Origin of the sequence: Acinetobacter sp. WCHAc010034, from assembly GCF_001696615.3 — a bacterium.
Taxonomy (GTDB): Bacteria; Pseudomonadota; Gammaproteobacteria; order Pseudomonadales; family Moraxellaceae; genus Acinetobacter.
Window position 1 is genome coordinate 1 of the sequence record NZ_CP032279.1, and the last position, 461373, is coordinate 461373.

447 protein-coding genes, 2 tRNA genes, 3 rRNA genes, 1 other RNA gene, 12 pseudogenes and 1 riboswitch (1 of these 466 only partly in view) are annotated in these 461373 nt (G+C 47.8%); of the genes and pseudogenes, 240 read left to right on the forward strand and 225 right to left on the reverse strand.

Annotated elements, in window-relative coordinates:
- Window positions 1-179 precede the first annotated feature (179 nt).
- Together argF and BEN74_RS01280 are read right to left on the reverse strand one after the other, a co-directional pair.
- A complete protein-coding gene (gene argF / locus BEN74_RS01275; protein ID WP_068908339.1) occupies window positions 180-1100 on the reverse strand; it encodes an ornithine carbamoyltransferase in 921 nt (306 codons plus the stop codon).
- 115 nt (window positions 1101-1215) lie between these two features.
- Window positions 1216-1866 (reverse strand): TetR/AcrR family transcriptional regulator, encoded by a 651-nt coding sequence (locus BEN74_RS01280; protein ID WP_068908341.1) that lies wholly within the window; start codon window positions 1864-1866, stop codon window positions 1216-1218.
- A 236-nt stretch (window positions 1867-2102) separates the two neighbouring features.
- Between BEN74_RS01280 and prpB the strand changes: the two genes are divergently transcribed.
- On the forward strand, window positions 2103-2987 hold the full coding sequence (prpB, locus tag BEN74_RS01285; protein WP_068908343.1) for a methylisocitrate lyase: 885 nt from the start codon (window positions 2103-2105) through the stop codon (window positions 2985-2987).
- A 4-nt stretch (window positions 2988-2991) separates the two neighbouring features.
- Entirely contained in the window at window positions 2992-4128 is a 1137-nt protein-coding gene (prpC, locus tag BEN74_RS01290; protein ID WP_068908345.1) for a 2-methylcitrate synthase, read from the forward strand.
- 59 nt (window positions 4129-4187) lie between these two features.
- Here prpC and BEN74_RS01295 read toward each other — a convergent pair whose 3' ends face one another.
- Window positions 4188-4808: an aminotransferase gene (locus tag BEN74_RS01295; protein WP_068908347.1), complete on the reverse strand. Its 621-nt coding sequence runs from the start codon at window positions 4806-4808 to the stop codon at window positions 4188-4190.
- Window positions 4809-4955: 147 nt separating this feature from the next.
- The gene (locus BEN74_RS01300) at window positions 4956-5438 is read right to left on the reverse strand and encodes a CinA family protein (RefSeq protein WP_068908350.1); all 483 of its coding nucleotides are present in this window, start codon (window positions 5436-5438) and stop codon (window positions 4956-4958) included.
- Window positions 5439-5694: 256 nt separating this feature from the next.
- On the opposite strand from BEN74_RS01300, the gene BEN74_RS01305 reads away from it, so the two are divergent.
- From BEN74_RS01305 to BEN74_RS01340, 8 genes are all read left to right on the forward strand, one after another.
- Window positions 5695-5928: a hypothetical protein gene (locus BEN74_RS01305; RefSeq protein WP_068908353.1), complete on the forward strand. Its 234-nt coding sequence runs from the start codon at window positions 5695-5697 to the stop codon at window positions 5926-5928.
- 427 nt (window positions 5929-6355) lie between these two features.
- Window positions 6356-7219: an IS982 family transposase gene (locus BEN74_RS01310; protein ID WP_068907692.1), complete on the forward strand. Its 864-nt coding sequence runs from the start codon at window positions 6356-6358 to the stop codon at window positions 7217-7219.
- 52 nt (window positions 7220-7271) lie between these two features.
- Complete coding sequence (locus tag BEN74_RS19880) at window positions 7272-7385, forward strand: hypothetical protein (protein ID WP_086374371.1); 114 nt, start codon at window positions 7272-7274, stop codon at window positions 7383-7385.
- 233 nt (window positions 7386-7618) lie between these two features.
- Window positions 7619-7810 carry a hypothetical protein gene (locus BEN74_RS19575; RefSeq protein ID WP_068910468.1) on the forward strand — a complete coding sequence of 64 codons (192 nt, stop codon included), beginning with the start codon at window positions 7619-7621 and terminating at the stop codon, window positions 7808-7810.
- A gap of 530 nt (window positions 7811-8340) precedes the next feature.
- Window positions 8341-8562: a hypothetical protein gene (locus BEN74_RS01325; protein WP_068910466.1), complete on the forward strand. Its 222-nt coding sequence runs from the start codon at window positions 8341-8343 to the stop codon at window positions 8560-8562.
- Window positions 8563-8809: 247 nt separating this feature from the next.
- Window positions 8810-9244: an I78 family peptidase inhibitor gene (locus BEN74_RS01330; protein WP_068910465.1), complete on the forward strand. Its 435-nt coding sequence runs from the start codon at window positions 8810-8812 to the stop codon at window positions 9242-9244.
- 255 nt (window positions 9245-9499) lie between these two features.
- Entirely contained in the window at window positions 9500-11278 is a 1779-nt protein-coding gene (locus BEN74_RS01335; protein ID WP_068910464.1) for an amidohydrolase, read from the forward strand.
- 85 nt (window positions 11279-11363) lie between these two features.
- Complete coding sequence (locus BEN74_RS01340) at window positions 11364-11543, forward strand: hypothetical protein (RefSeq protein ID WP_068910476.1); 180 nt, start codon at window positions 11364-11366, stop codon at window positions 11541-11543.
- An 84-nt stretch (window positions 11544-11627) separates the two neighbouring features.
- On the opposite strand, the gene BEN74_RS01345 is transcribed toward BEN74_RS01340, so the two are convergent.
- The gene (locus BEN74_RS01345) at window positions 11628-13049 is read right to left on the reverse strand and encodes a cryptochrome/photolyase family protein (RefSeq protein ID WP_068910475.1); all 1422 of its coding nucleotides are present in this window, start codon (window positions 13047-13049) and stop codon (window positions 11628-11630) included.
- Between the two features lie 176 nt (window positions 13050-13225).
- On the opposite strand from BEN74_RS01345, the gene BEN74_RS01350 reads away from it, so the two are divergent.
- The 5 genes from BEN74_RS01350 to BEN74_RS01370 all read left to right on the forward strand — a co-directional run bounded on the left by BEN74_RS01350 (window position 13226) and on the right by BEN74_RS01370 (window position 20510).
- Entirely contained in the window at window positions 13226-13594 is a 369-nt protein-coding gene (locus BEN74_RS01350) for a NirD/YgiW/YdeI family stress tolerance protein (RefSeq protein WP_171404876.1), read from the forward strand.
- A gap of 724 nt (window positions 13595-14318) precedes the next feature.
- Entirely contained in the window at window positions 14319-14690 is a 372-nt protein-coding gene (locus BEN74_RS01355; RefSeq protein WP_416240781.1) for a cation efflux protein, CzcI-like, read from the forward strand.
- A gap of 49 nt (window positions 14691-14739) precedes the next feature.
- Window positions 14740-16095 (forward strand): TolC family protein, encoded by a 1356-nt coding sequence (locus tag BEN74_RS01360; protein WP_068910462.1) that lies wholly within the window; start codon window positions 14740-14742, stop codon window positions 16093-16095.
- A 1-nt stretch (window position 16096) separates the two neighbouring features.
- The gene (locus BEN74_RS01365; RefSeq protein ID WP_068910461.1) at window positions 16097-17350 is read left to right on the forward strand and encodes an efflux RND transporter periplasmic adaptor subunit; all 1254 of its coding nucleotides are present in this window, start codon (window positions 16097-16099) and stop codon (window positions 17348-17350) included.
- Window positions 17340-20510 carry an efflux RND transporter permease subunit gene (locus BEN74_RS01370; protein WP_416240765.1) on the forward strand — a complete coding sequence of 1057 codons (3171 nt, stop codon included), beginning with the start codon at window positions 17340-17342 and terminating at the stop codon, window positions 20508-20510. The genes BEN74_RS01365 and BEN74_RS01370 overlap by 11 nt, the downstream gene beginning before the upstream one ends.
- Before the next feature lie 61 nt (window positions 20511-20571).
- On the opposite strand, the gene BEN74_RS01375 is transcribed toward BEN74_RS01370, so the two are convergent.
- Window positions 20572-21204 (reverse strand): TetR/AcrR family transcriptional regulator, encoded by a 633-nt coding sequence (locus BEN74_RS01375; RefSeq protein ID WP_068910459.1) that lies wholly within the window; start codon window positions 21202-21204, stop codon window positions 20572-20574.
- 119 nt (window positions 21205-21323) lie between these two features.
- On the opposite strand from BEN74_RS01375, the gene BEN74_RS01380 reads away from it, so the two are divergent.
- From BEN74_RS01380 to BEN74_RS01395, 4 genes are read left to right on the forward strand one after another with little or no spacing between them, the layout of a single operon-like run.
- Entirely contained in the window at window positions 21324-22340 is a 1017-nt protein-coding gene (locus BEN74_RS01380) for an HlyD family efflux transporter periplasmic adaptor subunit (RefSeq protein ID WP_068910458.1), read from the forward strand.
- Between the two features lies 1 nt (window position 22341).
- Complete coding sequence (locus BEN74_RS01385) at window positions 22342-24138, forward strand: ATP-binding cassette domain-containing protein (RefSeq protein WP_068910457.1); 1797 nt, start codon at window positions 22342-22344, stop codon at window positions 24136-24138.
- Window positions 24135-25259, forward strand: a complete 1125-nt coding sequence (locus BEN74_RS01390) for an ABC transporter permease (RefSeq protein ID WP_068910456.1) — start codon at window positions 24135-24137, stop codon at window positions 25257-25259. The genes BEN74_RS01385 and BEN74_RS01390 overlap by 4 nt, the downstream gene beginning before the upstream one ends.
- 4 nt (window positions 25260-25263) lie before the next feature.
- Window positions 25264-26382 carry an ABC transporter permease gene (locus BEN74_RS01395; RefSeq protein WP_068910455.1) on the forward strand — a complete coding sequence of 373 codons (1119 nt, stop codon included), beginning with the start codon at window positions 25264-25266 and terminating at the stop codon, window positions 26380-26382.
- Here BEN74_RS01395 and yddG read toward each other — a convergent pair.
- Both yddG and BEN74_RS01405 read right to left on the reverse strand, forming a co-directional pair.
- Window positions 26377-27303, reverse strand: a complete 927-nt coding sequence (gene yddG, locus BEN74_RS01400) for an aromatic amino acid DMT transporter YddG (protein ID WP_068910454.1) — start codon at window positions 27301-27303, stop codon at window positions 26377-26379. The two genes, BEN74_RS01395 and yddG, sit on opposite strands and share 6 nt — an antisense overlap.
- A 480-nt stretch (window positions 27304-27783) precedes the next feature.
- Window positions 27784-27978: a hypothetical protein gene (locus BEN74_RS01405; RefSeq protein ID WP_068910453.1), complete on the reverse strand. Its 195-nt coding sequence runs from the start codon at window positions 27976-27978 to the stop codon at window positions 27784-27786.
- A gap of 280 nt (window positions 27979-28258) precedes the next feature.
- Here BEN74_RS01405 and BEN74_RS19185 point away from each other — a divergent pair, with 280 nt between their 5' ends.
- The 8 genes from BEN74_RS19185 to BEN74_RS01445 all read left to right on the forward strand — a co-directional run bounded on the left by BEN74_RS19185 (window position 28259) and on the right by BEN74_RS01445 (window position 33918).
- Window positions 28259-28522 (forward strand): hypothetical protein, encoded by a 264-nt coding sequence (locus BEN74_RS19185; RefSeq protein ID WP_162898113.1) that lies wholly within the window; start codon window positions 28259-28261, stop codon window positions 28520-28522.
- A 44-nt stretch (window positions 28523-28566) separates the two neighbouring features.
- Window positions 28567-28788 carry a transposase gene (locus tag BEN74_RS01410; protein WP_068910473.1) on the forward strand — a complete coding sequence of 74 codons (222 nt, stop codon included), beginning with the start codon at window positions 28567-28569 and terminating at the stop codon, window positions 28786-28788.
- Between the two features lie 578 nt (window positions 28789-29366).
- Entirely contained in the window at window positions 29367-29882 is a 516-nt protein-coding gene (locus BEN74_RS01415; RefSeq protein ID WP_068910452.1) for a ClbS/DfsB family four-helix bundle protein, read from the forward strand.
- Between the two features lie 497 nt (window positions 29883-30379).
- Window positions 30380-30697, forward strand: coding sequence for a hypothetical protein (locus BEN74_RS01420; RefSeq protein WP_068910451.1), 318 nt, complete (start codon window positions 30380-30382; stop codon window positions 30695-30697).
- Between the two features lie 505 nt (window positions 30698-31202).
- Window positions 31203-31958 (forward strand): hypothetical protein, encoded by a 756-nt coding sequence (locus BEN74_RS01430; RefSeq protein ID WP_068910449.1) that lies wholly within the window; start codon window positions 31203-31205, stop codon window positions 31956-31958.
- A 12-nt stretch (window positions 31959-31970) separates the two neighbouring features.
- Window positions 31971-33017 (forward strand): linear amide C-N hydrolase, encoded by a 1047-nt coding sequence (locus BEN74_RS01435; protein ID WP_068910448.1) that lies wholly within the window; start codon window positions 31971-31973, stop codon window positions 33015-33017.
- Between the two features lie 207 nt (window positions 33018-33224).
- Window positions 33225-33515 (forward strand): type II toxin-antitoxin system HigB family toxin, encoded by a 291-nt coding sequence (locus BEN74_RS01440; protein WP_068910447.1) that lies wholly within the window; start codon window positions 33225-33227, stop codon window positions 33513-33515.
- A 1-nt stretch (window position 33516) separates the two neighbouring features.
- Window positions 33517-33918, forward strand: a complete 402-nt coding sequence (locus BEN74_RS01445; RefSeq protein ID WP_068910446.1) for a helix-turn-helix domain-containing protein — start codon at window positions 33517-33519, stop codon at window positions 33916-33918.
- 107 nt (window positions 33919-34025) lie between these two features.
- On the opposite strand, the gene BEN74_RS01450 is transcribed toward BEN74_RS01445, so the two are convergent.
- Complete coding sequence (locus tag BEN74_RS01450) at window positions 34026-34745, reverse strand: SDR family NAD(P)-dependent oxidoreductase (RefSeq protein ID WP_068910445.1); 720 nt, start codon at window positions 34743-34745, stop codon at window positions 34026-34028.
- Between the two features lie 262 nt (window positions 34746-35007).
- Window positions 35008-35592, reverse strand: a complete 585-nt coding sequence (locus tag BEN74_RS01455; RefSeq protein WP_068910444.1) for a carbonic anhydrase — start codon at window positions 35590-35592, stop codon at window positions 35008-35010.
- 419 nt (window positions 35593-36011) lie between these two features.
- Between BEN74_RS01455 and BEN74_RS01460 the strand changes: the two genes are divergently transcribed.
- From BEN74_RS01460 to BEN74_RS01495, 7 genes and pseudogenes are all read left to right on the forward strand, one after another.
- Complete coding sequence (locus tag BEN74_RS01460; RefSeq protein ID WP_086374369.1) at window positions 36012-36404, forward strand: GFA family protein; 393 nt, start codon at window positions 36012-36014, stop codon at window positions 36402-36404.
- Window positions 36405-36744: 340 nt separating this feature from the next.
- Window positions 36745-38082, forward strand: coding sequence for a PQQ-dependent sugar dehydrogenase (locus BEN74_RS01465; RefSeq protein ID WP_068910443.1), 1338 nt, complete (start codon window positions 36745-36747; stop codon window positions 38080-38082).
- A gap of 643 nt (window positions 38083-38725) precedes the next feature.
- Window positions 38726-39136, forward strand: a pseudogene (locus BEN74_RS01475) (hypothetical protein); the annotation flags it as partial.
- 6 nt (window positions 39137-39142) lie between these two features.
- Window positions 39143-39451 (forward strand): hypothetical protein, encoded by a 309-nt coding sequence (locus tag BEN74_RS01480; RefSeq protein ID WP_086374372.1) that lies wholly within the window; start codon window positions 39143-39145, stop codon window positions 39449-39451.
- A gap of 7 nt (window positions 39452-39458) precedes the next feature.
- Entirely contained in the window at window positions 39459-39917 is a 459-nt protein-coding gene (locus BEN74_RS01485; RefSeq protein ID WP_068910441.1) for a hypothetical protein, read from the forward strand.
- Between the two features lie 100 nt (window positions 39918-40017).
- A complete protein-coding gene (locus BEN74_RS01490) occupies window positions 40018-40491 on the forward strand; it encodes a hypothetical protein (protein ID WP_068910440.1) in 474 nt (157 codons plus the stop codon).
- Window positions 40492-40516: 25 nt separating this feature from the next.
- Entirely contained in the window at window positions 40517-41101 is a 585-nt protein-coding gene (locus tag BEN74_RS01495; protein ID WP_068910439.1) for a hypothetical protein, read from the forward strand.
- Window positions 41102-41366: 265 nt separating this feature from the next.
- Here BEN74_RS01495 and BEN74_RS01505 read toward each other — a convergent pair whose 3' ends face one another.
- Complete coding sequence (locus BEN74_RS01505; protein ID WP_068910438.1) at window positions 41367-41591, reverse strand: hypothetical protein; 225 nt, start codon at window positions 41589-41591, stop codon at window positions 41367-41369.
- 271 nt (window positions 41592-41862) lie between these two features.
- Between BEN74_RS01505 and BEN74_RS01510 the strand changes: the two genes are divergently transcribed.
- The 9 genes from BEN74_RS01510 to BEN74_RS01550 all read left to right on the forward strand — a co-directional run bounded on the left by BEN74_RS01510 (window position 41863) and on the right by BEN74_RS01550 (window position 47623).
- Window positions 41863-42372, forward strand: coding sequence for a Rha family transcriptional regulator (locus tag BEN74_RS01510; RefSeq protein ID WP_068910437.1), 510 nt, complete (start codon window positions 41863-41865; stop codon window positions 42370-42372).
- Between the two features lie 76 nt (window positions 42373-42448).
- Window positions 42449-42964: a hypothetical protein gene (locus tag BEN74_RS01515; RefSeq protein ID WP_068910436.1), complete on the forward strand. Its 516-nt coding sequence runs from the start codon at window positions 42449-42451 to the stop codon at window positions 42962-42964.
- A gap of 106 nt (window positions 42965-43070) precedes the next feature.
- On the forward strand, window positions 43071-43292 hold the full coding sequence (locus BEN74_RS01520; RefSeq protein WP_068910435.1) for a hypothetical protein: 222 nt from the start codon (window positions 43071-43073) through the stop codon (window positions 43290-43292).
- A 341-nt stretch (window positions 43293-43633) separates the two neighbouring features.
- On the forward strand, window positions 43634-44092 hold the full coding sequence (locus BEN74_RS01525; RefSeq protein WP_068910434.1) for a hypothetical protein: 459 nt from the start codon (window positions 43634-43636) through the stop codon (window positions 44090-44092).
- 263 nt (window positions 44093-44355) lie between these two features.
- Window positions 44356-44709 (forward strand): hypothetical protein, encoded by a 354-nt coding sequence (locus tag BEN74_RS01530; protein WP_162898114.1) that lies wholly within the window; start codon window positions 44356-44358, stop codon window positions 44707-44709.
- Window positions 44706-45041, forward strand: coding sequence for a hypothetical protein (locus BEN74_RS01535; protein WP_068910432.1), 336 nt, complete (start codon window positions 44706-44708; stop codon window positions 45039-45041). Before BEN74_RS01530 ends, BEN74_RS01535 begins: the two co-directional genes overlap by 4 nt.
- The gene (locus BEN74_RS01540) at window positions 45025-46467 is read left to right on the forward strand and encodes a hypothetical protein (RefSeq protein WP_068910431.1); all 1443 of its coding nucleotides are present in this window, start codon (window positions 45025-45027) and stop codon (window positions 46465-46467) included. The genes BEN74_RS01535 and BEN74_RS01540 overlap by 17 nt, the downstream gene beginning before the upstream one ends.
- Window positions 46455-47087 carry a hypothetical protein gene (locus BEN74_RS01545; RefSeq protein WP_068910430.1) on the forward strand — a complete coding sequence of 211 codons (633 nt, stop codon included), beginning with the start codon at window positions 46455-46457 and terminating at the stop codon, window positions 47085-47087. The genes BEN74_RS01540 and BEN74_RS01545 overlap by 13 nt, the downstream gene beginning before the upstream one ends.
- An 86-nt stretch (window positions 47088-47173) precedes the next feature.
- A complete protein-coding gene (locus BEN74_RS01550) occupies window positions 47174-47623 on the forward strand; it encodes a hypothetical protein (protein ID WP_068910429.1) in 450 nt (149 codons plus the stop codon).
- Window positions 47624-47815: 192 nt separating this feature from the next.
- Here BEN74_RS01550 and BEN74_RS01555 read toward each other — a convergent pair whose 3' ends face one another.
- The gene (locus tag BEN74_RS01555; RefSeq protein WP_068910428.1) at window positions 47816-50308 is read right to left on the reverse strand and encodes a TonB-dependent siderophore receptor; all 2493 of its coding nucleotides are present in this window, start codon (window positions 50306-50308) and stop codon (window positions 47816-47818) included.
- Between the two features lie 197 nt (window positions 50309-50505).
- Here BEN74_RS01555 and BEN74_RS01560 point away from each other — a divergent pair, with 197 nt between their 5' ends.
- Window positions 50506-51372: a hypothetical protein gene (locus tag BEN74_RS01560; protein WP_068910427.1), complete on the forward strand. Its 867-nt coding sequence runs from the start codon at window positions 50506-50508 to the stop codon at window positions 51370-51372.
- Window positions 51373-51437: 65 nt separating this feature from the next.
- Here the strand turns inward: BEN74_RS01560 and BEN74_RS01565 are convergent, their stop codons facing one another.
- Both BEN74_RS01565 and BEN74_RS01570 read right to left on the reverse strand, forming a co-directional pair.
- On the reverse strand, window positions 51438-51776 hold the full coding sequence (locus BEN74_RS01565) for a DUF6616 family protein (RefSeq protein ID WP_068910426.1): 339 nt from the start codon (window positions 51774-51776) through the stop codon (window positions 51438-51440).
- A 45-nt stretch (window positions 51777-51821) separates the two neighbouring features.
- Window positions 51822-52331, reverse strand: a complete 510-nt coding sequence (locus BEN74_RS01570; RefSeq protein ID WP_068910425.1) for a MarR family winged helix-turn-helix transcriptional regulator — start codon at window positions 52329-52331, stop codon at window positions 51822-51824.
- Between the two features lie 299 nt (window positions 52332-52630).
- Between BEN74_RS01570 and BEN74_RS01575 the strand changes: the two genes are divergently transcribed.
- From BEN74_RS01575 to BEN74_RS01645, 14 genes and pseudogenes are all read left to right on the forward strand, one after another.
- Window positions 52631-52852: a TA system antitoxin ParD family protein gene (locus tag BEN74_RS01575; protein WP_068910472.1), complete on the forward strand. Its 222-nt coding sequence runs from the start codon at window positions 52631-52633 to the stop codon at window positions 52850-52852.
- Window positions 52853-52928: 76 nt separating this feature from the next.
- Window positions 52929-53126 (forward strand): type II toxin-antitoxin system RelE/ParE family toxin, encoded by a 198-nt coding sequence (locus tag BEN74_RS01580; protein WP_265936571.1) that lies wholly within the window; start codon window positions 52929-52931, stop codon window positions 53124-53126.
- A 150-nt stretch (window positions 53127-53276) separates the two neighbouring features.
- Window positions 53277-53678, forward strand: a pseudogene (locus BEN74_RS01585) (terminase); the annotation flags it as partial.
- A 120-nt stretch (window positions 53679-53798) separates the two neighbouring features.
- Window positions 53799-54512, forward strand: a complete 714-nt coding sequence (locus BEN74_RS01590; protein WP_068910422.1) for an AraC family transcriptional regulator — start codon at window positions 53799-53801, stop codon at window positions 54510-54512.
- Window positions 54513-54613: 101 nt separating this feature from the next.
- Entirely contained in the window at window positions 54614-55528 is a 915-nt protein-coding gene (locus tag BEN74_RS01595) for a DMT family transporter (protein ID WP_068910471.1), read from the forward strand.
- A 110-nt stretch (window positions 55529-55638) separates the two neighbouring features.
- Window positions 55639-57010 (forward strand): annotated as a pseudogene (locus tag BEN74_RS19885) (hypothetical protein); the annotation flags it as partial.
- A 45-nt stretch (window positions 57011-57055) separates the two neighbouring features.
- Window positions 57056-57289: a hypothetical protein gene (locus BEN74_RS01610; RefSeq protein ID WP_068910419.1), complete on the forward strand. Its 234-nt coding sequence runs from the start codon at window positions 57056-57058 to the stop codon at window positions 57287-57289.
- Window positions 57290-57347: 58 nt separating this feature from the next.
- On the forward strand, window positions 57348-60182 hold the full coding sequence (locus BEN74_RS01615; protein ID WP_068910470.1) for a hypothetical protein: 2835 nt from the start codon (window positions 57348-57350) through the stop codon (window positions 60180-60182).
- Between the two features lie 68 nt (window positions 60183-60250).
- Window positions 60251-61090 carry a hypothetical protein gene (locus BEN74_RS01620; protein ID WP_068910418.1) on the forward strand — a complete coding sequence of 280 codons (840 nt, stop codon included), beginning with the start codon at window positions 60251-60253 and terminating at the stop codon, window positions 61088-61090.
- 3 nt (window positions 61091-61093) lie between these two features.
- The gene (locus BEN74_RS01625; RefSeq protein WP_068910417.1) at window positions 61094-61795 is read left to right on the forward strand and encodes a hypothetical protein; all 702 of its coding nucleotides are present in this window, start codon (window positions 61094-61096) and stop codon (window positions 61793-61795) included.
- 37 nt (window positions 61796-61832) lie between these two features.
- Window positions 61833-62006: a hypothetical protein gene (locus tag BEN74_RS19580; protein WP_228200375.1), complete on the forward strand. Its 174-nt coding sequence runs from the start codon at window positions 61833-61835 to the stop codon at window positions 62004-62006.
- Window positions 62003-63124, forward strand: coding sequence for a leucine-rich repeat protein (locus BEN74_RS01635; RefSeq protein WP_086374370.1), 1122 nt, complete (start codon window positions 62003-62005; stop codon window positions 63122-63124). Before BEN74_RS19580 ends, BEN74_RS01635 begins: the two co-directional genes overlap by 4 nt.
- Before the next feature lie 177 nt (window positions 63125-63301).
- A complete protein-coding gene (locus BEN74_RS01640; protein ID WP_119285015.1) occupies window positions 63302-63679 on the forward strand; it encodes a hypothetical protein in 378 nt (125 codons plus the stop codon).
- A 3-nt stretch (window positions 63680-63682) separates the two neighbouring features.
- A complete protein-coding gene (locus tag BEN74_RS01645; protein ID WP_119285016.1) occupies window positions 63683-64270 on the forward strand; it encodes an N-acetylmuramidase family protein in 588 nt (195 codons plus the stop codon).
- Window positions 64271-64432: 162 nt separating this feature from the next.
- On the opposite strand, the gene BEN74_RS01650 is transcribed toward BEN74_RS01645, so the two are convergent.
- Window positions 64433-64831, reverse strand: coding sequence for an SMI1/KNR4 family protein (locus BEN74_RS01650; protein WP_086374420.1), 399 nt, complete (start codon window positions 64829-64831; stop codon window positions 64433-64435).
- Here BEN74_RS01650 and BEN74_RS01655 point away from each other — a divergent pair.
- Both BEN74_RS01655 and BEN74_RS01660 read left to right on the forward strand, forming a co-directional pair.
- A complete protein-coding gene (locus tag BEN74_RS01655) occupies window positions 64756-65136 on the forward strand; it encodes an AAA family ATPase (protein WP_068913031.1) in 381 nt (126 codons plus the stop codon). The two genes, BEN74_RS01650 and BEN74_RS01655, sit on opposite strands and share 76 nt — an antisense overlap.
- The gene (locus tag BEN74_RS01660; protein WP_068913033.1) at window positions 65129-66121 is read left to right on the forward strand and encodes a DUF4435 domain-containing protein; all 993 of its coding nucleotides are present in this window, start codon (window positions 65129-65131) and stop codon (window positions 66119-66121) included. The genes BEN74_RS01655 and BEN74_RS01660 overlap by 8 nt, the downstream gene beginning before the upstream one ends.
- A gap of 61 nt (window positions 66122-66182) precedes the next feature.
- Here the strand turns inward: BEN74_RS01660 and BEN74_RS01665 are convergent, their stop codons facing one another.
- Entirely contained in the window at window positions 66183-66842 is a 660-nt protein-coding gene (locus BEN74_RS01665; protein WP_068913035.1) for a hypothetical protein, read from the reverse strand.
- 187 nt (window positions 66843-67029) lie between these two features.
- Between BEN74_RS01665 and BEN74_RS19650 the strand changes: the two genes are divergently transcribed.
- A complete protein-coding gene (locus tag BEN74_RS19650; RefSeq protein WP_119285018.1) occupies window positions 67030-67272 on the forward strand; it encodes a hypothetical protein in 243 nt (80 codons plus the stop codon).
- Here BEN74_RS19650 and BEN74_RS01675 read toward each other — a convergent pair.
- From BEN74_RS01675 to BEN74_RS01685, 3 genes are all read right to left on the reverse strand, one after another.
- Window positions 67217-68470, reverse strand: coding sequence for an IS256 family transposase (locus BEN74_RS01675; protein ID WP_000182043.1), 1254 nt, complete (start codon window positions 68468-68470; stop codon window positions 67217-67219). The two genes, BEN74_RS19650 and BEN74_RS01675, sit on opposite strands and share 56 nt — an antisense overlap.
- Before the next feature lie 481 nt (window positions 68471-68951).
- On the reverse strand, window positions 68952-69671 hold the full coding sequence (locus tag BEN74_RS01680) for an ATP-binding protein (RefSeq protein WP_068911132.1): 720 nt from the start codon (window positions 69669-69671) through the stop codon (window positions 68952-68954).
- Between the two features lie 48 nt (window positions 69672-69719).
- Window positions 69720-70187, reverse strand: a complete 468-nt coding sequence (locus BEN74_RS01685; RefSeq protein WP_213072366.1) for a hypothetical protein — start codon at window positions 70185-70187, stop codon at window positions 69720-69722.
- Between the two features lie 144 nt (window positions 70188-70331).
- Between BEN74_RS01685 and BEN74_RS01690 the strand changes: the two genes are divergently transcribed.
- The 3 genes from BEN74_RS01690 to BEN74_RS01700 all read left to right on the forward strand — a co-directional run bounded on the left by BEN74_RS01690 (window position 70332) and on the right by BEN74_RS01700 (window position 73428).
- Window positions 70332-71129 carry a Bro-N domain-containing protein gene (locus BEN74_RS01690; protein WP_086374395.1) on the forward strand — a complete coding sequence of 266 codons (798 nt, stop codon included), beginning with the start codon at window positions 70332-70334 and terminating at the stop codon, window positions 71127-71129.
- 257 nt (window positions 71130-71386) lie between these two features.
- Window positions 71387-72559 (forward strand): MFS transporter, encoded by a 1173-nt coding sequence (locus BEN74_RS01695; protein WP_068911134.1) that lies wholly within the window; start codon window positions 71387-71389, stop codon window positions 72557-72559.
- A gap of 377 nt (window positions 72560-72936) precedes the next feature.
- The gene (locus BEN74_RS01700; RefSeq protein ID WP_068911135.1) at window positions 72937-73428 is read left to right on the forward strand and encodes a hypothetical protein; all 492 of its coding nucleotides are present in this window, start codon (window positions 72937-72939) and stop codon (window positions 73426-73428) included.
- A gap of 80 nt (window positions 73429-73508) precedes the next feature.
- Here the strand turns inward: BEN74_RS01700 and accC are convergent, their stop codons facing one another.
- From accC to BEN74_RS01725, 5 genes are all read right to left on the reverse strand, one after another.
- On the reverse strand, window positions 73509-74873 hold the full coding sequence (gene accC / locus BEN74_RS01705; protein WP_068911136.1) for an acetyl-CoA carboxylase biotin carboxylase subunit: 1365 nt from the start codon (window positions 74871-74873) through the stop codon (window positions 73509-73511).
- Between the two features lie 17 nt (window positions 74874-74890).
- The gene (gene accB / locus BEN74_RS01710; protein ID WP_068911137.1) at window positions 74891-75307 is read right to left on the reverse strand and encodes an acetyl-CoA carboxylase biotin carboxyl carrier protein; all 417 of its coding nucleotides are present in this window, start codon (window positions 75305-75307) and stop codon (window positions 74891-74893) included.
- A gap of 18 nt (window positions 75308-75325) precedes the next feature.
- Window positions 75326-75781 (reverse strand): type II 3-dehydroquinate dehydratase, encoded by a 456-nt coding sequence (gene aroQ, locus BEN74_RS01715; RefSeq protein WP_068911138.1) that lies wholly within the window; start codon window positions 75779-75781, stop codon window positions 75326-75328.
- A gap of 272 nt (window positions 75782-76053) precedes the next feature.
- Window positions 76054-76203, reverse strand: coding sequence for a DUF4113 domain-containing protein (locus BEN74_RS01720; protein WP_086374394.1), 150 nt, complete (start codon window positions 76201-76203; stop codon window positions 76054-76056).
- A gap of 233 nt (window positions 76204-76436) precedes the next feature.
- Window positions 76437-76883, reverse strand: coding sequence for a hypothetical protein (locus BEN74_RS01725; RefSeq protein WP_086374393.1), 447 nt, complete (start codon window positions 76881-76883; stop codon window positions 76437-76439).
- Window positions 76884-77254: 371 nt separating this feature from the next.
- Between BEN74_RS01725 and BEN74_RS01730 the strand changes: the two genes are divergently transcribed.
- From BEN74_RS01730 to BEN74_RS01770, 10 genes are all read left to right on the forward strand, one after another.
- Entirely contained in the window at window positions 77255-77728 is a 474-nt protein-coding gene (locus BEN74_RS01730) for a hypothetical protein (protein ID WP_068911139.1), read from the forward strand.
- Between the two features lie 311 nt (window positions 77729-78039).
- Complete coding sequence (locus tag BEN74_RS01735) at window positions 78040-78381, forward strand: hypothetical protein (protein ID WP_068911140.1); 342 nt, start codon at window positions 78040-78042, stop codon at window positions 78379-78381.
- Window positions 78353-78733, forward strand: a complete 381-nt coding sequence (locus tag BEN74_RS01740) for a hypothetical protein (RefSeq protein ID WP_228200376.1) — start codon at window positions 78353-78355, stop codon at window positions 78731-78733. Before BEN74_RS01735 ends, BEN74_RS01740 begins: the two co-directional genes overlap by 29 nt.
- 135 nt (window positions 78734-78868) lie before the next feature.
- A complete protein-coding gene (locus tag BEN74_RS01745) occupies window positions 78869-79129 on the forward strand; it encodes a hypothetical protein (RefSeq protein ID WP_068911142.1) in 261 nt (86 codons plus the stop codon).
- A gap of 27 nt (window positions 79130-79156) precedes the next feature.
- A complete protein-coding gene (locus BEN74_RS01750; RefSeq protein ID WP_416240782.1) occupies window positions 79157-79885 on the forward strand; it encodes a zeta toxin in 729 nt (242 codons plus the stop codon).
- Between the two features lie 63 nt (window positions 79886-79948).
- A complete protein-coding gene (locus BEN74_RS19190) occupies window positions 79949-80113 on the forward strand; it encodes a hypothetical protein (protein WP_162898116.1) in 165 nt (54 codons plus the stop codon).
- A gap of 269 nt (window positions 80114-80382) precedes the next feature.
- On the forward strand, window positions 80383-80802 hold the full coding sequence (locus BEN74_RS01755; protein ID WP_068911144.1) for a YeeE/YedE family protein: 420 nt from the start codon (window positions 80383-80385) through the stop codon (window positions 80800-80802).
- Window positions 80799-81218: a DUF6691 family protein gene (locus BEN74_RS01760; RefSeq protein ID WP_068911145.1), complete on the forward strand. Its 420-nt coding sequence runs from the start codon at window positions 80799-80801 to the stop codon at window positions 81216-81218. Before BEN74_RS01755 ends, BEN74_RS01760 begins: the two co-directional genes overlap by 4 nt.
- Complete coding sequence (locus BEN74_RS01765; protein ID WP_068911146.1) at window positions 81215-82090, forward strand: MBL fold metallo-hydrolase; 876 nt, start codon at window positions 81215-81217, stop codon at window positions 82088-82090. The genes BEN74_RS01760 and BEN74_RS01765 overlap by 4 nt, the downstream gene beginning before the upstream one ends.
- A gap of 156 nt (window positions 82091-82246) precedes the next feature.
- Complete coding sequence (locus BEN74_RS01770; RefSeq protein ID WP_068911147.1) at window positions 82247-83011, forward strand: alpha/beta fold hydrolase; 765 nt, start codon at window positions 82247-82249, stop codon at window positions 83009-83011.
- A gap of 57 nt (window positions 83012-83068) precedes the next feature.
- Here the strand turns inward: BEN74_RS01770 and BEN74_RS01775 are convergent.
- Window positions 83069-83238, reverse strand: a pseudogene (locus BEN74_RS01775) (M15 family peptidase); the annotation flags it as partial.
- Window positions 83239-83335: 97 nt separating this feature from the next.
- Here BEN74_RS01775 and BEN74_RS01780 point away from each other — a divergent pair.
- A pseudogene (locus tag BEN74_RS01780) lies at window positions 83336-83449 on the forward strand (OmpA family protein); the annotation flags it as partial.
- Window positions 83450-83556: 107 nt separating this feature from the next.
- Here the strand turns inward: BEN74_RS01780 and BEN74_RS01785 are convergent.
- On the reverse strand, window positions 83557-84984 hold the full coding sequence (locus tag BEN74_RS01785) for an amidase (protein WP_068911148.1): 1428 nt from the start codon (window positions 84982-84984) through the stop codon (window positions 83557-83559).
- Between the two features lie 1284 nt (window positions 84985-86268).
- Between BEN74_RS01785 and BEN74_RS01790 the strand changes: the two genes are divergently transcribed.
- The 5 genes and pseudogenes from BEN74_RS01790 to BEN74_RS01810 all read left to right on the forward strand — a co-directional run bounded on the left by BEN74_RS01790 (window position 86269) and on the right by BEN74_RS01810 (window position 91263).
- The gene (locus tag BEN74_RS01790) at window positions 86269-86448 is read left to right on the forward strand and encodes a DNA-binding protein (protein ID WP_004915830.1); all 180 of its coding nucleotides are present in this window, start codon (window positions 86269-86271) and stop codon (window positions 86446-86448) included.
- A gap of 223 nt (window positions 86449-86671) precedes the next feature.
- Window positions 86672-87382 (forward strand): TnsA endonuclease N-terminal domain-containing protein, encoded by a 711-nt coding sequence (locus tag BEN74_RS19850; RefSeq protein ID WP_042107264.1) that lies wholly within the window; start codon window positions 86672-86674, stop codon window positions 87380-87382.
- A pseudogene (locus tag BEN74_RS19655) lies at window positions 87379-87972 on the forward strand (transposase); the annotation flags it as partial. The gene BEN74_RS19850 and the pseudogene BEN74_RS19655, both read left to right, overlap by 4 nt.
- A 1309-nt stretch (window positions 87973-89281) precedes the next feature.
- The gene (locus tag BEN74_RS01805) at window positions 89282-90235 is read left to right on the forward strand and encodes a TniB family NTP-binding protein (protein ID WP_228200377.1); all 954 of its coding nucleotides are present in this window, start codon (window positions 89282-89284) and stop codon (window positions 90233-90235) included.
- A 47-nt stretch (window positions 90236-90282) separates the two neighbouring features.
- Window positions 90283-91263, forward strand: a complete 981-nt coding sequence (locus BEN74_RS01810; protein WP_228200378.1) for a hypothetical protein — start codon at window positions 90283-90285, stop codon at window positions 91261-91263.
- Between the two features lie 17 nt (window positions 91264-91280).
- Here BEN74_RS01810 and BEN74_RS01815 read toward each other — a convergent pair whose 3' ends face one another.
- The 5 genes from BEN74_RS01815 to BEN74_RS01830 form a co-directional block, all read right to left on the reverse strand.
- Window positions 91281-91943 carry an IS1595-like element ISAcra1 family transposase gene (locus BEN74_RS01815; RefSeq protein ID WP_068908137.1) on the reverse strand — a complete coding sequence of 221 codons (663 nt, stop codon included), beginning with the start codon at window positions 91941-91943 and terminating at the stop codon, window positions 91281-91283.
- Between the two features lie 456 nt (window positions 91944-92399).
- A complete protein-coding gene (locus tag BEN74_RS19195) occupies window positions 92400-92564 on the reverse strand; it encodes a hypothetical protein (RefSeq protein ID WP_004879540.1) in 165 nt (54 codons plus the stop codon).
- Window positions 92565-92573: 9 nt separating this feature from the next.
- A complete protein-coding gene (locus BEN74_RS19200) occupies window positions 92574-92735 on the reverse strand; it encodes a hypothetical protein (RefSeq protein WP_004879542.1) in 162 nt (53 codons plus the stop codon).
- A 166-nt stretch (window positions 92736-92901) separates the two neighbouring features.
- The gene (locus BEN74_RS01825) at window positions 92902-93495 is read right to left on the reverse strand and encodes a DUF6338 family protein (RefSeq protein ID WP_004910988.1); all 594 of its coding nucleotides are present in this window, start codon (window positions 93493-93495) and stop codon (window positions 92902-92904) included.
- A gap of 14 nt (window positions 93496-93509) precedes the next feature.
- Complete coding sequence (locus tag BEN74_RS01830) at window positions 93510-94094, reverse strand: Mov34/MPN/PAD-1 family protein (RefSeq protein WP_068913330.1); 585 nt, start codon at window positions 94092-94094, stop codon at window positions 93510-93512.
- Between the two features lie 85 nt (window positions 94095-94179).
- Between BEN74_RS01830 and BEN74_RS01835 the strand changes: the two genes are divergently transcribed.
- Window positions 94180-95112: an IS5 family transposase gene (locus BEN74_RS01835; protein ID WP_068907481.1), complete on the forward strand. Its 933-nt coding sequence runs from the start codon at window positions 94180-94182 to the stop codon at window positions 95110-95112.
- 115 nt (window positions 95113-95227) lie between these two features.
- On the opposite strand, the gene BEN74_RS01840 is transcribed toward BEN74_RS01835, so the two are convergent.
- The 6 genes from BEN74_RS01840 to BEN74_RS01865 all read right to left on the reverse strand — a co-directional run bounded on the left by BEN74_RS01840 (window position 95228) and on the right by BEN74_RS01865 (window position 104592).
- Entirely contained in the window at window positions 95228-95452 is a 225-nt protein-coding gene (locus BEN74_RS01840; protein WP_004911005.1) for a hypothetical protein, read from the reverse strand.
- Window positions 95452-96801, reverse strand: coding sequence for an ISL3 family transposase (locus BEN74_RS01845; protein ID WP_068910057.1), 1350 nt, complete (start codon window positions 96799-96801; stop codon window positions 95452-95454). Before BEN74_RS01845 ends, BEN74_RS01840 begins: the two co-directional genes overlap by 1 nt.
- Window positions 96802-96813: 12 nt before the next feature.
- The gene (locus BEN74_RS01850; RefSeq protein ID WP_068910054.1) at window positions 96814-100098 is read right to left on the reverse strand and encodes a type I restriction endonuclease subunit R; all 3285 of its coding nucleotides are present in this window, start codon (window positions 100096-100098) and stop codon (window positions 96814-96816) included.
- Between the two features lie 17 nt (window positions 100099-100115).
- Complete coding sequence (locus tag BEN74_RS01855; RefSeq protein WP_068910051.1) at window positions 100116-101153, reverse strand: Abi family protein; 1038 nt, start codon at window positions 101151-101153, stop codon at window positions 100116-100118.
- Between the two features lie 140 nt (window positions 101154-101293).
- Complete coding sequence (locus BEN74_RS01860; protein WP_068910049.1) at window positions 101294-102586, reverse strand: restriction endonuclease subunit S; 1293 nt, start codon at window positions 102584-102586, stop codon at window positions 101294-101296.
- A gap of 2 nt (window positions 102587-102588) precedes the next feature.
- Window positions 102589-104592 carry a type I restriction-modification system subunit M gene (locus BEN74_RS01865; RefSeq protein ID WP_068910070.1) on the reverse strand — a complete coding sequence of 668 codons (2004 nt, stop codon included), beginning with the start codon at window positions 104590-104592 and terminating at the stop codon, window positions 102589-102591.
- 168 nt (window positions 104593-104760) lie between these two features.
- Here BEN74_RS01865 and BEN74_RS01870 point away from each other — a divergent pair, with 168 nt between their 5' ends.
- On the forward strand, window positions 104761-105426 hold the full coding sequence (locus BEN74_RS01870; RefSeq protein WP_004911021.1) for a hypothetical protein: 666 nt from the start codon (window positions 104761-104763) through the stop codon (window positions 105424-105426).
- An 88-nt stretch (window positions 105427-105514) separates the two neighbouring features.
- On the opposite strand, the gene BEN74_RS01875 is transcribed toward BEN74_RS01870, so the two are convergent.
- Window positions 105515-105928, reverse strand: coding sequence for a hypothetical protein (locus BEN74_RS01875; RefSeq protein ID WP_004911025.1), 414 nt, complete (start codon window positions 105926-105928; stop codon window positions 105515-105517).
- A gap of 156 nt (window positions 105929-106084) precedes the next feature.
- Here BEN74_RS01875 and BEN74_RS01880 point away from each other — a divergent pair.
- Window positions 106085-106287: pseudogene (locus BEN74_RS01880) on the forward strand (IS5/IS1182 family transposase); the annotation flags it as partial.
- A 33-nt stretch (window positions 106288-106320) separates the two neighbouring features.
- On the opposite strand, the gene BEN74_RS01885 reads toward BEN74_RS01880, so the two are convergent.
- Complete coding sequence (locus tag BEN74_RS01885) at window positions 106321-106803, reverse strand: 3'-5' exoribonuclease (protein ID WP_004911027.1); 483 nt, start codon at window positions 106801-106803, stop codon at window positions 106321-106323.
- A 758-nt stretch (window positions 106804-107561) separates the two neighbouring features.
- Between BEN74_RS01885 and BEN74_RS01895 the strand changes: the two genes are divergently transcribed.
- The gene (locus BEN74_RS01895; protein ID WP_068910047.1) at window positions 107562-108002 is read left to right on the forward strand and encodes a hypothetical protein; all 441 of its coding nucleotides are present in this window, start codon (window positions 107562-107564) and stop codon (window positions 108000-108002) included.
- A 163-nt stretch (window positions 108003-108165) separates the two neighbouring features.
- Here the strand turns inward: BEN74_RS01895 and BEN74_RS01900 are convergent, their stop codons facing one another.
- Window positions 108166-109104 carry a LysR family transcriptional regulator gene (locus BEN74_RS01900; RefSeq protein ID WP_068910045.1) on the reverse strand — a complete coding sequence of 313 codons (939 nt, stop codon included), beginning with the start codon at window positions 109102-109104 and terminating at the stop codon, window positions 108166-108168.
- Between the two features lie 202 nt (window positions 109105-109306).
- Here BEN74_RS01900 and BEN74_RS01905 point away from each other — a divergent pair, with 202 nt between their 5' ends.
- A complete protein-coding gene (locus tag BEN74_RS01905) occupies window positions 109307-112786 on the forward strand; it encodes an indolepyruvate ferredoxin oxidoreductase family protein (RefSeq protein WP_068910042.1) in 3480 nt (1159 codons plus the stop codon).
- Window positions 112787-112990: 204 nt separating this feature from the next.
- Here the strand turns inward: BEN74_RS01905 and BEN74_RS01910 are convergent, their stop codons facing one another.
- The gene (locus BEN74_RS01910) at window positions 112991-113269 is read right to left on the reverse strand and encodes a hypothetical protein (RefSeq protein ID WP_228200379.1); all 279 of its coding nucleotides are present in this window, start codon (window positions 113267-113269) and stop codon (window positions 112991-112993) included.
- Between the two features lie 159 nt (window positions 113270-113428).
- Between BEN74_RS01910 and BEN74_RS01915 the strand changes: the two genes are divergently transcribed.
- Window positions 113429-114127 (forward strand): DUF1826 domain-containing protein, encoded by a 699-nt coding sequence (locus BEN74_RS01915; RefSeq protein ID WP_068910041.1) that lies wholly within the window; start codon window positions 113429-113431, stop codon window positions 114125-114127.
- A 156-nt stretch (window positions 114128-114283) separates the two neighbouring features.
- Here the strand turns inward: BEN74_RS01915 and BEN74_RS01920 are convergent, their stop codons facing one another.
- The 9 genes from BEN74_RS01920 to BEN74_RS01960 all read right to left on the reverse strand — a co-directional run bounded on the left by BEN74_RS01920 (window position 114284) and on the right by BEN74_RS01960 (window position 124642).
- The gene (locus tag BEN74_RS01920) at window positions 114284-115084 is read right to left on the reverse strand and encodes a sulfite exporter TauE/SafE family protein (RefSeq protein ID WP_068910039.1); all 801 of its coding nucleotides are present in this window, start codon (window positions 115082-115084) and stop codon (window positions 114284-114286) included.
- A 47-nt stretch (window positions 115085-115131) separates the two neighbouring features.
- Entirely contained in the window at window positions 115132-115623 is a 492-nt protein-coding gene (locus BEN74_RS01925; protein WP_068910065.1) for a flavin reductase, read from the reverse strand.
- 82 nt (window positions 115624-115705) lie between these two features.
- Window positions 115706-116752: a methionine synthase gene (locus tag BEN74_RS01930; RefSeq protein WP_068910036.1), complete on the reverse strand. Its 1047-nt coding sequence runs from the start codon at window positions 116750-116752 to the stop codon at window positions 115706-115708.
- Between the two features lie 36 nt (window positions 116753-116788).
- Window positions 116789-117781 carry a DUF1852 domain-containing protein gene (locus tag BEN74_RS01935; protein WP_068910033.1) on the reverse strand — a complete coding sequence of 331 codons (993 nt, stop codon included), beginning with the start codon at window positions 117779-117781 and terminating at the stop codon, window positions 116789-116791.
- Window positions 117782-118261: 480 nt separating this feature from the next.
- Window positions 118262-120865, reverse strand: coding sequence for a TonB-dependent hemoglobin/transferrin/lactoferrin family receptor (locus BEN74_RS01940; protein ID WP_068910031.1), 2604 nt, complete (start codon window positions 120863-120865; stop codon window positions 118262-118264).
- A gap of 138 nt (window positions 120866-121003) precedes the next feature.
- Window positions 121004-121993, reverse strand: coding sequence for a FecR family protein (locus BEN74_RS01945; protein ID WP_068910029.1), 990 nt, complete (start codon window positions 121991-121993; stop codon window positions 121004-121006).
- Complete coding sequence (locus BEN74_RS01950; RefSeq protein WP_068910026.1) at window positions 121983-122531, reverse strand: sigma-70 family RNA polymerase sigma factor; 549 nt, start codon at window positions 122529-122531, stop codon at window positions 121983-121985. Before BEN74_RS01950 ends, BEN74_RS01945 begins: the two co-directional genes overlap by 11 nt.
- A gap of 225 nt (window positions 122532-122756) precedes the next feature.
- Complete coding sequence (locus BEN74_RS01955) at window positions 122757-123674, reverse strand: alpha/beta hydrolase (RefSeq protein WP_068910023.1); 918 nt, start codon at window positions 123672-123674, stop codon at window positions 122757-122759.
- A gap of 41 nt (window positions 123675-123715) precedes the next feature.
- Window positions 123716-124642, reverse strand: coding sequence for an alpha/beta hydrolase (locus BEN74_RS01960; RefSeq protein ID WP_068910064.1), 927 nt, complete (start codon window positions 124640-124642; stop codon window positions 123716-123718).
- 17 nt (window positions 124643-124659) lie between these two features.
- Between BEN74_RS01960 and BEN74_RS19205 the strand changes: the two genes are divergently transcribed.
- Window positions 124660-124935, forward strand: a complete 276-nt coding sequence (locus BEN74_RS19205; RefSeq protein ID WP_162898117.1) for a hypothetical protein — start codon at window positions 124660-124662, stop codon at window positions 124933-124935.
- Window positions 124936-125032: 97 nt separating this feature from the next.
- Here the strand turns inward: BEN74_RS19205 and BEN74_RS01965 are convergent, their stop codons facing one another.
- The 3 genes from BEN74_RS01965 to BEN74_RS01975 form a co-directional block, all read right to left on the reverse strand.
- Complete coding sequence (locus BEN74_RS01965) at window positions 125033-125944, reverse strand: AraC family transcriptional regulator (protein ID WP_068910021.1); 912 nt, start codon at window positions 125942-125944, stop codon at window positions 125033-125035.
- Between the two features lie 284 nt (window positions 125945-126228).
- On the reverse strand, window positions 126229-127920 hold the full coding sequence (locus BEN74_RS01970) for an AMP-binding protein (protein ID WP_068910018.1): 1692 nt from the start codon (window positions 127918-127920) through the stop codon (window positions 126229-126231).
- A 92-nt stretch (window positions 127921-128012) separates the two neighbouring features.
- Window positions 128013-128648, reverse strand: a complete 636-nt coding sequence (locus tag BEN74_RS01975; protein ID WP_068910063.1) for a TetR/AcrR family transcriptional regulator — start codon at window positions 128646-128648, stop codon at window positions 128013-128015.
- 146 nt (window positions 128649-128794) lie between these two features.
- On the opposite strand from BEN74_RS01975, the gene BEN74_RS01980 reads away from it, so the two are divergent.
- From BEN74_RS01980 to BEN74_RS02010, 7 genes are all read left to right on the forward strand, one after another.
- Window positions 128795-129967 (forward strand): isovaleryl-CoA dehydrogenase, encoded by a 1173-nt coding sequence (locus BEN74_RS01980; protein ID WP_068910061.1) that lies wholly within the window; start codon window positions 128795-128797, stop codon window positions 129965-129967.
- 34 nt (window positions 129968-130001) lie between these two features.
- Window positions 130002-131603, forward strand: a complete 1602-nt coding sequence (locus BEN74_RS01985) for a carboxyl transferase domain-containing protein (protein ID WP_068910016.1) — start codon at window positions 130002-130004, stop codon at window positions 131601-131603.
- A gap of 12 nt (window positions 131604-131615) precedes the next feature.
- Window positions 131616-132410: an enoyl-CoA hydratase/isomerase family protein gene (locus BEN74_RS01990; protein ID WP_068910014.1), complete on the forward strand. Its 795-nt coding sequence runs from the start codon at window positions 131616-131618 to the stop codon at window positions 132408-132410.
- 19 nt (window positions 132411-132429) lie between these two features.
- A complete protein-coding gene (locus BEN74_RS01995) occupies window positions 132430-134421 on the forward strand; it encodes an acetyl/propionyl/methylcrotonyl-CoA carboxylase subunit alpha (protein ID WP_068910012.1) in 1992 nt (663 codons plus the stop codon).
- Window positions 134418-135320 carry a hydroxymethylglutaryl-CoA lyase gene (locus tag BEN74_RS02000; protein WP_068910010.1) on the forward strand — a complete coding sequence of 301 codons (903 nt, stop codon included), beginning with the start codon at window positions 134418-134420 and terminating at the stop codon, window positions 135318-135320. Before BEN74_RS01995 ends, BEN74_RS02000 begins: the two co-directional genes overlap by 4 nt.
- Before the next feature lie 96 nt (window positions 135321-135416).
- Entirely contained in the window at window positions 135417-136124 is a 708-nt protein-coding gene (locus tag BEN74_RS02005) for a CoA transferase subunit A (RefSeq protein WP_068910008.1), read from the forward strand.
- Window position 136125: 1 nt separating this feature from the next.
- Complete coding sequence (locus BEN74_RS02010) at window positions 136126-136755, forward strand: 3-oxoacid CoA-transferase subunit B (RefSeq protein ID WP_068910006.1); 630 nt, start codon at window positions 136126-136128, stop codon at window positions 136753-136755.
- Between the two features lie 67 nt (window positions 136756-136822).
- On the opposite strand, the gene BEN74_RS02015 is transcribed toward BEN74_RS02010, so the two are convergent.
- Together BEN74_RS02015 and BEN74_RS02020 are read right to left on the reverse strand one after the other, a co-directional pair.
- Window positions 136823-139033: an OsmC domain/YcaO domain-containing protein gene (locus BEN74_RS02015; RefSeq protein ID WP_068910003.1), complete on the reverse strand. Its 2211-nt coding sequence runs from the start codon at window positions 139031-139033 to the stop codon at window positions 136823-136825.
- Between the two features lie 658 nt (window positions 139034-139691).
- Window positions 139692-139871 (reverse strand): hypothetical protein, encoded by a 180-nt coding sequence (locus tag BEN74_RS02020; RefSeq protein WP_068910001.1) that lies wholly within the window; start codon window positions 139869-139871, stop codon window positions 139692-139694.
- Window positions 139872-140158: 287 nt separating this feature from the next.
- On the opposite strand from BEN74_RS02020, the gene BEN74_RS02025 reads away from it, so the two are divergent.
- Together BEN74_RS02025 and BEN74_RS19210 are read left to right on the forward strand one after the other, a co-directional pair.
- A complete protein-coding gene (locus tag BEN74_RS02025; protein ID WP_171404905.1) occupies window positions 140159-141730 on the forward strand; it encodes a sensor domain-containing diguanylate cyclase in 1572 nt (523 codons plus the stop codon).
- Window positions 141731-141817: 87 nt separating this feature from the next.
- Window positions 141818-141970, forward strand: a complete 153-nt coding sequence (locus tag BEN74_RS19210; RefSeq protein WP_162898118.1) for a hypothetical protein — start codon at window positions 141818-141820, stop codon at window positions 141968-141970.
- A 46-nt stretch (window positions 141971-142016) separates the two neighbouring features.
- Here the strand turns inward: BEN74_RS19210 and BEN74_RS02030 are convergent, their stop codons facing one another.
- From BEN74_RS02030 to kdpA, 5 genes are all read right to left on the reverse strand, one after another.
- The gene (locus BEN74_RS02030; protein WP_068909999.1) at window positions 142017-142742 is read right to left on the reverse strand and encodes a response regulator; all 726 of its coding nucleotides are present in this window, start codon (window positions 142740-142742) and stop codon (window positions 142017-142019) included.
- Between the two features lie 9 nt (window positions 142743-142751).
- Window positions 142752-145409 (reverse strand): sensor histidine kinase, encoded by a 2658-nt coding sequence (locus BEN74_RS02035; RefSeq protein WP_068910059.1) that lies wholly within the window; start codon window positions 145407-145409, stop codon window positions 142752-142754.
- A 109-nt stretch (window positions 145410-145518) separates the two neighbouring features.
- Window positions 145519-146118, reverse strand: coding sequence for a potassium-transporting ATPase subunit KdpC (gene kdpC, locus BEN74_RS02040; protein ID WP_068909996.1), 600 nt, complete (start codon window positions 146116-146118; stop codon window positions 145519-145521).
- A gap of 10 nt (window positions 146119-146128) precedes the next feature.
- Entirely contained in the window at window positions 146129-148195 is a 2067-nt protein-coding gene (gene kdpB / locus BEN74_RS02045) for a potassium-transporting ATPase subunit KdpB (RefSeq protein WP_068909994.1), read from the reverse strand.
- Between the two features lie 13 nt (window positions 148196-148208).
- On the reverse strand, window positions 148209-149933 hold the full coding sequence (gene kdpA / locus BEN74_RS02050; protein ID WP_068909992.1) for a potassium-transporting ATPase subunit KdpA: 1725 nt from the start codon (window positions 149931-149933) through the stop codon (window positions 148209-148211).
- Window positions 149934-150236: 303 nt separating this feature from the next.
- Here kdpA and BEN74_RS02055 point away from each other — a divergent pair, with 303 nt between their 5' ends.
- Both BEN74_RS02055 and BEN74_RS02060 read left to right on the forward strand, forming a co-directional pair.
- Entirely contained in the window at window positions 150237-151046 is an 810-nt protein-coding gene (locus BEN74_RS02055; protein WP_068909990.1) for an undecaprenyl-diphosphate phosphatase, read from the forward strand.
- A 580-nt stretch (window positions 151047-151626) separates the two neighbouring features.
- Window positions 151627-152295: an epoxyqueuosine reductase QueH gene (locus tag BEN74_RS02060; protein ID WP_068909988.1), complete on the forward strand. Its 669-nt coding sequence runs from the start codon at window positions 151627-151629 to the stop codon at window positions 152293-152295.
- 132 nt (window positions 152296-152427) lie between these two features.
- On the opposite strand, the gene plsB is transcribed toward BEN74_RS02060, so the two are convergent.
- The 4 genes from plsB to BEN74_RS19215 all read right to left on the reverse strand — a co-directional run bounded on the left by plsB (window position 152428) and on the right by BEN74_RS19215 (window position 157953).
- Window positions 152428-154599: a glycerol-3-phosphate 1-O-acyltransferase PlsB gene (gene plsB, locus BEN74_RS02065; protein ID WP_068909985.1), complete on the reverse strand. Its 2172-nt coding sequence runs from the start codon at window positions 154597-154599 to the stop codon at window positions 152428-152430.
- A 151-nt stretch (window positions 154600-154750) separates the two neighbouring features.
- Complete coding sequence (locus BEN74_RS02070; RefSeq protein WP_068909983.1) at window positions 154751-155638, reverse strand: DMT family transporter; 888 nt, start codon at window positions 155636-155638, stop codon at window positions 154751-154753.
- 238 nt (window positions 155639-155876) lie between these two features.
- On the reverse strand, window positions 155877-157499 hold the full coding sequence (locus tag BEN74_RS02075; RefSeq protein ID WP_068909980.1) for a long-chain-fatty-acid--CoA ligase: 1623 nt from the start codon (window positions 157497-157499) through the stop codon (window positions 155877-155879).
- A gap of 292 nt (window positions 157500-157791) precedes the next feature.
- Window positions 157792-157953 carry a hypothetical protein gene (locus BEN74_RS19215; RefSeq protein WP_162898119.1) on the reverse strand — a complete coding sequence of 54 codons (162 nt, stop codon included), beginning with the start codon at window positions 157951-157953 and terminating at the stop codon, window positions 157792-157794.
- Window positions 157954-158140: 187 nt separating this feature from the next.
- Between BEN74_RS19215 and BEN74_RS02080 the strand changes: the two genes are divergently transcribed.
- A complete protein-coding gene (locus tag BEN74_RS02080; protein WP_068909977.1) occupies window positions 158141-159559 on the forward strand; it encodes a PLP-dependent aminotransferase family protein in 1419 nt (472 codons plus the stop codon).
- A gap of 32 nt (window positions 159560-159591) precedes the next feature.
- Here BEN74_RS02080 and BEN74_RS02085 read toward each other — a convergent pair whose 3' ends face one another.
- From BEN74_RS02085 to BEN74_RS02105, 4 genes are all read right to left on the reverse strand, one after another.
- Window positions 159592-160872 (reverse strand): DcaP family trimeric outer membrane transporter, encoded by a 1281-nt coding sequence (locus BEN74_RS02085; protein ID WP_228200380.1) that lies wholly within the window; start codon window positions 160870-160872, stop codon window positions 159592-159594.
- Window positions 160873-161003: 131 nt separating this feature from the next.
- Window positions 161004-162377 carry an MFS transporter gene (locus tag BEN74_RS02090; protein WP_068909973.1) on the reverse strand — a complete coding sequence of 458 codons (1374 nt, stop codon included), beginning with the start codon at window positions 162375-162377 and terminating at the stop codon, window positions 161004-161006.
- Between the two features lie 464 nt (window positions 162378-162841).
- The gene (locus BEN74_RS02100) at window positions 162842-163831 is read right to left on the reverse strand and encodes an IS110 family transposase (protein ID WP_119285020.1); all 990 of its coding nucleotides are present in this window, start codon (window positions 163829-163831) and stop codon (window positions 162842-162844) included.
- Window positions 163832-164276: 445 nt separating this feature from the next.
- Entirely contained in the window at window positions 164277-165191 is a 915-nt protein-coding gene (locus BEN74_RS02105; protein WP_068911495.1) for a LysR family transcriptional regulator, read from the reverse strand.
- Window positions 165192-165306: 115 nt separating this feature from the next.
- Here BEN74_RS02105 and BEN74_RS02110 point away from each other — a divergent pair, with 115 nt between their 5' ends.
- The 13 genes from BEN74_RS02110 to pcaD all read left to right on the forward strand — a co-directional run bounded on the left by BEN74_RS02110 (window position 165307) and on the right by pcaD (window position 176637).
- On the forward strand, window positions 165307-166416 hold the full coding sequence (locus BEN74_RS02110) for a muconate/chloromuconate family cycloisomerase (protein WP_068911497.1): 1110 nt from the start codon (window positions 165307-165309) through the stop codon (window positions 166414-166416).
- A gap of 24 nt (window positions 166417-166440) precedes the next feature.
- Window positions 166441-166731 carry a muconolactone Delta-isomerase gene (gene catC / locus BEN74_RS02115; protein ID WP_068911499.1) on the forward strand — a complete coding sequence of 97 codons (291 nt, stop codon included), beginning with the start codon at window positions 166441-166443 and terminating at the stop codon, window positions 166729-166731.
- A 2-nt stretch (window positions 166732-166733) separates the two neighbouring features.
- Complete coding sequence (locus tag BEN74_RS19220; protein ID WP_162898120.1) at window positions 166734-166886, forward strand: hypothetical protein; 153 nt, start codon at window positions 166734-166736, stop codon at window positions 166884-166886.
- Between the two features lies 1 nt (window position 166887).
- Complete coding sequence (gene catA, locus BEN74_RS02120) at window positions 166888-167808, forward strand: catechol 1,2-dioxygenase (RefSeq protein WP_068911501.1); 921 nt, start codon at window positions 166888-166890, stop codon at window positions 167806-167808.
- A gap of 78 nt (window positions 167809-167886) precedes the next feature.
- Complete coding sequence (gene benA, locus BEN74_RS02125) at window positions 167887-169284, forward strand: benzoate 1,2-dioxygenase large subunit (protein WP_068911503.1); 1398 nt, start codon at window positions 167887-167889, stop codon at window positions 169282-169284.
- Window positions 169281-169790: a benzoate 1,2-dioxygenase small subunit gene (gene benB / locus BEN74_RS02130; protein ID WP_068911505.1), complete on the forward strand. Its 510-nt coding sequence runs from the start codon at window positions 169281-169283 to the stop codon at window positions 169788-169790. Before benA ends, benB begins: the two co-directional genes overlap by 4 nt.
- Before the next feature lie 95 nt (window positions 169791-169885).
- Window positions 169886-170902 (forward strand): benzoate 1,2-dioxygenase electron transfer component BenC, encoded by a 1017-nt coding sequence (gene benC / locus BEN74_RS02135; protein WP_068911532.1) that lies wholly within the window; start codon window positions 169886-169888, stop codon window positions 170900-170902.
- 20 nt (window positions 170903-170922) lie between these two features.
- A complete protein-coding gene (locus BEN74_RS02140) occupies window positions 170923-171708 on the forward strand; it encodes a 1,6-dihydroxycyclohexa-2,4-diene-1-carboxylate dehydrogenase (protein WP_068911506.1) in 786 nt (261 codons plus the stop codon).
- Between the two features lie 65 nt (window positions 171709-171773).
- Window positions 171774-172994, forward strand: coding sequence for a benzoate/H(+) symporter BenE (benE, locus tag BEN74_RS02145; RefSeq protein WP_068911508.1), 1221 nt, complete (start codon window positions 171774-171776; stop codon window positions 172992-172994).
- 27 nt (window positions 172995-173021) lie between these two features.
- On the forward strand, window positions 173022-173708 hold the full coding sequence (locus BEN74_RS02150; RefSeq protein ID WP_068911511.1) for a 3-oxoacid CoA-transferase subunit A: 687 nt from the start codon (window positions 173022-173024) through the stop codon (window positions 173706-173708).
- Window positions 173709-173726: 18 nt separating this feature from the next.
- Complete coding sequence (locus BEN74_RS02155; protein ID WP_068911514.1) at window positions 173727-174380, forward strand: 3-oxoacid CoA-transferase subunit B; 654 nt, start codon at window positions 173727-173729, stop codon at window positions 174378-174380.
- A 195-nt stretch (window positions 174381-174575) separates the two neighbouring features.
- Complete coding sequence (gene pcaF, locus BEN74_RS02160) at window positions 174576-175781, forward strand: 3-oxoadipyl-CoA thiolase (protein WP_068911516.1); 1206 nt, start codon at window positions 174576-174578, stop codon at window positions 175779-175781.
- 76 nt (window positions 175782-175857) lie between these two features.
- Window positions 175858-176637: a 3-oxoadipate enol-lactonase gene (gene pcaD / locus BEN74_RS02165; RefSeq protein WP_068911518.1), complete on the forward strand. Its 780-nt coding sequence runs from the start codon at window positions 175858-175860 to the stop codon at window positions 176635-176637.
- A 383-nt stretch (window positions 176638-177020) separates the two neighbouring features.
- Here pcaD and BEN74_RS02170 read toward each other — a convergent pair whose 3' ends face one another.
- The gene (locus tag BEN74_RS02170) at window positions 177021-178247 is read right to left on the reverse strand and encodes a CaiB/BaiF CoA transferase family protein (RefSeq protein ID WP_068911520.1); all 1227 of its coding nucleotides are present in this window, start codon (window positions 178245-178247) and stop codon (window positions 177021-177023) included.
- Between the two features lie 224 nt (window positions 178248-178471).
- A complete protein-coding gene (locus BEN74_RS02175; RefSeq protein ID WP_068911522.1) occupies window positions 178472-179692 on the reverse strand; it encodes an acyl-CoA dehydrogenase in 1221 nt (406 codons plus the stop codon).
- Between the two features lie 246 nt (window positions 179693-179938).
- Here BEN74_RS02175 and BEN74_RS02180 point away from each other — a divergent pair, with 246 nt between their 5' ends.
- From BEN74_RS02180 to BEN74_RS02200, 5 genes and pseudogenes are all read left to right on the forward strand, one after another.
- Window positions 179939-180910 carry a LysR substrate-binding domain-containing protein gene (locus BEN74_RS02180; protein ID WP_068911525.1) on the forward strand — a complete coding sequence of 324 codons (972 nt, stop codon included), beginning with the start codon at window positions 179939-179941 and terminating at the stop codon, window positions 180908-180910.
- Window positions 180911-180932: 22 nt separating this feature from the next.
- The gene (locus BEN74_RS02185) at window positions 180933-181640 is read left to right on the forward strand and encodes an SIR2 family NAD-dependent protein deacylase (RefSeq protein WP_068911527.1); all 708 of its coding nucleotides are present in this window, start codon (window positions 180933-180935) and stop codon (window positions 181638-181640) included.
- Between the two features lie 300 nt (window positions 181641-181940).
- Entirely contained in the window at window positions 181941-183644 is a 1704-nt protein-coding gene (locus tag BEN74_RS02190) for an esterase/lipase family protein (RefSeq protein ID WP_228200381.1), read from the forward strand.
- An 87-nt stretch (window positions 183645-183731) separates the two neighbouring features.
- Complete coding sequence (locus BEN74_RS02195; protein WP_000182043.1) at window positions 183732-184985, forward strand: IS256 family transposase; 1254 nt, start codon at window positions 183732-183734, stop codon at window positions 184983-184985.
- Between the two features lie 32 nt (window positions 184986-185017).
- Window positions 185018-185287, forward strand: a pseudogene (locus BEN74_RS02200) (alpha/beta hydrolase); the annotation flags it as partial.
- Between the two features lie 70 nt (window positions 185288-185357).
- Here the strand turns inward: BEN74_RS02200 and BEN74_RS02205 are convergent.
- On the reverse strand, window positions 185358-186251 hold the full coding sequence (locus tag BEN74_RS02205) for a LysR family transcriptional regulator (protein WP_068912236.1): 894 nt from the start codon (window positions 186249-186251) through the stop codon (window positions 185358-185360).
- 361 nt (window positions 186252-186612) lie between these two features.
- Here BEN74_RS02205 and BEN74_RS02210 point away from each other — a divergent pair, with 361 nt between their 5' ends.
- Complete coding sequence (locus BEN74_RS02210) at window positions 186613-187323, forward strand: HAD family hydrolase (RefSeq protein WP_068912238.1); 711 nt, start codon at window positions 186613-186615, stop codon at window positions 187321-187323.
- Window positions 187324-187695: 372 nt separating this feature from the next.
- On the opposite strand, the gene BEN74_RS02215 is transcribed toward BEN74_RS02210, so the two are convergent.
- From BEN74_RS02215 to BEN74_RS02225, 3 genes are all read right to left on the reverse strand, one after another.
- Window positions 187696-189192 (reverse strand): succinate CoA transferase, encoded by a 1497-nt coding sequence (locus BEN74_RS02215; protein ID WP_171404877.1) that lies wholly within the window; start codon window positions 189190-189192, stop codon window positions 187696-187698.
- Window positions 189193-189305: 113 nt separating this feature from the next.
- Window positions 189306-190475 (reverse strand): thiolase family protein, encoded by a 1170-nt coding sequence (locus BEN74_RS02220; RefSeq protein ID WP_068912242.1) that lies wholly within the window; start codon window positions 190473-190475, stop codon window positions 189306-189308.
- 94 nt (window positions 190476-190569) lie between these two features.
- A complete protein-coding gene (locus BEN74_RS02225) occupies window positions 190570-192351 on the reverse strand; it encodes an acyl-CoA dehydrogenase C-terminal domain-containing protein (RefSeq protein ID WP_068912244.1) in 1782 nt (593 codons plus the stop codon).
- Between the two features lie 594 nt (window positions 192352-192945).
- On the opposite strand from BEN74_RS02225, the gene BEN74_RS02230 reads away from it, so the two are divergent.
- From BEN74_RS02230 to BEN74_RS02250, 5 genes are all read left to right on the forward strand, one after another.
- A complete protein-coding gene (locus tag BEN74_RS02230) occupies window positions 192946-193551 on the forward strand; it encodes a TetR/AcrR family transcriptional regulator (RefSeq protein WP_068912246.1) in 606 nt (201 codons plus the stop codon).
- A 217-nt stretch (window positions 193552-193768) separates the two neighbouring features.
- Window positions 193769-193858, forward strand: a complete 90-nt coding sequence (locus BEN74_RS02235) for a hypothetical protein (protein ID WP_086374411.1) — start codon at window positions 193769-193771, stop codon at window positions 193856-193858.
- Window positions 193859-194085: 227 nt separating this feature from the next.
- Window positions 194086-194280: a hypothetical protein gene (locus tag BEN74_RS02240; RefSeq protein ID WP_068912248.1), complete on the forward strand. Its 195-nt coding sequence runs from the start codon at window positions 194086-194088 to the stop codon at window positions 194278-194280.
- 27 nt (window positions 194281-194307) lie between these two features.
- The gene (locus tag BEN74_RS02245) at window positions 194308-195240 is read left to right on the forward strand and encodes an IS5 family transposase (protein WP_068907481.1); all 933 of its coding nucleotides are present in this window, start codon (window positions 194308-194310) and stop codon (window positions 195238-195240) included.
- 2 nt (window positions 195241-195242) lie between these two features.
- Window positions 195243-195554, forward strand: coding sequence for a tetratricopeptide repeat protein (locus tag BEN74_RS02250; protein ID WP_068911488.1), 312 nt, complete (start codon window positions 195243-195245; stop codon window positions 195552-195554).
- A 169-nt stretch (window positions 195555-195723) separates the two neighbouring features.
- Here BEN74_RS02250 and BEN74_RS02255 read toward each other — a convergent pair whose 3' ends face one another.
- The 5 genes and pseudogenes from BEN74_RS02255 to cysK all read right to left on the reverse strand — a co-directional run bounded on the left by BEN74_RS02255 (window position 195724) and on the right by cysK (window position 200545).
- A complete protein-coding gene (locus tag BEN74_RS02255; protein WP_068911485.1) occupies window positions 195724-195918 on the reverse strand; it encodes a heavy-metal-associated domain-containing protein in 195 nt (64 codons plus the stop codon).
- 72 nt (window positions 195919-195990) lie between these two features.
- On the reverse strand, window positions 195991-196407 hold the full coding sequence (cueR, locus tag BEN74_RS02260; protein ID WP_068911483.1) for a Cu(I)-responsive transcriptional regulator: 417 nt from the start codon (window positions 196405-196407) through the stop codon (window positions 195991-195993).
- A 1-nt stretch (window position 196408) separates the two neighbouring features.
- Entirely contained in the window at window positions 196409-198349 is a 1941-nt protein-coding gene (locus BEN74_RS02265) for a copper-translocating P-type ATPase (protein WP_416240783.1), read from the reverse strand.
- 90 nt (window positions 198350-198439) lie between these two features.
- Window positions 198440-199081 (reverse strand): annotated as a pseudogene (locus BEN74_RS19890) (copper ion binding protein); the annotation flags it as partial.
- 465 nt (window positions 199082-199546) lie between these two features.
- A complete protein-coding gene (gene cysK / locus BEN74_RS02270; RefSeq protein WP_068911479.1) occupies window positions 199547-200545 on the reverse strand; it encodes a cysteine synthase A in 999 nt (332 codons plus the stop codon).
- A 286-nt stretch (window positions 200546-200831) separates the two neighbouring features.
- Between cysK and BEN74_RS02275 the strand changes: the two genes are divergently transcribed.
- The 6 genes from BEN74_RS02275 (at window position 200832) to BEN74_RS02300 (ending at window position 207340) form a co-directional block, all read left to right on the forward strand.
- Window positions 200832-201155: an ArsR/SmtB family transcription factor gene (locus BEN74_RS02275; protein ID WP_068911477.1), complete on the forward strand. Its 324-nt coding sequence runs from the start codon at window positions 200832-200834 to the stop codon at window positions 201153-201155.
- Window positions 201156-201395: 240 nt separating this feature from the next.
- Window positions 201396-203132, forward strand: coding sequence for a SulP family inorganic anion transporter (locus BEN74_RS02280; protein ID WP_068911475.1), 1737 nt, complete (start codon window positions 201396-201398; stop codon window positions 203130-203132).
- 206 nt (window positions 203133-203338) lie between these two features.
- Window positions 203339-204535 (forward strand): serine/threonine transporter SstT, encoded by a 1197-nt coding sequence (gene sstT / locus BEN74_RS02285; RefSeq protein ID WP_068911472.1) that lies wholly within the window; start codon window positions 203339-203341, stop codon window positions 204533-204535.
- 36 nt (window positions 204536-204571) lie between these two features.
- Window positions 204572-205246, forward strand: coding sequence for a YoaK family protein (locus BEN74_RS02290; protein WP_068911470.1), 675 nt, complete (start codon window positions 204572-204574; stop codon window positions 205244-205246).
- A gap of 14 nt (window positions 205247-205260) precedes the next feature.
- A complete protein-coding gene (locus tag BEN74_RS02295) occupies window positions 205261-205797 on the forward strand; it encodes a DUF2058 domain-containing protein (protein ID WP_068911468.1) in 537 nt (178 codons plus the stop codon).
- Between the two features lie 295 nt (window positions 205798-206092).
- Window positions 206093-207340, forward strand: coding sequence for a mechanosensitive ion channel family protein (locus BEN74_RS02300; protein ID WP_068911490.1), 1248 nt, complete (start codon window positions 206093-206095; stop codon window positions 207338-207340).
- 134 nt (window positions 207341-207474) lie between these two features.
- On the opposite strand, the gene BEN74_RS02305 is transcribed toward BEN74_RS02300, so the two are convergent.
- Complete coding sequence (locus BEN74_RS02305) at window positions 207475-207942, reverse strand: DUF2147 domain-containing protein (RefSeq protein WP_068911466.1); 468 nt, start codon at window positions 207940-207942, stop codon at window positions 207475-207477.
- A gap of 237 nt (window positions 207943-208179) precedes the next feature.
- Here BEN74_RS02305 and BEN74_RS02310 point away from each other — a divergent pair, with 237 nt between their 5' ends.
- Window positions 208180-208527, forward strand: a complete 348-nt coding sequence (locus BEN74_RS02310) for a hypothetical protein (RefSeq protein WP_068911464.1) — start codon at window positions 208180-208182, stop codon at window positions 208525-208527.
- A 179-nt stretch (window positions 208528-208706) separates the two neighbouring features.
- Window positions 208707-208946: a hypothetical protein gene (locus BEN74_RS19225; RefSeq protein ID WP_162898105.1), complete on the forward strand. Its 240-nt coding sequence runs from the start codon at window positions 208707-208709 to the stop codon at window positions 208944-208946.
- Here BEN74_RS19225 and BEN74_RS02315 read toward each other — a convergent pair.
- The 3 genes from BEN74_RS02315 to BEN74_RS02325 form a co-directional block, all read right to left on the reverse strand.
- The gene (locus BEN74_RS02315; RefSeq protein ID WP_068911462.1) at window positions 208943-209596 is read right to left on the reverse strand and encodes an IS1595 family transposase; all 654 of its coding nucleotides are present in this window, start codon (window positions 209594-209596) and stop codon (window positions 208943-208945) included. The genes BEN74_RS19225 and BEN74_RS02315 overlap by 4 nt on opposite strands.
- Window positions 209597-209769: 173 nt before the next feature.
- Complete coding sequence (locus tag BEN74_RS02320) at window positions 209770-210099, reverse strand: DUF2834 domain-containing protein (protein WP_068911460.1); 330 nt, start codon at window positions 210097-210099, stop codon at window positions 209770-209772.
- Window positions 210100-210291: 192 nt separating this feature from the next.
- Window positions 210292-211368, reverse strand: coding sequence for an SDR family oxidoreductase (locus tag BEN74_RS02325; RefSeq protein ID WP_086374401.1), 1077 nt, complete (start codon window positions 211366-211368; stop codon window positions 210292-210294).
- A 102-nt stretch (window positions 211369-211470) separates the two neighbouring features.
- On the opposite strand from BEN74_RS02325, the gene BEN74_RS02330 reads away from it, so the two are divergent.
- Window positions 211471-211890, forward strand: a complete 420-nt coding sequence (locus BEN74_RS02330; protein ID WP_068911456.1) for a MerR family transcriptional regulator — start codon at window positions 211471-211473, stop codon at window positions 211888-211890.
- Between the two features lie 294 nt (window positions 211891-212184).
- On the opposite strand, the gene blaMCA is transcribed toward BEN74_RS02330, so the two are convergent.
- From blaMCA to BEN74_RS02370, 8 genes and pseudogenes are all read right to left on the reverse strand, one after another.
- A complete protein-coding gene (blaMCA, locus tag BEN74_RS02335) occupies window positions 212185-213354 on the reverse strand; it encodes an MCA family class C beta-lactamase (protein ID WP_068911454.1) in 1170 nt (389 codons plus the stop codon).
- Between the two features lie 768 nt (window positions 213355-214122).
- Window positions 214123-215022: a LysR family transcriptional regulator gene (locus BEN74_RS02345; protein WP_068911452.1), complete on the reverse strand. Its 900-nt coding sequence runs from the start codon at window positions 215020-215022 to the stop codon at window positions 214123-214125.
- Between the two features lie 424 nt (window positions 215023-215446).
- Window positions 215447-216033 (reverse strand): annotated as a pseudogene (locus BEN74_RS02350) (N-acetylmuramidase family protein).
- Window positions 216034-216036: 3 nt separating this feature from the next.
- Window positions 216037-216381, reverse strand: a complete 345-nt coding sequence (locus BEN74_RS02355; protein ID WP_228200382.1) for a hypothetical protein — start codon at window positions 216379-216381, stop codon at window positions 216037-216039.
- Window positions 216378-217081 (reverse strand): IS5 family transposase gene (locus BEN74_RS02360; RefSeq protein ID WP_416240784.1). Its coding sequence is split into 2 segments (ribosomal slippage): window positions 216378-216898 and window positions 216898-217081, totalling 705 coding nucleotides; the frame shifts between segments, so codons are not numbered across the junction. Before BEN74_RS02360 ends, BEN74_RS02355 begins: the two co-directional genes overlap by 4 nt.
- Window positions 217082-217184: 103 nt before the next feature.
- A complete protein-coding gene (locus tag BEN74_RS19230) occupies window positions 217185-217322 on the reverse strand; it encodes a hypothetical protein (RefSeq protein ID WP_162898106.1) in 138 nt (45 codons plus the stop codon).
- 93 nt (window positions 217323-217415) lie between these two features.
- Complete coding sequence (locus BEN74_RS02365) at window positions 217416-217790, reverse strand: hypothetical protein (RefSeq protein WP_068910182.1); 375 nt, start codon at window positions 217788-217790, stop codon at window positions 217416-217418.
- A gap of 111 nt (window positions 217791-217901) precedes the next feature.
- Entirely contained in the window at window positions 217902-218327 is a 426-nt protein-coding gene (locus BEN74_RS02370) for a hypothetical protein (protein ID WP_068910179.1), read from the reverse strand.
- 182 nt (window positions 218328-218509) lie between these two features.
- On the opposite strand from BEN74_RS02370, the gene BEN74_RS02375 reads away from it, so the two are divergent.
- Both BEN74_RS02375 and BEN74_RS02380 read left to right on the forward strand, forming a co-directional pair.
- Window positions 218510-219223 (forward strand): hypothetical protein, encoded by a 714-nt coding sequence (locus BEN74_RS02375; protein WP_068910177.1) that lies wholly within the window; start codon window positions 218510-218512, stop codon window positions 219221-219223.
- Between the two features lie 65 nt (window positions 219224-219288).
- Window positions 219289-219453, forward strand: a complete 165-nt coding sequence (locus BEN74_RS02380; RefSeq protein WP_228200383.1) for a hypothetical protein — start codon at window positions 219289-219291, stop codon at window positions 219451-219453.
- Between the two features lie 25 nt (window positions 219454-219478).
- Here BEN74_RS02380 and BEN74_RS19585 read toward each other — a convergent pair whose 3' ends face one another.
- Window positions 219479-219775: a hypothetical protein gene (locus tag BEN74_RS19585; RefSeq protein WP_068910175.1), complete on the reverse strand. Its 297-nt coding sequence runs from the start codon at window positions 219773-219775 to the stop codon at window positions 219479-219481.
- 189 nt (window positions 219776-219964) lie between these two features.
- Between BEN74_RS19585 and BEN74_RS02390 the strand changes: the two genes are divergently transcribed.
- From BEN74_RS02390 to BEN74_RS02410, 5 genes are all read left to right on the forward strand, one after another.
- A complete protein-coding gene (locus tag BEN74_RS02390; RefSeq protein WP_068910173.1) occupies window positions 219965-221815 on the forward strand; it encodes an ABC transporter ATP-binding protein in 1851 nt (616 codons plus the stop codon).
- A 4-nt stretch (window positions 221816-221819) separates the two neighbouring features.
- Window positions 221820-222269 (forward strand): MaoC family dehydratase, encoded by a 450-nt coding sequence (locus tag BEN74_RS02395; RefSeq protein WP_068910208.1) that lies wholly within the window; start codon window positions 221820-221822, stop codon window positions 222267-222269.
- Window positions 222270-222418: 149 nt separating this feature from the next.
- The gene (locus tag BEN74_RS02400) at window positions 222419-223447 is read left to right on the forward strand and encodes an AraC family transcriptional regulator (RefSeq protein WP_068910171.1); all 1029 of its coding nucleotides are present in this window, start codon (window positions 222419-222421) and stop codon (window positions 223445-223447) included.
- A gap of 84 nt (window positions 223448-223531) precedes the next feature.
- Window positions 223532-223906: a glycine cleavage system protein GcvH gene (gcvH, locus tag BEN74_RS02405; RefSeq protein WP_068910206.1), complete on the forward strand. Its 375-nt coding sequence runs from the start codon at window positions 223532-223534 to the stop codon at window positions 223904-223906.
- Window positions 223907-224432: 526 nt separating this feature from the next.
- Complete coding sequence (locus BEN74_RS02410) at window positions 224433-225605, forward strand: MFS transporter (RefSeq protein ID WP_068910169.1); 1173 nt, start codon at window positions 224433-224435, stop codon at window positions 225603-225605.
- A gap of 182 nt (window positions 225606-225787) precedes the next feature.
- On the opposite strand, the gene BEN74_RS02415 is transcribed toward BEN74_RS02410, so the two are convergent.
- A complete protein-coding gene (locus BEN74_RS02415; RefSeq protein WP_068910167.1) occupies window positions 225788-226963 on the reverse strand; it encodes a PilT/PilU family type 4a pilus ATPase in 1176 nt (391 codons plus the stop codon).
- Window positions 226964-227248: 285 nt separating this feature from the next.
- Window positions 227249-228304, reverse strand: coding sequence for a 3-deoxy-7-phosphoheptulonate synthase (locus BEN74_RS02420; protein WP_068910165.1), 1056 nt, complete (start codon window positions 228302-228304; stop codon window positions 227249-227251).
- Window positions 228305-229006: 702 nt separating this feature from the next.
- Between BEN74_RS02420 and BEN74_RS02425 the strand changes: the two genes are divergently transcribed.
- Window positions 229007-230590 (forward strand): ATP-binding cassette domain-containing protein, encoded by a 1584-nt coding sequence (locus BEN74_RS02425; RefSeq protein WP_068910162.1) that lies wholly within the window; start codon window positions 229007-229009, stop codon window positions 230588-230590.
- A 101-nt stretch (window positions 230591-230691) separates the two neighbouring features.
- On the opposite strand, the gene BEN74_RS02430 is transcribed toward BEN74_RS02425, so the two are convergent.
- The 3 genes from BEN74_RS02430 to BEN74_RS02440 form a co-directional block, all read right to left on the reverse strand.
- On the reverse strand, window positions 230692-231846 hold the full coding sequence (locus BEN74_RS02430) for a fatty acid desaturase family protein (protein ID WP_068910160.1): 1155 nt from the start codon (window positions 231844-231846) through the stop codon (window positions 230692-230694).
- Window positions 231847-231866: 20 nt separating this feature from the next.
- Entirely contained in the window at window positions 231867-232889 is a 1023-nt protein-coding gene (locus BEN74_RS02435) for a ferredoxin reductase (RefSeq protein ID WP_068910158.1), read from the reverse strand.
- A 314-nt stretch (window positions 232890-233203) separates the two neighbouring features.
- Window positions 233204-234319 (reverse strand): S-(hydroxymethyl)glutathione dehydrogenase/class III alcohol dehydrogenase, encoded by a 1116-nt coding sequence (locus BEN74_RS02440; protein ID WP_068910156.1) that lies wholly within the window; start codon window positions 234317-234319, stop codon window positions 233204-233206.
- Window positions 234320-234451: 132 nt separating this feature from the next.
- On the opposite strand from BEN74_RS02440, the gene BEN74_RS02445 reads away from it, so the two are divergent.
- Window positions 234452-236005, forward strand: a complete 1554-nt coding sequence (locus tag BEN74_RS02445; protein WP_068910204.1) for a phospholipase D family protein — start codon at window positions 234452-234454, stop codon at window positions 236003-236005.
- A gap of 4 nt (window positions 236006-236009) precedes the next feature.
- Here BEN74_RS02445 and BEN74_RS02450 read toward each other — a convergent pair whose 3' ends face one another.
- Window positions 236010-236648: a class I SAM-dependent methyltransferase gene (locus tag BEN74_RS02450; protein WP_068910154.1), complete on the reverse strand. Its 639-nt coding sequence runs from the start codon at window positions 236646-236648 to the stop codon at window positions 236010-236012.
- 144 nt (window positions 236649-236792) lie between these two features.
- Between BEN74_RS02450 and BEN74_RS02455 the strand changes: the two genes are divergently transcribed.
- Window positions 236793-237230 carry a hypothetical protein gene (locus tag BEN74_RS02455; protein WP_068910151.1) on the forward strand — a complete coding sequence of 146 codons (438 nt, stop codon included), beginning with the start codon at window positions 236793-236795 and terminating at the stop codon, window positions 237228-237230.
- 20 nt (window positions 237231-237250) lie between these two features.
- Here BEN74_RS02455 and BEN74_RS02460 read toward each other — a convergent pair whose 3' ends face one another.
- Window positions 237251-238654 carry a PLP-dependent aminotransferase family protein gene (locus tag BEN74_RS02460; protein ID WP_068910149.1) on the reverse strand — a complete coding sequence of 468 codons (1404 nt, stop codon included), beginning with the start codon at window positions 238652-238654 and terminating at the stop codon, window positions 237251-237253.
- 191 nt (window positions 238655-238845) lie between these two features.
- Between BEN74_RS02460 and BEN74_RS02465 the strand changes: the two genes are divergently transcribed.
- Complete coding sequence (locus BEN74_RS02465; RefSeq protein ID WP_068910147.1) at window positions 238846-239709, forward strand: DMT family transporter; 864 nt, start codon at window positions 238846-238848, stop codon at window positions 239707-239709.
- A gap of 149 nt (window positions 239710-239858) precedes the next feature.
- Window positions 239859-240352, forward strand: a pseudogene (locus tag BEN74_RS02470) (pyridoxamine 5'-phosphate oxidase family protein).
- 7 nt (window positions 240353-240359) lie between these two features.
- On the opposite strand, the gene BEN74_RS02475 reads toward BEN74_RS02470, so the two are convergent.
- Entirely contained in the window at window positions 240360-240971 is a 612-nt protein-coding gene (locus BEN74_RS02475; protein WP_068910146.1) for a DNA glycosylase, read from the reverse strand.
- Window positions 240972-241051: 80 nt separating this feature from the next.
- Window positions 241052-241762, reverse strand: coding sequence for an SGNH/GDSL hydrolase family protein (locus BEN74_RS02480; protein WP_068910202.1), 711 nt, complete (start codon window positions 241760-241762; stop codon window positions 241052-241054).
- 181 nt (window positions 241763-241943) lie between these two features.
- On the opposite strand from BEN74_RS02480, the gene BEN74_RS02485 reads away from it, so the two are divergent.
- Both BEN74_RS02485 and BEN74_RS02490 read left to right on the forward strand, forming a co-directional pair.
- Window positions 241944-243314 carry an alpha/beta hydrolase-fold protein gene (locus tag BEN74_RS02485; RefSeq protein ID WP_086374362.1) on the forward strand — a complete coding sequence of 457 codons (1371 nt, stop codon included), beginning with the start codon at window positions 241944-241946 and terminating at the stop codon, window positions 243312-243314.
- Between the two features lie 214 nt (window positions 243315-243528).
- Entirely contained in the window at window positions 243529-244284 is a 756-nt protein-coding gene (locus BEN74_RS02490) for a hypothetical protein (RefSeq protein ID WP_068910143.1), read from the forward strand.
- Between the two features lie 22 nt (window positions 244285-244306).
- On the opposite strand, the gene BEN74_RS02495 is transcribed toward BEN74_RS02490, so the two are convergent.
- The 6 genes from BEN74_RS02495 to BEN74_RS02520 all read right to left on the reverse strand — a co-directional run bounded on the left by BEN74_RS02495 (window position 244307) and on the right by BEN74_RS02520 (window position 249920).
- The gene (locus BEN74_RS02495) at window positions 244307-244966 is read right to left on the reverse strand and encodes an alpha-ketoglutarate-dependent dioxygenase AlkB family protein (protein ID WP_068910142.1); all 660 of its coding nucleotides are present in this window, start codon (window positions 244964-244966) and stop codon (window positions 244307-244309) included.
- Entirely contained in the window at window positions 244953-245813 is an 861-nt protein-coding gene (locus BEN74_RS02500) for a methylated-DNA--[protein]-cysteine S-methyltransferase (RefSeq protein WP_416240766.1), read from the reverse strand. The genes BEN74_RS02495 and BEN74_RS02500 overlap by 14 nt, the downstream gene beginning before the upstream one ends.
- A 153-nt stretch (window positions 245814-245966) precedes the next feature.
- Window positions 245967-246710 carry an SDR family oxidoreductase gene (locus BEN74_RS02505; protein ID WP_068910139.1) on the reverse strand — a complete coding sequence of 248 codons (744 nt, stop codon included), beginning with the start codon at window positions 246708-246710 and terminating at the stop codon, window positions 245967-245969.
- Window positions 246711-246741: 31 nt separating this feature from the next.
- Window positions 246742-247440: a histidine phosphatase family protein gene (locus BEN74_RS02510; RefSeq protein WP_068910137.1), complete on the reverse strand. Its 699-nt coding sequence runs from the start codon at window positions 247438-247440 to the stop codon at window positions 246742-246744.
- Window positions 247437-248558 (reverse strand): phosphotransferase family protein, encoded by a 1122-nt coding sequence (locus BEN74_RS02515; RefSeq protein ID WP_068910135.1) that lies wholly within the window; start codon window positions 248556-248558, stop codon window positions 247437-247439. Before BEN74_RS02515 ends, BEN74_RS02510 begins: the two co-directional genes overlap by 4 nt.
- Window positions 248559-248678: 120 nt before the next feature.
- A complete protein-coding gene (locus BEN74_RS02520) occupies window positions 248679-249920 on the reverse strand; it encodes an acyl-CoA dehydrogenase family protein (protein ID WP_068910132.1) in 1242 nt (413 codons plus the stop codon).
- A gap of 94 nt (window positions 249921-250014) precedes the next feature.
- Here BEN74_RS02520 and BEN74_RS02525 point away from each other — a divergent pair, with 94 nt between their 5' ends.
- Entirely contained in the window at window positions 250015-250932 is a 918-nt protein-coding gene (locus tag BEN74_RS02525) for a LysR family transcriptional regulator (RefSeq protein WP_068910129.1), read from the forward strand.
- A 268-nt stretch (window positions 250933-251200) separates the two neighbouring features.
- The gene (locus BEN74_RS02530; RefSeq protein ID WP_068910126.1) at window positions 251201-251755 is read left to right on the forward strand and encodes a thermonuclease family protein; all 555 of its coding nucleotides are present in this window, start codon (window positions 251201-251203) and stop codon (window positions 251753-251755) included.
- A 249-nt stretch (window positions 251756-252004) separates the two neighbouring features.
- Here the strand turns inward: BEN74_RS02530 and fba are convergent, their stop codons facing one another.
- The 3 genes from fba to BEN74_RS02545 form a co-directional block, all read right to left on the reverse strand.
- Entirely contained in the window at window positions 252005-253042 is a 1038-nt protein-coding gene (gene fba, locus BEN74_RS02535; protein ID WP_068910124.1) for a class II fructose-bisphosphate aldolase, read from the reverse strand.
- Window positions 253043-253164: 122 nt separating this feature from the next.
- Window positions 253165-253440: a hypothetical protein gene (locus tag BEN74_RS02540; protein WP_068910121.1), complete on the reverse strand. Its 276-nt coding sequence runs from the start codon at window positions 253438-253440 to the stop codon at window positions 253165-253167.
- 189 nt (window positions 253441-253629) lie between these two features.
- A complete protein-coding gene (locus BEN74_RS02545) occupies window positions 253630-254817 on the reverse strand; it encodes a phosphoglycerate kinase (protein WP_068910119.1) in 1188 nt (395 codons plus the stop codon).
- A gap of 137 nt (window positions 254818-254954) precedes the next feature.
- Between BEN74_RS02545 and BEN74_RS02550 the strand changes: the two genes are divergently transcribed.
- The 4 genes from BEN74_RS02550 (at window position 254955) to BEN74_RS02565 (ending at window position 257714) form a co-directional block, all read left to right on the forward strand.
- Complete coding sequence (locus BEN74_RS02550) at window positions 254955-255338, forward strand: DUF2237 family protein (protein ID WP_068910117.1); 384 nt, start codon at window positions 254955-254957, stop codon at window positions 255336-255338.
- A complete protein-coding gene (locus BEN74_RS02555) occupies window positions 255338-255931 on the forward strand; it encodes a Maf family protein (RefSeq protein ID WP_068910114.1) in 594 nt (197 codons plus the stop codon). Before BEN74_RS02550 ends, BEN74_RS02555 begins: the two co-directional genes overlap by 1 nt.
- A gap of 240 nt (window positions 255932-256171) precedes the next feature.
- Entirely contained in the window at window positions 256172-256963 is a 792-nt protein-coding gene (locus BEN74_RS02560) for a PP2C family protein-serine/threonine phosphatase (protein WP_228200384.1), read from the forward strand.
- The gene (locus tag BEN74_RS02565; RefSeq protein WP_068910112.1) at window positions 256950-257714 is read left to right on the forward strand and encodes a hypothetical protein; all 765 of its coding nucleotides are present in this window, start codon (window positions 256950-256952) and stop codon (window positions 257712-257714) included. Before BEN74_RS02560 ends, BEN74_RS02565 begins: the two co-directional genes overlap by 14 nt.
- Before the next feature lie 117 nt (window positions 257715-257831).
- Here the strand turns inward: BEN74_RS02565 and BEN74_RS02570 are convergent, their stop codons facing one another.
- Entirely contained in the window at window positions 257832-259031 is a 1200-nt protein-coding gene (locus BEN74_RS02570; RefSeq protein WP_068910110.1) for an alkane 1-monooxygenase, read from the reverse strand.
- 193 nt (window positions 259032-259224) lie between these two features.
- On the opposite strand from BEN74_RS02570, the gene BEN74_RS02575 reads away from it, so the two are divergent.
- Window positions 259225-260163, forward strand: a complete 939-nt coding sequence (locus BEN74_RS02575; protein ID WP_068910108.1) for an AraC family transcriptional regulator — start codon at window positions 259225-259227, stop codon at window positions 260161-260163.
- Between the two features lie 46 nt (window positions 260164-260209).
- Here the strand turns inward: BEN74_RS02575 and lpxB are convergent, their stop codons facing one another.
- Complete coding sequence (lpxB, locus tag BEN74_RS02580) at window positions 260210-261388, reverse strand: lipid-A-disaccharide synthase (protein ID WP_068910192.1); 1179 nt, start codon at window positions 261386-261388, stop codon at window positions 260210-260212.
- 368 nt (window positions 261389-261756) lie between these two features.
- Here lpxB and BEN74_RS02585 point away from each other — a divergent pair, with 368 nt between their 5' ends.
- The 3 genes from BEN74_RS02585 (at window position 261757) to BEN74_RS02595 (ending at window position 264484) form a co-directional block, all read left to right on the forward strand.
- Entirely contained in the window at window positions 261757-262665 is a 909-nt protein-coding gene (locus tag BEN74_RS02585; RefSeq protein WP_068910106.1) for a sulfite exporter TauE/SafE family protein, read from the forward strand.
- Window positions 262666-262791: 126 nt separating this feature from the next.
- Window positions 262792-263883, forward strand: coding sequence for a 3-deoxy-7-phosphoheptulonate synthase (locus BEN74_RS02590; RefSeq protein WP_068910189.1), 1092 nt, complete (start codon window positions 262792-262794; stop codon window positions 263881-263883).
- A 76-nt stretch (window positions 263884-263959) separates the two neighbouring features.
- On the forward strand, window positions 263960-264484 hold the full coding sequence (locus BEN74_RS02595) for a protein tyrosine phosphatase family protein (protein ID WP_068910104.1): 525 nt from the start codon (window positions 263960-263962) through the stop codon (window positions 264482-264484).
- On the opposite strand, the gene ispF is transcribed toward BEN74_RS02595, so the two are convergent.
- Window positions 264472-264960, reverse strand: coding sequence for a 2-C-methyl-D-erythritol 2,4-cyclodiphosphate synthase (gene ispF / locus BEN74_RS02600; RefSeq protein WP_068910101.1), 489 nt, complete (start codon window positions 264958-264960; stop codon window positions 264472-264474). The two genes, BEN74_RS02595 and ispF, sit on opposite strands and share 13 nt — an antisense overlap.
- 100 nt (window positions 264961-265060) lie before the next feature.
- Here ispF and BEN74_RS02605 point away from each other — a divergent pair, with 100 nt between their 5' ends.
- Both BEN74_RS02605 and BEN74_RS02610 read left to right on the forward strand, forming a co-directional pair.
- Window positions 265061-265711 (forward strand): hypothetical protein, encoded by a 651-nt coding sequence (locus tag BEN74_RS02605; RefSeq protein WP_068910099.1) that lies wholly within the window; start codon window positions 265061-265063, stop codon window positions 265709-265711.
- A 39-nt stretch (window positions 265712-265750) separates the two neighbouring features.
- The gene (locus BEN74_RS02610) at window positions 265751-266113 is read left to right on the forward strand and encodes an MmcQ/YjbR family DNA-binding protein (RefSeq protein ID WP_068910097.1); all 363 of its coding nucleotides are present in this window, start codon (window positions 265751-265753) and stop codon (window positions 266111-266113) included.
- A 115-nt stretch (window positions 266114-266228) separates the two neighbouring features.
- Here the strand turns inward: BEN74_RS02610 and BEN74_RS02615 are convergent, their stop codons facing one another.
- Entirely contained in the window at window positions 266229-267473 is a 1245-nt protein-coding gene (locus BEN74_RS02615; protein ID WP_068910095.1) for a D-amino acid dehydrogenase, read from the reverse strand.
- Between the two features lie 149 nt (window positions 267474-267622).
- A riboswitch (glycine riboswitch) is annotated at window positions 267623-267711 on the reverse strand.
- Window positions 267712-267887: 176 nt separating this feature from the next.
- On the opposite strand from BEN74_RS02615, the gene BEN74_RS02620 reads away from it, so the two are divergent.
- Window positions 267888-268661, forward strand: coding sequence for a hypothetical protein (locus BEN74_RS02620; RefSeq protein WP_068910092.1), 774 nt, complete (start codon window positions 267888-267890; stop codon window positions 268659-268661).
- A gap of 135 nt (window positions 268662-268796) precedes the next feature.
- Here the strand turns inward: BEN74_RS02620 and BEN74_RS02625 are convergent, their stop codons facing one another.
- The 4 genes from BEN74_RS02625 to BEN74_RS02640 form a co-directional block, all read right to left on the reverse strand.
- Window positions 268797-269348, reverse strand: coding sequence for a GNAT family N-acetyltransferase (locus tag BEN74_RS02625; protein WP_068910090.1), 552 nt, complete (start codon window positions 269346-269348; stop codon window positions 268797-268799).
- Between the two features lie 116 nt (window positions 269349-269464).
- Window positions 269465-270559: a chorismate synthase gene (gene aroC / locus BEN74_RS02630; protein WP_068910088.1), complete on the reverse strand. Its 1095-nt coding sequence runs from the start codon at window positions 270557-270559 to the stop codon at window positions 269465-269467.
- 13 nt (window positions 270560-270572) lie between these two features.
- The gene (gene prmB, locus BEN74_RS02635) at window positions 270573-271583 is read right to left on the reverse strand and encodes a 50S ribosomal protein L3 N(5)-glutamine methyltransferase (RefSeq protein WP_068910086.1); all 1011 of its coding nucleotides are present in this window, start codon (window positions 271581-271583) and stop codon (window positions 270573-270575) included.
- 90 nt (window positions 271584-271673) lie between these two features.
- Window positions 271674-272054 carry a lysozyme inhibitor LprI family protein gene (locus BEN74_RS02640; protein WP_068910084.1) on the reverse strand — a complete coding sequence of 127 codons (381 nt, stop codon included), beginning with the start codon at window positions 272052-272054 and terminating at the stop codon, window positions 271674-271676.
- A gap of 201 nt (window positions 272055-272255) precedes the next feature.
- Here BEN74_RS02640 and BEN74_RS02645 point away from each other — a divergent pair, with 201 nt between their 5' ends.
- The 6 genes from BEN74_RS02645 to BEN74_RS02670 all read left to right on the forward strand — a co-directional run bounded on the left by BEN74_RS02645 (window position 272256) and on the right by BEN74_RS02670 (window position 278352).
- Complete coding sequence (locus tag BEN74_RS02645; protein WP_068910082.1) at window positions 272256-272558, forward strand: hypothetical protein; 303 nt, start codon at window positions 272256-272258, stop codon at window positions 272556-272558.
- Between the two features lie 158 nt (window positions 272559-272716).
- Window positions 272717-274090, forward strand: coding sequence for an ABC1 kinase family protein (locus BEN74_RS02650; RefSeq protein ID WP_068910080.1), 1374 nt, complete (start codon window positions 272717-272719; stop codon window positions 274088-274090).
- A gap of 223 nt (window positions 274091-274313) precedes the next feature.
- Window positions 274314-275609 (forward strand): acyl-CoA dehydrogenase family protein, encoded by a 1296-nt coding sequence (locus BEN74_RS02655; protein WP_068910188.1) that lies wholly within the window; start codon window positions 274314-274316, stop codon window positions 275607-275609.
- Window positions 275610-275643: 34 nt separating this feature from the next.
- Complete coding sequence (locus BEN74_RS02660; RefSeq protein ID WP_068910077.1) at window positions 275644-276843, forward strand: acyl-CoA dehydrogenase family protein; 1200 nt, start codon at window positions 275644-275646, stop codon at window positions 276841-276843.
- 103 nt (window positions 276844-276946) lie between these two features.
- A complete protein-coding gene (locus tag BEN74_RS02665; protein ID WP_068910074.1) occupies window positions 276947-277435 on the forward strand; it encodes a GNAT family N-acetyltransferase in 489 nt (162 codons plus the stop codon).
- A 344-nt stretch (window positions 277436-277779) separates the two neighbouring features.
- Entirely contained in the window at window positions 277780-278352 is a 573-nt protein-coding gene (locus tag BEN74_RS02670) for a transglycosylase SLT domain-containing protein (protein WP_068910185.1), read from the forward strand.
- 215 nt (window positions 278353-278567) lie between these two features.
- On the opposite strand, the gene rrf is transcribed toward BEN74_RS02670, so the two are convergent.
- The 9 genes from rrf to ftsY form a co-directional block, all read right to left on the reverse strand.
- Window positions 278568-278682, reverse strand: a 5S ribosomal RNA gene (gene rrf, locus BEN74_RS02675).
- Window positions 278683-278879: 197 nt separating this feature from the next.
- A 23S ribosomal RNA gene (locus BEN74_RS02680) occupies window positions 278880-281773 on the reverse strand.
- Between the two features lie 365 nt (window positions 281774-282138).
- Window positions 282139-282214: transfer RNA gene (locus BEN74_RS02685), tRNA-Ala, on the reverse strand.
- Between the two features lie 50 nt (window positions 282215-282264).
- Window positions 282265-282341 (reverse strand) — tRNA-Ile (locus tag BEN74_RS02690).
- Window positions 282342-282402: 61 nt separating this feature from the next.
- Window positions 282403-283940 (reverse strand): 16S ribosomal RNA (locus BEN74_RS02695).
- The 16S, 23S and 5S rRNA genes sit together here with 2 tRNA genes alongside, the layout of an rRNA operon.
- A 471-nt stretch (window positions 283941-284411) precedes the next feature.
- A complete protein-coding gene (locus BEN74_RS02700; protein ID WP_068912178.1) occupies window positions 284412-285047 on the reverse strand; it encodes a DUF2057 family protein in 636 nt (211 codons plus the stop codon).
- Between the two features lie 188 nt (window positions 285048-285235).
- Entirely contained in the window at window positions 285236-285829 is a 594-nt protein-coding gene (locus tag BEN74_RS02705; protein WP_068912197.1) for a nitroreductase family protein, read from the reverse strand.
- A 169-nt stretch (window positions 285830-285998) separates the two neighbouring features.
- Entirely contained in the window at window positions 285999-286685 is a 687-nt protein-coding gene (locus BEN74_RS02710; protein WP_068912180.1) for a nitroreductase family protein, read from the reverse strand.
- Window positions 286686-286860: 175 nt separating this feature from the next.
- A complete protein-coding gene (gene ftsY / locus BEN74_RS02715; RefSeq protein WP_068912199.1) occupies window positions 286861-287967 on the reverse strand; it encodes a signal recognition particle-docking protein FtsY in 1107 nt (368 codons plus the stop codon).
- Between ftsY and BEN74_RS19235 the strand changes: the two genes are divergently transcribed.
- The 3 genes and pseudogenes from BEN74_RS19235 to BEN74_RS02725 all read left to right on the forward strand — a co-directional run bounded on the left by BEN74_RS19235 (window position 287966) and on the right by BEN74_RS02725 (window position 291142).
- Complete coding sequence (locus BEN74_RS19235) at window positions 287966-288199, forward strand: hypothetical protein (RefSeq protein ID WP_162898121.1); 234 nt, start codon at window positions 287966-287968, stop codon at window positions 288197-288199. The two genes, ftsY and BEN74_RS19235, sit on opposite strands and share 2 nt — an antisense overlap.
- Window positions 288148-289532 (forward strand): annotated as a pseudogene (locus BEN74_RS02720) (M16 family metallopeptidase). The gene BEN74_RS19235 and the pseudogene BEN74_RS02720 overlap by 52 nt, the downstream one beginning before the upstream one ends.
- A gap of 11 nt (window positions 289533-289543) precedes the next feature.
- Complete coding sequence (locus BEN74_RS02725) at window positions 289544-291142, forward strand: M16 family metallopeptidase (protein ID WP_228200385.1); 1599 nt, start codon at window positions 289544-289546, stop codon at window positions 291140-291142.
- Here BEN74_RS02725 and BEN74_RS02730 read toward each other — a convergent pair.
- Complete coding sequence (locus tag BEN74_RS02730; protein ID WP_068912185.1) at window positions 291066-291389, reverse strand: hypothetical protein; 324 nt, start codon at window positions 291387-291389, stop codon at window positions 291066-291068. The genes BEN74_RS02725 and BEN74_RS02730 overlap by 77 nt on opposite strands.
- Window positions 291390-291505: 116 nt before the next feature.
- On the reverse strand, window positions 291506-291865 hold the full coding sequence (locus tag BEN74_RS02735) for a hypothetical protein (RefSeq protein WP_068912187.1): 360 nt from the start codon (window positions 291863-291865) through the stop codon (window positions 291506-291508).
- A 235-nt stretch (window positions 291866-292100) separates the two neighbouring features.
- On the opposite strand from BEN74_RS02735, the gene BEN74_RS02740 reads away from it, so the two are divergent.
- The 4 genes from BEN74_RS02740 (at window position 292101) to BEN74_RS02755 (ending at window position 294954) form a co-directional block, all read left to right on the forward strand.
- Window positions 292101-292334 (forward strand): hypothetical protein, encoded by a 234-nt coding sequence (locus tag BEN74_RS02740; RefSeq protein WP_068912190.1) that lies wholly within the window; start codon window positions 292101-292103, stop codon window positions 292332-292334.
- Between the two features lie 138 nt (window positions 292335-292472).
- Complete coding sequence (locus tag BEN74_RS02745; RefSeq protein ID WP_068912192.1) at window positions 292473-292847, forward strand: DUF2750 domain-containing protein; 375 nt, start codon at window positions 292473-292475, stop codon at window positions 292845-292847.
- A 108-nt stretch (window positions 292848-292955) separates the two neighbouring features.
- On the forward strand, window positions 292956-293387 hold the full coding sequence (locus BEN74_RS02750) for a CBS domain-containing protein (RefSeq protein ID WP_068912195.1): 432 nt from the start codon (window positions 292956-292958) through the stop codon (window positions 293385-293387).
- Window positions 293388-293964: 577 nt separating this feature from the next.
- Window positions 293965-294954: an IS110 family transposase gene (locus BEN74_RS02755; RefSeq protein WP_119285022.1), complete on the forward strand. Its 990-nt coding sequence runs from the start codon at window positions 293965-293967 to the stop codon at window positions 294952-294954.
- A 275-nt stretch (window positions 294955-295229) separates the two neighbouring features.
- Here BEN74_RS02755 and trpB read toward each other — a convergent pair whose 3' ends face one another.
- The 10 genes from trpB to BEN74_RS02805 all read right to left on the reverse strand — a co-directional run bounded on the left by trpB (window position 295230) and on the right by BEN74_RS02805 (window position 303590).
- On the reverse strand, window positions 295230-296438 hold the full coding sequence (gene trpB / locus BEN74_RS02760; protein WP_068908935.1) for a tryptophan synthase subunit beta: 1209 nt from the start codon (window positions 296436-296438) through the stop codon (window positions 295230-295232).
- Between the two features lie 50 nt (window positions 296439-296488).
- Complete coding sequence (locus tag BEN74_RS02765) at window positions 296489-297676, reverse strand: vWA domain-containing protein (protein ID WP_068908937.1); 1188 nt, start codon at window positions 297674-297676, stop codon at window positions 296489-296491.
- A 201-nt stretch (window positions 297677-297877) separates the two neighbouring features.
- Window positions 297878-298321: a hypothetical protein gene (locus BEN74_RS02770; RefSeq protein WP_162898122.1), complete on the reverse strand. Its 444-nt coding sequence runs from the start codon at window positions 298319-298321 to the stop codon at window positions 297878-297880.
- 69 nt (window positions 298322-298390) lie between these two features.
- Window positions 298391-299242: an AAA family ATPase gene (locus tag BEN74_RS02775; RefSeq protein WP_068908942.1), complete on the reverse strand. Its 852-nt coding sequence runs from the start codon at window positions 299240-299242 to the stop codon at window positions 298391-298393.
- A gap of 21 nt (window positions 299243-299263) precedes the next feature.
- The gene (locus BEN74_RS02780; RefSeq protein ID WP_068908944.1) at window positions 299264-299647 is read right to left on the reverse strand and encodes a hypothetical protein; all 384 of its coding nucleotides are present in this window, start codon (window positions 299645-299647) and stop codon (window positions 299264-299266) included.
- Between the two features lie 21 nt (window positions 299648-299668).
- On the reverse strand, window positions 299669-299977 hold the full coding sequence (locus BEN74_RS02785; RefSeq protein WP_068908946.1) for a YcgL domain-containing protein: 309 nt from the start codon (window positions 299975-299977) through the stop codon (window positions 299669-299671).
- Between the two features lie 129 nt (window positions 299978-300106).
- On the reverse strand, window positions 300107-301252 hold the full coding sequence (locus BEN74_RS02790; RefSeq protein ID WP_068908948.1) for a ribonuclease D: 1146 nt from the start codon (window positions 301250-301252) through the stop codon (window positions 300107-300109).
- Window positions 301253-301429: 177 nt separating this feature from the next.
- Window positions 301430-302026, reverse strand: a complete 597-nt coding sequence (gene recR / locus BEN74_RS02795) for a recombination mediator RecR (RefSeq protein ID WP_068908950.1) — start codon at window positions 302024-302026, stop codon at window positions 301430-301432.
- A 13-nt stretch (window positions 302027-302039) separates the two neighbouring features.
- The gene (locus BEN74_RS02800) at window positions 302040-302369 is read right to left on the reverse strand and encodes a YbaB/EbfC family nucleoid-associated protein (protein WP_068908952.1); all 330 of its coding nucleotides are present in this window, start codon (window positions 302367-302369) and stop codon (window positions 302040-302042) included.
- 33 nt (window positions 302370-302402) lie between these two features.
- The gene (locus tag BEN74_RS02805; protein WP_068909077.1) at window positions 302403-303590 is read right to left on the reverse strand and encodes an O-succinylhomoserine sulfhydrylase; all 1188 of its coding nucleotides are present in this window, start codon (window positions 303588-303590) and stop codon (window positions 302403-302405) included.
- 140 nt (window positions 303591-303730) lie between these two features.
- Here BEN74_RS02805 and BEN74_RS02810 point away from each other — a divergent pair, with 140 nt between their 5' ends.
- The 10 genes from BEN74_RS02810 (at window position 303731) to BEN74_RS02855 (ending at window position 311781) form a co-directional block, all read left to right on the forward strand.
- Window positions 303731-304825 carry an alpha/beta fold hydrolase gene (locus BEN74_RS02810; protein ID WP_068908954.1) on the forward strand — a complete coding sequence of 365 codons (1095 nt, stop codon included), beginning with the start codon at window positions 303731-303733 and terminating at the stop codon, window positions 304823-304825.
- Between the two features lie 32 nt (window positions 304826-304857).
- Window positions 304858-305730, forward strand: a complete 873-nt coding sequence (locus BEN74_RS02815) for an NAD(P)-dependent oxidoreductase (protein WP_068908956.1) — start codon at window positions 304858-304860, stop codon at window positions 305728-305730.
- Window positions 305731-305815: 85 nt separating this feature from the next.
- Window positions 305816-306085: a YARHG domain-containing protein gene (locus tag BEN74_RS02820; RefSeq protein WP_068908958.1), complete on the forward strand. Its 270-nt coding sequence runs from the start codon at window positions 305816-305818 to the stop codon at window positions 306083-306085.
- A gap of 32 nt (window positions 306086-306117) precedes the next feature.
- Complete coding sequence (locus BEN74_RS02825; protein ID WP_068908961.1) at window positions 306118-306540, forward strand: HIT family protein; 423 nt, start codon at window positions 306118-306120, stop codon at window positions 306538-306540.
- Window positions 306541-306895: 355 nt separating this feature from the next.
- The gene (locus BEN74_RS02830; protein WP_068908963.1) at window positions 306896-308002 is read left to right on the forward strand and encodes a porin; all 1107 of its coding nucleotides are present in this window, start codon (window positions 306896-306898) and stop codon (window positions 308000-308002) included.
- 434 nt (window positions 308003-308436) lie between these two features.
- A complete protein-coding gene (cydP, locus tag BEN74_RS02835) occupies window positions 308437-308628 on the forward strand; it encodes a cytochrome oxidase putative small subunit CydP (protein WP_068908965.1) in 192 nt (63 codons plus the stop codon).
- Window positions 308628-310214 (forward strand): cytochrome ubiquinol oxidase subunit I, encoded by a 1587-nt coding sequence (locus tag BEN74_RS02840; protein ID WP_068908968.1) that lies wholly within the window; start codon window positions 308628-308630, stop codon window positions 310212-310214. The genes cydP and BEN74_RS02840 overlap by 1 nt, the downstream gene beginning before the upstream one ends.
- A complete protein-coding gene (gene cydB, locus BEN74_RS02845; RefSeq protein WP_068908970.1) occupies window positions 310211-311356 on the forward strand; it encodes a cytochrome d ubiquinol oxidase subunit II in 1146 nt (381 codons plus the stop codon). Before BEN74_RS02840 ends, cydB begins: the two co-directional genes overlap by 4 nt.
- A 23-nt stretch (window positions 311357-311379) precedes the next feature.
- On the forward strand, window positions 311380-311481 hold the full coding sequence (gene cydX / locus BEN74_RS02850) for a cytochrome bd-I oxidase subunit CydX (RefSeq protein ID WP_002120988.1): 102 nt from the start codon (window positions 311380-311382) through the stop codon (window positions 311479-311481).
- 3 nt (window positions 311482-311484) lie between these two features.
- The gene (locus tag BEN74_RS02855; RefSeq protein WP_068908972.1) at window positions 311485-311781 is read left to right on the forward strand and encodes a cyd operon YbgE family protein; all 297 of its coding nucleotides are present in this window, start codon (window positions 311485-311487) and stop codon (window positions 311779-311781) included.
- A 155-nt stretch (window positions 311782-311936) separates the two neighbouring features.
- Here the strand turns inward: BEN74_RS02855 and BEN74_RS02860 are convergent, their stop codons facing one another.
- Window positions 311937-314630 carry a M66 family metalloprotease gene (locus BEN74_RS02860; RefSeq protein ID WP_068908974.1) on the reverse strand — a complete coding sequence of 898 codons (2694 nt, stop codon included), beginning with the start codon at window positions 314628-314630 and terminating at the stop codon, window positions 311937-311939.
- Between the two features lie 353 nt (window positions 314631-314983).
- Here BEN74_RS02860 and BEN74_RS02865 point away from each other — a divergent pair, with 353 nt between their 5' ends.
- Window positions 314984-315424 carry a hypothetical protein gene (locus BEN74_RS02865; protein WP_068908976.1) on the forward strand — a complete coding sequence of 147 codons (441 nt, stop codon included), beginning with the start codon at window positions 314984-314986 and terminating at the stop codon, window positions 315422-315424.
- Between the two features lie 45 nt (window positions 315425-315469).
- Here the strand turns inward: BEN74_RS02865 and BEN74_RS02870 are convergent, their stop codons facing one another.
- Both BEN74_RS02870 and BEN74_RS02875 read right to left on the reverse strand, forming a co-directional pair.
- Window positions 315470-316207, reverse strand: a complete 738-nt coding sequence (locus tag BEN74_RS02870; protein WP_068908979.1) for a histidine phosphatase family protein — start codon at window positions 316205-316207, stop codon at window positions 315470-315472.
- 54 nt (window positions 316208-316261) lie between these two features.
- Window positions 316262-317113: a 3'(2'),5'-bisphosphate nucleotidase CysQ family protein gene (locus BEN74_RS02875; protein WP_068908981.1), complete on the reverse strand. Its 852-nt coding sequence runs from the start codon at window positions 317111-317113 to the stop codon at window positions 316262-316264.
- A gap of 14 nt (window positions 317114-317127) precedes the next feature.
- Here BEN74_RS02875 and BEN74_RS02880 point away from each other — a divergent pair, with 14 nt between their 5' ends.
- The 4 genes from BEN74_RS02880 to BEN74_RS02895 all read left to right on the forward strand — a co-directional run bounded on the left by BEN74_RS02880 (window position 317128) and on the right by BEN74_RS02895 (window position 320117).
- Window positions 317128-317814: an HAD-IA family hydrolase gene (locus BEN74_RS02880; protein WP_068908983.1), complete on the forward strand. Its 687-nt coding sequence runs from the start codon at window positions 317128-317130 to the stop codon at window positions 317812-317814.
- Window positions 317807-318247: an RNA-binding S4 domain-containing protein gene (locus BEN74_RS02885; RefSeq protein ID WP_068908985.1), complete on the forward strand. Its 441-nt coding sequence runs from the start codon at window positions 317807-317809 to the stop codon at window positions 318245-318247. The genes BEN74_RS02880 and BEN74_RS02885 overlap by 8 nt, the downstream gene beginning before the upstream one ends.
- A 145-nt stretch (window positions 318248-318392) precedes the next feature.
- The gene (gene recA, locus BEN74_RS02890) at window positions 318393-319439 is read left to right on the forward strand and encodes a recombinase RecA (protein ID WP_068908986.1); all 1047 of its coding nucleotides are present in this window, start codon (window positions 318393-318395) and stop codon (window positions 319437-319439) included.
- Between the two features lie 69 nt (window positions 319440-319508).
- On the forward strand, window positions 319509-320117 hold the full coding sequence (locus BEN74_RS02895) for a regulatory protein RecX (protein ID WP_068908988.1): 609 nt from the start codon (window positions 319509-319511) through the stop codon (window positions 320115-320117).
- Between the two features lie 83 nt (window positions 320118-320200).
- Here BEN74_RS02895 and ffs read toward each other — a convergent pair.
- Window positions 320201-320297: signal recognition particle sRNA small type (gene ffs / locus BEN74_RS02900), an RNA gene on the reverse strand.
- A 294-nt stretch (window positions 320298-320591) separates the two neighbouring features.
- Between ffs and BEN74_RS02905 the strand changes: the two genes are divergently transcribed.
- Entirely contained in the window at window positions 320592-321452 is an 861-nt protein-coding gene (locus BEN74_RS02905; protein WP_068908990.1) for a YbgF trimerization domain-containing protein, read from the forward strand.
- A gap of 52 nt (window positions 321453-321504) precedes the next feature.
- Here BEN74_RS02905 and lpxA read toward each other — a convergent pair whose 3' ends face one another.
- The 12 genes from lpxA to rimO form a co-directional block, all read right to left on the reverse strand.
- Entirely contained in the window at window positions 321505-322293 is a 789-nt protein-coding gene (lpxA, locus tag BEN74_RS02910) for an acyl-ACP--UDP-N-acetylglucosamine O-acyltransferase (RefSeq protein WP_068908993.1), read from the reverse strand.
- Window positions 322290-322775 carry a 3-hydroxyacyl-ACP dehydratase FabZ gene (gene fabZ / locus BEN74_RS02915; protein ID WP_068909080.1) on the reverse strand — a complete coding sequence of 162 codons (486 nt, stop codon included), beginning with the start codon at window positions 322773-322775 and terminating at the stop codon, window positions 322290-322292. Before fabZ ends, lpxA begins: the two co-directional genes overlap by 4 nt.
- A 5-nt stretch (window positions 322776-322780) precedes the next feature.
- A complete protein-coding gene (gene lpxD / locus BEN74_RS02920; RefSeq protein ID WP_068908995.1) occupies window positions 322781-323848 on the reverse strand; it encodes a UDP-3-O-(3-hydroxymyristoyl)glucosamine N-acyltransferase in 1068 nt (355 codons plus the stop codon).
- Between the two features lie 3 nt (window positions 323849-323851).
- Window positions 323852-324349, reverse strand: a complete 498-nt coding sequence (locus BEN74_RS02925) for an OmpH family outer membrane protein (RefSeq protein ID WP_068908997.1) — start codon at window positions 324347-324349, stop codon at window positions 323852-323854.
- A 46-nt stretch (window positions 324350-324395) separates the two neighbouring features.
- Window positions 324396-326930 carry an outer membrane protein assembly factor BamA gene (gene bamA, locus BEN74_RS02930; protein WP_068908999.1) on the reverse strand — a complete coding sequence of 845 codons (2535 nt, stop codon included), beginning with the start codon at window positions 326928-326930 and terminating at the stop codon, window positions 324396-324398.
- Between the two features lie 44 nt (window positions 326931-326974).
- A complete protein-coding gene (rseP, locus tag BEN74_RS02935; protein WP_068909001.1) occupies window positions 326975-328330 on the reverse strand; it encodes an RIP metalloprotease RseP in 1356 nt (451 codons plus the stop codon).
- Between the two features lie 4 nt (window positions 328331-328334).
- Complete coding sequence (gene ispC / locus BEN74_RS02940) at window positions 328335-329531, reverse strand: 1-deoxy-D-xylulose-5-phosphate reductoisomerase (RefSeq protein WP_068909003.1); 1197 nt, start codon at window positions 329529-329531, stop codon at window positions 328335-328337.
- Window positions 329532-330356, reverse strand: a complete 825-nt coding sequence (locus BEN74_RS02945) for a phosphatidate cytidylyltransferase (protein WP_068909005.1) — start codon at window positions 330354-330356, stop codon at window positions 329532-329534.
- A gap of 4 nt (window positions 330357-330360) precedes the next feature.
- Entirely contained in the window at window positions 330361-331113 is a 753-nt protein-coding gene (uppS, locus tag BEN74_RS02950) for a polyprenyl diphosphate synthase (RefSeq protein WP_068909007.1), read from the reverse strand.
- Between the two features lie 6 nt (window positions 331114-331119).
- Window positions 331120-331674, reverse strand: a complete 555-nt coding sequence (frr, locus tag BEN74_RS02955) for a ribosome recycling factor (RefSeq protein ID WP_068909009.1) — start codon at window positions 331672-331674, stop codon at window positions 331120-331122.
- Window positions 331675-331751: 77 nt separating this feature from the next.
- A complete protein-coding gene (gene pyrH / locus BEN74_RS02960) occupies window positions 331752-332480 on the reverse strand; it encodes a UMP kinase (RefSeq protein WP_068909083.1) in 729 nt (242 codons plus the stop codon).
- A 48-nt stretch (window positions 332481-332528) separates the two neighbouring features.
- Window positions 332529-333872 carry a 30S ribosomal protein S12 methylthiotransferase RimO gene (rimO, locus tag BEN74_RS02965; RefSeq protein WP_068909011.1) on the reverse strand — a complete coding sequence of 448 codons (1344 nt, stop codon included), beginning with the start codon at window positions 333870-333872 and terminating at the stop codon, window positions 332529-332531.
- A 342-nt stretch (window positions 333873-334214) separates the two neighbouring features.
- Between rimO and glnL the strand changes: the two genes are divergently transcribed.
- Together glnL and glnG are read left to right on the forward strand one after the other, a co-directional pair.
- Window positions 334215-335324, forward strand: coding sequence for a nitrogen regulation protein NR(II) (gene glnL, locus BEN74_RS02970; protein WP_068909013.1), 1110 nt, complete (start codon window positions 334215-334217; stop codon window positions 335322-335324).
- Complete coding sequence (gene glnG / locus BEN74_RS02975; RefSeq protein ID WP_068909014.1) at window positions 335311-336789, forward strand: nitrogen regulation protein NR(I); 1479 nt, start codon at window positions 335311-335313, stop codon at window positions 336787-336789. The genes glnL and glnG overlap by 14 nt, the downstream gene beginning before the upstream one ends.
- Before the next feature lie 62 nt (window positions 336790-336851).
- Here glnG and BEN74_RS02980 read toward each other — a convergent pair whose 3' ends face one another.
- The 7 genes from BEN74_RS02980 to BEN74_RS03010 all read right to left on the reverse strand — a co-directional run bounded on the left by BEN74_RS02980 (window position 336852) and on the right by BEN74_RS03010 (window position 343531).
- Window positions 336852-337175 carry a hypothetical protein gene (locus tag BEN74_RS02980; RefSeq protein ID WP_068909016.1) on the reverse strand — a complete coding sequence of 108 codons (324 nt, stop codon included), beginning with the start codon at window positions 337173-337175 and terminating at the stop codon, window positions 336852-336854.
- Window positions 337176-337331: 156 nt separating this feature from the next.
- The gene (gene rodA, locus BEN74_RS02985; protein WP_068909018.1) at window positions 337332-338468 is read right to left on the reverse strand and encodes a rod shape-determining protein RodA; all 1137 of its coding nucleotides are present in this window, start codon (window positions 338466-338468) and stop codon (window positions 337332-337334) included.
- Between the two features lie 89 nt (window positions 338469-338557).
- Window positions 338558-339283 carry a 2-C-methyl-D-erythritol 4-phosphate cytidylyltransferase gene (gene ispD / locus BEN74_RS02990; RefSeq protein WP_068909020.1) on the reverse strand — a complete coding sequence of 242 codons (726 nt, stop codon included), beginning with the start codon at window positions 339281-339283 and terminating at the stop codon, window positions 338558-338560.
- Entirely contained in the window at window positions 339249-339632 is a 384-nt protein-coding gene (locus BEN74_RS02995) for a septum formation initiator family protein (protein ID WP_068909022.1), read from the reverse strand. The genes ispD and BEN74_RS02995 overlap by 35 nt, the downstream gene beginning before the upstream one ends.
- 15 nt (window positions 339633-339647) lie before the next feature.
- Entirely contained in the window at window positions 339648-340937 is a 1290-nt protein-coding gene (eno, locus tag BEN74_RS03000; RefSeq protein ID WP_068909025.1) for a phosphopyruvate hydratase, read from the reverse strand.
- Between the two features lie 64 nt (window positions 340938-341001).
- The gene (kdsA, locus tag BEN74_RS03005) at window positions 341002-341859 is read right to left on the reverse strand and encodes a 3-deoxy-8-phosphooctulonate synthase (protein ID WP_068909026.1); all 858 of its coding nucleotides are present in this window, start codon (window positions 341857-341859) and stop codon (window positions 341002-341004) included.
- Window positions 341860-341890: 31 nt separating this feature from the next.
- Window positions 341891-343531, reverse strand: a complete 1641-nt coding sequence (locus tag BEN74_RS03010; RefSeq protein WP_068909029.1) for a CTP synthase — start codon at window positions 343529-343531, stop codon at window positions 341891-341893.
- Window positions 343532-343757: 226 nt separating this feature from the next.
- Here BEN74_RS03010 and BEN74_RS03015 point away from each other — a divergent pair, with 226 nt between their 5' ends.
- Entirely contained in the window at window positions 343758-344186 is a 429-nt protein-coding gene (locus BEN74_RS03015; protein ID WP_068909031.1) for an internalin, read from the forward strand.
- A 66-nt stretch (window positions 344187-344252) separates the two neighbouring features.
- Here the strand turns inward: BEN74_RS03015 and BEN74_RS03020 are convergent, their stop codons facing one another.
- From BEN74_RS03020 to BEN74_RS03035, 4 genes are all read right to left on the reverse strand, one after another.
- A complete protein-coding gene (locus BEN74_RS03020; protein WP_068909085.1) occupies window positions 344253-345143 on the reverse strand; it encodes a LysR family transcriptional regulator in 891 nt (296 codons plus the stop codon).
- A 134-nt stretch (window positions 345144-345277) separates the two neighbouring features.
- Window positions 345278-346381, reverse strand: a complete 1104-nt coding sequence (locus BEN74_RS03025; protein ID WP_068909033.1) for a YheT family hydrolase — start codon at window positions 346379-346381, stop codon at window positions 345278-345280.
- A 70-nt stretch (window positions 346382-346451) separates the two neighbouring features.
- On the reverse strand, window positions 346452-346859 hold the full coding sequence (locus BEN74_RS03030) for a nuclear transport factor 2 family protein (RefSeq protein ID WP_068909035.1): 408 nt from the start codon (window positions 346857-346859) through the stop codon (window positions 346452-346454).
- Window positions 346860-347058: 199 nt separating this feature from the next.
- Window positions 347059-349083: an NADPH-dependent 2,4-dienoyl-CoA reductase gene (locus BEN74_RS03035; RefSeq protein ID WP_068909037.1), complete on the reverse strand. Its 2025-nt coding sequence runs from the start codon at window positions 349081-349083 to the stop codon at window positions 347059-347061.
- A gap of 170 nt (window positions 349084-349253) precedes the next feature.
- Between BEN74_RS03035 and BEN74_RS03040 the strand changes: the two genes are divergently transcribed.
- Both BEN74_RS03040 and BEN74_RS03045 read left to right on the forward strand, forming a co-directional pair.
- Window positions 349254-349826 carry a PadR family transcriptional regulator gene (locus BEN74_RS03040; RefSeq protein ID WP_068909039.1) on the forward strand — a complete coding sequence of 191 codons (573 nt, stop codon included), beginning with the start codon at window positions 349254-349256 and terminating at the stop codon, window positions 349824-349826.
- Window positions 349826-350773, forward strand: coding sequence for an alpha/beta fold hydrolase (locus BEN74_RS03045; RefSeq protein ID WP_068909041.1), 948 nt, complete (start codon window positions 349826-349828; stop codon window positions 350771-350773). Before BEN74_RS03040 ends, BEN74_RS03045 begins: the two co-directional genes overlap by 1 nt.
- Here the strand turns inward: BEN74_RS03045 and BEN74_RS03050 are convergent.
- Window positions 350741-351577 (reverse strand): YwqG family protein, encoded by an 837-nt coding sequence (locus BEN74_RS03050; RefSeq protein ID WP_068909043.1) that lies wholly within the window; start codon window positions 351575-351577, stop codon window positions 350741-350743. The two genes, BEN74_RS03045 and BEN74_RS03050, sit on opposite strands and share 33 nt — an antisense overlap.
- 90 nt (window positions 351578-351667) lie before the next feature.
- A complete protein-coding gene (locus tag BEN74_RS03055; protein ID WP_068909045.1) occupies window positions 351668-352582 on the reverse strand; it encodes a LysR substrate-binding domain-containing protein in 915 nt (304 codons plus the stop codon).
- 244 nt (window positions 352583-352826) lie between these two features.
- Between BEN74_RS03055 and BEN74_RS03060 the strand changes: the two genes are divergently transcribed.
- Entirely contained in the window at window positions 352827-353732 is a 906-nt protein-coding gene (locus BEN74_RS03060; RefSeq protein WP_068909047.1) for a LysR substrate-binding domain-containing protein, read from the forward strand.
- On the opposite strand, the gene BEN74_RS19240 is transcribed toward BEN74_RS03060, so the two are convergent.
- Together BEN74_RS19240 and map are read right to left on the reverse strand one after the other, a co-directional pair.
- Window positions 353689-353901: a hypothetical protein gene (locus BEN74_RS19240; protein ID WP_162898123.1), complete on the reverse strand. Its 213-nt coding sequence runs from the start codon at window positions 353899-353901 to the stop codon at window positions 353689-353691. The two genes, BEN74_RS03060 and BEN74_RS19240, sit on opposite strands and share 44 nt — an antisense overlap.
- 96 nt (window positions 353902-353997) lie before the next feature.
- On the reverse strand, window positions 353998-354792 hold the full coding sequence (gene map / locus BEN74_RS03065; RefSeq protein WP_068909049.1) for a type I methionyl aminopeptidase: 795 nt from the start codon (window positions 354790-354792) through the stop codon (window positions 353998-354000).
- A 346-nt stretch (window positions 354793-355138) separates the two neighbouring features.
- On the opposite strand from map, the gene brnQ reads away from it, so the two are divergent.
- Together brnQ and BEN74_RS03075 are read left to right on the forward strand one after the other, a co-directional pair.
- Complete coding sequence (gene brnQ, locus BEN74_RS03070; RefSeq protein ID WP_068909051.1) at window positions 355139-356431, forward strand: branched-chain amino acid transport system II carrier protein; 1293 nt, start codon at window positions 355139-355141, stop codon at window positions 356429-356431.
- Window positions 356432-356982: 551 nt separating this feature from the next.
- The gene (locus BEN74_RS03075) at window positions 356983-357222 is read left to right on the forward strand and encodes a hypothetical protein (RefSeq protein WP_068909053.1); all 240 of its coding nucleotides are present in this window, start codon (window positions 356983-356985) and stop codon (window positions 357220-357222) included.
- Between the two features lie 188 nt (window positions 357223-357410).
- On the opposite strand, the gene BEN74_RS03080 is transcribed toward BEN74_RS03075, so the two are convergent.
- On the reverse strand, window positions 357411-357875 hold the full coding sequence (locus tag BEN74_RS03080; protein ID WP_068909055.1) for a hypothetical protein: 465 nt from the start codon (window positions 357873-357875) through the stop codon (window positions 357411-357413).
- Between the two features lie 123 nt (window positions 357876-357998).
- On the opposite strand from BEN74_RS03080, the gene BEN74_RS03085 reads away from it, so the two are divergent.
- The 3 genes from BEN74_RS03085 (at window position 357999) to BEN74_RS03095 (ending at window position 361146) form a co-directional block, all read left to right on the forward strand.
- The gene (locus tag BEN74_RS03085; protein WP_068909057.1) at window positions 357999-358859 is read left to right on the forward strand and encodes an alpha/beta fold hydrolase; all 861 of its coding nucleotides are present in this window, start codon (window positions 357999-358001) and stop codon (window positions 358857-358859) included.
- Window positions 358860-359079: 220 nt separating this feature from the next.
- On the forward strand, window positions 359080-360444 hold the full coding sequence (locus BEN74_RS03090; RefSeq protein ID WP_068909059.1) for an amino acid permease: 1365 nt from the start codon (window positions 359080-359082) through the stop codon (window positions 360442-360444).
- 216 nt (window positions 360445-360660) lie between these two features.
- A complete protein-coding gene (locus BEN74_RS03095; protein WP_068909061.1) occupies window positions 360661-361146 on the forward strand; it encodes an Lrp/AsnC family transcriptional regulator in 486 nt (161 codons plus the stop codon).
- Between the two features lie 12 nt (window positions 361147-361158).
- Here BEN74_RS03095 and BEN74_RS03100 read toward each other — a convergent pair whose 3' ends face one another.
- Window positions 361159-361935, reverse strand: coding sequence for an NYN domain-containing protein (locus BEN74_RS03100; protein WP_068909063.1), 777 nt, complete (start codon window positions 361933-361935; stop codon window positions 361159-361161).
- Between the two features lie 16 nt (window positions 361936-361951).
- Between BEN74_RS03100 and BEN74_RS19245 the strand changes: the two genes are divergently transcribed.
- On the forward strand, window positions 361952-362122 hold the full coding sequence (locus BEN74_RS19245; protein ID WP_162898124.1) for a hypothetical protein: 171 nt from the start codon (window positions 361952-361954) through the stop codon (window positions 362120-362122).
- Window positions 362123-362612: 490 nt separating this feature from the next.
- Here the strand turns inward: BEN74_RS19245 and BEN74_RS03105 are convergent, their stop codons facing one another.
- The 5 genes from BEN74_RS03105 to BEN74_RS19250 all read right to left on the reverse strand — a co-directional run bounded on the left by BEN74_RS03105 (window position 362613) and on the right by BEN74_RS19250 (window position 366660).
- On the reverse strand, window positions 362613-363413 hold the full coding sequence (locus BEN74_RS03105; RefSeq protein ID WP_171404878.1) for an SDR family NAD(P)-dependent oxidoreductase: 801 nt from the start codon (window positions 363411-363413) through the stop codon (window positions 362613-362615).
- A 132-nt stretch (window positions 363414-363545) separates the two neighbouring features.
- Window positions 363546-364487: an ankyrin repeat domain-containing protein gene (locus BEN74_RS03110; protein WP_068909065.1), complete on the reverse strand. Its 942-nt coding sequence runs from the start codon at window positions 364485-364487 to the stop codon at window positions 363546-363548.
- A gap of 81 nt (window positions 364488-364568) precedes the next feature.
- Window positions 364569-364952, reverse strand: a complete 384-nt coding sequence (locus tag BEN74_RS03115; RefSeq protein ID WP_068909067.1) for a hypothetical protein — start codon at window positions 364950-364952, stop codon at window positions 364569-364571.
- Window positions 364953-365211: 259 nt separating this feature from the next.
- Complete coding sequence (locus BEN74_RS03120; RefSeq protein ID WP_068909069.1) at window positions 365212-366237, reverse strand: hypothetical protein; 1026 nt, start codon at window positions 366235-366237, stop codon at window positions 365212-365214.
- Window positions 366238-366306: 69 nt separating this feature from the next.
- Complete coding sequence (locus tag BEN74_RS19250; protein ID WP_322900143.1) at window positions 366307-366660, reverse strand: DUF2946 family protein; 354 nt, start codon at window positions 366658-366660, stop codon at window positions 366307-366309.
- 903 nt (window positions 366661-367563) lie between these two features.
- On the opposite strand from BEN74_RS19250, the gene BEN74_RS03125 reads away from it, so the two are divergent.
- The 3 genes from BEN74_RS03125 (at window position 367564) to BEN74_RS03135 (ending at window position 370232) form a co-directional block, all read left to right on the forward strand.
- Window positions 367564-368436 (forward strand): MetQ/NlpA family ABC transporter substrate-binding protein, encoded by an 873-nt coding sequence (locus BEN74_RS03125; RefSeq protein WP_068909071.1) that lies wholly within the window; start codon window positions 367564-367566, stop codon window positions 368434-368436.
- A 78-nt stretch (window positions 368437-368514) separates the two neighbouring features.
- Entirely contained in the window at window positions 368515-369540 is a 1026-nt protein-coding gene (locus BEN74_RS03130; protein WP_068909073.1) for a methionine ABC transporter ATP-binding protein, read from the forward strand.
- On the forward strand, window positions 369537-370232 hold the full coding sequence (locus BEN74_RS03135) for a methionine ABC transporter permease (protein ID WP_068909075.1): 696 nt from the start codon (window positions 369537-369539) through the stop codon (window positions 370230-370232). Before BEN74_RS03130 ends, BEN74_RS03135 begins: the two co-directional genes overlap by 4 nt.
- A 190-nt stretch (window positions 370233-370422) precedes the next feature.
- On the opposite strand, the gene BEN74_RS03140 is transcribed toward BEN74_RS03135, so the two are convergent.
- The 11 genes from BEN74_RS03140 to BEN74_RS03190 all read right to left on the reverse strand — a co-directional run bounded on the left by BEN74_RS03140 (window position 370423) and on the right by BEN74_RS03190 (window position 385958).
- Window positions 370423-371124 (reverse strand): IS1 family transposase, encoded by a 702-nt coding sequence (locus BEN74_RS03140; protein ID WP_005005861.1) that lies wholly within the window; start codon window positions 371122-371124, stop codon window positions 370423-370425.
- A 194-nt stretch (window positions 371125-371318) separates the two neighbouring features.
- A complete protein-coding gene (locus BEN74_RS03145; RefSeq protein ID WP_086374426.1) occupies window positions 371319-371540 on the reverse strand; it encodes a hypothetical protein in 222 nt (73 codons plus the stop codon).
- Window positions 371541-371724: 184 nt separating this feature from the next.
- A complete protein-coding gene (locus tag BEN74_RS03150; RefSeq protein WP_068907249.1) occupies window positions 371725-372060 on the reverse strand; it encodes a hypothetical protein in 336 nt (111 codons plus the stop codon).
- A gap of 120 nt (window positions 372061-372180) precedes the next feature.
- A protein-coding gene (locus BEN74_RS03155; protein WP_416240761.1) for an IS5 family transposase occupies window positions 372181-372932 on the reverse strand; the annotation gives its coding sequence in 2 pieces (ribosomal slippage) (window positions 372181-372698 and window positions 372698-372932; 753 coding nt in all).
- A 60-nt stretch (window positions 372933-372992) separates the two neighbouring features.
- The gene (locus BEN74_RS03160; protein ID WP_068912572.1) at window positions 372993-373580 is read right to left on the reverse strand and encodes a DUF4365 domain-containing protein; all 588 of its coding nucleotides are present in this window, start codon (window positions 373578-373580) and stop codon (window positions 372993-372995) included.
- 59 nt (window positions 373581-373639) lie between these two features.
- The gene (locus BEN74_RS03165; protein WP_068912569.1) at window positions 373640-376279 is read right to left on the reverse strand and encodes a bifunctional aconitate hydratase 2/2-methylisocitrate dehydratase; all 2640 of its coding nucleotides are present in this window, start codon (window positions 376277-376279) and stop codon (window positions 373640-373642) included.
- Between the two features lie 296 nt (window positions 376280-376575).
- Complete coding sequence (locus tag BEN74_RS03170; protein ID WP_068912566.1) at window positions 376576-376845, reverse strand: hypothetical protein; 270 nt, start codon at window positions 376843-376845, stop codon at window positions 376576-376578.
- A gap of 162 nt (window positions 376846-377007) precedes the next feature.
- Window positions 377008-377367 carry a hypothetical protein gene (locus BEN74_RS03175; protein ID WP_068912563.1) on the reverse strand — a complete coding sequence of 120 codons (360 nt, stop codon included), beginning with the start codon at window positions 377365-377367 and terminating at the stop codon, window positions 377008-377010.
- Between the two features lie 162 nt (window positions 377368-377529).
- Window positions 377530-377799, reverse strand: coding sequence for a hypothetical protein (locus BEN74_RS03180; protein WP_068912561.1), 270 nt, complete (start codon window positions 377797-377799; stop codon window positions 377530-377532).
- 864 nt (window positions 377800-378663) lie between these two features.
- On the reverse strand, window positions 378664-383187 hold the full coding sequence (locus tag BEN74_RS03185) for a translocation/assembly module TamB domain-containing protein (protein ID WP_068912558.1): 4524 nt from the start codon (window positions 383185-383187) through the stop codon (window positions 378664-378666).
- Between the two features lie 23 nt (window positions 383188-383210).
- Window positions 383211-385958 (reverse strand): autotransporter assembly complex protein TamA, encoded by a 2748-nt coding sequence (locus BEN74_RS03190; protein WP_068912556.1) that lies wholly within the window; start codon window positions 385956-385958, stop codon window positions 383211-383213.
- Window positions 385959-386135: 177 nt separating this feature from the next.
- On the opposite strand from BEN74_RS03190, the gene BEN74_RS03195 reads away from it, so the two are divergent.
- The 3 genes from BEN74_RS03195 to BEN74_RS03205 all read left to right on the forward strand — a co-directional run bounded on the left by BEN74_RS03195 (window position 386136) and on the right by BEN74_RS03205 (window position 389012).
- Window positions 386136-387455, forward strand: a complete 1320-nt coding sequence (locus BEN74_RS03195; RefSeq protein WP_068912553.1) for an MFS transporter — start codon at window positions 386136-386138, stop codon at window positions 387453-387455.
- Window positions 387456-387459: 4 nt separating this feature from the next.
- Entirely contained in the window at window positions 387460-388095 is a 636-nt protein-coding gene (coq7, locus tag BEN74_RS03200) for a 2-polyprenyl-3-methyl-6-methoxy-1,4-benzoquinone monooxygenase (RefSeq protein ID WP_068912551.1), read from the forward strand.
- Window positions 388096-388499: 404 nt separating this feature from the next.
- The gene (locus BEN74_RS03205; protein ID WP_068912548.1) at window positions 388500-389012 is read left to right on the forward strand and encodes a GNAT family N-acetyltransferase; all 513 of its coding nucleotides are present in this window, start codon (window positions 388500-388502) and stop codon (window positions 389010-389012) included.
- Between the two features lie 84 nt (window positions 389013-389096).
- Here BEN74_RS03205 and BEN74_RS03210 read toward each other — a convergent pair whose 3' ends face one another.
- From BEN74_RS03210 to BEN74_RS03245, 8 genes are all read right to left on the reverse strand, one after another.
- Complete coding sequence (locus BEN74_RS03210) at window positions 389097-389546, reverse strand: hypothetical protein (protein WP_228200386.1); 450 nt, start codon at window positions 389544-389546, stop codon at window positions 389097-389099.
- A gap of 107 nt (window positions 389547-389653) precedes the next feature.
- Window positions 389654-390106, reverse strand: coding sequence for a 2-amino-4-hydroxy-6-hydroxymethyldihydropteridine diphosphokinase (locus BEN74_RS03215; RefSeq protein ID WP_068912546.1), 453 nt, complete (start codon window positions 390104-390106; stop codon window positions 389654-389656).
- Window positions 390063-390443: a dihydroneopterin aldolase gene (folB, locus tag BEN74_RS03220; RefSeq protein WP_068912543.1), complete on the reverse strand. Its 381-nt coding sequence runs from the start codon at window positions 390441-390443 to the stop codon at window positions 390063-390065. The genes BEN74_RS03215 and folB overlap by 44 nt, the downstream gene beginning before the upstream one ends.
- Before the next feature lie 245 nt (window positions 390444-390688).
- The gene (locus tag BEN74_RS03225; protein WP_068912590.1) at window positions 390689-391987 is read right to left on the reverse strand and encodes an ABC1 kinase family protein; all 1299 of its coding nucleotides are present in this window, start codon (window positions 391985-391987) and stop codon (window positions 390689-390691) included.
- A gap of 58 nt (window positions 391988-392045) precedes the next feature.
- Window positions 392046-392774: a HesA/MoeB/ThiF family protein gene (locus BEN74_RS03230; protein ID WP_228200414.1), complete on the reverse strand. Its 729-nt coding sequence runs from the start codon at window positions 392772-392774 to the stop codon at window positions 392046-392048.
- 732 nt (window positions 392775-393506) lie between these two features.
- Window positions 393507-395147 (reverse strand): AMP-binding protein, encoded by a 1641-nt coding sequence (locus tag BEN74_RS03235; RefSeq protein ID WP_068912538.1) that lies wholly within the window; start codon window positions 395145-395147, stop codon window positions 393507-393509.
- Window positions 395148-395402: 255 nt separating this feature from the next.
- Complete coding sequence (locus BEN74_RS03240; protein WP_068912536.1) at window positions 395403-396539, reverse strand: acyl-CoA dehydrogenase family protein; 1137 nt, start codon at window positions 396537-396539, stop codon at window positions 395403-395405.
- Between the two features lie 139 nt (window positions 396540-396678).
- Window positions 396679-397449 carry an SDR family NAD(P)-dependent oxidoreductase gene (locus tag BEN74_RS03245; RefSeq protein ID WP_068912587.1) on the reverse strand — a complete coding sequence of 257 codons (771 nt, stop codon included), beginning with the start codon at window positions 397447-397449 and terminating at the stop codon, window positions 396679-396681.
- A gap of 140 nt (window positions 397450-397589) precedes the next feature.
- On the opposite strand from BEN74_RS03245, the gene BEN74_RS03250 reads away from it, so the two are divergent.
- Window positions 397590-398612: an AraC family transcriptional regulator gene (locus tag BEN74_RS03250; RefSeq protein ID WP_068912585.1), complete on the forward strand. Its 1023-nt coding sequence runs from the start codon at window positions 397590-397592 to the stop codon at window positions 398610-398612.
- 230 nt (window positions 398613-398842) lie between these two features.
- The gene (locus BEN74_RS03255; protein WP_068912534.1) at window positions 398843-399196 is read left to right on the forward strand and encodes a hypothetical protein; all 354 of its coding nucleotides are present in this window, start codon (window positions 398843-398845) and stop codon (window positions 399194-399196) included.
- An 89-nt stretch (window positions 399197-399285) separates the two neighbouring features.
- On the opposite strand, the gene prmC is transcribed toward BEN74_RS03255, so the two are convergent.
- Together prmC and prfA are read right to left on the reverse strand one after the other, a co-directional pair.
- Window positions 399286-400104, reverse strand: coding sequence for a peptide chain release factor N(5)-glutamine methyltransferase (gene prmC, locus BEN74_RS03260; protein ID WP_068912531.1), 819 nt, complete (start codon window positions 400102-400104; stop codon window positions 399286-399288).
- The gene (gene prfA / locus BEN74_RS03265) at window positions 400105-401193 is read right to left on the reverse strand and encodes a peptide chain release factor 1 (RefSeq protein WP_068912528.1); all 1089 of its coding nucleotides are present in this window, start codon (window positions 401191-401193) and stop codon (window positions 400105-400107) included.
- Between the two features lie 439 nt (window positions 401194-401632).
- Here prfA and BEN74_RS03270 point away from each other — a divergent pair, with 439 nt between their 5' ends.
- Window positions 401633-402061, forward strand: a complete 429-nt coding sequence (locus tag BEN74_RS03270; protein WP_068912582.1) for a glycine zipper domain-containing protein — start codon at window positions 401633-401635, stop codon at window positions 402059-402061.
- Between the two features lie 226 nt (window positions 402062-402287).
- Window positions 402288-402830: a hypothetical protein gene (locus BEN74_RS03275; RefSeq protein ID WP_068912526.1), complete on the forward strand. Its 543-nt coding sequence runs from the start codon at window positions 402288-402290 to the stop codon at window positions 402828-402830.
- A gap of 214 nt (window positions 402831-403044) precedes the next feature.
- On the opposite strand, the gene BEN74_RS03280 is transcribed toward BEN74_RS03275, so the two are convergent.
- Window positions 403045-403278, reverse strand: a complete 234-nt coding sequence (locus BEN74_RS03280) for a DUF2171 domain-containing protein (protein WP_068912524.1) — start codon at window positions 403276-403278, stop codon at window positions 403045-403047.
- A 364-nt stretch (window positions 403279-403642) separates the two neighbouring features.
- Here BEN74_RS03280 and BEN74_RS03285 point away from each other — a divergent pair, with 364 nt between their 5' ends.
- The 3 genes from BEN74_RS03285 (at window position 403643) to BEN74_RS03295 (ending at window position 406020) form a co-directional block, all read left to right on the forward strand.
- Window positions 403643-404650 (forward strand): LLM class flavin-dependent oxidoreductase, encoded by a 1008-nt coding sequence (locus BEN74_RS03285; protein ID WP_068912521.1) that lies wholly within the window; start codon window positions 403643-403645, stop codon window positions 404648-404650.
- Window positions 404651-404810: 160 nt separating this feature from the next.
- Window positions 404811-405278: an inner membrane protein YiaA gene (gene yiaA / locus BEN74_RS03290; RefSeq protein WP_068912519.1), complete on the forward strand. Its 468-nt coding sequence runs from the start codon at window positions 404811-404813 to the stop codon at window positions 405276-405278.
- 181 nt (window positions 405279-405459) lie between these two features.
- Entirely contained in the window at window positions 405460-406020 is a 561-nt protein-coding gene (locus BEN74_RS03295) for a flavoprotein (protein WP_068912516.1), read from the forward strand.
- Window positions 406021-406234: 214 nt separating this feature from the next.
- On the opposite strand, the gene BEN74_RS03300 is transcribed toward BEN74_RS03295, so the two are convergent.
- Window positions 406235-407071, reverse strand: a complete 837-nt coding sequence (locus BEN74_RS03300) for a pyruvate, water dikinase regulatory protein (RefSeq protein ID WP_068912514.1) — start codon at window positions 407069-407071, stop codon at window positions 406235-406237.
- A 153-nt stretch (window positions 407072-407224) separates the two neighbouring features.
- Here BEN74_RS03300 and ppsA point away from each other — a divergent pair, with 153 nt between their 5' ends.
- The 13 genes from ppsA to dnaB all read left to right on the forward strand — a co-directional run bounded on the left by ppsA (window position 407225) and on the right by dnaB (window position 421586).
- Complete coding sequence (gene ppsA / locus BEN74_RS03305; RefSeq protein ID WP_068912512.1) at window positions 407225-409603, forward strand: phosphoenolpyruvate synthase; 2379 nt, start codon at window positions 407225-407227, stop codon at window positions 409601-409603.
- 81 nt (window positions 409604-409684) lie between these two features.
- The gene (locus tag BEN74_RS03310; protein WP_068912509.1) at window positions 409685-410476 is read left to right on the forward strand and encodes an RDD family protein; all 792 of its coding nucleotides are present in this window, start codon (window positions 409685-409687) and stop codon (window positions 410474-410476) included.
- Window positions 410477-410779: 303 nt separating this feature from the next.
- Complete coding sequence (cyoA, locus tag BEN74_RS03315; protein ID WP_068912507.1) at window positions 410780-411862, forward strand: ubiquinol oxidase subunit II; 1083 nt, start codon at window positions 410780-410782, stop codon at window positions 411860-411862.
- 3 nt (window positions 411863-411865) lie between these two features.
- On the forward strand, window positions 411866-413854 hold the full coding sequence (gene cyoB / locus BEN74_RS03320) for a cytochrome o ubiquinol oxidase subunit I (protein ID WP_068912505.1): 1989 nt from the start codon (window positions 411866-411868) through the stop codon (window positions 413852-413854).
- 4 nt (window positions 413855-413858) lie between these two features.
- Entirely contained in the window at window positions 413859-414479 is a 621-nt protein-coding gene (gene cyoC, locus BEN74_RS03325) for a cytochrome o ubiquinol oxidase subunit III (protein WP_068912502.1), read from the forward strand.
- On the forward strand, window positions 414476-414805 hold the full coding sequence (locus BEN74_RS03330; RefSeq protein WP_171404907.1) for a cytochrome o ubiquinol oxidase subunit IV: 330 nt from the start codon (window positions 414476-414478) through the stop codon (window positions 414803-414805). The genes cyoC and BEN74_RS03330 overlap by 4 nt, the downstream gene beginning before the upstream one ends.
- A gap of 10 nt (window positions 414806-414815) precedes the next feature.
- Window positions 414816-415694 (forward strand): heme o synthase, encoded by an 879-nt coding sequence (gene cyoE / locus BEN74_RS03335; protein ID WP_068912497.1) that lies wholly within the window; start codon window positions 414816-414818, stop codon window positions 415692-415694.
- A 109-nt stretch (window positions 415695-415803) separates the two neighbouring features.
- Entirely contained in the window at window positions 415804-417912 is a 2109-nt protein-coding gene (locus BEN74_RS03340) for a hypothetical protein (RefSeq protein ID WP_068912494.1), read from the forward strand.
- A 7-nt stretch (window positions 417913-417919) separates the two neighbouring features.
- A complete protein-coding gene (locus BEN74_RS03345) occupies window positions 417920-418663 on the forward strand; it encodes a DUF3142 domain-containing protein (RefSeq protein WP_068912492.1) in 744 nt (247 codons plus the stop codon).
- Between the two features lie 177 nt (window positions 418664-418840).
- A complete protein-coding gene (rpsF, locus tag BEN74_RS03350; RefSeq protein ID WP_068912489.1) occupies window positions 418841-419227 on the forward strand; it encodes a 30S ribosomal protein S6 in 387 nt (128 codons plus the stop codon).
- A gap of 11 nt (window positions 419228-419238) precedes the next feature.
- Entirely contained in the window at window positions 419239-419466 is a 228-nt protein-coding gene (rpsR, locus tag BEN74_RS03355; RefSeq protein WP_004278792.1) for a 30S ribosomal protein S18, read from the forward strand.
- Window positions 419467-419475: 9 nt separating this feature from the next.
- Window positions 419476-419922, forward strand: coding sequence for a 50S ribosomal protein L9 (gene rplI, locus BEN74_RS03360; protein ID WP_068912487.1), 447 nt, complete (start codon window positions 419476-419478; stop codon window positions 419920-419922).
- Between the two features lie 233 nt (window positions 419923-420155).
- Window positions 420156-421586, forward strand: coding sequence for a replicative DNA helicase (dnaB, locus tag BEN74_RS03365; protein ID WP_068912484.1), 1431 nt, complete (start codon window positions 420156-420158; stop codon window positions 421584-421586).
- A 32-nt stretch (window positions 421587-421618) separates the two neighbouring features.
- Here dnaB and BEN74_RS03370 read toward each other — a convergent pair whose 3' ends face one another.
- Window positions 421619-422269, reverse strand: coding sequence for a hypothetical protein (locus BEN74_RS03370; RefSeq protein ID WP_228200387.1), 651 nt, complete (start codon window positions 422267-422269; stop codon window positions 421619-421621).
- A gap of 129 nt (window positions 422270-422398) precedes the next feature.
- Complete coding sequence (locus tag BEN74_RS03375; protein WP_068912479.1) at window positions 422399-422809, reverse strand: DUF4259 domain-containing protein; 411 nt, start codon at window positions 422807-422809, stop codon at window positions 422399-422401.
- A 309-nt stretch (window positions 422810-423118) separates the two neighbouring features.
- Between BEN74_RS03375 and alr the strand changes: the two genes are divergently transcribed.
- Window positions 423119-424192, forward strand: coding sequence for an alanine racemase (gene alr / locus BEN74_RS03380; RefSeq protein WP_068912477.1), 1074 nt, complete (start codon window positions 423119-423121; stop codon window positions 424190-424192).
- Window positions 424193-424270: 78 nt separating this feature from the next.
- Here the strand turns inward: alr and BEN74_RS03385 are convergent, their stop codons facing one another.
- The 4 genes from BEN74_RS03385 to BEN74_RS03400 are packed head-to-tail and all read right to left on the reverse strand — an operon-like array spanning window position 424271 to window position 427906.
- Entirely contained in the window at window positions 424271-425005 is a 735-nt protein-coding gene (locus BEN74_RS03385; protein WP_068912475.1) for a proteasome-type protease, read from the reverse strand.
- Between the two features lie 15 nt (window positions 425006-425020).
- A complete protein-coding gene (locus BEN74_RS03390; protein ID WP_068912473.1) occupies window positions 425021-425800 on the reverse strand; it encodes a transglutaminase family protein in 780 nt (259 codons plus the stop codon).
- Complete coding sequence (locus BEN74_RS03395) at window positions 425797-426399, reverse strand: alpha-E domain-containing protein (protein ID WP_068912470.1); 603 nt, start codon at window positions 426397-426399, stop codon at window positions 425797-425799. Before BEN74_RS03395 ends, BEN74_RS03390 begins: the two co-directional genes overlap by 4 nt.
- 22 nt (window positions 426400-426421) lie before the next feature.
- Window positions 426422-427906, reverse strand: a complete 1485-nt coding sequence (locus BEN74_RS03400; RefSeq protein WP_228200415.1) for a circularly permuted type 2 ATP-grasp protein — start codon at window positions 427904-427906, stop codon at window positions 426422-426424.
- Window positions 427907-428203: 297 nt separating this feature from the next.
- Here BEN74_RS03400 and BEN74_RS03405 point away from each other — a divergent pair, with 297 nt between their 5' ends.
- Both BEN74_RS03405 and BEN74_RS03410 read left to right on the forward strand, forming a co-directional pair.
- Window positions 428204-429205 (forward strand): helix-turn-helix transcriptional regulator, encoded by a 1002-nt coding sequence (locus tag BEN74_RS03405; RefSeq protein ID WP_068912465.1) that lies wholly within the window; start codon window positions 428204-428206, stop codon window positions 429203-429205.
- 484 nt (window positions 429206-429689) lie between these two features.
- Entirely contained in the window at window positions 429690-431360 is a 1671-nt protein-coding gene (locus BEN74_RS03410) for an FMN-binding glutamate synthase family protein (RefSeq protein ID WP_068912462.1), read from the forward strand.
- Between the two features lie 111 nt (window positions 431361-431471).
- Here the strand turns inward: BEN74_RS03410 and BEN74_RS03415 are convergent, their stop codons facing one another.
- The 4 genes from BEN74_RS03415 to BEN74_RS03430 are packed head-to-tail and all read right to left on the reverse strand — an operon-like array spanning window position 431472 to window position 435219.
- A complete protein-coding gene (locus tag BEN74_RS03415; RefSeq protein ID WP_068912460.1) occupies window positions 431472-432509 on the reverse strand; it encodes an alpha/beta hydrolase in 1038 nt (345 codons plus the stop codon).
- Entirely contained in the window at window positions 432509-433642 is a 1134-nt protein-coding gene (locus BEN74_RS03420; RefSeq protein ID WP_068912457.1) for a YdcF family protein, read from the reverse strand. The genes BEN74_RS03415 and BEN74_RS03420 overlap by 1 nt, the downstream gene beginning before the upstream one ends.
- Before the next feature lie 22 nt (window positions 433643-433664).
- On the reverse strand, window positions 433665-434699 hold the full coding sequence (gene murB, locus BEN74_RS03425; protein WP_068912455.1) for a UDP-N-acetylmuramate dehydrogenase: 1035 nt from the start codon (window positions 434697-434699) through the stop codon (window positions 433665-433667).
- A gap of 10 nt (window positions 434700-434709) precedes the next feature.
- Window positions 434710-435219 carry a low molecular weight protein-tyrosine-phosphatase gene (locus BEN74_RS03430; protein WP_068912452.1) on the reverse strand — a complete coding sequence of 170 codons (510 nt, stop codon included), beginning with the start codon at window positions 435217-435219 and terminating at the stop codon, window positions 434710-434712.
- A gap of 118 nt (window positions 435220-435337) precedes the next feature.
- On the opposite strand from BEN74_RS03430, the gene BEN74_RS03435 reads away from it, so the two are divergent.
- Window positions 435338-436498, forward strand: coding sequence for an iron-containing alcohol dehydrogenase (locus BEN74_RS03435; protein ID WP_068912449.1), 1161 nt, complete (start codon window positions 435338-435340; stop codon window positions 436496-436498).
- Window positions 436499-436549: 51 nt separating this feature from the next.
- Here BEN74_RS03435 and dnaX read toward each other — a convergent pair whose 3' ends face one another.
- The 6 genes from dnaX to BEN74_RS03465 form a co-directional block, all read right to left on the reverse strand.
- Window positions 436550-438691, reverse strand: a complete 2142-nt coding sequence (gene dnaX / locus BEN74_RS03440) for a DNA polymerase III subunit gamma/tau (protein ID WP_068912447.1) — start codon at window positions 438689-438691, stop codon at window positions 436550-436552.
- A 111-nt stretch (window positions 438692-438802) separates the two neighbouring features.
- Window positions 438803-439222, reverse strand: a complete 420-nt coding sequence (locus BEN74_RS03445; RefSeq protein WP_068912444.1) for a hypothetical protein — start codon at window positions 439220-439222, stop codon at window positions 438803-438805.
- A 56-nt stretch (window positions 439223-439278) separates the two neighbouring features.
- Entirely contained in the window at window positions 439279-439737 is a 459-nt protein-coding gene (locus BEN74_RS03450; protein ID WP_068912441.1) for a copper resistance protein NlpE N-terminal domain-containing protein, read from the reverse strand.
- A 74-nt stretch (window positions 439738-439811) separates the two neighbouring features.
- A complete protein-coding gene (locus BEN74_RS03455; RefSeq protein ID WP_068912439.1) occupies window positions 439812-441071 on the reverse strand; it encodes a serine hydrolase domain-containing protein in 1260 nt (419 codons plus the stop codon).
- 98 nt (window positions 441072-441169) lie between these two features.
- Window positions 441170-442027 carry a MaoC family dehydratase gene (locus BEN74_RS03460; RefSeq protein ID WP_068912437.1) on the reverse strand — a complete coding sequence of 286 codons (858 nt, stop codon included), beginning with the start codon at window positions 442025-442027 and terminating at the stop codon, window positions 441170-441172.
- A gap of 256 nt (window positions 442028-442283) precedes the next feature.
- The gene (locus BEN74_RS03465; protein ID WP_068912434.1) at window positions 442284-443675 is read right to left on the reverse strand and encodes a 3-oxoacyl-ACP reductase; all 1392 of its coding nucleotides are present in this window, start codon (window positions 443673-443675) and stop codon (window positions 442284-442286) included.
- A gap of 242 nt (window positions 443676-443917) precedes the next feature.
- Here BEN74_RS03465 and BEN74_RS03470 point away from each other — a divergent pair, with 242 nt between their 5' ends.
- A complete protein-coding gene (locus tag BEN74_RS03470; protein ID WP_068912432.1) occupies window positions 443918-445447 on the forward strand; it encodes an acetyl-CoA C-acetyltransferase in 1530 nt (509 codons plus the stop codon).
- 121 nt (window positions 445448-445568) lie between these two features.
- Here BEN74_RS03470 and aceI read toward each other — a convergent pair whose 3' ends face one another.
- The gene (aceI, locus tag BEN74_RS03475) at window positions 445569-446006 is read right to left on the reverse strand and encodes a chlorhexidine efflux PACE transporter AceI (RefSeq protein WP_068912430.1); all 438 of its coding nucleotides are present in this window, start codon (window positions 446004-446006) and stop codon (window positions 445569-445571) included.
- A gap of 116 nt (window positions 446007-446122) precedes the next feature.
- Between aceI and BEN74_RS03480 the strand changes: the two genes are divergently transcribed.
- The 4 genes from BEN74_RS03480 to BEN74_RS03495 all read left to right on the forward strand — a co-directional run bounded on the left by BEN74_RS03480 (window position 446123) and on the right by BEN74_RS03495 (window position 450136).
- On the forward strand, window positions 446123-447013 hold the full coding sequence (locus tag BEN74_RS03480; protein WP_068912428.1) for a LysR family transcriptional regulator: 891 nt from the start codon (window positions 446123-446125) through the stop codon (window positions 447011-447013).
- A gap of 90 nt (window positions 447014-447103) precedes the next feature.
- Entirely contained in the window at window positions 447104-448093 is a 990-nt protein-coding gene (tal, locus tag BEN74_RS03485) for a transaldolase (RefSeq protein WP_068912425.1), read from the forward strand.
- A 74-nt stretch (window positions 448094-448167) separates the two neighbouring features.
- A complete protein-coding gene (gene leuE, locus BEN74_RS03490) occupies window positions 448168-448818 on the forward strand; it encodes a leucine efflux protein LeuE (RefSeq protein WP_068912423.1) in 651 nt (216 codons plus the stop codon).
- A 151-nt stretch (window positions 448819-448969) separates the two neighbouring features.
- Entirely contained in the window at window positions 448970-450136 is a 1167-nt protein-coding gene (locus BEN74_RS03495; protein ID WP_068912421.1) for a benzoate/H(+) symporter BenE family transporter, read from the forward strand.
- Window positions 450137-450407: 271 nt separating this feature from the next.
- Here the strand turns inward: BEN74_RS03495 and BEN74_RS03500 are convergent, their stop codons facing one another.
- From BEN74_RS03500 to BEN74_RS03510, 3 genes are all read right to left on the reverse strand, one after another.
- On the reverse strand, window positions 450408-450962 hold the full coding sequence (locus tag BEN74_RS03500; protein ID WP_068912419.1) for a TetR/AcrR family transcriptional regulator: 555 nt from the start codon (window positions 450960-450962) through the stop codon (window positions 450408-450410).
- Window positions 450962-451306, reverse strand: coding sequence for a DMT family transporter (locus BEN74_RS03505; protein WP_068912417.1), 345 nt, complete (start codon window positions 451304-451306; stop codon window positions 450962-450964). Before BEN74_RS03505 ends, BEN74_RS03500 begins: the two co-directional genes overlap by 1 nt.
- 78 nt (window positions 451307-451384) lie before the next feature.
- A complete protein-coding gene (locus BEN74_RS03510; RefSeq protein ID WP_068912415.1) occupies window positions 451385-452380 on the reverse strand; it encodes an alpha/beta hydrolase in 996 nt (331 codons plus the stop codon).
- Between the two features lie 267 nt (window positions 452381-452647).
- Between BEN74_RS03510 and BEN74_RS03515 the strand changes: the two genes are divergently transcribed.
- The gene (locus BEN74_RS03515) at window positions 452648-453091 is read left to right on the forward strand and encodes a universal stress protein (protein ID WP_068912412.1); all 444 of its coding nucleotides are present in this window, start codon (window positions 452648-452650) and stop codon (window positions 453089-453091) included.
- Between the two features lie 108 nt (window positions 453092-453199).
- Window positions 453200-453646, forward strand: coding sequence for a universal stress protein (locus BEN74_RS03520; protein WP_068912410.1), 447 nt, complete (start codon window positions 453200-453202; stop codon window positions 453644-453646).
- Window positions 453647-453930: 284 nt separating this feature from the next.
- Here BEN74_RS03520 and BEN74_RS03525 read toward each other — a convergent pair whose 3' ends face one another.
- The 4 genes from BEN74_RS03525 to BEN74_RS19255 all read right to left on the reverse strand — a co-directional run bounded on the left by BEN74_RS03525 (window position 453931) and on the right by BEN74_RS19255 (window position 458328).
- Entirely contained in the window at window positions 453931-454380 is a 450-nt protein-coding gene (locus BEN74_RS03525; protein WP_068912408.1) for an RDD family protein, read from the reverse strand.
- A gap of 122 nt (window positions 454381-454502) precedes the next feature.
- Entirely contained in the window at window positions 454503-454718 is a 216-nt protein-coding gene (locus tag BEN74_RS03530) for a hypothetical protein (RefSeq protein WP_068912579.1), read from the reverse strand.
- Window positions 454719-455308: 590 nt separating this feature from the next.
- Window positions 455309-457918, reverse strand: coding sequence for an aminopeptidase N (pepN, locus tag BEN74_RS03540; RefSeq protein ID WP_068912404.1), 2610 nt, complete (start codon window positions 457916-457918; stop codon window positions 455309-455311).
- Between the two features lie 170 nt (window positions 457919-458088).
- Entirely contained in the window at window positions 458089-458328 is a 240-nt protein-coding gene (locus BEN74_RS19255) for a hypothetical protein (protein ID WP_162898128.1), read from the reverse strand.
- 201 nt (window positions 458329-458529) lie between these two features.
- Here BEN74_RS19255 and BEN74_RS03550 point away from each other — a divergent pair, with 201 nt between their 5' ends.
- From BEN74_RS03550 to thiM, 3 genes are all read left to right on the forward strand, one after another.
- A complete protein-coding gene (locus BEN74_RS03550) occupies window positions 458530-458793 on the forward strand; it encodes a hypothetical protein (protein ID WP_068912400.1) in 264 nt (87 codons plus the stop codon).
- A 186-nt stretch (window positions 458794-458979) separates the two neighbouring features.
- Window positions 458980-460146 (forward strand): hypothetical protein, encoded by a 1167-nt coding sequence (locus BEN74_RS03555; protein ID WP_068912398.1) that lies wholly within the window; start codon window positions 458980-458982, stop codon window positions 460144-460146.
- A gap of 12 nt (window positions 460147-460158) precedes the next feature.
- Window positions 460159-461028, forward strand: coding sequence for a hydroxyethylthiazole kinase (gene thiM / locus BEN74_RS03560; protein WP_068912396.1), 870 nt, complete (start codon window positions 460159-460161; stop codon window positions 461026-461028).
- Window positions 461029-461143: 115 nt separating this feature from the next.
- On the opposite strand, the gene BEN74_RS03565 is transcribed toward thiM, so the two are convergent.
- Window positions 461144-461373, reverse strand: partial view of a TerC family protein gene (locus BEN74_RS03565; RefSeq protein ID WP_068912394.1) — the 3' end only. Its footprint extends 1285 nt past the window's final position; only the last 230 of its 1515 coding nucleotides appear in the window; its start codon lies off the right edge, out of view — the gene reads right to left on this strand; its stop codon occupies window positions 461144-461146.

The window sequence follows — 461373 nt, forward strand, 5'->3', positions numbered from 1 at the left end:
GATGCTGATCAAGCTCAGTAGGTGCGGCCAGGAGATGAGCTGCAAAAGCCAAGCTGCTTAAACCGAGAAAAATCTTTTTTAAAGGCATATTGAAATCTCTTATAGAAATTATGCCTTTGATTATAGCCAGCTGCGCATAAAAAAAGCACCCGGAGGCGCTTTTTTATCTTAATAAATGCTTAGTCTTTTTTGAGGTTCTCGTTAATGAGGAACTCAACCAGCGCTTTTTGCGCATGCAGGCGGTTTTCCGCTTCATCCCAAACCACAGCATTTTTGTGATCCAGCATATTTTCAGAGATTTCTTCACCGCGGTGCGCAGGCAGGCAGTGCATGAATAAGCAGTCCGGGTGGGCTAAATCCATCAGGCGCTCATTGACTTGGTAGTCTGCAAAAGCTTTTTCGCGGATTTTCTGTTCTTCTTCCTGTCCCATGCTGGCCCAGACGTCAGTCACAATCAGGTCAGCATTGACGGCAGCATCTTCTGCTGAACCGACCAGTTCTGCGCAGTGGGCGAATTCAGCCAGGAATTGCTGCTGCGGCTCATAGCCTTTAGGCGCGGCGATTTTTAATTTAAAGCCCCACATGTGCGCAGCTTCAATATAGGAGTTGCACATATTGTTGCCGTCGCCAATCCAGGCAACGGTTTTGCCTTCAATGGAGCCGCGGTGTTCAGCAAAAGTCTGCATGTCAGCCAAAAGCTGGCAAGGGTGATGGTCGTCAGTTAAGGCATTAATGACCGGAACTGTAGAATAAGATGCAAAGCGTTCAACAATATCGTGGCCGAAGGTGCGGATCATGACAATGTCCAGCATGCTGGAAATCACGCGGGCTGAATCTTCAATCGGTTCGCCGCGGCCCAGCTGGGTATCGCGCGATGAAAGGAAGATCGCGCTGCCGCCGAACTGGCTCATGCCTGCTTCAAACGATACACGCGTTCGGGTGCTGGATTTTTCAAAAATCATGCCCATGACTTTGCCGGGAAATGGCTGAAAAACTTCATTGCGGTGCTGTTTGCGCTTAAGTTCGATGCCGCGCTGTAAAATCTGGTTAAGTTCTAAAGTCGATAAATCGCGTAAAGTCAGGAAGTGACGCAGAGCCATGATTACTCCACAATAATTGCTGAATCAAAAAACTAAACAACAATTAGTTGTTGGTTGGTGAAAAGAAAAAAGAGAGTCGATTAATATACTATATGCAAAGGAAATTGCAAAAAAACTAGACTTTTTGATGGCCTTCAAGGAAGCGGTCTACGGCATATTCAATGTATTTGATGGTTTCTTGATCATCTTCCTGAATTTGAATATTCATTAAAACCCGCCATTCAATATTGCGGATGATGCCGAAATACAGCTGCGCGGAATAAATCGGCTGCTTGCAATGAATCAGGCCAAATTCATCGGCTTTGGCCAGCGCGCAGGCAATTGCCTGCTGAATATGCTTTGGGCCCTGTTCATGAATATAGAGGGCCAGTTCCGGATTGCGCTGCGCCTGCTCAATAATCAAGCGCATAAACGCGGCGTTTTCGGGCCGCACAATGTGGGTTTTGAAATTGAAAAGCGTTTGAATCAGATAGATGCGCAGATTGTCTTTTTCAAAGTCAAAAGGCATGCAGATATCTTTGAAAAACTGTTCCCGGCGGTAATCGCAGATCGCGGTAAACAGCCCCTCTTTATTGCCGAAATACTTATAGATAGAGGCTTTGGAGCCGCCGGCATGATTGACGATATCATCCAAAGAAACGGCATCATAGCCATGTTCCAGAAACAGCTCAGCACCGCTTTCCAGAAGCGCAACACAGCGTTCATGGCCGCGCTTAGTTTGCGGCAAATCACGGGCGATGGGTTCTAACTGAGCTAAGTCGTGCATACTGGAAATAATATTGTCAATGTGTGGAAAATGCTTGCAATTATAGCAAATCTTTGCACAAAGTGCTGCACTGTTCGCGGCCGGAAGGTCATCATGCTGTAACGAAATAATATTATACATTTCAAAAATATTTGACTAAAGTTTTAGAGCAAAAATTCTAATAGGCCGTAGCCGGCCATATTTTTATGGTTATACTCAAGCCTCAATAAATAAAGTGATCACTGTGGAAAGGGAATATGACACAACAAACGTCTGCAGGTTTAAGATTTAGACAAGCTCTAGAAGTGGAAAAACCATTACAAATCATCGGTACAGTCAACGCTTATGCAGCAATGATGGCCAAACAGGTGGGTTACAAAGCCATTTATGTTTCGGGTGCCGGTGTCGCCAACTATTCTTATGGCTTGCCTGATTTAGGCATGACCAGTCTGGATAACGTTTTAGAAGATGTCCGCCGTATCACAGAGCGCGTAGATACCCCATTGCTGGTCGATATCGACACAGGCTGGGGCGGCGCGTTCAATATTGCGCGCAGTGTTAAGCAAATGATCGCCGCCGGCGCAGCTGCCGTGCATATTGAAGATCAGGTTGCGCAAAAGCGCTGCGGCCACCGCCCGAATAAGGAAATTGTGAGCCAGCAGGAAATGGTGGACCGCATTAAAGCCGCGGTGGACGCCAAGACTGACTCAAACTTCGTGGTGATGGCGCGCACGGACGCCCTGCAGAAAGAAGGCTTGCAGGCGGTGATTGACCGCGCATGCGCATGCGTAGAAGCCGGCGCCGATGCGATTTTCGCAGAAGCGATGACCGACATTACCATGTACCGCACTGTATGCGATGCAGTCGGCGTGCCGGTTTTGGCCAATATTACCGAATTCGGCGATACCCCTTATTACACCACAGATGAGCTGGCGGAGCAGGGCATCCGCATGGTGCTGTACCCGCTGTCGGCAACCCGCGCCATGCAGAAAGCCGCGCTGGAAGTCATGCACTCAATCCGCAAGGACGGCACGCAGGTGAATGTGCTGGATAAAATGCAGCAGCGCAAAGAACTGTATGAGTTTTTAGACTACCACACTTTTGAAAACACACTGGACAAGCTGTTTACTCAGGAGAAATAATAAAATGGCTGAAGGAAAAGTACTCACAGGCGCAGGACTGCGCGGACAGGTTGCGGGAAAAACCGCACTTTCAACTGTAGGCAAAAGCGGCGCGGGCCTGACATACCGCGGCTATGACGTGCAGGATTTGGCGGAAAACTGCCAGTTCGAAGAAGTCGCTTACCTGATTTTCTTTGGTGAACTGCCGTCGGCTGAGCAGCTGGCGGCCTATAAGGCAAAGCTGAAATCGCTGCGCCAATTGCCGCAGGCATTGAAGGAAGTTTTAGAGCGCATTCCTGCTGACTCGCACCCGATGGATGTGATGCGCACCGGCGTATCGATGCTGGGCAACCTAGAAACAGAAAAGTCTTTTGCAGAACAGCAGGACGCTGCAGACCGCATTTTAGCCACGCTGCCGGCAATCATCTGCTACTGGTACCGCTACAGCCATGACGGCGTGCGCATTGAAGAAAATACCGATGACGATTCAATCGGCGCGCAGTTCCTGCATCTGCTGCGCGGTGAAAAGCCGAACGAGCTGCATGAGCAGGTGATGAACGTTTCGCTGATTCTGTATGCAGAGCATGAATTCAACGCATCAACCTTCACGGCGCGCGTTTGCGCATCAACGCTTTCAGACATGCATTCCTGCATTACCGGCGCAATCGGCTCGCTGCGCGGCCCGCTGCATGGCGGCGCCAATGAAGCAGCGATGGAAATGATTGAAAACTGGACTTCTCCGGAAGAAGCTGAGCGCGAAATGCTGGGCAAGCTGGAGCGCAAGGAAAAGATCATGGGTTTTGGCCATGCCATCTATAAGGACAATGACCCGCGCAACGGCATCATTAAAATCTGGTCAGAGCGCTTAGCCAAAGACGTGGGCGATACTGTGCTGTATCCGGTGTCTGTGCGCTGCGAAGAAGTGATGTGGCGCGAGAAGAAACTGTTCTGCAATGCGGACTTCTTCCATGCATCGGCTTACCACTTCATGGATATCGCAACCAAGCTGTTTACGCCAATCTTCGTGATGTCGCGTGTTACCGGCTGGGCTGCGCATGTGATGGAGCAGCGCGCGGACAACCGCATTATCCGCCCAAGCGCGGACTATACCGGCCCAGAACTGCGCAAAGTAGTACCGATTGCAGCGCGTTCCGCTGCCTAAGCAGGCTTTAAAAGTTCAGAGAGATAAAAAGCCTCAGTTTTGAGGCTTTTTATTGGGCTTTATTTGGTAAGCAAAACCGGATCTTCAATGGTATAGCCTGTTTCAAATGGAATGCCCAAATATTTGACTGTGACCAAAATATTCTGATGCTGAGGCACTTTATAGGCTTGGGAAATTTTTAAGCCTTGTTTATAGCTTTCTGCAGTCTGCACCGGGCTTTTTAATGGCCTGCTTTTCACCTGATACTGATAAGTCCATTTATCAATGCTTTCCTGCGGGTCATACCATGCTTTGGCGGTGCCATTTTTAGTGGTTAAAATTTGAATGCTTGCATTGCTGTGGTGAATAGGCTTAAGCGGCGCCAAGCGCTTTTTAATTTTTGCAATTTCCTGATCAAACCGCGCGCTGTCTTGATCATAATCAATCTTTTTGGTTTTAGGATTGATATACAGTGATTTCACCTGAATCGGCGCTGCCGGCTTGCTGCTGTTCAGCTGGTAATAATACAGCTGCGGCAAGCGCCCGCGGCCATCTTCAAAATGGCGCATGACATAAATCTTTTGGTCTTTCTGGTCTAAGCCCAGCACTTCAATATGCTGCGGGCCGCCGACAGTGGCGTAAACCGGCAGGGAAATGCCGGAGAGAATAAATGCGCTGCAAAGAATTCTTGGTATTTTCATGTTGAACTCCAGATGTTATCTGCTTACTTTCTTTGAATATAGTGAAGTTTTAATGGATGGCTTGTTAAGAATTTTTAGAAATCTGCCGGGAAACGCAGGATCACGCCTGCATCAGGCCAGCGCTTTAGCTATATTGTATGACTGAATTCAGTATTCCGCCTGAATAAGATGCAGCACTTCTTTGGCCGTAAAATCAGTCAGCTGATTCAAGCGCTGCAAAGGCGTTCCTGAAATCAGGTAATAAAAGTTGAAGATTTGCTGCTTGCATAAAATGGAAAGATAAAATGTGCCTTCTGGCTTTTCTGCGGTTGCGCTGCCGCCGGGTTTCAGCAGCCCGGTACAGGCGACAATGAAATCTGCATGGGGGAACAGTCGCTTGCCGTGCTGCGCCATGGCTTGGGTGACTTCGGCAGATTCCGCTGTATGCTGCTCAATTAAAGCGGAAGGAATATGCAGAATCGAAATTTTAATGCTGGGATCATAACTGACCAAACCGCCGAGCAGAATGTCTGCGCCGCTGTTCTTGAAAATGGAAAACTGGCTGGATAAATAGCCCGAACTGGCGCTTTCAATAAACGCGATGGTTAATTTACGCTGCTCCAGCGCATCACAGCATTGTTTTAGAATCATTATATTTCTCAAAGCTTTGCATTTTCCAAAAATGAATGCGCCAAAATGCATTTTAAATTATTTTTTGTCAGAAAGTTGAAAAAAACAGCAGTTTAAATTGCAAGAAATGCATTTTGCATCTAAACGGATTCAGCATTGCGCAACCAATGCTTATAGTTGTTCATTTGATGTTCGAAAAAGGAAATTAAAGGTTTAAAGCAATGCCAAAGAGTGGTAAAACTGAAAATAAAGTGCATTATGGAAATAGGCTGAAACAATGAAAACAACTGTAAAATATGTGGTATTGAAAAGCTCGGATTACCAGTTAGGAACGCCGCTGTTTCAGGAGGAGATTGATGCTGACAATCAGTATTTTGATCAGATTCCGGCGGAAATTGCCTATCAGAATCATAAATTCAAAGTGAAAAGCAAGGAACTGAAGCGCCTGTATTTGGCGGAAGAGCAGGAAGACAGCCAGACCATTATTGTCAAAGTATTGGCTGCGCAATAAGCGTAAAGCAAATAAAGAACCTGGCGATGAAAGGTTCTTTATTTCAATAAGCGCGGTTCTTTTTATTAAAAAACAACTCAAAACCTGCAATTAAGAATGAGCCTGAACTGTTAATCAGAGCTTCACTAAAACCGGAAAAATCTCCAATTATTATCTTTAAGTCATTAAAAATTATATAAATATTCATATTTAATTATCAATAGGTCAGGATTGAAGCTGCCAGCCGAAATATGCGCCGGCGCGCGTGAATTTCTGAAATTTACGCATTATTAATTCATAAAGTGTACGGTTTGTGAAAACTTAAGAAAGAAAATGTTATATAATTTACTTAACCTGAGTTCGATATAAAAAAGAAACAAAGAAAAAGCCTTTGAAGTTGTAAGATTTTGGTTCTCAAGACAAAAAATCACAAAATAAAGGCTTTCCTATGGATTATATTACTGAAATCTTCTGTGCAATAGATGATTTCTGCAAAGATTTTGAATCCGCGCTAAATACAGCCCTCATTTCAGACCGCCAGCCAAGGCGGCGCAGAGCCAAGGCCCTCTGCCTGTCCGAGATCATGACAATCGCTGTGCTGTTTCATCAGTCCGGTTTCAGGTTCTTCAAGTATTATTACAGCCATATGATTCAGCCTTTCTGGAAATCAGCTTTTCCTGCACTGCCCAGCTATAACAGAATGATTGAGTTGCTGCCTCAATGCCTCACAGCGTTAACTTGCTTCTTTCATCAAATTAAAGGCCAATGTACCGGGATCAGCTTAATTGATTCAACTAAACTGCCCGTTTGCCATAACCGCCGCATTGCAAGGCATAAAGTTTTTAAAGGCCTGGCAGAGCGGGGAAAAAGCAGTATGGGCTGGTTCTACGGATTTAAATTGCATATGGTTATCAATCAATTAGGTGAAATTATCAATATTGCATTTACATCAGGAAATGTTCACGATGTCAAAATGCTGGATGTGTTAAGCAAAGGCTTAAGTGGAATTTTACTCGCAGATAAGGGATATATAAGTAAAGCCAAGGCTGAAAGCTTATCTCAGCAAGGCATTAAGATCTTAACCATGGGGCGTAAGAATATGAAGAATCCGCCTGAATATAACGAGGAAGAAAAACAGCTTCTCTCAAAGCGGGGATTGATTGAAACAGTGAATGATCAGCTGAAAAACCTGCATCAGATTGACCATACCCGGCATCGTTCGGTTAATAATTTTATGGTCAATCTGATGGCTGCAATAGTTTCTTACTGTTTATCACCGAATAAGCCGGCCTTTAGAAATATGCTTAATTAGTAAGCATATTAAGTCGAACTCAGGTTACTTAATTGTTAATGGTTTGCGGTTTATGGAAATTTTAAAATTTATCAAAAGTTTTAATACTGCCGGTATTTACTTAACTCTCTCGACTGTACTCTTAGCCTTTTTGATTATTTATTTCTATTTTATCAATCCTGTCTAGGCCAAGCTGTGAAGAGTTAAGAAAAACTCCGCAGGAAGAAGCTGGAAAAAAGAGCAGTGCGCAAGCCTTGCTCTTTTTTTATGTGCTTAAAAACAAAGAATAATTAACAAAATGATGCTGCTGTAATAAAACTGTTGCTTTGTTCTGTTTAGCAGAATAGTTGTAAAAAGTTGACATTCATCACATTTTGAATATAATTTGTGAAATTGCATTTATAGCTAGGGCGGACGGAAATGATTCTTTGGGGTCGAGAACAGGCACTTCCTGAACATGCGAAAAAATTTAAAAATTTTCTTAAGCACTATGTTGCAGAACAGCACTGTGAATATTTATTGGACCAAAAGTCCTTTGTTTATGACACGGCCAGCGATGAGTTTCTGGAGTCAGACATTCAGGAATTTTATAAGCTTTGGTCATTTTCATAAAAGTTCAGCTCAACTGAATGCTGAAAAAATAGATTGAAAATTCACATGCAAATACGCATTTTAGCGCACTGAAAAACTGCGGCGCTTAATTTTATAATGATACTCAAAGGCTAAAGCAATTAGATGAATAATAAAGGCTTTGGCATTTAGAAAGCAGCAGATTGATGCATGCGTATCTTTGCACCGCCTGTTTATGCGCAGCCGTCTTAGCCCCTCGTTGGCAGGCTGCAAGTCCAGCTGGAATCTAAAATTCATTAGCCATATTTAATAATAGATAAATTTATTTATAAATATTTAAATATGGCATTTTTTGCCAATGCACAAAATGCCTAAAATATTGAAAATGCTCATCAGAAATTTAGGCTGTAAGTTTCTGTTTTGCGGATATTCCCAGTTTTACCCATGCAACCTTTGCATGGGTATTTTTTTATTTAAATTTTAACAAACACATACAATGATATCTCCCCGCATTTAAAAAAATTGACTACAATTGTGTCAATTTTTCAAAACCTTAAATTAAAGGCAATCCGATGATAAATTTAAAAACTGGCCTGATTATTCTAGTTTCTGCTGCAGCATTGACGCTGGCGGCGTGCGGGAAAAAACAGGAAGCGCAAGAACAGGCGGAAGCGCCGGCAGCATCAGCAAGCGAAGCCTCTGCAGTGACATCAATTGAAGTCAGCCCGGATATGATTGACGCAGCGCCGTTAGAGCAGGAAGGTTCGGCTGCCAGCGCAGCTGCCGCAAAATAAGCATCTGCCCAATGCCTAGCGCTGAAATGGCTTGGCGCTGTATTTCAAGCAAACGCCTGATGAGCTTCATCGGGCGTTTTGTATTTTAGCTGACCTAGTCCTGAATTAAGCCGCAGAAGCCTTATCTTCATAAGGCAGCAGAAGCTTGACTGGCTAGGTAAAGCGCATGAGAACCGCCTGTTTCAAAAATTGACACAAAATTCCGTGATCATCTGATAAATTCTTTAATTTTTAGCGGGTTAAATTTATGAAAAAGATCATTTTAATGGCAATGGCGGTTTCTTCTTTGGCAGCCTGTTCTGCAATGGATAAATCTGCGGCGCATCCGCATAAAGTTGGCATGGCCAATCCTGCAAGTGAATACTGTATAGAGCAGGGTGGCAAACTGGAAATAAAGGATGAAGCGAATGGCCAAGCCGGCTACTGCCGCTTGCCGAATGGCGCAGTTGTTGAAGAGTGGGCATTCTTCCGCGCAAGCCAGGCGCATTGCCTGCCTGAAGAAGCGCAAAAGTTAGTCGGAAAAACCGGCTTAAGCGACACGCAAATCAAGCAGCTGACAAAGTCAGAGACTGTCCGCCGCGTGGAGCCGGGCCAGGCTGTCACAATGGATTACCGCGATGACCGCGTTACAGTAAGCATTGATCCGGTTTCCAATAAAATCACCCACGCATCTTGCGGCTAGGCAGCCTGGAATGCCCTGACTGTAAAGGCATTGCTTCTGCCTGAAGTGCTTTGGTTTTTGTGATCATCGGAATGTTCAGAAAAATGCTTTGATCAGCGGGCTTGCAGATTTCAGTTGCCTGCACGGCGGCAATGCATCAGTTCAGGGCATTTTATGCAGATCGGCCGGGGAGCTGGCTCCTGCAGGCTGCAGTTTTTGATATAAATTCTTGATAATGTAACTTAATAAAATCATTGAAGTTTGGAGAATAAAGTCATGCAAAGACCAATAAAAACGCCATTTTCCAGTACACTGAAACTCACTGCAATTGCGCAGGCCGCGCTGCTGGCGTCTTGCGCATCCATTTCCGCACCGGCTCCGAACGGCTCAGCGCATTCAGCTGCAAATGAGCGCAGCCTTTTGGTTTACGGCGGGCCGATTTTAACCATGGAAGGCGCTCAGCCTGCTTATGCGGAAGCTTTGCTGATTGAAGATGGCGTGATCCGCTTTGCTGGCGGTTTAGCTGAAGCCCGTAAACTGGCGCCTCAGGCGCGAAAGCTCGACTTGAAAAACAAAACCGCCATACCAGGCATTATTGATGCACACAGCCATGCGAATTCAGTCGGAATGCAGCAGACCGTTGCAAATTTATATGCGCCGCCGGACGGCAAAGTGGTCAATATCCCTTCATTGCTGAATGAGCTTAAAGACTGGGCGCAGAAGAATCCGGACTTTGTGCAGGCCACTTCAGGCTGGATTATGGGCAATGGCTATGATGATGCCGAACTGCAGGAGAAAAGGCATCCTACTGCAGACGAGCTTGATCTGGTTTCCAAAGATCAGCCGGTGTTAATTCTGCATCAGTCCGGGCATTTGGCTTCGGCGAATCATAAAGCGCTTGAGCTGCTGAATATTAATGCCGATACCAAGAATCCGGAGGGCGGGGTGATCCGCCGGGTGGCAGGCAGCACCGTGCCGAATGGCGTATTGGAAGAAAGCGCAGTCATTCAGGCGATGATGACAGCCTTTAAAACTGTGCCGCCGGAAGTCATGGAAAAAATGGCGCTGAAAGCAGTGCAGACCTATGTGGAAAATGGCTATACCACCGTGCAGGAAGGCCGCGCAGACCGCGGCACGGCAGAGCTCTGGCGCAGCTTGGCTGCGCGCAATAAGCTGCCGATTGATGTTGTGGCTTATCCGGATATCAGTTCAGAACAGGCCTACATGCTGGAAAAAGGCAGCAGCCGCGAGTATGCAAACCATTTCCGCATTGGCGGGGTGAAAATCAGCTTAGACGGTTCGCCGCAGGGGAAAACGGCATGGCTGACGCAGCCTTATGTTGTGCCGCCGGCAGGACTGCCTAAAACGTACCGCGGCTATCCGGCTTTTCCGCAGCAGCAGACCGTGCAGAATTTAATTAATCTGGCCTTTCAGAACAATTGGCAGATACTGGCGCATGCCAATGGCGATGCCGCGGTTGACCAGTATTTAACTGCGATTGAGAAAGCCGGCAAGGCGCATGCGGCGAAAGACCGGCGCAATGTGATTATCCATGCGCAAACCATGCGCGAAGACCAGTTGGACAAAGCCAAGCAGCTGAACTTAATTCCGTCATTTTTTTCTTTGCATACCTATTATTGGGGCGACTGGCATGTCAGCCAGACTTTAGGCGAAGCGCGCGCGGCGCGCATTTCACCGACCGGCTCGGCCTTAAAGCGCGGCATGATTTTTACCGAGCATCATGATGCGCCGGTTATTCCGCCAAAAAGCATGATGATGCTGGATGCAACGGTAAACCGGGTCACGCGCAGCGGCAAGCTTTTAGGCGCAGATCAGCGTGTCAGCCCCTATATTGCGCTCAAGAGCATGACCGATTGGGCCGCTTATCAGTATTTTGAAGAGGATAAGAAAGGCACGCTAAGTGCTGGAAAACTGGGCGATTTTGTAATTCTCAGCGATAACCCGGTTACTGTGCAGCCGAACAGGCTCAAAGACATTCAAATACTGGCAACCTATAAAGAAGGCCAATTAATTTATCAAAAGTCATTGAAATAATTGGTTTTTAAATTTATAAATCGCATAGATTATTAAAATATAAGGTATATACTGAATATACCTTTTATGATGGATGGTGGTTAAAATGCCAGCGAAATTCTTTGGAACATTCTTAGGATATATACTGATTGTACTGGCAGTCGGTGCAGTTTTTATTAGTTTTGCCTTTGAAAAGCCGGTCGTGGAATACTGGATTTTACTGCTGCTTCCATGCTTCGGCATTCCTATTCTGACCTCCGTCGCTTTAAGCAAGGTGGATCATTAAAGCGCTGCTTCAGGCTTTAACGCTATGCGCCTGCAGGCGCATTCAAAAGAACAAGCCCTTAAATCAGGGCTTGTTCTGCATTAATCAGATTGCTTTAAAGGCTTCAATGGCCCGCTTGCGCGACAGGCTTAAATCGGCAATTGGCTGGGGATAATCTAAAGCCGGATCATGCTTGCCCGCATAGGGTTCATGTATGCGCTTTGCATCCAAATGCGCCAATTCCGGCACCCATTTGCGGATGTAATCGCCATCCGGGTCAAATTTCTGCGACTGCGAAACCGGATTGAAAATCCGGAAATAAGGCACAGCATCGGTTCCGGTCGATGCGCACCATTGCCAGCCGCCGTTATTGGCCGCCAAGTCGCCATCAATCAAATGCTGCATGAACCATTTTTCGCCCAGCCGCCAGTCAATCAGTAAATTTTTGCTCAGGAACATTGCTGTGATCATGCGGACGCGGTTGTGCATCCAGCCGGTTTGCAGCAATTGGCGCATGCCGGCATCGACAATCGGGATGCCGGTTTGGCCCTGCTGCCAAGCGCTTAAGTCCTGTTCAGCATCGCGCCATTGCAGCTTTTGCGTGCTGATTTTAAAGGGCTGATGCTTGGAAATGGCCGGATAATGAAAAAGGATATGCTGATAGAATTCCCGCCACAGCAGCTCATCCAGCCAAGTCTGCTGGCTGGCGTTATTAATATGGAAATGGCCTTGCTGCTGTCTGAAAACCGCCTGCAGGCATTGCCGGATTGAAATCGCGCCGATGTTCAGATAAGGCGACAGCTGGCTGGTCGCCTCAAGAGCCGGAAAGTCCCGCTGCGCCTTGTAGCGGTCTAGATCATCCTGCACAAACTGATCCAGCAGTTCTAAGGCATAATGTTCAGTCACCGGCCAAAGCGCCTGCAGCAGATGCGCAGCATGATCCGGATAAAGCTGTGCCGCCTCTGCCTGTGCATTGAAATGGCTTTGGCTGAGTGGCATTTTTTCCTGTTTTTCTGCCGGCGGATAGCAGCCTGGAAGCCCTAAGCTCAGCCGTTCATAGCAGCGCTTTTTAAATGCGCTGAACACCTGATAAGGCTGATTTGACTGATTCAGGATTGTGCCTACTGGAAAAATTGTGCGGTCATGATGCAGCTCCAGCGCAATATTCCGCTGCGCTAAGGCCTGCTGCGCCTGAAAGTCCCTTTTCAGCTCATTGACGCCAATTTCAATATTGGCGTGCACGCAGCTAATTTTCAGCTCAAGGCACAGCTGGCGCAGCGCATTTGGAATATCTTTCCATAAGGGAATATGCTGGATGATTAATGGAATATTTAAGGCATTTAATTGCGCTTTTAGGCTTTCCAGCTGACGCAGGTAAAAAATACCTTTGGCTGGCGCTTCGTCATGCCGCGCCCACTGTTCAGGGGAAATAAACACCGTTGCAATGCACGCGCCAGCCTGCGCTGCATGCCAAAGCGCCGCATGATCGGCTGCGCGCAAGTCCTGCCGGAACCAGATTAACTGCATAAGTCCGCTGCCTTCATAGAGCCTGCCAAAAGAATACAGCATACTGAAAAAATGCCTTGAAACAATAGGCGGCCTGCGCAAAAAACAAATGCATTTTGCTTGAAATTTCTTCAAATAACAGCAATATATCCATTGGGGTATAAAGCATTTAACAACATCTGAAAACAGAGGAAGACATGATGAAATTAAAAACAGCATTAATGATGGGCAGTTTAATGGCTGCATTCTCAGTTTCAGCTTTTGCAGATGATGCGGAAGATCTGCGCATTATCGCAGCAGCAGGAAAGAACGCCGTGACAGTGGCTCAAGCCGCCAAATCTGCAGATGAAACTGCGGTGGCTGTGACAGGCACCATTGTCCGTGAGGTTAAGCATGAGCATTATACTTTAAAGGACAAAAGCGGAACGATTACGGTCGATATTGACCATAAGCTGGCTAGCCCGGCGCAGCTGAAGCCGGGGACTAAAGTGCGGGTTTACGGTGAAGTGGATACGCACCGTGCTAAGCCTACCGATATTGATGCGGTTAAGGTCGATATTTTATAAGGGATCAGGCTTTTTTGGACGCTATAGCTAAATCCTAAAGTCTGTATTACGAATAATTGCCTATGAAATATGATTTCATGAGGTTTTAGTCGTGTTAACTATTTCAGCAATTCACGATGGTGCTTGCACTGCCTCATTTTTGCTTTAAATGTTTAAACAGCTTTGTGCAGGCAATATCTCCACTTTGGAAAGACCCAAAGTGGACAAAAGCCTTTTGTTGCCCATACACGGCGTCCTTGCCGTGATGGGCAACGCGCGGCATCCATGCCGCACCCGCGTATCCGAAGTTTATTTTACTCAAAATTCTATGAAACTCGAAGCTGAAAGGATTTCGCAGAGTCTTTCAAGAAAACTTAGCCATCATATAGCTGAGTTTTGAAATCTGTATTACACATAATCTCCCATAAAATATGCTTTTATTAGTTTGTGTGTGGTAGCTATTTCAGGTAATTAGCTGCATATGGTTTAAGCGGGAAATTCAAGCCAGCCATCCGCCTGAAATTTCTGCTGGCCAGCTTCAGGCGGGGCGGCCAGTTTCTACTGCCTGCAGTCAGATGCTGAACGCATTTTAGCTTAACGGCTGCAACGCAGGCCAATTTATCCGGTGAAAGCCGGTTTTGTAATTTTATAACACCTGAAAAATTCGTATGATGGTTCGGCTTTTATTTGCAGCAGAACGCTTTTGACTCAACCGAAAGGCATTTTTATCACCGTCTTGTTCAGTTTGCTTATATTTCAAAGTTTATGGAATATAGCGGCGGCTTTCTGCGTGCATGAAAACGCTTCGGGCAGCGCCCAATACAGTCAAAAGCAGGCCAGCGTCAGCCATTTCGGCCATCATCAGCCGGCCAAAGCATGCATAGATGAAATAAAGGCGCATGCGGAAGATCTTCTGGCGTTTGCAGAAGATGACCATCATGATCATCTGCCGTCTTATGCGCAGCTGATTTTGAATGAAGCCGATGCAAGCTATCTTCAGCCGCTTTCAGCGGAAGTGATTCAGAAATTTGAAATAGACTGGTCTAATCTGTATCAGTCGCCTGACTTAGGGCTGAACAGCCCGCCTCCAATGCCGTCCCCGCTGCTGGCGGGGTAGCCAAATCCAAGCCCGCCGCATTTAATTTCATTATGTGTGGGGCATTTTCATGTCAAAAAATCAAAGCAATCGGCGCGCAGCGCTGACTCTGCCGCGGGCTGCATTCGGCTCAGGCCTGCTGCTGTCCGCCGTGTTCGGCAGCGCCTTGGCGCACAGCCAAAGCCTGACGCTGCAGCAGGCGGTTGATCAGGCCAGCCAACATCAGGCCGCCCAGCAGTTTTGGGAAACTCAAAACAGCATCAATCAAAGCAATATCCGCCAGAGCAGGCTGTTTAAAAATCCAGAGCTGTCTGTAGAGCAGACCGGTTTTGGCGCCAATCAGGATCAGGAGCTATCCATCGGAATTTCCCAGCCGCTGGATATTTTTGGCGAGCGCAAGGCCAATCAGAAACTGGCCGGCATTGCGCAAGATAAAACAGCGCTGGATCAGAAAATCTATCAGGCCAAACTGCAGCTGGCGGTGAAATACCTGTGGTCGCAGCTGGCCATTGCAGAACTGGAAAAAAGCATTGTCAAAGCGCAGCTGCAGGTCAGCGAAGAAAACCTGAATGCCATACAAAAGCGCTTTCAGGCCGGCAGCTTGGCCGAGGTTGATGTCAACCGCGCACGCTTGAGCCATGCGGAAAACATCCGCCTGTTCCGCCAGGCCGGCCTGCAGCTGCAGGTGGCGGCGCAGCAGATCTCCAATGTATGGGGCACGCCGGATAAAAATATTTCCGTCAATTTAAGCGCTCAGAAGCTGTGGCCCGCGGCTGCGCACCGGCAGGTGCAGGACAACCTTGCGGACAATTACATGGAAAAATACCGCATTCTGCAGCTGAAGGAATCTGAATTGACAGTGGATGCGCTGAAGGCCAAAGCCCGGCCGAATCCGACCCTGAATGCAGGCGTGAACCGCATCCGTACAGCCAGTGCCGAAACAGACAGCCAGTTTGTGGTTGGCCTGAGCGTTCCATTGCATATTTTTGACCGGCAGCAGCATGGCCTGCAGATTGCGCAAGCCAAGCAGGCGCTGCTGTCCCGCCAGCAGAACTTTTATTTAAAGCAGAATGCCTTGCAAATCGGCACGCTTTTGACTGAGCTGCAGGGGCTGGAAGTGCAGTTCAATGAAGTCGATCAGACGCAAATTCCGCTGGCGGTGCAGGTGCAGGGCAAAACCTTGCAGGGCTTTCAGGCCGGAAAGTTTGCCTTAACCGATGTGCAGCAGGCCACGCTGCAGCTGCAGGAAGTGCGCCTGCGCAAAATTCAGTTGCTGAAAGACGGCTGGCAAAAAGCGCTGGAAGCGGAAAGCCTAAGTTTAGGCATTGCGCCAAGCGCCGTGATGTCCAAAGACGCCGTGGCGGAAATCAATCAGAATTTATGGCAGGACATACAGGCCATGCCGGTCATCGGCGGGGGAAATTAACATGCTGAAGCTTCAAAATACGTTAAAAAAACACAGCGGAAAAATTTCACAGCCGCTGATGATTGTTTTGGCAATCGGCATCACCTTGCTTGCTGCCTTAGGCTTGCTGTTTGCAGGCAAAAACAAGCCTGAATCTGCAGATGAGCATGGACACGGGCCCGCTGAAGGTGTGGAAGAGCATGCTGAAGCAGGCCAAGAGGGTGAGGCTGGGCATGAAGAAGGCGTGGCTTTAACGGCAAAGCAGCTGGCTGAACAGGGCATACAGCTGGCCAAAGTTGAGCAGGGCGCTGTGCTGAGCGTCAATGCCTATCCCGCCAAGCTGAGCGTCAATACAGACCAGCAGGCGCATGTTTCGCCAAGCTTCAGCGGCCATGTGGAAGCGGTGTATGTAGAGCTGGGGCAAAACGTGAAAAAAGGCCAGCCTTTGGCTGCCTTGCTGGTGCCTGAGCTGGTCGATCAGCAGGCCAATTTGCGCATTGAACAGAGCAATCTTGAACTGGCCAAGCAGGATTATGAGCGCGAGCGCCAGCTGTGGTCGCAGGGCATTTCCGCCAAGCAGGATTATCAAAAAGCCTATAACAGCTATAAGCAGGCGCAGATTCAGGTGCAGGCGGCCCAGTCGCGCCTAGGCGCTTATGGCGCAGCCGCCTCAACGCAGGGGCGCTATGTTTTAAAGGCGCCGATTTCCGGGGTGATCAGCAAAAAAGATCTGGTGCTGGGCGAAAATGTCCAGCTGGCGGATCAGCTTTTTGTGATTGACCAGCTGGATCAGCTTTGGCTGGAATTTATTGTGCCGAACAGCGAATTCAGCGCCTTGGCGCCAAATCAGGAAATCGAGTTTAAATCGCTGCAGACTGAAAATGTGTTCAAGGCGGTGATTCAAAGCCTGAATACCGAAGCGGATACGCAAACCGGACGCCTGCAGATCCGTGCGAAAGTGCTGTCGAAAGCATCGGAGCTTCGGCCGAACTTGATGGTCAACGTGATGCTGCAGCGGAAATCTGAAGGCCAGGCCCTGCGGATTTTAAAAGCCGCCGTGCAAAAGGTTGAGGGGCAGGATGCGGTATTTATCGCTTCTGCGCATGGCGAAAAAATTGAATTTACCGCGCAGCCGGTGCAGCTCGGCCAAAGCGCTGGGGACAGCCCTTGGATTGAAGTCATTTCCGGCCTGAAGCAGGGCCAGCAGTATGCAGCCAACGGCAGCTTCCTGCTGAAATCTGAACTGGAAAAGGGGGAGGCTTCTCATGCGCACTAACATGCCGGATTCCCCCAGCCCGGAAGACGCGGCGCTTCCTGAGCCGGAAGGCCTGTTTGACAGGCTGATTCAGTTTGCCATTCAAAATGCCATTTGGGTCATGCTGTTCGCGGCGGCGTGGATTGCCATCGGAATTTACAGTTATCAGAAATTGCCGATTGATGCCGTTCCGGACATCACCAATACCCAAGTGCAGATTAATACCCAGGCCAATGGCTTTACCGCGCTGGAAATTGAACAGCGGATTACCTATCCCATAGAAAACGTCATGTCCGGCATGCCGAAACTGGAGCAGACGCGCTCCATTTCACGCTATGGCCTGTCGCAGATTACGGTGGTGTTTAAGGACGGCACGGATATCTATTGGGCCCGGCAGCTGATCAATCAGCGCCTGCAGGAAGCGCAGGGCGAAATGCCGGACGGCGTGCAGCCGGTCATGTCGCCGGTTTCCACCGGTTTGGGCGAAATTTACCAATGGGTGATCAAGGCCGGGCCGGATGCGCGCAAGCCGGACGGGACGCCGTACACCGCGATGGATTTGCGTGAAATTCAGGACTGGATTGTGCGCCCGCAGCTGCAGCGCGTGGAAGGCGTTGCCGAAGTGAACAGCATCGGCGGCTTTAACAAAACCTATGTGGTGGCGCCGGACTTGAACCGCCTGCAGCAGCTGCAGATTCCTCTGTCAGACCTGCAGGCGGCCTTGACCGAAAATAATGAAAACCGCGGCGCGGGCTATATTGAAAAAAATGGCCAGCAGCTGACGGTGCGTGTGCCGGGCACTTTGGACACGCTTGAAGACATTCAGAACATCAGCATCGCCAATAAAAGCGGCTATCCGATTAGGGTTGCAGATGTGGCGTCCGTCAGCATCGGCCATGACTTAAGAACCGGCGCGGCCACCTATAACGGCGAAGAAACGGTCTTAGGCATCGCCATGATGATGATGGGCGAAAACAGCCGCACCGTGGCGCAGGCGATTGACGCCAAAGTGCAGGCGATTCAGCAGTCCCTGCCCAAAGGCGTGGTGATTGAAACCGTGTATGACCGCACACATTTGGTTAACCGGGCAATTGCGACCGTGCAGAAGAACCTGATTGAAGGCGCTATTCTGGTTATAGTGATCCTGTTCGTTTTCTTGGGGAATTTCCGCGCAGCGCTGATTACCGCCTGCGTAATTCCGCTGTCAATGCTGTTTACCTTAACCGGCATGGCGGAGCAGAAAATCAGCGCCAACCTGATGAGCTTAGGCGCTTTGGACTTCGGGATTATTGTCGATGGCGCGGTGGTGATTGTCGAAAACTGCATCCGGCGCTTGGCGGAGGCGCAGAAGCATCACGGCCGGCTGCTGACGCGCTCAGAGCGCTTTAGGGAAGTATTTCTGGCGGCCAAGCAGGCCCGGCGCCCGCTGATTTTTGGCCAGCTGATTATTTTAGTGGTCTATCTGCCGATTTTCGCGCTGTCCGGGGTGGAAGCAAAGCTGTTTCATCCAATGGCAATGACGGTGGTGCTGGCTTTAGTCGGCGCGATGATTCTGTCCGTGACGTTTGTTCCGGCTGCCGTGGCGCTGTTTGTCAAAGGCGAAATTAAGGAAAAGGAAAGCCGCTGGATGCTGTGGCTGAAAGCCAAATATGAAGCGCTTTTAGACCGGGCCTATGCGTTCCGCCTGTTTGTGCTGACCGCCGCCGGCTGCATTTTAGTGCTGACCGGCATCTTAGCTTCGCAGATGGGCAGCGAGTTTGCGCCGCAGCTGAGCGAAGGCGATTTTGCCGTGCAGCAGATGCGTTCGCCCAGCACTGGCCTAGAGCAGTCGCTGCGCATGCAGGAAAATACCGAAAAGCTTCTGCTGAAGGAATTCCCTGAAATTAAGGCGATCTTTGCGCGTACCGGCACGGCCGAAGTCGCTACCGATGTGATGCCCCCAAACATTTCAGACGGCATTGTCTTGCTGAAGCCGCGCGATGAATGGCCGAATGCCAAGCAAAGCACCGATGAGCTGCGCCAGCGCATGATTGCTTTTTTAGCCACCTTGCCGGGCAATAACAGCGAGTTTTCGCAGCCGATTGAACTGCGCTTCAATGAGCTGATTTCCGGCGTGCGCAGCGATGTCGGCATTAAGCTGTTTGGCGATGATATGGAAGTGCTGAACAGTGAAGCCAATAAAATCGCCGCGCAGGTTCAGTCCATCGCCGGCGCGGCGGCAGTTAACGTCGAGCAAACCAGCGGACTGCCTTTGCTGAATGTCGAAATTGACAAGTCCAGGGCGGCGCAATACGGCCTGTCGGTTAAATCCATTCAGGATCTAGTTTCAGCCAGTGTCGGCGGGCAGAATGTCGGTTCAATTCTGCAGGGCGACCGGCGCTTTGATTTTGTCATCCGGCTGGATGAGTCGCAGCGCAGCCCCGAACAGCTGGCGGTGCTTCCCGTGCAGCTGCCGAACGGCGGCCTGATTCAGCTGCAGGACGTGGCCAAAGTGGAAAATATTCTAGGCATCAATCAGGTGAGCCGTGAGAACGGCAAGCGCCGTGTAGTGATCACTGCCAATGTCGAAGGCCGAGATTTAGGCTCTTTTGTCACCGAATTGCAAAGCAAATTGTCCGCGCAAGCCTTGCCGAGCGGCTACTGGCTGGAGTACGGCGGGCAGTTTGAAAACTTAATGTCGGCCAAGGCCAGAATGCAATTGGTGGTGCCATTGGCCCTGCTGACTATTTTCATCCTGCTGCTGGCGGTGTTCCGCAACATTAAAGAATGCCTGCTGGTGTTCAGCGGCGTGCCGTTTGCGCTCAGCGGCGGCTTAATGGCGATCTGGCTGCGGGATATTCCGCTGTCGATGTCTGCCGGTATCGGCTTTATCGCCTTGTCTGGCGTGGCGGTTTTAAACGGCTTGGTGATGCTGACTTTCATTAAAGAGCTGCGCCAGCAGTACGATATTCATTATGCAACATGGCATGGCGCGGTGCTGCGCCTGCGCCCGGTGCTGATGACCGCCTGCGTGGCTTCATTGGGCTTTGTGCCGATGGCTTTGGCTACCGGCACAGGCGCGGAAGTGCAGCGCCCATTGGCGACGGTGGTGATTGGCGGGATTGTTTCATCGACCCTGCTGACGCTGGTGCTGCTGCCGGTGATTTACCGCTGGATGAATGAAAAAATAAAATCCGCTTAGCGCTTCGTTTTCCATTTTAAGCATGCAGAAGCAGAATCCAAGGATTCTGCTTTTTTTATTTTTATTGTTGCGCTACAGCAGCCTTTAAGCCCGCCAGCGCAAAAGTCTTAAAATGCTCCGCCAGCTGCTTTGCAGGCAATTGGCCTAAAGCCTGCATTGGCCCGGGAACCGGCATGCCGGTTAACAGCAGCATCAGGCAGGGCGCAACAGCGCTGAATATGCAGGGAATAATCCGCGGGTCATTTTCATTCAGCCCGGTCACTTCGGCTATGATGCGGCGCACAATTTGAAACTTCCGGGCGCCTTCATTTTCAAAAAAATTCTGCAGATGAGGTGATGGGCTGAACATTTCGCTGATGAATACCTTGCCGTGCCATAGGTCTTTTTCATTCAGCTTTTCTATCAATGTTTCAAACAGCAGGCCAAGCTTATCTTCAGCGCTGGCGCTGCAGCCGGCAATTTCACGCAGGCGCGCTTCATTCAGATAATGCGCATGCGCTTCAGTTAAAACCGCGCGGTACAGGCCATCCCTGCCGGCAAAGTGGTAGTTGATGGCGGCTAAATCGGCTTCCGCATTTTTGGCAATGGCCTTGTTGGTGGTTTTGGCCCAGCCGTTCTGCGCAATCAGCTGTCCGGCGGCTTCTATAATCCGTGCTTTGGTGGCATCGCCATCACTGCGTCTTGCTCTTGGCATGCTGCAACCTGAACTAAAATTTATGCAGCAAGTATATCTTTTATTTCTATTCCTATGGTAGTTTAAATTTAAATTGAATTTAAACTAAGCGCGCTTGGTTAAATAAAGGCCCATTCACAATGAAAAAAACCGTCATCGCCGCTGCCGCTGTCATTGCCCTTATCGCCACGGCCATTGCCTACTGGGCGCTGAACAGAGGCCCGGAGGCTGCCGGCGGGCTGACTTTATACGGCAATGTGGATATCCGCCAAGTGTCTTTGGCCTTTGAAGAAGCGGGGCGGATCAAGCAGATGAATGTTCAGGAAGGCGACCGCGTGCAGCCGGGGCAAGTGCTGGCGCTGCTGGACACGCAGGCTTTGGAAATTCAAGCTAAGCAGGCCGAAGCGCAGCTGATTGCGCAGCAGCAGGCTGTAGTGGAGCAGGACACCGGCACACGGCCGGAAGAAATTGCGCAGGCGCAGGCGCAAGCGGGTTCTGCACAGGCCCAGCTGGACAAGGCCGCCAAAGATCTGCAGCGCTATCAGGCGCTGTTTAACAGCACCGGCGGCCGGGCTATCAGCCGGCAGGAGCTGGATGCAGCGCAAAGCAATGTCAACACTGCGTTGGCCGGAGTTAAAGAGCGTCAGGCGCATTTGGCGCTGCTGCAGAAAGGCGCGCGCAAGGAAGACCGCACAGCAGCTAAAGCGCAGGTCGAAGCCACGCAGGCCAATCTGGATTTAATGCGCTACAAAATTGCGCAAAGCCAGCTCCGCGCTCCGGCGCAGGCCACGGTCCGCGCGCGCTTGCTGGAAGTGGGCGATATGGCCAGCGCGCAGAAAACCGTCTATACCTTGGCTTTAAGCAATCCTAAATGGGTGAGGGTCTACGCCAATGAAGCCGATTTAAGCCAGATTAAAATGGGTTCAGCCGCGCAGGTTATCCGCGATGCGCAGCCTGATCAGCCTGTGCCGGGAAAAATCGGCTATATCTCATCTGTTGCGGAATTTACCCCAAAGACTGTGCAGACTGAAGATATCCGCACCACGCTGGTGTATGAGGTGCGGGTGTATGTGCAGGACCCGGATGATCAGCTGAAAATGGGGCAGCCGGTTACGGTAAAAATCGCTCAAGCCTCTGCTCCTGCAGGGAAAAAATAACATGAAAGCGCCAGGTATTGTTGTCAGCGCCAAAGCGCTGGTGCAGGTTTTCCCGCCGGAGTCCAAAGGCGCCGCGGAAGTCCGCGCGCTTGGCGGGCTGGATATCGACATTAAAGCGGGCGAGCTGACGGCTTTGGTTGGGCCGGACGGCGCCGGAAAAACCACATTTCTGCGCCTGATTGCGGGGCTGTATCAGCCTGCATCCGGCCAGCTGGAGGTCTTGGGCTTTGATGTATTGAAGCATCCGCAGCGGGTTCAGGAACGGATTGGCTATATGCCGCAGCGCTTTGGCCTGTATGAAGACTTGAGCGTGCAGGAAAATCTGGAGCTGTATGCAGACCTGCATGGTGTGCCTGAAGAAATCCGCAAGGCGCGCTTTGAGCGGCTGCTGAAAATCACTGATCTGCAGCACTTCACACAGCGCCCAGCCGGCAAGCTGTCCGGCGGGATGAAGCAGAAGCTGGGGCTGGCCTGCACCTTGGTGCGTTCGCCTGAACTGCTGCTGCTGGATGAACCCAGCGCCGGGGTCGATCCTCTCTCGCGCCGTGATTTGTGGATCATCATTGAACAGCTGGTGCGCGAGGAAAACCTCAGCGTGATCATCAGCACGGCCTATATGGATGAAGCGGAACGCTGCGCGCAGGTATATGTGATGTATGAAGGCAAAGTGCTGAAGCAGGGCGCGCCGGAGCAGCTGCGTGAACAGGTGCGCGGGCTGACGTGGCAGGCTGCGCCGCCCGAAGGCATGAAAGCCCGCGCGTTGCAGGCGCAGCTGCTGAAAAACACCCAATATATTGCAGACGCTGTGCCGAAGGGCGGCTGCGTGCGCTTTATGACGGTTCAGCAGCACCGGCAGCTTCCCGCTGCTGAACTGCCTGAAGGCACAGCTGTGCAGGCGCGCGAGCCGGATTTGGAAGACGCTTTCATGCTGTTCCTGCATCAGGCTGATCAGGATGGCCGGCCTAGCCAGCAAGAACACCGGCAGGTGGCGCCTGAGCAGGCGCTGATGGGGGGCAGTCTGCAAATAGCGCCGGATGCGCAGCCGGCAATTGCGGTGAAAGATCTGGTGCGGAAGTTCGGCGATTTTACCGCAGTGGCCAGCACGACCTTTGAAGTGCAGCGCGGCGAAATTTTCGGCTTGCTTGGCCCGAATGGCGCAGGCAAAACCACCACATTCCGCATGCTGTGCGGTCTGCTGCCGGCCAGCGCAGGCTCGCTGCAGGTTGCCGGCGTAAACTTGCGCCACGCGCGGGCGCAGGCGCGCGCCCGCATTGGCTATGTATCGCAGAAATTCGCCTTATACGGCAACTTAAGCGTGCTGGACAATCTGAAATTCTTCGGCGGCGCCTACGGCCTGTCCGGCAAAAAGCTCACAATTCAAATTGACAAGGCCCTGCAGCAGTTCGGCTTAAAGCCGGATGCCAAAAGCGCCGATCTGCCCGGCGGCTACAAGCAGCGCCTGTCGATGGCCGCGGCTCTGCTGCATGAGCCGGAAATTATTTTTCTAGATGAGCCGACCAGCGGCATCGACCCGCTGGCGCGCCGTTCGTTCTGGCATACCATCGGTGAACTGGCCAATCAGGGCATTACCGTGATTATTACCACGCACTTTATGGAAGAAGCGGAATACTGTGACCGCATTGCCATTCAGGATGCCGGAAAAATGCTGGCGCTGGGTTCGCCCAGCCAGGTGCGCCAGCAGGCCGGCGCAGATCATGCCTTGGACATGAACAGCGCCTTTATTGCAATTGTGGAGCAGGCGCGTGCCAATGCCGTACAGCAGGAGCAGGCCGAATGATGCCGGAATTTCTGATGCGCTTCCGGGCCTTGCTGAAAAAGGAAAGCCGGCAGCTGATCCGCGATAAAAGCAGTCTGGCGATAGGCCTGCTGCTGCCGGTTGTGCTGATTCTGCTGTTCGGCTATGGGCTGTCTTTCGATTTAAGCAATGGCCGTGTCGGCGTAGTGGCTGAGCAGCCCTCGCCGCAAAGCCGGCAGCTGATCTCCGGCCTGCAGGGCTCGAGCTATCTCAGCGCGCAGCAGTACAGCAATTACCCTGAAGCCGTGGCGGCGATTAAAAATGACGAAATTGATGCGATTCTGGTGATTCCTGCAACCTTCGCCGCCGACAGCGCGCAAGGCCAAGCGCATTTGCAGCTGCTGCTGAATGGGCGCTCAACCAGCATTGCTTCGGCCATGCAGGGCTATGTCAGCGGCGCCATCAGCACGGCGTCCGCCATTCAGGCCGAACGCCAGCATGCCGGCGCGCTAGCGGTTATGGTAACGGTGGAACAGCGCATGTGGTTTAACGAATCATCCAACAGCACATGGTATTTGGTGCCGGGCTTAATTGTGCTGATACTGACTTTAATCGGCGCGTTTTTAACGTGCCTGCTGATTGTGCGGGAACGCGAGCGCGGCACGCTGGAAGCGCTATTTGTCACGCCGGTCAGGCCTTTTGAACTGGTGCTGGCCAAGCTGGCGCCGTATTTTGTGATTGGCATGATTGATATTGCAGTCTGCCTGACAGCCTCTTATTTTCTGTTTGACGTGCCGATGCGCGCTTCGATGCTGGCGATTTTCAGCGCGTCACTGATGTATCTGCTGGTGTCGCTGCTGCTGGGGCTGGCGATTTCCGGCTATTCCAGCAGCCAGTTTCAGGCCAGCCAGATTGCGCTTTTAGCCAGCTTTATGCCCGCTTTGATGCTGTCGGGCTTTGTATTTGATACTCAGAACTTGCCCGTGGCGGTGCAGGCGGTCAGCCATGTTTTGCCTGCCACGCACTTTATGACGCTGATTAAAACGCTGCTTTTGGGCGGAGATGACTGGGCGCTGTGGCTGAAAGAATGCGGCATTTTAATGCTTTACGTGATTGTGCTGGCCGCCGTATCTACCCGTTCCCTGAAAAAGCAGCTGAGGTAAGCCAATGTTCAGTTCACTCCTTGCATGGTTCAGCTCGCTCAGCTGCCTGGTCAAAAAAGAATTTTTGACCATTTTCAGTGATCCGGCAAACCGGGCGATTTTAATTGCGCCGGCATTGGTGCAGGCGCTGCTGTTCGGCTATGCCGCCAGCTATGATGTCAACCACGTGGATTATGCCGTGCTGGATCAGAGCAGGGGGCAGGCTTCGGCTGCATTCATTGCGCGGCTTGACGGCTCAGGTATTTTTACGCGCACGCAGACGCTGCAGAACAGCAGCCAGATTCAGCAGGTGATTGATGAGCGCAGGGCTTTGGCTGTCATCAGCATTCCAGCAGACTTTGAAAGCAAGCTGAATCAGCAGCAGGCATCGCCTATTCAAGTGATTTTAGACGGGCGCAACTCTTCTACTGCAGGTGCAGCCGGCGCCTATATTGGCGCCGTGGTCAGCCAATTCAATCAGCAGCAGCTGGGGCATGCGCCGCCGGTCACAATTGAAACGCGGACATGGTATAACCCGAATCAGCAGTCGCGCTGGGGGCTGATGCCGTCTCTGATCGCCGCGCTGAGCATGATCCAGACCCTGCTGCTTTCCGCACTGTCTGTTGCGCGCGAGCGAGAGCAGGGCACTTTTGATCAGCTGCTGGTGACGCCGTATACGCCCATGCATATTATGATTGGCAAGGCCCTGCCGCCGATTTTTGTCGGGCTGATGCAGTCCACCATCATCCTGCTGATTATTTTGTTCTGGTTCCAGATTCCAATGAATGGCTCGATTGGCCTGCTGTATTTTGGCTTGGTCAGTTTCAACATTGCCGTGGTGGGCGTCGGGCTGTCTATTTCCGCTGTGTCTTTAAATATGCAGCAGGCCATGCTGTTCACCTTTCTGCTGATTATGCCCTTAATGCTGCTGTCCGGACTGCTGACGCCGGTGCAGAACATGCCGAAGGCGTTGGAAATTGCCACCTATGCCAATCCGCTGCGTTTCGGGATTGATTTGGTGCAGCGGGTTTATCTGGAAGGCGCGCAGTTCAGCCAGGTCAAATATGATTTTATTCCCATGATTATTCTGGCTGCGGTGACATTGCCCTTGGCGGCCTGGCTGTTCAGAAACCGCCTGTCATAGCTGTTCGGCCGGCGGCCTGAGCTTGGCCTTGAACTGCTGCCAGTTGGTGGAAATCCAGCAGATAAAAGAGCCGAGAGTGACCAGAATTGCCCCGTGCCAAAAGGCTGCAGATAAGCTGGTCTGCAGAATCAGCATGGAGAATACTGCAGAGATCAGCGGGCTGAAATAAGACAGGGTCACTAGCAGGGTGATGTTGCCCTTAATGATGCCGATATTCCATGCGGCGTAGCCCAGCGCCGTAACCACTGAAACGCACAGCATGCAGAGCATCGTCGTGAGGTCTAAAGGCGACAGGGCATGTGTATCCTGCAGCCAGAACATTTTCAGCCACAGCACGGCGGCGGTTAAGGCAAAAAACAGGGCAATCGGGTTGTGGCCGTTGCTGTATTTTTTGGTAATGACGCAGTACAGCGCCCACAGGGCCGCGCCCAGAAAAGCCAGAACATAGCTGACGGGGTTGGCCTGAATATTACCGAACACAGATGCCCAGTTGAAAGCGCCATTGCCGGTTTGAATCAGCACAATCCCGCTTAGGCTGACTGCTAGGCCAACTGCAACAAAAATATTGAATTTCAGTTCTTTAAACAGAATTAAGGCAGCAATGGTAAGGCTGGGCCATAAATAATTGACCAGGCTGATTTCTATGGCCTGCTGTGCAGTTTGCGCCAAAGCGATGGCATAGGAAAAGCACAGTTCATACACCACAAACAGCAGCGTGGCGAAGATTAAATACGGTTTAGGAATGAGCTTTAAATTTGGAATGCGGAACAGCACCAGCAAAATAACCGCGCTGATGCTGTACATAAAGGTGACCGCATAATCCGGCCCGATGCTGAAACTGATTTTCTTTAACAGCCCGACAATAGCCGACCATTGCAGAATTGCACTGAAGCCGATCAGTGTTGCAAGATTTTTAGACATTTTCAGCTCAAACCGCCTTTGGTGCAAAGGCTCAGTACATAGACGCAGACAGGAGAATAAACGGCGCGATTATACGCCTTTTTTCTGACCGGCAAGCGTCAAATAGGCGGGCAGTTTCATTATATTTTGTAATGCGGCCAAGCGCTTCGGGCGGCTGAGGCTTTGGCTTATTCATATCAGTTTATATGCGCGCGAATATCATGCAATTGCTGCAGTAAAAGCGCATCCGCTCCGGCGGAGCGTTGGCTGTATTCCTTGAGCAGATAAAAAAAGCTGAACCCTGCATAAACAGGATTCAGCTTTGGAAGGCTGTTTTGAATATGCAGGGATATTCAAAACAGTCCTAGCTTAAGTAATGATGATTACTTTTGTTTTTTCAGTTTCTTCTGCAGCTTTTTCAGCTTGCCTTCATGTTTGGAAATTTTTTCCAGACGCGCTTTGATTTTCTGTTTAAGAGATTTAACTTGCTTAGACATAATGTCACTCCTTAGTCTGAGTTTCCGCTGACTGATGTTTTTTGATAAAACTGCGGATAAATTTTCTTAATTCTCTGGCGGCGCTTGTATCCAAATGTTCACATAAGTGAACGAATTCATCACGCTCGGCAGTATTAATGCGAATTAAGAGTTGACCATCTTTTTTATTGGCTTTTGTCTTTTTGGGCAGTTCAGTCATAACGTTTTATTCCCAAAGGCAATAATCAAAATGTATATACAATATATATGCACTTTTAAATTAAGTCAAGCTGGGTGAGTTTAGAAATATTTAAAAATTAATAATTTACTGAATAATGCAGTATTCATAAATTATAGGCCTGCTTCATTTAAGCTTCAATTCAGCGCTGCTGAACGCCCTGATAAGCCCGCATTTAGGCTGTTCTGCGGCTTTCAGGCATGGCTGAATATTCAGCAGCCTGCGCCGTGGTTTAGGGCCATTTTTTAGCATCATTGCCAGAATGGAATTTCATAAAGCAGCTGATGGATGCATATATTTTTGCCGCTGCTCAGCATTTATTTGCTTAATGTTCAAAATAGGCGTAGTATGCGGGCCTTCCTATGCAGGAGAGCGGTTGCGCTCAGGAATTGAAGGTGTTGCTTCAAATCCGGATTCTGCATCTTATATATCTGCTAATGTAAATCCCGTAAGTTTAATTTTAGGCCGAGCTGCCTTTTCCTATCATCAGTATTATAAAATTCTGTCTGTTGATTTTAATAATTAATTACTGCTCCGTTTTACAAAAGCTCAATTAAATGAGTGTTTAAATTGAATCAATCAAATGGCTGGATTACAGCCACTGCCGTAAATGGCGACCAAATCCGTGTAAAAATCGTTCCTCTGAAGCGCCAGCAGCGAAACCCAAGCGGCATGAGCTGGGTTGAAGTCGGCAAGAAAATTGAATTGGAAACCGGTGAAGACCGCCAGTTTAATTTTGATGGCCGGTCTTTTTACCTTGGGCTGAATCAGCTGTATCGGGTTGCTGTGTAGCTGCCGTATTTTGCATTGTTGAATTGCCTGCTGCTCCGGCAGCGGGAAATTTGCTGCAAATTAGATAAAAGCTCACCGAAAGGTGTAATGCCTGTCAGTTAAGAAATTGACTGGCATTTTTTAAAATTCTAGAACTTTTTAAATATAGATAATATTCTTTAAAAACAATTATATATTGTACTTTGGTAAAATTGGATAATTTATGCGCTCTTAAGTTTCGGCACTTGCACTGCCTCATTTTTGCTTTAAAAATTTCAATGCCTTTGCGCAGGCAAGCCCCGACTTTGGAAAGACCCAAAGTCGGCAAAAGTCTTTTGTTGCCCATACACGGCATCCCTGCCGTGATGGGCAACGTGCGGCATCCATGCCGCAGCGCGTATCCAAAGTTTGCTTTTAACTATGGGACAGCAATAATGGTTCTAAATATCGAATTTAAAAACGGTAAGATTCCGCCGTAAATAGTCAAAATTTAAGGAATTTATATTGAAATTCCTTAACTGATCAGCATTAACCAAAAGGTGGGCTTTTTGCATTTTTAGGTTATTCTTCAATTATCTAAAGTTTTGAGTAGAGCAAGCATGGCCGTGCCTCAGAATAAACAGGAACTTATAAGCGCAATTAATCTGAACTTTGAAAAACTGCTTAAAGAACTGAACAGCATTCCCGCTGATCTGGCTGAAGAAAAGACCATGGATGGCCATGTGAAGGGAATGCAAATGAGCGTTTGCAATCTTGTGGCTTACCTGCTTGGGTGGAATCAATTGGTGCTGAAATGGCTGGAAAAGGACGCCGCCCGGCAGGCCATCGATTTTCCTGAATCTGGATTTAAGTGGAATGAACTGGGAAAATTGGCGCAGAAATTCTACTGTGACTATGAGGGTTTAGATCTTCACAGCCTGCTGGAAAAACTGATGGAGGCCAAGCAAAAGATAGTTCAGATCATTGAAAATAAAGATAATCATGAGCTATATGGGCGAGCGTGGCATGCGCAGTGGAGCATGGGTCGGATGATTCAATTCAATACATCTTCACCTTACAGCAATGCCCGGGCAAGATTGAGGAAATGGCTGAAACTGCAAAGCCTGGCGCAGTAATTAGGCAGAATCGGCATTTTAAAATTGCGCTGCACGGCTGTTAATTCAGATGCTGCCGGGAACTTAAGGCGGGCCAGCCGCGGTTTACGCAAATGGCATTTTTAGCCAATGTAGCAATATGTAAATACATACAAAATAGCCAGCTGAAACAGTTTGCTGCTTCTTTTTAGCCGCATTTTGCGGTTTTTTCATTCTCTTTTGAGAATTCCTCCCATATCCCTCAAGCAGGGATGCATATAAGGACAACTTCATGCTGCAATTTCTGCGCAAGTTATTTTGCATACATACTTTTGATTACGAATCAGACATTTTTATTCAAGCTGAATGCCGGAAGTGCGGAAAAGAGAAAGACAGCGCGTCAAAATCGGAAGAGTAATTTTCAAAATCATTGCATCGTTTTGCCGGCCGGCGCCAGAGGAGCGGTAATGCGCGTCCGCTCTGAAAAATGCAGTTTAATTTGCTATGCTATGGCCATGACAAAAATATAGACTTTATTGATGAAAAAAATTGTTCTATTAGGCATCTGCCTTGCTTCCAGCCTGACTTTCGCTGCCGGTCAAGACACCGACGCATGCAATGAGCTTGCAGATCTGGCTGCCGCCGTAATGCAGCAAAGGCAGGATGGCGTTCCCTTGGAAACGCAGGAAAGAATTGCCCTGGAGTTTGAAGACGAATCCAAAGCATTGTATGAAGAAATCGTGCAAGCCTCGTATGAGCAGCCGATCTACCGTACAGACTTGGTCAAGCAGCAGAGTGTTGAGAAAATCCGGAAACAGTATTTTGAGCTTTGCATGGCGGCTGAAAAAGTCCATTGATTGAAGATGCGCCCTTAAAGCTTGCTGTTTCGCCGTTAAAGCCTTTGGATGCGCGGGCGGCAGGACTTTCCCGTCAGGGCAAGGACGCCGTGTCTGTATCCTCAAGGGTAGTGCAGACCTGAATTTTTAGCAGCCTTATAAACGTTAAGCTTTTAAAATGTGCTTGCAATAAAAAATACAGGTAATTGATGGGCTCTTAGATTTTAGTGCTTGCATTGCCTCAGTTTTCCCTTAGAAGTTTAAATGCCTAAGCCTTTCGCTGCCCATGCACAGCATCCATGCCGCACCCGTGTATCCGAATTATAACCTGTCCTCAAAGGCGCTTTTTGCTGCCTGCAGAAAGCGCTTAAAGCCTTCTAATACATTGCCATTTTATGCGCCGGATGATCATTCCAAAATAAGAAAAGCCATTTTAAAATTCAGCCAAGAAGTAAAAATGTCCAAATAAATCATATCTTAAAATTTAAACATATGATAAAAAATAAGCATAATAAAGGATAGGATTATGAACATTAAAAAGTATTTATATCTTTCATTTGGCGTTTTGTTCAGCCAGGCCGCGGCCGCCGGCAGCTTTGCTGAAACTTTTGAAGGCGCTCCTAAACTGAATCTTAATTTATATGTATTTGCCGCCGATGTAGACGGCTCAATTGGCAAAGGAAATGCCAAATATGATGTCGATCAGCCATTCAAGGAAACCGTCAAAGAGCTTGATGAATCGTATATGGCGCATGTTGATCTAAGCAAAGGCAAGTGGGGCATATACGCAGACCGGCAGATGGTTAAAACCTCGCAGGATAGGCAGGCAATGCATCTGCCTGTTGCTGTGCATACCAAGCTGGAGCAAAACAGCTACGGCGCATATTACCAGGCATACGTTTCACCGGAGCTGACAGCAAAAAATCAGCCTAAACTGATTGTAGAGCCGACGATTGGCGTGCACCGCACAGAAGCCAAAGCAGCGCTGGCGGTTTTAAATCAATCTGCAGAAACAGAAGCCTCGTGGAATGAATTCTTTTGGGGCTCGCGCTTTAAATATAATTTTAATTCGCCCTGGAATTTGGCATCTGAAGTGACTTTTGGCGCAGAAAATACCCACTCTGCGCAGGCGTATTTGGGCTACAGGATTCCAGTATTTGACCGGGCGCTGAATGTACGGGCAGGCTACCGCTATTTTGAACAAGACTATAAATCCAGCAATTTCCATTGGGAAATCCGCCAGCATGGCCCGGTGATTGGCATCAATTTACCTATTTTTTAAGAGGATGACATAATGAATAATGCATTAAAAAAAGTATTGTTTGCTGCCGGCCTTATGGTTGCGGCGGAGATGGCTGCAGCATGTACGCGTGTAGTCTATCTTGGGGATAATGATGTCATTACAGCCCGCTCAATGGACTGGAAGCAGGAGACTGGAACAGATCTATGGATTTTGCCAAGCAAGGTTAAGCGCACTGGTTTAGCGGGTCCAAAGTCAATTCAGTGGACATCTAAATACGGCAGCGTTGTAGCAACCGGTTATGATGTCGCTACAACAGATGGCGTCAATGAAAAAGGCTTAGCTGCAAATTTATTATGGCTGGTAGAATCAGACTATCCAGATGCTAAAACCAATAAAAAGCCGCCATTGAGCATTTCATTATGGGCGCAGTATGTACTTGATAACTATGCAACTGTAGATGAGGCTGTTAAAGCGCTGGAAAAAGAGCCGTTCATTGTTGTAACAGATGTAGTGCCTGGCGACAAGCGGTTAACTACCCTGCATTTATCGATCTCTGATGCATCTGGCGACAGCGCCATTATTGAGTATATTGGCGGAAAACAGGTGATTCACCATAGCCGTGAATATCAGGTCATGACGAACTCGCCGACATTTGACCAGCAGCTTGCGCTGAATGCTTACTGGCAGAAAATTGGCGGAACAGTAATGCTGCCGGGAACCAACCGCGCTTCTGACCGCTTTGCCCGCGCTTCGTTTTATATTGACGCTATTCCTAAAAATGCCAGTCATGAACACTCTTTAGCGAGTGTTTTCGGTGTGATTCGAAATGTATCTGTTCCTTTTGGCCTTAACACAGCAGAAGAACCGAATATATCTTCTACACGCTGGCGCACTGTTGTAGACCACAAGCGCGGCCTGTATTTCTTTGAATCTGCAGTATCGCCAAATACGTTTTGGGTCGATTTGAAAGACATCAATTTCAATAATGGCCAGACCCGCAAGCTTGAATTGGGCCCGGATCAGGCAAAAGTATATGCAGGAAAGGCCAATGCATCCTTTAAAACGGCAAAACCTTTTGAATTTCTCGGTATCCAGTAATTCAGCCTGAACTTTCGCTTATTTTTGAATTAAACCTATCGCAAGATAGGTTTTTTAATGCTCATCAAGATGCTTCATGGGAATAGGGTGAAGCCATTTAAGTTTTCATACAGAAACTGATTAATACTGAAGTTTGCCCTTCAAAGCTTTATTGCAAAATGCGATATTTGCTATATACTGTTTCTATAGCAAAATGCGATAGATCTTATGCATGTGATCACCCACGCCAAAATTCTGGAAGCAATCGAAAAGTGGCCGCAGGCTGAAACGGCATTAGATGGCTGGTATCGAATAATTAAAGCAAATGATCCTAAAGATTTTGCAGATATGAAGCATTATTTTCCTGCTGTTGATAAGGTTGGAAAATTTCATGTATTTGATATAGGCGGAAATAAAATCAGATTGATTGCTGTGGTTATGTATCAGGCAAAACGGCTGTATATCCGTCATGTTCTATCTCATAAAGAGTACGATAAAGGTCATTGGAAGGAGGGTTAACATGAATGCAATGATTAAGCAGGCGGTTGATCACTGGCGCTATGTTGCCCCATTGCTCAGCAAGCCGGAAAATGACCAGGACTTTCATGCGCTGATTGAGGCGCTGGATGAGCTTTTGGATATTGCCGGGGATGATGAAACGCATCCTTTAATCGGGTTAATCCATCAGCTTGGCGACTTGGTTTCTGCCTACGAAAATGAACACCTGCCTATGCCTAAAGGCGACGGGCGCGCAGCGCTGGCTTTTTTGATGGCACAGCAGGGGCTGAGCCAATCTGACCTGCCCGAGGTGGCGGCGCAATCCGTCATTTCAGAGATACTAAGCGGCAAGCGCCAGCTCAATATCCGCCATATTAAAGCGCTGTCTGAACGCTTTAATGTTTCAGCGGATACTTTTTTCTAATGCTTTCTTTCATGTAAATGCTTAAAGCGCCCTAAGGCGCTTTATTTATAATTTTATAGCTTACTGAAATTAATTGATTTTTATGCGATTCTCGGGTGTGTTTCCAGCTACATATTCCTGTCAGCCATAGCAGGCATTAATATTTCTTTGATACAGGCTGCTTTTGTGGTCGAGATGATAAAAAGAATGGCCTGTATTGCGTCAGATAAGGGAATGAGGGAAGAATCAGTTTCTTCCAGTATTTGAGCCGCAGGAACATCAATATCATAGTCTGAGGCAAGGTAGCCTAAATTTAAAACACTTACCCCTATGGCGTCTTCACGCAATATTTCTCTCAGCGACTGCGCTATTCCCCGCAAAGCGAACTTTGTCGCGGAAAAAACGACTTCCGATCCATTGTGATTATCAACGCCCCATGTTGAGCCGATCAGAATTATTTTTGCATTATCCGATAATTTTAAGTTTTCAATCAGCAATTGAATGGACTGAATGCATGAAGTGATATTGGTATGAATGATATTATGAATTTCGAGTGGCGGGATTTCATTGAAATTATAATGATCTGTAAACGCCGTGCTTTCCCATATGCCGACATTATAAATGAGGACATCTATTTTCTCCCTGCCTATGTGCTGCTTTATGGCGGCTGCAGCTTGATTAGGGGAGGACAGGTCAGCATTAATCCAATTTAAATGGGGCAAGCTGTCCGGTTCAGTCCGGGAAACACCGTAGACTTTATCTGCAGGCTGCGGCACTTTTTGCACAATGGCTTTTCCCAGGCCTTTACTCACGCCATAAACCAGAAATGTTTTATGCGGCTTATTCATTTATACGCTCATTATTTGGAAAACAGGCTGATTCTAAAACCTGAAGTTAACTTGAGGTCAAGGCTTAATTAAAAATGCATATTGGAATGCGGCCCGGCGGTGATATATAAATTTTAGGCTAGATTTGAAAGCTGCTGCAGAGCATATTTCTATTGCTGAAATGAATACCATTGATGCAGGATTATCTTTTCATCCATTAAAATATTAAAGCGCTATTTAGGCCAAAACCTCACTGATTAGGTTTTCTGCCGCTGCTTGCATATTAATGATCTGGAATAGAGAGCGCTTCTTTATCAATATCCATCCATGATATATAGCCGCTCGAAATATTATAGATTGCCGGAATAACTTTAAGTTCCTGCTCAAACTTGTCTTGATGAAGGTTCAGGGCAGAGCTGAGGGTTTTAGCGGTTTCCAGAGTATGATTTTCTGTAGAATCAAGCACGCTTCCATCAACAATATGCTTGTCAATTAATGAGACAATGCTTTGCAGCGGGCCTTTCATACGCTTATGGTTATGCGCTGCTGTTACAGCGCCACAGCCGGTATGGCCAAGCACGATAATGAGCGGTGTTTTTAAAAACTGAATTGCATACTGTATGCTCCCGAAGACTGAAGTATCACAAACATTTCCCGCATTTTGAATAACAAATAAATCGCCAAGACCGCGGTCAAAAATAATATCTGGCGATACTCTAGAATCTGAGCAGCATAAAATCACGGCATAAGGATTTTGGGCTTCAGACAGAAGCTCAAGATCATGATGCAGAATATTGTTCACTTTATTTTGAATAAATCGGCTATTTCCGTTTTTTAATACTGCGAGTGATTTTTGCCAGGTTCTCAATTTAATCCTGCTCCATGGGTTTATTCTTAAAATAGTTTGATTAATAAAATAGTGCTGTGAATATAATTTTAAATCATTAGAATATTAATTTCCTGTAGGGAAGCCGTGAAACATCCATTGTATGCCGAATAAAATGACCAGCAGAAGGACGATAAGCAGTATAATTTCTATGCGTTTGATTATTGCTATTGTTCCATTAAGGTGTATTGGTATATTTTGATTGCCTAGCTTAGCTTATCAAAATATATCAGATTGTGAAAATCTAAAAAATAATCAAGCCTTAGCGCGCTGCTGAAATAAGATGCTTTTTATGCCTATTTCATGCTTTTAAAGCTTTCAGATATTCGCTATTCTGATGCACGCAGAATATGAATAAGCAAAATTAACCAATAAAACCTCACATCAAGAATAGGTAAACTATGATTAAAGGTAGCTGCTGCTGCGGTGCTGTTAAGTTTGAATTAACATCGGCCCCGAGCATGATGGGTACATGCCATTGTTCGCGCTGCCGTAAATTAGGCGCCAGCACACTTGTTTTCGCGGATCAAAAATCTTTCAACTTGCTGCAAGGGCAAGAGTTTATACAGAAGTATGAGCCTGCGCCGCCATTCAGCTATGTAAGAACTTTTTGCAAGAAATGCGGGACTGCTCTGGGTGAAATTGGCTCAGAAAGTGAATCATTTCCAATTCCTGTCAACTGTTTAGATGATGATCCGGAAATCAGAAATCAGTTCCATGTATTTGTTTCCTCAAAACCTGTTTGGTATGAAATATGTGATGCTGCCCAGCAGTTTCAGGAAAATCCAGCTTAGTTCGCATCCCCAAAAAATAGAATGCTTTGATTAAGCTGTTTTTGAGGACTGAGCCTTTAGAATACATAGCTCAGTCCTTTTCATTTATCTCTGTTCTTTTCAAATTTCCCCGGATCTGCTTCAACTCATTCATAGGTTTGAATTTAAGTGTTTTTCAGCAGCCCATTTCTATGCAGCTCAGCCCGCAGCAGGGTGCCAGGCAGGGCATTTCAGCCTAGGGTTCGCAGGGCAATCTCTAAAGCGTTCCATCTGCAAAATAGCAAAACAAAAGCCTATACCTGAATCAGACAAAGAATTATTCTCTATTTACTGCGGAAAAAAATAAATTGGAGAATAAAAGATGTCTGCTCACTTTTTACGGCTTATTGCCGGCTCTGCCATTGCCGCGGCGCTAACAGGATGCGCCGCACCATCCAGCTCTTCAATTATGGACGGCTATGGCCCTCAGCCTAATCTGCCTGAACCCAAAACAAGCCTGCTGCCCACAGTTAATATTGCTCCCGCCAAAGGCTGGCCTGTGGGCGTTATGCCAATACCCGCTGCAGGTTTGAAAGTGCAGGCATTTGCAAGAGGGCTTGAGCATCCGCGCTGGCTATATGTCTTGCCTAATGGCGATGTGCTGGTGGCCGAAACCGATGCGCCGCCTAAGCCAGATGACAGCAAGGGGCTGAAAGGAAAAATCGCTAAGCTGGTGATGAAGCGGGCAGGGTCATCGCATCCGAGCGCCAACCGCATCAGCCTGCTCCGCGATACCAATGGTGATGGCGTGGCTGACCAGAAAACCGCGTTTCTGCAAAATCTAAATTCTCCATTCGGCATGGCGCTGGCGGGAAATATGCTGTACGTGGCCAATACTGACGCTTTAATGCGCTTTCCTTATCAGGATGGCGCAGCTCAGATTAACGCAAGCGGAATCAAAGTATTGGACTTGCCGGCCGGTGCGCTAAACCATCATTGGACCAAAAACGTCATTGCCAACCCTGCGGGCACGAAGCTTTATATCACTGTAGGCTCAAACAGCAATGTGGCCGAAAATGGCTTTGACAAAGAAGCCGGCCGCGCGCTGATTATGGAATTTGATATCGCCAGCGGCAAGGCGCGGCCATTTGCGGCGGGGCTGCGCAATCCTAATGGCATGGGCTGGCAGCCTCAGAGCGGCGCGCTCTGGACAGTGGTGAATGAGCGCGATGAGCTTGGCAATGACTTGGTGCCTGATTACATGACTTCTGTCAAAGACGACGCTTTCTATGGCTGGCCGTACAGTTACTATGGGCAGCATGTGGACACGCGGGTGGAACCGCAAAACCCTGAACTGGTCGCGCGCGCGATTAAGCCCGATTATGCGCTGGGCAACCATACAGCATCGTTAGGCTTGGTATTTTATGCTGCCGAATTAATGCCTCAATACCGCGGCGGTGCGCTGATTGGCCAGCATGGCTCATGGAACCGCAAGCCGCATAGCGGCTATAAAGTCATTTTTGTGCCATTTAGAAATGGCCAGCCTTCCGGTACGCCGCAAGATGTCTTGACCGGCTTTCTGAGTGATCAAGGTGATGCGTTTGGGCGGCCTGTTGGTGTCGCGGTTGATTTTTCAGGGGCTATTTTGGTCGCCGATGATGTCGGGGATATTATTTGGCGCGTATCCCCGTTGGCGCAGAAACTTATGAAAGCCAAATGAATAAAGTAGCAAGGAAGTGATTTTTAAAGCTCAATGTTTATGTTGTGCCGTATTTCTTTGAATAAAGCGATAAAACTGTAACCGCTTATACAGCTTAAATTCTAGCAATAAAAAAACCCCGGCATCCTGCCGGGGTTTTCCGTATCGGTTCGCTCGGTATAGCTCCTGCCGTACCTTACTGTCCTTGTGCGTTTCTGTATTTTTATTCTTATCTGGAGCATCCTGCTCTCTATGTCCCCATAATAGGAAATTGCAGAGGGGCAGCATAGACGCAAAGGGCTTGAATCTGTGTGCGCCTAGGCGTACAAGGCCGCTTAAAATTAACCCAAGGTTTATCCGCAGAAATTGGGGATTATTTCTGCAGCGTGGCAATTGATGATATTTTAGGAAAAGATATTTTTGGTTGATAAGTAATCTAGCTTATTGGCGATAAGTATCAGAACTGATCATGAAAAATCCGACTTGTTTCTGAGTCGGATTTTTGCTGTTTTTTTAGGACGGTCGAAAATTTTTAATCACATGAAAAAAGCATTTTTCTGATGAATTTTGCATAGCGCCCATTAGGTTAAATGTAGGATTCAAAACTCTTTCAAAGACTGGGTATAGCTGTAATACTTATTAAGCAGATAAGAGAATTAATTTAATGAAATACTCAAAAGAAAAAATAGTAAAATCCTTATTACTTGCTCCGTTGCCATTGCTTTTCTTTGCGGCATTATTTTTTATTATAATGAATCGTGAATACAGCCTATATTCAATTTTGGTGGTTTTTGCAGGGCATGTTCTTGTTTACTTAGCTTATTGTATTTTGACTGTACCTTTCAGCTTAATGTTCTCAATTCTTTTAAATCGTTATAGCCTTCTTAATTTGCTGAGCATCTGTATTAGTTCTTTAATTATTGCTGTGCCATTTTTTATTCTTTTTGAATGGAGTCATACAGGAGAAGTTTCTCAAGAATGGTGGAAGATGTATACCAATACTTGGACTATTCTTATGGCTCTAATTCCTGGCTTGTGTTATTGGTTATTTTTAACTGATTCCAAAGTTAAAGAATTATTTATGAAAAAAATAATCTATTTTAATTGTTTAGCACTTATTTTGACTTATATATCTTTGTTTTATCAAAAATATATATTAATTGACCGCATAGCAGTAGATAAGCTTGAAAAAGTTGAAGTTATAGCAGGGGGATTTCCTTTGCAGTTTCTGGCAGATGGTGAAACATCTCCAGGCGGCAGCATAAGTATAGATCCTTTATCTATTATTGTAGGTTTGGATCAATTTATTTTTTTAGATTTTATTTTTGATTATTTATTTTGGCTTGGCTGCCTTTCAGCTTGGCTTGTTATTTATTTTTTCGGAAGGTAAAAGTGAAATGGTAAGGTCTAGAATATTTATAACAATAGGAATCTTGCTTATAAGCCTATGCTTGTTTCTAGCTTTTAGTTCATATAAACAAAAGTCTATCTATGATAAAGAAATGGCTGCACAAACAACGGTTTTTTTCTTAAACTCACTTTCCAAAGGCGATTCAAAATCAGCACTGAAACACGTTTGGCCGGATGAGCAATTACATGTACAAAGTCCTGAAAGAATCCGCGTTTTTAAAGGCTCAAAAATTCTAGAAGTGATAAAAATTGACTACGACTCAGCAAAATATAAACCTGAATATTATCAACAGTTCTATAAAATTATTTCAATCATGATAAGGCTAAAAATAGTGCATACGGATGATGCGGGCAATCCGCCTGGAAACTATATTTTCTTTATTAATGTTGTGCAAAAGAATCCTGGATCTAATTGGCTTATTACCGAATTAGGCAGTGGGCCTTAAAATAATAATTAACCTGAGTTCGATGAAATAAGTTTAATTTGTAATCATGTTTTTGAAAGTAGGCTTATTGGGATTTAAACAATAAGCTACGACTGCCGCCATGATATTCACCATTTTAGACAGAGCATCTAAGCAAGCTATTAGTATCCAAATTTGTGAAGAATATAGCCGGTTGTTACAAGAGAAAAACCAAAAATATAAGTGCATGATTGAATTGAAATTGCAATATGTTCTAAACAACTTAGCAGATAAAGAAGCTCTTGAAAGCTATCGGGCGGATGTTCCGAATATTGATAAAATTCATCAAAGTTTAGAAATTTATGCCTGTGCTGAGATTGTAAGAGTTTTCGAGAAAGAAACAAATGTGGGGTATGTCTTCAATGAAATGGAAGGTAGTAAGTATCAGGTATTTGGATTAAAGGAGTTTGAAAAAAACCTCTTAGCGTCACCTAATCAAGATCGTAGCTTTGAGTATGCTTCTATTATTATGCAGTCAGAGATTAGAAAGCTAAGTCGTAACTTACTTTCCTTTCTTCAGGTTGTCGCTAATGTGCTTTTATGGCAAAATAGCTAGGTGTTATTTTTGTAAACTATTAATTATGAAAAGAATTTATCCGCTAATTATTTCACTTTTAACATTAACGGCATGTTCGAATAAATCCATAAATGCCACTGTTACGGCACAAGCAGAGTTCGATAAAAAGCAAACTGAAATTGAAAAAAATATTGCTGAGCAAGCAGAACAAGACCGAACGAAATTTGAATTCCCTGCGGTGGACTACACCTCTCCAGTAGCAAAAGTTGACCTGAACAATGATGAAGAAATTGTCGCTTCAGTTGGCTTGCCTGTTGTTCAAAAAGAGTCTGGTGTTAACCGAAACGGTGAGCCAATGACAACGTATTACTTCAGTGAGGATCAACGTAATGGTTTGGAACTGAGTTTAAGCCGTGAATTTGTAGATGTAGCATGGAAGTATGATGCTGGTAATACGCAAAAAGCTTATGCCGTATTTGACGATGGCCAACGTATCACCAGAGCTTTATTGGGTGGAGAAATCGGAGCTGCTATATATTCAAGTATAATTAAGGGTTCGGATATAGATGCAATTTCTTTTGAGGATGGTACAAACGTTAATCATGCACGATGTGGCGAGTCTATGTGTCGTTATCAGGTGGTGAGATAAGTAATGACCGAGACTAAAAAGGAAAATAAAAATTAAAATCTGGGCATATCGAATTAATTTTTATTTTTGATGGAGAAGAGCCCCATTGCCTGAACCGTCAAGCCCTGAGCAATAGGCAGGTGATGAGCGCTTTGAAGGCGGTTACTGGCAATTGGTTGATATTGATACTTCTAAGGTTAATGGCGTTGCATTGCTTTCTGTATAAGCAGCACTTGGATCATTAAGTAAAAAAAGCCCTGCTATTTTCGCAGGGCTTTTTTATGTCTCACTGAATTTCAAAGTAATGTTTTTTGGTGACCATTCTTATTTCCACACCTTGATAGTATCTGACCAGAGGGTCATTCACATCTTTGGTGACTTGATCAGAAAACTTTTCATCTTTCATTAATTTAGAGTAGGTCATATAGCCAATAATCATTAAGTTCGGGCTGTTTCCAGCTTCTTTGAAGTCTTCAAGCTTTTTATTCATTTCTTTAACGCTGATACCCATTTGAAATTACTACCCGCAAGTTATTTTTTTCTGTATAACAGAAAAATATGACGATTTTATTTTGATTGAGATTTTCATATCTAATTGGAACATTAGACAAAGTATTCTACTTTAGTTGATTGCTTTGGAACTCACCACATTTCACTATTTTTCATCTTTCTAAAATTGATGTGCAGGCTAGACCGTACATCGAAAGAAATGCAAGCATTCACACTCGTGCAAATCATTTTGCCTGCACTCAAATTCTTTAAGAGTGTGGGAGTGTTTAAAAATGAACATGATGACAGCCTTAAGTTTACGCGCCATGATCTCAAATGAGGATGGGGAGCCAAAAACGACAAGTTATGCAGTCGCAGAGGCATTTGGTAAACGCCACTCGGATGTACTTAAAGCGATTAAAAATATGCGGTGTTCAGAACTTTTTGCAAAACGCAATTTTTCGCTTTGCTTTGAAATCAGTGAGTTACAGAATGGAAAGCCTTTGAAGTTTTACCAGATGACCAAAGACGGCTGGATGTTTCTAGTAATGGGCTTTACTGGTGAGAAAGCAGATTTAATCAAAGAGCAATTTATTGAAGCCTTCAATTGGATGGCGACCCAGCTTAGCCAGGCTTTTCAATCCAAATGGGCGCGATACAATCAGGTCAGTCTTGAATACAAGGTCAGAAAAGAAGAAGTCAGCAGCCAGGCCCGGGGAATGCGAATGTGGCGGGATGATAAGCTTATTTACGAAAATGAAATTATTCAGCTGGAAGTCAGCCTGCAGCCGCAGTTACTGTAATGTTCATTGGAACTTCTAGAAACCGGCACTTTAGATCAATGCAAAAATTGCCTTATCAATAGATAGGGCATTTTTTATGGGCAATCTCAACCTTACGGCGCTTACAGACAAATCGCCGTATATCCAGAAGATCAAGGCAGCTTTGGAAAAGGCAGCGGGTCAAAGCATCCCACTTGTTGAAACAGCTAAAGTGCAGCGCAAAGGCGGCGTCAGTGTTGTGCCGGCGGTATTCATGTTTGCTGGCGGGCAGGAATTGACGCTGTATATCCGGGCAAGCGCAGACGTATTCAAAGCAGCGCTGAACGGCAAGGAAATCGTCCTGTCCGGTGACTTCAGTGATGACTATAAGCAGACTTTCGATAACGCCGTATCCGGCGCTGCGCAGCTGATCCGCACTGCACAGCCGAAGATTGAGCAGCAGAATAAAAAAGATAAGGTGAATATTCCACGGCGCCCATCGAATAGCGTTCCTCAGCAGCTGGAAGAAAAGCGCGAAGAGGAAACCAAGCTGGATCAGGACATTTTAGATAGTACGGCCCGGCGGGATCAGCTGCTTCAGCAGTTAGAACAGACAAAAACACAGTCTGCCTAATTATTTGGCTATGTGGAATAAGTAGTGAAATCTGAGTTTTAAGAATAGTCTGTGTTTCGGAATAACGTGTGTAATTGTAAAAGGCAATCTTTAGAAGGAAATTAGCATGGCAGGTGTTGGAACATTTGAGAAGTGTCGAAAGCAAATTGAAAGCGGTATAAAAAGACGGCTAAAAGAAGGTCATAATTATATTGCGCTAGATTTGCCATACTTCACAAAAAGTGAGCAATCAGAAACGGATACTTATTTAAAGCAACTTGAAGAAAGAGGATTTAAGGTTGAAATATCCCATATGGATTCATCCAAGTATGGGAAAGTATATTGGTAAATCATTTCGTGTAGATTGATTACCCCCCATAGAAAATAAGCGTCCAACTTTCGGGGGGAGTTCAATGAAGGGCTTTTTGAGCCGGTTTTTCTTCCCGAATGGTTAAACTGCCTGTTTAGCAGTACTAATCAAATTTGTGGAACTTTGGTCAAAGAGTAGGCGTGGAACGTGAATAATCACAAAAAAGCCCAATCGGGTGTGATTGGGCTTTTTGCTACACATAAATCAATGATTTATATGAGATAAAATAAAGCATTTCGTATAAGGTGTATTATGTTAATTGTAGAAAAAATATAAAATGGTTAATCTATTATTACTAAGTCTATTGGTACTGGATAATAATGGGATATCACGTTTCAATTGTTAATACTAAAAAAAATACAGGAACTAAAAAGATATTAAATAACTTGAATGAATTAGAGATAGTTCTAGAAAAATTTAATTTTTATAGAACTAGCACCAATAAAGATGAAATCATTTTTACTAATAATGAAAATGATGATTTTACATTATTTTATAAAAATTGTGAGTTGTTAGCTATAACAACAAATGACCAACTTATTGATAAAATGGTAGAAATATCAACTTTTATGAATGATGGATCTCGAGCACGAGGAGAACAAGGGGAGACTTTTAAAACATCTAATGAAGTGTATTTTCATAAAGATGATACATCTATGATTGATGATAGTGATCCAACTGGATTATGGGGAAGAAGGTGGAATGAATTTGGTGGATTTGCCATTATGATTATTCTTTCTATTGTTCTTTATCTCACGAAAAAATATATGGAATTTTAAATAAATGCCCATTTAACATAATGGGTGTTATACGAAACGAGAGTGTAAGCCCCAAATAGAAATGTCCGGTTTCTCCAAAGTAAAAATGTCCGCTTTTAGGATATTTACCTAGAGATTATCTTAGCCAGACGTCATTCCATATAGCTAATTAGACTCCAATTAGAAACCAAAAGGCTGCTTAGGCGGTTTTTTTATTGGAACAGGTGCGCTTACTGCAGTCATAGAAATCTTACCCTAGGCATAAATAGCTTTAGGTGTGGGTAATGCTTAATTTGGGTCTGGATGCATTTTTAGTCATGTTCTTTTTAGCGCATGTATATTTTGCCTTTCAAAGTTTCCGCAGCAATAAAGATCAGCTGACCGGGCTGCTGCGCAAAGGCGTTGTTGATTCGCTTTTCAGGAAGGCAAGCAAGGCCTTTTACCTGCTTCTGATTCCCGCCGTATTCATTACCGGGCTTGCCGCCTGGTCATTTTACAAGGTGCTGGCCTGTTTCGGCGCTTCCGGTTTTATCCTGAACATCCTGACGGCGGTATTCGCGCTGTATTCGATTGCAGTCCTTGCATCATTCCTGTTCGGCAAGCTGATTCAGCTGGCCGCGCATAAGGCGGGGCTATGATCGATAGAGCGAAGATATACGCGATGCTGGACCATTGGTTCAATTCCGAAATCAACGGCTACTTTGGATCTGAATATGGGCCTGATCTGAACAGCCTGCTGCTTGGCCCGCTGGATTCGCCTGTGGCCAACGCCTTCATTGCGAAAATGAAAAATGATATTCCCATCCTCAAGCAGCTGAGCGCCGATGAATTGTCGCTGTACAGCGTAAATGAGGGATTCGAGACCAAAGTGATTTACCTCAAGGCGGGTGATGTGGCCATCAACCTGAACCAGATCCGCGACAGCCGGCAATCGCTGCAGGGAGAGACATTCGATGTTGACGCAAGCTGATTTTGAGGCGCGCATCGTCGCGTCACTGGATGACTATGAAATTCAGGAGCGGTACAGCGCGCAAGATCCACTGGTGATCCAGCAGATCCGGTCTATTGCTGCATTCTTGTCCCTGTTCAGCCAGGAGATTGATATTTCGGAGCTGGAGCCGTTCATTAAAACCCGGGACCGCTCAATTATTGCCGATGCCGCCAATAAAGGCATTCTGCCCTCCGGCATGCCGGCGCAGCATATTCTGGAGGTGATGAACCGTTCAGGGAACAGCATTACCCTAAGCCAAGGCCGCCAAATCGAAGACAGCAGCGGGGGCCGGCCATGGCGCCTGCTTCAGTCTGTGACTGCGCCTGCCGGCGGCACTGCTGAAGTGCTGGCGGAGCAGAGTGAATACAGGGAAGTCCAATACACCGTACAGAACAGCGAAAGCTTTCACCGTGTAGAGCTGAAGCTGCGCGATGATCTGGCGCTGGCGGGCATTACCGTGCGCGATGAGGCGAATCAGGCCTACTGGCTTAAAAAGCGCTGGATGAATGTCGCGCCTATGGAATACGCCTTCAACCTGACCACGGACAGCCTGCGCCGTGTCTTTGCGGAATTCGGCGATGATGCGCGGGCAGGGCGGACTGCAAAGGCCAATCAGGTATTCACGTTCGGTATTCTGGAAACATACGGCGATGTCGATGTATCGCGCCTGAAAGACGCTTCACTGATTGATGTGCTGAACGCGGATGAGCAGCGGGTATCGGTGCGCTTCAAGCAGGGCGGCGCCGTGCGTCAGGGCGCAGATCCGCTGAATGTGTCTGAGCTGCGCGTACTGTCCAGCTATCCTTCGCTTTATGATGAAAACGCCGTGTTCCTGGGCAACTTTGATTATTCGGTCCGCGCCAAATTCATGCCGCGCGCGCACTATCTGGCGGTCTGGAATGAAAACGAGCATGACCGCTGCTATGGCGCAACCTATGAAGACATCAATCATCTGCATATTGCTGCCGTGGCCAAAAACGGCGCTGAGCAGGCAGCGCTGGAACAGGAAATCATCCAGTACATCGGCCAGCTGGACAGCCTGTATAAAGACCGGGTGCGGGTGCATGCGGTTTCAGAAAAGCCTTTTGCTGTGGCGCTGAACGGCCGCTTGGCCGCCGTGCATGATCTGGACGGCGTAAAGGCGCAGATTAAAGGCCTGCTGGTGGACCGCTACGGCAGAACCAAGCTGAGCGCGAGCCGCTGGCTGGTGAATGGCTTCAATACGCAGGAAATATCCACTCAGCTGCGCAAGAGCATTGTCGCCTTCCAGGACAATATCAGCGACTTTTCGCTGCTTGTGCCTGCGGGCTTGAATAAGCCGCATGAATGGGTGTATGTCGCAGACTCCAGCATCACGCTTAATCTGGAGCGCACCGCTGAAATGGGGGCCGCATGGGGACTGTAAGCTTTACCCGGCCCATTGATCAGCAGGCCAATAATCATCAGGGGCTGGAAACGGCATTAGCCAAGGCATTCAAGCAGGTTTTTGCTGATGTCTTTGAACAGCAGGTTCAGGACATGCTGGATTACGGCTGCCCGCATTTGGGCAGCCGGACTGTGGTTGAGCGCTTCACCAAGCAGGATGGCCTTGTCGTGCTGCGCCGGCCGTTCACTTCAGACACGCTGATGCGGGTGATCTATGCGAACTGGTCCAGCATGGCCAGCGAACGCGGACTGGGCTTTTTAGAGTTTGTGCTGCGCATGCTGTGGACGAATCAGTGGCAGGTCAAGCGCCTGTGGCATCCTGTCAGCACCTACCGTAGCTACCCAAAGCATATTACCGATGAGGAAAAGCCCGGCCATTTCCTGACAAGCCGAATCCGCATCTCTATTGAGGCCTCAGTCGATACGTCAGAGATTATTGAGCTGTCGCCGATTATACGGCGCCTTGTGCCGGCGAATGTTGTCGTGAAAGTCCATTCAAAGGCATTGGACGTTGAGCTGGGCGACAGCACAATTGGCGCCGGGGTGTATGGCAGGGTTTATCAGGTGATGGATTTCAGTGACCATGGCGCCGTAAATTAGATGAAAATTATGTATTGGAACTGGCAAGGCTGAAAAGTGCCTGAAAATGATTTGATGTGTTCAGTTTAAACCTAAGAGATATTTTTATGACTGAAAACAGCTTGCTTGCCATCACTGCTGATGCCGGCAGTGACCAAAATCTGATTGTTGAAGAGTTCCTGGGCCATGCCAAAGCAGATTTAGATCCGGCTGCCGTTGAGCTGGTAATGAATGGCGAACAGGTCGAAGGCGTAACGGCTTATGCCCGCGGCAATTACTACAAAATTTCAGCCAATCCTGAGTCAGCTGACTATGTTGAGCCATTCGATATCCATCTGCACTTTCAGGACGGCCCGACTGTTTCAGAAGGTGTGAATGGTTTAACCAATGAATCGCTTTTAAATGTGCTGATTCACCGCACGAAGATTTTAGACAGTCAGTTCCCGTCTGAGCATAACAAGCAGGCCATTGCAGCGCTAGAAAGCGCTTTGGCTACACTTAATGCGCGGACTGCTGACCGGCAGGCGCGCGGTGTCGAAGGCCTGAATGCGGAGTGAATACTGATTAAATTTAAAAGAATGAGTGTAGCTTTGCTTAGTACGTTGGCTTTATAACTCCTGGAGGGGGTTACTCAGGGAATTATTAGGCTGATGCATCGAGATTTGTTTTGAAACTTTCTAACTGAGTTTTAATTTGATTAAGAAAAACCGCAGGGAAGAGCCTGCGGTTTTTCTGATGAACTAATAGAATTAATATTTGGCTCGGAGTGTAATCATGAAATTACGAGGATCTCCATAATAGTTTCCATTTGTAATAGATCCTAACTTCTTATAATAGGTTTTATCAAAAATATTATTTATATTGAAGCCAATATTAATTTGATCAGACACCTTATAATTTGCAAAGGCATTCCATAAACCATAACCACTTTGCTCAATTTCAATATTTTTACTGATATTTTTAGCTTTGCTTTGTAGGTTGACACCACCGCCTATCGTTAGGCGCTGATCATAAAAAGGTAAATTATAGCTGCTCCATAATTTAAATATATGCTTCGGTGTAAAGGTGCTGTAACTGTTTCCTTGATTGGTTGATGTGTCACTGAGATATTCTGTTTTGTTGTAAGTGTAGCCTGTGGTTAGGTGAAGGTTAGGTAACAGTTCGCCTGTAAATTCAGTTTCAAAACCTTGACTTCTGACTTTACCTGCATTGATGTAGCATGCACCTTGACTAGGTGAGCCACTGCAAGGTTTAGGATGATCTGGATCTTCCAGTGCCCGATTATCCTCATCGATACGGAACATGGCTGCAGAAATAATTGCTTGTCCATCCCATAGTTCACGTTTTAAACCGATTTCATAATTCGCACCTACTGCAGGATCTAGAGGCTTACCTTGAGAGGTATAATTATTGCTTTGAACACGGAATGTATCTGCATAACTTGCATATGCTGAAAGTTGATCATTAATATCAAAGACAATACCACCATATGGAGTTAAAACATTTTTATCTTCATATGTACCTGTATTTGCTCCTGTAATAATATTTTTATTTGTAAATTTCCAGTCACTTAATCGTGCACCAATAATTACATGCAAAGGTTCAATTGGATTTAAGCGCGTCATTGCAAAAAATGCTTTTTGCGTGGTTTCACGCTGCGTAGTTGTTGGTACATCTGGCATATCAGGATAGGGAACATTATATGGGTCAAATTCTTCTAGACTAACCGCGGGAATTTTTATAGGTAGTAGTGACTTCCATGGGCGGGGTTCTTCTATTCGTTGTGATGTGTATCCAAATACCAGATCATGGCTTTGATTAAAAGCTTGGAATTTACCATTTAGAGTTGCATCAAAGCCATAGTCCTTAATTCGCATATCACCGCTATAATATCCAGTCAGTTGGTTAAATACTTGTGTATTTATATTAAGATCGTTTGGATCATAGAAAGCACGTTGATAATTTAGAACCCGGTTTTCATATTGCCCATTAATTTTTAAAGACCAATCATCATTAAAGTTATGAGTAATTCCTGTAAATAGTGAATAGGAGTCAATATTCCATTTATTCCACGCGGCACCTAAATATTTGGTTTTATCAAACTTACTGTCACTGCCGTCAGCATTTCTTGGTACACCAGTAATTTCAGGAACAGCCTCCCGGCTATTATAAGTTCCCCCAAATGTTAAAGTGGTATCTGGAAGAACATCATATTCGAGAATACCGTACAACGCTAAATTCTTGTTTTCGGCAATATCAAAAAAATATTCTTTATCTTCGTAATCAGCTATAAAGCGGCTGCGTAGGCGGTTGTCATCAAAAAAGGTGTTAGATGTATCGAATGTCGCATTCCATGTATTCCAAGAACCGGCTTTAAGCGCAATATTGATTTGATCTTCATGAAGAGGCTTTTTTCTGACGAGATTCACAACTCCGCCTGGCTGTCCTGCACCTGTTAATAAGCCGGAAGCACCGCGCTGTATTTCGACTTGTTCGTACATAGCAAGACTTTCTAGCTCACGCTCACCTCCTGACGCATAGCCAGAATTAATTCCATCTTTTTGAACTGCAACTTCAAATCCCCTGCTGTAGTAGTTTGTCGTCACATTCCCAGAGGTTTGTACAGTCATTCCGGTAGTTTGGGCTAATGCTTGATCAATGGTCGCCCAGCCGCTGTCTTCAATTCTTTTATTTGTGATAACGCTTACCGACTGCGGATTTTCTTTAACTGACTGTGCGAGCTTTCCTAAAGAAATATGATTCGCTTTATAACCAACTTCATTTTCTGCGACTACTCTAATCGTTGGAAGCTGTGAAGTAGCGGAAGTATAAGGCAAGTTTTCTGGAGCTGTATTATTAGTTTTATTTGATATTATTTTGGGGGAATTTAGTTCTTTTTTTACAATTATATAGCCATCGTTTGTCTTGCTGGCTTTTAATCTGCTGTCTGATAGTATCAGTTCAAGTCCTTGCTCTATGCTATAGGCTCCTTTAAGGCCACTACTTTTACTTTGGTTCAGTTCTAAATTTTTAGTGTGAATTGTGATACCAGACTGCTTTGCGAATTGATTCAAAACATGATTTAAATTGGATGCATCTATATTATATTGCAAGTTTTGACTATTCTCTGTTGCATTTGCTGACGTATTTAATATTGATAGCCCTGAGAAAAGTGCCAAATGAATAGAAAGAACGATTGGCTTAATCGTGTTCTTTTTATTGTTTAATTGCAGTATATACATTTAAATTTTCCATAAATAGGTGATTAATAAACTTAGTTGAAAGTTTTAGGCTGCTTATGGATAAGTCGTTTATAGAGTAAAAAAGTGTCATTTATAAATTATTATTTATTATGAAAGTTAATAATTGGAACACTCCAAATCTAACATTGCGCCGTATTGCCCAAATAGCCTCAATATTTCATTTATTGGGGCTTTTTATGTCCGAAACAGGTCGAAAAACCAAAAGAATCAAATTCAATCTATTTGAGCGCGGCCGCAAGCATTCCGGCCGTGACCGCGCAAATGTGGATATGAAGGAGATGATTAAGACCGGGACGCTGTATGGCTATAACGGGCATGAGATCCGCCGCCGCTACGGCATGCTGCCGCCGGAATCCACTTTAATTGACTGCAAGGTTGTCTATCTGGAGCCGGCATTCAGAACGGTTGAAGCCTATGCTGAAGAAAACGGCGATGTCACCCATGTTGAGGAATTCTTTGACAATGAAGCGGGGGAATATGCACGCAAGCAATACTTGGCCCATGTAGGCGGCTTCAGTTCTGCGCAGAATTACCGCCGTGCCGGGGTGGGGCTTGTGCCGGTTGGATTCTTCGGATTTGACTATGTGATGCAGCCGAACTACACAACAAACGTGGGGGATGGCCAGCTGTTTGATGGATTGGTGGTGCCGGAGCAGCAGGACGGCCTGATTGCATGCTTTGACAGCGCTACAGATACTTCCCAGCTGGCGCCATCCGAAGCCATGATTGCGCATCTGCTTGAACAGCAGATTCTGCGCGACTTTGACAGCATCCATTCTCAGCTCCAGCTGCATCAGTTTAATGAGCAGGCATTGGATCAAGTCGGTTCGCTTAGCGATGAGCTTGCGAAGCGTGACCGCCGTGCGGCCCTGCAGGCGCAGCGTGCACAGGTCAGCGAAGTCCGCTCATTTGACTCTGCATGTGATGAAGCGGATGAATTGTTAACGGCGAGCGAGCTGGCCCGCCTGCAGATGAACGGCGAAAAGGCTAAAGCTGAAAAAATGCCACTGTATAGGTGGCATTTTTTATATGCTGCCGTTTAGTATTTGATTTACCAGAAAATAAAAGCCCGATTTATCGAGCTTTTATCAGGGAGCCTGAAATCAGATTAAGTATTTGCTAAAGCATCAATATGCTGAGGAAAGCTTCCCTCAGTACCAGCAGCATTGATATGGTTGAAATATTTATACCAGCCGCTGGAGTGAATTCCTTCAAGCAAAGCTTCACGGGCCTGTTGATTTGGAAAACGCCAAATGCCTAAAAACTGATGCTCGCTGGCTTGATCAATTTCATGAACTGTTTCAGTCAATGTTAAGACCTCAACCCCCATACTGGACAAGCTCCCCATTGCAACCCCAACATTGTTCAAATACTGCTTGCGCTCTTCAATAGGCAAGGACTGCCAAACAGCATTTGGTGTATATAATTCGACGAGATAATGATGCATGTTTTTCCTCTAAGGTTTGTTGTTTTTAACTTGTATATCGATATTTCATGACATTTCGTTCCTAATATTGCTGGCCACTTTTCCCAGCAGAACTGTCAATTGAGAGCGTTCTTGTGCTGAAAGATTGCCAAAAATACTGGCGATCCAGCGGCTATGGTGTTCAAACACTGTTTTAGCCATTTCTTTGCCCTGTTGGGTGAGCCGGATTGTTAAAGCGCGGCGGTCATCAGCATCTGCATGCCGCTCAATTAAGGCATCACGTTCCAATCTATCTAGCAGTCCAGTGACTGTTGCGCGGGTGATGCCAGCCCGTTCAGCTAATATTTTAGGTGCTAACCCTTCAGGAGCAGCATCAAGTAAAAATAGAAGCACAAATCTTCCTTCTGACAAGTCGTAAGGCGCTAGCTGAATTGCGCAATCACGATCAATCATTGACGCAAGTGAAAGCGTTTGAAAGCACAGCAGGATACCTTCGATGCCTGGTATTTTCCGCTGTTCGGCCTCGTTTAATAGGGCCTTGTATTTTTGTTCAAGCTGCATTTGGTTTTGTGCCATATAATATGTTGGCTAACTATAATGTCGGCTATTATAACTGTCAATATTCAGTGTCTAAAAAGATACTAATGAGCTGAAATAGAACAAAAATAAGACAAGCGCTGAAAATTAGAATGAGAGATAAAATTCTATTTCCTTTTTTTAATGGCTCTCCAAACCCGACATCCTCACTGTTCCTTTAGGTTCAAGGGGATGCCAAGCTTGAAAAAAAGTAAACCTGCCACCTTGTTTTTTATGGTTGCATAAGGTTGTTTTTGGTTGTGTAATTGATGCATAACCACTTGTTTGAGGATACCGTCATGGGTGCTACCGCTGTAAAGATTGACAGTGAAATGGTTGCGCAAGCCAAAACATACGGCGCTGCTCAAAGCCGAAGCGCTACCAAGCAAATTGAATACTGGGCGCGTATCGGTAAAATTGCGCAAGATAACCCCGATTTAACATTTGAAGATATTTCGGGCATTCTAATCGGTATGGCACAAGTAAAATCTGGAACAACTACACCTTATAAGTTTGGCTGATTTTGAATATGGATATTAGGCAAACTCCGCTGTTTGAGCACATTGTAAAAAACTGACTAAGCAAGACAAGGCCGATTTGGATAAAGCTGTTAAGCTCGTTGCAAATGATCCTGATATTGGGGAGAGGAAAGTAGGAGACCTGTTAGGTGTCAGCGTATATAAGTTCAAAATGAATAAACAGCCTGTTTTGCTGGCTTATTCAGTAGATAAAGAAGACAGCTCGATAATAACGCTGTATTTGCTCAAATTAGGCAGTCATGAAAATTTTTTATAGAGACTTAAAGCAACATAGAGATTAAAGCCGTACTAACCATAAAACAAAGCACCCGAACAAGGCGCTTTTTTCATTGAGAGTGGAACAGCTTAAAATCACATCAAATTGAAAAACTTAGAATAAAAAATATAATTCCACGTCCTTTTTTCAATGGCACTCCAACCCCTTAAAAAAATCCCTGAATGGTGGGAACTCTGCGCCCGTTACCGCTACGATATTTATGCGTTTGCGGTCGAAGCGCTGGGCATTACCCCGCGCGAAGTGATCAATACGGTGACAGGCTGGCAGGATCTCTACCGCTTTGAATATGAAAACAGCAAAAGCCACGTCTACAACAAGTCCCACATTCTCTGCTTAGTCGAGCTTGAAACGAAGAGCGGCTGGAAAGCCGGCGATACCATGGAAGTGCTGGTCTCTAAGTGGCTGGAATGGCCTGAGGAGACCAAACGCCAATTTGCTGCCTATGAGCTGAAGCATGTACGCATTGAGCGCGCCGTATCACTGGGCGAAGGCGAGTGTTTCGGCTTTGTGCTGGACGGTGATGCGACATTCAAGGTATTTGAGATTCAGCTTTATAAAAATGTTTCCCATGCTACGGTAATATACTGTAGTTACAGAGATTAGTTTATTCTTAGGAAATTATATTCAATTACTGCTTCTTAATGACTCAAGATGAAAACAAATTTAACCATACGCTCTTACAGTAAGCAGTTTAGAAGTCATGTACATCCTTGCCATAATCAATTGGTGCTGCCACTTCAAGGAAGCATAAATATTAAAATGGAAGGTTACTGCGGCAAGGTAACTGTAGGAGAGTGCGTTGTCATCTTATGCGGTATTGAGCATGCATTTAATGCTGAAGAGGCCGCGCGCTTCATTGTTGTTGATATGGACGAATTGCCAGAAAATATAATTAACTCTAAAAGGATAGTCTTTTCTCTTACACCTCCTATGATGAGTTTTCTGCAATTTATTGAAAAGCAAATTGAATTTCAAGTAAATATGGAAATTGAAAGCTGCATTCTGAACATTTTTTCTAAGCTGCTTTCTCAGCAAACTGATAGCCGGGAGCTGGACAGCCGTATCCGGGATGTGAAAATTTATATTTCACAGAATCTTGAAAGGCCTTTGCCAATTCAGGAATTGGCAGATATGGCTTGTTTAAGCGCAACCCAATTTAAAAAGGTTTTTACAAGTGATTTAGGGGTAAGCGTATACCAGTATATTATTCAAGAAAGAATGGAAAAAGCTAAAGCACTTATTGTTCATACCGACCTGCCGCTTCAGCATATTGCCGAAAAGGTTGGATATAAAGATCAGTCAGCTTTTAGCCGCAGGTTTGCAAATTATTATGGTATGCCTCCCAGAGACTTTTCACGGAAATAAAGAGTCTATTTAACCATCTATTCCGTCTTTTCTGCAAAATGAGGTATTGGATTTCTCTATATCCTGATCATCTTAATGTGATTGAGGGTAAGGAGGTTCTAATGCAGTTAGCCAGAGGAGAGTCGGCTCATTATCAAAGAGGCTGTTTCGCAATTCTTTTCGCATCAATATTATGGGGCACGACAGGAACCGCAGCAAGCTTTGCACCTGCTGTCAGCCCTCTTGCAATAGGCGCTTTTGCAATGGGTGTGGGAGGCTTGCTCCAAGCTTTTTTAGCCCGAAAAGCTATCCTCAATAATATTAGCAATTCATTATTATTTAAGAAATATTTCATTATTGGGGCAATTGCATTGGCCATTTACCCCTTGGCCTTCTATTCATCAATGAAATACTCAGGTGTGGCAATTGGAACGGTTATATCTATTGCCAGCGCTCCTTTCTTTTGTATGTCGATTGAGTGTCTGTTCAGCAAGAGATTAAAAATCACCCGGTACTGGGTCTTTAGTTTTATATTGGGGGTAATTGGTGTTTTTTTACTTTCATCTTCAGAGCCATCAGCTGCAGTAAAGTCGAATTACGACCTCAAGCTTTTTGGAATTCTGCTGGGATTAATTGCCGGTTTGTCTTATGCAGTCTACTCATGGATTGCCAAGGTTTTGATTGATAATGGGGTTCAATCACAAGCAGTACTGGGCAGCATTTTTACTTTAGGCGCAACAATTTTACTGCCGTCTTTAATATTTACAGGCGACAATCTATTTTCATCTGTAGAAACCGCTGCAGTGGTAATTTATATGGCAATCGTACCCATGTGCGTCGGGTACATAGCGTTTGGCTATGGGCTAAGATTTGTGAGTGCAACAGGTGCTAATTTACTCACCTTATTTGAACCTGTGATTGCTGCTGTTTTGGCTGTAACGATTGTAGGGGAATTTATTCCTATGTCAGGATGGCTTGGCATTGCCTTAATTATGCTTTGCATAGGCATGCAGACAATAAAGAATGAAACTGCATAGAGAATTATTTGTCTTGTAACTCATAAAAAACTGCTGATTTCTTCGATGTCAGAATTCCCTCAAGTACAAAAAACTGAGGCATTTTTTATGCGTAATCTGGATATTTTCAAGCAGTACTGGGCGCCGTAGATGATGTGCAGGCTTCATCGCTGGCGGTCCTGCAGTTCGGCCGCATGTTTGATTCAGCGGTAGACAGTGTAATTGAAACTAATCCGCAGGGGCTGATGCGCCATTTGGCGGCGCCGTATTATCACAAAACGCCAAATATCATCCCGGAATGGCAGCTGGCCCAGCTTCAGGACGTCACATGCGTTACAGTGCCCGGCTGGGACGGAATCAATCTGACGTCTCATGACGGCCAGACTGCCAGTTTAATGCTGGATCTGCAGCGCCATGATGACCATGGCGGCCTGCTGCAGGAATTTGACGGACTGGCGCCTTTGCTGGAATCCATCGGCGCTGTGTATGCGGATTTTGACTCCATTATTGTGGAATATCAGTATCTGGATAAATTGATGGGCATGCTGCACAAGGTCATGCAGAGCACATCCAAAGGCGGCGTGAAGGTCCTGAATGTTGAGCAGAGCGAAAAGCCGTTCAAGCATAAAAAAGTGCTGAATGTTGCAGTGACCTACAGTTTTGAAGATGGCCAAAGCATCACAATCCTGTTTCACCATCCTGACCGAGAAGCCAAGAAAATTACGCCGCAGGACACGCTTTTATCCTGGAAGATCCTGATGAATAACCGCGATGTGACCGGGGCAATTCAGCCGAACCAAGGTGAAGGCATTGCAATGCCGGTGCTGGCCGGCCGGATCATGAAGCTGGTGAATCAGAACAGCGCGCGCTTTAAGCGCACTCAGGCAAAAAAAGCGGAAAATGCAAAAGCGCTGGCGGATGCCTTGCAGCGCATTGCTGAAAAGCAGGACCGGAAAGCGGCGCTTGATGCTGAAATTCAGGGGCTGTTGAATCAGCTGGATGAGGTTCAGAAAAATAAGGCCGCACAGCGGCGGCACAGGCGGTCAGCCGGCAGCGGCGCCTAAGGCGCCAAAAGACAAGTCATTCCCGCCTATTGAAGATTTGGGCGATGGATACTATCAGGCGTTCAAGAATGACAAGAAGATTGATTCTTGGACTGCGTATCTGCATACCGGCGGTGAATGGGCAGTTTCGGCCAATAATGCTCAAACCCGCGCATGGAACCGCGGATATGGCGCGCCGCGGTTCTTTAAAACAGTTGAGGCCATGATTGCCAAATATCCTGCCTTTGGAGGGCTTGCGGAAATGCTGGATACATCGGGTGCCGGTGAAGGCGGTACAGGAAATTCGGATGATGCCGATTACTTGAATAAGGTGATTAAGGGTGAAGTGGACTTCACTCAGGCCAATGCCATTGAAGCGCAGCTGGAAGAAATCGGGAACCGCCTGCCGGCGGATTTGAGTGATCTGTTTGAGCAGGCTGTATCGTCGTATTCCGTTTAACAAGTCGGCCAGGCGTCAAAAATTCACTGATAGGATCTGCAGATTATGAATGCAATGGAAAAACTGAAGCTGACCAAAGAGCTGCGCGCTTTGATTGACGCTATTCGGGATCAGAAAGGAATGGAAAAGCTCAGCAGCGCCAGGCGCCTGCGCGAACTGATTGAGCTTTTAGGCGGGCCGGCTGCTGAGGCCGAAAAAAACCTGCATGATCCGCTGCTGATTGATGCGGTCAATGTGCTGATTGCTCAAGTCAATGAAATGGTTGGAACAGCGGAATAACCCGGCCTGCAGCATCTTTCAAAATAGCCCGGTAAAGGGCTATTTTTTTGAGTATGTGATGAGTGATTTTGCAAAAATTGACAGCATTCAGGATGAATCTGAAGTTTTAAAAACAATCGATAAATTAATTTCAAAAGTTGAAAATAATGAGATTGTTGAATGGGACAGTGAGCAGGCGGGTAAAATATATCAGGAATATTTATCTAGCCTCGATAAGTATGAAGGAAAACTTATCACGGCATCAAAGGCTTATTTTAATGATCACCTGAATGGCAAACTGGTGCACACCAAAATTGGATTGGTCCGTATTAATTCAAAATCAAGAGGCAAGGTTCATGACCGGATGCGGGATGTTAAGTATCTGGCGATCCCATATATTCCTGAAGTTTTAATGACGGGTGATGTCAGTGATCTAGTGTCGTTAAATAAGGAACGGGAAGATAGTGCAGTAGGTTATTACCACTTCACAAAAGCCAAGAAAGTGAACGATTACACTTTGAATATTACTCTAAAAGTAGCTTTAGATAATGACGGGAATTTATTGTATTACTTAGGCGCATCAAAAGAAAAAGCCAACTTACGGACTGTCTCACATGCTCAAGGCACCACAGGCTCTAAAGTTGGCTTTGATTCTATTCAATCACGACTTGATGATGAAATCAATATTGATGTTCAGGTTTTAGACAAAGAAGGAAATGTTTTGTCTGCGGAAGAGGCCCGAAAGCGCTTATTTGCTGACTTTAAAATCAGCACCATCGTTAAAGGCCGCAGCAATAATGTCAAAACAGCCAAAGGAACCAAGGTTTCCACTGTTTTTGCATTGCTTGAGTCTGATGAGGTCATCGCTTCGCATACAGCCGCCGGCGCTGAAAATCCCAAATACCCTCAGGAGCTGCAGCCGCGCGACCGCAGCCGTGAATCCTCACAGGCTTGGGTTCAAAAAACGTCAAATGGATTAGATCCTGAAAGCCTTGGGCGTTCAGGTCGGGCCGATACTGGAGCACCAATTGTTGGGGATGACTTGGCCGTTGAATCGGGCAATGGCCGTACTATGGCCATTCAGCTGGCATATGCGCGCGGACAGGCTGACGAATACCGGCAATGGCTGATTGAAGAAGCTGAATATTTTGGCTTTTCCGCTGCGCAGGCAGAAAGCTTCAAGCAGCCTATACTTGTCCGCATCCGCACTTCAGCAGTAGACCGGGTTCAGTTCGCGGTAGAAGCCAATCAGGACGATAAACTGTCATTCAGCGCAACTGAGCGCGCCAAATCGGACGCCAAGCGGCTGGACGAAAACCTGCTGGCCCTGTTTACTCCAGGCGATGACGGCGACCTGCTGACGGCCGGAAATCAGAAGTTCATTCATGGCTTCCTGAAATCCATAGGCGATACGGAAGCTGCCCAGTACATCACAACTGAAGGCAAGCCGACTCAGGCGCTGGTCGCCCGGATTAAGGCGGCCATTTTCAGCAAAGCCTATAACGATGACCGCCTGCTGGAAATGATGGCGGATCAAACAAAACCGGATCTGCAGAATATGCTGAATGCCTTGGGCGCCGCAGCGCCCAAGTTTATCGAGGCGCAGGCTGCCGGCCGCGGTGACATTCAGGATGTTTCCAGTTCGATTGTAGACGGGATCGAGCAGGCGCTGGATAAGCGTGTCACCAATGCGATTATTGATGCGGCCAATACAATCATGGCAGCAAAGCACAATGATCAGGACATTGCAGAGTTTGTTCAGCAGCAGGGCTTGTTCGGCGACTTGGCAGAGGATGTGCCGGAACTGGCCGTGTTCCTTTCAAAGAACAGCCGCAGCGCAAAAAAAATGAGCATGCTGTTCAAGGCAATGGCTGAGTTTGCCGAAAAGCAGGCGATTGATCAGCTGAATATGGGACTGTTTGGAGAGCCGGAGCCGGTCAGCATTAAAGACGCAATCAATTATGCTGCCGCGGTCATTAATGAAAATTACGGGGACAATGCCGCGATCAGCATGTTTGACTCGGCAAATGAGGAATTCACGCTGTTTGATCAGCATGCCCATCAGGCAGCAACTTCTCCCTACAATCGAACTTTACCGCCAGATCAGGCGAGCTTGATTGCCGGCAAATACCGTAAAGGCGCCGTGCAGATTGGCGGACTGAATATCGCAATTGAAAATCCTGCAGACTCTGTCCGCGCCGGCACAGATCCCGGCGGCAAAAAGTGGGAAGTCAAAATGCAGCACCATTATGGCTACATTGAAAATACAACGGGTGCGGATGGCGATGAAATCGATGTGTTTGTTAAAAACCACTTGGATTCAGTGCCGGAACAGGCCTATATCATCCTGCAGCTGAATGCGGCCGGCACTTTTGATGAGCATAAAATCATCATCGGCGCTGAATCTGAGGATGAGGCTAAACAGATCTATCATTCAAATTTTGAAGCGGGCTGGCAAGGCTTCGGGAGCATTCAGCGGATTGCCATGGCGGATCTGCCGCAGAAGCTTCAGCACACCTGGTCTGAGTTTGATTCATGGGCCGCAGACGGCAGCTATGAGCATATTCCCTTAAAGCAAATTGTCACAGACAAGGCGCTTAAGGTGGACGAGAGCAAGATCAATAAAGAAGATCCTGTGCTGGTGATTGAGAAAGGGCATAAATATTATCTTGTTGTGGGGCAGGAGCGGCTGAAGCTGGCTGCCCAGCGGAATGAAAGCTTGGTGCCGGCGGTCATTTTTGATGATAAGGATGTGAAGAGCAAAATCATTCAGAATGCCTTGAGAAAGGCCGGCAGCACAGTGGATACGGTTGCCCTTGCGGCCTTGATTGTGAATGAAATGGAAAAAAGCTTAATTTCCAGTTTTGATTCAGCATCCAATCCATTGTTTGAAATCCTTTACCGGTCTAGTTGATTGGAACTGCAGAGGCCGGCTTCAGCCCGGCCTTGAGAAAATAGCCCTGTTAAAACAGGGCTATTTTTATGGGAAATTCTCTTGCGCAAGTGCCGGCAGCCAATGCTCCAGCAGCATCGCAGCCGGAGCGCATGAACGCGGACCCTTTCTGGGGGAGTGTATCAAAGCATAAGTTTGCGGAATTCAATATCTGCACGGTTTCCCGCGACGAAAACGGCAATCAGACGGTTGAAGTGGACTCAAGCCAGCCGACGGTCCGCGCCTTCCTGACGGACGGCGACAAGACTATGGAAAGCCAGTGGCAGACGCCCTTTGAAAACTCCAACCCTGAACTGAAAATGCCGATGCTGATGGCCAGCCTGCAGAATGGCCAGGCGGTTGTTTCAATGGGGGCGGCGGCTGGAGCAGCAATGGGCGGGCTTCCCGATGAAGCGGTCAGCGCACTCGTATCCGCTGCGCAGCCTATTGCGGAATGGGCCAAATCAGTTGAGGGAAAAACCAACTTGAACAAAGTGAATACAACGCAAGTATTCCTGTCCACGGCTTCCGTACACCTGAACCTCAGCCTGTTTTTCATCGCATTACGGGATGCCAAATTAGAAGTCGAAAACAAAATCATGCGGCTGGAGTCTTGGGCCGTGCCGGCGCAGTTATCTCAAGGCACGCTTCTGACAGACGTTTTGTCTGAAGGCGCTGAGGGGCTGTTTTCCGGGATTATTCCGCCGTATGTCTCGCTGACGACGCACGGCAAAACATATTGGCCCTTTATTATTGCAAGTGTCTCTGCGCCGATTGTCACCCCGATTGATGAGCACGGGAACCGCCTGAGCCTTGCCGTGAACATCAGCATGATGAGCCGGGCGGCCTGGGATGCCCAAGATGTCCGTAATCTTTATGGAGAAAACTGAACAATGCTTACCTTTGATCCAGTGCCGGTCGGCAATAACACATATCAAATGCAGGAAATCATTTTCAATGACTCCCTGAAAGTTGCTGCAATTGATAAAAGCCGGAATGAAAAGCGGATCAGCGCCTTTTTGTCGCATGTGCTGGCCAATGCGGAACTGCCCCTGAAAATGACGGTGCAAGAGCGCTACTTTTTAATGCTGAAGTATGTGGAAAAGCAGTCGAATACGCTTTTTTCCAGTGATACGGACTTCTCAGCCTGCTTTTTGAATGCGGGCAGCCCCTGGCTGCCTGAACGCACAATCAATGGCATTACCGTCCGCCAGCTGACCGGCAGGGAAGCTGAATATCTGGAAGAGCACTGCACGAATGCCGCGGAATGGATTGCATGCATGCTGGCCTTTCAAATCAGCTATGACGGGCATGAAAAGCTGTCGGAACTGCCGGACCGCAGCGCCAATGACAGTGAATTTATCAAACAGTTCTCTGAGCGCCTGGAGTTTTTAAAAAAGCAGGCCCAAAGTGATTTTGACTTGATCTATCAGGACTTCATTACGCTCAACAATCAATTATTCACCATGCTTCACCTGAATGTCAGCAATCAGGGCTTAGTCATTTCAAGAGGTGCAGATGACGCGCCGCTTCGATTTTGCACCACTACCGCCTTTTTCGGAATCGTCAAAGAACTGGACCAGTCATTTGCTTAGCACTGCGCAGGATCTGGCCAGCCACTGCCGGATGTCAATGCATGAGGCGCTGCGGCTGCCTGTGAGTTTTGAGGCTTACTTTTATTCATCGGATGCCTGGGAAAAGAGGAAGGCGGAAATTGAGGCGGAAGCCCAGAAACATAATGCATTCATAAAAATGGGCAATGAAATTATTAAGGCTATGAGTAATTCTGGAAGGAGAAGAAAATGAACACCACAAAAATTTTAGGCGAAGCGGTCGGCATTCAGCGTCAGGACATTATTGACCGCACCGAAGAGCAAATCGCGGAAGGCCTAACGGGCGCCGTGATCTTAGGCCGCTTCAAGCGCGGCCGGGTGGATGCGCCGATGGCCATTCATCAGGGCAATATCCGCGGGCAGCTGGGTCATGATCCTAAGAACCCGGATTATATTGCCGTGCAGGACTGCTTGGATACTGGCGTGCCAAGCGTGCAGGTGCTGCGTTTAGGTCAGAACGAAGAAGATAGCGGCGAAGACCGCTTCGTAATCAGTTGCACGCCTCCAGACGGCCAGCAGCAGATCATTTTAAATAAAGTGCGCAATACACTGCCGTTCCTGACTTTTAGAAACATTACATTTGATATTTATATCAATGGTACGCTGGCTGCTTCCGACGTTTTAATGCTGGATGAAGATGCTATGGATAGCGTGGGGCTGCAGGTTGAAGACTTGACCGGAAACGGCCGGCAAATATCAATCAAGAATAAAACGGATGAGCGGCGAGCATTCGAGCTTTTCCCTGTTGAGGAGCCTAACTTTGCGAGAGACACTGATATCGAATTGGGTCATGTTGTTGTTGAAAAATACAGTTTCCATTTCTGTTTGGCGGCAGCAGCCAATGATCTGCCCACAACTATCGAATGGAAAATCGAGGGAGATGGAACTTTATACAGTGACAGGGTGGTAGATGTTACTGAAAGCTCTAAACGCAACCTGAATATTACAGAATTGCTGACTTACAATGGACTTGAAATTATTTCTGCACAAGCATTTCTGCAGAATAAAATTACATCACTGACTATCGCAGATACGGTTTGGCTTATTGGTCAAAACAGTTTTACCGGAAACAAAATTACAGATCTGGTACTGGGTTCGGGTTTAAAAAGGCTCGGAAATTATGCCTTTAAAGACAATGCCATAAGTGCGGTCACAGTGCATGCTATTATACCGCCGGAATTTGAGTCTGACAGTTGGCTGCCTTTCGATGGCAATCCTATTGCTTCAATTCGAGTGCCTGCTGAATCAGTGAACGCATATAAAGCTGCGGAAGGCTGGTCGAATTTCAGCTCTATGATTACGGCAATTTGACTCTGTGTTCCAGCTGGAGTTGTTAACGCTTATCACTTTTGCAATGCCGTAAAACTGCAGCATAATTTTCGCATGTACAGATACCCGCTGCGGCGGGTTTTTTTATTGGAACAGGCTTTATTTGCCTGATTGCTTCGGCGACACAATAGCCATATCAAAAATATAGGTGTATTGGGGATGCAGGAAAGTACAATTCCGTGGGTGATCAAAGTGATTCCGGCCGTCGTCGGCGCGATTCTGGCTTTGGTGCTGAGCGGGGACATTGATAAAACCGGGAAAATTCAGGTTTCCATGGGCGTCATCGGCAAGTTTCTGGCCAGCGTAACGGTCAGTCTGTATGGCGGTTCGGCATTTATTGAGCATTTTGAAATGCTCAAAACGTCCACGATGTATCAGGGCTTCATCATGCTTATGTTTGCGGTGTTCGGCCTTTTAGCCATCGGCATTCTGTATCAGTCGATTGCGCTGCTGAAAGGCAAGCCGCTGCCTGAGGTAATTTCTGAAATTAAAGCGGCATTCCTCGCAATCTGGGGAAATGGCAAAGGGGGAGAATGATTTATGAGTAAAAAACTGACTGATGCGCAAATAGGCGCTCAGGCTAAAGCGCTGGGCGTAGAGGCAGCTGCGTTAAAAGCGGTGCACGAAGTTGAGTGCCGGGGATCAGGATTTAATCCAGACAGCACTCTGGTAATTCTTTTTGAGCGCCATGTGATGCGCCAGCGCCTGATCGCCGGCAAGCTTTTCAGCATTGCCGAAAAAATGGAAATTGAACAGCCGAATCTCTGCAGCAAAACGTCCGGCGGCTACGGCCTGTATTCCGTTCAGCACCAGCGCTTGTCTGCAGCCGCTGAATATCACCGCGAATCGGCGCTGGAGTCTGTAAGCTGGGGCCTTGGGCAGGTGATGGGCTATCACTGGAAATCGCTTGGCTATGAGTCTCTGCAAGCTTTCGTCAATGCAATGTACAAAGACGAAGCTTCACAGCTTGATGCAATGTGCCGCTACATTAAAGTGAATGGCCTGATCAATGCCTTGAAAAATAAGGACTGGAAGGCATTTGCATTGGGCTATAACGGCAAGGGATATGCAAAAAACAGCTATGACACAAAGCTGGCCAATGCTTATAAGAAGTGGGCAGCCAAGTGAGGCTGGCTGCTTTATTGCTGTGCATTCTGTTTTCAGGCTACACAGCATATTCTATGTTAATATCCAGTCCGTAATGCTCAAAAGTATTACGGATTAGACATTCTTATTGGTGAGAGCACAAACATTGTAATATTAAATGGGGCTAAAATCCAATATATAATCTTAAGGCTCCCAAAATTTATCACCTTGGGAATTATAAAATTTACTTATGAATTCTTCAAAATTATTGGCAGCAAGGTACCAATCTTTTCGTTGATCTAAAGGTAAAACTACAAGAATAAAACCGTAATCATCACTATTAGGATCACATCTCACTAACAATAAGTCGGAATCCCCATAGAACTCCCCAATGATTAAATCACCTTCAAGCGTATCTTCTGCTCTATCCTGTTGGTAAGTTTTTGAGGCATAAGCTAACTCATTTAGAGAATATAATTTTAGCCCCCATTGTCCATATATTTTATCTTTGAATAAATCAGCACCATTTGATATCGAATAAAAATCCTCTAATATTTTGGGTAAAAGAATTTTGGGGATTAGTGGAGGATTTTTATTTCTTATGTTTTTATCTAGAAAACAATAAAACTATTAGTTATGACTCATTATCATCAGGCGAAAGACAAGTTATTTACATTTTCACAAAAGTAATAAATGCAAATGAAAACAATGCATTAATCTTGATGGATGAACCTGAAATATCTTTGCATCTATCTTGGCAAGAAATGTTACTTTCAGAAATTAGAAAAGTTAATAAAAATAGTCAAATTATTATTGTAACTCACAGTCCAGCAATTGTAATGAATGGTTGGATGGATAGTTTTACTGATATCAAAGATATTATTAATGAGGCGAAAAATAATGTCTGATTTTCAAAGCTTTCTGACGAATGGTAAATTTATTGGGGCTTATAACGCTAGTAAAGAAGGTAGTAAAGATTCAGCTCAAAAAGGATTGGTTTATATTGAGGATGATTCAGATCAAGTCTTCTGGGAAAAGTTCATAAACTTTCATTTTCCAAATCAATATAATGTTCAAGCATCTATCAAAGATCGCCCTAGTGAACGAGGTAAAAGAGCACTGGAAAGACTCTATGAAGGTGCAAATAAAAAAGTTCTAATCGCTGTTGATAGTGATTATGACATTATCTGCCCTAGAATAAATCCTGAATACTCACAATTCTTAATTAACAATAGATTTATTATACACACTTATGGATTTAGTAGAGAAAGTGCATTATTAGATAAAAAAAACCTAAATTTATTTTTTAATTCAATAAAACACACAATTCAGCATAATGTTGATATTGAATCTTTTTTAAACAAATTCTCACCTATTGCATTTAAAGGTTTAGTATTTTTTTCCAATGAGTTAAATTCAGGAAATACTCAAGGATTTATTGAAAGTGATTTCCATAATTGCTTTAATATTCTTGGGAAAAAAATTGTAAAAGATGATTTAACCTTAGATGAAAATCTATTAGAAATTATAGAAAATAATCTGTGTTCTTATTTTAATCAATTACAATACAATGATGAAAAGATTACTCAGGCAGAGTGTTACTTACAGACTCTAAATATTAACCCTGACAATGCCTATAGATATATTTCAGGGCATACAGTTTATGATCTTATTTTCAAAATTCATGAACAATTAATAGATATTCTCTACAGAAAAGAAGTGGATAAAATCAAGGAAAACTTCTCAGGTAAAGCTATTGGAGAACGAATCAGTCAATTAAACTCATTATTTACAAAGCAATTTCCATTAGAAGCTTTTTGTCATAGCTATCCAATCAATCAGGATGATGAAATTCATAAAGAAATTAAAAATAAAGTAGCATCAATATCTTAAGAAAGCGCCTGATGGCGCTTTTTTTAAACTCTAAAATTTTTATATTTTCTTAGCTAAGAACCTAAGCAACAATATCTACGTCCTTATTCTCTTTTTCCTCAATAACATGCACTTTAAAAGCATATTTATTAAAGTCATTAATAAATATGCTTGCATCTACACATCTCTCAACATACTTTAGGCATAAAAATGCAGCAACTAAACAAATAGTATGTAATGCAACAATAATAAAAATACTTAAGAGCATTCCTTTGTCGTAAAAGCTTAGTATCCAATCCATATACTTCTGGGCTTTATAAAAAGGGATTAATCCTACAAAAGCAAAAGCGATATACCCAAAAAGTGATAGCAGAATCGTGTACCACTTAGCCCTAGCTTTAAACTCAATCAGAATCCCATCTTCATCCCTTTCACGTTTCAATCTATTTCTTACTTTTACATATTCACTTACCCACAGATCTGCATTTTCATACTTGGAAAAGAATTTAGCCTCACTATATGTGAGAGCTTCATTGTTAAAAAGTGATTTGGCTAACCTATCTTTATACAAAGTTGAACGCTTTTCTAGCTCAGAAGATTCAAACTCATCTGCTAATTTCAAAGCCTCAGCTTTGCTATCTTTTGAATGTTTTAGATGCGCTAATCTATTGTTCAAATGGGCCAAAAATATCGGTACAACGAGAACTGCCAACAACCCACCAATTTTTATTAAAGTTTCCATTATCATGTTTTTTATAAAATAAAAGTCTGATTTAGGACGATTTTAAGAATTTGTCAACCAACTTTTAGGACTCAAACTAGGATTTGTCAACTAAACCATTATTCATACGACGTTCTAACTAGATTCATTGAGCAAACAAGCTGAGAGTTGATAGACTTCAGCTAATACGCTGACTTAAAAATAATTTATGAAATTTTTACTCATTTTAGTTTTGGGGTTCACTTCCATCCAAGTTTATGCAAAAAAATGCGCTGACTTTAGTACGCAGCAGCAAGCACAAAAATGGTATGAGCAAAGAAAGAAATCTGGACAGACGGGCTGGAAAAGTTTAGACCGCGACGGTGAGAGTTATGGTCAAATCTGGTGTACGAGCATCAGGCGGTTTTCCTGTCTGATTGCTCCATTACTTGTTCGCCGTCTTGGAATTTAACGTTATTGACCACGAGGGTTAGCAGTTGAAATCCTTTCAGGCGGTTCCAGCGCTTCTGCGCTGATTGCAGCAATTTATAAACCATTGCTAGGGTTGTGTTTCTTGAACCGCAATTGCGGGTTTTGCTGGTTCTTAAACGTACTGTAGCGAAGGCAGATTCAATTGGGTTGGTGGTGCGTATACTCACCCAATGTTCTGCTGGAAAATCGTAGAAAGCCAACATGCTCTCACGGTCTTTAGCTAAGCATTCCATTGCGCGTGGGTACTTAGCAGTAAACCTTTCCAGCGCTATATCAAAGGCTTTATGAGCCTTCTCACGCGTCTCTGCCATCCAGATATCATGCAGTGCTTCTTTTACTTTGGGCTGTACTGCTTTGGGCAGTTTGTTGAGCACATTGGCCGTTTTATGCACCCAACAGCGTTGTTGTTTGGTCTGCGGATAGACCTTACTCAGGGCTTTCCAGAAGCCCAAGGCGCCGTCAGCTATTGCCAGCTTTGGGCAGGTCGTAAGCCCACGCGCAACCAGGCCATTCAGCAGCTCAAGCCAGCTGGCTTCAGACTCGCGATAGCCTTCCTCAACGGCAATCAGCTCCTTGCGACCATGCTCTGTCACGCCCATCACCACCAGCAAGCACAAACGGTCATCGAGGCGGACGTTGCTGTAAATACCGTCAACCCAAAGGTACGCGTAGCGCTTGTCACTCAAATCGCGCTGTCGCCACTCTCGGTGCTCATCAATCCAGCGTTCCTTGAGCCTGGAAATGGTGTTAGCTGACAGACCTTTGGCATTCTCACCCAGCAAGGCTGCAAGGGCTTCTTGGTAGTCTCCAGTGGAAATACCTTTGAGATACAGCCACGGTAATAACTCTTCAACGCTGCGGGCACGCTTGAGGTATGGCGGTAGCAGTGCGCTGGTAAAACGAATACCAGAGCCGCTACGATCACGCACTTTTGGCACCTTGATATCAACATCGCCAATGCCCGTTTGGATGCTGCGCTCAGGCAAATAGCCGTTACGCACCACAGCTTTGCGGCCATCGGGTAAACGCAGTTCTTCATGAGCTTGCAGCAGTTGCTGCAGCTCTACTTCAACTGCTTGCGCAATGAGCTGACGAGCACCATTACGCAATAAAGCAGTTAGCACATCAGTGCCAGTTTCATCTGGTTGTGAAAGAACATTCAGGGTAATATTTGTCATGGCGTATCGCTCTACTGTTAATTATTTCTTGGAGGAAACAATCAACAGGATACGCCACCCTCTTTTCCCCTCATACACCACAAATGACTATAGCTCCGACGGTGATGGTCAGGCATGTGATTTCTTGCCGGGTCGAAATAGATAGCCCTCACTTGAGGGCTTCTCCAATTTCAATCCAGGCATTCACTTTACTGGCGCATTCCGCATGGATCTCAAGGTTTTCAATGTAGCGGGGGGTAAATCTCCCCCCCATTTTGGCGTGGAACGTAAAAATCATTAAAGAAAGCCCAACCTCTTCGGACTAGACTTTCTCTTAACTCTTAAGCTAATGATTTATATTAAAATAAAAATAGATTGCGCATAATCGGTATTATGTTAATTTTAGGAAAATTTCAAAATCTTTAGGAACTTAATAAATGAGCAGTTTCCTTGAAGTTATAGGAAAAATACAAAATGAATGGGCAGAGCCAAAGAAAGCTATTCATAGAGGTGTTGAATATTCTTCTATTTTGCAGTGTTCATTAAACCCAAAGTTACCATCTTGCAGAACTACTTTTTTTTGACTATCTGAAAACATGTTGTTTAAAACAGAAATAAGTTTTTCTATGTTTTCTTGGTGATTTGGGGATTTTAATAATTTTTGTATTTGCTCTCTAATTTCATAATTTAGAAAATTTACAGTATTTCCATCACTGGTATTAATATTATTAATTGAATTAGCACTCATTGATACAGTTGAAATATACTCAACAGGAAGTTCTATTGTATTTTGACTTATAGCTTGTGTATTAACATCGCTATTTACTTCATTGATTATTCTTTTGATAAGTTCGTTTCTTAGGTCTTTATTGTTTTTATTAATTTTTTGATTTGTTTTTTTAATATTATTAATTATTTGATCTAAAAAATCATCTTTCGTTAAACGATTTAACACTTCATCTTGCATTGTAGCAGGGTTAAATAAGTGATTTTTTGCTTCATTTGGTTGATTTTCATCAAAAACAATTTGAATTCCGTGACAAAGCTTTAAGGCGCGTGAATTTATGTCTTTAGTTACAGATGCTTTTATTAATTCTAAAATTGTAGATTTCCCTAGACCATTTTTTCCGACTAAAACATTTACATCCTTTATACTCCAACAAATATTGTGGTTATTAAATAAATCTCTAATATAAATGTTACTAATTTTATTGACGATCATACTATTACCTTTGATAAATATTTTTAAAAATTAACCTAATCAGTTTTTTTAAGAGCTGACATAATGATCTTCAATAATCAGCCAGTTTAGGCTACCAACTCCATCATCTACTATATCTAGATGATTATTACCTTGATAGACAAAAACATTTTTGTTGAAAAAAGCTAATCTTTTAAGCAGGGAAGATTCATAAAGCCTTTTTAACGAAAGCTCAATATCGACTTTTAATGAATCAAGATCTTGGGTGTAATCAAGATCAAAGGCTTTTAATAGTTTTCCATAAACTAAGCGTTTCATCCCATTTTTAAGATTAATAATTTTTATATCCAGATCTTCAGGATCAACTCTACTTTCTGCCGCCTTTAAACCATTATCCATAAGTTCAATCATAGCGGTATTAAGAGAAATTTCTTTATTGTCCGCATAAGCAACAATGTCATCGTATTGATCTTGCGGAATACGTATTTGTGTTCGTTTCCATTCATCTTGATTTTGTGTACGTGTTTTATCTGACATTCGAAAACTCAATAATTTAATTGTTGACACTAGATTAGTATCATATTAAAGTGAAGTCAATGTTACTAAATTAGTGACAAAGAAGCCTCGAAAACTTTGGACGGCTATCGAGGCTTTTATCTAATCCCTGAACGGAGAAAAGACATGATGAGTCTAACATTCAATGCAATACAATTTCATCCAATACAGCAAAATAATGACCAGATTTGGATCATATCATCGGAGTTAGCTTGTGCATTGGGTTACAAACAAGCAGATGCAGTAACCAAAGTATTTAATCGTAAGTCTGATGAATTCACTTCCGATATGACACAGATGATTGAGAATCCTCACACGCCCAATTTGGGCGTACGGGTTTTTTCTTTGCGCGGTTGTCATTTGATCGCTATGTTTGCAAAAACACCAGTTGCTAAAGAATTCCGCAAATGGGTACTTGATGTACTTGATAAAGAAATACAGCAGCAGCAAATCGACACTCGAGTAAAAATTAACGCAGAACAGCAAGCTGAACTTAAAGATATCGTCGACCGTCGTGCCCAAGGAGAACGAAAAATCTATGCGGAAATGTGGTCGCGTCACAATAAACACTTCCGTATCTCACGTTATAGTGATCTGTTAGCTATTCATTTTCAGGATGCTGTAGATTATTTGGAAACGATGCAGGTCAAGGCAAAAGGGAGCATCCATATAGATGAAAACCAATCTATAGAAACGCTCTGCGGCCATGCTCGACTATTTCAGGCTTGGTGGAATACCCATAGCCCGGCATTTGCCAAGCTGAATCCTCAGCTTGTCTATATGCTGCATGACAATATGTTTTCTATGAGCTATGCTATATCGGATGTTTGTAAAAAGTATGGCATCAAAGTGCCGAGTTATGACTACGACCACATGTTCGAACTTAAAACATTGCCACATGAAAGATATAGATTGCTCAAGTGACAAATAGACCGCCTTCGGGCGGTTTTTTTATTGATATACGATAATTTATATAATAAAAATAAATATATGTTTATTAATGGAAAAATAAAATAAGTACAAGTTTTTATCAAAAGTATACAAATTTTGAAATAATTTACTTAAAAAAGATTTGTATACTATTTTGTATACTGTTGATTTACTCGTTAGGCGTTTCAGGTACAATGTGATACAACTCTAAAAATAAATAACTCATTGTAAATACAAGGGAATACTGCTTAATGCTCAACCTTCCAATCCAGCATAAACTAGGCGGTTTTTACTTTTTCTACTATGCGATTGTCGGCACCTTCATGCCGTTCTGGAACCTGTATTTAGAAGATCAGGGCTTTAATTATCAGGAAATCGGCATTCTTGCATCCATTGCAATTATTACCCGTTTTTTTGCGCCCTTTATTTGGGGCTGGATTGCAGATAAATCCGGCAAACGCATGCTGCTGGTGCGCATCGCAACATGGATGGAATCCTGTATTTGGCTTCTGATTTTCATTATTCCCAATGACTTTCAGTCCATTGCTTTGCTGATGCTGATTTTCAGCTTCTTTCAAAACGCAATTTTGGCGCAATTTGAAGGCGTTACGTTATTCTGGCTGGGAGATCAGCGCGCTGAACTGTATGGAAAAGTGCGCAAATGGGGCTCTATCGGCTTTATTGCAGGAGTTTTCTGCATCGGCGCATTATTGGAGATCATTCCCATCTCCATGCTGCCGATGCTGCTGCTGTGCATTGCATTCCTAGCGTTTATTTGGTCATTCAGCATTAAAGAACCCAGCAGCGCGCCGCTTTCACAAAAACAGCTCGAACCGCTGCTGCCCATTTTAAAGCGTCCCGTGGTTGCATGCTTTTTCAGCATTGAATTTATCCTGCTGTTTTCACATGCGCCGTTTTACAGCTTCTACAGCAATTATCTGCATCAGGCGGGCTATTCAACCAGCCGGATTGGCCTGCTGTGGTCGGTTGGGGTAATTGCGGAAATCATTATGTTTGCTTATGCAAACCTGTTCCTGCAGCGGTTTTCCTGGCGCATTCTGGTCTGCGCCTGCCTGCTGCTGACCGGGCTGCGCTGGGTCATCGCTGGGGCATATCCTCAAGTGTTTGCCCTGCAGTTTGCAGCGCAGACCATTCATGCATTCAGTTTTGGGCTGTTTCATATGATTGCAATGCGCATTATTTTTCAGAACTTTTCTGCGGGACAGCAGGGCCGCGGTCAGGCGCTTTACAGCACCATGTGGGGGCTGGGCGTTGCCAGCGGCAGCATGCTTGCCGGGCATTATTGGGATCAGCTCTCCGGCGGCAGTATTTTCATCTTGGCTGGCATTTCAACTCTGGCCGGACTGTTTTTTATTGCAGGCTTGCCAAAAGATATGCAGGCAGAGTACGGCGCTGGCGCTTAATGCCTGCGCCGCTTCATTGGTGGATATACGGATAATATCAGCTTGCCGAAATGCCGATTTCATTTAGCGCAGGGGATGGCGCTGCTGTGTTTAAAAGCGGTCAGGCGGTGAATATTTTTTGAAATAGCCTAAGCCGTATTTACTGACCATATTTCATCAGATCAATTCCTTTCATGCTCTGAAAAGATAAGTTCCTGACAGATTTAAAGAAATCATCAAAAATATTCCGTGCAAAAAACGTGGCCGTCCAGTCTGGGCGCATGCGCATTTGAGCGCTGTGCACAAAGCGGAATGATTGTTATAAAATGTTGAGAAATTAAGGTTTTATTAAAAAATATGTTAATTTAGAGCACAGGGTTATATGACTGAATAAACGTATGAAAAAAACATATTTAACAGTTTTGCTGATGCTGTGCGCATCGGGCGCAATGGCGTCGTCAGACAATAACAATTCTACGCAAGATCAGGCATCAGATGTTCAAGAGCAGGCCAGCAGCACAAACAGCTTCCGGATCACCACGCGGCCTGAAATTGCCGGCCTGTGGGGCATGGAAATCCCGAATAACCGCAAATGCATCGAATACTATAATTTTAAGAACAATAATGATGTTGTGATTAAAAGCGGTTCGGAATGGTCATCCGGCATTTATGATTATCAGCCTGCGCGGGACTTGGATGAGCAAATTCCAGCGCTGATTCTGCAAGTTAAATATGATAACAACGAGCCTGACTGCTCTGGAAATCAGGAAGATCAGACTGGTGAAATTTCACAGTATTTTGTGAAATGGAAGAATCCGTACACCATTGATTTCTGCAGCAATGCAAAAGCCGAGCAGTGTTTTGCCACCTTGCGCCGTGTCCTTCCTTAAAAAATGCAGGAAATTAAAAAACCGCTCAGCTGAGCGGTTTTTTAATGCTTTAATGGCGGAAATGTTTCCGCCATTAAAAATTATTCTTTGTTTTGATTGGCTTCAAGTTGCTTCAGCAAATGCTTTTCCAGATAGTGGATGTCCATTGCCTGCTTAGTGAAGTTTTTATCTTCCAGGATCAGATCTTTATGAAGCGGAATGTTGGTTTTAATCCCGGTCAGGATCATTTCTTCCAGCGCCTGCTTCATGCGCGCAATACAAGTCTCGCGGTTTTTGCCGTGCGAAATCAGCTTGGCAATCATTGAATCGTAGTACGGCGGAATGCTGTAGCCTTGATAGATATGAGAGTCTAAGCGGATACCAGCGCCGCCTGGCGCATAGAAATGCTCGATTTTACCGGGAGACGGCATGAATGTTGTCGGATCTTCCGCGTTGATGCGGCATTCAATGGCGTGGCCTTGCACTTCAATATCGTCCTGCTGCAGCTCTAAGCCTAGGCCGGCAGCAATCAGGAGCTGCTGTTCAATGATGTCAACGCCGGTAACCATCTCAGTCACAGGGTGCTCAACCTGAACACGGGTGTTCATCTCAATAAAGAAGAACTCGCCATCTTCAAACAGGAACTCAAATGTGCCAGCGCCGCGATACTGCATAAGCTTGCACGCATGCACGCACGCTTCCAGAATGTCTGCGCGCGCCTGTTCCGGCAGGCCCGGCGCTGGTGCTTCTTCCAAAACTTTTTGATGGCGGCGCTGCAAAGAGCAGTCGCGATCATAAAGATGGATTGCATGGCCATTGCCGTCGCCGAGGATCTGAACTTCAACATGGCGCGGCTTTTGCAGGAAACGCTCCATATAGACGGTATCATCGCCAAACCACATTTCAGCATCACGCTGCGCTGCCTGAACGGATTCAAGCAGGCTGTCAACATTTTCCACAATGCGCATGCCGCGGCCACCGCCGCCGGAAGCCGCTTTGACAATCAGCGGGAAACCGATTTCTTTGGCTTCTGCAAGGGCATTGTGAATTGTTACAGCATGGTCGCAGCCCGGCACAGTTGGCACGCCGGCTTTTTTCATGGCGATAATTGCTGAAACTTTGTTGCCCATGAGGCGGATGTGTTCCGGACGCGGGCCAATAAAGATGAAGCCTGAGCTTTCTACAATTTCAGCAAACTCTGCATTTTCAGATAAAAAACCGTAGCCGGGGTGAATCGCATCTGCGCCTGTAATTTCCGCTGCGGTAATAATCGCAGGGATATTCAGATAGCTTTCGCTGCTTGCGCCCGGGCCAATGCATACCGCTTCATCGCAGAAGCGCAAATGCATCAGGTCTTTATCTGCATCGGAATAAATACCAACGGTTTTAATTCCTAAAGTTTTGCACGCCCGTGTGATCCGCAGCGCGATTTCACCACGGTTTGCAATTAAAACTTTTTGCAACATTATTTTTCCCCGAGGTCTTAGGCGCGGTAGCGGAACAATGGCTGGCCGAATTGAATAACTTCACCATTTTTCACAAGAATCTCTTCAATCACGCCGCTTTGCGTCGCTTCAATCGGGTTCATGATTTTCATTGCTTCAATAATGCCCAGCGTTTCGCCAGCAGAAATGGTCTGGCCTACTTTAACAAATGTCGGTTCGCCTGGGCTTGGAGCTGCATAGAACACGCCAACCATCGGCGAAGTTTCAACAGCGCCGCGCGGAGATTTAGCCGCAGGAGCTGGAGCAGATGGCGCAGGCATAGCAGGAACCGCTGCCGCCACGACTGGACTGCGTCGAGTTAAAGCAATGGATTGGTCGCCTTCCTTAACTTCAATCGCCTGTAAGTCAGATTCAATCATCAAGTCGATGAGTTTCTTGATTTTACGGATATCCATGAGACAGTATTCCTAGTTTTAAGATTGCAAAGTGGGCTGGATTTTATCGATGGCGAAGTCAAGCGCGGCAGCATAGCCTTTCGCGCCTAAACCGCAAATTACGCCAACGGCTTTGTCCGATAAATAAGAGTGATGGCGGAATGTTTCGCGCGCATGCACATTGGATAAATGAACTTCAATAAACGGGATGGCTACGCCAAGCAGCGCGTCCCGCACTGCAACAGAGGTGTGGGTCAATGCTGCAGGATTAATAATGATGAACTGCACGCCTTCCTGCTGAGCCTGATGAATGCGGTCAACAATTGCGCCTTCCCAGCTGCTTTGGAACGTATTGAGTGAAATTGATGCATTTTGCGCTTGTGCAATGAGCTGCTGATTTATATCCTCAAGGGTGAGGTATCCATAAACTTCCGGTTCACGCTTTCCCAGCAAATTCAGGTTCGGTCCATGAATGACCAAAATGGTCGAACTCATTCAGCTTGCTCCAATTATAAGTTGCAAAAGTACTTTGCAAGATGCCTGCAAAGTTTGCTTATTATGGCATAATATTCCACATTTTTTTTATAAATTCATTAAATTGACGTAGAAAGCATGTGCCAGAATTGAGCTATATAATGTGAACTTTGCAGAGAATTGGCAATGTTAAAAGATTACAATTTTCAGCGTGGCTGCGGTTTTTTGATGTTTTTCCAATTTTAAACGGAATTGGCGAAAACTGTTCATATTATTTATGTAACGGGGCGCATTCAGCCCACTTTCAGCAGCTGATTCCGGCAGGCTGTATAGCGCGGAGGGCGGTATTTCTGCTTCATTTTCCATGCCTGCTGCGCAGAGGAATATCCCGCCTGAATATAGCCAGCGCCATATTTGCCTTCCATTTCCAGCAGGGTATTCATCTGCTGACCGAACCGCTGGATTTTCTAAAGCGGATGCCGCAGCTCATTGCTCAGTCGCGCTTTGGCATGCAGCGCGCCGAGCATGACGGAAAGCTTTACATGTCCAATATTTTATTTAAATAAAACATTAGTTTGATGAAGGAAGTCAGGACTCAATGCTAGCAGGTCGTCTGCAGTGTATTCCAGCTCTACAGCATAGGAAAGGCTTTTTTATCAGGCGGATTCGAGATCTTTTAATGCAGCGGCACATGCACGGCGGCGCACAGCAAGCCCTGCGCAGTTAAGCGCTTATGCGCCCGGTTCAGATGAAAAATAACCGCCTGTTTAATGATGCTTTTATCACATAATGCTGTGGGAAATCTGCGCGAAGAAAGGTGCTGTGGCGGCGGGAGTTCAGGGGCATTCAGCGCAATGCAGGACTGACCGTTTAGCTCATGGATGGCGAGGGCAGTCAGCGCAGGAAACTGCCTTGCGGGATGGTGCGCATTGGCAAAAGTTAAATCATAGGCATTTTGAATGTGACAGCTGGCAAGTTTTTTGCCGGTTTTCCGCTCAATCCCCCAAATTTCAGCAAGATTGCAGACGGACTGAAAGCCATGTTGCTTCTTGGCAAAATAGTCTGCAAGTTTAGCTTGAGTCTTGCTGTGGCTAATGCCGATGTGCAGGGCAGGCCCAGTCATTTCTCCATAGTCTGGATTCAGTCGAAGCAATAGCGCTCAATATCCAGTACAGCGCTGTAGCTACTTAGGCGGATAAAGCATTCATCAATCAAATACGGCGCTAAATCATCGGGGCTGAAATGCTATTCCATGGCATATCTGCGGTACTGTATATAGCTTCTGGAAAACACCTGTATATTGGCCTGTGGCGCTGTTTAACTTCATACTACGTACAGCCATGCCGATATTCAGCGCTGCGGATCAGCCAGCCAATCGCGCGGCGCACCTGAAATAGCTCTTTAGCCGGACCGGGCGGATTATCTTTTTAGCGAAAGTCCGCTAGAATGAAGGCAGATTTAGGCCATATTCGGCATTCACAATAGAGGGGAAGAATGAAAAAATTAACCAGTCTGATGCTTGGCGCCGTGCTGATTTCCGGTTGCGCAGCGATGCCGGAAAGTGAAAACATCGGCACCCGCGGTTTGCTGCTGTGTGAAGCCAATGAATTATGTCCTGCTGTGACGGTAAGCTGGAATGAACAGAAAAAAGACCTGCTGGAAATGCAGATCAGCCTAAACAGCGTCAAGCATGATTTTGAGATTAAGCATGTCAGCTTCAGCAATGGCCAAAAGTCTTTCGGTTTTGCTCCGGCAGGCGCGACGGAACATGAAGTGCTGTTCGGCATGCACCGTTCCAGAAATTCGGTTATTGCTCCAGTCCGGCTGATGGCCGATCTTGACGGTAAAAAACCGGGGCAGAAAATCACCATGAGCCTTGAAACAGACAAAGGCACCATTACCCGCTATGTGCTGAATGACGGCAAAGAATCACTGCTTTACCAGCAGTTCAAGGCTGTTTATAAGTAAACGTAATCATTCCAAAGCGCTGTTCATTAGTTCAGCGCTTTTTTATTGTGTGCTAGGCGCATATACCAGGTTGCCACGCCCCAAATGATCAGCTGCTCTATTTAGCAGAGTGCATTTGCCTGATAAAGGCCTTTTATCGACTGATCTTTTAGCGTATAGCATCCTTCAATCTTCTGTGGCTGATTCACTATAGGCTATAGGAGAATAAATAGGGCAGAAATAGTCTGGCGGTTTTTGCGCAGAGGCTCACCTTATGCAGCATTGATCGGCTACAATAGGCTTCACAAATAGATGATGAATGCCCTAGAGCTATGGATCAAGAGCTGATTGAAGAACAGAAACTGGTATGCGAAGAATTCGGTTCAGCATACCGCCCTCTAAAAGAAACTGATGTTGTTGCAGTTGCGCTGCATACCCTGAACAAAGAACCAATCGTCGGCCTGCGCAAATTGCCGGATGAAAATAGTGTGTCCTGGTTTATCTACGGCGGCGAGCTGGATGATGGCGAAGAATTCTTTGAAATCATTACAGTGAAAGCGCTGGAAAAAGAATTCCCGGATGCGCTGCCGTATTTAGCTTTGGACACCGGCTACCGCTTTATGATTGATGCAGATGATTATGAAGATGTCTGGAAAGAAGGCGATGAGGCTTAAGCGGGCGCTCACGCTGGCATTCTGCGCTGTTGGCTTCCATGCGCATGCGGAACCGTTGCCGCAGCAGGATTATGACCGGCAGATTCAGCACTACACTCAGCTGATACAGAAAACAAAAGCCATTCTGGATGAGCCGGATTCTGCGGCGGATGCAGATACGCAGAGCCAGGCCTTTTGCGACCGGCTGAATGCCTATCAGCAAATCGCCAAGCTTTCTCAGGAAAACCTGAAATTAGACCTTGCGCCGATGATGCTGAAGATCTCTCAGGCGTATTTGGACAAGCAGCAGCAGAGCCTGAGCAGCTCGGGGATGACTGCCGGCGTGTTTTGCGCTGGAAAAATCAAGCCATAAGCCGTTTTAAAGCCGCTGCAGAGCGGCTTTTTTACGCCGCCAGCCAGTACGGATACACTGCTGAATAAATAGACAAATTAAGCCAGTATGCTAAGATAGGAAAAACACATGCGGGTCAATTGCAGGAGTTGTTGAATGACAGCTTATACTTCGGTCATCAAAGCGGGCAAATATGAGGACGATATGATCCCTAAGCTTGCCATTCATGCCTTCCGGCATGCGTTTGAGCACGCTTGCGCATCTTCTGAGGTGCTGTATGTGAAAAATCAGCAGCTTATGCGCCGTATGCAGAACGGTCAGGAAACCGCAGTGAAAGACTTGTCGCAAGCCTATGTGGCTGTGAGCTATCTGCCTAAAATGCTGAAACGCAAGAAAAAGCTAGAAGAAATCGTATAACGCATGCCTCGACAGCCCCGCATCAGGATGTTTGCAGGTCCGAATGGTTCAGGAAAAAGCACCGTTAAGGAATATTTATTGCCCCATCACATTGGGGCATATTTAAATGCGGACGAACTGGAACAGCAGCTGAATCAGACACAGCGCCTTGATTTGCAGGCTTATCATCCTGCATTGAAAGCGCAGGATTTAATTGAGTTTTTGCAGCAGAAAAAGCGCCCCAAAGCCGGCGGCTATGTTCCTTTGCTTACCCAAGCGCCCACCTTGCTGGATGAATGGAAAGTTCAGTTCGATGCCGGTGAAATTGACTCTTACCTCTGCGCCAGAATTATTGACTATATCCGCCTGGCATTTCTGGATTTAAAAGTCAGCTTTACCTTTGAAACGGTGATGTCGCATATCTCTAAAGTTGAGTTTCTGCAAGAAGCCCAGCGCAAAGGCTACCGCACCTATTTATATTTTGTTTCTACTGTTGACCCGATGATCAATGTCGCCCGCGTGCAGTACCGGGTACAGGCGGGCGGGCATGGCGTGCCTGAGCAGAAAATCAAAGAACGCTATTACCGGAGCATGGACCTGCTGATGCCGGCCGTAGAGGCGGCTGACCGCACCTATATTTTTGATAATTCTGCAGATGGCCAGCAGGCGTCTTTTATTGCGGAAATTGACTCTGCCGAAATTCTGAAAATCAACCAAAGCTTGAAAGCGTTGCCGAAATGGTTTGCCGATAAAGTCTTAAAGGACTTTGAAGCTTAGAATGAACATCCAGCCAGCGCCGTATATGAACTGAATAATCATCAAAAACGGGTCAAGAAAATTATGACAAAAAATGAAGAACCGGAAATTGGCGCAGCTGAAGCCGGAGAACAGGAAGAGGCGAAAGAACAGCAATCCAGCTCAGCTGATGTTTTGGAATTGGGCGCAAATGCACTGCAATGGATTGGTGAGGCTTTAAGCAATATTGATATTGATCTTAATTTTTAAGCATAACTTTACAAAAAACACCAAAGTCAAAAAATCCTCGGGGATATATTCCGCATAATTTTAGAATTGGTTAATTAAGATAAACAATAAAGTGCAGAAAACTGAAGAGCGGATGACTATCCACCGGTTTTTTGAACAGTCTATCGCGCCTATTTGACAGCATTTTCCGTTTAGAAAAATGCTGAATACAGTTTTGCAAAAAATAGCACTTGAATAATAGGCAGAATAACATATTATAAAAACATATAATGTTTAAGAGGTGAACTAAGGTGCATGATTTTATATCTGCCTTTCTCGGCGGCGCACTGTTGGGCTTATCCGCCGTGGGCTATCTTTATGTGCACGGAAAAATTGCCGGAATCAGCGGCTTAGTCGGACAGCTTTTCAGTGTCAATCAGCTGCTGCAGCGTCCCGCCTTTTGGTTTCTGTTGGGACTGTTCACTGTGCCGTTTATCTATGGCATTTTTGTACAGCCCGAAATTACCGTCAAGGCCAGCCCGTGGATGCTGATAATCGCCGGCCTGCTGGTAGGCTTTGGCACAAGGCTAGGTTCAGGCTGCACCAGCGGGCACGGCATCTGCGGCATCAGCCGGCTATCTAAGCGTTCAATTGCCGCAACGGCGCTGTTTATGGCTGCCGGCATGATCACGGTATTTGTAATGCGCCATCTATTGGGAGCAGCAGCATGAAGAATTTACTCGCATTTGCCTTTGGCGGATTATTTTCTGTAGGCCTCATGCTTTCCGGCATGTCTAACCCGGAAAAAGTGCTGAACTTTCTGGATATTGCAGGGCAGTGGGACCCGAGCCTGGCTTTTGTTATGGCTGGCGCAATCTGCGTGGCATTTATTCCGTTTCAGCGCGCCGTGCGCCGCCCGGTTAAAACCGTGTATGGAGAGCCTATTGAATTGCCTAAAAACAGCCGTTTAGATGCTAAACTGGCGGCAGGGAGCTGCCTGTTCGGCATAGGCTGGGGCATTGCAGGCATCTGTCCGGCGCCGGGCTTTACCTTAATTGGCTTGGGCCATTATCAGGCGGTTTATTTTCTGGCGGCGATGTTCGCTGGCGTATGGCTGCACCGCTTATGGGCTGGAGGGAATTCATGAGCAACCAACCTTGGGTACAGGATTTTTTTGATGAAAATACCAATACCTACAGCTATGTGGTGGCTGATCCGCAAACCCGGAAATGCGCCGTAATAGACAGCGTGCTGGATTATGACGCCGCCTCCGCCACCACGCAAACTGCGCATGCAGACCAGATTCTAGCCTTTATTCAGCAAAATAGCCTAAGCATAGAATGGATTTTAGAAACTCATGTGCATGCAGACCATCTGACAGCTTCCCAGTACATTAAAGAGCAGGCCGGCGGAAAAACCGCAATCAGCAGTAAAATTGCAGTTGTACAGAAAACTTTCAGCGACATTTACAACTTGGATGTAAAGCGCTTCAATTCACAGCCAGTCTTTGATCATTTGTTTGAAGATCATGAGGCTTTCCAAATAGGGGAGATGCAGGCTTACAATATCCCTACGCCTGGGCATACCCCCGCATGCCTCAGCTATGTGATTGGCGACGCCGTATTTGTTGGAGATACGCTGTTCATGCCGGATTACGGGACGGCGCGCTGCGACTTCCCGAAGGGCAGCGCCTCCGCGCTATTTGACTCTGTGCAGTTGCTGTACCGCTTGCCGGAGCAGACCCGGGTGTATTTATGCCATGACTATTTGCCCGAAGGCCGGCAGCAGTACCAGTGCCAAACCACGATTCAGGCGCAGAAGCAGGGCAATATTCATATTCATGCAGGCGCGGACAAAGGCGAATTTGTCGCCATGCGCAGCCGCCGTGACGCATCTTTAGCTATGCCGAAGCTGATTCTGCCGGCCATTCAGATCAATATGGATGCGGGCCGGATGCCGGAACCGGAACAAAACGGCATCCGCTATTTAAAGCTGCCGCTGAATTATTTCCTCAAATAAAGCCCAAAATCCGGAACATCAAAGCCTTCCGGGTTTCCCATATGTCAAAATAGCCTAAGCAAAAAATGATTTTTTATCAAAAGGCAATTGATTAAATACCTTCATCACCTCATCATTCCATTATCTTAAAAGCAATCAGAAAAATTTAGCTAAGCCATGATCCTCAATTACGAAATACAGCAAAACAGCAATTCAGCGCATGCGCCCATCGTTTTTATTCACGGCCTGTTTGGCAGCCTAAGTAATTTGGGCATGCTGGCGCGCGCATTCATGGATACGCATACGGTTGTGCAGCTGGATGTGCGCAATCACGGAAAATCAGCGCATGCGCCAGAAATGAATTATGACCTGATGGCGCAGGATGTCATTGAAACAATGGATCATCTTGGACTGCAGCAGGCCAGTTTGGTTGGGCATTCTATGGGCGGAAAAATTGCCATGCGCACAGCCAGCCTTGTGCCTGAACGCATTGCTCATTTAGCCGTGCTGGATATTGCACCTTATGCTTATCAGCAAAATCATCACGATCAGATTTTTAAGGCGCTGTTTGCTGCAGCACAGGCCAATGTGCAGTCACGCCAGCAGGCGGTTGATATCATGAAGCAGTATTTCTCTGAAGAAATGGTGATTCAGTTTCTGCTGAAGTCTTTTTCCAAAGGGCAATGGCTGTTCAATGTTCCGGCGCTTTATGAGCACTATTCAGAAATTCTGGGCTGGACTGCGCAGCCGGCGTGGGAGAAACCCGCTCTATTCCTGCGGGGCACGGCGTCGCCTTATGTCAGCAAGCCTGAACATTATGAAGCCATTCAGCAGCAATTTCCGCAGGCTGAAATTTGCGAAATTGAAGGCGCAGGGCACTGGCTGCATGCGGAACAGCCGGCGGCCGTACTGCAGCAGCTGCAGCTTTATTTAAAATCTTGAAGAAATCAGCACATAGCCAGCACGGCGCTTTTTTAAGATTGCGCCTTGTTAAGCGGTTTATTCTGCTGCGGAAAAATTTCCGGCCTGCAGCTGGCCTTCAGAGGTCAGCTGCGCCGCCATTTCAGGGGTTTTCTTCAAGCCGGGCATGCGGTATTCAGTATGGCCCACGGATCGCGCTCCGAAATCACCACTTCGCCATTGCGTTTAAAGACTATGTCGGCTGCCAACAGCTCCTGCTATGCGGAATACTGCCGAAGGTGTTGATCAGCCGCTTCCTCCATATGACATAAAATCGCCATAGAAAACCGGAAAAAGTAAAGCAAAATTCCTGCAGAGCGCCTGAGCGCAGAAGGCTTTGGCTCAAATCAGCCCGTTGCAGACAATGCAACAGCTGAAGGACGCAGGAAAAACCGGCGCATAGAATTTGAAGTGCTGTAGCCGGATTTATATTTTAGCGCTGAAGCAGGAGAATCCGCTTTTCAGGCCACTTCTCCTTTCTTTTGAATAATGGAAATTTCACATTCACCATAAAACAGCAATTAAGGCTATTTATCCGAACCTTGTATACGGCGCCACGGCTGCGCTTTTTCAATTGCATAAGCCAGTTCAATGAGTGTCTTTTCATCGCCGATATTGGCGGAAATCTGCATGCTGATGGGCAGTCCATCAATTTTTGTTTCACCCATTGGAATCGATATTGCCGGCGCGCCGGCGACATTTTGAATCGGCGTAAACGTGACATAGCGCTGAATGCGTTCAAAAAGCTCATCAAAAGGCAGCTGCGGCGACAAATAGCCGATTTTTGGTGTGGTATGCGCAAGTACTGGCGAAAGCAGCACATCAAAATGATCGAACATGCGCATATAGTCCTGCTGAATTTTTTTCAGTCGGAATAGGAAAGCAGGGGTTTTATAAAAGTTTTTCTTATAAAGGCCCGATAAGCCTAGAGTTAAATTATCCAGTTCCTGCGCGTTAAAGCTTGGCCCAAAGGCCTGTTTGCCCAGATTCTGCAGCATAAAGGCCAGAAATCCCCAATACTGGCTGAAATCATTCACAAAACTGGCTGCAATCGGCAGCCTGAACTCGCTGACATGATGGCCTAGATTTTCTAAAAGCTGCGCTGTCTGGTACAGCGTTGCGGTTGTTTCTTCATCCACCTGGCCGGTAATCGATTGCGGGACTAAGCCAATGCGCAGCTTGCGCCCGGACGGATGTTCAATAAGGCCGATTGCAGGCAATTTCGGATTCTGAAAGCTTCTTTCCATGCCGGCAAAGAAATGAGCTGTATCCCGGACGCTGCGTGTGACAACGCCTTCAGAAATAATATTGATGGGCAATGATTTTGACGCATCGCTGCTGAATGTGCGGCCGCGTGTCGGTTTGAGGCCAATCAAGCCGCAGCAGGCCGCCGGTATCCGTATTGAACCGCCGCCGTCATTTGCATGCGCAATCGGTATCACGCCAGCGGCGACCAGCGCTGCTGAACCTCCGGACGACGCGCCGCAGGAGTATTCTGTATGCCATGGATTCAGTGTAGCGGAGCCGTCCTTAAATTCTGTGCTGGCGTTTAAGCCGAATTCAGGCAGTGTGCTTTTGCCTAAAACCACAAAACCTTGATCCAGCAACTGCCGGCTTAATTTCGGATTATTTGCCGCATTGCCGGGGCGGACGGCTTTTGAGCCATGATGTGAAGGCATGCCGGCATAATCAGTATTGTCTTTAAAGAAAAATGGAACCCCGGAAAACTGGCGGTTGATGCTGAATTTAGGATCATTCAGCGCTTGCTCAAAATAGTCGGTTTCTATGGCATTGATATGCGGATTGATTTTTTTAGCGCGGTCTACGGCGGCCTGAGTGACTTCCTGAACAGAAATTTCTTTGTTTTGAATGAGCTGCGCAATTTTGACTGCATCATAATCTGCCAATGCATCATTTGTAAAAGCATGTATGCGCTTTAATTTATGTCCATTCATATAATTTCCTTTTGATTTCTAAGATTTTTTTATTTAAGTATGGATACTGCTGGAAAATTTTGCCTATGGTTTAAGGTAAGCTTAGCTTATTTTTGACAATAATAATTGTCAATTACTATTTCTGCATGAAGGAAATAAAACGCTTTGATAGAGCAGGGTTTTATTCTTATTTTTCAAGGTAAAACAAATAGATAAACTGCGATAATAGGCATTGGAATTATTAATTCAAGTACTGAAAGAAAAATAAGCTCACTTCAGATCTGCGCGGCCGGATTGTGGCAGCAGATCTAAGCTTGGGCATAATTTGACTTTACGGCATTTTCTCTCAGCGCTGAAGAATCAATCAATTTGCTTTGCAGCTCGAATCTCCACCAACTAATGCAAAGCGTTTAAATCATGCACTTATAATTTTTTGGAGAATGCAGTGGATGCATCTAAAGCAAAAGTCTTAATCGCTATGGTTGCTGATTTTAAACCTGCTGACAGTTTAATGGCCATGTCATTTTGTATTAGGGAGTTTCAATAGATTTATTCAACTAACGTAATTGGAAACTGGCTGAATCTTAAAACAAATACATAGGATTTCGTATAATATATATTATGTTAAATAGAATATCCGGGACTGTGGCCTATGCAAAGCATCCGTCACGCGACACATAAGTTGTCATTTGCGACAGATGTTATGTCATTCACATGAATTTCATGGTCTGACTCTTAGACTCAACTTTTCTCTTATTTTCCATAACGTCCTACCCAAGGCTCCTAGCAATTTTTTAGCTCTAATAAAATACTACTTGGCTTCTGTTTTATTAAAAAAGCTCCTGAATATTTCATATTTATAAAAAAGATTTTAGGAAAATGTAATAAAATATTTCAATGTCTTAAAATACTTTTATCCCTTTTCCTAGGCTTTTTAAAATATATTCATGAAGCGTTAAAAGTATTGTTGGGGTTTAATAAAAATGTATTTAAATCACTCTATCTTTATTAAGTATATAAAAATCTTAGAAAATTAATTCTGCTTAAAACCTTAGCTAAAAATTGATAATAAGTATCTAAAAAAATTAAACTTAGCTCTTAAACCCTTGAATACATTTTAAGACTAGATATCAAAGTCTTTGACTTTAAAAATGCATATTTAGATAATAAAAACAAAGCCTTGTGTGTAATTTAGACTCTATTTTTTATTTTTTATGGAAAATTTTGGTCTTAAACAAGAAATATGGAAAATTGTAGTTTTTATAAAATTACTATATTTTTATAAAAAATTTAGGAGCTTTCGAGATGATTAAAAGTATCCAGCAAGTAAAAGAAGAATTTAATAGTTCTGGTATATCAATTGCGGAATGGTCAAGGGAGAATAATTTCCCTGCTCAATTGGTCTACCAAATATTGAATCACACACGCATTCCACAAAGAGGAAAAAGCCATCTGATCGCAGTGAAGCTAGGTATAAAGCAATAGAAATTTATTCTTATAGGTTTATATAAAAGAAAACGACTTATGTTTGCAGACATAAGTCGTTTGATTCCAATACAGAAATATTGAAACCTCTTACTCAAAGTATCTTCTGTATTGGGCAATTCGTCAAGCCCCTACATTTTGTTTTTTACAAAGTGAATAAATAGGCTCGTTTCTGAATAGCAGCCCTGCTGTTTTTTCAAACGAGTTAAGGAAGGTACTCAACATGAAAAAATATAAAGATGATCCAAACTCAAATCTTCATGAGCAGATCGAACTCGCTTTTAAACGGGGCTCTGATATTGCAGGTGTCTTGCACGGCATCAGGAAAATTCATCAAGGTAGCGTTGGTAAGCGTACCTCGTTATTTCCTAGTAAGAAAAATGCTGGAATGATACCTATTGAAAGTAATTTGGAATTAGCATATGCAATTGAATTAGAGAGAGATCTTTCTGTTGTTTCCTATCGGACACAAGCATTAAAAATCCAATTAAGCCAATATGAATCAAATTATCCTGACTTTTTAGTTAAATACTCTGATGGCCGTGTTGAAGTCCATGAAGTAAAACCAGATAAACATAATTTGACAGAAAAAAAAGCTAAGAAACACCATCGAATTAAAAAAATAATAAATTACCATAACATACAATATAAGGTAGTCGATAAAAATGATGTTGTGTTGGGATTTAACCAAACTGCATTATTATATTTTTATCAACGCATAGGAATACAATCGTGGACAGATCAGCTGATAGATAAAGCAATAAAAGTCATTCCTACGCATGGTAAATTACTATTCACAGAAATACAAAAAATAATTGAAAACAATAGTTTGCCTGTTGATATAGCATATTACTTAATATTTTATAAATATATTCCTATGCCAGTTTACATCCCAGCTCTAGTAGAAGCAGTCAGATCTCGGGGGCTACTATGAACTCACATTTGTTAATTCCAAAGATAGGGTTAAGATTTTTACTAACTGGAACCTCCTTTGAAGTTAGTTGGACAAGTCAAGGGATGGTACGTTACTCAGCAATCACTGGGGGAAAAATCTACTCAATTAGTATCGAAAAATTTACTGAAAAATATCATTCAGGTGAGATCAAATTAAATGGAGATTTATCTGACTCGGTATTAAGTAAGGAAAAAACTAGAGATCTATTGAGAAAACAAGAATACATTAAAACCGTGTTAAATTCAGTTAGTCATCCCTATTCACATCCTAATGTTTATAAGACAATTATCGATGTTTCAAGACGAATAAAGGACCATTCTCCTCCCTCACCCCGTTCAGTCATGAGATGGATAAAACTGTATTTAGATAATGACAAGGATCTCTATGTTTTAAATAAAATCAAGCCGGGAAATAAATTCCTTCGCTTTAATATTGAGATTGAACAAATTATAACTCTTGCAATTAGAGAGTGCTATCTAGAACCGAAAGAACATCGAAGCAGCATTGATGTTATAGCATTTATCAAAGCAAAAATGCTTGAGCAAGATATAAACGTTAATCAATGTCCATCATTACGTACTATTCAACGAAGAATTAAGCAGCTGGATCCGTACGTCGTAATACGAGCAAAAAAAGGCGCGAGAATCGCAAATACAACATTTAAAGCTGCTGGAATAAAAAAAGAAAGCCCTTTTGTAATGGCAATAGTCGAAATTGATACTCATTATTTAGACATATTTATTATCGATGAAGAATCAAAAGATGTTATGGGGCGTCCTTTTCTAACTTGTGCTATTGATATCTTTACTCGTTGTATTGTTGGATGGTATCTAAGTATGTTACCTGTTAATGCTTCGAGTACTCTTGCAACTTTTAAAGATATGTTGAATAGACCACATAATGGTCTTCCAGGTGGAATTCCTGCTTTAATTATCCCTGATAATGGTGTGGAATTTAAAAACAATACAATGAGCAAAATATGCTGTGAACTAGGCATTACGATTCAGCCAGCTCAAAATAGAACACCAGACGATAAAGCTAAAATTGAACGTTTTTTTGGGACAATAACTCATAACCTGATTCAAAAGATAAGGGGGACCACATTTTCAAATCCTCGAGAAAAGGCCGATTATGATCCACAAAAAAATGCTAGCATTACTTTAGCTAAATTAAGATCCTATCTAACTGAATGGATTGACGAAATTTATCATAAGACTATACATTCAAGTATAAGTCGAGCTCCCATACTGGCATGGGGAGATGCTGTTAAAATAACCCCTCCTATTCTGCTCTCAAAATTTCAGATTGATGTCATTACACGAAAAACTGTTAAAAGAAATATAAATCATGGTCAGGTTAAATTTCTGTATCTTACTTATAAATCTCACGTACTCACAACATTGTCAGCTCAGGGGATACTTGAAGTTATCCTTATGGTGGATGAATCAAATCTAGAATATGTTTATTTTCAAGATCCATTTGATAGTAGTAATTATATTCGAGCTGATTCAACTGATCCAACCTATACAAGAGGATTAACATTGTATGAACATGAGATGGTTCTCGAAGAAAAAAAGAAAATATCAAAAGTAGATAAAGAAAAATTGGGTGAACATGTAACAGATTTTGCACGATGGGCTTTACATCAGCGTATTCAATCGGAGGTTAAGTTAAATAAAAAAGCGAAACAACTTAAGATTGAGCTGCCAAATCATTTAAAAGTTCTTTTGGAGGATCCAATAGAATTTAATCTAGATGAACAAAAAATAGATAGTTTCAGTACTTTACCGCTGATGTCATCACAAGCCAAAGACTTAGTTTTAGATAGTTTATCTGATAAGAAAGATAACTATTCAGATTTTTTGACTTGGGAGTTTGATGATGAATAGTGATCAAAATATTTTAGATAAAATTAATAAAATCATGCAACTAGTTATAGTTTCATCTGAATTTAATACAGCGTATAAAGGGATTTTACTTTGTGCAGAAAAAAATAAAACATACGCTCAGCCATTTGGTTGCTTGTTATTAGCAAAAGGTGGATTAGGAAAAACAACGCTCTGCCAAACTATTGTGAAAAAGCATCCCCCTACTTATCGGACTGAGGAGGGATTTAAGAAGTCTATAGTCCCTGTGTTTTATATAGAAGTACCCTCACCAGCTACTGTGAAATCTGTTGCAAGTTGTATGCTAAATGCTTTGCATGATCCAGCTCCTTTTTCAGGGAGCACAGCGCAGATGAATCACAAACTTGTAGCACTGTTAAAAGTATGTGAAACAAGGCTGATATTTATGGATGAATTTCATCATTTGTTTGATCTTCAAACTTCGACTAAACGAATGAATACAGTGGTATGCAACTGGATAAAAACCTTGGTAAATGAAACTGGTATTTGCTTTTGCCTAGTAGGTCTACCTGAGTTTGAGTCGTTATTGAAGATTGACAGTCAGCTTGCACGAAGATTCTCACAAACCTTTAAGCTGAATCAGCTTAGAGTTACAAAAATAGATGAACCAGGGACATTACATGCTTTCCTTCATCAGATTTCATTAAATATAGAAAAATATTTACATATTAAATTTGAACCTTCTTTAACAAGTCAGCTATTAGCTTTACAGATTTATATAGCTACAAATGGTCATCATGCCTACCTAATGCTTCTTTTAGAAAATTGTCTTTTCCAAGTGATGAAAAAAGATAAATATATAATAACGATTGAAGAGTTTATTAAAGCATGGGATGACGGTATTACTTCCTATGTAAGTAAAACTAAATCAAATCCATTTCGTCTAGATATGACTAGTATTTCTTCGAAAATAAGAAACTCTTAGCTCTGATTATATGTGTAATCATACTTTCATTAAGTAGAGTAAAAGCAATGGATAAGCCAAATTTTAATAGAAAATTTCTTGTCATCCCTATACCAGAAGAAGATGAATTTATTCTGAGTTTTTTAAACCGTATAAAAATAGCTAATGCTTACCCTTCACTAAATTCTGTTATAAAAACAATTTTTGATAAGAAGATAAATATTATTAATATAGTTAAAGGAAATTTTGACAAGTCGGTTTTTTACAAATTTACAGACTTAGCAGAAGATGACATAAATAAATTATGTATAACTAATAAAAACAATTTTTATATAGTTAGTTGTCTATTAATTTGTCCATATTGTATTAAGCAGAACTGTTATGTCTCTCTTACTGGATATAAAAGAAATGCGATATGCCCCACCCACTCGATTCCATATATAAGTAGGTGTCCCCACTGTAATAAGTTGTTAGATTGGAATGCTGAAAAAATTGAAATCTGTAAATTCTGCAAAATTTCTGTTTATTCAAATATTAGTGATTATATCGTTGAATATGATGAAAAAATAAGCCAAAATGATATTTTTATAATTTATAATGATTTTTTAGATTTGAAAGGTATATCGCCTAGCAGGAGTGAGCAGTATAGTTTAAATAATTTATATAAAGGATTAAGAAAGTCTATTGATTTTTTAATGCAACCCGATCTGTTTATGATCAAAGAGTTTAGAAAGTTATTCATAAGAACTGATATTCGATTTCCTAATTGTAAAGTAGTTAGATATGAATTTTTCTTATTAGTGCTTAGAATAATTAGATTGATAAATAGCATTTCTTTAATTGGTTTGAAAATTAGAGAGAGTCTTTCGAATATTGTGGGATTTGAGTTGGTTGAAAATATTTCTAATAATTACGACAAAGAGTTATATAACTTTTTGAATTATTACGATGAAAATTTTGGTCAAAGAAAAGTAGATTTAAATGTAAGAAAAATATTGAACACAACTGATGATGTTTCAGATTTAATAATTAATAAGGCTCTAGACTAGCAGATTTACACTTAATTTTACCTAATGAGGTTCCACAGCTCAGTTGCTAACTCATTAGGTTCCCTCATCCAACGCCATTCAGTTTCTTTAAGATGATAATCAAAGTACTCTTTTGATATGCCGTTAAACTTTGCTAGCCTTCTTTTACAAAAGCTCCAAAATGATTCTATTCCATTTATATGGCATTGTCCTCTAGCAAACTCATTTGCTCCGTGATTTACCCTAAAATGCTTTGAATAACCCACATCAACAAGACCATTATAGCCACGCCATCCATCACTATAAATCACACTCTCAAGTGAAACTTTACCAATGATAACCTCTTGTAAAGTCTTCATTTTACAGTCAGGTACGATTTCAGTATAGACGCGCCCATTACGTTCGAATATTCCAAATACTGGCTGTTTTAGAGTCCCACGACCACGCTTTAACTTTCCATGAAACCCACGTTGCCTTTTCGCTCCAAAATAGCTTTCATCTACTTCTATTAAACCAACAAACTTAGCTCTTAAATCTGTTTGATGATCATAGATAGTTTCTCTAAAAAGCATGTACCAATAATTAATCGTATTACGATTTAAATTGAGTAATAAGGCTGTTTTGGAAGCAGGAATATCAACACAAAAGCATTGAATAATTTTTTTAATCTTGTAGTGACTTAATTTACTGTTTTCTATCATTATTCTAGACTAACATAATTATTCTGCTAGTCTAGAGCCTTAATAAATATTTTGAAAAAAGCGATAAAAATAATACTATTAAATTAGAGGATTTTATTCATTTTTGTAAAAGTTTATCTAGAAATTTAAGCTTTAAATATATTAATGATGACTTTATTTTTCTTCATGAATTTTTACCAAGCAAACAATTAGAATTGCTTGATAAAATATTTTATGGACCAACTTTTTTGTATAACTTTAATTATGAAGACGTTTTATTAGGGGTTAAAATAAAAAGAAAAGATTTAAATTTGGTCGAAAATAGTCATTAAATTTAATTAAGAGTTATGTAAAAAATAGATACTATTTAAACTTTTTGATATCGCTTCGTGATTTATTCTGTTCAAGGTATTTTTTTCAAAACAAGTAAATATAAATAAATGGAACCCGCATAAAGAATGCGAGCTCTATATCGTCTTAGGGCTTTCTTGGTGGAGATGTAGTTTGTTGAGATGAATTTGATGTGTTCCCCCCAGAAGATCTGGTTGGTTGATAACCAAATTTATCTGAATCAGAAATAGATCCAGAAGGTTTCGGACTGTAACTATCATTTATGTTTTCAGGATTTTTAATATTAGACATTTCGATTCCTTAGGGTTTTTTAGGTGGAGATGTAGGTGCTTGAGGATTACTCGGGTTAGTTCCTTTCGATTTTTCTGGTTGATAACCTGCACCAGGCATTGGGTTGTGTGGTTTTATTACAGCTGGACTATAACCATCACCAACAGGCACTCTTTGAGTTTTATCATTCATAATTAATCTCGCTCTAAAATTAAGGTTTTTTAGGGGGTTGAGTATTCGACGAATTTTGTGAAGTCACCTTTTGTGGTTGGTAACCTCTCGTTTGTAAGTCGCTTGGTATACTCTGAATATTAGTTTTTAAATCTTTAGTTGACATTGATAACTCCATAGATAAATATTAGGGATGTTGAAAAAATTCAATACTTTGAATGTCTTTGGATAATATTAGAATTCCTTCAGATTGCTCACGTATTCTTTCAAAACCACCCTCAGCACTAACCTCCCATGCTTTTTCTAAGTAGATTTGCGGATCTTCAGGGAAACTCGATGTAAATGATTTCTCTGAATATTCTCCTGCTAGTTTTTTCCCATCAGATAATGTAACTAAAACAAAATATTCTTTTCTCTGAGAAAAAATATAGTCCCATGCCCTTGGTGTAGGATGAGGAGCATTCTTTTTAAAAAACTCCATATTTCTTAACTTTAACCATCCCCAAGCTAAAAATGCTGGAAAAACGAGCATGACAAATGAATAAAAGATAATTGTAAAAAAAGGACAAATAAAATCCCATTTTTTACTAAAAATCATCATATAAATAAAAGGTCCTAATAAAGCATAGTTCAAACAACTATATGTAATGGCATCAATAATTAGCTTTGTACTATCTTTTTCATGATTTGGGCACAGTAACGAATAGGTTTTTATTGAAATAAAGCCTGGAATTGCAAAAATAATAAATAGAACAAGCTTACTAGATTCAAAGATTTCCATAATAATCCCTTATATTAAAGATAAAAACTGACTTTATTAGAATTTATGATAGCCATTAAAACAGGATCATCTGGATCATCTATCTTATTTTGTAAATCGGTTAGTAATACTTCATCCAACGCACTGGGGCTTGTCGATACATGGTCAGGATGAGAATGCCAATCACCAATATAACGAACAATATGAGCTGTTTTTTCTCTACATAGGTCAATGTAATCTGAAAGGCCTTCACTTCCTCTTATGAAAGTGGTTGGTGTTGCAATGCTATCGTGAGGTGCCTCACAAACATCCACAATATAGATACTTTTTAATTTCTGGTCGATGTATCCTAAAATCACACCACCTGTTTCTTTCGGCAGTTCTTTTGCTCTAATTTCAAATAGTTTTTGATGAATAAAATTATCATAAACTATTGTCCAGCCATTATCTAAGAGGACTTTCTTTTGAGGTGATACTTCTACAATGTGAGAATTTACTTGTCCTGTCGAATCATCTAAAGACCAAACTTTGATCTGGGCTTGGTTATTGAGTCTTCCTAAACGAATTTGTCGTGCCAATATGGCGCTGTGTAATTTAATCAGCTCATCAGAAATAACCATTGAAATATCACGGCAACCTCCGCCTGTTTTAGGCTTTGTTGCACAAACCTATCTGTAAAGGCTTTTTCAGCGATATAATTTTCAAATGAAGAAGCCTATACACAAAATCTATCGCACAACCAATTGGCCCGCATATAACCGAGCACTCATGAGTCGCGGAAATATTGCCATTTGGTTTGATCCTGCTACGCAATGGTATGCTCCATCAAAAGGCAAACAAGGGCGAAATCAAACCTACTCCGACGCAGCTATCCAATGCTGCTTAATGATTAAATCCTTATTCCGTCTATCTTTACGTATGGTCACTGGCTTTGTGCAAAGTCTGATTAAACTTTGTGGATTAAATTGGACCGCACCAGATTACAGTACGCTTTGCAGAAGACAAAAACATATTGATATTGCGATTAATTATCAAAAAAGCAGTGGTGGGCTTAACTTGCTGGTAGACTCTACCGGTCTAAAGTTTTTAGGTGAAGGTGAATGGAAAAGGAAGAAACATGGACCTGAATATCGTCGCCAATGGCGTAAACTTCATATTGGTATAGATGCTGAAACCCTTCAAATACGCGCCATTCAACTCACTACAAATAATGTGAGTGATTCACAAGTGCTTGGTGATTTACTCGATCAGATTCCACAAGATGAGCAGATTGACTCTGTTTATACCGATGGAGCTTATGACACCAAGCAATGCCGTCAGGTCATTGCAGATCGGCAAGCGCATGCGGTGATTCCACCTAGAAAAAATGCGAAACCATGGAAAGATACAAAGATCAGCTCGCTAGCGCGAAATGAATTACTTCGAACAGTTAAACGTTTAGGCAGGACATTATGGAAAAAATGGTCCGGCTATCATTGCCGAAGTTTGGTCGAAACTAAGATGCATTGCATCAAATTATTGGGGGATAAACTCAGTGCAAGAAAATTTGATAGCCAAGTCAATGAAATTCATGCACGTGTAGCAGTCCTCAACAGATTTACGGAATTAGGTCGACCACTTACCCAAGTTACGCCTTAAATTTGGCTCAATTAGGGGGCTTTGTATTTCAAATCTTTGTGCAACAAAGCCAAAAATTCCTACAATAGTGAATCACACCGAATTAGAATTTTTTAAAATCATATAAGATTAAGATTTATTCTTTAGTAATATTTAATTCCTGCCGTTTATTTAAGAGATCTATCTCTTCTTCAATAGTTGTTTCTCCATTTAGTATTCTTCTTAATCTTGAATTTGAATTTTTTCTACAAGCATTGACTACCTTTTCTGGAAATACTTGTCGAGCATTCGAGTGCGAAATTAACCATGCACTTCTAATTTTCTTTTTTTCAAGAGTTAAGTTTTCAAAGGCTATTTGCATTATATGGTTGAAATTACTTCTTCATCTAAATATTCATCACCGCCATACAATTCAACCAAGGTTGGAATATAAGCGCCATATTCCAACTTAGTATTCTCTTGCTTGGTTGGAAATGCAGTTAAACCCTCATAACCTTCGGTTGATTTTAATGAAGATGATGGAGTCTTTAAAGTTGTAATAGATCGAGCAACTTTGTTATATAACATTTTTGCTCGAAGCACTTCAAAAGTATAGCCACGCCCCATTCGGTTCGCTACTCTTGTAATACCATTATGCCCCTCAGTATAAGCATTGGTAATTCTTATTGGCGCATCCCAATAGGTGAATATATCCTCAAAGTGATTATTCACAGTTTTAGCAACGTCACGGAAAGACTTTAAATATTTGGGAATACTACTTTCCCATTCATGAAACCTTTGTATGGCATTGTCTTTGGTTGTTGCTTCATAAATATTATAAAACTGCTCTTTGAGGTCATAAGCTTCCTTAAATTCAGGATGCCATTTTTCTAAATTTCCTAAAATTCTTTGTTGATCTTCGGTCAATGAATTTGGTCGTCTAAGCAGTATCCACCGTAAATGTTTTTTCATATTCAATCGGGCATCACGATCCAAACTACTTTGTAAAGCTTTATGTTCAGTGTCTAAGGCTTCACTTACCATTCTCACTACATGAAACTTATCAATAACCAACTTGGCATTTGGTAGGTGCAGACGGAATGACTTTTTGAAGGGTCGCCACATATCACTACAAATCCATTCTACTTTTTCTGCATCAGGCAGTTTGGCAAAGTATGGTATCAATGTATCTTGAGTTCTTTCAGGCAACATATCATATAAGCTGTTCATGGCAAGGTTGGTGATGACACAGCGATATGTTCCCATCAATTTAAGTTCATCAATACCCATAATCGTTGGAGTTTCAAACTTAATATCTCGTTCTAATTCCTCCACGAAATCGAGCGTAATGTTTTTAATGGTGTTCACGACTACACCCGTATCTTCGGCAAGCTGCGTAAAGGTTCGATCTAAGCAACGCTTGCGTACTTGCTGAATCAGCCGATGGGTCGCTCTACGTTTTTCATCCAAGAAGCTAAGTTGATGGGTAATCATGCTTTTGCATTCAGAACAGCGATAGCGTGTTCGTATCACCTCAATTTTTACTGGTTGCATCTGCAAAGGGGTATCAGCAAAATGATTGATACGCTGACCGTGCTTATATAAGCGTCCACCGCATTCAGGGCATGTTTGCAAATGCTCACCGCTTGGCTGTACGGTAATCATAATACAGCCATCTTCATTACGGTAATCTATCGGTTGTACACCTTCCAGTTGCAGAATATCAATCATTCCAATACTCCGTTATGTTAGACGATGCACATCAATGGTTTCACCATCTTTAAGCAATTTATACAGCACCTTGATCACGTTCTGCATCGCTTGTGCATCGGTCTTGAGCAACAATGCTGATAAGTCTTGATGTGAGGTCAGAGCTTGAATAATTGCGCCTTTCGTTGCCGATGGCAAATTACCTTGCAAGGCTGTGGATTCAGGATTATTTTCAATCTGAGCCATAACTACATCGTTATTTCGTAGAATAGTTACTAAATGATTGATATAAACCACTTGTTCTTCACGGGTGGAAATATCGCCAAAGGTCTGTGCAATTAGCTCGATCACTTCTTTGAGATAAGTCATTTTGGTTGGCTGCACATCGCCATTGGCTGTACCTTGGATCGGAACTAAAGGTTGGGGTTCATCCGCTTCAGGATGGTCTGTATCATCGGTTTTAAGTTTCTTTTTAAAGATGCCAAAGCCAGTCAATACCAAGCCTGAAATATCAATTTCTTTAGCAGACATACCATTTAATCGTTTGGATAAGAGCTTGGTAAATGCCGAGAAGTTTTCAAGTTCAGGATCGCCAAAGTCAATAAGCTGTGCCACATAGGAATAAATACGGCTAAACTTATCCAAATTGCCCTTAAAGCGCATCAAGGTTTGTAATTCTACGTCTAACTGCTTGCGCTCAAATTCCGCTTTTTCTGCGCCTTCATCATTACCGTCTGCTTTGGCTTGATCAAATGCGGTTTCCTGTAGCTCAATCGCCTGTTTGAGCATTTTCAGCTTTTGGTTAAATAGTCGGGCGACACGATCAGTTGCTTTAAACAGGTCGGGATGCGTGGTTTCTTTGAAATCATGATTGCTAATATCGCGAATAGTTTTAAAACGAGCTGCTTTAAACTCCTCCAAATCATCCTCGGTAATCAGATCAAGTTCTTCAATATTGTCTTTGATGGTATAAACCACATTCGGGTCTTGTACATCCACTATTTTTGCCCCGTTGTCGTACTTCTTGAAGCACTTTAAAATCCATTCAGGGTCATTTACAAAGTCAATCACAAAGGTTTGATCTTTGCCTGTGGTGGTGCGGTTTAAGCGTGACAAGGTTTGTACCACTTCAACTTCATTGGCAATGACTTTATCAAGGTACATAGCGCATAGTTTGGGTTGGTCAAAGCCTGTTTGGAATTTATTCGCCACCACCATTAAACGATATTCAGGGCGGTCAAATGCAATGCGTAAATCAGAATTAGGTGCATCGGCATTCATATTGGCTTCGGTAAATTCAGCATCTTCACCGACCTTAAATAGCGCACCATTTTCTGTATCGTCATCAGCTTCATGGCTGATCTGCTTGCCCGTAAGTTTGCCTGAGAATGCCACCAAGACACGGTAGGCACTGTATTCAGGGTTATCTTCAATATATTTTTCCAAGGCAATTTTATAACGTGCTGCCGCAGGGCGAGAACTGGTCACAATCATCGCTTTGGCTTGACCATTCAGTAAGTTGGCGACATTGTGGTGAAAGTGTTGAATAATAAACTGCACCTTTTGCGTGACATTGGTCGCGTGTAAAGCCATCCAACGGGCTAAAGCTTTCTTGGCTGCTTTAGAATTGACCCGTTTATCATCATCAACAGCTTCACCGCCAAGTTTAAAAGCTGTTTTATAAGGCACGTAGCCTTGCAATACATCTAAAATAAAGCCTTCTTCAATGGCTTGACGTTGCGGATAGAGATGGAAGGATTCAGGCAAGTTGTCATCACTGGCAGGCTCACCATTTTTGGTACGGCCAAACAGCATTTTAGTCGAGTGTTTTGGGGTTGCAGTAAAGGCAAAGTGACTGATGTTTTTGGACTGTACACGGGCTTTTTGAATCTGCTCAAGCAATTCCTCAACAGTCAGATTCGCCATTGCTTCACCCGACTGCAATGCCAATGTCGCTTGCAGTTTAGATGCTGTTGAGCCTGTTTGCGAGGTATGCGCTTCATCAATCACAATACCGTAGTTACGGTCGCTTAAACTGGTATTGGTCAGAATCGCTTCCATCACATGCGGGAAAGTCTGAATGGTCACAATAATGATCTGTTTATTGGATAACAGTGCATCTTCAAGCTGTTTGCTTTTCGATTTGCCTGCATGTTCTTTGTCATCACGGTTAATTGCAGCAATTAAGCCTTTCTGATGGTCTAATTGTTGAATGGCTTCCTGTAACTGGTCATCCAGTACCGTTCTGTCTGTCACCACAATGACGGAGTTATAAAACGGTGTACCGTCATTGTGACGCAAACGCACCAGTGAATGACACACCCAAGAGATTGTCGATGTTTTGCCTGAGCCTGCACTGTGTTCACACAGATAATTCAGTCCTACGCCTTTTTCTTGCACATCGGCAATGATTTTATTCACCGCATCAAACTGATGGTAACGCGGGAAAATCAGGCGTTCCTGTACCGTCCAATTACCATATAGATCGACTTTGTTTTTCTTTTCCACATAGACAAAGTTATGGAAAATTTTCAGCCAATTATCACGTTGGCAAACATAATCCCAAAAATACGCCACAGGATAATCCTCACCTTTGGCTGCATCCGCAGGAGGGTTGCCTGCATGTCCCTGATTACCTTTATTAAACGGCAAGAAATAGGTGCTTTCACCATCTAAAGCGGTGGTCATGGCAATTTCAGATTCAGACAAGGCAAAATGCACAATTGCACCACGCTTGGGTGTTAACAATGGCTCTTTACGTCTTGTTTTAGGGTCTATCGGCTTACGGTCATTTTTATACTGTTCAATGGCATCTTCTAAAGACTGGTTAAACTCGGTCTTAATTTCTACCGTTGCCATTGGCAAGCCATTAATAAAGAACACAAGGTCCAAAATGCCTGCATCTTTGGATGGATGATATTTGAGTTGTGGGACAACACGTAGAATATTGGCGTTATAGCGGTCAATGACGGCTTGATTGCGTCCATCTTCGGGTGCGCTTTCACTGAGGTCGATTGTGCCTGCGCCCGCCATGCTAAAGCCATTACGGAAGATATGGATTGTGCCTTTCTTATTCAGTTCATCATCCAAGCGGTCGATGATGCGTTTTTCGGTATTACTACCATTCAGTGCTTGCAGTTTTTCCCACTTTTCAGGCTGTGTAGCTTGAATCCATGTGATTAAATCTTCGGGATAGAGTGCATATTCGGTATGATAATTTTTACTTTGCCCAACCACCCAACCTTGCGCTTGCAGTTTTTGCACAATATAGGCTTCTAAGTGACTTTCGTAATGGGCTTTGTCTGCCAAAATATTCATGCTTTTTCCCCTAATTTTTAATTCTGTTGTAATGCCTGTTGCCAAAACGGGTCTTGATGCCATAACTCAGGCATTCCCATATTGGCTTTAGAGAGTGATGGATACTGCTCAATTAAATCTTTGAGTCGTTTTGCCCATGTTGAATTTGGGCTGATCTTATAAAGTAAGGTTTGTATTGCCACCAAAAGCATATAGGTACGCTTCTCATAGCGAATCGCGGTATTACTCAATATGATTGGTTGTTGAAGCCATTGAATTGCATTTGAAGTTGGAATCTTAATGCTGCGCCCATGTTCTTTATTCCATAGTCGGCTATGGTGGGCGCAAATATTGCGTACATCATTCAGCGTTTTCAGCCATGATTCTAAAACTTCGGCATGTAATCCTAAGTTTTGAGCAATCTGTTTTTTGGCTTGAGTCGATTTGAGTCCAACATAAAGATGGCTGAGTTCGCCCCAAGTCAGCATTTCGATCATCATCCATGAAGGCGGTAATTTCGGGCTGTCATATTTAGATAAGTAGTGGCGTAAAAAATTTTCTTTACGCACTTTATCTTTCAACACATCTTTGTCAGCTTGCGAGAGTGGACGTTTATCAATGGCTTTCTCGTCACGTATCAAGCGTTCTTTTTCATCTAATAATTGCCGTTCAATACTGGCAAGCAAGCGCATGTGGGCATAGTTGTGGCTAAAATTCTGTTCATCGGTATACCAAAAGGCATTACCCGATTGATCGCACAACACATTGCAAATTTGCGCCCGTATTGCAACCTCTATACGCTCAATTGCATCCATGACCAAGAGCCTTAGCTCCCGATCAAAGATATACAGATTCAGTACATCATCAAATGAAGTATTGGCTTTGAACTGATGCAATACGTTTGAATTGGCTGTAACCGTTTGCTGAAAAGGAATGGTATAGGCAGATAGGCGATAGTAGCCAATAAAGCTCAGATAACGGTCTGCTCTTGCAAGATCAGGAATGAGCAATCCACGTTGCTGCCATATTTGAATATGGTCTTGGTTGCTTTTTGCCTGTTTAATAAATTGAACCATAGCAATTTCTCAGGCAAAAAAAACCTGCCGATTTGTGCATGAACAAGCGAACTTGAACATAGGCATGGCAGGTATGTTGGTGAGAATAATGACAAAAGCACTTATTGAAGTAAAGCTAAATTTACAATTTTGTAAAAAATTCATGCGGTGAACTCCCTTACGTCAATTTTACCTGTAACCGCATGGGAGATAATTGAAGAACGATATTCTTTAAGTTTTTCGATTAAAGATTTTTGTTTATAAGTCAGATTATCAATTTTATTCTTTTCTTTATCCAAATATTCAACAATTTCTTGCTGTTCTGACTTTGGAGGTAATACTAATTTAACCTGAGAAAAGTTATTAAAACGTAATGCTTGACCATCACGTATTAAGTTAGAAGTTGATTGTAAAGATTGAATATACCTTGGGGTTTTGAATAAATATTTGAAATATTCAGTATTAATAAGCGATAAATCAGGTTTCAACATTACATAAGCTGAACTAATTGAACCCTCTAAAGAACTTAGTTCAAGTCCACCTTGAAAGCTACGCATACTAATTACAAAATCATTTGGTCGCACTTTTTTTAATATTTCAGGATTTTTCATAACAACCATAACACGACCATTTTCGGCTATGAATTCATCTTGATAGATAATGCCATGCTTTTGCGATGCTGTTAGCTGTTTATCAGCATTAACAGCTTTTTCTTTTCGTTCAGTAAAATAAAATTTACTTGGAATAACATCCCAATGCTTAGGCACGTCCCCCAACCATTCCACACCACTGTCTTTCATCGGTGCATTAGGATTTAAACCTTTAGTGACAGCATGAGAAATAATCGACTTACGCTGTTCTTCCAAAAGCTCAATTAACTTTTCTTGCTTGGTAATGAGGTTGTCAATTCGGGTGGTTTCAGTGTCGAGAAATGAAACGATTTTATGTTGATCAGATTTAGGTGGTAAAACCAATTTTACTTGAGAAAAGTTATTAAAACGTAGGGCTTGTCCATCACGTATTAAATTCGATGTTGATTGTAAGGATTGAATATATCTTGGGGTTTTGAATAAATACTTAAAATATTCTATATCTACTACATGTAAATTTGGCTTTAACATCACATAAGCTGAACTAATTGAACCTTCTAAATAGCTAAGCTCAAGCCCCCCTTGGAAGCTACGCATACTAATTACAAAATCATTTGGTCGCACTTTTTTTAATATTTCAGGATTTTTCATCACAACCATGACACGACCATTTTCAGCCATGAAGTCTTCTTGAAAAACAATTCCATACTTTTGAGAAGCAGTAAGTTGTTTATCTTTATTTTCTGCTTTCTCTTTACGTTCAATAAAATAAAACTTACTTGGAATAACAGACCAATGCTTAGGTACATCACCTAACCATTCCACACCACTTGGTTTATAACTTGGGTATTGCTTAAATTGCATTTTTAAACCTCCCCAAGTAATTGCGCAACTTCGGCAGACAACTCTTTGATCTCCGCCATAATTTCATTTGGGTGGCGTGGCTGCTCGAACACATAGAAATAACGGTTAAAGTTAATTTCATAACCCACTACACCTACTTGACCGTCTTTGGCATCGGTATAAGTGGTGTCAATTACCGCATCAGGCGCATGGGGAAGTACCTCTTTTGCCATATAGTCCTCAATATCTTGATTGAGTGGGATGTTCTCGTAATCGGTAAGTTCACTGTCCATTTGCACTTCACCGTTAATTTCTACGGCTTCGGCATCAGGATTTTGCACACCAAACGCAGCGAGCAAGGCATTTTTTAAACCTTTGCTGACTTTGCTGAGTGGTAGATTTTTCAGGAATGTATTGTCAAACCAAGCATAGTCTTTGCTGTCACCAAACTGCTGCTCAATATAAGCTGATACCGTGTTTTGGTCGCTGTCTGATAACTTGCCAAACTCTTTTGATGCTTTAAACGATTCCAGTTTTTCCGCATCAAATTGAAGATCAATGCGTAGAGGGCGCAAGACTTTGACTCGGCGATAGCCAAAATCAGTATAGTCAAAGATTTTACTGACCGAACTTTCTTCAAAATCGGCATAAATACGGCTAATTTCATCAATCGAATTTTGGTCAATAAACTTGCGCTTGTTGCCCTCATTCTTGCGCATAGATGAGGCCATGCCTGTAGCATCAATGAGCTGTACTTTGCCTTTGCGCTGTTCAGGTTTACGGTTTGAGATCAACCAAATATATGTACCAATACCTGTACGGAAGAAAATATCAGTCGGCAATGCCACAATTGCTTCGAGATAATCATTTTCTAAAATGAAGCGTCTAATCTCCGACTCGCCTGAACCTGCACCACCGTTAAACAATGGTGAACCTGATAGCACAATCGCACCACGACCACCACCATTTTCAGGCAGTTCTAGTTTGGAAATCAGATTTTGTAAAAACAGCATTGAACCGTCACTGACTTTAGGCAAGCCCGCACCAAAACGCCCATTTAAGCCTTTTTCTTTATGCTCTAATTGAACCGCACTGGCATCCTTCGCCCATGACATACCAAAAGGCGGGTTAGAACATTGATAGTGGAAACGCTGTCCTGCAAATAAGTCATTACTGAGTGTACTGCCCAATTTAATATTCTGCGATAAATCACGGCTTGGGTCAGATTCCAGTTTTTTGAGCAACATAGAACCCAATGCGACCGCATGAGTTTCAGGCTGCAATTCCTGTCCGTGGGGTACAAGTACAGGGGCAACTTTATAGCGGTCTTTAAAGCCATCTACATAGTTCATCATGTCGGTTAGGAAGCCCGATGTACCACACGTTTGATCATAGATAGTTCTGATTAAACCATTCTTTTGTTCAAACAGCTCATTATCAGGCTCAAGCAATAAAGTCGCTGCCAAATGTACAATATCACGCGGGGTCATAAAGTCCTCTGATCCCGTACCGACTTCTGCACCAAATCTAGCGATTAAATGTTCATAGACATTACTCATGGTGCGGTCAGGAACAACATTCGGATGTAAGTCGATGGCAGCGAAATTATTGCAAATGCGTAGCAGTAAATTCGCTTTAGAAAGCTTATTAATTGTTGTATTGAAATCAAACTGTTCAAAGATCACACGCACGTTTTCAGAAAAATTGGAAATGTAATCTTCAAGGTTGGCTTTAGTTTTTGTACCGCCTAAATTGGAAAGGTTATAGGTTGATTTGTTATAAAATGGATTGCCGCTTACGTTAGTAAGAATATCGTCAAGCGCCATCCCTTGATCTTTGAATTGCTCATAAGTATTGAGAACAGCATCTTTCGTTGGCTCAAGTACACATTCCAAACGTCTTAATACCGTAAAGGGCAAAATGATTTTACCGAACTCTGTATGCGGAAAATCCCCCCAAAGATCATTCGCATTGTTCCAAATAAAACTTGCCAGTGTAGATTCGGTATTGTTTGGTGCAGAAGCCATTTTGTTTTTCAACCTTATTTTGCAATAGTTAAATATTATGCAATTAAAGCAGATTTTTCAACCTTGAAATGCAATATTTAAAAATTTCAAATCTGACTAATTTTTTATTTCAGAATAAAGACTTAATGTTAAAATTTATCACAGGAGAATCATTAGGCTTGGTGTGAGATGCCAAATAAGCAAGAAAAAATGACAGCATTTGGACAGTTTCGTATCTTAAAAATTGGAACAAAGTATATTCAAGCTGAACTGATCGGTAGTGTAAAAAATTACCAAGCCCAACTTGTCAAAAATGCCGTGCTATCAGATATAGAAATAGGTGCAACCATTTTTCTGCGAGTAAATGATCAATCTACCCAAAACAGATACGGCACTAAAGTTCAGTTTGAACCAATTGAGCTTTTAACCGACCAAGCTGAAATTGAGAAATACATTTTGGCTGACAGGAAGCGAGTAGCAGAAATTTACATTCAAGCAGCACAAGAAAATTTGGATAAAGGTTGGTATAGCGGTGATGCCATAGATAAGGCACTATTTTTTAGCGCAAGCCATCCAACTTATAAACCAATCAATATTGAGCTACGCCACAGACGACTCAAAAATATCATTCATGCTTGTTGTCATTATCAACACAAAACAACAGAACACTTCATTCATTTGTGTCGAGCAACTATAGATATGTACAAAGATGAACAACGATTGAGTGATTTGGAATTGAGCCAGTTTGAACAAAGCATCATTAAGATTCAATCCGATTTAAATTTATCAGAAGAAAATTCTCAACAAAAAGCAAATGAGTATTTGAGTCAACTAAAAGGATTATTAAAAAGCTAAATTCACTTTCAACCTTATAATGCAAATTTTAAAAATGATTAGCTCAAGTAGTTTTTAACCTTAGATTGTAAAATTAGAGTTTGTTAAGTTAAAAAATAAGGTGAGATTTATAAAAATCCCACCCTAAAATGCAAATAGCCTTTTCAAATTTACATTTTGCTTGATATAACCATTCTTTTACATGATTGGATTGTTCTTGTGGTAAAAGCTTTATGGCTTTCTCAAGTAGCTCATAGACACGTAGTTTATCGGTATCTTCTGGTATATAGTCATTAAAATCATGTAATAAAATATATCTAAATAGTTTACTGCCATTTAGTTCTATAGCCAAAAATGCTTCTGCAATAATTTTATCAGCAATTGCTCTAGCATGTGGTGCAGCATAGACTGTTGGTGAAAAAATTGGAATTCCCATTGTCCGTAAGATTTCACTAGCTTCAAAGACTCCCTCTTCACCTAAATATACATTTGTATCAAATAAAGCAATTTTTCCTTTTCCCATGATATGAAAGGAACTTAAATTAGAATCAGGATGCCATGTCTCTTTTACATGCTAATCACCTGTTAAAAATTTATAGTCATTGATATTTAAAGCTCTGATACTACTTATGGGCTTTGTTGCACAAACCTATCTCTAAAGGCTTATTCCACAATGTAACGCAATGAGTTGCTTCGAACGGTTAAGCGTAGGAAGATCTAATTTGGAAGAAATGGTCATCAGGCTATCATCGGCGAAGTTTGATTGAAACCAAGATGCATTGCATCAAATTATTAGGAGATAAACTCACTGTGAGAAACTTTCAAAGCCAAGTTAATGAGATTCATGCACGTGTGGCAGTATTAAATAAATTTACGGAATGAGGAAATGGACTGCCACCACTCTCCTAGACAAATTTAGTCTATTCTTTTTGCATAGGAGAGAACCTTATGGGCATGCTTCAATGCATAATCTATGCTCAAAGCTCTAGCATCAGCTAACGCATTGTGAGGAATCATAGAATTCTTTGTCGTAAGTGACAAATCAAGTAAGAAGCCCAATACAGGTACATTGATACATTGCCCTTGTCCTAAGAGTAAAATACGGTTAAATAACTCTATATCTGAAGGATAGTCAGCTACGATAGTAATGTGATCCTCTTCTTGAGAGTTAACTTCCCATAAGAAATTGCACAGCTTCTTCACTAACTCCCACATAGGAATAGCGGATTGCCCTAACTTTGGAAGTACATGTTGTACGACAAAAGGACTAGGATTCTTACAGTTTACCACCTCATAAAACTCATATTTACCATCAATAGACACCAATCCTAATGAAATCAAATCACCTGTACCTTGATCATGCCAACCATTAAATTCACAATCTAAAAATAAATACATTTCTCATCTCTAATTTGGATAGTTGGTTCTTAAATATAAGAAGAAAGCTCGCTTAAATTCAAGTGAGGTTGGCCAGATGCTTACGATACACGCTCGCTTGATACGAAACAACCTAGTGTCTAACGCTATAATAAACTTCATCTATTTTAGCTTTTAAGACAACATAAACTGACATTATTGATAAAATACATATTGCTATCGTGAATGAAGATCGAGCAATTTTTTGAAACCCCTCCTCCTGTAATAAATAAATTAAAGACCGTAACTAGGGCTGAGCAAAATCAGCAACTTCACCTTCTTGATAAAAGATGTTTTGCATAGCAAATGAAGTCTTAATTTTTTTTGAAACATTTTATGCAAGCATTTGAATACATTGAATATAAAAATGACAGCTTATGTGTCGCAAATAATTGTTCCTGATTGTCATCAAGCACTCTAAGTCTTTGATTATTTGTATATGAAAATGTCAACTCATGTGTCGCATGACGGCATCTGCCGCCACAGCTCAGCAACGCGAATTACAATCGCAGATATTCGCGTTGCTGAGTATCCTAAGTAACATAATATACGTTATGCCGAAATCTACGCGCGCAGCCTATCGATGTGATAATCTAGTTTTATAAAAAACTGTTTAAACTGATTTATTTCTGCAGCTTTGTCTAGTTCTGAATTTTGCAGTTGTTCCAGCACGCTCGTAGATCGCGCATGTACAGATAATCAGCCTTGGTTAAAACACCCTTCTCTTAGGAAAATGAATTGTGGCTATTGGATTATTTTGCCTAATTTTAGGATTTATCGTTGGGTATCTCTGGAGAGATTCGCGTGCAGAAAAAACACAAGCACTAACCCAAAAATCAAGGAATGTATATTTAAGCTATAACGAAAGGCAGCGTGAAAAAATACGCTATCAAAATGATGCAGATAGAATACGGCAATTAAATCTGCTTTCACCAAATGAGAGTAGATTTATGCGGCTGCTGCAACATCAGTTTGAAAATCATAAATTAATCGTAAAAGACAGACGGTTTTATATTGCAGATCAGGACAGCTACCCTATTGCTATATTTGAATACCGGGATGGCACAAAAGAATTAAGGGTAAAGGATGCAGAAGATGGAATTCCTGTATTTCTGTACAAGGCCATTCTCTCCAGTGAAGCAATTGCAGAAGATAAACTATCGCTCTCAAATGCAGCATAATGTCATTATTATGTTAAATAAATATCATCAGGTATAAGCTCTTAAATATTGATACAGAGTAAATTTCGCTCTATTTACTGTTAAGTTTTACGTGAGAAAACTTATGCTAACTCAAAGACATAGACAGCATTTTCTCCACAATGACCTTAATAGCAAATTGAAATTATAAAAAATACTCTGTATCACTCTGAATTTTAGGTGAAATATGCTGCTCAACCCATGTTAGCCATGCTCTTGTTTTAGCATCAATAAAATGACGCGATGGTAGTAAAGTATAAACCCCAATATCTGGTGATCTCCAGTCTGCTAAGACACGGCGTAACCGTCCAGTACGTATAGCCTCAATCACAGCAAAGGTTGGAAGCAGTGCGATGCCCATATCTTGCTGCACCATGTCCAGTAATAGTTCTGGTGAATCTGCAATCAATGGCCCTGTAATATCGATTTGATACGAACAGCTATTTTCACTGACAAGATGCCATTGCGGTGTAATAGATGGGTTCACCAATCTTAAACATGCGTGTTTTTGCAGATCATCTAATGATTTTGGTTCGCCATATTTTTCTAAATAAGCTGGTGATGCGCAAAGCAATGAAAATATTGTCCCAATTCGGCGGGCAACAAATCTTGAGTCAGCTAAAGATTCCGTGAGATACAAACTGACGTCAATTCCTTTGCCTAAAAGGTCGGGTACATTCTGGGAAGTGCGGTATTCAACCGTAAGCTCTGGATAGGTTTGACAGAACTCGGCCATCATCGGGGACACATAATGATGCCCAAAACTCGCCATACTCAAAACACGCAACCTGCCCTGCGGTTTGGCTGCCATCCCCATTGCTTGAGCTTCGGCTTCTTCCACCATTGCCAGCACTTGACGGCACTGCTCTGCATAAGCTGCACCAATATCGGTCAACGCGTGCTGTCTCGTAGACCGCTGTAGTAATTTTGTTCCTAAGCGCCCCTCTAACTCGCTAATGAGCCGAGACACTTGCGCTGTTGTCAGTTCCATCTGCTCTGCGGCGGCCGTAAAGCTTCCGCTATCAATGACTTTTAGGAAAGCATGCATTGCATGGAGTAATCCGCCATCAAGATTTTTGCGCATAACGTAAATATCTTTTTCTTAATTACGCATTGTTGCACCGGTATGGATCAACCACAATGACATTAATGTACATAGATTGAGCAGCTCTGTTGTCTGCAATGAACTGATCAATCTCTTTCTCAGTATGCCGTTTACTCCAAATATTCAACCGGATGTTGAAAAAAGAAAGTAGCTCGAACTACAAAATTCTAAGGAGACATAAATGAATATCGCGACAAAATTTACTCCACATAAGATTCCAACCAAGGATGTATCACTTGAAGATAAGTATCTCAGTGATAGCGGTACTGCTTATATGACAGGTATTCAGGCCATGGTGCGCTTACCGCTCGCGCAAACACGGTGGGATACTTTAAACGGTTATCATACGGCTGGTTTTATTTCCGGTTATCGCGGCTCCCCTGTGGGAAATTACGATAATTTTCTCTGGCAAGTTGAAGGCATACTCAAAGACCATCATGTTGTTTTTCAACCCGGCGTAAATGAAGATCTCGCTGCTACTGCAATCTGGGGTACCCAACAAGCCAATCTCGCAGGTCAAGGCAAATATGATGGTGTAACCGCCTGGTGGTATGGCAAAGGCCCAGGGGTAGACCGTTCTGGAGATGTTCTGCGTCATGCCAACCTTGCAGGAACAGCAGAACGAGGCGGTGTAGTTGCCTTCTTTGGTGATGACCATTCTTGTAAATCTTCGAGTATTCCGCACCAGTCAGAGCACGTCATGATCGGCTGCGGTATTCCAATTTTTTACCCGACCTCAATACAGCAAATTCTTGATTTAGGCGTTCATGCGGTCGCTATGTCACGCTTTGCGGGTATATGGACGTCGATGAAGCTGGTCAGTGAAATTGTTGAAACTTCTGCTTCTGTTCATGTGGATTTGGATCGAGTCACTCCTACTTTACCCAAAAATGTTCAAATGCCTGTAGATGGTGTCAATATTCGCTGGCCTGATCACGGCATTCAACAGGAAGAACGCCTTTATAAATACCGCTTACCCGCTGTATTGGCTTATGCGCGTGAAAATCAATTGAATCAGGTGACATGGCATTGTCCAGATGCGCGTATTGGTATCACCGCAAGCGGTAAAGGCTATTTAGATACCATTGAAGCCTTACGCATTCTCGGAATTGAAGGTGAAACGGCCCAGCAGCTCGGACTGCGAGTGTATCAAGTTGCTTTAATTTGGCCCTTAGAACCGCAAGGTCTGCGTGAATTTGCCGAAGGCTTAGAAGAACTGATTGTTGTAGAAGAAAAACGTCCGATTCTTGAAGCACAAATTAAAGATGAACTCTATGCGCTTCCAGATGGCAAACGCCCTCGTATCATCGGTAAAGCGAGTGACGGAAAAGGCGAATGGAGTACATCGATTGATGAAGCGCCTTTGATTGGTCACTATGAGTTTCAACCTGAACCTATTGCAAAAATGTTGGCCGCTCGATTCTTAAAATTAGATCTTCCAGAAAGCTTAAAAACGCAAATTCAAAATAGACTTGAGCTGTTGCAAAAAGCAGAGCACGAGTCACGGCGTGTTCTGGATATTGCAGAACGTAAACCTTTCTTTTGCAGCGGCTGCCCTCACAATTCATCAACAGCATTACCCGAAGGCAGCCGCGCATTAGGTGGCATCGGTTGTCATTTTATTGCGGTCTCACTGGATCGCGGCACAGAAACTTTCTCGCATATGGGTGGCGAAGGCGTAAGTTGGGCTGGCGCTTCCCATTTCACCAATGAAAAGCATATTTTTGCCAATCTAGGCGATGGAACCTATTTCCATTCAGGCTATCTTGCAATCCGCCAAGCGATCGCAGCAAAACTCAATATGACCTACAAAATTCTCTATAACGATGCAGTTGCAATGACGGGTGGACAGCATGTCGATGGTCATCTCAGTGTGGCACAGTTAACACGACAATTGGATGCTGAAGGAATCACAAAGCAAGTCATTGTCACCGATGAACCTGAGTTGATTCATGCTGAAGAAGGTATTGCTGCTCACGTGGAGATTTACCACAGAAATGAGCTAGATGATGTGCAACGCAAATTACGTGAAATTTCTGGTGTTACGGCGTTAATTTATGTTCAAACCTGTGCCAGTGAAAAACGCCGTCGCCGTAAACGCAATGCTTATCCAGATGTCGCTGAACGAGTTTTTATCAATAGTGGGATTTGTGAAGGTTGCGGTGATTGTTCTAAACAATCGAACTGTTTATCGATTGAACCCGTTGAAACAGCGTTAGGCACTAAACGTCAAATTAATCAAAGCAGCTGCAACAAAGACTTCTCTTGTGTCGAAGGTTTCTGTCCAAGTTTTGTGACCGTACATACCCGCGATATGAAACGTCCAGAAATATTCAAAGGTATCGAAGCTGGCTGGCCAGAAAAACCAATCCTTCCTGAACTTGATCATCACCCCATCCGCATCATGGTTGGTGGTGTGGGCGGTACAGGTGTGGTGACAGCAGGTGCTTTACTGGGAATGGCTGCTCATTTGGAGGGTAAAGCCGCACGTATTATGGATATGGCTGGACTTGCTCAAAAAGGTGGTACGGTTTATTCCTACATACAACTTGCGACTGAAGATGACCAAATCTCTGCAACCAAAATCCCTGCGGGTCAATGTGATGTTTTAATCGGTGCAGATGCCATTGTCGCAGGCAGTAATGCAGCACTTTCTCGCTTAAAAGCTGATGCTGTGGTCATCGTCAATGAAGATGGTTCCCCTACTTCTGAATTCCTTGAGTCTCGTGATTGGTATGCGCCTATTACAGATTTGATTCAGCGGCTTCGTGGTCGAACTGCACAAGGAAAACTCACCTCTTTACCTGCAACACGTATTGCCACACAAGTACTGGGTGATGCGATCTTTGCAAATCAAATCTTGCTTGGCATGGCTTGGCAAGCAGGTCAGATTCCGTTGAAGCGTGAAAGTATTGAGCAGGCAATTCGTCTGAATGGTACGGCTGCTGAAAAAAACCTTGAAGCTTTCCGCATCGGTTGCCATCTGATGAATGACCCTGACTTAGCCAAACGCATTATTGCAACCATACCAACGACGCGTAAACCAACCACGTTGGCTGAACTCGTTGAAGATCGTTCTGCACGTCTGGTCGAGTATTGGAATCAAGATTATGCCACTCAGTATCGAACTTTGGTGGAACAAGCTGCCAAAGTATTGCCTGAAGAACTCGCTGAAACAATTGCGACACAGCTCTATAGAGTCATGGCGTATAAAGATGAATATGAAGTTGCGCGCTTACTCACAGGAAAAAACTTTCAACAATCAATTGAAACGCAGTTTGGTCAAGGTCTACGTTTGACCTATCACTTAGCCCCTCCTGCTTTGGGTGCTCATGGCGTCATACGCAAACGTGCTTTTGGATATTGGATGCGTATTCCGATGATGATTCTTGCTCGTCTACAGTGGCTTAGAGAAACTTTCCTTGATCCATTTGCTTTACAGCAAGAACGTCAAAAAGAACATGCTTGGCGTGATCGTTATATCGCATTTGTGAAAACCATCAGTTCTACACCTGAAAATTATAACTTATCTGTTGCTGAGCAAATCGCTCAATTACCAGCAGATGTACGAGGTTTTGGTCATGTCAAAATACAAGCGATGGACGCAGCGATACAACGTTGGGATGAGCTTGAATTGAATCTTCGTAAAGAACATGAATAAAAGAAATAGATTTATCTAAATAAGCAGCTGATACAGGATCAAACTGGGGATGTATTGATCATGTTCAGCTGCTTCATATTTATAATCTAAAGGCTCTGAGGCAGTAATATATCCGGGCCAATGCAAAAGCATCTTCCGCTACAGCTCATCAACGTGAATCCAGGAAAGCTTACGCAAATCTGTGTGGCTATGACTTCAAGAGGATTATTGATAAGTCTTAATTTCAGCCATAAGTTTTCGAATAGATGCTCTATCGTGAATTTGTAGATGATCTCTTATATATATGAGTTTATTTATATTTTTTTGGAATATATCCTGCTGTTCTGAGTTTTCTAATTTCGCCTGCCTGCTTAATTTAAATATCAAACTGCAAATGCCTTCCCTGACTATTTCATAGCTAACGATATCTTGATATTCAACATTTTGCTGATCTAATTGAAATTTTTCCAAACTATCTAAGTTAAACTGAATAAGCTGCATCATATGATCTCAAGCTGAGGATCGAAACGTTGCCAACGATAACAAATATTTCCCATCAATGGAAAGTCCGCCTCTATGATTAAATCCTCCCCATAATAATCATGAATTAGATTAAGTTAAGGTATATTATTAGGCACGCTTTATGATTGATTTAACTCTAATATGACAAATACGCTTACGGACAACAATCAAATTAAAGTGATTTCTAGTTTCTCTGAACTTATAAATACGAATTTCCAAGGAGAAATTAATGCTCTTTGCTGGTCTAGAAGTTTGGCTGGCGATTTTAAAGAAATTGTGAATAAACTTGAGTTAAAAGAAAATATTACAGAAGTTTCAGTTGACGATCTTTTAGCATTACAACTTTCAGAACATGGTAATTTTGCACGGGAAATTATCCTAAAAGATATTCAGCTATTAACTGATTTCGGCGCATCCCCTTCGCTTAATTTACTGAAAAGCTACGAACGGGATGATGAGCTAGATTTTATTTCAACAGATGTATATTCCTATCATATTGATCGCTCACCCATCGAAACAGATACGTTTTTATGCACCTATCACGGCGCGGCAAGCGATATCCTGCCCAATGATCAAGTAGAACAAAAGATTTTGATTCCAGAAATCCGAGAAAAACTTAAAAAATTACATGACGGCACAGAAGCAGAATTTGAAACTTTTCTAGAAGAGTATTTTTTTGATTTACATTATCAAGCTAAACCGAATGCAAAACCTGTGAATTTAGGCTTAGGGCATCTTTGGCGGCTGGCGGTAGATCATCCAACGCAACAGGTTTTACCCTGTGTGCATAGAGCGCCTGCCGAAAATGAAGGTGAGTACAGGTTGTTATTGATTTGTTAAATATTTATTTGATATTAAGAGTTTTTTAATCCTCCCCAACCCTCCTTTTTCAAAGGAGGGAGCATTTTGAAATTCAATACGGTATTGAATTCAAAGGGGAGATTTATTAATCAGTCATAATGAAATTACACTTAATAGGAATTAACAAAATCTATCTCAGCGCAATCCCTTAAAAAGGAAAAAGCATCCTACGACAAATAACAAGATGGCAAAGCATTTTTTCAGTACGATTGGCGATAAAGCATGCGCTGCTTTTGCACCGAACTTGGCTGTAAAAAAACTCATTGAGCTTATGCCAATAAAAGCATAAATATGCACAAAGCCAATAGTATTTGGAATATTGACCTGCTCTTTCATACCGAAAAACATAAAGCCCAAAGCGCCGGCAATGGCTATAGGCAAACCGCATGCAGCGGATGTTCCAACAGCTTTTTGCATGATGACGCCATAATGATTGAGATAAGGCACAGTTAAGCTTCCTCCCCCAATTCCAAAAATTGCGGATGCAACGCCAATCCCAGTGCCTGCAAATACTTGCTTAGGCGCTGATGGAAGCGCTTTACTCTGATCTACTGCCTTTTTTGCGCCAGCAAACATCTGATATGCAACCCAGATCACAAAAACGCCAATGATCAGCTGCAAATGTGTCCCCGAAAGCAATCCGGCAATGCCGGCGCCGAGAAAAGATCCGATGACCAGCCCAGGCGCCAGATTTTTGAATACAGGCCAAATGACCGCGCCATTTTTATGATGAGCCATCAATGAACTGATAGATGTCACGATAATGGTCGCTAATGAAGTTCCTAAAGCTAGATGCATGATAACTTCAGGATCAAAGCCCATTTGCGTAAAGACTGCATACAGCAGCGGCACGATGATCAGCCCACCGCCAACACCAAAGAGCCCAGCAGCAAATCCGGCTAATGCGCCTATTGCTAAAAAAATGATTAATTCCACGGCGTACTTACTTAAGAGTTTATGTTAAAGAAATGGATGCAGTGAGGTTAAGCGGTTTCCGTCTGCCCCACCTGATGATAAGCGCGGTTAAAATAAACTAAGCTTTGATCCTGCTGGCTTTGCTGAATCGCGACAATACGGCACATGAAAACCGTATGCGTGCCAACTTCTTGAATGTCATCAATCTCACAGTCAAAATTGACCAAAGCATCCTTTAAAACCGGTGCGCCAGTTTCCAGCTCTGTCCAAACGCCGTGTTTAAAGCGCTCTTCAGAAGTCATTTTGGATGCAAAGACATTGGAAATATGCTGATGCTGTGCGCCTAAAACATTCACGGTTAAAATTTTATTGTCGACAAAATGTGCATGTGACCGAGACGCTTTATTCATACAGACCAATAATGTCGGCGGTGTATCCGTAACGCTGCACACAGCCGATGCAGTGAATCCATGACGATCAGCCATGCCTGCCGTAGTCACGACACTCACTGCACTGGTTAACAAAGACATTGCATCTCTAAAGTCTGTTGCTTCGATCATCATTTTATTCCTCAGTAGAACGGACACATGCTTTTAAATGGAATACGAGCTACCCATTTATCAAACGGGCAGCCCATTCGTATTACGCGCTTGCTGCGTATGAAGCTGAAAGCTCTTTACGGATGATTTCCGCGCCTGCGCTTAAGGCATTCAGCTTGCCTCTTGCCACGTGGCGAGCTAAAGGCGCCATGCCGCAGTTGGTCGAAGGATAGAGTTTATCTGCATCGACAAACTGAAGCGCTTTGCGCAGCGTATTCGCAACTTCCTCAGGTGTTTCAATGCTATTGCTTGCCACATCAATCGCACCGACCATCACTTTTTTACCGCGGATCAGTTCAATCAGATCCATTGGCACACGAGAGTTTTGGCATTCGAGTGAAATAATATCAAGCTTAGATTTTTGCAGTTTAGGGAATGATTCTTCGTATTGACGCCATTCATTGCCTAAAGTTTGTTTCCAATCAGTATTGGCTTTAATACCATAACCGTAGCAAATGTGTACCGCAGTTTCACATTTCAAACCTTCAAGCGCACGTTCTAAAGTTGCAATACCCCAGTCATTCACTTCATCAAAGAATACATTAAATGCGGGTTCATCAAACTGGATAATGTCAACGCCTGCTGCTTCTAACTCTAAAGCTTCTTGGTTGAGGATTTTGGCAAATTCCCAAGCCAATTTTTCACGGCTCTTATAATGACCATCAAATAATGTATCAATCATGGTCATTGGACCAGGTAGTGCCCATTTAATTGGCTGTGTGGTCTGGCTACGTAAAAACTTGGCATCATTAACAAATACAGGTTGCTTACGAGATACTTCACCCACAACAGATGGCACACTGGCATCGTAACGATTACGAATTCGCATAGTTTCACGTTTTTCGAAATCGACACCTTCAAGATGTTCAATAAAAGTAGTGACAAAATGCTGGCGGGTTTGCTCGCCATCGCTGACGATATCAATCCCAGCGTGTTGTTGTTCTTGCAGTGACAAACGTAAAGCATCTTGTTTCGCTTCGAGTAATGCCTCACCTTCGAGTTTCCAAGGTGACCAAAGTTTTTCAGGCTCTGCAAGCCAAGACGGTTTCGGTAAGCTGCCAGCCGTTGATGTCGGTAATAAAATTGCCATTTTAAATCTCTATTTCTATATTCTGTTTCAGATAAATTAAGCAGCGTTGCTGTCTGCGGTGTAATTGGCAGCCCATTGCTCAAGAACGTCTTGATAAGGCTTGATAAAGTTTTCTTCCGTCCATTTGCCTTGCTTGACTGCGAGCTGGCCGCGTTCAACACGGTCATAGACGATTCGCGTTAATGAGTAATCCGGGTACTCCAGGCTGGCCTGATAGACTTGCGCCGCTGATGAATTTGCGTTGTAGATTTCAGGGCGATAAATCTTTTGGAAGGTTTCCATGGTGCTGATCGCGCTGATCAGCTCAAAGTCGGTGTAATCGCGCAGCAAATCGCCCGCAAAATAGAATGCTAAAGGCGCAGCGCTGCCTTTCGGCATAAAGAAGCGGACCTGTAGGCCCATTTTATGGAAATACTCATCGGTACGGGAGTATTGGTCTTGCTTATACTCAACACCCAAAATCGGATGTTCATTGGTCGTGCGGTGATAAGTCCGGGCCGTTGAAACACTCAGGCAAATCACAGGCTGCTGATTAAACGCTGCTTTAAAAGTTTCTGAGTTCACCAAGTATTGATACAGCTTGCCATGCAAATCGCCAAAACCTTCAGGCGCATACGAAGTCGAGTTCTCTTTATTATGCTCTTTAAGCACCACGCTGAAATCATAGTCACGCACATAAGATGAAAAGCTGTTGCCAATCATGCCCTCAATACGCTGATTGGTGTGATGATCTGTAATTGTGCTTTTCAGCATTTCAATGATCGGGAACGCGTTGCCATTGCCTTCAATATCTAAATCTGCAGAAATGATGTCAATTTCAAGTGAATAGCGGTCGCCATTCGGGTTGTCTGATTGCGCTAAGGCATTGAAGCGGTTATTAATCATGCGAAGCGTATTGCGCAGGTTCTGCTCACGGCTTTCACCGCGCGCCAAGTTGGCAAAGTTAGTTGTTAGGCGTGTGCTATCTGCTGGCTGATAGTTTTCATCAAAACGAATGCGTTTAATTGAACATGCAAACTCTGTACTCATGGTGATCCGCTACCCTAATTTCTAAAATAAAAGCAAAATTTCTGTATGCAGTAATTTATACTTGAAACAGAACATGAATAAAAATGATTTAATCTAACACCAAGATGAGCAGAATTCATGTTTGAGAATTCTGCTGTAATTTTTGAGAAGGAATTTCACAAACAGGCAAATCAGATGGTTCGAGATGAATGCTGTGGTTTAAATCAAAAATAAATTAATAAGCATTTGAATTATATGTATTATTTTTCTTCTTAAGTTATGAGCTGAATTTTAGCTAAGCATAAGTTAAATGAGGTTCAGGATAGGTGCGCTGCGCAAGGCATCTGCCGACTACAGCTCAGCATTATGAATCTGCATAAACAGCATCCACAATGCCAAGCTGAGCAAGCTGATAGACTTTATCTAATTCAAAGCCCTGAAATAAAAATCAATCAAAAGTTTTGGCCAGCGCTTTAAGCCTGATCAGGCTTAATCCTTAAATTAAAATTTCTGAGAAATGCTTAATTTATAATCCCGGCCGGTACCGGTCATATATTCTCCCAAATACATTTTGTAGTCCCGGTTAAATAGGTTGTCGATAGAGAAGTTCAGGACAGGCCCCTTTTCCCCAGCCGGCTGCCATTCTGCGTATACGCTATGCAGTGAATAGCCTTTTGTTTTTGGTAAAGAAAATGAGGTTGCGGATATCGATTTATCATGATCAGAAAGGCGCCGGTTTTGAGCATCAACAAAAGTTCCCCGCCATCCCATAGTTAAATGATGTTCTAGAACATTTACCCCCAAAGTAGCCGTTGCTTTCTTCGGTGGAATATCAATCATCCATGTTTTTTGGTCAAACCACGGGTTCACAGGTGAATTGTCATGCTGGCCGCGAATATAGGAATACGTTAAGCCAGTAAACCAAGTCGGCTGGTTGTAGAAAACCTCAGCTTCATAGGCTTTAACCGTATAATCTGTGGCATTGCGATAGCCGCTGCTGTCATGATTGCCATTGCACGCATCTGCATTTGATGAGCCGCCTTGCGCAATAATATCCGCCTGCGCTTTACACAAAACGGAACGGGTGCGGAAAATCTGGTCCGAACCGCGGTTGCGGTGATAAGTTAAGCGCACCTGCAAATGGTCGTCATCTGCCAATACATCATCAAAGTTCATCTCACTGCCTAAGCGGACTGCCAGCATTTTTTCAGGTTTCAAAGATAAGCTCGTTGCTGCGATTTTTCCGCCTGGCGCATCGACAGAATACTGTTCATCAATGCGCGGAGCGCGCCATGTTTTGCTTATATTGGCAAACCAGGTTAAATAATCCGCCTGCTGCCAGGCCAAAGCTAAGCGCGGAGACCATCCTGTATAAGTTTTATCTGCATAAATATGCCCTGAAGAAACGGTATTGAACCTTGGGGCTTTGTTGCCGTAGCCTTGATTTTTAATCGCATCGTACCGCAGAGAAGGCGTAATCGTCACGGCGCCAATTTGATATTGATCCTCCGCAAATGCGCTATACATTTGCTGATCACCGGCAGGCATGTAGTTTGGCTCATAATAGCCGTAATTATATTCTGCATCGTTATCTTTGGATTTCACATGCATCAAAGATTTTTGCTTCATCTTCTGATACTGTGCGCCCACTTTAACTTTATGCGTCCCATACGCCGTTTTAAAATCACTGATATTCAATAACTTTAAAGCCGTATTGGCATAATTGACCCAGCTTTCATTGCCTAAATTCCCTACGGCGCCTGCAGTAGAGCTAGGCAAGCGGGTATCATGCTGCTTGGTTTCAGAATATGAAGCCGTTGCTTTAAAGTTTAAATAAGGATTGTCGGCGGGGTCCAGCTCATAGCTTGCAGAATAGCTGGTATCTGTTTGATCGCGGTAAACTAATTTGCGTTTCCAGGCTTCATCATAGCCGTATTTTTTAATATCCGTTTCTGTTGGAACCGCATCCTGATCGCGCATGGCCGCAAAAGGTTCCCAGCCCCGATGCCCGCTGCGCATGGCATTTAAAGAGATTTTTTGGCCGTCTGCAGGGTGGAGATTGAGTTTCGCCAAATAAGTATCCTGCTCCTGTGCAGAATATAAAAATTTGCTGCCGTCAGGCCGCTTTACGTCCCCGCTGTCCCGCTTGGTGTAATAAAGCATGCCGTCAGCCAACTGATTCTCAGCCCGGCCATATACGGCGCCGGTATAGGTGTTTTGACTGTTATTTGAAAAACGCGAATATTTTAAGAATGTGCCAAAATTTTTATCCTCTTTCAGCAAATCAGCGGCGTCTTTAGTTTCTAAAGTAACTTTGCCGCCGAAACCGCCATTTCCGACTTTAACATTATGCGGGCCTTTATCTACGGTGATTTTCTTTAAAATTTCAGGCTCAATAAATACTGAACCCTGCCGGTATTTATCAAAACTTTTAACGGAATCATCCAGCGTAATGGGAACATCCGCCACTCCGCCCATGCCTAAGATGTTAATGGTTTGGCCGCCCGGACGCGGAGACCCTGCCGAACCGACACTGGGCATATTATCCAGAAACTGCGCGACATTGTTCGCCTGATAGCGGTCAATCGCTTTCTGGTTCAGCACGCTCTGCCCGAATTTTATGGTGTCTTTCTGCTCCGCCTCAACCACAATCGGCGTCATCTGATAAGTCTGATTCTGGCCGCTTATGCTGGACGGCGCCGCCGGCTTTGACGCTTCTGCTTTAGCGGCGGTATTGGCTGAGGCTAAAGCAGCCGGTTGCGCCGCAGGCTTTTCCGTCAGCACATACCCGGCTGCGGTTTTTTGAATCTCAAATGGCGTATTCTGCACCAGTACAGCAAAGAGCTGATCCGGCGTATATCTGCCCTTAAGTGCCTGAACTTGATAGCGGCCGGTTTTTGCGGAATTCAGCAATAGCGACACATTGGCCTGCTGCGCCAAGCTGTTTAAAGCCTGCGTGAGTGATCCGCTTTGGACTTGGTAGAAAGCTGCCGGCGCAGCGGCATCAGCATAAGTTTGCGTGCTGATGACGCCCATGGATAAGGCTATGGCCGCTGCCAGCGCGAGCGGCTTGACTGCAATTTTTTGATACAGGGATTGAGGCATTCGATATTCACCGCAAGTCAAATGATAATCATTAACTTTGTTCAGTTGTAAAAAATAATCTGTGTTCTAAGCTGTATGACGAAGCAGACAGCAAAAAACCGCAATGAATTGCGGTTTTTTTTAAAAAAAATTTAAGATTTATTCATTTGCTGTTATCCAAATCACACCGCTGCCAAGCTTTCTGATGTTTAACTGCGGGTGCTGAACCATCAGCAGGCTCAGGGTTTTATCCAAGTCCTGCCGGGTATTAATGACGCCGCTGACTTTGTAGCGGCTTAGCGCGGAATGATTGAATACTAGGTACTGATGATGATAGCGCCCTAAGCGCGTGAGCAGGTCGGGCAGCGGCAGATTATCCGCCAGTATCTGATGCTTTTGCCAAGCCAGCTCAGCCGATGGAATATTCAAGGCGGATATTTCACTCAGGCCCTGCGCATCCGCAGTTATGGCTTCACCCTGCTGAACCACTTTCAGCGCATGGCTTGCACCAGATGAACGGGTTTCCACTTTGGAATGCAGCATGCTTAAAGTGCTGCTGCTTGCATACTGATGAACAATAAACCGCGTGCCCAGCGCCTTAAAATCCGCCTGAGGCGTATGAATGACCAAAGGCCGGTTTCGGTCTTTGGCGACATCAATATATAGGTCGCCCTGCACTAAATTGATCTGCCTTTTTTCAGGCTTAAAATCCAGCTTAATCGCCGATTTTGCGCCTAAAGTAATTTTGGAGCCGTCTTCCAGAATAAATGACTGCATCTCTCCAGTATCGGTTTTAAAGTCTGCAGTATAGTAAGAAAAAACAGCTGAATTGTGCGCGATGTATCCCGCGGCCCCCACGCAGAGGCAAAGCATGAATGCCTTGGTGAAGAGCTGCTGAATCTGCCGTGCGCTTTGCCGGCTCACCTGCATGGAGCTCTGAATATTCTGGCTGGCAATGCCGTGAGTGACTGAAAGCTGCTGCATGGTTTCAGAAAAATTCAGCATCTGATCCAATTGGCCCTGATATTCCGGATGCCGGCTTTTCCAGGCTTCAAACTCAATTTGCGCTTGCTGGCGTTCATCCGGGTCATCCGCATTTAAGCGGATAATCCATAACGCCATGTCTTTGCGCAGCTGTTTAGCGTCCATTTTTCCCAAGCTCAGGCAGGTTATTTCCCGCCTCATAGCAGAGTTGCAGGCATTCGGCCAAATACAGCTGCGTTGTGCGTAAAGATTTCCCTATTTCCGCTGCAACCTCACTTTGGCTGCAGCCTTCAAAGTAATACAGCAGAAAAGCTTTCCGGGTGAGCGCCGCCGTATTCTGCAAAGCAACGGTCAGGAAGTCTAAGATGAGTACCGCCTCTTCAATCTGATTTGAGGAAATCAGCATCTCCTGATCATCCGCCTGCTGCTTCAGCGTTTCCAGATAATTCTGTTCCAGCATATAGCGGCGCTGCTTATCAATAAGCAGATGTTTTGCAACATTGACCAAATAAGCGCGCGGTTCCTGAATGGCAAGCAGCTGTTTGGTTTGCAGCAGTTTTACAAAAGTATCCTGAACTAGATCGGCAGCATTGAACGGATGGCGGATGCGCCGGCTCAGCCACTGCTGCAGCCAGTCATGATGGTCTAAATACATGTCTTGCAGCAGCTGCTGCCTTGATTGAGTTGAGGGCGCTTGAATCATGGGGAGAAATACAGGGAGATACAAATAATAATAATTATCGTTTACATATTTGGTTTTGTAAATGATCTTCTGCTAAAGAACTTTTTTGGCTAAAAAATGCGGTTCCTATTGCGCATTATTGAGCGCTCATTCGTCATAGCCTAGGTATCCCCTTGTTTAAATAAACTAAGGCCACTTTAAAGCGGCCTTTCGAAATAGCTTAAAAGGAAATGAAAGTATTGATCGTTAAAGCTTTTCAGTAAAAAATGGCGCCAACTGGCCAAGCGCTTCATCAACAAAGCTTAATCTGTCATACAGTGACATATGGTTGGCGCCGTCTACCGTATAGAGCTGTTTATCGGCGCTTGCTGCGCGCTGCATCAGATCTTCACTCATCCATTTGCTGCCCGCGGCGCTTCCCACAACAGCCAGTAGCGGTTGTGTAAAAAATGCTTCTGCTTTGTTATAGGCATCGTAAGTGATGATCTGGGTCAAGCTGCGCGCTGTGGCAAAGCCGGGCGCGTTGGGATGTTCGCAGCGCGGCGTATGGTAATATTCCCACGCTTCACGCAGCTCTTCATTCGGCGCATCTTCCTCTTTGAGCGGCGCAAGTGGAATGATCGCAATATCAGCGCTTTTGGCATCTGCAGTCCGGGCATCTGAACCTGCTTGAATATACGGAATTGCATCCGCATCTTTTACATTATTTTCCCAGCCGTTACGGAACATTGAACCAATGTTTACTGCACTGACCATCCCCACAGCTTTGATACGATGGTCATTAATCGCTGCATTTGCGGTATAGCCAGCGCCTGCACAGATGCCCATCGCCCCGATGCGGCTGCTGTCTACATAAGGCAAGGTTGTTAAATAATCAATAACGGCACTGACATCTTCAGTGCGGATATAGGGGTTTTCGAGCTGGCGCGGCAGCCCAGTGCTTGCGCCTTGATACGATGCATCATAAGCAATGGTGACAAAGCCATGCGCTGCCAGTTTCCGCGCATATAAACCTGCAGCCTGTTCTTTCACGCCGCCGCCGGGATGGCTCACCACAATTGCCGGATAAGTTTTGCTTTCATCGAAACCTTCTGGAAAGTTGATCACGGCAGCAAGGGTAATGCCTTGGCCATTATGATTTTGAATGCTGATTTCTTTTGACATTTCTCTATTCCCTTCTTAATTCACTAGGAATGGCTTAACAATTAAAGATATTCTTTAAAAAATGGAATGGCTTTGGCTAAGGCTTTAGCTACAGGCTCAGGCTGGTCATACAGTTCATAATGAGATGTATTTTCTAAGACCAGCAGCTCTTTTTGCTTCGATGCAGCGCGGCGTATGACTTCATGGCCATCACGATAAGCGCCAAATGCGCCCGGTTTGTCGCCAATCACCACTAAAATCGGCTGAGTCAATAAAACTTCTGCTAAATGGAATGCATCCCAGCCCAAAGCGGCGCTCATCCGCGAGAATAAAGCGCTGGTTGCGCCATTCGGCTGCTGGCCGCGCGCTGTTTTGTAGTACTCAGTTGCTTCTAAAGGGTCAATATCGCTAATTCCCGCTTTTTTAGCTTCTTCAACCGAAGGCGGCAAAAGGTCATTCACCAGATATTCTGCACCGCGCGCTTCCGCCGTATGCTGCTGCGCAACCGCTTCCAGGCCGTCAATTAAAGCCTGCCCTGTCCCGCCATAACCTTCACGCGTCATGCGGCCAAAATTGACGCCTGTAATTGAAGTCACTGCTTTAATACGGCGCTCGGTCATCGCTGCATTCAGCACATAAGCACCACCGCCGCAGATGCCTAACGCGCCAATCCGATTTTCATCGACATAAGGAAGCGTCACTAAATAATCTGCAGCATAGCGGATGTCTTCGACACGGTGGTAAGGGTTCTCAATAAAACGCGGCTCGCCGCCGCTTTCGCCCTGGAAAGAAGCATCAATGATTAAAACCACAAAACCTGCTTCAGTCAGCGCCTTGCCATAAATATTGCCTGAAGTCTGCTCTTTACAGCTGCCAATAGGATGAACGCTGATGATTGCAGGATATTTTTTACTTTCATCAAAGCCATTTGGGAATAAGATATTTGCTGCTGACTCCCAAGCTAAGTTTTTATACTTTACCGTCTTCACGTTGAACACCTCACTCAATGATTAGCCTGCAATCTGCTTTTGGATTGGAAGCCTTAATTTATATTCTCAGTATAAAATTGGAGTGTATCGATGCCTTGCCTATTTCAACGGGAAGTTTGCCTATTTTGTTAATTATTATTTATCATAAATTTATTTTATTTTTCATAAAGATAAACAAAAAACATCCTCGGTTTATAGACAGTCGGATCTTATTGAAATCATCAAATGCATTATCTATAAAAGCTGTAAGCCTGAATATTAAGCCTAAATATCCTGTTGTGGCGCAGCGCTGAATAAGCGTGAAGATTCACGGCTGATTGATGAATCGCCATCAGTTTAAATAAGGCGATTCACCCTATTTGCCAATCCGCTAATGATTAACAGCATCTTTCAAGATAAGCCTTGCCGCATGCGCTGAATATCCCGCTGCGGCGGCTCACCAAACAGGCGGCTGTATTCTCGGCTGAACTGCGAAGCGCTTTCATAGCCTACCAGCCCAGCGGCGCGCCCTGCATCGACGTTTTGATTAAACATCAAATGCCGCGCTTCCTGTAGGCGCAGCTGCTTTTGATACTGCAATGGGCTCATGCCTGTAGCCGTACGGAAATGCTGTCTAAATGCCGATGGACTCATAAATGCTTTATCCGCTAAGTCATCCATACGCATCGGCTGAACATAGTTATGCTTTAACCAATTCACCACTTGGTGAATCTTTTGATTTGCTGAGCCTGATTTCACTAACTGGCGCAAATAGATCCCGTGCGGGCCATTGAGCAGCCGTACAATAACTTCTTTTTGGATTAAAGGCGCAAGATGCGGAATCATCAAGGGCTCATCCAGTACCTTAGCCAGCCTTAAAAAAGCATCAATCAAAGGTGCATCGGCTGACTCGACTGAAAAAGAGTGATGAGCGGCATCAGAAATGGCGAAGTCCTCTGCAGGCATCTCCGCCGCCACCTGATTCACTGTCTGCAGATCCAGCAATAATAAGACAGCCAAAAATGGCTTCTGTGCGGATGCCTGCACAATATGCGAGGTAACAGGCAAGTCAATGGTCGTTAGCATGCTCTGCCCTTCATGGCAGTGATAGACCTGATCGCCTATAACGACTTCTTTTTCGCCCTGCAAAATAATGCCGATACCTAAGTTATAAATGCAATGCGTACTGTCAACAGGACGCATTCGGCTGTGGAAGGAAAGCTGGGGAATTACAGATACATAATCACCTTGCACCTCAGCCAGACGCGAAACAATGCGGGTGAGCTGCTCAGCATTCGTATTTCTTTCAACAGGGCTTGCCATAGCGGGGTATTTTGTCCTTCTAAAAATCTGCAGAAAAATGCACGGCGCCCAGCTTATCTATTGCATGGCGTCTTTGCGGCGTATGTGAAGATTATCTCTAATTTAACCGCATATGAGTATATCTATATTTTTTCATCATAAGCCTTGGCTATTGAGGCGTCGTGGATGCATGCCGGCAATAACTGCGGCATAGAAAGTGATTATGAATATACTGTAGACGATAAAACGGCTCGGCAGCCTTAATCAGCTGCCGAACCGTTACAAAAAAGCGCTATGCAGGCTAATCAGGCAATATCTTCAAGCAGATTCAGCTCCTGACGCATAAATTCCTGCAGCTTGAATTTCTGCGCCTTGCCGGAAGCCGTCATTGGAAATTCAGTAAAGAAACGCACATAGCGCGGCACTTTGTTGTGGGAAATATGTTCTGCGCAGTATCTGCGGATTTCTTCTTCGCTGGACTGGTGATGGTCATGCAGAATAATGCATGCGCAAAGCTCTTCGCCATAGCGCGCATCCGGCAGGCCAATAACCTGCACATCAGAAACATCCGGATGGGTATACAGGAAATCTTCAATTTCCTTCGGAAACAGGTTTTCGCCGCCGCGGATGACCACATCCTTAATGCGGCCTTTGATTTTCACAAAGCCGTCATTGTCCATTTCCGCAATATCGCCGGTATGCATCCACTTGGCGACATCAATGACTTCGCCGGTTTTATCATTGTCTTCCCAGTAGCCCAGCATCACTGAATAGCCGCGCACGCAGAGTTCGCCAAGCTTGCCGCGCGGCACCAGCTTGCCGTTTTCATCGACAATCTTGATTTCAAGATGCGGATGAACCCGCCCGACCGTTCCGACGCGGTGTTCCACAGAATCTGAAGTTGAGCTTTGCGCGCTGACAGGCGCAGTTTCAGTCATGCCGTAGCAGATGGTGATTTCGGACATATGCATCCGCTCAATCACGCGCTGCATGATTTCACGCGGGCATGGGCTGCCGGCCATAATGCCGGTGCGCAGGCTGGAGAGGTCAAACTCATCGAACTGTTCATGCTCAAGCACGGCGATGAACATGGTCGGAACGCCGTAAGCCGCAGTGCATTTTTCCTGCTGAATCGCTTTAAGCGTATCCAGCGGGTTAAATGCCGCCGATGGATAGATCATGGCGGAACCGTGCGTAATGCAGGCCAGATTGCCCATCACCATGCCGAAGCAGTGGAATAAAGGCACCGAAATGCACACCCGGTCTTGCGGCGTCAAATGAATCGCTTCGCCGACAAAATAGCCATTATTCAAAATGTTATTGTGGGTCAGCATGGTGCCTTTAGGGTTGCCGGTGGTGCCGGATGTAAACTGGATATTAATAGTTTCATCAAACTGCAGATCGGCGCCAATCGCCTGCAGCTGCTCCAGCTGTGACGGCGCGGGTTCAGGCAGCAAGTCCGCAAAGCGGTGAATGCCTGCATGCGCTTGATTGTCAATTTTAATAATGTGCTTTAAATGCGGCAGGCGTTTTGCGGACAGCAGCTTGCCGGATGACTGCGCAATTTCCGGGGCAATTTTGCTTAGAATCTCCTGATAATTGCTGCTCTTGAACTGCGATGCAATCACCAGCGCCTTGCAGGACACTTTATTCAGCACATATTCAAGCTCGCTGCTTTTGTATGCAGGATTCAAATTGACTAAAATAATGCCGGCTTTAAACGCCGCAAACTGGGTAATGGTCCATTCCACGCAGTTGGGTGACCAAATTGCAAGCCGGTCGCCTTTCTGCAGGCCCAATTTAAGCAGGCTGCAGGCAAAAGCATTCACCTGCGCCTGCAGCTGCCTATAGCTTAAGCGCACATCCTGATGCACGCTGATCACAGCATCCTGATCCGCATACTGCTGACAGGCCTGATCGAACTTTTCACCAATGGTCATCCCCAGTAAGGGCTGACTGCTGGTTCCATAGGCGTAACTTAACCGTTCTTGTGCCATTGAATCACTCTCCTTGATTCTTTGTAATTATGATTCTTTCACTTTAATTGTTTTGACCCAGGACGCCTTTCCCGCACAGCCTTATTTTGCGCTTAAACGCTTATTTTCTCCTCTGCATGCACAACTCCGCTGACGCAAAAATCGGCTGTCTGCTTGATAAAGTAGTCCTTATAGGCCTGATCAAACATGACATTTTTGGATGGATTCAAAGGCTCAATCACCACAAAAGTCATTGCGCCAACCACGCACAGCGCTGCGGTGTTCAAGTCTTCAAATCCGAACTCGCCGTTGATTTTCCCTTCGGCAAGTATTTCGTTAATGCTCTGCTTAATCAGCTGCTTGCTGCGGAAACGCTCATGCTCTATCAACGGATCGACAGGCTCAAACATCAGCGAATACGACAGCTGCGGACTGTTCAGGGCGCGCTTGACAAAGGTGGTCACCGCCTTGTGCAGCTTCTGCTTTGCCGGAAGGTCACTGGCAGCAATGGCATTCAGAATCTGAATTTCATGCTGTATGGCTTCCGCCAGAACTTCTATCAGCACTTGGCTTTTGTTATCGAAATAACGGTAAACCAGGCCGCTGGATACGCCTGCGCGCTCAGCAATCGCCTGAATCTGCGCATCCTTAAATCCGCCTTGAGCAATCAGTTCACGTGCAGACTGCAGAATCGTCTGACGGTTCTGCTCCATGCGTTCCTGCATCAATGATGATCTTTTATAACTCATAATCTTATTCTCAACCAGATAAAATGAATTGTAAATCATTTTGTGAATTTTAATTCACTTTTTCAAAAAATCGTTGTATGGTAAAAATCAGGCACAACAAAAATGCTTTTTGGAACAACAAATATAACCTCAGGATGAATGAAGAAATGAACCTGCAAAGCTTAAACTTCGGCTTGGATGAAACCCTGCTTGCCCTGCGTGATTCAATTGCAGCTTTCTGCGCCAAGGAAATTGCGCCGATTGCCCAGCAAATTGATCAGGACAATAAATTCCCCGCCCAGCTGTGGAAAAAATTCGGCGATATGGGCTTGTTGGGCCTGACGGTCAGCGAGGAATACGGCGGCACCAATCTGGGCTATCTAGCGCATATTATTGCCATGCAGGAAATTTCCCGCGCATCTGCAGCGGTTGGCCTGTCCTACGGCGCACATTCTAACTTATGCGTGAACCAAATTAAGCGCAACGGCTCAGAAGAGCAGAAAAAACGCTATCTGCCTAAGCTGGTTTCCGGCGATTTTGTCGGCGCGCTTGCCATGTCAGAGCCGAATGCCGGTTCAGACGTGGTCAGCATGAAGCTGAAAGCTGAAGACTGCGGCGACCACTACCTGCTGAACGGCTCAAAAATGTGGATCACTAACGGCGGAGATGCGGATGTTCTGGTGGTATATGCCAAAACTGACCTCCGGGCGGGCGCCAAAGGCATGACGGCTTTTCTGGTGGAAAAAGATATGCCCGGCTTCAGCCACGGCACGCATCTGGACAAATTGGGCATGCGCGGTTCAAACACCTATCCGCTATTTTTCGACAATGTCGCCGTGCCTAAGGAAAATGTGCTGGGCGGCGTCGGAAACGGCACCAAAGTCCTCATGAGCGGCCTGGACTATGAGCGCGCGGTTTTAAGCGCTGGGCCATTGGGCATTATGGATGCCTGCATGGATACGGTGATTCCCTACATTCATGAGCGCAAGCAGTTCGGTCAGGCTTTGGGCGAGTTCCAATTAATGCAGGGCAAAATTGCCGATATGTATTCAACATGGCTGGCCTGCAAAGCCCTTGTATATGCCGTGGGCGCTGAGTGCGACAAAGCGGAGCACAGCCGCAGCCTGCGCAAAGATGCTGCCAGCGCAATTCTATACGCTGCTGAAAAAGCCACATGGATGGCCGGCGAAACCATCCAGACCTTGGGCGGCAACGGCTACATCAATGAATTTTCCGCTGGCCGCCTATGGCGCGACGCGAAACTGTATGAAATTGGCGCCGGCACCTCTGAAATCCGCCGCATGTTAATTGGCCGTGAACTGTTTAACGAAACCAAATAAAAAAACATTTTCAGCATTAACAGGGATGTTCAGAATGAATACATTGCAAAGCAAAATCAATATCCGCAGTGATGACTTTAAAACCAATCAGGCCGCCATGCAGCTGCTGGTGGATGACTTGAAGCAGAAAGCGCAGCAGATTGCACTGGGCGGCGGCGAAAAAGCCCGCGAAAAGCATTTAGCCCGCGGCAAGCTGCTGCCCCGTGAACGGGTCGATCATCTGATTGACGCAGGCACGGCATTTCTGGAAATTGGCCAATTGGCTGCCTATCAAGTCTATGCGGATGATGTCCCGGCTGCCGGCGTGATTGCCGGCATTGGGCAGGTCAATGGCGTGGCCTGCATGATTGTGGCCAATGATGCGACTGTTAAAGGCGGAACCTACTATCCGCTGACGGTTAAAAAGCATTTGCGCGCGCAGGAAATTGCCGAGCAGAACCATTTGCCGTGCATTTATCTGGTCGATTCAGGCGGCGCTTACCTGCCGATGCAGGATGAAGTTTTCCCTGACCGCGATCATTTCGGGCGGATTTTCTACAATCAGGCGCGGATGTCGAGCCAAGGCATTGCGCAAATTGCCGTAGTGATGGGCAGCTGCACCGCCGGCGGCGCTTATGTGCCTGCCATGTCAGATGAAACCATTATTGTCCGCAATCAAGGCACCATTTTCTTGGGCGGACCGCCTTTGGTGAAGGCCGCAACCGGTGAAGTGGTCAGCAGTGAAGACTTGGGCGGCGGCGATGTGCATACGCGCCTATCCGGCGTCGCGGATCATCTGGCTGAAAGCGATGAGCACGCTATTGCGATTGCCCGCAACATTGTGGCGAACCTGAATAAAAAACCGCATCAGGCCGCAGCCGAAATTGACGCGCCGCTGTTTGATGCAAAAGAACTGTACGGCATTATCCCGAGCGACGCGCGCAAGCCTTTTGATGTGCGTGAAGTGATTGCCCGCATTGTTGACGGTTCCCGCTTTGATGAGTTTAAAGCGCGCTTCGGCAATACCTTAATCACCGGCTTTGCTGAACTGTTCGGCATGAAAGTCGGCATTATCGCCAATAACGGGATTCTGTTCTCAGAGTCTGCGCAAAAAGGCGCGCACTTTATTGAACTGTGCACTCAGCGTAATATTCCATTGCTCTTCATTCAGAACATTACCGGCTTTATGGTCGGCCGCCAGTATGAAAATGAAGGCATCGCCAAAAATGGCGCCAAACTGGTGATGGCGGTTGCCAATGCCAACGTGCCTAAGCTGACGCTGGTGATTGGCGGCTCTTTTGGCGCAGGCAACTACGGCATGTGCGGCCGCGCCTACTCCCCGCGCTTCCTCTGGACGTGGCCGAATTCACGCATTTCCGTGATGGGCGGTGAACAGGCATCAAGCGTATTATCGACCTTAAAGCGCGATCAAATTGAACAAAAAGGTGAAACCTGGTCAGCAGAACAGGAAGATCAGTTCAAACAGCCGATCCGCGAGCAGTACGAACGCCAAGGGCACCCTTACTATGCTTCATCGCGCCTTTGGGATGACGGCGTAATTGACCCGGCGCAGACCCGCCATGTATTGGGCCTGAGCTTAGCTGCGGCAATGAATGCGCCTATTGTGCCGACTAAATTCGGCGTATTCCGCATGTAAGAGGGATGAAAAATGACTTATCAATTTTTACAGCTCGAACAGGCCAATCAGGTGGCAACGGTTTGGATCAACCGCGCCGAACTGCACAATGCCTTCAATACCGCCGTCATTGAAGAGCTGCAACACTGCTTTACTTATTTAAATGCGCAGGATGATGTGCGCGTGGTGGTGCTGGCGGGACGCGGCAAAAGCTTTTCCGCCGGCGCTGACTTGAACTGGATGAAGCAGGCCGGACAGGCTTCGCAGCAGGACAATGAAGCCGATGCGCTGAAGCTGGCGAAGATGCTGCAAAGCCTTGCCGGCTTAAAGCAGCCGACCATTGCGCGGGTGCACGGCATTGCTTTCGGCGGCGGCATGGGGCTGGCTTCGGCCTGCGATATCTGCATTGCCAGCACCGATGCAAAATTTGCCACCTCTGAAGTCCGCCTGGGCTTGGCGCCCTCCACCATCAGCCCTTATGTGATCCGCGCGATTGGCGCGCGCCAGGCTTCGCGCTACTTCTTAACTGCAGAGCGCATTTCCGCGCAGCAGGCTAAGGAGATCGGCTTAGCGCATGAAGTCACCGTGCCGGAACAGCTCGACAGCAAGCTGGATGAAATCATCCAGGCGCTGCTGCTGGGCGGCCCGCAGGCGCAGGCGTCTTCCAAGCAGCTGATTCAAATGGTGGATCAGCAGATTTTAACCGAACAGCTGCTGCTGCAGACCGCGCAGCATATTGCCCATGTGCGTCAGGGAAATGAGGCTAAAAACGGCTTAAGCGCTTTTTTAGACAAGCAGAGCCCTTCTTGGATCAAGACCACAGCATAACAACAATAAGGAAATGACGATGTTTCAAAAAATTCTGATTGCGAACCGCGGTGAAATTGCCTGCCGCGTGATCCGCAGCGCAAAAAAATTAGGCATTGCAACGGTTGCGGTCTATTCAGACGCAGACGCCAACGCGCAGCACGTCAAGCTGGCGGATGAAGCCATTTACATTGGCGAATCCCCTGCTGCGCAAAGCTATCTGCAGGGCGACCGCATCATTCAGGCGGCACTGGATACGGGCGCGCAGGCGATTCATCCCGGCTACGGCTTTTTATCAGAAAACGATCAGTTTGCGCTGGCCTGCCAGCAGAATAACATTACCTTTATTGGCCCGCCTGTGGCAGCCATTCTAGCGATGGGCCTGAAAGCCACTTCCAAGTCCCTGATGGAAAAAGCCGGCGTGCCCCTCACGCCAGGCTATCATGGCGCCAATCAGGACGTCAGCTTCTTGAAACAGCAGGCCGATGCCATTGGCTATCCAGTGCTGATTAAAGCCAGCGCCGGCGGCGGCGGCAAAGGCATGCGCCTAGTGGAACGCAGCGAGGATTTCATTGCGTCGCTCAGCTCCTGCAAAAGCGAAGCCAGATCCAGCTTCGGTAATGACGAAGTCTTGATTGAACGCTACGTGATTAATCCGCGCCATATTGAAGTTCAAGTTTTCGGCGACTCGCACGGCAACTACGTGCATTTATTTGAACGTGACTGTTCGGTACAGCGCCGCCATCAGAAAGTGCTTGAAGAGGCGCCGGCGCCGCTGGTCGCGCAGGACAAGCTGGATGCCATGCGCCAAGCCGCGATTGACGCCGCACGCGCGGTCGATTACGTGGGCGCAGGCACAGTGGAATTTATTGTTGAGCAGGACGGTACAGCCTATTTCATGGAAATGAATACCCGCCTGCAGGTCGAGCATCCGGTCACTGAAATGATTACCGGCGTGGACTTGGTCGAATGGCAGTTGCGCGTGGCCTTTGGCGAGCCTTTGCCTAAACAGCAGCATGAATTAAGCATCCATGGCCATGCCATTGAAGCCCGCGTATATGCGGAAGAGCCGGAAAAAGGCTTCCTGCCTGCAATCGGCCAGATCAGCTATCTGCATTATCCGGAGCAGAATCAGTTTGTGCGCGTTGACAGCGGCATTGTAGAAGGCGATGAAATCAGCACCTATTATGACCCGATGATCGCCAAGCTGATTGTCTGGGGTGAAAACCGCGAAGCTGCGCTGGTGCAGATGCATCATGCTCTGGGCCAGTTCCATGTTGAAGGCCTAGGCAACAACATTGCTTTTCTTGACCGCATTGTGCGCTGCGATTCCTTTAAGCAGGCGAAATTAGACACCAACCTGATTCAGCGTGAAGACGCCTTTTTATTTCCAGCTGCTGGCAGCGCTGCGCCAAAACTGGTGATCACCGCTGCCTTTACTGAACTGCTGTCGCGCTTCAGCCAAAATAAGGCTGCCGGCAATCCGGTTTGGCAGGCTGAACCGCTGTGGCGCGCCAATATCAGCAGTAGCTATTGCCTGAAGCTGATGCAAGGTGAGCAGCCGGTGCAGGTGCGCTTTACGGCTGAAAATGATGAATTTATCGCCGAATATCAGGGCGTTCAGCACCGCATTTCCGGAGAAATCCTCAGCCGGAACAGCATTCAGATCAAGATGGACGGCAAGCAGGATAAATTCGCCTTTAGCCGCAGCCGTCAGGGCTTAACCCTGTTTAAGGACAGCCAAAGCTATAAGTTTGACTATATTAGCCAGAACTTCTCCGCCGATGACGCGCACAGCGCCGAAGCGAATTTGAAGTCGCCGATGCCGGGGGTGATTACTCAGGTTCTGGTGGCTTTAAATGAGCAGGTGAAAAAAGACGATGTGCTGATGACCATTGAGGCCATGAAAATAGAATACGCCATCCGCGCGCCGGATGACGGCATGATCAGCTCTTGGTACTTTCAGGTCGGAGATCAGGTCAAAGCCGGCGATGAGCTGGTGGAATTCCAGCCTTTGGAGCAAGTTGCATGAGTGAATTTGTCAAAATCGTGGAAGTCGGCCCGCGTGACGGGCTACAGAACGAAAAGACCCCGCTGACGCTGCAGCAGCGCAAGGCGCTGATTTTAGACTTGATGAAAACCGGGCTGAAGTCGATAGAAGCGGGTTCCTGCGTTTCTGCAAAATGGGTGCCGCAAATGGCGGACAGCGATGCGCTGTTTGCCCAATTGCCCAAAGATCCGGATATTCAGTTCAGCCTGCTGACTCCGAATTTAAAAGGCTTTGAAGCTGCGCGCGCCGCAGGCTGTCAGGAAGTTGCGGTCTTTACCGCGGCTTCTGAAAGCTTTACCCGCAAAAACATCAACTGCTCCATTGATGAAAGCTTTGAAAAATTTTCAGATGTGCTGGCGGCGGCCAAAGCCGGCGGCATTAAAGTCCGCGGCTATGTGTCCTGCATGGCCGACTGCCCCTATGAAGGCGCAATTGACCCTGCGCAGGTGGCCAAAGTCAGCAAGCGCTTGCTGGATATGGGCTGCTATGAAGTATCGCTGGGCGAAACCATTGGCACAGCAACGCCAGACCGGGTCAAAAAGGTTTGGGAAGCCTGCCTGGCGGAAATGGACAGCAGCGTTTTAGCCGGCCATTTCCACAATACCTACGGCATGGCGATTGCCAACGTCTATCAGTCCTTGCTGCAAGGCATACGGGTATTTGATTCATCAATCGCCGGCTTAGGCGGCTGCCCTTATGCCAAAGGCGCATCGGGCAATGTTTCAACTGAAGATCTGTATTACCTGCTGTCCGGCATGGGTTTTGAAACGGGCATTCACTTAGATGCCTTAATGCATGCCAGCCAGAATATCAGCCAAGTGCTGAACCGCACCAATCCGTCCAACTATGCCAATGCCTATTGGCAAACCCGCTACGCTTAAAGCAGCCGGCAGGATTTGGCAAATAAAAGCCTGAAAAATTCATCAAATAAGCGTCATTAGAAACCAATGACAGCGCAAACAGAAAAGAGGTATCGGATGCCGAATAAAGTCTATGAAAATGCAGATGCTGCATTGCGGGATATTGTAAAGGACGGCCAAACCCTAGCCGTCGGCGGTTTTGGCCTGTGCGGAATTCCTGAAGCGCTGATCGCCGCGCTGAAGCAGACCGGAGCCAAAGAGCTGACCTGCATTTCCAACAATGCCGGGGTTGACGGCTTTGGCCTGGGCGTTTTGCTGGAAACCAAGCAGATTAAAAAAATGATTTCATCCTACGTCGGTGAAAACAAGGAATTTGAGCGCCAGTATTTAAACGGCGAACTGGAAGTTGAACTGACCCCGCAAGGCACCCTGGCGGAGAAGCTCCGCGCCGGCGGCGCAGGCATTCCGGCCTTCTTTACCCAGACCGGCGTCGGAACCTTGATTGCGGAAGGCAAGGAAGTCCGCGAGTTTGACGGCAAAGCCTACATTCTGGAAAACTCGCTCACAGCAGATATTGCGCTGGTAAAAGCCTATAAGGCAGACAAAGCCGGCAATTTGATTTTCCGCAAGACAGCGCAGAACTTCAATCCGGTTTGCGCCATGGCCGGCAAAATCAGCATTGCTGAAGTGGAAGAAATTGTTGAAATTGGTGATTTGGACCCGGATGAAATTCATCTGCCGGGCATCTACATCAACCGCATTGTGCTGAATGCGCAGCCTGAAAAGCGCATTGAACAGATGACACTGAAAACGGAGGCAGCATAGCATGGCTTGGACACGCAATGAAATGGCGCAGCGCGCGGCGCTGGAGCTTGAAGACGGCTTTTATGTCAATTTAGGCATCGGCTTGCCTACGCTGGTCGCCAACTATATTCCTGAACATATCAATGTCTGGCTGCAGTCTGAAAATGGCCTGCTTGGCATCGGTGAATTTCCAACGTCCGATACGGTAGACGCCGACTTGATTAATGCCGGCAAGCAGACCGTTACGGCGCGCAAAGGCGCAGCGTTTTTTTCCAGCGCGGAATCCTTCGCGATGATCCGCGGCGGGCATGTCAATATTGCGATTTTGGGCGCAATGGAAGTGTCTGAAGGCGGCGACCTTGCCAACTGGATGATTCCCGGCAAGAAAGTCAAAGGCATGGGCGGCGCCATGGATCTGGTGGCCGGCGTGCAGAAAGTGGTGGTCTTGATGGAGCATTGCGCAAAAGACGGCACGCCGAAAATTGTCGGGCAATGCAGCCTGCCTCTAACCGGCAAAGGCGTGGTGCACCGCGTCATTACCGACTTGGCGGTGATGGACATTACCGAGCACGGCGTGAAGCTGGTGGAGCTTGCCCAGGATGTCAGTTTTGATGATATTCAGAAAGTCACCGGAGTCAGCCTGATTCAGTAAGGATTGAAGGCTGCCCGCCCCTCTGAAGCTGCAGACAGCTTCAGAGGGGCTTTTTGCTGCTACAGCCTTAGACGGCTAAAGCCGCCGCCTTGGCTTTGGCGCGCGCAGCATGCAGCTTCTTGCAGCTGTCAATTAAGCGCAAATGGCGGTCAAGGCCTTCCAGCTTCATGCTGGTCGGCGTTAAGCCGTAGAAGCGCACGCTGCCTGCGACGGAACCCAGCACCGCATCCATGCGTTCATCGCCGAACATGCGGCGGAAGTTGGCTTCATAATCATCCAGCTCCATCTCATCATCCAGTTCCACTTCCAGCACCACATTCATGCACTGATAGAACAGGCCGCGCTCAACGGTGTTGGTGTTGTACTGCAGGAACTGCTCCACCAGATCTTTGGCTTCTTCAAACTGCTGCAGGGCAAGATAAATCAGCAGCTTCAATTCCAGAATCGTAAGCTGGCCCCATACGGTATTGTCATCAAACTCAATGCCGATCAATGTGGTGATGTCGGTATAATCATCCGCTTCGACTTCTTCCAGACGCTCAGCCAGCGCTTCCAGCTGCTCATCATCCAAGCGGTGCAAGTTCAGGATATCTTCGCGGAACAGCAGCGCCTTGTTGGTGTTGTCCCAGATTAAATCTTCCACCAGATAAATTTCTGAATAATCCGGCACTAAAATGCGGCAGGCAGTTGCGCCCAAGTGCTGGTACACCGCCATATAGGCGTCTTTGCCCATATCTTCAAGAATGCCGAACAGCGCAGCGGCTTCATCCGCATTGGAGTTTTCACCCTGGCCGGAGAAATCCCACTCCACAAAGTCGAAATCCGATTTGGCGCTGAAAAAGCGCCATGACACAACGCCGCTGGAGTCAATAAAGTGCTCCACAAAGTTGTTCGGCTCAGTCACAGCATTGCTGCTGAAAGTCGGGCGCGGCAAGTCATTCAGGCCTTCAAAGCTGCGGCCCTGCAGCAGTTCAGTCAGGCTGCGCTCAAGCGCCACTTCAAAGCTTGGGTGCGCGCCGAAAGACGCAAACACGCCGCCGGTGCGCGGGTTCATCAAAGTCACGCACATCACCGGGAACTGACCGCCCAGCGAAGCGTCTTTCACCAGCACCGGGAAGCCCTGTTCCTCCAAGCCTTTAATGCCCGCCACAATGCCCGGATATTTCGCCAGCACATCTTCAGGCACGTCCGGCAGCGCAATTTCGCCTTCCAGAATCTCGCGCTTCACCGCGCGCTCAAAAATTTCCGACAGGCACTGCACCTGCGCTTCAGCCAAGGTATTGCCCGCGCTCATGCCGTTGCTTAAATACAGGTTTTCAATCAGGTTTGACGGGAAATATACAGTTTCGCCATCGGACTGGCGCACAAACGGCAGCGAGCAGATGCCGCGCGCGGTATTACCTGAGTTGGTGTCATACAGATGCGTGCCCAGCAGCTCATCATCCGGGTTGTAAATTTCCAGGCAGTATTCATCAAGAATGCCTTCCGGCAGTTCGCCATTCGGCCCCGGCTTGAACCATTTCTCATCCGGATAATGCACAAATTCGGCATTGGCCAGGTCTTCACCCCAGAACTGGTCATTGTAGAAGAAATTGCAGTTCAGGCGCTCAATGAATTCGCCCAGCGCCGAAGCCAAGGCGCTTTCCTTGGTTGAGCCTTTGCCGTTGGTAAAGCACATTGGCGACTGCGCGTCACGGATATGCAGCGACCAGACATTCGGCACAATATTGCGCCATGAAGCGATTTCAATCTTCATGCCCAAATTGGCCAAAATGCCGGACATATTGGCGATGGTTTCTTCCAGCGGCAGGTCTTTGCCGGCAATATAGGTGCTGCTTTCCGAAGCCAGGCTTGGCATCAGCAGCGCTTGCGCGTCAGCATCAATGCTTTCCACTTCTTCAATGATAAATTCCGGGCCGGTTTGAATCACTTTCTTGACCGTGCAGCGGTCAATTGAGCGCAAAATGCCTTGGCGGTCTTTTTCTGAAATATCTGCCGGCAGTTCAACCTGAATTTTAAAAATCTGCTTGTAGCGGTTTTCCGGGTCTACAATGTTATTTTGCGACAGGCGGATATTGTCGGTCGGGATATCGCGGGCGGCGCAGTACACTTTGACAAAATACGCTGCGCATAGCGCTGACGATGCCAGAAAATAGTCGAACGGCCCCGGCGCTGAACCGTCGCCCTTGTAGCGGATCGGCTGGTCGGCAATCACCGTGAAGTCATCGAACTTAGCTTCTTGTCGAAGGTTGTCGAGATAATTAACCTTGATTTCCATGCAGGCACCTAAATAGTCTTATGTGCCGGCACGGACACATAAAATTTCAAATATTGATCTATAAGCCGAATCGCGGATAAGGAATTGACTTAAAAAAAGCGCGGCTGAAGCCTGAATGCTGTTTTCACAGCGGCTGGCTCCAGCAATGATGGGCGGTATTATAGAGTGATTTTGCCCAGTTGATAACTTTTGTCTGTGTTTTCGGCCGCTTTATGCGGAATGCTTAAAATAAGAACAGCTTAGGCGGCGATTCCGATCAGCTGATTCAGGGCGCGGCTGAATGCCTTGATGTTTGGCTCTGATGCGGAATAGATTTCTGTCATGAATCACTGCGGCATAAAATTTGCACTGCCGCAGCAACGCTAAAAGTGTGATGCAAGAGAGGTAATACTGCATAAATGCGCCGGGTTTATCAAAGGCTGAATGCGCATAAACTTTTCACTTGATATATTACAAAATAAACACATAAATAATATATGGATTTAGCCGAATTTGGTATGTATAAGCCGCCGCGCGCTGCTGCAAACCTGCGATATTAACGCAGGAGAATCCCTATTATGTCTGCGCGGTTTTAAAATGCCATTTTTTTTAAATAAATTCATAAACTTGAAATTGTGAATTATATAAACCAAGTTTATTAACCAGATCTAAACGGATATTAATTATACTTCCAGCGCAGCCCGGAAGCTGAATAAGCGCGCTGCTGCAATTCAGGCGCTTGGCCCCAGCGTGGCGCTGCCCGCGCCTGTCCCTCTTGCCCAATGCCGTGCTGCGGAAGCGCCGTGAAAGCCCAGCCCGTAACGCTTCCGGCAATTCTAGCCGGCGCTGAAATCATCATTTTCAGGCCGGCATCCGGCGGCTGGCGCCCGCTTTCAGTTCATTAATTGCGGCAGCTGCTTGAATAAAAGCCCTCTTGGCGAATAAAGGAAAAGCATTTACACTCTGAATCCTAATGACGGATGAGCACGCCATTTCTGATTATGAAGTGAATAATGCTGGTTTTTACTTCGGTAAAATCCCTGATATTGCCTGATGCAAATCCGCTGCGCTGAACAGGCTGCATGCATATATAAATAAATGAAACAGCATTATTGGCATGCAGCCAATACAACGCTTTACGGGAGAATGAAGCATTTGAAACGGGTTGCTTTATTATTGAAATTAGATCTGCAAAAGCTCATATTAATTTTAATAATTTTATGTGTTTCTTGCCTGTTCATAAGCTCAGTTTTTATCTTAAATTATTTAATCAAAGCGCAATTGATTGAAAGCTCTCTGTCTGTCAATCAGAAATACGCCGCCAAAGTCGCCTTAAGCACAGACCAGTATTTTGACAATATGCTGCAAGAGCTGAAGTACAGCGCTGCAATGGTTGGGCAGGACTTTTCAGATAAAAAACAGCTGCAGAGCGAAGTGCACCGCTTAAAGCATCAGTCCAACAACTTCAACTCAGTAACCGTGATTGACCGCGCGGCGCATATGCAGTATTTCGAGCCGAGGAATCTGAATCTGAGCACCAGCATCACCTACACGACGCTGGGCATTACCGAATCATTGAGGCTGAAAAAAACCTATATTTCCCCGCCGTATCAGGCCACCTCCAAAAACCTGCTGGTACTGATGTCGCAGCCGATTTTCAGCCCTGAGCGGCAGTATATGGGCATGATTACAGGTTCAATCTATCTGCATAAAAAGAATGTCATCAGCGAAATTCTGTCGACATCCTATTCATATAAAAGAAGCTATATGTATGTGATTGATCAGAAGAACCGGATTATTTTCCACCCGGACAAAAAACGGATTGGCGAAACCATAAAGAATAATAATGGGCTTGATTTTATGCTGCTGCAGAAGCAAGGCAATGTGCAGCTGACCAACAGCCAAGGCATTAAGAACCTGGCCGGCTTCGCCCATATTCCCAGCGTAAACTGGATTGTGGTTTCGCAGCAGCCGACCGAAGAGCTGTTTGAGCAGGCCAATCAGATTATTTTCAAAGCAGCAGCCGGAATTTTTGTTTTCTATTTAATGATGTTTCTGATTATCTGGAAAATTGCGCGCTACATCTCTTCCCCGCTGCATGGGCTGGCGCAAATGGCCGGCATGCTCACCAAGCCGGAAATTGAGCAGCAAATTCAGGAAATTGACCCGTGGTATTTTGAAGTGATGCGCTTCCGCACGGCGCTGCTGTTCAGCTCGAAGCGCTTTAAGGATAAGATTTCCGAATTGAATCTGCATATCAATACCGATCCGCTCACCGGGCTGCATAACCGGCGCGGCATGCAGCTGTTTCTGGAAGAGCTGCAGACCATGCGCACGGAATTTGCCGTCCTGCTTATAGATATCGACTTATTCAAGCGGGTCAATGACACCTATGGCCATGATCAGGGCGATGCGGTATTGAAAAATCTGGCCGGCCATATGAAAGGCAATTTCAGGGAAAATGATATCTGCTGCCGGATGGGCGGTGAAGAATTCGCCGTGCTGATGAGCACTGCAGACCGCGATGCGGTATTCAATGCCGCTGAACGGCTGCGCAAGACCGTGGCGCAAAGCTCCACCAACGGCCTGGATCCGGTCACGATTTCAATTGGCGTCGCATTTTGGCCGGATGATTCCGAACATATTAAGGAAGTCTTCAAGCATGCCGACAACCGGCTGTATCAAGCCAAAAATGAGGGCCGGAACTGTGTCCGATGACAGGCCGGCGCTTAAGCCAAAGGCAGAACCGGGTTCAGGCGCCATGAAGCAGCGGGATTGCCCGCCTGCTACGCTGAGAAATCCATAATGCTGTATATCATCGGCATATGCATTCTGCTGTTTATGATTTACCGCTACAGGCTGCAGGACGCAGATGCCGGAAGCAGTGAATATATCATGTACATTCTGTTTTCATTGATCATCACCTGCCTTGTGATTGCCTACCGCGTTATGAATTGATGCCGGCGGTTCAGCTGAAAAATCCGGCGCTGTAAAAAAGCATGCTTTATGCGCAGCTGGCTGACGGCAGGAAGCGCAGGCCGACTCCCGGCTCGGTAATGATGTATTTCGGCTGCAGGGCGTCATCATTCAGCTTGCTGCGCAGTTTGGCAACTAAAATTCTTAGATAATGCGTGTCTTCCTGATGGGTCGGCCCCCACAAATCCTTTAAAATCTGCGGCTGCGTGATCAGCTGGCCTTTGTGCAGGGCCAGCAGGCTCAGCAGCTGGTATTCCTTGCGGGTCAATGAAATCAGCTGCTGCTGCAGAAACACCTGGCGCCGCGCGAAGTCGATTTTCAGCTCGCCGTCATCAAAAACCGCCGATTCAGCTGGCGCATGCTGATGCTGGCGCAGCAGCGCGCGGATGCGCGCCATCAGTTCCTGCACGCTGAAAGGCTTGGTGACGTAATCATTTGCGCCGGCATCCAGCAGCTTGACTTTTTCTTCTTCGTTTGAGCGGACAGATAACACAATGACCGGCACGCTGGACCACACGCGAAGCTCGGTCAGCACTTCGGCGCCATCCAGATCCGGCAGCCCCAAATCCAGAATAACCAAGTCCGCCCCCTGCAAAGCCAGCAGCTCAAGGCCTTTTTCACCGTTTTCAGCCAGCAGAACCTTGTAGCCCTGCGCCCGCAGGGCGATATCCAGAAACTTGCGGATCTGCGGTTCATCATCAATCACCAGCACATTGGTCATGGCGCTGGCGTTTACAGAAGCTGGGTCGGACATGCGGTTTCCTTAGCCGTTTTGCTGAATAGGCAGAACAATGCGGATGCATGTTCCCTTGCCGTTTTTGCCGGAAGAGGCGGAAATTTGCCCCATATGCGCGCCGACAATGGCTTTAACAATGGTCAGCCCTAAGCCGGTGCCGTACTGGCCGCGGTCGCCGCGCTCCATGGTATAGAACATGTCAAAGATGCGGCTGCGCTCATCTTCCGGTATGCCCTGGCCCTGATCGCTGATGGCGACTTCAATCAGCGCGCCATTGATTTCCGCGACATCAACCGTGACAGGCAAATGCTCCGGAGAAAACTTGGCGGCGTTTTCCAGCACATTGAACAGCGCCTGCTCAATCAGGGCAGCATGCACATACAGGCTAAGCGCGGCTTCAGGCAGATGCACCTCAATCTGCGCTTTCGGCATATAGCGCTTCAGACGGCGCACAGCCGAACCGATCAGTTCATCCATGCCAATCCAGTCGCGCTTCAGGCTAAGCCCATCATGCCCTAATCGGGTCATGTCCAGCAAGTTCTGAATATAGCGGTCCAGCCGTTCGCCTTCCAAGCGGATGGCTTCCAGCAGGCTGTCTTGATCCTTTTCATTCATGGCATGGCGGTAATTGCTCAGGGTATCGGCCGCGCCGATCATTGACGCCAGCGGTGAACGCAGGTCATGCGAAACTGAGGACAGCAAGGCCGAGCGCAGCTTTTCGGTTTCAGAACTGATATTGGCGATTTCCAGCGCCTTGCTCAGCTGCGCGCGCGAAAGCGCCTGCGCAATGTATTCAATCATCGCTTCCGCCAGCCTTTTCTGCTCGGTCGGCAGCAGCTTTAGATCCGCAGGAAATTTCAGCCCGATGACGCCCAGGCACTGTTTTGAGGCCAGCACCGGCAAAAACCACCAGTCGCTTTCGGTCAGCGTTTGGGTAAAGCGGCCGGACGGCTGCCGGTTTTTATAGCTCCAGTCCGCAGAAATCCGCTCTTTCCCGCTGAGCGCAGCGCTGCCCTCAGCCATCGGCTTGGCCGGGTCTTCAGGCAAATATAGCCAAGTTTCAGCTTTGAGATTCTGCTGCAGCGATTTAACGGCAATGTCCTGAATTTGCGTTAAATCTACCGCAGCGGAAAGCTTCTGCCCTAAATCCTGCATAATGCTGTTGTAGCTGTTGGCCGCCCTTAATGCCGTGACCTGCTCGCTGAGCTTTGACGCCAGGCGGCTGGCGATCAGCGCCGCCCCTAAAAATGCAATGACAGTCACCACGCCTTGGTGCGCTGAAATTTGAAAGGTGAAGCGCGGGGGGATGAAAAAGAAGTTATAGGCAAGGAAGAATAAAATTGCGGAAAATACCGCAGCAGCCATCCGGGTTTTCGAGGCGACGAACACCACCGCGGTAATGAAAATGATCGACAGCTCTTCAATGCCTAAGTATTTTTCGCCTAAGCTGGCGAAAATAACGCTGATGACGGTTGTGGCCGCAACATAACGCAGCTCCCGCATGTTTAAAATCGCGCTTTTCTGCAGCAGTTGGCGCAGCGCCGGCTTTTCCAAAACAATCGGCACAATGCTTAATTCAAAATTCGGCTTAAAGCCCAGCAGCTGCTGAATCAGGCTTGGCTTTAAGCCGAATATGCGGGGCTTTTCAGGCTCCTGCGCCAACACCAGCGTGGAAATACCTCGCTCCAGCACATAATTGTACAGCGCTTTGGCATGCTGCCTGCCGTACAGGGTTTCAGTCATGCCGCCCAGCTGGCGGGTTAAATTCAGCGCCCTCTCTATTTCACGGCGCGCAGCGCCGCCGCTTTTTTCCGGCAGCGCGGCGTCATTGGAAAACGCCGCCACAGTCCAGTTGGCCAGGCGGTTTTCGGCAATGCGGCAGCCCGCCCGCACCAAGGCTTCAGAATGGCCGTGGCCATCGATCAGAATTAAAATATGATTTCTGAGCGGTATAGGCGCAAGCCCCTGCACCGCGAAATTTTCCCGCACATTGGCATCGACATGGCTGGCTGCGGTCTGCATGGCGAGTTCACGCAGCGCGGTCAGGTTTGAGCCACTGAAGAACGACTGCAGGGCCTGCTGCGCCTGCTCGGGCATATAGACTTTGCCCTGTCCCAGCCGTTCCAGCAGCTCATTGACCGGCAGGTCAATCAGGCGGATATCGCGGATCCGCTCAAAAACGCGGTCTGGAACGGTTTCAGCAACCCGGATGCCGGTAATCTGGCGGATGACATCATTCAGGCTTTCCAGATGCTGAATATTCATGGTGGTGAACACGTCAATGCCGGCATCCAGCAGTTCATTGATATCCTGCCAGCGCTTTTCATGGCGGCTGCCCGGCATATTGGCATGCGCGAATTCATCCACTAGCACAATCGCGGGCTTTTGCTCAAGCACCGCATCCAAATCCATTTCTTCTAAATGCTGCCCCTGATATTCAATGGCTTTCCGCGGAATCAGGCGCAGGCCAGCCAGCAGGTTTTCTGTTTCCGCGCGGCCATGGGTTTCAACATAGCCAATGACAATGTCCTTGCCCTGCAGGGCAAGCTCATGCGCCCGCACCAGCATGGCAAAAGTTTTGCCTACGCCCGGCGCGGCGCCTAAAAATATGGTCAAGCGCCCGGACTGGTAGCGCTGGGTGTGCTGCAGCAGCGCATCCGCTTTGTTATTTCTGTTTTCGCTCATAATCGCTTCATTTTTGTCATATCCATACAGCGGTTTCCAATGCGCCAAGCCGGCTGGACTGGAATCTGAAGGCAAATACCCTCAAATTCAGCCCAGCCGGCGCTGGCGTTTACTGCATGCGGTCCAAGGCCAGATTCAGCTCCAGCACATTGACTCTTGCCTTGCCTAAAACGCCCCAGTCCGGCTGAATGGTCTGCTGCTGCACCAAATCCAGCACCGCCTGCTCAGGCAAATGCCTTGCTTCAGCCACGCGCCGTACCTGAATCAGCGCTGACGCCGCGCTGATTTCAGGGTCTATGCCGCTGCCGGATGCTGTCACCAGATCTGCAGGAATGCGCTCTTCCGCAACTTGCTCCTGCGCAGCAATGCGCTTCAGGCGCTCCTCAACCGCCTTATGCAGCTCAGGATTGGTTCTGGCCAGATTGCTGCCGGCCATGGCCATCGGGTCATAATTGGCTGCCGAGGGGCGCGGATGGAAATACTTGGCCTGCGCAAAGGGCTGCGCCACTAAGCTTGAGCCTAAAATTCTATCATTTTCAACAATCATGCTGCCATTGGCCTGATCCGGAAACAGCGCCTGCCCAAGGCCGGCCGCTGCGGCGCTGTACAACAAGCCGCACAGCCCCAAGGCAATGGCCGTCAAGCCAAGCGACGCTCTGGCCAGTGAAGCTGCGGAAGGCTGAATCAGCGGGTTATTTTCAATATTCATTTTATACCCCTTAAACAATCATAAATTGGCTGATGACTAAATCAATGGCTTTGATGGCTGCAAACGGCAGCAGCACGCCGCCGGCGCCGTAAATCAGCATGTTGCGGCGCAGCAGCTGGGTCGAGGTTGAAGGCTTGAATTTCACGCCGCGCAAAGCAATCGGAATCAGCAGCGGGATAATCACGGCATTGAAAATCAATGCGGAAAGAATCGCGCTTTCAGAGCTGCCCAGCTGCATTACATTCAGCGCATCCATTTGCGGAATGGCGGCGACAAACAAAGCCGGCAAAATTGCAAAGTACTTAGATACATCGTTGGCCAGCGAGAAGGTGGTCAACGCGCCGCGGGTAATCAGCTGCTGCTTGCCAATTTCCACCACAGCCAGCAATTTAGTCGGGTCTGAGTCCAGATCCACCATATTGCCGGCTTCCTTGGCGGCCTGAGTCCCTGAATTCATCGCCAGGCCGATATCCGCCTGCGCCAGTGCCGGCGCATCATTGGTGCCGTCACCGACCATAGCCACCAGATGCCCCTTGTCCTGTTCCTTGCGGATGCAGGCCAGCTTGTCTTCTGGGCGCGCTTCGGCGATATAGTCATCCACTCCCGCTTCAGCAGCGATTGCAGCCGCGGTTAATGGATTATCTCCAGTCACCATCACGGTTTTAATGCCCATTTCACGCAGCCGGGCGAATTTCTCCTTAATGCCCTGCTTAATTACGTCGGAAAGCTCAATCACGCCTAAAATGTTTTGATCCTGCGCGACCACCAGCGGCGTTGCGCCCTTGGATGCCACCTGCGCTACACGGGTTTTCAATTCACTCTGATTTTCAATGCATTGTACTGAAAATTTCAGAATGGCATCCAGCGCGCCCTTGCGGATTTTCCGGCCATCCTGCAGATTCACCCCGGAAATGCGCGCGGAGGCGTTAAAGGCGATGAATTCAGCCTGCTCCGGCTCAAGGACTTTTTCGCCCTGCTCTTTGGCCAGCGCCAGCACAGACTTGCCTTCCGGCGTAGGGTCAGCCAGCGAGGTCAGCACCGCAGCCTGGCGCAGTTCAGCGTCCGTCACGCCGGCCAGAGGATAAAACGCCGTGGCCTGGCGGTCGCCGTAGGTAATGGTGCCAGTTTTATCCAGCAGCAGCACGTCAACATCTCCAGCCACTTCAACCGCTTTGCCTGATTTGGCAATGACATTGGCTTTCAAGGCGCGGTTCATTCCAGCGATGCCGATGGCCGGCAGCAGGCCGCCAATGGTGGTTGGAATCAGGCAGACCAGCAAGGCCACCAGCACAATCGGGCTAATTTCAATGTTCAGGAAATGCCCGATAAACGGCAAGCTGAACACCACGGCAATAAACGTCACCGTCATCACTGTCAGCAAAATGCCAAGCGCAATTTCATTCGGCGTTTTCTGGCGGTTGGAGCCTTCAACCAGCGCAATCATGCGGTCCAAAAAGCTGTTGCCGGATTCAGCTGTCACCTGCACAATAATCCGGTCGGTTAGCACCTTGGTGCCGCCGATCACGCCGGATTTATCGGTTCCGGCTTCGCGCAGCACAGGCGCTGACTCTCCCGTGACCGCAGCTTCATTGATGGTGGCAAAGCCCTGAATGATTTCGCCGTCTGCCGGAATCAGCTCGCCCGCGCGGACTTCAATCAGGTCATTCATTTTCAGGGCTGCCGCGGCAATCTGCTCACCCTCCAGATCATCTTTAGAACTTAAGCGCCGCGCGGTCAGGTTTTGACGGGCCTGCCTCAATGACAGCGCCTGCCCGCGGCCTTTCGCTTCGGCAACCGCTTCCGCATAATTGGCAAACAGCACGGTAATGAACAGAATCAGGCTGACAGACAGGCCAAAGCCTAAATCGGCCTGTCCTGAAACCGTGCTGACCACGGTAATGACCGTGCCCAGCCAGACAATCGCCATGACCGGATTTTTGACCGCATGCTGCGGCTGCAGCTTAATGAATGCGTTTTTCCACGCTTCGCCCTGCAGCCAAGTCGATGCAGGCTTTGAAGCGCTGTGCGCCGGTTTATTGGCAGCGCTGCTGTTTTTAGAATGTATAGAATGATTCATCGTTTTTCCCCCCTTAGCCTTGCGCCAAGAGCAAATGATCTGCAATTGGCCCAAGAACCAGAACCGGCATAAATTGCAGCAAGGTCAGCATCACCACAATCGCAATAAGCGTTAAGGCAAATGTCGGCGTTTCAACTTTCAGGCTGCCGCTGCTTTCCGGCGCCTGACGCTTGGCCGCCAGACGGGCCGCTATCAGCAATGGAATAATCAGCGTCGGAAAGCGCCCTAACAGCAAAGCAATGCTGCAGGTCACATTCCACCAAATTGTGTTGTCCGCCAAGCCTTCAAAGCCCGAGCCGTTATTGGCAAATGCGGAAACGTATTCATAAAGCACCTGCGAAACTGCGTGATACTGCGGATTGCTGTTTCCGGTCAGTTCCGGGAAAAACAGCGCAATGGAGGTCAGGCCCAGAATCACCGCAGGCTGAATCAGAATCACCGCAGCCAGCAGCTTGATTTCACCCGCTTCAATTTTCCGGCCAAACAGCTCAGGCGTGCGTCCAGTCATTAAACCGGCAATAAATACGGCCAAAAACAGATAGATAATGAATTGCAGCAGGCCGCAGCCGATGCCGCCCCAAATCGCATTGATCAGCATATTGGACAGTGCCACCAAGCCGGTTAATGGCGCAGATGAATCATGCATCATGTCGACCGAGCCATTGTTGACCTGCGTCGTGACCGCAGCCCATACCGCTGAGGTGGCCTCGCCGAAGCGGACTTCCTTGCCTTCCATCGCTGTCAGCTGGGCCGATGCCGCAGAAAGGCTTTCAGACCAGACGGCTGCGGTTGAAGACAGAAGCGACATCAGCAGCATGGAGCCGAAAACGAAGCCGGCGAATTTCGGGCGCTTGGTCAGAAAGCCCAGCATGAAAATCACCGATACCGGAATCAGCAGAATGGCCAGCATTTCCAGAAAATTGGACAGCGGTGTCGGGTTTTCCAGCGGCACGCTGCTGTTCGGGCCGTACCAGCCGCCGCCGTTGCTTCCCAGCTGCTTAATGGCGACCATCGGCGCAACCGGGCCTAGAGGAATTTTTTGCGTCTGCATTTCCGCGCTCTGATCCAGCACCTGCACTTCAGGGCCGCCTTGAAAAGTAGACGGCACGCCTTGGCTGGTCAGCATGACTGACCACAGCAGGCACAGCGGCAGCAGGAAGCGGAATGCCGGCCGGATTACGTCCGCCCAGTAGTTTCCGACATTAATCTGCCTGACTTTGTCTGCAAAGTTTTGCGCCTGTACGGCGTCCGCAGGCAGGCTCTCGCGCTTGAAGAACAATGCGCGCACTGTTGCAACCGCCATCGCCAAGCCCATCATTGGGGTAATGATCTGCAAGCCGACAATCCCGGCCATTTGCGACAGATAGGAAAGCTGCGCCTGGCCCGAATAGTGCTGCTGATTGGTATTGGTTAAAAACGAAATCATGGTATGCAGCGCCAAGTCCCATGACATATTCGGCGCCTGATTGGGGTTCAGCGGCAGCCATGCCTGCACCATAAACAGCACCCACGTCGCCAGCCCAATGGCCAGGCAGCTGCAGACGAAGCTGATGGAATAGGTTTTGACATTCATGCCCTGCTTGGGGTTGGTGCCTAAAGCGGCGTAAACAGGCTTTTCAATCCAGCTGAACAGCGGGTCAATTTTCATCTCGCGGTTCTGCATGATGGCCGCCAGATATTTGCCTAATGGATAAGCCAAAATGACCACAATGGCTAAAAGCAGCAGAAACTCTAGCATGGCAGTTCTCCTAATACAGAAGTGCCGGCATTTGAGTGATGATTATTTTGAGTCTTGCAGTTTTTTAAATTTGAGCAATGCTTAACATACAATGACGCTCTTTCTATAGCAGCCATGTTTTTCAATCCTAGACATCGGAGATATTCCGCTGTTCAGTATCTGAAAATTGGCCGTAAACTCTCTATTTCAGCACACGGGCCGCGCGTAAAATTTCCGTAAAAAAAAGCGGATTCTTTATTTCTAATTTGCATGAAATCAGTTAAAAAAGATCCTAATTTTTAAACATCTTCATGTGTTTTATTTATGGAAAATTTTGAGCTGTTAAAAGCGCTGTTTCTGGGCTTGATTGAAGGGCTGACCGAGTTCCTGCCCATTTCCAGCACAGGCCATTTGATTCTTTTCGGCCACTTGATTGACTTCAAGTCAGATGACGGGCGCGTGTTTGAAGTGGTGATTCAGCTTGGCGCCATATTGGCGGTATGCTGGCTGTATAGGGAGAAAATCATTCACTTGGTCAAAGGCTTTTTTTCCGGCGATGCGCATGCCCGGCGCTTTGCCCTGAATGTGCTGGTCGCTTTTATTCCCGCGGTGGTTATCGGTATTTTAGCGGTCGATTTCATTAAGCAGGTTCTATTTAGCCCCATTGTGGTGGCATGCGCTTTAATTTTAGGCGGGCTGATTATTTTTGCAGTTGAATCCAGACAGCCTGCGCCGAAAACACTGGAAGCGACAGATATCAGCATTAAGCAGGCGATTATTGTAGGGCTGGCGCAATGCACGGCAATGATTCCGGGCACATCGCGCTCCGGCGCAACCATTATCGGCGGCATGCTGTCAGGCCTGTCAAGGAAAGCTGCTACCGAATTCTCCTTCTTCCTTGCCATGCCGACTATGCTCGGCGCCGCGACTTATGACCTGTTCCGCAATGCGGATGTGCTTACGGCGGACAACCTGCTGAATATTTCCGTAGGATTTGTGGCGGCATTTATCGCTGCGTTTTTTGTGGTGAAAGCATTGGTCAAATTTGTAGAAAAGCACACCTTAAGGGTTTTTGCCTGGTACAGGATTGTTCTGGGAAGCATCCTGCTGTTTATCTTTTATTTCCTCAGATAATAAACTTCTTTCATCATTCATTTTTTAAACAATATTTAATTCGCAATGGGAATTCCCTCTCCCTTTCAAGGAGAGGGCTAGGGAGAGGATTCTATTAAAAAACTCCCTTCTCCCTGCAGTATTAATTTCACGGCCAATCAGCGATCACTTGTTGATTTATGAAAGAGATCTAATGCCCATGAATGCTGTTGCAGCCTAAATTACAGCAGCATGCCGCCTGATGGTCGATCCAGACCTAATACGCATTGCGCCGTTTAGAAAACTTCTCAAGCTGCTTTAAAAAGCCTTCAAAATAGTTTAGCTCCTGATCTTCAGCCGGCGGGAAATCCCCCAGCCCTTCTTCTCCGCTAAATCCTGCACGCTGATTTGATCTGCGCGCACCAATTCAAACTCCCATCACCTTAAGCTGATGGATTTTCACGTACTTCAATTCATAGCAAATTAAACCATTGTTTTCTATTTACTTTTAAACAACATGAATTCCATTCACGCCAAGCTAAGAATAATTCATCTTATTCATCAATATTTTATCTTCTTTAAAACTTAAAATGCCGGCACTGCAACTGCTTTAAGAGACCTGATGACTGAGATTGCGCGCCAAACCTTAAGCCTGCCGAAAGGCCACAATAAACTGCTGCTGCATTCCTGCTGCGCGCCCTGTTCCGGCGAAGTGATGGAAGCCTTAATTCATTCCGGCATCGACTTTTCCATCTTTTTCTATAATCCGAATATCCATCCAGTCAAAGAGTATCTGATCCGTAAGGAGGAAAATATCCGCTTTGCCGAAAAGCATAATATTCCCTTTATTGACTGCGACTACGACACAGACAACTGGTTTGAGCGCGCCAAAGGCATGGAAAATGAGCCGGAAAAAGGCATCCGCTGCACCATGTGTTTTGACATGCGCTTTGAGCGCACGGCGCTGTATGCTCATGAACACGGCTTCAGCTTAATCAGCAGCTCATTGGGCATTTCCCGCTGGAAAGACATGAAGCAGATTAACGGCTGCGGCCTGCGGGCAGCAGCGCCCTATCCGGGCATTCAGTACTGGGACTACAACTGGCGCAAAAGCGGCGGTGCGCACCGCATGATTGAAATCAGCAAGCGGGAGGAATTTTACCAGCAGGAATACTGCGGCTGCGTCTATTCGCTGCGCGACACCAACCGCTGGCGCATGGGCAATGGGCGTGACCGGATTAAGCTCGGGGTGAAGTTCTATTCCAATGCAATGGATGAAGACCTGTCCTAGAACAGGCCAACTTTTATGATCTGCCTAAAGTTCTGTTTGCTGCGCGGCGGAAAAGCCGGCAGATGGCGCATACGCACTTGAATAAAGCGCTAAGCCTGCTGCCATTTATAGCAGCAGGCTTAAATTAAAGCGCTATACCGCCTTTAAGTTCAGCGCATACAGATCTGCAAAAGCCGACAGAAGCTTCAAATGCTCATCCGCAGCAGTCACATGAATGTGCTGATCCTGAAGCTGCACCGTCTGCTCCGCTTCAAAATAGGCAAGCGCGCGGTCAATTTCTGCAGGCAGCTCCGCTTCCGGCCATTTTAAGAAGAACTGCTTTTTAAGCTCCGGATACGCCTGCAGAACCTGCGCTTTCAGCTCAGCAGCGTCAACTTCAGCATTGCCCTCCGCCAGCTGCGCTTTCAGCAGCTGCGCAATCAAGGCCGCTAAAATAAAGGTATGCAGGATGTTATTGCTGAAGTATTTGAGCAAAGCGTCCTGCGTTTCACAGACTTTTACCCAGCGCTCATTATCATGTTCAACAAATTCAATTTGCTTCAGCTTTATGGCGTATTGAATAATTTCATGATTGGACAAGTCCGTGATCTGCATGCGCGCGTCATAGCGGTGCTGCTTAAGGAAGCTGCGGAACTGCTCCAGGCGCTGCAGCACATCACGTTCCGCCAGCGAATGAGTTGGCGCATTCAGCAGCACCAGTGAAATCAGGCTGACCGGGTTAATCACCACGGCTTTATTGATATTTTCCAGAATATCTTCCGCCGCGGCGTTGACAGTTTCCTTGACGGCAGCCGGCAATTCCTCATGCAGCCCGACATGCTTCGGTGCATGGTTTTTCTTGAGCAGCTCATCCAGAAATACCGGCTCGCCGAAGTTGACATGCACCTTGCCAAAGACTTTTTCAATTTTCTGAATGGATTTCAGCAGGCCGAATAAGGATTCCGCCTGCTTCTTCTGACCGCCCAGCTCTTTGATATAGGAAGCGCCTTCCAAGAGTTTTTCATAGCCGAAATAAGTCGGAATAAAGGCAATCGGCTTGCTGTCGCCGCGCAAATGGCTCTGAATGGTCATGGCCAGCATGCCTTTTTTCGCCGGCAGCAGCAGGCCGGTGCGCGAGCGCCCGCCCTCAACAAAGTATTCCAAAGGCGTATTGCGGCTGAGCAGGCTGTGCACATATTCCTTGAATACCGCCGTGTACAGGGCATTGCCGCTGAAGCTGCGGCGGATAAAGTACGCCCCTGCGCCGCGCATGATCTGCCCGACTGCCGGCAGGTTCAGGTTAATGCCGGCTGCAATATGCGGCACCATCAGCCCGCGCCGGTGGATCACAAAGGACAGCAGCAGGTAGTCAATATGGCTGCGGTGGCACGGCGTATAAACCAGCTCATAATCTTTGGACAGTTCGCGCACCATGTCAAAATTATGCACGGCAATGCCGTCATACAGCTGCGTCCACAGCTTGGTTAAGGCAATGTCGGCAAAGCGGATGGTTGAATAGGAAAAGTCTGAAACAATTTCATCCAGATAGCTTTTCGCCAGATTTTCCGCTTCGCTGATGCTGATTTTTTTATGGATGCTCTCGGTTAAAATCGCCTCTTTCACCGCATCGGTCATCATCAGCTTGTTAATGACGTTGCGCCGGTCTGACAAGTCCGGCCCTAAAATCGCTTCTTTGTACTGGTTGAATAAGGTATTCAGCTCGGTGACGACATAGTGCGCCGGAGAAAAGTTCGGCGTGAGTTCCGTTGCGGTCTGAATCAGCTGGCGCAGCGAAACCGCCTGATGAAACTCAATGAAGTTTTCGCGGCCGTACAGCGTAATGTTTAAGGCCTGCTTGATGCCCGTCGGCTTGGTCCATGCATCCGCCATCAGCGCCTTATACCAGCTGTCTTCATTTTCCGGCGCGCGCCCCCACAGCACAGTCACCGGCACCAGCAGCACATCGGCCTCAGGATGCCTTAATAAATGCTCCACCAGGCGGATCAGCTTGTCCGGATAAAACGATGAAGCATTTTTTTTGCTGGCTTCAAGGGTCAGGAAAGAATCATCCTCCTGATAATCGCCAAAGCTTAAAGGCGCAAAAGCCGAGCTTAAATGGCGCTTTTCCGTTTCATTGTCAATCAGAACTTTATTTGAGGTTGAGTCATCCTGAATGACGTAGCAGATAGGATGCCGCTCAGGGTTTTCAATATTTAACTTGCTTTCCAGAACCTGCGTGTCGCCCAAAACCTGCGGGCTGACAATTTTATCTAAAACTTTCTTTGTGAATTTTCTGTAAAAATTTTGATAAGCATTCGTTGCCATGTGTCTCTCAACAGTTTTTCTATACAGATATTATGATCGAAATAATACCCGCAGTTGAAGCTGAATGGGAGATAAATTATTTATCCATATATTTTTTGTCCGGCCTACAGTCTGGCGCATGCAGGCCTTTGCGGCTTGTCTGAAGCTGGGCTTAGGCCCAAATCACCATAATGGCGGCGGTGACCACCAGCAGCAGCCCCCAGTGATCGGAACGGGCCAGTTTTTCTTTAAAGAAATAGGCGGAAATCAGCAGGCTGAATAAAATTTCGATTTGGCCCAAGGTTTTCACAATCGCCACAGACTGCATGCTCATGGCGGTAAACCAGCCCAAGGAAGCCATAAAGCTGCAGACGCTGACCCTGAAGGTCAGGCCAATCCGGCGCCACATGGCCTGCAGGGTTTTGCGGCTGAAAATCAGCAGGTACAGCAGCATGGTTATGCACTGAAACGCAATCACGCACAGCAGCACCCATGCCGCCCGGTGCAGAAACGGCAAATGGGTTAATTCCAGGCTGGCTTCCCGCACCAGCAGTGAGGTAATGGCAAAGCTGAGTCCGCTGCCGATGCCAATCGCCAAGGTCGGCAGCGACAGCTGCTGCTGCGGGCCGCCTTTGCTTAATAAAAACACGGCAGCGCCGCCAATGGCGACTCCGGCCCAGCCAAGGAACGTTAAATGCTCCTGCAGCAGCATTACGCCAATCAGCGCGGCTAAAATCGCTTCGCTTTTCGCCAGCCCTACGCCAACCGCGTAGTTTTTCTGCTTGAACAGCAGCACCATCAGAATGGTGGCTAAAATCTGGCTTGAACCGGCAATCACCACATACAGCCAGAACCTGTCCGTAAACTGCACTTTTACAGGAATATCCTGCTGATAATACAGCCATGTGATGTACAGCTGCGCAAACGGCAGAGCAAAAAGAAAGCGCGCCAGCGTCACGCCGTAGACATCGACTGTGGCGCTCAGCTGTTTCTGAAATGCATTGCGCCATGACTGCATGAAGGCCGCCATGAGCGTAAAAAGAATCCAGCTTGAGAACATGGCCTACCCGAAAACCGCAGATGATGAGATGCTTAATCTACGCTTTTTATTCAGATTTTTCGAGCAGATTAGGCGGTTTAAGGCATCTTAATCGTTATGCTTCAGCCAAGCATTTTTTATGAATGTGCAAATGAGCCTTAAAGCCCCGCGCTGCGCAATTGCCTGCCTCCAGTAAAAAAGGCCAATTCAGAATTTGAACCGGCCTTTGCTTGCATACCTGAATTTATAGCTTTCAGCTTTACAGCAGCGCATTGCCGTACAGCTCGCGCAGGTCTTTTTTCAGCATTTTTCCGGTGCCGCTGAGCGGAATGCTGTCGACAAAAATCACCTTGTCCGGAATCTGCCATTTCGCGATTTTATCGGCATAGTAGTCTAAAATTTCAGCATCAGACAGGTCGGCTTCAGGCTTCTTCACCGCAATCAGCACCGGGCGCTCATCCCATTTCGGATGCGCCGCGGCGATGACCGCAGCCATTGCGATTTTAGGATGCCCCATGGCTAAATTTTCCAGCTCAACCGAGGAAATCCATTCACCGCCGGACTTGATCAGGTCTTTGGAGCGGTCACTGATTTTTAAGAAGCCGTCTTCATTCAAGGTGGCAATGTCGCCAGTGTCAAACCAGCCGTCAGCGGTTAAGGCGGACTCCGCTTTGCCAAAATAATTGCTGATGATCCAATGGCCCTTGATTTGCAAATTGCCTGAAGTCCGGCCATCGCGCTCCAGCTCATGCGTGCCTTTTTCCGCATCGGTGATGCGCAGGTCAACGCCAAATGGCGGGCGGCCTTGCGACAGGCGGATCTGCAGCTGTTCTGCATCCGATAGATGCTGATGCTTGGCTTTGAACTGGCAGGCGGAGCCGAGCGGGCTGGTTTCCGTCATGCCCCAGGCATGAATGGTTTCACAGTCAAACTGTTCCTTAAAGGCTTTCAGCATGGCGGGCGGACAGGCAGAACCGCCAACCACATTGCGCTTCAAGCTTTCAAGCTTCGAGCCGGACTGCTGCGCTGCGTTAATCAGCCCCTGCCAGATGGTCGGCACGCCTAAAGCCACCGATACTTTGAAGGCGTCAATCATATTCGCCAGACTGGCGCCGTCCAGCCCCGGCCCCGGCAGCACCAAGGTGCAGCCGGTCATCGCCGCGGCATACGGCGTGCCCCATGCATTGACATGGAACATCGGCACAACCGGCAGCATGATATCGCGCGCGGAAACATTCAGTGAATCCGGCAGGCAGATGGCATAGCTGTGCAAAACGGTTGAACGGTGGCTGTACAGCACGCCCTTGGGATGGCCGGTTGTGCCTGAGGTGTAGCATAGAGAGCTGGCTGTCTGTTCATCAAATACTGGCCATTCAAAAGCCGCCGGCTGCTGCGCAATCAGCTCATCGTAAAATTGAACGTCCGGCAGCTGTTCCGCAACGGAGGCATCCGGCGCATCCAGGCAAATATAATGCTCAACGCTTTTCAGCATGGGCTTCACGGCTTTAATCAGCGGCAAAAAGGTTTTATCAAACAGCAGCGCTTTATCGGCCGCATCATTGATAATAAACACCAGCTGTTCCGGGAATAAGCGCGGGTTGATGGTGTGGCAGACCATGCCGCTGCCGGAAATCGCGTACCATGACTCCAGATGGCGGTGGTTATTCCATGCAATGGTTGCAATGCGGTCGCCGAACTGCGCGCCTAAGGCCTGCAAGGCATTGGCAAAGCGCTTGCTGTTTTCATGCACTTTGCCCCACGTGGTTTCGGTGATGCTTAAATCGGTATTTTTGGAAATCACCGGACTGTCTGCGTGATAGCGTCCCGCGTGTTCAATCATGCTGCTGATTAATAAAGGCTGAAACATCATATTGCCAAGCATCCTGTACTCCTTATGCTTTTTCTTCCATTCTTTTCAGCCAAACTGGCCATGTTCTCTGTCATTTTGTTATTGCGGATGTATAAAGCTGCATACATCAATGCTGTGTATCTGTTTTAACCTAGAACGGAGGCTTTTTCTACTGTTTTATTCAGCGCCAAAGCCACGCCTGCTGTCTGCGGCAAGGCTGGAAATACTTTCAAAAGGACAAAATTCGCGGTGCAAAAAAAACCGCTTAGCGCGCATGCTAAGCGGCAAAAAAAAGCGCGGCTGCAGCCATGCCGGACGGCGGCGTTCAGCCCATATTTATTTTGTCTGCATTGATGGCGACAATTACGCCAATGCAGAACAGTCCTGCATATAAGGCAAACCACAAGAGCATGTTTTTAAAAGCTTTATCAGAAAGGCTGCTGTCTGCGTATTTCGGGGCTTTGCTGTCCTGATTTTCCTGTTTCATCACATTCACCTGCTGGCTTTTAGGAGTCTGTGTTTATTATCTGAAAGGCATAGGGCAAACAGTAGATACAGAATTTAGCTAAAAAAATATAACAGATAAGGCCTGAATTGCCATAACTGTTATAGTTTTCAAGCAAAATATATTAATATAGCGCAGCTTATAGATACAGCTGGAATGCGCAGCGCATATGTATAAATCTGAACTGCTGGCGCAGAATATCCGCCAGCTCATTGAAAATGGCTCATGGCAAGCGCATGAAAAGCTGCCGTCATTGCGCGAGCAGACGCAGCTGTCAGGCTACAGCCTGATTACCGTGCTGAATGCCTATCAGGAGCTGGAAGCGCAAGGCCTGCTCTACGCGAAAGGCAAATCCGGCTATTATGTGGCCGAGCGGAATAAAGCCCTGCCTGCGCATGTTCCGGAAGTCAACCTGAATACCGCGGTGCAGATCAACTCGGCGGTTTTTCATTATTTGAAGTCAATGCAGACTGACGGCATTCTGCCTTTCGGCTCAGCCTTTCCCAATCCTGAACTGCTGTATAACCAGAAATTCATGCAGCTTCTGGCGCAGCACGCCAAGCGCAAGCACAGCTATTTGAACAATGACAATATGCCGCCCGGAAATCTGGCGCTGCGCAAAATCATCGCCAACCGCTATGTGCTGCAGGGAATGCAATGCACACCGGATGACATTGTCATTACATCCGGGGCTTTGGAAGCGCTGAATCTTTCCCTGCAGGCCTTGACCCAGCCCGGCGACTTTATCCTGCTGCAGCAAAGCGTATTTTACGGCGCATGGCAGGCCGCCGAACGCCTGGGGCTGCAGGTGATCAGCATTCCTGAACATCCGCAGCTGGGTTTTGATATTGAATCCTTTGAACAGGCGCTCAAACAGTACCCGATTAAAGTCTGCTGGCTGATGCTGAATGCGCAGAACCCGATTGGCTTTACCGTCAGCAATGCCATTAAGCAGCGCATTGCCGGGCTGCTGCATGAATATCAGGTGCATCTGATTGAAGATGATGTCTATCAGGAGCTCAATTACGGCGGGCAAAGGCCCTTGCCGATGACTTATTTTGATCAGCACCGCCGGGTGCTGCACTGTTCATCATTTTCTAAAACGCTGGGTATGGGCACGCGCATTGGCTGGGTGCATGCCGGGCCTTTTTCAGACGCGATTCAGCATCTGCAGCTGATGAGCACGCTGTCCGCCAGCCCCCTGATTCAAAATGCGCTGGTGGATTTCTTATCGCATCATCATTATGAAAAGCATTTGCGCCATTTGCGCAAGCAGCTGGAAAAGCATAAGAAAAAGTTTCATCAATTTTTAAAGCAGCATCTGCCCGCCGGAAGTGAAATTCATTACTACAGCAGCGGCTATTTCCTTTGGCTGAAACTGCCGGATCAGTGCGACAGCTTTGCGGTGCATCAGCAGATGCTGGCCGAAAAAATCGGCGTTGCGCCCAGCCTGCTGTTCCGTCCGGAAAATATTGCGCAGAATTTTATCCGCCTGAACTGCTCTTATGAATGGAATGCGGACATTGAAAGCGCCATGCTAAAATTATGCGCGTGCATTGCGGTGCAAAGAAAAAGCCTGACCGCATAAGCGGTCAGGCTTTAAATGGAGCTGATTAAGCGCTAGAAATTGTACTGCGCGACAGCGCTGATGCGGTTTTCTTCGCCGGTGGTGCTGCCGTTGACCGCCGCGCCGAATGCTTCACGCTCGCCGTAGACATATTCAAGGCCTAAGCTGACCGGCTTAACCGGGCTGTAAAATACGTTGGCCCACGCCTGCCATAAGTCTTTATTGATTTTAGTCTTATCTGCAAAGGCATTGACATAGGCGTCATTGTCATCCGCCTTCATATAGCCGTAGCCTGCCGTTCCGCGCCACTGCGGGCTGAACTGCTGGGTCAGGCCAATGGTGATCGAATCAAAGACATTAGTGGCAATAATGTCGTTATTGGCATTGGTCACGAAGCCCTGGTTGGTCCATAAGACAAAGCTGCTGTCGCCTTTGACATGATAATAGTCGGCTTTCAGCATGGTTTTATCACTGAGGTTCCATTTGGCGCCCAAACCCAGCCCCCATGCGGTTTGCGTGTCGGCATCGGTTTTTTTCTCAGTGCCCATAGCGCGCGCGCTGACCGCCAATGTATTGGAGAACTGATGATTCAGGCGCGCCGTCAGAGCCGGCAAGCGCAGCGTGGAGCTGCTGTCTTTCGGGTCTTCGGCAGCCAGCACCAGATTGGTTTCCGGGCTGAACTTATGGCTGTAGCGCACTTGCGGCGTGCGCTTGATGGAACCGCCGACATAACCGAAGGCGTCAATGGTTTCCGGCATATAGTCCGGCGGCGCAAAGTTAGACCAGGTTTGGCCCAGCAGCCAGCTGCCGTAGGTCAAATAGGCATGGCGGATGCGCAAGGCATCATTTGTGCCTAAAAAGTCCATTTCAATCTTGCCGCCGACATCGCCGGCCTGCGTCGCTGTTTTAAAGTCCAGGCCTAAGCGCGTGGCTGCCAGTGTTGATTTCAGCAGGTCTGAGCTGTCAGCGCTGCCGCCTAAAGGCACGGTGCTTATTTGGTTATACAGGCGCGATGCGCTGCCGCCTTTGGACTGATAGGATGCGTCCCCCCGGACATTGCCGTATAAGCTGAATTCCGCGCCGCCTTTGGTTTTCAGCGTGAGGCCCTCGGCTTTAATGGCCGGCTGCGGATTGGCTGCTGCCGCTTGCATGGCAGCGTTTGACTGCATCTGAATGGCATTCTGCCGCTGAGCGGACTGCAGCACCATTTCCTTCAGCGCTTTCACTTCCTGACGCAATTGCGCAATTTCAGCCTCCGTGGCAGATCCAGCAAAAGTCCATGCCGGAGCAGCAAATATGCAGGCGAATGCCAGCGGTTTGATTATATAGTTCATGTGTTGAGTGTTCATCCTGACCTCATTGCCGGGCTCGCGCCCTTTCCTTTCGCAAATTTTCAATTATTTTCGTGAATTATCCACAGTCCTTATGCGCTGCATAAGAACTGCAGGCTTATTTTAAAGTCCATTCAGCTGAGGGTTTTCTCCATGGCGCCGCTTTTTTCAATTGGCGCCTGATGCGCTTTCGCGCCCTCAACCGAAGCTTTTAGATTTACCATACATACTGCAATGGCTGCAATGGCGCCAGGAATCGCAATCGCAAGGAAGTTCATTTGATGAGGCAGTTCAAGCGTCAATAATGCTCCAGTTAAAACCGGCCCGACAATTGCGCCGATCCGGCCGATGCCTGATGCCCAGCCCATGCCGGTAGAGCGCACCGCAGCCGGATAGAACTGCGCAACAAAGGTATACAGCAGAATCTGTGAGCCAATGGTGGCAGCGCCTGCAACCGCAATTAAGCTGTACAGCACAAACTGCGGGCTGTTAAAGCCCAGCAGCACCAAAGCGATGGCGCCGACCGTAAACATAATGCTGAGCACCGGCTTCAAGTGGAACTTGTCCGCCAGCACGCCGCCGCCAATAGCGCCCGCCATGCCGCCGATATTCAGCGCGAACAGGAACAGCATGCTTGCGCCGAGTGAATAGCCGGCTTGAATCATCAATTTCGGCAGCCAGCTTCCCAAGGCGTAAACCATCAGCAGGCACATGAAGAAAGCTACCCAGAACATGGCGGTGCTGAAGGTGCGGCCTTGCTGAAATAAGGCTTTCAATGGCGCTTCATCGCCGGCCGCCGGCTCGTTCAGCTTAAACTGGGTTTGCGCGGATATCGGCTGTTCCGGTGCAATTTTCTGCACGATGCTCCGCACCTGTTCAGTCTGGCCTTTTTTGGTCAGGAACATCAGCGACTCCGGCAAAAACTTCCAAATCAGCGGCAGCGCAAGAAATGGAATGCCGGCAAGATAGAACATGATTTTCCAGCCGTAATCCGCCACCAGCCATGTGCCCAGCAAGGCTGAAGCCATGCCGCCAATGGCATAGCCGCTGAACATGAGCGCGACCAAAGTGCTGCGGCTGCGTTTCGGCGCGTATTCAGTCATCAGCGCAACGACGTTGGGCATTACGCCGCCTATGCCTAAGCCGGCTAAAAAGCGTAAAATTCCGAACTCGACAGGTGCAGACGCAAATGCACCCAAAAAGGTGAATCCGCTGAAGATCGCTACGCAAATCATGATGGTCTTTTTGCGGCCCAGCTTGTCAGACAGCGTGCCGAAAGACATTGCGCCGAACATCATGCCGAATAATGCGGTGCTGGCCAGCAGGCCGGCCTGAACTGCGGACAGCGCCCATTCCTGCATCAGCAGCGGCAATGCCACGCCATAAATCACTAAATCATAACCGTCAAAAATAATGATCATCAGGCACCAGATTAATACGCCCCAATGGAATGGCGTAAACTTGGCTTCATCAACAATTGAGTTGATATTGATCTGTTCTGTATTCACGGTGAGCCTCCTGCTTGTGAATGTTCCTAATTTTCAGAAACAATGAGGCAAAGGCTTTTTGATGTCCAAAACCGATTAGCTCTAAATTTATACCTTTAAAGTCGTTTTAAGAAAATTTTTAAGAAGAAACAACGAATTAAAAACAAAAACTGGAAAAGCGCGTCCCGCTGAAATCTCGCAGGATAGCCGCATGGCATGGACTGCCGGCAAAAAAGCAAACTCAAAATAAGGCTTTGAATCTGCTTCAGCTGCGCTTTTTATACGATGAATATGACGACTATAGCTAAAATTCTAAAGTCTGTATTACAGCACATAGCACTGAATTTTAGTCGAGTTAACTATTTCGGCAATTTTAACGATGATGCTTGCACTGCCTCATTTTTCTTTAAAAGTTTCAATGGCTTTGCGCAGGCAAGATTTTACTTTGGAAAGACCCAAAGATACCGTCTCAGAGGTCAAGAGGATTATTGAGAATTGGCGCAATAATTCTCCTGATAAGGCCGCTGGTGCTTGAGTACGCCATAACAAAGATGAATCAGCTTCCTCATTGCAGCGCCAACCGCCATCATCTTGGTTTTGCCATTGGCCAGCAGCCTGTCATTCATCCCCTTTATGTGGGGATTATGCCGGGTTGCGACAATCGCCGCCATATATAAGCCGGCCCGTATTTTCGACGGGCCGGCTTTGGATAGGCGGCTCCTGCCGTGAATGGAGCTGCCCGACTGCCTTTGAATGGGCACCAGGCCGGCAAAGGCCGCCGCCTGGCTCGCCCTTTCAAAAGCATGGCTGCGCAAGAAGCTGAGCATTAATAAACTGGTCCGGTCTGCAATGGCCGGAATGCTGCTGAGCAGCGCCTTGTCATTTTTTAAATCAGGATGCTGATCAATGTGGTCATCAATCTGCCGGTCGAGATCCTGAATATGCCTGCTTAACTGCTTAATATTCTTATGGATCGACTGAAGTACCGGTTCTATCGTGAAGGTAGACTCCGCTTTTTCCAAACGGTTTTCTTCACGCTGCAGATCTTCACCAAGCACAGCCCTTCGATCCAGCAAAGCATTCAGCAGTTGAATATGTCCAGGCAGAGGCTGCCAAAAATGCAGATCCGCAGTCATCGCAAACCGGGCCAGAACTTCACTGTCAGCCTTGTCTGTCTTATTCAGCCTGGACATGCTCTGAGCAAAATACCGGGCTCTGGCGGGATTCGCCACACAGACTTGAAAGCCTGCATCAAATAAATATCCAGCTAGGCGTTCATGATAGACAGAAGTGGCTTCCATTAAGGCAATGGCCTGCGCAGGGCCTGCAGCATGATGATTCAGCCAGGCCTGAAGCTGTTCAAAGCCTTTGGGCGTATTCGGAAAGGTTTTGGTTTTCTTTTTGCCTGCAGAATCTTCTAAAATCAGACAGCAGTCAATTTTAGCTTTTGCAATATCAATACCGAGATAAAACATAATCTTACCTGCCTTATTTATTCAATTATTTTTTTCAGCATAACCGCCGTCTTTTCTTGCGAATCCAGCATCGAGGTGCTTAGTTACCGTCCAGAGTTGTGCAGGCAGTCAGGGCAAACAGCAGGTTTTATCTTTGGGCCAAACTTTAAGTTTTAGTAAACAACCAAACTCTGCTGTTTGCGTATAGTGAGAGCTAATCACTATGTGAATTAAGATACAAGTAAGCAAAAGTCTTTTGTTGCCCATACACGGCGTCCTGAGCCAGTTTTAAGCACTGCTTTTAAACGCAGCGCAAGGATGGGCAACGTGCTGCATCCATGCCGCACACACGTATCCAAAGTTTATTTACTAGGAAGCTGAAAGCTAAGGTGATTTTTACGGAATCGTGTAAGCAAACTTAGCTAAATGACTAAGCTGCGCAGCGCTAGACAGGCGCACTTCAGGGCTAAATAACCGCCCTGTCATATGCAATTGCTTCCAAGTCATAGACTTGATAGATGCAGTCAAATAATGAACGGATATCATCGCTTTCATCCAGCGCGCGGATGGCGAGAAAAATTGGACTGACGGCGCCGTCATCCAGCAAAGGAATATAGTGCAAATGCGGCAGCTGAATGGTTTTGGCGCTGTCCGGCACAATGCAGATGCCTTCGCCGGCAGCCACAAGGCCCAGCGCCAGCTGGATTTCACGGACTTCTTTTAAGCTTTTCGGGTCCAAGCTGTATTCGGAAAACAGATGCCTGACCTGGGTGGAAAAATTCGGTTTGGGCTGGCTAGGGTATAAAAATAGGTTTTCATCAACAATATCGGCCAAATAAACGCCTTGATGCTGCTGCGCAAAGGGGTGGCTGGCATGCACCGCCACCAGCAGCGGCTCTTCCCGCAATAACACGCGGCGCACGGCCGGGTCTGAAATGCGTAGGCGCCCAAAGCCGACATCAATCCGCCCTTCCTTTAAGGCCTGAATTTGGTCTTTGGTGCTCATTTCCACCAGTTCAATTTTCAAATTCGGGTGCTGCTGGCGGAATAAATACACAATTTTAGGCAGCAGGCCGTACAGCAGCGAGCCGACAAAACCCATGGTTACGGTTTTTTCGACCAGGCCGATGCGCTGCGTCATGGCTTTGATCTCTTCGGCATTAGACAAAAGTTTAACGGCGTGCTGATAAAAGAACTGTCCCGCTTCCGTCGTTTTCAGCGGCCGGCTGCCGCGCTCAAACAGCTGTATGCCAAGTTCCGCTTCAAGGTTCTGAATTTGCCGGCTTAAAGGCGGCTGGGCGATGAAAAGGCGCTCAGCTGCCTTGGTAAAGCTCTGCTCTTCTACCACGGCTGCGTAATAACGGAGGTGTCTAAGTTCCATGGCTTCAATACCTTTTAGATATATAAAAATGCGAATTTGATCTTCGACAGTCAAATACTATTCTTTTAAGGTATATCACAAGAGACACATTAGGCAAGACCAAGAAGAGTTCAAGATGTATAAATCAGTTGAAACTTTGCTCGTCGAAATTCCGACCATCCGCCCGCACAAAATGGCTGTGGCGACCATGCAGACTCAAACTCTCGTCTTAGTAAAAATCACCGCTGAAGATGGGCTGACCGGCTGGGGCGAAGCTACCACGATTGGCGGCTTGGGCTACGGCGAAGAAAGCCCTGAAAGTGTAAAGACTAATATTGAAACTTATTTTGCGCCACTGCTGAAATCTTTAAAAGGCCTGAATGTTGCGCAAACCATGCAGGCCATTAAGCGCAATATCAACGGCAACCGCTTCGCCAAATGCGCGGTTCAAACTGCGCTGCTGGACATTCAGGCCAAGCGCTTAGGCCAGCCTTTAAGCGAGGTATTAGGCGGCCGCCTGCAGAACAGCATTCCGGTGCTGTGGGTGCTGGCTTCCGGCGATACTGGCAAAGACATTGCAGAAGCGCAGAAAATGATTGCGGCTCAGCGCCACAATATTTTCAAGCTGAAAATCGGCTCACGCGCCGTAGAAGCTGACGTAGAACATGTGCTGGCAATCAAGCAGGCGCTGGGCAAGGACATTTCAATCCGCGTGGATGTCAACCGCGCCTGGTCAGAGCTGGAAGCAGTTAAAGGCATTAGCCTTCTGCAGAATGGCGGCGTGGATCTGATTGAACAGCCTTGCGCAATTGACAATATTGACGCCATGGAGCGCCTGACCCGCAAGTTTGATATCGCCATTATGGCGGATGAATCGCTGATGGGGCCGCACAGCGCGTATCACTTGGCGAAGCGCAATGCCGCCTCAGTTTTTGCGGTCAAAATTGCGCAGTCCGGCGGCCTGATTGAAGGCTGCGAAGTGGGCAAAATTGCCAAGCTGGCGGGCATTGACCTGTACGGCGGCACCATGCTGGAAGGCCCGGTCGGCACCATTGCTTCCGCGCACGCCTTTTCAACCTTTGAAAGCCTGGCTTACGGTACGGAATTATTCGGCCCATTGCTGCTGACTGAAGAAATTTTAAAGACCCCGCTTCAATACCGGAACTTTGAACTGGCTGTTCCCCAACAGGCCGGCCTAGGCATTGAACTGGATGAAGACAAACTTGACAACTTGCGCCGCAGCTGAGCAGGCCGAAATAAGGAGCTTCACATGCTTTTCCAAGTCCGCATGGATGTAAATATTCCACTCGATATGCCGGCAGAAAAAGCCAATGAAATTAAGGCTATTGAAAAGGCCTATTCACAGGATTTGCAGCGTCAGGGCAAATGGCGCCACATCTGGCGCATTACCGGGCAGTATTCCAACATCAGCATTTTTGATGTGGCCAGCAACGAAGAGCTGCACAGCATTCTGCAGGGCCTGCCGCTGTATCCCTACATGAACATCGAAGTGATGGCGCTGAACCGCCACCCGTCATCTGTCCGTGAAGATGACAGCTGATTTTGAACGCTTTTGATGCTGCCGGAGAGCGCCGGCAGCATCAAAAAAAAACAGCATTCCAAGGGCAATTAAACAAGGACCGTGGCAGCCAATTTTCTCTGCAGAGCAAAGAGAAAGCCAGCCACCAAAATGAAAGCATACTTAAGGAGCAATAGTATGAACCGTCAGCAAATTGATGCACTGGTCAAAACCATGAATGTGGACACCGCAACCGGCCCGGTTGATGCGCGTGTGCAGCAGATCACCGTCCGCTTATTGGGCGATTTATTTCAGGCGATTGAAGACCTTGATATTTCACAAAGCGAACTGTGGAAAGGCCTTGAATACTTTACCGATGCCGGACAGGCCAATGAACTGGGCCTTTTGGCCGCAGGACTGGGCTTAGAGCATTATTTGGATTTGCGCGCCGATGAAGCCGATGCCAAAGCCGGCATTACAGGCGGCACGCCGCGCACGATTGAAGGCCCGCTGTATGTTGCAGGCGCGCCTGAATCAACCGGTTTTGCGCGCATGGATGACGGCGCGGAAGAAGGCAAAATTCCGACATTATTCATTGAAGGCACGATTACCGATACTGACGGCAGCATCATTGAAGGCGCGAAAGTTGAAGTTTGGCATGCCAACAGCCTAGGCAACTACTCGTTCTTTGATAAGTCGCAGTCTGAGTTCAATTTGCGCCGCACCATCCTGTCAGATCAGGACGGCAAATATGTTGCGCAAACCACCATGCCGGTTGGCTACGGCTGCCCGCCGCAAGGCACCACGCAGTTTGTCCTGAACAAGCTGGGCCGTCACGGCAACCGCCCTTCCCATGTGCATTATTTCGTTTCTGCGCCGGGCTACCGCAAACTGACTACGCAATTCAACATTGAAGGCGACAAATACCTTTGGGATGACTTTGCGTTTGCAACCCGTGACGGCCTTGTAGCTACAGCAGCTGACGTCACCGATGAAGCTGAAATTGCCCGCCGCGGCCTAAGCCAGCCATTCAAGCACATCAGCTTCAATGTTGAACTGGTGAAAGAGCAGCAGGCTGCGCCAAGCACCGAAGTTGACCGCCGCCGCGCAAGTGCTTAATCAACCAATGGAACTGAAATGCATGCCCCGCGCATCATTTCAGTGACTTCCTCTCATTTGGAAAGTCGGAGAACGGACATGCCTCGTATTCCAGTAATTAATACCAGCCACCTCGATCGTATTGACGAACTTTTAGTCGACGATTACGACAGCGGCGAATTTAAGCTTCACCGTTCTGTATTTACAGATCAAGCCCTCTTTGACCTGGAGATGAAATACATCTTTGAAGGCAACTGGGTATACTTGGCGCACGAGAGCCAAATTCCAAACAACAACGATTTCTATACCACGCATATTGGCCGCCAGCCGATCATCATTGCGCGCAACCGCAATGGCGAACTGAATGCCATGATCAACGCCTGCTCGCACCGCGGCGCGCAGCTGTGCCGGCATAAAAAAGGCAACAAAGCGACCTATACCTGCCCGTTCCACGGCTGGACGTTCAACAACTCAGGCAAGCTGCTGAAAGTTAAAGACCCAAGTGATGCGGGCTATTCAGACTGCTTTAATCAGGACGGTTCACACGACCTGAAAAAAGTCGCGCGTTTTGAAAGCTATCAAGGCTTCCTATTCGGCAGCCTGAATCCTGATGTGCCGTCTTTGGCGGAATTCCTTGGCGAAACCGCTAAAATCATTGACATGATTGCCGGCCAGTCAGATCAGGGCCTGGAAGTGCTGCGCGGCTCTTCAACTTACACCTATGAAGGCAACTGGAAGCTGACCGCTGAAAATGGCGCGGACGGCTATCACGTTTCCGCCGTGCACTGGAACTACGCTGCCACAACCCAGCACCGCAAAGAGGCGCAGGCGGCGGACAATATCCGCGCAATGAGCGCCGGTTCATGGGGCAAGCAAGGCGGCGGTTCTTACGGCTTTGAACACGGCCACATGCTGCTGTGGACGCAATGGGCCAACCCTGAAGACCGCCCGAACTTCAGCAAAGCCGGTGAATATACCGCTGCCTTTGGCGCGCCGATGTCAAAATGGATGATTGAGCGCTCGCGCAACCTGTGCCTGTATCCAAACGTTTACCTGATGGACCAGTTCGGCTCGCAAATCCGCGTGCTGCGCCCGATTTCGGTCAATAAAACGGAAGTAACCATTTACTGCATCGCCCCTGTAGGCGAAGCGCCGGAAGCGCGCGCGCGCCGCATCCGCCAGTATGAAGACTTCTTCAATGCCTCAGGCATGGCCACGCCGGATGACTTGGAAGAGTTCCGCGCCTGCCAGGCCGGCTATGCAGGCATTGAGCTGGAATGGAACGATATGTGCCGCGGCTCAAAACACTGGATTCACGGGCCGGATGAGGCCGCCAATGAAATCGGCTTAAAGCCGGTGCTCAGCGGCATTAAAACTGAAGATGAAGGCCTGTATTTGGCGCAGCATCAATACTGGCTGCAGATGATGAAAAAAGCCATTCAGTCCGAAAAAATGCTGGCCGAATCAGAAGCCGCAGCCATGGGAGAAAGCGCATGAATGCTCTAATTCAGCAAGACACCATTTCGCTTGAAAGCATTGCCCAGTTCCTCTACCGCGAAGCGCGCTTTCTGGACGATGAACAGTGGGACGACTGGCTGCAGTGCTATGCGCCTTCAGCCTCTTTCTGGATGCCGGCTTGGGATGATGATGACCGCTTAACTGAAGATCCACAGTCGGAAATTTCCCTGATTTATTACCCAGACCGCCAAGGCCTGGAAGACCGGGTGTTCCGGATTAAAACCGAGCGCTCTTCCGCCACCATGCCGGACACCCGCACCAGCCACAACATCTGCAATATTGAAATTGTTGAGCGTGACGGCAATCAGGCAACAGTGCGCTTTAACTGGAACACCTTAAGCTTCCGCTACAAGACCAATTACAGCTATTTCGGCACGTCACGCTATGTTATTGATTTTTCAGGTGCAGAGCCGAAAATTTTAAGCAAGTATGTGGTGCTGAAAAACGACTACATCAATCAGGTTATTGATATTTATCACCTCTAAGACTGCAGTTTTCTGCAGCAAGGTCTGCCTTTCAGCCAGCAGGAAATTTGGCTGAAAGGCGCAATGTTTTAAAGAATTTAAAAGGATATTCAGCCATGTCAAACCACAATGTTGCACTTCAATTTGAAGATGGCGTGACGCGCTTTATCAGCGTAGCTCAAGGTGAATCTTTATCTGACGCTGCTTACCGTCAGAAAATCAATATTCCATTGGACTGCCGGGACGGCGCATGCGGCACCTGCCGCGCATTCTGCGAATCTGGCTCCTATGACATGCCTGAAGAAACCTATATTGAAGATGCATTAACGCCGGAAGAAGCCGAGCAAGGCTATATTCTGGCCTGCCAGTGCCGCCCGACTTCAGATGCGGTTTTTCAAATTCAGGCCTCTTCCGATGTCTGCAAGACCGAAATTCATGAGTTCCAAGGCACGCTGTCACGGGTAGAAAACCTGTCCGATTCCACCATTACTTTTGATATTCAGCTGGATGAAGGCCAGCCGGAAATCAACTTCCTTGCAGGCCAGTATGTCAATGTCGGCATTCCCGGCACGGCAGAAACCCGCTCCTATTCATTCAGCTCCAAACCCGGAAGCAGCTTGACCGGCTTTGTGGTGCGCAACGTGCCGAATGGCAAAATGAGTGAATTCTTAAGCGCAAATGCCAAAGCCGGCGACAAAATGACCTTCAAAGGCCCATTCGGCAGCTTTTACCTGCGCAATGTGGTGCGCCCAGTGGTCATGCTGGCAGGCGGTACAGGCATTGCGCCGTTTATGTCCATGCTGCAGGTGCTGGAAGAAAAAGGCGCAGCGCACCCTGTCCGCCTGGTTTTTGGCGTGACCAATGACTTTGACTTGGTTGCCAAAGAAAAACTGGATGAACTGCAAAACAAATTGCCTTGGTTTGAATACCGCACCGTGGTCGCCAACCCTGAATCGGCGCATGAGCGCAAAGGCTATGTCACCGGCCATGTCGACACAGACTGGCTGAACAGCGGCGATGTCGATATTTATCTGTGCGGCCCGGTGCCGATGGTTGAAGCCGTGCGTGGCTGGCTGGATGCGGAAGGCGTCAAGCCAGCGAACTTCCTGTTTGAAAAATTCTCTGCGAATTGAAAATAAGGAGAATCAGTAAAATGTCAGAGCGTCAAAGATTTCAAAATAAAGTAATTATTGTCACAGGCGCAGCCCAAGGCATCGGCCGCGGGGTTGCCCTGCAGGCAGCTGCGGAAGGCGCCCAAGTCGTCCTTGCCGACCTTTCAGCCTATGTGGAAGATGTGCTGGCGGAGATTCTGGCTGCCGGCGGCGATGCCGTCACCATCCGGGCCGATTTAGAAACTTTTGCCGGCGCGCAGTCTGTGGCGGCTAAAGCTGCAGCCAGCTATGGCCGGATTGACGCCCTCATCAATAATGTCGGCGGCGCGATCTGGATGAAGCCTTTTCAGGAGTTTTCTGAAGAGGAAATCATTAAAGAAGTCAACCGTTCGCTGTTTCCGGCGCTGTGGTGCTGCCGCGCGGTATTGCCGGAAATGATCAAAAATCAGCAAGGCACGATTGTCAATGTATCTTCGATTGCCACACGCGGCATTAACCGCGTGCCGTATTCGGCGTCTAAAGGCGGCGTGAACGGCTTAACGGCTGCCCTCGCCTTTGAACATGCCAAAGACGGCATCCGGGTCAATGCGGTAGCCACCGGCGGCACAGAGGCGCCGCCGCGCAAAGTGCCGCGCAACGCCAGCCCGCTGTCTGAAAATGAACAGGCGTGGATGCAGCAAGTGGTGGATCAGACCATTGACCGCACGTTCCTTGGGCGCTACGGCACCATTCAGGAACAGGTGAACGCCATTCTGTTCCTTGCTTCGGATGAATCTTCCTATATGACCGGCACGGTGGTGCCTGTGGGCGGCGGAGATCAGGGCTAAGCTGGCCTGATCAGCGCTTTACTTTTTTCAGCAGGATCATTGAACACCGCATGGAGGCAATGCCAATGGCAGACCTGTTAAAGACCTTGAAAGAAGACTGGTCAATTTCAGCCACGGCTGCAGGATTTTTAGCCGTGCTGATTTCTTATGCCGGGCCGCTGGTGATTTTCTTTCAGGCTGCGCAAAAAGCCGATGTTTCCAGCGCCATGATGATTTCATGGATCTGGGGCATTTCAATTGGCGCGGCGGCGGCCGGCATTTATCTTTCGATCCGCTATAAAACGCCGGTGATTACCGCGTGGTCTGCGCCCGGCACGGCGCTGCTTGTCACGCTGTTTCCGGATATTTCACTGAATGAAGCTGTGGCGGCCTATATCACCTCAGCCTTTGTGATTTTTCTGATTGGCGTCAGCGGCTATTTTGACAAATTATTGAAATGGATTCCGCAGGATATAGCCGCCGCCATGATGGCTGGAATTTTATTCCAGTTTGGCCTTGGGCTGTTCACCGCAACAGATACCATGCCGGCAATTGTATTCGGCATGCTGGCCGTGTTCCTGCTGGCCAAGCGCCTTGCGCCGCGCTATGCCATGATCTGGGTGCTGCTGGCAGGCGTTGCCTTGAGCATGGTTCTAGGCAAAATCAACCCGGTTGAGCTCAGTTTCAGCTTAGCCATGCCGCAGCTGATTGCGCCTGAATGGACATGGAATTCCACCCTGAATCTCGCCATACCGCTCATTCTAGTCAGCCTGTCGGGGCAGTTCCTGCCCGGCATGGCCATTATGAAGCTCAGCGGCTATGACACGCCTGCCAAACCGATTATCGCTGCCACCAGCATGGCCTCTTTGGCTGTCGCCTGCGTTGGCGGCATCACCATTGTCTTGGCGTCAATTACCGCGGCTTTGTGCATGGGCAAAGATGCGCATGAGCTGAAAGAAAAACGCTATATCGCCGGCATCGCCAACGGCATTTTCTATATTTTAGGCGGCCTGTTTGCCGGCAGCATCGTCATGCTGTTCAGCCTGCTGCCCAAGGAATTGGTGGCCGCGCTTGCAGGCTTGGCGCTGCTGGGCGCAATCGCCGCCAATATTTCAATGGCAATGAAAAATGAAGCCAACCGCGACGCGGCGCTGATCACCTTTTTAGCCACAGCTTCCGGCATGCATTTTCTAGGCCTCAGCTCGGTTTTCTGGGGGATCTGCATCGGCATCGCCGCGCACCTTGTGCTGAGCAGGCGCGAACCTGAGGCGGCGGCTCTCTCATCCACTCAAAGCTCCAAAAGTTAACGGGCGCATCATAAATTAGGAAATCATATGATTGATAAAAGCACTGCTTCGCTGCACGAAGCGCTTTCACAGATTAAGGATGGCTCCACCGTCATGATTGGCGGCTTCGGCACGGCAGGCCAGCCTGCAGAACTGATTGACGGGCTGATTGAGCTGGGTGTCAAAGGCCTGACCATCATCAACAACAATGCCGGCAACGGCGATTACGGCTTGGCCAAGCTGCTGAAAGCCGGCGCCGTGCGCAAAATTATCTGCTCCTTCCCGCGCCAGTCAGATTCCTGGGTTTTTGATGAGCTGTACCGCGCCGGAAAAATTGAACTGGAACTGGTGCCGCAGGGCAATCTGGCCTGCCGCATTCAGGCCGCCGGCATGGGCTTGGGGCCAATCTATACCCCGACCGGCTTCGGCACGCTGCTGGCGGAAGGCAAGCCGATGCTGCACTACGAAGGCAAAGACTTTGTGCTGGAAAATCCCATCAAAGCAGACTTTGCCTTAATCAAGGCGCATCAGGGCGACCGCTGGGGCAACTTGGTTTACAACAAATCGGCGCGCAACTTCGGCCCGATTATGGCCATGGCAGCCGATGTCACTATTGCCCAAGTTTCTGAAGTAGTCGAGCTGGGCGCTTTAGATCCGGAGCACATCATTACTCCAGGGATTTTTGTACAGCATGTGGTTGCTGCCGGTACAAAAAAACTTGAGCAATCCGCTTAATCACGTGAGGACAAAAAGATGAGTTATACCAAATTAAGCCGTGATCAAATTGCTGAGCGTGTTGCACAAGATATTCCAGACGGCGCCTATGTGAACCTCGGCATTGGCCTGCCGACTAAAATTTCCAGCTACCTGCCTGCAGACAAAGACGTATTTCTGCACTCTGAAAATGGCCTTCTGGCTTTCGGCCCGCCGCCGGCCGCAGGCGAAGAGGATCCGGAACTGATTAATGCAGGCAAAGAATATGTGACCCTGCTTCAAGGCGGCAGTTTTTTCCATCACGGCGATTCATTTGCGATGATGCGCGGCGGCCATTTGGATATCTGCGTACTGGGCGCATTTCAGGTGGCTGAAAACGGCGACTTGGCCAACTGGCATACCGGCGCGCCGGATGCGGTTCCTGCGGTCGGCGGCGCGATGGACTTAGCAGTCGGCGCCAAAAAAGTCTTTGTCACCACCGACCACGTCACTAAAAAAGGCGAGCCGAAAATTGTGGAGGCACTGACTTATCCCGCGACCGGCCTGAAGTGCGTAGACCGCATTTACACCGACCTGTGCGTGATTGATGTCAGCCCGGATGGCATGAAAGTGATTGAAAAGGTGGATGGGCTGAGCTTTGCTGAACTGCAGGCTTTGACCGGCGCGAAGCTGACGGATGCAACGCAGGGCTGATTAAAACTTCTAGCTCCATCCCGGCTTTAAAAATAAGGGCTTCCGCGGCATGAGCCGGTCAGCGGTTAAGAGTCTCCCTCCTTTTAGGAGGGATTAAGGGAGGTTTTAATGAGCCACTTAGCTTGAACTGAATCCCTCCCAGCCGCCCTTTTATAAAGGAAGGAGCTTTCTTTATCTATTATGAGTAAATAAACAATGAAAAACGCATACATCATTGACGCTGTCCGCACCCCTTTCGGACGCTACGCCGGCGGCTTGGCGCCTGTGCGCGCAGACGACTTGGGCGCTGTTCCGATCCGGGCCTTAATGGAGCGCAATCCGGCTGTGGACTGGCAACAGGCCGATGACGTGATTTACGGCTGCGCCAATCAGGCCGGCGAAGACAACCGCAATGTCGGGCGCATGTCCGCGCTGCTGGCGGGCCTGCCGCATCAGGTGCCGGCAACCACAGTGAACCGGCTCTGCGGTTCATCGCTGGACGCGGTGGCAATGGCTGCCCGCGCGATTAAAGCCGGCGAAGCGCATCTGATTATTGCCGGCGGCGTAGAGTCAATGTCGCGCGCGCCGCTGGTCATGGGCAAGTCTGAAACCGCCTACGGCCGCAGCCAGAAGCTTGAAGACACTACCATGGGCTGGCGCTTCATCAACCCGAAACTGAAAGAAATTTACGGCGTGGAAACCATGCCGCAGACTGCGGAAAATGTGGCGGAACAGTTTGGCATCAGCCGCGCAGATCAGGACAAATTCGCCTTAGAAAGCCAAAAACGCACGGCGGCGGCGCAGCAGCAGAGTTTCTTCGCCAAGGAAATCATCCCTGTGGCAATTCCGCAGCGCAAAGGCGAAGCGGTTATTGTAGATGCAGATGAGCATCCGCGCGCATCCACCACGGCAGAAGGCTTGGCGAAGCTCAAGCCCGTAGTCAAGGCGGACGGCACCGTTACTGCAGGCAATGCTTCGGGCATCAATGACGGCGCGGCTGCCCTGCTGATTGCCTCAGATGAAGCGGTGGAAAAGTACGGCCTGAAAGCCCGCGCCAAAATTGTCGGCGCCGCTGCTGTCGGCGTGGAGCCGCGCATCATGGGCTTTGGCCCTGCGCCGGCAATCAAAAAACTGCTGCAGCAAACAGGCCTAACTTTAGAGCAGATGGAGGTGATTGAGCTGAATGAAGCCTTTGCAGCGCAGGCGCTGGCAGTCACCCGCGACTTGGGCCTGCCGGACAACGCTGCGCATGTGAATCCGAATGGCGGCGCGATTGCCATTGGCCACCCGCTGGGCGCATCCGGCGCGCGTCTGGTGACAACCGCGCTGAATCAGCTGGAACTGATTCAAGGCCGCTATGCGCTGTGCTCCATGTGCATTGGCGTTGGCCAAGGCATTGCCCTGATTATTGAGCGTGTCTAAAAACAGACTTTCCCTGCTTCAAGCCTTCCTGGTGCAAAGGAAGGACTGAGGCAGGATTTATGGAGAGATAAAGCAAATGCCAAAATTTACATCGAATGATGCCGAAATCAACTACCAGACTTTCGGCGACAGCGCCAAACCGGCCTTAGTCTTTTCCAATTCATTGGGGACGAAATTCAGCATGTGGCAGCCGCAAATTGATTTTTTTCAGAAAGATTTTTTTGTGGTCTGCTACGACACCCGCGGACACGGCCATTCATCTGCGCCCAAAGGCCCTTACAGCCTTGATGCATTGGGCCTGGATGTGATTCATCTGCTGGATCATTTGAATATTCAGAAAGCCAGCTTCTGCGGCATTTCTATGGGCGGATTGACTGGCCAATGGCTGGCCATTCATCACCCGGAACGCTTTAACCGCGCGATTGTCTGCAATACTGCAGCTAAAATTGGCCAAGAACAGGCTTGGAATGAGCGGGCTGCCCTTGTCCGCCAGCAAGGCCTGCAGCCGATTGCAGAAACCGCAGCTTCGCGCTGGTTTACCGAGCCCTTTATCCAAAGCCAATCAGCAATTGTGCAATCTTTGAGTAACGACTTAGGTGCTGGCAGCCCTGAAGGTTATGCAAGCTGCTGTGAGGCTTTGGCTAAAGCGGATTTACGCCAGCTGCTGCAGGATATTACCGTGCCGATGCTGGTGGTTGCCGGGCAAAAAGACCCGGTCACCACTGTTTCAGACGCGCAGTATATTGTGAACCATGTGCGCAGCAGCGCACTTTTTGAAATTAAGGCTTCGCATATTTCCAATTTGGAACAGCCTAAAGCATTCAATCAGGCCGTATCCAGCTTTCTTCAACAGTAAAATACAGCGCAATAGCAAGCCTCGCATCATGTGATAATGCCAGTCAGTTAAGGATTTTTAATCCTCCCCAACCCTCCTTTTTCAAAGGAGGGAGCGTTTTGAAATTCAGTATGATATTGAATTCAAGAGTGTTCCCCTCTTTTTCAAAGAGGAGTTAGCGGAGATTTATCAATCAGTAATAATGAAATTACGCTTAACTGATCAGCATTATGCATCATGTGAGGCTTTTTTTATGCGCTGATCAATACGAAATAGAATTGATTATGCTGAGTAAAGTATAGGAAATCAATTTTGATAGAGTAAAAAAGCCGAAGCTTAAGCGGCATGCTTCGGCCAAACAGGAACTAAAAACCGTTTATTCCTCAGAGTAAAATCAGCAAAAATCAAGCAAGCAACCCGTCAATCACACCCTTTTCCTTCAGCAGCATTAATTCTTCCGCTGTTTTAAACTCAGATAAAACTTGCGCGGTGTGTTCGCCCAGCTGCGGCGGCGCATGCCTATATTCCACAGGCGTATCTGACAGCTTGATGGGAGAGCCAATTATTTTAAAGTTTTCATTCAGCGCATGCGGAATATTCACCAGCATATTGCGGTGCTGAATTTGCGGTTCAGCCAGCGCCTCTTCAACCGAATTGATCACGCCTACAGGCACTTTCACGGCATGAATCGCCGCCACCCATTCTTTGGCGGTTCTCTGCAGGAAATATTCAGACAGCAAAGGAATCAGCTGATTGCGGTGCTTTACCCGGTCCTGATTGCGCAGATAATTGGGATTTTCCAGCAGTTCTGGATAGCCAATGGCAATGCACAGGTCTTTAAACTGCTTATCGTTGCCGCAGGCGATGATAAATTCCTGATCTTGCGCTTTAAAGGTTTGATACGGCACAATATTCGGATGCTTATTGCCCATGCGCTGAGGCGCAGCGCCAGCCGTTAAATAGTTCATGCCCTGATTGGCCAGCGCAGCCACCTGCACATCCAGCAGCGACAGATCAATATGCTGCCCGCGGCCTGTGCGCAGGCGCGCCAGCAAAGCAGCTTGAATGGCAATAACCGCATACAGCCCAGTTTGAATATCCGCCACGGCCACGCCAACTTTTTGCGCGCCGCCGCCTGCGTCATCCGCTTCACCTGTAATGCTCATCAAGCCTGACATGCCTTGAATAATAAAGTCATAGCCCGGCTCCGCCGCGCGCGGGCCGTCTTGGCCAAAGCCGGTAATCGAGCAGTACACCAGGTTCGGATTCAGTGCGCTCAGCGATGCATAGTCCAGGCCATATTTGGCCAGCGATCCCGCCTTATAGTTTTCAATCACCACATCTGCAGTTTTGGCAATCTCCTGCACCAAGGCTTGGCCTTCCGCGCTGGAAATATCAACCGCTACTGAATATTTGCTGCGGTTGGCGCACTGAAAATAGCCCGATTCCCGCGTGGCATTGCCCTGCCGGTCAGGCATCCAGGGCGGCCCCCACATGCGGGTATCATCGCCGAATTTTGGCCGTTCAATTTTAATCACTTCGGCGCCAAGATCGGCCAGAGTCTGGCCGCACCAAGGCCCAGCCAGAACACGGCTTAAATCCAGCACCCGAATTCCCTGCAATGCACCCATTTTTGTCCTCCTGCGGCGCATAAATATTTTCCGCTTTATGCGCCGGTTTGATTATTTTGCCTGAAGCCGCGCTATTGTTTTTATTGCGCCAGACTTCAATTCAGGCCTGTAAATACGCAGATTTACAAGCGTATTTCACGGTGAATCCTTTTGCTGTTGATAATTTTTTGCACGCAGAAACCTAATGGCGCTCCCGCAGGAGCACCAGCCTCTTTTAAAATCAATTAATTACAAAATGCGGCGATGCCGGTTTGCGCGCGGCCTAAAATCAGTGCATGCACATCATGCGTGCCCTCATAGGTATTGACCACTTCAAGGTTGACCAGATGGCGCGCTACGCCGAATTCATCGCTGATGCCGTTGCCGCCCAGCATGTCGCGGGCTGCGCGGGCAATGTCCAGCGCCTTGCCGCAGTTGTTGCGCTTAATCAGCGAAGTGCCTTCAACTGAAGCAATGCCCTCATCCTTCATCCGGCCAAAACGCAGCGCTGCCTGCAGGCCCAGCGCAATTTCGGTCTGCATATCGGCCAGCTTTTTCTGCACCAGCTGATTGGCTGCCAAAGGCCGGCCAAACTGCTTGCGGTCCATAGTGTATTGATGCGCGGTGTGCCAGCAGAACTCAGCCGCCCCCATCGCGCCCCATGCAATGCCGTAGCGCGCGCTGTTCAGGCAGGTGAATGGGCCTTTCAAGCCGCGGATTTCAGGGAAAGCGTTTTCTTCAGGCACAAAAACATTGTCCATGACAATTTCACCGGTAATGGACGCGCGCAGCCCGACTTTGCCGTGAATTGCCGGCGCAGACAGGCCTTCCCAGCCTTTTTCCAGAATAAAGCCGCGGATTTCGCCGACATTGCCCTCAGCGGAAACCTCCTTGGCCCAGACTACAAAAACATCGGCAATTGGGCTGTTGGTAATCCACATTTTTGCGCCGCTTAAGCGGTAGCCGCCAGCGACTTTCTTGGCGCGGCTGATCATGCTGCCCGGGTCAGAACCGTGGTCAGGCTCGGTCAGGCCAAAACAGCCGATATATTCGCCTGTAGCCAGCTTCGGCAGATATTTCTGCTTCTGCTGCGCTGAACCGAATTCATGAATCGGCACCATCACCAAAGAGCTTTGCACGCTGGCCATAGAGCGGTAGCCGGAGTCTACATATTCAATTTCACGCGCCACCAGGCCATAGCTGACATAGTTCAAGCCGGCGCCGCCGTACTGCTCCGGAATGGTTGGCCCCAGTAAGCCCAGCTCGCCCATTTCACGGAAAATAGAGGCATCGGTTTTTTCATGGCGGAACTGTTCCAGCACGCGCGGCTGCAGCTTTTCCTGACAGTAGGCCTGCGCAGCATCGCGGATCATGCGCTCTTCCGCAGTCAGCTGCAGCTCCAGCAGCAGCGGGTCTTTCCAGTTGAATTGCATTTTTGCTTTTTGGGTCTTGGCCATTTGATTCATCGCTTCCTCTGCTTAATCATAATTTTGCGGTTAAGGCTGATGCTATGCGCGAACAAGGATGCAATCAAACGATAAATTTTCATGCTGATATGCGCAATACGCATAGCTCAATCAGCCCCGGCAAAAAAATGAGCACTTAAGCCGCTGTTATTTCTCGGCTAATCGCTTATTTTTAGTTCAACGCAGCATGTGCCTGCACATTTTTCATGCCATTTTCCGGGGCCGCCGGATAAAAGGATTTTATCGATGAGGCGCAATATTCCTTCGCTGCAAAGCCTGAGCTGCTTTGAATCCGCCGCCAAGCATTGCAGCTATACCCATGCCGCGCAGGAACTGTTCATTACCCAAAGCGCTGTTTCGCGCCAGATTCAGCAGCTGGAAGAATTCCTTGGCGTCAGCCTGTTCAGCCGCACGCGGCATGGCGTAGAGTTGACCGAAGCCGGCAGGCAGTATGCCAAAGGCGTAAAGCCTTACCTTTTGGGGCTGGAAAAATGCACCTCAGACCTCATGACGCATAAAGGCCTAGGCGGCACGCTGAAGCTTGGCGTGGTGCCGACTTTTGCCACGCGCTGGCTGCTGCCGAAACTGCACCGGCTGAATGCGCAGCATCCTGAAATTACCGTGCATTTGGAAACCAGCACCAAGCCGTTTTTATTCCATGACACTGTTTTTGATGCAGCGATTTTTGCCGGAACGCAGCAGAAGATTGACCATTGGCCGGGCACGCAGGCGCACTATCTGATGGATGAAGAAACCGTTCCGGTCTGCTCGCCTCAGCTGATTGAAAGCCGCTTTCCCAATGCGCCCATGACCAACCCATACAGCTATAATTTAAGCGATGATGAACTGCTGAGCCTGCCGCTGCTGCAGCAGACCACGCGCCCCGGCATTTGGCAGGAATGGTTTCAGGCGCATCAGATGCAGCATCCCAAGCCATTTGACGGCCAGCGCCATGAACTGTTTTCCATGCTGGCTGTGGCTGCCAGCCACGGCATGGGCATGGCTCTGATTCCGCAGATGCTGATTGAATCTGAACTGCAGAAAAAGGAACTGGTGATTGCTTCCGGCAAAAAGCTGCAAGGCAGCCGGAAATACTATCTGGTGCATTCCAGCCAGGATACTTCAGCGCTGATTCAGAAATTTATCGGCTGGGTGCAGCAGGAACTGCAGGCGCCAAAGAACGCCGTTCAGGCTGGGCGAGACTCTTTAGAACAATAAAGCATAGGAATTCGCATCCGCAATGAAAACCAAGCCTAAACTTGTAGTTTTTTCAGGCGCAGGCATGAGCGCTGAAAGCGGCATCCAAACCTTCCGCGGCAGTGACGGCCTTTGGGAGCAGCACCGCATTGAAGATGTCGCCACGCCTGAAGCCTGGGCGCGCAACCCTGAAATGGTGCAGCGCTTTTACAATCAGCGCCGGCAAAACATTTTAAATGCCTCGCCGAATTTGGCGCATCAGCTGATCGCCCAGCTGGAAAACCGCTACGATGTGCAGATCATCACGCAGAATATTGATGACCTGCATGAACGCGCCGGCAGCTCAAGCGTTCTGCATCTGCATGGCAATATCCGCCTAGCCAAAAGTTCCGGGCCAAATGCGCAGTACACCGCGGAATTTTATCCTATTCAATGGGCTGCGCTGGATTTGGAAAAAGACAAATGCCCTGCCGGCTATCCGCTGCGCCCGCATGTGGTCTGGTTCGGTGAAGCTGTGCCGGCCTATGCAGAGGCCAGCGCTTTGGCGCAGCAGGCGGAAATTTTCATTGTGATTGGCACCAGCTTGGCGGTTTACCCTGTTGCAGGACTGGTGCATGAAATTCCGCCGGCCTGCCAAGCCTATTATATTGACCCCAAAGCAGACTATGCGCGCGTGCCGAAGCAGTACCGGCTGATTCAGCAGACTGCAGCACAGGGCATGCTGATTCTTTTCGACCGGCTGATGGCCTGAAGCTGCTGTTCTGCACAATCTGTACGTTTTTTTGATGCCGCGCAATGAATGCCGAGGCTAAGCGCGTTCATTTATTCTTTCAATAGCCCATTATCCTGATGCAGCCATCTTGCTTTGCGCCCAGTCCAGCATCTAAACTTAAAAAGCTGAGCAACAGCATTTTAGGATTAAAACCCTGCGGTTTTCAGCCTGCATCAGCATTTGCCAAACTAAAGCCAGCCAGCTGCGCTTAAAATGCGGCGCATATTGCCGGCAGCCTGCATCTGCTGCGCTCAGTTTCCTGAAATGAGGCCCACTGCGATGAAACAGCCTATTGAAAAGTCTGCAAGGAAAACCCTGTTGATGCTGCTATGCGCGGGATTCATTTCCGGCTGCCAATTGGTAAAATTACAGCCGCATCAGCTCAGCGCCTCGCTTGCAGATAAAACGGATAATATTTTAACCAATCATCAGCTCAGCCAAGCCAGCCGCAGCCTGCTGCTGATTCATGAAACGCCGGACTCGTGCTTAAGCCATGTCGAAGCCTGTGTAGGCGCACTGCAGACCAGCGCCTTAGACAGCGAACAGGTTTATGCGGCAGCCAGCGAATTATATTTGGCCAGAGCCATCGCTGCCGACCGCGCCAAGGCCTGCAGCGGAAATTCAAAGCATGCCCCTGCCCATCCCGAATCCGGCAAAATAAAAGCCTGCTTAGATCAGCAGCTGGAAGATTTCAACAAGGCGCTGCGCTACAGCTATGTTTATCTTTTTAAAACTGAACATGCGCCAGAAGCGCGGGTCTTCGACCTGCGCCAAGGCCAAGTGCGGACCTTTTATAATTTGGCGCTTTCCCGCCTGATTACGTCGTCGTATGCGCGCTTTAATTACGCGGCCTTCCCTGAATCCTTAGCGCTGGGTTCTGCGCGCTATAATTTTGATTTTACGCATTATCCAGCCATTCAGCAGGCGCAGATTGAGCAGCTGAAATCCAGTTACAACCTGAATTTTTCAGGATTTTACAGCATCAACCGCCAGGAAGGCTTAGGCTCCGAATTTGTTTTGGTCAAAAAGCCGCCTGCACATGCCTTCAGCGCGCAGTTTATTTTAGATCCGGAGCAGCATTACCGGAACATGCCTAATCCGAACATTCATGAAGCGCGCTATCTGTCGGTCAGCGCAATTGCATCGCCTGAAAACCCGGCGCTAAACGCTGAGCAGATCCTATCGGATGAAACGCCGCTCACCATCCGGCTGTTTGATCCCTACAGCAATAAAACCGCACAGGTCAATGGCACGGCCTATACGCTGACAGCCAATTATTCCGTGCCTTACGGCTTGTGGCTGTCTGAAAATAAGCTGGGCAAGTCTGGCTACTTAACCCTGCTGAACCGCGAGCAGAATCTGCACATGCCACACCTGTTCATGCTGGAGCCGTATCAGCCCGATAAAAAAATTATTGTGATGATTCACGGCCTGGCCAGCAGCCCGGAAACCTGGATTTCACTGACCAACAATATTATGGGCGATGAAGTGCTCCGGGAGCATTACCAAGTATGGCAGGTGTTTTACTCGACCAATATGCCGATTTTTGAAAGCCGCTTTCAGATTAATGCCCTGCTGAAGCAGGCTTTCGCCAAGGCCGATCCGGGTTCTGTCTCGGCTCAAAATGCGGTGCTGATTGGACACAGCATGGGCGGCATTATCAGCCGCCTGCTGGTCAGCGATGCGGACATCTCGGCGCAAGCCATCCCGCTGATGAACTATGAACAGAATATTCAGCTGCAGCGCAATCCGGTCATCCGTGAGCGTTTTATTTTCAAGCCTCTGCCGCAGGTCAGCCGCGCAATTTTTATTGCTGCCCCGCACCGCGGCACTGCATACGCCGACCGCTGGTTTACCAATGTGGCCAAAAAACTGGTGGTTCTGCCAAAGAGCTTTTTCTCTTATGTCAATGTGCAGGTTCCGAATTTAAAAAGTTCATCTGCCGGCCTAGTCCGCTCCGGCCCTGAAGATTTAGAGCTATAGTCATTTGTGGTGTATGAGGGGAAAAGAGGGTGGCGTATCCTGTTGATTGTTTCCTCCAAGAAATAATTAACAGTAGAGCGATACGCCATGACAAATATTACCCTGAATGTTCTTTCACAACCAGATGAAACTGGCACTGATGTGCTAACTGCTTTATTGCGTAATGGTGCTCGTCAGCTCATTGCGCAAGCAGTTGAAGTAGAGCTGCAGCAACTGCTGCAAGCTCATGAAGAACTGCGTTTACCCGATGGCCGCAAAGCTGTGGTGCGTAACGGCTATTTGCCTGAGCGCAGCATCCAAACGGGCATTGGCGATGTTGATATCAAGGTGCCAAAAGTGCGTGATCGTAGCGGCTCTGGTATTCGTTTTACCAGCGCACTGCTACCGCCATACCTCAAGCGTGCCCGCAGCGTTGAAGAGTTATTACCGTGGCTGTATCTCAAAGGTATTTCCACTGGAGACTACCAAGAAGCCCTTGCAGCCTTGCTGGGTGAGAATGCCAAAGGTCTGTCAGCTAACACCATTTCCAGGCTCAAGGAACGCTGGATTGATGAGCACCGAGAGTGGCGACAGCGCGATTTGAGTGACAAGCGCTACGCGTACCTTTGGGTTGACGGTATTTACAGCAACGTCCGCCTCGATGACCGTTTGTGCTTGCTGGTGGTGATGGGCGTGACAGAGCATGGTCGCAAGGAGCTGATTGCCGTTGAGGAAGGCTATCGCGAGTCTGAAGCCAGCTGGCTTGAGCTGCTGAATGGCCTGGTTGCGCGTGGGCTTACGACCTGCCCAAAGCTGGCAATAGCTGACGGCGCCTTGGGCTTCTGGAAAGCCCTGAGTAAGGTCTATCCGCAGACCAAACAACAACGCTGTTGGGTGCATAAAACGGCCAATGTGCTCAACAAACTGCCCAAAGCAGTACAGCCCAAAGTAAAAGAAGCACTGCATGATATCTGGATGGCAGAGACGCGTGAGAAGGCTCATAAAGCCTTTGATATAGCGCTGGAAAGGTTTACTGCTAAGTACCCACGCGCAATGGAATGCTTAGCTAAAGACCGTGAGAGCATGTTGGCTTTCTACGATTTTCCAGCAGAACATTGGGTGAGTATACGCACCACCAACCCAATTGAATCTGCCTTCGCTACAGTACGTTTAAGAACCAGCAAAACCCGCAATTGCGGTTCAAGAAACACAACCCTAGCAATGGTTTATAAATTGCTGCAATCAGCGCAGAAGCGCTGGAACCGCCTGAAAGGATTTCAACTGCTAACCCTCGTGGTCAATAACGTTAAATTCCAAGACGGCGAACAAGTAATGGAGCAATCAGACAGGAAAACCGCCTGATGCTCGTACACCAGATTTGACCATAACTCGAAGATTTAAGCAGGACATCGCGCTTTATGGCGCTGACTTCGAATCTTATGCCCCGCGCCGGCATTCCTTATCATTCGATTATCGGCAACAAAACCCGCTCCAATACGCCGGACAAAATGGCCGACGGCATTGTACCTTACAGCAGTTCGCATTTAGCGGGCGCAGAGTCTGAAACTGTAATTTCCGGCAGCCACTCAATTCACGAAACACCGGAAGCCATACTGGAGCTAAGGCGGATTTTGCGGGGACATTTAAACCGGGCAGAAAAATGATTTTTAAGGGAATTGCTGAAAGATGCGCAGAGCATATCCATAGATAAGATGCTCTGCGGCCGCTGGCGCGCTATTTCATCAAAATTTCATGGAACATATGGCGCAGCCATTGATGGCTGGCTTTATGATGGCAGGACATATGCCAATACTGCTTCACCGCATAGCTGGGGAACGCAATCGGCGCATCAAAAATTTTCAGATTGCCCCGCGACAGCAGAACCTCACTCAGGTAATAAGGCACAGTGGCAATGGCATCGGTATCCTGCACCACCAAGCCTACGCCCAGATAGCTGGGCAGGCGCATCAAAATATCGCGCTCCAGCTCCAGCTTCTGCAGCTCATTTTCAATATGGTAATGCCCCATGCCTGCATCAATATCAATATGCGATTCGCTCAAGTACTGCTCAGTGCTGATGCTGTCGCCGGTCAGGCGCGGATGGTCTTTAGCCGCAATCACCACATAATACTGCTCAAACAGTTTCTGCTGATAAAAGCCATTTTCCAGATGAGGCAAAAAGCCCAGCGCCAGATCAATTTCGCCGTTGGCCATCTGATAGCCGGTTTCAGACGTAATCGGCCGGACATTCAGCCGGATATGCGATGCATGCTTTTTCAGATACTGTGAAATTTTAGGCAAAAGCACCAAATGAGATACGTCGGTCATTGCCAAGGTAAACTGCTGATGCGAAACCGCCTGATCAAAATCAATGGTGAAATTATTGATCACTTCCACTTTGTTCAGCGCTTCACTGACCAGCGGAAACAGCTGTTTTGACAGTTCTGTCGGCACCATGACATTGCCTATGCGCAAAAACAAAGGGTCGTTATAATGCTGCCGGATTTTATTCAGAATGTTGCTGACCGTAGGCTGGCTCATTGCCAAGTGCTCGGCCGCAAGCGACACGCTTTTAAATTTATAGACGTAAAAAAAGACGCTAAGTAATTTACAGTCCAGTTCAAACACGAAAGATTCTTTCCTTTTCTTTAATCATCATCAGGCAGGTCATCCATCATCTGCCAATTTGCTATCCGTTCCAATGCTTAAATATTACTTTGAAACAATCCAAGTTTCTAGAGCGAATAATATATTAACTGATGCTGCCTAAGCGCTTGAATCCGCCAAATGCAATTATGAAAAAATTGATTCCGCGGACAGGCGGCATGGGCTGTGAATTAATTTCTTAATTGAATAGCATGAGTTAATAATGTCATTGATGTATAAATCCGCTTTGATTCATTCTGCAAATTATCAATATTTTTAGGTGATTGCGTAATATCAGAGATTAAAATAGCCTGCAGAAATGCAAAATAGGATGATAGGGAAAATGCTGCGCAATAAAAAGCTGGTTTGTTTTGACTTGGACGGCACTTTAATTGACTCCGTCGGCATCTGGAATCAGGTCGATGCCCAGCTCATTCAGGAACTGTCAGGCTGCGTGGCCGATTCAGCCCTGATTCAGCAGCAGCGCGATATGCAGCTTAAAAACTTTAAGCACTGCGCCGATCCCTACCTGGAATACTGCGGCTATTTGAAAGAAGCCTACGGCATCGCCAATCTCACGAAAGATGAAATCAAAATGCGCCGCTATGCGGCAGCGCAGCATTTTTTGGACAATCTCATCCAGCTTAAACCGCAGGCGGAACTTTTTGTGCAGGCGCTGCATCAGCATGGCATTCAGACAGCCATTGCCACTACAACCAGCATCAGTAATATCCAGCGCTATCAGCAGAATAATGCGCAAATCAGCAGCAGGCTGAATTTTGAAAGCGATTTTGGCTTAATTTTGACGCGCGAAAATGTGCAGAACATTAAGCCGCATCCGGAAGTGTATTTAAAAGCTGCCCGGCATTTTCAGCTGCAGCCTGAGGAATGCTTGATTATTGAAGATTCCCTAATTGGCGTAGAGGCCGGAAAGCAGGCAGGCATAGAGGTCGTGGCGATTTATGACCGGTATTCAGCGCATGAATTGGACGACATTAAAGCCAAAGCGGATTATTTTGTGCAGGATTATGCTGAGCTACTGCAGCAGTTTTAGGCTTTAGCTTTTCAAATGAAAAAGCCTACAATACATGCGTAATGCCAGTCAGTTCAGAAGCTGACTGGCTTTTTCTTTTTAAATCCTCGACTTTATTTGATACGCGGAAGCGTCATCCGCAACCTATCTAGTCTTTGAAATGGACTGTTTTTGCAACAAAATTATTTAAGTGCAGAAAGTGAACAGGTTTCGCGGATGACAAATGCTTTTGGTTCTTTTGGCGAAACAAAAGAACAAAACGAGCTCCGAATATTCGATTTAAAAACGGTAAGACTCCGCCGTGAATAGCCCCAAAGGTTAAGAAATTTATTGCAAAACTTCTTAACTGATCAGCATTAGCAATACCTGCGGGCTTTTTACAGCGTCCTCTGCTTATGCAGATTTCATCGAGCCTGTTTCTTCAAACTGCGCATGCCACGCCAAAGCTTCGGCCAAAATATGCGGTGTTTGCCCGCCACGGCTGCAGGCGCGCTCAAAATAGCCGCGCAGCGCTTCACGGTAATCCGGATGCGCGCAGGTATTAATGACTTTCAGCGCGCGTTCGCGCGGAGAAAGCCCGCGCAGATCCGCCAGCCCCTGCTCCGTTACCACAATGTCCACATCATGGTCGGTATGGTCAGTGTGGCTGACCATCGGCACCACAGATGAAATCGCGCCGCCTTTGGCAACCGATTTCGTCACAAAAATAGCAATATGCGCATGGCGGGTAAAATCGCCTGATCCGCCAATCCCGTTCATCATTTTGGTGCCGGCGACATGGGTCGAATTCACATTGCCGTAAATGTCGAATTCCAGCGCGGTGTTAATGGCAATGATGCCAAGGCGGCGGATGATTTCCGGGTTGTTGGAAAGTTCCTGCGGGCGCAGCACGATTTTGTCTTTGTACTGGTCAAAGTTCTGCATGACATGGGCTGCGCAGGGTTCAGACAAAGTCATGGAAGAGCCTGAAGCAAACTTCATTTTTCCTGAATCAATCAGCTGGAAGGTGCAGTCCTGCAGCACTTCCGAATACATTTCCAAATCGTGAAAATTTGAATCTTCAAATCCGGAAAATACCGCATTGGCAATTGAGCCGACGCCGGACTGCAGCGGGCCTAAATTTTCCGGCAAGCGCCCCGCCGCCACTTCAGCTTCAAAGAACGTGATTAAATGGCGCGCAATCGCCAGCGTTTCCGCATCCGGCTCATCCATTTTAAAGGAAGTATCCGGCACATCATTCAGGACAATTGCGGCAATTTTTTCCGGGCTGACATTAATGCCGATAGTGCCAATGCGGTCGCTGGCCTGAACCAATGGAATCGGGCCGCGGTTCGGGCGCGCTTTCGGCACATAAACATCATGCACACCTTCCAGCACCGGGTTAATAGTGTTGTCAATTTCAATGATGACATGATCCGCCATTTCAATGAAATTAGCCGAGTTGCCGCATGAGCCGGTTGGAATGATCTGGCCGTCTTCTGTAATTGCCACGGCAGCCACAACCGCCACATTGATGCGCGGCAGATTGTGGTGGCGGATATTGTCCGCCATTTCCGACAGATGCTGGTCAATGTACATCACTTCGCCGGCATTAATTGACTTGCGCAGGCCCGGATCGGCCTGATAAGGATAGCGCCGCGCAAGGGCATGCGCTTCATTTAGGCGACCGTCAATGCTGTTGCCTAGGCTTGCGCCCGTCGCCAAAGTAATTTTTAAAGGGTGTTCTTTGGCATAATCCGCCAAAGCTAAAGGGACTGTTTTTGCTTCGCCCGCACCGCCAAAACCGCTTAACCCCACCACAGAACCATCTTGAATCAACTGAACCGCCTGCTGCGCAGACATGACTTTGTCGCGCAGGGAGAGCAAGCGGATGCGTTCTAAACCATTCATAATAATATTCTCAATATAAACTTTTATTCCTGCAATTCCGGCGCGCCGGAATTGCAGCTTTGTTATTGCTTATCTAAAACTTACTTATCTAAAAAATGCATCCTGCGCTTAAATCAGATCAGCTCTACGGCAATCGCAGTCGCTTCGCCGCCGCCGATGCACAGCGCAGCCACGCCTTTTTTGCCACCAGTGCGCTTCAAGGCATGAATCAGCGTAACGATAATGCGTGAACCGGATGAACCCAGCGGATGGCCCAAAGAACAGGCGCCGCCATTCACATTGACTTTTGCTTCATCTAAATTAAAGCCGTCAATCGCCAGCATGGTTACCATGGCAAAGGCTTCATTGACTTCCCAGAGGTCAACGTCTTTGGCATCCCAGCCGGCTTTCTGCAGCGCTTTTTCAATGGCGCCTACAGGCGCAATGGTAAATTCAGACGGATGCTGCGAATGTGAAGCGTATGCAGCGACTTTGGCCAAAGGCTTTAATCCGCGCGCCTGCGCAGTTTGCTCCGAAGTAATAACCAATGCCGATGCGCCGTCAGAAATAGAGCTGGCGTTGGCCGCCGTGATGGTGCCGTCTTTTTTAAATGCCGGGCGCAGGGTCGGAATTTTTTCCGGTTTGGCGCTTAAAGGCTGCTCGTCTGTATCAACGACAATATCGCCTTTGCGCGTAGAGACTGTGACAGGCACAATCTCAGCTTTAAAGAAGCCGCCGTTGATGGCTGCCACCGCTTTGTTCAGTGAGTTGATGGCAAAAGCGTCCTGCTGTTCGCGGGTATAGCCTTTTTTGTCTGCCATTTCCTGCGCCAGAATGCCCATTGAAAGGCCAGTTTCCGCATCTTCCAGGCCTTCCTGAAACATGTGGTCAGTCACTTTGCCGTGGCCCATGCGGTAGCCGGCGCGGGCTTTGTCTAAAATATACGGCGCATTGGACATGGACTCCATGCCGCCGGCAACAACAATTTCCGCAGAACCGGCTTTAATCGCATCCGCCGCCTGCATCACCGCTTTCATGCCTGAGCCGCAAATTTTATTGATGGTGGTTGCGCCGGCTGAATCCGGCAAACCCGCCTGACGCATGGCTTGACGCGCCGGGCCCTGCTTTAAGCCGGCCGGCAGCACGCAGCCGAAAATCACTTCATCAATATCCGCCGGCTGCAGGCCTGCGCGCGACACAGCAGCTTTGATCGCCGCCGCGCCTAAATCCGGCGCTGTGCATGAAGCCAGTGAACCCTGAAAGCCGCCCATTGCGGTGCGTACGCCATCTACAATTACAATCATTTCTTATTTCATCCTGTTTTAGGTTTTATATGCCCTAAGAAGCATAATTGCTTCTTAGGCGTTTTCCATCATTTTCTGCGCTGCGGCGCAGAATTTACGCTTGCGCAGTGAAATACTCTTCAGGCAGCTGCATCACCAGCGCCGCGCCGGCTTTAATGCGCTGAGTCCGCGCAGCCAAATCCGGCAGGACTTTGGCTGCGAAATACTGCGCCAGCACCAGTTTGTTCTGGAAGAAGGCTTCCGGTTTCGGCTGGGCCGCCTTGCTGATGCGCGCATGCATATAAGTGAAGCTGAGCAGGCCCACCGCATGCAGATAGTCCACCGCTACGGAATTGCTGAAGTCCGGATCGGCTTTGGACTGTTCAACCACAAACTGCGTTAATGCTTCCAGCTCACCGCAAACAGCCAGCACGGCAGCTTTAACCGCCAATGCATCCTCCAAGCCGGCTGCAAACTCACGGATTTCCGCAATATATTCCGCAATGAACGCGCCATTGCATTTCGTGGTTTTGCGGCCAATCAAGTCAATGGCCTGCACGCCGTTGGTGCCTTCGTAAATCTGCGCAATGCGCAAGTCGCGGATGCATTGCTCCATGCCCCACTCGCGGATATAGCCGTGGCCGCCGAAGCACATTTGCGCTTCTAAAGCTGAGTCTAAAGCTTTATCGGTTAAATAGGCTTTGGCGATGGGTGTAAGCAGCGCAACGCGGTCATTGGCCTTGCGCACCGCTTCCGCATCTGTTGAAAATTTCGTGATGTCCAGCTGCTGGCCCACATAGACTGCAAACGCGCGCGAAGCTTCATTGTTTGCGCGGATGTTCAGCAGCATGCGGCGCACATCGCCATGCACTAAAATTGAGTCTGCCGGTTTGGCCGGCGATTTTGCGCCTGTGGCTGCGCGGCCCTGCAGGCGGTCCGCTGCGTACTGGGCCGCGTTCTGATAGGCGTATTCCGCCGCGCCAATGCCCTGAATGCCCATCGACAGGCGCTCATAGTTCATCATCACAAACATGGCAGCCAAGCCTTCGTTTTCATTGCCGACCATATAGCCCTGCGCGCCGTCAAAGTTCATGACGCAGGTTGCAGAGCCTTTAATGCCCATCTTGTGCTCAATCGAGCCGGCGGCTACAGCGTTGCGCGCGCCAAGTGAACCGTCGGCATTGACCAGGAATTTCGGCACAATAAACAGCGAAATGCCGCGCGAACCTGCCGGCGCATTCGGCGTTTTGGCCAGAACAAGGTGAATGATGTTTTCACACAGGTCATGCTCGCCGCTGGTAATGAAAATCTTGGTGCCGGTAATGCTGAAAGAGCCGTCTGCATTCGGCTCGGCCTTGGTTTTAATAATGCCCAGATCTGTGCCGGAATGCGGTTCTGTCAGGCACATGGTGCCAGACCATTCGCCGCTGTACATTTTCGGCAAATAAGTTTCTTTCTGCGCCTGCGATGCGCGGTCATTCAGCGCCATGCCTGCGCCCACTGTCAGCAGCGGATACAGCATAAAGGATGGGTTGGCGCTCCAGATCATTTCATCCGCCAGCACAGTGAGCATTTTCGGCATGCCTTGGCCGCCCCACTCTTCGCTTGCGCCCAAGCCCACCCAGCCGCCTTCGGCAAACTGCTTGAATGCTTCTTTAAAGCCCGCCGGCGTAGTCACCGCGCCATTGCTGAACTGCGCGCCGCCTGCTTCATCCGCCGTGCGGTTCAGGTCAAGAATCACATTTTTAGAAAACTTCGCCATTTCTTCTAAAATGGCGTTTGCCGTCGCCATATCTAAGTGGGCAAGATTTTCATTGGCCTGCCAGAACTCATCCGCCTTAAACACATCGTTTAAAATAAAGTCCATGTCTTTGAGTGGCGCGTTGTAAATTGGCATAGTTGCTTCCCTTATACACTGAATGCCGGCATTTAAAATGCAGCCGGCATTTTTTTAAGATAAAAGTGTCCTAAATAAAGCCCTGAATGCAGCTTTATTTGAATAAAAATATATGAAATTTTTCGCTCAATGCCTGCTCGGCCCGCCGGCATTGATGAGGATGGAACAGCGCAGCCTGTCCTGATGCTTCTAGCGCGGCGTTCGGGCAGATAAAAACTGGATAAAGCGGATTAAGCGCCAAAATTGATTTTGCATAGAACCGGACATATAAAACCTAAAGCCAACAGCAAATGGACGAGCCTGAAGCATTCACGGCCGGTGAAATCTGCACCGCAGCCGCTGTTTTGTGCGTATTGACAATAGAATAAAAACTCAAAAAAAGGAATTTTATTTGCTGGAAATGACCTCTGCGGTTCACTTTTCTTGACATTGCCATTCAAGTTATGAAAAACAGTAAAAATCAAACAATATTTAAATGTTTCTTTTTAACTCGATTTTCAGCACCATGCTCGACGTTAGTGCTATTTTAGGTTATATAAAAAAAACGTAAGCTAAAAAATTGCGTTTTCCCTCGATGTTTTCGGAACCGATAAGATGACTACAGTACGCCAACAGAATTTTCTACTTCGCAAAGAGAAAATTTTAGCGATGGCAGAAACGTTATTGCTTGATAATAATCAGGATATTACTTTAAGTGAGTTGGCTTGCGAGCTGGATATCGCCAAAGGCACCATTTACAAGCATTTTAAAAGCAAAAATCAGCTGTATTTAGAATTGATTATTTTAAATGAGCAGCGCCTGCTGGAAATTTCTAAAAAATATAATAACGATATTAAAACTTATGTTTCGCAATACATGCTGTACAACATGCTGAATTCAAACCGGACCATACTGCTGCATGTCATTGAAGAGCGCCTGACCAACAATGAGCGCAAGCTTAAGGACCTATTTGAAGCGCTGTATAAAATACGCGAAGAGCGCATTATTGAAATTAAGGAAATGACCAGCGCTTATTTAAAATCCTTAGACAGCGCAATGTCGATCCGCGACTATCTTTCCTATATCTGGACAGTCACTTACGGCGCATCGCTGCTGCTGAACTCGACCCATTATCAGAAATCAATCGGCTCACGCGAGCGCTTAATCAAGCTGTATGTCAATCAGGCGCTGATGACGCCGGATAAAATCTCAGCGGTTTAAGTTTCCCTGCGCCATAAAAAAGCCTGAATTTTTCATAGTGCCAGTCAGTTAAGAAATTGACTGGTTTTTTCTTTTAGAATCCTAGGTTTTATTTGATATGCGGAAGCGCCATCCGCAACCTGAGCAAGAATAAAAGCAGTGCTTTTATTCGAAGCGCAAGGCGGAGCAATGATTTTTTAAATAGAATGCATTCGTAACGGCTCGAATCAATGAAAATATGAAGCGTGAAGCAACAGAAGTCCTCGCCACTATGAGTTTAACTGTTTCTAATAAGATAAAAGGCTGCGTTAAAATATATTCAGGTTAAACTATAGTTCTGGATAAAAGTGTAAACAGGCCTGCACATGCAGTCAGGGATTTTGAGGCAGCATTAAATAATTTTTTAAGAAAACCTCCAGTCCTTGGGAAAAATTACTGACGTTATGAAGCAATACTCATTGAATATGATGGAAAGCATCAGCCAGAAATGATAGGTTCTCTTGCAAAATTTAATAAATCTAAGAATTTAATAACCAAAATAAAAGGTAATAAAAAATGAAAAAAATTACTTTCATATTTTTGCTTTCTATAGCAATTAATCATAGTTATGCAAATTTTGATTTAATAGATTTTAAAAATTGCAGCTTACTAAAAGTTGATCAATTCAAGACTGATATTCCAATGGATGAAATTCCAAATAACTATTTATTTAAATCAAAAAAAGGCTTTGTTGCACAAACCTATCTGTAAAGGCTTTTTCAGCGATATAATTTTCAAATGAAGAAGCCTATACACAAAATCTATCGCACAACCAATTGGCCCGCATATAACCGAGCACTCATGAGTCGCGGAAATATTGCCATTTGGTTTGATCCTGCTACGCAATGGTATGCTCCATCAAAAGGCAAACAAGGGCGAAATCAAACCTACTCCGACGCAGCTATCCAATGCTGCTTAATGATTAAATCCTTATTCCGTCTATCTTTACGTATGGTCACTGGCTTTGTGCAAAGTCTGATTAAACTTTGTGGATTAAATTGGACCGCACCAGATTACAGTACGCTTTGCAGAAGACAAAAACATATTGATATTGCGATTAATTATCAAAAAAGCAGTGGTGGGCTTAACTTGCTGGTAGACTCTACCGGTCTAAAGTTTTTAGGTGAAGGTGAATGGAAAAGGAAGAAACATGGACCTGAATATCGTCGCCAATGGCGTAAACTTCATATTGGTATAGATGCTGAAACCCTTCAAATACGCGCCATTCAACTCACTACAAATAATGTGAGTGATTCACAAGTGCTTGGTGATTTACTCGATCAGATTCCACAAGATGAGCAGATTGACTCTGTTTATACCGATGGAGCTTATGACACCAAGCAATGCCGTCAGGTCATTGCAGATCGGCAAGCGCATGCGGTGATTCCACCTAGAAAAAATGCGAAACCATGGAAAGATACAAAGATCAGCTCGCTAGCGCGAAATGAATTACTTCGAACAGTTAAACGTTTAGGCAGGACATTATGGAAAAAATGGTCCGGCTATCATTGCCGAAGTTTGGTCGAAACTAAGATGCATTGCATCAAATTATTGGGGGATAAACTCAGTGCAAGAAAATTTGATAGCCAAGTCAATGAAATTCATGCACGTGTAGCAGTCCTCAACAGATTTACGGAATTAGGTCGACCACTTACCCAAGTTACGCCTTAAATTTGGCTCAATTAGGGGGCTTTGTATTTCAAATCTTTGTGCAACAAAGCCGCCTGAATTGCCAACTGCCTTTATTAAGCAATGATAGTATTGAAGAAATAAATAACTCAGCATTTTATTTATATAAGTTAGGATATTATAATGAGTCTTTATTTTTTTTAAAAAATGTATTAAAAAGAGATCCTGATAGAGTCGCAGCTTATTTAAACATCGCAGATGTTTATCAAGCATTAAACCAAAAAGAAGAGGCTAGAAAAAATTACAAAATTTATTACTTAAAAATGAAAAAACTAGGCCTAACAAAAAATACCTGATAGAGTAAGCCGATATTTAGCTCTCTAAAAGCAAGTTACTTTTAAAGGCGGATTTAAAACGGTAAGACTCCGCCCTGAATAACTCAAAAAAGCTAAGGAGTTTCTATTGAAACTCCTTAGCTGCTCAACATTGCTGAATGATTCAGGCTTTTTTTGCATCTTTTAACGCTTAGGCATTGACTGCAGGAAAGCCGTCCGCCGCCAAGGCATCTAAAATTTTCTGTTCATCTGCAGCGGTCTGCACATTCACCAGCTTAGACGCCACGTCAATATCAACCGCTGCATTCGGGTCAATGCCTTTAATCGTTGCTGTCACGCTGCGCGCGCAGCCGCCGCAGGTCATTGCATCAATACGTAATTTCATACTGCTGTTCCTTTGTAAGGTTTAAGTGCACTATAAAGCTTCCCATTAGGTGAAGGTCAAGCGCTTTACACATCAAGCTAGGGGCTGCTGCTCTTGCACAGCCCCCTGTTCAATTTGATTCAAAATAACGCACTCCGCCTGCTGATCTCCCGCGCAGCAGTTCACCGACTGCTGCAGCGTATTCACCATCGCCTGCAAATCGGCAATCTTGCGGTTCAGGGCGTCAATATGCTTTTGCGCCAGCTGCTTCACTTCGGCGCTTTGCCGGCCCTGATTCTTCCACAGCCCAAGCAGCTCTTTCATCTGTTCCGTGGAAAAGCCCAGCTCACGCGAATGCTGAATGAATTTTAAGGTCTTGATGTCCTGATCGCTGTACATGCGGTAACCGGCGTCTGTGCGCTTCGGCGCCTGCAGCAGGCCGATTTCCTCATAATAGCGGATCATTTTGGCGGATATGCCTGACTGCTTGGCAGCCTGTCCAATATTCATTTTAACCCTCCATCTGCTTCATCCACGTCGGCTGGTAGCCTTTCAGGCGCAGCGCATTGCTGACCACAAAGACCGATGACAGCGCCATGGCGGCGGCCGCCAAAATCGGCGACAGCAGTATGCCAAAGAACGGATACAGCGCGCCGGCCGCCACAGGAATCAGCGCTGCATTATAAATAAAGGCCCAGAATAAGTTTTGGCGGATATTGTTCATAGTGGCGGTGCTCAGCCCAATCGCCGTCGGCACGGCCTGCAGGTTGCCGGACATCAGCACCACATCGGCGGCTTCCATCGCAATATCGGTTCCAGTGCCAATCGCAAGGCCGACATCCGCCTGCGCCAGTGCCGGCGCATCGTTAATGCCGTCACCGACAAAGGCTGTGCAGCCGTATTCTTTTTGCAGCTGCTGCACCGCCTGCACTTTTTCTTCCGGCAAGACTTCCGCAATCACCGTATCGATGTTCAGCTGCCGGGCAATCGCTTCTGCGGTATGGCGGTTATCGCCGGTAATCATCGCTACTTTTATGCCCTGATCATGTAGTGCCTGAATCGCACTGAAGGTGGTTTCCTTGATTGGGTCCGCCACGGCAATAATAGCCGCCAGCTTCTGGTCAATTGCCACATACAGCGGGGTTTTGCCCTGCTCGCCCAGCGCAGCGGCTGTGCCGGCAAAAATATCCGTACTCAGGCCCAGATTCTGCATTAGGCGGTCTGCGCCAATATGCAGCTGCTGTCCGCCGACTTGGGCCTGAATGCCTGCGCCGGTAATGGAGTCAAACGCATCAACATCCGCCAAAGCAATTTGCCTTTGCTCGGCTGCCTGCACAATCGCATGCGCAATCGGATGCTCAGATTTGGCTTCTGCAGAGGCCACTAGGCGCAAGACTTCATGTTCTTCAAAGCCGTTTGTAACTTGGAAATCCGTCAAGGCCGGCTTGCCTTCGGTTAAAGTTCCGGTTTTATCCACCGCTGCCACTTTGGTTTCTTTCAGCAGCTGCAGCGCTTCGCCTTTGCGGAACAGCACGCCCAATTCCGCGCCGCGCCCTGTGCCCACCATAATCGATGTCGGCGTAGCCAAACCCATCGCGCATGGGCAGGCAATAATCAGCACTGCCACGGCATTAATCAAGGCATAGGTCAGGCTTGGCTCAGGGCCAAAGAAGTACCAGACCATAAAAGTTAAGGCCGCCAGCGCCATGACTGCAGGCACAAACCACAGCGTCACCTTATCCACCAAGGCCTGAATCGGCAGTTTTGAACCTTGCGCCTGCTCTACCAGCTGAATAATCTGCGCCAGCACGGAGTCCTGCCCGACAGAAGTCGCCTGCACCGTCAGGCTGCCGTTCTGATTGACTGTGCCGCCCACCACTTGCTGTCCGGCGGTTTTTTCAACCGGAATAGGCTCGCCGCTGATCATCGATTCATCTATATAGCTTTTGCCGGAAATCACTTCGCCGTCTACCGGAACGCGCTCTCCCGGGCGGATCTCCAGCAGCATGCCTGACTTCACCTGATCAATATTCAGTTCAATATACTGCCCGTCCTGCTCTACGCGGGCGGTTTTCGGCTGCATGCCGATCAGGTACTGAATCGCCTGCGACGTCCGGCCTTTGGCTTTGGCTTCCAGATAGCGGCCCAGCAGAATTAAGGCAATAATGACGGCGGCGGCCTCGAAGTACACATAGACAGTGCCTGCCGGCAGCACCTGCGGCATAAAAGTCGCAACACATGAAAAAGCGTAAGCGGAAAGCGTGCCTACCGCCACCAGAGAGTTCATATCCGGCGCGGCACGCAGCAAGGCCGGCACGCCATGCACAAAAAATCTCCGGCCCGGCAGCAGCAGAATCAGCGTGGTTAATGCGAACTGGAGATACCAGCTGTTTTGCGCGCCAATGGTGCTGTAAATCCAATGATGGAATGCGGGAATCATATGCGAGCCCATTTCCAGCACAAAGACCGGCACGGCCAGAATCAAGGCGATGATTAAATCGCGCTTTAAGGTATTTAATTCCTGCTGTTTTTTGTCCGCCTGCGCCTGATCATCTGTTTGCGCCAGCTGCGCTTCATAGCCGGCTTTTTTGACCGCGGCGATAAGGTCAGCCAGCTGGCCGCCCTGAACAAAAGCTTTTTCTGAGGCCAAATTCACTGTGGCGGACTGAACGCCATCGACACTTTTCAGCGCTTTTTCCACACGCGACACGCAGGAGGCGCAGGTCATGCCTGAAATATTCAGCTCAACGGCTCTAGATGCGACAGCAAAGCCGGCTTTCTGCACTTCAGCCTCCAGCGCAGCGGCGTCTACGCTGTTCAGCGCTTTCACCGTGGCTTTTTCAGTGGCTAAATTGACCGATGCCTCAATGACCCCTGCGGTTTTCTTCAGGGCCTTTTCCACGCGGGACACGCAGGAAGCGCAAGTCATGCCTTCTATTTTCAGTTCAATCGTTTTGGATGGAACGTCATAGCCGGCTTTTTCAACCGCCTGAATGACCGCTTGCGCATCAATCGGCTTGGAACTGCTGACTAAGGCTTTTTCAGTCGCTAAATTGACTGACGCCTCTTCTATATTTTCAACTTTCTTTAATGCTTTTTCGACGCGCGACACACAGGAGGCGCAGGTCATGCCTTCTATGTCAAAACTGAACTGATTTTTTACCGATGAATTTGGCATACTCATGTAAACCCCTCATGCATCACTGAATATATTCTATAGCTTAAACTTTGCCATATTGGCAAGGTCAAGCACTTAAGCAGCGGGTTTTTATTGTTCAGTAAATTAGCGCAAAACCGTGATTGGCATGAATGATTCATTGATGATTTTCGCTCTTAAGCTGCGGCGCTTGCATTGCCTCATTTTTTTGCTTTAAATAGTTGTTTTACTTGATTATAGGATAGCAATAGCTTCCCAGAAATTTAATTTTTAAAAGGTAAAAACCCACCGTAAATAATCAAAAAAAGTTAAAGCGCTTATTGCAGAACTTCAGCAAAAATGCTGACTACCGCAGCCTTCATCAGCTGGGAAAACGTAAAAATCGCCATAAAAAAGCCAGACGGTTTCCGCCGCCTGGCTTCAGCATCAATCAGATCATTTCAAATACTGTGGATTCAGCTTTGCAGGCTGCGCTTAGGCAGCCTTAAGCCATTAATCTGCGGAAATATCTTCAAACAATACCGAAGATAAATAGCGTTCACCGCTGTCTGGCAAGATCACCACAATAGTTTTGCCAGCATTTTCAGGGCGGGCAGCCAATTTCGCCGCGGCCGCCATGGCTGCGCCGCTGGAAATGCCGACCAGAATGCCTTCATGCGTCGCAGTCTTGCGCGCCCACGCAATGGCTTCCGCGCTTTCAATCGCCATGACTTCATCAACCAAGTCTAAATCCAAGTTCTTTGGAATGAAGTTGGCGCCAATGCCCTGAATTTTATGCGGCCCCGGCGTCAGCGGCTCACCGCGCTTGGCCTGGCCAATAATCGGCGATTCCGCCGGTTCAACCGCAACAGAATAAAGCGGCTGATTTTTGACTTTTTTAAAATAGCTGGAAATGCCGGAAATTGTCCCGCCTGTCCCGACGCCGGAAACCAGAATATCCACTTTGCCGCCGGTCGCTTCCCAAATTTCAGGGCCGGTGGTCAATTCATGAATTTTAGGGTTGGCCGGGTTCTCAAACTGTTGCGGCAGGTAATACAGCTCCGGATTTTCCGCCACTAGGCGCACCGCTTCATCGATCGCGCCTTTCATGCCTTTTGCCGGTTCAGTCAAAACCAGATTTGCCCCGAAAGATTTCAACACTTTACGGCGCTCAATACTCATGCTGGCCGGCATGGTGAGGGTAATTTCATAGCCTTTGGCGGCCGCTGCAAATGCCAGCGCAATACCGGTGTTGCCGCTGGTTGGCTCAACAATGTGCATGCCCGGCTTTAATAAGCCTTTTTCTTCTGCATCCGCCACCAACGCCGCCCCTACGCGGCATTTGACTGAAAATGCCGGATTGCGGCTTTCAACTTTGGCTAAAACCGCGGCCCCGCCTGAAATTGCGCGGTTAATGCGCACCAGCGGCGTATTGCCGATGGCTTCTGCATTGTTGCTGTAAACCGCAATGCCTAAATTCGCTGGCGCTGGGAATGCTGAATCTGTCGTCATGAGTCTTTCCTTGATATTTTTACATCAAAAAGTACATTCTGCATCATACCGATATTTCATTGCGCGCGTATGCTATTTAAGTTCAACACTCTAAAATAGCTTAGCTTTTTGCAGAAATTGCCCTGATATTGAGCAATAAGAATATCTGATGCATCATTTATTTACATATCAGTAAAAATAATACTTTATTTCACTAAAAACCATAAAAATCATTCTATTTATTCAATGAATTAAATTGCTATAACCGTATACTTAAGGTTTTGCACAGGCAGAATAGGCACCCTGAATGAATAGCGATTTAGAAATCAGCAGCATGCGCGATTCTGCAGAATTGGTTGTCGGCGTTTTAAAGTCGCTGGCCAATACAGACCGGCTGCTGATTTTATGCCATTTGGCCCAAAAGGAACTGAATGTCTCGCAAATTGAGCAGATTACCCAAATCAGCCAGCCTACGCTTTCACAGCAGCTGATGATGCTGCGCAAAAGCGATGTGGTCACAACCCGCCGTGACGGCAAGCAGATTTACTACTCAATCAAAGACCCGAATTTAGTCACTGTGCTGCAGACCCTGTATCAGCTGTACTGCCATCAGGCGCACAAGCCGCTTTAACACTTAAGGGCTGGCAGCGGAGCCTCAAGAAGGGCTCTGCATCATCCTGCGCTGGCAGCCTGAATCTATTGCTCAGCCTTTCTGCCTTACCCTCCCTTCCTTTATTTTCTGCGCTTTCAGCGCCAGCAGATGTCACGCCGCCACGCGGGCGGCGGCTTGCACAGCCAAATTTCAAGCAGGCCAAGACTTCTTAGCATTTTTTGTGCATAATATATATTAAATTGTGATTTAGACTATTTTATGCCGGATTTCAAAGCTCAAATCTTAAAGCATCTTCCCGCATGGCAATGGCTGCAGGACTACAGCGCCGGCAAATTCAAGTCTGACGCCTTGGCTGCATTGATTGTGATTGCCATGCTGGTGCCGCAAGGCATGGCCTATGCCATGCTGGCTGGCCTGCCGCCGATTATGGGGCTGTATGCCAGCATGATTCCCATGATCATGTATGCGCTGATCGGCGGCAGCACCACGCTGTCGATTGGACCTGTCGCCATTATTTCCATGATGACCTTTGCGACGCTGAATCCTTTATTTGAAGCGGGCTCTCCGGCTTATATTGAAGCCGCCATGCTGCTGGCGCTGCTGGTCGGCATCATTTCACTGCTGCTGGGCCTGCTGCGTTTCGGCTTTCTGATTCAGCTGATCAGCCATCCGGTCATCAAGAGCTTTATTATCGCCTCAGCCCTGCTGATCGCCTTAGGCCAGCTTAAGTTTCTGGTGGATATTCCGCTGAATGGCAACAGCATTCCAGAGTTCATACAAAGTCTGGTGCAGTACATGCCGAATGCCGACATGACCTCCCTGATTTTCGGCATCGCCTCAATCCTGTTTTTAATTTATCTGCCTAAAATTTTAAATTCCCAGGCTGTGCAGGGGCGCATCGGCTCGACCAATTTCATTGTCAAATCTGTGCCTCTCATTTTGGTGGTCATTTCCATTGCCTTAACCGTATATTTCGGGCTGAAAGATCTCGGCATTAAAACCGTGGGCGAAATTCCTTCAGGCTTTCCGCCGGTGCGCATTCCGCACTGGAACTTAGATCTGGTGCTGACGCTGCTGCCCGGCGCAGCCATGATCGCCATGATCAGCTTTGTAGAGTCACTGTCAATTGCGCAGGCCACGGCGCTGCAGCAGAGAAGCCATTTGAACAGCAATCAGGAGCTGGCGGCGCTTGGCTTAGCCAATATCAGCGCGGGCCTGACCTCAACATTTCCAGTGACCGGCAGCCTGTCGCGCACCGTGGTGAATGCTGATGCCGGCGCTAAAACGCCGATGGCCGGGGTGCTGTCCTCGCTGCTGATTATTCTGGTCACGCTGTATTTCACCGGATTCTTTAAAGACCTGCCTCTGGTGATTCTGGCCGCCACGATTATTGTTTCCATTTGGAAACTGGCGGATTTCAAGCCTTTTCTGGACACTTGGCGCTATTCCAAGGCCGACGGCATCGCCATGTGGATTACATTTTTTGGCGTGATTTTTATTGATATTTCCACAGGCCTTATGATCGGCATTGTTTCCACATTTATTTTAATGCTTTGGCGCATCAGCCGCCCGCATATAGCGGTGATTGGCTTGGTGGAAGGCACGCAGCATTTCAGGAATGTGCAGCGCCGCCATGTGCTGACCTCGCCTGAAATTATGTCGATGCGCATTGATGAAAACCTGACCTTTTTAAATGCCAATGCCTTAAAGGGCTTTTTGATCAATCAGGTCAGCCAGCACCCGCAGCTGCGGCATGTGGTCATCAACTGCTCCAGCGTCAGCAGCATCGATTTCAGCGCTTTGGAAATGCTGGAAGATATTAACAGCGAGCTGGACAAGCTGGATATCCGCCTGCATTTTTCAGAAATCAAAGGCCCGGTGATGGACAGGCTGCAGCACTCAAAACTGCTGCGGCAGCTCAGCGGCAAGATTTACCTGACGCACTATCAGGCCATGCAGGACCTGTCGCGCAATACGGCCGAATATCTTATTTAAATGGGAAAAAATCGCAGATTATCAAGGAAGCAGGCCATGAAATTTATGGCCTGCCTGAAAATAGGCTGCGAAAATATAGAATATCAATTGAAAAAATAAGCACTTAATTTTTATATCAGATTTGTTTTAAGCCTGAAAGATTTTCAGTATAAAATATCGGGCTTATTTTCAACATTTTGTCATCGTAATTCTGACAAGGCTCCCCTATGTTTTCAGCTTTTACGCGTTTGAGTTTAGTCACCCGGATTATTATTGCCATAATTTTAGGTGTATTGGTTGCCGTTCTTTTTCCAAACGCTGCGCCGTACCTCAGCCTGCTTGGCGACCTATTCATTAAAGCGCTTAAATCGGTTGCCCCGATTCTTGTTTTTGTCTTAGTTTTATCTTCTATTGCAAACTTTAAAGTCGGCAGCAGCAATGCTTATATCAAGCCGATTATGCTGATGTATGCTTCAGGCATGCTCTTTGCGGCCTTAAGCGCAGTAGTCGCCAGCATGCTGTTCCCTAGCGTTCTGTTTTTAGATGCGCCGGCCCAAGGTGAATTGAGCCCTCCCGGCAGCCTTGCGGAAATTTTAAAGAACCTGCTGCTGAGCTTTGTTGCCAACCCGGTTACAGCCATCAGCGAAGCCAACTTCATCGGCATTTTAGCCTGGGCTGTGGCTTTGGGCGCAGCTTTCCGCCATGCTTCAGACCAGACCAAAGTATTCCTGACTGAAGCAGCTGAGGCAGTAAACCGGGTGATCCGTCTTGTGATCAGCTTTGCGCCAATCGGCATTTTCGGCTTGGTGGCGGTGACTTTTGCGGATGCAGGCCTAAGCACGCTGGTCAGCTATGCGCACCTGCTGGCCGTACTGCTGGGTACCATGCTTTTTGTGGCTTTGGCGATCAATCCGCTGATGGTGGGATTAGTGACCCGGGAAAATCCATATCCTTTAGTATTTCAGTGCCTGCGCGAAAGCGGCATCACGGCATTCTTTACCCGCAGTTCAGCCGCCAATATTCCGGTGAACCTGGATCTTGCGAAACGCTTAGGCGTTCCGGAATCGACCGCCAGCGTGGCCATTCCTTTGGGCGCGACCATCAACATGGCAGGCGCATCCGTGACCATTACCGTACTGACTTTGGCCACTGTGCATACGCTGGGCATTTCGGTTGACTTCACCACCATGCTGATTCTGTCTGTCATTGCCACAGTTTCCGCATGCGGGGCATCGGGCGTTGCCGGCGGCTCACTGCTGCTGATTCCGGTGGCTTGCGGCCTGTTCGGCATCTCGTCAGATATTGCCATGCAGGTTGTCGCCATCGGCATGGTGATCAGCGTGCTGCAGGATTCGACTGAAACTGCGCTGAATTCTTCGACTGACGTGCTATTTACTGCTGCAGTAGACCGCGGTTTAAGATAATATACTGATAAACGTATATTAATTATTCAATGTGCTATGCCTTTTTATACCTTGCCGCTGTGGGTTCAATTTGGCGCATTCTTTCTCGCAATGAATGCGGGCATGGTCAATGTGCTGGGGCTGGTGACTGTTCTGCACCAGTCCGTTTCGCATATGACGGGCAACGTCAGCATGCTGGCTCTGGCGGTTTTAAACTGGCATCCGGCATCTATTGTTTACCTTTTCTGCATTACCCTGTCTTATGTGATTGGTTCTTTTTACAGCGGGCTGATTTTAGGCAATAGCCATTTCCGCCTGGGCAGGCTCTACGGCGCGCCATTGAGCCTTGTGGCGTTTTTCACGTTCCTGTGCTGGTTGCTGCTGCCCTATTTTCCGCGCTATGCGCTGCTTTGGGCCTGCGTGGCGATGGGCGTGCAGAATGCCATGGTCAGCCACTATAAAGGCACCATTATCCGCACCACGCACTTATCCGGCGTATTGACAGACTTAGGCCTGGCTTTGGGCTACCGCGCCAGAGGCTTGGAGGTCGAGCGCAAGCGGGTAATTCTGCATTTACTGATTTTATTTGGATTTTTTATAGGCGGGCTTATTGCCAGCTTGATTTATCCTTTATTAAAATTGAATTCGTTTCTTGTCCCGGCAGCATTCAGCTTAGCGTTAAGCACTGTATATTGGGTCATCTATCTGCGTTACCGGCATATTCAAAATTGAGTTTGGAACATCTTATGGTTAAAAATGCACTACAGGCACAGTTATTAAAAGCAGGTTTGGTCGATAACAAAAAAGCCAAAAAACTGTCTAAGCAGGCTGTGCATGAACAGCGTACCGGTCAAAGCAATGAAGCTGAAATCAAGGCTAAAATTGCGCAAGATCAGGAGCAGAAGCAGGCGCGCGACCATGCCATTGAGCAGGAGAAAAAAGCCGCGCTGCATGAGAAAGAGCTGAAAGCGTCTATCCTGCAGATGATCAATCAGCAGAAAATCCGCAATACCGGCGGCGATGTTACTTATCAGTTTATTGATGGCGGCAAGATCAAAAAGCTTTACATCAATCAGCAGATTTACAATGCCCTTGTCGCCGGCAGCCTGGTGATTGCCAAAGAAAACGACAGCTACGCATTTTTGCCGATGGCGCTGGCGGAGCGCATCAATGCGAAAATGGAAGGCTTTATTATTGTGAACAATTCTGAACAGAATGATCAGACCACAGATGAGGAAGATCCGTATGCAGCCTACGTCATTCCTGATGATTTGATGTGGTAAGCGCTGGCGCTTAGCATTCAAAAGCTTTGGATTGGGTAATGCTGATCTACTGCAGCCCTTTTCGTATTATCAATTGATAAATCTCGCCTAACCCCTCTTTACAAAAGAGGGGATGAACAGCATTGCTGTGCAAGGAATTCAATACCAGATTGAGCCTTCCATTTGCTGCTCCCGCACTCAGCAAAGCGTAAAAAGATGCAGGGTTTATGTATGCAAAACGTTATTATAAAAAATCTTTTAAAATTAAGACGATAAACTGCGCTCAATTCAAACTGAAAACACGATGAGGATGGTTTTGGAGCGTTTTACCTTTATTCAAAAAATTCAAGATTGGTCTGATCAATATCCTTGGCTGGAAATGCTGACTTCGCTCAGCATGGTTATTTTACTGGCCATTTTGGCGACTTTTATCGCCAAACAGGTGGTTGTCCGCGGCATCCGCAAATTAATCGCCAAACTGCCCTTTTTCAATGATTCAATTATTGCCAGGCACAGCGTAATCCGCCGGATTACCAATATTGTGCCTGCTGTTGTGCTCATGAATGGTATTAAAACCGTGCCTCATGTGTCTGCAGAATTCATCAGCTTGGTGCAGACCGTATCACAGGCCTTTATTTTCCTCACTATCGCCCTAGCCATCAGTGAAATGCTGAATATTTTCAATTTGGTGTATCAGCGCAATCCTAAGTCCAAAAACAAGCCGATTAAGGGCTATCTGCAGCTGATCAAGCTGATCATCTTCATTGTCTGCGGCCTGATGATTTTAGGCACATTCCTGAAGAAAGACGTATTTACCCTGCTGGCCGGTTTTGGCGCCATGGCTGCCGTGCTGATGCTGGTGTTTCAAAATACCATCCTGTCTTTGGTCGCTTCGGTGCAGATTTCATCCTACGACATGGTGCGCATTGGCGACTGGATAGAAATGCCCTCCCTGAATGCCGATGGCGATGTCATTGATATGTCATTACATACGATTACCGTACAGAACTTTGACAAGACTTTGACCACCATTCCAACCAATAAGCTGGTCACCGATACCTTTAAAAACTGGCGCGGCATGGCGGCGGCGGGCGTACGGCGCATTAAGCGCTCCATCTACATTGATCAGGACTCTGTGCATTTCATGACTGACGATGAGCAGAAAAAGCTGAAGGAGTTTCTGCTGCTTGGTCAATACCTGAATGATAAGTCTGCGGAAATCGAGCAGTTTAACCAGAAGCTGAGCAACCCGGCGCACTATAATCAGCGCCGGCTGACCAATTTGGGGACATTCCGCGCCTATGTTGAGCTGTATTTAAAGCAGCATCCCGGCATTGCGCGGCATCAGTCCCTGATTATCCGCCAGCTGCAGCCGACCAGTGAAGGCCTGCCTTTGGAAATCTATGCATTTACCAACGTCACGGCATGGAAAGACTATGAAGCGATTCAGTCTGATATTTTCGATCACCTGATTGCGATTATTCCTGAATTCGGCCTGAAAATTTATCAGGCGCCTTCAGGTTCTGACCTGAAAGCCAGCCTGAGCAGACTGCAGGGAAATTAACAGCCAAATGTAAAAATGCCCCATCTAAGCGCATTCTGCACTTTGCATAGAACAGTCAAACTGCCTAATGGCTTTTCTTCATTAAAAAAACCGCCTAATCATACAATTAGGCGGTTTTCCCTATTCAGCTCAGCCTACATATCCGTATGCTTTTTCCAAGTCATCGTGCTCACCGCATTGGCATTCTTTGCCTTGCCATAGACTTTCATTTGATCCCCTGCCAGATTCAGGCTAGCATCAATCGTATAAAGATGCCCATCTTGCGGATTAACCCAGATGCCCTGACTGAATTGCTTATTGCTGGAGCCGGCAACCAGCCCTTTCAGCGCTTCCATGCCTAAAATAGGCTGATTTTTCAGTGCACCCTGACATTTGCTGCAAAGCTCGGAACTTGGGGCGCCCGGCAAAGGGCGGTTTTTTGTAATAACCGCGCTGTATTGCTGTGTTTTAGAATTCTTGCGGATGACGATATCTGAAACATAATAGCCGGTACGGTCATCAATCACTTTCCATGTGCCAATCAACGGGTCAAAAGGCATGGCGGATAAGGGGCTCATCAGCCCGCATAACAGCGCAGCTGCGCCAAAAAACTTAAGGTTCATAAAGATATTTACAATTAGGGGAAGAAAAATACAGCAATGTAAAAATGGCCGAATTATAGCAACTATTTTTTAATCGACGTCAATTATTTCATTAAAATTAAACATATAGTTGATAGCAGAGTTTAAAAACAAACCAAATATTAAAATCATGAAAGCGCCGGCTCAAGCTGCATGGCGGTTTCCTTTTGTCAATTTGCATCTATAATTCATAGCAGCATAACCACAATAAGATTAACGATGAAACTGGAACTACCCCTTGCCCTGCTGCTCGCGCTGGCTTTCACTGGCTGTCAAAAGCAGCAGGCTGAAGATGCAAAGCCTGACTCTGCCATTGCCGCGCAATTTGAAAAATCGGACGCCGTTATTGGCGCTTATCTGGATAAGCTGGACAGCCCAGAAACGCCTAAAGGCGAAAAGACTCAAATTCTCTGCAAGGACTACCCCGCCGAATACAAAACCAATTACATGCCGGCTTTGCTTCAATTGGCGCCTAAAGATTACACGGAGGATAAGCTGGCCACAGATTTAGAAATTGCTTTGGACTACTACAAAGACAAATTCAAAATCAGTTGTGAAAAAGCATAAAGATGTGAGCTGACTGCCCAGCATTCTGCCTTATTTATACATAAAGTGATTCAACAGGCGCTGAACTTCCCACGGCGCATTTTATGCAAAGTTTCAAGACAAAGGTTTTGCCACTAAATCTGAAAGTGCCGCATAGAAATTTAAGATATACTCAGGCTTAAAATACAGGGGCATTATTCTTGAGCTATCCGAAAAACCCGCTTAACTTAAAAAGCCGCTTAAGCCATATTATATTTTCTTCAGCTTTTATTCTTTACCCGGCTGGCATGCAAAATGCCTATGCCAATAAACTGTATTTACCCGTTGGCTATGATGCATTCTGCGGATTACCTGTGTTTACCGGGCAAAATCCTCAAATTGCTACAGCCGAAAAAGACCAGTTCGGAAATAAAATTAGGGGCTGTACTAGATTAGGTTAAATTTGACACCAAAACCGCAATGTTTTGAGCTGCTGTTTTGGTGTTCCATAATTGAATCTAAACTCACATTCTTTCAAAAACAAGGGAAAAGGTTGTTTAGGAATACCATTGTATTTTCTCAATACCCTTTTAGCTTGATTCCAAAAATTCTCTATCCCATTAATGTGATTTTTACCTTCTGAAAACAGCAAAGAATGATTGATTCTTTCATGGTAAAAACCACTTACATCAAGTGCATTGTAGCTGCGATAACAATCCGTATAAACAATACTGTCAGGTGCTATTTTATTAATAATTACAGGCATTAGAGTTATCGCTTTAGTATCAGAAACAACCTTGGTGTACACCTTTCCACCACGCTTTAAAATACCAAATACAGCAACTTTACCAGAAGCCCCACGACCGCGTTTACCCTTACGTATCCCACCAAAATAACTTTCTTCCAACTCCACCTGTCCGTCGAATATTTCAGTGGCTTCTTGTTCTAAATAGCAGGCTATAACTTGCCTAATTTTAGTGTAGAACAGTGCTGCTGAATTAGGATGAATATCCAATAAATCAGCAGCGGAACGGGCTGTAACTTCAAGTACAAAAAAATCAAGCAGCCTTAACTGTACTTTTCTATTTAACTTACAATTAGATATCTTCATTTTTCTAGACTAACATAATGCTAATCTAGTACAGCCCCTATATCTTTGATGTGGTAACGTCGCCAACTCAAACATTAGCCAAACTGGCTGGAAAATTTTAAACGGCAATCGTCAAGCCTGTGATTGCTTGCCAGGTGGAAATAGTACGAAATATCAAAAGAAGAAAAGTTGATTCAACTTCTTTTCAAATCGAATTTTTCAAGATGACATTGTTTCATATACAGAAACAGCGGAAGCCCTACAGAAGCTCCCCCCATAAATGATGCGGCTATAGGAATCCATAATCTTTTCATTTTAAGATTTTTACCTTCATTCATAACCATAAATACAATAACGATTACCGTTACAACGACATCTAGCCATGCAAAAGCTGCTAATGGATTTTCAGTGATTTGCCGAAAAAATAGAGAAAAATTAAGTCCATATTTAGTCAACCACAGTATAAATTGTGAAAATGGCAGTGCTACTCCTATTAGGGTTAATAATGCATATGTTGTTTTCATAATTATTTCTGGGCCTATAAGCTAATTGATATAAGTTCCATTTTTATAATCGGAGCTGTTCTATGAGCGTCGATTACTTAATTCATTAATAATATGGCGTTCTCCATTTATATTATTAATTCTTCCTGAAATTAACACAATACACGTTATACAAAACAGCCCTGTAAGCCCTCAATTGAGGGCTTGTTCTTTTCAGGATGGGCGGCTAACCCATGCCGCTGTCTTTCCTATTTTGCTTTTGATATCGGTGTTTGGAATATTCCAATGCTGATTCAATGTAATAAACCGCTCCAAATCAAGCCGCTCGGCTCTAAGGAAATTCAGCATTTCAGCAGACATATCCAGTTTTTTTGCCAACCATCGCCATTTTAAAATCGGCTGAAGTAACTTTAACGAAATAAAGTGGCAAGGTGCCTTGACCTGCAGATGCTCTGCAATCATCTCAATCAACTCCTGAAAAGAAACTTGCTCTGGATTGGCCACTAGAATTTCCTGCCGATGCGTACTTGGATCTTGGGCAGCTTGAATTATGGCATCAACTAGCATCGTCACCGAAACCAGTGGTAAATAGTGCTGCCGCGTTCCAGGAATAGCCGTCATTTTCCCTTGTTTTAATTGCTGGATAAGATGCACAATCGGTTGATTAGATGGAATTTCCCCTGTCATTTCATCGCCAATGACCGTGGCAGGATGGATAACGGTCCATGGGATATTATATTGAGCAGCATGTTTAACCCAAGTGAAATGCCCTTGAATTTTAGATGCTTCATATGCTCCCAATCCAGCATAGACTCGTGACCAATCGGTCTGCTCTATACGATCACGATAGATGCCAGCTGCCTGCAAATGCTCATTCATGGTCAACATATAGCCTGATAGATGTACTGCTCGTTCTAACTGGCAATGCTTACCAACACCTTCTAACAACAGCTCAAGCCCATTGACATTAACAGCCTTAGCCTGCTGCATTGTTAAATTCCATGCAAATAAGGCACTGGTATTGTAAAGATAATTGACTGCTTTGAGCTGCTGCCAGTCCTGCTTGGATAGTCCTAAATTCGGCAGAGTAACATCACCCTGAATAAAGTTTAACTGTTGATGAGAAATGCCTTGATGTGTCAGCCAATGCTGAAGCTGCGGGGCTTGCTGATCGACATTACGGCATAGGGCAAACACTTGAGCATTTCCTCTCAGCAGGCGCGCGATTAGAAATTTACCGATAAATCCTGTTGCCCCCACTACGAGAGCAGTCTGATTTGAAGCGTGCATGAATGTGTACTCTATTGAATTGTTCATACTTAAGCTAAAGTATGGAGTACACTCTATGGTCAAGTAGTTTTGAAAAATTATTAATGCAGAGGGATTTTATAAATGCTGATTGGCGAACTATCACAACAGATAAATATGAGCCGGGATACCATCCGCTTTTATGAAAAAATGCAGTTGATTCAGCCATTAATTCGAAATAATGGCTATAGGGATTATCCTGAACAAACCCTTCAACAGTTGCAACTAATACAGATTGCGAAGAATCTAGGGTTTACCCTTGCTGAGATCAGGCAGATCATTCATTTAGTGAATGAAAGCGAGATTCCTGCAGAACAGTTTCAGGAAATTTTGCAGGATAAATTAGGCAAAATTCAGGAAAAAGTCGAACAATTGCAGCAGATGCAGGCGATGCTTGAAAATCTGATAAAGGGTGAACTTTGCCCGCTAAGAAAAGACTGTGATGTAGTGAAAATATCCTTTGGGGGAGACACGGCTCACCTAGCCAACAGAGAGCCCAACTGAGCCTTGAATCAAAAATGGATAAACGATTAGAGTATCTGAATTAACACTTCCGCAGCTCCCTGAAACTCTTGCAAAAGCAATCACAGTCAAAAATTTTAGTGCTGGACTGAAATCTATGCGGAAAGTTAATCCAAGCAGTAAAACATTGCTTGAATAGGGAGCATAGAACGTGAAAAATCATTTAAAAAGCCCAACCGGTTAGGACTAGGCTTTTTGCTAACTCTTAAGCCAATGATTTATATTGGAATAAAAATATATTGCGCATAACCTGTCTTATGTTAATTTTAGAGAAATTTAATTATCTTTTAATGTCTCAAAAACACTATATGCAGCCTTAATGCGATCAATATTTGGTATCTTTTTATTCATTAACATAACCAGTCCAAATCCTTCTTCTGGAATAAATAAAATATACGCCCCAAAGCCATCAGTAGATCCTGTTTTATGAAAAACTTTAGATTTTGGTTGTGATAATTCTTTTACAACGGAGTTTGATCCCAACAAAATTTGTTTTGAATTACTAGCCTGTAGAATTTCTGAAGTTGTCGGATAAGAAAACATCTCCCATCCAAGTGCTTGTGTCATACCACTATCTGCAACTTTAAAATATCCTTTATGTGTATCCAGTAGAACTTTTCTCATAGCAGGGCTATTTGTATCTAGATTAAGATTTGCATTTACGAAGTTAAGCATATCTGGCAGGGTTGATTTAACTCCATAAGCTTCATCAGATAATGGGCCGGGATTAACTCGAACTGGTTGATCTTTTTCATCATAACCAAAAGCATAGTTTATTTTTTGTTCTTCTGGAACATTGACGTATGTATGTTTCAAATTAAGTTGAGGGAAAATAGTCTTCTCTAATAGTGAGGAGAAAGGGACACTCATCGATTTTGCAGTTAGATACCCAAAAAAACCTATACTGGGATTTGAGTATTCGCGATAAGTACCAGAAGGATTCTTGGCTTTCCAATTTTTGAAATACTCTAATATTTGCTTATCCGTTTTGACATGATCAAGAAATTGCAGTGGCAAATTTCCACTTGTATAAGTTAATAGCTCTAATAAATTTACCTTATCAATTTCGGAACTTTTTAAAGCTGGTAAATATTTACTAAGATGGTCGTCGAAAGATATTTTTCCTTGGTTATTAGCATACGTACCTGAAACAGCAGTAAAAATTTTACTTACAGAACCTAACTCAAAAAGAGTCTGTCCATTTACGCTTTTATTTTCTTCTCTAGATTGAACACCATAATACTTTTCATAATTTTTACCATTATGAATTATGCCTATCGCCATACCAGGTGCATAATACTGATCCATAAGCGGTTTAAATGATTGGGTTACGATCTTTTCAATATTTTTTTCATTTTGACTGACTGCATTTGCATGTAATTGCATGCCAAAACCCATAAACATGGTAATTAAGCCTGCTTGACAAATTTGTTTTCTAGAAATCATTAGTTCAAAATTAATCGGTAAAGAGTGCGTATATTCTCATTTTATAAATATTAAATATGTATTAATTTAATAACTTTTTATATAGAAGTTATCTAATCAACGTTTATTTAAAATAATGGTCGCTATACAAAATGTATTCTATAAAACTTTTGTTTTTTCATATATTTAAAAACTTTTTACCAATCTCAAAAACAGCAAAAACCGGATTTTTTTATGTGCAGTTTTGATAGTTATTGCCAATAATTTGATTGTTTTTAGTCAAATTGGAACTTTTTTCAGTGTTCCTAACCTTCCCTGGGAGAAAATTATCCCCTTTCTGAAATCCAAGAAGATGGAACAAAATTATATTATGCTTGTGTAGATGAAGAAATAATAGGAATAGAGCCAAGTGAAGGATGGTCTGATGAAAAAAACAGTCAAGTGTTACATTAGACAGGGATTAGAGAATGTTTTAAAAGAACAACCAAATAGAAAGATAGAAATTGAAAAAATATTTAATAAATATAATTTATAGGCTCACAGTTTTAACTGTATTAAGAATTTCTAAAATTAACAAAATATATCTTATACGAAATAGCCCTCAATTCACACACTGAATGCAAACAGTAATATACATTTCTGTTGACATTGAATGCGTTGCGCAACAATCAATCACATAAATGCCATTACAGTGTACTGACACTTGGAACAGCCTATTTCAAAATACTGAATTAGAAAGAATAAATAAAATAACCTCACATAGCGCGTATTATATTGATTTTATAAAATTTAAAAATCTAATTTATAAAAATCCTGAATAGTTTTAGCACAACTTTCAATGACTAAGTCATTATCTTTTTTCCAAATTAATTTGACTTCAGATTGGCTGCTTTTGTCGTTTATTGAGAGTAATTTTACATTCTTCGGGAGAATTGTAGAAAATTCTTCAGGTACGACACAGATACCAAGGCCATTTGCTACCAAATCCAATTGGGACAATTTTCTTGAGGAAATTCTGGATTTCTTTTGGCAAAATCCATTGCTTAAACAAAGATTAGAAGCTAAGTAACTTAATCCTCCTCGTTCAGAATGAGGTGTAGAAACAAATCTTAAATCTTTTAAATCACCGATATAAACACTGGTTTTATCATTGAAATTTTTATCAGACGTTGAAGCAGCTACATATAGAGGAGCTGTATATAAACTTGTGGAATTTACCTCGTCTAAAGCATGGTAGACAGGAGGTCGAATAAAGCCAATGTCAATATCACCACTTAATATTGCTTCAATTTGAGCCTCCGAAGAAATAGTATTAAGCTCGATATTTATTTTATATTTTTCACATAGCTGATCTAAAACCTGAATTTTTTTGTTATCTAAAATAATGCTGCTAGAGTGGCTGACTTTCACCGTTCTATTTTCCCCCCGGCTAATCCCCTTTGCTAATTCAATTGAATTACTGAAATTATCAAGATTTTTTTTTAAGTTTTTATAAAGAACTGATCCAGCAAGGGTTAATTTGATTCTCTTATCAGATCTATCAAAAACACTAAAGCCCAGATCATCTTCTAAATTCTTTATTTGCCTGCTTAAGGCCGATTGGGCAATGAATAATTTTTCTGAGGCTGCGGTAAAGCTGCCTTCTTCGACAATAGTAATCAGATAAGTGCATTGTTTGAAAGTTAACATATCTCATAATTAGATAGATGGTTGTTTTTTACATATTAGATTAGATGATTAAATTCTTATATCTTTTTATAACAATTTTTCCAGGTCGAATTAAAAATGGCTATTAAAAACAAAATTATTGTATTCATTGTTATGGTTGTCATATGTTTTTTAGCCCAATCTTATGATGCTTATACTGGTGTTAATAACCCTGAAAAAGATGCACAGAACATTGACCCCCTAATAGATTAACAGATACTTTTCAACTCATTATCAAATAGCTCAGATCACTCTTGCTCCATCTAACATAAGGACGTTATACGAAATAGCTCCTTTGAAGACTATTAATTCACACACTGAACGCAAACAGTAATATGCACTTTTGTTGAAATTGAGTGTGCTGTGCAGCCTAAAAGCAGGATGCACAGCAATAAAGCAGCCAGCCTCACTTGGCTGCCCACTTCTTATAAGCACTGGCCAGCTTGGTGTCATAGCTGTTTTTTGCATATCCCTTGCCGTTATAGCCCAATGCAAATGCCTTCCAGTCCTTATTTTTCAGGGCATTGATCAGGCCATTCACTTTGATATAGCGACACATTGCATTCAGCTGGGAAGCCTCATCCTGGTACATCGCATTGATAAAGGTCTGCAGGGACTTATAGCCAAGCGATTTCCAGTGATAGCCATCACCTGCCCAAGGCCCCAAGAACAGGACTCTAGCGCCGATTCACGGTGATATTCAGCGGCCGTAGCCAAACGGCCATGCTGCGCAGAATATAAGCCGTAGCCGCCGGACGTTTTGCTGCAGAGATTCGGCTGTTCAATTTCCATTTTTTCGGCAATGCTGAAAAGCTTGCCGGCGATCAGGCGCTGGCGCATCACATGGCGCTCAAAAAGAATTACCAGAGTGCTGTCCGAATTAAATCCAGATCCCCGGCACTCAACTTCGTGCACCGCTTTTAACGCAGCTGCCTCTACGCCCAGCGCTTTAGCCTGAGCGCCTATTTGCGCATCAGTCAGTTTTTTACTCATAAATCATTCTCCCCCTTTGCCATTTCCCCAGATTGCGAGGAATGCCGCTTTAATTTCAGAAATTACCTCAGGCAGCGGCTTGCCTTTCAGCAGCGCAATCGACTGATACAGAATGCCGATGGCTAAAAGGCCGAACACCGCAAACATAAGCATGATGAAGCCCTGATACATCGTGGACGTTTTGAGCATTTCAAAATGCTCAATAAATGCCGAACTGCCATATAAGCTGACCGTTACGCTAGCCAGAAACTTGCCGATGACGCCCATGGAAGAGCCTTTCTTTGCCTGATGTTTTTCATAGTCGAGATGATCCGAAAGTTCAATATTGAATGTAGGGCATGTTCTCATTTGTCCTTACACCAAATAAATATGCATGCTAGTCGCAACATGGCTTTATAATTTCTAGCCAACTTATCATATCTTGTCGCTATTGCCCGAAAGTGTTTTAAACGCGCAAATGCATTTTCAACTAAATGCCGTAATTGATATAGATAACCATCAAATTCCGGATTACCTTTAAAGCTGTTGGTTTTTCTTGGTATCACTGGGATCATATCAAGAATTCTTGCACATTCTCTGAGCTTTTCGGAGTCGTATCCTTTATCCGCTACCAGATAATCAGCCTTTCCAACCAATTCTATTAATTTCGGCGCAATTTGACCGTCATGGACTTCCCCCCCAGTGATGTCAAAATCAAGCGGATATCCGTTCGCATCGACGGCCAAGTGTATTTTTGTAGTTATTCCACCTCTTGAGGTGCCAATTGCTCTATTTTCACTGTGCCTAGCTCCACTTGCATGCTGATGAGCGCGAATGCAGCTTCCATCAATGAATACCCATTCTGTATCCAGCAGGCCTCGTAATTTAAAAAAAACTTATCCCATAATCCATTTATCGCCCAACAATTAAAACGGTTGTAAGCTATTTGCCAAGGACACAAGTCTTCAGGGATGTCGCGCCAAGCAGCACCAGTACGAAATTTCCACAGTATGGCTTCCATGATATTTTTAGAGCGATAACAGCCATAAAACTGCACGGTTTCTTGGATTTACAGCCAAATCTCATCGGTTAAAACTCGGCGTGTCATGTTAAAACATCAATAAAACAAATAAAAAAGCAGATTCTATACAGTTATTTTTATACTTACATATTTAAATTTTAAAATGAGAATACGCCCTAGTTTCAATCATGAATTTTTTAAAAACTGCTGTAATTTGGTTTAAGTCTTCTGGCGTTTTCAGACCTTTAGCCAATTCAGCAGCCATACTTCTGATTGTTGCTTCATCCATATGAAGTACCTTTTGTAATTATCCTCTGAAGGATAAATGAAAATTAAGTACTTACACAAAATTTAGAATAGTCCCGCATTTGGAATTTTTGGTTTATTTACATTGGTTCTCTGGTTGGTCTAATTGCTCACGTAACCATTCGGAATCCTCTTGCAGGCTTTCTTTGGTGTATCCCATTGCTCGAACACCTTCTGATGCTCCCTCATATTCTTTAAATCTGCTTAAGACAAAATCATAAAGTTCAATATTCTCTTTCCACCCTTTGCAATCTAGAGTTTTGAGTTTATTAGACCTAGTAAGATCTTCTTGCTCATTCTTTGCCTCTGTAGAAATCACTTGATTTCTGTCCGATTGTGTTTGAACGTATCGCTCCATTAACTTGTAATATTTAAGCTCAAAGTCTTTTTGAGCTGAAGCAAAACAGCTGCCTGATACAATTACATAAATTAGAAATGCGAAAAGCTTCATTGTTGTTTTCTGCCTGATTAAAATAGTGGTGATTATTATATTTAAACACCCAATAATTCAAAGGTTTTTTATCTAAAGCCTTTAGCTCCGCCAATGTGTACCCGCGCTTATTCAGCGGATCGGCAAATTTCTCAATTGGAAATTTGCCAGATTTATACAGTTCGTACTTTTTCTTACCCAGCCAAGTGCGCTGAAAAAACTCATCCGACTGTTCAAAAAACTCTTGGAATGATGTGTTTGCATCCAGCTGGTTAATAATTTTCTGGCTTCATCTTTAACATCCGCCACAATCAGCCGCGTGCGGAGCGCTTCTCCTTTTTCTGGCGGCACCCGCTTGCCATTTTGATCTTTCCACTTGTGTTTCGCATCCCGCGTGATCCAAACCTCAGCCTTACCGACATGCAGCGTTACTTTTTGTCCTTTATATTTAATGGCTTTTATTTCACGCGTTTCCAGCCGGTCAGCGGCTTCTCCTGTTTTTACTGCCTGTCCCTGATACTCAACGGAATTTCCTTCTTTCCCGCGCGAACCAGCCATTTGAATCCCTGATGATTCATCTGCCTAAGATGGGCAATTGAATCTCCTTCACGGTCAATTTGAATGAAAATCTGCTTAAACCTAATTCAGATTAATTAAAGATAAAAATAATTTTAAAACATAGAGTTAAAGCTTAAACTCTTTTACAATTCTCATCTTCATTATGCTGTGGTCAATAAAAAATGAAGAAATTAATAGGCTTATGTGTATTACTGACGCTAATGGGATGTAGTAAGCAGAAAACTCCTGTCAGTGTAGAAGAGGAGCAACAAAAAGCAGAAGACAGTACCCAATTTACTGAGAGTTTGGAAGTTGAGCCTGAGTTATTCGGATTTCATTCTTATGAATTGGGCGAGTTGGTTAAAAATTTAATGCCTGATGCTCAAAAAAATCAAATGCTTGAAGTTTGGCAATGGGATGATTTAGCCAATGATGCAAAAATTAGATGGGTCACGGAAGGTTATAAAGAAAAATATAATTCTAATACTTTAAGCACCATGTCTTCTCGTGAAGGTTTGGTGCGTGTACATCAATTGGGCGAGCGTGTTTCACAATTGAAAGACCGTAAATATGAAGTGCCTTGGTCAATTCGTTATGAAGGTAAAGATGCAAAATTTGGAGTAAATTTAATTACTTTACAGCCCAAAACTAATGCCATGATCAGCTTTAATGATCCTATCCCATCACTTAAAAAACAAGGCATAAAGATTACTGCTATTTGTCGCCAAAGTTTTGCTGGAGAAGTGATCGATGTTTCTTTATTGGAAGCCCGAAAAAAACAACCTGTCTATATCATTGATCGTTCTAGTGGTGGTTCGGGAGGGAAAACTCGTTGGCTGGAACTTAGTTTGCAAAATTTAAGTACTGAATGGTGTCCAGATGACAGCACTGAATAGATATAAGTAAACTAAAAAAGCAGGATTCGTCCTGCTCCTTATTTTGGTCTTTTTTCAGTAGTGTCATGCATAAGCAAGTTGATGTTTTAATTGCAGAGCTTCAAAAGACCTTTGATGAATATAGTGATGATCTAGGCATCTTTTCACTTGATGAATCTGGTGTTTCCATTGAAATTAAAACCAAATCTAGTGAATACAGCTATAGCCTTGAACAGTTAAAAAAAAGCTGAATGTTGAACTTGAAGATCCGCTGATTCAGAGTTTAAAGGAGGTGTCTTGATGGAAGATATGCAAATACACTCCATCCGTTTCACTAAGATAAAGATCAATAGCATCCGCTAACCGCATGTTTGCTTCATGCTGATTGCCGTACAGAATATTAGGGTTAGCCTCGATTTCTACTTCGCGTTTTTTAAGCCAGCTATCTGCCTTGCGTCTAGAATTGAAAGTTTTACTTTCTCTAAATATCGGGTAGTCTTTGCGGTGAACACGAATTACCGCTCTATACCTCAAAGTCCCCTCAGCAAGCGTTCTGGTAAAAATTGAACCCATAAATTTGCACCTTTTTCAATTTTTCCATTATGGTGCAAATTAGGGGGCAAATAGAAACGCGTTAGCACAGCTAAACAGGTGTTTACACAGCTAAAAACATCTTTAGGCTTATTAGCCAAAGTATTGTTTTTATTGTAAAATATGTAAATTACTGAAATTTAATATTATTAAGAATTGAAGGTGCAGCTTATGCTGAAGTGGTTTGAAAAACTCGTTGACCCTTACCCCGAAAAAGGCCTAAACGAACCTCTTCCCACCCAGTTTTTCCCTTTTGTATGGCAGGCTGCCAGCGGGGTCAAGCGCTACCTGCTCCTTTTGGTCATCTGCACCGCGGGGGCCGCCAGTTTTGAGGCTTTCCTATACGCGAAAATCGGCGATTTAGTCAACTGGCTGAGCCAAAGCCAGCCCGATACATTCTTGGAAAACCATAGCCAAAATCTGACAATTCTGACCTGCATTCTGCTGGCGAATGTTTTCTTTGCCAGCCTGCAGACGGTTGTGAAGCACCAAATGCTCTACAGCAGTTTTCCCATGCGCCTGCGCTGGCGCTTCCATAATCTGCTACTGCAGCAGAGCCTGGACTTTTTCCATAACGATTTTGCAGGGCGGCTGTCGGCCAAAGTCATGCAAACGGCGCTTGCCGTGCGCGAGTTCTGGATTATTCTGGGCGACATGCTGGCCTATGTGCTGATTTATTTTGTCACCGTCAGCCTGGTTTTGGGGGCCATTTCTCCCATGCTGCTGATTCCGCTGATGCTTTGGCTGTTTCTGTTCATCTGTTCCGCAGCCTACTTTATTCCGCGCCTGAGCAAAGTTTCCAATGAGCAGGCCGATGCCCGCGCAGTCATGACCGGCCGCGTGACCGATGCCTATACCAACATTCAAACCGTTAAGCTGTTTGCGCATGCAGGCCGTGAAAGCCAGTACGCCAAAAGCTCAATGCAGCAGTTTATGGTTACGGTCTTCAAGCAGATGCGCCTGGGCGCCAGATATTCCATCAGCATCAGCCTGCTGAATATTGTGCTGTATGCTGGCGTAATTGGCACAGCGGTTTATCTGTGGATGCTGGGCCAAGCCGAACTGGGGGTCATTGCCGCGGCGACCGCCATGATTCTGAAGCTCAGCAGCATTGCGGAATTCATTATGTGGCAAACTTCCGCGCTGTTTGAAAATATCGGCACCATTCAGGACGGCATGAAAACCCTTGGACGCCCAATCAGCATTCAAGACAAGCCGGATGCGCAGGAATTAAAAGTGCCGCGCGGCGAAATTAAATTTGAAAATGTCAGCTTCGCCTACAGCTCAAAAAATGTGATCGATCAGCTGAATTTAACCATTAAGCCGGGCGAAAAAATCGGCATCGTCGGCCGTTCCGGTGCAGGAAAATCAACCCTGATTCAGCTGCTGCTACATTTCTATCCTATCAACCAAGGTCGTATTTTGATTGACGGGCAAAATATAGAAGATGTAACGCAGGACAGCTTAAGGCGGAATATCGCGCTGGTGACGCAGGATACCTCGCTGCTGCACCGCACTGTGGAAGACAACATCAAGTATGGCCGCCCAGATGCCACCGATGAGGAAATGCATCAGGCGGTGAAAAAAGCTCAGGCGGATGAATTTATTCCGCAGCTGGTGGATTTGCGCGGCAAATCCGGCTACGAGGCTTTTGTCGGTGAGCGCGGCGTCAAGCTTTCCGGCGGCCAGCGCCAGCGGGTGGCGATTGCGCGGGTCTTTCTAAAAGACGCGCCTATTCTAATTTTAGACGAAGCGACCAGCGCGCTGGATTCTGAAGTGGAAGCCGCCATCCAGTCCAGCCTGAACAGCTTAATGCAGGGCAAAACAGTCATTGCGATAGCGCACCGCCTCTCCACCATTGCGCAGATGGACCGCCTGATTGTGCTGGATCAGGGGCGCATAGCCGAACAGGGAACGCATGAAGAACTGGTGGCGCTGGACGGCATTTACGCGCATTTATGGCAGCGCCAGACCGGCGGCTTCTTAATCGAGCAACAGACCAATGAACCGGAAGGGAAATAAAAATATGCTGTATTTGGAAGATATTAAAGTCGGTGACCGCTTTGTCAGCCGCGAGTATGAAATGAAGCTGGAAGAAATTAAGCAGTTTGCGCAGGCTTATGATCCGCAGGAGTTTCATTTAGATGAAGATAAGGCCGAAGATCATCCAATCTTCCAGGGCATTGCCGCCAGCGGCTGGCACACTGCTGCTGTAACCATGCGCTTATGGACGGAATGCTTCCCTATCGCCAAGGGATTGATTGGCTCCGAATCCAGCCTGCGCTGGCCGCGCCCGACACGCCCCGGCGACAGGTTGCATGTGGAAGTTGAAATTTCCGCCATTACGCCGTCAAAAAGCAAAAATGACCGCGCGATTGTCAGCTATGTAACTCAGGCTTTAAACCAGCATGGCGATGTGCTGTTCATCTCCACCACAAAAATCATTGTGTTTAAAAAAGAAACCGCAGCTGCCTGAAATTCCGGGCGCAAAGCAGCTGAATTTGCTAAATTCGGCTGCAGGTTGCACAGGCTGAATTGTCCAACAATTTTAATAGCCGAACATTATATTTCGTGCCAATATAGCTTTGAACAAATAAAAAATATAAAGACTGCAACGGACCGCGCATGAAAACACCTTCTTCACGCCAAGATTTAGGCATTCCTGGCGTTTATGGATTACTGCTTTTAGATGTTGTTTCACGCTGGGGCTATAACAGCGAAACCCTGTTTGGCCCATTCCGGCTGAACAGCGAGCAGCTGGCAGACCCTGAATACCGCATCCCCACCGCACTTGCCAATGAGCTGGTGCAGCATGCCCTGCGCTTGACCGGTGAGCCGACCTTAGGCTTTCATCTGGGCACGCAAATGCGCATCTCAATTCACGGCTTCATTGGCTATGCCATTATGACTGCCAATGACATTACCGATGCCTTGGTGCTGGCCAACCGCTTCATTCAGCTGCGGATGCCCTTCCTGCAGCTGTTTTTCTCGACATTCGGCAGCAAAGCCACGGTGCAGCTGCGGACGGATGTCAGCTTGGAGCCTCTGCGCACTGAAATTGCGGTTGCCCTGATTTTCGGCATGATCAGCATGGGCAAAGCGATTACCGGCATTGACTATTCCTCCGGCGATATCGATTTCGATTTTCCCAAGCCGGATGGCTTTGAGCGCTTTATGGCGAAATTTCCGCATCATCAGTTCCGCTTTGATCAGCCGCATCTGCTGCTGAGTTTTGACAAGCAGTATTTAGGCAATAAGCTGGTGCATGCCGACCCAATTGCCAGCCAAATCGCCATTAACCAGTGCGAAACTGAACTGTCCGCCTTGGGCGAACGCCACCGCTTGGCAATGCGCGTGCGCGACATTCTGACCCATTCGGAACAGCATTATTTAAGCATTGAAGCGGTTGCGGACCGGCTGCATGTGTCCGACCGCACCCTGAAGCGCCAGCTGGCAGCCGAGGGCACTTCATTTTCAACTTTAGTCGATGAAGTGCGCTACCGCCATGCAACTTCCCTGCTTTCGCGCACGGACTTTACGCTGGAACAGATCGCCGATGAGCTGGGCTACAGCGACGTTGCCAATTTCAGCCGGGCATTCAAGCGCTGGAGCGGACGCAGCCCAAGCAATTGGCGCAAAGATCCGTATCTCTAAGCGGCTCTGATAGTTCTTTTGTTTTCTGCCAAAAGCATGTATAAACATGCCAAAAATGATTTTAATAGTTTTAAGGAGTTAGCCATGAATCATCCTTCAGATTTAAAATATGCCAGCACGCACGAATGGGTGCGCATTGAGGGTGATCTTGTCGTAACCGGCATTTCAGACCATGCGCAGGATGCATTGGGCGATTTAGTTTATGTTGAAGCGCCGGAAGCAGGTTCGCATATTACTGCCGGCCAGCAGGCGGGTGTTGTTGAGTCGGTAAAAACCGCTTCAGATATCCATGCGCCAGTTTCAGGCACTGTGGTTGAAGTAAATGCAGATTTGGAAGATGATCCGGATTTTGTCAATGATGCGCCGTATGGCAAAGGCTGGATCTATAAAATTAAGCCGGACAATATGGCGGATGTCGAAAAGCTGCTGTCCAGCGCAGAGTATGAAGCGGGCCTGTGATTTCAGCTTGCCGTAAAAATCAGCCGAATGGCTGATTTTTTATGCCTGCAAACTGTGCATTGACCGCCGCAGTGCAAAAAATCAGGCGGCTGGAAGATAGGCGCCTTGCAATATGCCAGCCCCAAAATTCTTTAAGCCGCCTTTTTAAAGGAAATTCCCTAGAGGCGGACTTGCCAGCCGCTCCCATGCAACTCTCACAGCTAAAAACTGCAGCCGATTTAACCGGAGATGCATTGCTTTACGAATGCTCTTAGGTATTTCATCAGCTGTTTCAGGCAAATCTTAAGCCCTGAGAAACAAAATCAAAATAAACATTAAAATAATCAAAATAAGATATTTAACTATATTTTTATCCATATTTAATATTAAGAACACGGTTAAATTATCATATAAAGCTATACTTTTCATTAAAACCGTCTTACACTCGTGGCCATCCCCATGACGCCTTGACTGTATTTTCAGCGGATAATAATTTTAAAAACGCTTAAGCCAAGCCGCCTGTCCGACTTTTGTATTCAGGTGAATTATGAACACTGCTGCTCAACATTTATGGAATAAGCCGTTTATTCTGTGCTTGGCCAATAACCTTTTTCTGTTTATTTTCTATTTCGCGCAAACTGCCATTCTGCCCATCTACATTGTGAATGACTTGGGCGGCAGCCTGTCGCAGGCGGGCTTAGCCATGACGCTATTCATGGCTTCAGCGATTGCGGTGCGCCCATTCAGCGGCTTGATTATTGAAAAGCTGGGCGCAAAAAAAACCCTCTATATTTCAGAAACGCTGTTCTGCCTCTTCAGCCTGGCCTATGTCATGGCGGATAATCTGACGGCGCTGCTGCTGATCCGCTTCCTGCACGGCATCTGGTTCAGCATCTTAACTACGGTCGCGGTGCCGATCGCTAACGAATTTATTCCCGCGGCGCGCAAAGGCGAAGGCATGGGCTATTTTCTGATGTCAATCAATTTAGGCATCGTGCTTGGCCCGCTGCTTGGGCTGAGCCTGATTCAAAGCATGCCTTATACAGCCATCGCGGGCATTCTGGCTGGATTCATTGTGCTTGGCTTTATTTTCTGCCTGCTCATTCCTTTGCCTGCCGATCAAAAACCTGAGCCGCGCGCTGAAAAGCGCCGCCTTGGCGTGCATGACTTTATTGAATTCAAGGCCCTGCCGGTGGCATTAATGGCCATGATGATTTCATTCAGCTATGCCAGCATCATGTCTTTTATTGCAACTTTTGCAGAATCCAAGCATATGCTTGCTTATGCCAGCATGTTTTTTGCGGTATTTGCCCTTTCCATGATGGTGCTGCGCCCAATAACCGGCAAGCTCTATGACCGCAAAGGGCCGAACGCTGTGGTTTATCCCGCCTTAATCCTATTTGCCATCGGCCTAGCGGTTTTAGCCCAAATTGAATCTGTGGCCGGCTTGTTATTTGCCGCGGTGTTGATCGGGATGGGATTCGGTTCAGCGCAGCCCTGCCTGCAGACGATTTCAATTCAGCGCTCGCCGAAAGACCGCATCGGCCATGCCACATCCACCTATTTCACCGGCTATGATCTGGGCATTGCCACCGGCTCTATTGTTATCGGCATGCTGATTGCGGATGCCGGCTACAGCGCGGCCTACCTGTGCTGCGCTGCGCTCGTGCTGTTCAGCCTGCTGTATTATAAATTTGCAGTGGCGCAAAAGTCTGCTTAACCGGACAATGCCAGCCCATTCAGCAGCCTGCTTTTTTCTTTTTGCGCTATGCATGCAGATTGGATCTGCTACGGAAAAGCCATTCTGAGCTTAGGCCATAAAAGGCTGAACTGAAAAAGACATGAGTCAATCATGCCTTGCGGATGCTGCTGAACATCCAGCAGCATTCAGAGGTACAGCCCTTAAACAGCTTCTTCTTCAGCCTTCTGCTCCGGCAGCATGCTGAAGTCTGAAGCTGCGCTTTGCAGCAGCGGGTTGGCGCGGCGGCTCTTGAGCTTGATCTGCAGGCGCAGCTCATTGGCTGAATCCGCGTTGCGCAAGGCTTCTTCATAGGAAATTGCGCCGTCATCATACAGCTCGAACAAGGCCTGATCAAAAGTCTGCATGCCCAGCTCGCGCGATTTCCCCATAATGGCTTTCAGCTCATGAAAATCGCCTTTTAAAATCAAGTCAGAGATCAGCGGCGTATTCAGCATGATTTCCACCGCCGCGCGCCGGCCTTTGCCGTCTTCGGTGCGGATCAGGCGCTGTGAAATCACTGCTTTCATATTGGATGATAAATCCATCAGCAGCTGATTGCGGCGCTCTTCCGGGAAAAAGTTGATGATGCGGTCTAAAGTCTGATTGGCGTTATTGGCATGCAGCGTGCCTAAGCACAAATGGCCGGTTTCGGCGAATGCGATGGCATGCTCCATGGTTTCCCTGTCGCGGATCTCGCCAATCAGAATCACGTCCGGCGCCTGACGCAGGGTATTTTTCAAGGCATTGTGCCAGGAATGGCAGTCCACCCCGACTTCGCGGTGGGTAATCATGGATTTTTTATGCTTATGCACATATTCCACCGGATCTTCCACGGTAATAATATGCCCTGCGGAATGCTCATTGCGGTGGTCAATCATGGCCGCCAAAGAGGTGGATTTCCCCGAGCCTGTGCCGCCGACAACCAGCACCAGCCCGCGCTTTTCCATAATCACGCTTTTCAGCGATTCCGGCAGCTTAAGCTGGACAAAATTCGGAATTTCATTGGTGATGGTGCGGATCACCATGCCGGTATGCAGCTGCTGCTGGAACACATTGACGCGGAAGCGCGAAACATTCGGCACGCTGATGGCGAAGTTGCATTCCAGCTCGGTTTCAAATTCCTTGCGCTGCTTTTCATTCATCAGGCTATAGGCGAATAATTTGGTTTTGTCTGCAGTCAGCGCCTGCTGGCCAAAAGCTTTCATTAGGCCCTGATGCTTGATGCTGGGCGGAAAATCTGCGGTAATGAATAAATCAGAACCGCCGTATTCCACGACCTTAGTCAGCATATGGAACATTAAGCGGCGCGCATCTTCCAGCAATTCGGCTGTGTACATAAAAAATTTTCCCCAAATAAATTCAGCAGCGCAAAATCACCGGACAGTTTCAGCTCTTATTTTTGCACTGATTTATTATGAAGAAAATCAAATACTTCCACAAATGTTAATAATTAATTTTTCAATATATTTTTCACATAAAATGTGCTTCAGGTCAAACATCTGCATTATTGTTTGATGCGCTGCCTTTTCAGCTCAAAAGGCAGCGCTATTTTTATCAGGCGCAGGCTGGATGCAGCGCAAGCGCCCAACAAAGCGCGGAGCAGGCCTCGCCCAGAACCCCGCTTAGGCGCTGCGCTGCAGCGGGCAGGCTTTCAGATTTTCAGCAACTTCCAGCAGCAGCTGGCAGGTTTTATCCCAGCCTAAGCAGCCGTCAGTCACTGACTGGCCATAAGCCATTGCGCAGGAAATTTTCTGCGCGCCGTCAAGCAGATGGCTTTCCAGCATCACGCCGCGTACGCTGCTTAAATGGCGCTCATCAACAATGGTGCGCAAAACTTCAGGCTGCAGCATTGGGTTTTTGCTGCTGTTGCCGTGGCTGCAGTCAATCACCAAAGCCGGCAGTTCGCCTTTCGCTTTGGCTTTCATCTGCTCAATTTCAGCCAGCCGGTAATTTGGCCCGCTGTTTGAGCCGCGCAAAATCAAATGCGCTTTAGGGTTGCCGCCTGACTCTAAAATGCTTGGCAGGCCCGACTGGCTCATGCCTAAGAACTGATGCGGATGAGAGGCGGACTGAATGGCGTCCAAAGCAATTTGAATGGAGCCGTCTGTGCCGTTTTTGAAGCCAATGCTGTACGGCATGTGGCTGGAAATTTCACGGTGAATTTGCGATTCGCTGGTGCGCGCGCCAATTGCGCCCCAAGCCAGCAGGTCATCGAAGTATGCTGTCGCCATTGGGCTGAGGATTTCCGAAGCAATCGGCAGTCCCATGGCTGCAATTTTAAGGTAGAGTTCGCGTGATTTTTCCAAACCCAATTGCATATTGGATGAACCGTCTAAGTTCGGATCATACAGGAAGCCTTTCCAGCCGACCGTGGTGCGCGGTTTTTCAATATAGGCGCGCATGACCAGAAAAATGTGTTTAGACACTTGCGCCTGCAGCTGCTTTAATTTTTCTGCGTATTCTAAAGCGGATTCAGTGTCATGGATGGAGCATGGGCCGGTAATCACCAGGAGGCGCTTATCCCTGCCTTCTAAAATATTCTGTATTGTTTGGCGCTGTTCAGCAATTTGCTGCGCAAGCGGATTGGACAAAGGCAATTGCGCCTTGAGCTGATGTGGCAGGCTTAGAATAGTTTCTTGCGCCGTAGGTTTTTGTAATGCGGTATTTAGAGCGTTCATTGGCCTTTCCTTGGGACTGCTGATCATTTCGCAGTCCGAGCTTTTATTTGAGCGTTATGGGTCTAATCAATTTCTGGTTAAGTGTTTTAATTTGACTAAAGTAAAACCAATATGCGCTGCTAAAATATGAACGGTTAAATGCCATCATGACGAATTCTCCAAAAAATTTATAAAAATCAAGACATAAAAAAACCTGACCAGGGTTGCCGATCAGGTATCAACTGGTGGGCAACCATTTCTTTGCCCAAACGCGTTCAGGCAATTATCTAAATTGCCAGAAATAATAAGAAGCGTTTGAGATTAGAGGCTGCTTTAACATCTTTGATATCATCAAAAAGTAAGTATCTGAAAATTAAAATACGCTGTATTCAGCGCTTTGACAATAGTTTTTTCAAAAAAACTGATAAAAAATCCAGCAAATCTATTCATCATTCACATAATGCCTGCGCATAAAAGGTTGATCAAAAAACCGGCTGCATGTAGAATTCATCAAACTGCTTTTCCTTCCGCATAATTTTAATTAGACCTGAATTAAACCGAGTATCCGCCAATGAAGTAACTGCTATTCAACCATCAAAAAACTGAACACCTTTTCTCATTTTTTGATGCGCAAAATAGTATGCTTCAGCGCGGAAAAATAAATAGCAAATATTTTTCAAATACTTATACTTTTTTGTGCATCCTGCAGCCGCGAGGTTCCCTATGACGCAGCAGGCATGTATTATTTCTCAGCTCAGTTTGGCGTTTCCAGACAGAGTACTATTCCAGCAGCTGCAGTTTGCATTGCCGCAGCAGCAAATTTCCGCCCTAATCGGCCGCAACGGGCAAGGCAAATCCATGCTGATACGGCTGCTGCATGGGCAGACATCTCCGGCTTTGCCTTGCGGCGGCAAAATTTCATGGCAAATGCCCCATGCCTATTTAGCGCAGCTGCAGCGCTTGAATGCTGAAACCATTGCGGGCGCGCTTGGCGTCTTAGAACTGCACCAGGCCTTTGAACGCATAAATGCCGGCTGTGGCGGTTTTGCAGATTTTGACCGGGCGGAAAATCACTGGCACCTCCCTGCGCTTTGGCAAGCGCAATTAGCAGCTGCCGATTTGCCGGCAGACTTGAATTTTCCAGTGCAGTTTTTAAGTGAAGGCCAGAAAACCAGGCTGGCGCTGTGCGCGCTATTTCTCCAGCCCGATCACTATTTGCTGCTGGATGAGCCAAGCAGCCACTTAGATGCCGGCTCACGGCAATGGCTGATTGCATGCTTAAAAGCGCATCCGGCAGGCGCGCTGATCATCAGCCATGACCGGACGCTGCTGCATGAAGCGCAGCATATTTACGCCTTAAATGAACATGGCCTGCAGCACATTGCCGGCAATTATGACGATTATGCCCTGCACGCTGAACAGCAGCTCTCTGCGCTGGAACGCCGCGCCGATCAGCAAAAGCGCGAGCTGAAGCAGTTGAAAATCAAACAGCATGAATCCTTAATGAAAGCGCAAAAACGCGAGCGCAGCGGAAAGCAGCTCCGCGCATCAAACTCGCAAGCGCCTATTCTGCTGGACTTTAAAAAGGAACAGGCTGGCCAGAGCCTTGGCGCCGTGCAAAAGCAGCAGCAGAAGCGCATCAGCAGCCTGCAAAGCGGATTAACCGCATCGCAGCTTCAAATGGAGCAGCTGAAAGCGCAGCAATTCCAGTTTCAGCATCAGGCCGTCAAAACAGGTGAAATTCTGCGGGTCACTGAACTGCATTTGCCTTATGGCCAAGCTGCGCCGCTGCATTTTGCGCTGCAGGCCGGTGAAAAAATTCATTTGCAAGGCGCCAACGGCGCTGGAAAATCGGTTTTTCTGAACATGCTGCAGCAGCAGGCTGAATTGAAAAACCCCAATATTCACTTAGGCGCGCAGCTGCTGTATTTAGATCAGCACTTCAGCTTTCTTAATCCGGAGCTGACTGCGCTAGGCAATCTGCATGCGCTGAATCCAGCCCTGTCTGAAACTGAATGGCGCAATCTGCTGGGCCAGCTGCGCATCCGCGGCGATAAGGCGCTGCATCCGCTATCCCGGCTGAGCGGCGGCGAAAAGCTGAAAATTGCGCTATTGGCGCTGAGCCACTGGCCGCAGAATATTGAATTGCTGCTCTTAGACGAACCGGAAAACCATTTGGATATTGAGTCGCGCGACCTGCTTGCCGCTGCCATCCGGCAATATCAAGGCGCTGTAATTTTAGTGTCGCATGATCCTGCATTTGCAGAAAGCTGCGGCATTGCTGAATCAATCCATTTAAGCAAATAAGCCAAATAGTCCGGGCCAATGCTTGCTGCTTTAAAAACGCAAATGCCAGCCAGCGCAGCGCTGGCTGGCATTTGACGGCTCCCTGCGGCTTGCCTGCAGCTTTAAAATTTAAATTTGCGCAGCAGCTCTGCTGCCTTCGCCTCAGAAAGCTTTGCCTCCGCTTTCCAGTCATTCGGCAATGAGCACTTCGCTAAGCGCACCCAGACGCCGGCAAACTGCTTGATAAAGCTGGCTTCGTTGTAGCGGATGCCGTATTCCGCGCACAGCGCTTTAATTTTTGGCGCAGCTTCCGCATAACGGTTTGCAGGCATGTCGGGAAATAAATGATGCTCAATTTGATGGCTTAAATTGCCGCTTAAAATATGCAGCCATGCGGTGCCGGAAAAGTTGCTTGAACCGCGGATTTGGCGCAAGTACCATTCTGCGCGGCTTTCATGCTCCGTATTGTCCATTTCAAAGGTTTCTGCATCTTCAGTGAAATGGCCGTTAAAGATCACGGCCGACGCCCATAGGCTGCGGATCACATTCGCTGCGGCATTGCCGGCAAATACAGGAATGGCATTAGGCCCGGCGATGATTGGAAAAAACACATAGTCTTTCAGCACTTGGCGCTTCATTTTCATGCGAACTTTGGATGATTCCTTCCACACATCGCGCCAGCTCTTGGTTTTATAGGCGAAAATATCTTCCAGATGCAAATTCTGAATGCCGACATACCATTCAAACAGCAGCATCAGCTGCGCAGCCAAAGGAATATTGAATAAAAAGCGCGGCTCCCACGGCTGCGACTCACTGACGCGGATCAGGCCATAGCCGACATCATGATCCATGCCGACAATATTGGTATAAGTATGGTGAATATAGTTATGGGTATATTTCCAGTCATCGCCCGTTGCGATGGTATCCCAGTCATAATTGGCGCCATTTAAGGCCGGGTCATTCAGCCAGTCAAACTGGCCGTGCATCACGTTATGGCCCAGTTCCATATTTTCCACAATTTTGGAAATGCCCAGCAGGCCTGTACCCAGCAGCCATGCTGGCGGCAGCCAGCCGGCAAACATCAGCAGGCCGCGTGAAGCAATTTCGCTATAGCGGACAAAATTGCGGATCTTATAAATATACTGCGCGTCTTTTTCATTCAGGCTGTGCATAATTTCACGGCGGACGGCTTCAATTCTGGCGCCCAGCTCTTCGAGCTGATCTGAGCTTAAATAATGCGCCTTGCTGTTTTCATTTAAATTAACGGGTTTATTCATTTTTTTCTGCCCTGCATTTTTTATAGATTAATCACGACTGGACTGATGGCTTGAGAAATGCATAGTTTAATTTGCGCATTGTTCCGGCTGTCAATTTCACCTGTGAGCATATTTTTTACCGAACCCTGAACCTTGGTGCATGAGCAGCTATTGCAAATGCCCATGCGGCAGCCATGCGTGGGCTTTAATCCGGCCAGTTCAGCGCTTTCCAGCAAATTGCTTTTGGCTTGAAATTCCCGCTGCGCGCGCAGGAATTTCACCGGCTGCGACGCAAGGCTTTCATCTGCAGGTATTTGAAAATACTCGGTATGCAGCTGCTCAGTTAAATCCAGCTGCGCATAGAGCTGCTGAACGCTCTGCATCATGGCTGAAGCGCCGCAGGCATAGCAGTCGCGGCTTTTAAAATCTGGAACCCGCTGTTCTAAGAGCGCGGCATCTGCATGCAGTTTTTGCTGCAGCGTATTGATTAAGTGAAACTTAAAATACGGGTGCTGTGCTGCCAAAGCTTGAATTTCAGCGGCGTAGGCACCGTCCCGCGTGAAATAAATCAGGTCAATCGGCTTCTGGCTTTGGCGCAGGTGCGCCGCCAATAAGGCGTAAATTGCCGTAATGCCGCTGCCGGAAGCCAACAGCAGCCTGGCCTTAGCCAATGGCTTCAGGACAAATTCGCCCTGCGGCTGGGAAATTTCCACCACAGCGCCCGGCCTCAAGGCTGTTAAGGCATTTGATACCGCGCCCTGCTTCTTTACAGCAACCGCAATTTGCCCCTGATCTGAAATATCAACAATTGAATAGCTGCGCTGATGGCGCACGCCGCCAATAAGCGCGGTCAGCAAAATGCTTTGCCCTGCCTGATAATCCTGAACTTTAAAATTTTGATTGGGGCGCAGCTGCAGCTGAATAAAGTCAGAGCTTAATGCTTGAACATCGATAATTTCAGCTTTAATTCTTTTCCATGCCCAAATTGAGTCAAATTTTTCAGCAATGAAATCAATAAAATCTTCGCGGATCCACTCCGGCTTATATTCTGTATTGCTCTGCATGCGGCCCTCTCAAAAAAATCTGTAGATAATATACAAGTGTTTTTTATTGTGATGCCAAGATAGTGCGCGGCCCATTTTGAAGCTATGTCAATACGGGACATAATTCGTCTTTTCTGAATTTTTAGCATTTTCTGTCAGACAAAATGTCATGTTTGGCCAATATGCTGATCTGCGGAGTGACGCTTTATGCAGAAGAAAATCTGCCATGCATCTTGCGCTTCATCGTTCAGGATGCTGCCTAAAACAGTCAGGCATTAAAAAACCAAGCCGGAGCCTGGTTTCTATTCACCTCAATTTTTCCAGCAGGTTTTCAATCAGCCTTCAAAATGCACCACAGAGCGGATCGACTCGCCTGCATGCATTAAATCAAAGGCTTCATTGATTTTATCCAGCCCCATGGTATGGGTGACAAAAGGCTCAAGCTGAATGTCGCCTTTCATGGCTTCTTCCACCATGCCCGGCAGCTGCGAACGGCCTTTGACGCCGCCGAATGCGGTGCCTTTCCATGTGCGGCCCGTCACCAATTGGAATGGGCGGGTCGAAATTTCCTGACCGGCGCCCGCCACGCCAATAATCACTGACTGGCCCCAGCCGCGGTGCGCGCATTCCAGCGCAGAACGCATCACGCTGGTATTGCCGATGCATTCAAATGAATGGTCTACGCCCCAGCCGGTCATTTCCACAATCACTTCCTGCACCGGACGCTCATGGTCTTTCGGATTGACAAAGTCTGTTGCGCCGAATTGCTCAGCCAGCTTGAATTTTTCCGGGTTGGTGTCTACGGCAATAATGCGGCCCGCTTTGGCTTTTTTCGCACCCTGCACCACCGCCAGGCCAATGCCGCCCAAGCCAAATACGGCAACGCTGTCGCCTTCCTGAACTTTTGCGGTATTTTTTACTGCGCCCAGGCCGGTGGTGACGCCGCAGCCCAGCAGGCAGACCTGCTCATGGTTGGCTTCCGGGTTGATTTTCGCCAGGGAAACTTCAGCAACAACGGTATATTCAGAGAAAGTGGAACAGCCCATATAGTGGTAAATTGGCTGGCCCTTATAGGAAAAGCGCGTGGTGCCGTCCGGCATTAAGCCTTTGCCCTGCGTGGCGCGGACAGCGACGCACAGATTGGTTTTGCCGGATGTGCAGAACAGGCATTCGCCGCATTCCGCCGTATACAGCGGAATCACATGATCGCCCGGCTTGACGCTGGTTACGCCCTCACCGACTTCCACTACAACGCCGGCGCCTTCATGGCCCAGCACCGCGGGAAATACGCCTTCCGGATCATCGCCGGATAAAGTGAAAGCATCGGTATGGCAAACGCCGGTGTGGCTGATTTTGACCAGCACTTCGCCGGCTTTCGGCGGCGCAACATCAATTTCCACAATTTCCAGAGGCTGGCCGGGAGCAAATGCGACAGCTGCGCGAGATTTCATGCGGTGAATATCCTTTGTTGGCTAGGTGAGCAGTTAACAGATGATCTACAGTAACCTCTTTTTATTGCATGATTCAACCTTTAACATGATGATATTATGGCCATATCATTTTTGGATGGCCATAATATCAATATGCAGATCCGCTTACCGATTCAAGCTGTTTCATTTGCCTTAATGTTATTGCCGCTCACGGGGTGCAGTTTGCCTATGAATGAATCTAAACCGGAATCTCCCGCTCAAATCCATGCCGGGCACTGGCTGAATGGAAACAGCGCGGAAACGCAGCTGGCGCAGGGCCTGACCGCCTATTTGGCGCTGGATGACGCCTTTATGAGCATTGCCTCACGCGTGCATCTGATCCGCAATGCGCAGCGCAGCATAGACCTGCAGTATTACATCTGGAAAGACGATTATATTGGCCACATGATGCTGCAGGAGCTTTTAAAGGCTGCTGACCGCGGGGTAAAAGTCCGCCTGCTGATTGATGATCAAAACGGCACGCAGCTGGACAGCGTGCTGAAGCCTTTGGCCGCGCATCCCAATTTTGAAATCAAGCTGTTTAATCCATATAAATTCCGCAAGCTGCGCGCGATTGATTACGCATTCCGCTTTAAGCGCATCAATCACCGCATGCATAACAAGCTGATTATTGCCGACGGCGCAATTGCGGTGACGGGCGGGCGCAACATCAGCCGTGAATATTTTGATGCCAGCGACAGTTTCCAGTTCACCGACTTGGATATTTTATTCTACGGTACGGCGGTTCAGCAGGCCAATGCGGTCTTCATCGACTTTTGGAATGACGATTTAAGCTATGCGGTCCCGCAGCTGCTGGGCGCAGGCGCCAAGCCGGATTTGGACAGCCTGCGCAAAGCATACGCGCTGGATGCCATTCAAAAGAATAAGGTCGAAAACAAAATTGAATTTGCGCAGCAGCAGCTGGACGCCAGCTTAAAGCACCGCGCCTTTAACTGGGCGCCGGCGCATTTTGTGGCCGACAGCCCGGATAAAATCCGCGGCCAAGCCAGCGGTCAGCAGCTGATTTACAACCAAATGCTGCGGATTATGGGCGAACCGAAACAGCATATAGAGCTGGTTTCCGCCTACTTTGTGCCGACACGGCGCGGCACGGACTATCTTGCAAGCTTGGCGCAGAACAAGATTAAGGTGCGGGTGCTGACCAACTCTTTCGCCGCCAATGATGTGGCCGTGGTGCATGCATTTTATAAAAAGTACCGGCATGACTTGCTGAAAAATGGCGTGCAGCTGTATGAGTTCAAGCCTTATATAGAGCGCAAAAAACGCACATGGTATGAAGTGATGACCGGCAATGTCATCCCGGCAAAAGGCAAAAGCGCGTCCAGCCTGCATGCCAAATTTTTTGATATTGACGGCATGGTGTTTATCGGCTCATTCAACTTTGACCCGCGCTCGGCCAGCCTCAATTCAGAAGTCGGCTTGGTGGTTGAATCTGAACAGCTGCAGAATGACATTTCTCAAGCCTTAAACCAGTATCTGCCGCAGATTGCCTATCAGCTGAAGCTGAATGAACGCAATGAAATTATCTGGCTGGATCATCAGCAGGACGGCTCCGTTAAAGAGCACAAAACCGACCCGGACACCACAGGTTTTCAGCGCTTCGCCATGAAGGCGGTGTCCTACCTGCCGGTTGAATGGATGATGTAATGACTCAGCCATTACATTTAAATACGCACAAGCCGTTAATTTCCATAAGCGCAGCTACCTCTTTAAACCCCGCCTGCCGCAGCGCCTGCAGATGCTCATCTGCAGACATATACAGTTCATTATTCTGCATGGCCTGCGGCGCATAAAGATGGTCGCAAACCCAGTATGCAGCCCCGCTTTTCAGCAGCCGCCTCACTGCCTGATGAAATGCAGCCGCATGCCGCTTATGCCGCAGCTCATGCAGCGCCTGATGAATGATGACCGCATCATAGCCATCCATCCCGCCTTCCGCGGCTAAGCTTTTTTCCCACCCCGCCTGCTTAAAGTCGCCCAGCACAAACCGGCTTCTTTCCAGCGCAGAAGAAATCAACTTACTTTTTGCAAGCGCATGTATGGCCGCTGAAAAATCAAATGCGGTATAGTGAATATCCGGACAGTTTTGCAGCAAATGCCTGGCCAGATCACCCGGCCCGGCGCCTAATTCCAAAACCTGCCCATGCGGCGCATGCTGCTGGATTTCGGCGACATAAAAGCTGAAAATCTCCGCGCGCCAAGGGCGCTTTAAGTTCGCCTCATTGGCCCACTGTTGCGCATCGGCCGGATTTTTCAAGTCTATAGGGCTGATGATGTCCTGCGGTTGCATAGTGGCCTTCTTATTGAGTTTTGAATATCATTTATACATAAAAAAGATCAGCGGGTGCAAAGGTTTTACAGCATTGGCGCATTGCTTTAAAATCACGCGCTTAGCGTTTCTTCCTTTATTTTTCTATTTTGCGATCTCCCTCCAATGCAGTTTTTTGATTTAAGCCGCCAGTTCAATTTAAGCGATATTCTAACTTCGCATAAGACTTTAAAAGAGTTAGGCGGCATGCAGTGGACGCTTTCCAAAGTGCGTGTAGAGCATGACTGCCTTTCCGGCAGCGATATTTTAGAAGGCCAGGCGGTATTGAAATCCAGCCAGAATATTCAAATTGAGCTGGAATGGCTCATTCAGGATACCGGCTTTGAACTGCAGGTCCTGTTCAAAGGCATTGAAACCGCAGCCTGTGACGAAACGCTGGTATTGGTGAAAGGCGCGCAGCTGGTGGATGCTGCCCAGCAGAAACTGTCCGCTCAGGCGCTGAGCTTATGGATTGACGGCACGCTGCTGCCGATGCTGCCGAATATCCGCAAAGAAATTAAAGCCCGGCTGAACCTTTGGGACTATGCGGAATATGACGGCTGACAGATTAAGCCTGCATCAGGCTAACTCAATGCCGGCGACGCCCGCTGCGCTTCCCGCAATGCTTCGGCCAGCACATCAAAGACGGTTTTATCAATGCATTGCGCCACATTAAAGCGCATGTACTGCCCTGCATTCCGGGCTGAGCTGAAGGAATTGCCCGGCGCCAGAATAACGCCCTTGTGCAGGCACAGCTGCGAAAGTTTTGGCGCTTCAATATTTTCCGGCAATTTGCACCACAGGAACATTCCCGCCTTAGGCAGAACCACGGGCTGAATATTCAAAGCTTCCAGCTTTTTTACGGCATCATTCATGGCTTTCTGCAGCTGTTTTTTCAGCCATTCAATATGCTTTAAATAGCTGCTGTCCATCAGCGCCTGATAGATAATTTCCGCGTTCAGGCTGCTGCTGTTGAAATGCGTCGCAATTTTCAGGTCAATCAGCTGATCAATCATCTCCTCATGCGCAGCGATAAAGCCGCAGCGGATGGCGGCCGACAGCGTTTTGGTAAAACTGCCGATTTGAATGACCCGCTGCGGGCCCATCAAGGTGAGATAGCGCGGCGCCGGCAGGTATTCAAAATCGCTGAATATTTCATCTTCAATAATGTATAAGCCCGCCTGTTCAGCCAGCTTGGCAATTTGATAAGCCGTTTGCAGCGAAAGGCTGGCGCCGGTTGGGTTGTGTATGCCCGAATTGGTTAAATACAGTTTGGGCCGATGCTGCAGCGCTTCCCTAAAGCATGCCGCATCGGGGCCATTTTTAGTAAAAGGCACGGCAATGGAGTTCAAGCCGTGGGCTTTAATCAGCGCCTTGAAGTTAAAATAGCACGGGTCATCAATTAAGATGATATCACCCGGCTTTAATAAATGCCTGAAAATCAAATCAATAGACTGCGTTGCCGAGTCAGTGATTAAAATCTGCTGCAGATTTAAAGCAGCATCATAGATTTCCCTGCGCCGCGCAATATAGCGCCGTAAAGGCACATGCCCATGCGGAATGGAATAGTCCAGCAGAAGGCTGCTGTCAGATTTTGCTGCCAGTTTCAGCGCTTTGCGGATTGCCTGTTCCGGCATCCATTCTTTGGGCAGCCAGCCGCAGCCCGGCTTCAGCGTTTCATCTGAGGCTTCCAGTGACTGTCTGGAAATCCAGAGCGGATCGATCTCTCTTTTATAGGCAATTTCACGCTCCGCCAGCAGCGCGGACGCGGTAGATGGGCGGCAGACAAAGTAGCCTGCGCCGATTCTGGATTCCAGAATGCCCGCCGAAACTAAGCGCGCATAGGCTTCAACCACGGTGGAAACTGAACAGCCCAGCTGCTGCGCATTTTGGCGCACTGAAGGCACGCGCGTGCCCGCAATAAAGGTCTTCTGCTCGATTTGCGCTTTAACCTGCTGCATCACCCATTCAATTTTAGTTTTCGGCATAAATCACACTGGCTTCTAACCGCCCCGCTTTTTTAAGGGATTCAACTTTTTCAGCTTATTAACTCAGCCCTGAAAAAGCAAATTGTATTGGCATTTAATGCATAACAGTTCTTTTGAATTGTACCGGCCTGTATCTGTTTTATTCTTTCCACTGCGCTTAAATTTTTATGCATTGATCATAGGAATTCAACATGAACCGCATAAATACAGGCTGGCTTAACGGCTTGATCGGCGTGGCTATTTTTGCCGGCTCTATGCCTGCAACGCGTTTGGCTGTACAGGGCTTCAGCCCTGTGTTTTTAACCGGCGCCCGCGCATCCATCGCGGCTGTTTTAGGGCTGATGCTTCTGATGCTGCTCAAGCAGCCGCGTCCGGCGCGCAGCCAGATCAGGCCGCTGATTATTGTGGCTTTGGGTGTAGTCGCAGGCTTTCCGCTGTTCAGCGCGCTGGCGCTGCAAAGCATTACTTCCGCGCGCTCGCTGATATTTGTGGCTTTGCTTCCTTTAGCGACAGCTGTCTTTGCGGTTTTGCGCGCCAAGGAGCTGCCCAGCCCGAAGTTCTGGCTGTTTTCGCTGATGGGCAGCGGTTTTGTGGTGTTTTTCATGCTGAATCAGTCAGATACTCAAGGCATTTCCAGCGGTGACGCCTATATGATTGCCGCCGTAATCGCCTGCGGATTAGGCTATGCCGAAGGCGCGGTGCTTTCCCGCAGTTTAGGCGGCTGGCAAGTGATCTGCTGGGCGCTGATCATTGCCTTGCCATTTATGTTGATATTAAACTGCATCTATTGGCCTGCGCAGCTGGACAGCATTCCATCGGCTGCATATTTAGGCCTGTTCTATGTATCGGTGTTCAGCATGCTGATTGGCTTCTTTTTCTGGTACAAAGGCCTGGCTTTAGGCGGCATTGCCCGAATTGGCCAAATTCAGCTGATTCAGCCATTTTTAGGCCTGATATTTTCCGCTATGCTGCTCAGTGAGCGCATCAGCCTGAGCATGATTCTGGTTTCTCTGGCTGTAGCCTGCTGCGTGGCTATGGCCAAAAAATACGCTTAGTTTAAAATAAAGCTAAAATAGCAGCAGGCCAGAGCTTCAGCCGCCTATGTTCAGCCCAGACTGCGCATGAGCGGCTTAATGGTCTGCCTGCGGCCGAATAGAAGCGCATGCAATGAAGCTTAAAAATCAATAAAAACAGGAGAATAAAAATGAATCTGCACAACTGGCAGCATATCCGCAAAGTCGTTGCCGATGCGCAGCGCGCTGCCATGCATTGCTCAATTGCCACAGTGGATCAGCAGCTGCAGCCGACCATCACCCCAATTGGAACGCTGTTTCTGCATGAACAGGGCTATTCAGGTTTCTTTTTTGATGCCTATTCAGGCGCGCTGGAAGAAAATCTGGCGGCAAACGCCAAAGCCTGCATTCAGGCCGTAAACAGCAGCCGCTTCTTTTGGCTAAAGTCGCTGCTTAAAGGCGAATTTCAGGATATCCCGGCGTGCGCTTATATGCGGAAATTGGCCCATTGCGTCCAGCAGCGGCAGAAGAATCAGCGCGCGTGAATGCGCAGCTTAAAGCGCTGCAATGGACGAAAGGCAGCCGGAAGATCTGGTCTGACGTCACCCATGTCCGCGACTTTAAAGTGCATGGCTATAAATGGGTGCAGTATCCTGAAATGATGCCGAAGCAGCCGGACTTTTAAATCTTACTTAAAGTAAGCCTATTTCCACAAATAACTGGCGGTAGGCTTCAGCTTTCTTCTCCAAAGCCAGCGGATAAGCCCGCGATGAAGACGGCATGCGGTATAAGCTTAAATCACGGCCGGCAAAATGCGTCCGGCTGGATGCGCCAATCACCGGTTTTTCCGCGCTTTCAGGCATCGACAGCATGAGGGTATCGGTGGCCTTGTCGCCCGTGGTCATAATGCTGCGGCAATCCGGCATTTGTTCCAGAAGCATTTTCAAATCCGTCGGCGTATGAATCTGCAGGAATTTATCCGCCGCATTGCCCTTCAGGCGGATGACCTGATAGGCCGTATCAAAAATTCCGATGCCTTTTGCATTGAGGAAATCGCGGATCTGCTGCTCTTTAAAGCGTTTATTTTCAATATCCAAAAAATGGTTTTTATCCTGAAAAAAGCACAGGCCGAAGATTTTCCACATATCATTCTGAAAATTCGGATAGTAAAAATCCATTTTCCAGCGCGTTTTCGGCGGTGGAAAGCTTCCGAGCATTAAAAGCTTGCCATTGGCAGGCAAAAACGGCGCCAAAGGATGAGTTTCGATTGCAGCCTCAGTGGAGGAATGTTCAGTATCGGTCATAGCGGGTTCATTGAATGCGTCTATCTAACTATCAGGAAGGCGGATGTGCAGAAAAGCGCTTTCAGCAAATAAAGGAGAATTTAAAACTTCCGGCGGATTTTAGCCGCTGCTTCCTGCGCCCATATTTTGTAGATTTCCTTGCTGGGATGAAAGCCGTCGGCCGCCATTTCCAGATTCAGCGCCTGATATTTTTTAAGGTCATATTCAATCCATTGCATAGCGGGCCTGTGCTGAATGAATTGCGCCAGCTGCTTATTCATTTGCTTGGCGTATTGCCCAAACAGCCAGCCCAGCGGGTTCGGCAGCGCCGGAAACAAATGCATCGGCGGCACACCGGCAGCAATAATCAAATCCGGCGTGAATTTATCTTCAATTAAGCCGTAAAATTTCCGCTGCTGCTTAATCCACGCCTTGGCGGACATTAACTTGGTCACATCATTGACCCCGACCGAGGTCAAAACGGCATCATAATGGCGCGCTTCAAGCGCATTTAAACTGTCAATGACCTGCGCCGTGCTGTCGCCGGTTTTTGCGTGAAGTTTCCAGCTGACTGCATAATCAGCCTGCAGTTCTTTCAGCACCGCGCCCAGCAAAGCGGCTTCATGCGTCGCCACGCCCACGCCGGCCGCCGCCGAGTCGCCGGCAATTAAAATCGACAAGGCTTTTCCGCTACCGGACTGCCCTTCGCGCATGCCTTCCGGCTCCGGCAAGCGCGGCGTGTTTTTCTTGACGCGCAAGCCTTGAAACACTAAGGCCGGAATTAAAGCAAGGGTGGCTGCTTTTAAAATCATCATGGCGTGCCGCAGCAAGGGAGTCTTTAAAAGTTTAGTCGATTGATTCAGCGCATGCATTGACTGAAGCGACCATTGCGTAGCATTTTAAAATAGATATTTCACATTTATGCTGGCAGATACACTTAATAATGATTATCATTTATTGTATTTCATATTCACTGTTGAATTGCCTTTTATCATGCTGAAAAAAATAAGTTTTGCGCTGTTCAGCAGCGGTTTTGCCTTTTCCGCGCCGCAGCTGCTGGCCCAGCCTGCGCCTGCCGCTGCCGAACAATATGCCTATGCTGCACCATGCGAATCTGTTCAGCCTGAGAGCCGGCGCCTAAAGCTGCTTCAGGCCAAACCCAAGCAGTCCGCTAAAATCATTGAACAATTCTGGCAGGATATCGCGCAGCAAGGCACGCCGCTGGCGGAAAAAATTGACGCGCAAAACAGCCGGATTATTTTCTTATGGCGCGGCGCCATGCACAATGTTCGCCTGATTGGCGGGCCAAGCAATGATCATGAATGGCTGACCCGCCTGCCCAATACAGATATCTGGTTTAAAGAAGCTATTGTGGACAGCCGGTTTATCGGCAGCTACAGTTTTGCAGTAGATTTGCCTAATGTTGAAGGCTATTTATCCCATTACTGCCCGCATTTGAACCCGGAGCTGAAAGAGTCCCGCGCGCAGCGCCGCGCCGTGCTGCAGGTGCAGAAACTTGACCCTTTCAACCCGCAGACCTATTTGCCTTTAAGTGATGCATCCGGCTTAAGAAATGAAAATTACACCGCGCTGGACAATGCGCCGGCCTTTGCCAATCCGAAGGATTTTCCCGGCTTGGCCAGCCCTGAAGTCAAAAGCTATACCCTGAACAGCAAGCTGCTGCATAATCAGCGCACGGTTCAAATCTATCAATCCAAACGTACCAACCCCAAGCAGGACTACGTTACCGCTATTTTCTTTGACGGCCGGCAGTATGCAGACCTGCTGCAGGTGCCGAAAGCTCTGGATATTTTAGTCAGCCAAGGCAAGCTGCCGCCCATTCAGGCGGTGTTTGTGTCTGCGCCAGATGATGCGCAGCGCCCCAAAGAACTGACGCCGAATGCTGAATTTACTGCATTTTTTGGCCAGGAATTGCTGCCATGGATAGACCGGCACTTGCCGGCTGAGCGCAATAAGCGGAAAACAGTGCTGCTGGGTTCCAGCTTAGGCGGCTTAAGCTCGGCCTATTTGGCCTTGAAGTATCCGCAGGAAATCAGCCATGCGGTGCCACTTTCAGGTTCATTCTGGTGGCAGGCGCAAGAAACTGACCTGCCGAATGGCATGAGCAAAATCATCCGGGCGCAGCCGCATCAGCCGAAGCAGCATTGGTTTATTTCCGCCAACAGCTATGAAAGCTCGCGCAATAATAATGGACTGAGCATTTTAGAAACTTCCCCGGCGGTCGCGGCCGACTTGCGGGCCAAAGGCCATGATGTCGCGTATAAAAGCTATATCGGCGGCCATTCCTACGCCATTTGGCAGGTCACGCTGCAGGAAGCGCTGCTGCATTTTTTTGCCGAATAGCGCCGCATGATGCCTTTGCTGAGCATTTCCGATGCAGGCTTGCAGATCTAGTCGATCCAGCCCTGCTTTTTCACAGCTCCTGCCGGCGCAGCCAAGCGCGGTTCAGCGCAAAAATCTGCCGATTTTCCTGTTGCCCGGCCTGAAATTGGCTATGCTAAAGGCCAAGCCTGCAAGCTAAGGCTTAGCCTTAAAACAAAGATAGAAGGAATTGCCGATGATGAATAGAATTTTGGCCGCCAGCCTGCTGATGGCCAGCAGCCTGCCTGCTTTCGCCTTGAATCCGGCGGAGCAAAAGCAGGTTGGGCATATCATCCAGCTGTTTAAGCAAAACAATGCGCAAGCGATTGCGCAAAGCATTCAGTATCCATTGAACCGTGAGGCGCCGCTGCCGGCAATTCAAAATGCCAAAGAAATGCAGCAGCGCTTCGCTCAGGTCTTTGATGCCCAGCTGAAACAGGACATTGCCCAGTCCAAGCTCAGCCAGTGGGATGCAGTCGGCTGGCGCGGCATTATGCTGGACAGCGGCAAAGTCTGGATGAATGACGGCAAGATCACTGCGGTCAATTACAGCAGTCAGGCCGAACAGCAGCTGAAGAAACAGCTGATTGCGCAGCAGAAGCAAAACCTGCACCCCTCTTTGCGCAGCTTTAAAGCGCCGGTTTTCAGCTTTTCGACCCAGAGCTTTGCAGTACGCATTGATGAGCTGCAAAATGGGCAGTACCGCTATGCCTCATGGAAAGCGGGACAGGCGCAATCGGCCAAGCCGGCACTGGTCTTAAATAAAGGCACTGTGCAGTTTGACGGCAGCGGCGGCAATCATCACTATGATTTTAAAAGCGGCAGCTACAGCTATACGGTAGAACGCAATATTATTGGCGCCAGTGAAACGCCGGAAGTGAATTTAACAGTGAAACAGGCCGGAAAAGTGATTTTAAATCAGGCCGGCAGCTTATTGACGAATGCAAAATAAGCTGGAACCGCGCTGCAAAGCATTATTCTGCGGAATAGCTGACTGGCGCCTTGCCTGCATCCGCAATGGTTCTGAACGTTAAGCTGATGCGCGGCTGCCGGATCCGCTTGGCAAGAGGCAGATGATGCAGCCAGTGGTTCTGCGTTACATCTTTCATCAGCAGCAGACTGCCGTGTTCCAGATGCATCTCAACTTTTTCCCCAGTCTGCTTATGCTTAAACAGAAAACGCCGTTCGGCGCCTAAGCTGAGCGAGGCAATTGCGCCGTTCTGTTTCAGGTCTTTTTCGCCGTCACTGTGCCACGCCATGCCTTCGCTGCCGTCATGATACAAATTCAGCAGGCAGGAATTGAACGTTTCTCCTGTCCAGCGCTCCACCCAATGCCTCAGCTGCAGCAGCTCTTCTGTCCACGGCAGCGCGTATTTGGTCGTTTTGGAATAGGTGTAGGCATAGGGCAGATTGCCATACCACGCTACCTTCCTTTTGGTGGCAATGCGCTTGCCGAAAATCACTGCCTCATCATGCTGCCATGCAATACGCCGCATCAGCAGCTGAAAAAAGTCATCGGCAGCTTTGCTGTTCAGGATTGGCCCGTAATACTGCACCATGCCGTCATACGGCAGCAGGTTTGGCGGCTCATCCGGCATGCCCTGAACTGCATTATTTTGATCAGGCAGGTTCATGCGCTTTTGCTCCTTCCCAGCCAATGATGGCTGTTTTGCGCGGCGCGCCCCATTTATAGCCGCCAATAATGCCTGTTGCGCGGATTACCCGGTGGCAAGGGATTAAAAATGCTACAGGATTGCTGCCAATCGCAGTGCCTACGGCCCGGCCGGCTTTGGGCTGGCCAATCTCCGCAGCAATTTCACCATAGCTTGAAAGCTGCCCCAGCGGGATTTTCAGCAGGCTTTCCCAAACTTTCAGCTGAAATGCCGTGGCTTTTAAATGCAGCTTGATTTCCGGCAGGGAATTTGAAGCAGAAAAAATGCTTAAAGCGCTTTGCTGCAAAGCATCCAGCTGCTCAATAAATTCAGCTTGGGGAAAGGCCTGAACAAGCTGCCGGCGCGCAAGGTGCCGGTCCTGCTCAAAAGCCATATGGCAAATGCCTTTCCCTGTCGATGCAATAATGACCTCGCCAAACGGCGTAGCGCTGAAACTGTAGTGAATTGAAAGATTTCTGCCCTGATTTTTATATTCCGCCGGGGTCATGCCTTCCAGCTGCACAAACAAGTCATGCAGCCGGCTGGGACTGGACAGCCCGGTATCATAAACCGCCTCTGCCGCCGCTTTGGATTTTTTTGATGCCAAAATATTCTTGGCATATTCCAGGCTGATGTACTGCAGAAATTTTTTCGGACTGACGCCGGCCCACGCCTTGAACTGTTTCTGAAAATGAATCGGGCTTAAATGGACAGAGGCTGCTATTTCATCCAGCGCTGGCTGATTTTTAAAATTTTTATGAATGTATTCAATTGCATCTGCAATCCGTTCATATTGATAATGATCTTGACCGTCATCCGCTTTCATCATGCATGCCTTCATTACGCTTTGATAGAATCAAAACATAAATCCAGAACAGAAAAAATCTGAAACTTGTGTTTTGCAGCTTTTGCTATTCCGCAGCCATCCCGAAAAAGCAAAAGCTCCTTGCGGAGCTTTGAAACATGCAATCCGCCTAAACACTCAGCCGAGCTTATTGACTAATTTCAGCGGCAGGACTTTCATCGCTAAGCCCAGCGGCAGCCAAGGCCATTTCGGCACATAGGCTTTGACTGGGGCTTTTTCAATTTCCGCTGCCAATAAGCGCGAACCGGTTTTTTCATCCACCTCAAAAGGCAGTTTTTTGGCGCCTTCATTGATTTCTGTACGGATATAGCCGGGAAAAATAGTGCTGACTTTAATTGGCGTATCAAGCAGTTCCGCGCGGATGCCTTCCGCCAAGGCCGCCACGCCGGCTTTGCTGGCGCCGTAAGCCGTCAAATGCTTAGGCATGCCGCGCATGGCGCTCATCGAGGAAATCACCACCAGATGGCCTGAATTCTGCGCGCGGAAAATTTCAACAGCAGCTTCACACTGCGCCAAGGCGGAAATAAAGTTGGTTTCAACCGTCGCGCGGTTCACGTCAAAGCTGCCCTTGCCGATGCGCCGTCCGCCGCCAATGCCAGCATTGACAATTACCCGGTCAATCGTGCCGAAGTCTTTTTTAAAAGCGCGGAAAACTTCAAATACCTGATTATAGTCGGTCACATCCAAAGTCTTGGCTATCACCTGAATGCCGTACTGGCTTTCTAGTTCCTGCTTCAGCGCTTCCAGACGCTCCAAGCGCCGCGCGCAGATGGCCAGATTATAGCCTTTTTTGGCAAATTCGCGCGCCATGCCGGCACCTATGCCTGAACTTGCGCCGGTAATTAAAATTGTTTTCGCCATGACCTTTCTTCCTGTTTGATTTTTTCTAAAATCAAATCCATGTCAGTAAATTAGGATTTTCCGCCTTAATGAAATGATGCTCATTCAGGCTGAGTAACTGCGGCTCATTGCCCACTAAGCGCAGCGTGGTCATGCTGCTGTTGGCAATCGCCCAGTTCAATGCAAAGGTTTTATTCGGGCTAAGGCCTAAAATTTTGCCGGCAGCCACGGAAATGACGCCGCCGGAAGTAAACACCACCGCATAGCGCGGCTGGGTTTTGGCCAGCTCATTGCATAGATTCTGCAAGGCGGTTTCGACGCGGCGCTTAAAATGCGGCCATGACTCTTCATATTCATGGTGATAGTCGCCGCCGGTCCAGCGCTCAATCGCGCCTTCAAAAATTTTAGCCAAATAAGCCCGTGGGTTGTCTTCTTTATCCACATCAGCTTTGAGCAAATGCGGCTCGTTGAAGCGCGGTTCATACTGGGCAAAAACCTGCTGATGATTGAACTCATTCCAGGCGCTGTCTGTCACCACGCTGGCTTCAGGAAAGCATTGCTCCAGCGCAATGCCCGCAGTCTGCTGATGGCGGCGCATTGAACCGGCAACCGCATAGGGCGCTTCTTTCAAAATGCTGTCAAAATACTGACCTAAAATTTTCGCCTGCAATTCGCCGTTGGGAGAAAGCTGGTCATAGCTTTCTGCGCCGAATGAAGCCTGCCCGTGGCGAATCAGATAAATCGTGGTCATTTTCCTAACATTTCCTTCATTTTTACAATATATTTGTGCGCAACATCATTGGCTTCAAGTTTATGCTTGCCAATCAGCTTCAGCGCACGGATGTGCAGCGCATGAATGACGATCCAGAAATCCTTAAAGGCCGGATTCTTCGTTTGCCTGTGGTAATAGCGGTAATAAATCTGCTGCGCAATCACTGCCAGGCGGAAAATGCCGAAGACTTCATAAAAGGTCCAGTTATCAGTCTGCAGCCCGGTTTTTTGCAGATAATAATCCACCACTTCTTTGCGTGTGAACATGCCTTTTAAATTGGTCGGCTGGCGGCGCGTAGCTTTGAAAATTGGGCTGTCATGCTCTTCCACCCAATAGGCCAATGCCGAACCCAAGTCCATTAAAGGATCACCCAGCGTCGCCATTTCCCAGTCCAGCACGCCAATCACTTCTGTCGGGTTTTCAGGGTTTAAAATGATATTGTCAAAGCGCCAGTCATTGTGAATGATGCAGGTTTTAGAGTCGGCAGGAATATTGTCTTTCAGCCATTTGCGCACCAGCTTAAATGAAGGCGCATTCAGCGTTTTGGCTTTTTCATAGCGCGCATCCCAGCCTTCAACCTGGCGGCGGCAGTAGCCATCGCCCTTGCCCAGCTGTTCCAGCGCCGTACCCTGATACGGCACCTGATGCAGCTCAATCAGCTTGTCGATGACATTGATGCACAGCTCGCGCACCTGCGCTTCACTGAAATTCAAATTCTTCGGCAGATTGGCGCGCGGAATAATGCCTTCAACGCGCTTCATCACATAAAAATCGCAACCGATGACCGATTCATCCTGGCATAAGGCCACCATTTCCGGCAGCACCGGATAAAACGGCGCAAGATTTTTCTGCACATTGTATTCACGCGCCATGTCATGTGCAGACTTGGCTTTTGTGCCTTTAGGCGGGCGGCGCAAGATTAAATCCGCATTTTCATATTTTAAGCGGTAAGTCCAGTTGGAAGCGCCGCCGGAATACTGAGTGACTTCTACCGGGCCTGAAAGCTCTTCACCCTGCTCAATCAGCCAATTTCCTACGGCGCGGACATCTAATTCCTCGCCCTCGCGCACTGATCCGCCAATATCAATCACTGACATTTTATTTCTTCCTAAAACCCTGAATTTGTATTTTCTAAAAAAGGCTTAATATGAATTCACTGCATCTTTTTCTTATAGCATGACTCCCGGTTTGAAGTCACGGCTATAAGATCGGCAGGATTACTTTTTGCTGCGCGAGCTGTAGCCGCGCTTTGCCAGCTCCAGCTTGGCAATCATGCCTTTATGCACTTCATCCGGGCCATCCGCCAAGCGCAGCGAGCGCGCCTGCGCAAAGAAGCCGGTCAATGGCGTATCGCGCGATACGCCGGCGCCGCCGTGTATTTGAATCGCCATATCAACCACTTTTTCCAGTACGCTGGGCGCAACCACTTTAATTGCGGAAATTTCGGTCAAGGCCGCCATATTGCCCAGCGTATCCATTTTATAGGCTGCATACAGCGTCAGTAAGCGCGCCTGATCAATCGCTACACGCGCTTCCGCAACGCGCTCCAAGTTGCCGCCGAGTTTCAGAATTTCCTTGCCGAATGCAGTGCGGCTCATGCCGCGGTCAATCATCAGCTCCAATGATTTTTCCGCCGCGCCAATGCAGCGCATGCAGTGATGAATGCGCCCCGGCCCTAAGCGGCCCTGCGCAATTTCAAAGCCCTGGCCTGCGCCGCCGATAAAGCTGGAAACAGGCACGCGCACATCAGTAAAGCTGATTTCGCCGTGGCCATGCGGCGCATCATAATCGCCAAAGACCGGCAGCATGCGTTCAATTTTCACCCCGGCAGCATCGGCAGGAACCAGAACCATAGAATGCTGATGATGGCGGTCTTTAGTTGCATCCGGCGTATGCGCCATGAAAATAATGATTTTTGCGTTTGGATCGCCCAGGCCCGATGACCACCATTTGCGGCCATTCAGCACAATTTCACCGCCCTCAACAACCGCCGTGGCCTGCATATTGGTTGCGTCACTGGACGCCACCGCAGGCTCAGTCATGCAGAACACGGAACGGATCTTTCCTGCCAGCAAAGGCTGCAGCCACCGTGCTTTCTGCTGTTCTGAACCATAGCGCCATAAAACTTCCATATTGCCGCTGTCCGGCGCATTGCAGTTAAAGACTGTCGGCGCAATCAGGCTGCGTCCGGACAGTTCTGCAATATGCGCATATTCCTGCACCGACAGCCCTTGGCCCAGTTCAGCATCGGGCAGGAACATATTCCACAGTCCAGCGGCTTTGGCTTTGGCTTTCAAAACTTCCAGCTGCGCCGGCCACTGCCATTTAGTCCAGTCACCGCCCTGATTCAGCTCATGCACTTCATGCCAGAATGCTGTTTCAACAGGCTCGATTTCATCCCGAATAAATTTTTTAGTTCTTTCAATATAATCCTGCGCGCGCGCTGATAATTCAAACATGGCAGCTTCCTTTAAAATATTATGCTTTTTGAGCTTTACAGCAGCATAACCTGAAAACTACTATGAATAAAATGATTTTACTCCATAGCAGATCATGCATAATATTCATAGAAAAAGCATTCTCGATATGCGCGCTTTCCACCGCATTGACATCAATTTATATCCGCTGTTTATTGCGGTATTTGAGCAGCAGAATATTTCCAAAGCGGCGCAAATTCTGTGCATTACCCAGTCGGCCGCCAGCCATGCCCTGCAGCGCCTGCGGCAGCATTTGCAGGATGACCTGTTTGTGCGCGCCGGCAGCAAAATGCTGCCGACGCCTTTTGCAGAACAGATTTACCCGGCCATTCAAAATGCGCTGGCGGCAATTCAAGGCATTTCCATGCAGAAGCAGTGCTTTGACCCCAGCATGGTGCAGAGCCTGAAAATTGCGGTGCATGATGAAATTGAACCGATTATTTTCCCCAAGCTGGTGGCGCATTTTCAGCAGCTGGATTTGGCCATTCAGTTTTTCAGCATCAAGCTGGAGCGCAAAAGCATTGCGGCGGACTTGGCTGCCCAGCAGATTGATTTTGTGATTGATCTGGAGCAGAACTTCGGCGAAAAAATTCAGTTTCAGAAGCTGCTGCAAGACCAGTTTGCGGCCTGCACCCAGCAGAATCAGATGACTGAAGCCAGCTATCTGTCCTCGCCGCATATTGGCGTGTCTTCGCGCCGCACTGGCGTATTGCTGGAAGACGTGCATCTTAACCGCAGGCAGCTGTCCCGGCAGATTTTCCTGCGCTGCCAGCACTATTCAACCGCCTTGCAGATTTTGGAACAGCAGCCGCAGGCGATTTTGACTATTCCGAAAAATATCTTGGCGCATTTGCAAATTCCTGAATGCCTGAAAATTTTTGAGGTGCCTGTAGAACTGCCGGAAATTAATATGGGGATGCATTGGCATAAGGATCTGCAGGAAAATCCGCGTCATCAATTTTTGCGGAGTGAAATTTTTAAAATTTTTGCTTAGGCTATTTTAAATGGGGTATAAATTTGCTTAGGCTATTTACAACAGGCACGGCGCAGCGGATCTGCGCCGGAAATCATCTTCAGCATCCGCAACTAGCCGCCTAATATTTCAGCAAAATATTGATTGTTCGATGTTTTTTAAGCCAACATTGGATCAATCCGCCGGATATTTCAGCAGATTTCATTTACAATACAGCACATTCTAAGGTCTCCAACTTTTGCTGGATTTATTGGATACGGATCAATAAATTCAGCAGTCTTTTTTCTTTATGCTTGCAAACCTATCTCCCGGCTGGCTGATTGCCTTAGGCATGGCGCTGTGCCTTGCTGCTTTATTTCTTCTCCGCAAAATTTATCTTTTTCTGGCCGAGCTGTTCACCCCCTTTAAAAAAGGCAAGTCATACTGGTGCCGCGTGATTGCGGTCAGTGACGGCGATACCCTCACCTGCTCGCGGCTGAACATCCGCCGTTCGCAAACCAAATTGCGCTTTGCCTATGTCGATGCGCCTGAATCTTCTCAGGCCTATGGCAAAGAGTCACAGCGCATGGTGCAGGCCATGGTGCATAAGAAGCTGGTTCGGGTCAAAATTACCGATGTCGACCGCTATGGCCGCTGCGTGGGGGTGATTTACCGCTACCGGCGCAATATGAATGAAGAAATGATCAAGCGCGGCGCGGCTTGGGTGTATGAGGAATATATCCGCGATAAAAAGCAGCTCAAGCATATGCTGGCCTTGCAGGAGCATGCCCGCAAGCATAAGAAAGGCTTATGGAAAAGCGCAAAGCCTGTCCGGCCAAGCGTTTACCGCAAGCAGCGCAAATAAAGCCTGCACGCGGCAATGCAATAAAAATGAATGAGCGCATCCAGATGCGCTCATTTTTTATGGCTTCTGCTTCGCTTTTAAAGTCAGAGTTTCATTAAAAAAACTGGTTTCAGCTAAATCTGAGTCTAGGCAATTTTCTCTAACAGTAAAGCGTACCGAAAAAATATCAAAAAAAATGCCAGTCAATCGCTTAATTGACTGGCATCGCACAGCTGATGCTGCTTTTCCGCAGCAATCATCTATGGCAGATTATTTATAGCGTTCAACCATTTTCTCTAAAGAAATTGGGCGAATCTTGTCTGCGTTGCCCGCAGTGCCAAACGCTTCATAACGGTCAACACAGATCTGCTTCATTGCATCAACAGTTTCAGAGAAGAATTTGCGCGGATCAAATTCGCTTGGCTTCTCAGCCATCATACGGCGCATTGCGCCAGTAGACGCTAAGCGCAAGTCTGTATCGATGTTGATTTTACGCACGCCGTGCTTAATCGCTTCAACCAGCTGCTCTACAGGCACACCGTAAGTTTCTTTGATGTCGCCGCCGTACTGGTTGATGATTGCAAGCCATTCCTGAGGAACAGAGCTTGAACCGTGCATTACAAGGTGCGTATTTGGCAAGGCAGCATGAATTTCTTTAATGCGGTCAATGGCCAAAATGTCGCCTGTAGGCGGACGGGTAAACTTGTACGCGCCGTGTGAGGTGCCTACAGCAATCGCCAAAGCATCGACATTGGTGTCTGCAACAAATTGACGCGCTTCTTCAACAGAAGTCAAAAGCTGAGAATGGTCAAGCACGCCTTCTGCGCCTACGCCATCTTCTTCGCCCGCCATGCCGGTTTCAAGACTACCCAGGCAGCCGATCTCGCCTTCTACAGAAACGCCGCATGCATGCGCCATTTGCACAGTGCGGCGGGTCACGTCAACGTTATATTCATAAGTTGTCGGCGTTTTGCCGTCTGCGCCTAATGAACCGTCCATCATTACAGATGAAAAGCCCAGTTGGATAGAGCGCTGGCATACATCCGGATCTGTACCGTGATCTTGATGCATTACCACCGGAATATGTGGCCATTCTTCAATCGCAGCTAAAATAAGGTGACGCAAGAAAGGTGCGCCTGCATATTTGCGCGCGCCTGCAGAGGCTTGCACAATCACAGGTGAGTTTGTTGCATCTGCTGCAAGCATAATTGCGCGCATTTGTTCTAAGTTGTTTACGTTAAACGCTGGTACGCCGTAAGCATGTTCGCCGGCGTGATCCAAGAGCTGGCGCAATGAAATAAGAGCCATAATGTCCTCCCAGGTAATGCGACATATTCTACATGCTCAATGCTTTCAAATCAGCAGCAAAAAGCCCTTTTATAAAAAAAATCCCTGCATTTGCAGGGACTTTTAAAATAAAAACAACAAACTCAGTGAGCTGCCGGCGCAGCCGCTGACGCTTCAGCATCCGGTGTCGCTTCATCTGCAGGCGCATTGGCGATTTCTGCAGGCACATCAGTATTTTTTTCATCCAGTACTGGCTTGTCTAATGCATCAATTGCAGCCAGCTGTTCCGGCGTAACTTTCTCATCGGCAGCCGGTGCAGACGCTTCAGTTTCAGCTTTCGGCGCTTCTTCTTTTTTAGAACATGCTGTTAATGCCAAAGGCGCAATTAATAATGCTGCAAGTGCCAATTTAAGGTTCATCAGGTTTTCCTACAGGTTGATGAGTAACTGCAGGGAATTTTATTGCAGATATATTTCATTTTAATGACTAAAAAATGAATCACTTAAATCTGATCTGCTATTTGCAAAAAAGAGAGGCTGATCTTAATCAGCCCCTCTTTGATTATCACGGTTTTTTCCGCAGGGTTTTCTGCCCACGCAGCGCTAGAATTATGCGCGTTCCAGCAATACCGCAACTGCAGGCAATGTTTTGCCTTCTACGAACTCAAGGAAAGCGCCGCCGCCGGTAGAAATGTAGCCGATTTTGTCCGCAACTTCGTATTTATCAATCGCCGCTAAAGTGTCGCCGCCGCCCGCAATAGAGAAGCCTTCAGATTCAGCAATCGCTAAAGACAGAGTTTTTGTGCCTTCACCGAACTGGTCTACTTCAAATACGCCTACCGGGCCGTTCCAAAGAATAGTTTTTGAAGTTTTCAGAATGTCCGCAAACGCTTGCGCAGTTTCCGGGCCTACATCCAGAATCATGTCATTGTCCGCAACATCTTCAACCTTTTTCACCACAGCTTTGGCTGCAGCTAAAGAGCCCAGGAAGTCATCAAAATTGATTTCAGATGCATCTGCAACGACCACATCTGTCGGCAGCGGCACAGAAACTTTGGCAGCAATGGCTTTTGCCGTGTCAATCAGGTCGTGTTCGCACAGCGATTTGCCGACATTGAAGCCAGCCGCCGCCAGGAAAGTATTGGCAATGCCGCCGCCGACAATCAGCTGGTCGCAAATATCAGACAGTGAAGTTAAAACGTCTAATTTAGTTGAAACTTTAGAGCCTGCAACAATCGCCACCATTGGCTTTTCAGGCGTTTGCAGCGCGCGGCCTAAAGCGTCCAATTCAGCCGCCAGCAGCGGGCCAGCAGCTGCAACCTGCGCCAAGCGCGCAACGCCTTCAGTTGAGGCTTCTGCGCGGTGCGCAGTGCCGAAAGCATCCATTACGAATACATCGCAAAGCGCTGCGTATTTGGCTGCCAGTTCTGGGTTGTTTTTCTTTTCGCCGACATTGAAGCGGCAATTTTCCAGCAGTACAACCTGGCCCGGCTGAACTTCAACGCCGTCCAAGTAGTCTGTAAATAATTTAACGTCTTGGCCCAAGGCCTCAGTCAGGTAAGCGGCCACCGGCGCCAATGACTGTTCAGCTTTCGGCTCACCTTCAACAGGACGACCCAGGTGAGAATAAACCATGACCGCCGCGCCTTGTTCCAGGGCTGCTTTAATGGTCGGCAATGCCGCGCGCAGACGCGCATCGCTGGTAATCACACCGTTTTTAACAGGCACGTTCAAGTCTTCACGGATAAGAACGCGCTTGCCTGCTAAATCGAGGTCAGTCATACGCTGAAAGTTCATATAGCTCTCTTCATTGATATCAAAACGCCAAGATTCTAAATGATTATGCAGAAAAAGGTTAGCTTCTTTTGCAGAAAAGGCAGCGAAAGCTAAACTTTTGCTATCATAGTAAAAAGCCCTCTAAAGACTCAGCGCTTATGTCTATTCATCCTGATCCAAATATTAACCGTTTAAACGTTTTAGGCGAGCCTCTGGCCAGCTGCTGCTTTGACCCGATTACCGGGTATTTCCGCAACGGCTTTTGCCATACGTCCATGACTGATCTGGGTCAGCATACGGTGTGCGCGCAAATGACTTCCGAGTTTTTAAACTTTTCTCAAAAGACAGGCAATGATTTAATCACGCCGCTGCCGGAAGCCGGTTTTCCCGGCCTGCAGCCGGGCGATTTCTGGTGCATCTGCGTGACCCGCTGGGTGGAATCCTATCAGGCAGGCTTTGCCCCGCCTATTAAACTACAAGCATGTCATCAAGCCGTACTGTCTTATGTGCCGCTTAATGTCCTTATGGAATATGCAGTGTGATGAATACTCAAAAAATCATTTTGGCGTCCAGCAGTCAAACCCGCAGGGATTTAATGGACCGCCTGCGGGTTGATTACCTGTCTATTGTGCCGGATATTGATGAAACGCCGCGCGGCGAAAGCCATGCCGATGATCTGGCGAAACGCTTGGCCTTTGAAAAAGCCAAGTGCATTGCCGGGCAGCATCCCGATGCGATTGTGATTGGTTCAGACCAGGTGGCATGGCGTGAAGGCGCGCCGGATATCTTTATCGGCAAGCCGCTGAGCCCAGAAAAAGCCATTAAGCAGCTGCAGGCCAATTCGGACAAGATTGTCTATTTCAGTACGGCGCTCAGCGTGCAGCACGCAGCTTCCGGTTTTGAGCAGACGCTGGTGGAGCATTACAAGGTGAAATTCCGTAAGCTCAGCCTGCCGGAAATTGAACGCTATATTGAAATTGAGCAGCCGCTTCACTGCGCCGGCAGCTTTAAGTGTGAAAGCCTTGGCATCAGCCTGTTTGAAGAAATGAGCGGCCATGACCAAACTACGCTGATGGGCATGCCGATGATCAAGCTCTGCAGCATTTTACGCGAGCTGAATGTATTGGTGCCTTAATATATTGATTATTATTAAATTTTAAGCACGCACTGCCCGCGCAGTGTGTGCTTTTTTTCACCTTGAAATATTTTTTGCAATTTGCTGCGCTTTTGCCGCCGTGAACGGAGCCTGAAAAGCGTAAAGCATGTTTAAATAATAAAATATTAATACAATTCAATTAGTTACATTAAAAATAAAGCTTGCACCGCCCTACTGAAACGCTTATAAATAAGGCAAATTCAAGCCAAGGTTCGCAGCATGCCTCTGATTTATGAAATGCAGGCTTTAACCTGGCGGGCGCGGTCAGCCCGCCAGCAGGACGCCATATTAGTTAACGGCAAAGTCATACAGCATGACGGACTGATCAGCCGGCATTGCCATGCCGCAGCCAATGCGCCTTGGTGCGCGGCTGTTGCGGACGGCGTCAGCAGCAGTCCAGGCGCTGAACAGGCTGCGCTGCTGCTTTTAAACAGTGTATTGCAGCAGGCTTCAGATTCAGCTCAGTCCATTAGTTTTCAAACGCTTCAGCAGCATTTAAGCCGCAGCTTGGCAAATAATGAAAAATACTATGGCGCAAGTACAACTTTGGCTTTAGTCAGCCACTCATCTCCACAGAATTTTGTGAATATTCAGCATTTAGGCGATAGCCGCGTGTACCTGTTCAGCAGCCATTCCCAGCAATGGCGCTGCTTGACGCGCGATCATAATTATTTGGAGCAATTGCGCCTGAATGGCGAGCTGCAGGCCGGTGAGCAGTACGCCACAATTTACAATGCCCTGCTGTACTATTTTTGCGCTGACCCATTGCATGAAGTTCCAGAACTGGCTGCCTATGAAGAATATTTAACCCCGGACGATGCCCTGCTGCTCTGCACAGATGGCCTGCATGATGTGATGGAATGTCATGAGTGGCCTGCGCTTCAAGCAGACATGGCGCTGAAGGAATGGCTGAAGATAGTGAAGCAGATGCTCGAAGAACGCAAAGCTTATGACAATGCCAGCATGGTGCTTGTCCGTTTAACCGAAGGAGAAAAACATGACGCCGAATAATAAAGAACTGCTGCCGCAGGCAAAAATCTATCTGCAGCAGCTGGAGCATATTTCAGTTTCGGACTTGCAGCGTAAATTTTTGATTGGACATCAGCAGGCTTCCCTGCTGCTTGCGCAATTGATTGAAGACGGGGCTTGCGGGGAAACGTTTAAAGCCAATCTCGGCTATCCTGTGACAACAGCAGTATCTCAGACTGCGCCGTATGCAAAATTTGAACCTTGGATTGGCAGCAGGTATTTAAGCAATAACCGCTTTGGATTGCGTGTTCTGGTGCTTGGAGAATCACATTACGGCGAAACATCCAAATTCCACCCGGACTTTACAACAGAAATTGTCCGCTGGCTGGCGCAGGATGAAAGGCATTCATTCTTTACCAAAACCTCTAAAGTGCTGCTTGGCTTAGATAAAACCAGTTATCTGGACAGCCGTACGCGGGGAGAAGTTTGGGAACACATCGCTTTTTATAATTACATTCCAGAATTTGTTTCGGAGAATCCAAGAGACAGGCCTACACCCGCCATGTGGGCTTCTGCAGAGCAGCCTTTTATTGAAACTGTGCAGCAGCTGGCGCCGCAAGTTATCTTGGTTCTTGGCAAAGCATTAAGCTCGCATCTTCCAAAACTTCCTGAGCATATCGACATCTGCTGCATTCAGCATCCGTCTACAGGTTTTTCTTATCAGCGCTGGAATCCCGTGTTTGCGCAAACGCTTCAGCGCGCGCAAATGAAAATGCAGAATCCGGCGCTTTAAATTGACCTAGGCAGATTAATCCGAAAGTTCCAAAGAGATTCCATCCAGATAAAGCCGGACAGGCCCATAATTTCCCATGAGCCTGTCTTTAAATCCAATGGCTTAAACTTTCCTGTATTACTCCTCGCTTAGCCCGAATTTCTTAAAAATCCGGGCGCGGCGCTTAGGATGGATATTGGCTTTGCTTAAATCGCCTTGATAATGCTCAAACACCCGCCGGTCCATCATTTTAAACCACAGGGCTGGAATCAGTGCCGGAATCAGCATAGTCGCATAGCCGCTGGGCAGTTCCGGCGCTTCATCAAAATGGCGCAACGCCTGAAATGGCCGCGTCGGATAGGCATGATGGTCTGAATGGCGCTGCAGTTGATACAAAAACAGATTGGTCACAATATTGTTATTATTCCAGCTGTGTTCCGGCATGGTGCGCGCATAGCTGCCGTCCGCTTTCTGCCCGCGCTTTAAGCCATAGTGCTCAATATAATTGATAATTTCAAACAGGCTGATGCCATACAGCGCCTGCACCGCCAAATACGGCGCAGCCCGCTTGCCGAAAAGCTTCAGCATGCCGGCATGAAAGCCCGCGCTCATGGCCCAGCCATGAAACAGCTCATTTTCCCGGCTGAAGAATGACAGCCCTTTGCGCTTTAAGCGCTGCTGTTCAATTTCAACCGCGGACTTAATCCCGCCAAAAACCGTGCGCGGCCAGAACTCATAAAAAGTTTCACCCATTTTAGATGAAGCCGGATCTTCCGGCGTGGCGGCCCGCTTATGATGGCCATAAGGGTGCTCAATGCGGAAATGATTATAGGCCAGCGGCATCAGCGTGGCATGCGACCAGTAATGGTCTTTTTTATTCGGCCGGTGGCACAGCTCATGCGCAGTATTTACCCCGACGCCATTAATCGCGCCCATGGAAATGCCCAGCAAAATCTGGTCTAACAATGACACCTCTTTGCGGCTCACCACATAGCCGGCAAAAACATTGGCAGCCATCTGCAAAGGAATAAACAGCTTCACAATGCGGTCATAGTAAGGATCTTGCGCCAGCACCTTAATTTCATCATCTGTCGGATTGTTGTCATCTGCGCCAACCAGAGCATCAATGCCGGGAATAATCACATGCAGCAGCAGCGGGCCGCCTAAGGCAAAAGCTTTTTTGCTCATTTTCGGGCCAAAGTGATAGCCGGCCAGAATCCCCATGCCGATGACCGGCAGGCCCGGACTCAGCAGCCAGCCATAGCGCTTTTTATCCAGCTGGCGGCCGCTCTGCCTATTCTGCTGCAATTCCGAACTGACTTTTACTGGTGCATTCATCTGCCTGTCTTCCCTATTTTTTTGTTCTATGCTTATATTTCTAGAAATGCGCATGCAGCAACAGTCGCAGCCGTCCAAAAAAACTATGCAAAAGTCTTTGGCTTATTTTGATATGAACTGACCTCAAAACACATAAACGGCTATGCTTGGATATGCGCATAGCCTGCATGCAATCAAGATAGAACGATAAAACATGGATGCTTTAAGTAAAATTTTTGATGATATTCATTTAAACCAGTCTGAATATATCTATTTGCAAGCTAAAAATAATTGGGCCTTTCACTATCATGAACAGGGCGCCATGATCGCCTACGCCATGATGCAGGGCCAGTGCCTGCTGCACGCGGGCGGGAAACAGATTGCGCTTGAAGCCGGCGACTTGATTTTAATTCCCTCAGGGCAAAATCATTTCTGCACCGCATCGCAGCACCCGGTTTTTAATCCAGTCTTGAACATCAGCCCGCTGTTCGATGAAAAGCGCCATAAAACTATCCAGCTGGAATCCGAGCAGTTTCCCCAACATGAAGCATGCCTGATTCTTGCTATCCGCGGCCATGTCGACAGCATTATGGCCAAGCCGCTGTTTAATGCCCTGCCGGAATATATGCATATTCAGCATATTATGAGCAGCACCGCGCCGGAATGGCTGCAAATCGGCCTGCAGTTTTTAGCCGTCGAAGTGAATCAAATCCGCCCCGGGCGGGACAAAATCCTCGATCATCTGGTCAGCATTTTATTTATAGAATGCGTGCGCGACCATATTGCCCAGCTCAGCGATTCCAAAAACTGGCTGAATGCGCTGTCGCATCCTGAACTGTCAAATGCCTTGGCGGCCATTCACGGCCAGCCTGAACGCGCATGGACTGTGGAAAGCTTGGCTGAACAATGCTGCATGTCGCGCTCAAAGTTCGCCAACCTGTTTAGCCAAATGATTGGCGAACCGCCTCTGGCCTATCTGCAGCAGCACCGCCTGCGCCTGGCGCAGCAGCATTTGCGCCGCGGCCAGCTGTCTATTCAGCAGATTGCGCATAAAGTCGGCTATTCTTCCGAAACTGCTTTCAGCCAGACCTTCAAGCGCAGTTTTGAGCTCACGCCCAGCCAGTACCGCCAGCAGTTTCAGCGGAGCGCATAGCCTCTGCGCTCATTGTAAAGAGGCAGTTGAGCATGTCGTGGCAGCTTTAGGGCTGCGCTAAAATACTCAAAATGGCCTGAACCGGGTCTTCACTGTTGCCGGAAAGCAGCTGCTTATGCATGGTGATATGCTGCATGGCCTGAATCTGCGCCGTTTCCACATCCATCAGCTTTTCAATTTCAGCGGCCAGCTTTTCAGGCGTGGCGTCTTTCTGAATCAGCTCCTGAATCACTTTTTTGCCAGCAATAATATTCGGCAGCGAATAATACGGAATTTTGATTAAGAATTTCACCACATGATAGGTCAGCCAGTTCAGCTGGTAAAACGTCACCATCGGGCGGTGCAGCAGCATGGCCTCTAGGGTTGCCGTACCCGACGCCAGCGCAACAATATTTGAGGCATTCATCACCTGGCGGCCAATTTTAGATTCCGTGCCGGTGTTTTCCAGCAGCTGCACTTTGGCTTTAAATTCGGCCGGATATTTTTCCAGCAACGCTTCAATCTGCTGCTTGCGCGCATCGTTAATGGCCGGGATCAGATATACATATTCAGGATGCTTCTGCATCACAATATGCGCCGCCTCCAGCACCAAAGGCCCTAAGCGCTCAATTTCACCGCGCCGGCTGCCCGGCAGCAAGGCAATATGCTTTTGATTTTCGCTCAGCCCCAGTTCCGCTTTGGCTTCCGCAATCGGGTTCTGCAGCGGCAGCTGGCTGGCCAGCGGATGGCCAACAAAGGCAGCCGGCACATCCCATTTTTTATAAAAGGCTTTTTCAAACGGAAACAGGCACAGCACCAGATCAATGCTGGCTTTAATGCCATGCACGCGGCCTTGGCGCCACGCCCAGACCGAAGGGCTGACATACTGCACAGTTTTAACCGGCAGCTGTTTCTGCTTCAGGCTTTTCGACAAGCGCAGGTTGAAATCCGGCGCATCAATGCCGATAAACACATCGACAGGATTTTCAGTCCATCTGTCCAGCAAGCCGTCACGCACCGCAAATAATTTTTTAAGGTCTTTCAGCACTTCAACAATGCCCATCACCGAAAGAATATCCATCGGATAATAGCTTTTAAAGCCTTCCGCAATCATTTGCGGGCCGCCAATGCCTTCAAATTCAGCATCAATGCCTTGCTCACGGAAACAGCGGATCAGCTTGGCGCCCAAGGTATCGCCCGATACTTCACCCACAACGATTCCAATTTTAAGCTTCCGGTTTTGCAAGTTTTTATCCTCATGACGCTGGTGCATTTTAAGCTTGCGCGCATTTTAACATAGTCCATTCCGTTTGAATGTCTCAGCGCTAAGCTTTTGAAAACGGGCAACCTGCTATTGCGAAATCCTGCATGATCAAGCGCATCTCCGCTATTTTTAATGGAGCCACGCCTGCAGGCCAATCGATTCAGCTGCGCCTGAACAGCCTGTGCTGAATTCCATTCCTGAGCGCAATGCGTACTTTAAGCGTGCAGGCAGCGGCGTTGATGCCCCGCCGCGCTTTATCTTTTTTTAGAATAAGCAAATCAACAATCAAGACAACGGCTTATATTAAAAAGTCATAACATATGCACGTTTCTGATATTTGGCATATCTCCATGTTTGGTCCTTTCGAATTTATTATGGCCGGTGTTTTGGTCGGCTTCTGCGTCGGCATTACCGGTGTCGGCGGCGGCTCACTGATGACGCCAATTCTGATCAGCCTATTCAGAATTGAACCGCATATCGCGATTGGCACCGACTTGCTGTATGCCGCTATTTCAAAATTCTGCGGCTCTTTAGTGCATGCCAAAAAAATGAATATTGTCTGGCCCATTGTGATTTGGCTGGCTGCCGGCAGCATTCCCGCATCCTTTGCGACGCACTGGGTGCTGGACAACTATTTAAGCCAGTCGGCAAATTACAAAATGGTCTTAACCATGGTGCTGGGCTTCATGCTTACGCTGACGGGCATTTCAATCATGTTCCGCGCGCAAATTGAAGCGCTGTTTAATAAAATCCGCAGCAAAGACGTGCTGGAAGACTATTCTTTAGATTATGAAAAAGAAAGCCTGCAGACCAAGTCCAAGCGCGCCTATATTATTCTGATGGGCATTATCCTGGGCGTATTTGTAACGCTGTCTTCCGTCGGCGCAGGCGCATTCGGCATTATGGCGCTGGTGCTGATGTTCCCGAACCTGCCGATGATCCGGATTATCGGCTCTGACGTGGTGCATGCCGTACTGCTGACTTTTGTCGCGGGCATGGGCCATATGACTTCAGGCAATGTGGACTTCCATTTGCTGGGCTGGCTGCTGTGCGGCTCCATTCCGGCCATTATCATCGGCACGCTCATCAGTTCCCGCCTGCCGGAAAAACTGATCCGCAAGATACTCGGCATTACCCTGTTTGCCTTAGGCCTGAATTTCATGATCAACCCGATCAAGGCCAAACCTGCAGCAAAACCGGCGGCAGCCTATGTGCTGCCCGGCGCTGCGGTTTCAGCAGATAAAAGCGTGAATGTGTAAATTTTCCATACGATTCATCACTTTTTTTTCACCGAATTATTGATCTTTTTTATAACAATGCAGTACTGCATTCATGTTATATTCGGGCGATGAAACAACCTTTTGTATGAACAACCAGTGACGGCAATGAATACACAACAGTCAAACCCAATTACTCAATCAGATATCGATGATGTGAATGTGAAAAGCATTCTGCCCCTTGTAACGCCAGCAGAGCTCAAAAAAGAATTGCCTTTGACTGAAAATGTCTATCAAACGGTCTTAAAGGGCCGCGAAACCGTCCGCAATATTCTGGACGGCAAAGACAAGCGCTTATTCATTGTCATTGGCCCATGCTCTATTCATGACACCGTAGCAGCGCATGAGTATGCAGACCGCTTAAAAGTGCTCAGCGACAAAATTAAAGATTCAATTTATGTGGTCATGCGGGTTTATTTTGAAAAACCGCGCACCACAGTGGGCTGGAAAGGCCTGATCAACGACCCAGACATGAATGATTCATTCAATATTGAAAAAGGCCTGCGCATTGGCCGCCAGCTGCTGCTTGAACTGAATGAAAAGGGCTTGCCTTGCGCAACTGAAGCGCTGGACCCGAACTCGCCGCAGTACTATCAAGATCTGATTTCATGGTCTGCAATTGGCGCGCGCACAACAGAAAGCCAGACGCACCGTGAAATGTCTTCCGGCCTGTCTTCGCCTGTCGGCTTCAAGAACGGCACAGACGGCGGTTTAACTGTAGCGACCAATGCCATGCAGTCCGTTAAGCATGGCCACAGCTTTTTAGGCTTGAATGATCAGGGCCAGGTCTCTGTTATTCATACCAGCGGCAACCCTTATGCGCACGTTGTGCTGCGCGGTGGCAACGGCAAGCCGAACTATGATGCAGGCTCAGTCGCGGAAGCGGAAATGGCGCTGGCAAAAGCCAAAGTCAGCGGCAAAATCATGATTGACACCAGCCATGCCAACTCCAACAAAGACCCGTACCTGCAGCCGCTGGTGCTGAAAAACATTACCGAGCAGATTTTAGACGGCAATAAATCCATTGTCGGCCTGATGGTGGAAAGCCATCTGAAAGGCGGCCGCCAGGACATTCCTGCCGACCTCAACGATCTGGAATACGGCAAATCCGTCACAGACGGCTGCATCGACTGGGAAACCACCGAAAAAGCCCTGCTGGACATGCATGAGGCGCTTAAGGACGTCCTGCCAAACCGTTAAGAACTGCAAAACGCCATCGTCAAGATGGCGTTTTTACTTTATAGTTGCTGTATGACTTGAAAGCAAAAATAACGTTATGAATGATATTGAAAATGGCTTAAGCCAGATTGAAAACTTCCAGTTTATTCATGAACACTTGTTTACATCTGGACAGCCATCTGCTGAACAGCTGCAGCTGATTAAAGAATACGGCGTAACCACAGTGATCAATTTGGCGCTGACGGATGCCGGCAACCATTTGAACAATGAAGACCGGATTTGCCTAGAACTGGGCCTGAACTATATTCAGCTGCCTATTTCATGGGACATGCCTTCCGATGAGCAATGCCTGCTCGCCTTAGACATGATTGACCATTTGGTGCAGGAACAGATGGTTTGGGTGCATTGCTGCAAAAACTTCCGCGCCAGCAGCCTGATGTATTTATACCGCCAGTATTATATGAATGCCGAACTTCCGGCTGCGCAGGATTTAATGCATCAGGTGTGGGAGCCGAATGAAACCTGGACGGGGCTGATCCACGCCGTTTCACTGCAGCTCCAGGGACGCAAATCCACTCAGGAGCTGCAACTGTCCTTAATCAATCCGGATCATTTTGCATGAGCAATCAGCACCGTCGCCATTGAGAGAATGCCTTCCTGACGGCCAGTAAAGCCCAGCTGTTCAGTCGTCGTCGCTTTCACGCTGATTTGCGTAACTTCCACATCCAGCACATCCGCAATGCTTTGGCGCATTTCCAGATTGTGCTTCGCCAGTTTTGGGCGTTCGCAGGCCACGGTAATATCGGCATTATTCAGCACATAGCCGCGGTCTAAAATCAGCTGATAAACATGCTTCAGCAAAACTTTGCTGTCTGCGCCCTTAAAGTTCGGGTCTGTATCCGGGAAATGCTGTCCAATGTCACCTAAAGCCAATGCCCCCAGCAGCGCATCGCACAGCGCATGCAGGACAACATCGCCGTCCGAATGCGCTTTTAAGCCATGCGTATGCGGAATTTTAACGCCGGCCAGCGTTACAAAGTCCCCTTCTTCAAAAGCATGTACATCCAGTCCTTGACCGATTCTAATTTGTGCAGCCACGGCATTCTTCCTTCAGAAATAAACGATTGAAATCTTGTATTCACGCTTTCTATTTCGCTATAGTTAGGGCAAGCGCAACATAGTGAAAGTATAAGCGATCATGCTGTTGAAAACCGATATAAATATCATCAAAACCCTTGCATTTGGCTTAGGCATTGGCTATTTGTGCGCCAATACGGCGCATGCGGAAGCAATCAGCTGCGCTGCAGCCGGCAGCGCTTCCCTTCACAAAATTTGCTCGGCTGAGTTTGCAGAGCAGCGCAAGCATCTGGACAACCTTTACCTTACCGCGCTTTTGGTAACGGATGCGCCCGCCCGCATTGTGCAGGATACGCAGCAAATGTGGGTGCAGCGCCTGCGTCAGTGCAAAAGCATGGGCTGCTTTAAGCAGCAGCTTGATCTGCGCGCGGATGACCTGAATATTTTTGTATCTTTAAACCAAAGCCTGACGCAGCATTATCTGAAATTTGAAAATGGCCGTTTTGCCCAGCCGCAGGTGCATATGAAAGTGCATCAGCTGAGCAAAGACCGGATTAAGATTGAAGGCTTGGCCTACCGCAGCCCGAATAACCGTGCAGAAGTGCAGGCCATCCCGTTCCTGGCCTATACTACGCCGGATCAAAAAAGCCAGATTACGGACAATGAACACAGCTGCAAATACCAGTTCAGCTACAGCAAGGCGCTGCTTGCAGTAAAAACTTCGCAAAAAGGCTGCGGCCGCTTTGCCGGAATTTACCGCTTATACGACTAGCAGGCGCTGCCCGCCCATTTTTTCACAGGAAAATAATGCATGAATGGTCAGCAAATCACAGAAACTGCTGAAGCGGCGGCGATGCATTTGATGGGTGCGGAATGCTCACAGCCTTTCGGCCCCGGGGTGGATGTCTACAAGGCCTTTGAAAAAGTTTTCCTGCTCTGCTCGCAGCATCAAGACCGGCAGATTGTGACCTTAAAATGCGCGCCGGAAAACTCGATTATGCTCCGGGACATTTATCCCAGCATCAAACCCGGCTACCACATGAATAAAAAGCACTGGATCAGCATTTATCCCGGTGACGAAATTCATGCCGATTTAGTGAAGAATTTAGTCGAAGATTCCTATGACTTAATCCTCAAGACAATTCCGAAAAAGAAAAAAATATCTTCCGGCTGATGCGCTCAGGCTTCCAGCTACAACCAATGCAAACCGCAGCAATTGATCAAAGTGCATGCTAAGCCCATGAAAACACACTGCAGAATTCATAGGCTTTGCGCAAGGCTGAAGCGCTTTATACCGGATGGCTTTGCGCAACCTGCTGGCTGATCATGGCGGCTGTGGCGGCTGACAGCGTCCAGCCCAAATGGCCATGCCCGGTATTGTAAAATACCCTTTCCCGCTTGCCGCGATCCACCCTCGGCATCATATCCGGCATCATTGGCCTTAAGCCGGCCCAAGGCACCACAAACTCAGTAGAAAGCTCAAAATTTTTATTCACCCAGTCGGTTAAAGGCTGTATGCGGTCAGAACGGATATCGCGGTTATAGCCATTGAATTCAGCCGTTCCTGCAACCCGCAGCCGGCCGGCGCCCAGCCGGGAGGTAACAATTTTAGCGCTTTCATCCAGCAGGCTGACCCACGGCGCATGCGCTTGGCTGGCATCATCTTTCAGCTCAACGGTAATAGAATAGCCTTTAACCGGATAGATATTCACCCGGTCGCCCAGCATTTCCGCCAGCTGATAGCTGCCGACTCCGCCGCAGACCACAATTGCATCCGCATTCAGCATTTCAACCGTATCTGCCGGTTTGTCCATATTTTCTTCACTGGGCTTCAGCAGGATTCTGACGCCTTTGTCATCCAGCTGAACTGAAGAGGCCTCCATGCCAAACCGATAAGTCACGCCCAGCTTTTCAGTGACAGCAGCCAAGCCCGAACTGAATTTATGAATATCGCCAGTCGCATCCCCCGGGCAGTAAAAGCCGCCGTAATAATCGCCGGTTAGGCTCGGCTCAATGGATTTTATTTCTGCATTGCTTACCGCATGGCGCTCTAAGCCGCCTTCGCGCAGCAGCTCATTGACGCGGACTGCCACCTCGTAATCTGCCTGCGTATGGTAAAAGTGCAGAATGCCGCGCTTTTCCAAATCAAACTGAATCTGTTCTTTTTCCGCAATTTCAAACAGGCGCTGGCGGGCCAGCAAAGCCATTCTGACGGTTTCCCGGGTATTGGTTTTATAGTGCTTAATATTGCCCATAAATTCGAGCAGCCATGCATATTTATGCACGCTGAAGCTCGGGTTCAGCAGCAAGGGCGCGGATTTCTGCGCCATCCATTTTATGCCTTTCAGCACCGTCGCTTTCTGGTTCCAGACTTCCGCATTGCAGGCGGACAGCTGCCCGCCATTGGCGAAAGACGTTTCCATCGCAGGATATAAATGCCTGTCGACCACAGTCACTTGATAGCCCAGCAGGCTCAGCTCATAAGCTGTTGTCACCCCGGTTATGCCTGCACCGATCACTGCAATATGACACATACGCACCCCTTAAAATGCAAAGCATTTCAAATCATGATGTGCCTCATCTGTCGGGGTACCTGAGAGCTTCAATTGAAATCAGAAACTATTCTGACCAACCTTCCCCCTTCGGTGAGCATCATTTTGCAGACGCTTCTCTCCAGAATGTTTGAATTATTGCAGTCCTTTTGCCTGAGAGTTTCCTGAGGCTTTGCTCCTTCGGCGAGCGCATGATACGCTTCTCTCCTGCAATAATTGCTTTAGATACTATGAGCAATTTTTGTTCCATCTTCTAGCATTATTTTTATAAATATTGTGCTTATTTTATAGCCGTGATGAACAGGATGCTTAAGCACTGCAGCCTGCATCACTTATGCATGGCTGCAAAAAAGCATAAAATAGCGCCGTTATCATCTGCAATCTAAGCGCCCATATATGCATGCCTACACGCTGGCCGATTTTTCCGGCACCATTCTGAAGCATTCGCTGGATGAACTTACTCAGTCCGAGCTGTTGCTGACTTGCAAGGTGGGAAATCTGCAAAGCTTCTATACGCCTTTCGATGCCGTCAACACAGGGGCCAAGGTCGTTCTCGCCGGCATCTGCCCCGGCCAAGCGCAGTGGCGCAATGCGCTGAAGTCCGCGCAGGAAGGCTTGAAGCAGGGTTTGCCGGCGGATGCGGTTTTACGGCAAGCCAAAGCAGCAGGCGCGTTCAGCGGCCCAATCCGCGCAAATTTAGTGAAAATTTTAGACCATATTGGCCTGCAGCATAAATTGGGCATTCCAAGCGCGCAGGCGCTGTTTGATGAGCAGCAAGCGCTGGTGCATATGACCTCCGTGCTAAGGCAGTGCATTTTGGTCAAAGGGAAAAACTATGCCGGCTCCGCGCCCAGCATGCTGAGAAATGAATTTCTGAAACAGCATATAGAAGCTTATTTTCTGCCGGAAATCGCGCAGTTGGCCAGCACTGTTTACATTCCCTTTGGCCAGAGCGTGACTGAAGTGCTGTATTTCCTGTCTAGCTTAGGCTATTTAAGGCCAGAACAGATTCTGGACGGCTTTCCGCATCCTTCCGGCGCCAATGCTGAACGCATTAAGTATTTTCTGGGTGAGAAAAATGCCTCAGAGCTGTCCGCCGCCACAAATCCCGTGCTGATTGATCAGGCTAAGCTGCAGCTTTTGGCTAAAATCAAGGCGCTGAATTTTTAGGAATGCAGCGGCAAAGCCGTCATTGACTCAAATTTTCTGAATAATTTTTTGAATAACTTCCTGAACAATCTGCAAGGCGGAGCCGGCTGATTTGGCTGCAGCCCGCCAGAATCTCAGTGCAGTTCAGGCAATACATCAGGCTTCGGCAAAGCCCTGTATTCCCCGCTCTTTCTGCAAATGCACTAAATGCAGAGCCAGCAAAGGCTGGCCGACATTGGCATTGACAGGATAATCTGCAGTTTTCTGCGTTTGAACATAGCCGCAGCGCTGATAAAATGCGATCAGTTCAGTTCTGACATTCAGCACATGCATCTCTAAAATCTGAATCGCTTGATGATTCTGCTGAATATATGCTTCCGCAAATGTCAGCAGCTTGCGTCCTAAACCGGCATTCTGCGCCTTGGGGTCAACACCGAATGTGCCGATTTCTGCCGATGCTGAATTAAAAGTTAAGCCGATGCAGCCCTGCAATTCAGAAGCATCCGCCTGCTCATGCTCCAGCAGCCAAAGTTCAAAATCCGGCTGCGCCAAAGCCTGCTGCAATTGATTCAAGTCAATGCGCTGACCTGCCACAATACCCTCTTCATTGGTCCAGCTCTTTGCGCCGCCGCTTCGGTAAGCCCGATTGATCAGGCTGACTAAACACAGCAGATCATCCTGGCGCGCCAGCCTGAATTTCAGCTTCATATCCTGTTCTCCTTTTTTCTTAATCCTGTTCTTATACAGCTAATCTAAAATACTGATTTAAAACAAGGCAAATAAAAAAAGCCGGACATACAGCCCGGCTTTTCAATCAGAACTTTTTACTTCGGCTCAATGGGCGCAAATGGCGCAACAACATCGGCATTCTGCGCGCGGTGGCGCATGAAGTGATCCATCAGAACTATCGCCAGCATCGCTTCAGCAATTGGCGCTGCGCGCACGCCCACGCAAGGGTCATGGCGGCCCTTGGTCAATACGTCTGTATCTTCACGGTTGATGTTGATGGTTTTGCCCGGTGTCGTAATCGATGCAGTCGGTTTCAGCGCAATTGCAACGCGGATGGTTTGGCCTGAAGAAATCCCGCCTAAGATGCCGCCGGCATGGTTGGCCAAGAAGCCGTCAGTCGTCAGCTCATCGCGCGTTTCATGGCCGAATTGGCCTGCAACAGCAAAACCGTCGCCAATTTCAACGCCTTTTACCGCATTGATGGACATCATGGCATGCGCAATATCGGCATCCAGGCGGTCAAAGACCGGCTCACCCCAGCCCACAGGAATATTATCCGCCAGAATTTCCAGTTTTGCGCCACAGCTGGTGCCCTGTTCACGCAGTGAAGTCACTAACGCTTCAAAACGCGGCACAGCATCGGCATCGCCGCAGAAAAATGGATTATTCGGCACTTCATTCCAGTCCAGCTTCTCCGCTTTTTCAGTGCCAATTTGCGTGACATGGCCGCGGATTGCAATACCGAACTTTTCCGCCAAATACTTTTTCGCAATTGCGCCGGCTGCTACACGCATCGCGGTTTCGCGCGCGCTGGAACGGCCGCCGCCGCGGTAGTCTCGGAAACCGTACTTTTGCGTATAGGTATAATCCGCATGGCCGGGGCGGAAAGTCTGCGCAATATTGCCGTAATCTTTCGACTTCTGGTCTGTATTGCGGATCAGCAGGCCAATTGGCGTACCGGTGGTTTTGCCTTCAAATACCCCGGAAATGATTTCCACTTCATCCGGTTCTTTGCGCTGCGTCGCAAACTTCGATGTGCCCGGCTTGCGGCGGTCTAAGTCTGCCTGCAGGTCTTCTGCGCTCAGTGCAAGGCCGGGAGGAACGCCATCCACAATCGCCATTAAGCCTGCGCCATGAGATTCACCGCAGGTCGTTACACGGAAAAGCTGCCCTATACTGTTACCGGCCATGCTCAGCGGCTCCTTATGCTTGAACAGATTGAATGAATAAATCGTGGAATTTGCGGCACTGCGCTGCAGTTAAAGCAAAGATGCCTGTGCCGCCTTTCTGGAACTGCAGCCAGTAGAAATCAACGGTATTGAAGTTCTGCTTCATCGCCCATTCCGAGTTGCCGACTTCAATCACAATCAGGCCGTCTTCAGTTAAGTAGTCCGCAGCCTGCGCCAGCATTTTGCGCACAAGGTCCAGGCCGTCTTGGCCCGCAGCCAGCGCCAGTTCCGGCTCATGGTGGAATTCTTCCGGCAAATCCGCCATGTCTTCCGCATCCACATACGGCGGATTCGACACGATCAAGTCATATTGATTTTCGGCAGGGATTTTGGCAAACAGGTCAGATTCAAGCAAAGCCACCTGATACTGCTTATTATGATGTTCCGCATTGATAGAAGCCACTTCCAGCGCTTCTTTGGAAATATCCGTAGCATCCACTTCAGAGTCCGGGAATGCATAAGCCAAAGCAATGGCGATGCAGCCTGAACCGGTGCACATGTCTAAAATGCGCTGCGGTGTTTTTGGATTCGGGTTTTCCGGCAAATTGTTGGCCGCTTCGCGCGCCTGGCCATTTTCATCCAGACAGTACGGCGCGAAACGGTTTTCAATCAATTCGGCAATCGGTGAACGCGGAATCAGCACGCGCTCATCAACATAAAACGGCTTGCCGAAGAAATAAGCCAAATTCAGCAAATAAGAGGTTGGAACTTTTTCATTGATGCGACGCGCCAGCAAAGCAAGAAATTCTGCAGCTTCGCTTGGCAGAACTTTGGCATCTAAAATTTCTGAATCGGCATTCCAGTCCAAAGACAGGGTCTGCAGCACCAGTGCAGAACTTTCAGCAAAATAATCTTCTGTGCCTTGACCTAAGTGTGCATCGTATTGACGTAATGCTGAAACACCGAAACGGATAAAATCGCGGATGGTAGTTAAATTTTCAGCGGCTTCCTGCAAATGCTCAGGGCTAATAGTCGGTCGATCCACTTAAGGCGTCTCCAAGGTCATATTTTTAAAACGCCTTATGATACCTTAGTTTTCATGGTTTTTTTACGCTTTCATGCCGATAAAGGGCAATTATTCAAAAGCTGAAGTTTTCTTTTCATAATAGCCTGCACGCTCTGAAGTCATGCCTAAAACGCATTTGGCCTGGCGGATCGCGACATGCACTGAATTGCTGTTAAAATAGCAGACCTTATTCATCCGGCCTTCCCAAAGCCTGTGCTGGGTTTTATAATTTTCTTCATAAGGGCCCGCATTCTTCAGGTATTTTTTGTAATATTTTTCCAGATCCTCATTCTGAATTTTCAATTCTTTTTTAAGGCATTTTTGAATCACATCTGTATTGCCATAAGTGGCATTCATGCACTGCCGGTATTCTTTAGAAAGTCCGCCAGCTGAAGCATGTCCAGCGCCAGCAGCAGCCAAGCAAAATAAAATCGGCTTTAACAGTTTCATACAATCCCCTTGCCTCAGAAGCGGCAAAATCCCATATAAGCTATTGTTGTGTTTTACAGAATAGTACAGCAATCATATGCAGAATCCTATAATGGAAAACTGGAATTTAGCGCACAGCCTGAATTTTGCGCCGGCATTGAAATCAGGCGGCCTGCCCCAATCTTATCCAGCTCATTGCCCGCTACTTTCCAGTTTGAATTTATGAGCTATAAACACAATAATTTGATGGCTATGCGCAACAGCTATTGGAATGATCTGAACCCCACAGCCGTTAAAGAAAAACTGTATTTTCAGCAGATGCTGGTGGATAACGGCATTTTTGAAAGCGCCACGGCAGAAGACGCCAAGCATCTGTTTTTCAGCCTGCCCAGCATTATCATTGTCAAAGGCTATGCGCATGGCTTCATGCACGCGTCTGTGCAGGTCTTAATCTGCCAGCATATACAGGCCAACAAGCAGCTTTTGCAGCAGAAAACCGAGATGAAAATTAAATTCAACCTGTAGCCGGCCCCGGCTGCATCAAGCGCCGCCGCATTTCAGCCTGAGCGCTGCATAACTTTACTGGTTATTCAGCATGTTGAACTTTTTTAATACGCGCAGACACGGTAAGATTCGCTACAATGAATTATTCTGCTATTTGCTGATTAAAGGATTTAGTTTACATGTCAGATCAGAACGATAAGCTTAAACAACTGAAAACTTCTTCTATGGATCGACGCTTATCGATTGCAAAAGCATCTTTACTTGCAGGAACGCGCTGGGCGGCTTCAAATGCGACAACTATTTTTTCCAGCGAGGAAGAAAAAGAACGCAAACGCAAAAAAGCCATGAAAGAGCAGGCCGACTATTTAGTTGCCGAAATTGGCAAGCTGAAAGGCTCAATTGTAAAGATTGGTCAAATGATGGCACTGTATGGCGAACACTTTTTACCGGAAGAAATCACGCAGGCCTTAAATACGCTGAACAACCAGACCGTGGCTTTGGCGTGGCCGGCAATTAAAGAGCAGCTGCAGGCGCAGCTGGGCGCAAAACTCAATGATCTGACCATTGACCATGAACCTTTAGGCACCGCATCCTTAGCGCAAGTGCACCGCGCGACCCGCAAATCTGACGGCCTGGAAATTGTATTGAAAATTCAATACCCGGGCGTGGCGGATGCCATAGATTCAGATATGAATCTGTTCAGAAACATGCTGAAACTGACCCGCATGGTGCCGCAAACCCGCGAATTCGACCAGTGGTTTGATGAAGTCCGCGAGATGATGCACCGCGAAGTGAATTATCAAATTGAGGCTGAAACCACCCGCCGCTTCGCTTCACGCTTAAAAACCGATCCGCGCTACATCGTACCGCAGATTGTTGATGATTACTGCACCGACCAAGTGCTGTGCATGACCTTTGAACGCGGCGTGCCGATCAACAGCCCGGTCATGCTGTCTTTGCCGCAAGAACGCCGCAATGCCTTGGGCGAAGCATCACTGGAAATTGCTGTGCGTGAGCTGTTTGAATGGGGCGAAATGCAGACAGACCCGAATTTCGGCAATTACCTGGTCCGCTTGGGCAACGGTGCAGAGATTCACGATAAAATCGTGCTGCTGGACTTTGGCGCCATCCGCCAGTTTGACCAGCACCTGCTCAATGTTGCACGCAACTTAATCTTTGCCGGCTACAACCACAGCGCAGAGGAAATGGTGGCTGCCATGACCGGCTACGATTTCTTTGACTCCATTCCGCAAAGCATTAAGCCCGACATGGCTAAGGTGTTTTTGCTGGCAACTGAAGCCTTCAGCAGCCTAAGCAACAACCCTGACCTGCCTGCCGGCGTGATGGATGAGCACAACCGCTATGACTGGAAAAAAAGCCTGCTGCATAGCCGCGTCATGCAGCAGACCTCCAAATCAATGGCGTCCCGCTATTTCAGCGTTCCGCCAAAAGAGTTCATGTTCATCAGCCGGAAATTCATCGGCGCCTATACATTCATGACCGTCATTGAAGCCAAAACAAATGTCAGAAAAATGATTCAGCAGTACCGCTAAGCCTTTGCAAGGCCTGAATGGCTTTGGTCATTCAGGTCAATTTCCGTTTGATCCCCTGCAGATATTCAATTTTTATTTCATTTCAAATCAACTGATTAATTAGAAAAATAGAAGCCCTTCCGCCGTTTATCTTTGACAATCAATCATGTCAGTTTCGACATGGTTTTTTGCCATTCCGCGTGTCAGCATAAAAACAGGAAAAGACACCAACGGAAAAACAAAAATGACCAACATGGTAAATAAGGCGCAAGGATTCGGGCTGTCGCTGCTGACCAAAATTGCAGGCAGCGAGGTGCTGGATCAGCTGAAACTGCGAAAATTTGTCGAAAAGTCGCTGTATCAAAGCTCAAAGGCCGGGTTTAAAACCTTAAGCCAGAGCCAGAAAGCCTTTAAATTCAATAAAAACCTGCATAAGCAGCGCTTAGCCAATCAGTCAAAATCACTGCTTGATTTAAGCCTGACTCCAGAGCAGCAAATGACCTGCAATGCAATGGATAAATTCGCCGCGGAAGTCCTTTACCCGCTGGCGCATCGGGCAGATCAGGAGGAAAAGTTCCCTGCCGAACTGCAGCAGTACAGCGCAGACCTAGGCCTGAACCTGTATGCGCTGCCTGAAGCCTTAGGCGGCGCGGCCAGCGAAAAAAACATCATCAGCAATATCTTAATTGCAGAGCGCTTGGCGCAGGGAGATTTCAGCCTGACCGCCGGCCTGCTTTCAACATTCAGCGTGATTAATGCCCTTAGCCAATGGGGTTCTGAAGCGGTTCAGGCGAAATACCTGTCAAGCTTTGCAGAAGATGCAGAGATTCAGGCCAGCTTTGCCGTGCTGGAAGCCAGCGCCGCATTCAATCCTTTCCAGCTTAAAACCCGGGCCATTGAGCGCCAAGGCAAATACGCCATTAGCGGTGAAAAAACCTTGGTGATTCTAGGCGAATCCGCCGACCTGCTGCTGGTTTCGGCTGAACTGAATGGCCAGCCCGATGTATTTGCCGTGACCCGGGACAGCAGCATCACCCTAAGAAAAACACCGGCAATGGGGCTGAAAGCCGCCGAAACGGTGACGCTGCATTTCAATAACACCCCAGCCGAACGCTTGGGCGATGATGATTTCAGCTACACCGCATTTGTAGATTTGGGCAATTTAATGTGGTGCGCCATGGCAGCCGGCGCCTGTGAAGCGGTTAAAAAATACTGCATTCAGTACGCCAACGAGCGCACCGCCTTTGGCGAGCCGATTTCACACCGCCAAAGCATTGCTTTCATGATTGCCGACATGGCGATTGAAATTGAGGCGATGCGCATGCTGGTGCTGAATGCCTCCAGCCTTGCAGAAGCTGGGCAGCCTTTTCACCGTGAAGCCTATTTAGCGCGCCTGCTCTGCGCAGAGAAATCCATGAAAATCGGCACAGATGGCGTCCAGATTTTAGGCGGCCACGGCTTTACCAAAGAGCACCCTGTTGAGCGCTGGTACCGCGACTTGCGGGCCACGGCAATCATGCACTCCGGCCTGCATGCTTAAATAAGCCCTATAAGGATTAAAAAAGGAAAATAATATGAATCTGCAAAATCCTAAAAAATTCAGAATGCTGATTGATCAGGCCCATGAAGTCGCCTTGAATGTGCTGCGCCCGATTTCACGCAAATATGATAAAGCTGAGCATGCCTATCCCAAAGAACTGGACATGCTCTCCTCACTGGTCGACGGCATGAACGAAAGCGGTGACGGCATGAATGCTGGCGCTGCCGTAAATAAGCGCGGCGGCGCTGACAGCGCCAACAAAAATGGCGTCAATATGTCTACAGCGCTCAGCATCGTTGAAATGTGCTATGGCGATACCGGGCTGCTGCTGAGCATGCCGCGGCAAGGGCTGGGCAATTCCGCAATTGCCGCTGTGGCCAATGATGAACAGCTGGAACGCTTCAAAGGCATATGGGCAGCAATGGCCATTACCGAACCCGGCTGCGGTTTAGATTCTGCAGCCATCCGCACGGCCGCAGTCAAGGACGGCGATGACTATATTCTCAATGGCGAGAAGATCTTTGTGACTTCCGGCGAACGCGCCGATGCTATAGTTGTTTGGGCAAGCCTGGATAAAAAGTCAGGGCGCGCAGCCATTAAATCCTTTGTCGTTCCCAAAGGCACCGCAGGCATGAAAGTAGAGCGCCTTGAACATAAATTAGGGGTTAAAGCTTCAGATACTGCAGCCATCAGCTTGATTGACTGCCGTGTTCCGGCGGCCAACCTGCTCGGCAATGCTGAAATCGACCCGGCAAAAAGCTTTGCCGGCGTCATGGAAACTTTTGACAATACGCGCCCGCTTGTCGCTGCGATGGCTGTCGGCTGCGCCAAAGCCTCCTTAGAGCGCATTAAGGAAATTTTTAAGGATGAACTGGATGCCAGCTATGCAACACCCTATCTGCAAGCCTCCAATATCGCCGCGCAGATCTACCGCTTAGAAGCTGAATGGGAAGCCGCGCGCCTGCTCATGCTGAAAGCCGCATGGATGGCGGACAATAAGCAGCCAAACTCGCGCGAAGCCTCAATTGCCAAAGCCAAAGCCGGCCGGGTAGGCAATGAAATTACGCTAAAGTGCGTCGAGCTGGCGGCAGCCGTTGGCTATAATGAAGATGAGTTGCTGGAAAAATGGGCGCGGGATTCTAAAATCCTGGATATCTTTGAAGGCACCCAGCAGATTCAGCAGCTGATTATTGCGCGGCGCGAATTAGGAAAATCATCCAGCGAATTGAAATAGCGCCTGCTTCAGCAGAACAATAGCTGGATAAGCCTTAGATTTTCATGAAAAACCGTAATATAACAGTTCTTCTCTTGTTGCTCTATGATGGCTGCCCCTGACTATGTACCGTATCCGCCCTATCCAGATTTCTGACAACCCTCAAATTGCGCAGATTATCCGTGACGTTTCCAAAGAGTTTGGCTTAGCACCTGAATCCGGCTTTGCCGTTGCGGATCCGGTCTTAGATCACCTGTACAGCGTTTACAGTCAGCCTAATGCGCAATATTGGGTCATTGAAAATGCTCATGGTCAGATTTTCGGCGGCGCCGGCATTGCCCCGCTGCAAGGCGATGCGGGCATCCTGGAAGTTCAGAAAATGTATTTCCTGACTGAGATTCGCGGTTTAGGATTTGCCAAGCAGATTTTGGCGCATGCTTTTGCATTCGCGAAGCAGCATCATTTTAACAGCTGCTATTTAGAAACCACGGCCAGTTTATGGCAAGCAGTAAAGCTTTATGAAAAATTAGGCTTTGAGCATTTGCATGCGCCTAAAGGCAATACAGGCCACAGCCATGCCTGTAAAATATGGATGCTAAAACATATCAACTGAATTATGGCAATCCGCCAAAAAACAACCCTCAGTTGAAGAGATTGATTGCAGCCCTTCTAAACAGTAAAAATTGTTCGGCAATAATCCATTCATCGGAACACAGGAATACTAAATTTGACCTTGGAAAAGAAGATGCTGGCGGAAGATGCTGAATGAATGCCGCGCATGGAGCCTCAAACTGAAGAATTCAATTATTAAAATTAGAGCCTTCAATTCTGGACAAAAAATCCATGATATTAACAAATTCACAGCATTACACAGCCGGCGCATCCTTGACGGCAGCACATAGGCTGAATAGTATTTTCAGCATAAATAATTAGGCTATAGACAATATTTTATTGATTATGAAGCATTTCTCACAAATCCAAGCTCGGTGGGCCGATTCAAAACTATTCACTTTAAAATCGGCCTTGATTGCAACAGCAGCAATCGCATTCACAGGCTGCTCATCGCTGGGCGGCGGCTCTATTGAAAAGCGTTCCGCAAAACTATCTTCAGGCATTCAAAAGGCTTATGCGGTTGAACCGAATACTGCCAATCGCGTTTCACCAATGATTATTCAAAGCGCAGAACGCTATGACTTAGACCCGCTGCTTGTGGCTGCGGTTATTCGCCAAGAATCCAGTTACCGTCCGCGTGTTACATCTCCGGCTGGCGCAGTTGGCCTTACTCAAATTATTCCTCGATATTGGCAGCAAACATGCCCTGGAGATTTATTTGATGAAAATACCAATATTCAATGCGGCAGCTATATTATCTCAAAATATAAAAATACTGCTGGCGAACTGCCAAAAGCATTGGCCTACTATAATGTCGGGCCAACAGGCTACAATACTGACCACAAGATGAAAAAACAGGGCAAACGATATGCTAAACAAGTCAAGCAGCATCAGAAACTCTTGAAAAAAGCTTTATAAAATGCTGAATCTGCTTCATCTTCATGAATTAAGAAAGAAAAAATCAAGGGTATTCGCTTACCTTTTATCTATACTTGAAATATATATTGGTTGGAATATAAGCTTAAAGTAACAGCTGTAGGCTTTGCCCACTTCCGGGATGCCCTTTTCTTTTCTATTTTTTTTATGCATAAAAAAACCCCCTCCGATTTTATCGGAGGGGGTTTTGAATAATGAGCTGGCGATGACTTACTCTCACATGGGTAACCCCACACTACCATCAGCGCAAAGAGGTTTCACTTCTGAGTTCGGGAAGGGATCAGGTGGTTCACTCTCGCTATTGTCGCCAGCACAACTGTTATGGATACTCGCTTGGTCTTATCTGTTCACTTTTCAGTGCATGCCAAGGTTTTTTCCAAATGAGTTATTAACAGGTATATCTGAGTTTATGCAATTTGTTCAATTTTACTTAGCTTTTCAACTAAATCAAGTTTGATCGTTTGATTTCGAATCAATTGATGCTTCGTATACAACTGCTTGGGCGTTGTATAGTCAAGCCTCACGAGCAATTAGTACTGGTCAGCTTCATGCGTCGCCGCACTTCCACATCCAGCCTATCAACGTCGTAGTCTTCAACGGCTCTTTAGAGGAATAAATTCCTAGGGAAATCTTATCTTGAGGTAGGCTTCCCGCTTAGATGCTTTCAGCGGTTATCCCTTCCGAACATAGCTACCCGGCGATGCGACTGGCGTCACAACCGGTACACCAGAGGTTCGTCCACTCTGGTCCTCTCGTACTAGGAGCAGATCCTCTCAAATTTCCAGCGCCCACGGTAGATAGGGACCGAACTGTCTCACGACGTTCTAAACCCAGCTCGCGTACCTCTTTAAATGGCGAACAGCCATACCCTTGGGACCTGCTTCAGCCCCAGGATGAGATGAGCCGACATCGAGGTGCCAAACACCGCCGTCGATATGAACTCTTGGGCGGTATCAGCCTGTTATCCCCAGAGTACCTTTTATCCGTTGAGCGATGGCCCTTCCATACAGAACCACCGGATCACTAAGACCTACTTTCGTACCTGCTCGACTTGTGGGTCTCGCAGTTAAGCGCGCTTTTGCCTTTATACTCTACGCGTGATTTCCGACCACGCTGAGCGCACCTTCGTACTCCTCCGTTACTCTTTAGGAGGAGACCGCCCCAGTCAAACTACCCACCAGACATGGTCCTCGTCCCGGATAACGGGACAGAGTTAGAACCTCAATATTACCAGGGTGGTATTTCAAGATTGGCTCCACCGGGACTAGCGTCCCGGCTTCAAAGCCTCCCACCTATCCTACACAAGTAAGATCAAAGTTCAATGTCAAGCTGCAGTAAAGGTTCACGGGGTCTTTCCGTCTAGCCGCGGGTACACCGCATCTTCACGGCGAATTCGATTTCACTGAGCCTCTGCTGGAGACAGCGCCCCCATCATTATGCCATTCGTGCAGGTCGGAACTTACCCGACAAGGAATTTCGCTACCTTAGGACCGTTATAGTTACGGCCGCCGTTTACTGGGGCTTCGATCAAGAGCTTCGCTTACGCTAACCCCATCAATTAACCTTCCAGCACCGGGCAGGCATCACACCCTATACGTCCACTTTCGTGTTTGCAGAGTGCTATGTTTTTAATAAACAGTTGCAGGGGCCTGGTTTCTGTGGCTGCCGGCAGCTCAGGAAGCAAGTTCCATCACCGCCAGCAGCGTACCTTCTCCCGAAGTTACGGTACCATTTTGCCTAGTTCCTTCAGCAGAGTTCTCTCAAGCGCTTTGGTCTACTCGACCTGACCACCTGTGTCGGTTTAGGGTACGATTCCAGTATAACTGAAGCTTAGAGACTTTTCCTGGAAGCATGGTATCAGCCACTTCACTGCACAAGTGCAGCTTGCTGTCAGTTCTCAGCATAGAGTACCCCGGATTTGCCTAAGATACATGCCTACAACCTTTCACCTGGACAACCAACGCCAGGCTGACTTAACCTTCTCCGTCCTCTCATCGCATTATACTGAAGTATTGGAATATTAACCAATTTCCCATCGACTACGCCTCTCGGCCTCGCCTTAGGGGTCGACTCACCCAGCCCCGATTAACGTTGGACTGGAACCCTTGGTCTTTCAGCGAACGGGTTTTTCACCCGTTTTGTCGTTACTCACGTCAGCATTCGCACTTCTGATACCTCCAGCAGACTTCTCAATCCACCTTCATCGGCTTACAGAACGCTCCCCTACCACTTGCAATAAATTGCAAATCCGCAGCTTCGGCATATAGTTTTAGCCCCGTTACATCTTCCGCGCAGGCCGACTCGACTAGTGAGCTATTACGCTTTCTTTAAAGGGTGGCTGCTTCTAAGCCAACCTCCTAGCTGTCTATGCCTTCCCACATCGTTTCCCACTTAACTATAATTTTGGGGCCTTAGCTGGCGGTCTGGATTGTTTTCCTCTTGACTACGGACGTTAGCACCCGCAGTCTGTCTCCCGGATAGTACTCATCGGTATTCGGAGTTTGCATCGGTTTGGTAAGTCGGGATGACCCCCTAGCCGAAACAGTGCTCTACCCCCAATGGTATTCGTCCGAGGCGCTACCTAAATAGCTTTCGGGGAGAACCAGCTATCACCAAGTTTGATTAGCCTTTCACCCCTATCCACAAGTCATCCCCTGGCTTTTCAACGACAGTGGGTTCGGTCCTCCAGTTAGTGTTACCCAACCTTCAACCTGCTCATGGATAGATCACCTGGTTTCGGGTCTACACCCAGCAACTAAGCGCCCTATTAAGACTCGGTTTCCCTACGGCTCCCCTATGCGGTTAACCTTGCTACTGAATGTAAGTCGCTGACCCATTATACAAAAGGTACGCAGTCACCGGACTAAGCCGGCTCCCACTGCTTGTATGCATGCGGTTTCAGGATCTATTTCACTCCCCTCACAGGGGTTCTTTTCGCCTTTCCCTCACGGTACTGGTTCACTATCGGTCAGTCAGGAGTATTTAGCCTTGGAGGATGGTCCCCCCATATTCAGACAAGGTTTCACGTGCCCCGCCCTACTCGACATCATCATATAAGCCCTTTCGCGTACAGGACTATCACCTACTGCGGTTGCGCTTCCCAGAGCATTCCGCTAGAACTTATATGACTTAATGGGCTGTTCCCCGTTCGCTCGCCGCTACTGAGGGAATCTCAATTGATTTCTTTTCCTAAGGGTACTGAGATGTTTCACTTCCCCTCGTTCGCCTCGCAACACTATGTATTCATGTTGCGATACCTGCCTTATGGCAAGTGGGTTTCCCCATTCAGAAATCTCCGGATCACAGGATATTTGCCGCCTCCCCGGAGCTTATCGCAGGCTATTACGTCTTTCATCGCCTCTGACTGCCAAGGCATCCACCACATGCACTTAATTACTTGACTATACAACCCCAAACAGTCGCTAATACTTACAAGTAGTATTTCGCGTCGCAAACTTAATTGCCACAGTTAGAGTTTCGTGAACTTAATCACTGTACAGCTTCAATTAGATTCATATACCAAAACGCTTGATTCAGTTAATTTCGCTAGTAACTCATTTCATTCAGCATTAACAATTGCTTGTTAAGCTGGCTAAAACGAGTATGAACAAATTATTTCAACTCAAATATATTCTGTTAATGATTCACTGCATCCTCGTCGGACTGCAGTCAACTGTGATAAATCACAGAACTTAATAAACTAAAATCAAATGATCTTATTTACTAAATTCTATAATCTAACTTCTCAGCTTAATCACTCTAAAGTGATGGTGGAGACTAGGAGAGTCGAACTCCTGACCTCCTGCGTGCAAAGCAGGCGCTCTACCAACTAAGCTAAGTCCCCAGCTTATCATAAGGCCAATGTTTCTGATTCTCTGTTTCAGTTTGCAGATTTGGTGGGTCTGACAAGACTTGAACTTGTGACCCCACGCTTATCAAGCGTGTGCTCTAACCAACTGAGCTACAGACCCTCAGATACATCGTCATGAAGAACAACTTGTTGTGGATTCTTACCGATCGTCAATCTTTCGTTAAGGAGGTGATCCAGCCGCAGGTTCCCCTACGGCTACCTTGTTACGACTTCACCCCAGTCGTCGGCCACACCGTGGTAAGCGTCCTCCTTGCGGTTAGACTACCTACTTCTGGTGCAACAAACTCCCATGGTGTGACGGGCGGTGTGTACAAGGCCCGGGAACGTATTCACCGCGGCATTCTGATCCGCGATTACTAGCGATTCCGACTTCATGGAGTCGAGTTGCAGACTCCAATCCGGACTACGATCGGCTTTTTGAGATTAGCATCCTATCGCTAGGTAGCAACCCTTTGTACCGACCATTGTAGCACGTGTGTAGCCCTGGCCGTAAGGGCCATGATGACTTGACGTCGTCCCCGCCTTCCTCCAGTTTGTCACTGGCAGTATCCTTAAAGTTCCCGGCTTAACCCGCTGGCAAATAAGGAAAAGGGTTGCGCTCGTTGCGGGACTTAACCCAACATCTCACGACACGAGCTGACGACAGCCATGCAGCACCTGTATGTAAGTTCCCGAAGGCACCAATCCATCTCTGGAAAGTTCTTACTATGTCAAGGCCAGGTAAGGTTCTTCGCGTTGCATCGAATTAAACCACATGCTCCACCGCTTGTGCGGGCCCCCGTCAATTCATTTGAGTTTTAGTCTTGCGACCGTACTCCCCAGGCGGTCTACTTATCGCGTTAGCTGCGCCACTAAAGCCTCAAAGGCCCCAACGGCTAGTAGACATCGTTTACGGCATGGACTACCAGGGTATCTAATCCTGTTTGCTCCCCATGCTTTCGTACCTCAGCGTCAGTATTAGGCCAGATGGCTGCCTTCGCCATCGGTATTCCTCCAGATCTCTACGCATTTCACCGCTACACCTGGAATTCTACCATCCTCTCCCATACTCTAGCTTCCCAGTATCGAATGCAATTCCTAAGTTAAGCTCAGGGATTTCACATCCGACTTAAAAAGCCGCCTACGTACGCTTTACGCCCAGTAAATCCGATTAACGCTCGCACCCTCTGTATTACCGCGGCTGCTGGCACAGAGTTAGCCGGTGCTTATTCTGCGGGTAACGTCCACTCATCCTAGGTATTAACTAGAAGAGCCTCCTCCCCGCTTAAAGTGCTTTACAACCAAAAGGCCTTCTTCACACACGCGGCATGGCTGGATCAGGGTTCCCCCCATTGTCCAATATTCCCCACTGCTGCCTCCCGTAGGAGTCTGGGCCGTGTCTCAGTCCCAGTGTGGCGGATCATCCTCTCAGACCCGCTACAGATCGTCGCCTTGGTAGGCCTTTACCCCACCAACTAGCTAATCTGGCTTAGGCTCATCTATTAGCGCAAGGTCCGAAGATCCCCTGCTTTCCCCCGTAGGGCGTATGCGGTATTAGCGTTCCTTTCGAAACGTTGTCCCCCACTAATAGGCAGATTCCTAAGCATTACTCACCCGTCCGCCGCTAGGAAATGTAGCAAGCTACATCTCCCCGCTCGACTTGCATGTGTTAAGCCTGCCGCCAGCGTTCAATCTGAGCCATGATCAAACTCTTCAGTTTAAAATCAATAGTGCTTTATTCAAAACACCAAATCTGGCTCATCAATTTTCTGACATTAATTTCTCAAATAAACTTCGAGTAATTTCTACCATCAATCAATGAAAATTATTTCGATCGATCAACCGGTAAAAACCCACACAAGTTGTTCTTCATATTCTCTTAATGATCTATCTGCGCCTCATCAGCAACAGATTCAACACATAAAACTTAACGTTTTGTTCCGCTTACCGTGTTGATGTGGGCTATTCTATACATTTTAAAAACAAGCGCAACCCCTTTTCTAAATTAATTTAGAAAAACCAGCTTACTCGTATATTTTTTAATCCAAGAAGTTATTTTTAGCGCAAAAAACAGCTTTTGCATAGCTTTTTTACACATTCACACACTTTCGCGCTTCTCAAAAAATCCTCAAAAAAAGGCCAGCGACTGCCGGCCTTGGAACTTTCATGCTTTTAAGCATGCTTTAAAGTGCTAATTCGCCTGTTCTGCAAGCCATGACATAAATTTTTGACGCTCCTGCTTTGATGATTTTTGCCAAAGCTGAACCAGCTGCTGATCCGCAGTCCCAGTTCCTGACACAAAAGCCGCCTGTGCATAAACAGGCGCAGGCTGGTTTGCAGGCGCAGCTGTCTTGGTTTTAGTTAAATCGACAGATGAACTGCCAAAAGCACCTGTACTGAACCATGTTTTCTGCTCCGCCTTTGCGCCGGCCTGCTTTACCAGCAGCCGCTTTTGCTGATCATAAAGCCCAATAATTGGCTGATCTTTATATTTCTGGGCAGCATCAAAATCTTTTGGTGCATCAATCAGCGCCAAGCGGTAATTTTCGCCATCTTTCAATACCGGTGTTTTTACAGTCACAATGCCTGATCTTAAAATATCATGTGAATTATCGGCATGCTGAAAGAATTCCGTATAACGGACGCTGATTGCATTTTCACCGGCATCAAGCTTGTATTGCTGATTTGAGCGCAATAGCCCTGCACTGACTTCCTGATCATTGACAGCGACAATTTTGATTTCTTCCGGAGCCGTTACGGTAACTGCTGAAAAAGCAGCGCTGCTGACCATCATTGCCGCAATTGCCGCAGTTAATCTTAAAGCCATTTAGATTACTCTTATCGATTGTTAAAGTTTCATTGCACTATGCAATGCATTAATGACAATTTTATGACAAGCTGATTTTGAATAGCTTTATTCAGCGCACCCGCTAGCAGCGTAACGACTTCATGCCTTATGCAGAAGAGGGCGCATTATGGCGCCCTCTTCAAACCCACTGTAAAATCTATGCGCAATTAATTGAAGCTTTTGAAGCGCTCGGAATCCGCCATAAATGTTTTCTCTCCCGCCGGCGCCTCGATAGAACCAAACACCAGTTGCGCGCGCAGTTTCCAGTGTGCAGGAATGTCAAAAGCCTGCGCAGTTTCCGCATCAATAACTGGATTATAGTGCTGCAAAGACGCGCCGATGCTTTTTTCAGCCAGCGCTGTCCATACGGCGAACTGCGCAATGCCTGTTGAATGCTCAGACCAAGCAGGGAAATGGTCTGCATATAAAGTAAATTGCTCCTGCAGCGCTTTGACTACATCCTGATCTTCATAAAACAAAGCAGTGCCGTAGCCGGCTTCAAAACTGCTGATCTTCGCATCGGTATTGGCAAAAGCTTCTGCAGGAACAAGCTTGCGCAAGGCTTCACGGACTATATTCCAAAACTTGACATGTGATGCGCCATATAAAGTGACCACGCGTGAAGTTTGCGAGTTGAATGCTGAAGGGCTGAAGCGGACCGCTTCCTGAATGGTTTGCTCAATTGAACTTTGATCAAGCTTTACGTTTCTGCCAATGGCATAAATGGTGCGGCGCTGCTTAATTTGATCTAAAAATGACATATCAGAACCTCTTTTTGTTTTCAGCCAGATGAGTGTGATGAAATCATCATATGCTATTTTTCCGCCGCCCACACGGCCAAAACCACGACATTGTGTTTTATTTATAGAACAATCGTTTAAAACCAGCAAGCATAAAAAACGGCATTTTAATGCCGCTTGTTGATGCTGATTAAGCATATATTCTGAACCGGTCCTGATCTTCCGGCTCTTCTTTTTCCTGCACAGGGCCTTCAATAGAACCGAAGACCAGCTGCGCCCTCATCAGCCAGCTTTTCTCAATGCCGAAATAGTCAGCGACCGCTGTGTCAACCGCAGGATTATAATGCTGCAGGGAAGCGCCCAAGCCGGAATCTGCCAGCGAAGTCCAAGCCGCAAACTGCGCCATGCCCGAAGTTTGTTCAGACCATACCGGGAAATCCGCCGCGCTGAACGGCACCTGTTTCTGAAGTTTATGAATGACGTCCTGATCCTCATAAAACAGCACCGTGCCAAAAGCATGAGCGCATTGATCAATCTTCATTTCCACGCCTTCAAAAACCGCGATGGGCACATTTCTTTTCTGTATGTCTTTTACAATGTCCCAAAAGTGCTGATGCGACTCGCCGAACAGCACCACAATGCGCGTACTTTGCGAGTTATAGGCCGACGGGCAGCTGCGCACTGATTCCTGAATCAGCTCGGCAATATAGGCCTGGCTGTAATGAACTTTTTTCCCCAATTCATAAATGCTGCGGCGCTTTTTCAGCTGATCGACAAAGGTGATCTCAAACGGCGCATCCGCCTGCTTTTTTTTAAATTTGAAATCTTTGGTCAAATCCGCAGTCAGAACATGACCAATCTTATTTAATAACGCCACAACAGATTCCCTAAAGCCAACACTGGCTAAAACAGCAAATAATTTTCCTTATTCTAATCAACTTAAAGCAGGGCGTCTGAACTGTTAAGTTTTTACATGACGGTTTTTAAATCAACCAATTGGCCTAAAAACAACAAACTCCGCACTTGGCGGAGTTTGTGTGAGTTGTCACGCACTATTGCTTTTCAGTCTCAAACAGCGCTGCGACAAATGACTTTGCAGAGAATGGGCGCAAGTCATCAATTTTTTCACCCACGCCGATAAAGCGGATCGGCACATGGGTGCGGCTGGCAATATTGAACAGCACGCCGCCTTTGGCCGTGCCGTCCAGCTTGGTAATGGTGATGCCGGTCAGGCCAACCGCCTCATCAAATACTTCGACCTGATTGATTGCATTTTGGCCGGTTCCTGCATCAACCACCAGCATCACTTCATGCGGCGCGGTTGCATCAATTTTCTGCATCACGCGCTTCACTTTGGTCAGCTCCTGCATCAGGTTGCTCTTGTTATGCAGGCGGCCTGCCGTATCCGCGATCAAGACATCTACGCCTTTGGCGCGGGCGCTTTCAAAAGCATCAAAAATAACCGATGCGCTGTCTGCGCCATGGCCCTGCGCAACCACCGCAATATTGTTGCGCTCACCCCAAATCTGCAGCTGCTCTGTGGCCGCCGCGCGGAAAGTGTCGCCGGCAGCCAGCATGACTTTCTTGCCTTCGCCCTGCAGGCGTTTGGCCAGCTTGCCAATGGTTGTGGTTTTGCCCACGCCGTTCACGCCCACTACTAAAATCACATAAGGGTTTTTGTTCGGGTCAATATGCAGGGGCTTAACCCGCGGCGCCAGCAGCGCAACCAGCTCTTCCTGAAGCGCTTTATACAGCGAATGCGAGTAAATTAAGTCGCCGCGCGCAGTGCGCTCGGTCAAATTCGCAATAATGGTTTTAGTCGCCTCTACACCGATATCGGCAACCAGAAGCTGCTCTTCGACTTCTTCCAGCAATTCATCATCAATTTCTTTACCGCCGATGAGGATATTCACCATGCCGTCAGTAAAGTTTCTGCGGGTTTTAGTCAGCCCGTCTTTCATTCGCCCGAAGAAACCGCCTTTAGATGGAGCTTCTTCCGGCTGCGCTTCTGATGCTACAGGCTCAGGAACCGCAGTTTGCTCTTTTGGAGCGTCCACTATTGGCACATTTACCGCAGGTAAGCTCGGTAATGTGACATCATCATCTCCGATATCAGCATCAATCAAAAAATTATTCTGCCCATTAGATTGCTGTTGCATGCCGAATCCTTTGAAAAGCATTGCGTTAAAAAATGCGATTCTAGCACAAGTTCTTTATTTTTGGCTTTGCCGGATTGCGCCAAGCGTCAGCGCGCCAAAAAAACAGCTGACTGCGCTTGCGTTCACCCCGCAGTTTCTTAAGAATAGTGCTGAATACCTGCACTATGCTTTGCATTTGGAATGCCTGTGTCCACAACTAAAATTCAGCCGCCTTCATTTTCAAGAGCGATAAAACAGCGCATTTTGCCTGCGGGCGTAATCATATTAAGCATCATCAGTTCATTTGCCCATGCGGAAGCGCGCGCCACCTTTGAAACCACGCTTGCAAACGGCTTAAAGGTGATTATCCGCGAAGATCACCGTTCGCCCATGGTGATGACGCAAATCTGGTACAAAGTCGGCAGCAGCGATGAATCCGGCAATATTTTAGGCATTTCCCATGTGCTGGAGCACATGATGTTCAAAGGCACCAGCAAGGTGCCTAATAATGAATTCACCCGCCTCAGCCGCATTTACGGCGGCAGCGTCAACGCTTCTACCTACACCAATTACACCAGCTATTATCAGCTGTATCCTAAAGCCTATTTTCCGCTGGCGCTGGAACTGGAAGCCGACCGCATGAGCAATCTGCTGCTGCGCCAGCAGGACTTTGCGCCGGAAATTAAGGTGGTGATGGAAGAGCGCCGGCTGCGCACCGATGACAGCCCGCGCACGCTGGCATTTGAGCGCTTCAAATGGATGGCTTACCCGACCAGCCCTTACCGCCAGCCGGTAGTTGGCTATATGAAGAACCTGCAAAACATTCAGCTGCCCGATCTGCAGAAATGGTACAAGGACTGGTATGCGCCGAATAACGCAGTTTTGGTAATTGCCGGAGATGTCGACACAGCCACCGCGCTGCTTCAGGTGCAGAAATACTTTGGCGATGTACCTGCCAGAAAGACTCCGCCACGCAATGATGTTCTGGAATTTGAGCGCATCGGCTACCGACATATGGAAATCAGCTCAGCGGTGCAGGTGCCAAACCTGTACATGGCGTGGAATGCGCCCTCCCTCGCCACAGCTGAAAATCCGCAAGACGCGTATGCGCTGAACACTATCCGCAGCCTGCTGGACAGCGGCATTTCTTCGCGCCTGCAAGACCGCCTGGTGCGCCAAAAGCAGATCATTACCGCCTTAAGCGTGTCTTATGACCCGTACAGCCGCGGCGGCAGCTTATTCAGCATTTCCGCCTTGCCGGCTGAAGGCATTTCAATGCAGGCGGCGCAGCAGGCCATTCAGGCGGAAATTGACCTGCTAAAACTGAACTGATTGAGCCGCAGGAAGCTGCGCGCATTTCCGCCAAGTTTATTTCCGGCCTGATTTACAGTCAGGACGATATTGCCGGACAGGCCAGAATGATCGGCAATCTTGAGGTCAACGGCCTGAGCCACCGCCTGATGGACGAACTGCCAAAACGCTATGAAAATGTCAGCCCGCAGGATATTCAGCGCGCCGCCAAGGCTTATTTTGTCAAAGACAATTTAAGCACGCTCTATCTTTCACCTGAAGCGCCAGCAAAATAATGGATGGCTCTATGCAGAAAATTCCAGCTGTACTTTTTATTGCAGCAGCGCTGGCATGCGCTCCGGCCAGTTTTGCAGAGCAAGCTGACAGCTATTTAAGCGCCGAACCCGATATCAATGACAGGCCTAGCCAGCTCCAGTCCATTCCGTTGCTGCAGAGCCTGAGAAATATCAATCAGCAGCAGGACTACCGCCCGCCTGATGTGCATGACCTGAAAAACCGCTATGGCGTGCGCACGCTGTTTGTTGAGGCGCAGGACTTGCCGATGGTGGATATCCAGCTGACGTTCAATGCCGGCTCTGCGCGCGATCAGGAAATTGGCGCAGGCTTATACGGCCTTGCCAATACGGCGGCCAAACTGATGGATGAAGGCACAGAAAAATACAGCGCCAATCAGATTGCCGGCGCGTTTGAACAGGCCGGCGCGCAGTTCAGCCTGCAGGCGCACAGGGATATGTTTATTGTCCGGCTGCGGGTGCTGTCCGACCCGCAAAAGCTTAAGCCCGCCATAACCATGATGATGGAAGTGCTGAACCATGCCTCCTTCAAAAACAGCAGCATCAATATGGCGCTCAGCAACACTCAGGTCGGGCAAAAACAGCTGAAAGAAAACCCCGGCAGCTTAATGAGCATCCGCTTTTACCGTGCAGTCTACGGCAGTCATCCTTATGCGCAGCCGGTCACCGGAACCAACGGCAGCCTGAAAAAAATCACCTCAGAGCATCTTAAGCAGTTCCGCGACAAGTTTATTGTGGCGCAGAATATGAATATCGCCATCACCGGAAAGCTTTCCGCCAAAGAAGCCAGCGCGCTGGCAGAGCGCATTGCCGGCCAGTTAAAGCAGGGTAAAAAAGCCCAGCCTTTGGCCAGCCCGCAAGCCAAAACAGCGCTGAATATTATTGCCATGCCTTACCATTCCGCGCAGGCGCATGTGATGTTCGGGCAGCTGGGCACGACCCGCAATGACCCTGACCGTCTGGCGCTTGAAGTCGCCAACCGCATGTTTGGCGGCAGCAGCTTCAACTCCGTGCTGATGCAGGAATTGCGCGTCAAGCGCGGCTATACCTATGGCGCGTACAGCGCTTTCTCCTTCAGCCAGGCGCCGGGCATTTTCAATTTCAGCTATTCCACCCGCCAAGACCAGCTGATGGACAGCATTAAGGTCGCGCATAAAGCGCTTGCAGACTTTGTGCAAAAGCCGATTGACCGCGGGCAACTGGAAGAAACCAAAGCTGGCATGCTGCGCGCCTATCCAAACACCTACAGCAGCAACGCGGCAACCAATGCGCAATTAGGCCTGCTGGGCTTTTACAATCACCCAGCAGACTATTTAGCGCAGTACCCGCAGCGCCTGGAAAAAATCACAGCTGAAGATGTGCAAAATGCCGTGCGCAGGCACCTGCATCCAGATCAAATGACGCTGGTTGTGGTCAGCACGGCATTGGACAAAGCCGGCTTGGAAGCTATTTTGCAGGATAATCTGCGGGCTGAACCCGGCAATCCAGCGGATCCGGCATCAGGCGCTGCGCCGCTTAAGACTGCTCCTCAGTCCACGCCGGAAGCTGATGCGCCCGCGCAGCCTCAAAATGATAGGCCTGCATCAATTTAAGGTATTGGCCCGTGCTGACTTCAGGCTGACGGCTCAGCAAAATTGCAAGATCCTGCGACTCAGGACAGTTCTGCTGTTCGGAAATTTCCAGCACAGCATGAAACTGCTGAACAGATATCGGGCGCTTTAGGGCAATAAATGCAAAGCTAATAATGAGCAGGATGATCAGGCTTGCCAAGAGATTGTAAAGCTGCTCCAGCTTTACTTTGGATTTGATTTGAAGAATTTTTTCTAAGCCAATAGACATACACTACCTCGAATTCAAAGTAGTGTATGACTGCTATTCAAGAAGTTCAAGTCAGGCTGCTTAATTCTCATGCACTCCGCCGTCCACGCGGCTGCGCTGCCTGAAAAGCGCTTTGGCTAACGCATCGCGCTTTGAATCACGGCAAAATATAAAATCATAGCGATAATCGCCAAGACCAGAAACACCGCAAAAACGCTTACACCGCCTTCCGCATCCGCAGGATGCAGATCGTCTTCATCGGCTGTGCGGAGCAGCTCTCCATTGTACATTTCGTAAAATTTTTCACGCTGCGCCTCATTCAGCTCACGGGTGAAATCATAAACCCGCTTGCGCTGCGCTAGACCGAAATCACCCAAATGAATTTCCTGATGAAAAATCGCCTCATCCAGATTTTGGCGGTGCAAATGCGCCAGCGCCACAATCTGATCTGCCGTAGGAGGCATATCAAAGTTCAAACCATCCAGAGTTCTTGTCATAATATTTCTCCTTCCTGTTAACATATTCTTATCTAAATATATTAATCAAAATTTTATCTGATCATTGTTTAATCATGTAAACTGCGTTTTATGGACAAACCTTTTAAATTTATGTTGACATTTCAACTTATTTGTAATATTACTTTAACAATACCTAACTAATATTAGTTATTGATAGGTCGAAATAGGCACCTGTCCGATGTGATCATAATTAGAATAAGGAGTTTAATTTAATATGATGCAGCAAATCTCTCAGCATGACTTAGAACATGTATATGCAAATGCAGTAAATACCATTCAATCTCAAATGAACTTTGTAGACGCGGTAAAAGAATTGGAAGAAGCGGCGCGCGCAGGCCACGGCAAAGCGGCGATGTTTCTTGCAGAACTGTATTATCAAGGCTTCCGTGTAGAGCGGGACTCATATAAAGCGCAGTACTGGCAGAAAATGGCCACAATGCAAGCATAAGCAAACGTCACCTAGGTGGCGTTTTTTAATGCCTGCAGATTCAGCATAAATATTTACTTACGATTTTCTGCAAAGCTTACACAGTAATTTAACCTGAGTTTTTTAAAATAGAGAAAACGATAGCAGCGAATAGACACAATGTCACAAATTAATCATTTTCAGCCTATCTCCAAAGATCTTTTCTTTAAGATTAATATTTTAAAAACAATGATGTACTGCGGTGTTCTATGGGGCCTGTACCATGATGGCTGGGCCATGACCAAAGACGGAGATGATTTTGTGTTTCCATTTTGGCTCAATGGCCTGCAGGCGCATAAATACGCCAAAAAGCACTGGCCCAGCTACACACCGAAAAGAATCACCCCTAAAGATTTTGAAACCGCGCTGCTGCCGACCTTAACGCGCTTAAAGGTGACGCCGGCGCTCTGCAACTCCAGCAACCAGAAACTGAAACTGACCACCCTGCAAATGCGCCATTTCTTTTTCTCCGCGCCAAAACTGCGCTATGCATAAAGATTATGGAGTTTATAAATAGCTAAAAATAGTGAACGCCGCAGTATTTGCTTTTTTTACAATTCACGCTAATTTAAAACAAATAATAACTTTAAGGGACAGACGAAAATGACCACCGTTGCTCAAGTATTACAGGACAAACCGCAGCAAGCCGTATATACCATTGCGCCGGATGCAACGGTATTGGAAGCGATCTCCCTGATGGCGGAAAAAGGCATAGGCGCCCTGATTGTGACGCAGGAAGATGCAGTTGTTGGGATTCTGTCCGAGCGCGACTACACGCGCAAAGTTGCGCTGATGGAGCGCTCTTCTTTCAGCACAACAGTCAATGAAATTATGACCGCAAAAGTGCTGACCATCACCCGCTCAGCCACTGTTGAAGACTGTCTGGAACTGATGACAGACAAGCATTTGCGCCATCTGCCTATTGTTGAAAAGAACAAGCTGATTGGCCTAATCTCTATTGGCGACTTAGTCAAAGCCGCCATGGAAGACCAGAAGAAGCTGATTGACCAGCTGCAGCAGTATATTTCCGGATGATGCTTTCAGCCCTTTACATCGCTAAAGGGCTTTAATTTATACACAAAATCCACAATGTAATGACAATGAAATTGCTTTTGCATTCCAGCTTCAACTCATTTACAGCATCAAAGCCGTATAGCGCAAATCACTAATAGCCAGCTCGCAAAAAAATCCCAGCAGAACGCTGGGATTTTCCTAAACGACTCCGCAAAAAGAACCTTAACTTCCAGCCTCCTAGGCCTTTGAGCAATATAAACTTCGGATACGCGAGTGCGGCATGGATGCCGCACGTTGCCCATCCTTGCGCTGCATTTTAAAGCAGTGCTTAAAACTGGCTCAGGACGCCGTGTATGGGCAACAAAAGACTTTTGCTACTTGTATCTTAACTCACATAGTGATTAGCTCTCACTATACGCAAACAGCAGAGTTTGGTTGTTTACTAAAACTTAAAGTTTGACCCAAAGATAAAACCTGCTGTTTGCCCTGACCGCCTGCACAACTCTGGACGGTAACTAAGCACCTCGATGCTGGATTCGCAAGAAAAGACGGCGGTTATGCTGAAAAAAATAATTGAATAAATAAGGCAGGTAAGATTATGTTTTATCTCGGTATTGATGTTGCCAAAGCTAAAATTGACTGCTGTCTGATTTTAGAAGATTCTGCAGGCAAAAAGAAAACCAAAACCTTTCCGAATACGCCCAAAGGCTTTGAGCAGCTTCAGGCCTGGCTGAATCATCATGCTGCAGGCCCTGCGCAGACCATCGCCTTAATGGAAGCCACTTCTGTCTATCATGAACGCTTGGCTGGATATTTATTTGATGCAGGCTGTCGAGTCTGTGTGGCGAATCCCGCCAGAGCCCGGTATTTTGCTCAGAGCATGTCCAGGCTGAATAAGACAGACAAAGCTGACAGTGAAGTTCTGGCCCGGTTTGCGATGACTGCTGATCTGCATTTTTGGCAGCCTCTGCCCGGACATATTCAACTGCTGAACGCTTTGCTGGATCGAAGGGCTGTGCTTGGTGAAGATCTGCAGCGTGAAGAAAACCGTCTGGAAAAAGCGGAGTCTGCCTTCACGATAGAACCGGTACTTCAGTCAACCCATAAGAATATTAAGCAGTTAAGCAGGCACATTCAGGATCTCGACCGGCAGATTGATGGCCACATTGATCAGAATCCTGATTTAAAAAATGACAAGGCGCTGCTCAGCAGTATTCCGGCCATTGCAGACCGGACAAGTTTATTAATGCTCAGCTTCTTGCGCAGCCATGCTTTTGAAAGGGCAAGCCAGGCGGCCGCCTTTGCCGGCCTGGTGCCCATTCAAAGGCAGTCGGGCAGCTCCATTCACGGCAGGAGCCGCCTATCCAAAGCCGGCTCTTCGAAAATACGCGCCGGCTTATATATGGCGGCCATTGTCGCAACCCGGCATAATCCCCACATAAAGGGGATGAATGACAGGCTGCTGGCCAATGGCAAAACCAAGATGATGGCGGTTGGCGCTGCGATGAGGAAGCTGATTCATCTGTGTTATGGCGTACTCAAGCACCAGCGGCCTTATCAGGAGAATTATTGCGCAAATTCTCAATAATCCTCTTGACGCCTGAGACGGTATCTTTGGGGCTTTCCAAAGTAAGATCTTGCCTGCGCAAAGGCATTGAAACTTTTAAAGCAAAAATGAGGCAGTGCAAGCATCATCGTTAAAATTGCCGAAATAGTTAACTCGACTAAAATCCAGAGCAATCATATTTTATGCGCAATACAGACTTTAGCATTTAGCTATAGCGCAAATCATCAATAACCCACCCGCAAAAAAATCCCAGCGGAACGCCGGGATTTTCCTAAACGCTTAAAGCGCTTGCAGATTTAGTTCAGGCCCAGTTTGGCTGCCACATAATCCGCATCCTTATCGCCGCGGCCAGAAACATTCACCACAACTTTAACGTCTTTTGAAAGTTTCGGTGCTTCGCGCAATGCCCATGCCACCGCATGCGAGCTTTCCAGCGCCGGCACAATCCCTTCCACACGCGACAAGGTCATGAAGGCATCCAGACATTCCTGATCGGTTGCCGTAGTGTATTCCACACGGCCTAAATCCTTCAATAAGCTGTGCTGCGGGCCTACCCCCGGATAGTCCAGGCCGGAAGCAATTGAATGCACCGGCAAAGGCTCGCCCTGCTCATCTTCCAGCACATAGCAGGCCATGCCGTGAATTTGGCTAGGCTTGCCCAAAGTCAGCGTTGCAGAATGCATATCTGTATCCAGGCCATGCCCGGCAGGCTCAACGCCAATCAGCTTCACATCCGCATCATTTAAAAAGGCCGTAAATGCGCCCAGCGCATTTGAACCGCCGCCGACGCAGGCCACCACATAGTCCGGATTGGCGCCAAAGCGCGCATTGGCCTGAACTTTAATTTCATCGCCAATAATCGCCTGAAAATCCCGCACCATCATTGGGAATGGATGCGGGCCAACCACTGAACCGATGGCGTAGATAAAGTTTTGCGGATCTTTCAGGTATTCTTCAAAGGCGCTGTCTACCGCATCCTTCAAGGTGGCCGTGCCGCGGGTGACTGCTATCAGCTTTGCACCCAGGATTTTCATTTTTACGACGTTAGGATGCTCTTTTTCAATATCCACCTGGCCCATATGAATTTCACACGGAATGCCCACCAAAGCGCAGGCAGTCGCCAAGGCCACGCCATGCTGGCCCGCGCCGGTTTCCGCAATAACCTTGGTTTTACCCATGTACTTTGCCAGCAAAGCCTCGCCCAGGCAGTGATTGATTTTATGCGCACCCGTGTGGTTCAAGTCTTCACGCTTTAAATAGATTTGCGCGCCGCCCAGCTGCTCAGACAAACGCTTTGCATAAAACAGCGGGCTTGGACGGCCGACATAGTTCGCAAACAGATCTTTCAGCTCATTTTGAAATTCCGCCGTGTGGCGGATCTGCTCATAAGCCGTGTTAATGTCATCCATCGCCTGCTTTAAATCCGGCGGAATAAATTGGCCGCCATAGGCGCCAAAAAAGCCTTCTTCATTGGGCAATGCAATGCCATTAATCTGATGATCCATTTTTATCCCCTTGCTGAAATTAACGCCGCCTAATATAGCGCATATCGTTTTTAGCGCGCTAAATATTTAGTCATATCCTCAATGCCTTTTAAGGTCATTGGGAACATATGATTTTCAAAAATCTGCTTAATCAAGCCAATGCTGTGCGTGTAGTGCCAATAGCTTTCTTCTTCAGGATTCAGCCACGCGGTTTTATCAAAATGCTGGCGCAAGCGCTGCAGCCAAACCTGCCCGGATTCATCATTCATATATTCGACCGAACCGCCCACAGAACTGACTTCATACGGCGCCATGCTGGCATCGCCGACCACAATTACGCGGTAGTCCCGCCCGTAGGTATTGAACAGATCCCATGTATTCATGCGGGTATTGGAGCGACGGATATTGTCTTTCCAAACATAGTCATACAGGCAGTTATGGAAATAAAAATATTCCAGGGTTTTAAACTCGGTCTTGGCCGCGCTGAACAGCTTTTCGCACTGGGCGATATGCGAATCCATTGAACCGCCGACATCAAACAGCATCAAGACTTTAATGCGGTTGCGCCGTTCCGGCACCAGCTGCACATCCAGAATGCCCTGCTTGGCCGTTTCGCGGATGGTGCCGTCGATATCCAGCTCCTCGGCGGCGCCTTGGCGCGCAAATTTGCGCAAGCGGCGCAGCGCCATTTGCATCTGGCGGCTGCCCAGAATCTGATCATCATCCAGATTGCGGTATTGGCGCTGTTCCCAGACTTTAACGGCAGATTTTTTCCGCCCCGGCCCGCCAATGCGCACACCTTCAGGATGGTCGCCATAGGCGCCGAACGGCGATGTGCCGCCGGTGCCGATCATGCGGTTGCCGCCCTGATGCTTTTTATGCTGTTCGCGCAGGCGCTCTTCCAGCATTTTCATCAGCTCTTCCAGCGAACCGGCTTTTTTCAGCTCTTCGCGCTGCTCCGGCGTCAGGTGCTTTTCCAGCAGCTCTAAATCAAACCAGTCTTTCGGCAGCTTATGCACCTGATTCAGCAACTCATCCAAATCAAAGGTGGAAATCCCGTCAAAATAATCCTTCATGGCGCGGTCAAATTTGTCAAAGTAACGCTCATCCTTGACCATGACTGTTTTTGCCAGCTGATAGAACTCATCCTGATCTGCAAAAACCAAACCCGCCGCAACAGCCTCATTGAGATCAATCAGTTCACGCGTAGAGACGGGTACGCCGTATTTTCTTAAGGTATAAAACAGCCGCACAAACATAGGCGAATAAAGTCCAATAAAAATTTAATATTTAGGAGGTCAATTCCAGCATGATTGCATGATCTTGTTATTTCATCTGCAACCGTCTAATGCCTTTTCGCGGTTCCCATTATGGAAAAATGAACCCTGCAAGTAAAGCCAAAAGCATTTACTCAAAGTTCATCTCCAGTTTAATTAGGGGTAAAAATACTTAATTCAAACTCAATCCGGCATACAGGGATAATCTGTATCCTTAAGCGTTTGCTTGAGTAATTCATATTGCGCTTTAAACGCTTTAGCTTCCTGCTGCAATTTCTCTATCGGCACAGATTTGCTAAAGCCTTGAGCCTTCCTGTAGCGCAAAAAATTCTCAAAGTTTGCGATAACGAAATTGTAGTACTTAAGTTCATGCTGCTTTGAAAGGCATTCCTTTTGCTGGATGGCTTGCTGAGCGGCAGGATGCTCCATGTGTTCCTTCAATTTTTCTTCAAGTTGATATCTTGCCACTTGCGCCCAATAGCCATCCTGCAGGATTTGAGTATGCATTTGCTCAAAGGCCTGTTCATCCATTGCATAGCTTGATGTGCAGATGCACAGCAAGGAAGAAAAGAAACTTAACGGCATTCTCTTGGCGCTATGTTTTAATCGAAACAGCTTAAACACCATGATGTCTTCCCTATTTTGCACTCGACAAAATAAAAGCCGGGCAAACCGGCTTTTACAAATTTATCTGGATCAGCGGCGTGACATAAAGGCCAGGCGCTCCAGCAGCTGCACATCCTGCTCATTCTTAATCAGCGCGCCGTACAGCGGCGGAATAGACTTGGATTTATCGGTATTGCGCAGAATATCTTCAGGCATATCATCCGCCATCAGCAGGCTCAGCCAGTCAATCAGCTCGGAAGTTGACGGCGGCTTTTTCAGGCCCGGGATCTGACGCAGCTTAAAGAACACCTGCAGCGCTTCCGACACCAGCGATGCGGAAATATTCTCGAAATGCACATCGATAATTTCACGCATGGTCGCTTCATTCGGGAATTCAATATAATGGAAGAAGCAGCGGCGCAGGAAGGCATCCGGCAGCTCTTTCTCATTATTTGAGGTAATGATCACAATCGGGCGCTGCACCGCAGTAACGGTTTCACCGGTTTCATACACATAGAACGACATTTTGTCGAGTTCATGCAGCAAGTCGTTTGGAAATTCAATATCCGCCTTATCAATCTCATCAATCAATAAAACGCAGCGCTCTTCACTGCTGAATGCTTCCCACAATTTACCCGGCTTAATGTAGTTTTTAATGTCATATACCCGGTCATCGCCCAGCTGGCTGTCGCGCAGGCGCGAAACGGCATCGTACTCATACAGGCCCTGCTGCGCCTTAGTGGTGGACTTGATGTGCCAGGTAATCAGCTTCAGGCCCAAACTTTGCGCGACCTGCTCGGCCAGCAGCGTTTTACCTGTACCCGGCTCGCCCTTAACCAGAAGCGGCTTCTGCAGGCTGCGGGCCGCCTTTACGGCAAGCTTTAAACTATCAGTCGCAATGTACTGATCTGTACCAGAAAATTGTTGAGCATCGGCAGACATATGAAACCTTATTTTTCTACTTTAAAGTGGTGAGCTTTTTTTGCTGACTGAAATCTGAGTTTTGTTTGCAGTGTATTTTGACCAGAAGTAGCCAAGGACTAAACCAATGCCGGTCACAAATAAAATTAAGGATAAATTCAGCCAGACCAGCGGCTGGTCTTTGGTCAGCATGCCAAACAGCATGCCAAAGATGGCCGGCGCGATAGAAGCATTGGCGCCTTCGGAAACTGTCGGGGTCAGCAAAACCGCAAACACGACAATCCATGAAATGCCGCCAGCCGGCTTAGGCAGGCGCTTTGCAACCGCATACCAGCACGCCAGAATAATCAGGCTTCCCGCAAGATAAACCGTGATTGCAATGCTATCTTCAGGAATTGAGTCCAATACAGCCCATAAACTATTCATTCCGCAACTCCTGAATGGATCTTATGCACCGCGCAGGCCTTCCGGCGCCACGGCATTAGGATTGATCAGGCCTTCTGGAGGCATTTGCAGGAAAAAGCCTTTGGTCTGAATTGAATCAATAACATGCATTACATTTGCGCGCGCCAGCTTGCGCGCTTCTGTTAATTCCAAGTGCATTACAAACGCTGCGCGGCCGAACGCTGCGCGGACAGGCTCTGACAGAACATCTAAAGGATTGAATTCTTCAGCTTCATTTTCATTGGCGGCAGGACGGGCAACATAAAGATACATTTCATCTTTTTTGCTCGATTTGTAGATAGAACAATGCATTTTGAATCAGTACTCATAAAACTCAAGGCAAAGCATACATCAAAAAAAAGACAGATACATTAGCGATGATTAACGCATCAGTCGTGAATTGGTATAAATGCTAAATCTTTAAGCAATTTTGAGCAGATTTTATTCCATCACTTTCATTTGCTTAGACAGGTAAGACTCATCTGAATGCAGCACATCAATCAGCGGCTTGGTCAGCATGTCATAGCGCCAGCCCAGCAGATAGCCCGGCAAGTCCTGCTCATCATTATGGAACACCACATGCTGATACAGCGCACTCAGCCACTTCTTGCGCATCAGCACTTCTTTCGGCACGGCGGTTTCTTCTGAGATATTCTGAATGACCGCTTCGACCCGGTCAGCAATTTCGCTGGATGAATGGCGGATTGGGCGCGCCATGCGCAGCGGCCAGTCTGCCTGCTGTTCAGGCAGGTACTTCAGCAGATCCAGAATGGTTTTGCCATGCTCGCGCACAATATTCGGACGGATGCCTTTAACTGCGCTGAGCTGGAAATGATTGCGCGGATTTTTTTCCACCAGATCCTGCATGGTGGCATTTTTCAGGATAAAGCTGCGCGGCTGATTCAAAGCCTTCACCATTTGCTCGCGCCATACCGCCAGCTGCTGCAGCTGCATCAGCTGCCTGCGTGAATTGCGGTAATTACCGACGTCCTGATACAGCATGGAAACCGGCGTTTCTTCGCCAATTTCCTGCGTTAAATTGCGGCAGTCTTCCAGCACGCAGTCCAGCAGGCGCTTGGCGCTCAATTCCGCTTTGACTTTATCGGACAGCTGCATTAAATAATGCACATCGTTGGCTGCATACATCAGCTGTTCCGGCGTTAACGGGCGCGCCAGCCAGTCTGAACGGGTCTGGTCTTTTTCAATATCAACATCCAGCATGCTTTTTAAGGCGTTCTGGTAGCTGACCTGCAGGCCATGCCCTAAGAATGACATGCCGACCTGGGTGTCAAATACGTTTTCCAGAGTTTTATGCTGCGCATAATGATAGATTAAATCGATATCTTCACTGCAGGCATGAAAGACATTCTGCTGCGCCTTAAACAGCCTGTTCCAGAAATCCGTCAGATCCAGCGCGGCGCCGTCCAGCAAATACACCTGTTCATTCACATTGATCTGGAATACGCCTAATTTCGGCCACAGGGTATCGACCTTGATGAACTCGGTATCCAGTCCGTAAACGGGACTTTGATCCATAAGGCTGAGTACGTTTTGCAAGTCTTGCTGATGATGAATAAATTGGTACATAACTGCGGAGTCAATAGCTAGATGCTCTTTCCGCTATATTAACCGATATATAATAATTATCGATAAAAAATTAAGTATATTCACTATATATTTTCGATTATAGTTATATTTCAAGCTAAAAAATGCTTTTACTAATATATAAAAACTATTAGTAAAAGATTCTTCATAATTCAACGGCTACTTCATGCGCATGCGGTTATGTACCGCCTGGCTTAAGGTATGGCTGTCGACATATTCAAGTTCGCCGCCTTGCGGCACGCCTTGCGCAATCCGCGTCATATGCACCGGCAAATGCTTAGCCGCTTCAACAATATAATGCGCAGTCGCCTGCCCCTCTACTGTTGCATTGGTGGCTAAAATCACTTCTTTCACGGCGCCGTCCGACAGGCGCTGCAGCAGGTACGGAATGCCGATTTCATCCGGGCCAATCCCGTCCAAAGGCGACAGATGGCCGCCCAGGACATGGTATTTGCCTCGGAAGCTGCCGCTTTGCTCTATCGCCATGACATCTGCCGGAGATTCAACCAGGCACAGAATCTGCTCATCGCGCTCATGCGACAGGCAAATATTGCAGACTTCATCTTCAGTCAAAGAATGGCAAATAGAGCATTCATGAATATAGCTGACGGCTTCATTCAGCGCATGCGCCAAACCGGCCGCACCCTGCTTGTTTTTCATGATTAAGTGCAGCGCCATGCGCTGGGCCGATTTTGGCCCAACGCTTGGCAAAATGCGCAATGCCTGAACAAGCTGATCAAAACGATCACTAAACATGCACTGCTGTTCCTTAGAATAAGCCTGAAAGGCCCGGCGGCAAGCCCATGCCGGAGTTGGCAGCTTTCATGCGCTCTTCAGAAACAGCTTCCGCTTGACGCGCTGCGTCATTCATGGCAGCCGCAATCAGGTCTTCAATCATTTCCGCATCGTCCTGCAACAGTTCAGGATTGATTTCAATGCGCTTGACGACATTGCGGCAAGTCATGGTGACTTTAACCAAGCCGCCGCCAGCTTCAGCATGGACTTCTGTCTGCGCCAGCTCTTCTTTGGCTTTTTTAACGTTGCCTTCCATATCTTTCTGCATGCGCTGCGCTTGCTGCATCAACATGTTGATGTTCATAAAAATCTCCGAACAAAAATTTTTTAAATTAAATTAGATGAGGTCTAAACCGCGAGAAAGATCGCGGATAATATCATCAATATCTTCCAAACCGACAGATACGCGAATTAAGCCTTCGCAAATGCCTGCCGCCTGTTTTGCTTCCGCTGAAAGCTTGCCGTGCGTTGTGGTCGCAGGATGGGTGATGGTGGATTTTGCATCGCCCAAGTTGCCGGTAATTGAAATGAACTGCGTATGATCGACCACTTTCCAGGCGCCTTCACGGCCGCCTTTCACTACAAATGACACGATGCCGCCAAAACCGCTTTGCTGTTTGGCCGCCAGTTCATGGCCGGCATGCTCCGGCAAGCCAGCGTAATAAACTTTTTCCACTTTGTCATGCGCATTTAGAAATTCCGCAAGCTTTTGCGCGCCTTCGGAATGCGCCCGCATGCGCAAGCGCAGCGTTTCCAAGCCTTTCAGGAATACCCATGCGTTGAATGGGCTCATAGATGGGCCGGTGGTGCGCACATAGCCGAAAACTTCTTCCAGCAGCTTGTGGCTTCCGACCACGGCGCCGCCCAAAGCTCGCCCTTGGCCATCCAGATATTTAGTTGCTGAGTAAACCACCAAATCTGCGCCGAATTTGATTGGCTGCTGCAGCGCCGGCGTGCAGAAGCTGTTGTCAATCGCCAGCAGCGCATCATTGGCATGGGCAATATCCGCCAAGGCCTGAACATCCGCAACTTCCGCCAGCGGGTTGGATGGCGATTCCACAAACAGCAGCCGGGTTTCAGGCTTAACCGCATTTTGCCATGCGGCCAAGTCAGTCAAATCGACAAAATCGACCGCTACGCCAAATTTAGCCACATATTTTTCAAATAAAGACACCGTAGAGCCGAAGACTGCGCGTGAACACACCACATGATCGCCAGTTTTCAGGAATGACATCGCCACTGCCATAATGGCCGCCATGCCGGAGCTGGTTGCAACTGCGCGCTCCGCGCTTTCCAGCGCCGCCAGGCGTTTTTCAAACATCGCCACGGTCGGATTGGTAAAGCGCGAATAGATATTACCAGCTTCCTGACCGGAAAATTTCGCCGCGGCTTCCGCTGCATTTGCATAGACAAATGAAGAGGTGAGGTAGATCGGCTCAGCATGCTCACCTTCAAAGCTGCGTGTATGGCCAGTGCGGATCGCTAAAGTATCCGGCTGGTATTCTATATCGTCTTGGCGGCTCATCAGCATTACCCAGTCCTAAGACTGCCTTCTGTTAATAATTGCAAACATTTTGAGCGTCTATGCTATTTCAGGTCAAGGCATAATAAGCGAATATTGCTTAGACTTCGATCAATCCTGCAAGGGCATAGGCCAATAAAAACATGCACCCTCTGAAAAATAGACTTTTAAAACAGCAAAAGAAACTGAAGCACCTCTCTGCGCGCGTGTTTAACACCAAGTCCATGATCCTTTCGCAATCCAATCCCTATGAAGTGATTGAAGAATACAAGCACTGTAAAATCCGCTTCTATGCTTCGCCTGACAGAAAATACCAAGAGCCTTTGGTTTTTGTGGCGCCGCTGGCCATCAATATGGCGATTTATGACCTGTACCCTTACCGCTCTCTGGTCAAGCATTTCCAGCACAGCGGCTTTGATGTGTACCTGCTGGAATGGACCAGGCTGAATTACCGTGACCGCTTCCTGAACTTCATGTCATTTATTGATGATGCCCTGCCGCACTGCATTGATGCAGTCTGCCGCCATGCGCAAAGCCAGTATGTTTCACTGCACGGCTGGAGCATGGCCGGCGTTTTTGTCACCCTTTACACCGCCATGCATCAGCCGGAACACGTTAAAAACCTGATGGTTTTAGGCTGCCCGATTGACAGCTATGCGTCCGGGCGAATCGGCAAGCTGTTTCAGGGCATTAACCGGCTGGTCTCGCGCAATCAGACGGTGCAGAAAACCCTTTACAGCGGCCAAATTCCCAAGCACCTGATCCATACATCCGGCATGCTCAATGCGCTGGGCTTTAAAATGCTCGATCCGCAGGGCTGGCTGAACAGCCAGAAAAAACTGCTGCTGAACCTGTCCAATACGCAGACCGTTTACGAGCACGCCACCATGGGCAGCTTTCTGAACAATATGATTGATTACCCCGGCGGCATCAATCAGGACATGGTGCTGAACGTCTGGCTGCAAAATCCGCTGAAAACAGGCATTATTCAATTAGAAGATAAGCTTATCGAATTAAAAAATATCAGCTGCTCCCTGTTTATTGGCGCAGGCTCCAGCGATCAGATTGTGACAGCGGCAGCAGCATCACCCTTAGGCGGATTGACAAGCAGCCAGGATGTCACGTTTACTCTGATCCCCGGCGGCCATTTGGGCTTAATGTCCAGCCAGAAAAGCGCCAATATTTTTTGGCCAAAGCTGACCGCATGGCTGGAACAAAGGTCGACGCCATTAAACTAATCAAATTAACTGCAAATCATTAGGGTTTTATCATGATTCAATCCGCTGCATTCATCGGCTTAGGCGCAATGGGCTACCGCATGGCCGCGCATTTGCCGAAGCGCTTTGACACCGTATATGTCTGGAACCGCAATTTCAGCAAGGCCGAACAGCATGCAGCTGAATACGGCACGCAAGCGGCAGAACTGAATCAGGCTGTGCAGGCCGATGTGATTTTTTCATGCCTGCCGACCAGCGCCGATGTGGAAGCGCTGATTGAAAATCTTGCAATTAAACCCGGCGCGATTTGGATAGACTGCACCAGCGGCGTGCCGGAAACGGCGCAAAAGCTGGCGCAGGCGCTGAAAGCGAAAAATGTCGACTTCCTGGATGCGCCGGTCAGCGGCCAAACCATAGGTGCGGAAACCGCAACGCTGACCTTCATGATTGGCGGCGATGCGCAGGCTTTTGAACGCGCCCTGCCGGCTGTGCAGGTGCTGGGCAAGCTGATTAAGCATGTCGGCGAATCCGGCGCAGGATTTGCCGTTAAAGCAGTCAACAATATGCTCATGGCAGTCAATCTTTGCGCGGCGGCAGAAGGCTTTACCGCGCTGAAAGCGCATGGGGTGAATTTAAATGAAGCGCTGGACTGCATCAACGCCTCCAGCGGCAAAAGCAATGCCACAGAAACCATACTGCCGCAGCGCGTCATGAACCGCTCATTTCCGCTCACCTTTGCCCTGCCGCTGCTGGCCAAAGACACCGGCATTGCGGTCGATTTAGTCCGCCAAGCCAGGCTTTCGGCGCCGGTTATTGCCTTAACCCAAAGCCTGATTCAGGCCGCCAGCGACACCGCAGCGCCAAACAGTGACTTTTCCAGCGCTGTAAAAATGTATGAAACATGGAGTAAACTTACAATCGAGTAATAACTCACCATTGAATAATCATAATGAAACCTAATATTGTGATGATATAGTAATACATACTGTTACAAATACAGAGGAAACTCTCATGAACAAATTTACTGTTGCAGCTCTCATGAGTGCAGTGGCTTTCATCGGGGCTTCTACAGCAGCTTCCGCTTCTGAACAGGAATGCCAAAAGCTGAAAAATGACCATGATGTCATTTATGCATCTAAAGGCTTCTGTTTTAAAGATCCTGAAGCGAAGGCTAAATTCGGCAATGAAAATTGCTATACAACCAAGCCTAAATTTTCGGAAAAAGAACAGCAGCGTCTTGACGCCATCAAGGAACGTCAGAAAGAATTGAACTGTAAATAATTACATATCAATTACGCTTAAGGAATTCAGCCATGGCTTACGATGATCAAAATATTTTTGCAAGAATTTTACGCGGTGAACTTCCGGCAATTAAAGTCTATGAAGATGACCAAGTGCTTGCATTTATGGACATTATGCCTCAGGCAGAAGGCCATGCGCTGGTCATCCCCAAAACACAGGCTGTAACGCTGCTGGACTTGCCGCCTGAAGACGCAGCCTACACCATTCAAATTGTGCAGAAGGTCGCTCAGGCGATTGAAACCGCACTAAGCGCCAAAGGCATTGTGCTGATGCAGCTGTCAGGCGCATCTGCAGGCCAGACCGTGCCGCATGTGCATTTTCACCTGATTCCGAGTTCGGTGCATGAACTGGGCAGGCATGCTGCGCAAATGGGCGATCAGGACAAAATTAAAGCGCAGGCTGAAAAAATCAAGGCTGTCCTTGCAGAATTGTAAAATCTTCACGTTTTTGCAGCTGTTTCAAATGGAGCTTCGGCTCCATTTTTTTGCGCCGCCGATTTTCACAGATGCGCCGGAATGAATATGAGCGCTGCATGGCCGCCGCGTGACAGCCGCATAAAAGACCGCTTTATTTTACGCCAAGCATTTGTTTATCAAGACATTCTCAGCAAATACACTTTGACATAATTCTAATAACACCCTGATTAACTTTAATATTTCTGAAATATTTTCTTAATGGAACTGACTTATTTGTAATGAATACTTAGCGCCATTAGATAGCGAAATTATTTTTAGCCAAGCTACTGATAAAACGTATTGATAAGACGAAAAGTCTTTACTGGAGCTTCAAATGAAAAAAACTCTATGTGCATTAGCAATCGGGGCAACTATTCTTACACCGGTAATGGCATCTGCAGCTGATGTCAAAATCTACGGCCGTGCACACGTTTCTTTAGATTATTTAGATGATGGCAAAGACTATAACGAAGTTGGCCTTTCATCTAACTCTTCTCGCTTAGGCTTCAAAGTTGACCAAAAAATTAATGATGACTTGAATGTTTTTGCGCAAATTGAGCAGGAAATTAACTTTGCCAGCGGCAGTGCTGATTCTAAAGGGGTGGACTTTTCTACACGCGATACCTTTGTTGGCTTAAAAAGCGACACTTACGGCCAGGCGCGTGCCGGCCGTTTTGACAGCCCATTCAAAGCTGCCCGCGGCCCAATCAACTTCTTCGGCGACATGGTCGGTGATGTGCGCAACGTAACCCGCGTTGGCGACATGAAATTTGATGAACGCAATGACAACACCATCGAATATAAATCGCCAAAATTTGGCGGCGGTTTCAATGTTTTAGCGGCAATGTCTATGCATAAAGGCACTGACATTCCAAAAGATGCAACCGGCAACGGCCAAAAAGACAATAAAGCGTATGACCTAGCCTTAACGTATAAAGCAGGCCCAATTGATTTAGCCGCTGCATATGAAAAATATGAAGACAACGCAGCCAATACAACAACATCCGCCGGCACTCCGCCTGTAGCTGTAGATTCAAGCCGAGATGCATTCCGTATTGCAGGCGCCTACAAAATTACAGAAGAGTTCAACTTAGGCGCAATGTATCAGATCGCACAGTTTGATAATTCAAGCCGAAATCTTGATGCGCAAGTTTTCGGTGTGGCAGGTGAATACAAGATCACGCCTAAAACTGCTGTACGCGGCGAGTACTTCTACCGCGATTCAGATGCAACTGATGCCAATGCCAGCTTAATCGGCGTAGGCGTAGAGCATAAGCTGGACAGCACCCTGCGTGTTTACGGCAACTTAGCGACTGTACTGAACGACAAGAATGTAGATATTACTCCTTGGAAAGAAGGCCGCAGCTTCGGCAATGGCGTTAAAGGCGCTAAAGATGAGAACTCAACAGCCCTGTCTTTAGGCTTGCGCTACGATTTCTAAGTCAAAATTCCACACAAAAAAAAGAACATGCATGCATGTTCTTTTTTTTGTTTCCGCGCTATAGTTTGAGTGTTTTTTAAACAAATAAGCCACACCTGCCTTTTCGCTTCGCCCGCCTGAGCGCGCAGGTTAAGAATATTTAAACATTAATTCCAATTGTTTTAGTCTGCTTTAAAATGTAAACCCAACTATTTTAATCAGATTAAAAACACCGTAAATATAACTAATTTAGTCAGAATAATTTTATATAAATACAAGCGTTTTACTCTACTTTAAAATAAGTATTATTAGTATAATTTTTAACTTTTATTGATTTTAAGTTATTGTATTAAAACAATATAATAATATATTTTTATTTTAACTGTTTACCCTATTTATTTTTCGTTAACTTTTGTTAATAATAGGCATTGAGTTTAAATAATAGGCTTATCACTATGAGCTTAGTCCCCAAAGATTTTAACCGTCGTGCTGTCAGAGAAATAACGGCTATTTTAATAATTAAAGTCATTATTTTACTGACCATCAAAAACATCTGGTTTGATGCCCCTACGATACCTAAAGATTTTGACAATCAAGTTGCCGAGCGCATAGCCGGCAGTCCTTCCCAAATCAAGGAGACACGTTGATGATTTCAGAAAGCGTGGTCGATTTGTCGCGGTTCCAATTTGCGATGACCGCGATGTATCACTTTATATTCGTTCCACTGACTCTAGGTATGGCTTTCCTTCTTGCCATCATGGAAACCACGTATGTGATTTCCGGCAAAGAAATTTACAAAGACATGACTAAATTCTGGGGCAAACTCTTCGGTATTAACTTCGCGTTAGGCGTAACTACCGGCTTAACCATGGAATTCCAGTTCGGCACCAACTGGGCTTATTATTCACACTATGTGGGTGATATTTTCGGCGCGCCGCTGGCCATTGAAGGCCTCATGGCGTTCTTCCTCGAATCAACATTTATCGGCCTATTCTTTTTTGGCTGGGACCGCCTGACCAAAGTGCAGCATTTGGCTGTAACCTGGCTGGTTGCCCTCGGCTCAAACATGTCAGCCCTGTGGATTCTGGTGGCAAACGGATGGATGCAAAACCCGGTCGGTTCAGCATTCAACTATGAAACCATGCGTATGGAGCTTGTAGACTTTGGAGCGCTGATTTTCAACCCTGTCGCTCAGGTGAAGTTTGTACATACCGTTTCAGCAGGCTATGTCACTGGCGCCATTTTCGTTCTGGCGATTTCCAGCTACTACATGCTGAAAAAACGCGATCTGCCTTTTGCCCGCCGCTCTTTTGCCATTGCAGCCGTTTTTGGCCTAGCGTCCACACTTTCAGTGATTCTGCTGGGTGATGAGTCAGGCTATGAAATTGGCGATGTGCAAAAAACTAAGCTGGCTGCGATTGAAGCTGAATGGGATACACACCCTGCTCCAGCGCCGTTCACTTTGTTTGGCATTCCAAATAAAGAAACCATGACGACGGACTATGCGGTAAAAATTCCATATGTCATGGGCATTATTGCGACACGCTCAACGACTAAAGAAGTTACAGGCATCAAAGACCTTTTAGTTCAGCATGAAGACCGCATCCGCAACGGCATGGTTGCATACTCTCAGCTAGAGAAACTCCGCGCAGGCGACACATCTCCTGAACTGAAAGCAGCATTTGCAGAGTCGCAAAAAGACTTAGGCTACGGCTTGCTGCTGAAGAAATACACGCCAAATGTTGTAGACGCTTCTGACGCGCAAATTAAAGCTGCCGCTAAAGACACTATTCCGCATGTGCCAAGCTTATTCTGGGCATTCCGCGCAATGGTTGCTTCAGGCTTCTTAATGCTGCTGCTGTTCGCTTTAGCCACTTTTGCGGTTGCCAAGCGCAATGCGGAAAACAAGCCTTGGCTATTGAAGTTTGCATTATTCGGCCTGCCGCTTCCTTGGATTGCTGCGCAAACTGGCTGGTATGTTGCAGAAGTTGGCCGTCAGCCTTGGACTATCGGTGAAGTGCTTCCAACACATCTGTCCACATCTTCTCTCAGCACTGGCGATGTCTGGGGCTCAATCATTGCCTTGGCATCGTTCTACACTGTGCTGCTGATCATTGAAATGTACTTAATGATTAAATTCTCGCGCCTTGGCCCAAGTTCGCTTCACACTGGCAAATACCACTTTGAAAAACTTGAAGCTGCCAACAAGGCAAATGAGGAGGCTCAAGCATGATTGAATATGAACTGCTCAAAATAATCTGGTGGGTGCTGGTTGGCGTGCTGCTGATTGGCTTTGCCCTCACCGACGGCTTCGATATGGGCTCTATGGCGCTCATGCCATTTGTAGGCAAAAGCGATGAAGAACGCCGCGCCGCAATCAACACGATTGCGCCGCACTGGGACGGCAACCAAGTCTGGTTCATTACCGCCGGCGGCGCGCTGTTCGCTGCCTGGCCGATGGTTTATGCAACGGCTTTCTCCGGCATGTACTGGGCGTTGCTCCTCGTGCTCTTCGCCCTGTTCCTCAGACCGGTCGGTTTTGACTACCGCTCCAAACTTGAGAACACCAAATGGCGCAACTCTTGGGATTGGGGCCTGTGCATCGGCGGCGCAGTGCCAGCGCTGGTTTTTGGTGTAGCATTCGGCAATATGTTCCTTGGCGTGCCATTCCAGCTGGATGAAACTGTGCGCTCTACCTACACAGGCAGCTTCTTTGCCCTGCTGAACCCATTTGCCTTAGTCTGCGGTCTGGTCAGCTTGTCTATGCTGGCAGCACACGGCGGCGCATGGCTGATGCTGCGTACAGACGGCGACCTGCGCGCCCGCTCTGCAAAAGCGACGCAAATCATGGGCATTGTATTCTTAGTTTGCTTCCTGCTGGCTGGCGCTTGGCTGTACTTCGGCAATATCCAAGGCTATACGCTTGCGCAGCCATTTGACACCAACGCTGTTGCCAACCCGCTGGCGAAGCAGGTGATTACAGATGCAAACCCAGGCTGGATGAACAACTACAGTATTTACCCAATCACCATGATTGCGCCGATTATGGCTATCTTAGGCGCATTGATTGTGATTGCAGCTGCAGGCAAAGCCAAAGCAGGCTTAAGCTTCCTAGGCACTTCACTTGCGGTAACAGGCGCAATCTTAACTGCCGGTTTCTCACTGTTCCCATTCCTCATGCCTTCAAGCACTAACCCAACGGTCAGCTTGACCATGTGGGATGCTGTAGCCAGTAAAAACTCGCTCACTGTAATGACAGTTGCAGCCTGCATCTTTGTTCCGCTCATTTTGTGCTATACCACTTGGTGCTACTACAAAATGTGGGGCGTTGTTACTAAGAAACACATCCAAGAGAATTCGCATAGCCTTTACTGAGGCTATGCACAGGAGAGTAAATTATGTGGTATTTTGCATGGATTCTCGGCATTTTGATGGCTTGCTTTGCAGGTGTGCTGAGTGCACTTTATATAGAGCATCACCAAGATCTTGATGAGGAATAAGCCATGACTGAGGCAGCAATGACAACAGAGGAAAAAAAGCCGAATAAACTCGCAATGGCCATTTCGTTTCTGCTGGCATTGCCACTTGCAGCGGTACTTCTCTTGCATCCGGCAGCCATGCTGGATGCCAACGGTGAATACAGCCACCGCGCCATGATGTACATTATGATTGGCATTTCCGGCGGCTTTATTCACGGCATTGGATTCATTCCAAGGTTCTGGCTGTGGAAATGGCTGTTCAGCCCTTATCTGGCTTGGCCATTAATGCTCTGGGGCTATTACACTTGGTTCCTTGCCTAAAATATCAAAGGCCCTCGCAAGAGGGCCTTTGATATTTTAGCGCCAAATTGCGCATTCAAAAAATTCAGACCGTTTATGAATACCTTGTAATCGCTAAATTAGACATCTGGCTGCAAAAGACGGCCTTCGGACTCAGGCCATCTTTTGCACTGTGGCTATTTCAGCTCAGCCAGCAGCTTGAGATTTTTCGGCTTCAAATAAGACAGCATCAAGCTCTGATTCGGCGTTAATGTCGTCCATTTCTGATTGGCATTGTTTGAACAGCCATACCGGATCAGGATTTGACGGTTATTGACCAAATGCCCCGTATTTAAATCCATGCATTGCCCTGCCTGCTTAATGGCCTGCTGAGCAGCATCCATCGCCCAAATCTGGCTGTCTAGAGCCGCATTGCATTGGATTAAAGTAACTTTTGCCGAATTGCCATTGCCCGTTAAGCACTGGCCTATTGCCAGCCGGCTATGAATGCGACCTAAGCCATCATAAATCCACTGTTCCGAGGCGTCGCCCTTGCAGCCTGAACTTCCGCTGATGTACACATCATAGCTGCCGTTTTGCAAGGCTTCCGCCTTTAAGCAGTTTGCATTATTTTTCAGCAAAGCTGTCTGCGCAAAAATATCCTCATGCTTAAGCCCCAGCGCATCATCCTTAAAGCTGTTGAATGCAGCTGCAGCCTCAGCTTTGCGGTTCGCAAGATCAGCATGATAAACATTCATCCAGCGGTTCAGGCGGTAGACTGTTTCCTGCTGCTGCGCATAGCGCGTTAACTGCTGCGCAGCCAGCGCGCTGAGTTCATTTGAATTCGCTTTGTACGAATCATACAGCAGCGCCATATCCGGCTTCAGGCGCATGATTGGAGTATCCGCCTGTACTGCAAGCGCCTGCTCCAATGCCGGCAGCTCAATCCTTCTAAGCGCGCTGTAGCCGTCGCCTCTGCCGATTTTAACCGCAGGCTTGATCGCCCCTTCATATGCTGGAATATCAACACTGGATAATAAAACCGGCGCCTGATTGGCTTTCTTGCAGTACAAATCCGCTTGTTCCGGAGCGTCTGCAACCGCAAGATTCACATGCAGCTTATTGGCATTGCCATCCATTCTCTGCGGCGCCAAGGCAATATTTTCCATGCGGTTCGCATACTGCACATTCAGCCAGCAGGACGCCTGATCCTGTGCGGTATTGGCCGCAGGCAGGCTGAACACATTGCCCCAGTTGCTACGCGCAGCAGGATACAGCAGGCCCGCCTGATTGACAGGATCATAGCCGCCTAAAATGGTGATGACAGGCACACCGAATAAGCGCGGCTTTAAATAATTGCCATTGCTGCTATTAAACCAAACGGCTTTGGAAATCTCCTGATTGGGCGCTGGCACGCGCGGCTGAGAAATCTCCATAGCGCGTGTTGCAGGGTTCCACTTTTTAAAACCGGTCGGCGATGCCTCATCCCATACATCGCGGTCAAAATGGGGCTGAATTTTAAGGAAAGTGCTGTATCCGGTGTAATGCGTATATTTTGAGATGCTGCTCGCCGTATAGCCGCCAGACATGGCATCTTTCCCATAAGGAAAAAGGTTTTTAAAGTTTGGAATGCTGTTGCTGCCATCCCAAAGCGCTGTTGAAGTCCAAGTCAAATTGCCGCGCATTTTATTGCGGTTGCCAATATAGCCCCAGCCGCTGTCAGCATGATGCGCAGCCCAGAAATCATTCACTATATTTTTTTCTTTATCAATTTCTACACGGCCCGGATAATGGCCTAGGCCATAGTGATGGCCAATTTCATGGCTGAATTCATTGCCGACCGAATCATACAGCGTCAGCATGCCATTGCCGCCGCTTAAGCCGTGTCCCTGTTCGCCATTGGCGTATTTCCCACGGCTATGGTGCGCCACAACCGTTTCTGTTAATTGCGGCTGATCCTGACGGGACATTGATGCGCTGGTCACACCCCAGTTCGCAAGATTAATGCCGACACTGAATGTAGACTTGCCGACATCTCCGCGCATATCTCCTGAATAATCATCCCCCTTATCCGCACTGGCCGTATCATAAATGACGCCGGAAGATACCATGACGCGCGGCAGATAAATGTCGTCATATTTAGCCACTGTCATCTGAGCAGCCGGAATGGTCTGAAAATAGTCCGTGCCCGCCTTTTCAGGCTCCAGCAGCATGTAGTGCCCAACCGAAACCGGCGGCGCAGTCAGCATGCCTATGCGGATATTATTTAAAACCAGCTCTCCCGGCGCAGCAAAATCAATTTTGCTTTCAAACAGTTCACCGCTCCGCTTTTGCTGGTCAACGACTTTCAGGCTTAAACCGGGACGCACCTCATCCCATGCCAGTTTTGCAGTCCAAGCGCGCTTGCTGTAGCTTACACGCGGCCTGTTGTCATTCTCCGGCTGATCCGAAGCTGGAATTTCAGCAGGCTCATCCAAATCAACTTGGCGGATAAACTGTCCATTCCGGTAAATTTCCAGCGTCAGCCGGCTGACTTCACCCATATCCGCTGCAGGCGTGACCAATACCAGCGCCTCCCGTTCAGCGGTCAGCCGTGGCATCCGCTTCGCCTCATTGCCGTTCGGGTCAACCACATGGCTCTGCCCAAACTGAATCATGGCTTGGAAGCTGCCGTCCAAGTCCGGGCGTATATTGCGCGCCTGATCTTGAGCGTCATCGTCATAAAAGCCCAAAACTGAATCATCCGGCACATCTTTCTGAGGCTCTGGATAAGACGGTTTTTCCGGCGTTGCAGAATCGCCGCCGCCAGAACCTCCCCCGCATGCACTGAGCATCAAGGCCAGTACACATAAACTTAATAAATTCCGTGAGAAATAATTCACACTTTTCATTTTTTCTATAATCCATTCGCAAAAATGCACATTAAGCTTTAAAAATAACACTATTTTTCATAAACTTAACCTCAAATAATAGATTTAAAAAGCAATAAACTCAAACATCCCGCAGCAGAGATTCCATGAATAAAATGCCGACTGTTTATTTTTTGTGAACAATTAAGAAAAATAGTGTGATGCTTTTCATGCGGCGCCCGCGCTTAAGCGCCAGAGGCCGCTTTGGGCCGGCAGAAAAACTGAAGAAAAATAAGATTAAGCGATTTTATTTGCGCGCCAATCCCATACAAATGCTATGGTATTCATTCAGGCGCAGCAGCGCTTCCTGCAAATATTGTCTTGGGGAAAATAGAATGATTAATAAATTCTTGCCGGCATTAGATAAATTTCAAGAAACAGAACAGCAGTACATTGAATATTTCAGCGCAAAAGGCGAAAAAGACCCGCTTGGCCGGGTGATATCCAACATGAAAGGCACGGCGGAAATTCAGGCCTCGCAGGGCGTAGATTCATGGCTGGGCTACGGCATTTACCTGCCGGCAATAGAGCGCATTTTCGCCTTGCACCAAGGCGAAACGGAAGCGGAGTTTTATGCGCGCACGCAGTATCCGCCAGATGTCGTCAACGCCTACTCCATCCCGGATCATGCGATTGCGACATTAATCGCCGCCGACAAATACAGCCGGATTCATCAGCAGAGCGTCCCCGTCAACACTGCGCTTTGGCCTTTAAATGATGATGGGCTCTGCATCAATCTGCAGGACTTTCCGCAGCGGCTGAAAGCCAAAATTTAAGATCCGGGCGCCGGGCGGCAGTATTCTGCGCTCAGCGCCCAATTATCAGCTGTTCAGCTGCTGAAATTCGCGGATGCTCAGTTCATTCAGCTCGCCGCGCCAGATCCATTTCAGCTTGGATTCCAGAAAAATATCCCCTTCAAACCAGACAAACAGGCCTTCCATCATTCTTGGCCAATCTTCCTTGGTGACAATATGCCTGCCGGAAATCACCGCCAGAATCGCCGCTAAAATCGTGTCATGGCTGACCGCCAGGCTTAAGCCGTAAGGGTTATTGGGATGGGTATTGTAAATCAGCTCCAGCACATCAACCACGCCATGAATCGGATGCTTCATGCCCGGCAAGGCATTATTTACAAAGCTGTTGATAAAGCCCAAAGCGCCCTGCTGCTGAAAATACGGCCCGGCCTGCTTAATATCCAGCACAAAGCTGCCAGGTTCGACCAGCAGGCCCTGTTCAATAATTTCAATATGATGGGTATTTGGTTCCAGCGTTTTGCCGTCCGCGCCTTGAATCATCAGCGCAGCGGTATCGACACAGCGCTGAATGGGGCTGGAAATGCAGTGCTGAATTACGCGGTCAGTATTGTCAATTAAATAAGAACCCCACTCCTGAGCCAGATCCCGCCCCTGATTGGTCAGCTGCAGGTCATAGCCCGCCAGCCCTTGCCCCGCCGCCACTTCGCGGATGGAATGGCGGGTAAATAAAGTCACAGGGGTCTTTGCATCCGGCAATAGGTCTATTGCTTTGAGCATGCTGGGCGGGAGCAAATCTAGAGGCATAATCGGCAAAAAATCAATAATTCACAAAATACTATAGCATGATCAGTTTTCAGCTCAATGCCGTTTCTGCATCAGCGCAAGCGCCTGCAGCGCCAATTTTTTCATCTCGCCATTTTTAAATGCGATGAAACCGCCATTCAGCAGCGTATCGCGCTGGTTATATGCAAAGGGGCGGCCTTTAAAATCAACCAGCCCGCCGCCGATGCGTTCAAGCAGGCATTGCCCCGCGCTGGTGTCCCATTCGCAGGTCGGATGGAAGCGCGGATAAATATCTACGCGGTCTTCCAGCATCATGCAGAATTTATAGGCGCTGCCGGCCTTAAATACGCCAAAATCCGTCAGTGCGGATAAATCTTCCAGATATTCCGCATACTGCGGCTTGTTTTGGCTGCTTGGACTCAGGCCAACCTGCACACGGGGTTCGGCTTGCCCCGGATAATATTCCAGCCATTGCCCGGTTTTCATATCCAGCTTGAGCGGCATGCCCTGCTCAGGGCTGAAATAAGCGCTTTGCTCGCCCGGCACCGCCAGCACGGCAAAAACAGTTTCCGCGCCATCCACCAGGCTCAGGTTAATGGTAAATTCGGGGCGCTGATGCAGGAACTCCTTAGTGCCGTCCAGCGGGTCCAGCAGCCAAAACTTCGGCCAGTTTTGACGTTCAGCCTGTTCACCTTCTTCAGACAGCAGCGGCAAATCGGAGATCTGCGCCAAGGCCTGCGCAATATAGGCATTCGCGCGGTAATCCGCCTGCGTTACCGGAGAATTGTCCGGTTTTTTCTCCACATCAAAGACCCCGCCGGAACAGTAGCGCTGATATTCTTCTCGCAAAATTTCGCAAGCCTGTGTCACAATGGGCGCCAGCTGCAGGATCATTGCATCTTGCGGGCCAGCTGCTGCTTTAAACATAGAAAACCTTTTATATGCCGAATTATTCAGATAAACCTGTGATCATCTTTGATATGGATGGCACGCTGCTTGATCTTGCTTATGATGATTTCATCTGGAATCACCTGCTGCCCATCCGCTATGCGCAAACCCACGGCTGCTCTTTAGAGCACAGCCAGCACATCCTGTTTGAGTTTTACCAAGAACATAATCATACCTTAAATTGGTACTCTTCACGCTTCTGGACGGCTAAAGTCGGAGTCGATGTGCTAGCCATGCAAATTGAGCATAAAGACAAAGTGGCTAAGCGCGAAGGCTGCCTGGAACTGCTGCGCCACTTAAAAGCCAATGGCTATCCCTGCTGGCTGGCCACCAATGCCGACGCCGCCGGGCTGGCGTTCAAGCTGGAAAAAACCGGCATTGGCGAATATTTTGATGTCATCGTCAGCAGTGAAACCCTCGGCCACGCCAAGGAATTCAGCGAATTTTGGCAAAAGCTGCAGGCGCTGCATCCCTTTGATGCCAATCACTGCTATTTTATTGATGATACCGAAAAAGTGCTGAATGGGGCAAAACAGTTCGGCATTCAGAATCTGTACAGCATTCTGCAACCGTCTTCCGACAAAGCGCCGCGCAGCGCTTGCAATTACCCGATGCTGGACGCATTAACAGATTTAATCCCTATTTTAAAAAATGCCGAGGAACTGAAACAGTATGCGTAAATCCAATCTGCCTGAAGATGCGGCCGGTATGCGTATAGACAAATGGCTGTGGGCTGCGCGGTTCTTTAAAACCCGCTCCATTGCCAAAAACGCCATTGAGGGCGGCAAAGTCCACCACAACGGCGAACGGGTCAAAGTGTCGCGTGAAGTCCGCGTGGGCATGGAGCTGGCCATTCAGCAAGGCATTGAAAAAAAATCCGTGGTAGTCAAAGCGCTGTCGGATGTCCGCGGCCCGGCGCCTGTTGCCCAGCTGCTGTACGAAGAAACAGAAGTCAGCATTGCGCGCAGGGAACTGCTTGCATCGCAAAGGAAGCTGCATAATCTGGCGCGCCCGGAACACCGGCCGAGCAAAAAAGACCGGCGCGATATCGGCAAATTTAAAAGAGAAAATGATCAGCAGTTTGACCAGAATTGGTCTTATAATGATGATTAAGCTGGAGCGTCACAATATGTCGCACGTATTGTGATTTCTAGTGTACACAACAATAAATTCTGTCAATATACGCCTGTGGAAGAAGTTTTAAGTACGTGCATCCACTTGAGCATATTGTTTCGTGACATCGTATTGAGGTTGTAAGATGGATGATAATAAAAGCAAGGCGCTGAATGCTGCCCTGAGCCAAATTGAAAAGCAGTTTGGCAAGAATACTGTAATGCGCCTTGGCGACAACACCGCGCAGGCCGTGGAAGCCATATCTACCGGTTCTTTAACCCTGGATATCGCACTCGGCATTGGCGGTTTGCCTAAAGGCCGCATCGTTGAAATTTACGGCCCTGAATCTTCAGGTAAAACCACCATGACGCTGCAGGCGATTGCGCAATGCCAGAAAACCGGCGGCACCTGCGCATTCATCGATGCGGAACATGCGCTGGACCCTCAATATGCGCGCAAGCTGGGCGTAGACATTGACAACCTTTTAGTTTCCCAGCCCGACAACGGCGAACAGGCTTTAGAAATTGCCGACATGCTGGTGCGTTCCGGCGCAATTGACATGATCGTTGTCGACTCCGTGGCGGCGCTTACCCCGCGCGCTGAAATTGAAGGCGAAATGGGCGACTCGCACATGGGCCTGCAGGCGCGCCTGATGAGCCAGGCATTGCGTAAAATCACCGGTAACGCCAAACGCTCCAACTGCATGGTGATCTTCATTAACCAGATCCGCATGAAGATTGGCGTCATGTTCGGCAGCCCGGAAACCACTACTGGCGGTAACGCGCTGAAGTTCTATGCCTCTGTGCGCCTGGATATCCGCCGTATCGGCCAGGTGAAGGAAGGCGATGAAATTGTCGGCTCCGAAACCAAAGTTAAAGTTGTGAAAAACAAAATGGCGCCTCCATTCCGTGAAGCGCTGTTCCAAATCCTTTACGGCAAAGGCGTGAACCACTTAGGCGAGCTGGTTGATCTTGCGGTGCAGCAGGAAATTGTGCAGAAAGCCGGCGCCTGGTATTCATATCAGGGCAACAAGATTGGCCAAGGTAAAAACAATACCATCCGCCATCTTGAAGAGCACCCTGAGCTGGCGCAGACCATTGAAAAACTGATCCGTGACCAGCTGCTGACCACCGGCAATGCTGCGCCGGCGGAAGAGAAAGACGAGGAAGAGCCAGATTTTCTGGATGCTTAAATCACAGCATCACACAGGTTAAACTGTCAAACGCCCTGCGGGGCGTTTTTCCATATAAGCGCATCTCAAATGAATGACTCAAAATTTCCAAAACTTCTTGACTATCAGGCTTTAAAGCAGCAGTTCGGCGATGATGAGGCGCACCCGCCCGCCCCGGATCAGACCACTCCAATGCAGCAGGATGACGCCCTGAGCTTTGATCAGGAACCGGCTGAGAAAAAACCTGGCCTGCAAGGCTCGCGCCTGCGCTCTTACGCCTTTGCGGTGCTTACCCGCAAAGAGTACTCAAAAGCCGAATTGGTTGAAAAGCTGGCCTTATATGCAGAATCACGCGACGAAGTCATTGCACTGGTCGAAGAGCTGTCCGCGCAGCGCTATCAAAGCGATCAGCGCGTTGCGGAAATCATGCTGTCCAGCCAAAAGCGCAAAGGCAAAGGCCCGAACCGCATCAAAATGGCGCTTAAAACCAAGAAAATTGACAGCAGCCTGATTGCGGAAGAATTAAAGGAAACCGATTGGGCAGAACAGGCCTATCAGCTGAAAGTGAAAAAATACGGTACGGGCGTAGAGCGTGATCCGAAAATTAAAGCCAAGCAAATCCGCTTTCTGATGTACAGAGGCTTTGAAATGGATGCCATTATGAAAGCGATTTCGCGCAAAGAAACAGATTGGGACTGAACTGAAATAAGCTGGGAAATAAAGCAGTATAGGAAGAAATAGAATAAAGCTAAAGGAATTATTATTTTAGAATCTGGTGGCAACCCTGCCAGCTGGACTTCGGCACATCATAGGTCTACTACCGTTGCTACCTTCCGGTCCTGGCGGGGTTCGTAGATTACAATTGCGAAGTAACCGGCAGGGCTACCATTGCAAGAACAGAGTATAGAGATTTTTAAAAAACTTGCAAGGCCAAATAGCCTTTTTATCTAAGTTGCTCATTCGTTTGATTATTTATAAATCAAAATAGCCGCTTTCAGCGGATTCTGCCCGCGCAGGCATAGGGCTGCGCTTACTTTAAGACACAACAAGTTTGCAAAAGCTTATTGCATTTCATAAGTTTGACGTTTTTAATGTGACTATCGAATTTATACGCAAATGATGCGCATCTCAGCTGAATGCGGTCAAACATCTAAAAGACTATACGGAAATTTTATGATGCTCAATAAGCATGCTTTAGGCGCAATGGCTTTTTTATGCTCCGCCTCTGTTTTGGCAAATATTCCTATTGAATCGCGCGGTTTAAGCCAGGACAGCCTGGCCTATGCGCAGAATAATACAGCAGCGGCCATTTCCGCCGGCGATGCTTCAGCTGCGCAAGTCCCGACCAACTTAAACTGGCAGCTGATGCAAAAAAACCAGCAGCTGGAAAATGACATCCGCACGCTCCGGGGCAAGCTCGAAGAGCAGGACAACGAAATTGAAAAATTAAAAAGCGAACTCAGCAACCGCTATGCAGATTTGGATCAGCGCCTGGAGCTGCTGCAGCAAAAGCTGGACCCTTCCACGGCAGACAGCGCCACGGAGGATAGCCAACAGGATATTTCTCCCAGCCGCGCAGCAGCCAGCACCGTAACAGCACCAGCAGATGCCCCGCCTAGCGCCCCAGCCGCGCAGCAGCCCGCTGCTGCAGGCGCTAAAGCCTCTTCCGCAGAGCTTGACAAGGCAGCCTATACGGTTGCCTTAGACGCCTACAGGCAAGGCGGTGCAAAAAAAGCCATTGCGCCGATGCAGAACTTTATTAAAAACAATCCAAACAGCGTCTATATCAGCAATGCGCATTTTTGGCTGGCGGAGTTCAATTTAGCCATTGAGCCGACAAATTACCCAGAGGCAAAGCGCAACTACAACATCGTCGTAACCAAATACCCTAACTCAGCGCGCGCATCACGCGCGCTGTATCAGCTGTACAGCATCGCCAAAGATGTAGACCGCAACGCTTCCCAAGCCGCCCAGCTGAAGCAGAAGCTGCTGAAGAACTACCCTAAATCAGAAGAAGCTAAATTTTTCAAATAAACTCAGCGCATAAAAAAACCGCCACAATGGCGGTTTTTCTAACAGATCAGCATCAGCGCACAATACCGCGCTTAGACTGCTCTATCGAATCAATCAGCAATTGCGCTTCCGCAACTTCCGGCAAAATCTCAGTGCGGATTTTCTGCACTGCTTCTTCAGCCGTTAAGCCCGATTTATAAATCAGCTTGAATGCTTCGCGCAGGCCCTGAATCACATTTTTAGACCAGCCCTTGCGGCGCATGCCTTCCACATTCATGGCGAATGCATGTGCCGGATTGCCCGAAACCATCACATAGGCAGGCACATCTTTCAAAATCAGCGAAGCGCCGCCAATCATGCTGAAAGAATCAATTTTGCAGAACTGATGGATGCCCGAATTGCCGCCAACCACCACATGGTCGCCAATATGCACATGGCCTGCCACGCCGGCATTATTCGCAAAAATATTATGGTCGCCGACTACGCAGTCATGCGCAATATGCGTATTCACCATCAGCAGGTTGTGGCTGCCGATTTTGGTCAGGCTCTGGTCCTGCACCGTGCCGCGGTGCAAGCTGCAATGTTCACGAATTGAATTATGATCACCGATTTCCAGCCATGTTTCTTCACCGGCATATTTCAAGTCCTGGCAGACCTCACCGACACTGGCAAACTGAAAAATTTCATTATTTTGACCAATGCGGGTGTAGCCGCCAATAACAACATGCGAATGAATTTTCGTGCCGGCGCCAATTGTGACATTGGGGCCAATAATTGAATATGGGCCTATCTGTACATCTGGAGCAATTACTGCAGATGAGTCAATAATAGCGGTAGGGTGAATAAATTCGTTATTGCTCATGCTTGCTCTGTTTTCTGTTGCGTAATCATAATTTCCGCAGCGGCCGCAACGACACCATCAACTGTAGCAGTACAGTTGTATTTATAAATGCCGCGCTTCTGCATCATGAGTTCCGCTTTTAAAACCAGCTGATCGCCTGGAACAACCTGCTTTCTAAAACGGACCCGCTCTGCTCCTGCAAATAGGAAAATTTTGTCACTTGAGGGTTTCTGATTATTCATGACAAAACCAAGAATGCCTGAAATTTGCGCCATTGCCTCAACAATCAGCACACCGGGCATAATCGGGTAGCCAGGAAAATGTCCTTGTAAAAATTCTTCATTCATTGAAACATTTTTGTAGCCCACAATGCCTGAATCCGTAATATCAGTCACACGGTCTACAAGCAGAAATGGGTAACGGTGCGGCAAATATTCACGAATAGTTTGAATTTGCATTGGCAGTTCAGGCATTGTGAATGCAGGAGTATTCGGCTCAGTCATCATAATTATTTACGCAATTTAGTTGATTCAAGGGACTCTATCTGAGATTTCATATGATCAAGCCTTTTCATCAACTGGGTCAATGGCACATCTGCTAATTGTTTAAACCGCACCGCTGCGCGCTTCCACTGCAAACTTTCCAGCATCGGCGTTCCTGAAGAATAGCTGCCCGCTTCAGAAATACTTTTTGTGACCATTGACATGCCGGTAATCGTTACATTATCCGCAATATTAATATGCCCCACTACGCCAACCCCGCCCGCAAAGATGCAGTTTTTGCCAATTTCCGTACTGCCAGCAATGCCGCATTTCGCGGCCATTGCTGTATTGGCGCCAATTTTAACATTGTGGGCAATTTGCACAAGGTTATCAACAATGACGCCATCTTCTAAAATTGTGTCATCCAATGCGCCGCGGTCGATGCTGCAATTCGACCCAATCCGCACATCATTGCCAATGCGCACAGAGCCCAGCTGCGCAATGCGGTGCCATTTGCCCTGATAAGGCGCGAAACCGAAGCCTTCCCCGCCAATGACCGTATTGGCATGAATGCGCACACGGTCGCCAATTTTGGCTTGGCCGGTCAAGGTCACATGCGAGTCAATAAAGCACTGCTTTCCGACTTCCACATCATCATCAATCCTGCAGTGAGACTGAATAATAGACTCATCGCCCACTACACAATGCTGGCCGATAACCGCATAATGTCCAATATAGGCAGAGTCCGAAATAATGGCTGATGGATGAATCTGCGCGGTGCTTTCAATGCCGGTTTCCGCATGCTTTCTTTCAAAAATATGCGTCAGGATTGCAAAAGCCAAATACGGATTTGCCACAACAATGAAGTTCTGCTGCCCCTGAATTTGCGCTTTTAAGGCTTCGGTGACAATCAGCGCTCCAGCCTTAGATGCTCCAGCCGGTTCCAAATATTTATCCGCATTTACAAAAGCCAAATGCTGAGCACCTGCATGCTCAAGGCTTGCCAAACCGGATAATTTTAGATCGCGCTGGCCAACGCACTCACCATGTACAAGATGAGCAAGTTTTTCTAAGCTGAGAGATTGATGATTCATTGATTATTTAATTGCATTAACCTTTTGAATCATTTTATCAGTTAAATCATACTTAGGGTCATAGGCAAGCGCTGAATTTTTATTCAAAACAACGTCAAGATTATTCTCTTTACGCAATTGTTCCGCCGCCTGCTTAATTCTTGAGTCCATTGCGCGGTTCAGCGCCTGAATGCTGGACTCGACCGTGCCTTGAACTTTCTGCTGCAGGCCGTTCAGCTCCTGAAGCTTGGACTGGTACTGCTGCGTCATGCTTTTCTTTTCAGCATCGGACAGTTTCGCTCCCTGCTGCGCGCGCTGCTGCAGCGCTTCCAGCTCTTTGCTTAAAGCTTCGATTTTTGCAGTTTGCGGTTTAATCTGCTGCTGCATGCCGGCATTATGCTGCTTAATATAAGCGCTTTGCTCAACAATTTTTTCCAAATCGACAATGCCGTAACCTGCCGCATGCGAGGCTGTGCTGCACAGCATGCTGAGCGCAATTGCGCCGCCAAAAATCTGTTTCATATCGTGTTCCGAAGTTTTGATTATTCTGTCAGTCCAAAAGCCGCACTTAGAAAGTACGGCCGATTTCAAACTGGATATTTTTAGTTTCATCGCCGGCTTTATCATTCAGCGGGTACGCATAGCTGAGTGACAATGGCCCAATCATGGTGATCCAGGTAAAGCCAAGCCCTACGCTGTAGCGCATATCGCCCGCATCAAAACCAAAGTTATCTTCACAGTATTTTTTAGCATCAACGCCTGAATCACTTGCACCGCCCGATAAATAAAGCTTACCAGATGGAATATTACATTGCGTATCAAATACCTGTGCGCCTTCAGCAAACAGCACCGGACGCACTTGGCGTGTCCAGTCACCTTTAAACGGCAATGGCAGCGCCAATTCAGCGCCGAACTGCATCAGCGCATTACCGCCCACTTCTTCCGGGCTGTAGTCTCTGGTTCTTGATTCATTATAGGTTACACCCGGATATTTTGGACCCAATGTGCTGTTGTCATAACCGCGCACCGAACCGAAACCGCCGGCATAGAAGTTCTTATAGAAAGGCAAGTCATTGCCGTAGCCCAGCTTGCCGTAGCCGCGCAGCACAAAGTCTTTCCCTAAGGGGAAGAATGCCTGAGCATCATAAGTAAGCTTTTGATATTCCACATCGCTGCCCGGCAGCGCCACTTCCGCATTGACCCGGTGCGACATGCCGCTGGTCGGGAAGATTGGACGGTTTAAGGTATTATACGACCAGCCTAGATTTAAATTATAAGTTAAGAAATCACCCTTAAATTCATTATCATAGTCTACGGTCTGCCCATTACATGTCGTGCCTGTTACTTTTGTTGGATCTGCAGGATCGCCATATACATTGTCGATAGTTCCAATACAGACATCCTTAGCCTTACCAGTTGCCTTACCGCCATTAGCCAATAAGTAATCACGCACATAAGTCGACACATACTGCCCTGTGGTGACCTCAGTCTGGTCAATATTCAAGCCTGCACTGATGCTCTGGTTTTCATCAATCGGATAACCAAAGTTGATCCCGCCGCCGAAGCTGTCTGTCACGTAGTTGTTTACGTTATAGTCATCATTCAGCTTGGTTTTGCGGTAATACATATTGTAGCCGCGGCGCACGCCGTCAATCGTGAAATACGGATCGGTAACGCTTAAATTGTAATAGTCTTGCGTCTCTGAACGCGACAAATCAACGGAAACCGAGTTGCCTGTGCCCAAGAAGTTGGTTTGGCTTAAGCCCGCCTGGAAAGTCACACCGCCGCTTTGCGAGAAACCGACTGCCAAGGTGCTGGTGCCTGAATGCTGCTCTTCAACATTGACGTTCAGGTCAATTTGATCAGGCGAGTTTGGAATGCGCGCCGGCTTAACATCTACTGTTTTAAAGAAGCCGGTACGCTCTAAGCGCACTTTTGACAAGTCAATTTTTTCATTGCTGGCCAGTGCGCCTTCCATTTGGCGCATTTCGCGGCGCAATACTTCATCGGCAGTTTTGGTGTTGCCGGTAAAGTTGATGCGGCGGACCGTCACTTTTTGACCCGGGTTGATGTAGTAGTTTAAATCGACAATTTTGCTTTCATTGTTAATTTCGGGAACTACATTCACTTCAGCAAAGTAATAGCCTGCATTGCCGTATTTGCGCAGCAGCAGCTGCTTCACGCCATTCACTTTTTCCTGTGAATAAAGATCGCCGTCTTTATAAATCTGCAGAGGCTTCAATTCCTGCGGCGTATAAAGCGCATCGCCCAGGAATTTGCTTTCGCCGAATTTGAACTGATCGCCTTCATCCACAGAAACCTCAATAAAGACATGCTTTTTGTCTTCACTCAGGTTCAGGCTTGAATTGGTAATATTGAAGTTGATATAGCCCTTGTTCAGGTACATTGCGCGCAATGCTTCCAGGCTGGCAGCCATTTTTTCACGCGCATAGCGGTCGTTGCGGGAAACAATCGAGTTCCAGCTGCTTTCCTTCACCGCAAAAGCCTGCTTAATATCGCTTTCTTTAAATACAGTATTGCCAATAATGTTGATGTCAAAAACTTTTGCAGCTTTGCCTTCGGCAAATTCAATCAGCAAATCGACGCGGTTATTCGGGCGCGCCGTGGTGCTGACTTTGACATCCGCATCGTAGCGGCCCTGCTGCATATACTGCTGTTCCAGCTCAGTTTCCACAACCTGCAGTGCAGACTTCTTCAGCACTTCGCCTTCAGCCAGCCCCATTTTTTTCAGGCCTTCCTGCAGCGCTTCTTTAGGAATCAGCTTATTGCCTTTCAGCTCAATTTTAGAAATAACAGGCCGCTCAACCACCTTAAAGACCAGCGTATTGCCTTCCTGCGAGGTTTTAATGTCATCAAACAGGCCCGTAGCGTATAAGGTGCGGATAGCGCTGGCGATGACTGGATCAGTTACACGGTCGCCGCTTGTAACCGGCAGCATGCCGTACACGCTTTCTGGCGTTAAACGGACCAAGCCGTCTATTTTTACGTCTTGAACAATAAAGTCATCTGCCGCGTATACTTGTTGTGCTGCTGCCATAGCACTAACCAGTGCCAGAGGCATAAATAAATGTGTGTGCTGCATGCCAGTCTTTTCCGCTGTTAATTTATTCCATCTTCTACGCTGTTTTATAACCGCATAAAATCATTAAAAAGTGCCAGCAGCATCATGCTGCCAAGCAGTACCATACCAATCTTCAGTCCAACCAATTGTATTTGTTCAGAAACAGGTTTACCACGAATTAATTCAACAAAATAGTAAACCAGATGCCCGCCGTCCAGCATTGGAATAGGCAGCAGATTCAGAATTCCCAAACTTACGCTCATCAGCGCCATGAAGGAAATAAAAGTCTGCCAGCCCATTTCTGCGCTTTGACCTGCGACTTTCGCAATGGTGATCGGCCCTGATAAATTATCCAAGCCAATCAGGCCGCGAAACATTTTGACAATGGAGTTGAGAATCATACTGGAAATCTGTCCAGTTTTATCCACCGCCATTGTAAACGCTTCGACTGGAGAATATTGTATTGTCTGTTTATATTCTGCCGGGATTGTCACTTTGCCCGGGTCACTCTGCACACCCAAGACGCCAGTCACATTGCCCATATTGTCGCGCTTGCCCTGAGGCATCACTTCAAGCTGAAGCTGCTGGTTGCCGCGCAGCACGTCAATTTTAAGCAGCTTTTCCGGCGATGCCTGCACAACCTGCACCACATCAAACCAGTCATTCATCTTGACGCCATTGACTGCAATAATTTTATCGCCCGCTTTCATGCCCTGACGCACGGCTGCGCCGTCGCTGCTGAGCTTGGAAATCACCGCAGGCAAATGAGGACGGTAAGGCGTAAAGCCTAAAACATCCAGAGGCGACTGAGACTGGTCTTTTAAGAAGTCCTGCACCGGAAGCTGAAACATCTTCTGCTCGCCGGCCCGGTCTGCAGTTACCGCGATGCTGCCGGTTTCGCCGGCGCGGTCAACTAAGGCGAAATTCAGCTTTTCCCAGGTTGAAACCTGCATGCCGTCAATGGCGGTAATTTTATCGCCCTCATGCATCTGCGCCGCAGCGGCCGGAGTATTCGGCAAAACCTTGCCAACCCGGGTGCTCAGCTGTTCTTGCGCCGGAAGCAGCAAAATCCAGAACAGCACCACAGCAAAGGCCAGATTGATCAGCGGGCCCGCCGCCACAATAGCAATTCTTTTCCACGGGCTTTGACGGTTAAATGCATAAGGCAAGTCCTGCTCAGGCACACTGCCTTCGCGCTCATCCAGCATTTTCACGTAGCCGCCCAAAGGCAGTGCGGAAATCTGGTACTGAATGCCGGATTTTTTGGATGTCCACTTCAGCACGGTTGGGCCAAAGCCAATGGAATAGACTAAAACTTTAACGCCCAGTTTACGCGCAACAATGTAATGGCCAAACTCATGAATTGCGATCAGCGGCCCCAGCAGTAAAACGGCTGCAAGAATAATAAACAAGGCATTCATAATTTCAGCTTCCTTTATTCATTGCAATTTGCTGCGCGATGGAGCGCGCTGAACGGTCAGCCTGCAAAACAGCCTCAATGCTGTCCGCTGCGCTATTTTCCAGTTGACTGAGGGTTGCTTCAACAATTTGCGGAATCTGGGTAAATCCGATCTGATTCTTCAGAAAAGCGTCCACCGCGATTTCATTGGCTGCGTTTAAAATTGCCGGAGCCAAACCGCCCGCCTGCATGGCTTGGCGCGCAAGCTTCAGTGCAGGGAAACGCCCGGTATCCGGTTCCTGAAAATTCAAATGCGAATGCGTGAATAAATCCAGAGGAGGCACATGCGTCTGAATGCGCTTCGGCCATGCCAAAGCATGCGCGATTGGCGTACACATATCGGGGTTGCCCATTTGCGCCAAAGTTGAACCATCCACATATTGAACCATAGAATGAATGATACTCTGCGGATGAACAACCACTGTTACAAAATGTTCTGAAATTGCAAAGAGATGGCAGGCCTCAATCAGTTCAAGCCCTTTATTCATTAAAGTTGCTGAATCTACTGAAATTTTCTGGCCCATTGACCAGTTGGGATGCTTACAGGCCTGCGCCGGCGTTACTGCCTGCAGCTGTTCCGGGGTATGATTCAGGAACGGGCCGCCTGAAGCTGTCAGCAGAATCCGCGACACCCCCAGTTTCGGCTGACCATTGCGCTCCGCCTGAAAATAGCCTTCTGGCAGGCATTGAAAGATCGCATTGTGTTCTGAATCGACCGGAAGCAATGCAGCATGATGTTCACGCGCCGCCTGCATCATGATATCGCCGGACATCACCAAGGCTTCTTTATTGGCCAGCAGCACGCGCTTACCGGCTTTCACCGCCGCCAATGTCGGCAGCAGGCCGGCGGCGCCCACAATGGCCGCCATCACCACATCCACCTGCGGATGGGAAGCCGCTGCAATCAAGCCCGCCTCACCCTGCAGGATTTCAATGTCATTTAAGTTTTCACGGAGCAAAAGCTGGCGCAGTTCATCCACTTTATGCGGCGGCACAACAGCGGCTTGGGGCCGGTACTGTTTGCAAATTTCCGCCAGTTCCGCAATTCTGCTGTGCGCCGTGACTGCAAAAACAGAATACTCTTCGGGGTGGCAGTCCAGAATTTTCAAGGTGCTTCGGCCGATAGAACCGGTAACGCCCAATATGCAAACAGACTGTGACATCTATAAATCTACGCCTATAAGTTTTAAAACATACATGCCGGCCGCAAAAATCGGAGCCGCGGCAAGCAAAGAGTCAATCCGGTCAAGCACGCCGCCGTGGCCCGGCAGAATGCGGCCGGAGTCTTTTATGCCGGCGCGGCGCTTGATCATGGATTCAAACAGGTCACCCAGGACCGAACTGAAAACGGTAACAACTGAAAGAATTAAGAACAGAATATGTTCCGCCAGGCTCAGCTCCAAGTACAGCACTTCAACCGCAACAATAATAATTGTTGCCGTCACAATGCCGCCGTATAGCCCTTCAACCGATTTATTCGGGCTGACATCCGGCGCAAGCTTTTTCCTGCCCAGCTTGCGCCCGACAAAATATGCGCCGCTGTCTGCGCCCCAAACCAGCAGGAACAGGTACATCAGCCACCAAGGGGAACTTTGCCAAACCGCGAAAATTGCCGTCACTGCAGCTGAAATCAGCACCAGCCCGATAAAATTCAGTGTCGGATTATACCAGCCGTCGTAATCCGGATAGGACTTGACCCAGTAGACGCTTAACAGCCATGTGAAAATTGAAGCTGCCCACAGCAGCAGCGCCACATCGCTGTAGCGCAAAGCCAAGGCGGACAAAACCGCCACAGCCAAGCCATAGCCCCAAGCCAAAGGCTTAATTGCATTTTTTGATTTTCTAGGCATAAGCTTTTGCCACTCATACCCAGCAACCCCTGCTGCAATGATCATCAGCACAAACATTGGATAGTGTGACTGTGTAGCAAACATACAGCTCAGTACAACTGCTACTAAAACCAATGCGGTAATAATCCGCTCTAACATTTATTTAATTCTCGAGTTGCTTTTGTTGAACTTGCTCTGATGTTTTACCGAAACGGCGCTCGCGTCCTGCAAAGACTGCGAAGGCGTCATCTAATTCTTCAACGGTAAATTCAGGCCACAATGTTTCTGTAAAATACAGCTCTGCATAAGCTGCCTGCCACAGCAGAAAATTCGACAGGCGGAAATCGCCGCCTGTGCGGATCAGCAAGTCCACCGGCGGCAAATCGCTTAAGCTGACATATTGACCAAACACATCGGCATCAATTGCATCCAGATTTATTTTTTTCGCCAGAACATCCGCAGCCACCCGCTGGGCAGCCTGCGCCATGTCCCACATGCCGCCATAACTGATCGCAATGGTTAAGGTCATGCTGTTGAAATTAGCAGTCCTTTCCTCTGCATGCAACATTAAGTCACGCAATTGCGGGGACAGGCGCGAACGGTCGCCAATGAAGCGCAGGGCGATATTGAATTTTTCCATGCGGGGCAGCTGCTCAAGAATGGTTTCTTCCAGCAGCTTCATCAGCAAATCGACCTCAAACTGAGGGCGGTTCCAGTTTTCGCTTGAAAAGGCAAAGACAGTTAAAGCTTGAATATTATTAGAACGGCAATGCTCTACGATCGGATCTAGGACGTTTTTACCTTCACGGTGCCCATCACCTTTCTGCATTTGATTTTTTTTGGCAAAACGGTTGTTGCCATCCATGATGATGGCAACATGTTTTGGAAGACGGGAAGTTTCTTCGGATGAGGTCATTAAAGCTTAGACCTTCATCAATTCAGCTTCTTTTGCAGCCAGGCGCTTTTCCACTTCAGCAACAAATTTGTCGGTGATTTTCTGAATTTCATCACCCGCACGGCGCTCTTCATCTTCAGAAATTTCTTTTTCCTTCAGCAGCGCCTTGATATCACCCAGCACATCACGGCGGATATTGCGGATAGCGACTTTGGCATTTTCAGCTTCAGTGCGCGCAACTTTCTGCATATCGCGGCGGGTTTCTTCAGTCAGCGCAGCCATCGGCACGCGGATTGCATCAGCAGTGATCGGATTCAGGCCCAGGTCTGATTCGCGGATCGCTTTGTCAATCGCAGAAACCATAGAGCGCTCGAACGGCTGAACCAGCAAAGTGCGCGAGTCTTCAACGCCAACGTTTGCCACCTGATTCAGCGGCACGTCAGAGCCGTAGTAGGAAACCATCACACCATTTAAAATAGATGGGTGCGCACGGCCTGTACGAACTTTGGCAAAGCCATGTTCTAAAGACTCTAAAGTCTTGTTCATACGGTCTTCGCTGTCTTTTTTAAGATCGTTAATCATATGATCTTCCTTACTTAATTTTAAAAGGTGTAATTATAAAATAGCTTGCAGTATAAAGAGCTTTCAGGCCCACGTCATCACTTGGTAACGTGAGTACCCTCTTTTTCGCCCATAACAACCGAAAGCAATGAGCCGGTTTTATTCATATCGAATACTTGCAGCGGCACATTGTGGTCACGGCACAGGCAGATTGCGGTTAAGTCCATAACCCCTAATTTTTCATCAAGCACTTGATCGAAGGTCAATGCGTCGTATTTCACCGCATCTTCGTATTTGCTTGGATCTTTATTATATACGCCATCAACTTTGGTCGCTTTCAAAATCAGATCAGCTTCAATTTCAATGCCGCGCAGGCAGGCTGCCGTATCGGTCGTAAAGAATGGGTTGCCTGTGCCCGCCACAAATACGCACACTTCGCCTTGAGTTAAATGGCGGATTGCGTCGCGGCTGGAATATGACTCCACTACAGCGCCAATCGGCAAAGCGGACATTAAGCGGGTTTTGATATTGCGGCGCACCAAAGCGTCGCGCAGCGCCAAGCCGTTCATTACGGTTGCCAGCATGCCCATTTGGTCGCCTGTTACGCGGCCAACCAGGCCGTCTTTCTGCAATTGGCTGCCGCGGTACAAGTTGCCGCCGCCAACCACGATGCCGACCTGAACGCCTAAGCCTACCAGGTGGGCAATCGACAAAGACATCTGATCGAGCACTTGCGCATCAATCCCCATGTCTTTATTGCCTGCAAGCGCTTCACCGGAAAGCTTGAGCAGAATGCGTTCATAACGCGGTTTTTTTGAATCCAGCATCATCATTACTCCAATTCATCAATATTTAGTTTTTATGCATTTAAAGCTTTAAGCAGATTTGATCCGGATCAGCTTGGCAAACAAGTCATACTCATCTGCATCGGTGATTTCAACCTCAAGCAAATCACCGGCTTTAATCAGTGACTTATCGATATCTTCAACAAAAACGTTGCCGTCAATTTCAGGCGCATCGGCATAAGAGCGCGCAACTGCGACCGGGAACTCTTCTTCAAGCTCATCGACCAGCACAGTCATGGTTTGTCCAATGCGCTTCTGCAGCTTGGCGGCGGAAATTTCCTGCTGCACTTCCATGAAGCGCTCATAGCGCTCCTGCTTAATGTCTTCAGGCACATGGTCCGGCAGGTCATTTGCTGTCGCGCCTTCAACCGGCGAATAGGTAAAGCAGCCGACGCGGTCCAGCTGCGCTTCTTTCAGCCAGTCCAGAAGCATCACGAAGTCTTCTTCGGTTTCGCCCGGGAAGCCGACTACGAAGGTTGAGCGGATCACCAGTTCAGGACATTTTTCGCGCCATAATTTCAGGCGTTCCAAGGTATTTTCGCTGTGGGCTGGCCGCTTCATCAGTTTTAAGATGCGCGGGCTGGCGTGCTGAAAAGGAATGTCTAAATACGGCAGGATTTTGCCTTGCGCCATAAGGTCAATGACGGCATCGACATGCGGATAAGGATAGACATAATGCAGGCGCACCCAGATGCCTAACTGGCCGAGCGCTTCGCACATGTCATAGAATTTGGTTTTAACCGGCTGGCCGTTCCAGAAATCCAGCTTGTATTTGGTGTCCAGGCCATAAGCAGAAGTATCTTGCGAAATCACCAAAACTTCTTTAACGCCGGCTTTTTTCAGCGCCTGCGCTTCATTTAAAACCGAACCGACTGGACGCGAAACCAAATCGCCGCGCATGCTTGGAATAATGCAGAATGTGCAGCGGTGGTTGCAGCCTTCAGATATTTTCAGATAAGCATAATGCTTTGGCGTCAGGCGGATGCCCTGCTCAGGAACAAGATCTACGAATGGATTGTGCTTTGGCGGCTCAGGCACGTACTGGTGCACCGCTTCCATGACTTCCTGATACGCCGCTGCGCCCGTGACTTTCAGTACATTCGGATGCATTTCGCGGATTTTGTCTTCATCTTTGCCCAAGCAGCCTGTTACAATCACACGGCCGTTTGCGCTCATGGCTTCGCCGATGGCGTCTAAAGACTCTTGCACTGCAGATTCAATAAAACCGCAAGTATTTACAACAACTAAATCAGCACCGTCATAATCCGATGCTACATCATAACCCTCAGTTTTCAACTGAGTTAAAATTCGTTCAGAATCTACCAATGCCTTAGGACAACCTAAAGAAACAAAACCGACTTTGGGGGACTTCATGAATCTGCGCTCCACTAGAATCCGCGTATTGTATGTCTTTTCGCTTCATAAAAACAGGTGGCAAGGCCACTCTTTGCATAACGCACTAAAATAACGCTATAAATTCATCCAGAAAATTATCACTGCACTATTTTGGAACATTTACTGTTTACAGGCTGCCCTGAATGGGCTATACACTTTTAACAAAGACCACTTTCAGCGCACTTTATTTAGCCAGCATCAGAACTGAGTGCTTTTCCCAAGAGTTGGCGTGCATTTTGCATCATATCAGGCCTTATTACACCAAACAGACCGCTTTATGAAGATGCCATTGCGCTATTTTAATACAGGGAAGCACCGCTAATGGATCATCCTATGACTATCGATTACCGCCTACTGGTTGACAATTTAACCACCGCCATTTTACTGGTCGATAGTGATTTGAATATTTTTTACCTTAACTCCGCCTGTGAAGCCCTGTTTGACATCAGCCTGCTCCGCGCCTCCGGCATGCCGGTTTTAAACCTGCTGCATATGCCGGATGACGAATTCAACACCGAAGAAGCGCTGAAAAACACCCTGCTTTCCGGACAGCACTACACGCGCCGCGAAGCCACAATCAATGTCAACTTTAAAGACATCCATGTCGATTACACCGCCTCGCAGCTGAATTCAGGCAAGCCCTACCACCCGCTGCTGCTGATTGAGCTGAATCAGATTGACCGCATGCTGAAAATCTCCAAAGAAGAAAACCTGATTCAGCAGCATCAAGTGGCGCGCCAGCTGATCCGCGGCGTTGCGCATGAAATCAAGAATCCGCTCGGCGGCATCCGCGGCGCCACGCAACTGCTCGCGCGAAGTTTGAATGATCCACAATATGCAGAATTTACCGACATTATCATCAGCGAAGTCGACCGCCTGCGAAATTTAGCCGATACCATGCTCGGCTCACGCCAGCTGCCGAGCTATGAGCCGGTCAATGTGCATGAGCCGCTGGAACGCGTCCGCGCGCTGATTGTCAATCAAACCAAAAAGAAAATTAAAATTACCCGCGACTACGACCTGTCGCTGCCCGACGTCATGGCCGACCGCGACCAGCTGATTCAGGTCATGCTGAACATCAGCGTCAACGCCGTGCAGGCCATGACTGAAAACAAGGAATTCTTCGCCGAGCATCAGCCGGAACTGATTCTCAGAACCCGCATTCAGCGCCTGGTCACCATTAATGGCGTGCTGAAGCGTTCTGCCGTCCGTATTGACATAGAAGACAACGGTCCCGGCGTGCCGGAAGAAATTCTTGAATCGGTGTTCTATCCGCTGGTAACGGGCCGCGCCAAAGGCACCGGCTTAGGATTAAGCATTGCGCAAAATATTATGCATCAGCATAACGGAATGATTGTATGCCAGTCAGTTCCTGGAAAAACAGTATTCAGCTTATATTTACCTTGGGAGTCCGACCATGCCGCGAAATAAAATATGGGTCATTGATGATGACCGCGCCATGCGATGGGTGCTGGAAAAAACCTTCAAAGAAGAAGGCTTTGATGTCACCAGTTTTGAAGAAGCCCAGTCCGCGCTGGATCAGCTCAGCGCCGATGCGCCGGATGTTATTTTAACCGACATCCGCATGCCGGGCATTGATGGCCTGACCTTTTTAGGCAAAGTCAAAGGCAGCCACCCGGACTTGCCTGTCATTATCATGACCGCGCATTCGGATCTGGAATCTGCAGTTTCCAGCTATCAGACCGGCGCATTTGAATACCTGCCTAAGCCGTTTGATATTGATGAAGCGCTGGCTTTGGTGAACCGCGCGATTCTGCACATCACCAAGCTGCAGCAGCAGGAATCCGCCAAAACCGCGCAGCCGATTCAGTCCACAGAAATCATCGGCGAATCGCCTGCCATGCAGGAAGTTTTCCGCGCCATTGGCCGCCTGTCGCAGTCGCACATTACTGTGCTGATTAACGGCGAGTCCGGCACCGGCAAAGAGCTGGTCGCGCACGCGCTGCACCGCCATTCGCCGCGCAGCAGCAAGCCGTTTATTGCGCTGAATATGGCTGCCATTCCAAAAGACCTGATTGAAACCGAACTGTTCGGCCATGAAAAAGGCGCATTCACCGGCGCCAACACTCAGCGCCAAGGCCGTTTTGAGCAGGCCAACGGCGGCACGCTGTTTCTGGATGAAATCGGCGACATGCCGTTTGAAACCCAGACCCGCCTGCTGCGCGTATTGGCGGATGGCGAGTTCTACCGTGTCGGCGGGCACATTCCCGTCAAGGTTGATGTGCGCATTGTAGCCGCAACCCATCAGGACTTGGAAAAGCTGGTGCATGAAGGCCGCTTCCGCGAAGACCTGTATCACCGCCTGAATGTGATCCGCATTCATATTCCTAAGCTGGCGCACCGCAGCGAAGACATTCCAATGCTGGCGCAGCATTTTCTGGCGCGCGCCGGCAAAGAGCTGAGCGTCAGCCCGAAAATCCTGCGTCCGGAAACTCAGGAATACATGCAGAAGCTGCCTTGGCAAGGCAACGTGCGCCAGCTGGAGAATACCTGCCGCTGGCTGACGGTAATGATTACCGGCCGTGAAGTTTATCCGGAAGACCTGCCTTCAGAACTGAAGCAGATTCCAATTCAGCAAAACAGCGATAATGCGCAGGCAGCGAACGGCATTGACCGCATTTCCAGCCACCACTGGGATGAGCTGCTGGGCCAATGGGCTGTGCAGAAACTGAAGAACGGCGAAATGAAGATTCTGGACATCGCCACGCCAATGTTTGAACGCACGCTGATTAACGCGGCCCTGCAGCAGACCCGCGGACGCAAGCGCCATGCTGCTGAACTTCTCGGCTGGGGCCGCAACACCTTGACCCGCAAGCTGAAAGAACTGGGCATGGACAGCGCCGATGACGAAGTCGAAGAAGAAGTAGAAAGCTGATTAAGCAGGCTTATTTCAAGATAAAAAAGCTCCATAAGGAGCTTTTTTATTCACTTTACCTATTAGGCAGTAAAACCAACATAGCGCTTTAAGCCCTGAAAGCCCAAATCCGCCTGATAAATCAGATACTCCAGATATTGCGCCTCAGTTAATTCCTTAAACATCTGCAAATTATCATCATCAGCATGAATCTCATCCACGCTGCGCGCCATGCACTGCTCAAATTCATCAGCAATAAATTCAAAGCCTAAATCCATTGCCACAAACAGCGTATGCCCGCACGGCTGAATATACTGCTCTTCACTCCAGTCCAGCACTGCATGGCCGCAATGCGGGCAATGTACATCTTCCGCAGGATTCAGAATTTCTACAAGTTGATAGGCCATCTCTTTTATTTACTCATGCTGCATTTACTCATACTGCGCTTATTCTAGCAAAACCCGGCGCAATTGCAGAAGCAATGCAAAATCAAACGCATCAAAAAAGGGAGCGCAGCAGCGCTCCCTGATCAAAAACCGCAGGACAGTTTTCAGCAGCCCAGCTTAACGGTGCGTATGAATTGACATCACAATGCCCATGCCTGCAAGCATGGCAATAACCGCTGTGCCGCCGTAGCTCATCAAAGGCAGCGGGTCACCGGTGACCGGCAGAATACCGCTGACCATGCCCGAATTTAAAAACACAAAGAAAAAGAAAGTCAGCCCCGTCGCGCCCGCATACAGGCGGCCAAAGTTATGAAAGCTGTTCATGCCAATCATCAGGCAGCGGATAATAATCGCAGCGAATAAGCTGAACAGCAGAAAGACCCCGATAAAGCCGAATTCTTCCGCATAAGTCGACATGATAAAGTCGGTATGATGCTCTGGCAAATAGCCCAAATGCGACTGCGTTCCCTCGGTAAAGCCCTTGCCGGTCAAGCCGCCGGAACCGATAGCGATTTTAGACTGAATGATATTCCATCCCGCACCCAGAGCATCCGACTCAGGGTCAAACAAGGTCAAAATCCGTTTTTTCTGATATTCCTGCAGAAAAAACATCCACAGCAGAGGCGCAGCAATAGCAAATACGCCCATCGCTCCGGCAATCAAGCGCCAGGACATGCCGCTCAGAAACAGTACAAAAATACCCGGAATAATCAGGCCAATATTCAAGTCCGGCTGCAAAGCCACTAAAACAAAAGGCACCATCATAATCGCCAGCGCAACGATAATATGCACAAATTTCGGCGGAAAAGCCCGGCCGGCAAAATACCATGCCATCATTAAAGGCATGGCGAATTTCATCACCTCACTGGGCTGCATGCTGCCGATGCCCGGCAGCGTGATCCAGCGCTTAGCGCCCATCCGGGTTTCGCCGAAAGCCAAAACCACCAGCAGCAGCGCAACGCCCAGCATATACAAATAAGGGCTGACCGCCTGATACACTTTCGGCGGCACCTGCGCGCACATAAACATGACAATGAACCCCACGCCAAAACTTGTCGCCTGACGCAGCACCATGCCTGAATCACCTGCCGTCGCGCTGTAAACCACCATCAGGCCTAAAACTGCATTCAGAATCAGAAAGCAAAGCAGCCAAGGGTCTAAATGCAATTTAGTCCAGCGTGAAGAATCATGTTTTATGCTGAGCCCGTCTCTTGCGGACTGGCGCAAAAAACGATACTGCTGTGAAGGAATCATTTGCGGTGCATGTATAAAATGAAGTGGGGAAAGTATAAGTTAAAGCTGCGCAGAATAAAGCGCCGCAGCCGAAATTATTGCGGAATTCTTCAGGCCGGCGCCTGCTGCGAAGCCAGAATCAGCCGGGCCAGCTCCAAGTCATCCGGATAGGTGATTTTAATATTGTCCGAACGGCCCTGCACCACCTGCACCGCTTCACCGGCATGCTCCAGCGCACTGGCTTCATCGGTAATGCTGACTTGCGCCTGCAGCGCCTGTTCTATGGCGCGCCTTAAAGCGCCCAGCTTGGCGATTTGCGGCGTTTGCGCCTGCCACAGCTTTGAGCGGTCTACCGTTTTAGCGATTTCAGCGCCGGCTTCCACGCATTTCAGCGTGTCGCGCACAGGTATGGCCAAAATTGCGCTTTGGCTGGATTCCGCCGCGGCGTTAACCAGATTTTCAAGGCAGCTTTGCGTCACGCATGGGCGCGCCGCGTCATGCACCAGCACCCAGTCATCTTCAGATGCGATTTTGGATAAGTAAGCTAAAGCGTTTAATACAGAATTGACCCGCTCTGCGCCGCCCAGGCAGAAATGCGCTTTTTCAGGATGGGCAAAGGCCAGCGTTTCAGCCAAAGTATCCTGCGCGCCCACAGCAAGCACATAGCCGGCCAAAGGCAGCTGATTCAGCCTTGAAACCGTATGTTCCAGCACAGTTTTGCCCTGAATCATCTGATACTGCTTGAGTTCTGATCTGGAAAAACGGCTGCCTGACCCGGCTGCCGGAATAATAGCCCACAAATTAAAGTTCTGGCGGCGCTTCGGCTGGCTCTTCATTGGTGCGTAAATCTGCTTTTGGATCAATATAAATAGGCTGGTATTGCGTGCTGATGGTGCTCATCTGCACAAAAGTTTCACGCGGCTTGATCAAGCCTAAATCCAGGCGCGCATGCTCTTCAATGGCTTCTACGCCATTTTTCAAATCATAAACTTCGGCCGCGAGGACGCGGTTGCGTTCTTTTAATTCTTGATTCAGTTCAATCTGCTGCTGAACTTTCTGAGACAGCTTCTGATGGTCCTGATGACCGCCTTCACCGAACCAGTATAAATATTGAAACCCTGCGATCAAAATGATCGCAAGGCCCAACAATGCTTTACTCGCTTTGGAGTCAAATACATTTAACATAGATAGCATGCGCGCTTAGTTTAAACCTTTAAACTCAGCTTTACCGCGGTAAGCGGCATTTGTCAATTCTTCAATGCGAAGCAATTGGTTGTATTTCGCTACGCGGTCAGAACGGCACAGTGAGCCGGTTTTGATTTGGCCAGCAGCCGTACCCACTGCAAGATCCGCAATAGTAGAATCTTCTGTTTCGCCAGAACGGTGTGAAATTACTGTAGAGTAACCGTTTGCCTTAGCAAGGTAGATTGCATCTAAAGTTTCAGTCAGCGTGCCGATTTGGTTGTACTTAATCAGAATGGAGTTGCCCACTTTCTCATTAATGCCGCGCTGCAGAATCTTCGGATTAGTAACGAACAGGTCATCGCCAACCAGCTGAATCTTGTCGCCAAGGATAGAAGTCAGGTAAGACCAGCCTTCCCAGTCAGATTCGTCTAAGCCGTCTTCAATCGAGATGATTGGATACTGATTTACAAGACCCGCTAAATAGTCAGAGAACTGGTTGCTTGTGAAGGCTTTATTGCCTTCGCCTGCAAGAATGTACTGGCCATTTTTGTAGAATTCTGAAGATGCGCAGTCCAGCGCAAGCATGATGTCAGAACCTGCTTTGTAGCCCGTTTGAGCAATTGCTTCAAGAATAACTGTAATCGCTTCTTCGTTAGAACGAAGGTTTGGCGCGAAACCGCCTTCATCACCAACAGCAGTATTTAAACCTTTTTTATTTAAAACTGATTTTAAAGAATGGAAGATTTCAGCACCGGCGCGCAGCGCTTCAGCAAATGAATTGAAGCCGACTGGCTCAATCATGAATTCTTGAATATCAACATTATTATCTGCATGCGAACCGCCGTTGATGATGTTCATCATTGGCACCGGCATAGTCAAAATAGTTTGACCGCGCAGGTCTGCGATGTATTGGAACAAAGGAATTTTCTTTTCGTCAGCAGCAGCGCGCGCAGCAGCCAAAGAAACCGCCAAAGTCGCGTTAGCGCCTAATTTTTCTTTGTTTTCAGTGCCGTCAAGCGCGATCATGGTATTGTCGATGTCTTTTTGTTCAAAAACAGACTTGCCGACTAAAGCATCGCGGATCAGCGTATTAACATTGTTAACTGCTGTACGGACACCTTTACCCAAGTAACGCGCTTTGTCGCCGTCACGAAGTTCTAAAGCTTCACGAGAACCAGTTGAAGCACCAGATGGTGCACATGCACGGCCTACAACGCCAGAGGCTAAGGTTACGTCAGCTTCGATGGTAGGGTTACCGCGAGAGTCCAAAATTTCACGTGCACGAATGTCAACGATTTGACTCATGAATAGTTCCTCAGTTAATTAATAAAAATGATGCGCCCAAAAGACGCATCAATGCAAAGCTAATTTAGTGTGTGTCCAGCTTCTGAAAGCCTTTCACCAAAGTATCCAGCTCTTTCAGCTGCGCCAGAAACGGCTCCAGCTGCGACATGCGCAATGCGCAAGGTCCGTCGCACTTGGCTTTTTCCGGATCCGGATGCGCCTCAAGGAACAGGCCAGCAAGGCCAGTCGCCATGCCTGCGCGCGCCAAGGTGGCAATTTGCGCGCGGCGTCCACCGGCGGAATCTGCGCGGCCGCCCGGAGTCTGCAAGGCATGCGTCACATCAAAGAACACAGGGACATTCATTTCCTTCATGATGTCAAAGCCCAGCATGTCTACAACCAGATTGTTGTAGCCGAATGCCGAACCGCGCTCGCAAAGAATCAGCTTGTCATTGCCCGCTTCCAGGCATTTATGCAGAATGTGGCGCATTTCGTGCGGCGCAAGGAACTGCGCTTTTTTGATGTTGATGATGGCGTCAGTTTTCGCCATCGCCTCAACAAGGTCAGTCTGGCGGCTCAGGAAAGCCGGCAGCTGGATAATGTCCGCAACCTCCGCAACAGGCGCAGCCTGATACGGCTCATGCACATCGGTAATGATCGGCACATTGAAGTGTTTTTTAATGTCAGCGAGCCACTCGATGCCTTTTTCCAAGCCTGGGCCGCGGAAAGAGTTCAAGCTGGAACGGTTGGCCTTATCAAAGCTGGCTTTGAACACATAAGGAATGCCCAGGCGCGTGCAGATATCAACATAAGTTTCTGCAATTTCAAAAGCCAGATCTTTGGATTCGAGTACGTTCATGCCGCCGAATAATACAAATGGCAAGTGATTTGCCATTTGTATATCGCCTAAACGTACAATTTCTTGTGGTTTTAATTGTGACATTTAAACTTCCTAGTTTAGTCCTGCAGACCGATTATTTGCTTTTTTTGTGCTGTTTTTTAGCAGCGTCAATAAAGCTGGCAAATAATGGGTGGCCATCACGTGGTGAACTTGTAAATTCCGGATGGAATTGTACAGCAATAAACCAAGGATGTTGAGGAATTTCAACTGTTTCTACCAAATGCTGTACAGGTGAGTAGCCTGAAATCTTCATGCCTTTTTCTTCAAGCATTGGAATATAGCGGTTATTCATCTCGTAGCGGTGACGGTGGCGCTCAATAATTTCCGCTGAACCGTAAACGTCGCAAGTTTTTGTGCCTGCAACCAGTTCAGATTTCTGCGCGCCAAGGCGCATGGTGCCGCCCAGGTCAGAATCCACATTGCGCTGCTGCACTTCGCCGCGTTCATCCAGCCACTCTGTAATCAAGCCGATTAGCGGAGATTTGGTTGAACGGTTGAATTCAGTTGAAGACGCGTCTGCAATGCCTGCAACATTGCGCGCATACTCAATCACCGCCAGCTGCATGCCCAGACAGATGCCCAAGAAAGGCACGCCGTTTTCACGCGCATAGCGGATGGCTTTCATTTTGCCTTCTGTACCGCGCTCGCCAAAGCCGCCCGGAACCAGAATTGCATCAGCATCTTTCAATACTTCCGCTTCGTTTTGGCTTTCCAGCTCTTCAGCATTGACGTAGTCAATTTCAACTTTTACGCGGTTTTGAATGCCGGCATGCAAAAGCGCTTCATTGACCGACTTATAGGCATCCGGAAGTTCAACATATTTGCCGACCATCGCAACACGCACGGTGTATTCAGGATTCAGTAAAGCTTCTACAACGTTATCCCAGTCGCTCAGATCAGCTTCCGGAAGGTTGTTATAGCCAAAACGCTCGCAGATCAAGTCATCTACGTTTTGCTCGTAGAATGTGCGCGGGATTTGGTAAATTGAACGGGCGTCTTTGCACACCACAACTGCGCGCGCTTCCACGTTGGTGAACAGCGCAATTTTGCGGGTTGTGTCTGCATCGACATCATGCTCTGTACGGCAGATCAGGATGTCCGGCTGAATGCCGATTGACAGCAGCTCTTTAACAGAGTGCTGGGTCGGCTTGGTTTTAAGCTCAGCCGCAGATTTGATGTACGGCAGCAGCGTCAAGTGCATCAGCATAGTGCGCTTGTGGCCCAGCTCAACCATCAGCTGGCGGACAGATTCCATGAATGGGAGAGATTCAATATCGCCTACCGTACCGCCGATCTCTACGATCGCAACGTCGTAGCCTTCGCCTGCGCGAAGTACGCGCTCTTTAATATTATCCGTAATGTGCGGAATTACTTGAACTGTGCCGCCAAGGTAGTCGCCGCGGCGCTCTTTATTTAAAACGTCTTGGTACACGCGGCCTGAGGTGAAGTTATTCAACTTGGTCATTTTCGCACGACGCAAGAAACGTTCGTAATAACCCAAGTCTAAGTCAGTTTCGGCACCATCCTCTGTGACAAAAACTTCACCATGCTGGAACGGGCTCATTGTCCCTGGATCGACATTAATGTATGGATCCATTTTGACCATGGTGACTTTTAAACCGCGGGCTTCTAAAAGTGCAGCAACTGAAGCAGCGGAAATACCTTTACCTAGTGATGAAACTACACCACCAGTAACGAAAATAAAATGGGTCATTGGGTTTCTCGTACAATCGAGCCTAAATAGGCCTGCAATGTTGCGCAATTTTACTTTACCTTGCACCAATAAAGCAAAGTCATTCCGCATCAATTCATAGAACAATAAACAATTGGCTATTCTATCAGCATTTCCGATATAAAATTAGCTTAAATTTCGATGATTTTCATATTCAGTTTTATGGTTATAATATGCATATCTGTTTAATGTTTAATTTTGTGCAACTATGAATAAAAAACTTTTAATTTGCGGCGCAATTGCTGTTGCCTTACTGATTACCGCCTGCGTAAAAAAAGAAGAGCCGAAGCAGGAAGAGAAAGAACAGGTTGAAACCGCAGCTTCTGAAGCCGCTCCAGCGGAGCCTGCTAAGTTTGAAAGTTTAGATTCTGCTGATACGCAGGAAATTGCGCCAATGCCTTCCCATGCAGAGATCATTCGCGAAGAAACGCCGAACACCACAACTGAAATCCGCCGTGAAGCTGCCAGCGCACAGCCGGCTGCCGAAGCTAAGCCTGCCGCGCCGAAAGCTGAAGCGCCTAAGGCTGAAGATAAGCCAACCCAGGTTTCACCGAAGCAAAACAGTTCTGCAGCGCAGACTGAGGATGATGCTGTGGCTGCGGCTATTGCAGCGGCTACGCCGGCGCTTGAAAACTGATTTGCTGTTTTCAGTGATGCAAAAACCCAGTGCATACTGGGTTTTTTTAGGGCTGAAATTTCCAGCCTACAAATATTCCCGCAGCTTTTCCGCTAAAAACTCAATAAATAGCCACACCCGTTTCGGCAGATGCTCCTGCAGATAATACACGGCGTGAATTTTCTGATAATGCAGCTCAATTTGATCTTCAAATAAGGCGGTCAGCCGTCCCGCTTTGATATCACCCTGCACCAGAAAGCGCGAAAGGCAGGCAATGCCTGCGCCTTCCAATGCAAGCTGGCGGACGGTTTCGCCATTGGATGCTTTAATTTTAGGGCGCGCGCCAAAGGCTTTGCCCTGCACTTGAATGGGCCACGTATTCAGATGCTGCGTCTGACTGAAGCCGATTAAATCATGCGCCAATAAGTCCTGCGGATGCTGGAGCACACCGCGCTGCGCCAAATATTCGGGGCTGGCGACAATATACAGGCGGCTGCGGCACAGCAGTTTTGCATGCAGCGTTGAATCATTCAATTCGCCAAAACGGATCGCCACATCGGTCTGATGCTCCAGCAGATCAATCACCTGATCATGATTATTCAGCTCAATCTCAATATTGGGATATTTGCGCATAAACTCATGCATCAGCGGCACAAGCACATGCAGAATAAAAGGCGTGGCTGAATCAATGCGGATTAAGCCTGAAATATCCTCATCCAGCTTTAGCAATGAATCCTCCGCTTCCGCCAAATCATTTAAGATCCGGCGCGCCTTGCCTAAAAACAGCTGACCTTCCTGCGTCAGCTTTAATTTCCGGGTGGTGCGCTCCAGCAAGGTGATATTCAATTTGGCTTCCAGGCGCTGCAATGCCCGGCTGACGCCTGAAGCCGTCTGCCGCAGGCGTTCCGCTGCCATGACAATAGAACCGCAGTCCACAATGCTGACAAAAGCCTGCAGTTCCTCAATTGTAGATTTCATGCTGAACAGCACTCTTGATTTTCAGTCAATAATATTGTGCGAATTGCTGCATTTTTAGCAATGATTAAATCCGCACAATCGCGCCATCTGCTCAATCCGCTTATGCGCGAAAATGAGAAGCGGAATTTGATGCATTAAAGCCGTTCCGAAGCCGCCTGCAGCAAAAAGAAATCCGCCGCCAATTTGGCCGCCCAGGAACGGGTTTCTTTCACGCCCTCATAGAACCCGCAATGACTGCCCTTCCGGGTGGTAACGACAGCCACACTGCGCAGCTGCCTGACTACCGCCTTATAGGGATCGAAGTTATGAATGCTGCAAACCGGGTCATCTTCCGAGTTCAGCACCAGCAGCGGGATTTCCACCTGCTCAAAGACATAAATTGGATTGGTTGACTGATTGTAGCTGCTGTAGTCTGCAAAACCCGCCATTTCAAAATAGGCCTGCTCAAAATCAAACAGCGTCTTCGCTTCCAGCACTTTAGCCAATGACGCAGTGTTTTGCCAAGTCTGCGCATAAGGCTCTATAAACTTCTGGAACAGCTTTTTGGTCATCATTTTGCTGTAAAACGGATGAACATTCTTAAAGCCGGATTCAGTATTGTAGCCGGGACATAAGGCAAAAGCCGCCTTAAAAGGCGTTTTTTGGCCTTCTTCGCCCAAATAGCGCACCAGCAGGCCTGTGCCGGCAGACGAACCCAGCGCATATAAGGCGGAAGCCGGATATTTTTCCTGAATATAGGCCAGCTGTTCACGCAAATCATCCGCCGAGCCGAACAGATTGATTTTAGGCACAGGCATCGGTAAATTTGCATGGCCGCGGCGCAGGCAAAGCGCAATGCGCCAGCCGGTATGCCGATGCAGGTCACGCACCAGTTCGCGCATGCTTTCCGGCGTGCCGGTAATGGTATGCAGAATTACAATGGTCGGCGCATCCGGCGGCAGGTCTGTGCCAAGCCATGCAATGCCTGTAACGCCGCCGTCCTGCATAATCAGCCGATCTGTCCGGTCATAGCTTAAATGAATGCGGCGCTTTTTAATTAAGTCAAAATACAGCAGGTGCGCATGCGTATTGGCAAGCCACGGCGTTGGCCGGTATTTGCGGCGCAGCTGAGGCAAATGCTCAAAAATCCGCTTGAATTCCCCCTGCGGATTAAAATAGAGCTTAGGCTGCTCTGCGCCGATGGCCTGATCAAATAGCGCCAAAGCGCGCCGACTGACCTCATTCAATAAATTTTTCATGCTTCTGCCCTTTTATGCTTAGACCGAGCGGCCAGCACAGCACATGCCGTGCACAGCCTGCTGAGGCGGATTACTTGGGCAAAAACGCCGCCATGCGTTGCCCCATCTGCGCCGCCAAGGCTTCCAAACCGCTTTTAGGCCGGATCATCACTTCAAAATCAACAATTTGGCCCTGCTCATTAAAGCGGATCATGTCAATGCCTTTAAGCTTTTTCTCTCCAACATTGGCGGAAAATTCCAGCACCACGCTTTGCTCATCTTCGGTGTAAAACTCACGGTGATAAGTGAAATTTTCAAAGATCTGGATGACATTCGTTAAAATGAAGGTCACCACCTGCTTGCCCGGATAAGGGCTGTACGCCACCGGCGAACGGAACACCACATCATCCGCCAGCAGCTCATTCAGGAGGCTCATGTCACGGCTTTCCAGCATGTGATGCCATTTTTGAATTGACTGTTTGGTTGTTGCCATGCTCATTATTATATCCTTATGAGTTTGAATTATTTAAATAAATTACAATAAAGGCGCATTCTCCCTCAGGGATGGGGAACACTGTTCCGCAAGGGAATGAGGGAAAAGCATGAATGCTTTTAGCAAATACCTCTCCCGAGCCTTCTCCTCACAGGAGAAGGCGCTTCATTGCATCTTTTTAAGCTGATGAACAAATGATTCTGTATTAAATCACCGCAGCCAATTCAGCGCCTTGGCGGATGGCGCGCTTGGCATCCAGCTCGCCGGCTTCTTTGGCGCCGCCAATCAAATGCACATTTTTGCCGTCGGCTTTCAGCTGTTCATACATTGCCGTGAAAGATTCCTGCCCTGCGCAAATAATCACATTATCCACTTCCAGCACTTTCGGCTGATCATTTACCGTAATATGCAGGCCCTGATCATCAATTTTGTCGTAGCTTGCGCCCGCAATCATCTTCACATCGCGGTGCTTTAAGCCGGTGCGGTGAATCCAGCCGGTAGTTTTGCCCAAGCTTGAACCGACTGAAGCTGTTTTGCGCTGCAGGAGGTAAATTTCACGCTCAGACGGTTCAAGCTTAGGCTGCTTCAAGCCGCCGACATGCGCATATTCGGTATCAATGCCCCATTCATCATAGAATTTTTCCGGGTTCAGGCTGCCGCTTTCGCCGGCATGGCTTAAGCATTCCGCGGTATCAAAGCCAATGCCGCCGGCGCCGATAATCGCCACGCGCTTGCCGACCGGCTTGCGCTCTTTCAGCACCTCCAGATACGTTAGAACTTTAGGATGATCAATGCCTTCAATCTGCAGCTGGCGCGGCGTCACGCCTGTTGCAACGACAATGTCATCGTAGTCAGATTTTGCCAATTCCTCATAAGTCGCCGTATGGTTCAGCACCAGCTTAATGCGCGGCTGCAGCTCAATTTTGCGCTTGAAATAGCGCAGGGTTTCATAAAACTCCTCTTTGCCCGGCACCGTCTTGGCAATATTGAACTGCCCGCCAATCTGATGCGATGCATCAAATACCGTGACATTGTGCCCGCGCTCCGCCGCATAAGTCGCAAAACTCAGGCCTGCAGGGCCTGCGCCAATCACCGCAATATTTTTTTCCTGCGAGGCTTCCTTAAACAGCAGCTCGGTTTCATGGCAGGCGCGCGGATTTACCAGGCACGTCGCAATTTTCATCGAAAAAATATGGTCTAAGCAGGCCTGGTTGCAGCCGATGCAGGTATTGATTTCATCACTGCGGCCCTGCTCGGCTTTCAGCACAAATTCCGCATCCGCCAGCATCGGGCGCGCCATTGACACCATGTCCGCATGGCCTGAAGCCAATACATGCTCCGCCATTTCCGGCGTGTTGATGCGGTTTGAAGTAACCAAAGGCACGTTCACCAAGCCTTTGAGCTTTTCAGTCACCCAAGTGAAAGCAGCCCGCGGCACCTTAGTGGCAATCGTCGGGATGCGCGCCTCATGCCAGCCGATGCCGGTGTTGATAATTGTCGCGCCGGCTTTTTCAATTTCCTTGGCCAGCTGCACCACTTCTTCAAAAGTTGAACCGCCATCAACCAGATCCAGCATCGACAGGCGGTAAATGATAATAAAGTTTTCACCGACCTCTGCGCGGGTGCGCTTGACGATTTCTATCGGAAAACGGATGCGGTTTTCATAGCTGCCGCCCCATTCATCATCGCGGTGATTGGTACGGGCCGCAATAAATTCATTAATCAGATAGCCTTCAGACCCCATAATTTCCACGCCGTCATAGCCTGCATACTGGGCAAGCTTGGCACAGTTGGCAAAGTCGGCAATGGTCTGCTCAACTTCCGCAGAAGTTAAGGCATGCGGCTTCACCGGGTTGATGGGAGCCTGAATGGCAGACGGCGCGACATTGCCGGCCTGATAGGAATAGCGCCCGGTATGCAGGATCTGCAGGGCGATTTTGCCGCCAGCCTCATGCACCGCCTGCGTCACCACTTTATGCTTGTCGGCTTCTGCACGCGTATCCAGCTTATTGCCGCCGACAAAAGTCAGGCCCGCATCATTTGGGGAAATGCCGCCGGTGACAATCAGGCCAACACCGCCTTTGGCGCGCTCCGCATAAAAGGCCGCCATGCGCTCATAGCCGCCCGGCGCCTCTTCCAGACCGACATGCATTGAACCCATCAATACGCGGTTTTTTAATGTGGTAAAGCCTAAATCCAATGGCGCGAGTAAATTTGGATAATTAGACATAATCTCTCCTTAGCGTGCTTATGTGCTGGCTGTTTTTATGCAGGCTGCGGCGCATTTGAGTTCCGCCGCAGCAATTATGCAATTTGTTGCATACTTTTATATTCGAGATTTGATTTTTATGCAACTTGTTGCATAATAAAACTTGTTAAAAAATATAAGCCGTTTTCCCTATGTCTTTAGCTCATGTCCTACTGACCAGCCTGATTGAAAAGCCCAGCACGGGCATTGAACTGGCGCGCCGCTTTGACCGCTCCATGGGCTTTTTCTGGAATTCGACTCATCAGCAGATTTACCGCGAGCTGAGCGCCATGCAGCAAAAAGGCTGGATTTCCCCAATTGAGGAAGATGACGCCGCCAGCCGGAAAAAAACCTATCAGGTTGAGCTGCTGGGGCGCACAGAACTGGCGGACTGGATGGTCAAGCAAAGCCCGCCCGGACAGCTGCGCGAAGAACTGCTGGTGCGCCTGCGCGCCGAAGCCCAGCTTGGCGGCAACACCGCGCTGCCGGAGCTGGAGCGCCATTTGCAGCTGCATCAGGACAACTTAAGGCTGTATCAGGCCATTTTCGCCAAAGATTTTGCGCATGCGGATGAGCACGACCGGACGCTGTTTATTCATAAGAGCATTCTGCAGCTGGGCATTGATCTGGAAATCGGCTGGATTAACTGGCTGGAAAATTTAATTCCCGCGCTGAACTCCTTTGATGAAAGCAGTTCAAATCAAGCCAAGCCTAAGGAAAACTGATGCCGCACTACCGCATGCCGGACGGCGAACAGCTTTATGTGCGTGAATACGGCCAAGGCCAGCCGGTGCTGGTTCTGTCCGGCTTGGGCATGCAGAGCTGGCAGTGGCATCCGTTTCTATACCGCTTCCGCAGGGATTTTAAATTCATTATTCCTGACTGGCGCGGCTTCGGCGGCTCAAGCCAGTGCCGGATTCCGCAGCTGGATGCCATTTCCAGCCACTGGCGCGACATTGACTGCCTGCTTGGGCAGTTATTAGCGCATGACAAGTTCAGCCTGATTGCCTATTCCATGGGCGCAACCGCCGCCATGCATGGCATGCAGTATGGCAATTTCGCCGCCAAGATTCACAGCTACCTGCATATTGACCAAAGCCCGAAAATTTCAGCCGATGCATCCTGGCCTTTTGGCTTGCTGGGCGGCCAGCATGCTGCGTTTCTGCAGCAGCTGCAGCGGATTTCTGCCCTATTGGCCCGGCATCCTCAGCTGACGCAGCTTCAGCAGCTGAATCTTCAGGAGCGCCATCAGCTGCTGGAAGCATGGCTGGCATTCATCCGGCTGCAGACTCGCAGCCGGAGCTTTACGCCGTTTTTCTTTCAGCAGGCCCTAAAGCAGCCGCGCCTGCACCGCCATCTGCTGCCAATGCAGCGTCTGGATTATTTCGCATGGTATGTGAACAGTTACCTGCATCACCGGGAAGATTACCGGCAGGCCATTTGCCAGCTGGACTGCCCCGCCACCTTTTTTATCGGCGAGCAATCCAGGCTGTATCCGGCTGAAGGGCAAAAAATCATTGCCGGCAGCGCCGCGCAATCGACAGCGGTGCTGTTTAAAAAATCAGGGCATGCGCCCCTGCTGAGCGAACCGCTGAAATTCAGCAGGGAAATCGGCCGCTTTTTAAAGCGCAGCCTAAAATCAGCTGCAGTCCCAATTATACAAAACCTTTGAAAAATCGCGCTTTTTCAAATCATCAGGATGAATAAGGAAATTTCCGACGCCTACATCCCCCCACATAATTTCCCTGCCGCCTTCACTGTCGCTGTCCAGCTGGAACAGCAAGATATAATCCTGAATTTCAGGGTTATATTCACGGGGATCAGACTGGGTGAAAAACGGATAGCCGCCTAAGCGGTGGCCTGTTCCCGGAAATGCCTCAGCATAAGGTTCGATAAAATCATCATAAAAATCGTCGCCTTCATACTGGCTTTCAAATTCACCCAGCTGCTCTACAGATAAAATTTTCCGCCCGAAAGCGAAATCTGTGCAGCTGATCGCCTGCTGCCCTAGCAGGAATTCAACAGCATATTGCGCAGTCAGAGGAAAAGGCGTCAGGCATTCATCATCATTAAATTCAATGTCGCTGAAATCCTGTTTCAGCTGCTGAATATCTTCAACGACACTTTCAAAATACAGCACTCTGAATCCGGATTGCGCCTGCTGATCAGCAAAATTCATCCCGTATAAATCATCAGCAGCAATATAAAACTGCAAAATGCCTTGCGCCGGGAACTCAGGCAGCGCCGGCATTTCCGCCAAATTAATCTGCGCCAGCAAAATTAAAGGCTGGCCTTCAGCGCTTTTCGGATATTCCGTTTCCAAAGGCAAGTAGGGCCGCCCGCCAATTTTACTTTGCCACAAACTTAATTCTGGCTGCGGGGTTAAAGCCATCGTGACCGCTGGCTTGGCTGTGGCTGCAATTTTTTCTTGGTACGGCTTAAATACCGCAGATAAAGCCGGAAAATCAAATCCCATAATTTAGCTCCCAATTCATAATATTAAATAAAAACTTATATCAAACAGTCAACTTAATCAAAATAGCAGCCGCCTCTGCTTAAAACCCTTTTAAAAAACCCGGCGGTCATATTCAATCGCTTCTAAATCATACACCTGATACACACAGTCAAACAGCGGGCGGGCATAGCGCCCTTCATCATCATTGCGCACAATCAAATAAATCGGGCTGACGGCTGCGCTGTCCGCCAGCGGCAAGTAATTGACATGCCGGAACTGCATCATTTTGACGCACTCCGGCACAATGCAGACGCCCTCTCCGGCCGCCACCATGCCCAGCGCCTGCTGCAGGCCATCCAGCGCATTAAAGCGCTTCGGCTCAAGGCCGTATTCCAGAAACAGCGACTTCACATGCGAGGCATAGCCCAAGCCGGACTGCGGCGGATAGGCAAAAATCTGCTCATCGTTCAATTCCGCCAGAGAAACGGCGCGGCGCAGGTTGGCCAAAGCATGGCTGGAATGCACCGCCACCACCAGCCGCTCTTCGCGCAGCAGTACCCGCTTCACCGCCTGATCTGAAATCCGCACACGGCCAAAACAGGCATCTACCCGCCCTTCCTTCAAGGCCTTAATCTGCTCCATGCCGTTAAGTTCAATCAGCTTTACATTTAAATTGGGGTGCTGCTGGCGGAACAGGTAAATAATCCGCGGCAGCAGGCCGCACAGCAGGGAGCTGCTGTAGCCAAGCTGGATGGTGCGCTCGGTCATGCCTGCGCGCTGGGTAATCAGCTTGATTTCTTCCGCATTGGATAGCAGCTTCAGCGCCTGCTGATAAAAAAAATGCCCCACTGCTGTGGTGCGGAGCGGACGGCTGCCGCGTTCAAACAGGGGCGCGCCCAGTTCCAGCTCCAAGTTTTGAATTTGCCGGCTTAAAGGCGGCTGCGCAATGAACAGTTTTTCTGCTGCCTTGGTAAAGCTTTGCGCTTCAACCACGGCAACAAAATAGCGTAAATGTCTTAATTCCATGATCAATCCTCATGGCGTATGGCCTGCAAGATGCTGCTCAGATTAACTGCGCGCTGAACCCGCATTCCTTTCGGTTCAGCTTTCAAGGCCAGTTTAAGCCAACATGCTACGTGCATTCTACAGCCTTTCGAACGCGACTTTAGTCTTGAAAATTGCGCAGCGGGGCCTGATAACAAATATCATTTGACAAAGTGGAACGGCTGCTTTTAATTTGCTGATATTGTTGCAAATATGGAATATTAAAATGCTCAGCGATTTGGATGATTTTTACTGTTTTGCCCAAGTGGTGGAACACGGCGGCTTCAGCGCTGCCGAACGCGCCACAGACATTCCCAAGTCCAAGCTTAGCCGGCGCGTTTACAATCTGGAAGAACGCTTAGGCGTGCGCTTGATTCAGCGCAGTTCGCGGCATTTTGCAGTGACTGATATCGGCATGAATATCTACCGCCACGCACAAGTCATGATGAACGCCGCTCAGGCTGCCCATGATCTGGTTGACCACCTGAGCACCAAGCCGCGCGGCGTGATTAAAATCAGCCTGCCGGTTTCCATCGCGCAAAATGACATTGCCAGAATTCTGCCGAAATTCCTGAAAACGTATCCGGAAATCAAAATCCAGATGATGGTGACCAACCGCCGCGTCGACATCATCAATGAAGGCTTCGATTTGGCGCTGCGCGTGCGCGACAATTTGGACGACGACCCGAATCTGGTAATCCGCAAATTTGAAACCATTGAGCAGCACCTGTTCGCCAGTCAAGCCTACCTGAACCAGTACGGCGATTTAAAGCAGCCGGAAGACTTGGCTCAGCATCACATCCTCAGCATGGCGGATGAGCATTTAGATCAGCACATTGTGGTGCATGATGATCAGTCCCATCAAAAGAAGATCCGGGTCAACCCTGTCATTATGGGTTCAGATTTAAGCATGCTGGCGCAGCTGGCCTGCCAGGACTGCGGCATCGCCCTGCTGCCGGACAGCATTGTACATGACCATTTGCAGTCCGGCGCGCTGGTCCGGGTGCTGCCGAAGTGGAAAGCGCCGCACGGCATCTTCCATGCAGTCTACCCTTCACGGCGCGGCCTGCTGCCGGCAGTGCGGGTATTCATTGACTATCTGGTTGAAAATTTAACCAAGTCAAAAACTTAAGGCAAAAAAAAAGCTTATCCAAATAAGGATAAGCCGAAACTTTAAATACAGAAACTACAGCAGAATCTGTTAAAGCAAGAATACCGAGAATCACGCTTTCAGTTAAATAGAAAATTGCTCTAAGCCGGAGCTGCTGTTTTTCTGAAAGCGCTGCTGTTAAAGCATTCATCCATATAGACTTATTGCTAATTCATCTTTTTTCTGCCGGCAGCGCCGGTTTTATAGACTAAAGTCGCAACTCTTTTATTTATATCAGTTTTCCTGCTTAAATTTCCGCATAGCTGCCCGTGCCTTCCGGCCACGGCGAAAGCAGCTCAAAGCCGTCATCGGTCACCGCAACCATATGCTCCCACTGCGCCGACCATGAACGGTCTGCAGTCACCACAGTCCAGCCGTCTTTCAGTTCCTTGGTGCGCGCCTTGCCGGCATTCACCATCGGCTCAATGGTAAACACCATGCCTTTTTTCAGCTTCACGCCTTGGCCCGGCTGGCCATAGTGCAGCACGCTCGGCTGCTCGTGGTAAATCTTGCCGATGCCGTGCCCGCAGTATTCGCGCACAATCGTATAGCCTTCGCGCTGCGCCACCGTTTGAATCGCATAGCCGATATCGCCCAGCGTTGCGCCCGGCTTGACGGCATGTATGCCGGCCACCATGGCTTCATAGGTGGTTTCAACCAGGCGCTTGGCTTCAGGCTGAACCGCGCCGACATAGTACATGCGGCTGGTGTCGCCAAAATAGCCGTCTTTAACAATCGCCACATCAATATTGATGATGTCGCCGTCTTTTAACACCGTTTTCGCCGACGGAATACCGTGGCAGACGACCTCATTCGGCGAAATGCAGGTGGTTTTGGTATAGCCGTAATAGCCCACGTTTGCAGGAATGATCTTTAACGTATTGACAATAAAGTCATTGCAGATGTCGTCCAGATATTCAGTCGTTACACCCGGCTTGACATGCTCCCCGATCATTTCCAAAACCTGCGCAGCCAAACGCCCCGAAATGCGGAGCTTTTCGATGTCCTGCTCAGTTTTAATCGTGATATTGGAAGCCTTCATTGCAACACCCTCAGATAAGATGCTGCTGATTATAGACCTTTTAAATCTTTTTTGCGCGCCCGGCCCGCGCGATTGCGCCCGCAAGGCAGCCTCCCGCCTGCGCAATTTGCAGGCAATTGAACCGGCATCATAAAAACCCGTAAAAATAGCGCAAACCCATATTTTATAATATGTTTTTATATTTCATGCCGATAATCAACCATCTACATCAAACAGAATTTTATTTTCCGATATATTGATTTTTAATATTATAAAAAAAATTAATAAGATCCATAAAATAAACTCCAAAAATCATTGCAATTGCACTAAAATTGCCTCTTTTAGCCGATTCTCCTCCCTTAATTTTATGACAAATCTCCGTACCAGAGATATTGTTGCCCTAGGTTTTATGACCTTCGCGCTGTTCATTGGCGCAGGCAACATTATCTTTCCACCGATTGTGGCTCAGCAAGCCGGTGAACATGTCTGGCTGGCTGCTTTAGGTTTCTTAATCACCGCAGTTGGCCTGCCTGTTATCACCATTGTGGCGTTATCCCGCGTAGAAGGTTCCATTCAGCTGCTAAGCTCCCCGCTTGGCAAAGCTGCCAGCATTCTGCTGACAGTCGTCTGCTACCTGGCGGTAGGGCCTTTATTCGCTACACCGCGTACCGCAACCGTTTCTTATGAAATCGGTTTTTCTTCCTACTTTGGCGACTCATCCAGCAGCCTGCTGATTTACAGCATTGTCTACTTTGCGCTGGTGACGGCGGTCTGCCTGTATCCAAACAAAATTTTAGACACCGTCGGCTACTTCCTTTCGCCATTGAAAATTCTGGCTCTGGTGGTTTTAGGCATTTCCGCCTTCTTAATTCCAACCGGTGATGTGCCGCCTGCAATTGACAACTATGTCAGCAGCCCTGTTTCTGAAGGCATCGTCAACGGCTACCTGACCATGGACACCTTAGGCGCGCTGGTCTTCGGCATTGTGATTGTAAAAGCCATTACATCGCGCGGCGTAACCGACAAAAAACTGGTAACGAAATATGCGGTGATTGCCAGCATCATTTCCGGCATCGGCTTGACGCTGGTCTATGTCAGCCTGTTTAAACTGGGCATGGGCAGCCATGAATATGCTCCAAATGCAGCCAACGGCGCAGTGATCCTGCATGCCTATGTGCAGCACGCATTTGGCGATATGGGCGCGTATTTCCTCTCTGCAATGATTTTCATTGCCTGCATGGTAACTGCTATTGGCCTCACCTGCGCCTGCGCGGAATACTTCTCCAACCTGACTAAAATTCCTTACAAGATCTTTGTCTTCATTTTAGTCGGCTTCTCCCTGCTGATTTCAAACTTAGGCCTGACCAAGCTGATTGCGGTTTCTGTACCGGTTTTAAGCGCAATTTATCCGCCGGCGATTGCCGTGATTCTGCTGAGCTTCTGCACAAAATTCTGGAACCAGCCATCGCGCGTGATGATGCCTGTTACAGCGGTTGCGCTTATTTTCGGCATTTTTGACGGAATGAAAGTTGCCGGTTTTGATGACGTATTGCCTGCATTCCTGCAGAACTTGCCGCTGAATGAGCAAAGCTTAGCGTGGTTTATTCCATCTGTGATTGTTCTTGTGATTGCTGCAGTGATTGACAAAGCTAGAAAATAACCTTCCAGCGATGCGCCTAAAATCTGATTTTTACCCAAATGACGATTTTACGATGACCAATAATTGCTATGTTTTATCCAAATGTGCTTTTATTTGTCTCACTGTATCGGCGGCAGCGCCATATTCTGAAGCGGCCAGATTCCAGCCGCCAGCTGTTGCCAAAATAACGCGGCCTGCAGCGCCTGATCCCAAAATAATTAAAATTCAATTACCTTAGTCCAAACAACGCTTACATTTCCTCCATTCTTTCTGCGCAGTCAGCGCCTAGACTATTCCGTTCCGCAAAATTATGCTCTTGGCATACATATTGCTTGCCTTATTACAGGCGGATATTGCATTGATTTTTCTCAATCTAACCCATAGCGCGCCAATATATGCAGTATTTACCAAATTAATAATGGTATTATGTATAGACTATGATCTAACATAGATATATGACAAAATAATGACATTTACTATTGAAATGCTTTTGAATAAGCAGTAAAACTGTAAATGTAATGCTTACTGGAACAATCAGGTTTCAGCAGTAAACAACAAAAGGAGGGGTGGAGATGTTATCAATACATTTCAATAAAGAATTCTTCATTAACGCTCTAAAAGCCAATAAGAATATGGTGACTTTTTTAAGCACCACTATTGCGCTGATGCTTACGTTATTGCTTCAAGGCTTAATGCAGGGAAACTTAAGGCTTGAATACTTTGGCTATGCGCTGATTGTCTCATTCGCTTTCTTCCTCTGGGCGGCGATTGATGAAAAGTACCGCAAGCAGAAAAACACCGATTACTTCTAAGATAAGACAGATGGATGATCCGTCATCCATCTAAAAAAAGCGCAATAAACTCAAACTCCAAAGCTTTCCGCAAAAATCTGCAGGCCTAAACCTGCATTCCTGAAAACACAAATCTCATAAGCATCCTCTTAAAGATGCCACTTAGCCGCTGCCCCATTTTAAAGCAGACTCTGCGCCCGCATTTCAGGCTATGCATAAAAATTCCAGCCCGTTCCCAGCAGCAACAGCGCTGTCGCCCCGACTTCTCCCGCAATCAGCAGCAGCATCGCGCCTGTCATCATCCAGTTCGGCAAAGTCATTTTTGCACCCAGCCGGTGCGGCGTTTTAAACTGATTGGAAGTATCCTGCAGCCAGCCGTGCAGCGCATAGCTTAAAATTGAAAAAGAGAAAAACACCAGATTGATGGCCACGCACAGCAGATTCAGCCAGGCCGAAAAAGCCGAAAAATAAGCCAAAACCGCCAGAATCAGCGAGGCTGGCGCATACAGCAGGCTGCTCCGGTGCGCAATATCTACATAATAGTGCGCGCGGGACTGCACGGATTGCCGGATCTGCCAGTATTTCCAGACGCCTGTCAGCATGCCTGTCCACAGGAAAATTCCGCTGAAAAGAACCGCCAGCTTTACCGCTGCGGTGAATTGCGCTGCATCCATATCGTTCTATATTTCCCTTTGCATATTGAAATCCGCGCTGACTTTAAAGTCACAAACTCATCAAGTTTCTTTTTGGAACCTGTGTAAAGTAACAGCGATAAGATCAACTTTTTATGAATAATTATGTCTCAATTTGAAGCATTTACCCTGACCTGTAAAGACGGCTACAGCTTAAGCGCCCGCTTTTACGCGCAGCGCGGCGCAAACCTGAACAGCCTGCCGGTGCTGATCTGCCCTGCAACCGGCATTACCAAGCAGTTCTACCACAGCTTTGCAGCCTGGCTCAGCGAACAAGGATACAATGTTCTGGTGTTTGATTTCCGCGGCATTGGCGACTCACTGCACGGGCCATTAAGCCAATCCAGCGCCAGCATTGTGCAGTGGGGCCAGCTGGACATTCCGGCAGCCATTGACACGCTGTTAAATAAAACCGGCGCGCAGCAGGTGATTCTGCTGGGCCACAGCGCCGGCGGGCAGCTGCTGGGCATTGTTCCAAACCATCACAAAGTGGCCAAAGTCATTGCCGTTTCAGGCTCCACCGGCCATGTCAAAAACCTGAAAGGCCGCACCAAGCTGCTGGCGCCGGTCATGTTCAAGGCGATTTTCCCTGTGGCGCGCCTAACCCTCGGCTACGGGCCAACCAATGCAATCGGCATGGGCGAAAACCTGCCCAAAGATGTTGCCCGCCAGTGGGCGCAGTTCTGCAGCAGGCCGGGCTATGTCATCAACGCCATTGGCCGAACCGTGCATGAAGATTTCCATGCCGCGGTGCAGGCGCCGATTACCGCGCTGTGGTCTTCAGATGATGAGATTGCCACCGAAGCCAATGTCAAAGACCTGCTGCGCCTGTACCCGAATGCGCCAACCGCCATGATTGAGCTGAAGCCCGCCGAATACGGCCATAAAGGTATTGGCCATATGCTGATGTTCAAAACTTCGCATCAAAACCTGTGGCCTGCAATTGCAGCCCAGCTGCAGGCTTAATGCAGCCCATATACCCGGCCCAGTGACCCGCCAGCCAAGCCCGCAATGCGCTTGGCTGGCTTTCTTTTCGCCGCCAAACCCCGTAATTTGGGCAAAAAACGCGCCTATTGATAAATTTAATTTTATTAATAGATAAATAAATATTATATTTCCATCACGAATTTTTATTAAGTCATAGCGCATGCATTTTCGCACTGCATGCGCTAGAGATGGATGAATCATGTCTGCACAACAGCAACGCCAGCTTAAGCATGGGCTGAGCAACCGCCATATCCAGCTGATTGCTTTAGGCGGCTCTATCGGTACGGGCCTATTTTTAGGCATTTCTCAAACCATTAAACTGGCTGGCCCCTCGGTTATTTTCGGCTACGCGCTCGCGGGTTTAATTGCATTCTTTATGATGCGCCAGCTGGGCGAAATGGTGGTGGAGGAACCTGTCAGCGGCTCTTTCAGCCATTTTGCCTATAAGTTCTGGAGCCCATTTGCCGGCTTTATGTCCGGCTGGAATTACTGGGTGCTGAACGTTCTGGTCTGCATGGCGGAGCTCAGCGCAATCGGCCTGTATGTGCAGTACTGGTGGCCTGAAATTCCCACCTGGATTTCTGCGCTCGGCTTCTTTGTGCTGATCAATGCCATTAACCTGCTGCATGTCAAAGTCTTTGGCGAAACAGAATTTTTATTCTCCATGATTAAAATTTTGGCCATCATCGGCATGATTGCTTACGGCGCATGGCTGCTGGCCAGCGGCCAAGGCGGCGAAACTGCATCAATTTCCAACTTATGGGCCTTAGGCGGCTTCTTCCCCAACGGCATTTCCGGCCTGATCATGGCCATGGCGATCATCATGTTTTCCTTTGGCGGAATTGAGCTGGTCGGCATCGCCGCTACCGAAACCAAAGACCCGACCACAACCATTCCTAAAGCCGTCAACCAGATTGTTTACCGGGTTTTGCTGTTTTATGTGCTGACGATTATCGTCCTGCTCTCGCTGTTTCCGTGGAATCAAATTGCGGAAGGCGGCAGCCCCTTTGTGCTGATTTTTGACTCTCTGGGCAGCCAAGGCGTAGCGACTGTGCTGAATTTTGTGGTGTTAACCGCGGCGATTTCCGTCTATAACGGCACCAGCTACGGCACCAGCCGCATGCTTTTGGGTCTGGCGGAACAGGGCAATGCCCCGCAGTTTTTAAAGAAAATTAACCGGCGCGGCATTCCTTACGCAGCGATTTTATGCTCTGCGCTGGTGACTTTGCTGTGCGTGGTGCTGAATTACGTATTCCCGGAAAAAGCCTTTAAGCTGCTGATGAGCTTGGTGGTTTCAGCGATTGTGATTAACTGGATGATGCTGGCGCTGACCCATCTGAAGTTCAAGCAGCGCATGCTGGCGCTGAAAAAGCCGACCCTGTTCCCTGCGCTGATTTATCCTTTCAGCAATTACATCTGCATTGCATTTATGCTGGGCATTTTAGCGGTAATGTGGCTGACGCCGGACATGCGCATTGCGGTCGCGCTGATTCCGTTTTGGATTGGCTGCCTGACCTTGACTTACTGGCTTAAGCAGAGGCAAGTGAAGCAGCAAGCGCAATAGATAAGTTTGCAGACAGCGCCGTTAAAGGGCACCCTTCCCCTTAAAGGCGCTGTCTGCGCATCAAAGCCAATCTCCCAAATGGCTTTGACTGAATAAGCTTATTGTAGCCATGGCCCGCCCCAAATGTTTCTCTTTTATTTGCTGGTTTTCTAGAATTATCAGGAAATATTTTCACAAAATACGCCTTATAAAGAAAATTATTCTCAGGAATACCTCATGAATGACAGTCGCCACGCTTTAGATAAAATTGACCGCCGCATTTTGTCTGAACTCCGGCAAGACGGCCGCCTGACCGTAACCCAGCTGGCTGAAAAAGTCGGCCTCTCCTCTTCGCCCTGCTGGACGCGCTTGAAGCGGCTGGAAAATTCAAAGATTATTGAAGGCTATACCGCCAACATCAATCCGAAAGCCATTGGCATTAATGAGCTGTTCTTTATTGAAATTACGCTGGAACGCCATGATGACGAAATTCTGGAGCAGTTCAGCGATACGCTGGCGCATATGCCGGAAGTAGTGGAGGCGCATCTGGTGACCGGCGACTATGATTATTTAGTCAAAGTGGCGGTGAAAAATGCCGAGCACTATGAGCGCTTTCTGCGGAAAAATTTATACTCCATGAAAGGCATCCGCCACACCCGCTCCATCTTCGCGCTGCGGCCTTTGAAGCAGGCCAACAGCGCCGACCTGCTGATGATTGAATAATCAGCTGAATAATCAGGCGATGCGGCTTTTCGCATGCTTCGGGCGGTATGCGATAATCGATACCGTCCCCTTGCCCGGGTATTTGGTCATTTCAAAATCACTGCTCAGCTTTTCAACAATTTGCGGAATTTTTTGATAGCCGTAGCTTCTCGGGTCAAAATCCGGCTTGACCCGCTTTAAGAAATTTCCGACAGCGGCGATATTCACCCAGCCCTCATCATCCTGATACTGCTCCCAAGCCTTATTCAAAAATGAAACCAGCGTTTGAATATCCTTCAGCTTTTCCAGTCCGGCAGGCTTATGTTCAGCATCCGCCGCGGCCGGCCCCGCAACTGCAGGCTCATCGCCTTTTAAGTTTTCGATGAAAATAAAGTCATCGCAGGCATTTCTGAAAGATAATGGCGTTTTCTGCCCGCCGACGCCAAAGACGAAAAGCTCTTCCTCGCGGATTCTGGACGCCAGCCGGGTAAAATCGCTGTCGCTGGACACCAGCGCAAATGCATCATATTTTTTGGAATAAAGCAGATCCATTGCGTCAATAATCATTGAGGCATCTGTGGCATTTTTGCCGCTGGTGTAGGAAAACTGCTGTATCGGCTGAATAGCCAATTCATTCAGCGAGCTTTTCCAGTTTTTCAAATATTCAGATGACCAGTCGCCATAAGCCCTTTTGGTAATGACATGCCCATGCGCATTCAGCTCTTCTAAAATAACTTTAAGTTTCTTGCATTGCGTGTTGTCAGCATCAATTAATATGGCAATTTTTTTATGATCTTCTAAATTTTTCATCAGGCATCCTGCAAAAGTGAAGAAAAAGCTTCAGCTCTTATATGTATATGATGAGTCTTTTATTTTCAATCATTTAAATCAAAATTTACCCGCTATGGCTGCGATACAAGCAAAAGCAAGGTGGGCTAAACCAAAAGCGCTGGCCGCTTTTCATCTTTTGTGCTTTAATACCCGCAGTATGAGATGAGCCTCTTACAGTGTGCGCCTTAGATGCGCATACGACTAGCCCCTAACCATGGGGCTTTTTAATTTCAAAAATTAACAACTTATAATTAATAAGCCTAATACTGGCGTAACAGCAAAGTTACCCGCAGCTATTTTTTCTTTTCTAAAACGCTTATATCATCTAAAAAAAGTGCCAGCGCTTGGACTGGAATCTACACGGAAAGCTCATTCAAAACAGCGAAACACTGCTCAAATAATGATCTTTAAACATAAGAAGTCAGTTAAATAGCCCAATCGGTTAGGATTGAGCTATTAAGCTTTTATTAAGCAAATGATTTATATTGGAATAAAAAAGTATTGCGCATAATCCGTATTGTGGTGATTTTAGGAAAATTTACCAATAAAGATAATTTTTGGATAAAAATATAGTAAAAAATGGCGCAAGCGGAGGTTTGAGCAGTCATGAAACAGAAACCAATACAAGCCCGCTGTCATGCATCTCTAGCGGTACTCTATGTCAGGTTCAACCCTCCATCTGACAGCAAAATCTCTCCAGTCAGGTAGTCCGAGGCTACAAGCATGGCGACGATTTGGGCGATATCCTCAGGTCTGGCTGCTCTGCGCATGGGCGAACACTCCCGCCAAAGCTGTTGGGCAGCTATCCAATCCTCCGTCAAAGGGGTATCTACCAAACCCGGAGCAACGGCATTCACCCGAATATTTGGGGAAAGTGATACGGCAAGCAGGCGGGTAACATGGTTCAATGCGGCTTTGGATGAGGCGTAAGGGATTGATGCACCCTTGGGCCGAATGCCCGCATGTGAGCTTACATTAACAACACAGGCTGGGCGGCCGTGCCGCGCTGCATCTCTCAAAGCGGCTTCTGCTTCTGCTACAAGTCGAAATGGGGCTACCACATTGACCTCATGCAGCTCGTTCCAGATGGCAGGCGAAGCAGCCATAAGATCTTCATGAGGAATAACGCGGCTGATGCCAGCATTGTTGATAAGGACATCAAGCCGCCCCTGCCAGGATATAGCCTCCTGGATCAGCCTTATCCTGTCAGCATCCTTGGCTAAATCAGCTTGGATGTATATAGCTTTTCCCAATTCAGCGGCTAACGCGAGTCCAGTTTCTACGGAACTGCGCGAGTGCAGAACTACAGCATACCCCTCGCTGGACAGCCTGCGTGCTATCGCAGCGCCGATGCCCGACGTGGAACCAGTCACGAGGGCAACAGGCAAGGTACTATTTAGGATTTGGATCAAAGAATACTTCTCCTCTTTGCTGATATATCTTGAAATTTCAGCCATTACACCACATCGGCATTAATGTAACGAATTTAATATAATTGCCATTATATGAAATCAAAAAACATTTAAGGCAATGATATATAATTAATTTTTCAATTTCATGTAACGCGTATTATGTTAATTTTAGATAACCTAGTTAAAAGCTTCTAAGTACTTTATTAGTTCAGTTTTCTCTTGTTTTTGTGCTCTTTCAAATGCTGTTTCTTTGTATTTATTTTTATGTTTCATATCTATTCCGTATTCAGCTAAGAACTGCAATCCGTATAAATTATTATAATCTACGAAAACATGTGGCATTTGGAAAACTGGATCTTTACCTAATGGGTCACAACCTAAATCTATCAGTAATTTATAAATTTCAGCGTTCTGATTGAGTCCAGCAATGACCAAACCCTTTTGCATCACTGCCCTAATAAAATATTCTTTAAAGTGATCAAAAAAATAAAATACCATTTCATCAGAATATCTAAATGCCAATTCAAGCGGTGTGTATGAAAATGATTTTTTCTTTGGATCGGCACCTAGCTCTAATAGTTTCTTTGCTAATTTAATATTATTCCCTTCAATGCTTAACCCCAAAGGTGTTCCTACACCCTTGAGATTTCTATTTAATTCACCTTTACTTATTTTTTTTGAAAGTAAAAAATCTATCTGATCCACTAAGTTAAGATGGCAAGCATATACAAGTGTCTGTTTTATTTTTTCCTGTGAAAGGCTTTCTTCTAATTGAGTTTTTCGTTCTGCATCAAATGGGGTCACCGCATAGATTTGATATAGAATTAATTCCATTGCATCATCCCAAAATAATTCAGGATTGTAGTTCGTGTGGTGGATTATTTTTCTATCAATAGAATAATAGCTGTAAATCCCATTATTTAATTCATCACTATTCATAAGATCATGTATTTCAAGAAAAATGTCATCAGTATTTCCTATATTTTTGAATTCTTTTTTATCTGTTTCATAAACAGTTGCATACCTTAAATGATTGGTTTTATTTAGCATAAGGAAAAAATCATGCGTAATCTTTAAGCCATCAACTTTTCTTAAAATTGTATCTATCGTTGGATTCATGGGCTGAATTAAATATCATAAATTTTCGTTTAGTATAAAAGAAAATTTCTCGAATATTGAGCCAATTTAACATAATGGCTATTATTCGAAATTTTTAAGCTGTCTATATTGCAATGGGTCTATTTGCAGTGCGACTGTTTGTACGGTTAAGGAGTCGTCTAGCTTCTGCCATTTTTCTAAAAAATAGAATTGATCTAATAAATACACTGTAGAAGATGATGCAAAAAAAATTTCGACTTTCAACTTCGTAGTGTTTTTGATCGTTTTAATTGAATAAATATCAAATTGATTTTTATTATTTAAAATAAAGTTAAATAAATCACTACTAATTTCAATAATTTTTTCAATCTGCTCAAATCCATATTCCAAATAAACATTGAGATAAAAATTATTAGAATATTTGATAATTTCAAAATTAGTCTGAAAATTTGATAGGTGAAAAATCTCTAGATAATTTTTTTCCAAGTAATTCCTCCTTAAATTGGTTCTATCATATTAAGGCTTCTAATAATTATTTAACATAAATCTCTTATGCAAAACCCTCACTTGAAGGCATTTACAATAGCGCCATGCTTTGCCTTACAGTCATTATATTTGGCCACGGCATCAAGGCCAAAGCATTACAGCTTTGCCCTGCCCTGATTGCAGCTTCTGCAAATCAGCGCACAGCCCAAGAATGGATCTTTAAACATAAATATTTAAAGATCCCTAACAAACTGAGCTATTAAAATGCCTTACTGATAGAAACGTTCCAAATATTGTCTGTCCGCTGCTGTACGCCATTTAGATTTTCATTGATAGGCGTCATAAACTCTACACCCGCACGGACACCGCCTAAAACAGGAATAATCGAGTTCACACCTACGCCAGCAAAAGTCTGTTCACCGCCATAATTTCCCTGGATATCTGCTGGCGAACTATGATTGTGAGACACTTTATAATGTCCTTGCATGTTATCGGTATTACTATACTGGATACGTGCTGAAGTACTGAAATTTGGATGCCAGAGGTAGCTTAGCCAAGCTGTAGCACTGCGCTGATCACCAGCGTAATAGCCTAAATCATTTAAATCATCAAATAGCGGCTGGCGAGTTGAAGCCTGTATCCCCGCTTTCACTTTATCTTCAGTATAGACATAAGTCACGCTTGGAATTGCCTGCCAGACACCAGCTCCTAACTGCATGCCATAATGTACTGGTTTGCCGTCATTCCCATATTTTTTATAATCGCCAGTTGGCGCAGACAAACCTAAAGTTGTGATGACTTGGTGTTTGCCATTATCAAATGCCCGATAAGATGCGCTGATGACCGTATCTCCCCAGCCGTCAACACCATGCGAATGTGCGCCATGATCATTCCCGCCGCCATGATTTCCGTGTCCTGAACCTGTCTGGTTCGGGTTTGTGTCCATTGTCATGTCCATGCTCATATACATTGGCATCAACATCAACGTTAAATTGTCTGTAGGGGCATACATCACATGCAGCATATGCATATACATTTCATGCTCTTTAGTGAGCATGCTGTAGCGTCCTAAAGATTCAGGCGCGGCTTGATCTGAACCCTGATAATAACCGCTATCCTGATTCATACGCTGTACATTATAGCCCAGCATCCATTCACCTTCTTTATGAAGGTGCTCATACATGACACCTGCAGGCGCATGCCCATCTGCACGCGGATGCGCTAGAACCTGTTGAGTAAAACTTAAAGAGATTAATGCGGTCAGAAGTAATTTTTGAAATTTCATGGCTTTTCCAATTAATAGATAAATCTAGTCCAATGGCATATCAAATGCCATTTAAAGTAATACGCAGAGTTAAGCTATTAATTGAGGAGGAGCTTGTTTATAAGGATATTGAAAAGGTATAGGTGTTAATTTTATTGATTCATAACTGGGAAAAAAATCAGGTAATGTCAATATTACCCATTTAACTTCATATAATGCCGGTTCTTTTTGACTGTCAGCAATCAGATGATGCAAAACACAGAGATTGCATTCTGGATGATCATGCTTGCCTGAATGAGGCTCGGCATGAACTCCATGAGAATCTTTTTCTGCATGATGAACAGAAACATCATGCAGCTTTAGACAAAAGACATCCTGAAGCTGCAAGTGCTGAGGCAAAAGCGGCGAAAGAAAGACCAATGCTTGCATAAATAGCGCAAACATAGACAAGAATAAACCTGTATGAATGACTTTCTTTCGAATCACAATAACCTAATACCTATGGGGCATCAGGTGCAGGAGTATACTGAAAGCCCTCAAATAGATAAATAAATTTTAAATACGATCCATCCCCATTTCACATGATGGCTGCGATACGAACTGGAAATGCAAGTCCCAATTTAAAATCTCCGCTGTTAGAATATTCACTTTGGAGATTTTCCCAGCGGACGGTTTGATCTGTTGCCGCCTATGCCGGATACAGAACTTAAACGGTTGCCGGCATCACCCGCGAAAAGTTAAATTCTGTTGATAAACAGCATGTTCAATGAATTTCTTCACCGTACGCGTAACCATTTCAACCCATACCCGCGGTTCTAATTTTGCTTTTTCCTAATCTGCGCGCGCCTGAATTATGCTACAGCATGCCTGCATCGCGGCGCCTGCTGCTGCATAAGCGATTCAGCAGCTTTTGCGTTTTTATCTATTTTTTAGCTTTCTATGTTATAAAATCTTATATAGCGCCCGAACCGGACAAAAAATCCGGACAAATAATTTAAATAAAATTAATATATTGTTTTCAATATTAATTTAGTTGAATCTTCACTCTTGCTATGCAAAAAATGAGCTAAGCATTCAATTTATAATCACTATAATGCATAAAAAAAAATTGTTATGATTGTGCAGCTTAAAAGATAATCTGGACAATAAACAGCGCTTTGAATGCCGGCCTGCTGTTTCCAGCTTATCGTTTTTGCCGCTATGCGACTGATATCTGATTGCATCCCATGACTGGAGATTTTAAAGTCCTATGCATCAATCAGTTTTTGACTGATTCAAGCTTGATTTAATCTCTCTACTGCAGATTCGCAAACTTAAAGCCATAATTAAATTATTTAGGATGAATACATGAAAAAGCTCCTCGGTCTTGTACTTGGCCTATCAGTTGGCTTAGCCGGCTGCAGCAAACAGGAAGCGCCTGCAGCCGATGCAGCGCAGCAGAAAGACGCGGCCGCAGTTCAAACCGTCACCATGGCCTCTACCGGCTCAGATGCTGACATCTGGCGCTACATTGCAGGGCTGCCTGAAACCAAAGCGGCCGGCATTCAGCTGGAAGTGAAAAACTTCACCGACTATGTTTCCATGAACACAGCCGTTGCCAACAAAGAAATTGATGTCAACGCGTTCCAGTCATATGCCTACATGGTCGCATTCAATGCCAGCAATGAACAGAAAATTGCCCCGCTTTCCACCACTTATTTAGAGCCGATGGGCATTTACTCCAGCAAAGTGAAAAAGCTGGATGAGTTCAAGACCGGCGCTACCATTGCCATTCCAAATGACGGCGCAAACGAGTCGCGCGCTTTGCTGCTGCTTCAGTCTGCAGGCTTAATCAAGCTGAAAGCCGGCTTTGACGATGTAAAAGGTACGCCAGCGGATATTGCTGAAAATGCTAAGAAAATTGTAATCAAGCCAATTCAGATGGCGACTGCCGTACGCGTGAAAGATGAAGTTGACGCGATTGTTTTAGGCAATACTTTAGCAATGGAAGGCGGCTTAAACGTGCTGAAAGATGCAGTTTACTATGAGCCAACCGACCAAAGCACCAGAATGAATGTCAACGTTTTAGCGGTGGCAGCTGACCGTCAGAATGACCCAGTGCTGAAAAAAGTCGGCGAGCTGTATCATACCGAAGCGGTGAAGCAGTACGTGCAGGAACACTTTGGCGGCACAAAAATTGATGTGAATAAGCCTGTAAGCTATCTTACAGAAGCAAAATAGTAATATACTTTGCACATCTAAACAGGCAAATTCACTTTGCCTGTTTTTCTTTTATCTTTAGCTTTAGCTCTTGACGATATGATTCAATTTAAAAATATTTCAAAGCACTTTGAACTGAAAGGCCAAACTGTTACAGCGCTGGATCAAATCAATCTGGAGATCCCGGCGGGCTGCATTTTTGGCATTATCGGCTACAGCGGTGCAGGCAAAAGCACCTTAATCCGCCTGATTAACCTGCTTGAACGCCCAAGCCAAGGCCAAATCATTATCAATGATAAAGACTTTACGGCTTTGAATGCGCGCGAACTGCGTCAAGAGCGCACCAATATCGGCATGATTTTCCAGCATTTCAATCTGCTGCAGACTAAAACTGTGGCGGAAAATATTGAAATGCCGCTCACGCTGCTGGGTGTCGGAAAGGCTGAGCGCCAGAAGCGCCTGGATGAACTGCTGGAATTCATTGACCTGAAGCATAAAAAAGATGCATTTCCGGATGAACTGTCCGGCGGTCAGAAGCAGCGTGTCGGCATTGCCCGCGCGCTGGCGAATCATCCTAAAATTCTGCTGTGCGATGAAGCGACCTCTGCGCTTGACCCGCAGACCACCAAATCGGTTTTGGCCCTGCTGAAAAAAATCAATCAGGAACAAGGCATTACCATTGTCATGGTCACCCATGAAATGGATGTGATTGAAACCGTCTGCGACTATGTGGCCGTGATGGAACAGGGCAAAGTGATTGAACTGGGTTCTACGCTGGATATCTTCAGCCAGCCGCAGCACCCGACCACTAAAAACTTCATTCAGACCGTGCTGCAGCAGCAGCTTCCGGTCACTATTTTAAATAATTTAGAAAATACAAATCACAACAGCATTTATTGCCTGAAGTTTTTAGGCAGTTCAGCTCAGGAAACGGTCATTCAGTCTGTCATTAAGCAGTTTGACGTCAGCCTGAATATTTTATTTGCCAACATGACTGAAATTAACGGCTCGGTGATTGGGCAAATGTTTATTCAGCTTTTGGGCGAGCCTGCCGTCATTCAGCAAGCGGTTCAATTTTTGGAGCAAAGCGGCGTACAGGTTGAGCAGTCAGGAGTGCAGCGATGAGAGATTTAATTGTCCAATGGCTGACTGAAGTCACTGCGCCGTTCTGGAAAAGCTCGCTGTCGATTGACCAGTTCGTGACTGCCCTGCAGGAAACCTTCCACATGGTGTTCTTCGCCATGCTGTTCGGCTGCATTTGGGGCTTTATTCAAGCCATTATTCTGTTTACCTCCCGCCCTGCCGGCATTTTGCCGAACCGTATTATTTATCACGGCCTGAACCCGATTGTGAATGCGCTGCGTTCCCTGCCCTTTATTATCCTGCTGATTGCGGTGATTCCGCTGACTAAAGTCCTGGTTGGCACATCGATTGGCACTTGGGCGGCTATTGTGCCTTTAACGATTTATGTCGGCCCGTATATTGGCCGCCTGATTGAAACTTCTTTGCTGGAAGTGAATGAAGGCATTATTGAATCCGCGCAAGCGATGGGCGCTTCGCCGTGGCAGATTATTTTCAAGTTTGTGCTGCCGGAGTCACGCAGTTCGCTGATCTTGAATTTAACCACAGCAACCATCAGCCTGATTGGCGCAACCGCAATGGCCGGCGCAGTTGGCGCAGGCGGTATTGGCGACTTGGCGATTTCTTACGGCTATCAGCGTTTTGATACCAGCGTGGTGATTTTAACTGTAATTGTGCTGCTGATTTTAGTGCAATTGGTGCAAAGCCTAGGCGACTGGCTGTCACGCATGCGCTAAGCGCTTCTTTCGTTTTTTAAAGCCTGCAGAATATGCAGGCTTTTTAATGCTTTGCCTCTAAATAATCATTCACACCTAACCTTATTAAATATGGATATGCTATTTTCAGCGTTTTTCGATATTCAACACGAGTATAAGATAGAATGGTCAAGCTTAAAAAGCCGGTGGTGTTTTAAAAAGTATGCTGACATTAAATGAAGCCATTATTGATGTAAAAGAAGGTTAAGTCGAAGGCTTTAAAATGGTTTTCAAGCTTTTTGGAGAAATTGCAACTTCTTCTAAAACCACGCCTTATTCGATGCCTTATTTTGCAATTATTACCTTCAATTCCTACAGTAAACAACTTACCAATACTTTGCTTGCAGTTTTTAAAAGCAGTGATGAAACTGTCCCAATGATCACTTGCAATTCGGGTGTAGTGAATACCTAATTGTTTAAGCTTTGTCTTCAACCTTTGGACTGTAGCTAAATCTCTCTTACCCCAAACATAAGCAACAATCTCACCTGTTTCTCGATGGTAGGCGTAAATAAGCCATTGTTTATTATTTTTATTTCCAACAAAAGTCCAGAATTCATCTACTTCGAGAGATTCATAATGACTTTGTTTAGGCTGAATTTGATAGGCCGATTCAGTTAAAGTCCGTAAGACTTTACCGATACTAATGCGCTCAACTTCAGCGATATCTCGTATACCGCTGCCTCTGACCATTAACTGTAATATTTTACGAGTAATGCCAGAATTACATCCTAGATAGCTCAGAGCATGGTCACCAATAAACTGACGTTTGCAGTCTTTGCATTGGTAGTTTTGTTTCCCATCTACTTTGATGCCATTTTTCTTTATACTGTCACTGAGGCAGGTTGGACATTTGATTTCTAGAGTTATTTGCATTTCTCTATTTTATCAAAATTCAACCTGCTTTTTTTTAGCATACTTTTTGATACACCACCAAAAAGCCTAGGGCATTAAAATTATAAGTAATACCAATAATTTAGTTTTGGAAGTTTAAAAACACTTATCTTCACATGCCCTAAGAAATAAAAAGATTAAGTATTCAACTTATAAAATAATGACAAAATAGACAATTAATTAGACTCGATGTCATACACCCAGTTTCGTGCTTGTTGGTCTGTTGTCGTTTCACATACATAGTAATCTTGATCCCACGCGTCTTGATGGAAGATTTCCATTTTTCGATAGGTCACTTGTTTGCCATTTTCCACACAGATAAAGCTATCACCTTGGTCTTTGACTTGAGTTCCATTGAGGAAACCACCAATACAGAGGGATCGGGATTGTGAAGGCATTTTTTACACACAAAAAATATAATGACGTATTTTACATCATTTTAGAGGTTGCATATTTAGATCAAATAAGATTATAATTTTAATGCAGTTTTTCTCAATGCTAGTTCAAGAATTGTCCTATAAAGACAAAATTGCGTGTAGTCTTTTCAAAAACTATATTCGTTTTAGTGTTACCCGTTGGGATTTACTGCATTTCTCCTCTTCTTTTTTCAAAAACTGAATAAAACCAAATTTTTTCACTAATTACATTTCCTTTAATATCTATAATTTTATCTCTCTTTAATATTACTTGTACTAAGCTGCTATCTCTGTATGTAAAAGATACCAATGCTTTCAAACTTAAATAATCTCGAACCAGTATCAAACCATCACCTTTATGGTAAGCAATTTCAATTCTCTCCCCTAGTCTTTGATAATCCTTTATTAATCTAATCATCTTTCTGGCGACTGGTAATAGCAACCAAGATGCTACTATCCTGTTATTCGCTCGTCCTTTGCGTGTGATATGTTTCCAACCCATTCTATTAACTAAAATGCGTCCTAATTTAGGATGGAAATGTTCATTAGTATTTAAGGCCCAGTTTTTATAATAATTCCAAGCTTCCCTTTTTAAATAAGTGTTTTTACCTAGGGCGTGTCCTCATTTGGCTTTGCACCAAATAAACATGCAAGCAATGTAAATCATAGACTGATAATTTCGTGCAAGCTTATCAAATCGGGTTGCAATCGCTCGAAAATGTTTTAACCTCGCAAACGCATTCTCAACTAAATGCCTTAATCGATATAGATATTTATCAAATTCTTTATTTAATCTTTTACTATTTGATCTCATTGGAATAATTGGGATCATATTTTTATTTTTAATAAATATTCTGATGGTCTCAGCATCATATCCCTTATCTGCAATTAAATAATCTGCTTCTTCTACAACCTCTATCAATTGCTCTGCAACTTGGCTATCGTGGACTTGACCCCCAGTGATTTTAAAATCAATCGGTAATCCATTCGCGTCGGTTGCAAGATGTATTTTTGTTGTTCGCCCACCACGTGATTGTCCAATTGCTCTTTCGAAACCATTCCGAGCTCCACTTGCATGCTGATGCACGCGTATGTAGCTTCCGTCAATGAATACCCATTCTTGATCCAAGACGCCTCGTAATCTAAAAAAAATTTATTCCACAATCCCTTACTTGCCCAACGATTAAAACGATTATAAGCAGTTTGCCAAGGACAAAATTCTTGAGGAATATCACGCCATGTCGCGCCTGTACGCAGTTTCCATAAGATAGCTTCCATGATATTTCTACTATTCTTTGAACAGTAGCAACCGTGCAATCGCATTGTATCCTGGATTTGCTGCCAAATATTATCTGTTAAAAGAGTACGTGCCATTGAATAATATTGAAATACAAGTAATTTGGAATATTATTTTAAGTCTTTAAAATCCATTCTTCAAATGAGAACACGCCCTAGTGCTATTGGTAAACAATCATCATTTTTGATAAATAATTTATCCAACTTGTATTCATTAACCTTGTCACCGCATAATTTATGAAATTCACTCTTTGTATGTAAATTTAACTTATTTTTCTTAGGGACTCTTATTAAATTCCTATTACTCTGACAATAAGCAGCATTATCTTTCAAGTCTACCCAATAGCCATCCAATGCTTTATTATCTGGGTTATCAAAATTATAATTGTCAGCATCAATAAAAATTAAGATTGATGGCGACTCAACTTTATTCCATCTTTCACGATGAGATTCAATATAATCACTACCAACTTTAACTCCAATATGATCTGGGTCTATGTTTCTAAGAACTTTATACCCACCGGTCTTACCACATTTTATTTGAACAAAAATCACACCTCCCGTTTCAATAACGTTACTTCTACCCTTTCGCATTATTATCATGCCATCAAAAGCATTATCATTTTTAGCAAAATAGTCCTGCCAGCCACAAAAAATACGATTCTCAATAAAACCTGTAACCGTTTGCACACCCAAATTATCTAAGATTCTATTGTCTATTCTCATAAAAAAAGCCCCACCTAAGTGGGACTTTTATAAACTACTTCAACTTAATTATCAATCAATTAAGTCAATTGAGCAGCAGCAATTTTTTTGGTATCAACATTCGCAGCAGCGTCAGTGTAGTCGCCCATTTTGTCGAAGCTTAAGTATTGGTAGATGTCAGCAGACATGCTATCAATTTGAGTTGCATACTGTTGGTATTCTTCTGGAGTTGGTAATTTACCAAGTACAGCAGCAACAGATGCAAGTTCAGCAGACGCTAAGTAAACGTTCGCACCTTGACCTAAACGGTTCGGGAAGTTACGTGTAGAAGTCGATACACACGTTGTGTTCGGCGCTACACGCGCTTGGTTACCCATACATAATGAACAGCCCGGCATTTCAGTACGCGCGCCAGCTTTACCATAAGTATTGTAGAAACCTTCTTCCATCAATTGACGCTCATCCATACGCGTAGGTGGAGCAATCCACAAACGAGTTGAAAGTACGCCACCAGGAACTTTTTCTAACAGCTTGCCAGTTGCGCGGAAATGGCCGATGTTCGTCATGCATGAACCAACGAATACTTCATCAATTTTCACGCCTTGAACGTCAGAAAGCAATTTCGCATCATCTGGGTCATTCGGGCAGCAAAGAACTGGTTCAGTAATTGTAGAAAGGTCAATTTCATACACTTTCGTGTATTCAGCGTCAGCATCAGCTTTAAGAAGTGATGGGTTCGCTAACCATTTTTCCATGTTCTCAACACGACGAGCCATAGTACGCGCATCGCCATAACCTTCAGAAATCATCCACTTCAACATTGTGATGTTTGATTTCAGGTATTCAGCAACTTTCTCTTCAGAAAGCGTGATAGAACAACCAGCAGCAGAACGTTCAGCAGATGCATCAGAAAGTTCGAATGCTTGCTCAACAGTCAGGTCAGTTTCCATTTCTGTCAGGTCGATCTCAAGGATACGGCCAGAGAAGATGTTTTTCTTGCCTTTCTTCTCTACAGTCAAGTCACCTTGCTGAATCGCAACGTAAGGAATTGCATGTACAAGGTCACGCAGTGTGATACCAGGCTGCATTTTACCTTTGAACTTAACAAGTACAGATTCAGGCATGTCTAATGGCATAACACCAGTCGCTGCAGCGAACGCTACCAGACCAGAACCCGCAGGGAATGAAATACCAATTGGGAAACGTGTATGCGAGTCACCGCCAGTACCAACTGTATCTGGAAGCAGCATGCGGTTTAACCATGAGTGGATAATACCGTCACCTGGACGCAGTGAAACACCGCCACGGTTCATGATGAAATCAGGAAGCGAGTGCTGCATTTGAACGTCAACTGGCTTTGGATATGCAGCTGTGTGACAGAAAGATTGCATAACTAGGTCAGCAGAGAAGCCTAGGCAAGCCAAGTCTTTCAATTCGTCACGTGTCATTGGACCAGTGGTATCTTGCGAACCAACAGTCGTCATCTTAGGTTCACAGTAAGTCCCTGGAAGTACGCCTTGACCTTCAGGAAGACCACATGCGCGGCCAACCATTTTCTGCGCTTGAGTGAAACCTTTGCCAGTAGCAGCAGGCTGAACCGGAGTACGGAATAAAGTAGATGGAGCAAGACCTAAAGCTTCACGCGCTTTAGTCGTCAAGCCGCGGCCAACGATTAAGTTAATACGGCCGCCAGCACGTACTTCGTCTAGAAGAACCGGAGTTTTAAGTTCAGATTCAGCGATTTGTTCGCCAGCTTTGAACGCAGTTACTTTAGCAGCAGCGTGATCAATCTTAAGAACGATTTCGTCGCCCATGTTCATGTTCTGAACGTCGATTTCAACTGGCAATGCGCCGGCATCTTCCATCGTGTTGAAGAAAATCGGAGCGATTTTAGAGCCTAAACAGTAGCCGCCGTCTTTTTTGTTCGGAATGTGCGGGATGTCATCACCGAAGAACCAAAGCACGGAGTTAGTTGCTGATTTACGGCTTGAACCAGTACCAACAACGTCACCTACGTAAGCAACTTGGTTGCCTTTCGCGATCAGTTCTTTGATTTGGTTTAACGGGCCAACTTCACCAGGAACTTCCGGGTTGATGCCGTCACGCACGTTTTTCAGCATTGCATTTGCATGCAATGGAATGTCTGGGCGGCTCCATGCGTCTTGTGCAGGTGACAAGTCGTCAGTGTTGGTTTCGCCAGTGACTTTGAAAACTGTCAGTTTGATTTCTTCAGGAACGTCTTTGCGGCTTGTGAACCATTCAGCGTCAGCCCAAGACTGCATAACCGCTTGCGCATTTGCATTGCCAGCTTTTGCTTTGTCAGCAACGTCGTGGAACGCATCAAATACTAAAAGAGTTTTCTTCAGCGCTTCAGCAGCCAATTCAGCAAGAGCAGCGTCATCAAGCAGAGCAACTAAAGGAGCAACGTTATAGCCGCCAAGCATAGTGCCCAGCAAGTAAACCGCACGCTCTTTAGAAACCAGCGGAGAAGCCGCTTCGCCTTTTGCCAAAGCAGCCAAGAAAGCAGCTTTTACATATGCAGCTTGGTCAACGCCTGCAGGAACGCGGTTTTCTAGCAAGTCAACTAAGAATGCTTCTTCACCGGCAGGTGGATTTTTTAATAATTCAACCAGCTCAGCTGTTTGAGCATCGTCAAGTGGCTTCGGTGGGACTCCGAGTGCGGCACGTTCTGCAACGTGTTGGCGGTAAGCTTCTAGCACGGTGTTATTCCTCTTTTTTAAAAAATTACCTGCGAATTCCAGCCATGTTCAAGGCTTCGCAAATAATATGGACTGCTTGATTTTACTAAAATTCCAGTTAAAAGTTAATGCAAGTAAAGTGTTTCTTCGTGATGCTCATTATTTATTAGCTAAATATCGCATTATCGATTATTCAATAATCAAATCCTTTACTTAGAACACTTATTTTTGGCAGAAAAGCGGCTTTCAACTTTAATTTCGCCATAAAAAAAGGCAATCCAATACTGCCTGCCTTTTTCTGAAAATAATATTCAACCTTAGTGTACCGTCGTTTGCATCAAATACTGATGCAATTCTGTACGCGACCCCATGAATTTAACTGACCACAGGTCTTCAAATAAGCCTGCATGGCCGGAACTGGCAAAGGAAATATCGACCGCATAGCGTTCTGAAGCATCTTCCAGTTTGCGCTTTAAGTAAACGCGGTCGCCAATGCTCAGCACATAATTGCCGCCGCCGATAATGGCCACGCCCTGCTCATCTTCCAAGAGTAAATCTGCATGATGCATATAGCCTACAACATCCATTTGCGCCTCCTCTTGCTTATATAATCCTGAATTTTATTATTCTTTAAAAGGATAAGCTTTTCCAGTTTTTAGATTTAGCAATTTGTCACAAGTTATATTTTAAACGTTTGGCCTTTAAGTATTGCTTAGGCTATTTAGAAGGGCTGATAAAAAAACCGTTCCTTAGAACGGCTTGTAATCCGGCATTTCAGCATGCGGCGTCGCAATGCATTTTTCTGTAAATTCAGAACGGATTTTTTCACGCGCTGTTTCTACATCGCCCTTAATCGCCGCTTCAGGCAAGGCATACACTTCATCGATAATGCTGAGGATGAACTTCTTAGTGGTTTCATCTTCAATTTTGCCTGCGTGCTCTACAGCCTTGTCTTTGGTAATTGCATTTTGACGGTCAAGCATGATGGTGCGCGCGGCGTTGCCTACGCTGCGGCAGTAACCCTGCCATTGCTCTTCCGGGGTTAAAGGCTTTTTCTCTGCACAGCCAGCCAGTGCAATCAAAACTGATAAAGCGAGTAACTTTTTCATGAAAAATCTCCTACATGGCTGCACTATAAAAGATCGGCATGAATTTGTCATGGTAATTCAAATTAACGCGCCCAATTGCGGCTCAATGAATGCTAAAAAACGGATCAGCGCCTACGGCACATGGAAGCAATGGTCCAGCGGAATGATGCTTCTATTTCTGCCCTATCTGGAGCCTGCTTCACGCAGCTCCCTGCACAGGCTGCTGCTCTGCAAGCTTGCAGACTGCATAACCGAATTGCATGAACAGTAAGCCGCCGCATCTTCAGGCTTTAGGCCTTTCGGAATTGGCATTCCCTCACAGTAAAAACTCTGATCCTGAAATTTATGCTTTTCAGCATAATTCAAATAGCCCAAATAAGCGGATACAGCCAGCACCAGAACGAATACGATTAAAATCGGCGTTCTGATCTGCATATTTAAATTAACAGCCATATATAGTCAGCTTTCAACTTTGCTTCCATGAACTTCGCGGAGCGATATTATTGAGGGAAATACTGCTAGTTTGCAGCACAGGCAATCATAATTCTGGATTTTTTAATAAATACAAATAATTGATTTAAAAAACTAAACATTAATGCACAGAGGCTTAAAATCATATTAGCAGCATTTTAATACAGCGCCAACCCAGTCACAGACTAAAGTAAAATAAGCGCGCCGATTTTTAACAGCCATTCTTAAAAAAACTCTGCAGGATATTTGCGCTTTGCACAGCTGGATATAAATTTGGCTGCATTAAATAAAGCAGAACTGCATGCAGAAATTAAAATGCGCAGCTGCGGAGTAATTAAGCAAAGCCTGCGCCCATAAAAAAAACCTGTTTAACTCTCCCAAATTAAACAGGTTTATTACGCTTAAAACTTTATAGTGTATTTGCTATTTTTAATTAGCACTTACTATACAAATGAATTCTTTCAGAAATATGACTAAACCATAAGTTACGGCAAGAAATTAGCGCGCTTTGCAAAAATTAAAATCCGCCGGCTGCGGTAGAAGCAAAAAAAATGCCCAGCCAAGAGTCATCCGCTGAGCAAAAAAACTGTTTTATTGAATTCTTAGCGCAATAATAGCTGACACCAAAATTAAATGCAAATGATTCTTAATAGCATTTTTAGATATTCAGCCCTTCTGACGGAATTGCTCAATCTGTCTTATAGCTTGCAATTGCAGCTGCGGTGACAATTACTTAGCGCGCTTGGTTCCCGCCCGGCTTGCAAATGCCGCTTCCCTGCAGCGCGTGATATTCCTGAGAAACTGCGCCTCTCAGGAATATCATGCACGGGTAAAAGCATGCTTCCGCTAGAAGCGCCAATTGTAGAACAAGTCGATTGCGCGCTCTAAAGACTGGCTGGCTTCCAGATACAGGCGCTGATTCATCTGATAGCGCAGCGTCAATTTATTGACCGGCGTAAATACGCCTACGCCATAGCGGATAAACAGGTCCGGGGTAATATAGCCGGTTACGGAAACCTGCGTGTCATCCCCGGTGCCTTGCGCATCCAGCGCCAGCCCGCTCAGGCCAAAAGTGCGGCCAATCTGGTTGGTTAAAGCGCGTGTGCCGCCTAAGCCCATGCTGATGCCGGCGGCCGCAATGGTATTGTTCACGTCCGACTTAAAGCCTTCAGTCTGGCTTAAAGCGCTGCTGCCTTCGTTGATGCGTCCGGTAATCAATGCATTCAATGCTTCCTGCTCAGACAGGCCGGCATCATTATAAATCTGAATATTCGGCCCGGATGCAGTGCCAGTTACGCGGAAACCGACCGTGCTGCCTTGCACAGACTTATTGGCGTCAATGTCCAAAGTCGGGTTGGACAGCGGCCCATTAAAGCGGGCAATGGCGCGGTTCAGATCCAGACTTTGCCCATAGGCTTCAACCTTGACGCGCTGCGGCACACCAATGGCGCCGTTGGCGCGCATGGCGGTTTCCAGGCCGCGCTGCGACAGATTCAAGCGCCCAATGAGCGGAATGCGGCTGTCAAAGCCTTGGAAGATCACCTGCTTGCCCAGACTCAAAGCAATATCTGCGCGGATATCCCACGGACGCGCAGACCTTAAAATTTCCAGCTGGTTATCACCCTCATGCACAATGCGCACGTCTGATGAAACATTCACAACCGGCGCAGACGGTTCCGGCATGGAAATAAGCGCCTTAGGCACATCAACCGAGCCGGTCAGCGCCAGGCGCTTTTTAAACGGCAGCAGATCAAGCTTCAAGTCCGGCGTCACTACTGCAGTGATCAAAGGCGCCTGGCGGATCAGCAGGTCTTTCGCTTTCAGATGCAGCTGCACGCGCGGCTCATCTTTCCAGTCAACCGAGCCGGTCAGCTTGCCGGCGCCTTGGCCACTGTTGAATGCGCCGTTAATGCTGGCGCTGTCCTGACGGACCGAAGAATACAGCTGGATATTGGTTAAATTCACCGGCAAGGAAATCATGCTGATTGAGCCGTCTTTCACCCGGACTTCACCTTCCATCAGCGGATCGGTCAGCGTGCCGCTGATTTTGCCCGCATAGGACAAGGTGCCGCCCATTGAGCGCACATCCTGAATAAACGGCTTCAGGACTTTCAGCTGTATCTGGTTAAATGCGATTTCACCGCGCATCGGCATGCTGTCTTTATACGGGTCGATAATGACATTGGCATAGCCCGTGCCGATATCCGGCGCTTTGGTGTCCAAGCGGATCTGCAGGCCATCGGCGACACTTTTCGCAATCAGGCTGACTTCATCATATTTCATGGTGGAGCCAAGGTATTGCGGATCTTCAGCAGCCAAGCCCACCACGCCGTCGCGGGTCAGCAGGCGCGCGTCAATTTTCGGGCGCGCGCCTTTGGCCCAGGACGCCTTGGCATAGCCGTTGACTTTGCCGGTAATCGCCAAGCCTTCCGGCATGAACGCAGCGAAATCATTCAAGTCCACATTGCGGGTAATGAAAGAAACATGGCCGCGGTCCGGACTGACGCGGATCGGCTGATCAAAACACAGTTCGCTTTGCTGGCTCATCCAGCAATGCGCGCCGATAAACAGGTCAGACTGCGCGGCTGTATAGATCACCGAGGCATTCTGGCGCTGCACTAAGCGCGTGCGCAGCGAGTCAAAATCGCCTTTCTGAATCTGGCCCAGCCAATTGTTCTGCGCGTTGAATCCGCCCGCCAGCTGCACTTTAAACTTGGTCAGCTTATTTTCGGCATCCACTTTTAAAATATGCGCGCTGCGGGTTCCCGCCAGGGAAATTTCGCCCTTCAGGATTTGACGCGTGCCGCTGCGCAGGTTCTCCATGCGCGCCACCAGCAAGGTTGGCGCTGTTTGCGATGTCGGCAGCTGGCCCTGCACCCGCATTTTCTTAATGCTGAATAAGTTGTTAAAGCCGAAATTATCTACCGCCAGATTTGCAGAGGCCTGCAGGCGCGGCTGCACCTGCATATTCAAATAGCCGTAGGCGCGGCCGCGCAGGCCGGGGTAAATTTCATACAGCGCCGGCGCATTGACTTTCAGGCGCAGATTCTGCGCATTGCCGCTGGCCTGAATCTGGTTGCTGGCATAGGCGAGGAATAAATCATTGGCTTCAAACTGCTGTGGCATAAAGCCGTTTTGATTTGAATCAATCACCAAGGCCAAATTGCCTTTGCCGCGCACCGGCTTGCCGTTAAGCGTTCCGGCCAAATTCAGGCGCTGAATCTGCACGCGCTTCAGCGCATCTGACCACAGGCCCTGCGTTTTGACATTGCCCGACAGTTCACCGCGCAGGCTGGAAGCGAAATAATGCGGCTTAAAGCGCACCAGTGATGCATTGACATCCCAGCCGATGCCGTTTTTCAGATTCAGCATGCCGCTGGCTAAAATTTTCCCTGCCACGCCGTCATGCTTCAGCTCGGCGATTTTAATCAGCTCCGGCGTGCCTGAAACCTTAAAGCTGAGCAGGCCTTTGCTGGCCGCCACTTGGCTGGCATTCAGGCTGCCGTCGTAATTCACTGCAAAACTTTTGAAGCCGCCGCCAGCTTTTTCATTATGGAACATCAGCGCGGCCGTGCTTTTTCCGGTCAAACGCACTGTTTCATTCTGCTGCGCCAAACGTCCGGTCAAATCCACCGCATCTAAATGAATAATCTGCTGATCCGGCTTGGCGTAGCCGCTGGCTTTCACTGAGCCATTCAGGCGGTCAACCGGCGCTTCAGCGGCAATGGTCTGCGGATTGAAGTCCTGAGCATTTAAAGTGGCGTTCCATTTCAGCTGGCGCTTTTTGTCCGGCAGCTGCACCGCGGCGCTGCCTTTCAGCAGGCCTTTTTCCGCCATGTAGCTGAAGCTCGGCACATTCAGCTGATTGCCTTTTACATGCAGCTGCGCCTGATACTGGCCTGCCGGCAGCAGTCCCTTGTCATGGCGCGCGACAGACGCGGCCGCCTGAATATTCTGCTGCCCTTCAGCCAATGCCAGTTTGGCATTGCCTGATGCGCTGGCCAGCCAGCCAATGTACGGAACAGCGCGGTTAATATTTTTCCAGGATACATCCAGCTGCAGCGGCTGGGCTTTTTTGTTCTTTTCCGGAGCCTGATCGAGCTTGAGATTCCAGGTTTCATAGCGGTCAAAAGCAACCAATGCGGTTAAATGCAGGCCTTTTTCCAAAGTACCTTTAGACGCGATTTTTGCATCCAGGCTTGGCGGCAGAAAGTCCTGCGCTTCCTGCGGAATCAATTTGTCTTTCGGGTTCAGCTTGTCTAGGCGGCCTTGCATATCCCAAGTGACATGGTCTTTCCAGCTGACTGCGCCGGCCAGATTCACCGCGCCTTTCATCAGCTGGCCATTCAGGCTGTCTATTGTCAGTTGATGAACCAGATCGGTATGCATCACTGCATTGTACTGGCCTTTAGGAATTTTTTCGCCCGTCAAATCTGTAATGACATTTAAATTCAAGCGGTTAATATCGCCATTAAACCTGCCCACACCATCCTTAATGAACAGCTTTTGCTCGGTGAGCAGAGGCAAATGGTAATTCTTAAACTTCAGCGCGCCCAGCATCGGCACATGCGGGCGCATTGGATGCACCACAGCCCAGCCTGTCAGCAAGTCCGGGGTATTGGCGGCCACGCCGGCTTCAATGGTATCCAATGTGCCGCGCGCCGCGACCTGAATATCGCGGACATTCAGGCTGTCATGCAGGGCCGGCAGATTGAGCACAGCTGTCGCATTGAGCGGATACTTGCCTTCAAATTTCATGCTGCCCGTGGCATTGCGCACGTTCAGGTAACCCATATCCATGCGTGAATCTTCAAATTTCAGCGCAGTGCCAGACCACAGCGCTTCATTTAAATGAATATCATTAAAATTAACATCGGCCACATGGATTTTGATCAGCAGGCGGTCAACATCCGCGCTGTCTACCCGCAGCACAAACGGCAGGCGGATTTCACCGAATTTAAAAGGCTCATCGCTGGGCGGAGTCTTGGTGATGATCTGCAGGTTGCGCACATCTGCGCGGCGCAGATGAATTTCCTTATTGACAATGGCGCGCCAGCCCAGCTGAACATCAGCCCGGTCAATTTTCACATCCACAGGCTTTAAGCTGACCAGAACATTGCGCAGGATAATGCCGCGCCACAAATTGCCGCCTTCATATTCATAGCGGATAATCTGCTGGCGTTCCAGCACGCGGTCGAGCAGAAACTTGCTGCCTTTATCGGTCGAAAACATTACAGCTAAAGCAGCGGCCAGCAGCAGCACGATAAACAGCAGTGAAAAAAGCACACTGCGCAAAATACCGCGCTTTTTCGGCAGCGCGTCTGGCGTATTGTCCGGAGTCTGATCCTGCTGCTGTTCTTGTTCAGCCATAATGGTCTTAAGTCACCTGAAAATTAGAGTTGCGAGCCAATAAAGAAATGGATGCGGATTGGATGATTTTCATCTGAAAGGCCGGCCGCAACATCCACGCGGATTGGGCCGATCGGCGATGCCCAGCGCAGGCCCAAACCGGCGCTGTAGGCCGTTTCAGTATTGAACGCCTTGTCATAGGCGTTGCCGACGTCGCTGAATACCGCAGCGCGCCAGCCTTCCTGAAACTGGTAATTGTATTCCAGTGATCCGACAGCCAAAGCCTGGCCGCCGACTTTAAAGCCGTTTTCTTCAGCCGCCAGGCTTTTATAGTCAAAACCGCGGATGGTCTGGTCGCCGCCGGTAAAATAGCGCAGGTTATACGGCACTTTGGCAAAATCTTCCGTCACAATATAGCCGAGGTCGCTGCGCCCGACAAACTGATGGTTGTCATTTTCGCCAAGGGAGTAAATAAAGCGCCAGCCTGCGCTCAAGATCGCCATATCCGCATCGGAGAGCAATTTTTCGGAACCCAGCTCAACCTTGTAGGTCTGCTTAAAGCCTTTAGCCGGGTTCACGCGCTTGTCGCTGACAGTGCGCGATACTTCATAGCCCAGCAGCAGGGATTCCTGCTCGCTGTTGGCGTTGACCAAAAATGCATCCGGAATTTTGCTTGCATCCATAATGCCGCTTTGCGTAATGCGGTCCAGGCGGTAGCGCAGGCCAAAGGTCTGCTGCCAGGTGCCGCGCGGATTTTTAATCACGCGGTCCGCCCCAGCAACGGCCGATTCAATCATCAGGCTCACATCCTGACCGACATCTTTGCGCTCTTCGCGCTCATAGCCGCCCACCAGGCTGATGTAGTCATTCAGCGGATGCTTGTACGGCATGTTGTAGCGCCCGTCTATCGCCTGGCGGATAGTTGAAACTTCCATGTTGGCGTCAAAAGAATGCCCTCGGCTGTTGACAATCGCGCGGCGGTACTGGCCGCGCAGGCGCGGTCCGGTGTCTGTGCCGAAACCTGCGCCGATTTCAGCGCTGTTCAGCTTATCTGCATTCAGGGTCACAATCACCGGCACTTTTTTCTCTTCGCGCGCCTGCGCTTTCAAGCGGTCCTGTTCCTGCTCTTTCTGCTCCTGCTGGCTCTGCATTGCGCGCAAGCGGCCATTTTTTTCGCGCTCACTGACGCCGGCAAACTGCGCTTCATTCACCAGGCTCTGCGAAACTTCCTTATTGGAAGCAACCGCTTTTTTGTCCTGCACGGCAACTGCGCTTTCTTCCAGCTGATTCTGATCAACCAGCGCCTGAATATCCGGCGGCAGCTCTAAAGGATGCTCAATAGGATCCGGGCGCACCGCGTCAACCAGCGTGTAGTTGAAATAGCGTGAGTTGGTTAAGTTGTTGGCCAGGCCATTAACCCGCCAGAAGGTATAATCTGCGCCATCATCCCATGTCACCAAGCTTTCTAGAATGTCCATATCCAGCGGGAACGGCGCATCCGGATTGCTCATGCGGAATTCAACCTTGCCCAGCTTATAGCGCTCGCCGGTTTCATAGCGCAGGTTAATGTCGGCGGTATTCTGCGGCTGCGCGACTTTAACGTCATGCAGGCGCCAGTAGGAATCAAAATAGCCGTTATTTGAGGCTGCATCGGCAATCCGGGCTTTGGTGGTTTCATAGTCCCCATGATGCAGAATATCTCCCACATCCTGATCCGGCAGGACGCTGATCACCTGGAACTGCGCTTCATTGGCGCCGCTGCCGCTGAACTCGACATTATGCGCTTTAATCAGCACAGGCGTATTGGGCGTGACTGCAACCTTGACGCGGTTATTGCTGACTTTTTCAAACTTGAATTCAGCATTATAAAAGCCGACCGCCTGAGCCGCCTGATTGGACAGCGTTCTGAGCTGCGGCAGCGCCGAAGGAAAGTCGCTGAAGGACTCTACAGTAAAGCTGGACAGCTTGCCTTTAATATTGGCTTTTAAGTCTTCCACGGCCGCCGCATAGGCTTTGCCGGACGCCTCACTGCTATTTTCACTGGCCCGGATCACCACATCCGCGCTGATGCGGGGCACTTTTGCGGTGTTCAATTCGCGCGGCGGGCGCACTTTGTACCACAGGCGCGTCAGGAAGCCCGGCTCTTTATCGCTGAGCGGCAGCACGGCGGCGAAAGGATCATCCTGCGGGCCGGCAGCGGGGTTGCTTGAAATGGAAATTTCACTGTCCGCACGGATGCTTTGCATCAGCTGATCGACATTGACCGGCGCCTGATTAATTTGCGCCAATTCCTGCTGGGTAATATCCGCAACCGCATTTTCAGCATGTTGATTCGCGCGGTAATTCTGCGCTTCGCGCTTGGCTTCTTCCGCCACCTGCAGGATTTCATTGGCCATGTGCTGGTCAATCGGCGCTATGGGCAAATCATCCAGCTCTTCAAATTCAATCGGCTTGAAGGCTTCAATCGGCGCGGCGGCATTTTCTTGCTGCTGCAGCATCTGCATGCTGTCCGGGCCTTGCTCAGGCACAGGCATGGCCTGCACGCTTGGCGCCGCCGCTGGCGCCTGCAGTTCCTGCATGGCATCGCCGCGCTGCAGTTCTTCCGCCATTTCCGCCAGCGCTGCGCCTGCAGGCTGAGCCTGGGTTCCAGCCGCTTCCTGCGCCATGCCCTGCTGCGCCAGAAGCGTTAAAAAGATGCTCATCCATAGGCGTTTATTGCTATGATGCCGGTGTACGATATGACTCATACTCAGGTAAAGCGCGGTCTTTTTAAAATTTATTTTTGCGGGCATAGCAAACTCTAAACAAATTCATTACGTTAGGGGCTGTCAGCCAAAGAATGCCGGCTGTAAAATTCCAGTCCGCCGGGCTTTCACCATCCCCTAGGCTCAAAGTATCTTACATGATTTTTTTAGAGATTTTACCAAACAATCACATTTCTTAATAAAACTTAATGCAGCACTAATCATATGAAGAACAGCGAACATCTTCTAGCTACCCGCCGTTTTCTGCCCATGTTTTTAACCCAGTTTTTCGGGGCATTGAATGACAATGTTTACAAGCAGGCCCTGCTTCTGGTCATTACCTACGGATGGATTCAGCAGCAGGCCGCTGAAATCAGCACCTTAAATAATTTAGCCGCTTTGCTGTTCATTCTGCCCTACTTTATTTTTTCTGCGACGGCCGGACAGCTGGCGGATAAATATGAGCGCTCGCAGCTGGTGCGCCTGCTTAAGATTGCTGAAATTCTGATTATGCTGATCGGCTCGGCCGGCTTCCTGCTGGGAAATCTGTGGCTGCTGCTGCTGGCGCTGTTTTTAATGGGCACGCATTCCACCTTCTTTGGCCCGATTAAGTACGCCATTTTGCCTGAAATTTTAAAGCCGAATGAATTGATGTCCGGCAATGCCCTGTTCCAGTCTGGCACGTCCATGGCCATTCTGATCGGCATGATCTTGGGCGGTGCGGTGATTTCGGCATCTCAGGGCAATTTGCTGTGGATCAGCATAGCCGTGCTAGCGATTGCTTGCTTAGGCTATTTATCCAGCCGCTTTATTCTTCAGCAGGAAGTGACCTCGCCGCAGATTCAGGTCGACTGGAACTTTTTCCGCACCAGCCTGCAAACCCTAAAATATGCCAAAAGCCTGCCGGTGATTTTTTTAATTCTTTTGGGCAACTCCTGGTACTGGTTCTATGGCGCCACTTATCTGACCCAAATTCCGCAGCTGACCCAGCAGAATCTGCATGCGTCTGAAAACGTAGTCAGCCTGCTACTGACTTTATTTTCGGTCGGGATTGGCGCCGGCTCGCTGCTGTGCCGCAGAATCGGCGGTTCGGCCGTGAATATTAAAATGGTGCCGCTGGGCGCTGTCGGGCTGACGCTGTTTGCGCTGTATTTAGCCGCCAGTCTGTCTTTTGTACCTGAACGCAGCGGCCCTTTGCTGGGCCTGTCTGAGATTTTTCACGGCGGCTGGAGCTATTACCATGTGATGCTTGCAGTGACCCTGCTGGGCATCAGCGGCGGTTTTTATATTGTCCCGCTGTACGCCATGATGCAGGCCTATTCTCCGCGCTCGCACCGCGCCCGCGTGGTGGCCGCCAACAACATTTTAAATGCCGTTTTCATGGTATCCTCTGCTATATTCTCGATTATCATCTTAAGCATTCTGAAGATTGATATTAAAATACTGTTCTGCATTACGGCAGTGCTGAGCGCCATTTTTAGCATTTGGCTGCTGCGGCGCTTAAAGCCGATGCTTAAAACTGCGCAAGACTCACTGGAGGGTTAATTTCATGCGTCAATATACTGGTGTCGACAAGCTGATTCATTCTTTTGATCAGGCTTTGCGCAGCTTAGTTCCCGGTTCGACTGCAGCCCATAGAGAAAATCCAGGCGTTCAGGCCGATGCCAAGCTTGCGGTGAGCGAAGCGCGCCATGTTGCGGGGCTGATGCGGGTCAATCACAGCGGCGAAGTCTGCGCGCAGGCGCTGTACCACGGCCAGGCGCTGACCGCCAAGCTGCCGAACGTGCGCCGCGAGATGGAACAGGCAGCCATTGAAGAACAGGACCACCTGGCCTGGTGCGAAGACCGCTTGAAAGAGCTGGACAGCCATACCAGCCTGCTGAACCCTGTCTGGTACGGCCTTTCTTTTGGCATGGGCGCGATTGCCGGGATTGCCGGCGACAAATACAGCCTTGGCTTTGTGGCGGAAACAGAGCGCCAAGTCAGCATGCATCTGCAGCATCACATCAGCCAATTGCCGCAGCAGGATGAGCGTTCACGCAAGATTCTGGTGCAGATGAATGAAGATGAGCTGCATCACCGCGACACGGCTTTAAATGCCGGCGGCGTAGATTTGCCGGCCGCGGTAAAGATTACCATGACGGCTATTTCCAAGCTGATGACCAAAACCAGCTATTACATTTAAGCGTTTTCATATTTGCTTAAATCTAAGCCTGCTTTTCAGCAGGCTTTATTTTATGCTGATGAATCACCCCATATACCCAGCAATGCTGATCAGTTAAGGAGTTTCGCTGTAAACGTCTTAACCTTTTGGACTATTCACGGCGGAGTCTTACCGTTTTAAATCGAATTTTTGGAGCTCGTTTTGTTCTTTTGTTTCGCCAAAAGAACCAAAAGCATTTGTCATCCGCGAAACCTGTTCACTTTCTGCACTTAAATAATTTTGTTGCAAAAATAGTCCATTTCAAAAGCCTGATAGGTTGCGGATGACGCTTCCGCGTATCAAACAATATCGCAAGTTTTAAAAAGAAAAAGCCTGTCAGCTTCTTAAGTAACTGACATTACATATGCTAAGAGATTGATAAACCTATGAAGATCCGCCCTGAAACAGCACAGGATTACCCTGCTATTGAAAAGCTGATTTACGCAGCCTTTTTAAACCATCCGCACCATGCGCCTGGCGCCCTGCCCACAGAACATTTAATTGTGGCACGCCTGCGTCAAAATAACGCCATGAGCCTGGCGCTGGTTGCTGAAGATCAAAATCAGATTGCGGGCCATATCGCCTTTTCCCCCATCAGCATTAACGGCCAGCCATCGCAGTGGTATGGGCTTGGCCCGGTTTCGGTCCTGCCATCCATGCAGAATCAAGGCATTGGCTCACAGCTGATTCATGCAGGCTTGGAGATTTTAACAGCGCGCAAGGCTGCAGGCGCCGTGCTTCTGGGTGAGCCGGAATACTATCAGCGCTTCGGCTTTCAGGCGCATCCGCATTTAGCTTTGCCCGGCGTGCCGGCAGAATATTTCCTGATTAAGCCTTTAACCGACAGCGCTGACATACCGCAAGGCACCGCCGCCTATGATGCAGCTTTTGCAGGCTAACCCGCCTGCATCCAAAGTTCATTTTACTCAACTGACTCAACCAGGAGCAGTGGCGCAGCGGCAGCGGCTTAAGTTTCCAGCTTTTTAGTCTTGGCCAATCAGCAGCTTGAATGACTCAGGCGCAAATTTTGCAGTTTCTTTCGGCAGCAGGGACGGATTGCTAGGATAGGCCTGCCCGTTAAATTTTAAAACCACTGTACCGTTGCCTTTGCTGTACACGGCCAGATTTTTCCAGCCCTGGCTGGTTGCCGACAGCACATAAATTTGAGGACCGGCAACGGTCACTTTATTGACCAGCTGAAATTCCTGCTGATCCAGACCCCGGAAAATCAGCATTGTGCAGCCGCCGGAACCGCACCAGTCAGGCCCCTGCAGCAAAACCACAGCATCATCCACGCCGTCACCGTTCAGGTCATCAAAGGCCTTGAGGTATGTGGCCTGATCTTGGGTATAGCTATGCACAGCCTGCTGCAGCTGTTCAGCAGCCTTGCTCGGACCTTGCTGATTCAGGCTTTGCGCCGGCTGTTTGCTCAAAGCTGTGCATCCGTTCAAAGCAATGGCTAAGCATAAAGCGCTTAAATATTTATATTTCATCTCAAACTCTGCAGTTGTATTTTTGACAGCGGCGGCCGCCAGCTGTTTCATTCTAACGCTGAACAGGCTGAAAGCTCAATTGCTGGAAATTGGTGCGCAACGTGCTGAAAAAACGCATGCGCCCACAGATCCAGCATTGGAATTTTGACATCCAAGGCCAAAGGCATTTTCTGCGGATTAAACTGCATTTGATCCAGATGCTTACCCCATGCGATCAGGTCTGCATCTAAAGAAATCTGGTGCGATGGACGGATCCGGCCGGAATCCGCTTCCATTTTTTTCAGCAAAGCGGTCATTTCTTCAAGCGCCAAATGGCTGGTCAGCAAACAGGCGGAATTCCAGTAATCTGCGCCTATGCCGTCACGGCACGGAATCACATAAATCTTGGAAAATTCAGCAGCGCCCAGCGCTGAAATCTGCTGCAGGGCGCTGCGGAAATGCTGTTCAGGATTGAAATTACTCGCCAGCGCTAGGGCGAAAATCGTTTCGGTGGCGTTCAAGACGAATTCCTACAGAATTTGCTTGCGCGATAATGGCAGGCTTACGGATGGTAATCATAATGGATTCCACCGATGCATAGGTAGTAAAAAGTGCTTCAAGCACCAGTTTGGCGGCGTGTTCAATCAATTCCGGCTGGGCTTTTTGAATCACTTGCGCGGAAATTTCACAAATTTCCGCATAGTTCAGCGTATCTTCCAGCCGGTCTGAATTTGACGCCTGCTCCAGGCTGGTCTGAATCGTAATATCCAGCATGAGGGGCTGAATAATCTGACGCTCCCAATTGAAACAGCCCACGACTGTATCAACTTTCAGGCCTTCAATAATAATGGCGTCCATGTGCTCACTCTAATTTGAAAAATCCCCCTTTGATAAGGGGGACTTAGGGGTAATGCCAATCGGTTAAGCATTGTTAATCCTCCCCAACCCTCCTTTTTCAAAGGAGGGAGCATTTCGAAATTCAATATGGTATTGAATTCTAGGGTGTTCCCCTCTTTTTCAAAGAGGGGTTAGGGGAGATTTATCAATAAGTAATAATGAAATTACGCTTAACTGATCAGCATTAGAACTTAGGGGGATTTAAATTAATTCTTCAGCAGCAGATTCGGGTCCATGGTATGAACCATTTGCAGGCGCTGGTCGGCATAAATATCGGTATACGGCGCAAGGATGCGCATAAAGCGGTCAAAATACAGCATTTGCTTGAACAGCAAGGCAAAATCACGCGGGAAACGGATGCCGTGGCGCTCGCCTACGCCGACCATATCCATCATGATGTCGTTTAAATCCGCCGGGTTCGAGGTCATCAACTCCTGCGGGTCGGCCAGCAGCACGCCGCTGAACAGGCGCTCCAAGTCCGCTGCCAGTACTTTGGTGTCAATTTTCTTGTCGGTCATGCCCATTTTCAGCATGTTTTCCGCCATCAGCGCATAATCAGTTTTCTGCAGCGCATCCATAAAGGCAATGCAGGCGGTCCAGACTTCCGGGTTCAACTGGCCGACAATGCCGAAATCAATAAAGCCGACACGGCCATCTTCCAGCAGCATCAGGTTGCCGGCATGCAGGTCTGCATGGAAGCTATTGCACATCATTAAGCTGCCGAACCATGTGTTCATGGCGGTCACCAGCACCTGTGACGGATCTTTGGCAACTTTTTTCACTACATCAAAATCTGTCAGCGGCACGCCGTATAAGCGCTCCATGGTCAGCACGCGGCGCGTAGAAAACTGGTGATAAACTTTCGGCGCTGTGGCTGCCCTGTTCTTCGTCACATTCAGATAATTGATAAAATCATCCAGATTCTGCGCTTCTTCAATGAAATCCACTTCGCGCACCATGCGTGTTTTAATTTCATCAATAATATCCGCCAGCGATGCAAACTTCACTTTCGGCACAGCCTTTTCCAGCAGCTTGGCGGCCCAGTGCAGCACATTCAAATCTGTGTACAGAATGGTTTCCACACCCGGCTTCTGCACTTTAATCACCACATTTTCGCCAGTGACTAATTTGGCTGCATGCACCTGCGCAATAGAGGCAGAGGCCAGCGGCGTTTCATCAATGGAAGCGAAAATCTGCGATAAATCGCGGCCGGCAAATTCAGAGGCCAGCACCTGCTGCACATAACTGAACGGCAGTGACGGTGTCTGATCCAGGCAGCCTTGGAATTCCTCAACGTATTCACGCGGAAATAATGACGGCGTGCTGGCAATAAACTGCCCCAATTTAATATAGGTAGAACCCAAAGATTCAAAAGTTTCACGCATCAGCTTGGCATTGCCGGGTTTTTCTGTCGCGTACTTAATGCCCGCTTTGGCTGCCACCACTGCTGTTTCCCCCATGCGGGCAACAGAACGCAGACCATCTAACACAATATTGTTTTTCATAATGTCTGAGGAAAAATAGATTCTAGTGAGTTTAGCAAAATTTAAAGTTTTTGCAGGATTATCTTGCCTGACAAACTGGACAATTTTCATCAGGGCCAAAGCCCAGAATTCGCTGCTTCATGCTCAGGCCATCCCACAGCAACAGCTTCTGCTTGAGCGGCGTCAGGTTTAGGCCCAAATACAGCAAGGCATGATGCGCCTGCAGGCTGGCCATGACATTTGGCGTGGTCGCCAGCACGCCCGAGTCTGCGCAGCGCAGGCTTTCATTGGCATGCTGCTCTTTCGGAAACAGGCATTCATAGCAGGCGCCATCGCTGTCCGCCATAAAAAGCTGGCCTTGAAAGCCAATCGCGGAAGCGCTGATCAGCGGCACAGCCCGCTGCCTGCACACCTGATTGACCAGATAGCGGGTGCTGAAATTGTCACAGCCATCCAGCACCAGATCCTGTCCGGCAATCAGCTGCGCGGCGTTGGATTCATCCAGTTTAGCCGCGATGCTGCTGACCTGAATATGCGGATTAATCTGCTGCAGGCGCTTGGCTAGAACTTCAGATTTATAAAAGCCCAGATCGGACTGGCGAAAGGCAATCTGGCGCTGCAGATTGCTGATTTCAATGCTGTCCGCATCAATGAGCGTGATTTTTCCAACGCCAGCGCGCGCCAGCAATTCGGCAGCCGCGCAGCCGATGCCGCCGCAGCCGACAATCAGCACATTAGCGAGTTTCAGCCTTTCCTGCGCGTCTAAATCCCAGCCGTCCAGCAGGATCTGGCGGCTGTAGAGATGCATTTCTTCGTCGCTTAACTCTAAACCGGTATCGTGCTGGCTCACTGAAGCATCCTTTCGTTGAGTTTCATTTGAAGCTGTGAGTATAGTCAAATCGGCGGATGCATTCAGCATGTCTTGCTTTCAACGCCTATTTTTTCCGCAGGCATTTATCTGCCCGCAGCGCAGAATGCTGCTTGGCAATACGGCGCGCGGCAAGCCCGGCGGAGGCCAAATGCTGAGCCGGCACTTAGGCAATGCGCTTTGAATGATTTAACACAGCCGAGAACTGCGAGTTAAATTAAAAATAAATTATTGAAATTTGACATATTTTTTATTAAAGCTATGATAGTCAGGTATTCACTCAAAATAAGCCGATGCCATGAGTATTTGCTGAATGCAAGGCAAGCTGTGAGTGCCTGATAACCGCAGCAGTAAGCAATAGATTTCCTAGACTATGTGCTTACGGACATTGGGAAAGACTAAGCTGCAAGCCTTTTTCCCGCCGAGAGGCGGCCCTGAGCGTTTGGAGTAGAACTATGCTGTTAAAATCCTTTAAGCAACTGATATGCAGGCATCAATTCACTGAATATGAAATGAGGCACCTGTATGTTGCCGAATGCCTAAAATGCGGGCTGACTTTTCCGCATTCCAGAGCGCATAAGCAAAACCGCCATTAAAGGCGGTTTTTTCATCTTCAGCGGGCACGTTTTGCTGATAAAAAGCGCCCAAATCAAGCGCTATTCAGCCAAGCCATTAAACCGCTTTCTGCATATTTTCCGCTTTGGCGATTTCCTGCTGCTTCAGCAAATTGCGCTGAATCTTCCCGCTGGAAGTTTTAGGCAAATTGGCCACAAATTCAATTTCTTTCGGATAAGCATGCTTGGATAAGCGCGAACGGACATAGTCCTGAAGCTGCTGCATCAGCGCGGCGGACGCTGCATACTGCGGCTTCAGCACCACAAAAGCTTTGACGATTTCCGTGCGCTCAGGGTCTGGCTTGCCCACCACTGCGGACTCTAAAACTTCTTCGCACTCCAGCAATGTGCTTTCCACATCAAAAGGCCCCACACGATAGCCTGACGTTGTAATGACATCATCAGCACGGCCGATAAAATCCACCCCGCCTTGCTCATTCAAACGCACGGTATCGCCGGTTAAATAGTAATGACCTACGAATGACTTGCGGTTATTGCCGCCATAGCCGCTAAACCAGAATAGCGGCGACTGCGAACAGTCAATCGCCAAGGTTCCGACCCCGCCCAATTCAACCTCCTGATGCGCTTTATCCAGCACCGCAAAACGGTGGCCCGGTATCGCATAGCCTGCAGAACCGACTTTTTTATAATGCTCCAGCGCATGATGGTTGGCGATCACCATGCCAAGCTCCGTTTGGCCGTACTGATCATAAATATTCACGCCTAAATCGTGATTAAACCAGTGAATGACTTCCGGCGTTAAAGGCTCTCCTGCGCTGCTCACCACGCGCAAATGCGCTTTAATGGAGGCGTCAAATTTTTCCTTAAAGCCGAAGAACATGCGGAATGCGGTCGGCGAACCGGTTAAATTGCTGACTTTATATTTGCGGATAATCTGCAGCGCGTTATCCACACTGAAAGCGCGCTCATCCATAATAATGCTGTGGCCCAAGCTCAGCGGCCCGGTGATGCCGTAATACAGGCCATAGGCCCAGCCCGGATCGGCCAGATTCCAGAATGAATCTTCTGCGCGCAAATCCACTGCATGGGTCATATAGCCTTTAAAAGCCAAAACCGCCTTTAAAGGCACAGGCACAGACTTCGCCAAGCCGGTCGTACCCGAAGTGAACATCATCAGGAAATGATCATCAAAAGTCAGCATTTCCGGTTCGCAGCCGGCAGGCTGCTGTTCCAATACAGTCCAGAAATCAGCGTCCTGCGATGCCTGATCCGCCTGCACCGTCAGGATATGCGGCGCTTTCACGCTGTTCAGTTTCGGGCGCTGATCGGCATTGGTTACTATCAGCTGGGTCTGCGCCGTTTCGATGCGGTGCTCAATGGCTTTAGATTCAAATGCGGTAAACAGCGGCTGATAAACTGCGCCAATGCGCCATGCTGCCAAAACAGTAATCAGCAGCTCCGGCGTTCTGGGCAGCAGTCCGGCAATACAGCTGCCTTTTTTCAAGCCAAGGCTTTTAAAATAGTTGGCTAATTTGCCTGAAGCGTCATCCAGCTGTTCAAAACTCCACTGCGAAGATTCGCCATTTTTCCCTTCCCAGAGCAGCGCAGCCTGATGCTGGCCGGCATGGCGCTGGCAGCATTCCACATAGGCGTTGATTGCCTGCGCCGAACCGCGCAGCTGTTCGCCGATTAAAGCGTCAAAGTTAAAATCTTGATAGGCCTGATTCAGTGTTTTCATTTTTAACAACCTCTATATCCTATAGACTGAACAGCGAGGCTCCCGCGCTGCTGCTGTTCATTCATCATTGTTATTAAGCCGGCTTTTTTGTGTTCAAAAGCGCAGCCTGTACATCCAGTACTGAGATTTGCGCCTAAGCCGCTAGGCGCTGTTTTATAAATAATAAGCTTAGAAAAATATGTTCAGAGGGCGCCTGCAGCGTCCATAACCCTCAGTAGAACTGCAGGCTTTGAGCATCGGCCGAAGCCCAATCCCTCAGGCTTTCGCAACTTCCCGCGCAATCACCAGGCGCTGAATATCCGATGCGCCTTCATAAATCTGGCTCACGCGCACATCGCGGTAAATGCGTTCGACTGGAAAATCGGATACATAGCCATAGCCGCCGTGAATCTGAATAGCGTCTGAACAGACCCTTTCCGCCATGGTCGAAGCAAACAGCTTGGCCATAGAGGCTTCTTTTAAGCATGGCAAATTGGCGTCTTTCAGCGCGGCGGCATGCAAAGCCAGCTGGCGCGCGGCTTCAATTTGCGTCGCCATATCCGCCAGGCGGAAAGCCACAGCCTGATGCTGCACAATATTCACTCCAAAGGCCTTGCGCTCATTGGCGTATTCCACAGCTGCATCCAAGGCCGCGCGCGCCATGCCCACCGACTGCGCAGCAATGCCGATGCGCCCGGACTCTAAGTTGGATAAGGCAATTTTATAGCCGTCGCCCTCATTGCCCAGCAAATGGTCTGCAGGAATGCGGCAGTCATCAAAAATAATCGTCGCGGTGTCGGAACAGTGCTGCCCCATTTTTTCTTCAATGCGCGACACAATATAGCCCGGCGCCCCAGTCGGCACTAAAAAGCATGAAATACCTTTTTTGCCGGCGGATTTATCGGTTACCGCAAAAACCAGCGCAATATCCGCATGCTTGCCTGTAGTAATAAACTGCTTGATGCCGTTGATGACCCATTCATCACCGTCGCGCACCGCCTGGCATTCCAGCGCGCTGGCATCTGAACCGGCCTGCGGTTCAGTCAGGCAGAAGCAGCCGAGCATTTCGCCTGTGGCCAGTTTTGTCAGATATTTCTTCTTCTGCTCTGCAGTGCCGTAGCGCTGAGTAATGCCGCAGGGCAATGAGTTCTGCACGCTGACAATGGTGGAAATGGCGCCGTCACCGGCGGCGATTTCTTCCAGCGCCAGCACCAGCGAAACATAGTCCATGCCTGAACCGCCCCATTCTTCCGAAACGGTCATGCCCAAAGCGCCCAGCGCGCCAAGCTCTTCCAGCTCCTGCGCAGGAAAACGCGCGGTTTTATCGCGCTCCGCGGCCGTCGGCTTCAGCTTCGCCTGCGAATAGTCGCGCAGCATGTCCTGAACCATCTTTTGCGCATCATTTAAAATCATATCCAGTCCCTTTCTTATCCTTTAAATTCCCTGCTGCATCTGCTTGGCGGCACAGGATTTTTCCCTTTTGATTCCTGAAAATAAAAGCCTGCCGGCCTGATCAGTGCGCTTTCAGTAAATCAATGCAAAATAAAGCCGCTTATTTCGGCTGCATGCGGATCGCGCCATCCAAGCGGATCACTTCGCCATTCAGATAGCCATTTTCGAAAATATGCCCGACCAGCTGCGCAAACTCCTCCGGCTTGGCCAAACGCGGCGGAAACGGCACCATCTGGCCCAAAGCATCCTGCACATTTTGCGGCATGCCCTTCAGCATCGGCGTTTCCATAATGCCCGGCGCAACCGTCATCACCCGGATCGCATCGCGCGCCAGTTCACGCGCCAAAGGCAGCGTCATCGCCGCGACAGCGCCTTTAGAAGCGGCATAAGCCGCTTGGCCGATCTGGCCGTCAAAAGCCGCCACAGAAGCGGTATTGACAATGACGCCGCGGTCTTCTTCGCCCGCCTGCAGCCGGTATTGCGCCATCAGCCTGGCGGCGTGGCGCAGCATATTGAAAGTGCCTGAAACATTAATGTTCAGGACTTTCTGGAACATTTCCAAGCTGTGCAGGCCATCACGGCCCAGCACTTTGGCGGAAGGCGCAATGCCGGCGCAGTTCACCAGGCCGTTCAGCTGGCCATATTTGTTTTCCACATGCTGAAAAAAGGCTGCGGCTGCGGCGTCATCCGTCACATCCAGCTGCACGAATTCCGCCTGCTCGCCTAGACGGTTCTGCATTTCCTCACCCAGCTGCTGATTCATATCCGCCATAATGACTTTCGCGCCTTGAGCGGCCAAATGCTCCGCCGCCGCCGCGCCTAAGCCGGATGCGCCGCCAGTAATGACAATAACTTTTCCCTGAATTTTCATTTTAATTTTCCCTTGAAGCATGTTTTTAAAATTCGACTTAAGCCACAGAGTAAACACAGAATAAATTCAGTACAATTTCCAAATGCTGCATCTTGAGTGATGCCTTTGAACAGTACAAAGAACCGACAGATGAATCATGGATGAAAGGCTTGGACAACGATTATTTTAAAGGCACAATTTCAATCAGCTTAGTCAGTGAAGCGCTGCTGGCGGCGCAGCAGCGCGGCTTTAACGCGGCAGAACTGCTGATGCAGGCCGGCATTGCCCCGGAGCTGCTGCTGTCAGAAAAAGCCCGCGTTTCTGTAATTCAATACGCGCAGCTGTGGATTGTCCTGGCCGACGCCATGAATGATGAATTTTTCGGCATGGACAGCCATCCCATGCGCAGAGGAAGCTATACTTTTTTATCAAAATCCCTGCTGCAGGCAGAAAATTTAGGCAAGGCGCTGCAGCAGATCCTGCAGTTTTTGAACCTGATTCTGGATGATTTCAGCAGCAGCAGCTTTGTGCAGGAAAACTACGCCTATATTGTGATTCAAGATGCGCAGCAGCCGAAGCGCATGTTCAGCTACGCCACGTATTTAATGCTGGTGCACGGCCTGATGTGCTGGCTGAGCGGGCAGCGCATTGTGCTGAACCGCATCCAGCTGAAATGCCGCCCGCCGGCAGATGACAGCGACTACAGAACCCGCTTCTGCGATGATATTCAGTACGCCGCCAATGAAAACTATATCCAGTTTGATGCCGGCTATTTGAATATTCCAATGAAACAGGACAAAAAATCCTGGCATCAGTTTATTCAGCATACACCCTATAACCTGCTGGTGCGCTTTAAGAATCCGAATGCCTTAAGCCACCAGATCCGCAGGCTGTTTATGCAGACGCCGCCAGCTGAATGGCCTGAACTGGCTGCGCTGTCGCAGCAGTTCACTATATCTGAAGCCACCCTGCAGCGCCGCTTAAAGCAGGAAGGCATTCATTTCCAGCAGCTGAAAAATGAAATACGGCGCGACCTGGCCATCAGTTTGCTGGAGCAGAGCCATAAAACCCTGCAGGACATCAGCGAGCACCTGAATTTTCAGGATGCCAGCGCCTTTCACCGCGCCTTTAAAAAGTGGACAGGCGTCAGCCCGGGCGCATACCGGCAAAACAATGCCGGATAAATTTCAGGGACTGCGGGCCTTCTTAAACAGCCTGCCGGCTGAACCGAATGTTAAAAAAATTAACGTTGATTATCAGTAAATTATAAGACCCAGAAAAACTAACTGGACGGTCATCGGGGATTGATTGCCTTTAGCCCAAATTTAGGTTATTTTTCACTCACTTTAAAGCAATTTTTGCTTATTTTCGGCTGTATCTCCACTCCCTTTAAATCACCTTCAAAGGCCTCTCCATGCTTAAGATGATGGATGTACTCGAGCAAAGCTTGGTACAGAATTTCTCCGACTCCCTATTTTCACCTGCAGAACAATGCGATGCGCAGTTCAGCCAAGAGCTGCTGAATGTTGCGGATATTGATCTGCAAAATATTGTGTCTGCATTTTTCATGCGCGCTGACGCTGCTGATATTGCGCATGCGCTGGATATTCAGGCGGAAACTGCTGAAGCGATTCAGGCAGGCGCCGACTTGAAAGACGAAGCGTTTATGACTGCAACTGCAAAAATCGTCGCGTATTGCCTTGCGCTTGAAACCGATGCTTTCAATCAGGTTGATGTGCCGGACAGCCTGCAGGATTATCCGATGTAATGCTGCCCAAACCGGAAAGCGGCCATTAGGCCGGATGCCAGTCAATGAAGAATTGACTGGCATTTTATTTTAAAGGAGGTTTTCCGCCTTTAATGCGGCCATTGTCCCAAAGTCACGCGGTCATTGCCGCCGTAATCCTTAACGGTGCGCACCTGCTTATAGCCGGCCTGGGTAAAGATATGGCGTACTGCATCGCCTTGATCATAGCCATGCTCCAGCACCACCCAGCCGTCCACAGTCAAATGCTTTTTGCCCTGCTGGATAATCAACTCCAAATCCGCCAAGCCATGCTTGTCCGCCACCAAAGCGCGTTCAGGCTCTGTGGCCAAATCCTGCATGTGCTCATCTTCAGCGTCGATATACGGCGGATTGGACACAATCACATCAAAAAATTCACGGCCCAAAGGCTTAAACCAGGAACCGCAGACAAACCTCACATGCTCCAAATCATGCTTTTCGGCATTAAACTGCGCCACTTCCAAAGTCGGCTCATAAATATCCGTTGCCGTCACCGCCCAGTCCGGGCGCTCGCTGGCAATCGACAGCGCGACTGCGCCTGTGCCTGTGCCCAAGTCCACAATGCGCGCATCTTCAGGCACATCCAAATGCAGGACGGTTTCGACCAGCACTTCGGTATCCGGGCGCGGCACCAGCGTATCTTTAGTGACTTTTAAATCCAGCGTCCAAAACGGCTGCGACCCGGTCACATAAGCCAGCGGCTCGCCGGCGGCAATCCGCGCCAAACTGGCAGTATACTGCTGTTCCTGCGCTGCGGTCAGCTCCTGATCCTTTTTCATAACCAGATCAAAAGCATCAATTTTAGTAATGTGTTCGAGCAGCCATGCATTTTCCTGACGCTCATAGCTTTCAGGTTCGCCGCGTAAAGCCAAGGCCTGTGCAATATTCATTTAACCACCATTCTGCTGTGCCAATAATGCCAGCTGATCAGCCTGATATTCACGGTGCAGGCTGTCCAGCAGTTCAGTTAAGTCGCCTTCCATGACCGCATCCAGCTTGTATAAAGTCAGGTTAATGCGGTGATCGGTCATGCGGCCTTGCGGATAGTTATAGGTGCGGATGCGCTCTGAACGGTCACCTGAACCGACCAAGTCGCGGCGCATTTCAGAGGTCGCAGCATCGGCGGCCGCGCGCTTGGCATTTTCCAGGCGCGACACCAGCAAAGCCATCGCTTTGGCTTTGTTTTTATGCTGTGAACGCTCATCCTGGCATTCCACCACGGTTCCTGTAGGAATATGGGTAATGCGCACCGCAGAGTCGGTTTTGTTAATGTGCTGGCCGCCCGCACCCGATGCGCGGTAAGTGTCAATACGCAGTTCCGATGGATTGATCTCCACCGTGGTGTCCACATCAATTTCCGGCAGAATTGCCACAGTGCATGCAGAGGTATGCACACGGCCTTGCGATTCGGTTGCAGGCACACGCTGCACGCGATGCGCGCCGCTTTCAAATTTCAGGCGGCCGTAAACCCCATCGCCGTTAATCAGGCAGATCACTTCCTTATAGCCGCCGTGCTCGCCTTCATTTTCAGACAGGATTTCCAAACGCCAGCCCTGAGTTTCTGCATATTTGCTGTACATGCGGAATAAGTCGCCGGAGAAAATCGCAGCTTCATCACCGCCGGTTCCGGCGCGGATTTCCAGATACGCAGAGTTGGCGTCATTCGGGTCTTTCGGAATCATCAAAATGTTCAGATCAGCTTCCAGCTGTTCAATTAAGGCTTTATTTTCCTTAATCTCTTCCTGCGCCATTTCTTTAAAGTCAGGATCGGACAGCATGGCTTCCGCAGTTTCAATGTCTTCTTCCGCCTGCCGGTATTTGCGCCACACATCGGTGATTTCGCTCAGGTCGCTGTGCTCGCGCGACAGCTGGCGGAAACGCTTATTGTCAGAAATTACTTCGACATCTGCAAGCAAGGCATTTAATTCTTCGTGACGGTCAGACAGCTGATCTAAGCGTAAGCGCAGCGATTCTTTCATTATTCAAAATATCTCAATACAGCCTGTTACAAGGCGCGGGCCTGAACAGATAAAGCTAAAAATTTGCGCCTAGTTTACCGATTCTGGGTTTTAAATGACATCTTTATTGCTTGCACCAAGCTGAAACTTATTCAAGGGCACGCCATCGGGCGGCAGGCTGAACACGCGCATCCATGCCAGATGCATAGCACCGGCAGCCCGTTAAAGCAGCTGCATGCCGGCAGTCAAAACCGCGCGGTTCCGCCGCATTTATGCGCCGCAGCCCGGCATTGATCACTTTTAAATCTGATTTCCAGCATTTGTTACAAAGCGACACAATGCGGAAACTAAAGCACAGCATTTTGCGGATGACTCTCCACATTTTCAGAGAGGCCTTTTGTTAGATTTGCCCCATCAGATAAATTACAACAGTCCGAATGCATTGGACATGGAGTGCACCATGAAACTGAACGCTATCTTGCTCAGCGCCACGCTGGCAGCGGCATCTTTATTTACCGTTAGCGCGCATGCTGACAGCACAACCCGCGTAGCGGCCGCCAGCGCCTTAGGCAGCGTAGCAGGCACAGCAATCGGTAAAAATATGGGCGGCACAACCGGCGCGACCATTGGCGCAGCCTTAGGCGGCGCGGGCGGCGCAGCCGTTGCAAGCGATAAGCGCAACCGCACAGAATCCGCTATTGGCGGCGCTTTAGGCGGCGGCGCAGGCTATACGGTCGGCAAGAGCATGGGCGGCACCAACGGCGGCTATATCGGCGCGGCGGCTGGCGCAGCAGGCGGCGCGGCTTTAGGCAATAAAATCTCTAAAGATAAAGCCTACGAGAAAAAGCAGCAGCGCAAATACAAAAAACACCGCCGCCATCACCACTAAGAGGCAGCGCTAAAACAGCACCTTCGGGTGCTTTTTTTGGCTTGATTATGCAGGATGATGCGCGCAAGCCGGCCGCTTTAAAGGCAATCGTGAAGGCATTGCGCAGAGCGTTTACAGATTCATTACCAAACGCATCATTTTAATCATAATGCCCTCCACGCTCATCTCAACATCTCCGCTTATCTTAATCTCAAGACACAATTGATATGCTTTATAGAAGGGAATCATGAAAATCAATAAAATTCTATTCGGCGCGGCCATTACAGCTTCCGCTTTTGCAATGACCGCAGCCAACGCAGGCAGCACCACCAATACCGCCCTGACCTCAGCCCTCGGCGGTGTGGTCGGCGCTGCAGTGGGACAGAAAATGGGCGGCCAAACCGGCGCAATGATTGGTTCAGCCATTGGCGGCGGCGCAGGCGCGGCAGCTTCTGCCAACAAGCGTGACCGCAATGGCGCCATCATCGGCGGCGCATTAGGCGGCGCGGGCGGCTACACCGTCGGCAAAAACATGGGCGGCACCAATGGCGGCTATATCGGCGCAGCGGCCGGCTCTGCAGGCGGCGCTGTTTTAGGGCAGAAAGTCAGTGAAGACCGGCGCTATGATGATGAGCGCTATGACCGCCGTTACGACGATGAAGACCGTTATGACCGGCGCTACAGCGGCAAAGGCTACCGCTACAATGACGGCCGCTATAACGACCGCGGCTATTACAGCAAAGACAATGGCCGCCATTTAGGCCACTATAAAAATGGCAAGCGCCGTTAATTCCGCAGCTGCAGCATGAAAAAAGCGCCTTCGGGCGCTTATTCAAGCCTAAATAATATTGCCTTCCCGCCTCTGGCTCAGCCAACTCACTCCTCTTCCCCAAAATGCTCAGCCTGCTTTCTAGGCTTCATCAGCAAGAAACACCTTAAAATTAAGAGGCGCCCGCGTCTGGCAGGCGTCCCGAATTAAATTACGCGCCAAGTCCCAGCCTTGCTTAAACCGCCTTCCACTGCTGATGGACTTCGTCCGAACATTTATTCAGCATCACCTGATTGTCCCGGATTTCCTGAACCCAGGAAACAGGAATCAGATGATGCATGCCGTCACTGGACTCGTGACGCGTCAGCTTAAGCTGGTCAGTGCCTTCAAGATGATCGACCGTGCCGACTTTTGTCCCGCAGGACGCAATAACATCTGCATGCTTTTGAATACTTTGAAGATCAATCATGAGCTACTCCTATTGCATCAAATATGCCTTATTAATCTATCGGATCGGCACAGAAAATCCGTCAAATGTTTAAAACATACACATGAAGATAATCAAGCCTTACAATCTAAAACGCTGCGGTAAAAAGGTCATAAAATGAAACAATCCGCGCAATAGCAATCATGAAACTCCAGCAGCTGTACACTGCAGGCTATTTATAAGGCGCAAAAGCTGATGAATGCCGGATGCAAAGCAGCGGGCTTGGAACATGCTGCGCATAATGCGCCGGGCAATTCAGCCCTTACGCAGAGTATCGATAATTTTCGATATACATCGCCCAACTTATATCGTATTATTTCGATATAAGAAATCAGCGAGATCAGCTATGCGCTCATTGCAAGCAGTTAAATTTTCCATTTTAGAACTGGCGCCTGTGCGCGACGATAAAAGCATCCGGTTTGCCTTAAACCATGCGCTGGAACTGGCCCAGCATGCTGAAAGGCTCGGCTATGACCGCTTCTGGCTAGCAGAACACCACAACATGGACGGCATCGCCAGCTCGGCAACAGCGGTTTTGCTCGGCTATATTCTGGCCAACACTTCAACTTTAAAAGTAGGCTCCGGAGGCATTATGCTGCCGAACCACGCCCCCTTGGTGGTTGCAGAACAATTCGGCACCTTGGCAACGCTGTATCCAAACCGAATTGAGCTGGGGCTTGGGCGCGCCCCGGGCACAGACCCCGCCACTATGCGCGCATTGCGCCGCGGGCGTCAGGAAACCGAAGAGCAGTTCCCGCAGGATGTAGCGGAGATTTTACGCTATTTTGATGACGCGCAGCCGCAGCAGCGCATTACCGCAACGCCGGGCCAAGGCACGCATGTTCCCGTCTGGCTGCTGGGTTCCAGCCTGTTCAGCGCGCAGCTGGCCGCCAAGCTTGGCCTGCCTTATTCCTTCGCCTCCCATTTTGCGCCACGCATGCTCAGCCAAGCCATTCAGCTGTACCGCGACAGCTTTGAGCCTTCGCAGTATTTAGACCGGCCTTATGTGTCAATGGGCGTGCCAGCGGTTGTGGCGCAGACCGATGAAGAAGCGCACTATTTGGCCAGCAGCGCCTACCAGCGGGTTTTGGGCCTGATGCGCGGCCACAGCCTGAAGCTTAAAGCGCCCGTCCCAAGCATGCAGAACCTGTGGTCGCCTGCCGAAAAAATGTCTGTAGACAATTTTTACGCTATGGCGCAAATCGGCTCAAACAGCACCGTCAAAGTGGGTCTGGAAGGCCTTTTGGCAAAATACGATGTCGATGAGTTTATTTTCACCTGCGATATTTACGATACAGACAAACGCATAGAAAACTTTGAGCGCCTGATGCAGATTAAGCATGAAGCCGCCTAGAGCGCATCCAGCCTGACATCCGCCTAAAGCGCCGCATTGATGCGGCGCTTTTTTATTTCATTGCGCCACCTCAGCCGCATATCAAATCGCCATTGCCTTCCCGGCGCTTTTCAGCATAATAAAATGCATGGCAGCCAACACTAAAAATAAGGATAACAGCATGAATCAATACATTAATAAACCCACGCCCGCTTTTGTGGCCGCCAGCTGGGCCGCGCTATTTGCCGGCGCCGCCGCATACGGCATTGGCCTGTTCAATGCAGACATGCTGCTGAACGAAAAAGGCTATTACCTGGTTTTGATTCTATACGGGCTTTTTTCCGCTGTTTCCCTGCAGAAAATCATCCGCGATAAAATTGAAGGCATGCATGTCACACATATTTATTACGGGCTGTGCTGGGCCTCTGTCGCCATCTGCATCGCCCTGCTGGCTATCGGCCTGTTTAATGCCAATTTGGCCCTGAGTGAAAAAGGCTTCTATATTATGGCCTTTTTGCTCAGCCTCTTCGGCGCGGTTGCGGTACAGAAAAATATCCGCGATATGGAATACCTGCGCCAGCACAATCAAAGCGCTCATTTAGAACTGAAAAACACGCCATCCATTGCGGAAAGCGAACATAACGATTAGCAATCAAGGGCCTGCGCACAGCAGGCCCGCTCTTTTCAATACCTCCAAAGCCAGAGCCGCTGTTGATTTAAAGATGACTGTTCAGATTTCATTCAGCGCTTTACCTGCCCGCAATTCTCCGCTATCAATAGAGGCATAAATACAGCCAACCGCATAAAACGAAAAATACTGGAATAATCATATGGCCACTTTTAAGCAGGATGCTTCCCATCATGCCTTTAGAAATGCAGCGCAGGACTTTCAGGCATTTCAAGGCGCTTTAGTGCAATCTACAGCAATGAAGGATTTCGATTTCAGCGGCAAAAATGTCGCCATCCTCAGCATCGATCAGGATTCCGCCAGCCTGCTTGCAGCGGTCTGCGATCAGGCGGCGCAGGTTGCCGTGTTTCAGATTCATCCGCATTTTGTGCTGCCCAAAACGGAGCGCTTCATGCAGAAACTGATTCAGCATCCGCTGGTCATTAAAAACCGGCGCCTGTTCAACAACCGCATCAAAAGCCTGCTGGCGCTGCGCTTTCTGGAAGATCAGGTCAAGGACACCTGGCTGAAGCACTTGCTGATGCCGAATACTGCCATTCAGCATAAGGTGTTTCTAAAGTCTGACCATTATTACGCCTCGCTGCAGCGCGCAAACTGCACGCTGGTCACTTGGCCGATTGTCAAAGTGCACAGTCACGGCATACAAGCCATCAACGGCCATATTTATCCCTGCGATGTGATTGTTTACCATGGCGAGGCATAGCGCTTTAAATGCCGGAAAAACTGGCTCGCGGATATTTGCGCATGAATTGCAACCGCAGCAGGATTTAAGAACCGGAAAAACAGCGCGCCCGGCTGCCGTCCAGCAGCATTGCCGTGCAGTTTTTTGATATTATTTTCATATAATAAAGCACGTTATTTTCTATTTATTTGAAACTGAAAAGAGCCGCATTGCGCGGCTCCTGCCGGCACGCAGCTTAACCGATGCGGCGCTTCAAGCCGGTCATTTGCAGTACGCGGGTTGAAATTTCTTCAATCGACATCTCTGAAACATTGAGATATTTAATCCCTTCAGAAATGTAAATCCCCTCCACCGCGCGCAGCTCCATCTGGCACTGGTTGAAACTGGCATAGCGGCTGTTGGCTTTGCGCTCGCTGCGGATGGCAACCAGGCGCTCAGCGTCAATCATCAGGCCGAAAAGCTTGTGCTTATGCGCCTTTAACACCGAAGGCAGGCGGTTATCGTCTAAATCTTCTTCAGTCAGCGGGTAGTTTGCCACACGGATGCCGAACTGCAGTGAAAGGTAGATGGAGGTCGGGGTTTTGCCTGAGCGCGACACGCCTATTAAGATCAGGTCAGCCTTGTCATAGTGGCGGGTGCGCGCGCCGTCATCATTATCCAGGGCAAAATGCACCGCATCAATGCGCGCCTTGTAAGACTCTGAATCCGTCACGGCATGGGTTTGCCCGACTAAAGTCGTAGGGGAAGTTCCCAATTCATCCGACAGTTTACTGATAAGACCCTCAAATACATCAAGATTTATAGCATTTGCTGTATTGATGATGTCGCGCGCATACGGGTCTACCAGCGTATCAAAAACCAGCGGCTTTTGCCCGTCCAGCTGCGCGCGCTGATTGATCTCAGCCACCACATTCATGGCTGCTTCTTCAGATGTAATATAAGGAATAATATGAATGTCAAAATCAACATGCGGAAACTGCGCAAGCAGTGAGTGTCCAAGGGTTTCAGCGGTAATAGCGGTACCGTCTGAAATAAAAAAAACACTGCGCCGGATTTGTTTACCTTCTGACATTAAAATTCTCCTCAAATATTTGTCTTAGTGCTATATAATCTTTATAGTAAACCATCTTACATGACTATCTCTTAGTTAAATCAAAATGCTAAGTTTTTTGTTATAATTTCATGCCAAGATAGTGATTAATACTGCAAAAGTGGAGTAACAACTTTGGAAGCGCGCGTAATTGGTCTAGAAAAATTAGGGAAGCACGATGTAGAACTCGTGGGTGGGAAAAACTCATCTCTGGGGGAAATGATCAGCCACTTATCAAATGCTGGCGTTTCAGTACCGGGTGGCTTCGCAACCACGGCTGATGCCTATCGTGAATTCCTCGAGCAAAGCGGCCTAAACGCTAAAATCAATGCAGAGCTTGCTGCGCTTAATGTCGATGATGTAATTGCCCTTGCAGAAACCGGCGCTAAAATTCGTCAATGGATTGTAGACACTCCTCTTACTCCAGGACTAGAACAAGAAGTCCGCACTGCTTTTGCAGCGCTTTCTAACGGCAACCCTGAAATCGCGGTTGCCGTTCGTTCATCTGCGACAGCAGAAGACTTGCCGGACGCATCTTTTGCCGGCCAGCAGGAAACTTTCCTGAATATCCGCGGCATTGACAACGTGCTGATCGCGATCAAGGAAGTTTTTGCATCTTTATACAACGACCGCGCCATTTCTTACCGTGTACACCAAAACTTTGCGCATGACGTTGTTGCACTGTCTGCCGGCATTCAGCGCATGGTGCGCTCAGAAACCGGCGCTGCCGGCGTAATGTTCACTTTAGATACAGAATCAGGCTTCCGTGAAGCTGTATTTATCACGGCATCTTACGGCCTGGGCGAAATGGTTGTTCAGGGCGCAGTCAACCCGGACGAATTCTATATTTCCAAGCCGCTGCTTAGAGCAGGCAGACATGCTGTCCTGCGCCGCAACCTTGGCTCCAAGCATCAGAAAATGGTGTATGGCGAAGAAGGCGCTGCCGGCAAATCTGTCGTCGTGGTTGACGTAGAAAAAGCTGAACGCCAGCAATTCGCTTTAAATGACCACGAGCTTCAAGAACTTGCCAAGCAGGCATTGATCATTGAAGAGCACTATCAGGCACCGATGGATATCGAATGGGCTAAAGACGGTGATGACGGTCAAATTTACATCGTTCAGGCGCGCCCTGAAACTGTGAAGAGCCGTGAAAACGTCGGCACCATGGAACGCTACCTGCTGAACCAGAAAGGCACAGTCATCTGTGAAGGCCGCTCAATCGGCCAGCGCATCGGCTCAGGCAAAGTCCGCGTGGTAACTTCCATTAAAGAAATGGACAAAGTGCAGGACGGCGACGTGCTTGTTTCTGACATGACCGACCCGGACTGGGAACCGGTAATGAAGCGCGCGGCAGCGATTGTCACTAACCGCGGCGGCCGTACCTGCCACGCGGCGATTATTGCGCGCGAACTTGGCGTTCCGGCAATTGTCGGCTGCGGCAACGCAACTGAAGTGCTGGCTGACGGTCAGGAAGTGACTGTTTCATGCGCTGAAGGCGACACTGGCTTCATCTACGAAGGCGCTTTAGATTTCGAAGTTCAAAAGAACTCAATCGAATCTATGCCTAAGCTTCCGTTCAAAATCATGATGAACGTCGGCAACCCGGACCGCGCATTTGACTTTGCGCAAATTCCAAACGAAGGCATTGGCCTTGCGCGCCTTGAGTTCATCATCAACCGCATGATCGGCGTGCACCCTAAAGCATTGCTGAACATTGACAGCCTGCCGCGTGAAACCCGCGCAGCTGTAATGGCGCGCACTGCAGGCTACTCTTCTCCAATCGAATTCTATGTCGAAAAACTGGTTGAGGGCATTTCTACCCTGGCTGCCGCTTTTGCAGACAAGCCGGTGATTGTGCGCATGTCTGACTTCAAGTCAAACGAATACGCGAACCTGATTGGCGGCAAGCTGTACGAGCCGGAAGAAGAAAACCCTATGCTGGGCTTCCGCGGCGCGAGCCGTTACGTGTCTGACAACTTCCGCGACTGCTTCGAACTCGAATGCCGCGCGCTGAAGAAAGCCCGTGACGAAATGGGCCTGACCAACATTCAAATCATGATTCCTTTTGTGCGCACAGTGGCGGAAGCGAAACGCGTGATTGAGCTGCTGGGTCAAAACGGCCTGAAGCGCGGTGAGAACGGCCTGAAAGTGATCATGATGTGCGAACTGCCAACCAACGCATTGCTGGCTGAACAGTTCCTTGAGCACTTTGACGGCTTCTCTATCGGCTCTAACGACTTGACTCAGCTAACGCTTGGCCTAGACCGCGACTCAGGCATTGTTTCCCACCTGTTTGACGAACGCGACCCGGCGGTTAAAGCGCTTCTGTCCATGGCGATTCACGCCTGCCGCAAAGCGGGCAAATATGTCGGCATTTGCGGCCAGGGCCCATCTGACCACCCTGACCTTGCAAAATGGCTGATGGAGCAAGGCATTGAATCAGTATCGCTGAACCCGGATTCTGTTTTAGACACTTGGTTCTTCCTTGCTGAAGAAAAAGCTCAACAAGCTTAAGAAACTGTGTTAAAAAAAGACCCACATTTGGGTCTTTTTTTTCATCTATAATTTTACTTACGTTTTTGAGATTCTAGTTTTATGCAAATTTACTTGGCACGAAATAATCAACAAGCCGGACCATACAGTTTGGAGCAGCTGAACCAGATGCTCGCCAGCCAGCAGGTGCTCTTAACCGACCTTGCCTGGCATCAAGGCATGGCTGAATGGAAAGCTCTAGGTGAACTCACTCAAGGCAAACTCGCATACCTGCCGGAAGGCTATACCGCTCCAGCCAGCGAACAGTCCTTCAGCCCTCAAAATCAGCCGATTCAAAACCCGCACAACCGCAATTCTGCCAAGCCGAAAACGGCTGAACAGCAGACTTTAGCCTCCATCCCAAGCCGGGTATTGGCCAAAATTGCCGACCTGCTGCTGTGGGTGCCGGCGACCTATATTCTGACCGGCTTCTTCTCCAAGCAGGAAGCTGAACAGTTCAATGCGCTCAATATCCAGTTCATGGACGCCATGTTTGGCGCAGCGGCCGACCCGGCTTTGGCGCAGCAGCTGCAGACTCAAATGATTGAAATGTTTTCGCAGCAGGCCTGGTTCGCCATGGCTGCCTACCTGTTCATTATGCTGGCTGTGCAGGCGGTTTTAATCGCAAAATCGGGCCAGTCTATCGGCAAAAAGCTGACCAAGATTAAAATTGTCGACGCGGAAACCGGTGAAAAAACCTCCTTAATGCGCGCATTTACGCTCCGCAGCGCCCTGTTCATCTTTTTGAATTTCGTATTTATGTTCATTGCAATCATCGATATTGCCTTCGGACTGGGCGCAAAGCGTCAAACTTTGCACGATAAGGTCGCCAGAACCAAGGTCATCAAGCAATAAATTATGCAAATAAAAGGGGATGATTTTTTCATCCCCTTTTTGCACAGCGCTTTGAAATTAAAATAAAATTACGATAACGAATCCTCAATCCCGACTGGCAAAATAGGTTTTTAGAACAGCCATTTAAAGACGCTTTATGTATAGCTTAGTTTACCGATATAAGGCATAATGCCCCACAACGTAGCGGTGTCTCATGATTGGGAAGGAATTTCTATGTCTATAAGAATAGCTCCCAATTAGACGGCACTATAATCGCTATCCCATATTTAATTAGGGAATGGGACTCTTCACCGAGGTTGTAAAATGAGACAAACAATTTTAGCTGTATTGTCTTTATCTGCGATGGCTGCGCTCTTAACTGGGTGCGGCGGTGATATGGTACTTCTAAACTCAAAAGGTCCAGTAGCTCAAGGTCAATCCGACCTGATGATGACTGCGATCTATCTAATGCTTCTAGTGGTGATTCCGTCAGCACTTATGGCAGTTTGGTTTGGCTGGAAATATCGCGCATCGAATAAAGATGCAGACTATAAACCTACATGGGCGCACTCCACTGCAATTGAAGTTGTAGTATGGGGTATTCCTGTGATTATTATCGGTATTTTAGCTTGGTTAACTTGGTGGGGTTCCCACAAGTATGACCCGTACCGCCCAATTGAGTCAGATAAGGCTCCTGTAACCGTTCAAGTTATTGCTGAACAGTTCAAATGGATCTTCATCTACCCAGAGCAAGGCATTGCGACGGTTAACGAATTGCGCTTCCCAGAGAAAACTCCGGTTAGCCTGCGCTTAACATCTAACTTCACAATGAACTCGTTCTTCATCCCTGCGATGTCTGGCCAGATTTATGCAATGGCGGGTATGCAGACTCATCTGAATTTCTTGGCAAATGAAACCAGCCCGGCTGAAGGCTACCGCGGTTTCTCTTCCAACTATTCAGGCTACGGCTTCTCACAAATGCGCTTCCGCGCTCACTCTGTGACAGATGCTCAGTTTGCTGAATGGGTAAATGCAGTTAAAGCTGGTAAAGGTACTTCAATTAACCCTAATGCAGTTCAAAAGACTGTTTTAGACCAGGCTGAATTTGCAACCCTGCGTGACGGCAACCGTTCTAAGCACCAAATTGAAATGATGCTTGCTCACGCTGAAACTGACAAGCAGAAAGAAGCTGCCGCACTTGCTGAAGCAGAAGGTCCTTATCCTACTAAGCCACATCCTGTGACTTATTACTCTTCAGTAGAGCCTAAATTGTTCGAATCTGTGATTAACAAATACATGAGCAACTACCATGGCGCTGACCATTCAGCTGCTGCCGGTACTCATGAAGCTGCGGCTTCTGACGCTCATGCAAATGCAGATCATGCGACTGCTTCTGTAGGGGAATAAGACATGAGCTTATTAGGTAAGTTAGGTCCAGATGCAATTCCGCACGATCCAATCGTGCTGGTTACAGTTGCCATGATGGTCCTTGGCGGTATCGCAGTTTTTGCCGGTATCACCTACTTTAAGAAATGGAACTACCTGTGGACTGAATGGTTCACCTCTGTAGACCATAAAAAAATCGGCATCATGTATATCTTCGTATCCATTATCATGCTTGTGCGTGGTTTTGCCGATGCGATCATGATGCGCCTTCAGCTGTTCCTTGCCAAAGGCGGCGGCGAAGGCTACCTGCACCCTGAACACTACGACCAGATCTTTACCGCGCATGGCGTGATCATGATCTTCTTCGTGGCGATGGGTCTGGTTGTTGGCTTAATGAACGTTGCTGTTCCGCTGCAAATCGGCGCGCGCGACGTAGCATTCCCATTATTAAACTCTTTAAGCTTCTGGCTGTTTGCCGGCGCTGCAGGTTTGATGATGGCTTCCCTTGCAATTGGTGAATTCGCTGCTACAGGCTGGATGGCATACCCTCCACTGTCTGGCATTGAATACTCTCCAGGCGTGGGCATGGACTACTATATTTGGGCGCTGCAGATTTCAGGCCTGGGTACGCTTTTAACCGGTGTTAACTTCTTTGTTACCATCATTAAAATGCGCGCGCCTGGCATGAAGCTGATGGATATGCCGATTTTCACTTGGACAGCGCTTTGTACTGCGGTACTGATTATTGCTGCTTTCCCTGTGCTGACTGCTACCATTGCAATGCTGTCGCTTGACCGCTACTTCGGCTTCCACTTCTTCACCAACGACATGGGCGGCAGCCCAATGCTGTACGTGAACCTGATCTGGACTTGGGGCCACCCGGAAGTATACATTCTTGTATTGCCTGCTTTCGGCATTTACTCAGAAGTTACATCTACATTTGCACGCAAAACTTTGTTTGGCTACAAATCAATGGTGTATGCAACAATCGCAATTACCGTATTGTCATTCGTTGTATGGGTTCACCACTTCTTCACCATGGGTGCTGGCGCCAACGTTAACGCGTTCTTCGGCATCATGACCATGATCATTGCGATCCCTACAGGCGTGAAAATCTTCTCTTGGTTATTCACCATGTACAAGGGCCGCATTACGTTCACCACTCCAATGCTTTGGACACTTGGCTTCCTTGTGACTTTCGGCATCGGCGGCTTAACAGGCGTACTGATGGCGGTTCCGCCAGCAGACTTCCTGGTGCACAACTCTTTATTCCTGATCGCTCACTTCCATAACGTAATTATCGGCGGTGTAGTATTCGCAATGTTCGCGGGCATCATTTTCTACTGGCCAAAAATGTTTGGCTGGAAGCTTAATGAAGCTTGGGGTAAAGCTGCGTTCTGGTTCTGGTTCTTCGGTTTCTACTTTGCATTCATGCCGCTGTATATCCTTGGCTTCATGGGTATGACGCGCCGTCTGAATACATATGACAACCCGGAATGGGACCCGTACTTGGCAATCGCATTCTTCGGTTCAGTTTTAGTCGCATTGGGTATCTTCTGCTTCGTTATGCAGATCGTTGTTGGCTTCTTGCAGCGCAAGAACAACATGGATCTTACTGGCGATCCATGGGATGGCCGCGTGCTTGAATGGGCGACTTCGTCACCTGCTCCGTTCTACAACTTTGCGCATGTTCCAAAGATCAATGGCATTGATACTTTCTGGACAGACAAAGAGAACGGCATCGCTTATGCGAAGCCTACCAAGTATGAAGACATCCACATGCCGACAAACCGCGCTGCGGGCTTTGTCATCGCAATGTTCATTACAGTTATGGGCTTTGCTTTAATCTGGCACATTTGGTGGTTAGTCGCGGTTACTTTCATTGCTTCTATCGTCAGCTTCATCGTGTCTTCTTTCACGAAGACTGTGGACTACTATGTTCCTGCTGCTGAAGTTGAACGCATTGAAAATGAACGCTATGCGCTCCTTGAAAAACACTTGAAGAAGGACTAAGACTATGGCTGAAGTACTTCATCACGAAAGCAACGGCCATGATGAGCATCATCATCACGATGATACCGACATCACAGTCTTTGGTTTCTGGACTTACCTGATGAGTGACTTGATCCTGTTCGGGACACTCTTCATCGCGTTCGCTGTATTAAGCAGTCACATTCCAATGGGCACGCCAAGTGCAAAAGAGCTGTTTGGCGAGTCTTTAGGCTTCGTTTTAACTGAAACTTTTGCCCTGCTGATCTCATCGGTAACGTTTGGCTTTGCAGTTCTGGCTGCATACAAAAAAGACGCTGCCAAAGTATTGACTTGGTTAGGCATTACCTGGTTATTTGGCGCAGCCTTCATCGGCATGGAACTTTATGAATTCAATCATCTAGTTCATGCTGGCCATGGCCCAAGCACAAGCGCGTTCTTATCTGCGTTCTTTACCTTAGTAGGTACGCATGGTATTCACGTAACTTCGGGCTTGGTATGGATGCTGGTGCTGATGTATCAAATCAAGAAAAACGGTTTGACACTGCCAAACACGCGCCGCCTTGCTTGCTTAAGCTTGTTCTGGCACTTCCTTGACATCGTTTGGATCTGTGTATTCAGCGTAGTTTACTTAATGGGAGTTCTATAATGAGTCATGATCATAACTCTGCTGGCGCAGCGCACGGCAACACGAAACAGTACACGATCGGCTTCATCCTTTCCGTTATCCTGACGATTATTCCTTTCGGCATGGTAATGGCGGGCGGCTTCGGCCGCGGCCTGATCGTGACTGTCATCGCGATTACTGCTGTTGCTCAGATCCTGGTGCAGTTAATTTACTTCCTGCACATGAACTCATCTTCAGAACAGCGCTGGAACGTTATTGCATTCGTGTATACGATTCTGACAGTTGCTATTCTTTTGGTCGGTTCTGTCTGGATTATGAACTACTTACACTACAACATGATGATCTAAACTGGTCGTCATGCTGAAAAAGTATTTATTCCTGACTAAGCCAGGAATTCTCTTCGGTAACTTCGTTACCACTCTGGGCGGCTTCTTTTTAGCCGCCCAGGGCTCTGTAGATTTCCTCCTCCTTCTCATCACCCTGCTGGGTACAACATTAGTTGTCGCCTCCGGCTGCGTCGTCAACAACGTCATCGATCAGGACATTGATCAGAAGATGGAACGGACGATGAACCGCGCGCTGGTTAAAAAAACCATCAGCCCTTCCGTTGCGCTGGCATTTTCAGCTGCGCTTGGAATTTCAGGCTTTGCCCTGCTGTGGTTCTTTACCAATGCCTATGCCTTTGGCTTTGCTGTACTTGGTTTTGTGGTTTATGTAATTTTGTACAGTCTTTGGAGCAAGCGCACGTCCATTCACCAAACCGTGATTGGCAGCATTTCCGGCGCAAGCCCTCCAGTAATTGGCTATACCGCTGTTTCAAATGAATTTGACGTTGCCGCCCTGCTGCTGTTTTTAGCATATGCGCTTTGGCAAATGCCGCATTCATGGGGAATTGCTGTATACCGTTTTGATGACTATAAAAATGCAGGCATTCCTATCCTGCCTGTAGCACGCTCAATTTTCCGCACGAAAGTTGAAAGCCTGATTTACGTCTTGCTGTTTGCTGCAGTGCTGAATGGCTTGTATTGCTTCGGCTATACCAACATGTTCTTTTTAATCACCTTTAATGCCTTATGCGCATACTGGGTGTATTTATCGATCATTGGGTTCAAAGCCGAAAATGACCAGCTGTGGGCAAAACGCTATTTCTTATATTCGGTGATTTTAATTACCGCATTAAGCTTCAGCTTCAGCTTCAGCTACGTCTCACCTGCACCGCATTTGCCGCTGTTTTAAAAAGATAGAGTGATCTCTATCTTTTTTTATTTTGGGCGATAAAAATATTTCATGCCCCTGCTCCGGCTTGCTACCATTGCATCTACAACAATAAATTCATTTTTTACTTATGAACCATAATTTTCCGCTGCTTCAGAAAACCGCCTGCCTTTCCCTCTTGCCTCTCAGCATTTTTTACAGCGCGCACAGTTTTGCCGGCGCAGATGTTTACTGCACGCCATCGACCGAACTGCAAGGCAATGCCTATACCGCATGCAGCAACCTGCCGGCGCTGACCCCGGCAAATGACAATCAGACCAATATGCTGCTTTTGCTCAGCGATCTGGGGCTGGCTTCAATTTCCATTCCCAATTCACAAAATACGCTGTGGATGACCGGCTACAGCATTGTGCCCTTTGAAACCAAGGCCATCACGGCATCCAGCAAAAATAAAGCCGCTTCGGCGCGCCAGCTCTCCCAAGCTGGCGCAGATCCTTATCAGGAACACTGCAGCAGCCTGAGCCAAGGCGCGCAGGATTTCCTGCAGCAGATTCAGGCGGACAAAAATCTGTCCAGCTCAGAGAAACAGCTGCTGGCCGGCGAGCGCAATAAAATTTCCTCCTGCGCCAGCAAAATGCCGCTGATCAGCATCAACCAAAACTGGTCTGCGCCTGCGCGCCAGTACGCATCCTATTTGAATGCCACTATCGCCTTTTACAATGCTAACTTTTCCACAGCCTCTAAGATTTACTTAGTTTTAGCCGGTGTAGAGCAGCCTTGGCTGAAAGAAACCTCGCAGTACATGCTGATCCGCAGCAATTTAAATGCGGCTTACCAAAGCGGGGTTGGCGAATATGGCGACCTGCAGCATGACAAGCTGAATCAAATCCTGCTGAAAGATTTTTTCAGCAGCATCACCGATTATTTCAAGCTGTACCCGAATGGCCAGTATGCCGCCAGCGCGCGCGGCCTGCTGCGCCGCGGTTACTGGCTGAATGGCCGGCATGACCTGCTGGTGAATGAGTTTGTCTGGCAGATCAATCACCCGAAGTCAAAGCTTTATAATTTAGAAATCAGCAATCTGGCTTATGAGATTGACCGCCATGTTTTTCAAAGCTCAAGATTTAAAGCGCAGAATTTAAATGATCCGTTCTTTCTGGCCATTTATGACCTGATGCAGATGCGCAAGCCTGAAACGGCAGAAGATAAAGTCATCAGCTGGGCCGAACTGAATGCGCAAAAAGCCGCATTTAAAAATCAGCCTGAACTGTTCCAGTACCTGCAGGCCAATCATCTGTTCTTTGTGCAGAACAAAGCGCAGGATGCTTTGAAATACCTGCCAAGCGAGCTGCCGGCTGCCGCCAGCAGCTATCTGCAGCTCAGCCAGATTCTGCTCAAAGGGCGCATTCAGGAAAAACTGGGCCAATCTCAAGAAAAAAACTGGGAAGCCCTGCTCGCTAAAGCCAAAACGCCTGAACAGCGTGGACTGTTTGAGCTGATGCTGTATCCGCATTATGCCAAGCAGCAGAACGCAGCCATGTTTATGGGCGCGAATGCAAAAATTAAGCAGAAGTCGCTGCAAAAAAGCTTTATAGAGGAAGCGGCCAATGAGAAAAGCTTAATGCAGTTTGCGCAAGGCGCGGACGCTAGCAGCGATCAAAAAAATCTGGCGCTGTTTAATGTTTTGCAAAAATCTTTGATCCATCAAAACTTCAGCCTGTTTAATCAAGCTTATGCGCTCTTGCCGAAGAATGCCGCGCAATATGTCTATAACAATGAAACTTTTGAACACTACAAAAACCAGCCGCCGCTGGGCAATTTTGTCTGGAAAGGCGCAAAAGTCAGCAGCGCAATTCAATGCCCTGACCTGTACAGCCTGACGCAAAAACTGGAACAAAACCCCAAAGACTTAAAGCTGCGCCTCTGCCTTGGAGAATATATCCGCTCAGAACAAGGCTACAGCGTAAACAGCCTGACCTATACTGAAAAAGACCGCAGCAGCTTTCAAGGCCCTGTATTCGCCCGCGGCCAAGTTTATAAAGACATCATCAAGGCTTCATCTGACCCTGAAATGAAGGCCTATGCCCTATACCGCTCCATTATGTGCTACTCGCCAAGCGGCATGAATGACTGTCAGGACAATGAGGTTGCCACATCCACCCGCAAGCAATGGTATGATCAAATCAAGCGCGATTATCCCACTACTTCCTGGGCCAAGTCCCTGAAATATTACTGGTGATCCCCCGATGCTGAAGCGCTTCCATGCAGTCTGCAGCTTTATCGCCTTAAGCCTGTGCCTTTGGGCCTGCACGCCAAATCAGTCCGCTTCATCCTCCACGGTAGACGCCAGCCTATACGACAGTTTCTGGATTTGGGGCAATATTTCCTCTGCGCCTTACCTCAGCCAAGCCAAGGAAATTTATGTTCTGCAGGGCGAAGTCCGCCTGAATAAAAGCGCGCAGCAGCCTGTGCTAATCCCGCAGGGCGTCGCGGTGCTGAAAGTGCCGCATCAGAAAGTTTGGCTGGTGTACCGCAATCACCTGCTGAATTGGCGGCCGGAAGAAATACAGCTTATTGCGCAGCGGATTCAGCAATGGGAACAGGCCGGCAATCAGGTTCAAGGCATTCAGATAGATTTTGACAGCCCGACCAAAGATATTCGAAGCTATGCGCTGTTTTTAGAAAAACTGCGCGCGGCTTTGCCTCAGAAATACCGGCTCAGCATTACCGGCCTGCTGGACTGGGGCAATATTCAGGATCAGCAGGCGCTGCATCTGCTGCGGGAAAATATTGATGAACTGGTGGTTCAGAGCTATCAAGGTTCAGCAACTATTCAGAACTACCAAAGCTATTTAAAGAAAGTATCCAAACTGCAGCTTCCCTATAAAATCGGGATTGTGCAGCATGGGGAATGGAACCCCGAACTCAATTTCACGGCCGATCCGAACTTTAAAGGCTATGTGGTTTTTCTGCTGCGCAGCGCCCCCTAAAGCAGCCCGCTTTCAGCAATTGCCTAAAATAATTAGGGCTTTTTGAACGCATGCCTTGTATTCCAAGGCCAAACGCTCTAGAATTCAGGCTTCGCAAATTTTGCGGCACAACTTCGGTTGTGACTCCTTGCTTCAGACAATTGCGTCTGGGGCTGTATAATCCGTAAGGAGCTGACAATGCGTCATTACGAAATCGTACTTTTAGTACACCCTGATCAAAGCGATCAAGTGGTTGGTATGGTAGAACGCTATATCTCTCACATCAAAGATGCTGAAGGTCAAATTCACCGTTTAGAAGATTGGGGCCGCCGCCAACTGGCTTACCCGATTAACAAAATTCATAAAGCGCACTACATTTTAATGAATATTGAATGTGGTCAAACTACGCTTGATGAGCTTGAAGAATTGTTCCGCTACAACGATGCAATCATTCGCAGCTTAATCATCCGTCGTGAAAACGCTATCACTGAAGAGTCTTTACTGGCTAAGAGTGCTGAAGAAAAACGCGCGCGTAAAGCACAGCGTGAAGAAGCACAACAAGCTCAAGACTCTGCTGAAGCATAAGGAGAACATCAATGGCACGTTTTTACCGTCGTCGCAAGTTCTGCCGCTTTACAGCTGAGAACGTTACGTACATCGACTACAAAGATATCGACACTTTAAAACAGTACATCACTGAAAACGGCAAGATTGTTCCTAGCCGTATTACAGGTACTAAAGCTCGTTACCAACGTCAATTAGCGCTTGCTATCAAACAAGCTCGCTACTTGTCTTTGATCCCTTACACTGACAATCATAAGTGAGGTTGAGCTGTGGATATTATCTTATTACAACGCATTAAAAACCTTGGCAAACTAGGTGATAAAGTTTCAGTTAAAGCTGGTTACGGCCGCAACTACCTTATCCCTCAAGGTCAAGCAGTAGCAGCGACTGAAGCTAACACTGCTGCTTTTGAAGCTCGCCGCGCTGAACTTGAGAAAGCTGAAGCTGACGTTTTAGCTGCTGCTCAAGCACGTGCTGACCAATTAGACGAAGTTAACATCGTAATCACTGCGAAAGCTGGTGACGAAGGTAAACTGTTCGGTTCTATCGGTACTCGTGACATCGCTGACGCGTTAACTAATGCTGGTCTTGCTGTAGACCGCGCAGAAGTTCGTTTGCCAAATGGCGCTCTGCGTCACACTGGCGAATTCAACATCGCAATCCAATTGCATCATGATGTTGCTGCTGAAGTTCTCGTTACTATCGTATCTGAGTAATTTCCTGCAGAAAAAAGGGCATGCTTCGGCATGCTCTTTTTTTATCCTTAAAATTTGCACCGCCGCACGTGCGCAGGCATATTCAAATTTTGGCGCCATGCCGGTTCAATGGAAATTTCAATTCGCAATATTCAGCAGAGCAGGTATCATTTCCTTAGCCATAACGGTTGAAATTACGCTTCCATACCCCATTTTCATTTAAGCATTGACTGTATTCAAAATCAGGGTTTTATATGTCACAGGCGAATGCCAGCACCAAAGCAGAAACAAAGAACAGCGAATCTGGCCAGCTTAAAGAGTTCCGCACGCCGCCGCACAACCTTGCAATTGAGCAGGCTGTACTGGCTGCCTTGATGACTGTTGCAGAATCGTTTGAGCAAGTGGGCGATGTGCTGACCGAAAGTGACTTTTATGCAACACGGCATAAATATATCTTCCGCGCAATTGACCAGCTGTCTAAAGAAAGCTCGCCTTATGATGCAGTTCTGGTGCATGACTGGCTGACCAAGCAAAACCTGCTGGACGCCATTGGCGGTGAGGAATACCTCATGCAGCTGATGTCTGACTCCCCTTCCAGTTTCTACAACCTGGAAACCTACGCCAATAAAATTAAAGAATTCTCGACTTTAAGAAGCATGATTAAAGTCAGCTCTGAGATTCTGCAAAACGCTTACGACACCAAAGGCCGCAGTGTCAGCGAAATTTTAGATTTGGCCGAAACCAATATCTTCTCCATTGCCGAACAGCACAATAATAACGCCAAGGCTCAAGGCCCAAAGCCGATTAATGCAGTCGTGGCGGATGTTTTTGACAAGCTGAATGAACTGTCGCAAATGGAAGGCAGCATTACCGGCTTAACCACCGGCTTTTTGGAGCTGGACAACAAGACTTCAGGCATGCAGGCCGGCGACTTGATTATTGTTGCAGCCCGACCTTCCATGGGTAAAACCACGTTTGCCATGAATCTGGTCGAAAGCGTTTTATTCAACAATAATTTGCCTGCGCTGGTGTATTCCATGGAAATGCCTGCCGACTCCATCGCCATGCGTCTGATTTCATCCTTTGGCCGCGTGCATCAGGGCCATTTGCGCGCTGGTAAAATGGATGCGGATGAATGGTCGAAAGTGACCAGCACCATTGTGCATCTGCAGGAAAAAAACCTGTATATTGATGATTCATCTGCGCTGCCGCCGACTGAATTGCGCTCCCGCGCACGCCGAATTGCAAAAATGCATGGAGGCAAGCTCGGCTGCATCATGGTCGACTATCTGCAGCTGATGAAAGTTCCGGGCATGGGCGACAACCGTGTCGGCGAGATCTCGGAAATTTCGCGCAGCTTAAAAGCCTTGGCTAAAGAAATGCACTGCCCTGTGATTGCGCTGTCGCAGCTGAACCGGGCGCTGGAAAACCGCCCGAATAAGCGTCCTGTAATGTCGGATTTGCGTGAATCCGGCGCGATTGAGCAGGATGCCGACTTGATTATGTTTATTTACCGGGATGAAGTTTACAACAAGGAATCCAAAGAAGCCGGCACTGCAGAAATCATTATCGGCAAGCAGCGTAACGGCCCGATCGGCACGGTGCGCCTCGCTTTTGAAGGCCAATACACCAAATTCAGCAACCTCTCACCTGAGTTTTATGCTCAGTATGATGATGAAGAGTAAAACTTAAAATTCGATTACTGTGAAACTGTGGCTTATAACCAAAACTTAAGCCACTTGATCAGCCTTTCCCACATACTTTTGAACACTGCTCGCACATGATCATTATCTTCAACAGATGATGCTGGGAAAGCTTCTCTGAGTTTTTTACAGGTTGGATATTGTTTTTGGATTTTGGCTAAATAATATTTTTGGTCATGCTCAATAAAACCATCCAAGATGTCTACCGTTTCATTATTCCTGTGCATACAATTCGATGTTTGTTTATTCCAAGCTAAAAATGGCGCTATAGACTTGGAAATGCTTACTCGATCATTTTCACAATTTAATTTCGCAAATGAAACTATTTGATATTCGTCAGCATTGTTTCCATCTGGCGCATAGGCCAAGCCAATAATGATTTGCTCTTTTGGAATATGTTGAATTGCAAATGAACTGTGCCATTGTGTAGATTTTGTATATCGAAATTCATCTATAGTTGATCTAAAAATAAATTTTTCAGCACTTAACTCAACTTTAAAGTGGGTCATATTCGCCTGATTTGCTGTTACCGTTTGATATCGAGCAATAAAAACATCTTGTGGCGTATGTGGTGCACACGCAAAACTCTGTTCTATCGAAAATGAGAGTACCATAGAAAAATAAAGAAATTTTCGAACAAAAAGGTAGTCAGATTTAATTTTCAAAATTTAATTTCTCAATGGAATACTTTTCATCTGATATCAACATGCAAATATAAGGAAGTTATTGAATCTAAATTATTTTCTAAAACATCTTAACTATTTTATAAACTCAATAACTTACCTTTTTAAATGTTATTTCGCTAACGCAGTTTTTAAAGCTGCAATATTTGCACGCCAATCATCATAATACTCAGTTTCACCCCAAAGCTCATTTAACTCTGAATCATCACTTAAAACCAAATCTAAAGCTGTTCTAGCTTTTTCTAACAATTCTGGTGAAGGCTCAATTTTTACTGTATTTACCCATTCATCAATTTGAGCGGTATAGGCATCTACCTGAGTTCCTTTACCCAATAATTTTGCGATAACTTCAACTGCAGCAATGATAACTGAAGCGTCATCAGCTTCAAGATACTCGTCTTTATTTTCTATAGCAGACTCAAAAACTTTTGCGAGTACTGCATCATCCTGTACATTTTCTAATTCGTAGACCCAATCAGCTGCGTCATCATTTCCAAATGGTTCGTGTGACCAAACACCCATAATCCTGCCTCTTTCTTTATAGTCAATTTTCAATATGATAAATGATCATACACAACAATTTGCTAGCTTCATCGTCTAAATTTATGTCAGTTGTTACAACATTTTAAGTATTTATAAATGCTTATTTTATTTTCCCGATTTATTTACAAATATTGATGAAAAACACAAATGCGCATGTCTATTTAGATTTGATAGGTCTACAATATTGCTTGATTTAAAGCGCCGCATATAGCAATAGCTGTGAATCAAACCGATATCTTGTACCAAATGGTACAAATCTCTATTTGTCATTCCCAAGGAGTAACAAGGGTGCGTCAAGCAACAGTTTATATTGATCAAGAAGCGCTTCAATATAATTTAAACCGTGTCAGAGAACTTGCCCCGGCCGCTAAAATCGTCAGCATGGTCAAAGCCAATGCTTACGGGCACGGCGTTAAAGACTGCTTAGCCGCCTTGAAAGATACCGATGCCTTTGGCGTTGCCTGTTTAGAAGAAGCCCTTGAAATCCGTGAACTCGGCTATAAGCAGCCAATCACCTTGATTGAAGGCGTTTTCTCTGCAGATGAAATGCAGGCAGCTGTCGCCAATGGCCTTGAATGCCTTGTGCATCACCAGCCGCAGCTGGACTGGCTGCGCGCGCACAAAGACGCTTATATCGCTAAAGGGCTGAAAGTCTGGGTCAAACTGAACAGTGGCATGAACCGCTTAGGCTTTAAAGTTCCTGAAATTATTGCTGTCATCAACTCGCTGAAAGCGGAAGGCTTTAGCTGCGTACTGGCCATGCACTTTGCCAATGCCGATGCGGACAGCCATCCGTTAAATGAGCAGCAGCGCGCGCAGTTCCTGCAGGTCAAAGAAGCCTGCGCGCCTGTGCTGGGCTCCTGCTGCAACTCCGCCGCCATCTGCAAATGGCCTGAGCTGAACTTTGATTTTGTCCGCCCGGGCATTATGCTGTACGGCGCTTCTCCATTTGCCGATAAAACCGTGCAGGACTTGGGCCTTAAGCCCGTCATGACCTTCACTGCCGAAATTATCGCGCTGAATTCCATTCAAGCTGGCGAAGCCGTCGGCTACGGCTCAACTTTTGTGGCCGATCAGGACATGGATCTGGCGATTGTTTCAATTGGCTATGGCGACGGCTACCCGCGTGCTTTCCTCAAGCAGAATTATGTTGCCGTCAATGGCCAGCAGGCCCGCGTGATTGGCCGCGTTGCAATGGACATGATTGCCATTGATGTTAGCGGCATGACAGCGCCTATTGGCACAGAAGTTGAACTCTGGGGCAATAGCCGCCTGGTTGATGATGTGGCAGAAGCCAACGGCACCATCGGCTATGAACTGCTGTGCCGCCTCAGCGGCCGTCCTGTGCGCAAGCTGCGGTAAAATTCCAGCTGCAGATTGCTCCATGCTAAAGAAAGCCCAAATCTGTTTGGGCTTTCTTATGCCTTCAAGTTCTGCAGGCTACTCAAAATAATCAATGGTAGGCACCGGCAGTTCCTGCAAGCCGCGCTTCAGCATGGCCGACCACTGCTTGCTGATGCTGGAAAAATACGGATCTTCCTCATAAATCCGCTTGCCTATAGGAATCTTCAGGCTGTCTTTATGATAGACTAAAGCATCTAAAGGCATGCCAACCGACACATTCGACCTTAAAGTCGAATCAAAGGAAATCAGGCTGCAGCGCAGGGCCTCATCCATCGGCATATCATAATGCAGCGCGCGGTCTAAAATCGGCTTGCCGTATTTGCTTTCGCCAATCTGAAAATACGGCGTATCTGAAGTTGCGCAGATGAAATTGCCCTGCGGATAGATATTGTACAGCTGCATTTCCGCATTCTGAATCTGCCCGCCCACCAGCAGGCTGCAGAAATAATTGCTCTGCTCGGCAGTATCCGAAGTTACATCCGCAATGACTTTTTTGAGCGTATGGCCAACCAGCTCCGCAACTTCAAACATGGTGTTCAGGCTGTGCAAGTTCGGCTCCTGCCTGGTTTCCAGCTGATTCTGCAGATGGCCGATTACCGCCTGAGTGGTTGCCAGATTGCCGGACGTCTGGATCACAATCAGCCTTTCGCCGGGCACGCCGAATGTATGCAGTTTGCGGAAAACGGAAATATGGTCTACCCCAGCATTGGTTCTGGTGTCGCTGATGAACACCATGCCGTCCTTTAACCGCAATGCGCAGCAATAAGTCATGTCCTATCCTTTTTTCTAACAGCTGAGTACCTGAACAATCGAGTTCATTGACTCAACGCCTCCTTTTTCGCGCACGCCGCGCATCGGTGCAACATCCCAGTAGTCGCGCCCGACCGCCACATAAATATGCGAATCCGGCGCAAAGCGCTGGTTGCTGATATCAAAACAATACCATGCATTGTCTAAAAATACTTCAGCCCAGGCATGACTGGCCAGATGCAAAGCCTGCGGCGCAAACAGGTAGCCTGACACATAGCGCGCAGGCAGGCCCAGATACCTGCACATGGCAATGAATACATGGCTATGGTCTTGGCATACGCCCTGGCGGCAGCTGAATGCGTCAATTGCTGAGGTATGGACTGAAGTCTGGTGCGGCGCATAAGGAATATGCTGCAGCACCGCTTCAGCAAGCCGGATTAAGTGCTCGCGGTTCAGCAGCGGCGCATAGCCCAGCGCAAAGCGCTTCATTTCTGCACTGCACAGGGTGCTGGGCGTCGGCTGCAGAAACAGATGCGGATTCAGCGGCAGCAAGGCGCCGTGCCGGCTGTGCGGATTCACCTCTACCACGCCCTGCGCCATAATGGTCATCTGCAGATAAGGCTCGCGCTGCGCGCTGGTCAGCCAGACATTGCTGAATGCATCCATCTGGGCGCTTTGCTGGCCCGGCACGCTGATGTCCCAATAATGCACCTGCTGATGCGAATTGCTGGAAGGCTGCATCTTAATATACTGAATGCTGCTCTGCACCGGCGCGGTATAGGCATAGTGCGTTTGATGATTCACCATGAGTTTCATGCGCCGGCCTCGAACAGGGTTTGTATATGATCGCTGAAATGGTAAAACTGCGTGCTGCCGGGCTGCGCTTGCAGCTGATGCCAAGCTTCGTTCAGCCCGCTCCAGCCGATACCGGCAAGCGCGGCGGCGATGCGGCTTATTTTCTGCAGCGTCAGGCTTGCATCCTGATGCAGGCGCAATTGGCGGTCTAAGTCTTCAATGCACTGCCCCAGGCTGAAAAACAGGAAAACGTCTTCAGATTCGGCCTCCAGCGCCTCCTGGCATTCCGCGGCCACATCGCAAATATAACCGGTGTTTTCATTGGCATTGCGGATCAGCTGATTCAGTTCCGCATAGGCCTGCGCGGACAGCACCCCGCGCAAATCCAGAATATTATTCTGCGCATACTGAAACTGCGACGCGAATGAAGCCGGATGCTGCGGATCGGCAGCCAGCTCATTTAATGAATCGGCATCGAATGCCGGCAGGCAGAATGCATGCGCATAACTGCGGGCTGCCTCATTGTCCTGAAATGGAAACAGGCTGCACAGGTACTGCGTGCGCGTTAAATAGCGCCCCAGCCAAAAAATATGCTCAGCATTGCTGTTCAATAAAATCATGTTCCGCTCCTTGCATGGAGTTCTAAGAATGCAAACTGTCGATGATCCAAGTGTCTTTAATGCCGCCGCCCTGCGATGAATTCACCACCAGCGAGCCGGCCTGCATCGCGACCCGGGTTAATCCGCCCGGCACAATTTCAGTGCGGTAAGGCGAACTGAGGACAAAAGGCCTTAAATCAATATGGCGTTCGGCCGTGCCAGAACCGGTTAAAGTCGGGCAAACCGACAAGCCCAACGTCGGCTGCGCAATATACAGATGCGGCGCAGCCAGCACTTTCGCTTTAAATTCATCAATCTGGCGCTTTGAAGCCTGCGGGCCAATCAGCATGCCGTAGCCGCCGGAACCCTGCGCCTCTTTCACCACCAGCTGTTCAATATTGGCCATGACATAATCCAGATCGCGCTGTTCCCGGCATTGATAGGTCGGCACATTGTTTAAAACCGGCTGCTCACCTAAATAAAACTGGATCATTTTATCCACATAAGGATAAATGGATTTGTCATCGGCAACGCCCGTACCCGGCGCATTGGCAAGCGCCACATTGCGCCGCAGATAGGCCGACATCAGCCCCGGTACGCCCAAAGCGCTGTCAGGATTGAAGCACAGCGGGTCAAGATAGGCGTCATCTACCCTCCGGTAAATTACATCAACTTGCTGGCGCCCCCGGACAGTTTTCACATAAACCTTATCGTTCTCTACAAAAAGGTCACGCGATGTCACTAAGGGCACATCCATTTCCCTTGCAAGGAAAGCGTGCTCATAATATGCGCTGTTGTAGCGCCCCGGCGTCAGCACCACAATAAATGGATGATCCGCATCGGAATTTTCAGCCAGAATTTCCTTCAGCAGCTGCGGATACTGCTCAATGGCTAAAATACTGCTCTGACTGCACAGATCCGGCATCAGCTTCCGGCTGATTTTGCGGCTTTCCAGCATGTAAGAGACGCCGGACGGCGTTCTAAGGTTGTCTTCCAGCACATAGAATTCGCCCTGACGGCCGCGGATAATATCAATCCCGCTGATTTGGCTGTAAATCTGGCCTTTTAAGTCATGCTGATGCATATGCGGCTGAAAAGCTTCATGCGTTAAGACCTGCAGCTCAGGCACAATGCCTGCCTGCAGAATTTCCTGCTGATGATAAATGTCATGCAGAAACAGGTTCAATGCGCGTACCCGCTGCGCGCAGCCGGCAGCCACGGTATCCCACTGCTTCTTTGCCATCACCCGCGGAATCAGGTCATAAGGAATGGTGCGCGCTGTGCCGGCGGCATCGCCGTATACGCTAAAGGTAATGCCCTCATACAGGAAATGCGCTTCCGCCAGCTGATTCAGCGCGTTCAGCTCATCCAGATGATGCTGTGAAAGCCACTGTTCAATGCGTTCGCAGGCTTCGCCGGAAATGGCGCGGTCATCGCGCAGCTCATTAAAAAACTGCGAGTTCAGATGCGCAAAAAGCCCATGCGCTTTTGCTGATGCTGCCGGATTTAATGCGAAATCGGCCCCCATATTGCCCGCATCAGCCTCCGCTGCAGCGCTGGAAGTTGTATCTTGATTTTCTTTCAGCATACAAACCTCATTCGTTATAATCTATTGTAAATAAATTAAAGCAATTAGCATGCCATTGAATTCAAGCGGTGCGCCGGCCATTTATTCATCAAATCAGGGCGCTGCCCAAGCGCAATGGCCGGCCTAGCCCGAGCAAAATATCGCGCGGAATGCAGCGGAAACACTTGCGAAAAATACAGAGATTTCTTATTGTGTTTATCGCTTTATTTCAAATTACTTAAGACTGTTTCAGCCATTATGTCCTCACAAGAAAAAGAAACCTCAAATAGCCTCTACCGCCAGTGGCAAATCCTGTCCCGCCTCTCTGCAGGAAAGTGGATGGGTACGCGTGAACTGCAGGAAATTTTAGTGCGTGAAGGCATTGATATCAGCCTGCGCACCATTCAGCGCGATTTGAATCAAATCTCCCAGCGCTTTCCGATTGAGAGCAGCAAAACCTCGCCGCAGGGCTGGCGGTGGCGTTCCGATGCCCCGATTCAAAGCCTGCCGCATATGACCAGCTCGCAGGCAGTCACCTTCATGATGGTGGAAGAGCACCTTAAGCATTTGCTGCCGCCGAGCCTGATTGAAGAAATGAACCCGTGGTTTGATTTGGCGCGCCGCAGCCTGTCTACTCAGAATAATGTGCGCCAATGGATTAACCGCGTGCGCATTGTGCCTGCCACGCAGCCGCTGATTCCGCCGCTGGTGGAGAAAGCGTCACAGCAGGCGATCTACGAAGGCCTGCTGCAGGACAAGCAGCTGGAATGCGTTTATCAGGGCCTAGGCCCTGCAAGCGAAGAAAAAACCTATATTTTAAATCCGCTGGCTTTGGTGCAAAAAGGCGCCGTGATTTATCTGGTCTGCACCCGGCATGACAAAACCGACATTCAGACCTTTGCCCTGCACCGCTTTAAATCGGCAGCGGTGCTGAATTCGCGCGCGCTGCATCCGGTGAATTTTGACATTGACGCCTATATTGAATCCGGCGCGCTGGGCTTCAGGGTGGACTTCAGCAAGCCGACAGCGCATGTGCATTTGAAGCTGCTGATGAGTGATCAGGAAGCCTACTATTTTGAAGAAACCCAGCTCAGCAAAGACCAGCTGATTGAAAAGCAACAGGACGGCCTCAGCTGCGTGTCTGCAACTGTGCCCTTTACTTCGCAGCTGGTGTGGTGGCTGCGAAGTTTCGGCAAGCGCATTCAGCATATAGAGCCGGCTGAAGTTTCAAATGCTGTGCGCCAAATTGAAGAGTCCTAGCCTGCTGCAGCATCCGGCAAAAAATAAAAAGTCCCAGCGCTGCGGGACTTGAGAATTTCTTAGAATATTTTTGTGGTTATTTTCGCTGCGGGTTAAGCCTGATGCAGCATAAGCGCCTGTGCCTGCGCCGCCTGCTGCACGCCCGATGAGTCAGAACTGGATTCAGCGCATGCATCGGCAAGCCAAATCTGCAGTGTTGTAGCGGATGGATTTTTTAGTCATAAAATGCGCCTCTTGCTGTGAATGCAGATTCAATCTAAGCCATTTTCCGGCTGCTGTGAAAGCATAAGATCTGCAGGCTTTAGCTGATTTTATCTTTAGCGGTTTATTTGATTTCTTTATTCCGCGGCACTGCGCCGGCAGCATTCGGGCCTTAAGCGCTTGGAAAATTGCAGCATTCAGTTAACAGATTTCAGCCAGCGCTTCATTTTTAAGCATGGCGCATTTATAGTCTTAGCATCAGCGCTAAGGAAATCTATAAATAATGCCAGACTCAACACAAGCCATCCGCCATAAACTGCTGAACACTTTTTTTTCACGCCATTCCATTTGGCTGGCCTGCATTTTCATTGCGCTGCTGATTACGCTGTTCCATCTGGGCTATGAGCCGCGCTATATCCATTATTTCATGCCGGAAACCCTGCTGAACAGCATTTGGCTGATTACCGCGCTGCTCAGCCTTTTGGGGCTGTATGACCTGCTGCAGAACAGGCATGCCATTTTAAAAAACTACCCGATTATCGGCCATTTCCGCTTTATTTTTGAAGAATTCCGCCCCGAAATCCGGCAGTATTTTATTGAAGCCGATCAGGATGCCCTGCCATTTTCCCGCCAGCAGCGGAATTTGGTGTATCAGCGCGCAAAAAATGAAAATGCCGATAAGCCTTTTGGCTCCATTATTGATGTCTATCAGGAAGACTACCGCTTCATGACGCATTCGATAATGCCATGCAGGCCGGCCAATTCTGATTCTTTCCGCATTACAATCGGCAGCCGGCACTGCAGCCAGCCTTACAGCGCATCGATTTTCAACATTTCCGCCATGAGTTTTGGCAGCCTGAGCGCCAATGCCATCCGCGCCTTGAATAAGGGCGCGCAGCTGGGCAATTTTTACCATGATACCGGTGAAGGCAGCATCAGCCCCTACCACCTGGAAAATGGCGGCGATCTGGTCTGGGAGCTGGGCAGCGGCTATTTCGGCTGCCGCACGCTGGATGGCCAGTTTGACCCAGTGCGCTTTGCGGAGCAGGCGCAGCTTCCGCAAGTCAAAATGATTGAAATCAAGCTGTCGCAAGGCGCAAAACCCGGCCACGGCGGCATACTGCCTAAGCACAAAATTTCTGAGGAAATTGCGCAGATCCGCGGCATCAGCCGCGAGCATGACTGTGTTTCGCCTTCCAGCCATTCGGCGTTCAGCACCCCGCTGGAAATGATGCAGTTCATTCAGCAATTGCGTGAATTGTCTCAGGGCAAGCCCGTCGGCTTTAAATTGTGCATTGGACAGCCTTGGCAATTCATGAGCATTGTCAAGGCCATGCTGCAGAGCCAGATTGTTCCTGACTTTATTGTGGTGGATGGCGCTGAGGGCGGCACTGGGGCCGCGCCGCTTGAGCTGATCAACTATATGGGCACGCCCTTACGCGAAGGCCTGCTGTTTGTGCATAACACGCTGGTCGGCGCAGGGCTGCGGGATCAGATTAGAGTCGGCGCCAGCGGTAAAATCATCAGCGCCTTTGATATTGCCAGCACCATGGCGATTGGCGCAGACTGGGTCAATTCCGCGCGCGGCTTCATGTTTGCTGTCGGCTGCATTCAGGCGCAAAGCTGCCACACCAATCTGTGCCCTGTCGGCGTCGCCACGCAGGATCCTGACCGGCAGAAAGCCCTGCATGTGCCGTCCAAAGCGCTGCGCGTATTCAACTTCCATAAAAATACCCTACGCGGCTTGTCTGAACTGATTGCCGCTTCCGGCCTGTGCCATCCTGCGGATATCAAGGCGCATCATTTGGCGCAGCGCATTAATGACCGGGAAATTAAGAATTATGCGCAGCTGCACTTCTGGTTGAATCCCGGGGAGCTGCTGCACTGCGAAAATAAAGATGAGGAGAACTTTTACTTCCGCATGTGGAACTTAGCCTCTGCAGATAAGTTTTAAGCGTTATGAAGTTTATTTTACTCAAGAGCCTAGGAAGCTTCGCTGCGCAAAGCGGGGATTTTAAACGCCGGCTGGAGCGCTTATTATCCCTCTTAACTTACCCAGCAATCCTCAATAATAGCCCTTGCCGCCCTGCGCATGCAGAAAAGCGGGAATCAAGCCTGTCAAGGCAGCCCGGATATCGGCGCGCTCATTGATCAGCTGATGCGAACCTTCTTCCAGCATCAGCAGCGTCTGCAGGCGGAATTTGCGCCGTATGAACTCAATATTGTAGCGCCAGTCCACTGTCTGGTCCTGCGCGCCTTGCGCCAGCCATACAGGAATGCGGCACGCCGGGCGCTGCTCCATTTCCTGCATCCATTTCGACATGGCTAAAATCCAGTCCATGCCCATCATGCGGGGCTGCAGCGGATCTTTTAAGCGGATGAATCTTAAAAACTCCGGGTTGTGATTATTGCGCCTGAAATGGCGCGGCACTTCGCGCTTAATGCGCCGGATAATGCCCAGCCCGACCGAATTATGCCACCATGCAGATTTCGCAGGCCGGATGAGCGGCGACAGCAGCAGCACGCGCTCCACATAAGGGTCTTCACGGCGCTCCGCAAACTCCAGCAGGTGATGCAGCCAGATCGCGCCGCCGGTGCTCTGCCCAATGCCCAGCCACGGCCTTGGCAGCTGGCTGGCGTGGCGCACATACTGATGCACCGCATGCAGCACCTGCTGATAGTGGTCAAAATCCTGAATGCTGGCCGGCGAGCCGTTGCTCAGGCCATGCCCCGGCAAATCATAGGTCAAAACGCTGAAGCCCTGCTCCAGGATTTCCTGAATAATCGGCTGGTAAATGCCGCTGTGCTCTAAGTAGCCATGCAGCAGCACCACCGTGCCTTTGACTTTCTCCTGCGGCGGCAGCTTGGGCTGAAAAGCCTGCACGTGCAGCTTGAACAGCGGCATTTCAATAAAGCCCTGCCAGTGCTCGCAGTTTAAAGTGTCCAAACCATACAGCCGGCGGTAAGACTGAATTTCAATAGAAGGCGCATAAGGCCGGTTTAAATTCAGCTTTTCCAGCAGCTGCGGCGTAGTTTCACGGCTGGGAACAGGCAAATCCAGCTGCTTTAAAATCGCCGGATTTAAAAATGGAATATCAGCCATTAAGGCACCTCCCGGCATTCTGTGCCAAACCACATGTCGCGCATGGTGGCCAGCATTTCATAATTCGCGCGGCGGCTGTGATCATAATTTTTTTCACTTGGGCGCCAGCGCGTCAAACTGCTTGGCATCGGCGCTTCAACCGGAATGGTTTCAATGCCGTTCAGGGCAAACAGGCGCCGCGTGCGCGGCATATGGTAGCGGTCTGTAATTAAAATCACGGTTGGCGCGCCGCCTTTTTTCTGCAAAAGCAGCGAGCTGAACCGGGTGTTTTCGCAGGTATTCATGCTGCGGTCTTCCAGCAGTTTTGCATCTACGCCATGCTTTTTCAGCCAGCTTTGCATATAGGGCGCTTCCACGCCGCTCAGCACAATCGGCAAGTGGTACTGATTTTTGACCGCCAGCGTGGTTTCCAGGCGCAAGCGGGTGTAGTTATTCACCACAATATCCTTGCCGTTGTCTCCCAGCGTCAAGCCGCCGCCGAGAACAACAATGGCATAGGGTTCTGACTGCACGGCTTTCTTCGGCGGATTCTGCTGGTTCTGATCATGAATCAGGGCAATATCCTTAAAGATTTCTTCATCAACCGGTTCAGATGCCGGCTGCTCGGCTGGATGCGTATTCAGGAATTCAATGTACTGCGCCATCAGCTCTTTATTTTCTGAGCTGTTCAGCTCCAGCAGCGCTTTGACTTTCCGCGCCGGATCAGCCGCTTCACTGGCGGCAGCCTCCGAAGCCGGACTGGCCAGCAAAGGCACTGCAGGCCTTTCTTTTTCATCATTTTCTTTCTGCTGATCTTCTTCAATCAGCTGCTGCAGGGCTTTGTAGCGCGCCTGAATCAGGGTCAGGTTTTGCGAGTTTTTGCTTTGCATCGCATCCTCCATCACCTTTAAATAGGCTTGGCGCGCAATCCACATGTCTGAACCCGGCTCATAGCTGTCCTGATCATTCAGCGCGGCCTGCTTCTGGCTTTTGGCCGCCACTTCATTGACCTCAACCGGCACAAAATAATTCAGCCCTTTCACAATCAGCTGCGAGTAAAACGGCGTATAGATGAGCACCACCAGACAGGCGAACAGCGCAAACAGCACAGCGGCGACTTGCACTAAACGGACCATCCAGTATGTTTTTCTCATAAATTTTTACCCTGATGCAAGCTTAATCCTGATGCGGGCGCAGCAGCCCGTTTTCATCAAACAGTACCGGTTCCGGCTCTAAGGCGATATGAAACTTGTTAAATACATCCTGCTGCACAGCATGATACGCTGCCCGCACATGGTGCAGTGCCGCATTATCGTAATTGACTAAAACCAGCGCCTGCTTATGGAACATGCCGACCATCCCCAGTTTTTTGCCTTTCCAGCCGGCCTGATCAATCAGCCAGCCGGCAGCGATTTTAACCTGCTGGTTGGCCTGCGGATAATGGGGCAAATTGGGAAACTGCTGCGCAATTTGGTCAAATTCGCTTTGGCTTATTACCGGATTTTTAAAAAAGCTGCCGACATTCGGGTATTGCTTCGGGTCAGGCAGCTTGCTTTGGCGGATATGAATTACTTGATTCTGCAGGTTTTCAGCAGTTTGCTCATCGGCTACCGCGGCTTTCAGATCGCCGTAATTCAGCTTCAAGTCGGCATTTTTCAGCAGCCTGAAAGAAACGTGGGTAATAATGTAGCGGTTGGGATCATCTTTAAAAATGCTGTGGCGGTAGCTGAAATGACAGTCCGCCGCCACTATGCGCGCAAAAGCTTTCTCATAGCGGTCATACACATGCACCGCGTCTATGAACTCGCCGGCTTCCACGCCGTAAGCGCCAATATTCTGCACCGGCGAAGCGCCGACCAGCCCCGGAATCAAGGCTAAGTTCTGCAGGCCAAACAGGCCTTGCGCGGTCGTCCACAGCACAAAATCATGCCACGGCTGCCCTGCGCCGACGCGCACTGTCTGCGTCAGTTCATCTTCTGCAATATGCTCCGTGCCCTGAATATCCATGTGCAGCACTAAGGCATGCAGCTGTTCCGGCAGCAGCATATTGCTGCCTCCGGATAAAATCAGAACATTCAGCTGCTGCTGTTCGGCGTAATCCAGCGCCTCAAGCAAAGCGTCAACAGATTGAATTTTCACATAATGCGATGCAACAGCATTCAGATTCAGGGTATTAAAAGGCTTAAGCTGCACTTGGGTTTGAATATTCATGACTTAAACCTTATTGCTCCAACTGCTGTTTAAAAAGATTGACCCACGCCCGGCTGCTGGATTCACACTGGTTCAGCACCTGCTCAAAGCCGTCATGCCCGCCATAATAAGGGTCCGGCACTTCCCGCTGCGGATAGTCCGGATCATGCTGACTCATCAGGGAAATTTGCGCGCGGATTCGGGCTGCGCCGTATTCCTGCTGCGCATGACGCATCAGCTGCTGAATATTTTCCAGATTTTCATAATCCATCGCCAGAATCAGATCAACCTCAATAAAATCAAGCGTTCTCAGCTGGCGCGCGCGCAAGGCGGATAAGTCATAGCCGCGTTTTTGAGCATGCGCCTGACTGCGGCTGTCCGGCGCTTTATTCGGATGGTAATTGCTGGTTCCTGCGGAATCGACCACAACATTCAGGCTTGCTTCACCGCAAAAGTGTCTGAGTACAATCTCCGCCGTAGGCGACCGGCAAATATTGCCTAAACAGACACATAACACCTTGTATGGCGTTTTGGATGGCATAACAACCTCAATGCTAGTTTTATTTCAAGCATCTTATGTTAAGTTATTTGGAAGATGAATCCTATATCAAGACTCAAGAATAATGTTCATTTAGGTATAAAAAAATAAGGATAAGGCGATGAGTAATTTTCAGTTCCAAACCGTCAGCAATATTATTTCCGGCCTGGGTTCAATTCTTGAGCTGAAAAATTTACTCAATGATTTTTCCCCGCAGCGCGTGCTGCTGGTAACTGACCCCGGCATCATCCAGCAGCAGCTGCATTTGCCCATTTTAGAAATTTTCGAGTCGCAGCGTCAGGACTATGCCATCTATTCCAGCGTGCAGGCAGATCCGGCCGCGCATATTGTGCTGGACGCGCTGCAGTTTGCCCAGCAGCAACAGGCGGATTTGATTTTAGGCTTTGGCGGCGGCAGCTCGCTGGATGTCGCCAAAGTGCTTGCGGTTCTGGCGCATCCTGATCAGAAACAGCAGCTGCAGGATCTTTACGGCGCCGGCAATGCCAAGCGTCCGCGCCTGCCGTTAATTCTGGTGCCGACAACTGCCGGCACCGGCGCTGAAGTCACTCCGGTTGCCATTATCACCACAGGAAAAACTGTCAAAACCGGCATTGTATCGCCGGCGCTGTATGCTGACGCCGCGATTCTGGATGCATCGTTCACGCAGAACCTGCCTGCGCAGATTACCGCAGCCACAGGCATAGATGCGATGGTGCATGCCATAGAAGCCTACACCTCTAAAATCAAGAAAAACCCCTATGCCGACATGCTGGCCAAGCAGGCCTTGCGGCTGCTGAATAAAAACCTGCCATTGGTGCTGAAAGACGGCAGCGATCTGGAAGCGCGCCAGCACATGCTTGTCGGCTCCATGCTGGCGGGACAGGCTTTTGCCAATGCGCCCGTAGGCGCCGTGCATGCTTTGGCTTATCCCTTAGGCGGGCATTTTCACTTAGCGCATGGCCATAGCAATGCGCTGGTGCTGACTGAAGTCATGAAATTCAATGCGCCGGCTGCCAAGCAGCACTATGCCGAACTGATGCAGTGGCTGGACCCTTACAGCACAGGCTGTACGGACGGCCTGTGCGACCTGTTCATTGACCATATGCAGAACCATTTGCAGCACAGCGGCTTGACCCTGAAGCTGAATCAGCTTCAGGTGCCGGAAGATCAGCTCCCGGCGCTGGCGGATGACGCCATGCTGCAGACGCGGCTGCTGCAGAACAACCCGCGCGAGCTGACCCATGAACATGCCCTGCATATTTATCAGGCCATTTACGCCTAGCCGCGCAGCAATAAAATTAGACTTAACTGACCGGCATTACGCCGGATGCCGCTATTTAAGCTGAATATTCTCCAGCTTGCCGTCAAATGCGCTTAACAGTGATTTAACCGCAGGCTCATCATGCAGAAGCACTGAAGCGCGCTGATTGGCTTTTTCCTTGCGCTTATACTGCAGGTCATACGGCGTTGCCTGCGCCAGCTCTTCATACTGCACCTGAAAGCGGATTGCAGGCCACTGCGCATGCAGGGCCTGTTCCAGCACATGCTGCATTTGCGTCACTAGGCGCTCATACTGCTTCGGCACATGGAAAATGCTGGCGCCGCCAATCTCCCCGGTCATCAGGCCATGCTGCGCCAATTCCTGCAACGCCGGCGACAGCTCGCTGCTTCTGAACCAGTATTCCCACTTATCCACTGTCCATTCGCCTGTCAGCGCTTGAGGCTGCAGTTTTAAAATATCCTGCGGCATCAGTGCGGATGCCTCCTGCTCTGCCGCTGAGGCAGCGTCAGCAGGCTGCGGCGGCGTGTATTCCGCCTGTACCGGCGGCGCTGCTGCAAATAAGCCGTCTTGCGATTCGGAATCCTGCGGCGCAAATGCAGCTGTATCTAAAGCAGGCTGGGCTGCTGGCGCGGCCTGTGCTTCAGTTTCTGCCTGAATCTGCAAAGGCGCATCTTCCAGCGGCGCGATGTCTTCAAAAGACAAAAAGTCATCACTGCCGGCATCATGCGCCGCCTGCGCTGAACTCTGCCCGGCGTCATCTTCATCTAAGTCAAACAGAGCATCCGCGCTGGATGCATCAAAGATCATCTGATCTGAAGCAGGCGCCGGCTGGCGGGTTTCTGCCGGCTGAATGGCTGCGCTGCCCGCAGCAGGCGGCTGGGTTTCAGGCGCTGCAGCAGCTGGCGCATCTTCAGCTTCATCTAGAAAATCATCGGATGAAGGCTCATCCTGCGGCGCTGCAGCCTGCAGTTCATCCTCATCTACATATTCATCATCTTCTGCAAAATACGGCGCTTCAGGCTGTGCCGGCGCTGCTTGCGCAGGCGGCGCGGAAACGGCAGCCGGCTGCGGGGACGATGGCGCGGCGGAAACCGGAATTTCATTCGGCTGCATTGGGCGGAAAGCCAGCAGGCGCAGCACGCACATTTCAAAGCCCTGCTCCTGCGTCACCGCCATCTGCAGGTCTGCGCGGCCTTTGCAGGCAATTTGATAATACAGCTGCAGATCCTGCACTGAAACAATCTGCGACAGCTGCATAATTTTGGCATTGATTTCGGCGCTGTATTTCAGGCCTAAATCCGGCAAATACTGCAGCAGCGCCAGTTCATGCAGCGTGGAAATAAGCTGGTCTAAAACCAGCGACACATCCAGCGCCTGCTGGCGGAACTGCATCAGCAATTCACTGATCCGGCCTTTCTGATTTTGATGAATGGCGGCGATCAGGTCATAAATGATGGTGCGGTCAATCAGCCCCAGCATTTCTTTCACGTCCTGATGATGCACCTCACCCTGGCCATAGGCAATCGCCTGATCGGTCAATGACAAGGCGTCACGCAGTGAGCCTTGGGCAGATTCGGCAATTTGCCAAATCGCGTCCTGATCGGCCTGAATGCTTTCCTGCTGCAGAATGCCGGTCAAATGCTCGGTAATTTCATCTACTGCCAGCGGGCGCAAAGTGAACTGCAGGCAGCGTGAAATTACGGTAATCGGCAGCTTTTGCGGATCGGTGGTGGCAAACAGGAATTTGACGTGCGCCGGCGGCTCTTCCAGGGTTTTCAGCAGCGCATTGAAGGAATGCGTGGACAGCATATGCACTTCATCAATCAGATAGACTTTAAAGCGGCCCTGCGTCGGCGCATAGGGCACATTATCCAGCAGTTCGCGGGTGTCTTCGACCTTGGTGCGCGAAGCCGCATCAATTTCGATCAAGTCAATAAAGCGGCCTTCATTCACCGCTTTGCAGGTTGCGCAGACTTCGCACGGCGTAGAAGTTACGCCGGTTTCACAGTTCAAGCACTTCGCCAAAATACGCGCAATGGTGGTTTTGCCTACACCGCGTGTCCCCGTAAATAAATAAGCGTGGTGCAGGCGGCCGCGTTCCAGCGCGCTGGTCAGCGCGCGGGAAACATGGTTCTGGCCAACCAATTCATTAAAATTACGCGGGCGATATTTTCGCGCAAGTACTTGATACATGTATGCTCCTTTTGACCTGCATAAGCATACTGTTTTTTTAACTATGAGTGAATGAAAAAACCAAGAAGTTTAGCCCCAGTGCCAATTATTCAGGCAGTCTGCCGCATTAAATCAAGGCTTTTCAAACTCGGCAGCAGTCCACCATTTCACATCATGAATCTGCGGCTCATTGTCCAGAATCTGCGCCAAGGCCACCGTTAACTGCATCAGCTGTTCCGTCAAATCAATATCCGCTTTAAACCATTTCTTGATGAATGGATTTTTCGGCTCAATCATCACCAAATAGCCGTTTTCATATTCCTCATACCTGCCGCAGCCCAGCCAAATATCATCATGAAATGGCGCTTCAAAATTGACGCAGTAGCCCCAGTCTTCAGCATGAATGCCGGCGGCGGGCAAGCCCAGCTGCCTTAATTTCTCATCTAAAAACTGCGCCAGCGCCCGCCCCCAAATTGCGCCTTCCCATTCTTCAGGATTCTCTGAGCATGGCGGAAAGAGGCTGCTTTTAAATTCAACATAAGATTTCAGCATATGCGTTTTCTCAACTCTGCAGCAGCATCAGTATCCGGTAAAATCAGCTTAAGCATTTAAGCCGGTTCAAGCAAGAAATCATCCTGAGCCGCATAAGGCTTGGCGGTCTGATCTTCGCGGATTTCCAGCAGCTGATGCTCTAAATCCACATAAATTAAATTGCGGGTTTTGACATTCAGCAACTGCAGCTGCGTCTGCGCCTGATCCTTGAACAGCATGCGCCCTTTCAGCACCTGCACTTCATTGTGGCCGCTCAGGCTTTCACGGCGCAGCTCATAGCTCATGTCCTGATGCAAAGCCAAATCCACCGCCATGCCGGGGCATTCTTCACAGCGCGAAATGCATCCCATACAGGGCGTAGTCCCTTGATATTTTCCCGCCCAGAGCGGCACAGCCTGCTTTTGCACCGCTGCTTTGCCCTGCGCTTGGGCAGGCTGCTGCGCGCCCTGTTCTGCGTCCTGACAGCCCAATGCAGCCGCTGCTGCTGCCAAGGGAATAAAAATCGCTTTTTTCATTTGAACCGCTTAATGCCAAAATACGGCGCAGAAAATAGCATATTTTGCCTGCAAAATCTTTTGCCGGAGCAAATTCAGAACCAGCCTTTGCGCCCTTTCAGCACAGCATCCGCGCAGCGCAAGGCTTCTTGGCTCAGGCCCCACAAGCGGTAATCGCCAATCATCGTCGCGGCAGCGAAATTATGCGTATAGGCGAAGCTGAGCTGGCGCGCCGGATCGCACCAGGCGCCAGAACCGTTAAAGCCGATATGGCCAAAACCCTGCGAAGATTTGCCCAAACTCAGCACGCGGTGATAGCCTAGCCGCCAGTGCATAGGAATAGGCATAATGCGGTCACGCCTGCGGCTTTGCACCTCGCTCAGCTTCGCAAATACGTCAGGCGAAATGATGGCCTGATCATTCCAGACGCCGCGGTTGGCCAGCATGGCGTATATTCTTGCCAAGCTGTTGGCCGTAAATGCGCCATTGGCTGCAGGAATCACCGCCTGTATGCCTTCATCACTGAAAAAGCTGAATTTCTTCATGCCTTTGGGAATCATGGCATCCTGATAATCCTGCGGATTCTGCCTGCTGAACGCTGCCAGCCGGTCTAAGGGCGATGCCTTGCGCGCAGGGTTCTTGCCGCTTGCCGATGGCGCCGCCGCTTCACTTTGCGGTTTAGGCAGCAGCCGCGCAACGCGGTGCAGCTGCGCATCCGGCACGCCAAAATACGCGCCGTCCAACGCCAGCGGTTCAATCAAATAGCGCTGCATCAGCACCGCTAAGGACTGGCTGGATGCCTTTTCCAGCACGCCGCCCACCAGCCAGCCGAAGGTTAAGGGCTGGTAAGCCAAGTCTTCGCCAAAGCTGAAGCGCGGTTTGGCTTGGGCCATCACCTCCAGCATATGCTGCCAGTCAGCCATTTCCGAAGCTTCGGCAATATTATTGCGCACATCGTATAAGCCGCTTTGATGGCTGAGCAAATGGCGCAAGGTCATCTGCGCCTTGCCGTTCTGCGCAAATTCAGGCCAGTAATGCGCAATCGGCAGGTCATAGTCTAAAATGCCTTGGCTGACCATAATATGCGCCAGCGCGGCCAAAACGCCTTTGCCGGTGGAATAGCAGATTGACAGCGTGTCGGCCTGCCACTGTTCATCCTGCGACTTTTGACCGGTATAAATATCGGCAACTTTTTGGCCTTGAAAATACACCGCCAAAGCAGCGCCGCCATGCGCGGTGCGGGCATCCTGCAGCCGGCTGAACAGATGCGCCAAGTCAATAAAGCGCTCATCAATACTGCCTTGAAAATTATCTGTATCAGCAAGAAGCAGCTGCTTGATATTCGGTAGATCCATGTCCCTGGCCTTCTTTTATGTTCTGAACGTTATTCTCTAAGCCATCCTAATACAAAAAAGCCCAAATTTTAAACAATTCGGGCTTTTTAAAATTCAGCTTAAAGCGCTTTGACCGAACCGGCCACATGCGGCTTCTGACTCTTCGCATTCCGGATCAGGAATTCTGTGTCCTTGCCCTGCTGCGCGGTCAAAAACTCCACTTTTGACGGCAGGTACATCGGCAGCTTAAACCAGACATCCGCCTCATAGGCATCCGGCAGGCTTAAATTTGATAAAGCCTTTGCCTTGCTCCACATGCCGTGCGCAATCGCCTGCTTAAAGCCGAATGCTTTGGCGGTCACAGCATGAATATGGATCAGGTTGAAGTCGCCCGAAGTCAGCGCATAACGGCGGCCGGTATTTTCAGAAACATCCCATTCAGCGGCGGCTTTATATTCAGGCGCTGCGCTTTCAGGCGCTTTGGCGACTGCGCTGCCGGCGGTGGTTTTCTGGCGCGCCAAATAAGTAGTCAGGGCTTCCACCACAACTTCATTGCCCACTTTGGCCGTGGTAATGAAATCAAACTGCACGCCTTTGTCATGCGGCTTGAGCTCGCCGAATTTGCAGGACAAGGTCAGCTGCTCATTGACGCCGACTTTGCGGTTTTGCTTCACTTGGTTGCGGATATGCACCAGCCCCAAAATAGCAAACGGAAACGCCTCCTGCGTCATCATATGCATTTGCAGGCTTTGCGACAGCACAGCTAAGTAAATTGCCGGAATATAACCGTTATTTTTAAAGCCGCACACTTGGTTATAGGCTTTTAAATGCTTTTGATCGACTTTGAATGAATCCACCACATATTCAACCTGCGGCAGAACTTTTTCACCTTTCGGCTTTTTGAAAATCAAGCTTTGAATCACTTTCGGATAAGCCAAATACGGTTTTGGCAACTGGCTAAAATGGCGAGTATTCATACTGGACCTTTGTTAAATTCTTTTGAGAAGTACGCTCTTCTTTTCAGCGAAAGCGTTAGAGAGGGCCTTTTAAAATAGATATGCCTCTCCTGATCAATAAACCCCTCTTAAAATCCCGCGCTTAGCGCAAGAGAAGGCTTATAAAAGGGGTTCTTCAATCATTATAAATTTTTACCTCTCCCTAACCCTCTCCTTAAAGGAGAGGGAACTTGCATTATGCAAGCGAAGGGAAAAAGCGCTTTCATTTATTGCGCTTTTACGCGCCTAACAGGCTTTGGCCGCATACGCGCACCACATTGCCATTTAAGCCGGTAGAAGCAGCCGATGCAAACATCGCAATGGTTTCCGCAACGTCAACCGGCAAACCGCCCTGGCTCATCGAGTTCATGCGGCGGCCCGCTTCACGGATTGCAAACGGAATGGCGGCCGTCATTTGAGTTTCAATAAAGCCCGGCGCAACCGCATTAATGGTAACGCCATTTTTCAGCAGCGGCGCAGTAAATTTCACTACGCCCACTACGCCGGCTTTAGAAGCTGCATAGTTGGTTTGGCCCAAGTTGCCGGCAATGCCGGAAATTGAAGACACGCAAACAATCCGGCCATTGGCGTTGAAGCCGTCATTATTCAGCAGGTAGTCGTTTACGCGTTCAATCGCCGACAGATTGATGTTGATCACCAAGTCCCAAAGCTCCGGCTTCATATTGGCCAAAGTCTTGTCGCGGGTGATGCCTGCGTTATGCACAATAATATCCAAACCGCCCTGCGCCGCTGCTGCCTCTTTAATTTTCTGGCCCGCGTCAGCTGCGGTAATGTCAATCGCTAAAGTCGAACCGCCAATTGCGCCGGCTACGCGGTCAAGATCAGCCTGCTGCTGCGGCACGTCCAGGCAGATCACATGCGCGCCGTCGCGTGAAAGCACATGCGCAATCGCTTCGCCAATACCGCGGCTGGCGCCAGTCACAACCGCAGTTTTACCTGCCAGCGGTTTCGCCCAATCAATATCAGTGGTGTCAGCTTTAGAAACACGGATGACTTGGCCTGAAACATAGGCAGAACGCGGAGAAATGCTGAAGCGCAGCGCAGATTCAAGATTAGCTTCAGCGCCGGCATCAACATAGATCAGGTTGGCCGCAATGCCTTTTTTGAATTCTTTGCCTACAGATTTGACAAAGCCTTCCAGCGCGCGCTGCGCAATGGCCTGCTTAACGCTTGGCGCAGTTTCAGGCGTGGTGCCGACCACTACCACACGGCCAGAAGCCTGAATTTGGCGCGCAATTGGGCTGAAAAACGCGTGCAGTTCATGCAGCTGTTCAGAGCTTTCAATGCCGGACGCATCAAAAACCACCACTTTGAACTTAGACTCCTTGTCGCCTTCATTGAACGCGCCAAGGCTTAAGCCCGCTTTAGCTGCCGCCTGCTGCAGCGCTGCATTGTTGCCTGCATAGCTGTTTGCATGAATATTCGCCAAGACTTGCGCAATTGAGCCTGACAGCGCGCTGTTTGACGCCGCCCCGACAAGCACTGCGCCTTTTACCACAGGAACAGCAGACTCAAAACGCTCGAGGAAAGTCGGTGCAGGCAAACCTAAATTTTTGATGACAAATTTACCAATTGGAGATTTTGCGAATGCTTGGTATTGGTCAGTCATGTGTGTCTCTCTCGAAAAAATTAATTTTTTGATGGCTTTTGAAGATATTCTTTTAACTTCAATATGATGTCTTTAGACTCATATTTCAACAGATCCATCAGTTTCAGATGAATCATACTTGAGTTAAAGTTGCGATGACTTGACCTGAAAGCATTCCGCCATGTCATTCCAGTCAATTCAGCTGCTAATTGAATGTGTTAATGTAGCGCTCAGAAACACTTTTACATGCTTGGAAAAGCCTTATGAGCAAAACAACTCAAGAAAATCCAGCAGTCGAAAATTCTGCTGGCGGCGCCGTGTCAAAACCATCAAAAAGCACTGCGCGCACCGCTAAAAATTCCAGCCCTGCGGCGAAGCCGGCATCGAATACAGCAAAACCGGCCCGCACCCGCGCTGCGCCTGCACGCAGCAGCGCGCAAAGCCCGGCTGCCGTAGCGGCTGCTCCAGACGCACAACAAACAACTCAAACTTCTGTCCAACAGGATCAAACCATGAGCCAAAACACTGTCCGCCGCGTTGCTATTATTGGCGGCAACCGCATTCCATTCGCACGCTCAAACGGCGCTTACTTCACTGCATCCAATACAGACATGTTTACTGCAGCGCTCAATGGTTTGGTTGAACGCTTTAACCTGCAAGGCCAGCGTTTAGGCGAAGTGGTTGCGGGCGCAGTATTAAAGCACAGCCGTGACTTTAACATGACGCGCGAGTGCGTGTTAGATACAGAGCTTGCGCCTGAAACACCTGCTTACGATATTCAGCAGGCATGCGGCACCGGCTTGCAGGCAGCGTTCCTGATTGCCAACAAAATTGCCTTGGGCCAAATTGAAGTCGGCATTGCCGGCGGCGTAGATACCACATCTGACGCGCCAATCGCTCTCGGTGACGGCCTGCGCAAAGCGCTGCTGGAACTGAACATTGCGAAAACCGGCAAAGACCGCTTAAAAGCTTTGACTAAAATCAATGTTAAAGACCTGATGGATGCGCCGAAAAACGGCGAGCCGCGCACTGGCCTGTCTATGGGCGACCATCAAGCCATTACTGCGCTGGAATGGGGCATTCCGCGCGAAGCGCAGGATGAGCTGGCAGCGGCTTCGCATCAGAAAATGGCGGCGGCTTATGAAGAAGGCTTCTTCGATGACCTGATCACGCCATTCCTAGGCCTGGAGCGCGACAACAACCTGCGTCCAGAATCTTCTGTAGAAAAACTGGCGAAACTGAAGCCGGTATTCGGCAAAGGCGACGGCCGCACCATGACTGCGGGCAACTCTACGCCACTCACAGACGGCGCATCTTGCGTGCTGCTGGCATCTGAAGAATGGGCCAAAGCCAATGGCCATGAAGTTTTAGCTTACTTAAGCTTCTCTGAAACCGCAGCGGTTGACTTTGTCGGCAAAAAAGAAGGCCTGCTGATGGCGCCTGCCTATGCTGTGCCGCGCATGCTTGACCGCGCCGGCATTAAGCTGCAGGACTTTGACTACTACGAAATTCATGAAGCCTTTGCATCTCAAGTTCTGTCGACTTTAAAAGCCTGGGAAGACCCTAAATTCTGCAAAGACCGCTTAGGCTTGGAAGCGCCATTGGGTGCAATTGACCGTTCTAAACTCAATGTGAAAGGCTCATCTTTGGCTGCGGGCCATCCATTCGCTGCAACCGGCGGGCGCATTCTGGCCTCGGCTGCGAAACTGATCAGCCAAAAAGGCTCAGGCCGCGTGCTGATTTCAATCTGCGCTGCCGGCGGCCAAGGCGTGACCGCGATTGTAGAGAAATAATTCCCTGCCTTCATGCTTGCAATAAAAAAGCCGCATCATGCATGCGGCTTTTTTTTATCCTCAAAGAAAGTGCCAGCCAGTTCAGCAGCTGGCTGGCATTGTGCTGGCGCTTTTCAGCAGCTTAAGCTTCGCTTTGGCTGTAATCAGGCTTGTAGCCCAGGCTTGCTTCAATATGGTCATAGCCCCATTGGAAAATAAAGGTATACACCAGAATGCAGGTGGTCATGCCGAAATCCAGCAGAATGGCCTGCCAGATGCCCATGTCTAAAGCATAGGCCACCATTGGAATGGTCGCCAGCATCAGGCCGCCCTCAAAGCCGATGGCATGCAGAATGCGCACGCCCACCGTTCTCTTGAGTTTTCTTTTGGCTTCAAACTTTTCAAAAAAGTGGTTGAATATCATGTTCCAGAATACCGATGTCACCGCCATGGCAACGCCTAAGGCGCCTGTCACTTCCATCGGCGCTTCAAAAATAAAGCTCAATGCAATTGCTATGATGACCAATAGGATAACCTCATAGCTCAGCGCATGAATAATCCGTCTTTTGGAAATCAACATTTTAAAAATACTCTTTGTTTCATTTGGATTCCCCGCATTTTATTTCTATAATATTGATGAATCCAGTTAGGTTCTTTCAAATTATTTGACAGATAACGCAGGCCGGCCGAAACAGCATGAATATCAACCAAGAACAGCTGATAATTTTTAAAACCGTGATGGAAACCGGCTCATTTTCCGCCGCCGCGCGCAAACTGGGCAAAGTGCCTTCCGCAGTCAGCATGTCAATTGCCAATCTGGAAATTGACCTGAACCTGAAGCTGTTTAAGCGGGCGGGACGCGAGCCTGTGCCTACAGCGCAAGCCAGAACATTATTTGAAAAAACCGAACAGCTGCTGATTGAAATGAACCAGTGGAAGCAGCATGCGGTTGCCTTAAGCACCGGCCTGGAATCCGCGCTGAATATTGCGGTGGTGTCTGAGCTGCTGCATACCCACTGGACAGACTATATTTCCCTGCTAGAGCACCAGTTTCCTGAACTGCAGATCAATATCTTTTCTGCGCCGCAGGAAGATGCGCAGAAAATGCTGATCAGCGGCGCAGCCCAGTTTGCCTTGATGTTTGAGCGCGAGCAGCTGGAAAGCAATGAGCAGTTTGTCGAGCTGAAGCGCGCTGCGCTGGTTCCCGTGGCATCAAAAAGCTATGCGCTGGCGCAGCACGCGTCCATCCGCTTTGAACAGATTTTGCAGAGCCGGCAGATTGTGGTGGCCAGCCGTGACCGCACCATTAAGCCGGAGCTGCTGTATTCCAAAACATACTGGCGCACCGACAACCACCACTCCGCCTGCGCCCTGATTATGCAGAACTTGGGCTGGGGGGTGCTGCCGCTGGAAATGCTCAATGAGAATCCGCAGCTGAAGCACCATCTTAAAATTCTGAACTTTGCCGATTTCACGCCGAAATTTGAGTATTTTGTCGATCTAGTCTGGAACCGGGAAAGCCAGCAGGGCGCCGCTGCCCGCTTTCTGATTGATCATGTCCGGAATCAGCGGAAAAATGCATTTTAGCTGCAATTGGCCATCGCTTTTTTCCTTGGGTTGAATTGAGTTTGTGATATAACTTACTGTACAGGCAATAACTTTAAGAACTAGATATCCATGACACACTCAGCACTAGACCAATTAAAAAGCATGACAACAATTGTTGCTGACAGCAGTGATTTGTCTGCTATCGAAAAGTTCCGTCCGCTGGATGCAACCACCAATCCATCCCTGATTACCGCCGCCGCCAATCAGCCCGAAAACCGCGCGCTGATTGAAAATGCATTTGCCCAAGCCAAGGCCGAAGGCTATGCCAATGATGAACTGATTGAGCGCACCATTGACATTTTAACCGTCAAATTGGGCGCGGAAATTCTCAAGCTGATTAAAGGCCGTGTTTCTACCGAAGTAGATGCCGCCCTGTCCTACGACACAGAAGCGACCATTGCCAAAGCCAAAGAGCTGCTGGCGCTGTACAAGCAGTACGGCATTGAGCAAAACCGCATTTTAATTAAGATCGCCTCGACCTGGGAAGGCATTCAGGCCGCGAAAGCGCTGGAAGCTGAAGGCGTGCATTGCAACCTGACCCTGCTGTTCGGCCTGCATCAGGCGCAGGCCTGCGCCGAAGCTGGCGTTACGCTGATTTCACCTTTTGTCGGCCGCATTCTGGACTGGTATAAAAAGGCTGAAAATGTCAGCAGCTACCCGGTTGAGCAAGACCCCGGCGTGCTGTCCGTAAAGCAGATTTACCACTACTACAAGCAGCGCAGCGTTAAAACTGAAATTATGGGCGCCAGCTTCCGCAGCATTGACCAGGTGCTTGGCCTTGCCGGCTGTGACTTGCTGACCGTTGCGCCAAACCTGCTTGCAGAGCTGGAGCAGGACACCCGCGAAGTTCAGCTTCAGCTGTCTGAAAAGCAGTCGCAGGCCTCTTCTGAGCAGCTGTTTGACACTCTGGACAGAGAGTCATTTAAGGCGCTGCTGGAGCATGACTTAATGGCATTCCAGCTGCTGCAAAGCGGCGTTGACGGCTTTATTAAGGCGCGTGAGCAGCTCAGCACTTTGCTGCGCCAGTCTTTCGGCTATGATGCGGAAATTCAAGCCTGATCTGAATTTTCTATTTCTTTATCCGGGCCGATGCTGCACTATAGCGGCGCATCGGCCTTTTATGCGAGTTTCCAGTGTTTGGCGTCACAGATTTACCCACCTATATTATCGGCACAATGCTGATTGTGCTCTTGCCGGGCCCCAACTCCATTTACGTCATGACCATCGCTTCGCGCTACGGCATCAAGGCCGGCTATGTCAGCGCTTTTGGCGTTTATACCGGCGACATGCTGCTGATTATTCTGACAGCGCTGGGCGCAGCCTCTTTGCTGCATGCCTTTCCGTGGCTGTTTATCCTGCTGAAAATTGTCGGCGCGGCCTACCTCAGCTATTTAGGCATTAAATTATTAATCGCAGCCTATACAACATGGACGGCGACGCCAGCGCCTGAACAGGTGCAGCGCAAGCAGGAAAGCCTTGAGCAGCAGCGCCCTTTCCGCACGGCGCTGACCATCAGCATTTTAAACCCGAAAGCGATTCTGTTTTACCTGTCGTTCTTTGTGCAGTTTGTTGACCCTGCATACCCATACCCTGCGCTGACCTTTGCCGCGCTGGCCGTTGTGCTGCAGATCATCAGCATGAGCTATCTGACCGTTTTAATTTTCTCCGGCTCCAAGCTCGCATCATTTTTCACGCACCGCTATAAACTGACCGCCTGCTGCGTGGCAGCCGTTGGCCTGCTGTTTTGCGGTTTCGGCCTGAAGCTGGCAACCTCTACCCTGTAATGCCAGCTGCAACACGCCTTTGCTTTTGACCGCGGAATTTTCACCAAAAAGTTAATTTTTTATGCAGCTTTGCGCTTTCCGGCTAAATATGAATAGCGTATGATTATTACGCTTTTCAACCAATAAGAAGCGCTAACAGCAGCAATGGACTATGCAAAAAATTCTGAATGACTTCTCTGTGCCTGCCGTCTTTGCAGGCTTTATCACCTTTCTGGTCGGCATCAGCGTATCCGCCGTTCTGGTTATTCAGGCTGCGCAAACGCTGGGCGCAAACACGGAGCAAATCACCTCCTGGTTTTGGGCGCTGGGCTTAGGCATTGGCTTAAGCGGCTTAATTCTGTCCTGGAAGTTCAAATACCCGGTGGCGACCTCGTGGTCTACTGCAGGCTTGGCCTTAATTTTGGCGACCGGCAGCGGCTACAGCTTAAATGAAGCGATTGGCGCATTTCTGGTCTGCGGCCTGCTGACTGCAGCCTTAGGCTTTCTGGGCATTTTTGAAAGAGTGCTGTCCTATATTCCGCAAAGCTTAACCAGCGCCATGCTGGCAGGCGTACTGCTGAAATTCGGCATCGCGCTCTTTGCCAGCATGCAAAATGAATGGGCATTTATTCTGTCGCTGCTGGCGGCCTATATTCTGTCCAAGCGCTTTTGGCCGCGCTACAGCATTGTAATTACCGTCATTGCCGGCATCGCCCTGTGCCCGCTGTTCCTGAATTTCAGCATGCCTGCGCTGGACTTCGGCTTAGCCCAGCCGGTTTGGGTCAGCCCTGAATTCAGCAGTTCCGCCATTTTAGGCTTGGCTCTGCCGCTGTTTGTAATCAACATGGCGTCACAGTACCTGCCGGGCCTCGCCATGATTAAAAGCTACGGCTATCAGCCGCATGTCAATCATTTGATTGGCTGGACAGGCACGGCTCAGGCGCTGCTGGCGCCATTCGGCTGCTACAGCGTCAACATCGCAGCCATCAGCGCAGCCATCAGCCTGGATGACCAGGCGCACGCCGATCCGTCCAAGCGCTATATCGCCGGCATCAGCTGCGGATTTTTCTATATTTTAATGGGCCTGTTCGCCGCCACATTAACCAGCTTCTTAATGTCTTTTCCGGCTGTATTCATTACCGCCTTGGCAGGCATCGCCTTGCTGGGCACCATCAGCCATAACATTGCAATCGCCTTTCATGAAGCGTCAGGCCGTGAAGCGGCATTGCTGACTTTCCTGTTCAGCGCATCAGGCATTCAATTCTTCGGCATCGGTTCCGCATTCTGGGGGCTGATTTTCGGCTTTGCCGTGCATTTCATTTTAAAGCTCAGAAAATAATTTCCGCACGGGGCAAGATAAAAAAGCATTGGAAAAAGATTAATGCTGATCAGTTAAGCGCAATTTCATTATTACTAATTGATAAATCTCCCCTAACCCTAAGCCATATATGGCGCAAGGAAAAAGAGGGGATGAACAGCATTGCTGTGCAAGGAATTCAATACGGTATTGAATTGCGAAACGCTCCCTCCTTTGTCAAAGGAGGGTTGGGGAGGATTAAAAATTCTTAACTGACTGATATTATCTGTAAAAGATGCTTTTTATACGCCGTTTAAAGATAGGTGCGGCGCATCAATTCCGCCTGAACCTCCTGCATTTTTTCAGGCGGTTCTGCGCCAATAAAAACCGCCAGCCAAACGCCGTCAGCAGCATAGCGCAGCAGCTTCAGCTCCATTCCGCTGTCGGTGTGCTGATGGCGCGCCAGCCGGGCATTCAGCCAATCCATCCATAGTGCATTGAAGGCATGATCGGTCAGCATGGTCATTGAAATAGCCGACCACAGCGTGCCGATCCCCGAAGCATCGGTCTGCAAGGTAAAATGAATATAGGCGCGGCTAAAGCAGCCCTGCGGTTCATGGTCTTGCCCGATATACTCATCCACCGCCGCGTCCAGCCGGCGCAGCACTTCCTGCACCATCGCCTGCAGCAGCCTTTGCTTGCTGGGAAAATGGTGGAATACCCCGCCCTTGGTCACGCCGGCCAAATCCGCAACGCCCTGAATCGATACGCCGGCTGCGCCTTTTTCCGATGCCAGCCGGATGGCGTGCTCAATGATTTTCTGCCGCAGCGCTTCTGGCTCTTTCTTACGCTGATATGGATTTTCCATTAATGGCCTGCTGAATTTGAAAAAAGGTTAATCACCACCACGCCGGAAACAATCAGCCCAATCCCGATCAGCGCAGCCCAGTCCAAACTTTGACGGAAAACAAAATAGCCAATTAAGGCCGTCAGCACAATGCCCACGCCAGCCCAAATAGCATAGGCAATGCCCAATGGAATCACTTTAATCACTTGCGAAAGCAGATAAAAGGCGATGCTGAACAGCACAATTACGGCGGCCGAAGGCCACAGCTTGGTAAAGCCCTCAGACTTTACTAAAAAAGTTGAACCTGTCACTTCTGAAACAATCGCCAAGGCCAGCATGCCGTAAGCAATCAATACCGGATTCATAACACTCTCAAATTAACATACCATACGGTCGGTATGTTAATTGCTTATTCATATAATGCAAGCCTTTGCGCTAAAAATTTAAGGCGTCAGCTGCTGCAGAAAGCCGATTGTCTTATCAAAGGTCAGCTGGCTGGCTTTCTTACTCATCATAAATTGATATTCATGCACCAGCAGCTCTTTAGAGTCCGGATAAAACGCCTCAACCACAGGCACATTCTGCTGCTTCAGCGTTTCAGCAAACGGCAGCGACTGGCTTTCGGTTAAAAAGTCCTTATTGCCGCCGCTGATGAAGACCGGCGGATAGCTTGGCGTCACATGCTGGCGCGGCGAGATGCTGGACAGAAACGTTGCATCGTGCTTGCGGTCGCCGGTATAGGCCTGCACCAGATTATTGATGCCCCACTCCAGCAGCCGGATTTCGTCCGGCGCCGACGCCACAAAATGGCTTAAATCATAAATGCCACAGTGCAGGATTAGGCCTTTCAGCTGGCTGATGGAAATTGCCGGCTGAAAATTCTGCGATTTTGCATACTTTTCGTTGCTCACAAATACCGCATAGTGGCTGGCCATATTGGCGCCGGCTGAATCCCCCGCCAGATACAGCTTGCCGGCATCAATCCGATACTCGCCCGCATGCGCCGTGATAAAGGCCAAGGCCTGATTAATCTGCTGCAGCTGCGCAGGATAAATCACATCCGGCGCAAACTGGTACTGCACCGAAACCACATTGTAGCCCTGATCCGCCAGCCGCTTGAAATAGCCTCGGGCATGCTCCTTGGAGCCTGAAATCCAGCCGCCGCCATGAATCCAGACAATGGCCGGACGCGCGCCCAGCGCTGCGATATCTGCGGGCTGATACAGGTCAATATGCAGATCGGGATTCTGCATATACTGAATATCGGCCTGCACCCGCACGCCCTGAGGTGCATGCTGATCGATCAGCTTTTTCTGAATTTCCGTCGATGCATTGAATGCCCCCGCAATCAGCTTAGTGCTGCTGCCCGCGCTCTGGCAGGCTGTCAAATTCAGCATCAGGCCGGCGCCAAACAGCGCCATAGCCATTTTCAGACGCATGACATTTACCCTCAACAAGTTATTGATAACGCAGAATGCACTAAGCCTGAACAGCGGAAAAATTACAAGTCTTTGTTTTCTTAAGCAAGTTGCAGATAGCCGATCTGAATGCTCAGTTTTATTTGCCGGGAAATTGGCATTTTCAACACTGATTATTATCTAATTTCATGAATTTACGATCTTTTTTCAAATTATAAATTGAACCCGCATGCACAATGTGCTATCAATTGAAGACAGGGTCATAACGATAACTTTGGAGTTTCTCCCATGTCTTATAAGCAAATTTTAGTACCTGTTGATGGTTCACAAATCTCGTTTTCTGCGGTCAAAAAAGCCGCGCAAATCGCCAAGGCGTTTGACAGCAAGCTTATGCTCATCAGCTTAGTCGCAGAAGACCCGTTCACCGATGCGGATTTCTATTATTCATCCGCAATCATGAAAGAATACTTTGTGCAGGCGCACGAAAATGCAACCAAATCCTTAGAGGAAGCGTTTGAAGCAGCCAAAGCTGAAGGCGTGAATGCAGAAACTAAAATCGTTAAGGGCCAGGTTTCTGCGGAAGGCATTGCAGAAACAGCTGCTGAATTAAAAGCCGATCTGATTGTGATGGGTTCTCACGGACGCAAAGGCTTCCAGAGAATGCTGCTCGGCAGTTTTGCGCAGGACGTGCTGAGCAATACAGCATTGCCGGTTCTGATCGTAAAAGCTTAACCTTCAGCAAGCCCGCCCATATTTGGCGGGCTTTTGCTATGGCGCATTCATGCCGCAGAAAACTACCCCTTTTAACACGCAACAGCCGAACACCCTAAGGAGCAGCGCATGATTACTTATCAGCATATCCTCGTCCCTGTCGATGAATCTCCAATTTCCTACGCTGCCGTTGAACAGACACTTGCTTTAGCCAAGTCTTTAAACAGCCAAGTAACCGTCATGAGCGTGATTGCGGTCGATCCGTTTTTTGGCGTGGACTTCTACAAAGTTGCGCCCGCCATTACCGACTACTTTATGCAGGCGGAAAAAAATGCTAAAGAGCGCCTGGAAGATATCAAGCAGTCCTTTATCCGCGACGGCATTGCCGTTGATGTCAAATTAATTCACGGCGTTTCGCCGTCTGAAGGCATCATTCAAGTTGCCGATGAAGTCAGCGCAGACTTGATTATTATGGGCTCGCATGGCCGCACAGGCCTGCAGAAAGTGATGCTGGGCAGTGTTGCTCAAAATGTGCTGACCCAATCCCCGATTCCGGTGCTGATTGTCAAAATCTAAATCATCAGCGCTGATTTTATTCAAGCGCAGATGTAGCTTCAGTTGGCTTTTAGCCAGCTGAAGCTAAAGCCAGCCCCTAAAGTAAGCGGCTGGCTTTTTCATTTTAAGAAACTGATTTTATTAAATATATGAAAATTCGGTTCACGTGATTTGATGCATTTTGCAGCGCATAGCTTTGCGCAAACCGGCAGGCTCTAAATGGAGCTTATATCTTTAAACACAGCGCGGATCAGCCTCAACCGGCTGGCGTTGCGCGGTTAAGCGCTTTTTTAGCGCCGAATCCGTTATTCACTGGTGCGGATGACCACCGTATTGGCCATTTTGTCATGCCAGCCCTGCTTGCGCTTGTCAAATGCGACCCAGAAAATGCCGATAAACAGCGCCATCATGGCTGGAAAATAGCCGACATAGCGGATAATCGACTGCTTCAGGTCAATATTTTCGCCTGTACCGGCATCAACAATTTTCAGCCCCAGCAGGATTTTCCCCGGCGATGCAGACCACAGCATCCAGACCATCACGGTATAAACAAAAGGCAGAATATAGTTCACCGTAATGTCAAACCACAGCACCTGCGGCTGTTCAGACAGGCCCGTTGCAAAAATGCGGTGCCAGTCTCCGGAATAAAAGAACCAGAGGATAGGATAAGTCGCTATCATCAAAATAATAATATCAATGAGCGAGGCGCCGGTGCGGACCCAAAACCCGGCATACTGAACATCTGAATTAAGCATCTGTTTAAAAACCTGTCTTTTTATTTTATTTTTTCAATCTACCTGAATTTATTCAGATATACGAGCTGCATTTTAGTCCCAGATGCAAAGAATCCCTCAATAGAGGGATTCCAGCGGGCGGACTATGATTTGCTGATGGCCTGATGCAAGTCCTGCAAATACGCTTCCGCTTCTGCGCCATTGCGGAATTTTTTTTCAAACAGCCCGGTATTTTGCAGGCTATTCGGCGTATATTCCACAGCAACCGCAAATGCGCCGTCATGCAGGCTTTTTGCAATCCGTACCGCAATAATATGTTGAGAGTTCAAATAAAAACCGTCTTCAACTTTAACTAACATAACCGCCTCACGCTTAAAAACACATAATGATTCAGGGAATGCCCGCTTAAATTCACCGGCTGAGAGATCCAAACCATTGATCATCAGCCTAAGGCTATTGTACACCTTGAGTGTGATTTATTTAACACTTTTCACGCAATACAAGGATAGTTTTAACAGTTTTGCTGCATTCTGAATTTTCAGCCTTGCGCGGGAACGGCATGCCTCATGCGCTATGCACAGCCGTAAAAAAGCCCTTCACTATGCTGATGCTGATCAGTTAAGAAGTTTTATAATAAACATCTTAACCTTTGGGGCTATTCACGGCGGAATCTTACCGTTTTTAAATCGAATATTCGGAGCTCGTTTTGTTCTTTTGTTTCGCCAAAAGAACCAAAAGCATTTGTCATCCGCGAAACCTGTTCACTTTCTGCACTTAAATAATTTTGTTGCAAAAATAGTCCATTTAAAAGGCCAGATAGGTTGCGGATGACGCTTCCGCGTATCAAATAATATCTCAAGTTAAAAAAAGAAAAAGCCAGTCAGCTTCTTAACTGACTGGCATTACCTCACTATGCAGCATAGCAAAGGGCTTTTTTACGGCTGAAAAATTAAACGTTCAGCATGCTGTTCAAGGTTTCAGACACGTTTTTCGATTTCACCTGCAGCTTGAGCGCCTCAAGTTCAGCCTTGACCTGGCCGCGCTGCGGCTCCGCCAAAGTGTACCAGCGCGACAGCGCCTGCAGCAGGCGCGAGCCGACAATCGGGTTTTTCTCATCCAGATACTTCGCCAGGCCAATAAAGTGCTGCACGCCAAAGCTCCACGTATTGACCGGATTGGCATTCAGGCCGCCGCTGACCGCGCGGATGCGGTTTGGCGTCGTCAAATCATAGTCTGGATGCGCAGTTAAGTACTGAATGGTTGCCGCAGACGCTTTTGGATGCGCCGCCTGCACCATAAACCACTGATCCAGCGACAATGCTTCCTCTTTAAAGCGCGCATAGAAATCTTCCAAAGCCGCTTGCGCCTGCGGTGCATCATTCCAGACCAGCACGCGCAATGCGCCTAAGCGCTCAGACATATTGCCCGTTGCCTGATACTGTTCATAGGCAAGCTCAAAGGCCTGTGCATCGCCTTGGCGCGCCATCATGCCCAGCATGATGTTTTTCAATGCGCGCACGCCCATCGCCTGTGAAAATTCTTTTTGCAGATCCGGGTCCAGCGCAAGGAAAGTTTCTTTGCAGAATGCGCCCAGTTCACGCGCCAGCGTTTCCAGCAAGGCATTGCGCTTTTCCTGAATAGCGGCAGGACTGTAGCCCGCATCAATGCGGCTGCCCAGATAGCCTTCTGACGGCACGTCAAATAGGCGCGACGCCAGCAAAGGATCTTTCTGAATCAGCTCAGGCAAAGTGTTTTTCATGGCCTGAATATAAATTCCAGCAGCATGATCATTCAGCAAAATGCGCTCCAGCAGTGTCTGAGCAGCCTGCCACTGGTTAAAGCCGTTGGTTTCATGCTGCATCAGGAATGCAAGCTCTTCATCGGAATAGTTGAATTCCAGATCTACAGGCGCAGAGAAATTGCGCAGCAGCGACACCACAGGCTTCGCAGCCACACCGCTGAATTCAATGTCCGCACTTTCCGCATCAAACAGGTAGACGCCGTCCTGCACCGCATTTTCAACCAGCGCTGAAGAGTTCAATATCAGCTGCTCGCCGCTTTCCGCATTGAATAAGGCCAAAGCCACAGGAATCGGCACCGCTTTCAAGTCAGGGTATTTCGGATGCGCTTTGAGGCTCTGCTTCAAACTCAAGCGGTAAGTTTGCGCCGCGGCGTCATATTGGCCTTTGGCTTCCAGTTTAGGCGTGCCCGGCTGGTTGTACCAGGTCAGGAATGCAGACAGGTCTACGCCTGAACCTGCAGTTAAAGCGGCCACCCAGTCTTCCACCGTCACGGCTTGGCCGTCATGGCGGCTGAAGTATTCATCTGTGCCCTTGCGGAATTTTTCCTTGCCCAGCAAAGTTGACATCATGCGGTTAATTTCCGCGCCTTTTTCATACACAGTCGCGGTATAGAAGTTATTGATTTCAACAAAATGGTCTGGACGCGGCGGATGCGACAGCGGGCCTGAATCTTCAGGGAACTGGTGCGCTTTCAGCACGGCAACATCGTCAATGCGCTGCACGGCGGCAGACTGCAGGTCTTCCGAGAAAGACTGATCGCGGAAAACCGTCAAGCCTTCCTTTAAGCACAGCTGGAACCAGTCGCGGCAGGTAATGCGGTTACCGGTCCAGTTATGGAAATATTCATGGGCAATCACCGACTGCACGCGCATGATGGCGGCGTCAGTGGTGAACTCTTCATCCGCCAATACGCATGAGGTATTAAAGATGTTTAAGCCCTTGTTTTCCATTGCGCCCATATTGAACTGGCTGGTGGCTACAATCATATAGTTGTCTAAGTCATAAGGGCGGCCATAGTGCTCTTCATCCCACTGCATGGAATGCTTCAGCGCTTCCATCGCAATGCGGCATTTTGGAATGTCTTTTTCTACCGCATAAATTTCCAAAGCCACATCACGGCCTTCAGAGGTCACATAGCGGTCTTTCAGCACGGCCAAGTCGCCGATTACGCAGGCAAACAGGTAGCTTGGCTTCTTGGTCGGATCTTGCCAAATGGTGTAATGGCGGCCTGCGCCAGCCTCGCCGGCTTCAATCAGGTTGCCGTTGGCCAGCAATACCGGAAATTTTTTATCAGCTTCCACCCGGGTGGTAAAGACCGATAAAACATCCGGACGGTCTGGATAAAAGGTAATTTTGCGGAAGCCTTCCGGTTCGTTTTGCGTTACGAACAGATCGCTGCCGGCCTGATACAGGCCTTCCAGCTGGGTATTGGACTCAGGATGAATCACGACTTGGGTTTCAATCACCGCCTGATCCGGCGCATGGGCAATCACCAGCTGTTCCGCATCCAGCGTATAGTCGCTTTCAGACAGCGCCTTGCCATTCAGCAGAATGGATTTCAGCTCCAGATCACGGCCCAGCAGCACCAAGTCCCCTGCAGTCTGGCGCTGCATCACCAATTTGGCATTCACATAGGTCTGCTCATCAAAGACTTGAATATCCAAATTGATTGAATCAACAAGAAAAGAAGGTTTTTGGTAATCTTTTAAATAAACCGTTTGGTCTGCTTCGACCACTGGATTCGCCGCGATATTCATATTGTGTCCTAATGCATGTCGTCTTTGGCTAGACTTTTCTCTCTAAGATCGTTTGATCATAGGTCAATCTTTACAGTTTGTCTGCGCCTTTGCCCTGTTTTTCTATATGGGACTGCCAGCTGCGCTTTTCAATTCAATCCATGGGTTAATTCGGGCTTCCGGCTTATAATTCAGCCAATGTTCAGCTGCGCGGCGCAAGACAAAGCAGCGGTTTTCCTGCGCTGCGCCATTTTGGACTGCATTGGCGCTGCCGGCCGCCGGCATGCTTGCTGTTCAGGCGCGCATGTTGCCAAAGCCCGGAAGAATTCATTTATGGCGCGCTGTTCTGCCGCATTGCCTCTCTGCAGGCGCAAAGCAGAAAGATGGCCGGCCGCGCAAGGCCTAATGATGATAACTGCATTATATTTCATAGGTTTGCCAATGACTCTGCTTCCCGCCCTTCCTCCTATTGCACGCTTTACAGCAGCTGCGCGGCAGCCCTTTTGAAGAAATTCAAACATTAATTTCTAAAGCTGTACATTTTGTGCACGAATTTTGCTTGTATCTAAGCGTGCAAAGTTCACTATAAAACCTAAGCAAGCAAAATTCCGGCAGCAATAAAGAGGTGCAAGATGTATTTAAAAGAACACATTGTCCGCGTCGAAAACATCAAGACCCTGCAGGCGCTTGATGCCGCAAAGATTGATCATAAAGTGATTGCCGTATTCATGACTTGCGAAGGCATTCCTTTGCAGGCCTGCGATGTCAGCGCCATCATCAACAGCTATGATGCGCTTGGCTGCAAAAAAGCGCCCTCTAAAAAAGCACGGGCTTTAATCAATGCAAAACAGCTTGGAGAGGAGGATGAATCGCTGCCGTGCCCGGCAGCTTACTGAAGCTTGTTCTAAACACTGACTTTCCTTAACGCTGTTTTAACCCTCAAAAGAGCTGGCTGAGCCGGCTCTTTTTTATTGCGCGGCTTAAGGGCGCTGGGCCTGAAAAGATTTGCGCCGGCAAGCTGCCCGCAGCTTTAATTTTGCTGTGTATAATAGCTTAAGCCTTTCAATTGATGATGCCTCTTTATGCTTCAAATTCTGCAAAAACAGCTGGATGAAAGTACACAATGCCCTTTGTGCCGCGCATCTATGTATTGGGTGGAAGCAGAACAGTATGATCAGGAGCTGAATTATCATGAGTGCAGCTATTGCGAGCATAAAGTCTATCAGGATAAAACCCATAACTGCCACTGCGCGGCCTGCCAGGCCAGCCGCAAAAAGCTGATTAAGGAAGCGCTGCATCAGGAAAATTTCAAGCAGAAAAATAAAGGCAAAGATAAGGACATGATTGAGCATAAGCTGAATCAGCTGAGCTTTATTCAGAAGCTGTTCCTGCTGGCGGTTTTAGATGATCAAGTCTTTGAAAACTCGCAGCATGATGAATTCATTGACTGGGAAAAAATTAAATACTATCCGATTTCCCCCAACTATCTGTATCAGAAAAACCTGATCAAGCGCATGATCGATCAGCATGTCCTGACTTTAAAAGACTATGCAGATGAAGCCGGGCAATATTACATCAACGTGCGCCTGGACGGCTATTCTGAACCCAGCCTGTACAGCATTGCGCATAAGCTGCGCCTGTGGTTTTATGAAAATCTGGCGCAGGGCATTCCCTTCAAGAGTTCCGATGAAGTCAAAGACGCCATTTATGAAATCATGTATGAAAAAATCGTGCAGTTCATTCAGTTTTATTGCCGGATTTGGCAAGTGCAGATTTCCGGCAATAACAGTTTAAGAACCCTGTGCTACCGCCTGCTGGACAGCCTTGCCGTTGGGCAGATTTTCTATTTGATGCAAACGGCGCTGGATTACCTGCATCAGCAGAAACTGCTGCAGCCGCGCAATGAAAAATTCATCAATACCAATTTGCTGAAAAAAACCGTACAGCAGTACCGTGAGCGCGGCCTGCAAGAAAAATGGGTTACCAGCACGCTGCCGCACCCGCCGCAGATTCCCATGTCAAAAATGGCGGAAATTCTATTCTTCCGCTTTTTAGGCTGTGACGACACGGTATTTGTACAGCCCATTTGGAAAATTTGGGAAAAAGTCGAGCCGCGGCTGAAATTTTACGCGCTGAAGCGCTGCATGCATTGCGGATCGGATGAGCTGAATGTGGATTATGATGCAGAAAATCATGTTTCACTGTTCTGCCGCTCCTGCAAGCATCAAGACCATTACTTCACCCGCTGAGGGAGAAAACGAATGAACTATCCGGAACAGCTGAACACCGCCATGAACAGCACCCTGTCCGATTTGACCGCCCCGCTGCTGCTACAGGTGATTGACGCATGGACAGAGCTGAAAACCCAGCAGCCTCTGGTGCATATCATCACCAACAGCGTGGCCGGCAATTATGTGGCCAATGTTTTGCTGGCCGCCGGCGCCTCCCCGGCTATGATTGACAACCCCTTTGAAGCTGAAGGCTTTGCCCGCATCGCCAGCGCCATCAATCTGAATTTGGGCACGCCGACTTCTGAACAAATGCAGGCCATGCAGCTGGCTGCCCAGACTGCGCAAAGCCTTGGAAAAGTTTGGGTGCTGGACCCTGTCGGCTATGGTCCTGTGCTGAAATGGCGTTCAGATATGGTGGACACGCTGCTGCAGCACCAGCCCAGCGTTATCCGCGGCAATGCCTCTGAAATTGGCGCGCTGGCAGGCCGGCAGATTCAGTCCAAAGGCGTAGACAGCACCGTCAGCAGCGCAGCGGTCTATGGACAGGCGCAGTGCTTATTTGAACATGCGGAATGCATTGCCATTTCGGGCGAATCTGACTTTATTCTGTCCAGAGCGCTGAATGCCGTGATTCAGATTAATGGCGGTTCCTATCTGCAGCCTAAAATCACCGCATCGGGCTGCGCCTTGGGCGCGCTGACTGCAGCCTATTGCGCCGTCAGCAGCAGCATAATTGCAGGAGCTGTGGCTGCGCATATCCATTTTGCGGTGGCCGGCAAAAAGGCCTATGAGCGCGCCAACACAGCGGGCAGCTTTAATGTCGCGTTTTTAGATGAAATTTACAGCCTGAATGCGGAAGACCTGCAGCAGTACAGCGATTTCAGCATTCAGGCTTTATAAGCGCGTCGGCTTCAGCCTGCAGCCCGTCATGCATAAAAAATGCCAGCTTATCCTAAAATAAGCTGGCACTCATCAATTCAAGCTGCGGGCGCAGCCTGAATGAAAGGACGGCGGATTAAGCCTGAATTAAAACAGTCTTAATCCGGTTTCCGTCCATTTCGGTCACTTTGAACTGAATGCCTTGATATTCCAGCTCGGCGCCTACTTCAACATTGCCCTGCATCTTATCCAGAATCAGTCCAGATACGCTGATATAGCCGGCATCGTCTTCAACCAGATCCAGCATGCCCAGCTCCAATTCCAGCTGGTATAAGTCCAGCATGCCAGATGCTTTCCATGACTTGT

Bases quoted from the DNA above. Each gene is read 5' to 3' on its own strand.
- BEN74_RS02445 (WP_068910204.1), top strand. From the start codon at position 234,452: ATGCAGATCCGCTTACCGATTCAAGCTGTTTCATTTGCCTTAATGTTA.
- BEN74_RS03255 (WP_068912534.1), top strand. From the start codon at position 398,843: ATGCTTAAGATGATGGATGTACTCGAGCAAAGCTTGGTACAGAATTTC.
- BEN74_RS02435 (WP_068910158.1), bottom strand. From the start codon at position 232,889: ATGCAGAGCAATACAGAATATAAGCCGGAGTGGATCCGCGAAGATTTT.
- BEN74_RS02855 (WP_068908972.1), top strand. From the start codon at position 311,485: ATGACTGAGGCAGCAATGACAACAGAGGAAAAAAAGCCGAATAAACTC.
- fba (WP_068910124.1), bottom strand. From the start codon at position 253,042: ATGGCTCTTATTTCATTGCGCCAGCTCTTGGATCACGCCGGCGAACAT.
- recR (WP_068908950.1), bottom strand. From the start codon at position 302,026: ATGTTTAGTGATCGTTTTGATCAGCTTGTTCAGGCATTGCGCATTTTG.
- catA (WP_068911501.1), top strand. From the start codon at position 166,888: ATGAACCGTCAGCAAATTGATGCACTGGTCAAAACCATGAATGTGGAC.
- kdsA (WP_068909026.1), bottom strand. From the start codon at position 341,859: ATGTCACAATTAAAACCACAAGAAATTGTACGTTTAGGCGATATACAA.
- BEN74_RS03295 (WP_068912516.1), top strand. From the start codon at position 405,460: ATGGCCACTTTTAAGCAGGATGCTTCCCATCATGCCTTTAGAAATGCA.
- BEN74_RS02010 (WP_068910006.1), top strand. From the start codon at position 136,126: ATGGCTTGGACACGCAATGAAATGGCGCAGCGCGCGGCGCTGGAGCTT.
- BEN74_RS19215 (WP_162898119.1), bottom strand. From the start codon at position 157,953: ATGAAACAGGAAAATCAGGACAGCAAAGCCCCGAAATACGCAGACAGC.
- BEN74_RS01860 (WP_068910049.1), bottom strand. From the start codon at position 102,586: ATGCAATTTAAGCAATACCCAAGTTATAAACCAAGTGGTGTGGAATGG.
- BEN74_RS02670 (WP_068910185.1), top strand. From the start codon at position 277,780: ATGAAGCATTTCTCACAAATCCAAGCTCGGTGGGCCGATTCAAAACTA.
- BEN74_RS02860 (WP_068908974.1), bottom strand. From the start codon at position 314,630: ATGAAAAGTGTGAATTATTTCTCACGGAATTTATTAAGTTTATGTGTA.
- BEN74_RS03530 (WP_068912579.1), bottom strand. From the start codon at position 454,718: ATGTTAGTTAAAGTTGAAGACGGTTTTTATTTGAACTCTCAACATATT.
- BEN74_RS02475 (WP_068910146.1), bottom strand. From the start codon at position 240,971: ATGACCGATACTGAACATTCCTCCACTGAGGCTGCAATCGAAACTCAT.
- blaMCA (WP_068911454.1), bottom strand. From the start codon at position 213,354: ATGATTTCTAGAAAACAAATTTGTCAAGCAGGCTTAATTACCATGTTT.
- BEN74_RS01335 (WP_068910464.1), top strand. From the start codon at position 9,500: ATGCAAAGACCAATAAAAACGCCATTTTCCAGTACACTGAAACTCACT.
- BEN74_RS01835 (WP_068907481.1), top strand. From the start codon at position 94,180: ATGAAGAAGCCTATACACAAAATCTATCGCACAACCAATTGGCCCGCA.
- BEN74_RS01980 (WP_068910061.1), top strand. From the start codon at position 128,795: ATGAACCTGCAAAGCTTAAACTTCGGCTTGGATGAAACCCTGCTTGCC.
- BEN74_RS01310 (WP_068907692.1), top strand. From the start codon at position 6,356: ATGGATTATATTACTGAAATCTTCTGTGCAATAGATGATTTCTGCAAA.
- cydP (WP_068908965.1), top strand. From the start codon at position 308,437: ATGAGCTTAGTCCCCAAAGATTTTAACCGTCGTGCTGTCAGAGAAATA.
- BEN74_RS03555 (WP_068912398.1), top strand. From the start codon at position 458,980: ATGCTTCAAATTCTGCAAAAACAGCTGGATGAAAGTACACAATGCCCT.
- lpxA (WP_068908993.1), bottom strand. From the start codon at position 322,293: ATGAGCAATAACGAATTTATTCACCCTACCGCTATTATTGACTCATCT.
- BEN74_RS02020 (WP_068910001.1), bottom strand. From the start codon at position 139,871: ATGATGATTTCAGCGCCGGCTAGAATTGCCGGAAGCGTTACGGGCTGG.
- BEN74_RS03230 (WP_228200414.1), bottom strand. From the start codon at position 392,774: ATGCATCTCTACAGCCGCCAGATCCTGCTGGACGGCTGGGATTTAGAC.
- BEN74_RS02370 (WP_068910179.1), bottom strand. From the start codon at position 218,327: ATGGCTGGTTCGCGCGGGAAAGAAGGAAATTCCGTTGAGTATCAGGGA.
- BEN74_RS01955 (WP_068910023.1), bottom strand. From the start codon at position 123,674: ATGTCAAAAGAAATCAGCATTCAAAATCATAATGGCCAAGGCATTACC.
- BEN74_RS02570 (WP_068910110.1), bottom strand. From the start codon at position 259,031: ATGAATGCACCAGTAAAAGTCAGTTCGGAATTGCAGCAGAATAGGCAG.
- BEN74_RS03160 (WP_068912572.1), bottom strand. From the start codon at position 373,580: ATGAGAATAGACAATAGAATCTTAGATAATTTGGGTGTGCAAACGGTT.
- BEN74_RS03080 (WP_068909055.1), bottom strand. From the start codon at position 357,875: ATGGATGCAGCGCAATTCACCGCAGCGGTAAAGCTGGCGGTTCTTTTC.
- BEN74_RS01950 (WP_068910026.1), bottom strand. From the start codon at position 122,531: ATGATTCAAGCGCCCTCAACTCAATCAAGGCAGCAGCTGCTGCAAGAC.
- BEN74_RS01640 (WP_119285015.1), top strand. From the start codon at position 63,302: ATGCAGGAAAGTACAATTCCGTGGGTGATCAAAGTGATTCCGGCCGTC.
- BEN74_RS01665 (WP_068913035.1), bottom strand. From the start codon at position 66,842: ATGGAAACTTTAATAAAAATTGGTGGGTTGTTGGCAGTTCTCGTTGTA.
- BEN74_RS03205 (WP_068912548.1), top strand. From the start codon at position 388,500: ATGAAGATCCGCCCTGAAACAGCACAGGATTACCCTGCTATTGAAAAG.
- BEN74_RS02765 (WP_068908937.1), bottom strand. From the start codon at position 297,676: ATGTTTGTGCGGCTGTTTTATACCTTAAGAAAATACGGCGTACCCGTC.
- BEN74_RS01720 (WP_086374394.1), bottom strand. From the start codon at position 76,203: ATGAATACCCTGCTGGAAATGGAAGGCAAATATGGCGCTGGCTATATT.
- BEN74_RS02315 (WP_068911462.1), bottom strand. From the start codon at position 209,596: ATGAAGATATCTAATTGTAAGTTAAATAGAAAAGTACAGTTAAGGCTG.
- BEN74_RS03345 (WP_068912492.1), top strand. From the start codon at position 417,920: ATGCTGAAGCGCTTCCATGCAGTCTGCAGCTTTATCGCCTTAAGCCTG.
- BEN74_RS01965 (WP_068910021.1), bottom strand. From the start codon at position 125,944: ATGGCAAGCCCTGTTGAAAGAAATACGAATGCTGAGCAGCTCACCCGC.
- BEN74_RS02485 (WP_086374362.1), top strand. From the start codon at position 241,944: ATGCTGAAAAAAATAAGTTTTGCGCTGTTCAGCAGCGGTTTTGCCTTT.
- BEN74_RS02490 (WP_068910143.1), top strand. From the start codon at position 243,529: ATGATGAATAGAATTTTGGCCGCCAGCCTGCTGATGGCCAGCAGCCTG.
- BEN74_RS03465 (WP_068912434.1), bottom strand. From the start codon at position 443,675: ATGACTGACCAATACCAAGCATTCGCAAAATCTCCAATTGGTAAATTT.
- BEN74_RS01865 (WP_068910070.1), bottom strand. From the start codon at position 104,592: ATGGCTTCTGCACCAAACAATACCGAATCTACACTGGCAAGTTTTATT.
- BEN74_RS03175 (WP_068912563.1), bottom strand. From the start codon at position 377,367: ATGAAAAAGTTACTCGCTTTATCAGTTTTGATTGCACTGGCTGGCTGT.
- BEN74_RS03030 (WP_068909035.1), bottom strand. From the start codon at position 346,859: ATGAGCATGGCAACAACCAAACAGTCAATTCAAAAATGGCATCACATG.
- BEN74_RS01440 (WP_068910447.1), top strand. From the start codon at position 33,225: ATGCATGTGATCACCCACGCCAAAATTCTGGAAGCAATCGAAAAGTGG.
- BEN74_RS02565 (WP_068910112.1), top strand. From the start codon at position 256,950: ATGACGCCGAATAATAAAGAACTGCTGCCGCAGGCAAAAATCTATCTG.
- folB (WP_068912543.1), bottom strand. From the start codon at position 390,443: ATGGACGCCATTATTATTGAAGGCCTGAAAGTTGATACAGTCGTGGGC.
- BEN74_RS03275 (WP_068912526.1), top strand. From the start codon at position 402,288: ATGAAAATCAATAAAATTCTATTCGGCGCGGCCATTACAGCTTCCGCT.
- BEN74_RS01365 (WP_068910461.1), top strand. From the start codon at position 16,097: ATGCTGAAGCTTCAAAATACGTTAAAAAAACACAGCGGAAAAATTTCA.
- BEN74_RS02295 (WP_068911468.1), top strand. From the start codon at position 205,261: ATGGTTAAAAATGCACTACAGGCACAGTTATTAAAAGCAGGTTTGGTC.
- BEN74_RS01875 (WP_004911025.1), bottom strand. From the start codon at position 105,928: ATGGGAAAAGGAAAAATTGCTTTATTTGATACAAATGTATATTTAGGT.
- pcaD (WP_068911518.1), top strand. From the start codon at position 175,858: ATGCCAAAATTTACATCGAATGATGCCGAAATCAACTACCAGACTTTC.
- BEN74_RS01615 (WP_068910470.1), top strand. From the start codon at position 57,348: ATGAGTGATTTTGCAAAAATTGACAGCATTCAGGATGAATCTGAAGTT.
- BEN74_RS01645 (WP_119285016.1), top strand. From the start codon at position 63,683: ATGAGTAAAAAACTGACTGATGCGCAAATAGGCGCTCAGGCTAAAGCG.
- BEN74_RS01390 (WP_068910456.1), top strand. From the start codon at position 24,135: ATGATGCCGGAATTTCTGATGCGCTTCCGGGCCTTGCTGAAAAAGGAA.
- BEN74_RS03025 (WP_068909033.1), bottom strand. From the start codon at position 346,381: ATGAAAAATTTATTGAATGAGGTCAGTCGGCGCGCTTTGGCGCTATTT.
- BEN74_RS02025 (WP_171404905.1), top strand. From the start codon at position 140,159: ATGAAGCATTTGAAACGGGTTGCTTTATTATTGAAATTAGATCTGCAA.
- rimO (WP_068909011.1), bottom strand. From the start codon at position 333,872: ATGAAGTCCCCCAAAGTCGGTTTTGTTTCTTTAGGTTGTCCTAAGGCA.
- BEN74_RS01700 (WP_068911135.1), top strand. From the start codon at position 72,937: ATGAAAAAAACATATTTAACAGTTTTGCTGATGCTGTGCGCATCGGGC.
- uppS (WP_068909007.1), bottom strand. From the start codon at position 331,113: ATGACCTCATCCGAAGAAACTTCCCGTCTTCCAAAACATGTTGCCATC.
- BEN74_RS02865 (WP_068908976.1), top strand. From the start codon at position 314,984: ATGATTAATAAATTCTTGCCGGCATTAGATAAATTTCAAGAAACAGAA.
- BEN74_RS02505 (WP_068910139.1), bottom strand. From the start codon at position 246,710: ATGGCGAAAACAATTTTAATTACCGGCGCAAGTTCAGGCATAGGTGCC.
- BEN74_RS02500 (WP_416240766.1), bottom strand. From the start codon at position 245,813: ATGATGAAAGCGGATGACGGTCAAGATCATTATCAATATGAACGGATT.
- BEN74_RS02425 (WP_068910162.1), top strand. From the start codon at position 229,007: ATGACGCAGCAGGCATGTATTATTTCTCAGCTCAGTTTGGCGTTTCCA.
- BEN74_RS02070 (WP_068909983.1), bottom strand. From the start codon at position 155,638: ATGTTCTCAAGCTGGATTCTTTTTACGCTCATGGCGGCCTTCATGCAG.
- BEN74_RS02530 (WP_068910126.1), top strand. From the start codon at position 251,201: ATGCTTGCAAACCTATCTCCCGGCTGGCTGATTGCCTTAGGCATGGCG.
- BEN74_RS03450 (WP_068912441.1), bottom strand. From the start codon at position 439,737: ATGAAAAAAGCGATTTTTATTCCCTTGGCAGCAGCAGCGGCTGCATTG.
- BEN74_RS03150 (WP_068907249.1), bottom strand. From the start codon at position 372,060: ATGGGTTGGAAACATATCACACGCAAAGGACGAGCGAATAACAGGATA.
- BEN74_RS02180 (WP_068911525.1), top strand. From the start codon at position 179,939: ATGAGGCGCAATATTCCTTCGCTGCAAAGCCTGAGCTGCTTTGAATCC.
- BEN74_RS02310 (WP_068911464.1), top strand. From the start codon at position 208,180: ATGAAACTGGAACTACCCCTTGCCCTGCTGCTCGCGCTGGCTTTCACT.
- BEN74_RS03020 (WP_068909085.1), bottom strand. From the start codon at position 345,143: ATGAAATCTACAATTGAGGAACTGCAGGCTTTTGTCAGCATTGTGGAC.
- kdpC (WP_068909996.1), bottom strand. From the start codon at position 146,118: ATGAATATTGAAAATAACCCGCTGATTCAGCCTTCCGCAGCTTCACTG.
- BEN74_RS03110 (WP_068909065.1), bottom strand. From the start codon at position 364,487: ATGAATCCAACGATAGATACAATTTTAAGAAAAGTTGATGGCTTAAAG.
- trpB (WP_068908935.1), bottom strand. From the start codon at position 296,438: ATGGATCATCAGATTAATGGCATTGCATTGCCCAATGAAGAAGGCTTT.
- BEN74_RS01510 (WP_068910437.1), top strand. From the start codon at position 41,863: ATGAACATGATGACAGCCTTAAGTTTACGCGCCATGATCTCAAATGAG.
- BEN74_RS02085 (WP_228200380.1), bottom strand. From the start codon at position 160,872: ATGAACTATATAATCAAACCGCTGGCATTCGCCTGCATATTTGCTGCT.
- BEN74_RS01830 (WP_068913330.1), bottom strand. From the start codon at position 94,094: ATGGTTATTTCTGATGAGCTGATTAAATTACACAGCGCCATATTGGCA.
- BEN74_RS01810 (WP_228200378.1), top strand. From the start codon at position 90,283: ATGGATAAGCCAAATTTTAATAGAAAATTTCTTGTCATCCCTATACCA.
- BEN74_RS03045 (WP_068909041.1), top strand. From the start codon at position 349,826: ATGCCGCACTACCGCATGCCGGACGGCGAACAGCTTTATGTGCGTGAA.
- BEN74_RS01360 (WP_068910462.1), top strand. From the start codon at position 14,740: ATGTCAAAAAATCAAAGCAATCGGCGCGCAGCGCTGACTCTGCCGCGG.
- BEN74_RS02620 (WP_068910092.1), top strand. From the start codon at position 267,888: ATGCATGCCTACACGCTGGCCGATTTTTCCGGCACCATTCTGAAGCAT.
- BEN74_RS01460 (WP_086374369.1), top strand. From the start codon at position 36,012: ATGATTAAAGGTAGCTGCTGCTGCGGTGCTGTTAAGTTTGAATTAACA.
- BEN74_RS02665 (WP_068910074.1), top strand. From the start codon at position 276,947: ATGTACCGTATCCGCCCTATCCAGATTTCTGACAACCCTCAAATTGCG.
- BEN74_RS02455 (WP_068910151.1), top strand. From the start codon at position 236,793: ATGCAGTTTTTTGATTTAAGCCGCCAGTTCAATTTAAGCGATATTCTA.
- BEN74_RS02170 (WP_068911520.1), bottom strand. From the start codon at position 178,247: ATGGGTGCATTGCAGGGAATTCGGGTGCTGGATTTAAGCCGTGTTCTG.
- BEN74_RS02460 (WP_068910149.1), bottom strand. From the start codon at position 238,654: ATGCCGAAAACTAAAATTGAATGGGTGATGCAGCAGGTTAAAGCGCAA.
- BEN74_RS02140 (WP_068911506.1), top strand. From the start codon at position 170,923: ATGTCAGAGCGTCAAAGATTTCAAAATAAAGTAATTATTGTCACAGGC.
- BEN74_RS03430 (WP_068912452.1), bottom strand. From the start codon at position 435,219: ATGCCATCCAAAACGCCATACAAGGTGTTATGTGTCTGTTTAGGCAAT.
- BEN74_RS03250 (WP_068912585.1), top strand. From the start codon at position 397,590: ATGAAAGGCTTGGACAACGATTATTTTAAAGGCACAATTTCAATCAGC.
- BEN74_RS01430 (WP_068910449.1), top strand. From the start codon at position 31,203: ATGAACATTAAAAAGTATTTATATCTTTCATTTGGCGTTTTGTTCAGC.
- BEN74_RS02430 (WP_068910160.1), bottom strand. From the start codon at position 231,846: ATGAATAAACCCGTTAATTTAAATGAAAACAGCAAGGCGCATTATTTA.
- benC (WP_068911532.1), top strand. From the start codon at position 169,886: ATGTCAAACCACAATGTTGCACTTCAATTTGAAGATGGCGTGACGCGC.
- BEN74_RS01490 (WP_068910440.1), top strand. From the start codon at position 40,018: ATGATATTCACCATTTTAGACAGAGCATCTAAGCAAGCTATTAGTATC.
- BEN74_RS03415 (WP_068912460.1), bottom strand. From the start codon at position 432,509: ATGGCTGATATTCCATTTTTAAATCCGGCGATTTTAAAGCAGCTGGAT.
- BEN74_RS02740 (WP_068912190.1), top strand. From the start codon at position 292,101: ATGATGCAGCAAATCTCTCAGCATGACTTAGAACATGTATATGCAAAT.
- BEN74_RS02375 (WP_068910177.1), top strand. From the start codon at position 218,510: ATGAAGAAATTAATAGGCTTATGTGTATTACTGACGCTAATGGGATGT.
- BEN74_RS01975 (WP_068910063.1), bottom strand. From the start codon at position 128,648: ATGAGTTATAAAAGATCATCATTGATGCAGGAACGCATGGAGCAGAAC.
- BEN74_RS01345 (WP_068910475.1), bottom strand. From the start codon at position 13,049: ATGCAGTTAATCTGGTTCCGGCAGGACTTGCGCGCAGCCGATCATGCG.
- BEN74_RS01415 (WP_068910452.1), top strand. From the start codon at position 29,367: ATGGCCGTGCCTCAGAATAAACAGGAACTTATAAGCGCAATTAATCTG.
- BEN74_RS02775 (WP_068908942.1), bottom strand. From the start codon at position 299,242: ATGTCTGCCGATGCTCAACAATTTTCTGGTACAGATCAGTACATTGCG.
- BEN74_RS02730 (WP_068912185.1), bottom strand. From the start codon at position 291,389: ATGTCTATTGGCTTAGAAAAAATTCTTCAAATCAAATCCAAAGTAAAG.
- BEN74_RS19250 (WP_322900143.1), bottom strand. From the start codon at position 366,660: ATGTTTGCGCTATTTATGCAAGCATTGGTCTTTCTTTCGCCGCTTTTG.
- BEN74_RS02035 (WP_068910059.1), bottom strand. From the start codon at position 145,409: ATGAGCGAAAACAGAAATAACAAAGCGGATGCGCTGCTGCAGCACACC.
- BEN74_RS02195 (WP_000182043.1), top strand. From the start codon at position 183,732: ATGACAAATATTACCCTGAATGTTCTTTCACAACCAGATGAAACTGGC.
- BEN74_RS03460 (WP_068912437.1), bottom strand. From the start codon at position 442,027: ATGAATACTCGCCATTTTAGCCAGTTGCCAAAACCGTATTTGGCTTAT.
- accC (WP_068911136.1), bottom strand. From the start codon at position 74,873: ATGTTGCAAAAAGTTTTAATTGCAAACCGTGGTGAAATCGCGCTGCGG.
- BEN74_RS01805 (WP_228200377.1), top strand. From the start codon at position 89,282: ATGATGAATAGTGATCAAAATATTTTAGATAAAATTAATAAAATCATG.
- BEN74_RS02220 (WP_068912242.1), bottom strand. From the start codon at position 190,475: ATGATTGTAATTGTAGATGGCGTACGCACCGCAATGGGCGGCTTTCAG.
- BEN74_RS02980 (WP_068909016.1), bottom strand. From the start codon at position 337,175: ATGGCCTATCAACTTGTAGAAATTCTGAATCCTGCGGAAGATGTACAT.
- BEN74_RS01535 (WP_068910432.1), top strand. From the start codon at position 44,706: ATGATCGATAGAGCGAAGATATACGCGATGCTGGACCATTGGTTCAAT.
- BEN74_RS03125 (WP_068909071.1), top strand. From the start codon at position 367,564: ATGAAAAAGCTCCTCGGTCTTGTACTTGGCCTATCAGTTGGCTTAGCC.
- BEN74_RS19580 (WP_228200375.1), top strand. From the start codon at position 61,833: ATGCATGAGGCGCTGCGGCTGCCTGTGAGTTTTGAGGCTTACTTTTAT.
- yddG (WP_068910454.1), bottom strand. From the start codon at position 27,303: ATGTCTAAAAATCTTGCAACACTGATCGGCTTCAGTGCAATTCTGCAA.
- BEN74_RS03390 (WP_068912473.1), bottom strand. From the start codon at position 425,800: ATGAAACTCATGGTGAATCATCAAACGCACTATGCCTATACCGCGCCG.
- BEN74_RS02750 (WP_068912195.1), top strand. From the start codon at position 292,956: ATGACCACCGTTGCTCAAGTATTACAGGACAAACCGCAGCAAGCCGTA.
- BEN74_RS02210 (WP_068912238.1), top strand. From the start codon at position 186,613: ATGCTGCGCAATAAAAAGCTGGTTTGTTTTGACTTGGACGGCACTTTA.
- BEN74_RS03245 (WP_068912587.1), bottom strand. From the start codon at position 397,449: ATGAAAATTCAGGGAAAAGTTATTGTCATTACTGGCGGCGCATCCGGC.
- BEN74_RS01745 (WP_068911142.1), top strand. From the start codon at position 78,869: ATGACAGCTTATACTTCGGTCATCAAAGCGGGCAAATATGAGGACGAT.
- yiaA (WP_068912519.1), top strand. From the start codon at position 404,811: ATGAATCAATACATTAATAAACCCACGCCCGCTTTTGTGGCCGCCAGC.
- BEN74_RS01740 (WP_228200376.1), top strand. From the start codon at position 78,353: ATGTCTGGAAAGAAGGCGATGAGGCTTAAGCGGGCGCTCACGCTGGCA.
- BEN74_RS03180 (WP_068912561.1), bottom strand. From the start codon at position 377,799: ATGGCTGTTAATTTAAATATGCAGATCAGAACGCCGATTTTAATCGTA.
- BEN74_RS02320 (WP_068911460.1), bottom strand. From the start codon at position 210,099: ATGAAAACAACATATGCATTATTAACCCTAATAGGAGTAGCACTGCCA.
- pyrH (WP_068909083.1), bottom strand. From the start codon at position 332,480: ATGCTGGATTCAAAAAAACCGCGTTATGAACGCATTCTGCTCAAGCTT.
- BEN74_RS02005 (WP_068910008.1), top strand. From the start codon at position 135,417: ATGCCGAATAAAGTCTATGAAAATGCAGATGCTGCATTGCGGGATATT.
- BEN74_RS01725 (WP_086374393.1), bottom strand. From the start codon at position 76,883: ATGACTGGGCCTGCCCTGCACATCGGCATTAGCCACAGCAAGACTCAA.
- BEN74_RS19850 (WP_042107264.1), top strand. From the start codon at position 86,672: ATGAAAAAATATAAAGATGATCCAAACTCAAATCTTCATGAGCAGATC.
- cyoA (WP_068912507.1), top strand. From the start codon at position 410,780: ATGAGACAAACAATTTTAGCTGTATTGTCTTTATCTGCGATGGCTGCG.
- BEN74_RS02215 (WP_171404877.1), bottom strand. From the start codon at position 189,192: ATGAATGGTTTAGAACGCATCCGCTTGCTCTCCCTGCGCGACAAAGTC.
- prfA (WP_068912528.1), bottom strand. From the start codon at position 401,193: ATGAAAGAATCGCTGCGCTTACGCTTAGATCAGCTGTCTGACCGTCAC.
- BEN74_RS02080 (WP_068909977.1), top strand. From the start codon at position 158,141: ATGTATAAATCTGAACTGCTGGCGCAGAATATCCGCCAGCTCATTGAA.
- BEN74_RS01375 (WP_068910459.1), bottom strand. From the start codon at position 21,204: ATGCCAAGAGCAAGACGCAGTGATGGCGATGCCACCAAAGCACGGATT.
- BEN74_RS02365 (WP_068910182.1), bottom strand. From the start codon at position 217,790: ATGAAGCTTTTCGCATTTCTAATTTATGTAATTGTATCAGGCAGCTGT.
- BEN74_RS01925 (WP_068910065.1), bottom strand. From the start codon at position 115,623: ATGATCGAAGCAACAGACTTTAGAGATGCAATGTCTTTGTTAACCAGT.
- BEN74_RS02945 (WP_068909005.1), bottom strand. From the start codon at position 330,356: ATGTTAGAGCGGATTATTACCGCATTGGTTTTAGTAGCAGTTGTACTG.
- BEN74_RS01625 (WP_068910417.1), top strand. From the start codon at position 61,094: ATGCTTACCTTTGATCCAGTGCCGGTCGGCAATAACACATATCAAATG.
- BEN74_RS02825 (WP_068908961.1), top strand. From the start codon at position 306,118: ATGGCTTACGATGATCAAAATATTTTTGCAAGAATTTTACGCGGTGAA.
- BEN74_RS03495 (WP_068912421.1), top strand. From the start codon at position 448,970: ATGCAAAAAATTCTGAATGACTTCTCTGTGCCTGCCGTCTTTGCAGGC.
- rpsF (WP_068912489.1), top strand. From the start codon at position 418,841: ATGCGTCATTACGAAATCGTACTTTTAGTACACCCTGATCAAAGCGAT.
- BEN74_RS01885 (WP_004911027.1), bottom strand. From the start codon at position 106,803: ATGTATTTATTTTTAGATTGTGAATTTAATGGTTGGCATGATCAAGGT.
- BEN74_RS03525 (WP_068912408.1), bottom strand. From the start codon at position 454,380: ATGCTTAATTCAGATGTTCAGTATGCCGGGTTTTGGGTCCGCACCGGC.
- brnQ (WP_068909051.1), top strand. From the start codon at position 355,139: ATGACAAATCTCCGTACCAGAGATATTGTTGCCCTAGGTTTTATGACC.
- BEN74_RS02245 (WP_068907481.1), top strand. From the start codon at position 194,308: ATGAAGAAGCCTATACACAAAATCTATCGCACAACCAATTGGCCCGCA.
- BEN74_RS02465 (WP_068910147.1), top strand. From the start codon at position 238,846: ATGAACCGCATAAATACAGGCTGGCTTAACGGCTTGATCGGCGTGGCT.
- BEN74_RS01330 (WP_068910465.1), top strand. From the start codon at position 8,810: ATGAAAAAGATCATTTTAATGGCAATGGCGGTTTCTTCTTTGGCAGCC.
- BEN74_RS01550 (WP_068910429.1), top strand. From the start codon at position 47,174: ATGACTGAAAACAGCTTGCTTGCCATCACTGCTGATGCCGGCAGTGAC.
- BEN74_RS01595 (WP_068910471.1), top strand. From the start codon at position 54,614: ATGCAGTTAGCCAGAGGAGAGTCGGCTCATTATCAAAGAGGCTGTTTC.
- BEN74_RS03055 (WP_068909045.1), bottom strand. From the start codon at position 352,582: ATGGAATTAAGACATTTACGCTATTTTGTTGCCGTGGTTGAAGCGCAA.
- BEN74_RS01970 (WP_068910018.1), bottom strand. From the start codon at position 127,920: ATGGCACAAGAACGGTTAAGTTACGCCTATGGAACCAGCAGTCAGCCC.
- BEN74_RS01300 (WP_068908350.1), bottom strand. From the start codon at position 5,438: ATGATTCTAAAACAATGCTGTGATGCGCTGGAGCAGCGTAAATTAACC.
- BEN74_RS02330 (WP_068911456.1), top strand. From the start codon at position 211,471: ATGCTGATTGGCGAACTATCACAACAGATAAATATGAGCCGGGATACC.
- BEN74_RS02280 (WP_068911475.1), top strand. From the start codon at position 201,396: ATGCCGGATTTCAAAGCTCAAATCTTAAAGCATCTTCCCGCATGGCAA.
- BEN74_RS01480 (WP_086374372.1), top strand. From the start codon at position 39,143: ATGAAAAAAATAATCTATTTTAATTGTTTAGCACTTATTTTGACTTAT.
- rodA (WP_068909018.1), bottom strand. From the start codon at position 338,468: ATGATTCCTTCACAGCAGTATCGTTTTTTGCGCCAGTCCGCAAGAGAC.
- BEN74_RS02640 (WP_068910084.1), bottom strand. From the start codon at position 272,054: ATGAAACTGTTAAAGCCGATTTTATTTTGCTTGGCTGCTGCTGGCGCT.
- thiM (WP_068912396.1), top strand. From the start codon at position 460,159: ATGAACTATCCGGAACAGCTGAACACCGCCATGAACAGCACCCTGTCC.
- BEN74_RS02235 (WP_086374411.1), top strand. From the start codon at position 193,769: ATGAAGCGTGAAGCAACAGAAGTCCTCGCCACTATGAGTTTAACTGTT.
- BEN74_RS02255 (WP_068911485.1), bottom strand. From the start codon at position 195,918: ATGAAATTACGTATTGATGCAATGACCTGCGGCGGCTGCGCGCGCAGC.
- BEN74_RS02550 (WP_068910117.1), top strand. From the start codon at position 254,955: ATGTCTATTCATCCTGATCCAAATATTAACCGTTTAAACGTTTTAGGC.
- BEN74_RS02545 (WP_068910119.1), bottom strand. From the start codon at position 254,817: ATGAACTTTCAGCGTATGACTGACCTCGATTTAGCAGGCAAGCGCGTT.
- BEN74_RS01280 (WP_068908341.1), bottom strand. From the start codon at position 1,866: ATGCACGACTTAGCTCAGTTAGAACCCATCGCCCGTGATTTGCCGCAA.
- BEN74_RS02815 (WP_068908956.1), top strand. From the start codon at position 304,858: ATGATTCAATCCGCTGCATTCATCGGCTTAGGCGCAATGGGCTACCGC.
- BEN74_RS02725 (WP_228200385.1), top strand. From the start codon at position 289,544: ATGCAGAAAATTCCAGCTGTACTTTTTATTGCAGCAGCGCTGGCATGC.
- BEN74_RS03075 (WP_068909053.1), top strand. From the start codon at position 356,983: ATGTTATCAATACATTTCAATAAAGAATTCTTCATTAACGCTCTAAAA.
- rpsR (WP_004278792.1), top strand. From the start codon at position 419,239: ATGGCACGTTTTTACCGTCGTCGCAAGTTCTGCCGCTTTACAGCTGAG.
- BEN74_RS03285 (WP_068912521.1), top strand. From the start codon at position 403,643: ATGCGCTCATTGCAAGCAGTTAAATTTTCCATTTTAGAACTGGCGCCT.
- BEN74_RS01855 (WP_068910051.1), bottom strand. From the start codon at position 101,153: ATGGTTCAATTTATTAAACAGGCAAAAAGCAACCAAGACCATATTCAA.
- recA (WP_068908986.1), top strand. From the start codon at position 318,393: ATGGATGATAATAAAAGCAAGGCGCTGAATGCTGCCCTGAGCCAAATT.
- BEN74_RS01760 (WP_068911145.1), top strand. From the start codon at position 80,799: ATGAAGAATTTACTCGCATTTGCCTTTGGCGGATTATTTTCTGTAGGC.
- pcaF (WP_068911516.1), top strand. From the start codon at position 174,576: ATGAAAAACGCATACATCATTGACGCTGTCCGCACCCCTTTCGGACGC.
- cydB (WP_068908970.1), top strand. From the start codon at position 310,211: ATGATTGAATATGAACTGCTCAAAATAATCTGGTGGGTGCTGGTTGGC.
- dnaX (WP_068912447.1), bottom strand. From the start codon at position 438,691: ATGTATCAAGTACTTGCGCGAAAATATCGCCCGCGTAATTTTAATGAA.
- BEN74_RS02805 (WP_068909077.1), bottom strand. From the start codon at position 303,590: ATGAGCCGCCAAGACGATATAGAATACCAGCCGGATACTTTAGCGATC.
- catC (WP_068911499.1), top strand. From the start codon at position 166,441: ATGCTTTTCCAAGTCCGCATGGATGTAAATATTCCACTCGATATGCCG.
- cyoE (WP_068912497.1), top strand. From the start codon at position 414,816: ATGCTGAAAAAGTATTTATTCCTGACTAAGCCAGGAATTCTCTTCGGT.
- BEN74_RS02400 (WP_068910171.1), top strand. From the start codon at position 222,419: ATGAAAACACCTTCTTCACGCCAAGATTTAGGCATTCCTGGCGTTTAT.
- fabZ (WP_068909080.1), bottom strand. From the start codon at position 322,775: ATGACTGAGCCGAATACTCCTGCATTCACAATGCCTGAACTGCCAATG.
- BEN74_RS01520 (WP_068910435.1), top strand. From the start codon at position 43,071: ATGGCAGGTGTTGGAACATTTGAGAAGTGTCGAAAGCAAATTGAAAGC.
- BEN74_RS02880 (WP_068908983.1), top strand. From the start codon at position 317,128: ATGCCGAATTATTCAGATAAACCTGTGATCATCTTTGATATGGATGGC.
- pepN (WP_068912404.1), bottom strand. From the start codon at position 457,918: ATGAATATCGCGGCGAATCCAGTGGTCGAAGCAGACCAAACGGTTTAT.
- ftsY (WP_068912199.1), bottom strand. From the start codon at position 287,967: ATGCAACAGCAATCTAATGGGCAGAATAATTTTTTGATTGATGCTGAT.
- BEN74_RS02290 (WP_068911470.1), top strand. From the start codon at position 204,572: ATGCCTTTTTATACCTTGCCGCTGTGGGTTCAATTTGGCGCATTCTTT.
- BEN74_RS02560 (WP_228200384.1), top strand. From the start codon at position 256,172: ATGCCTCTGATTTATGAAATGCAGGCTTTAACCTGGCGGGCGCGGTCA.
- BEN74_RS02925 (WP_068908997.1), bottom strand. From the start codon at position 324,349: ATGAAACAGATTTTTGGCGGCGCAATTGCGCTCAGCATGCTGTGCAGC.
- BEN74_RS01675 (WP_000182043.1), bottom strand. From the start codon at position 68,470: ATGACAAATATTACCCTGAATGTTCTTTCACAACCAGATGAAACTGGC.
- BEN74_RS03470 (WP_068912432.1), top strand. From the start codon at position 443,918: ATGAGCAAAACAACTCAAGAAAATCCAGCAGTCGAAAATTCTGCTGGC.
- BEN74_RS02075 (WP_068909980.1), bottom strand. From the start codon at position 157,499: ATGCTTGGCAATATGATGTTTCAGCCTTTATTAATCAGCAGCATGATT.
- BEN74_RS01915 (WP_068910041.1), top strand. From the start codon at position 113,429: ATGACAAATACGCTTACGGACAACAATCAAATTAAAGTGATTTCTAGT.
- BEN74_RS01790 (WP_004915830.1), top strand. From the start codon at position 86,269: ATGATTAAAAGTATCCAGCAAGTAAAAGAAGAATTTAATAGTTCTGGT.
- BEN74_RS03185 (WP_068912558.1), bottom strand. From the start codon at position 383,187: ATGGCTGAACAAGAACAGCAGCAGGATCAGACTCCGGACAATACGCCA.
- BEN74_RS02275 (WP_068911477.1), top strand. From the start codon at position 200,832: ATGAATAGCGATTTAGAAATCAGCAGCATGCGCGATTCTGCAGAATTG.
- BEN74_RS02410 (WP_068910169.1), top strand. From the start codon at position 224,433: ATGAACACTGCTGCTCAACATTTATGGAATAAGCCGTTTATTCTGTGC.
- ispC (WP_068909003.1), bottom strand. From the start codon at position 329,531: ATGTCACAGTCTGTTTGCATATTGGGCGTTACCGGTTCTATCGGCCGA.
- BEN74_RS02645 (WP_068910082.1), top strand. From the start codon at position 272,256: ATGAGCTATAAACACAATAATTTGATGGCTATGCGCAACAGCTATTGG.
- BEN74_RS03510 (WP_068912415.1), bottom strand. From the start codon at position 452,380: ATGCGTCTGAAAATGGCTATGGCGCTGTTTGGCGCCGGCCTGATGCTG.
- BEN74_RS01730 (WP_068911139.1), top strand. From the start codon at position 77,255: ATGAAAAAATTAACCAGTCTGATGCTTGGCGCCGTGCTGATTTCCGGT.
- BEN74_RS01850 (WP_068910054.1), bottom strand. From the start codon at position 100,098: ATGAATATTTTGGCAGACAAAGCCCATTACGAAAGTCACTTAGAAGCC.
- BEN74_RS02705 (WP_068912197.1), bottom strand. From the start codon at position 285,829: ATGTCATTTTTAGATCAAATTAAGCAGCGCCGCACCATTTATGCCATT.
- BEN74_RS02030 (WP_068909999.1), bottom strand. From the start codon at position 142,742: ATGTCCGACCCAGCTTCTGTAAACGCCAGCGCCATGACCAATGTGCTG.
- aceI (WP_068912430.1), bottom strand. From the start codon at position 446,006: ATGTTGATTTCCAAAAGACGGATTATTCATGCGCTGAGCTATGAGGTT.
- sstT (WP_068911472.1), top strand. From the start codon at position 203,339: ATGTTTTCAGCTTTTACGCGTTTGAGTTTAGTCACCCGGATTATTATT.
- BEN74_RS19585 (WP_068910175.1), bottom strand. From the start codon at position 219,775: ATGGGTTCAATTTTTACCAGAACGCTTGCTGAGGGGACTTTGAGGTAT.
- BEN74_RS01945 (WP_068910029.1), bottom strand. From the start codon at position 121,993: ATGGACGCTAAACAGCTGCGCAAAGACATGGCGTTATGGATTATCCGC.
- BEN74_RS03170 (WP_068912566.1), bottom strand. From the start codon at position 376,845: ATGGATGTTGTAGGCTATATGCATCATGCAGATTTACTCTTGGAAGAT.
- BEN74_RS19190 (WP_162898116.1), top strand. From the start codon at position 79,949: ATGACAAAAAATGAAGAACCGGAAATTGGCGCAGCTGAAGCCGGAGAA.
- BEN74_RS03340 (WP_068912494.1), top strand. From the start codon at position 415,804: ATGAACCATAATTTTCCGCTGCTTCAGAAAACCGCCTGCCTTTCCCTC.
- benA (WP_068911503.1), top strand. From the start codon at position 167,887: ATGCCTCGTATTCCAGTAATTAATACCAGCCACCTCGATCGTATTGAC.
- BEN74_RS01380 (WP_068910458.1), top strand. From the start codon at position 21,324: ATGAAAAAAACCGTCATCGCCGCTGCCGCTGTCATTGCCCTTATCGCC.
- BEN74_RS01870 (WP_004911021.1), top strand. From the start codon at position 104,761: ATGCCAAATAAGCAAGAAAAAATGACAGCATTTGGACAGTTTCGTATC.
- BEN74_RS19255 (WP_162898128.1), bottom strand. From the start codon at position 458,328: ATGAAATATAATGCAGTTATCATCATTAGGCCTTGCGCGGCCGGCCAT.
- BEN74_RS03405 (WP_068912465.1), top strand. From the start codon at position 428,204: ATGTCCTCACAAGAAAAAGAAACCTCAAATAGCCTCTACCGCCAGTGG.
- BEN74_RS03515 (WP_068912412.1), top strand. From the start codon at position 452,648: ATGTCTTATAAGCAAATTTTAGTACCTGTTGATGGTTCACAAATCTCG.
- BEN74_RS02515 (WP_068910135.1), bottom strand. From the start codon at position 248,558: ATGTCAGTGATTGATATTGGCGGATCAGTGCGCGAGGGCGAGGAATTA.
- BEN74_RS01695 (WP_068911134.1), top strand. From the start codon at position 71,387: ATGCTCAACCTTCCAATCCAGCATAAACTAGGCGGTTTTTACTTTTTC.
- BEN74_RS02355 (WP_228200382.1), bottom strand. From the start codon at position 216,381: ATGAGAACATGCCCTACATTCAATATTGAACTTTCGGATCATCTCGAC.
- BEN74_RS01660 (WP_068913033.1), top strand. From the start codon at position 65,129: ATGTCTGATTTTCAAAGCTTTCTGACGAATGGTAAATTTATTGGGGCT.
- argF (WP_068908339.1), bottom strand. From the start codon at position 1,100: ATGGCTCTGCGTCACTTCCTGACTTTACGCGATTTATCGACTTTAGAA.
- BEN74_RS01515 (WP_068910436.1), top strand. From the start codon at position 42,449: ATGGGCAATCTCAACCTTACGGCGCTTACAGACAAATCGCCGTATATC.
- BEN74_RS02380 (WP_228200383.1), top strand. From the start codon at position 219,289: ATGCATAAGCAAGTTGATGTTTTAATTGCAGAGCTTCAAAAGACCTTT.
- BEN74_RS01560 (WP_068910427.1), top strand. From the start codon at position 50,506: ATGTCCGAAACAGGTCGAAAAACCAAAAGAATCAAATTCAATCTATTT.
- BEN74_RS02420 (WP_068910165.1), bottom strand. From the start codon at position 228,304: ATGAACGCTCTAAATACCGCATTACAAAAACCTACGGCGCAAGAAACT.
- BEN74_RS02995 (WP_068909022.1), bottom strand. From the start codon at position 339,632: ATGTTAAATGTATTTGACTCCAAAGCGAGTAAAGCATTGTTGGGCCTT.
- prmC (WP_068912531.1), bottom strand. From the start codon at position 400,104: ATGAATATTGCACAGGCCTTGGCTTTACGCGGCGAACCTGAAAGCTAT.
- BEN74_RS01995 (WP_068910012.1), top strand. From the start codon at position 132,430: ATGTTTCAAAAAATTCTGATTGCGAACCGCGGTGAAATTGCCTGCCGC.
- glnG (WP_068909014.1), top strand. From the start codon at position 335,311: ATGCCGCGAAATAAAATATGGGTCATTGATGATGACCGCGCCATGCGA.
- BEN74_RS03270 (WP_068912582.1), top strand. From the start codon at position 401,633: ATGAAACTGAACGCTATCTTGCTCAGCGCCACGCTGGCAGCGGCATCT.
- BEN74_RS03085 (WP_068909057.1), top strand. From the start codon at position 357,999: ATGTCTCAATTTGAAGCATTTACCCTGACCTGTAAAGACGGCTACAGC.
- BEN74_RS02240 (WP_068912248.1), top strand. From the start codon at position 194,086: ATGAAAAAAATTACTTTCATATTTTTGCTTTCTATAGCAATTAATCAT.
- BEN74_RS03035 (WP_068909037.1), bottom strand. From the start codon at position 349,083: ATGTCTAATTATCCAAATTTACTCGCGCCATTGGATTTAGGCTTTACC.
- cydX (WP_002120988.1), top strand. From the start codon at position 311,380: ATGTGGTATTTTGCATGGATTCTCGGCATTTTGATGGCTTGCTTTGCA.
- BEN74_RS03060 (WP_068909047.1), top strand. From the start codon at position 352,827: ATGCTCAGCGATTTGGATGATTTTTACTGTTTTGCCCAAGTGGTGGAA.
- BEN74_RS02055 (WP_068909990.1), top strand. From the start codon at position 150,237: ATGGAAAATTTTGAGCTGTTAAAAGCGCTGTTTCTGGGCTTGATTGAA.
- BEN74_RS02395 (WP_068910208.1), top strand. From the start codon at position 221,820: ATGCTGTATTTGGAAGATATTAAAGTCGGTGACCGCTTTGTCAGCCGC.
- BEN74_RS03195 (WP_068912553.1), top strand. From the start codon at position 386,136: ATGAAGAACAGCGAACATCTTCTAGCTACCCGCCGTTTTCTGCCCATG.
- BEN74_RS01325 (WP_068910466.1), top strand. From the start codon at position 8,341: ATGATAAATTTAAAAACTGGCCTGATTATTCTAGTTTCTGCTGCAGCA.
- BEN74_RS03400 (WP_228200415.1), bottom strand. From the start codon at position 427,906: ATGGGGGCCGATTTCGCATTAAATCCGGCAGCATCAGCAAAAGCGCAT.
- BEN74_RS01910 (WP_228200379.1), bottom strand. From the start codon at position 113,269: ATGATGCAGCTTATTCAGTTTAACTTAGATAGTTTGGAAAAATTTCAA.
- BEN74_RS02590 (WP_068910189.1), top strand. From the start codon at position 262,792: ATGAATACACAACAGTCAAACCCAATTACTCAATCAGATATCGATGAT.
- dnaB (WP_068912484.1), top strand. From the start codon at position 420,156: ATGTCACAGGCGAATGCCAGCACCAAAGCAGAAACAAAGAACAGCGAA.
- BEN74_RS01770 (WP_068911147.1), top strand. From the start codon at position 82,247: ATGATCCTCAATTACGAAATACAGCAAAACAGCAATTCAGCGCATGCG.
- BEN74_RS01530 (WP_162898114.1), top strand. From the start codon at position 44,356: ATGCTTAATTTGGGTCTGGATGCATTTTTAGTCATGTTCTTTTTAGCG.
- benB (WP_068911505.1), top strand. From the start codon at position 169,281: ATGAATGCTCTAATTCAGCAAGACACCATTTCGCTTGAAAGCATTGCC.
- BEN74_RS01735 (WP_068911140.1), top strand. From the start codon at position 78,040: ATGGATCAAGAGCTGATTGAAGAACAGAAACTGGTATGCGAAGAATTC.
- BEN74_RS02325 (WP_086374401.1), bottom strand. From the start codon at position 211,368: ATGCACGCTTCAAATCAGACTGCTCTCGTAGTGGGGGCAACAGGATTT.
- BEN74_RS01610 (WP_068910419.1), top strand. From the start codon at position 57,056: ATGAATGCAATGGAAAAACTGAAGCTGACCAAAGAGCTGCGCGCTTTG.
- BEN74_RS03445 (WP_068912444.1), bottom strand. From the start codon at position 439,222: ATGCTGAAATCTTATGTTGAATTTAAAAGCAGCCTCTTTCCGCCATGC.
- BEN74_RS01825 (WP_004910988.1), bottom strand. From the start codon at position 93,495: ATGGAAATCTTTGAATCTAGTAAGCTTGTTCTATTTATTATTTTTGCA.
- BEN74_RS03190 (WP_068912556.1), bottom strand. From the start codon at position 385,958: ATGCCCGCAAAAATAAATTTTAAAAAGACCGCGCTTTACCTGAGTATG.
- BEN74_RS02540 (WP_068910121.1), bottom strand. From the start codon at position 253,440: ATGAACCTTAAATTGGCACTTGCAGCATTATTAATTGCGCCTTTGGCA.
- aroQ (WP_068911138.1), bottom strand. From the start codon at position 75,781: ATGAGTTCGACCATTTTGGTCATTCATGGACCGAACCTGAATTTGCTG.
- BEN74_RS02105 (WP_068911495.1), bottom strand. From the start codon at position 165,191: ATGGAACTTAGACACCTCCGTTATTACGCAGCCGTGGTAGAAGAGCAG.
- BEN74_RS01900 (WP_068910045.1), bottom strand. From the start codon at position 109,104: ATGCGCAAAAATCTTGATGGCGGATTACTCCATGCAATGCATGCTTTC.
- cyoC (WP_068912502.1), top strand. From the start codon at position 413,859: ATGGCTGAAGTACTTCATCACGAAAGCAACGGCCATGATGAGCATCAT.
- BEN74_RS01450 (WP_068910445.1), bottom strand. From the start codon at position 34,745: ATGAATAAGCCGCATAAAACATTTCTGGTTTATGGCGTGAGTAAAGGC.
- BEN74_RS01420 (WP_068910451.1), top strand. From the start codon at position 30,380: ATGAAAAAAATTGTTCTATTAGGCATCTGCCTTGCTTCCAGCCTGACT.
- BEN74_RS03105 (WP_171404878.1), bottom strand. From the start codon at position 363,413: ATGGCTGAAATTTCAAGATATATCAGCAAAGAGGAGAAGTATTCTTTG.
- BEN74_RS02745 (WP_068912192.1), top strand. From the start codon at position 292,473: ATGTCACAAATTAATCATTTTCAGCCTATCTCCAAAGATCTTTTCTTT.
- BEN74_RS02820 (WP_068908958.1), top strand. From the start codon at position 305,816: ATGAACAAATTTACTGTTGCAGCTCTCATGAGTGCAGTGGCTTTCATC.
- BEN74_RS02520 (WP_068910132.1), bottom strand. From the start codon at position 249,920: ATGTTTGAATTATCAGCGCGCGCGCAGGATTATATTGAAAGAACTAAA.
- BEN74_RS01815 (WP_068908137.1), bottom strand. From the start codon at position 91,943: ATGATAGAAAACAGTAAATTAAGTCACTACAAGATTAAAAAAATTATT.
- BEN74_RS02495 (WP_068910142.1), bottom strand. From the start codon at position 244,966: ATGAACCTGCCTGATCAAAATAATGCAGTTCAGGGCATGCCGGATGAG.
- BEN74_RS03420 (WP_068912457.1), bottom strand. From the start codon at position 433,642: ATGAGAAAAACATACTGGATGGTCCGTTTAGTGCAAGTCGCCGCTGTG.
- BEN74_RS03015 (WP_068909031.1), top strand. From the start codon at position 343,758: ATGAATAAAAAACTTTTAATTTGCGGCGCAATTGCTGTTGCCTTACTG.
- BEN74_RS02770 (WP_162898122.1), bottom strand. From the start codon at position 298,321: ATGGTGTTTAAGCTGTTTCGATTAAAACATAGCGCCAAGAGAATGCCG.
- glnL (WP_068909013.1), top strand. From the start codon at position 334,215: ATGGATCATCCTATGACTATCGATTACCGCCTACTGGTTGACAATTTA.
- cysK (WP_068911479.1), bottom strand. From the start codon at position 200,545: ATGACGACAGATTCAGCATTCCCAGCGCCAGCGAATTTAGGCATTGCG.
- BEN74_RS01495 (WP_068910439.1), top strand. From the start codon at position 40,517: ATGAAAAGAATTTATCCGCTAATTATTTCACTTTTAACATTAACGGCA.
- benE (WP_068911508.1), top strand. From the start codon at position 171,774: ATGGCAGACCTGTTAAAGACCTTGAAAGAAGACTGGTCAATTTCAGCC.
- BEN74_RS19230 (WP_162898106.1), bottom strand. From the start codon at position 217,322: ATGGATGAAGCAACAATCAGAAGTATGGCTGCTGAATTGGCTAAAGGT.
- BEN74_RS01620 (WP_068910418.1), top strand. From the start codon at position 60,251: ATGGGAAATTCTCTTGCGCAAGTGCCGGCAGCCAATGCTCCAGCAGCA.
- BEN74_RS03095 (WP_068909061.1), top strand. From the start codon at position 360,661: ATGAATGACAGTCGCCACGCTTTAGATAAAATTGACCGCCGCATTTTG.
- BEN74_RS19200 (WP_004879542.1), bottom strand. From the start codon at position 92,735: ATGAATGATAAAACTCAAAGAGTGCCTGTTGGTGATGGTTATAGTCCA.
- BEN74_RS02905 (WP_068908990.1), top strand. From the start codon at position 320,592: ATGATGCTCAATAAGCATGCTTTAGGCGCAATGGCTTTTTTATGCTCC.
- BEN74_RS03505 (WP_068912417.1), bottom strand. From the start codon at position 451,306: ATGAATCCGGTATTGATTGCTTACGGCATGCTGGCCTTGGCGATTGTT.
- BEN74_RS01990 (WP_068910014.1), top strand. From the start codon at position 131,616: ATGACTTATCAATTTTTACAGCTCGAACAGGCCAATCAGGTGGCAACG.
- BEN74_RS02655 (WP_068910188.1), top strand. From the start codon at position 274,314: ATGACCAACATGGTAAATAAGGCGCAAGGATTCGGGCTGTCGCTGCTG.
- BEN74_RS03135 (WP_068909075.1), top strand. From the start codon at position 369,537: ATGAGAGATTTAATTGTCCAATGGCTGACTGAAGTCACTGCGCCGTTC.
- prpB (WP_068908343.1), top strand. From the start codon at position 2,103: ATGACACAACAAACGTCTGCAGGTTTAAGATTTAGACAAGCTCTAGAA.
- kdpA (WP_068909992.1), bottom strand. From the start codon at position 149,933: ATGCTAGAGTTTCTGCTGCTTTTAGCCATTGTGGTCATTTTGGCTTAT.
- plsB (WP_068909985.1), bottom strand. From the start codon at position 154,599: ATGGCAACGAATGCTTATCAAAATTTTTACAGAAAATTCACAAAGAAA.
- BEN74_RS02305 (WP_068911466.1), bottom strand. From the start codon at position 207,942: ATGAACCTTAAGTTTTTTGGCGCAGCTGCGCTGTTATGCGGGCTGATG.
- kdpB (WP_068909994.1), bottom strand. From the start codon at position 148,195: ATGAATCATTCTATACATTCTAAAAACAGCAGCGCTGCCAATAAACCG.
- BEN74_RS01845 (WP_068910057.1), bottom strand. From the start codon at position 96,801: ATGATTGATATTCTGCAACTGGAAGGTGTACAACCGATAGATTACCGT.
- BEN74_RS01435 (WP_068910448.1), top strand. From the start codon at position 31,971: ATGAATAATGCATTAAAAAAAGTATTGTTTGCTGCCGGCCTTATGGTT.
- BEN74_RS19205 (WP_162898117.1), top strand. From the start codon at position 124,660: ATGATTAGCCTGCAATCTGCTTTTGGATTGGAAGCCTTAATTTATATT.
- murB (WP_068912455.1), bottom strand. From the start codon at position 434,699: ATGAATATTCAAACCCAAGTGCAGCTTAAGCCTTTTAATACCCTGAAT.
- BEN74_RS01575 (WP_068910472.1), top strand. From the start codon at position 52,631: ATGGGTGCTACCGCTGTAAAGATTGACAGTGAAATGGTTGCGCAAGCC.
- BEN74_RS02585 (WP_068910106.1), top strand. From the start codon at position 261,757: ATGTTTGGTCCTTTCGAATTTATTATGGCCGGTGTTTTGGTCGGCTTC.
- BEN74_RS01940 (WP_068910031.1), bottom strand. From the start codon at position 120,865: ATGCCTCAATCCCTGTATCAAAAAATTGCAGTCAAGCCGCTCGCGCTG.
- BEN74_RS02185 (WP_068911527.1), top strand. From the start codon at position 180,933: ATGAAAACCAAGCCTAAACTTGTAGTTTTTTCAGGCGCAGGCATGAGC.
- BEN74_RS02110 (WP_068911497.1), top strand. From the start codon at position 165,307: ATGTATAAATCAGTTGAAACTTTGCTCGTCGAAATTCCGACCATCCGC.
- BEN74_RS03100 (WP_068909063.1), bottom strand. From the start codon at position 361,935: ATGAAAAATTTAGAAGATCATAAAAAAATTGCCATATTAATTGATGCT.
- BEN74_RS02225 (WP_068912244.1), bottom strand. From the start codon at position 192,351: ATGCCAATTTACAACGCGCCACTCAAAGACATGGACTTTATTTTAAAC.
- BEN74_RS19650 (WP_119285018.1), top strand. From the start codon at position 67,030: ATGAAATTTTTACTCATTTTAGTTTTGGGGTTCACTTCCATCCAAGTT.
- BEN74_RS02650 (WP_068910080.1), top strand. From the start codon at position 272,717: ATGTCAGATCAGAACGATAAGCTTAAACAACTGAAAACTTCTTCTATG.
- BEN74_RS01305 (WP_068908353.1), top strand. From the start codon at position 5,695: ATGAAAACAACTGTAAAATATGTGGTATTGAAAAGCTCGGATTACCAG.
- BEN74_RS19880 (WP_086374371.1), top strand. From the start codon at position 7,272: ATGGAAATTTTAAAATTTATCAAAAGTTTTAATACTGCCGGTATTTAC.
- BEN74_RS01505 (WP_068910438.1), bottom strand. From the start codon at position 41,591: ATGGGTATCAGCGTTAAAGAAATGAATAAAAAGCTTGAAGACTTCAAA.
- prpC (WP_068908345.1), top strand. From the start codon at position 2,992: ATGGCTGAAGGAAAAGTACTCACAGGCGCAGGACTGCGCGGACAGGTT.
- eno (WP_068909025.1), bottom strand. From the start codon at position 340,937: ATGAGTCAAATCGTTGACATTCGTGCACGTGAAATTTTGGACTCTCGC.
- BEN74_RS03140 (WP_005005861.1), bottom strand. From the start codon at position 371,124: ATGCAAATAACTCTAGAAATCAAATGTCCAACCTGCCTCAGTGACAGT.
- BEN74_RS01750 (WP_416240782.1), top strand. From the start codon at position 79,157: ATGTTTGCAGGTCCGAATGGTTCAGGAAAAAGCACCGTTAAGGAATAT.
- BEN74_RS01465 (WP_068910443.1), top strand. From the start codon at position 36,745: ATGTCTGCTCACTTTTTACGGCTTATTGCCGGCTCTGCCATTGCCGCG.
- BEN74_RS03395 (WP_068912470.1), bottom strand. From the start codon at position 426,399: ATGATTTTATTGAACAGCAATGCTGAGCATATTTTTTGGCTGGGGCGC.
- cyoB (WP_068912505.1), top strand. From the start codon at position 411,866: ATGAGCTTATTAGGTAAGTTAGGTCCAGATGCAATTCCGCACGATCCA.
- BEN74_RS03090 (WP_068909059.1), top strand. From the start codon at position 359,080: ATGTCTGCACAACAGCAACGCCAGCTTAAGCATGGGCTGAGCAACCGC.
- BEN74_RS02885 (WP_068908985.1), top strand. From the start codon at position 317,807: ATGCGTAAATCCAATCTGCCTGAAGATGCGGCCGGTATGCGTATAGAC.
- BEN74_RS01685 (WP_213072366.1), bottom strand. From the start codon at position 70,187: ATGTCAGATAAAACACGTACACAAAATCAAGATGAATGGAAACGAACA.
- coq7 (WP_068912551.1), top strand. From the start codon at position 387,460: ATGCGTCAATATACTGGTGTCGACAAGCTGATTCATTCTTTTGATCAG.
- BEN74_RS02700 (WP_068912178.1), bottom strand. From the start codon at position 285,047: ATGGCTTTAAGATTAACTGCGGCAATTGCGGCAATGATGGTCAGCAGC.
- BEN74_RS02510 (WP_068910137.1), bottom strand. From the start codon at position 247,440: ATGACCACGATTTATCTGATTCGCCACGGGCAGGCTTCATTCGGCGCA.
- BEN74_RS02555 (WP_068910114.1), top strand. From the start codon at position 255,338: ATGAATACTCAAAAAATCATTTTGGCGTCCAGCAGTCAAACCCGCAGG.
- BEN74_RS01785 (WP_068911148.1), bottom strand. From the start codon at position 84,984: ATGAATGGACATAAATTAAAGCGCATACATGCTTTTACAAATGATGCA.
- BEN74_RS01570 (WP_068910425.1), bottom strand. From the start codon at position 52,331: ATGGCACAAAACCAAATGCAGCTTGAACAAAAATACAAGGCCCTATTA.
- BEN74_RS19240 (WP_162898123.1), bottom strand. From the start codon at position 353,901: ATGAATGCTTTAACAGCAGCGCTTTCAGAAAAACAGCAGCTCCGGCTT.
- BEN74_RS02810 (WP_068908954.1), top strand. From the start codon at position 303,731: ATGCACCCTCTGAAAAATAGACTTTTAAAACAGCAAAAGAAACTGAAG.
- BEN74_RS02440 (WP_068910156.1), bottom strand. From the start codon at position 234,319: ATGAAATCTCGCGCAGCTGTCGCATTTGCTCCCGGCCAGCCTCTGGAA.
- BEN74_RS02265 (WP_416240783.1), bottom strand. From the start codon at position 198,349: ATGGGCTCGCATATGATTCCCGCATTCCATCATTGGATTTACAGCACC.
- BEN74_RS01525 (WP_068910434.1), top strand. From the start codon at position 43,634: ATGGGATATCACGTTTCAATTGTTAATACTAAAAAAAATACAGGAACT.
- BEN74_RS02895 (WP_068908988.1), top strand. From the start codon at position 319,509: ATGAATGACTCAAAATTTCCAAAACTTCTTGACTATCAGGCTTTAAAG.
- BEN74_RS02060 (WP_068909988.1), top strand. From the start codon at position 151,627: ATGACTGAGATTGCGCGCCAAACCTTAAGCCTGCCGAAAGGCCACAAT.
- BEN74_RS02615 (WP_068910095.1), bottom strand. From the start codon at position 267,473: ATGTGTCATATTGCAGTGATCGGTGCAGGCATAACCGGGGTGACAACA.
- BEN74_RS02415 (WP_068910167.1), bottom strand. From the start codon at position 226,963: ATGTACACAGCCGAATTGCTGGAAGATGCGCGCCGCTTAATGTTCCAT.
- cueR (WP_068911483.1), bottom strand. From the start codon at position 196,407: ATGAATATTGGACAGGCTGCCAAGCAGTCAGGCATATCCGCCAAAATG.
- BEN74_RS01590 (WP_068910422.1), top strand. From the start codon at position 53,799: ATGAAAACAAATTTAACCATACGCTCTTACAGTAAGCAGTTTAGAAGT.
- BEN74_RS01340 (WP_068910476.1), top strand. From the start codon at position 11,364: ATGCCAGCGAAATTCTTTGGAACATTCTTAGGATATATACTGATTGTA.
- BEN74_RS01690 (WP_086374395.1), top strand. From the start codon at position 70,332: ATGATGAGTCTAACATTCAATGCAATACAATTTCATCCAATACAGCAA.
- BEN74_RS03455 (WP_068912439.1), bottom strand. From the start codon at position 441,071: ATGGATCTACCGAATATCAAGCAGCTGCTTCTTGCTGATACAGATAAT.
- BEN74_RS01445 (WP_068910446.1), top strand. From the start codon at position 33,517: ATGAATGCAATGATTAAGCAGGCGGTTGATCACTGGCGCTATGTTGCC.
- BEN74_RS19185 (WP_162898113.1), top strand. From the start codon at position 28,259: ATGGAATTTCATAAAGCAGCTGATGGATGCATATATTTTTGCCGCTGC.
- BEN74_RS01930 (WP_068910036.1), bottom strand. From the start codon at position 116,752: ATGGCAATTTTATTACCGACATCAACGGCTGGCAGCTTACCGAAACCG.
- BEN74_RS01485 (WP_068910441.1), top strand. From the start codon at position 39,459: ATGGTAAGGTCTAGAATATTTATAACAATAGGAATCTTGCTTATAAGC.
- accB (WP_068911137.1), bottom strand. From the start codon at position 75,307: ATGGATATCCGTAAAATCAAGAAACTCATCGACTTGATGATTGAATCT.
- BEN74_RS01350 (WP_171404876.1), top strand. From the start codon at position 13,226: ATGATGAAATTAAAAACAGCATTAATGATGGGCAGTTTAATGGCTGCA.
- BEN74_RS02875 (WP_068908981.1), bottom strand. From the start codon at position 317,113: ATGTTTAAAGCAGCAGCTGGCCCGCAAGATGCAATGATCCTGCAGCTG.
- BEN74_RS02150 (WP_068911511.1), top strand. From the start codon at position 173,022: ATGATTGATAAAAGCACTGCTTCGCTGCACGAAGCGCTTTCACAGATT.
- BEN74_RS03040 (WP_068909039.1), top strand. From the start codon at position 349,254: ATGTCTTTAGCTCATGTCCTACTGACCAGCCTGATTGAAAAGCCCAGC.
- BEN74_RS02800 (WP_068908952.1), bottom strand. From the start codon at position 302,369: ATGAACATCAACATGTTGATGCAGCAAGCGCAGCGCATGCAGAAAGAT.
- BEN74_RS01905 (WP_068910042.1), top strand. From the start codon at position 109,307: ATGAATATCGCGACAAAATTTACTCCACATAAGATTCCAACCAAGGAT.
- BEN74_RS03385 (WP_068912475.1), bottom strand. From the start codon at position 425,005: ATGACTTATTGCTGCGCATTGCGGTTAAAGGACGGCATGGTGTTCATC.
- BEN74_RS02190 (WP_228200381.1), top strand. From the start codon at position 181,941: ATGAAACAGCCTATTGAAAAGTCTGCAAGGAAAACCCTGTTGATGCTG.
- BEN74_RS02390 (WP_068910173.1), top strand. From the start codon at position 219,965: ATGCTGAAGTGGTTTGAAAAACTCGTTGACCCTTACCCCGAAAAAGGC.
- BEN74_RS03310 (WP_068912509.1), top strand. From the start codon at position 409,685: ATGCAAATTTACTTGGCACGAAATAATCAACAAGCCGGACCATACAGT.
- BEN74_RS01635 (WP_086374370.1), top strand. From the start codon at position 62,003: ATGAACACCACAAAAATTTTAGGCGAAGCGGTCGGCATTCAGCGTCAG.
- BEN74_RS02735 (WP_068912187.1), bottom strand. From the start codon at position 291,865: ATGACAAGAACTCTGGATGGTTTGAACTTTGATATGCCTCCTACGGCA.
- BEN74_RS01370 (WP_416240765.1), top strand. From the start codon at position 17,340: ATGCGCACTAACATGCCGGATTCCCCCAGCCCGGAAGACGCGGCGCTT.
- BEN74_RS19235 (WP_162898121.1), top strand. From the start codon at position 287,966: ATGCCGAATCCTTTGAAAAGCATTGCGTTAAAAAATGCGATTCTAGCA.
- BEN74_RS03240 (WP_068912536.1), bottom strand. From the start codon at position 396,539: ATGATTTTAAATGATGCGCAAAAGATGGTTCAGGACATGCTGCGCGAC.
- BEN74_RS19195 (WP_004879540.1), bottom strand. From the start codon at position 92,564: ATGTCTAATATTAAAAATCCTGAAAACATAAATGATAGTTACAGTCCG.
- BEN74_RS01545 (WP_068910430.1), top strand. From the start codon at position 46,455: ATGGGGACTGTAAGCTTTACCCGGCCCATTGATCAGCAGGCCAATAAT.
- BEN74_RS03410 (WP_068912462.1), top strand. From the start codon at position 429,690: ATGCCAGACTCAACACAAGCCATCCGCCATAAACTGCTGAACACTTTT.
- BEN74_RS19575 (WP_068910468.1), top strand. From the start codon at position 7,619: ATGATTCTTTGGGGTCGAGAACAGGCACTTCCTGAACATGCGAAAAAA.
- BEN74_RS01680 (WP_068911132.1), bottom strand. From the start codon at position 69,671: ATGATCGTCAATAAAATTAGTAACATTTATATTAGAGATTTATTTAAT.
- BEN74_RS03435 (WP_068912449.1), top strand. From the start codon at position 435,338: ATGAGTAATTTTCAGTTCCAAACCGTCAGCAATATTATTTCCGGCCTG.
- BEN74_RS03520 (WP_068912410.1), top strand. From the start codon at position 453,200: ATGATTACTTATCAGCATATCCTCGTCCCTGTCGATGAATCTCCAATT.
- BEN74_RS02525 (WP_068910129.1), top strand. From the start codon at position 250,015: ATGCATAATATTCATAGAAAAAGCATTCTCGATATGCGCGCTTTCCAC.
- map (WP_068909049.1), bottom strand. From the start codon at position 354,792: ATGAAGGCTTCCAATATCACGATTAAAACTGAGCAGGACATCGAAAAG.
- BEN74_RS03280 (WP_068912524.1), bottom strand. From the start codon at position 403,278: ATGATTGATCTTCAAAGTATTCAAAAGCATGCAGATGTTATTGCGTCC.
- BEN74_RS02610 (WP_068910097.1), top strand. From the start codon at position 265,751: ATGAATGGTCAGCAAATCACAGAAACTGCTGAAGCGGCGGCGATGCAT.
- BEN74_RS01405 (WP_068910453.1), bottom strand. From the start codon at position 27,978: ATGACTGAACTGCCCAAAAAGACAAAAGCCAATAAAAAAGATGGTCAA.
- BEN74_RS03050 (WP_068909043.1), bottom strand. From the start codon at position 351,577: ATGGGATTTGATTTTCCGGCTTTATCTGCGGTATTTAAGCCGTACCAA.
- BEN74_RS01540 (WP_068910431.1), top strand. From the start codon at position 45,025: ATGTTGACGCAAGCTGATTTTGAGGCGCGCATCGTCGCGTCACTGGAT.
- BEN74_RS01295 (WP_068908347.1), bottom strand. From the start codon at position 4,808: ATGAAAATACCAAGAATTCTTTGCAGCGCATTTATTCTCTCCGGCATT.
- BEN74_RS02755 (WP_119285022.1), top strand. From the start codon at position 293,965: ATGTTTTATCTCGGTATTGATGTTGCCAAAGCTAAAATTGACTGCTGT.
- BEN74_RS03120 (WP_068909069.1), bottom strand. From the start codon at position 366,237: ATGAAATTTCAAAAATTACTTCTGACCGCATTAATCTCTTTAAGTTTT.
- BEN74_RS03010 (WP_068909029.1), bottom strand. From the start codon at position 343,531: ATGACCCATTTTATTTTCGTTACTGGTGGTGTAGTTTCATCACTAGGT.
- BEN74_RS02155 (WP_068911514.1), top strand. From the start codon at position 173,727: ATGAGTTATACCAAATTAAGCCGTGATCAAATTGCTGAGCGTGTTGCA.
- BEN74_RS03480 (WP_068912428.1), top strand. From the start codon at position 446,123: ATGAATATCAACCAAGAACAGCTGATAATTTTTAAAACCGTGATGGAA.
- BEN74_RS02000 (WP_068910010.1), top strand. From the start codon at position 134,418: ATGAGTGAATTTGTCAAAATCGTGGAAGTCGGCCCGCGTGACGGGCTA.
- BEN74_RS02230 (WP_068912246.1), top strand. From the start codon at position 192,946: ATGACTACAGTACGCCAACAGAATTTTCTACTTCGCAAAGAGAAAATT.
- BEN74_RS03550 (WP_068912400.1), top strand. From the start codon at position 458,530: ATGTATTTAAAAGAACACATTGTCCGCGTCGAAAACATCAAGACCCTG.
- ispD (WP_068909020.1), bottom strand. From the start codon at position 339,283: ATGAAGAGCCAGCCGAAGCGCCGCCAGAACTTTAATTTGTGGGCTATT.
- BEN74_RS02780 (WP_068908944.1), bottom strand. From the start codon at position 299,647: ATGAATAGTTTATGGGCTGTATTGGACTCAATTCCTGAAGATAGCATT.
- BEN74_RS02345 (WP_068911452.1), bottom strand. From the start codon at position 215,022: ATGTTAACTTTCAAACAATGCACTTATCTGATTACTATTGTCGAAGAA.
- BEN74_RS02785 (WP_068908946.1), bottom strand. From the start codon at position 299,977: ATGCATTGTTCTATCTACAAATCGAGCAAAAAAGATGAAATGTATCTT.
- BEN74_RS01985 (WP_068910016.1), top strand. From the start codon at position 130,002: ATGAATACATTGCAAAGCAAAATCAATATCCGCAGTGATGACTTTAAA.
- BEN74_RS01555 (WP_068910428.1), bottom strand. From the start codon at position 50,308: ATGTATATACTGCAATTAAACAATAAAAAGAACACGATTAAGCCAATC.
- BEN74_RS02575 (WP_068910108.1), top strand. From the start codon at position 259,225: ATGGATGCTTTAAGTAAAATTTTTGATGATATTCATTTAAACCAGTCT.
- BEN74_RS02870 (WP_068908979.1), bottom strand. From the start codon at position 316,207: ATGCCTCTAGATTTGCTCCCGCCCAGCATGCTCAAAGCAATAGACCTA.
- BEN74_RS01395 (WP_068910455.1), top strand. From the start codon at position 25,264: ATGTTCAGTTCACTCCTTGCATGGTTCAGCTCGCTCAGCTGCCTGGTC.
- gcvH (WP_068910206.1), top strand. From the start codon at position 223,532: ATGAATCATCCTTCAGATTTAAAATATGCCAGCACGCACGAATGGGTG.
- BEN74_RS02830 (WP_068908963.1), top strand. From the start codon at position 306,896: ATGAAAAAAACTCTATGTGCATTAGCAATCGGGGCAACTATTCTTACA.
- BEN74_RS03145 (WP_086374426.1), bottom strand. From the start codon at position 371,540: ATGCCTTCACAATCCCGATCCCTCTGTATTGGTGGTTTCCTCAATGGA.
- BEN74_RS03225 (WP_068912590.1), bottom strand. From the start codon at position 391,987: ATGAAAAACAATATTGTGTTAGATGGTCTGCGTTCTGTTGCCCGCATG.
- BEN74_RS01385 (WP_068910457.1), top strand. From the start codon at position 22,342: ATGAAAGCGCCAGGTATTGTTGTCAGCGCCAAAGCGCTGGTGCAGGTT.
- aroC (WP_068910088.1), bottom strand. From the start codon at position 270,559: ATGGCCGGTAACAGTATAGGGCAGCTTTTCCGTGTAACGACCTGCGGT.
- BEN74_RS03500 (WP_068912419.1), bottom strand. From the start codon at position 450,962: ATGGAAAATCCATATCAGCGTAAGAAAGAGCCAGAAGCGCTGCGGCAG.
- BEN74_RS02175 (WP_068911522.1), bottom strand. From the start codon at position 179,692: ATGAATCAAATGGCCAAGACCCAAAAAGCAAAAATGCAATTCAACTGG.
- BEN74_RS02790 (WP_068908948.1), bottom strand. From the start codon at position 301,252: ATGTACCAATTTATTCATCATCAGCAAGACTTGCAAAACGTACTCAGC.
- tal (WP_068912425.1), top strand. From the start codon at position 447,104: ATGACACACTCAGCACTAGACCAATTAAAAAGCATGACAACAATTGTT.
- BEN74_RS01840 (WP_004911005.1), bottom strand. From the start codon at position 95,452: ATGCAAATAGCCTTTGAAAACTTAACTCTTGAAAAAAAGAAAATTAGA.
- BEN74_RS19210 (WP_162898118.1), top strand. From the start codon at position 141,818: ATGCTGTATATCATCGGCATATGCATTCTGCTGTTTATGATTTACCGC.
- bamA (WP_068908999.1), bottom strand. From the start codon at position 326,930: ATGCAGCACACACATTTATTTATGCCTCTGGCACTGGTTAGTGCTATG.
- BEN74_RS02480 (WP_068910202.1), bottom strand. From the start codon at position 241,762: ATGATTTTAAAAGCAGCCACCCTTGCTTTAATTCCGGCCTTAGTGTTT.
- BEN74_RS01765 (WP_068911146.1), top strand. From the start codon at position 81,215: ATGAGCAACCAACCTTGGGTACAGGATTTTTTTGATGAAAATACCAAT.
- BEN74_RS03300 (WP_068912514.1), bottom strand. From the start codon at position 407,071: ATGTCAGAAGGTAAACAAATCCGGCGCAGTGTTTTTTTTATTTCAGAC.
- BEN74_RS02015 (WP_068910003.1), bottom strand. From the start codon at position 139,033: ATGGAAATCAAGGTTAATTATCTCGACAACCTTCGACAAGAAGCTAAG.
- BEN74_RS02605 (WP_068910099.1), top strand. From the start codon at position 265,061: ATGCTGTTGAAAACCGATATAAATATCATCAAAACCCTTGCATTTGGC.
- BEN74_RS03130 (WP_068909073.1), top strand. From the start codon at position 368,515: ATGATTCAATTTAAAAATATTTCAAAGCACTTTGAACTGAAAGGCCAA.
- frr (WP_068909009.1), bottom strand. From the start codon at position 331,674: ATGATTAACGATCTTAAAAAAGACAGCGAAGACCGTATGAACAAGACT.
- BEN74_RS03375 (WP_068912479.1), bottom strand. From the start codon at position 422,809: ATGGGTGTTTGGTCACACGAACCATTTGGAAATGATGACGCAGCTGAT.
- BEN74_RS02595 (WP_068910104.1), top strand. From the start codon at position 263,960: ATGAATGATATTGAAAATGGCTTAAGCCAGATTGAAAACTTCCAGTTT.
- BEN74_RS02660 (WP_068910077.1), top strand. From the start codon at position 275,644: ATGAATCTGCAAAATCCTAAAAAATTCAGAATGCTGATTGATCAGGCC.
- lpxD (WP_068908995.1), bottom strand. From the start codon at position 323,848: ATGAATCATCAATCTCTCAGCTTAGAAAAACTTGCTCATCTTGTACAT.
- BEN74_RS02625 (WP_068910090.1), bottom strand. From the start codon at position 269,348: ATGAAGCTGAAATTCAGGCTGGCGCGCCAGGATGATCTGCTGTGTTTA.
- BEN74_RS02100 (WP_119285020.1), bottom strand. From the start codon at position 163,831: ATGTTTTATCTCGGTATTGATATTGCAAAAGCTAAAATTGACTGCTGT.
- BEN74_RS01935 (WP_068910033.1), bottom strand. From the start codon at position 117,781: ATGAGTACAGAGTTTGCATGTTCAATTAAACGCATTCGTTTTGATGAA.
- rseP (WP_068909001.1), bottom strand. From the start codon at position 328,330: ATGAATGCCTTGTTTATTATTCTTGCAGCCGTTTTACTGCTGGGGCCG.
- BEN74_RS02840 (WP_068908968.1), top strand. From the start codon at position 308,628: ATGATTTCAGAAAGCGTGGTCGATTTGTCGCGGTTCCAATTTGCGATG.
- BEN74_RS02450 (WP_068910154.1), bottom strand. From the start codon at position 236,648: ATGCAACCGCAGGACATCATCAGCCCTATAGACTTGAAAAATCCGGCC.
- BEN74_RS01565 (WP_068910426.1), bottom strand. From the start codon at position 51,776: ATGCATCATTATCTCGTCGAATTATATACACCAAATGCTGTTTGGCAG.
- BEN74_RS03235 (WP_068912538.1), bottom strand. From the start codon at position 395,147: ATGAAAACACTGAATCAGGCCTATCAAGATTTTAACTTTGACGCTTTA.